Below are 457,242 nucleotides of genomic sequence, written 5' to 3'. Positions count from 1 at the left end.
CGCCACGAATGCCGTCGAGGTCTACATCCACCGCCTGCGCCGCAAGCTCGAGGGTGCGGGCGTGGCCATCCGCACGGTGCGCGGGCTGGGCTATCTGCTGGAGGCCGAGGCCTCGCCCGGCGCCACGGCCTGATGGCCCCGACGGCATGGTCGCCCGTCTCCTGCGCTGGTTCGGCGCTGGCACCTCGCTGCGGCGCCAGCTGCTGCTGTGGCTGCTGCTGCCCCAGCTCGTGCTGTGGCTCGGTGGCGCGCTCTTCACCTTCAAGCTCGCCGAGCGCTATGCCAACCAGGCGGTGGACGCCAGCCTCTCGCAGGCCAGCCGCGCCCTCGCCCGCCAGGTCAAGCCCATGGGCACCGGCCTGCTGATCGACTTCCCGCGCGCCGCGCAGGACGTGCTGGAGGCCGATCCCGCCGACAAGCTGCTCTACACCGTCAGCTCGCCGCCCGGCGAGTTCATCCTCGGCAACCGCCAGCTGCCCCTGCCCGGCGCCGTGCCGGAGCGCCCGCGCCTGGGCGAGCCCTACTACTACGACAGCCAGGTCGCCAACCCGCAGTCCGGCGGCACGGACCGCCTGCGGGTGGCCGCGCTGTACCTCCGCTACGGCGAGGCCGACGGTGACGACGTGGGCCGCACCATGCTCGTGCAGGTGGCCCGCTCCAGCGCGAACCGCGAGGAGCTCGCACGCCGCCTGCTGACGGACATGGTGCTGCCGCTGTCCCTCCTCATGGTGCTGATGACGATGATCGTGGGGGCCGGCATCCGCGCGGGCCTCGCGCCCATCGCCCGCCTGCGAAGCCTGGTGGAAGGCCGCAAGCCGAACGACCTGCGCCCCATCGAGCTGCACGTGGCGCCACAGGAGCTGCGCACCCTGGCGGGCGCCATCAACGAGCTGCTGGAGGCCGTGCAGAGCAATGTGCAGGCCCAGCGCCGCTTCATCAGCGATGCCGCGCACCAGCTGCGCACGCCGCTGGCCGGGCTCAAGAGCCAGACGGAGCTGGCGCTGAAGGAGGCCGCCGAACTGCCGGGCGAGCCGGCGCTGCAAGAGCGCCTGCAGCGAGTGCACGAAAGCGCCAGCCGCAGCGCCCACCTCGTCAACCAGCTGCTCACACTCGCACGCACGGAGCCGGAGTCCCAGGGCGCGCAGTCGCGCGTGAAGCTCGATCTGGCGCGCCTGGCCCGCGAGGTCACGGCCGAGCTCGTGCCGCGGGCGCTGCAGGCAGGCGTGGACCTCGGGTTCGAGGGCGCGGACGACGCCACCCCGCTGTGGGTCCAGGGCGTGCCCCTGCTCCTCAGGGAAGCGCTGGTCAACGTGATCGACAACGCCCTGCGCTATGCCGGGCGGGGCGCCACGGTGACGGTGCAGGTGGGCACGGACGGCGCCCAGGCCGTGCTGAGCATCCGCGACAACGGTCCTGGCGTGGCAGCCGGTACGGAAGGCCGACTCTTCGAGCGCTTCTACCGCGCCACCCTGAGCGGCAATGGCTGCGGCCTGGGCCTGGCCATCGTCAAGGAAATCGTCGAACGCCATGGCGGCCGCGTCAGCGCCGCTCCCGTGCAGCCGCACGGCTTGCAGCTCACGCTGCACCTGCCCCTCACGGCCTGAGCCGCGACCCGCCCGCCCGCTAGGGGGGCGGTCATCGTGCACAGATCCAGCGGCCCCTCACCCCGCCACCCGCCCTCGCGGGCCTCCCACCCGCGCCAGCACGCACCGCGTGGGCCGGTGGGATGCCGCTAGTGGTAATCACCGATAAACGTACATGAACGAAACATTAACATTAATGCCGCATGCACAAAACATAAATGCTTCATGAACGCTGGCGGCCGGACGCTGGCGCGATGAAGCCCCACGACGGAGACAATGCAGATGAAGTTCCCCCCGCAAGCGCTCACGCGCCTGACCCTCGTGCTCACGCTCGGCCTCGGCGCCGCCAGCGCCCAGGCGCTCGACTGGACCGGCTACTTCCGCGCCGGCCCCGGCCTCACCTCCAACAACGCCTCCCGCGCCTGCTACAGCCTCAATGGCGGCTCCAAGGGCATGAAGTACCGCCTGGGCAACGAGTGCGACTTCTACGGCGAGTTCCAGCTCGCCCAGGGCTTCCAGAAGGACGGCGTGGACTACCGCGTCACCCTCATGACCAACCACTGGACCGGCGCCACCGACACCGACGGCAAGGGCCTGGCCATCGAGCAGATGTTCGCCGAGGCCAAGGGCTTCGACATCGCACCCAACGCCACCTTCTGGATCGGCAAGGAACGCGGCCGCCGGGGTGACGTGCACATCGTCGACACCTTCTTCACCGAGATGGCCGGCGTGGGCGCCGGCGTCAAGGGGCTGGACGGCGGTGCCGGCAAGCTGGGCGTGGCCTTCTACAAGACCGAGGCCAGTGCCGCGAAGCCGGGCCACCGGGCCAATGTCGAGTGGCTGGACATCGCCACCAACGACGACGGCAAGCTCAATGTCTTCCTGACCGCCACCAAGGGCAGCTTTGACGGCGGCACCACCGGCGCAGGCGTGGCCCTGCGTCATGACCAGGCCAAGCTGTTCGGGACCGGCCTGTCCAACACCCTGTGGCTGCAGTATGCGCAGGGTTCGGCCGGCCTCAATTCCAACTTCGGCGACCTGAGCGCCGGATCCGGCGCCAAGAGCTACCGCCTCGTCGAGTCCATCGGCTGGCAGGACGGCGTCTTCGGCGGGCAGGCCATGTTCCTGCTGGCCAAGGAGACCGATGCCGCCGGCAAGAGCACCCGGTCGATGTCCATCGGCGGCCGGGCGTCCTACGGCGTGAGCCGCAACTTCAAGTGGGTCAGCGAACTGGGCGTCTCGCAGTACAAGCCTGACGGTGGCGCCACGGCCCGCCTGACCAAGTTCACGATCGCCCCGACGCTGTCGATCGCCAATGACTTCTGGAGCCGCCCCGAGTTCCGCCTGTATCTGACGCACGCCCGCTGGAACAGCGCGGCCGGCAACGTCACGGGCCAGGCCGCCTTCGCGGACAAGACCTCGGGCACGAGCGCCGGCGCGCAGGTCGAGTGGTGGTTCTGAAGGCCGATGAATCCCCGATGAACGTCTGATGAACGCACAATGGCGCCAGCCCCGCTGGCGTCCGTCGAACACAAGAATCTGGAGACACACATGAACAACGCAAGCATCAAGGCCCTGCGCCCCCTGGCGGTCGCGGTGGCCGCCGCTGCCCTCGCCTTCGCGGCGCAGGCCGGCGAGGTCGAGGTCCTGCACTGGTGGACCAGCGGCGGCGAAGCCAAGGCCGCGGTCGCGCTGAAGGGGACGCTGCAGGCCAAGGGCCACAGCTGGAAGGACTTCGCGGTTGCCGGCGGTGGCGGCGACTCCGCCATGACGGTGCTGAAGTCCCGCGTGGTGTCGGGCAATGCCCCGGCCGCCGCGCAGATCAAGGGCCCGTCCCTGCAGGAATGGGCGCAGGAGGGCGTGCTGGCCAATATGGACGAGCTCGCCAAGGCCGAGAAGTGGGACGAGAGCCTGCCCAAGGTCGTCAGCGACATCATGAAGTACCAGGGCCACTACATCGCCGCGCCGGTCAATGTGCACCGCGTGAACTGGCTGTGGGTGAACCCCGAGGCCCTCAAGAAGGCCGGCGCCAAGGCCCCGACCACCTGGGACGAGTTCTTCGTGGCGGCTGATGCGCTCAAGAAGGCCGGCATCGTGCCCCTGGCCCACGGCGGCCAGAACTGGCAGGACTTCACCAGCTTCGAGGCCGTGGCCCTGGGTCTGGGCGGCGTGGACTTCTACCGCAAGGCCCTGGTCCAGCTGGACCCGGCCACGCTCAAGAGCCCGACGATGGAGAAGGTGCTGAGCACGTTCCGCCGTCTGAAGGACTACACCGACCGCAACGCCCCGGGCCGCGACTGGAACCTGGCCACGGCCATGGTCATCAAGGGCGAGGCCGGCATGCAGATCATGGGCGACTGGGCCAAGGGCGAGTTCGTGGCCGCCGGCAAGACCGCGGGCAAGGACTTCCTGTGCCTGCCCGCGCCCGGCACCGCGAAGAGCTTCACCTTCAACATCGATTCCTTCGCCTTCTTCAAGCTCAAGAGCGAACCCAACCAGAAGGCCCAGCGCGACCTGGCCTCGGCCATCATGTCGCCGGACTTCCAGGAGCTGTTCAATCTGAACAAGGGCTCCATTCCCGTCCGCATGGGCATGAAGATGGACAAGTTCGACGACTGCGCGCGCGCCTCGGCCAAGGACTTCGCCGACAGCGCCAAGAGCGCGACCCTGGTGCCGTCCATCGCGCACGGCATGGCCGTGCCCTCGGCCGCCGAGGGCGCGATCAAGGACGTGGTCAGCCAGTTCTGGAACAGCGACAAGATGAGCACGGCCCAGGCCATGGACCGCCTCGTCGCCGCCGCCAAGCAGCGCTGAGCCCGCGGGCAGGCGCGCTCCGCCGGAGCGCCCTGCCCGGCCTCTTCCTCAAGGATCTCTTGTAGCTCGGGTACCCACGCGGACCCTTGCCTGCACGCCTGCGCCCGCCGGCGGGCACCCTCCAACGCCACGAGGCGGACGGGGCGTGCAGGTCTTTTTGAGCTCTGTCCCGACGCCTTCCAAAGGCCTGCCATGAATGCCCCTCCCCGCAGCCCCTGGCTGCCCAAGCTGGTCCTGGCGCCCTCCTTCCTGCTGGCGCTGTTCTTCATCTACGGCCTGATGGCCTGGAACGGAGTGCTCTCGCTCACCGCCTCCCGGCTGCTGCCCAACTACGAGTTCGTGGGCCTCGCCCAGTACACACAGCTCTTCGAGTCCGAGCGCTGGACGCTGGCCCTGCGCAACCTCGCAGTCTTCGGCACGCTCTTCGTGGGCGGCGCCACCGTCATGGGCCTCCTGCTGGCCATTCTGCTGGACCAGCGCATCCGTGCCGAAGGCGTGCTGCGCACGATCTACCTCTATCCCATGGCCCTGTCCTTCATCGTGACGGGCACGGCGTGGAAGTGGATCCTGAACCCCGGCCTCGGCCTCGAACACCTGCTGCGGCAATGGGGTTTCGAGAACGCCCGCTTCGACTGGCTCGTGGACGCCGACATGGCGCTCTACTGCGTCGTCATCGCCGCCATCTGGCAGAGTTCGGGCTTCGTGATGGCGCTGTTCCTAGCGGGCCTGCGCGGCATCGACGACAGCATCATCAAGGCCGCCCAGGTGGACGGCGCCAGCCTGCCGCGCATCTACTGGCGCATCCTCATTCCGAGCCTGCGCCCGGTCTTCTTCTCGACGCTGATGGTGGTGAGCCACCTCGCGATCAAGAGCTTCGACCTGGTCATGGCGCTGACGGCCGGCGGCCCCGGCTACGCGACCGACCTGCCCGCGACGTTCATGTACACGATGGCCTTCAGCCGCGGCCAGATCGGCCTCGGCGCCGCCAGCGCCACCGTGATGCTGGCCACCATCGCGGCCATCGTCGTGCCCTATCTCTACTCCGAACTGCGTCAACGCGGGAGGCACGCATGACCCACGCCACGACGTCCCGTCCCGCCCTGAGCCTCGGCCGCCTGGCCCTCTTCGCGGCGCTCGGCTTGCTCGCGCTGTTCTATCTCACGCCGTTGTACGTGATGGTCAGCACCTCGCTCAAGAGCATGGACGAGCTGCGCCAGGGCAGCCTGCTCTCGATCCCTTCGGCGCCCGAGCTGAACGCCTGGGCCAAGGCCTGGTCCAGCGCCTGCACCGGCACGGACTGCAACGGGCTCAAGCCCTTCTTCCTGAACTCGGTCGCCATGGTGGTGCCGGCGGTGCTCATCTCGACGGCCCTGGGCGCCATCAACGGCTACGTGCTGACGAAGTGGCGCTTCCGCGGCAGCGAGCTGGTGTTCGCGCTGATGCTCTTCGGCGTCTTCATGCCCATGCAGGTGGTGCTGCTGCCGATGAGCCAGGTGCTGGGGCAGCTCGGCCTGGCGAACTCGCTGGCCGGCCTGGTGCTGGTGCATGTGCTGGCGGGCCTGCCCTCGACGACGCTGTTCTTCCGCAACTACTACGCCGGCCTGCCGGACGAGCTGGTGAAGGCCGCGATGCTCGATGGCGCCGGCTTCTGGCAGATCTTCCGGCGCATCGTGCTGCCGCTGTCGGGCCCGATCCTCGTGGTGACGCTGATCTGGCAGTTCACCGCCATCTGGAACGACTTCCTCTACGGCGTGGTGTTCTCGGGTGCCGACGCCAAGCCCATCACCGTGGGGCTGAACAACCTGGCCAACACCTCGAGTTCGGTCAAGGAATACAACGTGGACATGGCCGCGGCGCTCATTGCCGCCGCGCCCACCCTGCTGGTCTATGTGCTGGCGGGCAAGTACTTCGTGCGCGGCCTCACCGCCGGCGCCGTGAAAGGATGACACCATGGGTGCACTGAACCTCAAGCAGATCCGCAAGGGCTACGGCAGCGTCGAGATCCTCAAGGGCATCGACCTGGAGATCGAGGCCGGCGAGTTCCTGATCCTCGTGGGCCCGTCGGGCTGCGGCAAGTCCACGCTGCTGGCCATGATCGCCGGCCTGGAACAGCCCAGCAGCGGCCGCATCCACATCGGCGAGCGGGACGTCACCGACCTGCCCTCCAAGGACCGCGACATCGCGATGGTGTTCCAGAGCTATGCGCTCTACCCGAACATGAACGTGGCCCAGAACATTGCCTTCGCGCTCGAGATGCGGGGCATGAAGCGCAGCGACCGCGAGGCCGCCGTGGCGCGCGTCGCGAAGATGCTGCAGATCGAGCACCTGCTGCAGCGCAAGCCCGGGCAGCTCTCCGGCGGTCAGCGCCAGCGCGTGGCCATGGGGCGGGCGCTGGCGCGCGACCCCAAGCTCTTCCTCTTCGACGAACCGCTCTCCAACCTCGACGCCAAGCTGCGCGTGGAGATGCGCGCCGAGATCAAGCTGCTGCACCAGCGCACCCGCACCACCACGGTCTACGTCACCCATGACCAGGTCGAGGCCATGACGCTGGGCGACCGCATCGCCGTGATGAAGGACGGGCAGGTCCAGCAGTTCGGCACGCCGGAGGACATCTACAGCCGCCCCGCGAACCGTTTCGTGGCCGAGTTCATCGGCTCGCCCACGATGAACTTCGTCAGCGCCCGTTTCGACGGCCTGCAGGCGCAGGCGGCCGGTCAGGCCCTGCCGCTGTCCGAGGCGCAGCGCCTCGTGCTGCAGCCGCTGGGCAGCCCGGCGCTGCTCTACGGCCTGAGGCCGGAGGACGTCCGCCTGGCGGGCGACGGCCTGCCGGGCCGCCTGCACATGATCGAGCCGACCGGTCCGGACACCTACGCGACCGTCGAGACGCCCGCCGGCCGGCTGACCAGCCGCGTGCCGGGCGCGCTGCATGCCCAGGTGGGGGACACGGTCCATCTGCAATGGGCGCCGCAGGCGGTGCACCTGTTCCAGGGCCAGGACGAAAGGCGCATCGCATGACGCAGCAGTCACTGCAGGACCGGCCCCGGCTCGTGGGCGACATCGGGGGCACCAACGCGCGCTTCGCGTGGCAGGCCCATGCGCGGGCGCCGCTGGAGTGTGTGGAGACGCTGCCCTGCCAGGACTACCCGCAGCTCCAGCAGGCCGTGGAGGCTTACCTGGCGCGCATCGCCCGCCCGCATCCCGAGCAGGCGGCGCTGGGGCTGGCCAATCCGGTCACGGGGGACTGGATCCAGATGACGAACAACCACTGGTCCTTCTCCACGGAGCAACTGCGGCAGGCGCTGCACCTGCGCACGCTGGCCATCTACAACGACTTCTCCGCCCTGGCCCTGGCCCTGCCCAGCCTGCGCGCGGACGAGCTGCTGCACCTGGGCGGCGGCCCGGCCCTGCCGGAGGCGGCGCGCGCGCTCATCGGCCCGGGCACCGGCCTGGGGGTGTCGGGCCTGCTGCCGCAGGCGGGCGGCGGCTGGCAGGCGCTGGCGAGCGAAGGCGGCCATGCCACGCTGTGCGCCAGCACGGAGCGCGAATGGCGGGTGCTGGCGCAGCTGCAGCACCGCTTCGGGCATGCCTCGGCCGAGCGGGTCGTGTCCGGCCCCGGGCTGGTGTGGACCTACGAGGCCCTCTGTGCCCTGGACGATGCCCCGGTGCGCTTCACCGAGCCGCCGGCCCTGACCGACGCCGCGCTGCTCGGGCACGATGCCCATGCCAAGGAGGCGCTGGCGCTGTTCTTCGGCTTCCTGGGCGCGATGGCGGGCAATCTGGCCCTGACGCTCGGCGCGCGCGGCGGCGTCTATCTGGGCGGCGGCGTGCTGCCACGCCTGTCGCAGGCACTGCAGCAATCCACCTTCATGGAACGCTTCCTGGCCAAGGGCCGCATGAGGCCTCTGCTGGAGACGATGCCGGTCTACCTGATCACGGCCGAGGAGTCCCCGGCGCTGCGGGGCATGGCGCAGGCGCTGGCCTGAGACGGCCGTCGCGGCCCCCGCTCAGGGCGGCGGGGCGTCGTTGGGCAGCCAGCGCTTGTAGATGGCGCGGAAGCTGCCATCGCGCTTCATCTCGCGCAGCCGGGCGTTCCAGGCGCGTATGACGCTGTCGGGCGTGTCGCGCGAGAAGGCGATGTAGCCTTCGGAGCTGGCGTAGCTGTAGACGATCTCCAGGCTCGCCTCGGGGATGCCGGCCTGCGCCATCGTCTGCGGCATGGAGAGCCGCTCGGTGGCGAAGAGCGTTGCACGCCCGGCCAGCGTCATGCGGATCGCCGTGACCGGGTCCGCCACCGGCACCAGGTTCTTGAAGCCGAGCGTGGCGAGCTGCTCGGCCGTGTACCAGTCCCGCACCACGAGCACCGATTCCGCCCGTTTTGCATCCTCCATGGAATGCAGCCGCAGGCCGCCCCGCGCGGGCGCGTAGATCGAGCTGTAGAAGGTGACGATGGGGCCCACCCACTTGAACTGCTTCTCGCGGGCCGGCGTGCGAGCCATCGCGAACAGCGCGGTCTGGCCGGGGCCCTGCACTTCGCGGAAGGCGCGGGACCAGGGCATGAGGATGATCTCGTCCTGCTGCCCCAGGCGGCGCTGGATCTCCTGCACGACCTCGACGGACAAGCCCTTCACCACCCCGTCCTGCTGGAAATTGACCGGCGGGAAGTCTTCCGTCAGCAGCCTCAGGCCGCCGGACGGCAGTGCGCCGGGCGGCGCATCCGCCCTCACGCCATGCGCGGCACCGAGGCAGCACAGGAGGACGGCGAAGAGGCGGGCGAGCATGGGGCAGCGTGAGAAAGCGTGCAGGAGCCTGTGAGAGCTCGGCGATGAATGACGCCTGCAAACTTCAGGCAGGCGCGCGGCATCATAGGCAGTCTGCCCTGGCTTGCGTGAAACTTACGCAGACGGGCCGGCAAATATCCGCCACGGCCGGCAACACTGCACGGTTGGGCCCTGGAAGGAAAGAAGCCGCGAGCTGGGCCCGCGGCTTCGTCAGGAGGGCCCGCGGATCACGCAGGCCGGTTCACCCGGTGGCGACTCACTTGGCCGGCACCACGCCGGCGTTGCCCGTGAGGATCGTCGGCGCGGGGGCCTCGTGAGGCGTGGCCGGCGTACTGACCCGGGCCTCGCGCTTGCGGTCCCGCACGAGGTAGGAGTACAGCACGGGCACCACGACAAGCGTCAGCAGCGTGGAGGTCAGCACCCCGCCGATGATCGCGCGGCCCATGGGCGCCTGCAGCTCACTGCCCTCGTTCAGCGCCAGGGCCATCGGCAGCATGCCGAAGATCATCGCGGCCGTCGTCATGATGATCGGACGCATGCGGATCAGGCCAGCCTGCAGCAGCGCCTCGCTGACCGTCGCGCCGGCCTTGCGGGCATGGTTGGCGAAGTCCACCAGCAGGATGGCGTTCTTGGTGACCAGGCCCATGAGCATGACCAGGCCGATCATCGAGAAGATGTTCAGCGTGGACCCCCACAGCAGCAGGGCCAGCATCACGCCGATCAGCGCCAGGGGCAGCGAGGCCATGATGGCGATGGGCTGGATGAAGCTGCCGAACTGGCTGGCCAGCACGATGTAGATGAAGATCACGGCGAGGCCCATGGCCGAGAGCAGCCCGCTGAAGGCCTCGGCCTGCTGCTTGCCGGCGCCGTCGACCTTGAAGCTCACGCCGGGCGGCAGCTGCATCGTCTTGATGATCTTCTGCACGTCGGCATTCACCTCGCCCACGCTGCGGTCCTTCACCGAGGCGTACACGGCCTCGCGGCGCTGCAGGGACTCACGGCGGATCACCTCGGGGTTGAACACCGGCTCGATGGTCGCGACCTGGTCCAGGCTGATCGGGCTGCCGTCCTTGGCAAAGGCCACGGGCAGCTTCTGCATCTGGTCCACGCGCTCGCGCTGGCCTTGCGGCAGGCGCAGCAGCACCTCGACCTGGTTGCCGTCCGGCGTGGTCCAGTAGGTCGCGACCTCGCCGTTGACGTAGGCGCGCAGGGACGAGGCCAGCTGCGGCGGGGTCAGGCCCAGCTCGCGCACGGCGGAGTCCTTGATCTTGACCGCGAAGGCCGGCAGGCCGGGCTTGACGGTGGTGTCGACGTCCACGGCGCCGGGCACCTTGCGGATGCGGTCCGCGAGGTCGTTGGCGGCCTTGGTCAGCTGCTCGGCATCGTTGCCCAGCAGCGTGATCCACACCGGGCGGTCGAAGCCCACGGACAGCTCGATGCCGGGGATGCGCGAGAGGTCCTCGCGCAGTGCGTCCTCGATCTGCTTCTGCGTGCGCTTGCGCTCCTTGCGGTCCGTCAGGGCGATGTTGAGCACCGCCTGGTTGCGGCCCGTGGCCATGCCGTCGCCGGCGGCCCCGACCACGGCGGACACCGTCTTGATCTCGGGATAGCCCTTCAGGATGGCCTCGACCTGCGCCACCTTGGCATCGCCGCGCTCGAGGCTCGTCGCCACGGGCATGCGCAGGCTGAGCTGTGTGAAGCTCTGGTCCGTCTGGGGCACGAACTCGCTGCCCACGAAGCCAGCCAGCACCAGGGCCACCACGAAGCTCATGAAGCCGCCCCACATCACGAGACCGCGCGGGGTCAGCGTGGCGAAGCGCAGGCGTCGCGGCAGACTGCGGTCGCGGCGGCCGGCCTCGTCGAAGGGGCGGCCGTAGGCCGGCACGGGCGGCACGAAGACGCGGTAGCGGCGGCCGCTGAAGACCCAGCGGATCACGCGCTCGTAGGCGCCGTGCAGCACGTCCATGACGCGGTCCGTGCCGTTGATCAGGTGGCGCACCACCGGCACCTTGCGCAGCCAGGCGCTGGGCGGGTCCTTCCAGATGCTGGACATCATCGGATCCAGCGTGAAGCTCACGAACAGCGACACCAGCACAGCCACGGCCACGGTGATGCCGAAGGGGTGGAAGAACTTGCCGATGATGCCGCCCATGAAGGCCACGGGCACGAACACGGCGCAGATGGCAAAGGTCGTGGCCATCACGGCCAGGCCGATCTCGTTGGTGCCGTCGAAGGCCGCCTGGTGGTGGTCCTTGCCCATGCCCACGTGGCGGACGATGTTCTCGCGCACCACGATGGCATCGTCGATCAGCAGGCCGATGCACAGCGACAGCGCCATCATCGTCATGAAGTTCAGCGTGAAGCCGAAGGCATGCACCGCCAGGAAGCTCGAGATGACGGCGATGGGCAGCGTCAGGCCGGTGATGATGGTCGAGCGCCAGCTGTGCAGGAACAGGAAGACGATGGCCACGGTCAGCAGCGCGCCCTCGATCAGCGTGTGGCGCAGGCCGTCGAGCGAACCCTTGACCCAGTCGCTGTTGGCGTTGATGAGGCGCAGCTCCACGTCCTTGGGCAGCGTTTTGCGCAGCTCCTCCATGGCCTCCTTGATGGCTTCGCCGGTGGCCACCACATTGGCGTCCTGCTGCTTGAAGACGCTGAAGGTGACGGCGGGCTTGCCGTTGATGCGGGCGATGGTGGAGGCTTCCCGCTCACGCTCGACGAGCGTGCCCAGGTCCCCGAGGGTCAGGACCAGATTGCCGCGGCGGGCCACGACGACCTGCGCGAACTCCTTGGGGTCCTTGACGCGGCCCTCGACGCGCAGGATGGCGTCGCTGAGCTTGTCGGAGAGCAGGCCCACGGGCTGGTCGGCATTGGCCTCGCGCAGCGCCGTGGCGACCTCGGCCGGCGTGACGCCATAGGCCCGCAGGCGCTGCGGGTCCAGGTCCACGCGGACCTCGCGGGAGACCATGCCGCCGATGTCCACCAGCGCGACGCCCTCCACGCGCGTCAGGCGCTTGGAGATGGTCAGCTCGGCCATCATCGAGAGCTCACGCGCCGAGCGGGTCTCGCTCAGCAGCGACATCACGACGACGGGCTGCTGGTTGTCGCCCTGGAAGCGGGTGATCGTGGGCGGCTTGACGTCGCGCGGGAAGCTGGCCTGCACCATGCCCACGCGGTCGCGGATCTCCTGCATGCCGCGGTTCATGTCGGCATTCAGGTTGAACATCACCCAGACCTGGCTGCGGCCCTCGTAGGCGCGGGAGCGGATGGTGTCCACGCCGGCGATGGTGTTCAGGGACTCCTCCAGCGGGCGCAGGATCTCGCGCTCGATGGCCTCGGGCGAGGCGCCGGGGTAGGCCACATCGACCTGTGCCCCGGGGAAGCTGATGTCAGGCATGGGCTCGACGCCCAGCTTGGAATAGGCAAACAGGCCCATCACGCAGAGGGCCACCATCACCATGGTCGCGAAGACCGGGTTCTGGATGGAGACGCGGGTCATCCACATGAGCGCTCTCCTTATTGCACGGCCGGAGCGCTGGCGGCGCTGGCCACGCGCGGCGCCGGCGCGTCCACGACCTTGGCCGCGGCGCCGTCGCGCAGGTTGTCGAAGCGGGCGGCGAGCACGCGGTCCTCGGCCTTGAGGCCTTGCAGGATCTCGATGCGGCCTTCGCGGGCATCACGGCGCCCGGTGGTGACGACGCGGCGCACGAGCGCGCCCTTCTCCAGCACCCAGACATGGTCCTGGCCGGAGGCATTGATCACCGCGGTGGCCGGCAGCGTGAGGCGCTGGGCATCGTCGGGCAGCTCGACCCGGGCGACGCCGTACTGGCCGGCACGGAAGCGCTCGCCGCTGTTGGCGATCTCCAGCGTGACGCCGATGCTGCGCGTGCCGGGCTCGGCCGCCGGGGCGATCCGCGCGATGCGGGCCTCGACGGGCTGGTCATCGCCCTCCACCTTCACTGCCACGGTCATGCCGGGCCTCAGGCGTGCCACCTCATGCGTGCCCACGAGGCCCGCGAGCTCCAGCTTGCCGAGGTCCACGATGCTCAGCACCTGCTGTTCGCTGCTGAGCTTCTCGCCGGGCACGGCGAGGCGCTTGGCGACGACACCGCTGATGGGTGCCACGAGCGAGGCCAGGCGCAGGCTGCTCTGCGCCGTCTCCAGCTGCGCCTTGGCGGCCAGCCACTGGCCGCGGGTGGATTCCATGCTGGCACGGAAGTTGTCGAGCGCCGTGCTGGAGATGAAGGACTTGGCGGCCAGGTCCTCGTTGGCCTTGTAGCTGCGCTCGGCCTGCTGGAACTGCGCCTGCGCGGCCTCCAGGCTGGCCCGGCGCTCGGCCACGCGGAAGCGCAGCTCCTCGAGGTCGAGCTCGCCCAGACTCTGGCCGGCGCGCACGCGGCTGCCCTCGGCGACGTGCAGATTCAGCAGCACACCGCTGGCCTTGCTCCGCACCACGACGGTGTTGGGCGCGACGAGCGGGCCGGAGAACTCGATGGTGCCGGGCATGCGGGCCAGCGCGGGCTGCGTCACCTCGCGGGAGGCGAACTCGAGGGTGGCCTCCTTCTTCTTGTCGCCCTTGCCATCCTTGGCGGCCTGCTTGCTGTCACCGCTCTTGGCGTCGGCCTTGCCGGCATAGACGGCGACGCCCGCCCCCGCCCCCAGGACGACCACGGCCGCCCCTCCCCACATCAGCCAGCGATTGCGCTTGTACTTGTCCATGTGTCTCTCCATTGCTGCAGGGTTACCGCGAGTGTCTAACTGCGGCGCAGTCTAGGAAGAGCGCACGAGGTGTGCAGCGCGCCTGCGACGAAGCGCGCAAAAGAGGGGTCAGGGCGTTGCCCGGCGGGATTTGCTGCAGCAGGTGGGGACGAACTGCAGAAGGACAAGACGGGCCGTCAGCGCGGCCCGGGACTCATCCGTGCGCGGCGCCGCTCAGCTGCGCTGCGCGCCGATGGGCGGCAGGGCATGACGAACGTCACCGCACTGGGCGCGGTGGCGCAGCGCATGGTCCATCAGCACCAGGGCCAGCATGGCTTCGGCGATGGGCGTGGCGCGAATGCCCACGCACGGGTCATGGCGACCATGCGTCACGACCTCCGTGACCTGGCCGGCGCGGTCGATCGAGGCCTTGGGCAGGCGGATCGAGCTCGTCGGCTTGATGGCGATGGACACCCGCAGGTCCTGACCGGTGGAGATGCCGCCGAGCACGCCGCCCGCATGGTTGCTGGCGAAGCCCTCGGGCGTGAGCTCGTCACCGTGCTCGCTGCCGCGCTGGGGCACGACGCCGAAGCCGTCGCCGATCTCCACGCCCTTGACCGCGTTGATGCCCATCATCGCGAAGGCGATGTCGGCGTCGAGCTTGTCGAAGAGCGGCTCGCCCAGGCCCACGGGCACGCCGGTGGCCTGCACCTCGATGCGCGCACCCACGGAGTCACCGGACTTGCGCAGGGCGTCCATATAGGCTTCCAGCGCGGCGATCTGGCTCACGTTGGCGGCGAAGAAGGGGTTGTCCGGCACGTGCTCCCAGCCCTCGAAGGCGATGGGCAGTTCGCCGAGCTGGGTCATGTGGCCGCGGAATTCGGTGCCGTACTGGGCCTTGAGCCACTTGCGGGCCACGGCCCCGGCACCGACCATGGGCGCCGTCATGCGGGCCGAGGAACGGCCGCCGCCGCGCGGGTCGCGCAGGCCGTACTTGCGCCAGTAGGTGTAGTCCGCGTGGCCGGGGCGGAAGGTGTCGAGGATGTTGCCGTAGTCCTTGCTGCGCTGGTCCGTGTTCTGGATCAGCAGGCAGATCGGGGCGCCGGTGGTGAGGCCTTCATAGACGCCGGACAGGATCTGCACGGCATCGGGCTCATTGCGCTGGGTCACATGGCGCGAGGTGCCGGGGCGACGGCGGTCCAGCTCGGGCTGGATGTCGGCCTCGCTGAGCGCAAGCCCCGGCGGGCAGCCGTCGATCACGCAGCCGATGGCCGGGCCGTGGCTCTCGCCGAAGTTGGTGACGCGGAAGAGTTCGCCGAATGTGCTGCCAGCCATGAAAAATCCAGGGTCAGTCCCCGGCAGGAGTGCCCGGGCGTGCCCTGGATTCTATGGTGCGCTCCCCGGCCGCGCGGCCCCGGGGGCTTGGCGATCAACGGCTCAAAGCTTCGGCTCGTGCGAAGTGCCTTCCTCCTCGACCGGCCAGTCGCGGATGTAGGCCTTGAGCATGCGGTTCTCGAAGTCCTGGCTGTCCACCACGGCCTTGGCGACGTCGTAGAAGGAGATCACGCCCATCAGCTGGCGGCCATTGAGCACCGGCATGTAACGGGCATGGCGGCCGAGCATCATGCGGCGGACTTCATCGATCTCCGTCTCGGGGGTGCAGGTCAGCGGGTGGTCGTCCATCACGGAGCGGACGAGGCTGGTGCCCACGGTGCCGCCATTGCGCACCACGGCGGCGATCACCTCGCGGAAGGTCAGCATGCCCACCAGTTCGCCGAACTCCATGACGACCAGCGAACCCATGTCGCGCTCGGCCATCGTGGCAAGGGCCTCTGCCAGGGGTTGGTCCGGCGGCACGGTGAAGAGGGCATTGCCCTTGACGCGCAGGATGTCGGCGACTTTCATGTGTTTTCTCCTCGACAGGCGGGCGAATCTGGGTTGGCGAAATTGCGTCCAACATAGCACACAATGCCGGCATCCTGAAACCACGAAAGGCAGAACCGATGTCTGGCTACGGCGATCCCGGCTTCGACACCCTGGCCCTGCACGCCGGGGCGGCACCCGACCCCAGCACCGGCGCCCGGGCCGTCCCGCTGCACCTCAGCACGTCCTTCGTCTTCGAGAGCGCGGCGCACGCGGCCTCGCTCTTCAACATGGAGCGCGCGGGGCATGTCTACTCGCGCATCTCCAACCCGACCACGGCGGTCTTCGAGGAGCGCATGGCCGCGCTCGAGGGCGGCGCGGGTGCCATCGCCACGGCCAGCGGGCAGGCGGCGCTGTTCCTGGCGATCAGCACCCTTGCGCCGGCGGGCAGCCATGTGGTCGCGTCGAGCGCGCTGTACGGCGGCTCCCACAACCTGCTGCACTACACGCTCCAGCGCTTCGGCATCCGCACCACCTTCGTGCGCCCCGATGACCTCGACGCCTGGCGCGCGGCCATCCGCCCCGACACACGCCTGCTCTTCGGCGAGACGCTCGGCAACCCCGGCATGGACGTGCTGGACATCCCCGGCGTGGCCGCCATCGCCCACGAGGCAGGGCTGCCGCTGCTGGTGGATGCGACGCTGACGCCACCGGCCCTGCTGAGGCCGCTGCAGCACGGCGCGGACCTGGTCTTCCATTCCGCCACCAAGTTCCTGTGCGGGCACGGCACCGTCGTCGGCGGCGTGCTGGTGGACAGTGGCCACTTCGACTGGCAGGCCGCGTACGAGCGCAGCAAGGCCGCGGGCCAGGCCCGCTTCGCCGAGCTGTGCGAACCCTACGATGGCTTCCACGGCATGGTCTTCACCGAGGAGAGCACGACCGGTGCCTTCCTGCTGCGCGCCCGGCGCGAGGGCCTGCGAGACTTCGGCGCCTGCATGAGCCCCCACACCGCCTGGCTGATGCTGCAAGGGCTGGAGACGCTGTCCCTGCGCATGGAACGGCATGTGGCCAATGCGCAGAAGGTCGCCGAGTTCCTCGCGGCGCAGCCGCAGGTGACGCGCGTGGCCTATCCGGGCCTGGCCTCGCATCCGGGCCATGCGCTCGCCCGGCAGCTGATGCCCAAGGGCGCCGGTGCGGTCTTCAGCTTCGACCTCGCGGGCACGCGCGAGCAAGGCCGCCGCTTCATCGAGAGCCTCAAGATCTTCTCCCACCTGGCCAATGTGGGCGACTGCCGCTCGCTGGTGATCCACCCGGCCAGCACCACGCACTTCCGCATGGACGACGCCGCCTTGGCGCAGGCCGGCATCACGCCGGGCACCATCCGCCTGTCCATCGGCCTGGAGGACGCGGACGATCTGATCGCCGACCTCAAGACCGCCCTGAAGATCGCCTCGAAGTGAGCGCCACGCCATGCAACTGAACGTTCAAGGCCGCGAGGCCTATGCCTACACCGGCGGGCGCGCCTTCGACCCCGCCCTGCCCTGCCTCGTCTTCGTCCATGGCGCCCTGCATGACCACAGCGTCTTCACGCTGCTGGCGCGCTGGTTCGCCCATCACGGCTACGGCGTGCTGGCCGTGGACCTGCCCGGGCACGGCCGCAGCGCCGGCCCCGCCCTGCCCAGCGTCGAGGCCGCCGGCGCCTGGCTGCTGGACCTGCTGACCACGGCCGGCGTGACCCAGGCGGCACTGGCCGGCCACAGCATGGGCTCGCTGATCGCGCTGGAGGCCGCCGCGCAGGCGCCCGAGCGCGCCACGCACCTGCTGCTGCTGGGCACGGCCTTCCCGATGAAGGTGTCGGAGGCCCTGCTCACCACGGCCGCCACGGCGCCCGAGAAGGCCATGGCGATGGTCAATGTCTTCTCGCACAGCACCCAGTCCGCCAAGCCCGGCTATCCCGGCCCGGGCAGCTGGCTGCATGGCGGCAATCTCGCGCTGATGCGCCGCATCCAGTCGACGTCGAGCGAGGCCAATCTCTTCCTCCACGACTTCCAGGTCTGCGACCGCTACGCCGGCGGGCTCGAGGCCGCGGCGCGCGTCCGTTGCCCCAGCCATGTGCTCGCCGCGGATCGCGACGTCATGACCTCGCCGAAGCAGGCGCAGGCGCTGGTGCAGGCCCTGAAGGCCACGGTCCACCGCATTCCCGAGGCGGGGCATTCGATGATGGCCGAGGCGCCGGACACCGTGCTGGCAGCGCTGCAAGCCGCATTGCAGCCCGCCCGGCTGGGCTGAGGAGGCGAGCCCGGGGGGGCGTCACCGGCGTGACAGCCCCTCATGGCTGCCCCCGATGGCGCGGCGCCGCCGGCCGGCGTTCAATGGGCCACCCTTTGTGACCGCAGGAGTCGCCATGGCCACCGACGCCCTCGCCTCGATCCGCAGCTTCGCCGAGTTCTATCCCTTCTACCTCGGCGAGCACGCCAACCGGACGTGCCGGCGCCTGCACTTCCTCGGCTCCAGCCTCGCGCTGCTGTGCCTGGGTGCGCTGCTCGTCACCGGGCAATGGGCATGGCTCGTGGCCGGGCTGCTGTGCGGCTACGGCTTCGCCTGGATCGGTCACTTCGTCTTCGAGAAGAACCGCCCCGCGAGCTTCCGCCGCCCCCTGTGGAGCTTCATGGGCGACTGGCGCATGTACTTCGAGATCTGGACGGGCCGCCTTCCCTTCTGAGAGGCCCGCCGGCCCCGGACTCAGTTCCGGTAGGCCAGCCCGATCGAAGCGCTGCGCTGGCGCGTCGTCTCCACGATGGGACTGGCGGCCGCCGCATCCAGCAGCCGTCCTTCGGTCCAGCTGGCCACCAGCACCCAGCGCGGGGTCAGCGCCTGCAGGTAGCTGAGGTTGACGGAGGCGCCGGTCAGCCCCGTACCCGGCTCGTAGGAGCGGCCCAGCCGCTGCGCGGCCTCGCTGCCCTCGGGCACGCCGAAATAGCTCTGCAGATGACGGCGGTCCGAGGCCGAGAGGCCCAGCCCCAGCGTGAGCGAGGCATGGCGGCTGCGGTAGAGGCTGCGCCCGAGGTCCACGCTCAGCTCGGCGCCGCCCCGTCGGTTCAGCAGGTCGGGTGACCAGGCCGCGCTGAGGGTCCACTTCGGGTCGAGCTCGACCTGCAGGTTCACGCGTCCTCGCAGGGTGCGCGGCACATCGGGCAGGCCTTGGGTGATCTCGGACTTGTCGCTGTCGCGGCCGCTGTCGATGCGCAGGCCGACCCCCAGCTTCCAGTGCTCGCCGCGCAGCCAGTCGCGCGAGGCGCCGGGTCCGGGGCTGGCGGCTTCGGAGCCGAAGCCCATCATGGCGCCGGTGCCGGCCGTGGTGAAGCGCCAGCGGCCCCAGTAGAGGGCCCACAAGGGGGTCAGGCCTTGCGCCTGGCGGCGGGCGCCGGGATATTCCGGCCCGCTGGAGATGCGCAGGCCCAGCAGGTAGCGCAGTTCCTCGGGCTTCTCCGGCGGCTTCGTCGCGGGCTCTTCGGCCAGCGCTGGCAGGGCCAGCAGCGCGGCCCACAGCAGGCACGGCACCGTGCCGCGCGAGGCGCGACGGGGCAGTCGATCGTCGGTACCGCAGATCCACAGACGTTGGCCCATGGGGCCAGCTTAGCAGCAGCGCCGCCCCGGCGGCGAGCAGCCCTGCACGCCGCCGGGATCGCCGTGTGCCACGGCGACCGGTTCAGGCCTGCAGCAGCGGCTTCAGGTTGACGAGCATGTCATCGACCATGGCCGAGAGGTCGAACTGCGGCTTCCAGCCCCAGTCGCGGCGGGCCACGCTGTCATCGATGGACTGCGGCCAGCTGGCGGCGATCTGCTGGCGGAAGTCGGGCGCGTAGCTGATCTCGAAGCCGGGAATGCGGCGGCGGATCTCCGCGGCGATCTCGGCCGGGGTGAAGCTGCAGCCGGCCAGGTTGTAGGAACCGCGCTCCGTGATGGCCTCGGCCGGGGCCTCCATCAGCTCGATGGTGGCGCGCAGGGCGTCGGGCATGTACATCATGGGCAAGGCCTGACCCTCCTCCAGGAAGCAGCTGTAGGTGCCGGTCTTGAGCGCGCTGTGGAAGATGTCCACGGCGTAGTCGGTGGTGCCGCCGCCGGGCGGGGTCTTGTAGCTGATCAGGCCCGGGTAGCGCAGGCTTCGCACGTCCACGCCGTGCTTGGCGTGGTACCAGGCACACCAGCGCTCGCCGGCCTGCTTGGAGATGCCGTAGACCGTGGTCGGGTCCATGACCGTGCTCTGCGGCGTCATCACGGCCGGCGTGCTGGGGCCGAAGGCCGCGATGGAGCTCGGCCAGAAGATGCGATCGAGCTTCTGCGTGCGGGCCAGCTCCAGCACATTGAGCAGGCCCTTCATGTTGAGATCCCAGGCCCACATCGGGTGCTTCTCGCCGGTGGCCGAGAGCGCCGCCGCCAGCAGGTAGATCTGCGTGATATCGTGGCGTTTGACCGCCGCGGCGACGGCCGCGCCGTCAGTCGCATCCAGCATCTCGTGCGTCAGCGACTTCACGCGGCCCTCGGGCGCGAGGTCGCTGGTGATGACGTTGGCGTTGCCGTGGCGCAGGGCCAGCTCCTGGGCCAGCTCGGTGCCGATCTGGCCATTGGCGCCGATGATGAGGATCTTGGTTTGGCGGCTCATGGGGCAGCTCTTTCTGTGGGGCGGGAACGGAGATGGGGCGGGCGTCAGGCCGGAATGAGGCCCAGCTCGCGGCCGGCCTGCGTGAACGCGGCAACGGCCTGCTCCAGGTGGTGGCGCTCATGCACGGCCGAGATCTGCACGCGGATGCGCGCCTGGCCCTTGGGCACCACGGGGAAGAAGAAGCCGACGGCGTAGACGCCCAGCTCCAGCAGGCGGGCGCTCAGCTGCTGCGCCTTGACGGCGTCGTAGACCATGATGGGCGTGATGGGGTGCGTGCCCGGCTTGATCTCGAAGCCGGCGGCCTGGATGGCCTCGCGGAAGTAGGCCGTGTTGGCCTCGAGCTTGTCGCGCAGCGCGGTCGAGCCTTCCAGGATGTCCAGCACGGCGATGGAGCCGCCCACGATGCTGGGCGCCACGGTGTTGGAGAACAGGTAGGGGCGCGAGCGCTGGCGCAGCAGCTCGATCACTTCCTTGCGACCGGTGGTGAAGCCGCCCGACGCGCCCCCCAGGGCCTTGCCCAGGGTGCCGGTGATGATGTCGATCTTGCCGAAGACGCCGCGATGCTCGTGCGTGCCGCGGCCGGTCTTGCCCAGGAAGCCGCTGGCATGGCATTCATCGATGCCCAGCAGCGCGCCGTAGCGGTCGCAGAGCTCGCGGATCTTGTCCAGCTGGGCGATGGTGCCGTCCATGGAGAAGACACCGTCGGTGAAGACCAGCTTGAAACGGGCGCCGGCGGCTTCGGCGGCCTGCAGCTGGGCCTCGAGGTCGGCGAGGTCGTTGTGCTTGTAGCGGAAGCGCTTGGCCTTGCACAGGCGGATGCCGTCGATGATGGAGGCGTGGTTGAGCTCGTCGCTGATGATGGCGTCCTGCTCGCCCAGCAGGGGCTCGAAGAGGCCGCCGTTGGCGTCAAAGGCCGCGGCGTAGAGGATGGTGTCCTCGGTGCCCAGGAAGCGCGCGATGCGCTGTTCCAGCGTCTTGTGGATGTCCTGCGTGCCGCAGATGAATCGAACGCTGGAGAGGCCGTAGCCATGGCTGCGCAGCGCTTCGTGGGCCGCCTCGATCACCTGCGGGTGGGAGGACAGGCCCAGGTAGTTGTTGGCGCAGAGGTTGATGACCTCGCGGCCATCGTTCGTCTGCACCACGGCGCCCTGGTGGCTCGTGATGACGCGCTCGCTCTTGAACAGGCCGGCTTCGCGGATGGACTGCAGCTCGTGGCGCAGGTGGGCGTAGAAGTCTTCAGCATTGGCCATGTTCGGTCTCCTGGGGCACAATCCGTTAAATCGAATTCAGTTCACTATATCGAACTTTCGTGCAGTATCTGGGAAATGCATCCCAGGGTCAAGTGAACGAACTCGCACAACCGGCATCTCTGAAGGTCGCTCCATGTCCGTCCCGCATCCTGACAGCCTCGAACCGCCGCGCGTCGGCGCCACCCTGCAGGCGCTGCGCCAGGCCCAGGGCCTGTCGCTGGACGAGCTCTCGCGCCGGGCGGGCGTGAGCAAGAGCATGCTCTCGCAGATCGAGAGAAACCAGGCCAATCCCACCGTCGCGGTGGTCTGGCGTCTGGCGAATGCGCTCCGGGTGGAGCTCTCGGAGCTGCTGGGCGGCGAGAAGCCGGCCGCGCCGGCCATCGAGGTGGTGCCGGCGCATGGCATTCCCGGCATGAGCAGCCCGGACGGCAAGTGCCTGCTGCGCATCCTCGGCCCCATCGACATGGCCGGCCAGTTCGAGTGGTACGAGCTGACCGTGCAGCCCGGCGGCGCGCTGGAATCAGGCGCGCATGAGCCCGGCTCGCGCGAGCACCTGAGCGTGCTGGCGGGTCAGCTGGAGATCTCGGCCGGCAACACCACCCAGAAGCTCAAGACGGGCGAGACGGCGCGCTACGCCGTCGATGGCCCGCACGCCATCCGCAACACGGGCAAGCAGGCCGCGACGGCGCTGCTGGTGGTCATCCACCCCTGACGGACGCCGCCCCAGACCCGCTCAAAGCAGCTCGGACAGGCGCACCCGCGTCCAGTCGCTGCGCGCCCACAGCAGGGCCAGCGACTCGGAGTGCTCGGCCAGCAGCTCCTTGATCAGCGGCCCGGCGGGCGTGTGGGTCGGCTCGCACAACAAGGTCAGGCGCTGGGCGCCCGCTTCCTCCAGGCGGCCGACCAGACTCATGGCGATCAGCGTGTCCACCACGGGTTCGAGCTGCAGGGCGTCCACGCGCAGGGCCGTGGCGAGGCCCAGGCTGCTGGCCCCGCCCTCCCCCGCGTCGCGCGCGCGGCGCAGCTCGCGGATGATTTCCAAGGCCAGCTCGAACGCCAGGCCCGGCGCGTCGTGGCGGCGCAGCATCTTGTGCGTGAGGGCCGGCGCGTTCGCGGCCAGGATCGCGCCCAGCAGCACGATGGCCCAGGCCACGTAGATCCAGATCAGGAAGATGGGCACCGTGGCAAAGGCGCCGTAGAGCGTGGAGAAGGTCGGCACCTGCTTCACATACCAGGCCAGCACGCCCTTGGCCAGCGTGAAGGCGATGGCCACGAAGACGCCGCCGAGGATGGCGTGCCGCCAGCGCACATGCGTGTTCGGCACGTAGTGGAAAAGCGCGGCCATGGCCGCGGCCAGCACCACCACATCCATGCTGTTGAGCACCACGGACAGGCCCTGGGGCAGCTTGTCCACCAGGCCCTGGCCGGACGAGATGGCGTAGCTGGTGAGCGTGAGGCTGCCGCCCAGCAGCAGCGGGCACAGCGTCATGGCCGCCCAGTACACCAGCACCCGCTGGGCGATGGGCCGCGGCTTCTTCACGCGCCAGATGGCATTGAGCGTGCGGTCGATGGTCAGCATCATCGCGCTGGCCGAGAAGCCCAGCGCGATCAGGCCGACTACGCCCAGCTTGTTGGCCTTGGCCGCGAACTGCGTCAGGGAGGCCAGCACCGGCTTGGCGATGTTCGGCGGGATCAGGCTCTTGAGGAAGTACTTCTCCAGTGCCACCTGGAAGGCCGAGAACATCGGGAAGGCGGTGAACAGGGCCAGCATCACCGTCAGCAGCGGCACGAGCGAGATCAGCGTGGTGAAGGTCAGGCTGCCCGCCGTGAGGCCCAGGCGCTCTTCCTTGAAACGCACCTTGAAGGTCTGCAGCGTCTGCATCCAGGGCCAGCTGACGAGCTCGTTGACGAACTCGTGGAACAGGGCGATGGGGTTGTAGCTGCCGCTTCCCTCGGCGCGGCGGTCGTTGTGACGGCTCTCTTCACTCATCTGGCTATGATGCCAGCCATGTCAAGCCATCCCACCGCACCCCTGCCTCCCACCGCGCGCACCGAGCCCAGCCGCGAGGAGGCCCTGTCCCGCAATCTGGCCTTCGGCGCGCTGCTGGCGCTCTTCGTGCTGTGCCTGGCGTGGGAGCTGTGGCTGGCCCCCGTGGGCCGCGGCACGCTGGCCATCAAAGCCCTGCCCTTGCTGGTCCCGCTGGCCGGCTTGTGGCGCTACCGGCTCTACACCTTCCGCTGGCTGAGCCTGCTGGTGTGGCTGTACGTGGCCGAGGGCCTGGTGCGTGCCACCAGTGACCGCGGGCTGTCCGTGGGGCTTGCCGTCCTGGAGGTGCTGCTGGGGGTGCTGATCTTCGTGGCCTGCTCGATGCAGGTGCGCCAGCGGCTGGCGGCGGCACGTCGGGCCAACGCCGCGGAGGCCTGAATGTCCGCCCCGGGCGATGCGGGCTTTCTCGACCGGGCGCGCCAGCTCCTCGGCGCCGATCAGCTGCTGACGGGGGACGGGCTCGAGGCCTACGAGCTGGACTGGCGCAAGCGCTACGCCGGCCGCGCGCTGGCGGTGGCAAGACCTGGCACCCCCGCCGAGGTGGCAGCGCTGGTCCGCCTGTGTGCCGAACACCGCGTGAGCCTGGTGCCCCAGGGCGGCAACACCGGCCTCGTGGGCGGCGGCGTGCCGGACGGCAGCGGCCGGCAGCTGCTGCTGTCCCTGCGCCGGCTGCGGCAGGTCCGCCAGGTCGATCGCGACAACCTCACCCTGTGCGCCGAAGCCGGCTGCCTGCTGGCCGAGGTCCAGGCGGCGGCCGGCGCGGCGGGGCTGCTGTTTCCGCTGAGTCTCGGGGCCGAGGGCAGCTGCACCATCGGCGGCAATCTCGCCACCAATGCCGGCGGCACGCAGGTGCTGCGCTATGGAAATGCCCGCGAGCTGTGCCTCGGCCTGGAGGTGGTCACGCCGCAGGGCGAGGTGTGGCACGGCCTCTGCGGCCTGCGCAAGGACAACACCGGCTACGACCTGCGTGACCTCTTCATCGGCAGCGAAGGCACGCTGGGCGTCATCACGGCGGCCACGCTGAAGCTGTTCCCCGCACCGCGGGCCACGATGACGGCCCTGGCGGCCTGTCCCACGCTCGACGCCGCCCTGGCGCTGCTGGGCCGGGCCCGCGCAGGCGCAGGCGCCACGCTGACGGGCTTTGAGCTGATCAGCCGCGCCTGCCTGCGCCTGGTGCAGCGCCACTTCCCTCAGATTCCCCAGCCGCTGCCCGACGATGCCGGCGCCCCCTGGGCGGTCTTGCTGGAGCTCTCCGATCACGAGGACGAGGCCCATGCCCGGCTGCTGCTGGAGCGCCTGCTCGGCGATGCCCTCGAGGCGGGCGAGGCCGTGGATGCCGCCGTCGCGCAGTCGCTCGCGCAGGCGCAGCAGCTCTGGCACCTGCGCGAGAGCATCCCGCTGGCGCAAAGCGAGGAAGGCCTCAACATCAAGCACGACATCGCGCTGCCCATCTCGGCCATTCCCGCCTTCGTGAAGGACTGCGAGGCCGCCCTGCAGGCGCACTGCCCCGGTGTGCGCCTCGTGTGCTTCGGGCACCTCGGCGACGGCAATCTGCACTTCAACGTGCAGGCGCCCGAGGGCCAGGACCCGGCCGCCTTCCTGCGCGAGCAGGAGCCGGCGATCAATGCGCTCGTCTACGACCGGGTGCTGCAGCGCGGCGGGTCGATCTCCGCCGAGCACGGCATCGGTCAGCTCAAGCGCGAGCAGCTGGCCGACAGCAAGGATCCGGTGGCGCTGCGCCTCATGCAGACCCTCAAGCAGGCGCTGGATCCCCTGGGCCTGATGAACCCGGGCCGGCTGCTCCGTCGCCCATGAAAAAAGCCCGGCACTGCCGGGCTTTCTCGTTCAGGGGCGCTCCCCCCGCGAAGCGGTCAGACGGCGGCCGGCGCGCGGCCGAGGCGCACGCGGTTCACGCCGCGCATCACGAGACGGTAGGCGAAGCGCACCAGCGTCAGGAAGGCCAGCACCTCGCCGCCGTTGAGCAGCACGGCGACCGCGGTGTTCCAGCGGGCCTCGCGCTCACGGAACTTGCGGAAGAAGCTGTCGCGCATGATCTCGATGCTGTCGTAGAAGCTCGGCACCATCAGCAGCGTGAGGAAGGTCGAGGTGATCGTGCCGCCGATGATGGCCACGGCCATCGGACGGTAGAACTCGCCGCCCTCGCCCACGCCGATGGCCACCGGCAGCATGCCGGCGATCAGCGCGAAGGTCGTCATCAGGATGGGGCGGAACCGCTTGCGGCCCGCATGCATCAGGGCCTCCTCGCGCGGCACGCCGGCCGCCTCTTCCTGGCGCGCGGCATCCAGCAGCAGGATGGCGTTCTTCGCCACGAGGCCCGCCAGCATGATGATGCCGATGAAGCTCATCAGGTTCAGCGTGCCCCCGGTCAGCAGCAGCGCCACGACCACGCCGATCAGCGACAGCGGCAGGGACAGCATCACGCCCATCGGCGCGGTGAAGCTGCCGAACTGCATCACGAGGATCAGGTACATCAGGCCGATGCCCGACACCAGGGCGATGCCCATGGCGCTGAACACCTCCTGCTGGTCCTTGGACGCGCCGGCCAGCTCGATGCCGTAGCCGGGCGGGAAGTTGATGGACTGGGCCAGCTTCTTGGCATCGGCCGTCACCTCGCCGGGCGAGCGGCCGTGGGCGTTGGCAGACACCGAGATCATGCGCTTGCCGTCGGCGTGCTGGATCTTGGCGGGGCCCTTGCCCATGGTCACGTCGGCGATCTGCTCCAGCGGCACCATCAGGCCCGTGCCGCTGACGGCGATGGGCAGGCGCTCGATGTTGCTGGCGTCCACGCGGTCCGAGGGCTGCAGCCGGATCGAGACGTCCCGCGTCTCGCCGCTCGGATCCACCCAGTCGCCCACCTCGACGCCGGCGAAGGCCACGCGCAGGGCGGTGGCGGCATCGCCCACGGAGATGCCGAGCGAGTTCGCCAGACCCCGGTTGAGCTCGATCTGCAGCTCGTCCTGCGGGTCCTGCTCGGACAGGCTCACGTCCACGGCGCCCGGCACATTGCGCAGCTTGGCCATGTAGTCCGTCGTGATCTCCATGAGCTTGCGCGAGTCAGCGCCGGAGAAGCGGATCTGCACCGGCTTCTGCGCCCCGTTGTTGAGGTCGTCCAGCACCACGTACTCGGCACCGACGAGACGGGCCACGCGCTCGCGCAGGTCGGCCGCGATGGCAGCGGCGTCACGCTTGCGGGTGCTCTTCTTGCCGATGTCGACGTAGATGCGGCCGCCGCTCGGGTTCACATAGGAGTTGGCGTGCTGGAACTCGGGCAGCTGGGCCGCGGCGGCCGAGCCGGCGGCCATCTTCAGGCGGGCGTACTCCAGGCTCGACGAGGCCGGCGTGCGGACCTCGATGGCGATGGTGCCGTAGTCGGAGGCCGGCAGGAAGCTCGAGCCGCCGAACTTGCTCTGCAGCACGATGGCCACCACGAAGCTGCTGAAGGCGAAGAAGGCCATCCAGCGGCGGTGATGCAGCGCCCAGGCGATCACGCGGCCGTAGCGGTCCGCCTGATGGTCGAACCAGATGTTGAAGCGCTCCAGGACCTTCGAGATCCCGTGCTTGGGCGCCTGGTGGTGGCCCGGAGGGTCGCCCCAGAAGGCCGAGAGCATCGGATCGAGCGTGAAGGAGATGAACAGGCTCACCAGCACCGAGGCCACGACGGTCAGGCCGAAGGGGCGGAACCATTCGCCGGACACGCCGGGCATGAAGGCCACGGGGATGAACACGGCGACGATGGAGAAGGTGGTGGCGGCCACGGCCAGGCCGATCTCCGCCGTGCCGTTGAGCGCCGCGGTGCGGCGGTCGGCGCCGCGTTCCATGTGGCGCACGATGTTCTCGCGCACCACGATGGCGTCGTCGATCAGCACGCCGATGGCCAGCGACAGCCCCAGCAGGCTCATGAAGTTCAGCGTGAAGCCGCACAGCCACACGGCGATGAAGGCCGCGACCACCGAGGTGGGCAGGCTCAGGGCCGTGATGAGCGTCGAGCGCCAGGAGTTCAGGAAGGCATAGACCACGAAGATGGTCAGGCCCGCGCCGAACACCAGCGCGTGGATCACGTTGTTCAGGCTGTCCTGGGCGTCCTTGCCGCCATCCTGCGTGACCTCCAGCTTGCTGCCCTTGGGCAGGGTCTTGTTGATCTCGTCGACCAGCTTGCGCACGGCATTGGCGACGTTGACGGTGGACGCGTCCCGCGTGCGGGTGACCGTGATGCCGACGTTGGGCTTGCCGTCCCGCACGGACAGGCCCGTCTGCTCCGCGAAGCCGTCCTGCACGGTGGCGACCTGGCCGAGGCGCACGAGCTCGCCGCCGCTGCGCTTCACCACGATCTGGTTGAACTCGACCGGCGACTCGATGCGGCCCAGCAGGCGGATGCTCTGGTCCTCCATCTGGCCGCGCACCTTGCCCACGGGGGCGCTGGTGTTCTGCGTGCGCAGCGCGTTGACGACCTCGGTCACCGACACGTTGAACTCACGCAGCTTCTGCGCATTCAGCAGCACCGACAGTTCGCGCTTGAGCGAGCCGTTCACGCCCACCGTGGCCACGCCGGAGATGGCGCGGAAGCGGTCGGCCAGCGTGTCCTCGGCCAGGCGCGAGATCTCCGCATGGCTCTGGCTGCTGGAGGACAGCGCCATCTGCATGATGGGCTGGGCGGAGGGGTCGATGCGCTGGAGCACGGGCTCGCGCATTTCCGTGGGCAGCTTGTGCCGCACCGCCGCGATCGCATTGCGGACCTCGTCGGCCGCCTCGATCATGTTCTTGTTGAAGTTGAAGATCAGCAGCAGCTGGGCGTAGCCCTCGCTTGCCGTGGAGCGCACCTCGGTCACGCCGGAGATGCTCTGCAGCGACTTCTCGATGCGGTTGATGATCTCGCGCTCCGCCGTCTCCGGCGAGGCGCCGGGATAGGAGATGCCCACGACGAGCAGCGGCTGCTCGACGTCCGGGATCTGGTTGACGCGCAGCTTGGACAGGGCCAGCAGGCCCATGGCCATCAAGCCGATGATGATCACGATCATCGCGATCGGCTTCTTGACCGAAAAATTCGACAGCAACATGGCTCAGGTCTCCTGGCGGGGGCCGATCACTGGCCCGAGGCCGCGCTGGCCGGGGCGGAGGCCGTCGGCGCCGGGGCGGCAGCCCGCTTCAGCTCCAGGGCCTGGCCGTCCTGCAGGGCGCTGCCCGGGTGGCGCAGGACCAGGTCGCCTGCCTTCAGGCCGGACTCGACCACGTACTGCCCCAGGCGCTCGTCCCGGGCACCCAGCTTCAGCGCCGTGCGGGCCAGCTTGCTGCCATCGACGCGCCATGCGAAGGCCTTGTCACCCTCGCGCTGCAGGGCGCCGTCGGTGAGCATCAGTGCGCTGGAGGTCTGCGTCTGCACCCGGCCTTCCGCGTACAGCCCGGCCACGCCCGGCTGCTGGGCGCCGGCGAAGTCCACCAGCAGTTCCACCTGGCGGGTGGCGGCATTGGCGGCCGGCGCGATGCGGCGCACCTTGCCCTCGAAGTCGGATTGCGCATAGCCGTTGACGCGGAAGAAGACCTTCTGGCCGAGCTTCAGCTCCGACATGCGGTCCGCCGTCACCAGGCCCTCGAAGCGCAGGCTGCGCGGGTCGATCACCTTGACCAGCTCCTTGCCGATCTGGGCGGTATCCCCGGGAGACACCTTGCGCTCGCTCACGATGCCGTCGAAAGGCGCGCGCACCTCGGTGCGCTGCAGTTGCTGGCGTGCGGTGACGACGCGGGCCCGTGCGGCGACGAGATCGCTCTGGGCGTTGTTGCGGCGGACCTCGGCGTCCTCCAGCCCCTGCATGGAGGTCATGCCCTGGCCCTGCAGCGTCTTCTGGCGCTGCAACTGGCGCTCGGCCTGCTCGAAGCTCTGGGCCGACGCGCGGGCGGCTTCCTCGGCGGAGGCCAGGCTGTCGCGGATGGCCGTGTCGTCCAGGCGCACGATCAGGTCGCCCTTGCGCACGGCCTCGCCGTTCTCCTTCAGCACCTGCAGCACCACGGCCGAGACCTCGGCACGCAGGTCGGCCTTGCGCTCGGGCTGGATGGTGCCGGTGATGACCGGACCGTTCGCGTGCTCGCTCAGGCCCATCTCGAGCACGTCTTCGGAGGCGAGCACCAGGGGCGCGGCGGCGGCCGCCTTGGGGGCGTCGCCCTTGGGACCCTTGCCGCAGGCGGTCAGGGCGGCGGCGGCGAGCACGAGCAGCGCCAGCGGGCGGCTCGTCAGGGGGAAGCGCGTCTTGTTCGAGGTCATGATGGCTTGCGAAAGGTCAATCGGCGGAGCATAGGGCCGCCTGGGGTTACATCCGCTGGTCATGGTGCCTCAGGTGTTCGCCCAGCGTCGCGCCCATGCGACGAATCGACAGACGGCAGGCACGCGTGGTTCGCCGGCGGACCTCAGGCGGTCGCGGCGTGGCGGCTCAGTGCAGGTCGCCGTCGGCGCCTTCCGGCAGGATCAGCGGCAGCAGCGGGATGCCTTCGTCCAGCAGCTCGCGGACTTCCTGCGGCGTGCTCTGCCCCCGGATCGCCCGGTCTTCGGCGTCGCCCTGGTGGATGCGGCGGGCTTCCTCGGCAAAGCGCTCTCCCACATCCTCGGCGGACCGGGCCAGCGCCCGCGCCACCTGGAGGTAGCGGGCCTGCAGCTGCTGCAGGGCGTGCTCGGCAGCGGCCTCGGACGTGACGGCCCCGCTGGGCGGCATGGGGAGGGGCGCCGGCCCCGCCAGATGGGGGGACGGGCCGGCGGACGTGCCCGCGGCCATCGGGCCGGACGGCGCCTCAGGCGGCCGGGACCCCGGTGCCGGCGCAGCGCCCTGCCCGGCCTTCTCCGCGCGCAGATGGGAGACGTTCAGGCGTGGCGCGCTCGGGCGCCGCTCGACCTGCTGACTGCCGCACAGCGGGCAGCTGAGCAGGCCGCGGCGCTGCTGGGACTCGCAGTCGTCGCCCGACGCGAACCAGCCTTCGAAGAGATGACCCGCAGCGCAGGCCAGGTTCAGCACCAGCATGGGAGCTCAGCAGAGGCGTCAGGCCTCGCCGGCCTGCCACGCCAGCGGCCAGGCGCCCTGCTGCCAGCGCTGCAGCCAGAGCAGGCCGATCAGCGTCTTGGCGTCCGTCACACGGCCGTCGCGGCAGGCGGCATCGAGTTCCTCGACGCTCATGGACAGGCACTCGACGAACTCGCCCTCGTCCAGCGCCGCCGGGCCCTCGATGAGGTCCCGGGCGAAGAGGATGTGGATGGCCTCGTCGGAGTAGGCGATGGCGTTGTGGAGCACGCCGGCATAGGCCCACTCGCGGGCACGGTAGCCGGTCTCCTCGCGCAGCTCGCGCCGCCCGCAGGCCAGCGGCGATTCCTGCGGATCGAGCTTGCCCGCCGGGAACTCCAGCATCACCTGCCCCATCGGGTGGCGGTACTGGCGCTCGAGCAGCAGGCGGCCGTCCCGCAGCAGCGGCACGACCATCACGGCGCCGGGGTGGCGGATGAATTCACGGGTGGCCTCGCGGCCACCGGGCAGGCGCACGGTGTCGCACTGCACCTTGAGGAAGCGGCCGTGGAAGACCTCCTCGCCTCGCAGGCGGGTCTCGACCAGGCCCGCGTCGCGGTCGTCGGCCGCGGGCAACCCTGGCGCGGCGCTGTCAGGCTTCATCGCGGTGACGCTTGAGGTAGCGCCAGACGAAGCCTGGGAAGGCCAGGGTCAGGAAGAGGCAGGCCGCCGCCGCGTAGAACTCCCAGCCCTGCGGCTGACGCTGCCCGGCACGGGCCTCGAGGGCGAAGCCCACGGCCAGGGTCAGCAGCGCGGCGAGCAGCAGCTCAAGAAGCCGCCACCAGCCGGACTTGCCGGCATCGCGCCGCCCGACGAGCAGGATGCGCTGGCTCAGGAACGGCGCGTTGGCGGCCAGCACGGCCACCAGCAGCACCAGCCAGGTGGCCGCGGACTGGTTCATCGATCAGGCGCTCAGTTCGCCAGCGTGCGCACGGCGAGGACGCACATCGTCAGCAGGCCGTCCGGCATCAGACCGAACAGGAGCACGGCGATGCCGTTCAGGGACATGACCAGACGGGCGTCGGCCGGGGCGCTCAGGGCGCCGCGCTCGGACGGCTCGTCGAAGAACATGACCTTGATGACGCGCAGGTAGTAGAACGCACCGATCAGCGACAGCAGCACGGCACCGATGGCCAGCTTGATGTACAGCGGATCGTTGGTGGCGACCATGGCCTGCAGCACGGCCAGCTTGGCGTAGAAGCCAGCGGTCGGCGGGATGCCGGCGAGCGAGAACATGAAGATCGTCATCACCAGCGCATACCAGGGGCTGCGCTTGGCCAGGCCGGCGAAGTCGGCAATCTGCTCGGCCTCGTGACCCTGGCGGGCCATCAGCATGATCAGGCCGAAGGTGCCCAGCGTGGTCAGGACATAGGTGATCACGTAGAACAGCGCCGAGCTGTAGGCGTTGGCCGCCGACAGCGTGTTGCCGTTGACCACGCCGGAGGCCAGGCCCAGCAGCATGAAGCCCATCTGCGCGATGGTCGAGTAGGCCAGCATGCGCTTGAGGTTGCTCTGGGCGATGGCGGCGAGGTTGCCGATCACCAGCGAGACCACGGCCAGCACCAGCAGCATCTGCTGCCAGTCCACGGCGCGGTCCAGCAGGCCGTCGACCAGCAGGCGCACGGTGATGCCGAAGGCCGCCAGCTTGGGGGCGCCGCCGATCAGCAGCGTCGCGGCCGTGGGCGCGCCCTGGTAGACGTCAGGCACCCACATGTGGAACGGCGCGGCGCCGAGCTTGAAGGCCAGGCCAGCGACGATGAACACCACGCCGAAGACCAGCACGGAGGGGTTCGGGGCGCCCGCATGGATCACCTGGAACACCGTCGGGATGTGCAGCGAACCGGTGGCCCCGTACATCATGGACATGCCGTACAGCAGGAAACCGCTGGCCAGCGCGCCCAGGACGAAGTACTTCATCGCGGCTTCGGTCGAGATGGCGTGGTCACGGCGCAGGGCCACCAGCGCATACAGCGACAGGCTCATCAGTTCCAGGCCGAGGTAGATGACCAGGAAGTTGTTGGCCGAGACCATGATGCTCACGCCCAGATAGGCCAGCAGGCTCAGCGTGAAGAGCTCGCCCTTGAGCATCTCGCGAGGCTCGGCATAGGGGCGCGCGTAGACCAGCGTGATCATGGTGGCCACGCCGGCAAAGGCCGCCAGCAGGTGGCTCATCGGATCGACCACCACCATGCCCTGCATGGCGTACACCTCGGCGCCGCCGAAGAAGGCGTTGAAGTGCAGCACGGACACCAGCGCCAGGCTGGCCTGCGTCAGCCAGTAGGTCGGGGTGCGACGCTCATCCTTGACGAAGAGGTCCACGAGCGCCACCAGGCAGGACAGGCCCAGCAGCAGGATCTCCGGGGTCACCGCATTCCAGTTCATGTCGTTCATTTTTCAGCGGCCCTCTTATTGCAGCTTGGACACGGCCACGTGCTTCAGCAGCTCGGTGACCGAGACGTGCATCACATCGGTGAAGGGCTTGGGATAGACACCCATCCACAGCACGGCCACGGCCAGCACCGCCAGCATCAGGAACTCGCGGCCGTTGATGTCGGTCAGGCCACGGACGTTGTCATTGGTGACGGCACCGAAGTAGACGCGCTTGTACATCCACAGGGTGTAGGCCGCACCGAACACCAGGGCGGTGGCGGCGATGGCGCCCAGCCAGAAGCTGTACTTCACCGTGCCGAGGATGACCATCCACTCGCCCACGAAGCCGCCGGTGGCCGGCAGGCCGCAGTTGGCCATGGCGAACAGCAGCGCGAAGGCCGCGAACTTGGGCATGGTGTTGACCACGCCGCCATAGGCCGAGATCTCACGCGAATGCACGCGGTCGTACAGCACGCCGATCGACAGGAACATGGCGCCCGACACGAAGCCGTGCGAGATCATCTGCACGAGGGCGCCCGAGACGCCCAGCTCGTTGAAGATGAAGAAGCCCAGGGTCACGAAGCCCATGTGCGCGATGGACGAGTAGGCCACCAGCTTCTTCATGTCCTTCTGGACCAGGGCCACGAGGCCGATGTACACGACGGCGATCAGCGACAGCGCGATGATGAACCAGGCGTACTCACGCGCGGCGTCCGGCGCGATGGGCATGGAGAAGCGCAGGAAGCCGTAGGCCCCCAGCTTCAGCATGATGGCGGCCAGCACCACGGAACCGCCGGTCGGCGCTTCCACGTGGGCGTCCGGCAGCCAGGTGTGCACCGGCCACATCGGCACCTTCACCGAGAAGGCGGCGAAGAAGGCGAAGAACAGCAGGGTCTGCGCATCGATCGGCAGCGGCAGCTTGTGCCAGGTCTGGATGTCGAAGCTGCCGCCGCTCTTCAGGTACAGGTAGATCAGCGCGATCAGCATCAGCAGCGAGCCGGCCAGCGTGTACAGGAAGAACTTGAAGGCCGCATAGACCCGGCGCGGGCCGCCCCAGACGCCGATGATGATGTACATCGGGATCAGGGTCGCCTCGAAGAACACGTAGAACAGCATCCCGTCCAGCGCCGAGAACACGCCGACCATCAGGCCGGACAGCACCAGGAAGGCGCCCATGTACTGGTTGACGCGGTTCTCGATGACCTCCCAGGCCGCCAGCACCACGATGATGGTGATGAAGGCCGTGAGCGGCACGAACCACATGGAGATGCCATCCACGCCGAGGTGGTAGTGGATGTTGAAACGCTCGATCCAGTAGAAGTTCTCCACGAACTGCATGGCAGCCGTGTCGACCTTGAAGCCGGTGATGAGCGGGAGGGTGACGGCAAAGCTCGCGATGGCGGCGACCAGGGCCAGCCAGCGCACCGTCTTGGCCTGGTCGTCGCGGCCCAGGGCCAGCAGGATCAGTCCGCTGACGATGGGCATCCAGATGGAAAGACTCAGCAACATTCTTTTTCTCCGTCTCCGTGCTCAGAGACCGGTCAGGGCCTTGAACTGAGGCGCGATGAACGGCCACAGCTGCCAGGTCATCAGGCCGATGACACCCAGGATCATCACCAGGGCGTACCAGTACAGGTGACCCGTCTGGACGCGGCGGACCAGGCCGGCAATGCCGCCCACGGTCTTGGCCGATCCATTGATGATCACGCCGTCGATCAGACCGGCATCCCCGCCCTTCCACAGGCCCACGCCGATGGCGCGGGCTGCGGCAGCGAGGATGTTCTCGTTGATCCAGTCCATGTAGTACTTGTTCTCGAGCACCTTGATCACCGGGGCCAGCACGCGGGCGATGGTGGCCGGGATCTGCGGAGCGACCATGTAGAACACATAGGCCGTCACCACGCCGCCCAGCGCCAGCCAGAACGGCAGCGTCTTCACGCCGTGCGTGGCCATGGCCACGGCGCCGTGGAACTCTTCCTTCAGCTCGCCCATGGCGTGGTGCACGTCATGGTTGATGAAGATGGCGTCCTTGAAGAAGTCGCCGAAGAGCATGGGCTCGATGGTGTAGAAGCCGATCAGCACCGAGGGGATGGCCAGCAGCACCAGCGGTGCCGTCACCACCCAGGGCGACTCGTGCGGCTCATGATGCGCGCCGTGGTCGTCGTGATGGTCGTGCTCACCCGGGAAGGGCTTGTGGTGGAAGTGCTCCTTGCCGTGGAAGACCAGGAAGTACATCCGGAAGCTGTAGAAGGCCGTCACGAAGACACCGATGATCACCGCGGCGTACGCGAAGTGCGCGGCCGGCAGGTGGCTGGCGTGCACGGCCTCGATGATCGAGTCCTTCGAGTAGAAGCCCGAGAAGAACGGCGTGCCGATCAGCGCCAGCGAACCCAGCAGCGAGGTGATCCACGTGATGGGCATGTACTTGCGCAGGCCGCCCATGTTGCGGATGTCCTGGTCATGGTGCATGCCGATGATCACGGAGCCGGCGCCGAGGAACAGCAGGGCCTTGAAGAAGGCGTGCGTCATCAGGTGGAACACGGCGACCGAGTAGGCGGAGGCGCCCAGGGCGACCGTCATGTAGCCCAGCTGCGACAGCGTCGAGTAGGCCACGACACGCTTGATGTCGTTCTGGATGATGCCCAGGAAGCCCATGAACAGCGCCGTGATGGCACCGATCACCATGATGAAGTTCAGTGCGGTGTCGGAGAGCTCGAACAGCGGGCTCATGCGCGAGACCATGAAGATGCCGGCCGTCACCATGGTGGCGGCGTGGATCAGCGCGGAGATGGGGGTCGGGCCTTCCATCGAGTCCGGCAGCCACACGTGCAGCGGGAACTGCGCCGACTTGCCCATCGCCCCGATGAACAGGCAGATGCAGGCCACGGTCAGCATCATCCAGTCACTGCCCCACAGCGGGGTCGGGAACTTGATCTGCGCGAGCTCGCCCGCCTTGGCGAAGGTCTCGGTGTAGTTCAGCGAGCCGCCATAGGCCACCAGCAGGCCGATGCCCAGGATGAAACCGAAGTCACCGACCCGGTTCACCAGGAAGGCCTTCATGTTGGCGAAGATCGCCGTCGGCTTGGTGTACCAGAAGCCGATCAGCAGGTACGACACCAGGCCCACCGCCTCCCAGCCGAAGAACAGCTGCAGCATGTTGTTGCTCATGACGAGCATCAGCATGGAGAAGGTGAACAGCGAGATGTAGGAGAAGAAGCGCTGGTAGCCGGGGTCCTCCTCCATGTAGCCGATGGTGTAGATGTGCACCATCAGCGACACGAAGGTCACCACGACCATCATCATGGCCGTCAGGCCGTCGACCAGGAAGCCGACTTCCATCTTGAGGCCGCCCAGCACCATCCATTCGTAGATGGTCTGGTTGAAGCGGGCGCCGTCCAGCACGCTGAAGAGCGTCATCACCGAGATCGCCAGGGCGATCGCCACCCCGAGGATGGTGACGGTGTGCGCGCCCTTGCGGCCCACTTGCTTGCCGAACAGGCCGGCCACGATGGCTCCGACCAGGGGGGCCATGGGCACCGCCAGCAGCATGTTCTGAGAGAGTTGTGCAGACATCTTGTTATCCCGTGCCTTGTGTCCGATCAGCCTTGCAGGGCGTCGAGTTCTTCCACATTGATGCTGGCGCGATTGCGGAACAGCACGACGAGGATGGCCAGGCCGATGGCGGACTCGGCGGCCGCCACGGTCAGGATGAAGAACACGAAGACCTGGCCGGCCATGTCACCCAGGTAGTGGGAGAAGGCCACGAAGTTCAGGTTGACCGCCAGCAGCATCAGCTCGATGGCCATCAGCAGCACGATCAGGTTCTTGCGATTCAGGAAGATGCCGATCACCGACAGCGCGAACAGGATCGCGCCAAGCGTCAGGAAATGGCCCAGAGTCAGCGCTGCCATCATGCGGCTCCCTTGTTGTCGGCCGCGGCGGCGGTCGTTGCTGCGGACGGGGCTTCGACCGTGGCCTGCACCTTCACGATGCGCAGACGGTCGGCCTTCTGGACCTTGACCTGCTCGGACGGGTCCTGCGAACGGCTGTCCTTGCGGCGGCGCAGCGTCAGCGCGATGGCGGCGATGATGGCCACCAGCAGCAGCACGGCGGCGATCTGCAGCGGGTACAGGTAGTTCGTGTAGATCTGGATGCCCAGCATCTTGGTGTTGCCCAGCTTCGCCGCCTCGGCGCTCAGCTCAGGCGCGGCCGTCAGGTTGAAGCCCGGCATCAGCACGGCGGCCATTTCCAGGGCGATCAGCGCGCCCACCAGCAGGGCCAGCGGCATGTGCTTCCAGAAGCCCTGGCGAACCTGGTCGGAGTTGATGTCCAGCATCATCACGACGAACAGGAACAGCACCATCACGGCGCCGATGTAGACCAGCACCAGCGTGATCGCCAGGAACTCGGCCTTGAGCAGCATCCAGATGCAGGAGGCGTTGAAGAAGGCCAGGATCAGGAAGAGCGCCGAATGCACGGTGCTCTTGGCCGTGATCACACGGAACGCGGAACCCAGCAGCACGGCTGAGAAGAGGTAGAACAGTGCGGTGGTGATGTCCATGGTGTTCCCACAAATTCGTTGACCCGAGGTATTCGCCTTTTGGCCGCCCGCCGGGCCGCCCCAAGGACGGCCGCGAGGCGGAGGTCGATGGCTGAAGGCCGTCGGCCTTCGGCGTCCCCTCGGGGGACCGATCAGGGCGTACTCGCCCTGATCGAGGGGTCAACGGAACTTGGCGTCGGCCTCCTTGCTGGCTGCGATCTGCTTCTCGTAGCGGTCACCCACGGCCAGCAGCATGTCCTTCGTGAAGTACAGGTCGCCGCGCTTTTCGCCGTGGTATTCGAAGATGTCGGTCTCGACGATCGAGTCCACCGGGCAGCTCTCCTCGCAGAAGCCGCAGAAGATGCACTTGGTCAGGTCGATGTCGTAGCGCGTGGTGCGGCGGCTGCCGTCCTCACGCACATCCGACTCGATGGTGATGGCCATCGCCGGGCACACGGCCTCGCAGAGCTTGCAGGCGATGCAGCGCTCTTCGCCGTTCTCGTAGCGGCGCAGCGCGTGCAGGCCACGGAAGCGGGGCGACAGCGGGGTCTTCTCTTCCGGGAACTGGACGGTGATGTTGCGCGACAGGAAATGACGGCCGGTCAGGGCCATGCCCTTGAACAGCTCGGTGAGCATGAAGCTCTTGATGAAGTGTTTGACCATGGCGGCTTACTTCCAGATGTTCAGCGGCGACTGGATCCACAGGCCGACGACGACCAGCCAGATCAAGGTCACGGGAATGAAGATCTTCCAGCCCAGACGCATGATCTGGTCATAGCGGAAGCGCGGGAAGGTCGCGCGCACCCACAGGAACATCGTGACGACGAAGAAGGTCTTGGCGAACAGCCAGAACCAGTTCCAGAAGGCCATCGTGTTCTGGAAGAACTGCGGCGTGTCCATGTGGAACAGGCTGAAGGAGACCGGCGCGCTCCAGCCACCCAGGAACATGACGACGGCCAGGGCCGACACCAGGATCATGTTGGCGTACTCGGCCAGGAAGAACATGGCGAAGGACATGCCGGAGTACTCGATCATGTGACCGGCCACGATTTCCGACTCGCCCTCGACCACGTCGAAGGGGTGGCGGTTCGTCTCGGCCAGGCCGGAGATGAAGTACACGACGAAGATGGGCAGCAGGGGCAGCCAGTTCCAGGACAGGAAGTTCACGCCCATCGAGGCGAAGGTGCCCTTCTCCTGCGAGGTGACGATGTCCGTCATGTTCATGCTGCCGGTGACCATCAGCACCACCACGAGCGCGAAGCCCATGGCGATTTCGTAGGACACCATCTGGGCCGAGGCGCGCAGCGCGCCCAGGAAGGCGTACTTCGAGTTCGAGGCCCAGCCGGCGATGATCACGCCGTACACCTCGAGCGAGGTGATGGCCATCAGGAACAGCAGGCCGGCGTTGACGTTCGCGACGGCGGCATCCGGGCCGAAGGGTACGACGGCCCACGCGGCCAGGGCCGGCATGATGGTCATGATCGGGCCGAGGAAGAACAGCCCGCGGTTGGCCGCGCTCGGGAGGATGATCTCCTTGAAGATCAGCTTCACGGCATCGGCGATGGGGGTCAGCAGGCCGTAGGGGCCGACGCGGTTCGGACCCGGACGGATCTGGGACCAGCCGATGGCCTTGCGTTCCCACAGGGTCAGGTAGGCCACGCAGAGCATCAGCGGTGCCACGACCGCGATGATCTTGAGCAGGCTCCAGACCACGGGCCAGAGTGCGCCCAGCAGGGAGGCGCCGGATTGGTAGAGGCTTTCGATCATCGCGTCACACCTTGGCAAGGGTCAGGCTGCCGAATGCGGCACCCAGGGCGGCGGTTTCCGGCAGGCCGGCGGGCACGCGCACCACGTTGGCGGGCAGCGTGGCGTCGAGCTTCGCCTTCAGGCGCGCGGAGCCGGCGCCGTCCTGGCTGACCTGCACGTCCGCGCCGTCGGCGAGACCCAGCTGGGCCCACAGGGCCTGGCTCACATGGGCCACGGCGGCGTTCTTCGCGTCGGTCGTCAGCTGCAGCGAGGTCGCGTGGCGGACCAGCGCGTCGGTCGCGTAGATCGGCACATCGGCGAGACGCTCGATGGCGGCAGCGCTGCCAAACTGCACGGCGGTGCCCGAGGCGTTGCTCAGGCGGCTCGACAGGTCGGCGTCCACGCCCAGCGCCTCGTTGCGGACCTGCTCGGAGCTGTCCTGGCCGAAGCCCGACAGGCCCAGCAGGCTGCCCAGCACACGCAGGATCTTCCAGCCCGGACGGGTCTCGCCCAGGGCCTTGGCGACGCCCACGAAGCTTTGCAGGCGGCCTTCCGCGTTGACGAAGGAGCCGGAGGTCTCGGTGAACGGGGCCGTCGGCAGCAGCACGTCGGCGTAGTCCATGCCGGACTTGAAGGGGCTCATCACCACGACCATCTCGGCGGCGTTGACGGCCTTCACCGCGGCGGCGGGGTTGGCGCTGTCCAGGGCCGGGTCGATGTTCAGCAGCAGCAGGGCCTTGGCAGGCTTGCTGGAGAGCAGCTCGCCGGCGTTGGCACCGCCCTGCCCCGGCAGCGCGCGGGCCAGCTGGGCACCCACCGTGTTGGCGGCGGCGCTCAGGTAGCCGACGGTGGCGCCGGTCTCGGTGGCGATCCAGTTCGCGAGGCTCAGCAGGCTGGCGGCCTGCGGATGCTCGGCGGCGGCATTGCCCAGCAGCACGGCCTTGCGCGTGCCGCCCAGCAGGCTGCTGGCGATGGCTTGCGCCTCGGCGGTGGCGCTGCCGGCGGCCGGGGCGCTCACGCCCTTGGCGGCAGCGATGGCGGCGGCGACGTTCGCCAGTTCCTGCACCCAGGCCGACGGTGCGGCGGTGATGCGGTTCGCGACCGGCAGCAGCCAGTCTTCAGCCGTGCCGTGCAGGGCCGACACCTGGGCGCCGTGACGGGCGGCCTGGCGCAGGCGCTGCGCGAACAGCGGGTGGTCCTTGCGCAGGAAGGAGCCGACGACGAAGGCGCGGTCCAGGGTGGACAGCGACGCGATCGACGTGCCCAGCCAGCGGGCGTGGCCCTCGGCGGCGGTGTTGTCGAAGGCGGCATGGCGCACGCGGTGGTCGATGCTCTGGCTGCCCAGGCCGCGGACCAGCTGGCCCAGCAGGAAGAGCTCTTCCACCGTGCTGTGGGCGGAACCCAGGGCGGCGATGCTGCCGGCGCCGTGCTGGTCCTTGATGGACTTCAGGCCGTTGGCGACGTACTCGAGCGCCACGGTCCAGTCGACGGCCTTCCACTGGCCGCCCTGCTTGATCATGGGCTGGGTGAGGCGCTGCTCGCTGTTCAGGGCCTCGTACGAGAAGCGGTCGCGGTCGGCGATCCAGCACTCGTTGACGTCCTCGTTCTCCAGCGGCACGACGCGCATGACCTGGTGGTTCTTGACCTGGACGATCAGGTTGGCGCCCGTGGAGTCATGCGGCGACACGCTCTTGCGGCGCGACAGTTCCCAGGTGCGGGCGCTGTAGCGGAAGGGCTTGCTGGTCAGCGCGCCGACCGGGCAGATGTCGATCATGTTGCCCGACAGCTCGGAGTCGACCGTGCGACCCACAAAGGTCTGGATCTCGCTGTGCTCGCCGCGGTGGGCCATGCCCAGTTCCATCTTGCCGGCGATCTCCTGGCCGAAGCGCACGCAGCGGGTGCAATGGATGCACCGGCTCATCTCTTCCATCGAGACCAGCGGGCCCACGTTCTTGTGGAAGACCACGCGCTTCTCTTCGGTGTAGCGGCTCTTGCTGCCACCGTAGCCGACGGCCAGATCCTGCAGCTGGCACTCACCGCCCTGGTCGCAGATGGGGCAATCCAGCGGGTGGTTGATCAGCAGGAACTCCATCACGCCCTGCTGGGCCTTGATGGCTTTCTCGCTCTTGGTGCGCACGATCATGCCCTGCGTGACCGGGGTCGCGCAGGCGGGCATGGGCTTCGGGGCCTTTTCCACGTCCACGAGGCACATGCGGCAGTTGGCCGCGATGGAGAGCTTCTTGTGGTAGCAGAAATGCGGGATGTAGGTGCCGGCCTTTTCAGCAGCATGCATGACCATGCTGCCTTCCTGGACCTCTACCTTCTTGCCGTCGAGTTCGATTTCAACCATGGTTCGTGTCCTGGCGTTCAGGCGGCTTTGGCGCCGGCCTGTTGTGCCTGTTCGATCTTCTGCACGAACTCGTGCTTGAAGTGCTTGATCATGGCGCGCACCGGCATGGCGGCGGCGTCGCCCAGGGCGCAGATGGTGCGGCCCTGGATGTTGTCGGCGACCGAGTTCAGCAGGTCGATGTCTTCCATGCGGCCCTGGCCGTGGTCGATGCGCTCGATCACACGGTGCATCCAGCCCGTGCCCTCGCGACAGGGCGTGCACTGGCCGCAGGACTCGTGGGCATAGAAGTAGGACAGACGCAGCAGGCTCGTCACCATGTCGCGCGTGTCGTCCATCACGATGACGGCGCCCGAGCCCAGCATGGAGCCGGCCTTGGCGATGGAGTCATAGTCCATCGTGCACTGCATCATCACGTCGGCCGGCAGCACCGGGGAGGACGAGCCGCCCGGGATCACGGCCTTGAGCTTGCGGCCGGTGCGCACGCCACCGGCGAGCTCCAGCAGCTTCTCGAAGGGCGTGCCCAGCGGAATCTCGTAGTTGCCGGGCTTGTTGACGTCCCCCGAGACCGAGAAGATCTTGGTCCCGCCGTTGTTGGGCTTGCCGATCTCGAGGTAGGGCTGGCCACCGTTGCGGATGATCCAGGGCACCGCCGCGAAGGTCTCGGTGTTGTTGATGGTCGTGGGCTTGCCGTACAGGCCGAAGCTCGCCGGGAACGGCGGCTTGAAGCGGGGCTGGCCCTTCTTGCCTTCCAGCGATTCCAGCAGCGCGGTCTCTTCACCGCAGATGTAGGCACCGAAACCGTGGTGGGCGTGCAGCTGGAACGAGAAGCCGGAGCCGAGGATGTTGTCACCCAGCAGGCCGGCCGCGCGGGCCTCTTCCAGGGCCGCCTCGAAGCGCTCGTAGACCTCGAAGATCTCGCCGTGGATGTAGTTGTAGCCGACCTTGATGCCCATGGCATACGCCGCGATCGCCATCCCTTCGATGACGATGTGCGGGTTGTACATGAGGATGTCGCGGTCCTTGCAGGTGCCCGGCTCGCCTTCGTCCGAGTTGCAGACGAGGTACTTCTGGCCCGGGAACTGGCGGGGCATGAAGCTCCACTTCAGGCCGGTCGGGAAGCCAGCGCCGCCGCGGCCGCGCAGGCCGGAGGTCTTGACTTCGGCGATGACCTGGTCGGGGGTCAGGCCTTCACCGCCGTCCTTGCCCAGGATCTTGCGCAGCGCTGCGTAGCCGCCACGGGCCTCGTAGTCCTTGATCGACCAGTTGCTGCCGTTCAGGTCGGCATAGATCTGCGGACCGATGTGGCGGTCATGGAAGCAGGTCTCGACGCCCTTGCTTTGAAACTTGGAGAGATCCAGCATGCTTGCCCTCAGTTCTTGGCGTGGGCCTTCAGCGTGTCGACGAGGTCGTCGAGGCGCTCATGGCTCATGAAGCTGCACATCTGGCGATCGTTCACCAGCATCACCGGCGCGTCGGCGCAGGCGCCCAGGCACTCGCACTTCTGCACGGTGAACAGGCCGTCGGCCGTCGTGCCGCCGTCTTCCACACCCAGCTTGTTCAGCAGATGGTCCAGCGCCTTCTGGCCGTCGCGCAGCTGGCACGGCAGGTTGGTGCAGACGTTCAGCTTGAACTTGCCGACCGGACGCTGGTTGTACATGTTGTAGAAGGTCGTGACCTCGTACACCGCGATGGCGGGCATGCCCAGGTAGGCGGCGATCGCGTCCTCGCTCTCGCGGGACACGTGGCCCTGCTCCTGCTGCACGATGGACAGGCAGGCCATCACGGCGGACTGGCGCTGCTCGGCCGGGTACTTGGCGACCTCGCGGTCAAAGCGAGCGCGGGTGGCGTCGCTGAGCTGGTAGGGAGTGCTGCTCATCGGTCAATCTCACCGAAAACGATGTCCATGGTGCCGATCACGGCGACGGCGTCGGCAATCATGTGGCCGCGGGACATTTCGTCCAGGCCGGCCAGGTGGGCGAAGCCCGGGGCGCGGATCTTCAGGCGATAGGGCTTGTTGGCGCCGTCGCTGACGATGTAGATGCCGAACTCGCCCTTCGGATGCTCGACGGCGGCGTAGGCCTCGCCCTCCGGCACGCGGAAGCCTTCGGTGAAGAGCTTGAAGTGGTGAATCAGCTCTTCCATCGAGGACTTCATGTCCACGCGGGAAGGCGGCGCGACCTTGTGGTTGTCCGTGATGACAGGACCGGGGTTGGCACGCAGCCACTTCACGCACTGCTCGACGATGCGGCAGGACTGGCGCATTTCCTCGACGCGCACGACGTAGCGGTCATAGGTGTCGCCGTTCGTGCCCACCGGGATGTCGAAGTCCATCTTGGCGTAGACGTCGTAGGGCTGGCTCTTGCGCAGGTCCCAGGGGATGCCCGAGCCGCGCAGCATGGCGCCGGTGAAGCCCATGTTCAGGGCGCGTTCGGGCGTCACCACGCCGATGCCCACGGTCCGCTGCTTCCAGATCCGGTTGTCGGTCAGCAGGGTCTCGTAGTCGTCGACGTTCTTGGGGAAGCGCTTGCAGAAGTCCTCGATGAAGTCGAGCAGCGAACCCTGGCGGTTCTTGTTCAGCTCGGCGATCGTCTTGGCGTTCTTGATCTTGGAGACCTTGTACTGCGGCATGGTGTCCGGCAGGTCGCGGTAGACGCCGCCCGGACGGAAGTAGGCCGCGTGCATGCGCGCACCCGACACCGCTTCGTACATGTCGAAGATGTCCTCACGCTCGCGGAAGCAGTAGATGAGGATGTTCATCGCACCGCAGTCCAGGCCGTGGCAGCCCAGCCAGAGCAGGTGGTTCAGGATGCGGGTCAGCTCGGCGAACATCACGCGGATGTACTGCGCGCGCTCCGGCACCTCGATGCCCAGCATCTTCTCGATGGCGAGGCAGTAGGCGTGCTCGTTGGCCATCATCGACACGTAGTCGAGGCGGTCCATGTAGGGCAGCGACTGGATGTAGGTCTTGCTCTCGGCCAGCTTCTCGGTGGCCCGGTGCAGCAGGCCGATGTGCGGATCGGCGCGCTGGATCACTTCACCGTCGAGTTCCAGCACCAGGCGCAGCACACCGTGCGCGGCCGGGTGTTGAGGACCGAAGTTGAGGGTGTAGTTCTTGATGTCGGCCATTTGGATTAGATCCCGCCGTAGTTGTCTTCACGGATCACGCGCGGCGTGATCTCACGCGGCTCGATGGTCACCGGCTGGTAGATGACGCGCTTCTGCTCGGCGTCATAGCGCATCTCGACGTGCCCGGTGGTCGGGAAGTCCTTGCGCATCGGGTGGCCGATGAAGCCGTAGTCGGTCAGGATGCGGCGCAGGTCCTCGTGGCCCTCGAAGATGATCCCGTACATGTCGAAGGCTTCACGCTCGAACCAGTTGGCGGAATTCCAGATCGGGGTCAGCGCGGCGACGCAGGGGAAGTCGTCGTTGGCGGCCAGCACCTTCAGGCGCAGGCGCCAGTTCTTGGCGACGGACAGCAGATGCGACACCACGCCGAAGCGCAGACCGTCGTAGGCGCCTTCGCCGTAGGTGCTGTAGTCCACGCCGCACAGGTCGATCAGCTGCTCGAAGCGCAGCTCGGAGTGATCACGCAGGGTCTTGGCGACGGCCGCGTAGTGCTCGGGCGCCACGCGAATGGTGATTTCACCCAGCTCGCGCTTCAGGTCGAGGATCTGCTCGCCCAGCACCTTCTCGAGGGTGGCCTGCAGGGTGTCGAGTTTCATGGTCATGGAGCCCTGCCCTCTTCAGCGTGCGATGGTGTTTTCGCGGCGGATCTTGGCCTGCAGCTGCAGGATGCCGTACAGCAGCGCCTCGGCGGTGGGCGGACAGCCCGGCACGTAGACGTCGACCGGCACGATGCGGTCGCAGCCGCGCACGACGGAATAGCTGTAGTGGTAGTAGCCGCCGCCATTGGCGCACGAGCCCATCGACAGGACCCAGCGAGGCTCGGCCATCTGGTCGTAGACCTTGCGCAGGGCGGGCGCCATCTTGTTGCACAGCGTGCCGGCCACGATCATCAGATCGGACTGGCGGGGGCTGGGACGGAACAGCATGCCGAAGCGGTCGATGTCGTAGCGCGCCGCGCCGGCGTGCATCATCTCCACCGCACAGCACGCCAGACCGAAGGTCATGGGCCACAGAGAACCGGTCTTGGACCAGTTGATCAGCTTGTCCACCGAGGTGGTGACGAAGCCTTCCTTCAAAACGCCTTCAATACCCATAGCACGCTTCCAATCTGTCTACCCGAACGGGCCGAGCACCGGACCGCCCCAAGCCGGCCCGACTGCCAGCCGGCGGCTGGCGTCCCCACGGGGGACCGTTCAGCGCCGTGCGCTGAACGAGGGGCAAAAGGTCACTCCCAGTCCAGGGCACCCTTTTTCCACTCGTAGGCAAAGCCCACGACGAGGATGCCGAGGAAAACCATCATCGCCCAGAAACCTGTCGCGCCGATTTCACGCAGGGTCACCGCCCACGGGAACAGGAACGCGATTTCCAGGTCGAACAGGATGAAGAGAATGGCGACGAGGTAGTAGCGCACATCGAACTTCATGCGCGCGTCTTCAAAGGCCTCGAAGCCGCATTCGTAAGGGGAGTTCTTGGCCTGATCCGGCCGGTTGGGTCCGAGGAGGTAGCCCAGGATCTGGGGCGCTATACCCACCACTGCGCCGACCAGAATGAAGAGGATGACGGGGAGGTACTGTTCCAGACTCACAGCTTTGCTCTCGGTTGCGCCGATGACCGCAGCCTCCAGGCCGGCAGACCATCGACAGAGTCGACAAAAGCAACGGGCGCGCCGCTGGCGACAAGATGTCGCTCACGGACCGCGCCCGGCTTGTCCCTCAGCAGGATCGGTCTTTCGACTTTGCCTGCTACAGGGCGCTTCAACCAGGATCGCTTGCACATCGCCGGGCTCCGGCCCGAAGGATGTTAACTCACGACCTCGATTGAGGAATTTGGTGCCGACGGCGAGACTCGAACTCGCACAGCTTTCGCCACTACCCCCTCAAGATAGCGTGTCTACCAATTTCACCACGTCGGCGGTTTTTGCTGTCTGGTAGCGTGAGGAATTGCGTTCCAGACAGCCTCGTATTCTATACCGAAAAAAATCGCACTCAGAGAAAACCGAAGGATTTTTACGGTGCAACCGGGTTGATCTGAGACAGTCTTTCCGATTGCGGTTGACAAGGCGGGGGCAGGTCTTGCCTCGCCGCCTGTCAGGAAGGGTCATTCAGCTCAGCGGCTGGCGGCCGATACGGCCGGCTGAGCGGCCACGGGAGCCTCGGGAATGGCGGCGGCGCCCGAGGCGGCCGGTGCCGGCGCGCTGGCCGGAGCGGCACGTTCCAGCAGGCTTTCCTTCGGGGCGCCAGCATCACGGTGGCTGCCGAAATAGGCCAGACCCAGCGTGCAGACAAAGAACAGCGTCGCGCAGACGGCCGTCGTGCGCGACAGGAAGTTGGCACTGCCGGTGGCGCCGAACAGGCTGCCGGAGGCACCGCTGCCGAAGGAGGCGCCCATGTCGGCGCCCTTGCCGTGCTGCACCAGCACCAGGCCGATCATGGCCAGCGCGCTCAGCAGCTGGACCACGAGGATCAGGTTCATCAGGACTTGCATTCCACTCTCCAAATCGAATTCGTGTCAGGTGCCCGCCGTGTCGGGGCCGGCACCGAGGTCTCACATCACAGGAAGCGGCCGCTTCAGGCCGCAGCGCGGCAGATGGCCGAGAAATCCGCCGCCTTCAGGGCGGCGCCGCCGATCAGGCCGCCATCGATGTCAGGCTGCGAGAACAGCAGCGCGGCATTGTCGGGCTTGACGCTGCCGCCGTAGAGGATGCGCATGGCATCCGCCTTCTGCGTGGCCGCCCGCAGCTGCTGACGCAGCACGGCGTGCACGGCCTGTGCCTGCTCGGGCGTGGCCGTCAGGCCGGTACCGATGGCCCACACCGGCTCGTAGGCCAGCACGATCTCGCCGATGCAGTGCGTCAGCGTGTGGATCACGGCCGCGAGCTGGCGCTTCACGACGTGCTCGGTCTGGCCGGCCTCGCGCTCCGCGAGCGTCTCACCGACGCAGACGATGGGCGTGACGCCGTGGGCCAGCGCCGCCTTGGCCTTGTCAGCCACCAGCTGGTCGCTTTCCTGGTGGTAGGCGCGACGCTCCGAGTGACCGACGATGGCGAAGCGGCAACCCAGGTCCGCCAGCATGGCCGACGACACCTCGCCCGTGTAGGCGCCCTGCTCGTGCGCCGAGCAATCCTGCGAACCGTAGGCGATCTGCGTACCCGTCAGGGCCAGCGACGTCTCGGTGATGTAGGGGAACGGCACGCACACAGCCACATCGGCCGTCCAGGGGCCGGCTTCCTTCAGACCGCTCAGCAGCAGGGCATTCGAGGCCCGGTTGCCATGCATCTTCCAGTTTCCGACGACCAGCTTCTTGCGCATGAAAAACCTCGTGAAACTCACCAGACCAGGACGATCTTGCCCACGTGCTCACCCGATTCCATCAGGGCGTGCGCCTGGGCCGCCTGGTCGGCAGGCAGTTGTTGATAAATGACCGGCGCGATCCGGCGCGAGGCCAGCAGCGGCCACACCTTCTCGCGCAGCGCCCGCGCGATGCCGGCCTTGAACTCGAGCGAGCGCGGTCGCAGCGTCGAACCGCTGATGGTCAGCCGCCTACGCAAGACCTGACCCGCATCGAACTCGGCCTTGACCCCGCCCTGCACCGCGATGATGACCATGCGGCCATCGTCGGCCAGGCACTGCACGCCGCGGGCCACGTAGTCGCCCGCCACCATGTCCAGGATGACGTCGACACCGCGGCCCTGCGTGGCCGCCTTCACTTCCGCGACGAAGTCCTGCTCGCGGTAGTTGATGGCGACATCCGCCCCCAGCCGCCGGCAGGCTTCGGCCTTGGCCGCGCTGCCCACCGTCACCAGGACGCGGGCCCCGAAGGCCTTGGCCAGCTGCACGGCCGTGACGCCGATGCCGCTGCTGCCGCCATGGATGAGAATGCTCTCGCCCGACTGCAGTGCAGCACGCTCGAAGACATTGCTCCACACGGTGAAGCAGGTCTCCGGCAGGCTCGCGGCCTCGGCCATGGTCCAGCCTTCCGGCACCGGCAGGCATTGCCCGACCGGCGCGACACAGCGTTCGGCATAGCCACCGCCGGCCACCAGCGCGCAGACGGCATCGCCCACACGCAGGCCCGCAGCGGCCAGAGCTGCTGCGTCGCCGTTGACGATGCGGCCGGCGACCTCGAGGCCCGGCAGCGGGCTCGCGCCCGCAGGCGGCGGATACGCCCCCTTGCGCTGCAGCACGTCAGGGCGGTTGATGCCATAGGCCTCCACCGCAATGACGCACTCCCCTGCCCCGGCCGTGGGCTCGGGCAGGGTCTGCAGCTGGAGGACCTCCGGTCCGCCAGGCTGCGAGATGGCAATGGCGCGCATGCCGCTGTGCTCCGTCAAGGCGTGACGACGTCCGCTGGACGCTTACTCGGCAGCCGGCTCTTCAGCCGGGGCAGCCGGAGCGGCGTCGCGGTCGATCAGGGCCTTCATCGACAGCTTGATGCGGCCCTTCTCGTCGGTCTCCAGCACCTTGACCTTGACCACTTGGCCTTCCTTCAGGAAGTCCGTGACCTTCTCGACGCGCTGGTGAGCGATCTGGCTGATGTGCAGCAGGCCGTCCTTGCCGGGCAGCAGGTTCACGAGGGCGCCGAAGTCCAGGATCTTGGTGATCGGACCTTCGTAGACCTTGCCCACTTCCACTTCGGCGGTGATCTCTTCGATGCGCTTCTTGGCGGCGGCGGCCTTGTCGGCGTCCGTCGAGGCGATCGTGATGGTGCCGTCTTCGCCGATGTCGATCTGGGTGCCGGTCTCTTCGGTCAGCGCACGGATGGTGGCGCCGCCCTTGCCGATCACGTCACGGATCTTCTCGGGGTTGATCTTCATGGTGTAGAGGCGCGGCGCGAACTGCGACACCTCGGTCTTGGCGCCACCGACGGCGTCGACCATGGCACCCAGGATGTGCAGGCGGGCTTCCTTGGCCTGAGCCAGCGCGACCTGCATGATCTCCTTGGTGATGCCCTGGATCTTGATGTCCATCTGCAGGGCGGTGATGCCACCGGTCGTGCCGGCCACCTTGAAGTCCATGTCGCCCAGGTGATCTTCGTCACCCAGGATGTCGGTCAGCACGGCGAAGCGGTTGCCGTCCTTGATCAGACCCATGGCGATGCCGGCCACGTGGGCCTTCAGGGGCACGCCGGCGTCCATGAGCGACAGGCAGCCGCCGCAGACGGAAGCCATCGAGGACGAGCCGTTGGACTCGGTGATCTCGGAGACCACGCGGATGGAGTACGGGAACTCTTCCTTGGTCGGCAGCACGGCCACCAGGGCGCGCTTGGCCAGACGGCCGTGGCCGATCTCGCGACGCTTGGGGCTGCCCACGCGGCCCGTTTCGCCGGTGGCGAACGGGGGCATGTTGTAGTGCAGCATGAAGCGTTCGCTGTACTCGCCAGCCAGGGCGTCGATGGTCTGGGAGTCACGCTCGGTGCCCAGGGTGGCGGCGACCAGGGCCTGCGTCTCGCCACGGGTGAACAGCGAGGAGCCGTGAGCGCGCGGCAGCACGCCGGAACGGATCTCGATGGGGCGCACGGTGCGGGTGTCGCGGCCGTCGATGCGGGGCTCGCCGGCCAGGATCTGGCTGCGCACGATGCGCGCTTCGATCTCGAACAGCAGGCCGTCGACCTCGACGCCGTCGAAAGCCACGCCTTCAGCGGTCAGGGCTTCCTTGACCTTGGCATAGGCCTCGCGGCAGGCCTGGGTGCGGGCCTGCTTGGAGCGGATCTGGTAGGCGGCGCGCAGGGCTTCCTCGGCCAGGCCGGTGACCTTGGCGATGAAAGGCTCGTCCTTGGCGGGAGCGGCCCAGTTCCACACGGGCTTGCCGGCTTCCTTCACCAGCTCGTGGATCGCATTGATGGCGACCTGGCCTTGCTGGTGGCCGTAGACCACGGCGCCCAGCATGATGTCTTCGCTCAGCTGGTCAGCTTCGGACTCGACCATCAGCACGGCAGCTTCGGTGCCGGCCACGACCAGGTCCATCTTGGACTCGGTCAGCTGGGTCTTGCCCGGGTTCAGCACGTACTCGCCATTGATGTAGCCCACGCGGGCGGCACCGATGGGGCCGTTGAAGGGGATGCCGGAGACAGCCAGCGCGGCGCTGGTGGCGATCATGGCGGCGATGTCGGCCTGGACTTCAGGATTCAGCGACACGACGTGCACGACGACCTGGACTTCGTTGAAGAAGCCTTCCGGGAACAGCGGGCGGATCGGGCGGTCGATCAGGCGGCTGGTCAGGGTCTCCAGCTCGCTGGGGCGGCCTTCACGCTTGAAGAAGCTGCCGGGGATCTTGCCGGCGGCGTAGGTCTTCTCGATGTAGTCGACGGTCAGGGGGAAGAAGTCCTGGCCGGGCTTGGGTTCGTTCTTGGCCACGACGGTGGCCAGCACCACGGTGTCCTCGATGTTCACCAGCACGGCGCCGGTGGACTGGCGAGCGATCTCGCCGGTCTCCATCGTGACGGAATGGGGGCCCCACTGGAACGTCTTGGTGACCTTGTTGAACATGCTCATCTGCATCTCCTCGATTGCGAAACAGCGCTTGCGGCGCGCTGGAGAACCGGGAGTGGGGCTGGGTCTGGCGCGATGCCATTCCAGGGCGATTTGCGTCGGGCCTCAAGCCCGCAAACCGCCTTGGAATGACACATCCGCCACGTCAGCTCGACTCCAGTAGCGAACAACAAAAACAAAGAGCCTGTGCTGGCTTGGAAGTCCAGACAGGCTCTTTGGCGTCATGGGCGAATTACTTGCGCAGGCCCAGCTTCTGGATCAGGGCCGTGTAGCGGGCCAGATCCTTGTTCTTCAGGTAGGCCAGCAGGCTCTTGCGCTGGTTGACCATCTTCAGCAGACCGCGGCGGCCGTGATGGTCCTTGGCGTGGGTCTTGAAGTGGGGGGTCAGCTCGTTGATGCGTGCGGTCAGCAGGGCCACTTGGACTTCGGGGGAGCCCGTGTCGTTGGCGCTGCGTGCGTTGGCCTTGACGATATCGGCCTTGTTCAGATCGGCGACTGCCATGATGCGTTCCTTCAATGGGAAGCCGCTGGCAGGTGATTCATGATCCCACGCAGACGGTTTCCGGTTTTCGACTTGCGGACACAGGTGAAACCTACCCGTGCCGTGCTCTGAATCCCGCGCCGCCTGCCTCACTTCCGTAGACGAAAGCAGGACACGAGACGCGAAACCATCGGAGTATAGCGCAGTTCGCCAGGGCACCGAAATCCTCCCCCTGCCGCGCTGGCCGAAGCCAGGCGGAATCCATGCATCTGCTGCCAATTCCGTGCATTTCAAGGGGCTCCACAGGCCTTTGTGCGCCAATGCAGGAAAAGGACCGACGTCATGGTCGGCGGGTCTTGAAAGCCCTGGCGTCGGGCCTAAGTGGGCTGCAAGGGGAAGTCCCCGACCATTGGAATCAGCCACAAGGAGGCCCTATGTTCCTCGTTCCTACCAGCCGCCAAGCCCATGACCTCTCGCGCAGCCTGGAGCGTCTGTTCGACGACAGCTTCGGCAACGCCTTCGGCTCGGACGCCCGCGACGTGGCGCAGGCCCTGCGCAGCCCGGCCCTGGACGTCACCGAGACCGACCACGCCTACACCGTGAAGCTGGACATGCCCGGCGTGCCCAAGGAGGCCGTGAAGATCACCGTGGAGGGACGCCGCATCGGCATCGAGGCCGAACAGGCCCAGACGGAAGAGAAGAAGGACGGGGAGCGCGTGCTGTACCGTGAGCGATCCGTCGCCCGCTTCTCCCGCACCTTCAGTCTGCCGCAGGAGATCAACGAGGCGGAGTCCAGCGCCCGGATGGAGCACGGGGTGCTCATCCTCACGCTCGCCAAGCGCGTGGCCAAGGGCGGCGCGCGCCTGACGGTGAACTGAGCGTCGGCTCAGGCCGCGGACAGGTCCCAGCGAGGCCGGACACCAAAGCCGCCGGCGTGGCTCAGGCGGGCCATGCCGCGCTGCAGCCGCATGGCGGCGGCCATGGCGATCATGGCGCCGTTGTCGGTGCACAGACTCAGCTCGGGGTAATGCACACGCACGCCACGCTTGGCGCAGGCCGCATTCAGCTGGGCTCGCAGCGAGGCATTCGCGCCCACGCCGCCCGCCACAACGAGGCGCTTGAGGCCCGTGTCCTTCAGCGCCATCAGGGACTTCTTGACGAGCACCTCGACAATGGCCGCCTGCGTGCTGGCGGCCAGGTCGGCTCGCTGCGTCTCGGTCGGGGCTTCGCCCAGCTTCTTCAACTGCGTGAGCACGGCCGTCTTGAGGCCGGCAAAGCTGAAGTCCGGCTTGCCGCTGTGCAGCAGCGGACGCGGCAGCTCGAAGGCATCCGCCCTGCCCTGCTCCGCCAGCTTCGAGAGGTGCGGGCCGCCCGGATAAGGCAGGCCCAGCAGCTTGGCGCTCTTGTCGAAGGCCTCGCCGGCCGCGTCATCGATGGTCTCGCCGAGGATCTCGTACTGGCCGACCTCGTCAACCCGCATGAGCTGCGTGTGCCCGCCGGACACCAGCAGCGCCACGAAGGGAAACTCCGGCGGATCGGCAGAGAGGAAGGGCGACAGCAGATGCCCTTCCAGGTGGTGCACGCCCACCGCCGGCTTGCCCAGCGCCGCCGCCAGCGACACCGCCACGCCAGCACCGACCAGCAGCGCCCCGGCAAGACCTGGCCCCTCGGTATAGGCGATGACGTCGATGTCCTGGAGCCCCAACTGCGCCTGCGAGAGCACCTCGCGGCTCAAGGGGAGCACGCGCCGGATATGGTCCCGCGAGGCCAGCTCCGGCACCACGCCGCCATAGGCCTGGTGCATGCTGATCTGGCTGTGCAGGGCCTGCGCCAGCAGGCGCGGCACGCCGGTCTCGCCCGGCGCCGGCAGCTCGACCAAGGCGACGCCGGTCTCGTCACAGGACGATTCGAAGCCCAGGACGCGCATGGTCAGTGCTTTTCCTTGGCGTGGTTGATGGAGTACTTGGGAATCTCCACCAGCACGTCCTTCTGGCCAAGGATGGCCTGACAGGACAGGCGCGAATTCGGCTCCAGACCCCAGGCGCGGTCCAGCATGTCCTCCTCGCCTTCCTCCATCTCGGAGAGCGAGGCGAAGCCTTCACGCACGACCACGTGGCAGGTGGTGCAGGCGCAGACCTGGTCGCAGGCATGCTCGATGGCGATGCCGTTGTCCAGCAGGGCCTCGCAGATGCTGGTGCCGGCGGGAGCCTTCAGTTCCGCCCCGTCGGGGCAGTACTCGGCGTGGGGCAGAATCTTGATGATGGGCATGGCGGGCTTTCGATGTTCGGTTCAGGGGCGAGGGCAGCGGGCAGGCCTCGGGCTCACATCTGGTCGATGTTGCGCCCGGCGAGCACCTGCTGGATGCCGCGGTTCATGCGCGCCGCGGCAAAGGCCTCGGTGCCCTTGGCGAGGCGCTCCACGCCGTCATTGATGGCGGCCGCCTCGTCGCCGGCAGCCAGTGCCTGCAGGGCCGACAGCAGGGCGTCGATCTCCGCGCGCTCATGCGTGCTGAGCAGATCCCCGTCCGCGGCGAGCGCCGAGAGGGTCGCCAGGTGCATGCGCTCGGCTTCCACACGGGCTTCGCGCAGGCTGCGGGCCTGCATGTCAGCCTCCGCGCTGGCAAAGCCGTCCTTGAGCATCTGGGCGATCTGCTCGTCCCCGAGGCCGTAGCTCGGCTTGACCTGCACGGCAGCCTCGACGCCCGAGCCCAGCTCGCGGGCCGAGACGCTCAGCAGGCCGTCGGCATCCACCTGGAAGCTGACGCGGATGCGCGCCGCACCGGCGACCATGGGCGGGATGCCCCTCAGCTCGAAGCGCGCCAGCGAGCGGCATTCGCTCACCAGTTCGCGCTCGCCCTGCAGCACATGGATGGCCATGGCCGTCTGCCCGTCCTTGAAGGTCGTGAAGTCCTGAGCCTTGGCGATGGGAATGGTGGCGTTGCGCTCGATCACGCGCTCCACGAGACCGCCCATGGTCTCCAGACCCAGGGACAGCGGGATCACGTCCAGCAGCAGGATCTCTCCGTCGGACGAGTTGCCGGCCAGCTGGTTGGCCTGAACGGCCGCCCCCAGCGCCACGACCTCGTCGGGATTCAGATTGGTGAGCACCTCGCGCCCGAAGAGCTGGCTCACCGCCGCGCGCACGGCCGGCATGCGGGTGGAGCCGCCGACCATCACGGTGCCCTGGACCTCGTCGGCCTTCACGCGGGCGTCGCGCAGCACGCGGCGGACGGCCGTCAGGGTGCGGTCGACCAGCGGCTTGGTGAGCGCCTGGAACTGCTCGCGGGTCACGGGCACGTCCAGGGCGCCGGCATCCAGGGCCGACTGCAGCCGCACGGTCTCGTGGCTCGACAAGGCCTCCTTGGCGGCACGCGCTGCCACGAGCACGGCCCGCTTGTCATGCGCACTGCTGAGCGTCAGTCCGGCCTGCGCGAGCGCCCAGTCGGCAAGCGCGTGGTCGAAGTCATCGCCCCCCAGCGCCGCGTCGCCGCCCGTGGCGACCACCTCGAACACGCCGCGCGTCAGGCGCAGCAGCGAGATATCGAAGGTGCCGCCGCCCAGGTCATAGACGGCATAGAGCCCCTCGGCGCCATTGTCCAGGCCGTAGGCGATGGCCGCGGCCGTCGGCTCATTGATGAGGCGCAGCACCTTGAGGCCGGCCAGCTGCGCGGCATCCTTGGTCGCCTGGCGCTGGGCGTCGTCGAAATAGGCCGGCACCGTGATCACGGCGCCGAAGAGGTCATCGACAAAGGTGTCTTCCGCACGGAAACGCAACGTGGCGAGGATCTCGGCGGACACCTCGACCGGGGTCTTGAGCCCCTCGCGGGTGACCAGGCTCAGCATGCCCGGCGTGTCCTCGAACTGGTAGGGCAGTTTTTCGCGCCCCTGCACATCCTGGACGCGCCGCCCCATGAAACGCTTGACCGAGACGACGGTGTTGAGCGGATCGTCCGCCTGCGCGGCCAGCGCCTCCGCGCCGATCTGCCGGCGGCCACCTTCCAGATAGCGCACGGCCGAGGGCAGGATCACACGCCCTTCCCCATCCGGCAGGCATTCCGCGACCCCGTGGCGGACGGCCGCCACGAGCGAATGCGTCGTGCCGAGGTCGATGCCCACGGCGATGCGACGCTCGTGCGGATTGGGCGAGGCGCCGGGTTCGGAGATCTGCAGCAGAGCCATGGGTCGTCGGGAAAATCAGGGGTGTTCTTGTTCTTGGACAGCGGCGGATTGTGCGCGCTGAACTCAGTATTGTTCCAGCGCCTCGAGGCGGCGGTCGATGTCGCTGCGAAAACGGGCCACGAACATCAGGGCACGCACGCACTGGGCGGCAGCCTCGGCATCACCGGCCTCATCCAGCAGGCGACCGGCCTCGGACAGCAAGGCCTGCTCGCGGGCGGCCACCTCGTCGTCCAGCGCCTGCACGGCGTCCAGCGTGCCGGCCTCGTCAAGCGCCTCGCGCCAGGCCATCTGCTCGATCAGGAAGGCGGCCGGCATGCGGGTGTTGTCGTGCTCCTGGAGCGGGGCGCCGCGCAGCTCGCAAAGGTAGGCAGCCCGCTTGAGCGGATCCCGCAGACGCTGGTGCGCCTCGTTCACGCGCAAGGCCCATTGCATGGCGCGGCGCTGCGCCGGTGCGCCCTCGCTGGCGAAGCGGTCGGGATGGACCTGCGCCGCCAGCGCCTTCCAGCGGGCCTCGATGTCCTCGCGCGACTGCGCATACCGCGCCGTCAGGCCGAAGAGCGCGAAATCGTCGTCTGCGAGATTCATGCCATCCATCCTTGCATTGGGGTCGTCGGGCTTGCCCGCATCGTGCTGGCGTCGGGCTCAAGAAGTGCAAAAGGCGCGAGACTCCCCGCGCCCTCCTCGCCCGCCGGGACGCTCACACCCGGAACGATTCGCCGCAGCCGCAGCGATCCTTCTCGCGCGGATTGCGGAACCTGAAGCCTTCGTTGAGGCCTTCGCGGACGAAGTCCAGCTCCGTGCCGTCCAGGTAGGGCAGGCTCTTCGGATCCACCAGCACCTTGACGCCGTGGCCTTCGAAGATCACGTCCTCGGGTGCGATCTCGTCGGCGTATTCCAGCTTGTAGGCCAAGCCCGAGCAACCGGTGGTCTTGACGCCCAGGCGCACGCCCACGCCCTTGCCCCGCTTCGAGATGTAGCGGGTCACATGGCGCGCAGCGGCTTCGGTCAGGGTGACTGCCATGGGAATGCGTCCTCGATCAGTTGTCGTGCTTGGCGCGGTAGTCGTCCACGGCGGCCTTGATGGCGTCCTCGGCGAGGATGGAGCAGTGGATCTTCACGGGCGGCAGGGCCAGTTCCTCGGCGATCTGCGTGTTCTTGATCGCCAGGGCCTGATCCAGGCTCTTGCCCTTGACCCACTCGGTCACCAGCGAGCTGGAGGCGATGGCCGAGCCGCAGCCATAGGTCTTGAACTTGGCGTCCTCGATCAGCCCGGTGGCGGGGTTGACCTTGATCTGCAGCTTCATGACGTCGCCGCAGGCCGGAGCGCCGACCATGCCGGTGCCGACGGTGTCATCGCCCTTCTCGAAGGAGCCGACGTTGCGGGGGTTTTCGTAGTGGTCAACGACCTTTTCGCTGTATGCCATGATGAATCTCCAACGATCTGTAATGTCTGGGCTGTGCCTGGGCCGGCCTCAGTGGGCAGCCCACTGGATGGTGCTGAGGTCCACGCCGTCCTGGTACATCTCCCAGAGAGGGGAGAGTTCGCGCAGCTTGGCCACGTTCTGGCGGATCGTGCTGATCGCGAAGTCGATGTCTTCCTCGGTCGTGAAGCGGCCGAAGGTCATGCGCAGGGAGGAATGGGCAAGCTCGTCGCTGCGGCCGAGGGCACGCAGCACGTAGCTCGGCTCAAGGCTGGCCGAAGTGCAGGCCGAGCCCGAGGACACGGCCAGGCCCTTGATGCCCATGATCAGGGACTCACCCTCGACGAAATTGAAGGACATGTTCAGGTTGTGGGGCACGCGGCGCTCGAGGTCGCCGTTCACGAAGACCTGCTCGACGTCCGACAGGCCCTTGAGCAGGCGCTGCTGCAGGCCACGGATGCGCTCCCGCTCGGCGCCCATCTCTTCCTTGGCGATCCGGAAGGCCTCGCCCATGCCGACGATCTGGTGCGTGGGCAGCGTACCCGAGCGCATGCCGCGCTCATGGCCGCCACCGTGCATCTGCGCCTCGATGCGGATGCGGGGCTTGCGGCGCACATACAGCGCGCCAATGCCCTTGGGGCCGTAGGTCTTGTGCGAGGCGAGGCTCATGAGATCGACGGGCAGCGTGGCCAGGTCGATGTCCACCTTGCCGGTGGCCTGGGCGGCATCGACGTGGAAGATGATGCCGCGCTCGCGGCACAGCGCGCCGAGGGCCGGGATGTCCTGGATCACGCCGATCTCGTTGTTCACGAACATGACCGAGGCCAGGATGGTGTCCGGGCGCAGCGCGGCCTTGAAGGCATCGAGGTCCACGAGGCCGTCGGCCTTCACGTCGAGGTAGGTCACCTCGAAGCCCTGGCGTTCGAGCTCGCGGCAGACATCCAGCACAGCCTTGTGCTCGGTCTTCACCGTGACGATGTGCTTGCCACGGGTCTGGTAGAAGTGGGCCGCGCCCTTGATGGCGAGGTTGTTGGACTCCGTCGCGCCGGAGGTCCAGACGATCTCGCGCGGGTCCGCGCCGATCAGCGCCGCCACCTGCTCACGCGCCTTCTCGTTGGCGGCTTCCGCCTCCCAGCCCCAGGCATGGCTGCGCGAAGCGGCATTGCCGAAATGCTCTCGCAGCCAGGGGATCATGGCGTCCACGACGCGAGGGTCGACCGGGGTGGTCGCGCCGTAATCCAGGTAGATGGGGAAATGCGGGGTCATGTCCATGGTGCGGTGCTGGCGACGGGGGCTGGCGAGCTTGTGAATGGTTCTGGGAGGCCGGCGGGCAGACTTCACGTCTGCTTCGTCGTTTACTTGGTCAGGGCGCTGTTGCCGAGGGCGAAGACCGAATTGGGCGCCGTGATGCGGATGGGCTTGACCACCGGGGTCGAGGAGATCGCCCGTTTGATGGGCGCCTCCTCGATGGTGATGCCCTTGGCCAGCTGGTCGTCGACCAGCTTGCGCAGCGACACGGAATCCAGGTACTCGATCATCTTGGCGTTGAGGCTGGTCCAGAGCTCATGCGTGATGCAGCGCCCGGCTTCCTCGCCCATGCAGTTTTCCTTGCCACCGCAACCGGTGGCGTCGATGGGTTCGTCCACGGCGACGATGATGTCCGCCACGGTGATGGCATCCGACTTGCGGCCCAGCGAATAGCCGCCGCCGGGTCCGCGGGTGCTTTCCACGAGCTCATGCCGGCGCAGCTTGCCGAACAGCTGCTCCAGGTAGGACAGGGAAATCTGCTGGCGCTGACTGATCGCCGCCAAGGCGACCGGCCCGCTGTTTTCACGCAGGGCCAAGTCAATCATCGCGGTCACGGCGAAACGACCTTTGGTGGTAAGACGCATGCAACTCTCCTTCGGCCTGACGGCCATGAGCCGGCTCGGAACGCCAGGCAGGACCCGCCGGGAATGGCGGACGGTCCTGGGTTAACCCTGGGCTATGCCCGAGCATTTTACTCAATTATCTAAAGGTCCGCCGGTTCCTCGCTGCAGCGCAGCAGAAAAACCCCGTTGGCGAAAGGCCTTGAGCCGGCCCGGCCTCAGCCCTGGCGCATCTGTGACAGCCGTTCGGCCAGCGTGGCCGCCAGCGGACGGCAGGCCGCCTCGATCAGGTCCAGGACCTCCTCGAAGCCGGCCGCACCGCCGTAGTACGGGTCCGGCACGTCCCGCCCGATGTGCGCTGGCGCGTGGTCCAGCAGCAGCGCGAGCTTGTGGCGTTCCTGTGGCGGACAGCGCTCGCGGAGTGCCGCGAGATGACCGGCATCCATGGCCAAGATGAGGTCGGCCTCGGCAAAGTCAAGGGCCCGCACGGCCCGCGCCTGCTGGTCGGACAGATCGTAGCCCCGCCGTCTGGCGTGGGCCTGACTGCGCGCGTCGGGCGCCTCCCCCGCATGCCAGCCCTGGATGCCCGCCGAATCAACCCGCACATGCTCGGCCAGACCGAGCGCTGCCAGGTGATGGCGCAGGACGCCCTCCGCGGTCGGGGACCGGCAGATATTGCCCGTGCAGACCATCAGCACCCGCAGCTGCGGCCGGCTCACTTGCGGCCCGTGTCGATCGCGATGACGTTGTCGTGCGCCGCGGCCCCGAACACCTGCTCGCGCAGCTGCGCCAGCTGGTCGCGCACCCGGGCCGCCTTCTCGAACTCCAGGTTGCGGGCGTGCTCCAGCATCTGCTTCTCGAGCTGGGTGATGCGCTTGCTGAGGTCCTTCTCGGTCAGCTCCTCCAGCTCGTCCACCACGCCCAGCTTCTGGTCGTCACGGCCACCCTTGTCGGAGTAGACCCCGTCGATGAGGTCACGGATGCGCTTGCGCACGCCGCGCGGCACGATGCCGTGCTCCGTGTTGAAGGCGATCTGCTTGGCACGGCGCCGCTCGGTTTCGTCGATGGCGCGGCGCATGGAATCGGTGATGCGATCGGCGTAGAGGATGGCCTTGCCGTTGAGATTGCGCGCCGCGCGGCCGATGGTCTGGATCAGGCTGCGCTCCGAACGCAGGAAGCCTTCCTTGTCGGCATCCAGAATGGCCACGAGCGAGACCTCCGGAATGTCCAGCCCCTCCCGCAGCAGGTTGATGCCCACCAGCACGTCGAAGGCGCCCAGGCGCAGGTCCCGCAGGATCTCCACCCGCTCGACGGTGTCGACGTCCGAGTGCATGTAGCGCACCTTGACGCCGTTGTCGCTGAGGTAGTCGGTGAGCTGCTCCGCCATGCGCTTGGTCAGCGTCGTGATCAGCACCCGCTCGCCGATGTCGGTGCGGTCGCGGATCTCCTGCAGCACGTCGTCGACCTGGTGCGTGGCTGGCCGCACTTCCACCAGGGGGTCGACCAGGCCCGTCGGGCGCACCACCTGCTCGACCACCTGGCCGGCATGCCGCTTCTCGTAGTCGGCCGGGGTCGCCGACACGAAGACGGCCTGGCGCATCTTGCGCTCGAACTCCTCGAACTTCAGCGGCCGGTTGTCCAGCGCCGAGGGCAGGCGGAAGCCGAACTCGACCAGCGTCGTCTTGCGGGCCCGGTCGCCGTTGTACATGGCGCCGAACTGGCTGATCGTCACATGGCTCTCGTCGATGAACATGAGCGCATCGCTGGGCAGGTAGTCGACCAGCGTGGGCGGCGGATCGCCGGGCTGCGCCCCGGAGAGGTGGCGGGTGTAGTTCTCGATGCCCTTGCAGTGCCCGACCTCGGTGAGCATCTCCAGGTCGAAGCGCGTGCGCTGCTCGATGCGCTGCGCCTCGACGAGCTTGCCGTCCGCCACGAACTGCCCCACCCGCTCGCGCAGCTCCTCCTTGATGGTGTCCACGGCCGCCAGCACCCGCTCGCGCGGCGTCACGTAATGGCTGGAGGGATAGACGGTGAAGCGCGGGATCTTCTGGCGGATCTGCCCGGTGAGCGGATCGAAGAGCTGCAGCGTCTCGACCTCGTCGTCGAAGAGCTCGATGCGCAGCGCCAGCTCCGAGTGCTCCGCCGGGAAGACGTCGATGGTGTCGCCCCGCACGCGGAAGTGCCCGCGCTGGAATTCGGTGTCGTTGCGCTGGTACTGCATGCGGATGAGCTGCGCGATCACGTCCCGCTGGCCCATCGTGTCGCCCACCCGCAGCGTCATGACCATCTGGTGGTAGTCGCTCGGGTTGCCGATGCCGTAGATGGCGGACACGGAGGCCACGATGACCACGTCGCGCCGCTCCAGCAGGCTCTTGGTGCAGGAGAGGCGCAGCTGCTCGATCTGCTCGTTGATCGCGCTGTCCTTCTCGATGAAGAGGTCGCGCTGCGGGACGTAGGCCTCGGGCTGGTAGTAGTCGTAGTAGCTGACGAAGTACTCGACGGCGTTCTTCGGGAAGAACTCCCGCATCTCGCTGTACAGCTGCGCGGCCAGCGTCTTGTTGTGGGCAAACACGATGGCCGGGCGCCCCAGGCGGGCGATCACGTTGGCCATGGTGAAGGTCTTGCCGGACCCTGTCACCCCAAGCAGGGTCTGGTAGCTCAGGCCATCCTCGATGCCCTCCACCAGTTGGGCGATGGCCGTCGGCTGGTCCCCTCCCGGCGGGAAAGGCTGGAAGAGCTGGAACGGAGAGCCTTCGAATGTGACGAACTCACCCTTGGGGGCGTCGTCGTTTTCCTCGGTGGCTTCGGGGGCAATGGCGGTGCTGGACATCGGGGATTCCCTGAGATTGGGCGCCGCAGCCCCCTAGAATTCCAGGGTCTCGCTACGCCTCGAACCCGACAGCGTAGCGCAGACCGCTCTCGCTCGCAGCGAAGCACCCGCGAGCCTCATGCCACCGTCCTGTCAGGAAAGCCCCATGTCCTTGTTCGCCGCCGTCGAAATGGCCCCCCGCGACCCCATCCTGGGTCTGAATGAGCAATTCAATGCCGACACCAACCCGAAGAAGGTGAACCTCGGCGTCGGCGTGTACTACGACGAGAACGGCAAGCTGCCCCTGCTGCGCTGCGTGGCCGAGGCCGAGCGCCAGATGCTCGAGGCGCCCAAGGCGCGCGGCTACCTGCCCATCGACGGCATCGCCGCCTACGATCTCGCCGTGCAAGGCCTGGTCTTCGGTGCGGGTGCCGAGGTCGTGACGGGCAAGCGCGTCGCCACCGTGCAGGCCCTGGGCGGCACCGGCGGCCTGAAGATCGGCGCCGACTTCCTCAAGCGACTGAACCCGAATGCCCGCGTGCTGATCTCCGACCCGAGCTGGGAGAACCACCGCGCGCTGTTCACCAACGCCGGCTTCCAGGTCGGCACCTACAGCTACTACGACGCCGAGCACCGCGGCATCAAGGCCGACGCCATGCTGGCGGACCTGCAGGCCGCCGAGGCCGGCACCGTGGTCGTGCTGCACGCCTGCTGCCACAACCCCACCGGCTACGACCTGACGCCCGAGCAGTGGGCGAAGGTGGTCGAGGTGGTGAAGGCGCGCGGCCTCGTGCCCTTCCTCGACATGGCCTACCAGGGCTTCGGCGAAGGCATCGCCGAGGACGGCGCCGTGATCCAGCAGTTCCTGGCCGCCGGCCTGGACTTCTTCGTCTCCACCAGCTTCTCCAAGAGCTTCTCGCTCTACGGTGAGCGCGTGGGCGCCCTGAGCGTGGTGTGCGCCAGCAGCGAGGAGGCCTCGCGCGTGCTGAGCCAGCTCAAGATCGTCATCCGCACCAACTACAGCAACCCGCCCACGCACGGCGCCCAGGTCGTCGCAACCGTGCTGTCCACCCCCGCCCTGCGCCAGCTGTGGGAGGACGAGCTCACCGGCATGCGCACCCGCATCCGCGCCATGCGCGAGGCCGTGGTGGCCGAGCTGAAGGCTGCCGGCGTCGCGGACGACCTGAGCTTCGTGACCCGCCAGAAGGGCATGTTCAGCTACTCCGGCCTGAACGCGGCCCAGATGCAGCGCCTGCGCGGTGAATTCGGCATCTACGGCGTGGACTCCGGCCGCATCTGCGTGGCCGCCCTGAACCCGGGCAACCTGAAGGCGGTGGCCGCCGCGATGGCCGCGGTCATGCAGGGCTGATACCCGCCCTGCCCCGCGCCCAGGCGCCGTCCGGATCACCGGCGGCGCCTTTTTTGTCGCCTTCGTGACGCCGCGCCCCGCGTGACCTGGGTCAAAGGGCGGGTTTGTGCGGGGTATTTCACCAAGCTGGCTGTCAGCTTGGGATCCCTACAATGCTGCAACGCACAAAACAAGGCAAGATGCTTCACAGGCATCCACGCCTCACGCCGTGCCCACGCATCCCGCGGTGCCGGCCAGCCATGGAAGGGATCCCACATGCTGTATCAGCTTTACGAAACCCAACGCGCCCTGATGAGCCCGTTCTCGGAGTTCGCCAGCGCCGCTGCCAAGCTCTACAGCCACCCGCTGTCGCCCTTCGCGCACTCGCCGATGGCGGCGCGCTTCTCGGCCGGGCTGGACCTGATGCACCGCCTCGCCAAGGACTACGAGAAGCCGGAGTTCGACATCCGCGGCGTGGACGTCGACGGCGTTGAGGTCGCCGTGCAGGAGCTGGTCCCGCTGGAGAAGCCCTTCTGCCGCCTGCTCCGCTTCAAGCGCTACACCGACGACCCGGCCGTGCTGGCCAAGATGAAGGCACAGCCCACCGTGCTGGTGGTCGCGCCGCTGTCCGGCCATCACAGCACCCTGCTGCGGGACACCGTCAAGTCCCTGCTGCGCGACCACAAGGTCTACATCACCGACTGGACGGACGCCCGCATGGTCTCCCTGGAGGAGGGCCCCTTCCATCTCGATGACTACGTCAACTACGTCCAGGAATTCATCCGCCACGTGGGCGCCGACCAGGCGCACGTCATCTCGGTCTGCCAGCCCACCGTGCCCGTGCTGGCCGCGATCTCGCTGATGGCCTCGCGCGGCGAGCCCACGCCCCGCTCGATGACCATGATGGGCGGCCCCATCGACGCCCGCCGCAGCCCCACGGCCGTCAACAACCTGGCCATGAACAAGAGCCACAGCTGGTTCGAGAACAACGTCATCTACCGCGTCCCGCCAAACTTCCCCGGCGCCGGCCGTGCGGTCTATCCCGGCTTCCTGCAGCACACGGGCTTCGTGGCCATGAACCCGGACCGCCACCTGACCTCGCACTACGACTACTTCCTGGATCTCGTGCGCGGTGACGACGACAGCGCCGAGGCCCACCGCAAGTTCTACGACGAGTACAACGCCGTGCTGGACATGCCGGCCGAGTACTACCTCGACACGATCAAGACCGTGTTCCAGGACTTCGCCCTGGTCAACGGCACCTGGCAGGTCGGCGGCGAACTCGTGCGCCCTCAGGACATCCGCGGCACCGCGCTGCTGACCGTGGAGGGCGAGCTGGACGACATCTCCGGCGCCGGCCAGACCCGTGCCGCCCATGAGCTGTGCAGCGGCATTCCCAGCGGCGACCAGTACCACTACGACGCCATCGGCGCCGGCCATTACGGCATCTTCTCGGGCCGCCGCTGGCGCGAGATGGTCTATCCGGAGGTGCGCAGCTTCATTGCGAAGTACGATGCAGCCCCGCTCACGGCCACCGCCGCGACGGGCAGCAAGCGACCCGCCGCCCGTTCGCGCAGCAAGGCCACGACCTGACGCTGCTCTTTCCTCGACCTTGACCGCCGCCCCCGACTCCCTTGCCGACCTGATCGAGCAACTCGATCTCGCCCTGCCGCAGACCCAGTGCACACGCTGCGGCTACCCCGACTGCCGCGCCTATGCCGAGGCCATGGCGCGCGGCGAGGCCGGCATCAACCAGTGCCCGCCGGGCGGCGCCGAGGGCATCGCGCGCCTGGCCCGCATCACGGGCCGGCCGGTCTTGCCCCTGAGCGCTGCGCATGGCGTCGAGGGCCCGCGCACGCTGGCGGTCATCGACGAAGCCTGGTGCATCGGCTGCACGCTGTGCATCAAGGCCTGCCCGGCGGACTGCATCAGCGGTGCGCCCAAGCTCATGCACACCCTCGTGGCGGAGCAATGCACGGGCTGCGAGCTGTGCGTGCCGGCCTGCCCGGTGGACTGCATCTCGCTCGTGGACGCCACGCCCGGGCGCAGCGGCTGGGAGGCATGGAGCGCGGCGCAGGCGTCACAGGCGCGCGAGCGCTACCGGTTCAAGCAGTTCCGGGAGCAGCGGGAGACGCAGGAGAACGCCCGCCGGCTGGCCGAGAAGGCCGAGCACAAGCTCGCCCACCTGGCCGAGCTGACCAAGCCGGCGGACGACGCCGAGCTCCAGCGCAAGCGTTCGGTGATCGAGGCGGCGCTCGCCCGCGCTCGCGCCAAGCGCGAGGGCTGAGCCGTCCCGCCGCCCCAAGTCCGGCATTTCACGGCGCCTCGCCGTCAGTCCGGCCCGGCGACGTCCCAGTCGCGGCAGCGCCCGGGTTCGATGTCCAGTGACTGCAGCAGGCCCAGCGCCTGGCCACCGGCCAGGACGGCATGCTCGTTGACGCGCGCGGCGCGGATGCCGTCGGCCCTCGTTTCGGTCGACCCGGCACGCCCCGGGTGGCACATCATCAGTCCGCCCTCCGGCAAGGAGCGCAGCCACGCCTCGAGCCGCTCCCGGTAGTCGGTGGCGGGCTCGAAGTCGTAGACCCCCGCGAAGTCCCGGTTGACCCGCAAGCCCTCGGCCCGGGCGCCCGCGGCGAGGGCCCGCCCGCCCAGCCGTCCGATGAGGGCCGCCTTCGCCCCGCGCCAGTGACGCGAGCAGGTGATGCGAAGTGCGCAGGCGTGCCCGTAGCGCCGGGTGAGCACCTGCAGCACCGCCTCCCGCACGCCGGGAATCTGGTGCAGGTGCTGGTGGCCATCCACATAGTCGGGCGCCCGCCCGATCCGCCGTTCGAAGGCGTCGAGCTGGGACTCGATCCAGGGGGCGGCCAATGCCTGCGGCACCGCGCCGCGGTAGGCCGCCAGGAGCCAGCCCTTGAGCGAACGGCTGGCATAGTGGGCGAACTCGTTGAGATCCAGGTGCAGGCCCAGGTCGGCCTGCGCACCGCGCTCCTTCAGCGCCGGCGCCCAGTGCGGCCAGGCCGGCGAGAGCACCATGCAGCTGGTCGCGGTGACCACGCCGGCATCGATGCAGTCGAGGATGCCCAGGCTGATGGCGCGGTCGAAGCCGTAGTCATCGGCGCAGAGCTGGATGCGGCGGCGGCTCACGAGGCCCCCTCTCGGCGACGCCGGAACGCCCAGTGCCGGCCCAGCCACCAGGTCATCGCCGCCACGGCCAGCAGCACGACGACCAGCGCCAGGCGGTACTCCACCCCGCAGGCCAGCAGCAGCGCATAGAGCAGCTCGTTGCACGCGAAGCCCAGCAGCGCCACGCCGAAGAAGCGGGGCAAGGCCTGCCGACCATCCGCCTGCTGGGCCGCAAAGGTCAGCCTGTGATGCCCGACGAAGCTCACGCCGAAGGCCAGCAGAAACCCCATCACATTGGCCGCCAGCGCCGGCCATTGCCAGCTGCCCACGAGCAGCCATACCACCGCGAAGTGCACTGCCGCGGCGCTCCCGCCCACGGCCCCGAACCACAGGAGCGACTTCAAGCCCTCACCTCCGGGTCCGAGACGGCCGGCTTGCGAAGCGACGGGGTCAGGTCTTGCGTCACGTACAGCGGCCGCCGCTTGACCTCGTCGAAGACCCGGCCCAGGTACTCGGCGATGATGCCCAGACACAGCAGCTGCACGCCTGCCAGGAAGGTGATGGAGGCGGCCAGCGTCGCGAAGCCGGAGATCTCGTTGCCCAGGAAGACTTTCTCGAAGACGATCCAGAATCCGAACACGACGGACAGCAGCGACACCACGATGCCCAGCGCCGATACCACCCGCAGCGGCACCTTCGAGAAGGCGGTGATGCCCGTCACGGCCAGCTGCAGCAGACCCATGAACTTGAAGCTCGTCTCGCCGTGCGCCCGGGCATCGGGGATGAACTCGATGCCCGTGGCCGGGAAGCCCACCCAGGCGAACAGGCCCTTCATGTAGCGTGCGCGCTCCGGCAGCTGGCGAAGCGCCAGGACCACGGCGCGATCGAGCAGGCGGAAATCGCCCGCATCCGCCGGGAGCTCGAAGCGCGAGCCCTTCTGCATCAGCCAGTAGAAGACCCGGGTGTACAGGCGCCGGGCGAGGGACTGCGACTCCCGGCGGCCCTTCTGCACGCCGTAGACAACGTCGTAGCCCTCGCGCCAGCGCTCGAGCATCTTGATGGCGCAGCTGATGGGATGCTGGCCATCGGAGTCCATACTGATCACCACGTCGCCCTCGACGGCATCCAGCCCCGCCGTGAGCGCGGCCTCCTTGCCGAAATTGCGCGACAGGCGCAGCAGCCGCACGGGCAGGCCCTGGCGGATCAGGCCCCGCACCACCATCACCGTGTCGTCGCGGCTGCCGTCGTCGATGACGAGCAGCTCCAGCGCCTGCGCATGCGGCGAGAGCTCCTCCACCAGCCGTGGCAGCAGCCAGCTGAGGTTGCGGGCCTCGTTGTAGGCGGGCATGACCACCGAGAGCAGCTGCGGCCGCTCGCGGCCTGCCAGGGGTGTGATCGGCTCCGTCGGCTCGGTCGGGGCTGGGAGGGTGCTCGCGGGGGCGTGGTCAGGGAGCGGCATAGAGGCACAGGTGCTTGTTGCAGGCCAGCGCGTCGGCGCGGGCGGTCGGGGTGTCCTTCTCGAGGACCTGGAAGCGCACGGTAGCGCCGGCGGGCGGGCCATAGAGGCGCCCCGCGCTGTAGAAGAAGGCCGAGTAGTCGGGCTTGCCGGCATAGGCCAGGCCGCAGCGGGCGGTCCAGGCGTCCGGACCACAGGCCTGCTCGTAGGCCCGGATGAGCTCACGGTCGGAGGCCCGCAGCGACTCCTTCGGCCCGAGCCAGCCGAAGCCCAGCGCCATCAGCGCCCAGACCAGCACGCCCGTGCCCCAATGGCGCGCCCGGGCCAGGGCCGGCACGTCGAACTGGGCCAGCCAGAGCAGCACCACGCCGGGCAGCGCGGTCACGGCATAGGTGGGGATGATGTTGCGTGCCGCGGTGAACAGCAGCAGCGGCGCGGCGGTGATGCACAGGGCATAGACCCAGAGCTCGTGCCCGAGGCGCTCCGGCGCCGACGCACCGGACGCCGCCGACGCCCCGCGCCCGCGGGCCACCCGCGCGACGACGGCATGCACGATCCACGGCAGCGCCGACACCAGCACGAAGAGCCAGATCATCCCGATGGGCTGGGCGTGGGCGAAGCCGTAGCGATCGCCCTTCCAGCCGGGCTGCAGGAAGCGCATCACGTGCTCACCCAGCAGGAAGTACTGCAGGAAGCCGGGGGTACGCTGCTCTGCCCACACGTACCAGGGCACGGCCAGGCCGATCCAGATCAGCCAGGCAAGCGGGTCCTTGAGGATGGCCGCCACCACGGCGCCATGGCGGCGCCACAGTGCATGCAGCACGGGCGGCAGCAGTGCCAGCACGCCCGCCGCCGGGCCCTTGGTCAGCAGTGCGAGCCCGAGGCCCAGCGCCAGGACACGCCCGGCGCGGCGCCGAGCCGGCGCGTCGGGGGCGGTCACCGCGCGCCACCACGCCGCCTGCACCAGCAGCACGGTGGCCATCAGGGTGGCGTCGGTCATCACGGCCCCAGCACAGATGAAGTACATGGGGCACAGCATCAGGGCGGCCAGCACGGCCGCGCGCTGCAGCGGCGCCAGGCTGGCCCGCAGCATCCAGTCGAGACTCCAGAGCCCGAGCAGTGCCCAGCCCAGGGCCGCGAGGCGCCCGGACCATTCATTGACGCCGAAGACCTCCATCAGCAGCGCCTGGCTCCAGGTGGACAGCGGCGGCTTGGCCCAGAACACCTCGGTGGGCGTCACGTGCGGGCTCACCCAGTCGCCCAGCTGCACCATCAGGCGGGCAATCTCGGCGTAACGGGCCTCGGTGTGGTCCGTCAGCGCCATCAACGGCAGGGTCACCAGACGCAGCAGGATGGCGGCGACCAGGAGGGCCAGCCACGGGCGGGCGGCGGCGCTGCGCCACAGGGGCGCGGCGCTCGAGGACGATGGGGCGGATGTCGGGGCAGAACTCATGCGGGCAGTTGAAGGCGCTCCGGGTGGACGCGTGCCGCATTCTCGCCGAGCCGACCCGGTTCCCGTCCTCAGATGAACCACAATCGCGCCATGAACGACGCCCAAGTCCTGCACTTTTTCCAGACCCTGCGGGCGGCCAACCCGGCGCCGCAGACCGAGCTCGAGTACGCCAGCGTCTTCGAATGTCTGGCCGCCGTGCTGCTGTCCGCACAGGCCACGGACGTCGGCGTCAACAAGGCGACCCGCCGGCTCTTCGCGCAGGCCAACACGCCGGCGAAGATCCTGGCCCTGGGCGAGGCCGGCCTCGCCGACGCGATCAAGACCATCGGCCTGTACCGGACCAAGGCGAAGAACCTGCTCGCGACCTGCCGGATCCTGGTCGAACAGCATGGCGGCGAGGTGCCGCGCAGCCGCGAGGCCCTGGAGGCCCTGCCTGGCGTCGGCCGCAAGACGGCCAATGTGGTGCTGAACGTCGCCTTCGGTGAACCGACCATGGCCGTGGACACCCACATCTTCCGGGTCAGCAACCGCACCGGGCTCGCGCCGGGCAAGACACCGCTGGCGGTCGAGCAAGGCCTGCTGAGGCGGGTCCCGGCGGCCTTTCTGGTGGACGCCCACCACTGGCTCATCCTACACGGACGCTACGTCTGTCAGGCCCGGCGCCCGCTGTGCGCGCAGTGCAGCGTGCGGGTCGATTGCGACGAGGGCCGCGCGCTGGCCTGAGCCGGGGCCACGCCGGCCCCTACAATGGCCCATCACCAGTAGGCGAGATCGTCACAGCCAGCCATGCCAAGCATCACCGACCTTGTTGACCGGGTGGAGAGGCTCCTCCTGCGTCACGACGAGCTGACCCGGACCAATGCCCTGCTCGAGGAGCAGGTCCGTGCCCTGACCCAGGAGCGCGACGGCATGCGCTCCCGCCTCAACGCCGCCCGGGCCCGCATCGACGCCCTGCTGGATCGCCTGCCGCTCGAATCGGAGAAGAACGCGCCATGAAGCAGATGGAAGTGACCATCATGGGCCAGAGCTACCTGCTGGGCTGCCCCGAAGGCGGCGAAGCCGCGCTCGGCAAGGCCGTGGCGCAGGTGGACCGCGAGATGTGCGGCATCCGCGACGCCGGCCGCATCAAGGCCCGCGAGCGCATTGCCGTGCTGGCGGCGCTGAACCTGGCCTACCAGCTGGCCGAGCAGCCCGCCGCCCGTGCCAGTGGCACCGCGGGTGCGCCCGCCGCGTCGCAAGGCGCCCTACCCGATCTGGATGGCCTCATCAAAAGACTCGACGAAGCCCTTGCGCAGGATGGGCAACTGCTCTGAACGCAGCGCCGCTGGGCCTAGAATGGCGGCGTCCGTTGCGTTCGCGTGAGTCTTATATTTCCTTGAACCGATGCTCTCTGAGCATGGGCTTGGAACATCGCCTCGCTGGTGTGATCGTCTCGCGTCAGATGAACCCGAAGCCTGGCTGACCTCGCCCACCTGAATCCCCTGGGTTCAGGAATGCGGCTCACGGCTCGCGGCGGACACCTTCTTCCCCTGGCGCAGCGCCGGCTCCCTGCCGCTCCCGTGCTGCGCCCCCCCGCCGGCCCGCCCTGCTGGACACCAAGTGCCGGCCGGCTGCCGGGCTCGCCGGTCCCTGATGCCCTTGCCGATGGACCTGTCGCCCATGAACACGAGGCCGATGAACTACTGGCTGATGAAATCGGAGCCGGACGAGTGCTCCATTGATGACCTCGCCGCGGCGCCCGCACAGACGGTCCCCTGGATCGGCGTGCGCAACTACCAGGCCCGCAACTTCATGCGTGACGACATGCGCCCGGGCGACGGCGTGCTGTTCTACCACTCGTCCTGCCCGCAGCCCGGCATCGCCGGCGTGGCCGAGGTCTGCAGCGCCGCCTATCCGGACGCCAGCCAGTTCGATGCCGGCAGCCCCTACTTCGACGCCAAGTCCTCGCCTGCAGCGCCTCGCTGGGTGCACGTGGACGTGCGCTTCACCCGCAAGACGCGCCTGCTGAGCCTCGCGGAGATGCGCCAGACGGCCGCGCTCTCGACCCTGCGAGTGCTTCAGCCCGGCAGCCGCCTGTCCATCACGCCCGTCAGCCCGGAGGAATGGGCGGCCGTGCTGCAGGTGCTGGCGCAAGCCCCTCGCTGAGTGCGCGCCGCGGCGGCGACGTGCGGGGAACGGCCGCTGCTGCGGCCGTGATCTGGCGGCATCTGCCAGCATCCACCGGCAAACCCCTTCAACCCAACAAGGGCCCGGAGACCGCGGGCCTCGTTCAGGCCTGACTGCCGAAGGGAATGGGCGCCAGCACGACCTGGTTGCCGCCCCGGCGCTGAGCCTCCTGGATGGCCGACTGCGCCGCCCCCAGCAACTCCTCCTGGCGCGAGGCCGTGTGCGGAAAGCTCGCCACGCCCATGGACAGCGACAGGCTCAGGTCCATGCCCTGCACCACGATGATCTGGCTCACGCACTGGCGGCGCAGCTGCTCCATGCGGGCATGGGCCGTGGCCAGCCCGACGCCCGACAGCAGCACAGCGAACAGCTGCTCGCCGACGCGACAGGCGGCGTCCATTGCACGCGTGTTGGCCCGCAGCATGCGGCCGAGTCCCTCGAGCATGCGCTGCTGGGCTTCGTCCTGCAGATGCCGCGCCTCGGCCGGCAACGGGTCCAGCGAGATCAGCACCAGGGCGAATTCCCTGTGCTCGCGTGTGGAAAGGTCGATCTCGCGCAGCAGCTGGTCGTCGAACTGCGCCCGCAGGTACAGCCCGGACGTGTCATCGCGGCCGCTGCCCTTCTCGGACTCGCGCCGCAGCTGCTCCATGGCCTTTTGCTGCTGCTCGATCTGCTGCAGCGCCCGCTGCAGGTGGGACTCCCGGTGCTTCTCTTCCGTCCGCTCGGACCACATCGACATGATGTGATCCGATCCCAGGGGCACCCGCGTGACCATGAAGTCGCGCCGGCGGCCGCCCAGCTCGAGCCGGTGCTCGCTGACCACCACCGTGCGCTGCGCCATGACGGCCTGCTCGACGCGACGCATGGCCTGCATCTCGTCACCGCGCATGAGGTCGACGTCGCTGCTGCCGACCAGGGAGGATTCGGTGCGCTCGAACAGGCGGTCCAGCCCGGCACTGGCATACACGTAACGGCCGGTGGCCAGGGACTTGACCGCCAGGAAGGCGCCCAGCGGCTCGGCGAGGCTCAGCAGCGCGCCGGCTGCGCCACCATCGGGCAGGCCCTGCACCTGCAGCCAGTCCTGCAGGCTGCCCGGGCGACCTGCCATGCCCTGTGCGTTCGCCGATTGAATGTCCATGCCTTGAAAGCCTTCTCGCCTCTTTGACTGCTCGCCCCTGCCGGCCCGGCCCGCCACTGTACGGGGGTCTGGACGACCGGCCGGCCCCACCCCTTGGGCAGTCAGCGCAACCGGTCAGCGAAAGCTCCGCGCATGGTAGCCAAAACCAGACCGCTTGGCGGCGACGCCTGCCCCCTATTTGGGTCATCCTTCTCGTCAGGGGCGCGAGGAAAGGCGCCGTAAGTCACATCCGGGCCTGCCCGGCGCGTCTCTTCCGTCACGCTTTGCCCCCGTTTCTGGGCCAGGCCGGGCAACCCTGGTGCCACCGTGCAGACGGACTGCCGATCCGCATCGGCGCCGGCGCCCCTTGCCGACGACTGGCCGCCACCCGGCCGACTGCGGCGAGAATCCGGCACTTCCCATCGCGCCCTGCCGCCCCATTCCTGCCTCATGCCTGCTTCTCCTGACGTCGATCTCCTCATCATTGGTGCCGGTGCCGCCGGCCTCTTCTGTGCCGCCCAGGCGGGCCAGCTGGGCCTGCGCGTGCTGCTGATCGACCATGCGCCCCGGCTGGCAGAGAAGATCCGCATTTCCGGCGGCGGGCGATGCAACTTCACCAACCGCGAAGCGGGCCCGGCCAACTATCTGTCGGAGAACCCTCACTTCTGCCGCTCCGCCCTCGCCCGCTACACGCCGCAGGACTTCATCGCCCTGCTGCAGAAGCATGGCATCGGCTTCCACGAGAAGCACCGCGGCCAGCTGTTCTGCGACGACGGCAGCGAGCGCATCATCCAGATGCTCAAGGACGAGTGCGAGGCCGTCGGTGTGCAGCGCTGGCAGCCCTGCACCGTCGCGGCCGTCCATGCCTTGGCAGACGGCTTCGAGCTCGAGACCAGCCAGGGCACGGTCCGGGCGCCCTCCCTGGTGGTGGCCTGCGGCGGCCTCCCCGTGCCCAAGATCGGCGCCAGCGACTTCGGCCTGCGGCTCGCCCAGCAATTCGGCCACGAGGTGGTGACACCGCGCCCGGCCCTGGTCCCGCTGACCTTCTCCGCCGAGAGCTGGGCGCCCTTTGCGGAGCTGTCCGGACTGTCGCTGGAGGTGGTCGTCAGCGCCGGCCAGGGCAAGCAGCGCACCCGCTTCCTGGAAGACCTGCTCTTCACCCACCGCGGGCTCAGCGGCCCCGCCATCCTGCAGATCTCCAGCTTCTGGCAGCCCGGCCAGCCCATCGAGATCGACCTGCTGCCCTCGCTCGACCTCGCCGCCGCGCTGCGCGAGGCCAAGGGCAACAGCCGCAAGCAGCTGGGCAATGTGCTCGGCGAATGGATGCCCGCCCGCCTGTCCCAGACCTGGCTGAAGCAGCAGGGGCTCGACGGCAGTCGTCCGATGGCCGAATGCCGGGACAAGGATCTCGAGACGCTCGCCCGCAGCCTCAAGCAGTGGCAGCTCACGCCAGCGGGCGACGAAGGCTGGAAGAAGGCCGAGGTCATGCGGGGCGGCGTGAGCACGCGGGAGCTGAGCTCCCAGACGCTCGAGAGCCGTCGCCAGCCAGGCCTCTTCTTCATTGGCGAGGTGGTCGACGTGACGGGCTGGCTGGGTGGCTACAACTTCCAGTGGGCCTGGGCCAGCGCCCACGCCTGTGCCCAGGGCGCACTGGCCCGCCAGCAGGCCCTGGCGGCCGCCCAGCGCGTGGGTTGAACAGGAAAATGCAGTACAAAGACTGCAATAGTGGCAGTCAGCAAAATCTGTGGCTATAATCCCGGTCTTTGCTAGCAAACCCGCGCGTCGATTCGGAAGCGGACTCCGGATACTTCCGCTTCAGAGCGCTCACTGGCCAATCCTGGTCAGGGGCAGTTCAGGCGAACACCGAGCGCACCTTGAAGGAACTATTGCTTCATGACCACCATTCGCGTCAAAGAAAACGAGCCGTTCGACGTGGCCCTGCGCCGCTTCAAGCGCACCATCGAAAAGCTGGGCCTGCTCACCGAGCTGCGTGCTCGTGAGTTCTACGAAAAGCCCACTGCCGAGCGCAAGCGCAAGAAGGCTGCCGCCGTCAAGCGTCACTACAAGCGCGTGCGCAGCATGCAGCTGCCCAAGAAGCTGTACTGAGCTTCTCGTTTTCTGGCGCCGTCAGGCGTCCATACGCTGCTGAGGGGGCTTCGGTCCCTTCAACAAAGCCCGCGCAGGACGCTGTCGCGGGCTTTTTCCATTCCGGCACGGCTTTTTGCGGCATCGGCACGATCCTCCCGATCGCCACCCGCCCAGGGCCCGCCCCTTTCCACGAGTCCCCATCATGACCCTCAAAGAACGCATCACCGAAGACATGAAGGCCGCCATGCGCGCCAAGGAAGCCGAGAAGCTCTCGACCATCCGCATGCTGCTGGCCGCCGTCAAGCAGAAGGAAGTGGACGAGCGCGTGGAGGTGGACGACGTGATGCTGGTGGGCATCGTCGACAAGCTCATCAAGCAGCGCAAGGATGCCATCTCGCAATACACGGCCGCCGCGCGCCAGGATCTGGCCGACAAGGAGGCCGCCGAGGTCGTGGTGCTCGAGGCCTATCTGCCGGCGCGCCTGAGCGAAGCCGAGATCCAGACCGCCGTGAACGCCATCGTGGCCGAGCTCGGCGCCAAGGGCCCGGGTGACATGGGCAAGGTGATGGGCGCCGTCAAGACGCAGCTCGCCGGCAAGGCCGACATGGGCCTGGTCTCCGCCGCCGTCAAGAAGGCACTGGCCCCCTGACGCGTCAAGGGCCGCCCGGCGCCATCACGCGATGCGCTCGGCCGGCCCGGCCTCCGTCCCCTCCCACGAAAGCACTGCCATGACCCTGCCGCTCAATCCCCTGACGCCCGACTTCGCCGTTGCCCCTCAGCTGGAACCGACGGCCATGGCCGAAGCCGCCGCTGCGGGCTTTCGCAGCGTGATCAACAACCGTCCTGACGGTGAAGGCGGCCCCGGCCAGCCCAGCAGTACCAGCATGGCCGCCGCCGCGGCAGCGGCCGGCCTGCAGTACGCCCATCTGCCGGTGCAGGGCGGTTATCAGACCCCCGAAGAGATCGCGGCCTTCCGCGAACTGCTCGCGACCCTGCCCGGCCCTGTGCTCGCGTTCTGCCGCTCGGGCGCCCGCTGCACCAAGCTCTTCGTCGCCGCGACCCAGGGCTGATCCTCCCGCCGCAGGAAGACCTCCTCGGGGCTTTCCCTCATCCCTGCCTGAATTCAGGCAGCGTTCAGCGGGCAATCGATACAGTCCGGGCAAGCCGGCAGGGCCCACCGCCCTCGCCCTTTGCCCAGGAACTGCCCATGAACGCCTTGATTGCCTTTGCGGAGGCCATCGACAGACTCAACGACCGCTTCGGCACCCTTGCCGAGTGGGGCGTGCTGCTGTCCTGCCTCATCAGTGCGGCCAACGCCGTCGTCCGCTACGCCTTCGACTACAGCTCGAATGCCTTTCTCGAGATCCAGTGGTACCTGTTTGCCGCCTGCGTGATGCTGGGCGCCGCGCAGGTCCTGCGCATCAACGAGCACGTGCGGGTCGACCTGGTCTACAGCCGCCTGAGCGGCAAGGCCAAGGTGCTGGTCGACCTCTTCGGCCTCACCGTCTTCCTGCTGCCGGTCATCGGCTACATGGCCTGGCTGTCCTGGGGGCTGTTCGTGGGCAAGCTCACGACCGGCATGCGCCCGGAAGACACCCTCTCCGCCCTGGGCTTCATGCCCTACGTCCACAAGCTGCTCGTCAGCGGTGAGGTCTCCAGCAATGCCGGCGGCCTGATCCGCTGGCCCGCCGTGCTGATGCTCCCGCTGGGCTTCGCGCTCGTGTGGCTGCAGGGCGTGGCCGAGATCATCAAGCGCATCGGCTGGCTCAGCCACCGCTACAACATGGACACCCACTACGAGAGGCCCCTGCAATGATCAGCATGGAGCAATTCCCGCCCCTGATGTTCGCGGGGCTGATCGTCATCATGCTGATCGGCTTCCCCGTGGCGTTCTCGCTCGCCGCGCTGGGCCTCGGCTGCGGTCTCTTCGCCATCAGCCAGGGCTGGTTCCCGCCCGAGTTCATGGCGGCCCTGCCGCAGAACGTCTTCGGCATCCTCAGCAACGACCTGCTGCTGGCCATTCCCTTCTTCACGCTGATGGGCGCGCTGCTCGAGAAGTGCGGCCTCGCCGAGGACATGCTCGACTCCATGGGTCAGCTCTTCGGCCCCGTGCGTGGCGGCCTGGGCTACTCGGTGATCATCGTGGGCTTCATCCTCGGCGCCATCACCGGCACCGTGGCCGGCCAGGTCATCGCGATGGCCATGATCTCGCTGCCCGTGATGATGCGCTACGGCTACAACATGCGCTATGCCACCGGGGTACTCGCGGCCTCGGGCACGATCACGCAGCTGGTGCCGCCCTCGCTCGTGCTTGTCGTGCTGGCAGACCAGCTCGGCCGGCCGGTGGGCGACATGTACAAGGGCGCCTGGGGCCCCTCCATCATCCAGGTGCTGATCTTTGCGCTCTACACCTTCGCACTGTCCCGCATCAAGCCGGAGCACGTGCCCGGCGTGCCCAAGGAAGCCCGCACCCTGCAGGGCTGGGCCCTGTGGCGCAAGTGCCTGCGCGGCATCGTCCCCTCGGCCGTGCTGATCTTCGCGGTGCTGGGCTCGATGGGCGGCCTCCCGGGCATCGACACCGCCATCTGCACCCCGACGGAAGCCGGTGCCATGGGCGCGGTGGGCGCCTTCGTGCTGGCCGCCCTGCATGGTCGCCTGAACTGGCCGCTCGTCAAGGGCACCATGATGGGCACGATGCGCATCACCGCCATGGTGGTGTTCATCCTGATCGGCTCGCGCACCTTCTCGCTGGTGTTCCAGGGCGTCGAGGGCGGCCACTGGATCGAGCACATGCTGTCCACCCTTCCCGGCGGCCAGGTCGGCTTCCTGGTGGTGGTCAACATCTTCATCTTCTTCCTGGCCTTCTTCCTCGACTTCTTCGAGATCGCCTTCATCATCCTGCCGCTGCTGGGCCCGGTGGCCGACAAGATGGGCATCGACCTCGTCTGGTTCGGCGTGATGCTCTGCGTGAACATGCAGACCAGCTTCATGCACCCGCCCTTCGGCTTCGCACTCTTCTACCTGCGCGGCATCTCGGACACCCTCTTCAAGCAGGGCTCGCTCCCGAGAAAGGTCGAGTCCAGCGACATCTACATGGGCTCCATCCCCTGGGTGTTCATGCAGCTGATCCTCGTGGCCATCGTGATCTTCTTCCCGGTCACCGTGACCGCCTTCCTGGACAAGGAGAAGCCCGTGGACATGGACCAGGCCACGCAGCTGCTGCAGGGCATGGACACCGGCAAGGACGGCGACAAGGGCAAGGACGGCATGAGCGCCGACGATGCCAGCAAGCTCTTCGCGCCGGAGGCGGCCAGCGCGCCGGCATCGGCAGGCAGCGGCGCTGCCGAAGATCCGAACGATGCGGTGCTGCGGGCGCTGCAGCAGGACACCAAGAAGTAGCCGAAGCGTTCATCCAGACCCTGGGGCCGGCCGGAGCCATCTCCCGCCGGCCTTTTCCATTCAGCCGTCCGGCGCCCCTGGGCCCGTGGGAGGCTGCCGGGGATCATCCGCAGCCCTGAGGACTCAGGGAGAGGTGCGGTCCTTCACAAGACGCGTCCACCCAGGCAATATGCGCCCCCACAAGGGAGAACGTCATGGAAAAGCCGGCATCCAGGTGGAGTCATGAGGTGGTGGTCCTGATGCCGCCCCGGCCGCGATCAGGCCGGAGCCCGGCGGCTGTCGAGGCGATCGGTCCGGCGCTGCAGGCGCTCCTGGACGACGGCCGGGCCGAGCCGGTCTTCCAGGCGAACTTCCAGCCGAACTTCCAGCTGGACCTCCAGCCGGTCCGCAAGTCCGACCGGCAGGCCAAGGCCGTCTCGCTCGTCCTGCCCAAGGTCTATACCGTCAAGACGCTGGGCGAGGCACAGACGCGCGAGGTCCTCGAAACGCTGTCGGACGACATGGGCGCGGCCACCGTCTACGTCGCGCCGCCCCGGGGCGTGCTGGCGCGCTCCCCCGGTGCGGACATGGGAGCCCAGTCGTCGAGCATGTCGCACTGGGGCATGCAGTACGTGGCCGTGGACGCCGATGCGGTGGACGCCTCGGACATCGCCGTCGCCGTCGTCGACACCGGCGTCGATCGCGCGCATCCTGATCTCGTGAACGCGATCGATGCTTACGTCAACTTCTGCCAGGACGAATCCGAGGACGACGTCCAAGGGCATGGCACCCATGTCTGCGGCATCATCGCCGCCACGGGTCAGCCACCTGGCGGCATGAAGGGCGCCTGCAATGCGCGGCTGCACGTGTTCAAGGGCATTGGCGTCAAGTACAGCGCCACGGACTACTACCGCGCACTGGGTGCCGCGCTCGCACGGGCGAAGATCGTCAACCTCAGCCTCGGTGGCCCCGACCACGACCCCGCGGAGGAGCTGATCATCCAGCAGGGGCTCAACAGCGGCGCGCTGGTGATCGCCGCGTCCGGCAATGACGGAGATGACGGCGACTACCCCAACTACCCGGCCAATCTGCCCGGCGTGCTGGCGGTGGGGGCCATTGACGACCAGGGGGCTCGGGCCGACTTCAGCAATGCCGGCCCCCACCTCTCGCTGGTGGCTCCCGGCGTGGACATCTGGTCCACCGCGCCGACGAAAGCCAGTTCGCTCTTCAAGAAGAAGTCGGGATATGCCCCTTGCTCGGGCACGTCGATGGCCACCCCGTTCGTGACCGCCATGGCCGCGCGGGTCGCCGCCGGGCATCCCGGCCCCCCACCCGCTGCCACGATCCGTGACAACATCCCCATCGAGCGATGCCCCGGCCAGACAGGAAAGACCGATGATCTGGGCTACGGCTGCGTGCATTGGAAGGGCCCCTTCGTCCTTTCAAACGCCTAGCAGTACAATCTGTCGATTCCCAGCGCACGGCCTATGCAGCAAGAGACCATCACTGTCAAGGTCCTTGAGAACGGCTCTCCGGTCAAGTCTCAGAGCCTCTGGCATCGCGTCTTCACGAAGTTCTGCGAGGACCTCGTGACGTCCCATCGAGCCCAGCGGGCCCGCGCCAATGTCGTGTTCCCAGGCACGGACAACCCCGCGATGGCCACCATCTACACCATCGAGGTGGAGGCCCCCTTCGGCATCGACGAGCCCCTCCGCCAGCTCCAGGCCATGCCGGGCGTCCAGTTCGCTCATCGAGCCTCCAGCCGAGGCCCCCTGCCGGTCGCGGCTCGCTGACGAGCCCGCCTGTACTCAAGCGGCCTGCGCTCCAGCAGCGTGTACTCAAGCAGCGTGTAGCGGATCTGTCGGCACAACGCCGTGGCAACGGCCGCCCGTCCACCCCTTCCCCCGCCATGACGCCCGCTGCGCGACAGCCACGGCCCGTTGGCGGTGCCAGCGGCGCCGGCGGGTCACGAGACGACGGTCATCACGGCCACCGGGCGGTCGTCCACGGCCCCCCCCGGGACGCCCCCTCAGGCGGGCGTCACAGCCCGCCGATGAAGTAGCGCTTCAGCCCGGCCAGCACCATCTCCACCGCGATCGCCGTCAGCACCAGGCCCATCAGCTTCTCGATGGCCGAGACGACGGAATCGCCCAGCAGCTTGCGGATGCGGTCCGCGAGGATCAGCGTGAGCCCCGAGATCAGCATGGCGGCGGTCAAGGCGCCGATCCACTCCAGGATGCGGTCCGGCTGGCGCGAGGCCAGCAGCAGCACCGTGGCCATGGCGGACGGCCCGGCCAGCAGCGGCACCGCCAGCGGAAAGATCAGCGGCTCGCGCCCAGGCTCCAGGCCATAGGCCGAGTCGCCCGAGCTGCCAAAGATCATCCGCATGGCGATGATGAGCAGGATCACGCCGCCGGCCACTTCCAACGAACGCTCCGACAGGTGCATCACGCGCAGGAAGCCGTCGCCAAGGAACATGAAGGCGATGAGCACGAGGAAGGCGATGCTGACCTCGCGCAGGGCCACCTTGACACGCCGCTCCTTGGGCACGCCGCGCATGATGGGAATGAAGATGGGGAGACTGCCCAGTGGATCCAGCACCAGCAGGAGCAGGATCAGGGCGGAGAGAAAGCTGTGGTCCATGGGGCGCTATTGTCGGCGAGATTCCTCGTCAAACCTCGGGTTAACCACTAGCTCACGTGCCATCCTCACGGGAAGCAGGCTGCGATCATCCGGGCGCACGCTCCACCTCCTCCCGCGCTCCCATGCCCAACACGCCGCTCGACACTCTGGATTGCCGCATCGTGGAGATCCTTCAGCGCGAGGGGCGCATAGCCAATGTGGACCTCGCCGCCCGCGTGCAGCTCTCAGCACCGCAGTGCTTTCGCCGCGTCCGCGCCCTCGAGGAGCGGGGCGTGCTGCGCGGCTACCGGGCCGACGTGGAGCCGCAGTCCCTGGGCCTGGGCGTGACCGCCTTCGTGAGCCTCAACATCGAGGCGCAGGCCTTCGTCCGCGTGCGGGACATCGAGGCGCTGCTCAAGGCCTTCCCGGAGATTCTCGAATGCCACACGGTCTCGGGGGACTGCGACTATCTGCTGAAGGTCGTGGCCGGCGATCTCAAGTCGCTCTCGCAATTCCTCACGGACAAGCTCATGCAGCTGCCCGGCGTGGCCGATGTGCGCTCGATGATCTGCCTGGAGGAGATCAAGCCGCCCTCCCCGCTGCCGGTGCGCTGACCGGCGCGCGGGCCATGGGCAAGACCTGACCCCGGCTCTCCCCGCCTTCAGCCGCGCGGATGGTGCTGCGCGTGCAGCGCCTTGAGACGCTCCCGCGCCACGTGCGTGTAGATCTGCGTGGTCGAGAGGTCCGCATGCCCCAGCAGCAGCTGGACGGCGCGCAGGTCGGCCCCGTGGTTCAGCAGGTGCGTCGCAAAGGCATGGCGCAGGGTGTGCGGCGAGATGCTCTGCCGGATGCCCGCCTGCACGGCGTACTTCTTGACGAGGCGCCAGAACATCTGCCGGCTCAGCGCTTCGCCGTAGCGGTTCAGGAACAGCGCCTCCGGCTGCTGGCCGGCCGCGAGCTGCGGTCGCGCATCCCGCAGATAGCGCACGAGCCAGTCCCGCGCCTCCTCGCCGAAAGGCAGGAGTCGCTCCTTGCTGCCCTTGCCCATGACCCGCATCGCGGTTTCCTTCAGGCCGACGTGCAGCGTCTTGAGCTCGACGAGCTCGCTCACCCGCAGCCCGCTGGCATACATCAGCTCCAGCATGGCGCGGTCCCGCAAACCGAACGTCTCGTCGACGTCTGGCGCCTGCAGCAGGGCCTCGACCTGCGCTTGCGTGAGCGTCTTGATGCTGCGCTGCAGGCGATGCGAGGGCAGCAGCTGCAGGGTCGGGTCTTGCCGCAGCCGCGCCTCGCGCAAGGCCCAGCGGTAGTAGCGCTTGAAGCAGCTCAGGCGCCGGTTGGCGCTGCTGGGCTTGCTGCCCTCGTGACGCGCCGCGATGTAGGCCTGCAGGTCCGCCTGGCTGGCCTCGTCGAGACTGCGCGACAGCTCGGCATCGAGCCAGTCCGCCAGCAGGGCCAGGTCGCGCCCATAAGCCTGGCGCGTGGCGGCGGACAGGCCGTCCTCCAGCCACAGCGTCTCGAGGAAGAGCTCGGCTGCCTGGGCACTGGCCCGGCGCGCCGCACTGTGCGGCACCTCGGCCGCGGCCCCGCGAGAGACGGCCGGCTTGCGCTTGACGGACGGCGGCACGGGCCCGCTCAGTCCAGCTTGAGCTTCTGGGTCTCGACCACCTTCTTGTAGACCTCGTACTCGGCCTTGATCTGGGCGGCGAACTGCTCCGGCGTGTTGGCCACGATGATGGAACCGGTGTCCTCGATGCGCTTGCGCACGTCCGGCAGCTCCAGCGTCTTCTTGACGGCGGTGCTGACCTTGTCGACCACGTCCTTCGGCAGGCCCTTGGGCCCGTAGATGCCGTAGTAGGCCATGCGGTTGACGGGCTCGAGGCCCACCTCCTTGAACGTCGGCACCTGCGGCAGCTGGGCCAGGCGCTGTGGCGCTGCCACGACGATGGGAATGAGGCGGCCGTCCTTGATGAAGGGCAGCGCCGAGGGCAGGTTGTCGAAGATCATCGGCACCTGGCCTGCCACCGTGTCATTCAGGGCCGGGCCGGCGCCACGGTAGGGGATATGGAGCACGAACACGCCTGCCAGCGACTTGTACAGCTCCATCTGCAGATGCCCGATGCCACCGGTGCCCGAGGTCGCGTAGCTGTACTTGCCCGGGTTCTTCTTCAGCTCGGCGAGGAAGCCCTTGTAGTCCCGCGCCGGGAAGCTCGGGTGCACGGCGATGATGTTGGGCGTGGCCGCCACATTGATGATGGGCGTGAAGTCGGTCAGCGGGTTGTAGGGGATCTTGGGATCGATGGCCGGGTTGGCCGCCGTGGTGGAGACCGTCGCCATGCCCAGCGCGTAGCCGTCCGGCGTGGCCTTGGCCGTCTCGTTCGCCCCGACCTTGCCACCGCCACCGGCCTTGTTCTCGACGACCATGGTCTGGCCCAGCGGGCCGTTGATCTTCTCGGCCACCACGCGGGCCACGATGTCCGTCGTGCCGCCTGGTGCGAAAGGCACGACCAGCTTGACCGGCTTCGTGGGATAGCCCTGCGCCAGGGCGACACCCGGCAACGCAAGGGCCGCCAGGGCCAGGGGAATGTGCTTGAGAATCGTGCGACGGCTCATGGAGTTCCTTTCGTTGTCCTGCTGAAGGAATGTCCCAGTCTAAGCGAGGCAGAAGCCCTTGGACTCGAAGGTCTGACCCCGGCGGCCCACGAGCGCACAGCCGTCAGCCGGCAAGCCGCCCGGCCAGCCAGGCACGTGCGGGAAGCTCATCGCGAAAGCAGGCAAATGGAATGCCGGCCGCCTCGAAGCAGCGCGCCATCGGCACGTCCATCAGGCCGACACCTTCCACGTCAGACGCCGTCACATGGGCCACGGCGCGGGGGGCTCGCCCTGCGGCGGCGATGTGCAGCAGCATGTCCGTGAAGGCGGCCAACGCCTCATCGGTGGCCAGCGTGCTGTGCCGGATCACGGCCAGCAGCACCCACGGCCCCTGGGCCTGCATCTCCGGAATGCGCGTGGCCAGCAGGGATCCAAGGGCCAGCACCAGCTCCCGGTTGAAGGGCCCATCCGCAACGTTCAGCAGCAGCGGCCCCTCCGTCTGGACCCACACCCGCCCATGCATCGGGAAGCGGGACTGCGCATATCCATCGGTACTGTCGGAAAAGGGCGGCATGGCAAGCGTCATGGAAAGCAGACGTGCGGAATGATAGGCCGCCGTCACCGTCTTGGGTGCCCGTGGCGCCTGCACTCCCGCACCACGGTGTCAGCGGCGCGACGCCTCTGGCTGGCACACTGCACGCATGCCTGACCTGCTCCTGCTGCTGCCAGACCTCCTGCTCATTGCCGCCGGCTTCGGCCTGTGCCGCTGGACCTCGCTGGACCGCGCGGTGTGGGCCAGCGTGGAGCGGCTCGTGTACTACCTGCTGTTCCCGGTCCTGCTCTTCAACTCGATCTCCCGCAGCCAGCTGCAGCCGGGCGAGACGCTGGCGCTCGCGGGCGCGGGCGTGGCCGTGCTGCTGTCGGGGGTGGCCCTGTCCTACGCGCTGCGCCTGTGGCCCGGCATGCATGCGCAGAACCATGCCTCGGGCGCACAGATCGCCTTCCGTTTCAACTCCTTCGTCGCGCTCGCGCTGGCCGAACGACTGCAGGGCGCACAGGGCGTGGCCTGGATCGCCCTGCTGATCGCGCTGTGCGTGCCCCTGGCCAATGTGGCGGCGGTATGGCCGCTGGCCCGGCACGGCGGGCATGGCTACCTGCGCGAGCTGACCCGCAACCCCCTGATCGTCAGCACGGTGCTGGGGCTCGTGGCGAACCTGAGCGGCCTGCGCCTGCCCGAGCCGGCCGCCGTGAGCCTGCAGAAGATCGGCGTGGCGGCCCTGCCGCTCGGGCTGATGGCCGTCGGGGCGGGTCTTCGCTTCGGGGCGCTGCGCGATGCGCCGGGGCTGGCAGGCGCCCTGCTCTTCATCCGCCATGGCGCCCTGCCGCTCGTCGCGCTCGCGCTGATCCACGCCCTCGCCCTTCCGCAGGCCCAGGCCCTGCTGCTGATGGCCTTCGCGGCCCTGCCGACGGCCTCCAGCAGCTACGTGCTGGCCGTGCGCATGGGCGGCAACGGGCCCTTCGTGGCCGGCCTCATCACCCTGTCCACCCTGCTGGGCATGATCAGCCTGCCCCTGTGGCTGCTGGTGCAGGCGCGGCTGGCGCCATAGCCCAGCGCAGGTGCTCGGCGAGCACCTCATCGCCTCCGGCTGTTGCCACGTCGAGCGCGGCAGCCAGTGCCGACATCAGCGCCTGCCGGTCGCCCGGGGCCAGGTCTTGCCTCAGCGCGTTGCCCATGGCCACCGACAGGTTCCGGCGCCAGCGCCAATGCCCGATCCGGCGGATGGCCGAGCCCTCCGTGCGGCGCAGGAACTCGGCCTCGTCCCAGCCCCACAGCTGCAGCAGGCCCGGCGCCGAGAAGTGCGCACGGGTGTCGAAGTCCGGTACCGGGCTGCGCTGCGCGAACTTGTTCCAGGGGCACACGAGCTGGCAATCGTCGCAGCCGTAGATGCGGTTGCCCAGCAGCGGGCGCAGCTCAGGGGGGATCGCGCCGTCGTGCTCGATGGTGAGGTAGGAGATGCACCGTCGCGCATCCACCCGGTACGGCGCCACGATGGCCTGCGTAGGGCAGACGTCGAGGCAGGCCTGGCACTGCCCGCAGTGGGCGGGCGCGGGCGCGCTCAGGGGCAAGGGCAGGTCGATGTAGATCTCGCCCAGGAAGAACAGCGAGCCGGCATCCCGAGAGAGCGTGAGCGTGTGCTTGCCGCGCCAGCCCAGACCGGAGCGCGCGGCGAGCTCCACCTCCAGCACGGGGGCGGAGTCGGTGAACACGCGATGCCCCAGCGGCCCCACCCGCTTCGCCAGCCGGTCCGCCAGCTGCTGAAGGCGTTGGCGCAGCACCTTGTGGTAGTCGCGGCCCCTGGCGTAGAGCGAGACCTGGGCGCGCATCGGGTCCGAGAGCCCCTGCCATTCCAGACGGCGCCATTCAGGACCCAGGGCGGCGGGCAGGTAGTCCATGCGGGCGGTCAGCACCCGCACGGTGCCGGGCACCAGCTCGGCCGGGCGCGCCCGCTTGAGGCCGTGGCTGGCCATGTAGTGCATGCTGCCGTGGAATCCGGCCTCCAGCCAGGCAAGCAGGCCCGCCTCGGCACTGCTGAGGTCGATGTCGGCCACGCCAATCTGTGAGAATCCCAGCTCATGCGCCCAGGCCTGCAATTCCTGCATGACCGCCTGGGGGTCGAGAGACATCTGGGGAGTTTGCTGCATTTGGCCATTCTAGAAACCCGCGAGCTGCGCTGGCCCGACGAGGCCGCCTGCGAACGCTTTGCGCAAGACCTGGCACGGGCTCCGGAGCTGCTGGACGCCTCCATCGAGCTGCACGGCACCCTGGGCGCCGGCAAGACCACCCTGGTGCGCCACCTGCTGCGCGCCCTGGGCGTGCAGGGCCGGATCAAGAGCCCCAGCTACGCCGTCATGGAAAGCTATGACCTCGCCGAGCACGGCGGCCGGGGCGTGGTGAGCCACTTCGACTTCTACCGCTTCGGCGACCCGCGCGAGTGGGAGGATGCCGGCTTCCGCGAGATCTTCACCAGCCCCGGGCTCAAGCTCTCGGAATGGCCCGAGAAGGCCGCCGGCATGCTGCCCGTGCCCGACCTCGCCCTGCACCTGGACATCGCCGAGGACGACGCCCGCCGGCTGCGCCTGGAGGCATGCACGCCGCGCGGCGTCAGCCTGCTGGCAAGCCTGGGACCGGAGGCGCGCCCATGACGAGGCCGCCCGTGACGAGCTCCCGCCGCAGCACCCTGCGCCGCATGGGCGGCCTCGCGCTCCTGCTGCAGGCGCCAACGCAGCTGCTGGCGGGGCCAGGTCTTGCCACCATCGTCGCCGTGCGCATCTGGCCGGCGCAGGACTACACCCGCATCACCATCGAGTCCGACCGCCCCCTCGTCGCGCGGCACAGCCTCGTCAGCGGACCGGACCGCCTGGTGATCGACGTCGATGACCTCGACCTCAGCCCGGGGCTGCGCGAGCTGCTGGGCAAGGTGCGGGCCGACGACCCCTACATCGAAGGCCTGCGCGTGGGCCAGAACCAGCCCCGCGTGGTGCGCATCGTGCTTGACCTCAAGCAGGCGGTGGCGCCGCAGGTCTTCACGCTGCAGCCCGTGGCGGCGTACAAGCACCGGCTGGTGCTGGACCTCTACCCGCTGCAGGAACGCGACCCGCTGCTGGCGCTGATCCGCGAGAAGGAGGCGGCGGAAAAAGCCGCGGCGCAGTCGGTGCAGGATGCGCTGGGAGAGCTGATCGCCAAGCTCGACAAGCCCGAGTCGACCCGCCCGGCCACCTCCGCCCCGCCGGCGGCCAGTGCGCCCGTGCTCATCGCCCAGAAGCCGCAGACGCAGACGCCGCCACCGGCCAGTGCCGCCTCGGCGCCCCAGGTCGTGCCGCCCCCGCCCCTCACCAAGCAGCAGCTGGACCGCCTCATCGTCATCGCCCTCGACCCGGGTCATGGCGGGGAAGACCCTGGCGCCACGGGCCCGAGCGGGCTCAAGGAGAAGGACGTGGTGCTGGCGATCGGCCTGAAGCTGCGAGACCGCCTGGACAAGCATCCCAACATCCGCGTGATGATGACCCGCGATGCCGACTTCTTCGTGCCGCTGCACGAGCGCGTGCGCAAGGCGCGTCGCGTGCAGGCCGATCTTTTCGTGTCGCTGCACGCCGATGCCTTCTTCACGCCGCAGGCCCGCGGCGCCAGCGTCTTCGCGCTCAGCGACGGCGCCGCCAGCAGCGCAGCGGCCCGCTGGATGGCCGACCGCGAGAACGCCGCCGACCTGATCGGCGGTGTGAACACCAAGGTCAAGGACGCCTCGGTGCTGCGCACGCTGCTGGACCTCAGCACCACGGCGCAGATCAAGGACAGCCTGAAGCTGGGCGGCGAGGTGCTCGGGCAGATCAGCCGCGTGGGCAAGCTGCACAAGCCGCGCGTGGAGCAGGCCGGCTTTGCCGTGCTCAAGGCGCCGGACATCCCCAGCATCCTCGTGGAGACGGCCTTCATCTCCAACCCCGAGGAGGAGGCCAAGCTCAGCAGCGAGGCCTACCAGGCCCAGCTCGTGGAGGCCATCGCCACGGGCATCTCGCGCTACTTCGCCAAGAACCCGCCCCTGGCGCGCAACCGCAGCCTGACCTGACGCCCGTCGGCGAGGTCATGAAAAACGGCGCCCGCGGGCGCCGTTGTCCTGGGTTCTGCAGCCGCCTCAGGGCTTCTGCAGCGGCATGCCCAGCTGGTCCATCAGGAAGCTGAAGCTGTCGGTGCGCTCGGCGATCACCTCGCTGGTCGAGGAGCCCATGCCATGGCCGGCGTTGGCGCTCGTGCGCAGCAGGATGGGCCGATCGGCAAAGGCCGCGCCCTGGGCCGCCTGCAACCGCGCAACCATCTTGCGGGACTGCATCGGGTTGACGCGCCCGTCGTGATCGCCCGTGGTGAAGAGCACGGCCGGGTAGCGGGTGCCGTCCCGGACCTTGTGCAGCGGCGAATAGCCCAGCAGCGCGCGGAACTGCGCCTCGTCCTTCACGGTGCCGAACTCGGTGATGTTGAAGGCCCCGTTGGCGTCGAGCTCCACCCGCAGCATGTCGTAGATCCCGACCGAGGCATGCACGGCACGGAACAGGTCCGGGCGCTGCGTCAGGGCGGCGCCCATCAGCAGGCCGCCGTTGCTGCCGCCCTGGATCGCCAGGCGCTCGGGCTTGGTGTAGCCCCGGGCGATGAGGTGCTCGGCCGCGCCGATGAAGTCATCGAAGACGTTCTGCTTGCGCGTGAGATTGCCCGCCAGGTGCCAGGCCTCGCCGTACTCGCCGCCGCCCCGCAGATTGGCGATCACCAGGACGCCACCGCGCTCCAGCCACACCTTGCGCAGGGCATTGAAGCCCGGCGTCTGGCTGACGCTGTAGCCGCCGTAGCCGTAGAGCAGCACGGGATGGCTGCCGTCGAGCGTCAGGCCCTTGGGACGCAGGATGTTGAGCGGCACGCGCGTGCCGTCCTTGGAGGTGGCGAACTCGCGCAGCACCTCGACGTCGCTGAAGTCCACGTTGGCCTTCTGCGCCAGGGCCGTGGCCTCCAGGTGGCCGTCCGCGTGCACGCGGTACCAGGCCTGTGGCTGGGTGTAGCTCTGCACCGAGGCCAGCAGCTCGCCCTTGGCGCCCTTCACCAGCGCGTCCACGCTGGCGATGGGCGGCAGCGGCATCACGTCGCTCTTGCGGGTCTTGAGGTCGAAGCGGCGCAGCTCCGAGGGCCCCCCCAGCAGGTAGCTGAGGTAGAGGCGCCCGTCCTGCAGCTTGAACTGCGTCAGCGTGCCCTCGGCCTCCGGCACCAGGCGCTCGGCCTTGGCCAGGGGCTGGCCCAGCTTCAGGCGCAAGACCTGACCCTTGGGCGCGCCCTGGGTCGAGAGCAGGTAGAGCCAGCCGTCCGCGCTCGCCTGGACGCCCTTGACGCCGTCCGCGAAGGTCGAGAGCTGCTGCCAGCGCCCGCCCTTCTGCTGCAGCCAGAAGGCTTCCTCGCCGCCGTCGCCGTTGAGCACCTGGGCGATCTGCAGGCCCTTGGGCCCGGCCGCCAGGAAGGTCTCGGCAATGCGGGGCAGGCCCTGGCCCAGCACGCGGCGATCGCGGCTCAGCGGCTCGCCCAGGCGGTGGGTCCAGACCTCCTGGAAGAACATGGCATCAGAGTCCGGGCGCTCGCCCGGCGCCGGATAGCGCGTGTACAGCAGGCCCTTGCCATCGGCATGCCAGCTCACGGAACCGCCACCGGTGGGGAACTGCACGCGCGGGATCACCACGTCGATGGCCTTGCCGCTGGCGACGTCATAGAGGTGCAGGCTGCCGCGCTCGCTGCCCTTCTCGCTGAGGGACACGGCGATGCGCTGGCCGTCCGGCGAGGGCTGGAACCAGTCGATCGCCAGGCTCCCGTCGGCGGCGAGCTCGGTCGGGTCCAGCACGACGCGTTCGGTGCCGGGCTGGTCCGGGCTGTCCATCGTGACGATGCGCGGCTGCTGGCGGCCGGCCTCGAACTTGAGCGCGAACCAGCGCTGGCCATAGAGCCCGAGGCTGCCGTAGCCGGTCGGGCGCGAGCTGACGAGGTCCTTGATGCGCGCGGCCAGGGCCTCGCGGCCGGGAATGGCGTCAAGGCGCGCTCGGGTCAGCGCGTTCTGCGCGGCCACCCATTGCTTCACCTCGGGGCGCTCGAAGTCCTCGAGCCAGCGGTAGTCCTCGCTGACCGCCGTGCCGTGGAAGGTGTCCTGCACGGCCCGCTTCGGCGTGGCCGGGTAGGCCGCATCGGCCGCCGCCGCACCGGCGCCCGCCAGCCCGGCCAGGGCCAGGGTCGACAGCGCCATCCAGCGCACGGCCCGGCGGCGCGAGGCCGGCGGAATCAGGGACGGATGTTTCATGGACGCATCTCCAGTCGATTCGATGGGGGAGCCGCGCTTCACTTGCCCAGCTCCGTGGGCAGCGGCGGCGCCTGCTTGAGGTCGACGGGCTTGTACGTCGCCAGGCGCTTCATCACCTCGGCAATGCCGGCGTCGAGCTGGCTGTCCTGGCCGCGGTTGACGCCGATCGGGTCGAGATCGACGTCCATGTCCGGCACGGTGCCCTCGTTCTCGATCCGCCATTCGCCGTCCGGCGTGAAGAAGCGGAAGAAGGGCACGGTCAGGAAGCCGCCGTCGATCAGGGGCGGATTGGCGGAAATGCCGATCAGGCCACCCCAGGTCCGCGTGCCGATCAGCGGGCCCAGGCCCAGGCGCCGGAAGGCCCAGGGCAGGTAGTCGCCGCCGGAGCCGGCGTCCTGGTCGATCAGCATCACCTTGGGCCCGTAGACCGCGCTACCCGGCGTGTTGAAGACGATGGCGTCGCGGTCCTTCCAGCCGGAGAGGTACGGCCTCTTCAGCACATCGAGGATGTAGTTGGCCGCGTGGCCGCCGCCGTTGCGACGGTCGTCGATGATCAGCGCCTCCTTGTCGGACTGGGCGAAGAACTGGCGGTTGAAGTACTCGAAGCCGTTGCGGCCGGTGTCCGGCAGGTAGATGTAGCCGACCTTGCCGCCGGTCTTCGCCGCCACATGGGCGCGGTTGGACTCGATCCAGTCCCACTGGCGCAGGCCGCCATCCCGCCCGACGGGCTCGACGACGACCTGGCGGCTCTTCTCGCCGCGCGGGTTGTCGGCCACGGTCAGGGTGGTCTGCTTGCCGGCCGTGTTCTCGAAGGCGCGGAAGAAGTTCTGACCCGCCTCCAGCGGCTGGCCGTTGACGGACAGGATGTAGTCCCCGGCCTTCACGTTCAGGCCGGGCATGGCCAGCGGTGCCTTGAGGAAGGGGTTCCAGCGGTCACCCGCGTAGACCTTGCTCAGGCGCCAGCGGCCCTCGTGCGGCTCGACGTCCGCACCGAGCAGGCCCACGCTGACCGGGGCGTCGGACTGCACATCCCCGCCGCCCACGTTGTTGTGTGCGACCTGCAGCTCGCCGATCAGGTCCGAGAGGATCTCGTTCAGGTCCTCGCGGCGCTGCACGTGCGCCAGCAGCGGCTGGTAGCGCTTGTAGACGGCGTCCCAGTCCAGACCATGCAGATTGGGCGCGTAGAAGTACTCCTTCTCCATCCACCAGACCTCGTTGAAGATCTGCTGCCATTCCTCGCGGGGCTGGATGCGCGCGCGCAGGCCGCTCTGGTCCAGGGCCTTGGGATCGGGCTTGTCGCCCGTGTCGGCCACCTCGAGCTTGCCCTTGGGCAGCTCCAGCAGCAGCTTCTTGCCGTCGGCACTGAGGCTCGCGCTGCTCAGGCCCGTCTTGACGGACTTGGCCTTGCGCTCCTCCATGTCGAAGCGGAACAGCTCGGCATGGCCGCTGGTCTCGGCCTCGGGGCCGTCATTGGCGACGCCCTGCTGGCGGCGGTCCAGGTAGTAGAGGCTGCCGTCCGCCGCCACCATCAGGCCGGCGTAGAAGCGCTCGGGCACCGGCAGCGGCACGAAGCGCTGCTGCAGGCCGGCGATGTCGATGCGCGTCGGCTTGGTGCTCGGCTTGGCCTTGTCCTCGGGCTTTGCGTCCGCCTTGGCCTCCTTGGCGTCGGGCTTCGCCTCCGTCTTGCCGTCCTTGCCGTCCGGCTTGGCCTCGGTCTTGGGGCCCTCCTCCTCGGCCGTCTTGGGCCACAGCGGCGAGCGTCCTTCGCTGGACAGCACGGCGGCATACAGCCCCAGGCGCAGCGGCTGGTCCTCGACGGTCATGTCCAGGCCGACCTGGCGCGGACCGGCGTTCACGGAGGCGGCGAAGTACAGCAGGTCGCCCTTGGGCGAGAAGGCGGGCCAGACGGCATGGGCCAGGCCGTCGCTGATCATGTGCTGCTGGCCGGTCTGGAAATCGTGCAGGTGGATCTGGCTGAGCTGGTTGGCGCCGACGATGGTGTAGGCCATCCAGCGGCTGTCTGGCGAGAAGCTCACCACGAACTGGCTGCGGCGCGGCGTCTTGGCCACCGGCTTCAGCGCCTTGGCGTCCGTCTCGTAGACGTAGAGCTGCAGGTGGTTGTCCTGCAGCACGATGCGCTTGCCGTCGGGCGACCAGTCCAGCAGCGTGAAGTAGCCCGCCGGCAGCGCATGCGCCTCGCGCTTGCCGCCCGCCGTCGGCTCGGCGAGCACCAGCTCATGCTTGAAGCCGGCGTCGCGCAGCCAGGCCATCTGCTTGCCGTCCGGGCGCCACAGGGCGTCCTTCTCGCGCACGCCGGACGTGCCGGTGAGGTTCTGCGTCACGCCGTCCTTGACCGGCACGTTGAAGACCTCGCCACGCGCCGTCACCAGCACGCGCTTGCCCGTGGGCGAGAGCTGGGCGCCCTGCAGCTGGCGGCTGGCGTCCTTCCACTGCTCGCGCGTCTGCGCGCCGGCCACCGGCAGCGTGATGCGCAGGGTCAGGTCTTGCCCGGACTTCAGGTCCAGCTGATGCAGGCTGCCGCCCATCTCGTAGACCACGGTGCTGCCGTGCAGGCTGGCACTGCGCACATCCCAGCTCTTGCTGCGGGTGAGCTGGCGCAGTTGCTGGGTCTTGCCGTTCCAGCTGAAGAGATTGGCCGCGCCGTCATGACGGTCGGAGATGAACACCAGCTCGTCGCCGTGCCACATCGGGCTGTGGTCGGTGGCGCGCACGTGCGGCACCTTGTCGAGCTGCTGGGTCTTGAGGTTGATCACCCAGATCGGCGGCGTGGCGCCGCCGCGGCTCTGGCGCCAGCCCGCGGCGGCTTCATGGGCCTTGCGGTTGGGACGGTAGGCCAGGCGCTCGCCATCGGCATGCCACGCGCCCTCGAAGGCGACGGCCTTCATCAGCTTGCGCTCAGGGCCGCCCTCGACGGCCACCTCGAAGAGCTGGTTGCTGCGGCTGTTGGCCACCTCGCGGGCCGAGGAGAAGAGCACGCGCTTGCCGTCCGCGCTCCAGCCGTTGACGACGTCGGCCCCCGGGTGCCAGGTCAGGCGGCGCGGCTCGCCGCCCTCGGCGGGCATCACGTAGACGTCCGGGTTGCCGTCGTAGTTGGCGGTGAAGGCGATCCAGCGGCCGTCCGGCGAGAACTTGGGCGCGTACTCGGCCGCGGCCTGGCTGGTCAGCTGGCGCGGCTCGCTGCCGTCACGACGGGCCACCCAGAGGTCGCCGCCGTAGACGAAGGCCAGGCGGTCGGCCGAGACGCTGGGCTGACGCAGCAGCAGCGTGTCCGCCTGGGCAGCACCCGGCAGCGCCAGGAGCGCAACCGCCGAGGCCAGGGCCCAGTTCAGGGGGTTGAGGGCAAAGGTCTTCATTCTTGTCTCCGTCCTTGCTGTCACGGCCGCCCGGATCGGGCCAGCCACCGTCGCTCAAAGCCGAAACCCGGGGATTGCCCGGGTTTCGCACCATTCAAGAGAACCGCTCAGGCCGCCCGGCGCAGCTTGCTGCGCAGACCGCCGGCGATCACCAGCAGGCCCGGAATGACGATCATCGCCCAGATGATCTTTTCCAGGTTCTGCTTCACCCAGGGTACGTTGCCGAAGAAGTAGCCGACACAAGTCACCCCCACGACCCACAGCAGCGCCCCGCCGACGTCATAGGCGGTGAACTTGCGGCGACTCATCTGCGCCACACCAGCCACGAAGGGCGCGAAGGTGCGCACGAAGGGCATGAAGCGGCCGATCACCAGGGCGACGCCGCCGTGGCGCTCGTAGAACTCGTGCGCCTTGTCGAAGGCGGCGCGGTTGAAGAAGCGCGAGTTCTCCCACTGGAAGACCTTGGGGCCGAAGAAGCGGCCGATCGTGTAGTTGGTCTGGTTGCCCGCCACCGCGGCCAGCACCATCAGGCCGATGCACAGCTTGAGGTCCAGCATGCCGGTGCCGCACATCGCACCGACGATGAAGAGCAGCGAGTCCCCGGGCAGGAAAGGCATGACCACCAGGCCCGTCTCCACGAAGATGATCACGAAGAGCAGCACGTAGATCCAGGTGCCGTAGGCCAGCACGAAGTCGTTCAGGTAGCGGTCGACGTGCAGGATGAAGTCGAGGAGCAGGGCGAGGAATTCCATGGGCGGCGATTATGGCGGTGCGGCGCGGACCGCGCCCCCGGCCGGACACCGCCGGGCTCCGTAGAATCCCCCGCCATGTCCGAGACGTTCGCGATGCCGCCCTCCTCCCCCACCCATCCCACCCTCCCCCGACGCGAGATCCGGGAGCTGCCCGACGAGCTGATCAGCCAGATCGCCGCCGGCGAGGTCGTCGAGCGCCCGGCCTCGGTGGTGCGTGAACTCGTGGACAACGCGCTGGACGCCGGCGCGACGCAGATCAACGTCAAGCTGATGGCCGGCGGCGTGCGCGCCATCGTCGTCGAGGACGACGGCCTGGGCATCCCGCCCGCCGAGCTGCCGCTGGCGCTCAAGCGCCATGCCACGAGCAAGATCCGCTCGCTCGACGAGCTGGAGTCGGTGTCCACGATGGGCTTCCGGGGCGAGGCGCTCGCCGCCATCAGCTCCGTGGCCGAAATGGCCATCGCCACGCGCTGCGAAGGCGCACCGCACGCGCACCGCCTGGAGGCGCGCTCGGGCGAGCTCAAGGTCGCGGCACGCTCGCGCGGCACGAGTGTCGAGGTGCGCGAGCTGTTCTTCAACACGCCCGCCCGCCGCAAGTTCCTCAAGACCGACGCCACCGAGCTGGCGCATTGCCTGGAGTCGGTGCGCCGTCACGCGCTTGCCCGCCCGGACGTGGGCTTTGCCGTGTGGCACGAGGGCAAGCTCGTGGAGCAGTGGCGCGCGGGCCCGGCCGAGCAGCGGCTGCGGGATGTGCTCGGCGAGGACTTCTTCGGCAGCAGCCGCGCTGTCTATGCCGAGGCCGGCCCGCTGCGCATCTACGGCCGCGCCGGCCTGCCCGAGGCGGCGCGCAGCCGCTCGGACATGCAGTACGTCTACGTCAACGGCCGCTATGTGCGCGACAAGCTCATCGCCCACGGCATCCGCTCCGCCTATGAGGACCAGCTCCACGGCAGCCGCCAGCCGAGCTATGTGCTCTTCATCGACATCGCGCCGGACCGCGTGGACGTGAACGTGCACCCGACCAAGATCGAGGTGCGCTTCCGCGACGGCCGCGAGATCCACCAGCAGGTGCGCTACGCCGTGCAGGACGCGCTGGCGCTGTCCCGCGCACAGGCGGGCGAGGCGCCGGCCGACGCCGCCGCGCTGGCCAGCCCCGAGGCCGCGGCGGCCTTCGCCGCCGCCGTGCCGGGCGAGCGCCCCGCGCCCGGCCAGCCGCCGGCCTGGTTCCAGGCGCCCGCGGCCAACACGCGGCCGGACGCCCCGCGGCTGTACAGCGGCACTCCCAGCTGGCGCAGCAATACGCAATCCAGCCTGGGCCTCGGCGAAGTGCAGGCGCTGTACGCCCCGGACCGCCCGATCCCGGCCTTCCCTGGCACCACCGGCGCCTCCGCCTCGCCCTCCCCGTCCGGCACGCCGCTTGCGGCCGCGCCCGCCCAGCCCGCCCCGCTGCCGGCGGGGGACTGGCCCCTGGGCCGGGCCATCGCCCAGATCCAGGGCGTCTATGTGCTCGCCGAGAACGCCCAGGGCCTGGTGATCGTGGACATGCACGCCGCACACGAGCGGGTGGTCTACGAGCGCCTCAAGGCCGCGCTGGGCGAGGCCCGGATCGAGACACAGCCGCTGCTGATCCCTGTGACCTTCGCGGCCACGCCCACCGAGATCGCCACCGCCGAGGCGCAGGCCGAGACGCTCCACCGGCTGGGGCTGGACCTCGCGCCGCTGTCGGCCCAGGTGCTGGCGCTGCGCTCGCGCCCGGCACTGCTGTCGGGCGGCGACGTGGTGGAGCTGGCCCGCGGCGTCCTGGCTGAGCTGGCACAGTACGACGCCAGCCATGCCATCGAGCGGGCCCAGCACGAGATCCTCGCCACCATGGCCTGCCACGGCGCGGTGCGCGCCAACCGCCAGCTCACCCTGGACGAGATGAACGCCCTGCTGCGCGATATGGAGCGCACCGAGCGGGCCGATCAGTGCAACCACGGTCGCCCGACCTGGCGCCAGCTCACCCTGCGCGAGCTGGACGCGCTGTTCCTGCGCGGCCGCTGAGCGGCGGAGCCACCGGGTCCCTGCGCCGCCCGCCGCGGCGCCGGCCCGGCGGATGGGCCGCAAGGGCGCCTGCCCGCCTCTCCCCCGTGTCGTGGCGCCAAACCCGGTCGCACCACACGGCCTGGGCCCGACGGACACCAAGGAAAACCCGGATCCGGGCGCTGTCCATGGTCCAATACGCCCTTGCTAAGAAAGTCTCGTTCATGGCCACCCTGACCCTGAAGAAGAAGCCCGCCGGTGACAGCACCAAGACGGGCAAGTCCGGCGATCGCCGTCAGCCGCTGCGCGGCACCGGCGTGTCCCGCACCCGCCCCACCCTGGCGCAAGCCCAGACCCAGCGCGCCGAGCGCCAGGCTGCCTATGAGGACCGCCGCGGTGGGGAATCGCAAGGCCAGCGTCGTGACGGCCCGCCGGGGCGTCCCGGCAAGCCGGGCGGCTCCTTCGCGGGCAAGCCCTTCCGGGGCGAAGGCCCGGGGGCCGGGCGCGATCGCGGCGATCGCGCTGGCCATGGGGGTCCGCGCGGCGGTGAACGGGGCCATGAGCGTGGCCAGGAGCGTGGCGGTGATCGCGGCTGGCCCCGAGGCGACGATGACCGTCGCTTCGAAGGCCGAGGCGACAGCCGCGGCGGTCATCGTTTCGAAGGACGGGGCGACGACCGGGGCGACCGCCGTGGTGATCCGCGGGGTGACAGCCGCCATGAGGGTCGCGGCGGCTATGGCGGTGGTTATGGCGGTGGTTATGGCGGCGGCCAAGGCGGCGGCTACCGCGGCGACCCGCGCCGTGATCCGCGTGATTCGCGCGAGGCGCGCCCTGCACAGGATTCGCGCGAGGGCCGCGGCGGTTTCCGCCCTGACCAGCGTTTCGACCCCCGCGATCACGGACGGGACCACGGACGGGATAGCGGCCGGGACCGCGGCTGGGATAGCGCCCGAACGGGCGCCCGCAGCGACTTCCGCCCGGGTGATCGCCGCGACGACCGCCGCCAGGACCCGAGGGACGCCCGTCATGAGGGCCGCCACGACGCTCGCCATGAAGGTCGCGCCCCCTTCCATGGCGGCGATCGGGGCCCGCGTCGGGAGGACTTCCGCGACGACCGCCGGCCCTACGGCGCCCGCCCGGAACCGGGCCGTGGCCCGCTGCGCGACCGCGACGACCGCCATCCCGGCCCGGACCGCGGGCGTGACACCGCCTCGCGCCCCGACCAGCGCCGCCAGACCGCCCTGCGTGCTCATCCCGAGCAGGCACCGCGCGTCCCGCAACCCGCGCCCGAGCGGGTCAACGCCACCGAGGGCGAGCGCCTCTCCAAGCGCATGAGCGAGCTGGGCCTGGCCTCGCGCCGGGAGGCCGACGAATGGATCGCCGCCGGCTGGGTGAAGGTCGACGGGCGCCTGGCCAATCTGGGCGAGCGCGTCGGGCCCGAGGCCCGCATCGAGGTCGACCCGGCCGCGCGCGAGCAGCAGGCCCAGCGCGTCACCATCCTCATCCACAAGCCCATCGGCTACGTCTCCGGGCAGGCCGAGGACGGCTATGAGCCCGCCTCCGTGCTGATCAAGAGCGACACGCACTGGAAGGACGACCCCTCGGGCATCAAGTACCACATCGGCCATACGCGCTACCTGGCCCCGGCCGGCCGCCTGGACATCGACTCCACCGGCCTGCTCGTGCTGACGCAGGACGGCCGCGTCGCCAAGCAGCTGATCGGTGACGACTCGACCATCGAGAAGGAATACCTGGTGCGCGTCGAGTACGTCGGCATCAACGGCGTCAAGAACGAGTCCGGCCAGCTCGGCGAGGACGCTCTGGCGCTGCTGAACCACGGCCTGACGCTGGACGATGTCGAGCTCAAGCCGGCCAAGGTCAGCTGGGCCAACGAAGACCAGCTGCGCTTCGTGCTGCGCGAGGGCCGCAAGCGCCAGATCCGCCGCATGTGCGAGCTGGTCGGGCTCAAGGTGACGGCACTGAAGCGCGTGCGCATCGGCCGCATTCCCCTGGGTCACCTGCCCGCGGGTCAGTGGCGCTTCCTGGCGCCCTGGGAAAAGTTCTGACGCAAGCCGCCATGCAGTTCAAGCCCATCTGCCTGGCCGGCCCCACCGGCACCGGCAAGACGGCCTGTGCGCTGAAGGTGGCGGAGTACCTGCCCATCGAGATCATCAGCGTGGACTCCGCGCTGGTGTACCGGGGCATGGACATCGGCACTGCCAAGCCCACGGCGGCCGAGATGGCCGCCGTGCCGCACCACCTGATCGACATCATCGATCCGCTGGACGCCTACTCCGCCGCCGAGTTCGCCCGCAGTGCGCAGCAGCTGGCCGCCGAGATCCTCGCGCGCGGGAAGCTGCCGCTGCTGGTCGGCGGCACGATGCTGTACTTCAAGGCGCTGTTCGACGGCCTCTCGCCGCTGCCCCAGGCCGACGAGGCCGTGCGCCGCGAGATCGACGCCCGAGCCGCCGAGCGGGGCTGGCCCGCGCTGCATGCCGAGCTGGCGCAGGTGGACCCGGTGACCGCCGCGCGCCTGGCGCCGAACGATGCCCAGCGCATCCAGCGCGCGCTGGAGGTCTTCCGCCTGAGCGGTCAGCCGATGTCCGCCCTGCATGCCCTGGAGGCCCGCACGCCGGGCGTGGACTGGCCGCTGATCTCGCTCGAGACCGAGGACCGCGCCTGGCTGCACCGCCGCCTGGAGCAGCGCTTCGCGCAGATGCTCGAGCAGGGGCTGGTGGACGAGGTGCGCGGCCTGCGCGCCCGCGGAGACCTGCACCTGGGACTGCCGTCGATGCGCTGCGTGGGCTACCGCCAGGTTTGGGAGGCGCTGGACACCGACCACTTCGGCGACCTGCAGGCGCGCGGCGCCGCGGCCACGCGCCAGCTCGCCAAGCGCCAGATCACCTGGCTGCGCTCCATGCCGGAGCGCCTCGTGCTGGACTGCCAGTCCCCGCAGGCGCCGCTGCACCTGCTGGCCCTGCTGCAGCGTCTGCTGGGCGCCTGAGCGGGGCTGCCGCCTCGGCGGGCTGCAGCGACGAGGCCCGTCGTCAAAGCGCGTAACTGGAGTGCCCCGGCTGCAGGCCGAGCTTCGCCCGCACGCAGTTGCGACCGGCGGCCTTGGCGCTGTAGAGCGCCTCGTCGGCGTCGTGGATGAGATGGTCGAGCGTCAGGTGCTCGTACTGCAGCGAGGCGACGCCGAGGCTCACGCTCACCGGCACGTCCCGCTCGTCCCAGCTGAACTGCAGCTGCTCCACGCGCTCGCGCATGCGCTCGGCCACGTCCAGCGCGCCGAGCGGGTCGGTATGCGGCAGGAAGACGGCGAACTCCTCGCCCTCGAAACGCGCCAGCACGTCGGCCTGGCGCAGCGTCTCGCCACTCACCCGGGCGATCTCGCGCAGCAGGCGATCGCCGCAGAGGCTGCCGTGGGCATCGTTGACGCGCTTGAAATGGTCCACATCCATCAGCAGCAGCGCGCAGTCCATGTTGTAGCGCTTGGCGCGGGACCACTCGCGGTCCACGGTCTGCATGAAGTGGCGGCGGTTGCAGGTGCCGGTCAACGGGTCCAGCGTGGCGTGGTGATCGACGCGGGCCCGGGCCTGGTCCTGGAACTGCACTAGCCGCAGAAAGAGGTAGCCGAAGACGGCGGTGATGCCCAGCGCACAGGCCGAGGCGCAGATCGCGGCCACCAGGCGGTCCCCCCGCCCGATGAGGCTGATCACCAGCTGCGAGAGCGCCAGGGACAGCACCCACACCACGCCGCACAGCATCGCCAGTCCGGACCCGACGCCGCGGCGGGTGACAAGCTGGCCGAACCACGGCAACCAGGCGGGGGCAACGGGTTCGAGGTCGGGCGGCGGCGTGGACATGAACGGACGGGGTGGTGAAACAGCAAACCAGCGGGAGGCGAATACTGCAGGCGATATTGCAGCACACTCCGCGACCGTCCCGCACGTGCCGTGCCGGCCTGCACCTTGATCGAGGGGCTCTGCATTCCCGGCTTGCGCGGCGGCGCGCCCAGTGCTTGCCTTGCCAATTGTCAAGCTGCCGGTGCGCCGCGCAGGAGACACTGGGACCCGAACCGAGGAGACACCGCATGCTGCCCACGCCCCCTTCGACCGCCACCGCCCACCCGCCGCTGCTGCAGGATCTGGACCAGGCCGTCGACCAGATCCTGGCCCGCGTGCCGGGTGACATCGTCATGGCCATCCCGCTGGGCCTCGGCAAGCCCAATCCGCTCGTCAACGCGCTGTACCGCCGCCTCCGCGCGCTGCCACAGCGGCGCCTGACCATCTTCACGGCCCTCTCGCTCGAGAAGCCCGTCGGCAAGAGCGATCTCGAGCGCCAGTTCCTCGAGCCGCTGGTGGCGCGCGTGTTCGCCGACTACCCCGACCTCGACTACGTCAAGGACCACCGCGCCCAGACGCTGCCCCCGAACATCGCCGTGCACGAGTTCTTCCTGAAGACGGGCGACTACCTCGGCAACCCCGTCGCGCAGCAGGGCTTCGTCTGCACCAACTACAGCTTCGTGGTGCGGGACATGGTGAAGCTCGGCGTGAACCTCATCCTGCAGGCCGTGGCCTGCCGCGACGCCGAGGCGGGCAGCGGCGCGGGCCCGCAGCTGTCCCTGTCCTGCAATCCGGACCTCAGCCTGGACCTCATCGAGCAGCTCGCCGCGCTCGGCCGCCAGCCCTTCACGGTGGCCATGATCAACCGCCAGCTGCCCTTCATGACCGGGCCGGCCCTGGTGCCGCCGGGCTATGTCGACCTCGTCGTGGAGACGCCCGAGACCAGCCACCAGCTCTTCGCCCCCCCCAATGCCGCCATCGGCTGGGCGGACTACGCCATCGGCCTGCATGCCGCCAGCCTCGTGAAGGACGGCGGCACGCTGCAGATCGGCATCGGCTCGCTGGGCGACGCCATCGCGCAGGCGCTGATCGTGCGCCACACGCGGCCGGCGGCCTTCCGCCAGATGCTGGCCGGGCTGGGCAGCCAGGACGTGGCCGCGCGCGAGCTCGCGCCCTTCGAGCAGGGCCTCTACGGCTGCTCGGAGATGTTCGTGAACGGCCTGCTGCAGCTCGTGCGCGCCGGCATCATCAAGCGGCAGGTCTTCCAGGACGAGTCCCTGCAGCGCCTCGCGCTGGCCGGCCGTCTGGGCGGGACCCCCAGCGTGGCCGCGCTGCAGGCGCTGTGCGAGATGGGCGCCGTGCAGCTGCCACTGGGCGCGCGCGCGCTGCAGCACTGGCAGGCGCAGGGCCTGCTGCGGGACACGCTCACGCCGGAGGCCGCCCGCGCCCTGCCCTCGGACCTCGACAGCCCCGCGGCGCTGCAGGCCTGGACCGCCGCGCTCGGCCCGCAGTGGCGCCAGCGCGCCCTGCTGCACGGCGGCTTCTTCCTCGGCCCGCGGGACTTCTACCAGACTCTGCGCGAGCTCGACGAGCCGCTGCGCGCGCAGATCGCCATGACCCGCATCGGCTACATCAACGAGCTCTACGGCGACGGCCTGGGCAGCGAGACGCTCAAGCGACTGCAGCGGCGCGACGCCCGCTTCATGAACACGACGATGAAGATGACGCTGCTCGGCGCCGCCGGCTCCGACGCGCTCGAGTCGGGCCAGGTTGTCTCGGGCGTGGGCGGGCAGTACAACTTCGTCGCCATGGGCCACGCGCTGCCCGACGCCCGCTCGGTGCTCATGCTGCGCGCCACGCACGAGAACCACCACGGGCTCACCAGCTCCATCGTCTGGAACTACGGCAACGTCACCATCCCGCGCCATCTGCGGGACGTGGTGATCACCGAGTACGGCGTCGCGGATCTGCGCGGCCGGTCGGACAGCGAGGTGGTGCAGGCGCTGATCCGCATCGCGGACTCGCGCTTCCAGGAGTCCCTCATGCGCGAGGCCCAGGCGCACGGCAAGCTGGCCGCGGACTGGCAGCTGCCCGAGACCTGGCGCCAGAACCGGCCCGAGGCGCTGCGCGAGCAGCTGCGCCCCTGGCGCAACGAGGGTGTGCTGCCGGACTTCCCTTTCGGCACGGACCTCACGGACGACGAGCTCAAGATCGTCCGCGCACTCAAGAAGCTCAAGCACGCCAGCACGCATCCCGTCGAGCTGGTCGGGCTCATCCTGCGCAGCCTGCAGGGCGTGCCGGAGGTGCCGGAGGCCTACCTCGAGCGTCTGGGCCTCGACCAGGCGAACAGCTTCAAGCAGCTCTTCCTGAAGCGGCTGTTCGCGGCGAATCTGTGAACGCCGGCTGCGCGGCGACCAGTCTCCGAAAAGACTTGCCATGGCGGCAAATATGGAATTAAAGTGATATCACATTAATTCACAGGAGGCCCCATGAGCACGACTCGTCCGACGCCGCAGGAAGTTCGCACGACCGAGCGCCGCGCGCACGCCGCCAACGGCTACTTTGCCCTGATGGGCATGCTCGGTCTGTGGGTGCTGGCCGCCTTCATGGCCGCCGGGGCCCACCACCTGATCGGGGCGGTGCTGAGCGTGGTCCTGTCCCTGCTCGTCGGGGCCGGCCTCTACATGCAGCAGCCCAACGAAGGCCGGGTGATGACGCTGTTCGGCCGCTACATCGGCACGGACCGCGAGCCCGGCCTGCGCTGGGCCAATCCCTTTGCCGGCAAGCAGCGCCTCTCGCTGCGATCGCGCAACCTCACCTCGCCCACACTGAAGGTCAACGACAAGCGCGGCAATCCCATCGAGATCAGCGCGGCCGTCGTCTGGCGGGTGAGCGACACGGCACAGGCGCTATTCGACGTCGACAGCTACGAGACCTATGTGCAGATCCAGGCCGAGGCCGCGCTGCGCCACACGGCCAATCTCTATGCCTATGACGACGGCGAGGACCTCCAGCACGGCGAGACCACGCTGCGCGCCGGCCAGGACGAAGTCGCCGCCGCCATGAAGGCCGAGCTGCAGGAGCGCTTCGCCGCGGCGGGCGTCGAGGTGCTGGACGCCAAGCTCACCCACCTCGCCTACGCCCCCGAGATCGCCCAGGTCATGCTGCGCCGCCAGCAGGCCGAGGCCATCATCAGCGCCCGCCAGCGCATCGTGCACGGGGCGGTGAGCATGGTGGAGTCCGCGCTCAAGGGACTGTCCGAGCGCGAGATCGTCGTGCTGGACGACGAGCGCAAGGCCGCGATGGTCTCCAACCTGCTGGTGGTGCTGTGCTCCGACAAGGACACCCAGCCCATCGTGAATGCGGGCACGCTGTACAACTGAGCGAAGGAGCGGGACGTGACCGAGCTCCTCCGTCGGTGCCTGCGCATCGCGTGGGTGCTGTATCTGCTGAGCCTGGTGGCCAGCTGGCCCTGGCTCCCCGAGCAGGTCGGCGCCCCGGGCAAGGCGATGCCCCGTACAGGCTATGTGCTGCTCATGGTGCTCCTGCTGGGGCCCATGCCCTGGATGATGGGCGGCGGCCTGGTGCGCTGGCTCCAGAAGCGCCCTTCTCTCCTCAGCATTCCGCATCGGTCGTACTGGCTGAACCCTGCGCGTGCCGCGCTGAGCTGGGCTCGCATGGACCGGCAGCTGTTGGTGGTCGGCGCCCTGCTGCTGCTGATGCTGAGCGTCTCGCACTACCAGATCGTGGCCCCGCACCAGGCGGGATGGCCGCGCCTGAGCGCTCAGGAGCATGAGCTCGGCACGCTGGCCGTGCTGATGCTGACGCTGGCCTGCATGGCGGTGGCGCTCCTGCAGTGGCGCGTGCCGCGGGCCGCATTGGCTTCCGATGCGGCACAGGCAAGCGCCTCGCCCGCCGCCGTGTCCCGCGGCAGCCGGCATCCGCGATCCCCCGGAGCACGACGGCATGGCCAGTCCCACTAAAAAGGCCTTTGCGCTGCGGCTCTCCCCCGAGCTGTGGGACGAGATCGAGCGCCTGGCCGCGCGCGAGCTGCGTTCGAGCAATGCCCAGATCGAGTACCTGCTGCGCGAGGCGCTGCAGCGCCGCGGCGTGAAGCTGGACGCCGCGCCGCCGTCGAAGCGGGGCCGGCCGCCCAAGCCGCCAGGCGACAACGCCAGTGCGGACGGCCCCGAAAACACCGAGGGCGAGGACCGCTGAGTCCTCGCCCTCGTTCATCGCGTCAGGTCATCGACCGCGTCAGTGCGCGCCGCCGGCATCCACCGGCGCCGACATCCGCGGCGGCCGACGGGTCAGCCACACCGAGGCGATCAGCACCAGGAAGATGGCGGCGGACGCCAGGAAGATGTCGTCCGCGGCCCGCGTGAAGGCCTGCTGGTCGATCGTGCGGTTCAGCCAGGCCATCGCCTGCGGCAGGCTCATGCCGGTGGACTGCAGCTGGCGCAGCGTCTCGTCCGTCACCGGATCGCCCTGCGCGAGGCGCTCGGCGAGGTGGTGGTGGTGCAGCGTGGCACGGTTCTCCCACAGCGTCGTCGAGATGGAGGTCCCCATCGCGCCCGCCGTGATGCGCACGAAGTTCGACAGGCCCGCCGCCGCCGCGATGCGGTCCGGCGTGATGCCCGAGAGCGTCAGCGTGGTCAGCGGGATGAAGAAGAAGGCCAGCGCCGCGCCCTGCAGGATCGTCGGGATCATGATGGTCGCGAAGTCCGTCTGCGTGGTGAAGTTGGCCCGCATCTTCAGCACGATGGCGAACATCACGAAGGCGAAGCTCGCCATCCAGCGCGGGTCCACGCGGGCGACATTGCGCCCCACCACCGGCGACAGCAGGATCGCCAGCAGGCCCACCGGCGCCAGCGCCATGCCGGCGTCCGTGGCGGTGTAGCCCATCCACTGCTGCAGCCACAGCGGCAGCAGCACGACGTTGCCGAAGAACAGGCCGTAGGCGATGGACAGCGTCGCCGCCCCGAAGAGGAAGTTGCGCCGCGCGAAGAGGCGCAGGTCCACCACGGGATGGTCGTCGGTCAGCTCCCACACGAGGAAGAAGGCGAAGCCGATCAGCGCGGTCAGACCGAGGATGACGATCTCGGGGCTGGAGAACCAATCGAGCTCCTTGCCCTTGTCCAGCATGACCTGCAGCGCCCCGACCCACAGCACCAGCAGCGCCAGGCCCACGCCGTCGATGGGCAGCTTCTTGATCTGCGTCTCGCGCGAGCGATAGATGCTCCAGGTCATGCCGGCGGCCAGCAGGCCGACGGGCACGTTGATGTAGAAGATCCACGGCCAGGAGACGTTGTCGGTGATCCAGCCGCCCAGCAGCGGCCCGACCACTGGCGCGACCAGGGTCGTCACCCCCCATAAGGCCAGCGCCGTGCCCGCCTTGGCCGGCGGGTAGCTCGACAGCAGCAGCGTCTGGGACAGCGGGATCATCGGCCCCGCCACCAGCCCCTGCAGCACACGGCAGGCCACCAGCATCTCCAGCGAATGCGCGAAGCCGCACAGCCAGGACGCGAGCACGAAGAGCAGCACGCTCACGGTGAACAGGCGCACGGCGCCGAAGCGCTGCGTCAGCCAGCCGGTGAGCGGCACGGAGATGGCGTTGGCCACGCCGAAGCTCGTGATCACCCAGGTGCCCTGCACCGGGCTCACGCCCAGGTCACCGGCGATGGCCGGCAGGGACACGTTGGCGATGGACGAGTCCAGCACGTTCATGAAGGTCGCCAGTGACAGGGCAATCGTGCCCACCACCAGGTCGGAGCCCTTGAGCGGTGGCGGTGGCGCCACGGCAGCAGCGGGGGCGCTCATGCTCAGGCCTTTCCGTGGGCGGCGTCAGCGCTCTTGTGGGCCTTGGCGACGGCCTTGGAGGCTGCCGCGACAGGCTTGGCGGCCCGGCCCAGGTTGGACTGGATGATGCGCGCCACCTCGGCGTCCGCGGCGCGGTCCTGGTCCTCGAAGACCTTGGTCGCGGTGGCGCTGGTGGTGGCCACGCCCTGGGACAGCGGCTGCCCGGACTGCTCGCTCACGTCCACGGCCACGTTCATCGACAGGCCCACGCGCAGCGGATGCGCGGCCAGCTCCTTGGCGTCCAGTGCGATGCGCACCGGCACTCGCTGCACCACCTTGATCCAGTTGCCCGTGGCGTTCTGGGCCGGCAGCACGGCGAAGGCCGCGCCGGTGCCGGCCCCCAGGCCGACGACCTTGCCGTGGAACTCGGTCTTGTCGCCGTAGACGTCCGCCACCAGCGTCACCGGCTGGCCGATGCGCAGGCGGGCCAGCTGGCCTTCCTTGAAGTTGGCGTCGACCCAGGCCTGCTGCAGCCCCACGACGCTCATCAGCGGCGCGCCGGCGGCCACGCGCTGGCCCAGCTGCACGCTGCGGCGCGCGATCCAGCCGTCCACCGGCGCCAGCAGCTCGCTGCGCTGCAGGGCGAGGAAGGTTTCGCGCACGCGGGCGGCGGCGCGCTGCACATTGGGGTGCTGCTCGACGCTGGTGCCGTCGGTCAGAGACTGGTTGGACGCGAGCTGCTCGCGGGCCGCTTCGGCGCCCGCCTCGGCGGCGGCCACGGCGGCCTGTGCGGTCTTGAGCTGGGCGCGGGCGTGCTCCAGCTCTTCCTTGCCCACCGCGCCCGTCGCCACCAGCGGCTCGCGGCGGCTGACGTCGTCCTTCAGGCGGGCGACCTCGCTGCGGGCGCGCTGCAGGTCGGCGTCACGGCTGCGAGCCTGGGCCTGCAGCGTGGCGTTGTTGGCGAACAGGGTCCGCACCTCGCGCACCGTCTGGCCGAGCTGGGCCTGGGCCTGCTCCAGCGCCATGCGGGCGTCGACCGGGTCCAGGCTGACCAGCTTCTGGCCGGCCTTGACGGCGTCGGTGTCATCCACGTGGATGGCGCGCACCGTCCCGCCGACCAGCGGCGTGATCTGCACGACATTGGCCTGCACGTAGGCGTTGTCGGTCTTCTCGTAGTGGCGGCCCACCAGCCACTCGTAGGCGCTGTAGGCACCGAAGCCCACCACCAGGGCGAGGGCGACGAGGGTCAGGCCCTTCTTGCGCTGGGGATTGCCGGTCTTGGCGGCGGCGGTGTTGTTGTTGTCTTGGCTCATGATGACGTGTTCTTTCGTTGGGTCCGGGCGCCGGGGCTCGTGAAGCGATCGTGGGAGATCAGGCGCCGTTGCGGTGTTCGTGGGGCAGGTCCGTTCAGGCAGGTCCGTTCAGGCGCGGCTCGCGCTTCGGGGCTTCGCCGCCCAGGGCGCGCATCAGCTGCACGCGGGTGTCGAGCTGCTGGGCGCGCAGCTCCAGCGTCTGGCGCTGTTGCTGCACCAGTGCCTGACGTGCCTGGATCACCGGCAGCCGGTTGCCCAGGCCCGCCGCCTGGCGTTCCTCGGCCAGGCGCAGCTGCTGCTCGTTGCTGCGCAGCAGCGCCTCCTGCGGCAGCTGCTGGGCCTGCAGGGACTGCAGCGCCTCCCATTGCTCGCGGGCATCACGGACGCCCTCCACCACCGCGGCGTTGTAGGCCGCCACGGCGGATTCCTGCTCGGCCACGGCGGCCTTGAAGCCGGCGCGCAGGCGGCCGGTGTCAAAGAGCGGCAGACGCAGCGAGGGTCCGAAACCCAGCTGGTGGCTGCCGCTCTCCAGCAGCTTGTCCAGGCCGATGCTGCTGAAGCCGGCGAAGGCGTTGAGCGTCAGGTCCGGGTAGAAGCGGCCGCGGGCGGCGGTGATCTCGTAGCCGGCGGCCTCGGCCCGGGCCAGTGCGGCACGCACGTCGGGCCGCGAGGCCAGGAGGTCGAGGTTCGGGGCCTGAGCGGTGGCCACGGCAGCGGGCAGCGCGGGGCGCCAGCCGGCCAGCGACTCCAGCGGCTGCACGCTCAGCGCGGCGAGCTGCACGCGATAGGCCTGCGCCAGCTGCTGCTGCACCAGACTCTGGCGCTGCAGGTCCGCCAGCGGGGCCTCGGCGCCACGCAGGTCGATGTCGGTGTCAAGACCGGCCGCGCGGCGCTGCTTCACGAGATCCAGGGCCTGCTGGCGCAGCTCGATCTGCTGCTGCAGCAGCTGCTCCTGGCTCACGCTGCGAGCCAGGCCCAGCCAGGCGCGCAGCACGGCGGTCGCGAGGCTCAGTCGGGCGGCCTCGCTCTCGGCCTGCAAGGCGCGTTGCTGGCCGAGGCTGGCCTGCAGCGCGGCCTGGTGGCGACCGAAGAAGTCCCAGTCGTAGCTGATGCCGGCCTGCAGCGTGGCCGTGTTGTAGACGTTGCCGGCGAGCGGCGGCGGGTACATGCCGTGCTCGCTGAAGCGCTGGCGCTCGACGTCCAGGCCGATGCCGATCACCGGCTTGTCGGCCGCCGCGGCGTTGTCCACGGCGGCGCCGGCCTTGGCGATGCGGGCGCGGGCCAGGGCCAGGCTGGGCGCGTCGCGCAGGGCCTTGTCCATCAGCGCGTCGAGGCGCTCATCGCCCCATGCGCGCCACCAGGCGGTCTCGGCGGCCGGCGTCGCGCCGGGCGTGCCGGCCAGGCCCAGGGCCTCGCCCTGCAGGCGCTCGGGCGCGGCCGGCTGCGTGGGAATGGGCGCGCAGGCCGAAAGAAGGCCCAGCGCCAGCAGCAGCGCCGGGACGGCGGACAGGCGCAGGGCGCCAGGAAGGGGGTGTCGATGCATCGGGGTCATTCCTTGGAGGACTCGCGCAGCGCCTCGCCATTGGCGACGAGGCGTTGCAGCAGTTCGATGAGGGTGCGCCATTCGGCCTCCGTGAAGCCGGCCAGGTGGGCGTTGAACACTTCGGACAGCACGGCGGGCAGCTCGGCCGTCACGCGCTGCCCCTCTTCGCTGAGAGACACCTGCACCACGCGGCGGTCGGTGCTGGAGCGCTCGCGCACCACCAGTCCCTTGGCCTCGAGGCGGTCCAGGAGGCGGCTCAGGGCCCCGGCGTCCACGTCCAGGTCCTTGCTGAGCTGCAGCGTGGAGCTGGGCCCGTGCAGGCGCAGGCGCAACATGGGCGCCCACTGGGCATGCGTCAGGTCGTGCTGGCACAGGCGCTTGTCGGCCAGATGGACGATGGATTGCTTGATGCGGTGCATCAACCAGCCGATGCTGTCCTGGCTGCGGTAGGTGTCGGCGCTGTAGAACGACGCCGGCGGAAGGGGGGAATGGGTTTGCTTCATATCAATTGCCTAGGCAATTATTGCTCAGGCAAATATCCTTGTGCAAACTGCGGGTTTCCTGGATTCGGGCAAAGTGCCGCCACCCGCACCCCCGTTCACCGCCCTCCCCGCGCCGACGCGCCCGGCGCTTGCATTCGCCGGGATCGGCCCCAGATCCGCTCGACACCGCCGCACCGCCCGCGATCCCCAGGATCCGGCCCCAGACCGCCAGCCCCTGAAGCGCCAGCCCCATGACGGACACCGCCCCCACCCTCGCCGCCCCGCCTGCCGACACCCCGGGCGCGGCATCCGCCCCCCGCCCGGCCGGCAAGGCTGAACTGCCCCCGGGGCCGCCCCGGGCCCTCGCGGCCCTGTGGCCCTTCCTGCGGCCCTATCGCCTGCGGGTGGTGCTGGCGGGCGTCTTCCTGCTGCTGGCCGCCTTCAGCACCCTGCTCTTCCCCGTGGCCTTGAAGGAGCTGATCGACCAGGGCCTCGTCTCGAGCGACCCGGCCCAGCGCGTGATGGCGCTGCGCGGCCATTTCGGCGCGCTGTTCGGCGTGGGCATCGCGCTGGCGGTGTTCTCGGCGGCCCGCTTCTACAGCGTCAGCTGGCTCGGCGAACGCGTGACGGCCGACCTGCGCACCGCCGTCTACCGCCACGTGCTGCGCCAGAGCCCCGCCTTCTTCGAGACCACGCAGACCGGCGAGGTGCTGAGCCGCCTCACGACCGACACCACCGTGGTGCAGACGGTCGTGGGCTCCAGCTTCTCCATGGGCCTGCGCAATGTGGTCATGGGCATCGGCGCGCTGCTGATGCTGGTGTGGAGCAATCCGGGCCTGATGCTGCCGGTGCTGGGCCTGCTGGGCCTCGTGGTGCTGCCGGCCGTGCTGCTCGGGCGCCGGGTGCGCAAGCTCAGCCGCGCGAGCCAGGACCGCGTGGCCGACACCAGCGCCATCGCGTCCGAGGTGATCAATGCCGTCACCGTGGTGCAGAGCTACACGCAGGAGGCCCGCGAGGCCACCCGCTTCCAGCAGGCCAGCGAGGCCGCCTTCGACACCGCCCGCAAGCGCATGAAGGTGCGTGCGGGCCTGGTCGCCTTCCTGATCACCGCCACCTTCGCCGCCATGCTCTTCGGCCTGTACCGAGGGACGGAGGCCGTCATCGAGGGGCGCATGAGTGCCGGGCACCTGGGGCAGACGCTGGTGTATGTGACGCTGCTGGTGTCGAGCGTGGCCGTGCTCGCGGAGGTCTGGGGCGATGTACTGCGGGCGGCCGGCGCCATGGAGCGACTGAGCGAGCTGCTGGGCGCCCAGTCGCCCATCCAGGACCCGCCGCAGCCGCGCACCCTGCCGCCAGCGCAGGCCGGCGCCACGCTCACGCTGCAGGACGTGCACTTCCACTACCCCTCGCGTCCCGACAAGCCGGCCTTGCAGGGGCTGAGCCTTCACCTCGCACCGGGAGAGACGGTGGCCCTCGTCGGCGCCAGCGGGGCGGGCAAGAGCACCGTGCTGCAACTGCTGCAGCGCTTCTACGACGCACAGGAAGGCCGCATCGAGCTCGACGGCGTGCCGATCACCCAGCTCCCGCTGCAGGCCCTGCGCGAGCGGGTGGGCCTGGTGCCACAGGACAGCGTGATCTTCTCGACCAATGCCCTCGAGAACATCCGCTACGGCCGCCCCGACGCGACGGACGAGGAGGTCATCGCCGCGGCGCGCGCGGCCTTCGCCCACGACTTCATCAGCGCCCTGCCCCAGGGCTACCAGACCTTCCTCGGCGAGCGCGGCGTGCGGCTCTCCGGCGGCCAGCGCCAGCGCATCAGCATCGCGCGAGCCATCCTCAAGAACCCGCCGCTGCTGCTGCTCGACGAGGCCACGAGCGCGCTTGACGCCGAGAGCGAGCGGGTCGTGCAGGCCGCGCTCGAGGCCGCCATGCGCCAGCGCAGCACGCTGGTCATCGCCCACCGCCTCGCCACGGTGCAGCGGGCCGACCGCATCCTGGTGCTGGACCACGGCCAGATCGCCGAGCAGGGCACGCATGCCGAGCTCGTGGCTCGCGGCGGCCTCTATGCGCGCCTCGCGGCGCTGCAGTTCCAGACGCCCACGTGAAGGCCCCCGAAGTTCCGGCGCCGGGGCGGCGTCGGGTCGGATTCGGGTCGGTTTCGGGCAGGCGGCGAGCAGTTAGAGTGGACCCCGCCCCACCCCGCTCTCGCTCCACGGACTGCCCATGACCTGCGCCGCCTCGCCTTCGACCTGTTCTCCGGCCCGCACCGCTTCCGACCGGCGTGAGGCGACGCCCCTGCGGCACGCGCTCGGCCGCAGGGCGCGGCGGGCGCTCGCCGGGTGGGCGATGCTCCTGGCATTGCCGGGGATCGGTCATGCCCTGCCCGCGGTGCCAGAGCCGGCCGCGTCAGACGCGCTTCCCGCCCTCACGGCGAGCGCGGCGGCCCCTGCCACGCCCGCGGCCTCGGCCCCACGGCTGCGCCTCGCGGGCCGGGACATCCTCGTGATGCAAGCCTCCGCCCTCGGCCTCCAGCCGGCGGACCGCCACCGCCGCGCACAAGCCCAGCTGGCGGCCGTCCTGGAGACGCAGGCAGCGCCGTATGGCGTCGAGCTGCGGCCGGTGCCGGAGGGTCGCACCCTGCTCGTGAACGGGCAGCTGATCGCCACCGTGTTGCCGGCCGACGCGAGCGCCAGTCCCGCCGCGCTGCCCGAGCCGGACCTGGATCGCGTGGCGCTGGACGCGAAGGCACGACTCGAGCTGGCGCTGCAGGAATACGGCGAGGCCCACAGCTGGAAGCAGCTGGGGCTCTCGGTGCTGTGGGTGCTGGGCTCGCTGGTCCTGCTGCTGCCCGTGCTGTGGGCGCTGCGTCGCGCCTCGCGCGTCAGCCTGCGCCTGCTGGCACGCGGGGCGGGCGCCCAGGCGCGCAAGCTGCAGGTGAGCGGCGTCACGCTGCTGAGCCTGGACCGCCTGGGTGATGCCGTGCGACTCATCGTGCGCCTGCTGCACGCCGGGCTGTGGCTGCTGCTGGTGTACGAATGGCTGGGCTGGGCGCTGCGCCAGTTTCCCTACACGCGGGTGTGGGGCGAGCAGCTCCATGCCACGCTGCGCGAGGCCCTCGGCGGCGTGCTCCTGGGGGCCGCCAGTGCCCTGCCCCAGCTGCTGGTGGCCATCCTGATCTTCGTGCTGGCCCACTTCATCAGCACCGCCCTGGACCCCTTCTTCGAACGTGCCGAGTCGGGGGCCGTCGACCTCGGCTGGCTCGATGCCGACACGGCGCGCCCGACCCGCCGGCTCGTCCGCGTGGGCCTGTGGGCCTTTGCCGTCGCCATGGCCTACCCCTACCTGCCCGGAGCGCAGACGGAGGCCTTCAAGGGGCTGTCGGTGCTGATCGGCCTGATGGCTTCGCTGGGCGCATCCAGCGTCGTGGGGCAGGCGGCGGCCGGGTTGATCCTCATGTACACACGCACGCTGCGCATCGGCGAGTACGTGCGCATCGGCGAGCACGAGGGGACGGTCACGGACCTCGGCACCTTCGCCACGCGCATCCGTACCGGCCAGGGGGACGAGCTCACGCTGCCCAATGCGCTGATCGCCGCCAGCGTCACCCGCAACTACTCGCGGACGGGTGGCGGCGCGGGCTTCGCGCTCGACACCTCGGTCACCATTGGCTACGACACCGCCTGGCGGCAGGTCGAGGCCCTGCTCAAGCTCGCGGCGGCGCGCACGCCGGGCATCCTGCAGACACCGGCGCCCCGCGTGTTCCAGACCGCGCTGTCGGACTTCTACGTCGAGTACCGCCTCGTCGTGCAGGCCCAGCCGAGCGAGCCGGGCCCGCGCGCCCAGGTGCTGAGCCTGCTGCACGGGCAGATCCAGGACGTCTTCAACGAGTTCGGCGTGCAGATCATGTCGCCGCACTACCTGGGCGATCCGGACGAGGCCAAGGTGGTGCCGCCCTCGCGCTGGCGGCCCGAGCCTGCCGGCGAGGACGCCGTCCCCCACCCGACGGAGGGCGATGCGCGGCCTGTCTGAATGCCGCAGACGGCTCGCATAAACTACGCAGCCGCCCCAGACACCAACCGCCCAGGCCACCGCCGTGACGACCCGCCCCACCCGCCGCCAGTACGAAGACTTCATGCGCCATGTCCACGACCATGGCGTGACCAAGGCCGACCGCACCGGCACCGGCACACGCTCGGTCTTCGGCCACCAGATGCGCTTCGACCTGAACGAGGGCTTCCCGCTGGTCACCACCAAGAAGGTGCACCTGAAGTCCATCGTCCTTGAGCTGCTCTGGTTCCTGCGGGGGGATTCCAACGTGAAGTGGCTGCAGGAACGCGGCTGCACCATCTGGGACGAATGGGCCCGCGAGGACGGTGACCTCGGGCCGGTGTACGGCGTTCAGTGGCGCTCGTGGCCCACACCGGACGGCGGCCACATCGACCAGATCACCGACGTCCTGCAGCAGCTGCGCAGCAACCCGGATTCGCGCCGGATCATCGTCAGCGCCTGGAACGTGGCCGACCTGTCGAAGATGGCCCTGATGCCCTGCCACGCCTTCTTCCAGTTCTACGTGGCCCCCGCCACCGAACCCGGCGGCCGCGGCCGGCTGTCCTGCCAGCTGTACCAGCGCAGCGCCGACATCTTCCTCGGCGTGCCCTTCAACATCGCCAGCTACGCCCTGCTGACGCACATGGTGGCCCAGCAGTGCGACCTGGACGTCGGCGACTTCATCTGGACGGGCGGTGACTGCCACATCTACAGCAACCACTTCGAGCAGGTGCAGACGCAGCTGTCCCGCGAGCCCTTCCCCTATCCCACGCTGCACATCCGCCGCAAGCCCGACTGCCTCTTCGACTACCAGCTCGAAGACTTCGAGATCCAGGACTATCAGCACCACGCCGCCATCAAGGCGCCCGTGGCGGTCTGAGCGGCCAGGTGGGAGGCGCCATGCAAGACCTGACCCTCATCGCCGGCATCTGCCGGGACCGCGGCATCGGCCGGGGCAACGAGCTGCTCGTGCGCCTGCCGGAGGACATGGCGCACTTCAAGGCGCTCACAATGGGGGCCACCGTGCTGATGGGCCGTAAAACCTGGGACTCGATCCCGGCCAGGTTCCGCCCCCTGCCCGGGCGGCGCAACCTGGTGCTGAGCCGCCAGGCCGGACTGCAGCTGGACGGCGCGGAGGTCTTTCCTGACCTCGGCGCGGCGCTCGCGGCGTGTGGCGCGGGCGAGCGGGTCTTCGTGATGGGTGGCGCCGAGATCTACGCCCTCGCCCTGCCTCTCGCCACGGCCCTGGAACTGACCGAGTTCGACATCCAGCGCCCCGCGGATGCCTTCTTCCCCGCCTGGGACGGCACGGCGTTCCGCGAGGTCCGGCGCGAGCAGCATCAACACCGGGCCGGCGAGCCCGATGGCTTCACCTACCGCTTCGTGCGTCTGGAGCGCCAGCGCTGAGCGGGCGCGGCCGCCTCTCGGCGGCCACGCATCTTCATCATTCAAAGTTCAGGAGGAACGACCCATGTCTGGAGGCGGTTTTCACGTCCACGGCCCGCATGACCACGAGCTGGAGCATGCGGCGCAGCACGAACCCAAGGGCATGGCCGGCCAGCTGGCGGTGATCACCGCCATCCTGGCGACGGTCGGCGCCCTGTTCGCCTACATGGGCGGCGCTACGCAGGCCAATGCCGGCCTGTACAAGAACGACGCGGCGATCAAGAAGACGGAAGCGGCCAACAAGTGGGCCTACTTCCAGTCCAAGAGCAGCAAGCAGAATCTCGCGGAGATCGCCCTGGACCTCGCGCCGAGCGAGGAGCAGAAGGCCAAGTACAAGGCCAAGATCGAGCGCTACGAGACCGAGAAGAACGAGATCAAGAAGGAAGCGGAGGCCTTGGAAAAGGAGTCCGCCGACTTCGACCACAAGAGCGAGGAGCAGCTGCACCAGCACCACCGCTGGGCTCAGGCCACGACGGCGCTGCAGGTCTCCATCGCCGTCGCCGCCATCGCGCTGCTGACCCGCCGGCGCTGGATGGAGTGGGCCACGCTGGTGGTGGGTGGCGTGGGCATCGCGGTGGGCATCGCCGCCTGGCTGCATCTCTGACCCCGAGCCGGCGAGCTGGCTCGCCAAAGCGTCCCCTAGGCACGCGCCTCGGAGGCCGCTGACGCCCTTCTCGCCGCTGCGTCAGCCTGCACGGACGTCGAGCACCCAATTCAAGAAAAGACAAGGAACGGGGCCTTCGCGCGGCACCCGTCATCCAGGGAGGAAATTCATGATCGCAGCAGTCCTGCAAGCGCCTTCGTGCGCCCGAAAACTGACACTGACCCTGACGCTCACAGGCGCACTCCTGACGGCCTGCGGTGGGGGCGGAGGGGGAGGCGGTGGCAATGCCGAGCCCAAGCCGACGCCTGCGCCCGTCGTGAGCGCTCCGTCCATCGACGTGCCGCCTGCCGACGAATTCGTGCGACTGGGGCAGGCGGCGCTGGCATTCGGCGTCGAAGCCTCTGGCAGCGCCCTGAGCTACCAGTGGGAGCTCAGCCGAGATGGCGGCGGCAGCTTCACCCCGCTGGCCGGCGCGACGTCCGGCGTGCTGCATCTGCCCGATGTCAGCGGTACGCAGGCCAACGCCACTCACGTCCGCGTCATCGTGCGCAATGACGCCGGGCAGGCCATCAGCCGGCCCGCGCGAATCACGCGCCTGTCGCAGCCCGTGCCACACCATGGCCTGCCACTGTCGGTGCAGAGCGCCAGCACCCACCTGTGGATCAACGACACCACCCGCGTGGTGATGCATGGTACCGGCGACATCCAGCTGGAAAGCCCGCTGACCGACCACTGGGAAGTCGTTCGCAGCGCAAAGGTCGACACGCCCAATATCGCGGGCGACATGCACCTGACGAAGGGAGGCGGCGCCGTGCTGGGCTTCCTGCGCGGGCATTCCTCGCGCCCGGCGCTGCTGCTGGTGTCGGACGACCTAGGCAAGTCCTGGCGCCAGGTGCGCATGCCCGTGGCGAATCCCCATTCGGTTCAGGTCTTCACCTCGGGCGACGTGCTGCTCGTCAGCGAGGACCGGACGGCGCAGCTGTGGCGCACGCACGTGTCGCGCTTCGTATGGGCGCGACTCCCCGAGCCGGCCGATGGCACGGCGACGGCGCAGCGCTCCGAAGCCGTCACGTGGGCACACGACCCCCAGAGTGATCGCGCCTGGTTGCTGTCCGACGAAACCAGCGCTTCGGGCACCGCGGGCCTGGTGCTGCGCAGCACGGACGACCACGGCGTCAGCTGGGTCCGCCAGTCCCTGCCGGCCCTCCTTGCCACAGCCGCCCGCGCCCCGGGCGAGAGCCACCGGCTGCTATCGACTCCGCGCAGGGAACTGCTGCTGAGCCGGATGGCCTCGTCCCCCACCGAGGTACGCACGAGCTACTGGATCAGCCGCGATCAGGGCAAGAGCTGGGAAGACCGCACCTCGGGCCTGCTGCCGCCTGTGCTGGCCAACGAGGCACTCATTGACCCGGATTTCTGCGGTGACACACTGCTGGCCGATCCCATGCGTCAGGCCCTCTCCACGGACGGGGGGACCCACTGGACCCGCATGGCCGCTGAGCTGAACCTCGTGGGCTGCACGCCCGGCGGGGTGCTGAGCGCCAGCCGGGCCAGCGGAGGCCGCGTCCGGATGCACACGTCTGCGGACGGCGGTCAGTCATGGGCCCCTCTGATTCCGCCGGAGCACCCCTGGTCAAAGGCACCGGTCGTCAATGGGCGCGGTGGCTTCCTGGCCATGGACGTGGACCGCCAACTGTTCCTCGCGGACGGCCAGTCCTTCAAGGTCATCAAGCTCCCCGATCCGGCCAATCCCACACCGCCCCTGAACCTGCCAGACTGGCAGAACCCGACCTTCTTCGCCGGCAACGGCCAGGGCATCATGGCCCTGTACCGGGACAAGCGGTGGTTTGTCAGCCAGTCGGCCGGCGGCACGTGGACGGAACAGGTCGCCAATGTCGATGTGGATTGCCTGCCTCAGACGTTTGCGGTGTTGGAGAACGGTCGCTTCTTCTGCTTCACCACGCCGACTGCGATGGCCTTGAACATGGCCTGGTCGGATGACCTGGGCAAGACCTGGCACCTGGGCAATCAGCTGCAGTCCTTCAGTCCGGCCGCCTTCATCACGCCCGACTTCAGTGACGGCCGCCACGGCACGTCCCTGATCTTCCCGGACCCTCGCTCCGCGCCCCTGCCCCTGTTGACCCGCAATGGAGGTGAGTCCTGGCAGCTCGCCAGTGTGCCGCCGGGCGTCCGGCGCTTCGTGGGCATGGTGTGGAGCAACGCTGAGACCCTTGACGCCGTCGATACCGAGGGTCAGCGGCTGCGCTCCGTCGACGGTGGCCAGAGCTGGACCGTTTTGAACAGCGTTCCCTGCACGACCGGGAAGGCCAGCTTCGCCATGAGCCTGGCTCAACTGAAGCGGCTCAATGACAACGTCCTGCTGATGGCCTGCGGAGCGAGCGGAGAAACCCGCTTCCTGGCCAGCAAGGACGGTGGCGCATGGCAGCAGATCGGCGAGGCGTGGCCCTCGGAAGGCGTCGGGCTGACGGTGCTGAATGGGCAGGCCTGGGCCGTCCAGCCCCAAGGTGACGTGCATCTGCTGCACCTGCCTGTCTTCCCTTGAAGCAAGGGCTCAGCCTCTTGCCCACGGCTCAGCCGGTGACCAGCACCTCTTCGATGCGCGCCATCGGCACCCCGCGGCCCAGGGCCCATTGCGTCATGAGCACCAGCAGCTCCTGGAGCCCCTGGCAGTAGGCACTGGGGTTCGCATGGCCCTGGCCCGGCACGAAGCGGTAGGCGCGCCCACCGAGGACGTCGCCCCCCTCGCAGACATGCCCCCAGCAGCAGCTCTGGCAGACGGGGGAGCGCTCGCCCTGGGACTGCACATACCGCAGCATCTCGGGCGTGTCATAGAAATCATCCAGGCTCGTGTCCGCCCTGGCTTGGACGGCCGCCTGGAAGGCGTAGTCCGCCAGGCGGTCATCGTCCGGTCCGCACAGCTGCCCGTCGCTCTGGATGGTGAACGCGGTGTAGCCGCCGCGCCGCGCCTTGCCCTGGGCCAGCCCTTCCTGCCCGCCCAGCAGGCGGCCCAGCAGCGTCTGGAACAGCCGGATCTCGATGCTCGGATCTTCCCGTTCCGCCCAGGCGGTGAAGAGATCGCAGAGAAAGCGCGTGTAGCCTGCGCCGCCGTCGGGGCCGAAATGGTCCGGGCTGGAACCGGGGACCGGCAGACTGATATGCAGCAGGCGCTGTCCCAGATCGTCCACGAAGTGGCTGAGCACGCGCCGGGCGTCGAAACTGTAGTGAGGCACGCAGATCGTGCCGATGGCATAGATGCGCTTGGCGGCAGCCGCGGCCTGGAGCTTGCGAAGGCCGGCCACCACCTGGGCATGCGTGCCCTTTCCGCCATGGTCGAGCCGGAACAGGTCGTGATACTCCGCCGGACCATCCAGGCTGACGGCCACGGAGATGTCGAATCGCTCGAAGAGGTCGATCCATTCGTCGTCAACCAGCATGGCGTTGGTCTGCAGCGCAATGCGCAGCTGCTCCACGAAGCCCAGCCCCTCGCGCATCGCCCGGCACATCTGCTCGAAGCGATCCTTCTTCATCAGGAGCGGTTCGCCGCCATGGATGTCGATCTGCAGTGCCGAGGCGCCGCTGTCCCGCACCGCCTTCGCCAGAAAGGCCACGACGTCCTGTGCCGTTCCGCCATCCATGTAGACAGGATTGCCGGCGGCGTTGTCGTCCATGTTGAAGAAGTAGCAGTAGGTGCATGCGATGTTGCACCGCTCGGTGATCTTCAGGATGACCTCGAGGGTGTGCCACGGCCGCGGCTGCGTGCGCCGCGGTGCCTCTGGGTGCGGCGACGCCGAGCTCCGGCGCTGGATGTGCGAGGCGGGGATGACAATGGTTTGCATGGCGACGGCATCAGAAGAAGGAAGGCGGCGAGCGGACCTGCGTCCGACTCACCGCCTCGCCAGAGACTCAGGAGACTCAGAAGCGCATGGTCCAGGTGGCCTGCACCCACCACTCACGGCCACCGCTGACGGCGTCCAGCATGTCGTCGTCCAGCAGTTGCAGGTCGGCAGCGTCAGCCTTGGGTGCGGCGTCGGCGCTGACGATGTTGGCCACACGGCTCTTCAGGTCTTCGATCTTCATAGGAGATGCTTTCTTGGCCCTGCGTTTGATGTCGTGCACGCGGGCTGGGGCACAGCGCCGCGGCAGTCGGCCACCCCTTGTGGCCACTTCGGGCCCCAAGCCGCCGTGAAGACCAGGACTGCGACACGTCGCAGGGATTGAAACCAGGGTTTCATCGCTGGATCTCCAGGCCTTTCAGGACCAGAAGCCGGATGCACGTTAACCTCAAAACTGAGGGGCCAGACTCCAGGTAATCCTGATGCGGGACCTGTCAGCTCTTGCAGTTGCCGGGGTCTTTCGCGCACCTTTCGGAGCCACCTCGCGACCTCTGTCGAGCGCGACGGCACGGACATCGCCCCGGCCCACAACCCCAGCCTTGACAAAGTGCCCGCCTCCGCCCCTCACCGATGCCGCCCCACCTCGGCCGGCAGCAGCGCGCCCGGGACGAACGGCGCCCTGCGTGCCGTTCCCCCCGCCGTTCTGGTCGACAATGCCGCCTCTGCTGTCAACTGCTTCTTGGCCATGAAATTTGCCACCTGGAACGTCAACTCGCTGGCGGTGCGTCTGCCCCAGCTCCTGGACTGGCTCGCCGCCCATCCCGTCGATGCCCTGGTCCTGCAGGAGACCAAGCTCACCGATGACAAGTTCCCCACGCTCGAGATCGGCGCCGCCGGTTACCAAGTGCAGTGGTTCGGCCAGAAGACCTACAACGGCGTGGCCCTCCTGAGCCGCACGCCCGCGACGGACGTGGTCAAGAACATCCCCGGCCTGGCGGACGAGCAGGCGCGGGTGATCGCTGGCACGGTGGACGGTGTCCGCGTGATCGGCGCCTACTTCCCGAACGGCCAGGCCCCGGACAGCGAGAAGTTCGTCTACAAGATGGGCTGGCTCGACGCCTTGCGCGAATGGGTGCGGGCCGAACTGCAGACGCACGAGCGTCTCGTGCTGATGGGTGACTTCAACATCGCCCCGGAAGACCGGGACGTCTACGACCCGGTGGCCTGGGCCGGCCAGATTCACTGCACGCCGCAGGAGCGCGCCCATTTCCAGGGGCTGATCGATCTGGGACTGACCGATGCCTTCCGGATGTTCGAGCAGCCCCCCAAGAGCTGGAGCTGGTGGGACTACCGCAACCTGGCCTTCCGCAAGAATCAGGGGCTGCGCATCGACCACATCCTCGTCAGCGCTGCGCTGCGCGCGGGCGTGAGCGCCTGCGAGATTGACAAGCAGCCGCGCCGCAACGAGCGGCCGAGCGACCACGCACCGGTCATCGTCACCGTGGATTGAACCGCCCCCGCCCATCCGCACCAGCCGTCGCCGCACGTTGGCCATCCGAATTTCCTGTGGAGCCCCCATGAGCCGAACCGAGAGCACATCCCACGCCGACGCCCTGCTCCAACGCTGGTGCGATGACGAGGCCCAGGTGCGCGAGCGCATGCAAAGGCAGCCAGGCCTGGCGCGGCTGGATCAGCTCGCCGGCCTGGACGGGCTGGCCCAGATGCAGGCCATGCTGGCGGGCGAGCTGCCGCCACCACCCATCGCGTTGACGCTGGACTTCCTGCTGGTCGAGGTGGCGCGAGGCCAGGCGGTGTTCCAGGGCAAGCCGCAGTTCCGCCACTACAACCCGCTGGGCACCGTGCATGGCGGCTGGTTCGCCACGCTGCTCGATTCAGCACTGGGCTGCGCCGTGCACACCACGCTGGAAGCGGGCAGCGGCTATACGACGCTCGAATTCAAGGTGAACCTCGTGCGTGCGCTGACGGACAAGGTGCCGCTCGTGCGCGCCATCGGCGAAGTGACCCACCGGGGTCGTCAGGTGTCGACGGCCGAGGCGCGACTGGTCGGCCACGACGGGCGGCTCTATGCCCACGCCAGCACGACCTGCCTGATCTTCGAGCAGCGCCAGGGCTGAGCGGCGAGTGTCAACCCAGGGGGGGGCCGGCCGCCCCCATTGGCGCAGCATGTGCCAGCACGCCTCCGTTTGACAGGCCCTTGTTGGCAGACTCATTTGTCGACCTGTTTTCGGGCTTTTCTTTGCCGGCCGGCTCCGTCTGCTCAGTCAGACAACTCGGTCAGCCAACTTGAACGGCTAGCTCGAACGGCTAGCTCAGTCAGCTCAGTCAGCCAGCTCGGTCCGCCTGTTCAGTCAACTCCTACGCCCATCCAGGTGGACCTACTGCGAAGAGCCGGGCATCCCTTGTCGCGCCATTCACGCGCCCCACCCGGTGAGCCAGGAATTGACCGGCAGCAGTGCCAACACCCAGGCCGTTCTCATGCGGCCAACAGGCGTCCGTCCTGCGATCCTCAGGCGCTCATGGGGGGCCGTCTCGCGATCCTCCGGCCGTGTTCAAGCCCTCAGCGTATGGGTGGCTTTTGCCAACTGGGTGATTCGCACCCAATCGCCGGCATCCAGTGCATCCTGTGGCGTCAACCAGGAGCCGCCGCAGACTTTCACATTGGGCAGCGACAGGAATTGGGGCGCCGACTCCGGCGTGATGCCCCCGGTCGGGCAGAAGGCCACATCGGGGAAGGGGCCCGCCAGCGCCTTGAGCAGGTTGACGCCACCGACGGCCGCGGCCGGGAACAGCTTCAGGAAGTGATAGCCCGCCGCATTGGCCTGCATCACCTCGCTCGCGGTGGAGACGCCCGGCAGCAGGGGCAGATCCTGCCCCTGGGCCGCGACGGCGATCTCGGTGCTGAAGCCCGGGCTGACGCCAAAGCGGCAGCCCGCGCTCTTCGCGGCGGCGACGTCGGCGGCGGTGCGCAGCGTGCCGGCGCCGACGATGGCCTCCGGCACCGCGCGTGCCATGGCTTCCATCGCTTGCAGCGCCACCGGGGTGCGTAGCGTCACCTCCAGGACCTTCACCCCACCGGCGACCAACGCCTCCGCCAGAGGCACGGCGTGCTCGAGCTTGTGGATCACGATGACGGGGATGACGGGGCCGTGGCTGGCGAGGCTGAGGGTCTGGTGGCTCATGCGGATTCCAATGGGGAAGAGGCGATCAAAGGAGCGGGGCTGCCTGACGGTGGCGACACGTCAAGGCCGGCCACCGACAGGTCATCGGGCAGATCAGAGCCACGTCACGGCGCCCTCCTCGGCGCTGCGGACGTTTCGGCGGAATCCTCCGAAGAGGTTGCGTCCAAGCCCCGTGGCGTTATCGGCGGCCTGGGCAGGGTCCAGGGTAGCCAGCGCGCGGGCCTCCCAGACGTCGGCGGGCACCTGCGCCGAGAGTTCGCCCGTCACCGCATCCAGCCGCACGACGTCGCCGTCCTGCAGCCGAGCCAGCGGGCCACCCGCCAGGGACTCCGGGCTGACGTGGATGGCGGCCGGCACCTTGCCCGACGCCCCACTCATGCGACCGTCCGTCACGAGGGCCACCTTGAAGCCCTTGCCCTGCAGGACCGCCAAGGGCGGCGTGAGCTTGTGCAGCTCGGGCATGCCATTGGCCTGCGGGCCCTGGAAGCGGACCACCACGACCACGTCGCGGTCCAGCTCGCCGGCCTTGAACGCCGCCTGCATCGAGTCCTGATCATGGAAGATGCGGCACGGCGCCTCGACCACATGGCGGTCCTCGGGCACGGCCGACACCTTGATCACCGCGCGCCCCAGATTGCCCGACAGCAGTTTCAGGCCGCCCGTGGCGCTGAAGGGCTCGGCCGCCGTCCGCACGACGCTGACGTCGCCGGAGCCGGCTGGCAGATCCTGCCAAGCCAGGCCGTCGGCGCTGACATACGGCACGCGCCCATAGGCCTCGAGACCCGGGCCGTGGATGGTGAGCACCTCACCGTGCATCAGGCCCGCCCCCAGCAGCTCACGGATCACGAACCCGGGGCCGCCGGCCGCCTGGAACTGGTTCACGTCGGCACTGCCATTGGGGTAGACGCGTGCCAGCAGCGGCACGACAGCCGACAGCTCGGAGAAGTCCGTCCAGTCAATGTGGATGCCCGCCGCCCGCGCGACGGCCACCCAGTGAATCAGGTGGTTGGTGGAGCCGCCGGTGGCGAGCAGCGCGACCATGGCATTGACGATGCAGCGCTCGTCCACCACACGGCCGATGGGCGTGAAGTCAGCGCCCGGGGCGATGCGGAGAGCCTGGCGGACGGCTTCGCGGCTCAGCTGCTCCCGCAGGTCCTCATGCGGGTGGATGAAGGCGGCGCCCGGCACATGCAGGCCCATGGCCTCCAGCAGCATCTGGTTGCTGTTCGCCGTGCCGTAGAACGTGCAGGTCCCCGCCCCGTGGTAGGCGGCGGACTCGGCCTTGAGCAATTCCTCGCGCCCGACCTTGCCCTGGGCGTACAGCTCGCGGACCTTGGCCTTGTCGCTGTTGGACAGGCCCGACCCCATGGGGCCGGCAGGGACGAACACGCAAGGCAGATGGCCGAAGCTCAGGGCGCCGATGAGCAGCCCCGGCACGATCTTGTCGCAGATGCCCAGCAGCAAGGCGGCATCGAAGATGTCGTGACTCAGCGCCACGGCGGTGCCCATCGCGATGGCATCGCGGCTGAACAGGCTCAGCTCCATGCCCGGCAGGCCTTGCGTCACGCCATCGCACATCGCCGGCACCCCGCCGGCGACCTGGACCGTGGCTCCGTGGCGGCGCGCCTCGTCGCGGATGAGGTCCGGGTAGCGCTCATAGGGCTGGTGGGCGGAGAGCACATCGTTATAGGCCGTCACGACGCCCAGGTGCGTGGGCCGCTCCGCCACGATGCGCAGCTTGTCATTCGGCGGCATGGCGGCGAAGGCATGGGCGACGTTGGCACAGCCCATGCGCTCAGGCCCGCGCTTGCGCTGTGCCAGACGGTCAAGTTCGGCCAGATAGCGTTCACGGTCCGGGGCACTGCGCTCGCGGATGCGGGCGGTCACGGTTTGCAGCGTCTTGTTCATGCGTCTCGTCTACCGGGTGGATGTAACTCAACCCTTGTTAAGTTGGTAACCATATTACAAGAACTGAGCCCCCCGTGGGTTACAAGCCGAGTACAGGCGGGATTCGCTTCACCGGCACCGGACCCCGTGGCACGGAGTCCGGACATGGGGACTGCGGGGTGGCGGGCAAGACAGAATCCCGCTTCCACGCCGGGGCGGACCCGATTCCCGCCTGCGTGCCGCGGGGCGCAGTCCTTGACGTAGGCGACACGCAGAAGGATCAGGATCAGGATCCGGATGAAGATCAGGACCACGACCAGGCCATGAGAACCCCGAAACGACCGCAAGGCCAGGCGCTGCCGCCCCGTTGAGCCCGTATGCTGGGCGAGCGCGTGGGCCGCTACGGTGCCTCCGGGCACGACCACCGGTCCGACGGGTACGGCCCCCAGCGCCACCCTCGGGCACTCCGGCCCCAACAAGTACAGGACGACCACCACATGAACCCGACACGTCTCATCAGCGGGCATGACAAGGACCTCGGCGGCGGCTTCAAGGTGCTGCGACTGCTCCCGGCGCTGGGGCAGCGCAGCGTCGGGCCTTTCATCTTCATGGACCACTTCGGCCCGGCCATCAGCCACGGGGACCCGGCCCATGACGTGCGGCTGCATCCGCACATCGGATTGAGCACGGTGAGCTACCTGTTCGAGGGCGCCCTGCTGCACCACGACAGCACCGGTGCCCGCCAGGAGATCCAGCCGGGAGACATCAACTGGATGACAGCAGGCCGGGGCATCGTGCATAGCGAGCGCGCGCCCGAACATCTCCGGGGCAGCGCCTACACCCTGCACGGCCTCCAACTGTGGTGTGCCCTGCCGCTGCACGAGGAGGACTGCGCCCCCAGCTTCCAGCATGTGGCCGCGAACGAACTGCCGGCGATCGAGCGCGAAGGTGCCTGCGTGCGACTGCTCGTGGGCGCGCTAGACGGCCAGCGCTCGCCCGTCCGGACGGCGACCCGCACCCTGTACCTCCACCTGCGCCTGTCACCCGGCGCCCGCCTGGACCTGGGCCAGTGGGCAGACGAACTGCCCGAGGAGCTGGCGGTCTACGCGCCCGGCCAGGATCTGCTGCTCAATGGCGAACCGCTCCCGGCGCGCCGACTGGCGGTGCTGACGACACGCCACACAGCCACCCCAACTTCTGAGCCGCCGCCCACGACATCCGACCAGACCTTGCCCACCTCAGCCGAGACGATCGCCCGCTCGCCGGATCAGGCCACCGCGGGCAGCCTCGAACTTGCGGCCTCGCCTTTGACCTCTGAACCCACGGACGTCATCGTGCTGGGCGGCGCCCGCCTGGATGCTCCCCGGCACCTGTGGTGGAACTTCGTCTCGAGCCGCCAGGACCGCATCGACGAGGCCGCCCGCGACTGGGCTCAGGGGCGATTTCCCCCGGTGGAGGGCGAAGAGGACTTCATTCCCTTGCCGGCCCGTCGATAGCCCGGGAGCTGCACCTCGCCTCTCGGCCTCACTGCATCAAGGCCGCCCGCTCAGCCCAGCACGCCGAAGGCCAGGCCGAGGACAGTCAAGCCGCCGATCCCGAGGATCCAGGATTCCGGCTCCTGCATGCGCACCCCGACGCTGCCGCCGACCGCTCTGCTGACCTTCATGCCCACTTTCACGCCCATGCGCTTGACCGCTGCCATCTGCTGCTCCCGCTTTCGTGCTTGACCAGGTGGCAGGCGGCGCCGGGTGGCGGGCCTGCCGGAACTTCGTGATGGCGCAAGAATACTGTATACGCATACAGTATTCAAGTACTTTTGCCGCGTTCACCTCGGCGCATCGCCAGGACAGAGGAGGCAAACCCGCCGGTGGGCCCGAAGAGGGCCTGCCCGTCGGCAGATTCGGCCGGCCAGCCGCTAAGATGCGTCCCCCGTGAGCCCTGCCGGACTCGCTCTCCTCCTACCGACTCTTCGACGCCGACATGGCCCAAGCCCCCAGCAGCGCCGCCTACGCAGGTCAGGCCGCCCCAGCAGCCCAGGACTTCTCCGCCCACACGCCCATGATGGCGCAGTACCTGCGCATCAAGGCCGAGTTCCCGGACACCCTGGTCTTCTACCGCATGGGGGATTTCTACGAAGTCTTCTACGACGACGCTCGCAAGGCCAATGCGCTGCTGGACATCACCCTGACGGTGCGCGGCCAGAGTGCCGGCGAGCCGGTGGTGATGGCCGGGGTTCCGGTGAATGCGTTGGAGTCCTACCTGTCCAAGCTGATCAAGCTGGGCGAGGCCGTGGCCATTGCCGAGCAGGTCGGTGAGGTGGGGGCCACGAAGGGGCCGGTCGAGCGCAAGGTCGTGCGTGTGGTCACGCCCGGCACTGTCACCGACACCGAGCTGCTGGCCGACAAGCAGGACAGCATCCTGCTCGCCGTGGCGAGCACCGGCGCCCGCGCCAAGCCCACGCTGGGCCTGGCCTGGCTGTCGCTCACCCAGGGCCAGCTGGGCCTGGCCGAATGCAGTGCCGAGGAGCTGCCGTCCTGGCTCGCTCGTCTGTCCCCCGCCGAGGTGCTGGTGGATCGGGAGCGCCAGCCCGCCGGCGTGCTGGTGGCACGACTGCCCATCACCAACCGCCCCAGCTGGCAGTTCGACACCGCCCTGGGCCTGCGCAAGCTCTGCGAGCAGCTTGGCGTGGCCAGCCTGCAGGGCCTGAATGCACAGGAGCTGGCGGCCGCCCAGGCCGCCGCCGCGGCGCTGCTCAGCTATGCCGAGCACACCCAGGGCCGGGCGCTGGCCCACGTGAAGAGCCTGCAGGTGCAGCGCGCCTCGGAGCTGCTGGACCTCCCGCCCGCCACCCAGCGCAACCTGGAACTGACCCAGACGCTGCGCGGCGAGACCAGCCCCACCCTGCTCTCGCTGCTGGACAGCTGCCGCACCGGCATGGGCAGCCGAGCGCTGCGCCAGTGGCTGCTGCATCCGAAGCGCGAGCGCAGCGAGGCCGTGGCCCGTCACGACGCCATCGCCACCTTCCTCTCCCACGGCTTCGAGGGTCTGCGTGAGGCACTGCGCCAGGTCTCGGACGTCGAGCGCATTGCCGCCCGGGTGGCCCTGCGCCAGGTGCGCCCGCGCGAACTGGCGGGCCTGCGCGCCACGCTGCTGACGCTGCCGGCCCTGCAGTCCCAGGTGCCGCCCTCGGGCAGCGCGCTGCTGCAGTCTCTGGGCGACGGCCTGCTGGCCTCGCCGCATCTGGCCGAGCTGCTGAGCCGCGCCATCGCCGAGGAGCCGGCGGTGCTGGTCCGCGATGGCGGCGTCATCGCGCCCGGCTTCGATGCCGAGCTGGACGAGTTGCGCGGCATCAGCCAGAACTGCGACGCCTACCTGCTGGACCTCGAGGCGCGCGAGCGCGCCCGCACCGGCATCGGCAACCTGCGCGTGCAGTACAACAAGGTGCATGGCTTCTACATCGAGGTCACCACCGGCCAGCTGGACAAGGTCCCCATGGACTTCCAGCGTCGCCAGACCCTCAAGAACGCCGAGCGCTTCATCACGCCGGAACTCAAGAGCTTCGAGGACAAGGCGCTGTCGGCCCAGGAACGTGCGCTGTCCCGGGAGAAGGCGCTGTACGAGCTGGTGATCGACGAGCTGATCAACGAGCTGCCCGCCCTCACACGGCTGGGCCGCGCCCTGGCGAGCCTGGACGCCCTGGCCGCGCTGGCCGAGCGCGCCGCCACGCTGGGCTGGGCACGGCCCGAGTTCGTGCCGCAGCCCTGCATCGACATCCAGGCAGGCCGCCACCCCGTCGTGGAGATGCGCCTGCGCGAGACCGGCGCCGGCGAGTTCATGGCCAACGACTGCCGGCTCGACGCCCGCACCCGCATGCAGGTCATCACCGGGCCGAACATGGGCGGCAAGAGCACCTTCATGCGCCAGGTGGCGCTGATCTGCCTGCTGGCCGCCATGGGCGCCTACGTGCCGGCGCGCAGCTGCCGCCTCGGGCCGATGGATGCGATCCACACCCGCATCGGTGCGGCGGACGACCTCGCCAACGCCCAGTCCACCTTCATGCTGGAGATGACCGAGGCCGCCGCCATCCTGCACGGCGCCACCGAGCAGTCCCTGGTGCTGATGGACGAGATCGGGCGGGGCACCTCCACCTTCGACGGCCTGGCGCTGGCCGGCGCCATCGCCAGCCACCTGCACGACAAGTGCCGCGCATTCACGCTGTTCGCGACCCACTACTTCGAGCTCACCGAATTCCCGGTCCGGCATACGCAGGCCGTGAACATGCACGTCTCGGCAGCGGAAAGCGGGGACGACATCGTCTTCCTGCACGAGATCCAGCCCGGACCCGCGAGCCGCAGCTACGGGGTGCAGGTCGCGCGCCTGGCCGGCATGCCGGGCAGCCTCGTGCGGCAGGCGCGCGCCACGCTGGAGGCTCTGGAAGCCAAGGCCGGCGAGGCCGAGACCCAGATCGACCTCTTCGCCGCGCCACCAGAGCCGCCCGCGGCTGTCACGGAGGCGACCCATCCGCTGCTGGAGGCCCTGCATGATCTGGACCCCGATGCCCTTAGCCCCCGGGAGGCGCTGGAGCAGCTGTACAAGCTCAAGCAGATGGCCCGCGCCTGAGCGGCGCCTCCGCCGGCGCCTGCCCATTTGCCCCCGACCCGAGACCCTGCCCCATGCCCGCCTCCCAGCCCGGCACCACGCCCGCCGAACGCCACCTCGTCTTCTCGCATGCCAACGGCTTCCCGTCGGGCTGCTACCGGGTGCTGTTCGAGACCTGGCAGCGTGCCGGCTGGACCGTGCATGCCATCCCCCGGCTGGGCCACGACCCCGCCTATCCCGTCACCAGCAACTGGCCCCACCTGCGGGACCAGCTGATCCACTTCATCGAGCGTGAGGTGCGACCGCGCATGGCGACGCCCGGGCCGGTCATGATGGCCGGGCATTCCCTGGGCGGCGGCGTGAGCCTGCTGGCGGCGTGCCGGCGCCCGGACCTCGTCCGCGGCCTGCTGATGCTGGACTCCCCCGTGGTGTCCGGCTGGAAGGCGCACAGCATTCATGTGGCCAAGCTCACCGGGCTGATCGAGCGCGTGTCCCCCGGCAAGATCTCCAGCCAGCGCCGCCACCGCTGGCCCACGCGGGAGGCCGTCTTCGAGCATTTCGCCAGCAAGCACAAGTTCGCTCGCTGGGACGAACGGGTGCTGCGCGACTATGTGGCGAGCGGCTTCGACGACGTGACCGGGCCGGATGGCCCCGGGGTCGAGCTGGGCTTTCGCCGCGAGGTCGAGACCCGCATCTACAACACGCTGCCGCACACCTTCGACCGCATCGTGCGGCGCCATCCGCCCCGATGCCCGCTGGCCTTTGTGGCCGGCACGCAGTCGGAAGAGCTGCGGCAGGCCGGAGCCGAAGCCAGCAAGCGCCTGGCCGGCCACAACTTCCACTGGATGGAGGGCGGGCACCTCTATCCCTTCGAGCGCCCCGACGATACAGCCGCCCTCGTCCTGCAGTTGCTGGATCGTCTGGAAGCCGAGGCCGCTGCCCCCGGCGCGACCTCGCTATAATCGCGCTTTACCACCACAGCGTTCTTGCATCGGACGCTGCAAGACATGACCAAGTACGTCTTCGTCACCGGCGGTGTGGTGTCCTCCCTCGGCAAGGGCATCGCATCGGCCTCTCTGGCTGCCATCCTCGAATCGCGCGGCCTCTCCGTCACCCTCATCAAGCTGGATCCCTACATCAATGTGGATCCGGGCACGATGTCCCCCTTCCAGCACGGCGAAGTCTTCGTCACCGATGACGGTGCCGAGACTGACCTGGACCTGGGCCACTACGAGCGCTTCATCACCACGCGGATGAAGAAGGCCAACAACTTCACCACCGGCCAGATCTACATGTCGGTGCTGGAGAAGGAGCGCCGTGGCGACTACCTGGGCAAGACGGTGCAGGTGATCCCGCACATCACCAATGAAATGCAGGAGTTCATCCGCCGCGGCGCCGGTCACGGCACGCCGGATGCCGTGGACGTGGCCATCGTCGAGATCGGCGGCACGGTGGGGGACATCGAGTCCCTGCCCTTCCTGGAAGCCGCGCGCCAGATGAGCCTGAAGATGGGCCCGACGAATGTCGCCTTCGTCCATCTGACCTATGTGCCGTGGATCGCCGCTGCCGGCGAGCTCAAGACCAAGCCCACCCAGCACACGGTGCAGAAGCTGCGCGAAATCGGCATTCAGCCCGATGCCCTGCTGTGCCGCGCCGACCGCCGCATCCCGGATGACGAGCGCGAGAAGATCTCGCTGTTCACCAATGTGCCCGAGTACGGCGTGATCTCCATGTGGGACGTGAACACCATCTACAAGGTGCCGCGCGTGCTGCATGAGCAGGGTCTGGACCAGCTGATCTGTACCAAGCTGCAGCTCAACACCAAGTCGGCCGACCTGAAGCGCTGGGACACCCTGGTGCACGAGGTGGAGAACCCGGCCAAGCAGGTCACCATCGCCATGTGCGGCAAGTACACCGACCTGTCGGACTCGTACAAGTCGCTGAACGAGGCGCTGCGCCACGCCGGCATCCACAACCATGCCGGCGTCAAGATCGAGTATGTCGACTCCGAGCAGCTGACGACGGACAACATCGCTCAGCTGGGCCAGTACGACGCCATCCTGGTGCCGGGCGGCTTCGGCAAGCGCGGTGTCGAGGGCAAGATCCTCGCGGCCCAGTACGCCCGCGAGCACAAGGTGCCCTACCTGGGCATCTGCCTGGGCATGCAGGTTGCCACGATCGAGTACGCCCGCCACATGGCCGGCCTCGAGGGCGCGAACTCCACGGAGTTCGACCCGGACGCTCCGCACAAGGTCATTGCCCTGATCGACGAATGGCAGGACGCCGACGGCACCATCCAGAAGCGCGACGAGAAGAGCGACCTCGGCGGCACCATGCGCCTGGGCGCCCAGAGCTCGGACGTCAAGCCCGGCACGCTGGCCCACGAGATCTACGGCCCGGTCGTGACCGAGCGCCATCGCCACCGCTACGAAGCCAACGAGCACTACCTCGACAAGCTGCAGGCGGCCGGCCTCGTGATCTCGGCCATCACCCAGCGCGAGAAGCTGACCGAGATCGTCGAGCTGCCGCGCGAGGTGCACCCCTGGTTCGTCGGCGTGCAGTTCCACCCCGAGTTCAAGTCCACCCCCTGGGACGGCCATCCGCTGTTCACCGCCTTCATCAAGGCGGCCCTGAACCACAAGAAGGCCTGAAGGAATCCTGCCCATGAAGCTCTGCGGCTTTGATGTCGGTCTCGACAAGCCTTTCTTCCTGATCGCCGGCACCTGCTCGATCGAGAGCCAGGAGCTCTCCATCGAGGTCGCCGGCCAGCTGAAGGAGGCCTGCTCGGCGCTGGGCATCCCCCTGATCTACAAGGGCTCCTTCGACAAGGCCAACCGCTCCTCCGGCACCAGCAAGCGCGGTGTCGGGATGGACGCCGGCCTGAAGATCCTGGACGAAGTGCGTCGCCAGCTGGGCCTGCCCATCCTGACCGATGTGCATGACGAATCCCAGGTCGCCCCCGTGGCCGCCGTGGTGGACGTCCTGCAGACGCCGGCCTTCCTGTGCCGCCAGACGGACTTCATCCGTGCGGTGGCCAAGTCGGGCAAGCCGGTGAACATCAAGAAGGGGCAGTTCCTCGCGCCCTGGGACATGAAGAACGTCATCGACAAGGCGCGCGAGGCCGCTCGCGAGGCCGGCCTCTCGGAAGACCGCTTCCTGGCCTGCGAGCGTGGCGTCAGCTTCGGCTACAACAACCTCGTGGCCGACATGACCAGCCTCGCCGAGATGCGCAACTCCGGCGCGCCGGTGGTGTTCGACGTCACCCACTCGGTGCAGAAGCCCGGCGGCCAGGGCGCCACCAGCGGCGGTGCCCGCGAGATGGTGCCGGTGCTGGCACGGGCCGGCGTCGGTGTGGGCGTGGCGGGCCTCTTCATGGAGACCCATCCGCGCCCGGCCGAGGCCTTCTCCGACGGCCCCAACGCCGTCCCCCTGAATCGCATGCGGGCGCTGCTCGAGCAGCTCGTGGCCCTGGACCGCGTGGTCAAGAGCCAGCCCCTGCTGGAGAACGACTTCTCCGCCTGACCCCACGATCCCGGCGCGTCCTTCACAGGCCGCGCCGCTTTCTTATCAAGGATGCCCATGCCCGTCGCCTTCGTGATTGCCGACGTCACCGTGACCGATGCCGAGCAGATGGCCAAGTACCGGGAATGGAGCACCCGCGCCATGCAGGAGCATGGCGCCGAGGTCCTCGTGCGCGGCGGCGCCATCGAGGTGCTGGAAGGCGACTGGCAGCCCACCCGTCTGGTGCTGCTGAAGTTCGCGGACCACGCCACCGCCCGCGCCTTCTACGATTCCGAGACCTACCGGCATGCCCGGACGCTGCGCGAGAACGCCGGCGTGATGCGCATGCTGATCGTCGACGGGGTGTGAGCACCGCGCCCACCCCGTGCCTCTCGATTGTTCAGCGCGCGTAACCTTTTGCTGGCACCATGCGCGCCGAACGTAACTAAGTTACCAACTTCCTACCGGAGACTTTCTCAATGAGCGCCATTGTTGACATCGTCGGACGCGAGATCCTCGACAGCCGCGGCAACCCCACCGTGGAATGCGACGTGCTACTGGAATCGGGCGTGATGGGCCGTGCGGCTGTGCCGAGCGGTGCCTCCACCGGCTCGCGCGAAGCCATCGAACTGCGTGACGGCGACAAGAGCCGTTACCTGGGCAAGGGCGTGCTGAAGGCCGTCGAGCACATCAACACCGAGATCAGCGAAGCCGTGCTGGGCCTGGACGCCTCCGAGCAGGCCTTCCTGGACAAGACCCTGATCGACCTCGACGGCACCGAGAACAAGAGCCGCCTGGGCGCCAACGCCATGCTGGCCGTCTCGATGGCCGTGGCCCGCGCCGCGGCCGAGGAATCCGGCCTGCCCCTGTACCGCTACTTCGGCGGCATGGGTGGCAACCAGCTGCCTGTCCCGATGATGAACGTCATCAACGGCGGCGCCCACGCGAACAACTCGCTGGACCTGCAAGAGCTGATGATCATCCCCGTGGGCGCCCCGAGCTTCCGCGAAGCCCTGCGCTGGGGCGCCGAGGTGTTCCACGCCCTGAAGAAGATCCTGCACGACAAGGGCATCAGCACCGCCGTGGGCGACGAAGGTGGCTTCGCCCCCAGCGTCGAGAGCCATGAGGCCGCGATCCAGCTGATCCTGGAAGCCATCGACAAGGCCGGCTACACCGCCGGCGAGCAGATCGCCCTGGGCCTGGACTGCGCCGCGAGCGAGTTCTACAAGGACGGCAAGTACGTGCTGGAAGGCGAAGGCGGCATCCAGCTGACGGCCGAGCAGTGGACCGACATGCTGGCCACCTGGGTCGACAAGTACCCCATCATCTCCATCGAGGACGGCATGGCCGAAGGCGACTGGGACGGCTGGAAGCACATCACCGAGCGCCTGGGCGCCAAGGTGCAGCTGGTGGGTGACGATCTCTTCGTGACCAACACCAAGATCCTGAAGGAAGGCATCGACAAGGGCATCGCCAACTCGATCCTCATCAAGATCAACCAGATCGGCACACTGACCGAGACCTTCGCCGCCATCGAGATGGCCAAGCGCGCCGGCTACACCGCCGTGATCTCGCACCGCTCGGGCGAGACGGAAGACTCCACCATCTCCGACATCGCCGTGGGCCTGAACGCCGGCCAGATCAAGACCGGCTCGCTGTCGCGCTCGGACCGCATGGCCAAGTACAACCAGCTGCTGCGCATCGAGGAAGACCTGGGCGACGTCGCCGTCTACCCCGGCCGTTCGGCGTTCTACAACCTGCGCTAAGACCCTGTGGTCCGGACCCCACGGTCCGGCCTCCGAGGCCCTGCCACCCCCGGGTGTCGGGGCCTTTTTCATGGACATCCCGCAAACGAGCCGTCATCGGACTGCCTTAAACTCAGCCCTCGTGAAAATCCTCGCGCTCATCCTTGCCGCCTTCCTCATCGCCATCCAGGGCCAGCTCTGGTTCGGCAAGGGGGGCCTGGCCCGCGGCGTCCAGCTGCGCGCCGAGCTGCGCCAGCAGCAGCAGGCCAATGAGCAGGCCCAGGCGCGCAATGCGCTGATCCAGGCCGAGCTGCGCGACCTGCGTGAAGGCCTGGAAATGGTCGAGGAAAAGGCCCGCTACGAACTGAGCATGGTTCGCCCGGACGAGATCTACGTCCAGGTCCATCGCTGATCTGCCCTTCCCATGGATGTCCTGCTCGCCTGGCTGAGCCCCCTGCTGCTGCCCGCCTTCGAGGCCTTCGGCAGCCCCATCACCTGGCTGGAGCTGGTGGCCTTCGTGCTGGCCGTCTGGATGGTCATCTGCAATATGCGGGTGCAGGTGCTGGGCTGGCCGCTGGCGCTGGTGAGCTCGCTGCTCTATTTCGTGCTGTTCTGGTCTGGCAAGCTGTATGGCGAGGCCTCGCTGCAGCTGGTGTTCGCGGCGCTCGCGCTGTGGGGCTGGCTGCAGTGGCTGCGGGGGCGCACCCGCGAGGGCGAGGCCCTTTACGTGCGCCGCCTGGGGCAGCACCACCTCGCGCTGGCCGTGGGCGTCACCCTCTTGGCCTGGCCGCTGCTGGGGCTCTACCTGGCGCACTACACCGACTCCACCCTGCCTTACTGGGATGCCTTCCCGACGGTGGCGAGCCTGCTCGGCCAGTACCTGCTGGGTCGCAAGTACCAGGAGAACTGGGGCGTGTGGGTGGTGGTCAATGTGGTGTCCGTGGCCCTGTTCGCCATCAAGGGCTACTGGCTGACGGTGCTGCTCTACGCCGGCTTCATCCCGATGTCCGTGGCCGGCTGGCGCGCATGGTCGCGCGAGCTGCGCGCCCAGCCGGCGGTCTGAGCTCGTTCGCACCATGACCGCCCTGAGGATCGCCCTGCTCGGCGCCGAGAGCACCGGCAAGAGCACCCTCGCCCAGGCCCTGCACGAGACGCTGCCCGTGCTCACCGGACTGCGCGTCGCCCGGGTGGACGAGTACCTGCGCGAATGGTGTGATCGCGAGGGCCGCACGCCCCGCGCGGACGAGCAGCGCGCCATCGTCGAGGAGCAGGAGCGTCGGGCGGACGCCCTGGCGGTCGGCCATGACGTGCTGATCGCCGACACCACCGGCCTGATGCCCGCCCTCTACAGCGAATACCTCTTCGCCGACACGAGTCTGGCGGCCCCCGCCCACCATGCCCATCGCCGCTACCACCTGAGCCTGCTGATGGCGACGGACCTGCCCTGGGTGGCCGATGGCATGCGGGACGGTCCGCACGCGCAGGCGCCCGTGGACCGGCTGCTGCGCCGCTGGCTGCGCGAGGGGGGCCACGCCTTCGTCGTCGTCCAGGGGCAAGGTCCGCAGCGGCTGGAACAGGCCTTGAATGCGATCACGCCGCTGCTCAAGGATCGCGCCGCTGCGCTGCCGCCGACATCGCCGTCCACCGTCGGCAAGCCCGCGTCGGGCGGCCTCTTCAGCCGCCTGCTCGACCGGCAGGCCCGACTCCCCGGCAGCACGCGCTGGACCTGCGAGCTCTGCGACGACCCGGCGTGTGAGCATGCGCTGAAGTCAGCCCTGCCGCCGGCAACGCCCCGCGTGCCTTGACGCGCCCGCCCGGCGACTGCACACTGGCCGGCGATCGGGGCAAACGTTTGGCTTTCTCGCCGCAGCGAGGCTGAACGGCCGCCCTCCCTCTTCTGCCTTGAGCGTCCTTGCCGTGTCATGACCGCCACCGTTGCTCCGTCCGCCCTGTTGTCCGCCTTCCCGCACCGCCTCCACGACGTCCTTGGCCGCTGGTGCCGGCCTCTGCCGCTGGCCGCTGCGCTCGGCCTGCTGAGTGCTTGCAGCACCACGCCACCCGCCACGCCACCCGCCACGCCGGCCATGAGCGCGGCCCCCGACCGCACCGTGGCCGTGCGCATCCTGGCCATCAACGACTTCCACGGCAACCTCAAGCCGCCGGTGGGTGGCATCCGCATCCAGCATCCCACGAAACCCGGCGAGCACCTCGATGTGGACGCGGGGGGCGCCGAGTACCTGGCCACGGCCGTCGCGCAGGCGCGCCAGGGGCACGCCAACCACGTCTTCGTGGCCGCAGGCGACCTCGTCGGTGGCACGCCGCTGCTGTCGGCCCTGTTCAATGACGAGCCGGCCATCGAATCGCTGTCGGCCATGGACCTGGCCCTGAGCAGCGTGGGCAACCATGAGTTCGACGCCGGCGTGGACGAGCTGCGCCGCCGTCAGCAGGGTGGCTGCCATCCCGAGAAGGGTTGCCAGGGCCCGGCGCCGTTCAAGGGCGCCAGCTTCCAGTACCTTGCCGCCAGCACTATCGACACGGCCACCGGCCAGCCGCTGTTCCCTGCTTATGCCATCCGCGAGTTCGAGGGCATTCCGGTGGCCTTCATCGGCCTTGCGCTCAAGGGCACGCCGGGCATCGTGGTGCCCAGCAGCGTCAAGGGCCTGCGCTTCGACGACGAGGCCGAGACCATCAACCGCCTGGTGCCACAGCTGAAGGCGCGCGGCGTCGAGGCCATCGTGGTGCTGATCCATGAGGGCGGCTACCCGGTGGGCGACTACAACGAGTGCCCGGGCATCTCCGGCCCCATCGTCAACATCGTCAAGCAGCTGGACCCCGCGGTGGATCTCGTCGTGAGCGGGCATACGCACCGGGCCTACAACTGCCGCATCGACGGCCGCCTCGTCACCAGCGGCGACAAGTACGGCACCATCGTCACCGCCATCGACGTGCAGCTGGACCGCAAGACCCGCGACGTGCGCAGTGCCGTGGCCGAGAACCGGATCGTCCGCCACGACCAGTACACCAAGGATGCCGGCCAGACGGCCCTGATCGCGGCCTACGAAAGCAAGGCCACCGCCATCATTGACCAGCCCGTGGGCCGGATCGGCGCGAGCTTCACCCGCGAAGAGAATGCCGCCGGCGCCACCACCATGGGCCAGCTCGTGGCGGACGCGCACTGGGCGGCCATGCGGGCGCCCGAGGACGGCGGCGCGGAATTCGCCATCACCAACATCGGCGGTGTCCGCTCCAGCCTGCCGTATCTCGGCGATGGCACGGTGAGCTTCGGCCAGGTCTACACGACCCAGCCCTTCAACAACAACCTCGTCGTGACGAGCCTCAGCGGCGCGCAGATCAAGGAAGCGCTGGAACAGCAGTGGATCGGCCAGCCCAAGTTCCGTCCGCTGCAGCTCTCTGAAGCGCTGAGCTATACCTATGACCTCACCCAGCCCATCGGCCAGCGCGTGGTCGCCGGCAGCATGAAGCTGCGGGGTGAGCCGCTGGGCATGGAGACCCGCTACCGCGTCGCAATGAACATGTTCCTGGCCACAGGCGGTGACGGCTTCCCGGCCTTCGCGCAGGGGCAGATCCTGCAACGCGGGCCCGTCGACCATGAGGCCCTGGTGGCCTACCTGAAGGCGCACCCCGGTCTCATGCCGGCGGCGCGGGATCGGGTGAAGGTGTTGGCCCCTCGCCCGGGCTCGCCGCGCTGAACGCGGGCGAACCCCGTCGGTCCCCCGAGGGGACGGCACGGCTGGCGGCATTCAGCCGCCCGCCCCGTCACGGGGGCCGGCTTGGGGCGGCCCGGCGCTCGGCCCTATCCCGCTGACTCGTCGCGCTGAACGCGGGCGAGTCCGGCCGCTTCCTGCGAGGGACGGCTGGGCCGACGGCATTCAGCCGCCCGCCCCGTCACGGGGGCCGGCTTGGGGCGGCCCGGCGCTCGGCCCTATCCCGCTGACTCGCCGCGCTGAACGCGAGAGAGCCCGGCCGCTTCCTGAAGGGGCGGAACGGCCGACGGCGTTCAGCTACGCGCCATGCCACGAGGGCCAGCGTGGCGCGGCCCGGCAATCGGACCCGTCATGTCAGCCGGCCCGCAGGCGCGCGGGGACGATGAACTCCCTGCCCGACGAGGCGCCGGGGCAGCCCCGTCACTGCAGCGTCTGGCTGCCGCCCAGGCTCGACGGTGCGAAGAGTCCGCCGACGTCCACGGCGTCGAAACGGTACTGGGCGCCGCAGAACTCGCAGCCGACCTCCACCTCGCCACGCTCCGCAATCACGCTGTCCACCTCTTCGCGGCCCAGGCCGGTCAGCATCTGGCCCACGCGCTCGCGGGAGCAGGTGCAGGCGAAGCGCGGACGCAGAGGCTCGAAGCGGCGCATGTCCTCCTCCCAGAAGAGGCGGCGCAGGATCGTCTCGGCGTCGAGCGTCAGCAGCTCCTCGCTGGTCAGCGTCGCGGCCAGCATCGCGATGCGGTTGAAGTCCTCATGGTCGCCAATGGCCTCGCCACGGCCCGGATGGCCTTCCAGATTGGCCTCGCCCTCGACCGGCATGCGCTGGATCAGCAGCCCCGCGGCCATCTCGTCATTGGCGGCGAGGATGAGGCGCGTGTCGAGCTGCTCGGACTGCAGCATGTAGTGCTCCAGCGCCTCCGAGATCTTGTGCAGCGGCTCGCGCTGGTCCCCGTGCAGCGGCACCACGCCCTGGTAGGGCTGCATGCCTGGCATCTTGTCCTTCGGGTCCAGCGTGATGGCGCAGCGGCCCTGGCCCAGCACATTGACCATCATCTCCAGCGGCGCGTCGTCGGCGACCTCTCCGATCACCTTGGCGGTGGCTCGGTAGCTCAGGTCCGGCTGGACCTCCACCACCGCCAGCTTCACCGGCCCGTCACCCAGCACCTGCAACACCAGCGCGCCATTGAACTTGATGTTGGACTGCATCAGCACGCCCGCGGCCGACATCTGCCCCAGCAGGCTGCGCACCGCCGGCGGATAGGCCTTGTCGCCGGGGCGGCGGGCCAGCAGCTCCTTCCAGCTGCCGGTCAGGCGCACCAGCATGCCGCGAACGGGCAGGCCCTCGAACAGGAATTTGTGCAGTTCACTCATGGTCTTGGTCCGCTCATGCACGACGCCCCGAAGACGCGTGCCGGCAGACTCCCTTGCAAGAATCAAAAAACAAAAACCCGGCGAAGCCATGCCCGCCGGGAGAATCATCGAGCCCCTACATGGGGCCGATCGCGATCAGCGCAAGCGCGTCAGTTCCTTCGCGTAGCGCTGACCGTTGCCGACGTAATGACGGGCGCTCGCGGCCAGGCCGGCCACCTGCTCGGGACGCAGCGCCTTCACGACCACGGCCGGCCGCCCCATGATGAGGCTGCCATCCGGGAACTCCTTGCCCTCGGTCACCAGCGAACCGGCGCCCACGAGGCAGTTGCTTCCGATGCGGGCACCATTCAACACCACGGCGCCGATGCCGATCAGCGAGTTGTCCCCGACCGTGCAGCCGTGCAGCATGACCTGGTGACCCACGGTGACGTTCTCGCCCAGCACCAGCGGGAAGCCGGTGTCGGCATGCAGCACGGACCCGTCCTGGATGTTGCTGCCGCGGCCGATGGTGAGGGTGTCGCTGTCGCCGCGCAGCACGGCCTGGAACCAGATGCTCACGTCCTCGGCCAGACTCACCCGGCCGATCACCTCGGCGCTGTCGGCCACCCAGGCCGAATCGGCCACCTCGGGCACATGCTCGCCCAGCTGATAGATCGCCATGGAGGCACTCCTTGTCTTGTCAGGCGTCAGGCCGCAGCCGGGCGCCAAAGCGATAATTTTACGGATGGAAACCCGCATGATGGCGCTGGCGGTGCTCAGCGAAGCCGATCCCGCCCGCAAGGCCGCCCAGGCGACGCAGTTGCGCGCCGACTTCCTGGCCGGCGCCCCCCTGGACCCGGAAGCCGCCCTGACGCCCACGCTCCCCCTGCCCGGCCGTCCCGCCCGGCCGGCGCTCAAGGAGGCGCTGCAGGTCCCGAGCCGCTCGCCGTTCACCGTGGAGGGCCGGGCTGCGCTGATCCACGCCATCTGCCACATTGAGTTCAACGCCATCAATCTCGGCCTGGATGCCGTCTGGCGCTTCCCGGGCATGCCCCGCGCCTTCTATGCGGACTGGCTGCAGGTGGCCGCCGAAGAGGCCCTGCACTTCAGCCTGCTGCACGAGCACCTGCAGACGCTGGGCCACCACTACGGCGACTTCGACGCCCATGACGGCCTCTGGACCATGGCCGAGCGCACCAAGGACGATGTGCTCGCCCGCATGGCCCTGGTGCCGCGCACGCTGGAGGCCCGCGGGCTCGACGCCACTCCGCCACTGCAGGCCAAGTTCCGCAAGGCGGGGGATGAGCGCGCCGTGGCCATCCTCGACGTCATCCTGCGGGACGAGATCGGGCATGTGGAGATCGGCAATCGCTGGTATCGGCACCTGTGCCTGGCGCGCGGTCTTGATCCGGTCGGAACATACGCCAGGCTGGTCCAGCAGTACCAGGCCCCACGCCTGCGCGCGCCCTTCAACCTGGAGGCACGGCGGCAAGCCGGGTTCAGCGACGAGGAACTCGCCTATCTCCAGGGCTGAGCGTTCGCCGGGGCCCTCGGGGCTGTCGGACATTTTTACAAATCGTCGCAGACACTTGCCTCTGCCGACGGGAAAACGTCGTTTTGGGCCTTGTCCATTGACATGGCACAGCTCTTGCGTAGCGATGGTGTTCCTACCATCAACATCCTTGGGAGTCTACGCATGCTTCGGAAAATTCTCGGCTCGATGGCCGTCGCTGTGGCCGCTTTCGCCTCTGCGCCCGCACAGGCCGAAGTCGTGACCAACATCCACCTGGACTTCTCGTCCGGTGCGACCTTCAACGGCACTCTGACCTTTTCCGATGGCTACGGACGACTCCTCGACACCGCCGGCACGCTGAGCGGCAGCCTCTACGGCACGCAGGTGTTCTCCTGGACCTGGTGGGAAGGCACCCACCAGCCCAACCCCCGGGACTACGACGGCGTCGCGTCCACGTACGAAGACATCCTGATGAACGGTTCCGAACCGAGCTGGAACAGCTTCATCGGCATTTCCTGGTTCCACGGCGCCGCCGGCGACCTGCCCGTCCTGAATCTCAACCCGGCCAATGCCTACTGGAAGAGCTACAACGGCGGCGGCACCGACGTGATCGTCGACGGCTTCATTGGCGCCCGTGGCGTGCCGGAACCGGGCTCGCTGGCGCTGAGCGCCCTCGGCCTGATGGCTCTGGGCGCCGCCGCCCGCCGCCGCCGCGCCTGATCACGGCTCGCGTCCGCCCCCAAGCCGACCCGCCAGGGTCGGTTTTTTTGTGTCCGTCACGGGCTCGCCTCCTGCGCACCGGCGCTCACGGGTGCCCTCGTCCGGCCGACGCGAAGGCCGGCTGGACCGACGGGAAAGCCGCGCGAGCGCGAGCGCGGCCCGCTCGGCGCCGGGCTCGCTAAGATGCACGGCCTTGCCCCGCCCACCCGAGCCTGCCCCGTGACCCGCATCCAAGCCAATCTGCTGCTGACTGTCATCGCCCTGATCTGGGGCTCCGCCTTCGTCGCGCAGAGCCAGGGCATGGCCCACATCGGCCCGATGATGTTCACCGGCGTGCGCTTCCTGGTCGGCTCGCTCGTGGTGCTGCCGCTGGCCTGGCGCGAGCAAGGACAGCTGGCGGCCCAGGGCGCTGCCTTGCAGCGGCGCGACTGGCACAAGATCGTGGCCCTCGCCTCCTTGCTGCTGCTCGGCGCCGCCATGCAGCAGATCGGCATTGTCAGCACCACGGTCACCAATGCCGGCTTCCTCACCGCGCTCTACGTGCCGCTGGTGCCGGTGCTGGGTTGGTTCCTGCTGCGCCAGGTGCCGCACTGGTCGGTGTGGCCCGGCGGGCTGGCCTGTCTGGTGGGCGCCTTCCTGCTGTCCGGTGCCCATGAGCTGAAGATCGGCCTGGGCGATGCCTGGGTGATTGCCTCCGCCCTCCCCTGGGCCGTGCACGTGCTGATGGTGGGCCGCGTGGCCGACCGCATGAACGCGCCGTTCTCGGTGGCTTGCGGGCAGTTCTTCTTTGTCGGGGTCGCGGCCCTGGCCTACGCCCTCGTCTTCGAACCCTGGACATGGGCAGGCCTGCGCGAGGCCGCGGGCGCCATTCTGTACACCGGCGTCATGTCCGTCGGCGTCGCCTTCACGGCGCAAGTGGTGGCACAGCGCTACTCGCACGCGGCGGACGCCGCCATCATCCTGTCCTCGGAGACCGTCTTTTCCGCCGCCTTCGGCTATGCCCTGATGGGCGACCGCCTCAGCGCTGCGGGCCTCGCCGGCTGCGGGCTGATCCTCATCAGCATGCTCGGGGTGCAGATGCTCCCCCTTCTGGCCACGCTCCGGCGCGAGCGTGCCTGAGCGAGCAAGTTCGAGAATCGGACATTTCTGTTTCAGATAGTCACGCCTCTGACGGCCTGACATCAATCTATGCAGAAAAGTACGGGTTAACCCCGAACATTGTCATAGGGTTTTCACCAATCTCTGCGATACTTCTTCTTGTGGCGCCCTGGAGGGCATCACAAGGCCTAAGGCAGCGGAAGATCCCGCGGCCGAGACGCCAAGCCAGGTGACGCATGTGGACGTGCCCACCTGATTGGTGAGAGTGGCAGCTGTAGGGCCGCTCGAGAGGTCTTCTCACCCACCCGTCCATCCGACATCGATGAGAAGCTCCATGTTTGCACTCAAGAAGTTCATTTCCCCGGTGACCACCTCCTTCGTGGCCGCCAACCCGGCTGCCCTGGACGCCACCGGCAACCTGTCTTTCGAACCCGTCTCGGCCGGCAAGGTCGAGGAAGCGCTGATCGTCGCGATGCTGGCCTTCTTCGGCCTGAGCTCCGTCATCTCGCTGCTGGCTGCCTGATCGCGGCTTCTTTCCCAAGGCGGGCCCTGCTGCCCGCCTGATGGCTCAAGCGGACCCTGGTGGTCCGCTTTGCTTTTTCTGCACGGCCGGGCGGCCACGGGCCGCGGCGTTGCTCACAGGGCGAACGCGGTCGTCTTCTTGATCGTGCGCAGCACCAGCATGCTGTTCGAGCGCGCCACCTCGGGCAGCTGCATCAGCACGTGGGTGTGGAATCGCTCCAGGTCCTCCGCGTCCTGATAGGCAAAGCGGATGACGTAGTCGTTCGTGCCGGCCACGTAGAAGCAGTCGAGGATGTCGGGGCTGTCCTGCACCGCCTGCTCGAAGGCAGCGAGTGCGGCCGTCGTCATCCGCTCCAGATTGATGATGGTGTAGCTCGTGCCCTGCTTGCCCACGGCCTTGGGGTTCACCAGCGCGACGTACTGCGCGATGACGCCGGTCTCCTCCAGGCGCTTCACCCGTCGAAGGCAGGCCGACGGCGACAGGTGCACGCGCTGGGCCAGGTCCTGGTTGGACAGGCGCCCGTCCTTCTGAAGCTCGTTCAGGATGGCGCGGTCTATCGAATCCAATTGCACTTCGGAGCTCATCGTTCGAATCCAATGCGAATTGGAGGCCATCCTACCGCACCCAATTGCGAATCCGAGGGTTTGCCCTGCGCGCATCCGCAAGCCTATTGCGTGACGGAATGCCTAGACTGGCTCTATTGCCCCTGCCGCCCCCAGGCCCATGCCGGTGCGTCAGGGACCGACCTCTGGAGCCCTCGATGACCCTGAACCCCGCCGCGCTCGACGCCTACTGGATGCCTTTCACCGCCAACCGGCAGTTCAAGAAGGCCCCGCGCCTCCTGACGCAAGCCGACGGCATGTATTTCAGCGACGACCGCGGCCGCCAGGTGCTCGATGGCATCGCGGGTCTGTGGTGCGTCAATGCCGGGCACAACCGCCCGCACATCGTCCAGGCCATCCAGGCGCAGGCCGCCGAGCTGGACTTCGCGCCGCCCTTCCAGATGGCCCATCCCAAGGCCTTCGAGCTGGCCGAACAGCTGGTGCAGCTCAGCCCGCCCGGCATGAACAAGGTCTTCTTTACCAACTCGGGCTCCGAGTCCGTGGACACCGCCCTCAAGATGGCCATCGCCTACCACCGCGTGCGCGGCGACGGCGCCCGGACCCGGCTGATCGGCCGCGAGCGCGGCTACCACGGCGTCAACTTCGGCGGCATCTCCGTGGGTGGCATGGTGGCCAACCGCAAGATGTTCGGCACCATGCTGGGCGGCGTCGACCACATCCGCCACACGCATGACCCGGCCCGCAACGCCTACTCGGTGGGCCAGCCCGCCCACGGCGCCGAACTGGCGGACGACCTCGAGCGCCTCGTCGCCCTGCACGACGCCTCGACCATCGCCGCGGTGATCGTCGAGCCCATCGCCGGCTCGACCGGCGTGCTGATTCCGCCGCAAGGCTACCTGCAGCGCCTGCGCGAGATCTGCGACAAGCACGGCATCCTGCTGATCTTCGACGAGGTCATCACCGGCTTCGGCCGCACCGGCAACCCCTTCGGGGCCCAGACCTTCGGCGTGACGCCCGACCTCATGACCGTCGCCAAGGGTCTCACCAACGGCTGCGTACCCATGGGTGCCGTGTTCGCCCAGCAGAAGATCCACGACACCTTCATGACGGGGCCGGAGCACCTGATCGAGTTCTTCCACGGCTACACCTACTCGGCGCACCCGCTGGCCTGTGCCGCAGCGCTGGGCACGCTCAAGACCTATGCGGAGGAAGGCCTGCTGACCCGCGCCAGCCAGCTGCAGGACACCTTCGCGAAGGCCCTGCACTCGCTCAAGGGCGAGCCGCACGTGATCGACATCCGCAACCTGGGCCTCGTGGGCGGCATCGAGCTCGCGCCCCTGCCCGGCGAGCCGGCCAAGCGCGCCTTCAACATCTTCCTCGACTGCTGGGAGCAAGGCGTGCTGATCCGCACGACGGGGGACACGATCGCACTGTCGCCACCGCTCATCATCGAGACGAAGCAGATCGACCGCCTGGTCGAGACCATCCGTACCGCCCTGCGCCGGGTGGCCTGAGGCTGAAGCCTCGCGCGCGATCGCCCTGCATGCGCCTGCTCCGGATCGACCAGGACCTCGCCCGGGATTCCTACTACGCGGCCACCGCGCCGCGCCAGGAGGCCTACGCCCCGCTGCACGGCGACGTGGAGGCGGACGTCGCCATCGTGGGCGGCGGGCTGGCCGGCCTCTCGGCGGCGCTGGAACTGGTGCAGCACGGGCTGGACGTCCGGCTGCTGGAGGCATCACAGGTCGGGGGCGGTGCCTCCGGCCGCAATGGTGGGCAGGCCATTCACGGCCTCGCTTGCGACAACAGCACGGTCGAAGGGCAATTGGGCCTCGCGGACGCGCGCCGGCTCTGGGACATGAGCCTGGAGGCGCTGGACCTGATCCGCCAGCGCTGCGCCGGGCACGGCATCGACGCCGAATGGCAGGACGGCTTCCTCGGGCTGAGCACCAAACCCTCCAAGACACGGGAGCTGCGCGCCTGGGCCGATCGCCTCGAGCGGGACTATCACTACCCGCTCCAGTGGATTGGGCCCGAGCACGTGCAGGACTGGATCGCCAGCCCGCGCTTCCATGCGGGCATCCACGACCCGCGCTCCGGGCACCTGCATCCGCTGAAGTACTGCCTGGGTCTCGCCCGTGCGGCGGCGGCGGCCGGCGCCACGCTGCACGAGGGCAGCGCCGTGCACCAGATGGAGGCGGCAGCGGATGGCACGCAGCGGCTGCGCACATCAACGGGCAGCGTGCGCGCCAGGCAGGTGCTGCTGGCCGGCAATGTTTATCTCCAGGCCCTGGCGCCCGAGCTCGCCCCTGCCCTGGCGGATCGCGTCATGCCCGTCGGCACCTACATCGTCTGCACCGAGCCTCTGGATCCAGAGCGGCTGCGGGCGCTGATCCCGAGCCGCAGCGCGGTCTGCGACACCAATTTCGTGCTGGACTACTTCCGCCCGACAGCCGACCACCGCCTGCTCTATGGCGGCCGGGTGAGCTACAGCATGGTCACGCCGCGCGACCTCATGCAGAGCATGCAAGCCCGTCTGGTGCGCACCTTCCCGCAGCTGGCCGACGTTGGCATGAGCCATGCTTGGGGAGGCTTCGTGGACATCAGCATCAACCGCGCCCCCGACTTCGGCCGCCTGGGCGCGCAACGGAACGTGTATTACCTCCAGGGCTTCTCCGGCCATGGGCTGGCCCTGACCGGCCTGGCCGGCAAGGTCGTGGCCGAGGCCATGCGGGGCGATGCCGCCCGTTTCGACTGCTTCGGAAAGTTGCGCCACCGGCCCTTCCCCGGTGGCACACTGATGCGAACGCCTGCCCTGGTGCTGGGCATGGCGTACTACCGCCTGAGGGACCTGCTGTGATGCACCGCGACGCGCCTTCCTCCTCCGCCGCCAGCAAGCCCATCGTGCTGGTGCCCGCCTGCAATCGCCAGGTGGGAGACCATCCCTTCCACATCGCCGGCAAGAAGTACGTCGACGCGGTCCGGCTCGCCGGCTGCCTGCCGCTCGTCGTGCCCTCGGCCCGCCCCCATGAGATCGACGAGCTCCTGGCCATCGCGCACGGCGTGCTGCTGACGGGCTCGCCCTCGAATGTCCATCCCAGCCACTTCGACGAGGCCGTGCACAACCCGGCGCTCCCACTGGACCCCGATCGCGACGCCTGGACGCTGCCGCTGATTCCCCGGGCGCTGCGGCTGGGCATGCCGCTCTTCGCGATCTGCCGCGGCTTCCAGGAGGCAAATGTCGCGCTGGGCGGCTCGCTTCACCAGGCCGTGCAGGAACAGCAGGGCCTGAATGATCATCGCGCACCGGAGGGCCAGCCGCCCGCGATCGCCTATGCCGAGCAGCATGAGGTGCACGTGATGCCCGGCGGCGTGCTCGAAGGCCTGCTGGGTCATGAGCACTTCCGCGTGAACTCCCTGCATGGCCAGGGCGTGAAGACCCTGGCACCGGGCCTGCGCGTCGAGGCGGTGGCGCCGGACGGTCTGGTCGAGGCCTTCAGCGTCGAGGCCAGCCGGGGCTTCTCGCTGTGCCTGCAATGGCACCCCGAATGGCAGGCCGCCAGCAATCCGGTCTCGATGAAGATGCTCAAGGCCTTCGGCGAAGCCTGTGCGGCCTTCCGCGACTACCGCAACGAGATCCGCCAGCCCCGGCACGATTTCAAGAGCGACCCCGAGACCTAGCGCCGCTGACCCCCGACCGAGTTCTAGCAATCCGAAGCCCCGGTGGGTATGACCCGGGGCCAAGACCAGAAGATGAGGCAACGATGGTGGTCAGAAAAGAAATCACGTTCAGCGAGCTCGAGCAATGGTTCCGTGAGCATCGCGTCACCGAGGTGGAATGCCTCGTGCCCGACCTCACCGGCGTGGCACGCGGCAAGATCCTCCCGCGCGAGAAGTTCACCGAGGACCGCGGCATGCGCCTGCCCGAGGCGGTGGTGGCCATGGGCGTCACCGGCGAGTTTCCTGAAGAGGGGCCCTACTACGACGTCATCAGCCCCAATGACATGGACATGCACCTGCGGGCCGACCCGAGCACGGTTCGCCTGGTGCCCTGGGCGGTGGACCCGACGGCTCAGATCATCCACGACTGCTTCGACCGCGACGGCCGGCTCGTGCCCTTCGCCCCGCGCTCGGTGCTGCGCCGCGTGTGCGATCTCTTCGAGGCCGAGGGCTGGGACCCGGTGGTGGCGCCGGAGCTGGAGTTCTACCTCGTCGCGCGCAACACGGATCCCGACGTGCCCCTCAAGCCGCCGGTGGGCCGCAGTGGCCGTGCGGAAACCTCGCGCCAGGCCTACTCCATCGACGCGGTGAACGAGTTCGATCCGCTCTTCGAGGACGTCTACGACTACTGCGAGAAGATGGAGCTCAACGTGGACACGCTGATCCACGAGATCGGCGCCGGGCAGATGGAGATCAACTTCTTCCACGCCCACCCGCTCGGGCTGGCGGACGAGGTCTTCTTCTTCAAGCGCACGGTGCGCGAGGCCGCGCTGCGCCACGACATGTTCGCCACCTTCATGGCCAAGCCCATCGCCGGCGAGCCCGGCAGCGCGATGCATGTGCACCAGAGCGTGATCAACAAGGCCACCGGCCGCAACCTCTTCAGCAACGAGGATGGCAGCCCCAGCCCCGAGTTCTACTGGTACATCGGCGGCCTGCAGCGCTACATCCCGGCGGCCATGGCGCTGTTCGCTCCTTACGTGAACAGCTACCGCCGCCTGGCCCGCTTCACGGCGGCGCCCATCAACATCCAGTGGGGCATCGACAACCGGACGGTGGGCATCCGCTCGCCGGTGGCGCCTCCCGCCGCGCGGCGCGTCGAGAACCGCGTGATCGGCGCCGATGCCAACCCCTACGTCGCCCTGGCCGCCACGCTGGCCTGCGGCTACCTGGGCATCAAAAACCGCATCGAGCCCACGCCCGAATGCAAGGGCGACGCCTACCTGGGCGACTACCAGCTCCCGCGCAGCCTCGGCGAGGCGCTCGCGCTGCTGCGTGCCGAGACGGATCTCGCCGCGGTGCTGGGCGAGTCCTTCGTGACGGTCTACTCCGAGATCAAGGAGATCGAGTACGCCGAGTTCATGAAGGTCATCTCGCCCTGGGAGCGTGAGCACCTGCTGCTGCACGTCTGAGTCTGTCCCGCCGGGCCCCTGTGGCCGGGCGGGCAAGACCTGACCCCAGCTGCCCCGTACATCGACAGGATTCCAGTGACCCCGTTCCACGCCGCCGCGTGAGGAAGGACACCCCATGAGCACCGTGCACGCCCCCGTCAACGCCGCCGCGCGCAGCACCCGCCAATGGCAGGAGGCCGACAGCGCCCATTTCATGCACCCCTTCACCGATCACGCCGGCCTGGCGCGCAAGGGGGCCCGCATCATCACCCGCGCCGAGAACATCTATCTCTGGGACAGCGAGGGCCACAAGATCCTCGACGCCATGAGCGGCCTGTGGTGCGTCAATGTCGGCTACGGCCAGCAGGCCCTGGTGGACGCCGCCTCGCGGCAGATGAAGGAGCTGCCCTTCTACAACGCCTTCTTCCAGACCTCCACGCCGCCGGCCATCCAGCTGGCCGAGCTGCTGGCCGAAGTCACGCCGCCGCAGTTCAGCAAGGTCTTCTTCACCAGCTCGGGCTCGGAGGGCAATGACACCGTGGTGCGCATGGTGCGTCACTACTGGGCCAGCCTGGGGCAGCCGGAGCGCCAGGTGATCATCGGCCGCAAGAACGGCTACCACGGCTCCACCATGGCCGGCGCCTCGCTGGGCGGCATGAGCGGCATGCATGCGCAGGGCGGCCTGCCCATCCCGGGCATCGTGCACATCGAGCAACCCCACTGGTTCGAGCTGGGCCGGGAGCAGTCCCGCGAGGACTTCGGGCTGACGGCCGCACGCTGGCTGGAGGCCAGGATCCTGGAGATCGGTCCCGAGAAGGTGGCCGCCTTCATCGGCGAGCCGGTGCAGGGCGCGGGCGGCGTCATCGTGCCGCCCAGCACCTACTGGCCCGAGATCCAGCGCATCTGCGACCGCTACGGCATCCTGCTCGTGAGCGACGAGGTCATCTGCGGCTTCGGCCGCACCGGCCAGTGGTTCGGCTGCGAGACCATGGGCACGAAGCCCGACCTGATGACCTTCGCCAAGGGCGTCACCTCGGGCTACATCCCCCTGGGGGGCGTCATGGTCTCGGACAAGGTGGCCCGGGTGCTCATCGAGCAGGGGGGCGAGTTCAACCACGGCTTCACCTACTCCGGCCACCCGACGGCCTGTGCGGTGGCGGTGGCCAACATCCGTCTGATCCAGCAGCTCAACCTGGTGAGCCATGTGCGGCAGAACATCGGCCCCTTGCTCGCCGAGGGCTTTGCGAGCCTCGCGGACCACCCGCTGGTGGGCGAGACCCAGACCTGCGGGATGATGGGCGCGCTCCAGCTGGTCAAGGACAAGGCCGGCGGTCAGGCCTTCGACCCGGCGCTGGAGGTCGGCATGCTGTGCCGCGCCCACTGCTTCGGCAACGGTCTCATCATGCGTGCCGTGGGCGATCGCATGATCGTCGCGCCGCCGCTGGTCATGACACGCGACCAGGTGGACGAGATGCTGGCGCTCATCCGCCGCTGCCTGGACCTCACGCTGGCCGAACTGCAAGCCAAGGGCTGGCTGTGATGCGCACGCCGTCGAAGCCTGTCCCGCTGGATCAGCGCCACAGCACGGGTTTTGGCGAATGTCTCGCCGCCGGCCCGCCGCCTAGACTGGCCCGCGCCCCTCGGTGCCGCAGGGTTCAGACCTGACCCCGCCGCCCGCCGGCTCTCTGCACCTGCCCCGATCTTCCGCAGCTTCCACCGATTCGGTTTGTCTTCCTGGAGGTTTCCCATGTCGAAGTTTCCCCGGCTCCTGACCCGCTCCCTACCCCGCACACTCAAGGCCCTCGCCCTGCCGCTGGCCGCGGCCTGCGCGGCCCTGCTCGCGCCTGCGGTGCAGGCGCAGGAGGAGGAGAAGGTCCTGAACGTCTACAACTGGTCGGACTACATCGCCGAGGACACGCTGAAGCTCTTCGAGAAGGAGACCGGCATCAAGGTCCGCTACGACAACTTCGACAACAACGAGATCGTCCATGCCAAGCTGGTGGCGGGCAAGACGGGCTATGACATCGTCGTGCCCTCGTCCTACTGGGCCAAGCTGCAGGCGGACGGCGGCCTGCTGCGCAAGATCGACAAGAGCCTGATCCCCAACTACAAGTACCTCGATGCCGATGTCCAGGCGCAGCTCGCCAAGCTGGACCCGGGCAACGAGTACATGGTGAACTGGCTGTGGGGCTTCACCACCGTGGGCATCAACGTGGACAAGGTCAAGGCTGCGCTGGGCAGCACGCCCATGCCCGAGAACACCTGGGACCTGATCTTCAAGCCCGAGTACATCTCCAAGCTCAAGAGCTGTGGCGTGAGCGTCCTGGACTCCGCCACCGAGGTCGTGCCCGCCGCCCTGCACTACCTGGGCAAGCCGGCCTACAGCAAGAGCGTGTCCGACTACGCCGGCGTGCCGGCCCTGCTCAAGGCCATCCGCCCCTACGTGACGCTGTTCAGCTCCTCGGGCTACATCAACGACATGGCCAACGGCTCCATCTGCCTGGCACTGGGCTGGTCCGGCGACATCAACATCGCCCGCCAGCGCGCCATCGACGGCAAGACCGGCCAGAAGATCGAGGCCCTGATCCCCAAGACCGGCGGCATCATCTTCATGGACACCATGGTGATCCCCATGGACGCGCCGCACCCGGGCAACGCGCACAAGTTCATCAACTTCATCCTGCGCCCCGAGATCCACGCCGGCCTGACCAACAAGGTCTTCTACGCCAACCCCAACAAGGAGGCGCGCAAGTTCGTGAAGCCGGAGGTGGCCAGCAACCCGACGGTCTTCCTGAGCGAATCCGACATGAAGCGCATGGCCGCGCCCGATGCCATCAACAACGACGTGCGGCGCCAGATGACCCGCATGTACACCTCGTTCAAGACCGGCATCTGATCCCCTTCCGGAGCACGCCCGCATCATGATGAGCCCCAGCGCCGCCACGACGCCCTACCTGCAGATCGACCAGGTGCTCAAGGACTTCGGAGGCGGCGCCATCGCCGTCAACCGCGTGTCCCTGGACATCGCGCAGGGCGAGATCTTCGCCCTGCTCGGCTCCTCCGGCTGCGGCAAGACCACGCTGCTGCGCATGCTCGCGGGCTTCGAGACGCCCACCAGCGGGCGCATCGTGCTCAAGGGCCAGGACCTCGCCGGCCTCGCGCCCTACGAGCGTCCGATCAACATGATGTTCCAAAGCTACGCGCTCTTCCCGCACCTGAGCGTCTGGGACAACATCGCCTTCGGCCTGCGCCGCGACGGCTGCCCGAAGCCGGAGATCGAGGCGCGGGTGGAGGCCATGCTCAAGCTCGTGCAGCTCGGCAAGTACGCGAAGCGCAAGCCACACCAGCTCTCCGGCGGCCAGCAGCAGCGGGTGGCGCTGGCCCGCAGCCTCGCGAAGAAGCCTCAGCTGCTGCTGCTGGACGAGCCGCTCGGCGCGCTCGACAAGAAGCTGCGCGAGGAGACGCAGATCGAGCTGGTCAACATCATCGAGGAGGTCGGCGTGACCTGCGTGATGGTGACGCACGACCAGGAAGAGGCCATGACCATGGCCTCGCGCATCGGCGTGATGAGCGAGGGCCGCATCCTGCAGGTCGGGCCGCCGGGCGAAATCTACGAGACGCCGGCCACGCGCTTCGTGGCGGACTTCATCGGCAATGTGAACCTCATGGACGGCACGCTGGACGTCGACGAGGCGGACCACGTCGAGATCCGCTGCGCCGACTGCCGGCACTACGTCGGTCACGGCATCACCGGCTCCAGGGGCATGGAGGTGGCCGTGGCGCTGCGCCCCGAGAAGATCCAGCTGAGTCGCACGCCGCCCGCCCGCACGGAGGTCAACGCGGTGCGCGGAACCGTGCGCGACAAGGCCTACTTCGGCAGCTACACCGTCTACCGCCTGCAGCTGGCCAGCGGGGCGGTGCTGAAGGTCTCGCAGGCCAACACCGAACGCCACCCCGACGAGGTGCTGACCTGGGGCGACGAGGCTTGGGCGTCCTGGAGCGACAGCGCTCAGGTCGTGCTGACGCAGTGAGGCCGGCATGAGCACCGCCCCGTCCCTCCTCGCCTGGCGCCCACGCTGGTGGCGCGGCCGCTCCGCCGTCATCGCGCTGCCCTACGCCTGGCTGCTGCTGTTCTTCGCGCTGCCCTTCCTCATCGTGCTCAAGATCAGCGTCTCCGAAATGGAGACCGTGCATGTGAAGGACCTGCTGCGCTACGCCGACGGCGTGGCCACGCTGACCGTCAAGCTCAGCAACTACGTCTTCATCACCGAGGACGAGCTCTACTTCAAGGCCTACCTCAACAGCCTCAAGTACGCCGGCATCACCACGGTGGGCTGCCTGCTCATCGGCTATCCCTTCGCCTACTTCATGGCCCGCGCCCGGGCCACGCTGCAGCCGGCGCTGCTGATGCTGGTGATGCTGCCCTTCTGGACGAGCTTCCTGCTGCGGGTCTACGCCTGGAAGGGCCTGCTGGCCGAGAAGGGCTGGGTGGCGCAGGCCATCGAGGCCGTCGGGCTCGACCGGCTCATGGCAGCGGCAGGCTGGATCCCCGCACCGGGCATGCTGCTGAACACGCCCTTCTCGCTGGCGCTGGGCATGATCTACACCTACCTGCCCTTCATGGTGCTGCCGCTCTACGCCAATCTCTCGAAGATGGACCTGCGCCTGCTGGAGGCCGCGGCGGACCTCGGCGCCACGCCCTGGACGGCCTTCTGGAAGGTGACCGTGCCGCTGTCCAAGGCCGGCATCATCGCGGGATCCATGCTGGTCTTCATTCCCTGCGTGGGCGAGTTCGTGATCCCCGAGCTGCTGGGCGGCCCGCAAACGCTCATGATCGGCCGCGTGCTGTGGGACGAGTTCTTCAGCAACAACGACTGGCCCATGGCCTCGTCCGTGGCGGTGGTCGTGATCCTGCTGATCATCGTGCCGCTGGCGCTCTTCAACAAATACCAGGCCGAGAGCCAGGAGGTGAGGCCATGAGCCGCGCCCTCTTCGGCCCGCGCAGCACGCGCGTCGTGGCCCGGACCTGGCTGCTGCTGGGTTTCGGCTTCCTCTACCTGCCGCTCCTGGCGCTGGTCATCTACAGCTTCAATGCCTCGCCCGTGCCCTCGGTGTGGGGCGGCTTCACGCTCGACTGGTACGCCAAGCTGGCCGAGGACGGCGAGCTGCTGGCGGGGCTGTGGCTGTCCCTCAAGATCGCTTTCTTCACCGCCAGCACCTCCGTGCTGCTCGGCTGCTTCGCGGCCTTCGCGCTGGTGAAGTACCGCCGCTTCAAGGGCCGCACGCTCTTCGCCGGCATGGTCAACGCGCCGCTGGTGATGCCGGAGGTGATCGTCGGGCTCTCGCTGCTGCTGATGCTGGTGTCGATGCAGCGGGCGCTGGGCTTCCCCGAGCGCGGCAGCCTCACCATCTGGATGGGCCACCTGCTGCTGGGCCTGGCCTACGCCACCGTGGTGATCCAGGCGCGGCTGCAAGACCTGCCCCCGTCGCTGGAGGAGGCCGCCATGGACCTCGGGGCACGGCCGCTGCAGGTCTTCTTCCTGGTCACGCTGCCGATGATCTCGCAGTCCCTGCTCTCGGCCTGGCTGCTGACCTTCACGCTGTCGCTGGACGACGTCGTGCTGTCGGCCTTCCTGTCCGGGCCGGGCTCGACCACGCTGCCGCTGGTCATCTTCTCGCGCGCGCGGCTCGGCGTCTCGCCCAGCATCAATGCGGTGGCCACGGTGGTCATCCTGGTCGTTTCGCTGGGCGTGATCGCCGCCAGCCTGGCCATCGCACGCCGCGAGCGCCGCCTCGCGCGCGAGCTGGCCGCCGCCCAGCGGGACGGGGGCTGACACCCCTCTGGCCGCCCATTTCGTCTCCCTGCCTTTCCCTGTTTCCCGCACCGACACCTCAACCTCACACCCTTCCTCAGGAGCTCCCCATGAAGCAGCACACCCTGGCCCTCCTCACCGCCGCCCTCGCCCTGGCCTACGGCGCGCCCGCCCGGGCGCAAAGCAACGAGGAGCTGCTCAAGGAGCTGCGCGCGCTGAAGGACCGCGTCAACCAGCTGGAGGAGAAGCTCAAGGCCACCGAGGCCAAGGCCGCCAAGTCCGCCGAGGCCCAGTGGGGCATGACGCCCGAGCAGGTGCGCGAGTTCAACCGCATCGCCGTCAAGACCGAGGCGCTGGAGGACGCGCAGGAGGCGCTGGGCCTCAAGAACCTCAAGATCACGGGCTTCATCGACCCGACCTTCATCGCCAACAAGGCCCAGAACACCGCCGGCTTCCAGCTCCTCAACAAGGACGCCTATGCCTACGACGCCGGCTACTTCGGCATGGCCGTGCTGGACTTCCAGAAGGAGATGGACGGTGGCACCCGCTACAAACTGACCCTGGCGCCGGACCGCGGCACGGGCTCGGTCTTCAACGGCGGCTCGATCATCCACGAGGCCAGCGTCAACATCCCGCTGGGGGACCTGCAGACGCGGCTGTGGCTCGGCCAGATTCCCGACTGGACGGGCTACGAGATGACCGCCCCGCCCCTCAACAAGCTCATCACCCACAACCTGCTCTTCGACTACACCGCGCCCACCGCCTACACCGGCGCCGTGGCCGACATCACCCGCGGCAAGTGGATGATCAAGGCCGGCCTGGCCAACGTGAACAACTCGCGCAAGAGCGCCGGCAACAAGACCCCAGCCCTCATCTACCGCGTCGACTACGCCAAGGGCGAGTTCCAGGGCTTCGGTTTCTCCGGCCTGCACGGCAAGGCCTACAACTACGCCACCGACGCCCTGGATGCCGCCGGCGGGCTGCGCTTCGCGGACCAGGCGGGCAAGGACACGCGCGTCGACATGCTGGAGCTCGACGCCTACTTCATCCGCGGCGACCTCACCTGGCAGGGCCAGCTTTCCTGGGGCCGCCAGCGCCAGGCCGCCATCTTCAACGAGGACGGCCAGCTCCGCGACGCCAGCTGGACGGGCCTGTCCACGCTGCTGGCCTACAAGTTCATCCCGCGCTGGGAGGCCACGGGGCGCCTCGACTACCTGCGCAACCACAAGAACGGCGGCGGCCTCTTCGGCTACAGCTACGACGACAGCCACAACGGCATCGGCCGCGGCAACGGCTTCTTCTGGGATGACGCCAACCCCGACCCCGAGGCCGCCGGCAAGGGCACGAACCGCTATGCCCTCACCTTCGGCCTGAGCTATCTGGTCAACCAGAATGCGATCTGGAAACTCGAGTACCGTTACGACGGCGCGAGCCAGCCGGTGTTCCTGAACACCAAGGATGGCACCTTCACCAAGACGAACCAGCTGCTGGGCACCTCGATGGTGCTGAGCTTCTGACCCGGGCGGGGCCGGACCCCTGACGCCGCCCGGCCCTCCCATCGAACACGGACATTCCCATGAGCACCATCGACTGGCACCAGCGTGCCCAGGACCTGACGATCGACGGCCGCCCCTTCATCAGCGGGCGCCGCGTGGACAGCGTCCGTGGCGAGACCTTCGACTGCATCTCCCCCCTCGACGGGCGCGTGCTCGGCCAGGTCGCCCGCTGCGGCACCGAGGACATCGACGACGCCGTGCTGGCCGCGCGCCGCGCCTTCGAGGACGGCCGCTGGGCCGCCAAGCCGCCTGCAGTGCGCAAGAAGATCCTGCTGAAGTTCGCCGACCGGATCCTCGCTGCCCGCGACGAGCTGGCCCTGCTCGAGACCGTGGACATGGGCAAGCCCATCCAGTACGCACTCGGCGTGGACGTGCCGGCCGCCGCGCGCTGCATCCAGTGGTATGCCGAGGCGGTGGACAAGGTCTACGACGAGATCGCCCCCACGGGCCCGAATGCGCTGGCCCTCATCACCCGCGAGCCCATGGGCGTGATCGGCGCCATCGTGCCGTGGAACTACCCGATGATCATGGCCTCCTGGAAGCTCGGGCCGGCACTGGCGGCAGGCAACTCGGTGGTGCTCAAGCCCAGCGAGAAGAGCCCGCTCACCGCGCTGCGCCTGGCCGAGCTGGCCGTCGAGGCCGGCCTGCCCGAGGGCGTGTTCAACGTCGTCCCCGGCTATGGCCACGAGGCCGGCGAGGCCCTGGCCCTGCACATGGACGTCGACGCCATCGGCTTCACGGGCTCCACGCGTGTGGGCCGCAAGATGCTGGAATACGCGGGCCGCTCCAATCTCAAGCGCGTCTTCAACGAGCTGGGCGGCAAGAGCGCCTTCATCGTCTTCCCCGACTTCAAGGACCTGGCCCGCGCCGCCCGCACCGTGGCCGGCAGCATGTTCTTCAACCAGGGCGAGAGCTGCAATGCCCCCTCCCGCGTGATGGTGCACGCGAGCATCGCCGACGAGTTCGAGGCCCTGCTGGCCCAGCAGGCGCCCCGCTACCAGCCCGGCGACCCGCTGGACCCGGCCACCGTGATGGGCGCGCTCGTCGACGACGGCCAGCTGCGCACGGTGATGGGCTACATCGAGTCCGGCCTGGCCGAGGGCGCCCGCGCGCTGTGCGGCGCCACGCAGGCCCGGGTCGAGAGTGGCGGCTTCTACGTCGCGCCGACCATCTTCAGCGGCGTCGGCAACGGCATGAAGATCGCCCGCGAGGAGATCTTCGGCCCGGTGATGAGCGTGCTGCGCTTCAACGACGAGGCCGAAGCCATCCGCCTGGCCAACGATTCCAGCTACGGCCTGCAGGCCAGCGTCTGGAGCGACGGCCTGGACCGTGCCCACCGCGTGGCCCGCGCCCTGCGCGCCGGCACCGTCCACGTGAACCAGTACGACGAGGACGACATGACCGTGCCCTTCGGCGGCTACAAGCAGTCCGGCAACGGCCGCGACAAGAGCCTGCACGCCTTCGACAAGTACACGGAGCTCAAGACCACCTGGCTGCGGATCAACGGCGCGTGAGCATCCCCTTCGCCGCCTACCTCAGCCTCGCCGCCAGCACCAGCCTCGTCGGCAGCTATGTCGGGCTGTCCAAGCTTCTGCTGCTGAGCTTCCCGGTCTTCCTGCTGGCCTGGCTGCGCTTCGGCATCGCCGGGGTGCTGATGGCCGGCTGGGTGAAAGCGCCGGCCGGTGCGCCGCCGCTCGACGGGGCCACCCGCCGGCTGCTGTTCCTCGAGAGCTTCATCGGCAACTTCCTGTTCTCGATCTGCCTGCTCTTCGGCCTGCGCGAGTGCTCGGCCATGGCGGCGGGGGTCATCATGGCGGGCATCCCGGCGGCGGTCGCGCTGCTGAGCGCCGTGGTGCTCAAGGAGCGACTCGCGCCGCGGGTGCTGGCCGGCATCGTGCTGGGGGTGGCGGGCATCGCGCTCGTGGCGCTGGAACGCCAGGGCGGCGCCGCCCAGTCCACGCCCCTGGGCCTGGCCCTGGTACTGGCGGCGGTCTTCTGCGAGGCGGGCTATGTCGTCATCGGCAAGCGGCTGACGCAAGACCTGACCCCGCGCCGCATCAGTGCGCTGATCAACCTCTGGGGGTTGGCGCTGGTCACCCCGCTGGGCCTGTGGCAGGCGCTGAGCTTCGACTTCGGCGCCGTCCCGCTGCGGCACTGGGGCCTGCTGGGCTTCTACGCGGCCGCGGCCAGCATGATCACCGTGGTGCTCTGGATGCGCGGGCTCCAGGCCGTGCCGGCCTCGCAGGCCGGGGTCTTCATGGTGTTCCTGCCCCTCGCGACGGCGCTGGTGGGCGGGCTCTTCCTGGGCGAGCATCTGGAGCCCCGGCAGGCCCTGGCCTACGGTCTCGCGCTGGCCGGCGTGCTGCTCGCCACCTGGCCCGCGCGTCGCGCCGCGCCCACCCCAGGGGCGGCGTCGATGCAGGGCAATCCCTGAGTTTGCGTCGTTTGCGCCCGTCAACGCTCCATGAGAGGCAGGGGATGCCCTAACATTGGCTGGCCCGCTGCCGCTGTTGTGCCGATGTCCCCTCTCCGCCCCCCTGCCCTCGACGCCGACGATGCCCAAGAAGGCGCCCAGCAGGGCCGCCTGCCCGCCACCGAGGCCGATCGGGCCCGTGAACTGGCCGACTGGCTCGCCTGGGTCGACGACTGGGCGCAGTTGATGCAGCTCCCCCCCTGCGACGAAGCCGCGCCGGCCCGCAAGCGCCGGGGCCACACGCCGCTGGCCCTGATCTTCTCCCCCCATCCGGACGACGAGTGCATCGTCGGCGCCCTGCCGCTGCGGCTGCGGCGCGAGTCCCACTGGCGGGTCTGCAACGTGGCCGTGACGCTCGGCAGCAACCAGGCCCGCCGCCAGCCGCGCTGGCAGGAGCTGCGCCAGGCCTGCGCGCTGCTGGATTTCGAGACGCTGCAGCTCGCCGAGGGCGGGCTGGAGCAGGTCCGCCCCGACACTCCCATCGCCCAGCCGGGCCTGTGGCAGGGCCACGTCGACCAGGCCGCCGCGCTGCTGCGCCGCGAGCAGCCGGCACTCGTCCTGCTGCCCCATGAGGGCGACGGCATCGCCACGCACATGGGCGTGCACCGCCTGGCGCTCGATGCCCTGCAGGCCGCCGGCTACAACGGGCTGGTGGCGCAGACCGAATATTGGGCGCCGCAATCCGGCGCCAACCTGATGGTGGAAAGCTCCAGGCAAGACCTGGCACGCCTGGTGCAGGCCCTGTCGCGCCATGAGGGCGAGGTGGCACGCAACCCCTACCACCTGCGCCTGCCCGCCTGGATGGCCGACAACGTGCGCCGCGGCGGCGAGATGATCGCCGGGGCCGGCACCGCGCCGCCGGCCTTCGGCTTCGCGACGCTCTACCGCCTGACGCGCTGGCTCGCCGGCCGCGAACAGGACGACCTGCCACCGCGCATGGCCGGCGCCGCCGAGCGACTCAGTCTGGCGTGATCGCGGGCATGCCGCTCCCCTCGACTGCCGCCGTGCCGCTCGGTCATCTGCGGCTGCACCAGTACCTGGCCCTGGAGCCCGGCCCGCGCCTGCTGGTGACGGCCGCCGTCCATGGCAACGAGACCTGCGGCACCCGCGCCCTGGCCCGCCTCGTGCAAGCGCTTGATGAGGGCACCCTGCGCCTGCGGCAAGGACAGCTGACGCTGCTGCCGGTGACCAACCCGCTCGCCTATGCCCGCGGCGAACGCCAGGGTGACCGCAACCTGAACCGCCAACTCCAGCCGACGAGCACGCCGCGCCAGTACGAGGACCACGTCGCCAACGTGCTGAGCCCCCTGCTGGCGGCGCATGAGGTGCTGCTGGACCTGCACTCCTTCCGCGCGGAGGGCTCGCCCTTCGTGATGCTGGGCCCGCGTGACAACGACGGCCCGCTGGAGCCCTTTGCGCACGAGGCGGCCGAGACGCGCCTGGCACTGGCGCTGGGCGCCCCCCGGATCGTCGAGGGGTGGCTCGGCACCTACGCCCGCGGCCTGGCCCGCCGCGGAGCGCCGGCCGGCGACATCGTCCAGGCCATCGGCACCACCGAGGCCATGCGCCGCGCCGGCGGCTATGGCGTGACCCTGGAATGCGGGCAGCACGACGACCCGGCCGCCGTCGACGTGGCGGAAGCCGCCGTGCGCCGTGCGCTCGCGCTGCTGGGCATGATCGATCCGGCGCAGGCCCTGCCCGCCCCCGTCGGCCAGCCGGCCTGGCTGCAGATGCAGGACGTTGTCGACCGCCTCCATCCGGACGACCGCTTCGAGCGGCCCTGGCGCCATTTCGACCCCGTCCGGGCCGGCGAACTCATCGGCCGTCGCCACGACGGCACGCCGGTGCTGGCGCCTGGCGACGGCTGTCTCGTGTTCCCCGACCCCTCGGCGGCCGTGGGCACCGACTGGTTCTACTGGGCTCGGCCCAGTGCGCGATCGAACGACGGGCCACCAGCGGCCGTCTGTCCCTGATCCCTGTCATGAAATCGTTTTCAATCTCACCTAGACTGGCCTACGGGTCGACTCCCTGACGACGCATGGACTGGAACCAGCACGGCAACTACCACCTGCACTGGCGCGGCGATGTGCTGGTCGTGCAGTACGAGGGCGTCTGGAACGACGTGGCGGCCCGCGCCCTGCATCGCGACGCGGCCGCCCTCTGGGCGCGGCACCAAGGGCGCTGGGCGATGGCCGGCCTGTTCGATGACTGGGAAGGCGCCACGCCCGAGGCCTATCAGTGCTGGCTGGCCTTTTTCGTCGATGCGACCGCCAACGGCCTGGGCGCCTATGCAGTCATGATGCCCTCCGGCCTGCTCGCTGACGTCGTGGAGCCGCTGAGCCGGGAGACGGCCAGCCGGGTCGATCGCCGGGACTGCCGTGACCTGGCCGACGCCCTCGACTGGCTGGGCGGGCTGGGCTACCGCTCCTGAGTCGGCGGGCCCCGCCCCGCCAAGCCCCCAGGCCAGCACGGATCCGCCCACCCCACTACGATGCCGGCATGCTGAAGATCGATTTCGTCTCCGACGTCTCCTGCCCTTGGTGCGCCATCGGGCTCAAGTCCCTGGAACAGGCCCTTGCCGAGGTGCCGGACGTCCAGGCCACCCTGCACTTCCAGCCCTTCGAGCTGAACCCGCAGATGCCGGCCGAGGGCGAGGAGATCAACGCCCACCTGGCCCGCAAGTACGGCGCCCGCCCGGAACAGCTGGAGCAGACGCGCGAACAGATCCGCCAACGCGGCGAGGCGCTCGGCTTCACCTTCACCAAGGGCGCCCGGGACCGCATCTACAACACCTTCGACGCCCACCGCCTGCTCCACTGGGCCGGCGAGGTCGACCCGGCGCGCCAGAAGGCGCTCAAGCTGGCGCTGTTCACGGCGTACTTCACCGAGGGGCGCAACCCGGGCGACCGCGACGTGCTGCTGGGCGCGGCACAGGAAGCGGGGCTCGACGCCGCCGGCGCGCAGGCCGTCCTGGACAGCGACGCCCACGCCACCGCGGTGCGCGAGCAGGAGGCCTTCTGGCAGGCGCAGGGCATCCACTCCGTCCCCGCCCTGATCATCAACGAGCGCTACCTGCTGCAGGGCGGCCAGCCTCCCGAGGTCTTTGCGCAGGCCCTGCGCCAGATCGCCGCCGAGGAAGCCAAGGCCGGCCGCTGAGCCCCGCCCCCGGGGTGGCGGTCGGGTCTCAATTGCCACGGCTTGTAAAGGGGGGCCTCCCCAGGCGGCAGCCCCGGCGGCCTGAGCGACAATGCCCTTCGGTCGGCCGCGCTGCCGCGGCCCTGGGAACGAATCCATGAACGCCCCGCCGGGGCGTTTTTGCTTGAGTGATTGAGAGAGGTCATCCGTGTTCAAGAATCTCCTGCTGTACCGCATCGCGCCTGAGTGGCAGGCCACGATCGAGGAGATCGAGGAAGCGCTGGAGCCCGAGCGCTTCGTGCCCTGCGGCGCCACGCAGCCGCTGTCCGCGGGCTGGGTGTCGCCGCGCGGCGTGGCGCATGCGCCCCTGATCGAGGACGTCGGCGGCCACTGGCTGCTGAAGCTGCAGGTCGAGCAGCGCGTGCTGCCGGGCTCCGTCGTGCGCCGCCGGGTGGACGAGCTGTGCGAGCGCATCGAGCAGGAAACGGGTCGCAAGCCCGGCAAGAAGGTCAAGAACGAGCTCAAGGAGCAGGTCACGCAGGAACTGCTGCCCCAGGCCTTCACCAAGCAGGGCGCCACGCGCGTGTGGATCGACACGAAGCAGCGCCTGCTGATGGTGGACGCCGGCTCCGTCGGCAAGGCGGACGAGCTCATCACGCTGCTCGTGAAGTGCCTGCCCAACCTCGTGGTGCAGCTGCTGCAGACCGCCGAGACGCCGGCCGCCTGCATGGCCGCCTGGCTGATGGACGGCGTGCCGCCCGCCAACTTCACGGTGGACCGGGAGTGCGAGCTCAAGAGCGAGGACGAGATGAAGTCCGTGGTGCGCTATGCCCGCCACCCGCTGGACATCGAGGAAGTCCGCCAGCACCTGGCCGCCGGCAAGCGGCCGACCAAGCTCGCCCTGACCTGGCGCGACCGCGTGTCCTTCCTGCTGACCGACACGCTCGCGATCAAGAAGATCGCCTTCCTGGACATCGTCTTCGAAGGCCGTGACAAGCCCAGCAAGGACGAGGCCTTCGACGCCGACGCCGCCCTGGCCACGGGCGAGCTCTCGCAGCTGCTGCCGGACCTGATCTACGGCCTCGGCGGCGAGCATGACTTCGCGGCCGCGGCGCTGCAGGGCGTCAGCCTGCAACTGCAGAAGGACCCGGCGGCAGCGCCGACAGCGGCAGCGGCATCGACGGCCGCCACGGCCGATGAACCGGCCCCCTGGGACTGATCAGCCCGCCGGGCCGTGGCGCCGGGGCCGGTGCCAGGCCCACAGCCCCGTCACGCCGAGGGCCAGGCCGGCATGGGCCCAGCCAGCTGTCTCATGCCAGGCCTCGGGTATGAGGTACAGCAGCCCGTAGGCCAGCAGCACCGCAGCGGCCAGCCCCGCACTGAGCCACAGCCCGCTGCGCCGCTGCGCCAGACGCCCTGCCTGGGCGCTCAGGCGCCAGCCGGCCGGCACATGGCTGCCGGCGACCATGCCCAGCCCCATCAGCGCCAGCATGCTGGCCAGGCCATGCACGCGCATCAGCCAGGCCTCGGCGGGCGACGGCAGCGCGTCGGCCTCGCGGCTGTAGTGCAGCAGCAGCCAGACCAAGCCGGTCGTCAGCAGGACGGCGAAGCTGGTGTAGAGCCAGCGCTTGTGCCAGCCGGGCAGTTTGAGCAGGGGTGCGCGCATGCAGGTTCCGGAATCACGGGGAGGCTCACGCCTGCCAGATCCAGACCCTGGCCTTCAGCCGCGTGAGCAGCGCGGATTCTCGCTCAGGCCCGGGCTGCATCAGCGAACCCAGCGCCGCCAGCTTGCACAGGGCATCGGCCCAGAGCGCGGAAGGCGCGGCCACGGCCACCTGCACGGCCTCGTCATCGGGGAGCCCATGCAGCCGGCTGCGGCTGCCCGGGGCATAGTGGCTGCTGGCAAAGGCGCCGTCCGCCAGCTGGCCGAACTCGCGCAGGCCGCCGCGGGACTCGTCTCGCAGCAAGAGCGGCAGGGCCTGCGGACCGAAGACGCGGAGATCTCCGCCGGCATTCACGCTGCCCCAGCGTGCCCCGGCGCGACGCAGCTGCGCGATGAGGCGGTCCACCACGAAGCCCTTGGCGATGCCGCCCAGGTCGAGCTGCACGCCGTCGCGGTGCTTGTGGAGCACCCCGCCCATGAGCTGCCAGTCGAGCGGGCCGCTGCCGAGCGTCGGGTCGAAGCGCCCGCCGCTGCGCTGGCGCAGGCAGCTCGCCGCGGCCAGCACGCGCTGGGTGGCGGGATGGATGCGCAGGGCGCCGCCCGCCGGCAGCTCATTGAAGCGGGCGATGTCACTGCCGGGCCGGAAGCGGCTCAGCTGCGACTCCAGGCGTTCGAGCCGTTCGAAGGCGTCGCGCAGGCAGCGCTCGCCCGCCTCGGGCGAGTCGTGGCGCACGGCCAGCTCCACCAGCGTGCCGAGCGCCGGCCGGGCCCGGCGCTGCAGGCCGGCGTCGCTGCGGTCAGCCGAGCACACCGCTGCGACGCGCCTGTTCAACGACCGCCACGATGCGCTTCACACCCTCGGCCACATGGCTGCAGGAGAGCGTGGCGCCGGAGATGTTGGCGATGTCCTCCCCCACCTTCAGCGGCGCGCCCTGCGCCTTGCCGACGAACTGCTTGCGCCAGGCCGGGGTCCTCACCTCGTGGCCATGGCTCTCGCGGTAGGACAGGATCTCGACGCCCCGCACCTTGCCGTCGGCGCCGATGCCCACGGCATAGCTGATCAGCTCGAACTTGCCGAGGACGTCATCGGCCACGACCACCCCCAGCAGCTCGCGCCCCTTGAAGGCCAGGCGCAGCTTCCACTGCGCGCTGCGCGGCTTCACGCCCAGCGCCGCGATGGCCTGGGCCTGCGCCGCGTCGAGCTGCCAGTCGCGGATCTCGAAGCGGTCGGCCTCCGCGAACAGCAGCTTCGCCGCAGCCTCCGCCGTCAGGTAGTCCACCGCGAAGGCCCCGGCAGGCGCCAGGGCCAGGACGGTGGCGGCTCCGGTGGCGAGGCACAGGCGCATCAGAAGCTCCAGCCCAGACCCAGGTTCAGGCGGTTGAGGTCCTTGTTCTGCTTGAAGCGCTGCACATCCGCCTTCAGCACGACGCCGGGCGCGAACTCGAAGTTGGCGCCGAAGGTATAGACCTGCTCGGCCGCCTGCACCTCGGGGGTCAGGCCCGCACCGAGGTCGGCAAAGGCCGCCGCGGTGTTGTAGCGCTCCCAGCGGGCAAACGGCTTGAGCACATAGCTGCCCTGCTCCCAGAGCTTGTAGGCGGCCTGCACGTAGGCGCCATCGAAGCGCGAGGGGATCAGGCTGTCGCCGCCCACCAGCGGCAGGTTGAGCGCCGCGGTGTTGGAGATGGTGCCGCGCGTGTAGACGGCCGAGAGGTCCCAGGGGCCCGGCGTCCAGCGGGCGTGCAGGTCCCACAGCGTGATGCGGGACTCGTTCGCCTGCTGCATGTGCGTGGCCTGGCCGGTGAAGATCGAGCCGCCCAGCAGCAGGCCGGGAATGCCGCGGTAGTTGGCGGCGCCGAAGACCGCGAGGTCCCGCGAGCGGGCCAGCGCCATTTCCTGGTGGATGGCGCCCAGCGGGGACTCGCGGCCCTCGCTGCTCGTCGCGTCCCACTTGTTCAGGTCGAAGCCGGTGGAGATGCCGCCCTGCAGGGTCCAGCCACTGTCCAGCTGGCCCACGAGCTGGATGCCGCCCTCACGCCAGGTGCTGGGGATGATCGCCGTCTCGACGAAGTTGCGCTCGACGCCGTAGTAGGCGGTGGGCTCGTGGTTCTCGTTGATCAGGCCCATGGGCACGAGGAACAGGCCGCCGCGCACCGCCCAGTTCGGGTGGAACTGGTGCTCGACGTAGGCCTGCTCGATGGCCACCTCGCCGGCGTCGTCGGCCGAGGCCACGGCGTGCTCGACCTCGATCTCCGCGACGACCTTGGTCCGCTCGTCGAAGCGGTGCTGGTAGCCCAGCACGAGGCGGCGCAGGTCGGCCTGGGCGTCCTGGCTCTTCTTCGTGGGGCGGTTGTAGTTCAGCTCGGCATAGCCGCTGAGCACCGTGGCCGGGGCAGCGGACGGGCGTTCCGTCTCGGCCAGCACCGGGGCCGGCGCCGGAGTGGCGGGCGTCGGCTTGGCGGCCTCGGCGGCGCGCTGCTGCTGGACCTGCGCCAGCTCGGCGCGCAGCTTGTTCAGCTCGGCAGCGAGCTGGTCGACGCGGCGCAGCAGGTCCTGCTCGGTCGCGGTCTGGGCATGGGCCGGCGCCAGGGCCAGCATCAGGCTGAGGCTCAGCGTGCTGAGCAGGGGCAGGGTCTTGGTGTTCATGAGGGGAGGTTCGGAAAAGTCGGGAATGAAGGGGCGGGTCAGCGGGCGTAGCCGTCGCTGAGCGTGCGCAGGAAGGCCACCACGTCGTCGATCTCGGCCTCGCTCAGCGCCGGTGCATCGCCGGGCTTGCGGTTGTACGGACCCTCGGTGGTGTTGACGTTGCCGCGCAGGGCCGGCGGCAGGTCATTGAACTTGTCGATGCTGCCGTCGGGCAGACGCGGGTACCACTTCTCGGGGAAGACGTCGCGCTGGACGTAGAAGCTCACCACCTCGCGCAGGCTGGTGAAGCGGCCGTTGTGGAAGAAGGCCTTGCGCTGAGCGACGTTGCGCAGGGACGGCACCTTGAAGGCGCCGCACAGGTCCTGCCGCGCGAGCAGGTCCCCGGCGTCGCGGGCACACAGGCCGAGGTCGAAGTAGGCGGGATCGGCGTTCTGCAGCAGCGCCGCGTTGCGGGGCACGCCCAGGGCGTCGTAGGTGAAGTCGGTGAACAGCGGGAAGCTGCCGTCCGCGCCCTTGGCGGAGGGGTGGCAGGCGGCGCAGTTGCCCTTGTCCTTGGCGTTGAACAGCGCCAGGCCGCGCAGCTCCTGCTCGGTGAGCGGCGTGCGACCGCGCAGGAACTCGTCGTACTTGCTGCTGTAGGGGCGGAAGTCCGGGTCCTCGAGCTGGTAGGCCTGCAGGGCCAGCTGGACGCGCTGCAGCGCTTCGGCGGGCGTCTTGAACACGTCTGCACCGAACTCCTGCTGGAACTCGGCGGCGTAGCTGGTGCGGGCCAGGCGGGCGATCAGGTCCTCGACGCTGGCGTTGGCCATCTCCTTCGGGTTGAAGAAGGGTTTGCCGGCCTGGTCGGCCAGGCTGCTGGCGCGGCCGTCCCAGAAGAAGCCGCCGTTGGGCGTGCCTTCCTTGTCGAAGCCGAAGGACTTGTTCGTGGCCAGGTAGCGCAGCCCGGGTGCCGTGCGGCCGCCCTCCAGCTCGAGCAGCAGGCCACCCGGTTCGGTGGGCTTGCCGTTGAGCGCACCGGCATGGCCCGTCTCCGGCGCATGGCAGCTGATGCAGGCCTGGCGCCCGGAGCCGGAGAGGCTGACGTCCTTGAAGATCTTCTCGCCCAGCTGGGCGCGGCGGCTCATCGCGTTGTCCGGCAGCGGCGCCGGGCCGGCCGCCGACGAGCTGCCGCCTCCGCAGGCGCTCAGCAGCGTGGCCAGCAGCAGGGCCGAAGCCATCGTCAGGAAGGGCTTGCTGGGCGATTGAACGGGGCTGATGGCGTCAGATGACGAAGGCTGACCGGGCCGCGGGAAGGCAAAGGACATGGTGGGCGCTCGAATTAACAAGCGCAATGATAACAATTCGCAATTGCGAAACCTTCATCCAGATCAAGGATGGCCCGCCGGCGATGTGTCCGTACCACGCGTGATGCGCCCTGCCCCGGGCGCCCGCGGCCTGACGGCTCAGAAGTGGTCGAGATCCAGGCTGCTCTGCTGCCCCACCCACTGGCCGGTCGCGCGGGCCTCCAGGGCCAGCAGCCGGGCCTTGGTGACCGCGCCGCCGTGCGCCGAGAAGCCCCCGAGGCCGGCCTTGGAGCCGGCGGCGGGCAGCACGCGGTGGCAGGGCACGATGGGCGCGAAGGGATTGAGCCCCATGGCCTGCCCCACCGCCCGGGCGCCGCCGGGCATCTTCAGCAAGGCCGCGAGGTCCCCGTAGCTGCGCGTCTGGCCCTGCGGGATCTGTCTGGCCCGCGTGAAGAGCGCCCGCTGGAACGGGGTCAGATCGCGCTCGTCCAGCACCACGTGCGCCACCTGGGCTGGCTGCCCGGCGGCCAGGGCGCGCACGCAGGCGATGGCCTCCTCGACGAAGGCCGGCACCGCCTCGCCCTCCCGGGCCTTGACGGCAGCCGGGAAGCGCTGGCGCATGCGGTCGCGCGTCTCGCCACGCGTGGCCTCGGGCAGCTGCGAGCCGACCAGCCCCTGCGAGGACCACGCCAGGCCGCACAGCCCGATGGCCGTGTCAAAGCACAGGTACTGCAGGAGCGGCGGCGGGCCACTGCCCGGCCCGGCCCCCTGCTCGTCGGTCGGCTGCGCCTGCGTCATGCCGCACCCGCCTCAGGCCGCATCCGCCAGGGGGCCGACGCCGGTCGCGGACCGCATCCCCGCCTGCTGCGCGCGCGCCTGTGCGGCCTGCAGGGCGACCTCGCCCGGGCGCAGCGCCTTGAGCTTGTGGTCCGACCAGATCTGCCGCCAGCGCCGCGCACCGCCGAGGCCGTTGTACAGGCCCAGCGCGTGCCGCATGGCCTGCGGCCAGGGCCGGCCGGACTCGACGACGCGCTCCAGGTACTGCACCCAGGCCTGCTCGACCTGCTCGCGGCTCTGCGCGGGGCCGGGCGTGCCGAAGAATCGCTCGTCCCAGCCCGCCATCTGCCAGGGCTCGTGGTAGGCCTGGCGGCCGACCATCACGCCGTCCACATGCTGCAGTTGCTCGGCGATCTCGTCGTCCGTCTTCAGCCCGCCGTTGATGACGATGGTGAGGTGCGGGAACTCGCGCTTGAGCTGGTGGACCAGCGCGTAGCGCAGCGGCGGCACCTCGCGGTTCTCCTTGGGCGAGAGGCCCTTGAGCCACGCGTTGCGGGCGTGGACGATGAAGACCTCGCAGCCGGCGTCGGCGATCCGCCCCACGAAGTCCCGCACGAAGTCGTAGCTCTCGATCTTGTCGATGCCGATCCGGTGCTTGACGGTCACCGGGATGCCCACGGCATCCCGCATGGCCTTGACGCCGTCCGCCACCAGGTCGGGCTCAGCCATCAGGCAGGCCCCGAAGGCGCCACGCTGCACGCGTTCGCTGGGGCAGCCGCAGTTGAGGTTGACCTCGTCGTAGCCCCAGCGCTCGGCCAGCTTCGCGCAGGCCGCGAGATCGGCCGGCTCGCTGCCGCCCAACTGCAGCGCCACCGGGTGCTCCTCCTCGTTGAAGTCCAGGTGACGCGGCTGATCCCCGTGCAGCAGCGCGCCGGTGGTGACCATCTCGGTGTAGAGCAGCGTCTGGCGCGTCAGCAGGCGGTGAAAACGGCGGCAGTGACGGTCGGTCCAGTCGAGCATGGGCGCCACGGACAGGCGCCAGGGCGAGCTCGCCGGCGTCGGCGTTGGTTCTTCTTGGGTCGGCATGGTTCGGGACTCTTCGGACGGCGGCGGATTGCTGGACGGGCGAGCCCGCGGGGCGCGATGCGCTCGCGCCACGGGAGGGCTCCAGGCGCCGCACAGAACCGGGGCCTTCCGCCTCGAGGACGTCTCGCGGGCGGTGAGGGCCGGGTCCGCATCGGGCATGGCGGGGCCCGCATTTTCGCAGAGTCCCAGCGCGGCGGCCCGCGCCGGCGGTGTCGCGACCGGGAAAAGCGCTCGAAAGCCGGCAGCGAACCGGGGAATCGCCGGGCAGCGCTCCCCAGATGCAGCCCCGGGCCGCGCGTCCGAAGGCGGCGGGGCATGGCGATGAAGCGCCCGACCGAACGGGCAGGCACGTCCCGGTCGACAGCGGCGGTGCCGCCGTCGACCGGCCACCGAAGGCCGTCAGGGCGCCGCGGCGCGACGGCGTCTCGTGGACGCCCAGGCCATCACGCCCAGCGCGAGCCAGCTCAGGCCCGCCGGCTCCGGCACCGTCGAGGGCGACGGGGCGTCCAGCACGAAGGCCAGGTTGTCCGCATAGCCGTCGTTGTCCCCGCCGCCCAGCCGCTCCATCGACAGCGAGAACATCAGCCGGCGGGTGCCGACGGGCAGCCAGTCGCTCACCTCGCGGTACAGCAGTCCGGTCACGTTGCCGCGATCCCCCGGTGTCACCGGGCCGAGGGCGGCGTGGCCGATTTCGCCGTCGCCGTCGTCGAGGAAGGACACGTACAGCAGCGCGTTGTCACCCTGCGAGGCCCAGCCGCCGAGCCAGCCGCTGAGCTTGAAGGACAGCGGCTGCGTCAGGGTGCCGGCCAGGTCCAGCAGCTGGTAGCCGGCGGTACGGGCGCCGTCGCCGGCGAACATGCGCTTGCCGCGGTCCGCGGAGCCGGGCTGCGTCGGGAGGACCCAGTTGGGCCCGTAGTCGACCGCCTGCGGGCGGGCATAGCCGTCGAAGGCGGACCAGCTGGCGGCCACGTCGCTCTCGGCATCGCCGTTGACGATCAGGTTGCTGCCGTAGACGACGCCAGCCTGCGCACCTGCGGCGGCCAGGGCCAGCACGGCGGCGCCGAGCCACTGCCGGGTGGAGATCTTGTAATTGCTCATGGAGGTTCCGTTCACGCGGTGGTGGGTTGATCGAGCCGGGCGGCACCCTGCAGCGCCGGGTCGCTGATGGAGGGCTTGCCGTCCTCGAGATGGCCGGCGAAGCGGCGCAGCCAGCCGCCGAGCCCCTTCACGCGCAGGCTGAAGTCGTACCAGTTCTGGCTGGCCGCCAGCGGGATGCGCAGGCTCGTGCGGCTGCGCGCCACGACGGTGATCTCACGCGGCGTGGCGGCCAGGTATTTGTTGGCCTGGAGCACGAACGTGCAGGGCGCCCCGCCCTCGTTGACGAGATCGATCAGCAGCTCGCCGCTGGCGCGCGCACTGCGCAGCACGAGCTCGGGCGCGGCGCTGCCGCCCGGGCGCCGCGCATCGCCGGCGATGTGGCGATGGAAGCCGTTGGGGCCGAGCACCCAGAGGTCATAGGCCCCGGTCGTGGTCCAGCGGCCCTGCAGCTGCTTGCCGGCCTCGACGGTGTAGCGGCGCGGCATCTGGTCCAGCGCGAGCCGGTCATAGACATGGAACACCGCGCCCTGCTCGCCGGCGTTCTCGAAGGTGAGCAAGACCTGACCCCCAGCCGCCGGAACCTGCGCCTGCACCTGCAGCTCGTAGGGCAGCGAGCGTGCCGGGCGCACACCGGCCTGCTGCACCGGCGCGGCGAGCGTGGTGGGCGTGGCGGGCGCCTTGGTGCCCGGCAGCGCCAGCGCGCGCGCGCGGCGCTCGGCCGTGGCGGGCAGCAGCTGCAGGAAGCCCTGGTCGTCGGGATTGGCGAAGTCGAAGCAGGACTGCAGGTCGCCGCAGACGGCGCGCCGCCAGGGGCTGATCAGCGGCTCCTGCACGCCGAAGCGCGCGGCGATGAAGCGCAGCACCGAGCTGTGATCGGCCACCTGCGAGTTGACCCAGCCGCCCTTGGTCCAGGGCGAGACCACGTACATCGGCACGCGCGGGCCCAGGCCATAGGGGCGGTGATGGGTGCGCGCATCGGCGCCGTTGAGCACATGGTGATACTCGCCCGTGGTGTCGACCGTCGACGCGCCGGCCAGCTGCGCCTTGGCGGGATCGGCGTCGTAGCTGAGGAAGGACGGCACGGCCGGCGGCGGCACGTGGTCGAAGAAGCCGTCGTTCTCGTCGAAGTTGATGAACAGGACGGTCTTGCTCCACACCTCCGGATTGGACGTCAGCGCGTCCAGCACGCGCGCCGTGTAGTCGGCGCCCGAAGCGGGGCTCGAGGGCCCCGGGTGCTCCGAGCCCTCGGCGGTGGCGACGATCCAGCTGACTTGCGGAAGGCGGTTGGCCAGCACGTCGGCCTTGAGCAGGTCGAGGTCGCGCGTGCTGATGCCGCGCTCGCGCAGCGCCTGCGAGTAGCCCGCGCGTTCGTACCAGGCGTCGCGGAACGGCCGGAAGCCGGCCAGCGGGTTGTCGGTGAAGTTGTCCGACATGTTCTGGTAGACCTGCCAGGAGATGCCCGCGGCCTGCAGGCGCTCGGGGTAGGTCGTCCAGCGGTAGTCCGTGTTGCGGTCGGTGTTGAACCACTCGCGGCTGTTGTCCGTGCTCGGGCCGCCCGCAACGCCCAGCGGATCGTTGTGGCCGGTCCACAGGAACAGGCGGTTGGTGTTGGTGCCGGTCTGGGTGGCGCAGTGGTAGTGGTCGCACAGCGTGAACGCCCGCGCCAGCGCGAACTGGAACGGCAGGTCGGACTCGCTGAAGTAGCCCAGCGCGTGGTTCTGCTTGGCATTGCACCAGTCGTTCATGCGGCCGTGGTCCCAGGCGAGCTGGGCATCCAGCCAGGCGTGCGGGGTGCCCGCGACGCGCATCAGCGCGAAGTCCTGGGTCGTGTTCAGCGGGAACGGTGCGATCGCCCGGCGCTGGCCCCAGTCCGGCCGCCCCGGCACCGGGTTGCCGCCCTGGGTGGGCTGCACGAACACGCTCTTGCGGGTGAAGAGGCCCGGGCGATCCTTGACGGGGGCCGGGAACGGGTCACCAAAGCCGCGAACGCCGGCCAGCGTCCCGAAGTAATGGTCGAAGCTGCGGTTCTCCTGCGTCAGCACGACGATGTGCTCGACGTCCTGCAGGCTGCGCGTGCGTTGGTTGGCGGGGATGGCCAGGGCTCTGGCAATGGCGGGCGGAAAGCTGGCCAGGACGGCGCTGGCGCGGAGGAAGTCGCGGCGGCTCATCGTGCGGCTCCCCGGCGGTGGCTCAGGCGGCAGCGCGCCTGGGTCGCGAGCAGAGCCGCGACGGGCGTGGATCGGGACATGGAAGTCTCCTCAATGGCAGGGTGAAGTGAGGCTCGGACGTCGTTCGCGGCGCCACTGTAGGCAGCGCTCGTGAAGGCGGGGTGACAGTTCCGCGACCCCTTGCCGGCGCCATGCAGGGACCGCACGCCGGTGACGGACGGCGGGTCCCCGCCCTGCCCTGTTACCGCCCTGCCAGCCCCCTGTCACCACCCTGCCACGGTCCCGGGCCGCAGGGCCCTGCGAGGGCGGCGTCGGCCGTCACGCCGATGTGGCCCGGCGTCAGGCGGACGCGGCCCGGCGCGCCTGGCCAAGGCGCGCGCCGAGGCCGAGGAGACCCAGGCCCGCAACGACGACCTGCAGCAGCTGCGCCGGGGCATCACCTTGAGGGCGCGCACCTGCCCAGATGGCGAAGGCAAGTACGACGTGGTCGCCACCCGGCCGCGCATCAAGCCCGAACAGGTGAGCTGCGTGGACATCCACGACGAGGCGCTGTGCCCCGGCCAGGTGGTCGGCAGCCCGGGCGTGGGCAAGAACTTCATCGGCGTCTCCACCGACTGCTTCATGGGCGACACCTACACCGTCGACCCCAAGCCCGCCTGCCCGGTCAAGGAGGTCCGGGTGGAGCTGCGCGACGTGCGGGCTTGCGAGTGAGCGGCAGGGTGGCGCGCCGGGCCCCGAGGCACTCCTCGCTGATGCGACGGACGTGCGGCACGACGCCGGCCTTGCAGCATTGACGCCCGCTCGCCGCAGCGCCGCGAACGCCGGGGCGGAGTGCCCTCAGCGTGAAGCCGCGGGGGCCGGCAGCGGTGCCGGCAGCTCGCACTTCAGGCCTTGCCCGAGGCCGCGCAGATAGGCGCGACGGGCCAGGCCCGCTGCGATCGCCGAGGTCACCTCGCGGTTGTAGCGCTCGGCGCCGCTCAGCTTGCGGATCCAGCCCCGGAAGGGCAGCAGCCCCTCGGTGGCCCCCCGCAGGCCGCTGACGGCGGCGTCGCCGAAGGCATCACCGGCCTTGCCGAACCAGTCCGGCTCACCGGCGGCGCGGGGGCTGTCCAGGTCCTGACCCAGCACCTCGTTGAGGCCCGCCAGCTGCTGCATCAGCGCCGGGCAGTCCGCCGGGCGCGCATAGGGCGCCTGGCGTGAGGCCAGCAACGCGTCCGGAATCTTGGCGCGGACCAGGTTCAGATCGTTCAGCGGCGAGGTGGCCGCCTCGGCCAGACGGTCGCCCGTGTCGGCCTTCTGGCCCGGGGTGTGGACGGTCTGCACCGCGCAGGCCGACAGGCCGGCCAGCAGCACGAGGGAGGCCAGCCACGGCCGCGAAGTCTTGGGGCTAAGGGGTTGGGTCATGGCCCTACTGTATGACAGCCCAGGCCTCCGCCCAGCGATCGAGGTCCGGCGGGCACTGTTTCTTGTTGCCGAAGACGATGGCCTTGCCGCGGCCGCGTTCCGTCTTCATGCCTTCCGCGCGCGCCGCGGGCATCACGAAGACCATGGGATAGGCCCGCGGCTCCTCGAAGCGCTTGTAGTTCAGCAGCACGTAGAAGCGCTGGTCGAGCTCGCCCTCCGGCTCCTCGTTGACCAGCCAGCGGCCGTTGTCGGGCACGCCCCGCACCACGACCTCCAGCTGCCGTCCGGCGGGCGTCTTGACCAGCAGCTCCACGCCGCCCATGCCACCCAGCGTCGGCACCACCTGGTGGCCCTGACGCATCAGCTGGCTCATCACGAAAAATTCGGCCGCACGGCTCACCGCGCGCTCTTTACTGCTCCGGGACAAACACTCACTCCTGCTCGATGACAACACACCTCCGCCGCGCCGGGCGGCGCGGCGGGGGCGCGATTGTGCAACAAGTTCGCGGGGGTGCGGACGGTCCCCGCGAAAGGGCTCAGGGCGTGTAGCTGAGCTTGATCTGCGCGCCGCTGTAGCTGCGGTAGCCGTAGACCCCGATGTACAGCCAGCCGGAGGGCGGGTTGCTCAGCGTGCAGGTCTCGGCATTCGTCGAGCCCTGCTTGCGGCAGCTGTAGGTGCTGCTCGTGGGCTTGGCGCCGCTGCGCGTGAAGAGGTCCAGGTCGCCGCTGCCGCCGCTGGTCGCCACGGTCAAGGTGGTGGTGCCCGCCGGCACCGCGACCTTCCAGTAGCGCCAGCTGCCGGTGGCGCCGGCCAGCCCGGTCACGACCTGACCCTTGGCCAGCACGGGCACGCCGTCGTCACTGAGCTGCACGAGCTGGCTGGTGCTGGCACTGAGGCCCTCGTTGTCCGTCACGGTCAGTTGCACGGTGTAGCTGCCGGCCGCCGCATAGCTGTGACTGGCGGAAGCCCCGCTGCCGCTGCTGCCGTCGCCGAAGTTCCAGGCGCGCGTGGCGATGCTGCCGTCATCGGTGCTCGCGTCGGTGAACTGCACCGCCAGGCCGTTCACGCTGGTGGTGAACGCGGCCTGCGGCGGCTGCCCTCCCCCGCCACTGCCGATGTCGAGGAAGACGGCACTGAACGCGCCCCAGTTGCCCGCGGCGTCCTTGCCCCGCACGTAGACCAGGTGCCGGCCGGTGGCCAGGCCCGTGGTGTCGAGCGCCCCTCGCACGGCCTCGGCGCTGCTGTTGAAGCCGCCATCGACGGCCGCCAGCGGCACCGCACGCGCGCCGGCCAGCCACGGCGGCACGTCGAGATAGGCCTCCGCCGCCGCGATGGCCTGGGTGGGCTCGGTGCCGTTGCTCTGGTTGTAGCGGGTGTCGTCCACGCGAGCGTCCAGCGTCACGGGCGTGCCGGCCGTGACCCGGCTGGCCGAGAGCGCCAGCTGCGTGACGTCCGGCCCTGCCGGCGTCTGGTAGGGCGTGCGCACCACCTTGGCCGCATAGATCAGCGCCGGCATGTTCCCCGGCAGCAGCGTGTTGTTGTAGTAGCTGCACTGCTCGAAGAAGGCCGTGCCCAGCTCGAACGTGAAGGCCGCCACGCCCAGCTCGCCGTAGCTCGGGTCGTCGCTCGTGCCGTCCGTCTCGTAGAGGTCCAGCGAGCGCTGCGGCGTGTGGCCGTTCCAGTAGGCGAACTTGCGGCCCAGGGTGGCCAGCTGCGTGTCATTGCCCGCCACGGCGCCGTTCGTGCCCCAGGGCCACAGCAGCAGGCGGCCGTGGCTGTGGATGTCGAGGTGGATGCCGCTCGTGTCCAGCGGCGCGGGGTCCGTGCGGTTGGGACCGCGACGGTCCGGCCACAGCGAGCGGATGTAGGCCTCGACGGCACGGGTCTCGGGCTCCGAGGCCGCGCTGGGGCCGCGGTAGGTCTCATCGCAGGCGTTGCCGCTGGAACCGCGGCCGTTGGTGCTGTTCCAGTCGAAGCTGAAGTTGCGGTTCAGGTCCGCGCCGCGGTTGTTGCTGGTGGCGCCGCAGTAGGCCGTGTTCGTGTTCTTGCGCCACAGCAGGCCCGTCTCAGCCTTCTTGCGGCCATCGGGGTTGGTCGCCAGCAGCAGGTGGATCTCGTGGTGATCGAGGATCCAGGTCGCATCCGCGTCAACGCCGTAGCCATTGAGCAGGCGGCGGGCGAACTCCAGCACCAGGGGCGTGGTGGCGTACTCGCGCGCATGGATGCCGGCATTCACGAAGAGCTTGGGCTTGCTGCCGCCGATGGCGCTGTTGGTGAGCTTGAGCACGCGCAGGTCATAGCCGCTGGCGCCGCGGCTCTTCTCCCAGGAGTCGCCGATGTCGATCCAGCTCGCCAGCGTCGGCTTGGAGGCCGCCATGCCCTGCGCCTCGGTGAAGACCTCCTCGACGGTCGGATAGCAGCTGTAGTTCGGGATGCCCGCCAGCAGCTGCCGCTGTCCGGCCGCCAGCGCATGCCGGCGCCGCTCGCCCGATTCCATCAGCGCCTGCTCGCGCTGCTGGGTGAGCCAGTGCGGATCGGCCTCCAGGCGAAAGCCCAGGGCGCGCAGCTCGCGCGCCTCGTCGGCATTCACCTGCACGATCACGTAGCCCAGCTCGTAGGGCGAGGCCAGCGTCTCGAAGCGGCCATGCGCGATGGCGCGGGCCTTGCGGACGTCGTCGAAGTAGGCACGCATGGTCTGGCGCTCGGCCGGCATGCGGCCGGGAACGAAGGTCTGCGTGACGGGATCGGCCACGGCGGCGTCAGCACCGCACAAGGCCAGCGCGGCCAGCGCCGAGGCCAGGGGATGCATCCAAACTGCTTGCTTCATCTCGATCTCCTGCGATGACGCAGGCAGCAAGACAGCAGCGTCCGACGCCACCCGGGACTGCAGCGGTGCCGGCCGCGCGGGACTTGCGGCCTGCCGTTGGACGCCGCCGTCAGGGCGCGCGTCCAGGGTTGATGGAGGCGGCCTGGGTCGTGGTGCGACCCGGACTGCCCTGCAAAAACACCGAGAGATCCCCTGCCCCGGCGGCCTGCGCCGAAGCTCCCTGGCCTGTTGTGGTTGATGCATGCGGCCGCCTCGCGACGAGGTGCGCACGGCGGCGGGCCCTGGCGCCCGAAGCCATGGCTTCGCCGCGCCTGAGGGAGTATCGGCAGGCCCGGGCCGCCGCGGCCCCGTGCCTACCCTTGGCAGTGCACGCCCCGCGGGGCCGGGGTGTCCCGCTTCAGAACAGGCCGTGGATGCGCCCGCCGTCGTCCAGCCCGATGCGTTCGGCCGCCGGCGAGCGCGGCAGGCCGGGCATGGTCATGATGTCCCCGCAGATGGCGGTGACGAACTCCGCCCCGGCATGCAGGCGCAGCTCGCGCACGCGCAGTCGGTGCCCCTCGGGTGCACCCAGACGCTTGGCGTCGCTGCTGAAGGAGTACTGCGTCTTGGCGATGCACACCGGCAGGTGGCCGTAGCCCAGCGCCGTGACCTCCTCGAGCTGCTTCGCCGCCGCGGGCTCGACGTCCACGCCGTCTGCGCCATAGATGCGCGTGGCCACGGCGTTCAGCTTGGCGGCGAGGCTGTCGCTGTCCTCGTACAACAGGCCCAGCGGCGGCGCGCTGCCCTCGCAGGCCTGCACCACGGCGCGGGCCAGGTCCTCGGCACCGGCCCCGCCCTGCGCCCAGTGGCTGGCGAGCACGCAGCGCACGCCGAGGCGCTCGCAGGCGGCCTCCACAAGGGCGATCTCCTCCGGCGTGTCACCGTCGAAGCGGTTGATGGAGACGATGGCCGGCAGGCGGTAGTGCTGCTGCACATTGCGCACGTGGCGTTCCAGGTTCGGCAGCCCCAGGCGAAGCGCTTCGAGCCCGTCGGCGCCCTGCCCGTGGTGCTTGAGCGCCCGGATGGTCGCGACGAGCACCGCGCAGGACGGTTGCAGGCCCGACTTGCGGCACTTGATGTCGATGAACTTCTCCGCGCCCAGGTCCGCGCCGAAGCCGGCCTCGGTGACGACGTAGTCCGCGAGCCGCAGCGCGGTGCGCGTCGCCATCACGGAGTTGCAGCCATGCGCGATGTTGGCGAAGGGCCCGCCGTGCACGAAGGCCGGATGGCCCTCCAGCGTCTGCACGAGGTTGGGCTGGATGGCGTCCTTGAGCAGCGCGGCCATGGCGCCGTCGGCCTGCAGGTCGCGGGCCGTGACGGGCTTCTTGTCCGCGGTGTAGCCCACGATGATCTGCCCCAGCCGCCGCTTGAGGTCGGCCAGGGAATCCGCCAGGCACAGGATGGCCATGACCTCGGACGCCACCACGATGTCGAAACCGTCCTCGCGCGGGTAGCCGTTGCCCGGCCCGCCCAGCGCGGCGGTGATCTGGCGCAGCGCACGGTCGTTCATGTCCACCACGCGGCGCCAGCTGATGCGGCGCACGTCCAGCCCCAGCACGTTGCCGTGGTGGATGTGGTTGTCCAGCATCGCGGCCAGCAGGTTGTTGGCGAGGGCAATGGCGTGGAAGTCGCCCGTGAAGTGGAGGTTGATGTCCTCCATGGGCACGACCTGCGCATGGCCGCCGCCCGCCGCGCCGCCCTTCATGCCGAAGCAGGGGCCGAGCGAGGGCTCGCGCAGGCAGATGATGGTGTTGGCGCCGATGCGGTTGAGCCCGTCGCCCAGGCCCACCGTGGTGGTGGTCTTGCCCTCCCCCGGCGGGGTCGGGGTGATGGCCGTCACGAGCACGAGCTTGCCGCGCACCGGCAGCTTCTCGAGGCGACGCAGCGCCGGCAGGCTCAGCTTGGCCTTGTAGTGGCCGTAGGGCACCAGCTCGTCTTCGTGAAGGCCGAGGCGCTCCTGCGCGAGGGGAAGGATCTTGCGCAGCGTGGCGGCCTGGGCAATCTCGATATCGGTGGGCATGCGGCGCTCCTGGTGGGATCGAAGGGCGCCTCGCAAAAGCGAAGGCGCGTCAGGGCCGGTAGGCCCTGCGCGCCATTGTGGTGCCAGCTCCCGCCGGGGAGCAAGGGTCAGGTCATGCCAGATCGCTCAGGGGATGATCCTGCGCAGACCAGGGACTCTGGAAGAAGGCCGCCACCATCTCGGGCGTCACGTCCTCGATGCGGGACGGATTCCAGCGCGGGGCATGGTCCTTGTCCACGGCCAGGGCACGGATGCCCTCGACGGTCTCGCTGGCGGCACCCGGGCGCAGGTGGAAACAGCGGTGCACGAGGTCCCGCTCCATGCGCAGGTCGTCCGCAAGGCTCAGGGTGCGCGCGCGGCGCACCTGCTCCAGCGTCACGGCCATCATCAGCGGTGAGCGCTTGCGCAGCGTGGCCAGCGCGTGGCGCGCCCATTCACTGTCGTCCGCGGCCAGCGAGGCCATGATCGCCTCCACGCTGGCAGCGCCGAAGTGGCGGTCGATCTGCTGGCGCAGCTCGCGGTGGTCCGGCGTCGGGGCCAGGTCCACGCGTTCCATGACGGTGGCCACGACATGCTCGGCGCTGGTCTGCGGGCCCTGGCGCAGGGCCTGGATCAGCTCGGGCAGCACGCTGCTTTGCACGTACACATCGCCCAGGCCCATTTCGATGGCATCGCCCGCGGCGATCGGATGGCCGGTCAGCGCCAGCCACTCGCCCGTGTGGCCCGGGCACTGGCCCAGGAAGAAGCCGCCGCCGACATCGGGGAAGAGGCCGATGTTGGTCTCGGGCATGGCCAGCTTGGAATGCTCGGTCAGCACCCGCAGGCGGGCGCCCTGGCTGATGCCCATGCCGCCGCCCATCACGACGCCGTCCATCAGGGCGATGTAGGGCTTGGGGAAGCGGTGGATCAGGTGGTTGAGCGCGTACTCCTCGGTGAAGAAGTCCTCGAGTGCCGTGTCCCCGGCCAGCGCGGCCTGGTGGAAGAAGCGGATGTCACCGCCCGCGCAGAATGCCGCCGGCTTGCCCTCGCGGCCCTGGCCCAGGATGGCGACCGCCTGGATGGCGGGCTCGGCGGCCCAGGCCTTCAGCAGCGCGGTCAGGTCGCGGATCATGGCCAGCGAGAGCGCGTTGAGCGCCTGCGGCCGGTTCAACGTGATCAGGCCCAGGCAGCCGTTCACCTCGGCCAGGATCTGGCCTTCGGACTGCAATTGCGGGATCAGGGGGGACGTCATGACTACTCCGTTTTCTTGTTCAGGGCGCGTGTGCGCTCCTCGGCACTCAGCGCGCGCGCCGCCAGCCCAGCCATTCATTGCCGACCAGCGCGGCCAGCACCATAGCACCACCCCAGAGGGCCGAGGAAGACGGGACTTCCCCCGCACCCCACCAGGCCCACAGCACGCCGAAGATCACCTCCAGCAGGCCCAGCAGCGCCACTTCGGGCGCGGGCAGCACGCGGGTGAGGCGCACGACGAGCAGGCAGGGGATGGCCAGCTGCGTGAGGCCCAGGCCGGCCAGCAGGGTCAGGTCATGCGCCGTGGCCGCGAAGGGCCAGGCCATGGGCAGCGTCATCAGCGCGGAGAGCACCGCCCCGATCAGCACCGCCGGCAGCATGTCCGGCTTCTCCAGCGCCGGGTCCGCGTGGGCGATGCGCTGCAGCAGCGTCCAGTTCGTCGCCGCGGCCAGCGGCACGGCCAGCGCCACGCCCATGCCGGCCAGGCTGGCCGCGCTGCCCTGCATCTCGTGCCCGAACATCCAGGCGATGCCCACGCTGCCCAGCACGATGGCCACCCAGGTGCGAAGCGGCAGCCGGTGGTGCAGGAAGAGCCGCGAGAACAGCGCCGTCAGCAGCGGCCCCAGCGCCATCGTCACCAGCACATTGGCCACCGTGGTCATGGTGATGGCCATCATGAAGGCCGTGAACATCACCGACCAGCACAGCCCCGAGATCCACACCGCCCGCGGCGTGCGCGGCAGCTGCCGCCAGAACGCCGCCCCCCGCATCCACGACAGCGCCGCGACCAGCGACAGCGCATTGAACGCGCTGCGCCAGAACGTCACCTCGAAGCCCTTGGCCGCCTCCAGATGCCGCGACACCACCCCCGCCGTGCTCCACAGCAGGGTCACCAGAACCATCAACAGTACCGCTCGACGATGCTTCATGACGACAAAGCGGCCCCACCGGGGCCGCTCTCAACGATCTGGCTAGAACCCTCTCTCGGAGGGGGCTGGGGGAGCCCAATTCCCGCGCAAAGCGCAACGCATGGCGCGGGAAGCCGCAGCCCTCAGGCTGCGGATTCGCGCGACATGCGCTTGCGCTCGTGCTCGACCAGATAGCGCTTGCGCAGACGCACGCTCTTGGGCGTGATCTCGACCAGCTCGTCGTCGTCGATGAAGTCCACGCCGTACTCGAGCGTGAGGTCGATCGGCGGCGTGATCTTGATGGCGTCTTCCTTGCCGCTGACGCGGAAGTTGGTCAGCTGCTTGGTGCGGGTGGCGTTGACGACCAGATCGTTCTCGCGGTTGTGGATGCCGACGATCATGCCTTCGTAGACCGGATCGTTGGCCTTCACGAACATGCGGCCGCGGTCATCGAGCTTGCCCAGGGCGTAGGTGAAGATCTCACCGGCGTCCATCGAGATCAGCACGCCGTTCTTGCGACCGCCGATCTCGCCCTTGTGGGGCTCGTAGCCGTCGAAGATGGAGGAGATCAGGCCCGAGCCGCGCGTCAGGTTCATGAACTCGTTCGAGAAGCCGATCAGGCCGCGAGCCGGGATGCGGTACTCGAGGCGCACGCGGCCGTGGCCGTCCGGCTCCATGTTGACGAGGTCGCCCTTGCGCAGGCCCAGCGCCTGCATGACGCCGCCCTGGTGGATTTCTTCCACGTCGGCCGTCACCAGCTCCATCGGCTCGGACTTCACGCCGTCGATGTCCTTGAACATCACGCGGGGCTTGGACACGGCCAGCTCATAGCCTTCACGGCGCATGTTTTCCAGCAGGATGGTCAGGTGCAGTTCGCCCCGGCCGCAGACCTCGAAGATGCCGTCCTCGTCGGTTTCCTTCACGCGCAGGGCCACGTTGTGCTGCAGTTCCTTCTGCAGGCGGTCCCACAGCTGGCGGCTGGTCACGAACTTGCCTTCACGGCCGGCCAGCGGGCTGGTGTTGACGCAGAAGTTCATCGTGAGGGTCGGCTCGTCGACCTTCAGCATGGGCAGCGGCTGGGGGTTCACCGGGTCGGTGACCGTCACGCCGATGCCCACTTCGTCGATGCCGTTGACCAGCACGATGTTGCCCGGGCCGGCCTCGGTGACCTGCACGCGGTCCAGACCCTGGAAGGTCAGCACCTGGTTGATGCGGCCGGTGATGGTCTTGCCATCCGGGCCTTCCATCACGGCCACGTTCATGCCGGGCTTGATGGTGCCCTGGCTGATGCGGCCCACGCCGATGCGGCCGACGAAGGTCGAGAAGTCCAGCGCCGAGATCTGCAGCTGCAGCGGGGCGTTGGGGTCACCCTTCTGCGCCGGCACGTGCTTCAGGATGGTGTTGAACAGGGCCGACATGTCGGGGCCCCACTGCGCGCCGGGCTCGCCCTCTTCCAGCGAGGTCCAGCCGTTGATGCCCGAGGCGTAGACCACGGGGAAGTCCAGCTGCTCGTCGGTGGCGCCCAGCTTGTCGAACAGGTCGAAGGCGGCGTTGATGACGGCATCCGGCTTGGCACCGGGCTTGTCCACCTTGTTCACGACCACGATGGGGCGCAGGCCGAGGGCCAGGGCCTTCTTGGTCACGAAGCGGGTCTGGGGCATCGGGCCTTCCTGCGCGTCGATCAGCAGCACCACGCCGTCCACCATGGACAGGGCGCGCTCCACTTCGCCGCCGAAGTCCGCGTGGCCCGGGGTGTCCACGATGTTGATGTGCGTGCCTTCCCAGGACACGGCGCAGTTCTTCGCCAGGATGGTGATGCCGCGCTCGCGTTCGATGGCATTGCTGTCCATGACGGTGTCGACGACCTTCTCGTGGTCGGCAAAGGTGCCGCTCTGACGCAGCAGCTGGTCCACCATGGTGGTCTTGCCATGGTCAACGTGGGCAATGATGGCGATGTTGCGGATTTGGGTGCTCATAAATGCTCGCTAGGTAATCGTCTTGCGGCGCGGTACCGAAGTGCCGCCGCGTGGCAGTCGTTGGGCCGGTGTGGCCGGGAGGTCAGCCGGATCAGGCGCCGGGCCCGGCCAGGAGGGACTGCACCTCCTGCGGACTCAGCAGCCGATCGGCGATCAGCTCGCCGGCCTTCACATGTGCGCTGCCCAGGAATGCTTGAGGTTCGGGTCCGTAGACCCTGACCTGCCCGGCATCCGCGGCGGCAACGCGACGCCGCAGCCCGGAGAGGAATCGCCCGGCCTCGCCGGCATCCAGCCGGAGAGCGGGCCAGTCCTGCAGCAGGCTGTCCGGCGGGCGCAGGAGCGCCAGTCGCTCGTCCTCACTCATGGCCGCCAGGGCGTCCAGGGTGATGGCATCCTCGACGCGCAGCGGACCACTGCCGGTGCGCCGCAGCGCGCTCAAGTGCGCGCCACAGCCCAGCCGCTCGCCGATGTCCTCACCCAGGGTCCGGATGTACGTCCCCTTGGTGCAGCGCACGGCAATGCGAAGTTGTTGTGCCTCGCCATCCTGCCAATCCAGGATGTCGATGCGATGAATGGTGACGCGGCGGGCCGGGCGCTCGATGGTGATGCCCTGCCGTGCGTAGTCGTAGAGCGCCTTGCCCTCGTGCTTGAGCGCCGAGTGCATGGGCGGGACCTGGTCGATCTCGCCCGTGAAGGCCGCGCAGGCGGCCTCGATCTGCTCGCGGGTGACCGCCACCGGGCGGCGCTCCAGCACCTCGCCCTCGGCGTCGCCGGTGCTGGTCTTCACGCCCAGCTGCAGCACGGCCTCGTAGGCCTTGTCGGCGTCGAGGCTGACCTGGCTGAACTTGGTGCCCGCACCGAAGCACAGCGGCAGCAGGCCGGTCGCGAGCGGGTCCAGCGTGCCGGTATGGCCCGCCTTCTCGGCACGCAGCAGCCACTTCGCCTTCTGCAATGCATCGTTGCTGGACAGGCCCAGGGGCTTGTCCAGCAGGAGCACGCCGTGCACCGGCCGGCGCTGGATGCGCTGGCGCGGGGCACGGGCCGGCGCTGCGGGCGCCTGCTCGGGGGCGAAGTCGGTGGAACTGCTCAAGAGTCTCTTCTTCGGGATGGCGAGTCGGCGCGCGGCTCAGTCCTCGCGGTCGTCGTCTTCGTCCTTCACGCGGGTGGCATTGGCCTTGGCGATCAGGCTGCTCATCTCGGCCGCGCGCTCGATGCTGCGGTCGTAATGGAAATGCAGGGTCGGGACGGTGTGGATCTGCAGGCGCTTGAACAGGCCGTTGCGCAGGAAGCCGGCAGCCTCGTTCAGGGCCTCCGCCGACGCTTCCGGATCACCGACCAGCACCGAGAAGAAGACCTTGGCGTGGGCGTAGTCCGGCGTCACCTCGACGGCATTGACCGTGGCCATGCCGACGCGGGGATCCTTGAGCTCACGGATGAGCTCGGAGAGATCGCGCTGGATCTGGTCGGCCACCCGGAAGCCGCGGTTGGGAATGGAACGCTTGTGTCGCATGGTGGATTCCTTTCAAGCACAAACCCCGCCGCATTGCTGAGGCGGGGTTTGTCGGCCGAGGCCCGCTTGCCTTGTTACAGCGTACGCGCCACTTCCTTGATTTCAAAGAACTCGAGCTGATCGCCCTCAGCGATGTCGCTGTAGTTCTTGAGCTTGATACCGCACTCGAAGCCTTCCTTGACTTCCTTGACGTCGTCCTTCTCGCGGCGGACGGATTCGACCTCGCCCGTGTAGATGACGATGTTGTCGCGCAGCAGGCGGAACTTGGCGTTGCGGCGCACCAGGCCGGACGTGACCATGGAGCCGGCCACCGTGCCGATCTTGGAGGCCACGAAGACCATGCGGATCTCGGCGGTACCGAGCGCTTCTTCCTTCTGCTCCGGCGCCAGCATGCCGCCCATCGCTGCCTTCACCTCATCCACGGCGTCGTAGATGATGTTGTAGTAGCGCAGGTCGACGCCGTTGTGCTCGGCCAGCTTGCGGGCACCCGCGTCAGCACGGGTGTTGAAGCCGATGATGATGGCCTTGGAGGCGATCGCCAGGTTGACGTCGGACTCGCTGATGCCACCCACGGCGGCGTGCACGATCTGCACCTTGACCTCGTCGGTCGACAGCTTGAGCAGCGAGGCCGCCAGGGCTTCCTGCGAGCCTTGCACGTCGGCCTTGATGATCAGCGGCAGGGTCTGGACATCGCCGGCAGCCATGTCGGAGAACATGTTCTCCAGCTTGGCGGCCTGCTGCTTGGCCAGCTTGACGTCGCGGTACTTGCCTTGGCGGAAGGTGGCCACTTCACGGGCGCGGCGCTCGTCGGCCAGCACCATGAACTCGTCACCGGCCTGCGGCACTTCGGTCAGGCCCTGGATTTCCACGGGGATGGACGGACCGGCTTCCTGGGACGGCTTGCCGTCCTCGTCCAGCATGGCGCGCACACGGCCGTAGGTCGAACCGGCCAGCACCACGTCGCCGCGCTTGAGCGTGCCGCTCTGCACCAGCACCGTGGCCACGGGGCCGCGGCCCTTGTCCAGCTTGGCTTCGATCACGAGACCCTTGGCCATGGAGGCCACGGGCGCCGTCAGCTCCAGCACTTCGGCCTGCAGCAGCACCTGTTCCAGCAGGGCATCGACGCCCTCGCCGGTCTTGGCGGACACGGGCACGAACGGGGAATCGCCGCCGAACTCTTCCGGCACCACTTCCTCGGCCACCAGCTCGCTCTTCACGCGGTCCAGGTTGGCACCGGGCTTGTCGATCTTGTTGATCGCCACGACCAGGGGCACGCCGGCCGCCTTGGCATGGTGGATGGCTTCCTTGGTCTGCGGCATGACGCCGTCATCGGCCGCAACGACCAGGATGACTATGTCGGTCGCCTTGGCACCGCGGGCACGCATGGCCGTGAAGGCCTCGTGACCCGGGGTGTCCAGGAAGCTGATCATGCCGCGCGGCGTGTCGACGTGGTAGGCGCCGATGTGCTGCGTGATGCCGCCGGCTTCGCCCGCGGCCACGCGGGCACGGCGGATGTAGTCCAGCAGCGAGGTCTTGCCGTGGTCGACGTGACCCATGACGGTCACGACCGGCGCGCGCGGCAGCAGCTCGTGTTCCTTGTCGGCGTCGGCGCCCTCTTCTTCCAGGAAGGCATCCGGATCGTCCAGCTTGGCGGCAAACGCCTTGTGGCCCATTTCCTCGACCACGATCATGGCCGTTTCCTGGTCCAGCTGCTGGTTGATGGTGACCATCTGGCCCAGCAGCATCAGCTTCTTGATGACCTCGGAGGCCTTGATGGACATCTTGTGGGCCAGGTCCGCCACCGAGATGGTCTCGGGGATGTGGACCTCTTGCACCACGGGTTCCGACGGCGCCGAGAAGTTGCCATGACCGCCACGGTCGTTGCGGTCGCCACGGCGGCCTGCGCCACCCTTGGGCGCGCGCCAGCCCGGGCTGCGCGAGGCGCCGGCGGGTGCGGTGTCACCGCGGGTCTTGAGGCCGCGCTTCTTGGCGGCGTCATCGGCCCAGCTGGACGACAGCTTCTCGCTCTTGACGGACTTCTTGTCGCCCGGCTTGGCGCCGGCACCGGCGGTGGCACCGGCAGGCGCGGCGCCCGGAGCGCCGACCTTCTTGTGGATGGTGCCCTTGATTTCCTTCGCGGGCTCGACAGGCTTGGGCTCTTCCTTCTTCGCGACCAGCACCTTCTTGGGTGCATTCATCATCGCGCGGATGGCGGCAGCCTCGGCCTCGGCGGCCTTGCGGCGGCGCTCGAGGTCGGCCTGGCGCTGCTTCTCGTCGGCGGCGCTGTCGCCGGCCTTCACGACACGCAGCTGAGGCTTGGGCGGCTCGACGGGCGCGGCAGCCACCGGTGCGGCGGGCGCGGCCACGGGAGCGGGCGCAGGAGCCGGTGCCGGTGCCGGTGCAGCAGCGGCCGGGGCCGGCTTGCCTTCAGCGGCGGCCTTGGCGGCAGCTTCGGCGGCGGCCTTGGCGGCGGCCTCGGCAGCAGCCTTGGCGGCGGCTTCGGCAGCGGCCTTGGCTTGCGCCTCGGCGGCCACGCGGGCCTCTTCGTCGCGGCGGCGCTGCTCTTCGGCTTCGCGGGCGCGGCGCTCGGTCTCCTCACGCTCACGCATGCGGGCCGCCAGCTCCTCTTCCTGCTTGCGCAGGGCGTCGGCCTGGGCGCGGGCTTCTTCCTCGCGGCGCTGCAGCTCGGCTTCCTGCTCGGCCTGCAGATTGGACTCGTCCACGCCGGAGGCGTCGTCACGCTTGACGAACACGCGCTTCTTGCGCACCTCGACCTGGATGGTGCGGGCCTTGCCGCTGGCATCGGCCTGCTTGATCTCGCTGGTGGACTTGCGGGTCAGCGTGATCTTCTTACGTTCGGCGCTGCTGGTGCCGTGCGCGGTGCGCAGGTAGTCCAGCAGCCGCTCCTTGTCGGCTTCGTTGAGCGCATCTTCGGCAGACGCCTTCTTGACGCCGGCAGCTTGAAGCTGCTCAAGCAGCGTGCTGGCAGGCCTGTTCAGCTCTGCAGCAAACTGGGCGACGGTGGTCACGGCCATGTGGGAATCCTTCTGGGTAATCTCTGTGCGAATGGTTGCGTGCCTGCGGATCAGGCGTTGAACCAGTGTTCGCGGGCCTTCATGATCATGGCGCGGGCTTCCGCCTCGCCCATGCCGGCCAGTTCAACGAGTTCATCGACGGCCAGGTCGGCCAGGTCGTCGCGGGTATGGATGTTGCCGTCAGCGAGCTTGGCGATCAGGTCCGGCGTCATGCCTTCCAGATCGCGCAGATCTTGGGACACTTCCTCGACCTTTTCCTCGCGGGCAATTTCCATGGTCAGCAGCGCATCCTTGGCTCGGGTGCGCAACTCGTTGACCGTGTCCTCGTCGAAGGCCTCGATCTCCAGCATTTCCTGCATGGGCACATAGGCCACTTCTTCCAGGCTGGTGAACCCTTCGGCGATCAGGATCTCGGCCACTTCAAGATCCACGTCGAGCTTGTCGACGAAGAGCTTGCGGACCGTTTCCGACTCCTGAGCTTGCTTGGCGGCCGATTCCTCGGCCGTCATGATATTGATGCGCCAGCCCGTCAGCTCGGAAGCCAGGCGCACGTTCTGACCGCCGCGACCGATCGCGATGGCCAGGTTCTCCTCGTCCACGACCACATCCATGGCGTGGCGCTCTTCATCCACCACGATGGACTGAACGTTGGCCGGCGCCAGGGCGCCGATCACGAACTGGGCGGGGTCTTCCGACCACAGCACGATGTCCACGCGCTCGCCGGCGAGCTCGTTGGTCACGCCATTGACGCGCGAGCCACGCACGCCGACGCAGGTGCCGATCGGGTCGACGCGCTTGTCGTGCGACAGCACGGCGATCTTGGCGCGCGAGCCGGCGTCACGGGCGCAGCTCTTGATCTCCAGCAGGCCCTGCTCGATCTCGGGCACTTCCTGGGCGAACAGTTCCTTCATGAACTCGCCGCTCGAGCGCGACAGCATGATCTGCGGGCCACGCTGGGTGGGGTCCACGCCGAGGATCACGGCACGCACGCGGTCGCCGGTGCGCAGGTTTTCCTTGGGGATCATCTCGTTGCGGCGCAGGCGGGCTTCCACACGGCCGGACTCGGCAATGATGTCGCCCTTGTCCAGACGCTTGACGGTGCCGATGAAGATCTTCTCGCCACGCGAGAGGAAGTCGTTCAGCAGCTGCTCGCGCTCAGCGTCGCGGATCTTCTGCAGGATGACCTGCTTGGCGGCCTGCGCGCCGATGCGGCCGATGGGCACGGACTCGACGGGTTCCTCGATGTGGTCATCGATCTCGATGTCGGCGATCTGCTCCTGGGCTTCGAAGAGCAGGATCTCGGCGTCGGCGTTCTGCAGACCGGCCTCGTTGGGCACGACATGCCAGCGGCGGAAGGTCTCGTACTCGCCGGAGTCACGGTCGATGGCCACACGGATGTCGACCTCGCCGCCATACAACTTCTTGGTGGCCGAAGCCAGCGCCGCTTCCACGGCACCAAACACCACATCGCGCTCCACGCTCTTCTCGCGGGAGATGGCGTCCACCAGCATCAACAGTTCGCGGTTCATTGATCGAGACCTCCGTCAACCTTGTCATCCTGATCAGCAGTCTCCACAGACTGCCGGGCCTTGGCGTTGCTCTGCTTTTTCTTCGCAGGTTTCGCGGCCTTGGCCTTCATTGCTGCGGCCTGCCCGGGAGTGGCAGCGCCCTTGGGGGCGGCATTGCGCCCCTTGAATACGATGTCCGGCACCAGCTTGGCACTGCGCACCTCGTCGAGGGCGAAGTCCAGGGCCTGGTCGCCCTTGCCGTCGTTGAAGACCACGCGCCAGCCCTCGCCTTCGGCCGAGAGCTCACCGCGGTACTTCTTGCGACCCTGGAAGGCCTCGCGCAGGGTGATCTCCACCTGCATGCCGGCAAAACGCTGGTAGTCAGCGAGCTTGTTGAGCGGGCGGTCCACCCCCGGCGAGGACACCTCAAGCCGGGCATAGTCCGCCCCTTCCACCTCGAGCACGTACTGCAGCTGGCGCGTCACGCGCTCGCAGTCATCCACCGTGATCACTTCACCGGCCAGCGCCTGCTCAGGCAGCTTGTCGATGTAAACGCGCAGCAGGCCGCCGGCACTGCGCTCGCAGTCCACCAGCTCGTAACCCAGACCGGTCACGGTTTTTTCTACAGCAGCTTGCCAATTCGTCATGCGTTCGTCGTGTGCTCAGGTCTCTCGAGGAGAAAAACAGGGATCAAAAGCGCCTGAAGCTCTGCCGCACGGGCACGCCGACTCGGTTTTCACCAGGCCAGCGCGGGCTTCCCGCACCGCAGAGCACTCAAGCGGTCGCTCGACCAATGGCCCGCCCAAGACACCAGGCTGACCATCAATCAAACAAGAATTCAGAACAGAAGTTCCATCGCCAGATCAAGCAAAAAAAATGGGCTGGAAGAATCCGCCCACACTCAGCGCACTTCACCTTGCCCGCATCAATGACCCCGAAGCAAGCTCGAGCGCCTCTCTGCATAGCAAAAGCCAAATGCTTTCGTACATGCTTCACTTATTCAGCGAAGCCAGGATTGTACTATGCAAGGCCCATGCCCGCAAGAACCCGGCTTGCCCGCAAATCTGGGCGTGCGAGAATCCCGCGCTGATTTGAACATTGATACCAAGGAGCAGACATGGGATTTCTCGCCGGCAAGCGCCTGCTGATCACGGGCGTTCTTTCCAACCGGTCGATTGCCTATGGCATTGCCAAGGCCTGCCATCGCGAAGGCGCCGAGCTCGCCTTCAGCTATGTCGGCGAGCGATTCAAGGACCGCATCACCGAGTTCGCCGCCGAGTTCGACTCCACGCTGATCTTTGAATGTGACGTCTCCAGCGACGAGCAGATCGAGGGCCTCTTCACGCAGCTGGGCGAGGTCTGGCCGGAATTCGACGGCTTCGTGCACTCCATCGGCTTCGCCCCGCGTGAGGCCATTGCCGGCAACTTCCTCGACGGCCTGACCCGCGAGAATTTCCGCATCGCCCATGACATCTCGGCCTACAGCTTCCCGGCCATGGCCAAGGCTGCCGCCCCGCGCCTGCGCTCGGGCGCATCGCTGCTGACGCTGTCTTACCTGGGCGCCGACCGCTACGTGCCGAACTACAACACCATGGGTCTCGCCAAGGCCTCGCTGGAGTCCAGCGTGCGCTACCTGGCCTATGCCCTGGGCGATCGCAACGTGCGCGTCAACGGCATCTCCGCCGGCCCCATCAAGACCCTGGCCGCCTCCGGCATCAAGGACTTCGGCAAGCTCCTGACCCAGTTCGCCGCCACCACCCCGATCCGCCGCAACGTGACGATCGAGGACGTCGGCAACACCGCCGCCTTCCTCTTCTCCGACCTCGCGGCCGGCATCAGCTCGGAAGTGATCTACGTGGACGGCGGCTTTAGCCACGTGGCCCTGTCGGGGGAGTGACCCACCCCCTACGCGCTTCGCGCGCGCCCTCAAGGGGGCAAGCCCGAGGGCCCGGCAGAGCCGGATCCCCGGGCTTCGCTGGGGAAACAAAACGGGACCCGACTTCGGGTCCCGTTTTGTTTTTCAAGGCACGCGCTTCGGGGCCAACCTGACAACTGCATCGAAGTCGATGCCGGGCCATCAACGCATCGAGTTCCACCGCCACAAAACAAAACGGGACCATCAAGTCCCGTTTTGTTTTTCAGGCACGAAGCCCGAGGATTCGGCTTCGCCGAGCCCACGGGCTTGCCCCCTTGAGGGGGCTGAGATCGGACACAAACGCCTTGGCGTTTGTGCCTACCGAAGGGCCAGGCCTCTGGCCTGGCGCGGCCTGCAAGGCCTGCGAAGCGCGTAGGGGGTGGTCAGTTCTTCACGCAGTCGACGTAGTAGTGCGTCTTGCCGTTCTCGTCCTTCTCTGCCACCAGGCCGTGCACGTCGGTCGCGAAACCAGGGAACTTCACGTTGAACTCGCGGGTGAACTTGAGGTAGTCCACGATCTTCTTGTTGAAGCGCTCGCCCGGGATCAGCAGCGGAATGCCCGGCGGGTACGGGGTCAGCAGCGACGTGGTCACGCGCCCCTCGAGATCATCGATCGCCACCCGCTCCGTGCGACGGTGCGCAATGTGCGCGTAGGCGTCGCTCGGCTTCATGGCCGGCTCCAGGTCCGAGAGGTAGACCTCCGTCGTCAGGCGGGCGATGTCCCCGCGGGCATAGGCCTCGTGGATGCTCTGGCAGAGGTCGCGCAGGCCCATGCGCTCGTAGCGCGGATGGGCAGCACAGAACTCCGGCATGATGCGCCACAGCGGCGCATTGCGGTCGTAGTCGTCCTTGAACTGCTGCAGCGCGGTCAGCAGCGTGTTCCAGCGGCCCTTGGTGATGCCGATGGTGAACAGGATGAAGAAGGAGTACAGGCCCGTCTTCTCCACCACCACGCCGTGCTCGGCGAGGAACTTCGTGACGATGCTGGCCGGAATGCCGGTCTTGGCGAACTTGCCGCTCATGTCCAGCCCCGGCGTGATCACCGTGGACTTGATCGGGTCCAGCATGTTGAAGCCGGACGCCAGGTTGCCAAAGCCGTGCCACTTCTGGTTGGCCTTGAGCATCCAGTCCGCGGGCTTGCCGATGCCCTCGTCGACGAGCTTGTCCGGACCCCAGACCTTGAACCACCAGTCGGCGCCGTAGTCGGCCTCGACCTTGCGCATGGCACGGCGGAAGTCCAGCGCCTCGGCGATGCTCTCCTCCACCAGGGCCGGGCCGCCCGGGGCGTCCATCATGGCGGCCGCGACATCGCAGCTGGCAATGATCGAGTACTGCGGGCTCGTCGAGGTGTGCATCAGGTACGCCTCGTTGAACAGGTGCTTGTCCAGCTTGACGTTCTGCGCGTCCTGCACGAGCACCTGGGAGGCCTGGCTGATGCCGGCCAGCAGCTTGTGCGTGGACTGCGTGGCATAGACCATGGCCTCTTTCGGGCGCGCGCGGTTCTTGCCCATGGCGTGGTAGGAGCCATAGAACGTGTGGAAGGCCGCATGGGGCAGCCAGGCCTCGTCGAAATGCAGGGTGTCGATCCAGCCATCCAGCTTGGCCTTGATCGTCTCGGTGTTGTAGAGCACGCCGTCGTAGGTGCTCTGCGTCAGCGTCATGATGCGCGGCTTGACCTTCTTGGCATCCACGCCCTTGAGCAGCGGGTTCTTGGCGATCTTCTTGCGGATGTTCTCCGGCGCGAACTCGCTCTCCGGGATGGGGCCGATGATGCCGTAGTGGTTGCGCGTGGGCGTCATGAAGACGGGCACGGCGCCCGTCATGATGATGCTGTGCAGGATGCTCTTGTGGCAGTTGCGGTCCACGACCACCACATCGCCCGGCGCCACCGTGTGGTGCCAGACCATCTTGTTGGAGGTCGACGTGCCGTTGGTGACGAAGAAGCAGTGGTCCGCATTGAAGATGCGGGCGGCGTTCTTCTCGGACTCCGCCACCGGACCGGTGTGGTCCAGCAGCTGGCCCAGCTCCTCCACGGCATTGCAGACGTCGGCGCGCAGCATGTTCTCGCCGAAGAACTGGTGGAACATCTGGCCGACCGGGCTCTTCAGGAAGGCCACGCCGCCCGAGTGCCCCGGGCAGTGCCAGGAGTAGGAGCCGTCCTGCGCGTAGTCCATCAGCGCCTTGAAGAACGGGGGCGCCAGGCCGTCGAGGTAGCTCTTGGCCTCGCGGATGATGTGGCGGGCCACGAACTCCGGCGTGTCCTCGAACATGTGGATGAAGCCGTGGAGCTCGCGCAGGACATCGTTGGGCAGATGCTGCGAGGTGCGGGTCTCGCCGTAGACGTAGATGGGGATGTCCGCATTCTTGAAGCGGATCTCCTCGATGAACTTGCGCAGGTTCAGCACCGCCGGGTCCAGCTCGGGACCGGGGGTGAACTCCTCGTCGTCGATCGACAGGATGAAGGCGCTGGCCCGGCTCTGCTGCTGGGCGAACTGCGAGAGGTCACCGTAGCTGGTCACGCCCAGCACCTCGAAGCCTTCCTTCTGGATGGCATCAGCCAGGGCGCGGATGCCCAGACCCGAGGTGTTCTCGGAACGGTAGTCCTCGTCGATGATCACAATCGGGAAGCGAAAACGCAGCATGTCAGGGCCCTCCGGGCACACGGGCAAAAAATCAAAGGCGCGAAGTGTAGGGCTAGCAGCAGCCCGTGCAAGGTCCAATTTCGCTTTGTCGCACAAACAGAACGGCAAGCCGGCAAAAGCCGGGCGATACACTCAGTTCACATCATGAAATAAATGGAGGCGAGATGGGATTCCAAGCATCAACGTGGTGGTGGATCGCCACCGGCATCCTGGTGGCCACGGAGCTGTACACCGGCACGTTCTACCTCCTGATGCTGGCAGTCGGCACCGCTTGCGCAGCCCTTTCGGCCCATGCCGGGCTCGGCAGCGTGGGGCAGATGATCACGTCCGCGCTGGTGGGCGGCCTGGCCGTCACGCTGTGGCACCGGCGCCAGCTGGCCCAGCGCAGCCATGAACCCCTGGCGCCCGCCGGCCACAACCCCGACGTGCTGCTGGACATCGGCCAGCAGGTCCAGGTGGACGCCTGGCAGCCCGGCGGACAGGCCACCGTGCGCTACCGCGGCGCCAGCTGGCAGGCCCGCTACGCCGGCAGCGCCACCCCGCAGGCCGGCCCGCACACCATCCGCGGCGTCGAAGGCAGCACCCTGCTGCTCGACGCCTGAGCCCCCTCACCCACACAAGCAGACATTTCCAAGGAGGAGTCATGGAACTCATCGCGCTGGTGATCCTCATTGCCGCAGCCATCTTCGTCATCCAGTCCGTCAAGGTCGTGCCCCAGCAGAACGCCTGGGTGGTCGAGCGCCTGGGCAAGTACCACGCCACCCTCACCCCGGGCCTGAGCTTCCTGGTGCCCTTCGTGGACCGCCTGGCCTACCGCCACTCGCTGAAGGAGATCCCGCTGGACGTGCCCAGCCAGATCTGCATCACCAAGGACAACACCCAGCTCACCGTGGACGGCATCCTGTACTTCCAGGTGACGGATCCCATGCGTGCGAGCTACGGCTCCAGCAACTACATCATCGCCATCACCCAGCTGGCCCAGACCACCCTGCGCTCGGTGATCGGCCGCATGGAGCTGGACAAGACCTTCGAGGAGCGCGAGATCATCAACAGCGCCGTGGTGCAGGCCCTGGACGAGGCCGCGCTGAACTGGGGCGTCAAGGTGCTGCGCTACGAGATCAAGGACCTGACCCCGCCGGCCGAGATCCTGCGCGCCATGCAGGCCCAGATCACCGCCGAGCGTGACAAGCGCGCCCTGATCGCCGCCTCCGAGGGCCGCCGCCAGGAGCAGATCAACATCGCCACCGGCGAGCGCGAGGCCTCCATCGCTCGCTCCGAGGGTGAGAAGCAGGCCGAGATCAACAAGGCCGAGGGCGAGGCCGCCGCGATCCTGGCCGTGGCCGGCGCGAGCGCCGAAGCCATCCGGCAGATCGCCGCCGCCATCCAGTCCCCGGGCGGCGAGCAGGCCGTGCAGCTGAAGGTGGCCGAGAAGGCCGTCGAGGCCTATGCGCAGCTGGCCCAGAAGAACAACACCATGATCGTGCCCAACAACATGGGCGAGGTCTCCGGCCTGATCGGCACCGCGATGGCCCTCATCAAGGGCGGCAAGGCCTGACGCCGGCGCCCTCACCCGGACGCTTCAGATATTTTTCAAAAAAGTGCTGAACTTTCCTGGCACCCCAAAAAACTGCGCTATGATGGCGGGCTTCGGAGAGATGGATGAGTGGTTTAAGTCGCACGCCTGGAAAGCGTGTGTGGGTTAATAGCCCACCGCGGGTTCGAATCCCGCTCTCTCCGCCAAGTTGTACGTAGAAATGGGCCCTCTGGGCCCATTTTTCGTTTCTACCCATCATCCAGCCCAACAAAGGCCAAAGTGCTTGCGGTCGTGGGGCGACAGCCATGCGCCCACTTTGCGCGGTGGGCCTAAAACCGTTGCGGTTACTCTGACGTTTTCTTGCGTTCGCCACCTGCTTGGATGGCGCGCAGGCCCCCCCCTAGGTGTGCCCCGCGCGACCCTCAGCAACATGCACTTTTGGTGCCGCCAACTACGCCCTGTGTGCTATGGCTCTATGGCCCAGTGAGACGCAGCCTGGGCTCCCCAGGCTGCTATCACGCCTTGATGACAGGAAGGCTCGCAGACGCTCGGGCATCGACGATGAACTTGCTGCGCTCGTAAAGCTCGTCGAAGGTCAAGATCTCGATTCCCTCGATGCTGTTTCGATACATCTCGAACGAGCGGAGGCGGTCGGTGTGCACACCATGGTCAGTGACGAACTCGCTCAGCGACCCGGCGACAATGAAGGCTCGCGGCTTGAAGTTGAATACCTCTTCGCCTGTTGGAGCCCCGTCGGCGTCTGTGGGGCGTAGGAGCCCATAAAGGTTTCTCATAGCCTCGGCAACAGTACCCTGGACCTGCGCAACTGCACCGCTCAGTTCCTTAGAGGGCGCCCAGCACCCGGCGCGGTAGGGAGAGCTGTCCAAGAGGCTGGTTGCGTGAGTCTTGATCTCTACAAAGCAGAGCGAGTTGATGATCCCCCGCGACTTCATCAGGCCATCGGCTCTCTTGCCGTGATTGAGCAAATCATGCCCCTGGACAACTTGCTCAAGCTTCTTGTTTTCAAACCCTGTGACAAAGAAGTAGCTGAGGCCATAGCCGAAGATCCACTGGTTCTTCTCGAAGAACAGCTGCCATAGCGCCTCGTCGCCCCGGGCTTGCTTGGTCGCCTTCACCTGGTCGAAGTATTCGCGATCACTTAGGAGCCGTCCGAAGGTCTGGACCTGCTTCTTGCGATACCCCAAGGCCACTACATCTTCCTTGGTCAGGGCGGCCTCAATCGCCTCCGTGAACACCTCTTGGTTGTCATTGACCAAGGCTTCAGCTTGAGCCTTGGATAGCGTTAGCCTGCGGAGTTCAGCGTCCGAGATGTTGACCTTGCCGCTGTCCTTGAATTCGACAGCCGCAATGTCTTCGAAGAACGTCAAGAGTCTAGGAATCTCTGCACCCACAAACGAAAAGTGCGTGTTCTGTGGGCTGCCGGTGGTGCCGTTGAATGCTTGCAAGGTGACCACCGTTAAGCCTCGACTATCCTCCAGGAACTTGGCGATGATCTCCGTGCGGCCGGCTTCTGTGCGTCGCAGCACCACTTCCTTCTTAAGCTTTGCATAGTGGAGTCCCTCAGAATCAACCACCTTGGAAGCGATGCGGAGAGGACCTTGCTCTGTGGTCACGCGAGGGCTGATGTAGGTCTTGCCCGGCAGCTTGTTCTTGTGGATGTCGAAATCGTCCGGCATGTAGGTCCTCCTTGCATGGTGCTGCCCGTCTGCTCCATGCAGCTATAACGGCACAGATGACACAGCCGAGGATAGCGTAGAGGCGATTCTGTTTAGTTGGCAGGTTACTGAGGTGGGCTCTGCGGTGATTGCCATGCTAGGCGTTTTTGGAGAATCACGAGTCTTTTGAAGCATGGAAGGGCATCATTCTGCGGTTCGCCTTATAGCGCTACCTATAAGCTCGGTTTGGGGCACAGCCCAAAAAATTACTAATCAAGGGCTATGCCACTTGAGCGATCCTATAGGGGGTCCAAGGTCGGGTGGAGTCCAAAGATCGCCCAAACACCATAGCCAAATCCAGTTCATAGGGAGGATGAATGAATCAGATGGGCACCCAGCAACAGGCACCACTTTTCAGCCGCCAAGCAGATGAAGTCCCAACCAATCGTTTCCTGGGCGACCTGTTCGAGCGAGAAGCACTTGCCGAGCGCCTTTCCGGGCTGCTTGAGAGCCTCCCGAATGGTGCGGTAATTGCAATAGACGCCCCCTGGGGCGAAGGCAAGTCATGGTTCGCAAGACGCTGGCATGCAGTGCTGGAGGACAAAGGCTTCCGGTCTGTGCTGATCGATTGCTTCCAACAGGACTATGTGGGCGATCCTTTTGCACTTTTTGCCGGCGAGTTCCTGACGCTGGCCAAGAAAGGGAAGCCGGAAGTCAGAACCAAGCTGCTGGAGGCGGGAAAGAAGGTCGGGGCCTCATTGCTGCCTGCGGCGGCGAAGCTGGCGGTCAACACCCTGGGTCATCTGGCGGTCGGCAATTCCGCCCTGGGCGACGACATCGCCCAGGCGATCAAGAAAGCTGATGAAAAGGGAGCCGAGCAACTCGAGAAGCTCGTGGCGAAAGCCCTGGAGGAGCATGAGACGAACAAAAAGAGTGTTCAGGGATTCAGAGCCGCGCTTGCGAACCTCGCAGCAGAGGCGGAGAAGCCCGTTGTTATTTTCGTTGATGAACTTGACCGCTGCCGCCCAGACTTTGCAGTTCATGCCGTCGAGCGGATCAAGCACTTCTTTGACGTGCCCGGGATCATTTTTGTCTTACTCGTGAACCGCAAGCAACTCGCTGCCAGTGTGCGTGGGGTCTACGGCGATGGCGTTGACGCCGAGGCATACCTTGCCAAGTTTGTTCATTTATCCTTGACCCTGCCCAAGCGGCTGTCGTTGGAGCGAGGCAAGCCAAATGACAACACGCGCTTTGTGTCGGCAGAACTGCAGCGGTATGGATTTCAGCGAGACACGACTTCAGAGAACTTCTCCAGCGCATTGGGCCTTTGCGCTTCGTTGCTGAATATGTCTTTGCGAGACCTTGAGCGCGCAATTCCGCTCTTCTCGTTCGCTAGCCCCAAGGGCCAGCATGCGACGTTTGCCGCATGGCCAATTGCGCTCAAGATTGCACGACCAGAGCTGTACGACGGGATACTTGCAAACAAATCGAATGCACATGGCGAGGCGGCGCGCATGTGCGACGAGTTCCGTGCTCACTCGGATTTGGCACGTCATCTCTTCGGGTTCTTCGGGGGACTGCACAAGTGCGCCGCCACAGGATTCAAGACGCCATTAGAGGAGCAAGTCCCTGTGATACTCATGCAGTTGTCGCCAGGGGTTGAGCCCAGCCATTACTGCTTCTCGGTCTTCGATCAAGTCAACTTGACGATAGGGAGATGAGAACTAAGGGGATGCCGTCGGTACGCCGCACGCTCCCCCTTGTTGGTCTCGTTGGCGCAACCCCTTTTCGCCCTGCCCAGTCTCGCTCTGAAGGGATTGCGCGAACCAAGCTGATCTTCGATCAGCAGGCACCCAGCATAGGTCAAGAAGCAGTGAGTCGTTCCTTCCGCAGGATTTCGGCCACGAGAGCGATCTGCTTGGACAGGGCCTGCCGCGTCAGCTCCTCGCCTGACAACAGCGCCCAGAACTCCACCGCTCGGGTTGGACTCCGGCCGGCGAGCACGTAGGTTCTCCAGAGCAAGGCTCTGCGCGAGGCAACCTGGGCAGGGGTGACCCGTCCTGACTTGTCCGGGTGCCTGCGTGAGTGGCATTCCAGGCGCTCCCGAAGGCCCGCAAACTGCCGCGGCTCAAGGGCTCGCCTGCTCGCCCGCATGGCGTTAGTTTCCAGGGTCATCAGGTCTTGCCTTTGCTGGTCCGACAGGTCCAGGCCCGTGGCGCACCAGTGGGACACAGACCGGCGCGCTGCGATGAACAGAAACTGCCGGTGTGCGCAGTGGTGCCAACGAGCGCTTGCGGGTGGCTGGTTCAGCAGGTCGCGCCAGCCCCGGAACCTGGGGCGATGTTCTGGGTTCCGCCGGCAGAACCAGAGCAGGTCGGCCAGCAGCGTGATGAACTCGGCCTGGCGTGTTGCGTCATTCGCCGGCCAGCGGAGGCAGGGTGGCACCTCGCGCTTGTCCAGTTCCAGGTGCAAGGCCCACAGGGTCAGCGCGTCGGCAGTGCTCTCCAGTCTGATGATCAGGTCCCGCGTGGACTGCTCCCGCATGCAGGAGACCGCTTTGCCGAAGTGCTGAAGGTCGCAACTTCCACGTTTGGCAGCGATGAGCGCAGGCACCGAATGCACAACGCCCGGCTCGGCGCCGGGCGTTGTGTGGTCGGCCGCACTACACCGGTCAGCTGCCATCCGCATGGCCGGCGCCCAAGGACTGCCGGGCGTTGTCATGGATTGAGCCGTCCTCCGCATCGAAGCTGGAGCAGGGATAGACAACCGTGGCCCAGTTGTCTCCAGCCGCCGCGTGAACCAGGATGTCCTGGCCGGAGTAGTTCAGGACGTAGGTTGTGATGCGTCCAGGCCCGTTGAGCTGAGCCAGGATTTCCGACTGTTCCAGGGTGTCGGCGAGTTGTGAGAGGTCGATGTGATTCAGCTGCATGCGTAGGTCCTCCGGGCGTCGTTGTGGTTCTGTGCCTCGTCTTTCGGGTGGTCAAAGACCTCTTCCCGTTGGTCGCGAGCGTCTAGGTAGATGGCAGGTTCGGAAACCTCAATCGACTCCCAGAATTGAAGCGTGAGCAGAGCCTGGGCGATGACGGACTCCGGGGCCGCCTCGGGGCAAGCTGCGAGCGCCGCTGCGATTGCCTTGGCCTGCTCGGCGATGGTCTGCGAATGGCCGTGCTTCATTGCTCGACCCTCGGGCGGCTAGCGAGCCATGCGTCTACGTCGGCGGCCAGAAAGCCGATGGCCTGAACGCCAAGGCGGATGGGCGTGATGAATTGACCGGCCGCTCTGAGGCGATCCAGATGAGCCGGGCTGATGCCCAGCCGGTCGCATACATCACGTTTGCGCAGGACCAGCGTCGGGAATGTGGTTGCTTGAGTCTTCATTGAGCGCCTTGCTCCTGGTTGTTGAGAAGGCGCTAGTTTTCCGGCTCAAAATTCCAACGGTCGGCACCTAGTTCATTTGGATTTCTTGGGGCGCCCTGGCCTGCGAGATTCGAGGACCCCCCATTTGGCAAGTACAGCTCGAATCGTCTCCATTCGCTGATGCGCCAGAGTTGGATGCTTTCCTACCCGTGGGACTTCTAGATCAGCGTCGTAGCTCTGGGGCGGCTGGGCGAGCGCCCAGTAGGCGTCATAGGCCCGTCGAATTGCAGCACTCTCGTCGCAGCCATCCCCAACTGCCTCTGCAAAGGTGAGTGCGGCGGCCTCCTCTTTTGCAGGCCGCGTGACGGGGCGGGAAGGCTTTGCCATCCCTAGCACCTTCATCGCGGCTTGATTCTTGCCCACCCTGACCTGTTCAGCGCGCAGATGCTGGGCGATGAGCTTGAGCATGCTGGGCTTCAGGGCGTTGGCCTCGACATGCATCACTAGGGCGTCCAGCAAGGCTCCGGCCTGATCTTCGACAGATGCCCCGCCCTGTAGGTGCGTGGCATCTTCTGGATTGACAGTTGTCCCTTTGGAAAGCAACTCGGCCTGCATTTCGCTGGGCGGCAGCGGAGGAAACAGCACCTTGCCCGCGCGCAGTGCCAACAACTGCCTTTGAAACAGGCTGTCGACTCCGGAGGCTTCTGCGGCATCGAGCAAGTCGGTCGGCCGTCGAACTGTCTTCTGTTTCACCCTTCGCTCCGTAGAGGTTTGCCAGCTTCCAGTGCGGGTGCAGCGATGTAGTCCGCCCAGCTTTCCATCATTTCTCGTCGCCGTTCCAGCATGTCGCTACGCTGATACGCGGCTTCTACGGCACTGGTCAGCACGTGTGCCAATGCCTTCTCCGCCAGATCCCGGGGAAAGTTGGTCTTCTCGGCCGCCCAGTCGCGAAAGGTGCTGCGCAGCCCATGCGGCACGTAGTCCAGGCCCATCCGCCGCATGACGGCGGTCAGGGCCATGTCGGACAACTGGCCGCCTCTTGGGGCCGGAAAAACAAAGTCACTGCCCTCAACACGAGGGAGTGCCTTGAGAAGTGCAAGCGCGCGACCTGCCAGCGGCACCCGATGTTCAATCTTGGCCTTCATGCGCTCTGCAGGGATGACCCAGATCGCCCTTTCGAGGTCAATTTCGGCCCACGTGGCACCCCGGACCTCGCCGGACCGCGCAGCGGTAAGCATGGCGAACTCCAGCGCTCGGGCAGCCAGACCGTCACGTTCTTGCAGCGCCGCGCAGAAAGCCGGTGCATCGTCCACCGGCACCGCTGGGTGGTGCTCCACCTTGGCGACCTTTGTTGGCTTCGCCAGCAACTTGTCGAGGTGGCCACGCCACCGAGCGGGATTTTCGCCCGAGCGGAGGCCACGCGCCTTGGCCCAGTCCAGTACGTTCTCAATACGGCCGCGCAACCGGGAGGCAGTCTCGGTCTTGGTCGTCCAGATCGGCTCAAGCACTTGAAGAATATGAGCCTGCTCCACGTCGGCGACGTGCAACTTGCCCAGGACGGAGAAGGCGTAGGTTTCGAGGGTGGCCTTCCATTGGGCAGCGTGCTTGGTGTTGGTCCACTCCGCGGCTTTTGCGTTGATGAACGAGTGAGCCGCCTCCTCGAATGTGACAGCACTCACCTGGGCTGCCCGAAGCTGGCTCTGGGCCCGCTCGCGCTCCAGGATGGGATCGTGCCCTTGCTCGATCAGTTCCCGCGCCTGCCGGGCCTTGTCGCGAGCCTGCGCCAGAGTCACGCCTGGATAAGCACCAAGCCCCATATCGCGGCGCTTCATCCCCACCTTGACACGGAGTACCCAAGACCTCGAGCCTGAGGGGCTGATTTGGAGGCTGAGGCCGGGAACGCCGCCCACCGATACAAAGCCTGGCGCCTTGAGGCGGCTGACTTCCAGCGCGGAAAGCTCCTTTGCAATCTTCGGCATTTTCTCCTCCTCGCGCCTCTTTCAGCCCAACATTCAACCCAACATCATGGGTGCGCTTGGATGATAGCGGTTGATTGATGCTGAGGCGCCTACTCCGTCGTCCTCATAGGAGAATAATCATCGCAAATCCTTGATTGAGGACATCTGAGTCGTCCTGGAGTTCGACGGAGGCAGACGCTCTCTCCGCCACCCATTCGGTAGAAACGGGCCCCAGACGACAGTCGGGGCCCGTTTTTCTTTGGGGCGCTGCCCGGGCTGCCAAGCCAGCCACCGGGCCACCCGCGATTCGCCGTCAGCCCGCGCTGAACGGCAGCGCAGGGCGCCCGATCGTGCGGGCCCAGACCTCGCCGGCCCGGTTCACACCAGCACCTCCAGACAGCCCGGATGCCCCAGGAAACCCTGCGGGCTCGCGCTGGCCCCATAGGCACCGGACTGGTAGACCACCACCAGATCGCCTTCCTGCGCCGCCGGGAGGCTCATGCGCTCGGCCAGCAGGTCCAGCGGCGTGCACAGCGGGCCCACCACGTGGACGGACTCGGTGGCCGGCTCGTCCATGCGGTTGCCGATGGCCACGGGGTAGTTCTTGCGGATCACCTGCCCGAAGTTGCCGGAGGCGGCCAGGTGGTGGTGCAGCCCGCCGTCCGTCACGAGAAAGACCTGACCCCGCGAGACCTTGCGATCCAGCACCCGCGCCACGTAGAGACCGGCCTCGCCCACGAGATAGCGCCCCAGCTCCAGCACCAGATGCGCCTCGGGCATGTCCCGCCCTGCCCGCTCCTGCAGCTCGGCCAGGTTGGCGGCCACGGGGGCGAGGTCGAGCGGCTGCTCACCCGGGAAATAGGGAATGCCGAAGCCGCCGCCCAGGTTGAGGTGGCGTACCGGCGCGGGTGCATCGGCGGCCAGGCGCAGGGCCAGCTCATAGCTCAGGCGCTGCGCCTCGCCGATCGCCTCGGCGCGCAGGTTCTGCGAGCCGGCAAAGAGGTGGAAGCCCTCGAACTGCAGGCCCAGCCGCCCCATCTCGCCCAGCAGGCGCGGCACCTCCTCGGCATCCACCCCGAACTGCTTGGGGCCACCGCCCATGCGCATGCCGGAGCCCTTGAGCTCGAAGTCCGGATTGACCCGCACCGCCACGCGCGCCGGCCGCCCGAGCGCCTGCGAGGCCTGCGCCAGCAACGGCAGCTCCCGGAAGGACTCCACGTTGACGAGGACGCCCGCCTCGACAGCGGCACGCAGCTCCTCGGCCCGCTTGCCCGGACCGGCAAAGCTCATGTGCTGCGGATCCGCCCCCTGGGCCAGCGCCACACGCATCTCGCCCGCCGAGGCCACGTCGATGCCGTCCACCAGCCCCACCATGCAGGCCACCACGGCCGGCAGCGGGTTCGCCTTCATCGCGTAGTGGACCTGGATGCCCGCCGGCAAGGCCGCGCGCAGGGCCTGGCTGCGCTGCTGGAGCAGCGCGCGGTCGTAGACATAGAACGGCGTCTGCCCCAGCGACGCGGCCAGGGCGCGCAGCGGCTGTCCGGCCACGATCAGGTCCGGCCCCTCCGTGCGGAACTGCAGCATCGGCGCATGCACGGGCAAGGCCCGCGGCGCGGGTGGCGGGGTGACGGTGGTCGAGGCATCCATGGATCGTCGGCAGAACGGGACAGTGGGTCAGGCGGCGGCCGACAGCGCCTGCTGCTGCAGCAGCTTGCGGTCGATCTTGCCATTGGGATTGCGCGGCAGCGGCCCGGGCACGGGGCACAGGCGGGCGGGCACCATGTAGGCGGGCATGTGCCGGCGGCAGAAGGCCAGCAGGCCGGCGTCATCGGCCTCAGCCCCCGCCGGCGGGCTGAACACCACCTCGATGCGCTGCCCCAGCTGTTCGTGGGGCAGCCCGTAGGCGGCGCATTCGCCGACCAGGCCGGAGCGGTAGAGGAGCTCTTCCACCTCGACGGGGCTGACGCGGTAGCCCGAGGTCTTGATCATCTCGTCGCGCCGGCCGATGAAGTAGAGAAAGCCCTCGGCGTCGCGCCGCACGGTGTCGCCCGAGAACACGGCGTACTCGGGCAGCTGCAGGCCGGTCTCGCGGCCGCCCACGCCCGCGGGCAGGGGCTTGTAGCGCTCGGCGGTCTTCTCGGGGTCATTCCAGTAGCCCAGGCCGACCAGCGGCCCGCGGTGCACCAGCTCGCCCGGCTCTTCGGCGTCGCACAGGCTGCCGTCGTCGCGCAGCACCAGGATTTCCGCGTTGGGGATGGCCCGGCCGATGGAGTCCGGCCGGCGATCCACTTCCTGCGGCGGCAGGTAGGTGGACCGAAAGGCCTCGGTGAGCCCGTACATCAGGAAGGGCGCGGCCTGCGGCAGCCGTTCGCGCAGGCGGTCCAGCGTCTCCCGGGGCATGCGGCCGCCCGTGTTGGCGAAGTAGCGCAGGCTGCGGCCGGCGCCCTCGGGCCAGGCGAGCTGCGTGAGCTGGATGTACAGCGGCGGCACCGCCGTCAGCCCGGTGACGCCCTCGCGATCGAGTGCCTTGAGCACGTCGCGCGGCATCAGGTAGTTCAGCAGGACCACCTTCGCCCCGACCAGAAAGGCCGTGGTGAGCTGGCTGAAGCCGGCGTCGAAGGACAGCGGCAGCGCCGCCAGCAGCACGTCGCCCGGATGATTGCCCAGGTACTGCGCCACGCTCTGGGCGCCCAGCACGAGGTTGCGGTGGGACAGCACCACGCCCTTGGGGCGGCCCGTGCTGCCGGAGGTGTAGAGGATGGCCGCCATGTCGATGTCCAGCACCGGGGCGGGGCCGGCCAGCGCGGGCGCGGCCTCGACCTCGGTCCAGGCGTGCAGCGGCAGCGAGGCGGGAAACGCCAGCCCGGCGGGGGCGTCGTCCACGAGCAGCACGCGCCGCAGTGCCGGGCAGTCGGGCAGCACCTCAGCCAGCGACTGCAGCCGGGCGCCGGCCGTGACAAGCACCGCGACGTCGCAGTCCCGCAGGATGTGAGCTACCTGGTCCGCCTTGAGCACCGGGTTCACGGGCACGAAGACCGCCCCGGCGTCGCCGGCGCCGAAGCAGCTGACGACGAACTCCCGACGCTTGTCTAGGTAGACCGCCACACGCTCGCCCCGCGCCACGCCCACGCTTGCCAGCCACCCCGCCATCCGGCGCAGGTCGCCCGACAGCGGGGCATAGGCCACGCTCCCCCCCTCGCCGCCCAGCGCCAGCGCCTGCGGACGCAGACGGGCCTGGCGGTGCACCAGATCGCCCAGCAGGCGCACCGGCGGCAGGGCCGGATCGTCGGGGAATCCCAGGGAGGCGGGGGCAGCGGTCTCTTGCATGGCGGCGATTGTCACTGACTTGCCACCGCCCTGTCCCCGACTCGGGGGGGCCGGGGTCCGGCGCTCGGGCCGGCCGCCGCGCCCCTCCCTCGGGATGAGGGGAGGGATGCGCCGGTTCAACCCCGGGCCCCGGGTAAGATTCGGCCGCTTTCCCATGGCGCCCGACCTCACGCCGGCGCCCTTTTCCTTTTCCTTTTCCGGTCGTCCCATGTCTTCTGCTTCGCAAGTGCTCCGCCTTCTCGACGAAACGCTCGGCCTCCAGGGCCGCGCCGCGCAGTTCGATGCGCAAACGCCGCTGCTGGGCGCACTGGTGGAGCTGGACTCCATGGCTGTCGTGAGCCTGATCACGGCCCTGGAAGAGCAGCTGGGCATCACCATCGGGGACGACGAGATCGACGGCCAGACCTTCTCGACGGTCGGCGCCCTGACCCGCTTCGTCGACGCCAAGCTGGCGGCCTGAAGCCACCCCCCGCACGACCATGGACGCCGCCACAGCCTTCTTCCTGGAAAGCCGTGACGGCAGCCTGCGCTACCTGAACCTCTTCAAGCCCGCGCCCGGCGTGCCCGGCCGCGGGCTGGTGCTGCTCGTGCCGCCCTGGCTGGAGGAGCTCAACCGCAGCCGACGCATGCTGGCGGTCGGGTCCGACGCCCTGCGCCAGGCCGGCTTCACGGTGCTGTGGCCCGATCTCTTCGGCTGCGGCGACAGCGCCGGCGACCATGGCGAAGCCCGCTGGGACACCTGGCTGTCCGACCTGGACCTGGCCCTGGAGCGCCTGCGCCAGGAAGGCGAGCCCGACAGCCCGCTGTGGCTGTGGGGCCTGCGCAGTGGCGCCCTGCTGGCCAGCGATTTCGCCCGCCGCCGCGAGCTCGCCTGCCACTGGCTGCTGTGGCAGCCGCAGGTGAGCGGCGAGCAGGTGCTGCAGCAGTTCCTGCGCCTGCGCCTGGCGGCCGACATGTCGCGCAGCACCCGCTCCTTCACCGACACCGCCGCCATGCGCCGCGCCCTGCAATCGGGCCAGGCCATCCATGCGGCGGGCTACACCGTCCACCCCCAGCTGGCCCTGCCGCTGGCGGCCGCACAGCTCCTGCCGCCTCGCGGCGTGGCCGGCGCCCGCCTCGTCTGGTGCGAGATGGCCAGCGCCGCCACCCAGACCCTCGGCCCGGCGAGCCGCCAGCATCTCGAGACCTGGCGTGCCGCCGGCTGTCAGCTCAGCACCGTCTGCACCCAGGGCCCCCAGTTCTGGGCCAGCCCGGAGGTCACGGTCGGACGCGGCCTCATCGACGGCACCCTGCGCAGCCTGTGCGCCGAGGAGGCCTTCGCATGAGCGCGGGCCTGGACACCCTCGCGAACCGCATCGAAGGCCCCGGTGAGAGGCCTGGCGAGATGCTTGGAGAGACGCCCGGCGAGAGGCCCGGTGGCCCCCGCATGACCGAGCAGATCTGTCCCGTGCCCTGCGCCGGCCTCACGCTGCCGGGCATCCTGAGCCTGCCGCTGGCGGCCACGCCGCGCGTGGGCGTGGTCATCGTGGTGGGCGGACCGCAGTACCGCGTCGGGGCGCACCGCTTCTTCGTGAGCCTGGCCCGCCAGCTGGCCGGACAGGGGGCCGCCGTGCTGCGCTTCGACCACCGCGGCATGGGCGATGCCCCTGGCGAGGGGGCCGGCTTCGAGCACCTCGATCCCGAGCTCGATGCCGCCATCGCCGCGCTTCAGCAGGCCTGCCCCGGCGTCGAGCACGTGCTGTTGTGGGGCCTGTGCGATGGCGCCTCGGCCGCCCTGCTGCATGCCCGGCGCGGCGGCGCGCCCATCGCCGGGCTGCTGCTGGCCAATCCGTGGGTCCGCAGCGCCCAGAGCCTGGCGCAGGCCCGCACCCGGTACTACTACCCGGCCCGGCTGGCGAGTGGCGACTTCTGGCGGCGCCTGTTCAGCGGCCGCGTGCGCTGGAGCAGCCTGCGCTCGGCCCTCGGCGCGGTCAGCCGCAGCCTTGGCAGCGCCGAGCCGGCCGTCGATTTCCGCGCCGGCATGCGCGAAGGGCTCGCCCAGGCCCTCGCCCGCCAGACCCGCGTGAGCTGCCTGCTGTCCGGGGCGGACCTGACCGCCCAGGAGTTCACCGAGACCCTGCGCGAGCCCGCCTGGGCCGCGCTCGCCCAGCGGCCCGGCTTCAGCGTGCAGACGCTGGAGGGCGCCGACCACACGTTTTCCGATCCGGAGCACCGGGCCGCCGCGCTGCGCCTGAGCACCCAGTGGCTGCAGGACTTCCTGGCCCCGGGCGCCCTCGCCGGCACAGCCCCGATCTCCGATCCAGCCAATACCTGAATCCAGAGGGAGTGACACCGCATGTTGAACGCAGCCAAACAGGTTCTTCGCAACTGGCGTGAGCAGGCCAGCCTGCCCGCCGAGGCCAAGGCCGAAGCCGCCAGGGACGCGCGCGGCCTGCCGGCGCAGGACCCGGGCATCGACGCCGCCGTGAAGGCCGCGCTGCAGTGGCTCAAGCGCGCACAGGACCAGTCGGCCTCGAAGGACGGCGGCGTGGCCCGCGACTTCAGCCTCAAGACCGGCTGGGCCGTCTCCTACCCCGAGACCACCGGCTACATCGTCTCCACGATGATCGACTGCGGCCAGCGCTTCCAGGACCCGGACTCCCTGGACCGCGCGCGCCGCATGCTGGACTGGCTCGTGTCCATCCAGTTCCCGGAAGGCGGCTTCATGGGCGGCAAGATCAATGCCACGCCGCGCGTCCCCGTCACCTTCAACACCGGGCAGATCCTGATCGGCCTGGCCTCGGGCGTGGGCGCCTTCGGCGAGCCCTACCTGGCCCCGATGAACCAGGCCGCCGCCTTCCTGCGGGACTCGCTGGATGCCGACGGCTGCTGGCGCAAGCACGCCACGCCCTTCGCCGAGCGCGGTGACAAGACCTACGAGACGCACGTCTCCTGGGGCCTGTTCGAGGCCGCCCGCCATGTGGCCGACCAGGGCTACGCCGAGGCGGCCATGCGCCAGGTCGAATGGGCCTTCACACAGCAGCAGGCCAATGGCTGGCTCGCCAACTGCTGCCTCAACAAGCCGGCCACCCCGCTCACCCACACCCTGGGCTACGCCCTGCGCGGCTTCATGGAAGCCCACCGCTTCACGCAGGACGAGACGGTGCTGCGCCGCGCCATCAAGACGGCCGACGGCCTCATGACGGCCCTGCGCCCGGACGGCTTCATCCCCGGCCGACTCAACCCCGACTGGTCCGCCGCGGTGCAGTGGTCCTGCCTGACCGGTGAGGTCCAGATCGCCCACAGCTGGCTGATGCTCTTCGAGCTGACCGGCGACCGCAAGTACCGCGACGCGGCACGGCTGGCCAACCGCTACGTGCGCCGGGCCATCGCCATCGACGGCCCCGTGGACCAGCGCGGCGGCGTGAAGGGCTCGTTCCCGGTGGACGGCGACTACGGCCAGTGGGAATACCTCAACTGGGCCGCCAAGTTCATGATCGACTCGAACCTCCTGGAGCAGGACATCGATGGCCGCGCCTGACCTCAAGGAACGCCTCAAGGCGCCGCTGCGGCGCCTGGTGAACGCCTGGCGGGCCCGTCGGCGCAGCGCCGAACTCAAGGCCGAGCAGCCCCACACCAGCAAGGCCGAGATCGTCGCCGGCCTGCGCGCCATGGGCATCGTTCCGGGCGACACGGTGATGCTGCATTCCTCGCTCAAGAGCCTGGGCTACGTCGAGGGCGGCCCCACGGCCGTGCTGGAGGCGATCCACGAGGCCATCAGCCCCGGCGGCACGCTGGTCGTGCCGACCTACTACCTGCCGGGCGGCACCATCTACGCCACCTGCCAGATGCAGGGCTATGTGTTCGACCCGCGCGAGCACGGCTCCAATCTGGGCGCCCTGCCCGCCGCCTTCCTCAAGATGCCCGGCATCCGCCGCAGCATCCACCCGACGCACTCGGTCTCGGCCCTGGGCCCGCTGGCGCAGGACATCGTGGGCCAGCACCACCTGGCGCCCTCGGTCTGCGGCCGGCTGTCGCCCTGGGAACGCTGCGTGCACCACAAGGCCAAGATTCTCGGCCTCGGGATCAGCATGGGTCCGGTGACCTTCTATCACCTCATCGAGGACCTCATGGACGAGCGCTTCCCGCTGCCCGTGCGCATGAAGGAGACGTTCCGGATGCCCTGCAAGGACTGGGACGGCCGCGACATCCAGGTGCCCGTGCGCCCGCTGGACCCGGCCTTCCAGGGGCAGCGCATCGACCACAAGTCCCGGGGGGACCTGCGCCAGCACTTCTATGACCGCTACCAGGCCGCCGGCATCCTGCACGCCGGCCAGGTGGGCCCGGCGCGCTCCTGGTGGATCCGCGCCGACGAGTTCCACCGTCACCTGGAGCAGGACGCGATGCACGGTCTCACCATCTACACCACGCCCGAGGAGCTGTCGCGTCTGCGGGCCTGAGGCCCCGCGCGAACCGCATCGATGCAAGTCCGAGACCGATTCCTCCACGGCCTGAAGTGGTCCGCCATCGGCAAGCTGGGCAGCCAGCTGCTGAGCTGGGCGGCGACGGTCGTGGTGATGCGCCTGCTGCAGACCTCCGACTACGGTCTGATGATGATGACGATGGTCGTCATCACGCTGCTGTCCAACCTCAACGAGTTCGGCTTCGGCTCCGCCCTCGTGCGCGGGGAGACGCTCGACCGCCGCGTGTGCGGCGCGGTCTTCGGCGCCATGCTGTGCGTGGCCACCGCCCTGAACCTGCTGCTGTGGCTCGGCGCCGAACCGCTGGCGCGTTTCTTCAATGACCCGCGCCTGGCGGAACTGCTGCGCCCGGCGGGCCTCATCTTCCTGATCTCGGCGCTCAGCACCGTGCCGGAATCCGTGCTGCGGCGGGAGATGGACTTCAAGGCCATCGCCTATGCCGACGTCGCGTCCGTCATCGCCACCAGCGTCACCTCGCTGGGCCTGGCCTATGCCGGCCACGGGGTCTGGGCCCTGCTCCTGGCCAATCTCGTGGGGGCGGCGGTGCGGACCGTGCTGCTGCACCTGCAGTCGCACACGCGGGTCTGGCCCAATGCCGACTTCCGCCAGCTGCGTCCCCTGCTGAGCTATGGCAGCAACCTCACCGCGAGCCGCTTCACCTGGTGGTTCATGGCGCAGGCCGATGCGCTGATCGGCGGCAAGCTGCTGAGCGCCTCGGCGCTGGGCGTCTATTCGGTGGCGCTGACGCTGGCCTCGCTGCCGCTGCAGAAGTCCATGCAGGTGGTCAACCAGGTGGCCTTCAGCGCCATCGCCCGGCTCAAGAACGCCGGTCAGCCGGTGCAGCCGGAACTGCTCCGGGGCCTGCGCAGCCTGAGCCTGATCTCCCTGCCCGCCTGCGCGCTCCTGGCCCTGCTGGCCGAGCCGCTGGTGCTGCTGGTGAGCGGCTCGCAATGGGCGCCGGCCGCGGTGCCGCTGCAGCTGATGGCGCTGGCCGTGCCCCTGCGTCTGTGCAGCGCCATCCTCGCCACCGCCCTCATCGCGACGGGACATGCCGGCGCCGATTTCAAGAACACGCTCAGCGGGGCCGTCGTCATGCCGGCGGCCTTCCTCGCCGGGGCGTGGTTCGGCGGCACCAACGGGCTGGCCGCCGCGTGGACCGTGGGCGTGCCCCTGGTCTTCCTGATCAATTTCCCCCGAAGCGCCCGCTTGCTAGACTTGCCGCTCGGTGGCGTGCTGGGCACGTTCCGTACCGGCCTGGGCGCCTGCGTGCCGCTCGTGGCCGCCGTCATCGGCGCCGCCCGGCTGGTGCCGGCCGAACCGGTCTGGCAGCTGCTGGCCCCGGGCACGGCCGGGGTCCTGTGCTATGTGCTCGCCCTCCTGGCGATCGACCGCTCCTTCCGCCAGTGGGCCCGAACCCGCCTGGCGGCACGTTTGAACAAGGATTCGTAATGGCGATTTTCTTTGCGGCCGTCGGCGGCAGCCAAGAGGACCTGCAGCGGCTCAAGGCCGCGGCCTCCGCTGCCCTGGGCCGTGAACTGGGCGATGTCCCCCTCCAGTCCGCCGAGGCCCCCGGACTCTTCGCCGTGTGGCACGAGCTGGGCATCTGGGCACCGGTGTCCCACCACCGCCTGGCGGACGGCGCCGTCTCCCTCCTCGCCGGCGAGCCCATCCTGCACCTGGACGGCCACCGGATCTCCCAGGTCGACACCCTGGCCCGCTACGCCGACGGGGCGCTGCCGGCGCTGCTCCAGCAGTCCCATGGCACCTTCTGCGGCGTCCGCCTGGACCTGGCGCAGGCGCGCGTCCACGCCTTCACCGACAAGCTGGGCGTGCGCACGCTCTACACCGGCGAGCATCGCGGCATCCACTTCTTCACGAATGCGCGCTGGCTGCTGCAGGGCCTGGGGAACGTGATCCCGCTGGAGCCGGACCCCCAGGGCGTGATGGAGATCGCCTCCATGGCCTTCCCGCTGGCGGAACGGACGCGCTACCGCGGCATCCGTGCCTGCTACGGAGCCGAGCTGGTGGAGGCCAGCGCCGCCGGCATCACGAAGACGACGTACCACGACTGGCAAGACCTGACCCCGCTGGACGCCACCAGGCCTTATGAGGTCGAGCTCTACGAGACCTTCCTCACGGCTGTGCGCGACCGCCAGGGCGGAGCCGAGGAGCAGACGGCCTTCCTGTCCGGGGGCATGGACTCGCGCCTGATCGCCGCCAGCCTGGCCCACAGCGGCATCCGCCTCAACACGCTCAACTTCGCGCCGAGCGACACCCAGGACCTCACCTTCGGCCGCATGGCCGCGCAGGCACTGGGCGCGCGGCACTTCGAGTTCCCGCTCGGTCCGGACAACTTCGACAGCAAGCAGATCCAGACCATCGACGCATGGAAGGCCAAGGACGGCGGCCGCAACTTCGACCGCCGGATCTGGTCGGGCGACGGCGGCAGCGTGGGCCTCGGGCATGTCTACCTGGACGAGCAGATCGTGCGTCTGGCGGCCGAGCGCCGCTACGACGACGCCGCGGCACTGCTGTGCCGCAAGAGCAAGTGGGGCATCCCCTCGCGCGCGCTGCGCCCGCAGTACCGCGAGCTGGCCCGCCGCGTGCAGTCCGAGGTGGCCGCCGAGATGCGCCGCTGGGACCGCGTGCCCGAGAAGGCGGCCTACCTCTTCCTGATGCTCAACGACCAGCGCCGCCATCTCATCGGGCACTTCGAGACGGTGCACAAGAAGGGATTCGACTTCGCGCTGCCCTTCTTCGACGCCCGCGTCATCGCCAAGGTGCTGGCCGGCCCCAACGAGGACCTGCTGAACCACCGCGTCTACAACCGCATCCTGCTTGCGCTGCCCGGGCCCATCGCCCAGGTGCCGTGGCAGGCCTACCCGGGTCATGATCCGTGCCCCGTCCCCGTGCCGTCCGAGCTGAAGCTGCGCTACCAGTGGGAAGCCTGCTACGACGAGGACGACACCCAGATGCTCAAGGACCGGCACACCGCGCACTGCCTGCGTGCGGCCTTGCGTCCGGGCAGCCCGCTGCTGTCGCGGACGAACCTGCTAGCCGCGTGGGTGCTCACCAAGACCGGCCTGCGGGACCAGTCCTTCTACGGACGCTACGCCGACGCCCTGGAGCAGGCGAACCGCTGACGGCCCCGGCGCCGGAAGCACCAGGGCGGCCCGTGGGCCGCCCTGGTGCTTGGCGGGCCCGCGCGGGCCCTGCCGGCGGGTCGCCGGACGATCAGTCGATGAACAGCGTGGCCGGCGCCTCGAGCTGCGCACGGATCGACTGGATGAACTCGGCCGCATCCTGACCGTCCACCACGCGGTGGTCGAAGGACGAGGACAGGTTCATCAGCAGGCGGGCCACCACCTGGCCGCTCCTGAACATCGGCCGCTCGACGATGCGGTTCACGCCCAGGATGCCGACCTCGGGATGGTTGATCACCGGCGTCGTGACGATGCCGCCCAGCGGCCCGAGGCTGGAGATCGTGAACGTCGAGCCGCTCAGCTCGTCCCGCGTGGCCTTGCCCGTGCGCGCCACCTCGGCCAGGCGCCGGATCTCGGCCGCGCAGCTCCAGAGGTCCAGGGCCTCGGCATGGCGAATCACCGGGACCATCAGGCCCGACGGCGTCTGCGCGGCGATGCCCAGGTGCATGGCCTCGTAGCGGTTGACCACGCCGGCCTCGTCGTCGAAGCGCGCGTTGATCTGCGGGAAGTCGCGCAGCGAGCGGCACACGGCACGCACCAGCAGGGGCAGCACGGTCAGCTTGCCGCGGGTCTTGCCGTGCAGCACATTGAGGCGCTCGCGCAGCGCCTCCAGCTCGGTGACATCCACCTCTTCCACATAGCTGAAGTGCGGGATGCGGCGCTTGCTCTCCTGCATCTTCTCGGCGATCTTGCGGCGCAGGCCCGTGACCTTGCTGGCCTCGATGCCGTCGCCGCGAGGCGAAATGAGGTGGCGCTCGCTGGGGCGCACGGGGGCCGCGGCCGCCACAGCGCCCGGCGCGTTCACAAAGGGCGAGCCACTGCCCGGCTGCAGGCCCTGCGGATGGGCGGCGGCAAAGCCCTCCACATCGGCATGCGTGATGCGGCCGGCGGTGCCGGTGGCGCGCACCTGCGCCAGGTCCACGCCCAGTTCCCAGGCACGGCGACGCACCGAGGGCGAGGCGATGGGGCGGGCGCCCGGCGCTGCCTCGGCGGTGGGCGCATGCACGGGCATCGCCACCACGGCGGGCGCCGGGGCCGCGGCCACCGCCGCCACGGGCGCGGCGGCAGCCTGGGCCGGTGCCGCCACGGGCGCCGGCGCGGGCACGGGAGCAGCGACCGGCGCGGGCGCCGGGGCTGCTGTCTCCACGGGCGCCGCCCCCTCGATCGCGATCTCGATCAGCGCCGAGCCCACGCGCATCACGGTGCCGGCTTCGGCCCCGAGGCGCTGCACGACGCCCTTGACCGGCGACGGGATCTCGACGGTCGCCTTGTCCGTCATCACGTCCGCGACGACCTGGTCCTCGCGCACCACATCACCCGGCTTCACATGCCAGGCCACCAGCTCGACTTCGACGATGCCTTCGCCGATGTCGGGCATCTTGATCGTATGAATGCTCATCAAACCTCCTGCCGGACCGCCCCGAGGCGGTCCTGCTGCGCACAGCGGCGCGATTGCTCACGAGCGACGGCACGACGGCCGTGCAGCTCCATTCGGTGCATGCTCAGGACTCCATGACCCGGCGCAGCGCCGCGGCCACGCGGGCGGGGCCCGGGAAGTAGTCCCATTCCTGGGCATGCGGGTACGGCGTGTCCCAGCCGGCAACGCGCTCGATGGGCGCCTCCAGGTGGTAGAAGCAGTGCTCCTGCACCAGGGCCGAGAGCTCGGCGCCGAAGCCGCTGGTGCGCGTCGCCTCATGCACGATCACGCAGCGGCCGGTCTTCTTCACGGAGGCCACGACCGTCGAGATGTCCAGTGGCCACAGGGCGCGCAGGTCGATGATCTCGGCGTCCAGCCCCGCTTCCTTCGCGGCGGCCTCGGCCACGTAGACCATGGTCCCGTAGGCCAGCACCGTGAGCTGCTGCCCGGGGCGGTACACGGTGGCCTTGTCCAGCGGCAGCGTGTAGTAGCCCTCCGGCACCTGGGCCTTGGGATGGCCGGTCCAGGGCGTGGCCGGGCGGTCGTGGTGACCGTCGAAGGGGCCGTTGTAGAGGCGCTTGGGCTCCAGGAAGATCACCGGGTCGTTGCACTCGATGGCCGCGATCAGCAGGCCCTTGGCGTCGTAGGGGTTGGACGGCATCACCGTGCGCAGGCCGCAGACGTGGGTGAACAGCGCCTCGGGGCTCTGGCTGTGCGTCTGGCCACCGTAGATGCCGCCGCCGCAGGGCATGCGGATGGTCAGCGGGGCCGTGAAGTCGCCGGCCGAGCGGTAGCGCAGGCGCGCGGCCTCGGAGACGATCTGGTCGGAGGCCGGATAGAAGTAGTCCGCGAACTGGATCTCGGCCACGGGGCGCAGGCCATAGGCACCCATGCCCACGGCCACGCCGACGATGCCGCCCTCGGAGATCGGCGCATCGAAGACGCGCTGCGAGCCGTACTTGGCCTGCAGACCGTCGGTGCAGCGGAAGACGCCGCCGAAGTAGCCCACGTCCTGGCCGAAGACGACGACGTCCGGATCGCGGGCCAGCATCACGTCCATGGCCGAGCGCAGGGCCTGGATCATGGTCATGTTGACGGGCTTGCCCAGGACGTCCTGCGCGTCCGCCACGGGGAGTTGTTCAGCCTTCATTGGCGGCCTCCAAACGCTTGGGCCTCGGCCATCTGCTCGCGCAGGTGCTGGGGCATGTCTTCGTACACGTCCTCGAACATGGAGGCGATGCTGGGGATGTGGCCGTCAGCCAGGCTGCCGAAGCTCTCGGCGTGCTTCTGGGCGGCGAGCACCTCGGCTTCGAGTTCCTCCTGCAGGGCGGTGTGCTGCGCCTCGGACCACAGGCCGCGGCGGATCAGGTGCTGCTTCAGGCGGGCGATGGGGTCGCCCAGGGGGAAGCGCGTCCAGTCGTCCGCCGGGCGGTACTTGCTCGGGTCGTCCGAGGTGGAATGCGGGCCGGCGCGGTAGGTCACCCACTCGATCAGCGTCGGGCCCAGGTTGCTGCGGGCGCGCTCGGCGGCCCAGCGCGTCACCGCGTAGACGGCGAGGAAGTCATTGCCGTCCACGCGCAGGGAGGCAATACCTGCCCCCACGCCGCGCGCGGCGAAGGTGGTGCCCTCGCCCCCGGCGATGGCCTGGAAGGTGGAGATGGCCCACTGGTTGTTGACCACGTTGAGGATCACCGGCGCGCGGTAAACGTGGGCGAAGACCAGGGCGTTGTGGAAGTCGCTCTCGGCGGTGGCGCCGTCGCCCACCCAGCCGGAGGCGATGCGGGTGTCACCCTTGATGGCGCTGGCCATGCCCCAGCCCACGGCCTGCACGAACTGCGTGGTCAGGTTGCCGGAGATGGAGAAGAAGCCCGCGCGCTTGATGGAGTACATCACCGGGAGCTGGCGACCCTTGAGCGGGTCCTTCTCGTTCGAGAGCAGCTGGCACATCAGCTCGGACAGCGGCACGTCGTCCCGTCCGACCAGCAGGCTCTGCTGGCGGTAGGTGGGGAAGCACATGTCGCCCGTTTCCAGGGCCAGACCATGGGCGCTGCCGATGGCCTCCTCGCCCAGGCTCTGCATGTAGAAGCTCAGCTTCTTCTGGCGCTGGGCGATGAGCATGCGTCCGTCGAAGACGCGTGTCTTCATCATCGTGCGCAGGCCGCGCAGCAGCTGCGCCTCGGTGAGTTCGGGGGCCCAGGGGCCGCGCGCCTCGCCGTCCTGGTCCAGGACGCGGATCAGCTTGTGCGCCATGTCGCCGGTGTCCACCGGGGCCACGTCGACGGGCGGCCGGGGCACCTCGCCCGCCGCGCTGATCTTGAGATAGGAAAAGTCGGTGTGGCAGCCGGGCCGCCCTGTGGGCTCCGGCACGTGCAAGCGCAACGGTGCGCGCACGACACCGGGCTCGTTCTTGTCGCTCATACATCGCTCCCGCATGGTGATGCCATGCAGAAATCCAGGCCGTTGGCGCCTGCCGGGTCAGGCGGCGCCACCCACACCGGCGGCGCTGGGATCGCCAGGCACCGGTGCGCCCGGGCAGGGTACCGCATCCGGCCCGGCAATTCCCATGATCCAGGCCATGAATCAGGGAAAGCCTGACGCGCAGGCCGCTCCCGGACGCCGGCTGCGATACGCTCGCCGGATGCAAGAACGACGACCGATTCCCCGGCTGCACCGCAGCCTCCTCGCACTCGCGGGCCTGGCCCTCGGGACCGCCCTGCAGGCCCAGACGCTGCGCCTGCGGGTGATGGAGACCAGCGACCTGCACATGAATCTCCTGGCCTACGACTACTACCAGGACCAGCCGAGCGACGCCCAGGGCCTCTCCCGCGTGGCGACGCTCATCGCCCAGGCCCGCGCGGAGCAGCCCAATCACCTGCTGATCGACAACGGCGACCTGATCCAGGGCTCGCCGATGGGGGACGTGGCCGCACGGCAGGGTCTCGCGCAGGGGCGCCATCCCGCGCTGCAGGCGCTGCGCCTGCTGGGCTACGACGCCGCCAACATCGGCAACCACGAGTTCAACTTCGGCCTGCCCTTTCTTCGTCAGGCCTACGCCGAGGCCGGCTTCCCGGTGATCAGCAGCAATCTGCGCGAGGCCGGCAGCCGCCGCCCGGTGTTCGCGCCGCATGCCCTGCTGGAGCGCGAGTTCCGGGACGATGCGGGCCGGCCGCAGCGCCTGCGCATCGGCCTCGTGGGTGTGCTGCCGCCGCAGATCCTGCAGTGGGACCGGCAGCATCTGCAGGGCCGGGTGGTCGTCGAGGACATGGTCGCGGCGGCCCGGCGGGAGATCCGCTGGCTGCGGCAGGCCGGGGCCGACGTCGTGATCGCCGTCGCCCACACCGGCTACGACGCCGCCCCGCAGCCCGAGGGCGCCGAGAACCGCGCGGGCGAGCTCGCGCAGCTGCCCGGGCTGGATGCCCTGCTGCTGGGCCACGCGCATGCCGAGTTTCCGGGCCCGGCCTTTGCCCGCCATGGCGGCGCCGACGTCGCCCGGGGCCGCATCCACGGTGTGCCGGCCGTGATGCCCGGCAGCTGGGGCAGCCACCTGGGCGTGATCGACCTGACCCTTGAGCAGCGCCGCGGGCGCTGGCAGGTGGCGGACAGCCGCAGCAGCCTGCGCGCGATCCGCGATGCGCAGAAGCGCCTATCGCTGGCCGCGCCGGACAGCGCGCTGGAGGCCCTGCTGCAGCCCGCGCACCAGGCGACGCTGGACCTCATCCGCCAGACCGTGGCCGAGGCGCCGCGGCCGCTGCACAGCTATTTCGACCTCGTCCAGCCCTCGGCGGCGCTGGCGCTCGTGGCCCGCGCCCAGCGCCAGTACGCCCGCGAGGCCTTGCGCGGCACGCGCTGGCAAGACCTGCCCCTCCTGAGCGCTGCCGCGCCCTTCCGCAGCGGCGGCCGGCAGGGCTGGCGCAGCTATGTGGACATCGCCCCGGGGCCGATGTCGGTCAAGCACGTGAGCGAGCTCTACCCCTACCCCAACACCGTGAAGGTGCTGCAGCTCAGCGGCGCGGAACTGCGGGAATGGCTGGAGCGCTCGGCGGCGCAGTTCCGTCGGATCGAGCCCGGCACGGACGCGCCGCAGGCGCTGATCGACGAGGCCCACCCGACGTTCAACTACGACGTGATCCTGGGCCTCGACTACGAGTTCGATCTCAGCCAGCCGGCACGCTACGGCCCCGATGGGCGGCGCGTGGCGGACGTGAACACGAACCGCGTCACGGCGCTGCGCCACCGCGGCGAGCCGGTGCGGGACGAGCAGCGCTTCCTGCTCGTCACCAACAGCTACCGGGCCAGCGGCGGCGGCAGCTTCCCGGCCGCGGGCCCGGCGCGCGTGGTGCTGGATGCGCCTGACGAGAACCGCGAGGCCCTGCAACGCCTGCTGCAGGCCGGCCGGGGCTTCGACGTCGAGCCGGACGAGGGCCGCTGGGCGCTGCAGGTGCCGCCCGGCAGCCGCGTGCAGTTCCGCAGCAGCCCGGCCGCCCGCCGGCTGCTGACGCAGGACGCCCGCATCCGATGGCTGCGCGACGATCCCGAGGGCTTCGCGCTGTACGAACTTCGCCCCTGAGCCCGCCGGACTGGGGCAGGAACCGAGGGGCAGCCGGCGCGCGGGGCGCTATGCTGCCGCACCGCGTCCGACCGGGGCGCCCGATCTCCAGAAAGCTCATCATGCGCGCTGATTCGCCTGCCCACTTCTCCCTCTCCTGGTCCCGCCTGGGCGCCCGGCTCGGCCTGCAGCTCGGCACGCTGAGCGCGGCACTGGCGCTGGCCTGGGCCCCGCCCGCGCTGGCAGCGGCCCAGTTGCCTGCGCCCGCCCGCCCTGCCCCGGCCGCCACGGCGGCCGCGCCCGCTCAGCAGGCGGCCGACCGCGCCTTCGACCGCCTGGCCCACCAGTTCATCGAAGCCCTGTGGAAGCTGGACCCCGACGCCGCGCTGGCCGCCGGCCGCTATGACGGCGCCGCCCGCCTGCCGGCCCCGACCGCCGCCAGCCGCGACAAGGCGCTGGCCTTCGCGCAGCAGTGGCAGGCGCACTTCGCGACCGTCCAGCCCGAGCGGCTCTCCGACCGCGCCCGCACCGATCTCGTGCTGCTGCAGAACAAGCTGGCCGCCGACGCCTGGTACCTCCAGACGCTGCGCGAGTTCGCCTGGAACCCGTCGAACTACAACGTGGCCGGCGCGATGGACCTGATCCTGAACACCGAGTACGCCCCCCGCGCCCAGCGCCTCAAGGCCCTGCTCGCCCGCCTGAAGGCCGTGCCCGCGTACTACGAGGCGGCCTATGCGAGCCTCGACACGCCCACGCGCGAGCACACGCAGCTCGCCGTGAGCCAGATCGACGGCACGCTGGCCGTGTTCGACGAGATCGAGAAGGCCGCCCAGGCCGAGCGCAAGTTGGCGGCGGCGGATCGCCACGCCTTCGCGCCGGCCCTCGCGGCCGCACGGACGGCGGTCAAGCAGTACCAGCAGCGTCTCAAGGGCCTGGACGAGCAGCTCGCCGCCAGCGGCAAGGCCCGCAGCTTCCGCCTCGGCCGCGAGCTGTACGAGCGCAAGTTCCAGCTGGACATCCAGTCCGCCAGCACCGCCGAGCAGACCTACCAGAAGGCCCTGGCCACGCGCGAGCAGCTGCTCGCGAAGATGGACGAGCTGGCCGACCAGCTCTGGACGCAGACCCAGGGCGACGCCTCGAAGCCGGCCGACCGCCTCGAGAAGATCGACCGCGTCATCAAGACGCTGTCCGTGAAGCACGTGAAGGCCGAGAACTTCCTGGCCGAGATCCGCCAGCAGATTCCCCAGCTCCAGGCCTTCCTGCAGCAGAAGGACCTGCTCACCATCGACCCGAAGAAGCCCCTGCAGGTGCGCGAGACGCCGGTCTACCAGCGCGGCGTGGCCGGCGCCAGCATCGAGGCGCCCGGCCCCTACCGCCCGCAGGACCGCACCTACTACAACGTCACGCCGCTGGATGACCTCAAGCCCGAGCAGGCCGAGAGCACGCTGCGCGAGTACAACCACTGGATCCTGCAGATCCTGAACATCCACGAGGCCATCCCGGGCCACTACACGCAGCTGATCCACGCCAACAAGTCGCCCTCGCTCGTGAAGGCGCTGTTCGGCAACGGCGCGATGATCGAAGGCTGGGCGGTCTACGGCGAGCGCATGATGCTCGAGGCCGGCTACGGCGACCATGCGCCCGAGATGTGGCTCATGTACTGCAAGTGGAACCTGCGCAGCGTCACCAACACCCTCCTCGACTACAGCGTGCACGTGCTGGGCATGACGCAGGACGAGGCCCTGGCACTGCTCACGCACAAGGCCTTCCAGACCGAGCAGGAAGCCCGCGAGAAGTGGCGCCGCGTGCAGCTGACCTCGGTGCAGCTCACCAGCTACTTCAGCGGCTACAGCGAGATCATGGCCCTGCGCGAGGCGCGCCGGAAGCAGCTGGGCGACCGCTTCGAGCTCAAGGCCTTCCACGACCAGTTCCTGAGCTACGGCAGCGCGCCGGTGGCGGTGATCCGCGAGCTCATGCACTGAGCCCGTGGCAGGCTTGATCCGCGAGGCCTCGGCGTCGGACCTCCCGGCGATGGCCGGCCTGCTCGGGCAGCTGGGCTACCCGGTCACGGCCGCCGAGCTGGCGGCCCGCTTCGCGCGGCTGGCGGCGCGCGCGGACCACGTGCTGCTGGTGAGCGAGAGCGATGTCGGTCTGACGGGCCTGTGCCATCTGCAGCAGATCCCGCTGATCGCCAGCGACGGTTATGTGGAGGTGCACGCCTTGGTCGTGGATGCGTCGCACCGTCGACGTGGCTGGGGGCGCCGGCTGCTGCAGGAGGCCGAACGGCGGTCCCGGGCCCTGGGCGCCACGCGCCTGCGCTTGCGTTCCGGTGTGCATCGCGAGGAGGCGCACCGCTTCTACCGTGACCTGGGCGATGCCCAGCGGCGCGCCAGCCTCGCCTTCGAGCGCGACCTGCAGGCCTGAGCCCGGCGTCCACAGCTTCTGTGGACAACTCTGGGGACGGCCCTTGGAGCGCGTGCGACAGCCCCGATGCCTACGGGGCTGCGCCTAGGCTGCTGCAAGATGAGGCACGGCACCGGTCAGTGCCGGCGCCCACGGCCTCAGCCCGCATCAGCCTGCCGACGCCCCACCCAGCGCGCGATACAGCGCCGCCTGGTTCAGCCAGCCCTGCAGCTGCAGTTGCAGCAGCGATTGCTGCGCCTCCAGCAGCGCCACGCGCGCCTGCAGCCAGTCGTTGCGGCCGATGGCGCCCACCTCCAGGCGCAGGGCGGCCAGGCGCTCGTTCTCGCGGGCCTCGGCCACGCGCCGGGCCTGGGCGTCGGTCTGGCGCTGCAGCTTCTCGCGCTGCGTCCACTGGCCCTCGGCATCCACCAGCGCCTTGTGGACGGTGTCGCGCAGGCTGAGCGCGGCCTGCTCCAGCCCCGTGCGGGCGCCCTCGCGCTCGTAGTTCAGCCGCCGCCAGTCGATGAGCGGCACCAGCAGCGACGAGCTCAGGTTCAGCACCGGCTGGCTGAGCCAGTCGCGGACCTGCGAGCCGCCGGTGCCGATCGAGCCGGTGAAGCTCAGGCTCGGGTAGCGGCTGGCCTCCGCCACCGCCAGCCCCGCCAGCGCGGCGTCCACCTGCAGGCGCGCCTTCTGCACATCGGGTCGCGCGCCCAGCACCTGCGCCGGGGAGCCCAGCGCCCAGGCGGGCGGCGCGGCGTCCGGCAGGCGCCCCGGCGGATGCGCGTCGGCAGCCTGCTCCAGCTGGTCCAGCAGCAGGGCCCGCTGCTGCGACTGCAGCTGCGTCTCGGCATCGAGGTCCGCCAGGCGGTGCTGCGCCGACAGGACGGACTGCGCGGCGCGGTCCACCTCCACCGGCAGCAGCTTGCCCTCGCGGACCCGCAGCTTGACGATGCGCAGCAGCTCCTCGGCAGCCTCCAGCTGCGCCTGCGCCAGCGGGCGCAGGCGGGCCTGGGCGCCGAGCGTCCAGTAGATCTCGGCCGCACGGGCCTCGATCACCACGCGGGCGGCGGCGATGTCGGCCTGCACCTGCTCACGCTGCGCCACGAGACCCCGGTCCCGCGCGGCGAGCCGGCCCCAGAGGTCCGGCTCGTAGCTCGCCGAGAGCGAGGCGCTGTAGCTGTGGTTCCAGCCCACGCGCGTTTCCACCGGCACCTGCACGCCCCCCACATTGACCGAGCGGCTCGAACCGCCGGACTCCAGCGGGCGGTTGGCCGAGCTGCTCAGCGAGGCCGACGGCTGCAGGCGCAGGCCCTGCTGCGCGAGCTGGCGCTCGGCGTCCTTGAAGCGCAGCGCCGCCAGGGCGAGGTCGCGGTTGCGAGCCAGGGCTTCGCGCTGGAAGGCCTGCAGCTCGGGGTCGAGCGCGCCGGCCCAGGCCTGCGGCCGCGCCTCCGCCTGGGCGCCGTGCTGCCATTGCTCGGGCAGGCGGGGCTCGGCGGGGCGCTGCAGCTCACCGGTGGCCGCGCAGCCGCCCAGCACAAGCAGGGTCAGCGCGGCCAGGCTCAGCGCGGAGCGCCGCATGCCGTGCGTCGTCATCTTGATCTTCTTCATCTCGGAATCCTCCACTCACTCACGCGCCAGCGCGTCGACCGGGCTCAGCGCCGCCGCGCGGCGGGCCGGCAGTGTGCCGAACAGCAGGCCGATGCCACCCGAGACCGCAAAGGCCAGGGCCACTGCCTTGCCGCTGACGTCCAGCGTCACCTTGTCCTGCACCGCATTCGCGCCCTGGGCCGCGAGCCAGGACAGCGCCAGCCCCGCGAGCCCGCCGAGGCAGCACAGCATCACGGCCTCGATCAGGAACTGCATGCGCACATCGCTCTGCCGCGCCCCGACCGCCATGCGGATGCCGATCTCCCGCGTGCGCTCCGACACCGAGACCAGCATGATGTTCATGACCCCCACGCCCCCCACGAGCAGGGCGATCGCCCCGACGCCCGTGAAGATGGCGGCGATGATGCCCATCACCTGCTGCACCTGGCGGAACATGGCATCGCCGTTCCACAGGCCGAAGTCCTGCTGCCCGTGCAGGGCCTTGAGGCGGTGCCTCACCTGGGCCTCGATGTGCGCCGGGTCATGCCCCTTGGCCACCATCACGCGGAAGCTGCTCACCGACGGGCGCGCATCGATCTTGCTCAGGTAGGTGCTGACCGGCAGGTACAGCGTGGCCGAGCGGCCGTCGTCCCCGTCGCCATCGCGCTTCTCCTTGAGGATGCCGATGACCTGCACCGGCAGCGCCGCGCCGATGGGCACGGCGGCCGCCCCGCCGGGCATGCCGGCCTCGGCGGCGCCGGGGGTCGTGTCGATCAGCATGGTCGAGCCCAGGGCCGAGGCCCGGCCCTTGAACAGGTCCTGCCACAGCCGGTGGCTGAGGACCACGACCTGCGCACGGGCCTGAAGATCCGCGCTGGTGAAATCACGGCCCAGGGCCAGCGTCATCTGGTTGCTCTTGAGCGTGTCCGTCGTGGCGGCGAGGGTCTGGCCGTTGACCTGCTGCGTGCCCTGGCGCAGGCCGCCCATCATGCGGCGCTCGCCCTGCACGTCCTGCACGCCGTCGATGGCGCGGATGGCCTCCAGCTCGTAGGGCCGGAAGTCCCGCGGCAAGGCACCGGGCGGCAGCTTGCTCGCGTCGGACCAGACCCACAGCTTGCTCGCCACCGCGGCCCCGAGGTTGCCCTCGATGCCCTGGCGTGCCGCGTCCCCCAGCGCCGCCGTGCAGACGACGGCCGTGATGCCGATGCAGATGCCCAGCATCGAGAGGCTGGAGCGCAGCCGGTTGGCATAGAGCGCGCCGAGGGCCGAGCCGAGCGCCTCGCGCAGCTGCCCGCGCCAGTGCGCCCAGAAGCTGCCCGGGCCGGACGCCATCGCCAGCGCCGCCTGCGGCACCGCATGGCCGGCGGGCGTGCCGCTGTCGCGCAGCACGTGGCCGTCGGAGAGCTCGATCACGCGTCGGGCGTGCGCCGCCACCTTCGCGTCATGGGTCACGAGGATGATGGTGTGGCCGGCCGCATGCAGGGCATCGAGCTGGCGCAGCATCTCCTGGCCGCTGGCGGAATCCAGCGCGCCGGTGGGCTCGTCGGCCAGGATGATCTGCCCGCCGTTCATCAGCGCCCGCGCGATGCTCACGCGCTGCTGCTGCCCGCCCGAAAGCTCGTTGGGCTTGTGGTGCATGCGCTCGCCGAGGCCCAGCTCCGCCAGCAGCGTCGCGGCACGGCCCATGCGCTGGCCGGTGCTCACGCCGGCATACACCGCGGGCAGCGAGGCGTTGGCCTGCGCATCCATGCCCGGCAGCAGGTGGTAGCGCTGGAAGATGAAGCCGAAGCGCTCGCGGCGCAGGGCCGCCAGCTCGTCCGCATCCAGCTCGCTCGCGTCCTGCCCATCGATCAGGAACAGGCCCTCGCTCGGGTTGTCCAGGCACCCGAGGATGTTCATGAGCGTGCTTTTGCCCGAGCCGGACTGCCCGATGATGGCAACGTACTCACCCGCCTCGATGCGCAGGCTCACGCCCTGCAGCGCGGGCACGATCACGGCGGCGGGGTCGTCCTCGCGGCCCATCACGTAGCGGCGCGCCACGCCGCGCAGCTCGATGAGCGGCGGCCCCTTGCCCGCGTCCCGCCGGACGCCTTGGTGTGCGGTGCTCATGGCGGCCTCAGTCGATGACGACGCCGAAGTCGCTGTCACCGGCCTTCTTGGCCACGGGCGCCAGCAGCAGCTTCTCGCCCGGCTTCACGCCTTCGAGCACCTGCGCCTTGCCACCGTCCTGCAGGCCGATGCGCACCTTGCGGGTCTCGGGCTTGTGCTTGGGATCGTTCTCGCTGCCGGCCTGGTAGAGCTGCACGTCGTAGCGGCCCTGCGCATCGCGCTCGCCCAGCGCGACCATCGGCAGCGTGGGCACCTGCTTGGCGCTGCCCGTCTCGATGTTGACCTGCACGGTCATGTCGGAGAGCAGGCTGCGGTCCTTGTTGTCCACCTCGAAAAGCACGTTGTAGTAGACCGCGTTGCCCATGCGCTCGGGCACCGGCTGGATCACGCGGACCCGGCCCTCGTACTGCCGCCCCTCGCCGGACAGCGTCGAGAACTTCGCCACCTGACCCACCTTCACCGAGGACACATCGGCCTCGGGCACGCGGGCGCGGACGGTGATGGTGTCCAGCTGTGCCAGCGCGACCATCACGGGCGTGATCTGCACGGCGATGACGGTCTGGCCGGCCTGCACGGGGATGTTGACCACGGTGCCGTCCATGGGCGCGGTGATGCGGGTGTAGCCCAGGTTGAGCTGGCGCTTGGCGAGGTCCGCCTGCAGGCGCTGCATGCTGGCCTGCTGGCCGCGGAAGTCCGCCTGGAGCTTGTCCAGCTGCCCCTGCGCGTTCTCGGCCTCCTGGCCCGCGGTGGCGCTGCCGGCGAGCAGGCGCTGCTGGCGCTGCACCTCGCGCTGGGCGAGCTCGATGTCCACCCTCATGCGCTCGAGCTGCGCCTTCTGCTGCGCCACGGCGGCCTCGGCCTGCGCCAGGTCGCTGCGGGCGATCTCGGGATCCAGGCTCACCAGCAGGTCGCCCTTCTTGACGTTCTGGCCGAGCTCCACATGCAGCGTCTGCACCTGCCCGCTGACCTGCGCGCCCACGTCCACCTTGGTACGGGCCTGCAGGATGCCGGAGGCCTGCACGACCTGCGTGATGTCCGCCAGCTTCACCTCACCCACCGGCGGCGTGGCCGGCGGCTTGGGCGGATGCGTCAGGCGCCAGCCGCCCCCGACGAGGACCAGCACCCCGATCACGATCAGCGTCGTGCGCCAGCGGCGCCAGCGCGAGCGGCCGCGCTTGAGCCGGGTGGGTTCGGGGGTGGCTGCCTGCGTGCCCGGCACGCGCTCTTGACTCGATTCGCTCACGATCGCTCCCGTCGTTCTTGTCGGTAGGCTCGTCGGCCCCGACATGGGCCGTCCGATGTGGGCGGGAGTCTAGCGGCGGAACGAAGCGGCACCGGGTGCCGGAAGGCAGGGGCGAGACGAGCGGTCGGAACGGTGGGTCGAGCGGGCCGGCGGATGGGATGAACGGGAAGCAGGCCCGAGGAGGCAAGACCTGGCCCCGCCCCTCACTTCACCCGCTGCTTCTCCAGCTTGCGCGCCAGCGTCCGCCGATGCATGCCCAGGCGGCGGGCGGTCTCGGAGATGTTGAAGCCGGTCTCGGCCAGGGTCTCGTGGATGCGCTCCCACTCCAGGGTCTTGATGGACGTGGTGCGCTCGGTGAGCTCGACCTCGACATCACCTTCGGCCTTGTCGAAGGCGGCCTCGATGTCGTCGGTGTTGGCGGGCTTGGCCAGGTAGTGGCGGGCACCCAGCTTGATGGCCTCGACGGCCGTGGCGATGCTGGCGTAGCCGGTCAGGACCACGATCACCATGGACTCGTCGTGCGCATGCAGGGCCTGCACGCAGGCGAGGCCGGAGTCGCCGCCGGCCAGCTTGAGGTCGACCACCGCGAAGCCCGGGCGGTGCTCGGCGAGGTGCGCCTGGACCTCGGCCAGGTGGGCCGCGCGCAGCACGCGGTAGCCGCGCCGCTCGAAGGAGCGGATCAGGGTGCGGGCGAAGCTGTCGTCGTCCTCGACGATCAGCAGCAGGCGGTCTTCAGCGTCCACGCTTGGACTCCGGATGTCGTTGGGCGGCGCTCGCGCGCCGCACGCTCAGGCTGGACAGGGGCAGGCGCATGGCCACTTCGGCGCCGCCCTCCCAGCGGTTGCGGGCCTCGATCTTGCCACCGAGGCTGCGCGCCACGTTGACCGACAGGAACAGCCCCAGGCCGCCACCGGGCTTGCCCTTGCTGCTCTGGTAGGGCTTGCCGAAGCGCTCCAGCATCTCGGGGGCAAAACCTGGCCCCTCGTCGAGCACGGTGAGGGCCAGGACCTCGCCGTCCTGCTCCAGTGCCGCGCGCAGCGTGATCTCGCCGTCCGGGCGGGCCTCGAGGGCGTTGTCCAGCACGTTGTCGACCATCTGGCGCAGCGCGAAGTCCGAGTACATCGGCACATCCGGCAGGTCCCCGGCCTCGAAATGCAGCGCCCGGGCCGGGCGCGTGCGGCGCCACTGCGTCACGAGCTCTTCCAGGAAGGCATGCAGATGCGTCTGTGCCGGGGCCTCGCCGCGGGCCTCGCCGGCCGACAGCAGGATGCCGCTGACGATGGTCTTGCAGCGCTTGAGCTGCAACTGCATCTCCTCGATCTCCTCGCGCAGCTCGGGGTCGCCCGCGAACGGCGCCATGCGGGCCCAGTCGCCCAAGATCACCGACAGCGTGGCCAGCGGCGTCCCGAGCTCATGTGCGGCGCCCGAGGCCAGCAGGCCCATGCGCACGATGTGCTCCTCTTCCGCCGCGCGCTGGCGCAGCTTGGCCAGGCTTGCGTCCCGCTGGCGCAGGTTGCGCACGATCCGGTGCATGAAGACGACCAGCAGCACCGCGTTGAGCAGGAAGCACAGCAGCAGGCCGCCCACAAAGTGCACCGAGAGCGCCGGCACGTCCACGTCCGGCAGCGCCACGGGGCGGTAGACATGCGTGAGCGTCATGAAGCTCACGCTCGCGATGAAGACCATGGCCCAGATGTAGGCCGGGCGCAGCAGCACCGTGCCCACCGCGATCTGCAGCAGGAAGAGGAAGCAGAAGGGATTGGTGATGCCGCCGCTGTAGTAGAGCTGGCCGCTGAGCACCGCGACGTCGATCAGCACGCCGCCGAACAGCGCGCCGTTGCTCACGTCCCGCCCGCTGCGGCTGTGCAGCCAGCTCGCCAGGTTGAAGAGGGCCAGCGCGCCCAGCAGCGTCAGCATCTCCGCCAGTGGCAGGCGGATGGCGAGCAGGAAGTGGACCGTGAGGATGGTGGCCAGCTGCCCGGCCACGGCCAGCCAGCGCAGCTGGATCAGCTGCAGCAGATTGCGCCGCCCGGCCAGCGCCTCCGAGGCGCGGCCGGCCGCACCGAGGTGCGCGACCTCGGCCTGCTCCTGCGCTTCAAGCGTCTGGTTCAAGGGCTGCCGCTCCGGGGACTTGGCGCCGCTCGTAGCGCCACACAAACACCACCGCCGCCGACACCATGGCCGCCAGGGCCAGCCACGTCAGGGCGTACAGGAGGTGATTGTTGCTGAAAGCCAGGACGGTCAGCCCGGCGCGGGGCCACTGCCCTTCTGCGCCTTCGCTGGCGTCGATGAAGAAGGGCGCGACCTCGCCGGCGAGCCCGCGCGCCGCCGCGATGGCCGGCACGTCCCGCGAGTACCAGCGCCCTGCCCCCGCGTCGTTGTGCTGCCAGAGCCGCCCCTCGGGCTCGCTCAGGCGCAGCAGGCCCTCCAGCGTGAGTTCGCCGGCCACAGGTGCATGCGCTTCCGGCGAGCGGTGCGCGGCGTCCACGAAGCCGCGGTTGACCAGCACCCAGCGGCCGTCCGGCGTCTGCAGCGGCGTGAGGACCCACCAGCCGGTGCCCAGCACGGTGCTGGCCTGCACCAGCGTCTCCCGGGTGGGGTCGAAGCGGCCGCTCACGCGGACACGCTGGTACTCGTGGGTGTCGCGCCGCACCTGCGGCCAGTCCTGCACGGGCGGCAGCGGCTGCGGCGCGCCCGCCTGGCTCGCGGCCACGCGGGCGATGAGCGCCTCCTTCCAGGCCAGACGCTGGCACTGCCAGGTGGCCAGGGCGAGGAAGACGGCGACCAGAACGGCACCGCCCAGCGTCACCGCCAGCAGGCGCCAGGAGGGGCGACGGGAGGCAGCGAGGCGGGGCGGAGGCGTCATGGTGATGCGATCGGCGGCAGGCACCGATCGTCCGTCATCAGGGCAGGTTGCGCATGTCGTGCACGGGCATCATGTTGGTGTTCATGTGGTACATGACCCAGATGGAGCCCGACAGCATGATCAGCACCAGCGCCGCGGTGAAGATCAGCGCCAGCAGGGACCAGCCGCCCTCGACCTTGCTGTTCATGTGCAGGAAATAGATCATGTGCACGACCATCTGAACGGCCGCGAAGGCGAGGATCACCAGCGCGGTGGCGTTCTTGGACGGCAGCACCTGGCCCATCACCAGCCAGAAGGGAATGGCCGTCAGCACGACGGACAGCAGGAAGCCGATCACATAGCCCTTGACCGTGGCGTGGTAGGCCAGGTCATCGTCGTGGTGGCCGTGATCAGCGTGTTGATCGTGATGTTGTTCGCTCATGTGACTTCTCAATCAGTCTTAGCAGTAGGCCTCCCAAGCCCAGCGGCGCTTGCAGATCCGGCTTTGCCGGGCTGCCAAGCGCGCCCCCTCGTGGGGGCGGCCGCAGGCCGTAGGGGGTGGGTCACATCGACCCCATCAGGTAGACGAAGGTGAAGACACCGATCCACACCACGTCCAGGAAGTGCCAGAACATCGACAGGCAGATCAGGCGACGCTTGTTCTCCTTGATGAGGCCATGCTTGCCCACCTGGATCATCAGCGTGACGAGCCAGATGATGCCGAAGGTGACGTGCAGGCCGTGCGTGCCGACCAGCGTGAAGAAGGCCGACAGGAAGGCGCTGCGCTGCGGGCCGGCGCCTTCATGGATCAGGTGGGCGAACTCGTACAGCTCGAGGCCGAGGAAGGCCGCGCCGAACAGACCCGTGACCGCCAGCCAGATCAGCAGATGCTGCTTCTTGCCGTGGTTCATGGCGATCATCGCCAGCCCATAGGTGATGGACGAGAACAGCAGGAAGCCCGTGTTCACCGCCACCAGGGGCAGGTCGAAGAGATCGGCGCCCGAGGGGCCGGCGGCATAGGACTTGCCCAGCACCGCGAACACCGCGAACAGCACCGCGAAGATGAGGCAGTCGCTCATCAGGTAGAGCCAGAAGCCCAGCAGGGTGCCCTGCTGCGGGTGGTGCTCGCCCTTCAGGTCGTAGAAGCGCGGCGCGCCGCCGGCTTCGGTCAGGGAAATGGTGTGACTCATGAATCGGTCCTCCAGGTCAGCAGCGGTTCAGCGGGCGGCCAGCGCCGCCAGGTGGGCGGTGCGGGCGTCCTCGCTGCGCTTCACGGCATCGGCCTGGATGTAGTAGTCGCGCTTGTAGTTGAAGGTGTGGACGAGGACGGCCACGATCGTCACGAGGAAGCTCACGCCGGCCACGAGCCACATGTGCCAGATCATCGCGAAGCCGAACAGGGTCGACAGGCCGGCGATCACCACGCCCGCGGCCGTGTTGGCCGGCATGTGGATGTCCACGAAGCCGCTGGTCGGGCGCTTCACGCCGAGCTTCTTCATGTGGTGCCAGGCGTCCAGCTCATGCACGACGGGCGTGAAGGCGAAGTTGTAGTCCGGCGGCGGCGAGGACGTGGACCACTCCAGCGTGCGGCCGTCCCAGGGGTCACCGGTCTCGTCGCGCAGCTGTTCGCGACGCAGGTAGCTGACCACCAGCTGGATCAGGAAGCTGCCGATGCCCAGGGCGATCAGCACGGCACCCAGGGCCGCGATCTGGAACCAGATCTGCAGCGAGGGGTCCTCGAAGTGGCTCATGCGGCGGGTCACGCCCATCAGGCCCAGGACGTACAGCGGCATGAAGGCCAGGTAGAAGCCCACGAACCAGAACCAGAAGCTGCACTTGCCCCAGAACGGATCGAGCTTGTAGCCGAAGGCCTTGGGGAACCAGAAGGTGATGCCCGCCATCAGGCCGAAGAGCACGCCGCCGATGATGACGTTGTGGAAGTGGGCGATCAGGAACAGGCTGTTGTGCAGCACGAAGTCCGCCGGGGGCACGGCGAGCAGCACGCCGGTCATGCCGCCGATCACGAAGGTGACCATGAAGCCCACCGTCCACAGCATGGGCACATCGAAGTTGATGCGGCCGCGATACATGGTGAAGAGCCAGTTGAAGATCTTCGCCCCGGTCGGGATCGAGATGATCATGGTCGTGATCCCGAAGAACGAGTTCACGCTGGCGCCCGAGCCCATGGTGAAGAAGTGGTGCAGCCACACCAGGTACGACAGGATCGTGATCACGACCGTGGCATAGACCATGGAGGCATAGCCGAACAGCTTCTTGCGGCTGAAGGTGGCCACGACTTCCGAGAAGATGCCGAAGACCGGCAGCACCAGGATGTAGACCTCGGGGTGGCCCCAGATCCAGATCAGGTTCACGTAGACCATGGCGTTGCCGCCCAGGTCCGTCGTGAAGAAGTTGGTGCCGATGTAGCGGTCCAGCGAGAGCAGCACCAGCACGGCGGTCAGCACCGGGAAGGCGGCCACGATCAGCACGTTGGTGCACAGGCTGGTCCAGGTGAAGACGGGCATCTTCATCATCGTCATGCCCGGCGCGCGCATCTTGATGATGGTCGCGATCAGGTTGATGCCGGAGAGCGTGGTGCCCACGCCGGCGATCTGCAGGGACCAGATGTAGTAGTCCACCCCCACGCCCGGGCTCGCCAGGATGCCCGACAGCGGCGGGTAGGCCAGCCAGCCGGTGCGGGCGAACTCGCCCACGAACAGCGACATCATGATCAGGATGGCGCCGCTGGCGGTCATCCAGAAGCTGAAGTTGTTCAGGAAGGGGAAGGCCACGTCACGGGCGCCGATCTGCAGCGGCACCACGTAGTTCATGAAGCCCGTCACCAGGGGCATCGCCACGAAGAAGATCATGATCACGCCGTGGGCGGTGAAGATCTGGTCGTAGTGGTGCGGCGGCAGGAAGCCGACCTGATCCCCGAAGGAGATGGCCTGCTGGGCCCGCATCATCAGGGCGTCCGCGAAGCCGCGCAGCAGCATCACGAGGCCCAGGATGATGTACATGATGCCGATCTTCTTGTGGTCGATGCTGGTGATCCAGTCACGCCACAGCACGCCCCACAGGCGGTACTTGGTCAGCAGGAAGAGCATGGCCAGCCCGCCCAGCACGACGCCGGCGAAGGTGGCGAGCAGGATGGGTTCATGCAGGGGGATCGCGTCCCACGTGAGCCGCCCGAACACGAGGCGGCTGAGGTCTTGAGCGTCAGACATCTTGGAGCTTCAGCGGATCAATCTTGGCGGGCCGCGGCGGGCGCGGGGAGGAACTGGTCGGCGTTGGCCGGGGTGCACTGGGCGGTCACGAACGACTTCTCGCCCTGGCCCCAGGCCTTGCGGGAAACACCGTCCACGCCGCCCTTGCCCTGGCCGCCGGCCGCATCGATGGCCATCATCTGGCCCATGCACATCTTGGCGCTGTCCACGCAGCGGTTGAGGATGGCGTCGTAGAGACCGTCGGCCACGCGGGCGTAGCGGCGCACGGGCTCCTTCTCGCTGGGCTGTTCGAGCTTCAGGTAGTCGGCACGGCTCAGCTCGCTGCCCTCGGCCTTGGCCTTGGCGACCCAGGCGTTGAAGTCGGCCTCCGACAGGCCGTGGAACTTGAAGCGCATGTGCGAGAAGCCGTCACCGCTGAAGTTCGCGGAGAAGCCGTCGAACTGGCCCGGCTGGTTGATGACCGCGTGCAGCTGCGTCTGCATGCCCGGCATGGCGTAGATCTGGCCGGCCAGCGCGGGGATGTAGAAGGCGTTCATCACCGTGGACGCCGTGATCTTGAAGCGGATCGGGCGATCCACCGGGGCGGCGAGCTCGTTGACGGTGGCGATGCCCTGCTCGGGGTAGAGGAACAGCCACTTCCAGTCCAGCGCCACCACCTCCACCTCCAGCGGCTTCACGCCGGTGGGGATCGGGCGGGACTCGTCCAGACGCTCCAGCGGGCGATAGGGGTCCAGCTTGTGGGTGCTGATCCAGGTGATCGCGCCCAGCGCAATGATGATCAGCAGCGGCGCGCCCCAAATGATGAGCTCCAGCTTGGTGCTGTGGTCCCAGTCGGGGGTGTAGGTGGCGGCCTGGTTGGACTGGCGGTAGCGCCAGGCGAACAGCAGCGTCAGCAGGATCACCGGCACGATGATCAGCAGCATCAGCAGCGTCGAGGTGGTGACGAGGTCCGCCTGCTGGCGCGCGATGTCGCCGGAGGGGTTCATCACCACGGTGTTGCAGGCGGCCAGCGGCAGCGCTGCCAGCGCCATCACGGAGCGGCGCAGAGCGGGGGCCACGGAGGCCGGGGACAACAGGGGTTTTCTATACATCGGGATAACCAGCGCCGGGTTAACGAGCTTGCGTTTCGGGCGCGAATGTATCCTGATTGACCCATGTCAACGATTGGACATTTTGTCCCAGGTCCCATGGTTACCAGCAGTGCCCTGCCCCTGAATTCCTTGAGCGCGGTCAGCCCCGGCGGGGCCGATTCGAAGCAGGAGAACGTCGCCCCGGGCGACATCGCCGTGGGGGTCGTGATCGGGCGTGCGTCCGAGTATTTCGACTTCTTCGTCTACGGCATTGCCTCCGTGCTGGTGTTCCCGGCCCTCTTCTTCCCCTTTGCCAGCCCGCTCACGGGCACGCTCTATGCCTTTGCGCTCTTCGCGCTGGCCTTTGTCGTGCGCCCGATCGGATCGCTCCTGAGCATGGCCATCCAGCGCCGCTGGGGCCGCAGCGTCAAGCTCACCGTCGCGCTGTTCCTGCTGGGCGCGTCCACGGCGGGCATGGCCATGCTGCCGGGGTACGCCACCCTCGGCGCCTCGGCCATCTGGCTGCTGGCGCTCTTCCGCGTGGGCCAGGGCCTCGCACTGGGCGGTTCCTGGGACGGCCTGCCCTCGCTGCTGGCCCTCAATGCGCCCGAGCACAGGCGCGGCTGGTACGCCATGCTGGGGCAGCTGGGCGCGCCGCTGGGCTTCTTCGTGGCCAGCGGGCTCTTCGCCTATCTCTGGACGCACCTGAACAGCGCCGACTTCCTCTCCTGGGGTTGGCGCTACCCCTTCTTTGCAGCCTTCTCGATCAACGTCGTGGCGCTGTTCGCCCGCCTGCGCCTGGTCGTCACCCATGAATACGAACGCGAGCTGCAGGCCCATGAGCTGGAGCCCTGCAACGAGGGCGAGCTGATGCGCCAGCAAGGCCACAACGTGCTGATCGGCGCCTTCGCTTCGCTGTCCAGCTACGCCCTCTTCCACATCGTGACGGTCTTCCCGCTGTCCTGGATCCTGCTGTTCGCGAAGCAGGACGTGGGAGATTTCCTTGTGGTGCAGGTGGTCGGTGCCCTGCTCGCCGCGGCGGCCATGCCGCTGTCCGGCCTGCTGGCGGACACCTTCGGCCGTCGCCGCACGCTGGGCGCCGTGGCCATCGCCATCGGGCTCTTCGCGCTGGTGACGCCCCCGCTGCTCAAGGGCGGCGCGCTGGGCCAGGACATGTTCATCCTCGTCGGCTTCATCCTGCTGGGCCTGTCCTATGGCCAGGCCGCGGGCACGGTGACGTCCAACTTCCTGCCGCAGTTCCGCTACACCGGCGCCGCGCTGACGGCCGACCTCGCCTGGCTGCTGGGCGCGGCCTTCGCGCCGCTGGTGGCGCTGGGCCTCTCGGCGGAGTTCGGCCTGATCTCGGTGAGCCTCTACCTGCTCTCGGGCGTGGCGGCCACGCTGCTGGCACTGCGCGTGAACCGCCGGCTGCAGACGATCAAGGACTGACGCCGCCTCCCCGCAACAGACAACGGACGCTGCGGCGTCCGTTTTTCATGGGCGGGCCGGCGCCCTCAGGCGCGCAGGGGCAGCGCCGCCCCCAGGGCCATGAAGACCCCGCCGCAGCCCCGGTTGAAACGCCGCCCCACCCGCTGGAGCCAGGGGCTGATGCGATGCGCGGCACTCGCGAGGCCCCATTCGGTGAGGAATTCCACCACGGCAAAGGTGCCGGCAAGGATGGCGAACTGGACCCACAGGCTGCGGGTGGGATCGATGAACTGGGGCAGGAAGGCCGCGAAGAACAGCAGGCCCTTCGGATTCGTCAGCGCCGACAGCGCCCCCTGCCGGAACATCGACGCGCCGCTGCGCGGGGCCGCCTGGGTGGGCAGGTCCACACCGATTGGCGGCGATCGCCACACCTGCACGCCCAGCCAGAAGAGGTAGGCGCCACCGACCCATTTCAGCACCGTCAGCCACAACAGCGAGCTCTTGAGCAGCGCGGCGATGCCGAACATGGACAGTGCAATCACCCCCACGAAGCCCAGGGCGCCGCCACAGATGGTCCACAAGGCCCGCTGCCGCCCGTGCAGCGCGCCATGCGTCAGCGCGAGCAGGCCGTTGGGGCCGGGGGACAGGGACAGGCCGGTGGCGGCCAGCAGGTAGAGAACCCAGGTATCGAATGCCATGCCGCGACTGTCGAGGCGGCCCGCGGCGGCGTCAAGCCGGCGCGTGACACCCCGCGGCAGCGGGCTCAGGGCTGGCCGTTGGCCCCGTGGCGCCGGAAGGCCGGCCGCTCGCAAAGCCGGGCGTGGTAGGCCTCCAGGGCCGGGAACGAGGGCCGGGCGGCTTGCGGCGTCTGCCGCCACCGCTCGAGCGAGAGCCCCAGCACGACGTCCGCCAGCGTGAAGGCATCGCCCGCGGCATAGGCGCCCGTGGTCTGCAGCTGCGCCTCGAGCACGTCCATCTGGGCGTTCCAGCCCTGCAGACCCTGGGCCAGCAGGACGGCATCCTGGTGCGCCGGGCTCTTGCGGACCAGGCCCATGAAGGCATAGCGCCAGGCGTTGTTCAGCTCCGTGGCCTGCCAGTCCATCCATTGCTCCACCCGCGCCCGCGCCAGTGCCTCGGTCGGCAGCAGATCCTGGCGCCCCGCGCGAGCCGCCACATAGCGGCACAGGGTGTTCGACTCCCGCAGCACCGCGTCCCCGTCGACCAGCACGGGAATCATGCCCAGGGGATTGAGCGCCAGGAATTCCGGGCTCCGAAGGGAGAGCTCGCCCTCGCCCCAGGCTTCGTGCCTGTAGGCGAGGCCGGCTTCGTCCAGGGTCCAGAGCACCTTGCGGACGTTGATCGAGGTGGCGCGCCCCAACAGGCGCAGGGTTTGGTTCATGGTGTGTCCGGGGTGGAACCCGTTGGCGGTGGATGCCCGGAGGCTAGCGCATGCGCGGCGGGCCGGGGCGGTCAATCGCCGAGGTCGATCCGCGACGCGAACAGAGCGGCCTCCAGCCCCGGCGGCGGTGCGTAGTCGGCCATCACCCAGATCTGGCGGCCGGACGTGGCGGCGTCCTCGAGCACCTCGAGCAGGACGCGCCGGGAGCTGCCGTCCAGCGCGGCGAAAGGCAGATCCAGCAGCACCAGGGCCGCCCCACTGGCCGCCGCCGCCAGCAGACCCAGCTTGCGCCGGCTGCCGGCGGACAGCATGTGCAGCTGCTTGTCCAGATGCGGCGCCAGCGCCCAGGCCTGCTCCAGGCGGCTTGCCACCCCGGCGTTCCAGCGGGGGTGCCGCGCCTGCTCGGCCGCCAGCCAAGCCCGCGACAGCTGCCCGTCGAGCGCCTCGGCCAGCGGATCCGGCCAGGCCTGGCTGGCCAGCCGCCGTTCGAGGGCCCCGGACGCCGGCGCCAGCACGCCGCCGAGCAGACCCAGCAGCGCCGTCTTTCCCCGCCCTTCGCCACCCAGGACCAGGTGCAGGCCTGGCCCCATCTCAAGATCCAGCCCGTCCTGCAGTGGATGCGGCCCCGGCCAGGCGCCCTGCGGCGGCTGCCAGCGCAGGCCTTGCGCCCGCAGGCGGGGCCCGGCGTCACGGGAGGAAGGGGCGTTCGGATTCTCGAGCTCTGTCATGGCGACGATGGTAGTGCCGCGCAGTGGATCGCCGAACGACGGCGCGGGTGCGCAGGCGCGAGCACCTGACCGGCTGTCGGGATTTTTGACAAGTCGCCGACACAAAGTTCGCTCCACGACCTTGCCGCGCGCCCAAGTGCTTGAATCTGGCTCGCCATTGATCCTGGGCACGGCTTATGCGTCCCTACGCTCTGACGAGGATGGGTCGGCATGATCCGTCGCGATCGCAGGACGGGTCCGCCAGCCGACCTCCGCCATCGCGGACGCTCATGGACGGGATGACTTCGTGGAGTTGCCATGAGCCGTCGTCTTCGCATCGTTCCCCTGCTGTCTTTCACCGTACTGGCCTGCCTGGGTCTCTGCCAGCAGGCCTTGGCCGGCCCGGCCTTGAACCTGAGCAGTTCGCAGTACGTGCAATACGGGGATGGTCAGTCCTACTCGCTGCCCTTCGCGGTCATCGACCAATGCGGCGGCACCAAGGCCGGATGCCCCTACTACGTGCCCTCCTCGCCCGGGCAGATCGACAACCTCGTCGTTCTCGCCACCGGCACGGAGAGTGGCCCGACGACCACCAACTTCCTCGGCATGGACAACGCCTACCGCACGCCCGACGGCGCGGGCGGTGCCCCCTTCTTCCGGCCTGACGCCAGCAACTCGCGCGGCTCGCAGGGCACCATCAATGGCAATCTGTCCAACACCTGGGACGCCTCGCTGAGCTCGCTCAAGACCTTCCTGGGCTCCGACCAGATGGTCTTCTTCTTCAACAACAACCAGACCAAGAGCGGGGGTACCGCCACGGAAAGCCTGGCGGCCTGGGCCCGCGTGTGGATCACCGACGACACGGGCGCCAACCTCGGCTACTACGACTTCACCAACCGCGGCGGCCGCTATGCGCTGTTCACCGAGGGCGGGGGCGGGACCTTCATGGGCGATGTCGGCACCTACAGCTCGCTTGGCGGCGCACCGCTGGCCGGCGACAACACGGCGACCGACTATGTGCTGTCGGGCGGCGCCATCTGCCGCAACAACTTCGGCATCCCGGTCTCCTGCAGCACCACCAGCAACAAGCCGGTGGACCACAACCTCGGTGCCAACGAGGCCGCCTACGCGATCCTCTTCCCCGAGCTGAATGCGCAGATGAACAGCCTGTTCAGCACGGTGCTCGATGACGCCATCCTGTCCAAGTACACCTTCCACGCCGACATCCGTCTGGGCTGCGACGCCGCGACGGCGCCCGGCCACTGCACGGGCGATCTGCGAGGCGGCATCCCCTTCGGCCGGGACCTCAACAACGGCTACGAGCAGGTCTTCATGGGCCGCGCGGCGCAGCTGGGCTGCAGCGCCAGTGAGCCGGGCTGCTCGCAGGTGCCGGAGCCGGCCTCGCTGGCGCTGGCCCTTGGCGGGCTCGGCGCCCTGGGGCTGCTGACGCCGGTCGCACTGCGCCGCCGTTCGCGCATCCCTGGCGGATCGGCGGCCTGATCCGACGCTGGCGTGCCGCCGGCCGGGCGCCATTCCAGCGTGCCGTCCACCCGCTGTGCCATGGCATCCAGCGCCCGGGCCTCCTCGGCGCGCATCTTGCGTGGCGTGCGGGCCACCCGCCCTGTCGCCGGATCGCGCAGGGTCCATTGCCAGAATTGAACTTGCTCCATGCGGTGCATGTTCGGCGCCGGGTAGCTCATGGCGTGAGCCAGCGTCGGCGTTCGCCCCGCCGCGGGCGATTCCCCATGAACGAGGCGCCTGGCGGCTTGTCCAGCCGATCCAGGCGCCTCCGGGTCCACCCGGCGGCGGCCCGTGTCAGGCCGTTGCCGGGTGATGGCGTGGGGCGGGTGTCAGTGGCCCATGTGCATCGAGAACTCGGCACCGTCCGACAGGCGGCACTGGCCCGTTCCCTGGGTCGGAGAGTTCATCGTGTAGGTGCACGAGAGATAGGCGCCACGGTTGCCGGCGCCATTGGCCAAGCCCGTGCGACGCGAATCCTGGTTGCGCGTGGCTTCGCCCGTGAAGGACTCGCCGTTGATGTTGGTGGTGAAGACGCCCTTGCCGTGCAGGTCATTCGTGACCGCGGCGATGACCACCCCATAGCGGGAGGCCAGCTCATTGGTGGGATAGAGCCGGACCGGGAAGGTCACGGGGGCCGGAGGCGCCACGCTCACCTGGGCAGGCGCTGGCGGCGGATGCCCATGCCGTGCCTCGATCGGCACGACGTAGCAACCAGAGAGGGTTGCCACTGCGGCCGCCAGGGCGACGGCGGCCAGGGTTTGACGGGAAGGAATCGAGTTGGTCGATATACCCATTGGATGGCTTGGTGAGCAGGCACATGCCTGCGTTCGCCAGCGTAGCGGGCACCCGGCGGGCAGGCTTTGGTGAAACTTAAGTGGCCAAGGCCCCTTCCGGCTCGGGCCACCCGCCGCGCCTCCTGACGGATCGTCCGGGCCTGACGTCGGGCACGCAGCGACCGGCCCCGGGGACGGCGGCGTGATCGATGGAGATCAGCAGGGAGGCTCCGCACGTTGGTGAGGATCCGGAACTGGCGGCGCCTTGTCGCCACCAGCTCCTGAGGGTCGTGAGGCACTCAAGGCCTATCGAGCCGATGGGCGCACCCATCTTCCTGCGCGTGAGCTTCCATACGCCAGCACGGTCGTGCCGATCGGGGCCGTCTGGGGCGGCACGGATGCGGACAAAGAAAAAGGCCCAAGTCCTTGGTTGACTTGGGCCTTTTGGGCGTCAGCGGAGGTCGCTGAACGCTGTGTTGGTGGAGCCGGCGGGAATTGAACCCGCGTCCGCAAGCCATCACCGGGCAGTTCTACATGCTTAGCTCTCTGATTTGATTCTCACGGTGCCAACGCGCAGGAGCACGCTTTGGACGCCGCCAGCTGAATAATCTCGTCGCCTGCCGTACAGCCCGGCCGGCGACCAGCCTATGTGAATGACTCCGCAGGTGTTGCCACCCCAGCCCATAGGCCAACTGTTGCGGAGCCTCGTGCTAATTAAGCAGCGAGGGCAAACTTTTCGTCGTTTGCAGGTAGTTTTTTCCAGTGGATTTACGAGCGAACTGGTGCTCGGCATGCCCTACTCCGGATCCGCACCCACGTCGAAACCAGGTCGGCCCCTTTCAGAACTTCATATTATGCCAGTTGCAGGGACTTCAAGAGGGCCTCGGGGGTCTGGACGATGAAATCGGCACCCCAGGCCTCGACAGGCTCGCCCTGCCCCAGGTAACCCCAGGCCGCCGCCACGGTCAGCATGCCGGCCGCACGGCCGGCGACGATGTCACGCTCGTCGTCACCGACATAGGCGCACTGCCCGGGCGCCACGCCCAGGCGGCGGGCCGCTTCGAGCAGGGGCGCGGGATGCGGCTTGGCATGCGGGGTGGTGTCCCCGCCAATGACGGCGCCCGCACGCGCCGCCAATCCCAGGCCGGCGGTCACCGGCAAGGCAAAGCGCTCCGCCTTGTTGGTGACGATGCCCCAGGGCATGGCGGCACGCTCCAGAGCCTCCAGCAAGGGCGGGACGTCCGGGAAGAGGCCCGTCTCCTGCAGCATCCGGGCCTCGTAGCGCGCCAGGAAGTCGACACGCAGTGGCTCGAACTCGGCATGGGCCGGCGTGACCTGCAGGGAGACGGCCAGCATGCCCCGTGCACCCGCCCCCACCATGGGGCGCAGCAGCGCGTAGTCCAGCGGCGGCAGACCGCGGGAGGCACGCAGCTCGTTCGCAGCGCCGGCGAGGTCCGGGGCGCTGTCGATAAGGGTGCCGTCGAGGTCGAACAGCACGGCCCGCAACCCGGCCAGGCGTGCCTGCAGCGCGGCGCCCGCATCCGGGCTCATGCACGCTTCCATGGGACGGCCGCTCACGCCGGACGGCGCAACGCGAACAGGTAGTTCACGTCGGTGTCGCTGCCCAGGCTGTAGCGCTGGGTGAAGGGGTTGTAGCTCAGGCCCTTGCTGCTGTGCAGCTCCAGGCCGGCCTCGCGCGCCATGCGGGCCAGCTCGGCCGGCTTGATGAAGCGGGCGTACTCGTGCGTGCCGGCCGGCAGCATCTTGAGGACGTACTCCGCGCCGACGATGGCCAGCAGGAAGCTCTTGAAATTTCGATTCAGCGTGGACATGAACACCCAGCCGCCCGGCTTCACCAGGGTGTGCAGGGCATTCACCACGGAGGCCGGATCGGGGACGTGCTCCAGCATCTCCATGCAGGTGACCGCGTCGAAGGCGCCCGGGCGCTGCGCAGCCAGCTCCTCGACGGCGATCTCCTGGTAACTCACACGGGGCGTGCCCGCCTCCATGGCATGCAGCTGCGCCACGCGCAGGGCCTTGGTCGCGAGGTCGATCCCCAGGGCCTCGGCGCCCTTGCGCGCCAGGGAATCCGTGAGGATGCCACCGCCGCAGCCCACGTCCAGCACCTTCAGGCCGGCCAGCGGGCACAGGCTGTCGATCCAGGCGAGGCGCAGCGGGTTGATCTGGTGCAGCGGCTTGAACTCGCTCTCGGGGTCCCACCAGCGATGGGCCAGCTCGCCAAACTTGGCCAGCTCTTGGGGGTCGGCATTGATCGTCATGGGGCGCAATGGTAAGTCAAGCGTCCCCGCCCGACCTTGACGAGTCCCTGGGCAACGCAGGGTTGCGCGGCTCAGCCCTCGTCCGATGCCGACGACGGCCCCGGGGCCGGATCATCCCAGCGGCGCCCCGCCCCCAGCCAGATCTCGTTGTGTGCGGCGCCGGCCGGGATCATGGGGAAGCAGTTCTCCTGCGCCGCCACGGCCACGTCGAGGAAATAGGGGCCCGGCGCCGCCAGGCACTCGGCCAGGGCCTCGTCGAGCTCGGCGCGCGCCGTCACCCGGCGCGACTGCCAGCCAAAGGCGCGGGCCAGGGCCACGAAGTCCGGCAGCGCCTCGGTGTAGCTGTGGCTCAGCCGGTTGCCGTGGATGAGCTGCTGCCACTGCCGCACCATGCCCATGTAGCCGTTGTTGCTGAGCACGAGCTTGACGGGCGTGCGGTGCTGCACGGCGGTCGAGAGCTCCTGGATGTTCATGAGCACCGAGGCATCGCCGCTCACGCACACGACCAGCGCCTCGGGATGGGCGATCTGGGCGCCGATGGCAGCCGGCAGGCCGAAGCCCATCGTGCCCGCGCCGCCAGAGCTGAGCCAGCGCCCGGGGGCATCCGGCGCCAGGTACTGTGCCGCCCACATCTGGTGCTGGCCGACGTCCGTGGCGACGATCGGCGCCCTGCCCTGCGCCGCCTGGGCGCGCAGCTGCGACTGGAGCGCACGCATGAGCGCCTGCGGAAGGATGGCATCGGCTTGGTCGGTGAAGTCCAGGCACCGCCGCGCCTGCCACCCCGCGATGCGCGCCCACCACGGCGCCAGATGCGCGCGGCGCGCGGGGGCATCGCCCGGCCGGCGCGCCTGCCAGCCCTCCAGCAGGCGGTGCAGGCTCTCGCCGCAGTCGCCCAGAAGGGCGACGTCGGCCTTCACCACCTTGTGCAGGGAGCGCGGATCGATATCCAGGTGCACGATGCGCGCGCCCGGACAGAACCCCTGCAGACGGCCGGTGACGCGGTCATCGAAACGCGCCCCCACGCACACGACCAGGTCCGCCTCGTGCATGGCGAGATTGGCCTCGAGCGTGCCGTGCATGCCCAGCATGCCCAGGCTCTGCGGGTCTTGCGCCGGGAAGGCCCCCAGGCCCAGCAAGGTCAGCGTGCAGGGCGCAGCAGTGGCCCGCACCAGTGCCGCGAAGCGTGCGCAGGCCGCGGGGCCGGCATTGATGAGGCCCCCGCCGCCATAGAAGACCGGGCGCCGGGCCGCCTCGAGCAGGTCCAGCGCGGCATGGATGTCTGCCGGCTCCAGGGGTGTCTGCTGCCATGGCGTGCGCTGCGCCGGCCGCCAGGGAGAATGCACCGCCGGGCCGCGCCAGTGCGGCAGCGGCGTGAGCTGCACATCCTTGGGCAGGTCCAGCAGCACGGGTCCGGGGCGTCCGCCCAGGGCCACGGCATGGGCCTTGACCACGGCCGCGCTGACGTCGTCCGCCCGGCGGATCTGATGGTTCCACTTGGTCACGGAGCGCGAGATCCCCAGGGCGTCGCACTCCTGGAAGGCGTCCGTGCCGATGGCCGTGGTCGCCACCTGGCCGCTGATGCACAGCACCGGGATGGAGTCGCACAGAGCGTCCAGCAGGCCGGTGGTGGTGTTGCTCATGCCCGGGCCGGAGGTCACGAAGACCACCCCCACCCGGCCCGTCGTGCGCGCATAGCCCTCGGCGGCGTGCACGGCGGCCTGCTCGTGGCGCACGAGGACATGACGCAGGCGCGGCTCGGCATGCAAGGCGTCATAGAGCGGCAGGACGGCGCCCCCCGGATAGCCGAAGACGGTGTCCACGCCCAGGCTCAGCAGCGTCTCGATCAAGGCCGCGGCGCCATTGAAGGCCGGCGCGGGTGCAGGGTCTGCCTGCGGTTGCGAGGGCAAAGCGGCGGGCATCAGGCGGGCGGTGGCGAGCGGAGCGTTCATGCCTGCAGTGTCCCGGAGCCCGCACGGGAATAGTTCCCGAACTTTCGCCGCAAGACGCTATATTCAGCAAACTTTGCCGTGCATATTCACTTTCACAGAATGAAACTGGACAAATTCGACCTCGCCATCCTTGCCGAGCTGCAGAAGGATGCCCGCAAGAGCCTGCAGGAGATCAGCCAGGCCGTAGGCCTGAGCACGTCGCCCTGCTGGACGCGCATCAAGCGCATGGAGGACGCCGGGGTCATCGAGGGCTACGCGGTGCGCGTCAACCCGGCCGCCGTCGGCCTGGGAGATACGGTGATCGTGCACGTCACGCTGGACAGCCACTCCGACGAGGCGCTGTTCGAGTTCGGCCGGGCCCTGGAGCAGATCCCCGAGGTGCTGGAGGCCTTTCTGGTCTCGGGTGACTACGACTACTACGTGCGCATCGCCGTGGCCGATACCCGCGACTACGAACGCCTGCTGCGGGAGCGGCTCTACAAGATTCCCGGGATCCGGCACAGCAAGTCCAGTTTCGTGCTGCGCCAGCTCAAGCAGAGCCAGCTGCCCCTGCAGCGCTGACCCCGCACCAGGCCGGAGGCAGGCATGAAAAAGCCGCCGGGCCCGGGAGGGCTGCGGCGGCTTCAGGCGGGCGCGCGGGGGCCGCGCACGGCCGGGATCAGTGCATGGCCTTGCCGTGCTTGTGGCTGGCCTTCACCTTGGCGCCCGAAGCGGCCTTGTGCGACTTGCCGGTGGCCTTCTTGCCAGCCTTCTTGGTGCTCTTCTTGGCAACGACCGACTTCTTGTGGGCCTTCTTGGCCTTCATCGTCGGCTGCTGAGCCAGGGCCTGCTGCTGCGGCTGGGCCGCCACGGCGGGGGCGATGGCCGGCTGCGGCGTCACCAGGGGAGCCGCGGGCTGGACACTGCCCTGGGCTTGCTGAGCCAGGGCGGGAAGCGCCAGCAGGCTGGCAAGACTGAGGGTCAGGATGCTTTTCATGTACGGATTCCAATCAAGGGGCTGGGCTGCAGTCTACGCCGGGCCCACTACTCGAACAGGCCTTGACGCAGCCATTTTGTTGCGACCCATTTCTCGCCCTCCAGCACCGGCGCGCCGGCGTGCAGGCTGAGGGTCGAGGGATCGGGCTGGCCGTAGCTGAAGAACACGGCATTGCCCTTCACCGGGGCGATCTCCAGGCGGCTGTCGGGGAAGATGGTGCCACCGCCGCGCCGGGGCGTGTTGAGATACATCACGACCGTGCCCACGCGCTGCCCACCCCGCTGCAGGATGGAGGGCGTGCTGGCGTGGTAGGGGTCGAAGTAGTCGTAGTGCGGCAGGTACTCGGCACCCGGCTGGTAGCGCAGGACCTGCAGACCCTCGCCGTTCTCGACGGGCCAGTGCAGCAGCGCCGCGAGGCGGGCCTCGATGCGCGCACACAGCTCGCTCTCGCCGCGCTCGAAGAACATGCCGTCGCTGGTGCGCGCCGTGTTGACCTCGCTGCCGTCCACCTTCACGGCCACGGTCTCGGAGCGGCTCAGGCGGTCGCGGCTCTGGGCGATGAGCGCGTCGCACTCCTCGTGCGACAGCAGATCACCGAAGAGCACGACCCGGGGATGCGCCAGCGTCATCAACACCTTGACGTCGCGGTCCAGCGCACGGATGACGGACGGCTGGCCGGCCAGATCGGGCTCGGGCAGTGAATCCGTGAAGGCCTTGCCGGCGCGGCGCGCCTCGTCCTTCTGGTGCGACTGGAAGATCTGGGCGAAGGCCGTCCGGGCCACCTTCTCGTCCCAGCCGCTCTGCACCATGGCCGCGAGGATCTTGTCACCCGACACGCCGGCGCGGATCTGCTCGATGATCCAGCGGCACAGTTCGGGAGAGGCGGCTTGCCCCATCGTGGTCTCCTTGTGATCTTGATTGCCGTGAGTGGTGAGGGCTCCGGGCGACCGCCCGCTCAGCGCCGGCGCCGGAACACCAGGCGCTCGGGTGTCGAGACCTCGGCGGCGAAGGCGTAGTCGTCCACGGCGAAGTCCTTGAGCCCCTCGGGCCGATCCACGCCCTGCTCGATGCAGTAGCGGGCCATCAAGCCGCGTGCCCGCTTGGCGAAGAAGCTGATGATCTTGTAGCCGCTGCCCTTCCAATCCTCGAACTGACACTCGATCACGCGGGGATGCAGCGCGGGGCGGTCCGCGGCCTTGAAGTACTCCTGGGACGCCAGGTTGACGATCACCGGCACATGCGAGGCCGCGGCGCGGGCATTGAGGTGCTCGGCGATGCGGTCGCCCCAGAAGGCGTAGAGGTTGCGCCCGCGCGCGTTGGCAAGGCTCGTGCCCATTTCCAGGCGGTAGGGCTGCATGCGGTCCAGCGGGCGCAGCACGCCGTAGAGGCCGGAGAGGATCAGCACATGCTCCTGCGCCCAGCGCAGCTGCTTGAGGCTCAGGCTCTTCGCGTCCAGCCCGTCGTAGACATCGCCGTTGAAGGCCAGCACGGCGGGCTTGCTGTTCTCGGCCGTGAAGTGCGGCTCCCAGGCCTGGTAGCGGGCGACGTTCAGCGCCGAGAGTGCGTCAGAGAGGTCCATGAGCCGGGCGATGTCCGCCTGGGACTGCCCGCGCAGCACCTCGATCAGGGCGACGGACTCCGGGATGAACTGCGGCTCGGTGGCCAGGGCCTCGACGGCCGGCGAGACCGGGCTGTCGTAGTCCAGGGATTTCGCGGGCGATAGCAGGAAGAGCATGGGTCAGGATCGGCGATGGGGGTCAGGTGATGCCCCTGCATTGTGGCGCAGCGCCAATGACAAGGCCCGCTGCAGGGCAGCGGGCCTGAAGGCGCACGCGGCGCGAGAGGGCCTTACTTGGCCAGCAGCGCGTTGACGCCGGCGAGGTCCTCGGGGCGCAGCTGGCCGGAGGCCTGGCGCAGCTTGAGGCTGTTCAGCACCACGTCGTAGCGGGCCTTGGCGAGGTCACGCTGGGTCGAGAAGAGCTGGGTCTGGGCATTCAGCACGTCCAGGTTGACGCGCACGCCGAGCTTGTAGCCCAGCTGCGTGGCTTCCAGGGCCAGCTTGGTGGACGCCTCGGCGGCCTCGTAGGCCTTGACCTGGGCCCGCAGCGACTGCACGCCGAAGAAGGCGCGCTTGGTGGCTTCGGAGATGCTGCGGCGCGCGTAGTCGAGGTCGTTGCGGGACTTCTCCTCCAGCTTCAGCGTTTCCTTGATGCGGTTGTCGTTGTAGCCGCCGGTGTACAGCGGGATGTTCAGCTCGATGCCGACCTGCGCCTGACGCGTCGTGCCGGGGATCTGCACGTCACCGCGGTTGTTGACCACACCGAACGTGCCGTTGGCATCGACGGTCGGGCCGTTGGCGGCCTTGGCCTTCTCCGTCTCGAGGTGCGCCACCTCGAGACCCAGCTGGGCCTTGCGGATCAGGGGGTGCTGCTCGGACTGGCTGACCCAGGTCTCGACCTGGTCGGACGCCAGGGCCGGCAGGGCCACGGGCTGGGCCAGCGGCTTGGGGTCCACGCCCACGCGGCCGACGATCTGGTCCAGCGTGACCTGCTTGACGCGCAGGTCGTTGTCGGCGGCCAGTTCCTGGGCCGTCGCCAGGTCATAGCGGGCCTGGGCTTCGCGGGTGTCGGTGATGGTGGCGGTGCCGACCTCGAAATTGCGCTTGGCCGAGGCCAGCTGCTCCGCCACGGCCTTCTTGTTGCCCTGGGCGGTGGCCAGGGTGTCGCGGGCATTGAGCACGTCGAAGTAGGCCTGGGCCACGCGGACGATCAGGTCCTGCTCGGCCGATTCCAGGTCTGCACGGGCCACGCCGAGACCACGCTGGGCCTGCTCCATCGTGACGCTGTTGCCGCGGTTGTAGACCGCGTACTTGCCGCTCAGGCCGACCTTCGCGGCGGTGGAGCTCAGCGTGGCGGCCGGCACCTGGGCCGGGCCGGCCGCCGTCAGGGCGCCGTAGCTGGGCGTGTGCGTCTGGGTCTTGTACACGCTGGTGCCAAGGCCCAGCGTGGGGCGGCCGAGCGCCTCGGACTGCGCGGCCTTGAACTCGGCCGAGTCGGCCTGCGCACGCGCTGCCAGGTAGGTGGCGTCGTAGGCGCGGGCAGCGTCATAGAGTTCCTGCAGGCTCTGGGCCTGCGCCATCGACACCCCACCGAACAACAGGCCCAGGGTGGCGGCCAGGACGCGGGTCCGCGGACGCGAAGGGGAATAGAGTCGATGATCAGCAGCCATGAAGCTTCCTTGCAGCAATGGTTTTGATGGTTGTTCGGTAGGAATTCAGTATCGAGGCAACGAGGGATCCACCTGCACGGACCAGGCATCGATGCCGCCGGCGAGGTTATAGACGGAATCGAAGCCGCGGGCCGAAAGAAATGCGACGACCTGCAGACTTCGCACCCCGTGATGGCAATAACAGACGATGGCCCGCTGCGGGTCCAGCTCCTCCAGCCGGGCAGGGACTTCGTTCATCGGGATGTGCAGCCAGTCCACCTCCGCCGGCTGCAGCGCGACGCGCTCCACCTCCCAGCCCTCCCGGATGTCCAGCAGCATGGGGCGCCCCTGGGGCGCCACCTCGGCCAGCCAGGCCGGGAATTCGGTCGGGGGAAGCTGCCAGGCCATGCCGGTCAGAACGCGAAGGCCGGGCGCGACTCGAAGCCGGCCAGGCGCTGGACCACGGTATCGAACAGTTCCGTGGTCTGGAACTCCTTCTCGCCCACGCGGCGGACCAGCACGGCACGCATCACGGGCTCGTCACCCACGATGCCCAGCAGGCGGCCGCCGACCTTGAGCTGGTCCAGCAGCACCTGCGGCACCTCGGCCACCGAACCGGCCAGCACGATGGCGTCGAACGGGGCCTCGCCGGGCGCGCCCTGGCGGCCATCCGCCTCGCGCACCTGCACATTGGACAGGCCGGCGCGGCGCAGCTTCTCGGCGGCGGCACGGGCCAGGCCGGCGTCGGCCTCCAGGCTCACCACGGACTGGGCCTTGTGCCCCAGCAGCGCCGTCAGGTAACCGATGCCGGTGCCGATCTCCAGGACCTTGTCGGTGCGCTGCAGCTGCAGCTCCTGGGCGATGCGGGCCTCCACGCGGGGGGCCAGCGCCCGGCGCCCGCCGCCCAGGGGCAGCTCGGTGTCGGTGAAGGCCAGGGTGCGCAGCTCGGCGGGCACGAAATCCTCGCGCCTGACGCTGCTCAGCAGGGCCAGGACGCTCAGATCCAGCACATCCCAGGGGCGGATCTGCTGTTCGATCATGTTGAAGCGGGCTTGTTCGAAATTCATGGCAGTGCTCAGCGTTACATCAGGAAGGAGCGCCAGGGCTTCCGGCGCAATCCGGGCATTCTATTTCCCGGACGACGGGGTGGCCTCCGGGCCTGAGGCGGGCGAGCCACGCCAGCGGCGGCGCGCCCATTGCGCCAGGTCATCCAGCAGGCAGTAGACCACCGGCACCACGACCAGCGTCAGCAGCGAGGACGTGATCACGCCGCCGATCACCGCCTGCCCCATCGGCGCGCGCTGCTCCGAGCCCTCGGACATGGCGAAGGCCAGCGGCACCATGCCGAAGACCATGGCCAGCGTCGTCATCAGGATCGGCCGCAGCCGCACCCGGGCGGCATGCAGCAGCGCCTGCTCGCGGCTCATGGGCTCGGCGTCCACGCCGTGGGCATGCACGCCCTCGCGCGAGCGGATGGCGAAGTCAATCAGCAGGATGGCGTTCTTGGTCACCAGGCCCATCAGCATCACGATGCCGATCACCGAGAACATGTTCAGCGTGGAATTGAAGCTGATCAGCGCCACGGCCACGCCGATGAGCGTGAGCGGCAGCGAGGTCATCAGCGCCATGGGCTGCAGGAAGCTCTTGAACTGGCTGGCCAGGATCATGTAGATGAACACGATGGCCAGGGCCAGTGCGCCGACGGCGTACTGGAAGGACTCGGTCATGTTCTTCGTGGAGCCGCCGAAGCTGTAGCGGTAGCCCGGCGGCATGGGCGTCGCCTGCAGGATCTTCTGGATGTCGGCCGAGATCTCGCCGGCGCTGCGGCCCAGGGCGTTGGCGTCGATGTTGATCTCGCGGTTCATGTCGCGGCGGTTGATCTGGTTGGCGCCGACGGACTCGCTCAAGGAGGCCACCTGCCCCAGGCGCACGACGCGGCTGCCGCCGTCGGCCGCCGGCGCGATGTTCAGCGGCAGGCCGGCGAGCTGGGTCATGTTGTCACGCAGGTTCAGCGGGAGACGCACGACGACGTCGTAGTTCTCGCCGTCCGGCGCCCGCCAGTTGCCCACGGTCGTGCCGGCCAGCAGCGTGCGAAGGCTCGTGGCCACGGCGTTGACGTTCAGGCCGGCGTCCGCCAGGGCCTCGCGCTTGAGTTCCACCGAGGCCGTCGGCTTGTTGGCCTTGAGGGTGCTGTCCAGGTCCACGAGCCCGGGAATCCGGCGCATCTGGGCCATCACGCCGTTGGCGATGCGCTCCAGCTCCTTCAGGTCCGGTCCCTGCAGCGAGAACTGCAGGCTCTTGCTGCCGCCGAGGTCCGTCTGGCCGATGTTGGTGACGGTGATGCCGGGGATCTGCTCGAGCTTCATTCGCAGCGGCGTGGCCATGTCCACCACGCTGCGCTGACGGTCCTTGCGGTCCACCAGGCGCACATAGACCGCGCCATAGCTCTTGCCGGCCGCGAAGCCGCTGTTGATGGTGGTGACGGTGTAGCGCACCTCGGGCAGGCTGCGCAGGGCCTCGTCCACCTGGCGGGCGCGGGCCTCGGTCAGCTCCAGCGAGGAGCCCACCGGCGTGTAGAAGTTGACCTGCGTCTCGGAGAGATCGGCCTTGGGCACGAACTCCTTGCCCATCACGCCGAAGAGCATGACGCCGCCGACGAAGCTGGCCATGGCCAGCGCCACCGTCTTCCACTTGTGCTGCAGCGCCCAGGCGAGGATGGTCTGGTAGCCGTCCGACAGCCATTCGGTCAGGCGGTCGAAGGCGCCGGTGACGCGGCCGAGGGTCTTGTCGTAGAGCGTCCTGGGCCCGCCCTGCCCTGCCCCGTGGCCATGGATGGCCGGGTCGTGCCAGATGCTCGAGAGCATGGGATCGAGCGTGAAGCTCACGAACATGGAGATCAGCACCGCCGCGACGATGGTGATGCCGAACTCGTGGAAGAACTTGCCCACGATGCCGCCCATGAAGCCGATGGGCAGGAAGACCGCGACGATGGAGAAGGTGGTGGCCAGCACGGCGAGGCCGATCTCGGCGGTGCCGTCCAGGGCGGCCTGGCGGGGGCTCACGCCCATGGCGACGTGACGCACGATGTTCTCGCGCACCACGATGGCGTCGTCGATCAGCAGGCCCACGCACAGGCTCAGCGCCATCATCGTGATGGTGTTGATCGTGAAGCCGAAGGCATACATGAACAGGAAGGTGCCGATCAGCGCGATGGGCAGCGTGAGGCCGGTGATGACGGTCGAGCGCCAGGAGTTCAGGAACAGGAAGACGATGAGCACCGTGAGGGCCGCGCCCTCGATCAGCGTGCGCTTGACGTTGGCCACCGAAACGCGGATGCCGCGGGAGTTGTCGCGGTTGACCTCCAGCCGCACGCCGGGCGGCGTGAGCTTGCGCGCCTCCTTGAGCGCGTCCATCAGGCCGTCCACCACGGCGATGGTGTTCTCGCCCTGGCTCTTCTGCACCGAGAGCAGCACCGTGCGCTGACCGTTGTAGAGCGCGAGGCTGTCCAGCTCCTGCGGGCCGTCGACGACGCGGGCCACCTGCGCCAGCTTCACGGGCGTCGTGCCCTTGCGCGCCACGACGATGGCCTCGAAGTCCTCCGGCCGCTTCATGCGGGCGTTGACCTGCACGACACGCTCCTGCTCCGCCGAGCGCAGCGCGCCCATGGGCAGCTCCTGGTTCTCGCTCTTCACCGCGGCGAGGACCTGGTCCACCCCCACCCCCAGGGCCTCCATGGCCGCCGGCTGCAGTTCCACGCGGATCTGCCGCTGCAGGCCGCCGACCACCGCCACCGAGCCCACGCCGCGCACGTTCTCCAGCTTCTTCTGCAGCACCTGCGTGGCCCAGGTCGTGAGCGCCTGCGTGCTCTGCGCGCCGTCATCCGACAGCAGCGCCACATTGAAGATGGGCACGGACTGCGGGTCGAAGCGCGAGATGCGCGGCTCCTTGACCTCGTCACGCAGGCTGGGGCGGATCAGCGCGACCTTCTCGCGCACGTCCTCCGCCGCCTTGCGGCCGTCGACGTCGAGGTTGAACTCCACGATCACGACCGAGGTGCCCTCGTAGGAGCGCGAGTACAGCGAGTTGATGCCCGCCACCGTGTTGACGGCCTCCTCCACCTTCTTCGTGACCTCGGCCTCGACGATCTCGGGCGAGGCGCCCGGATAGTCCATGCTGATGACCACGGTGGGGAAGTCGATGTTGGGGAACTGGTCGACGGAGAGGCGCTGGTAGCTGAACAGGCCCAGCACGACGAAGGCCAGCATGACCATGGTGGCCATGACCGGGTTCTGGATGGAGACGCGGGTGAACCACATGGGGGGCTCCCGTGCTCAGCGAGAGGCCGGGGAAGCGGGCGAGGCGGCCGCAGCGGCGGCCGGCAGCACCAGGCGCGTGCCCGCGGCCACCGTGCCGGCGGTGCCGGACAGCAGGCGATCCCCGGCCTGCAGGCCGGACTTGATCTCCACGACCGGCTGCAGGCGGCCGTCCCGCAAGACCTGACCCTGGACGCCCGTCACGACGGTCTGCCACTGGGCCTCCGGGCCCTCCTTGCCGGCGATGATCCGGATCACATACGGCTCGCTGCGATCCACCCGGACCGCGCTGAGCGGCACGCTGAGTGCCTCGCGCGTGTCCATCAGCACGCTGCCCCGCGCAAACAGGCCGGCACGCAGGCCCGGCTGCGAGGCCGGCAGGCGCAGGTAGGCCAGCACGGCGCGCGAGCCGCTCTGCGCCGCCGGATTGATGCGCTGGACCTGGGCGGTCACCGGCCTGTCGATCCCGTCGACGCTGAGCTGCGCCGTCTGACCGACGGCGAGACCGGCGGCCTTCTCCGACGGCACCGCGGCTTCGAGCTCCAGCTGCCGCAGATCGACGATCTCCACGATGCGCCCATCCAGCGCCACACGCTCGCCCGGCTGGGCGAGGCGCTGAGAGACCTGCCCGCTGAGCGGCGCGACGAGGCGCGTGTCGGCCAGGGCCTTGCGGGCCAGATCGACGGCGGCCGTCGCGGCCTGCCAGTTGGCGGCGGCCGAGGCCTCCGTCGAGACGGCGCTCTCGAGGGCCGTCGACGACACGAAGCCCTGGCTCACGAGGCCACGGCTGTTCTCGAGCTGGCGGCGGGCGATGTCGAGCTGCGCCTTGGCGGCCGCGGCGGTCTGCTCCGCCTGGCGCAGGCGCATCTCGAATTCGGCGGGGTCCAGCTGGCCCACGAGCTGGCCGGCCTTGACGGCGTCGCCCTCGCGCACCGCCAGCGACTTGAGCTCCGCGGCCACCTTGGCCTTCACGACGGCGGAGTCCACGGCGCGCAGGCCGCCGGACACCTCGACCGAGCGCGCCAGCGCCCCCCCCTGCACCGCCAGCACGTCCGCGGGCGCGAGGCGCAGCTGCGGCACGCTGTTCGTCGCGACCGGCACCGCGGCCTGGCGGGCGGCGCGCGCCCGGTAGACGCCGGCCGCAATCAACACCGCCAGCAGCACCAGCAGCCAGACGGACCAGTGAACGCGCCCCTGTTGGCGACGGTGCGGGCAGGAGCGGCTCAGTCGGGACGGCGTCATGGCGTGGGCGGTGGCTGGGGTGGTGGGGTCAGATCGGGGGCGGCCAGGCGATGAGGCTCGGCTCAGCCGCCGGGCGGCGTGCGCGGGCACAGGCCGTGCAGGAGCAGGTCCAGCTCCAGCGCCAGCACATCGGCGGGGTTTTCGCAGGGCAGGTGCAGGGCGCAGGCGCCGAAGGAATGCTGGAACAGGACCATGTGCAGCATCGGCCCGATCAGCACCTGGACCGTCATCGCGGGGTGTACCGGCCGGAACTCGCCACGGTCGACGCCGCGCTGGATCACCTGGGCCAGGAGGGCCTGGGTGGGCGCGATCACCTCCTCGTGGAAGAAGCTGGCCAGCTCCGGGAAGTTGCGCGCCTCGGCCATCATGATCTTGGTGATGCCGCCGGCCGGGCTCATGCCGACCTCGGTCCACCACAGGTGCATCACGCGGTGCAGCAGCTCGGGGGTCGGGCCCTCGAACTGGGCGATCAGCACGCCGGCCTCGGCGATGCGCGAGGACAGGCTCTCGCGCACCATGGCCTTGAACAATTCTTCCTTGGACGGGTAGTACAGGTACAGCGTGCCCTTCGAGACTCCGGCGCGCTGGGCGACCTCCTCGGAACGGGCCGCCGCGAAGCCCTTCTCGACGAAGAGCTCGAGCGCCGCAGCCAGCAGCTCCTGCGGACGCGCCTCCTTGCGGCGCTGCCGCGGCGCCGGCAGGCGGGCGGGCTTGGGGGGGGCCGACGACGCGGCGGACGCGGCCGATGCCTTCGCCCCGGCCGCCGGGGCAGGCGATGCCGGGCCGTGGCTCGAGCCGGGCAAGGCGGGGCGGGTGGAGGGCTGGCGGGTGCTCATGGTGTACTGACTGACCGGTCAGTACTGTATGCACACCCCTGTCGGGGGTCAAGGCGGCGCCAGGGGGGCTTTACCTGACATTTACGTGAGCTGCGCAGGGCGCCGGACCCTGCTAGGGCGCCCGGCTCACAGGTCCGCTTATCATCCGCCGCTTCTTCTGCTGCTCGAACCGACGGAGCCCGTCTTGGATCTACTGTTGCTCATCAAGGCCGCGATCATGGGGATCGTGGAAGGCCTGACTGAATTCCTGCCCATCTCCTCCACGGGCCATCTGATCCTCACCGGCTCGCTGCTGGGCATGACGGACGACAAGAGCAAGGTCTTCGACGTGGCCATCCAGACCGGCGCCATCTTTGCCGTGATCCTCGTCTACTGGCAGCGCCTGCGCACCACCGCCGCCGGGCTGGGCAGCGACGCGCGCGCGCGCCGCTTCGTGCTGAACGTGGGCATCGCCTTCGTGCCGGCCGTGGTGCTGGGCCTGCTGTTCGGCAAGGCGATCAAGGCGCATCTGTTCACGCCGGTGATCGTGGCATCGAGCTTCATCGTCGGCGGCCTCATCATCCTGTGGGCCGAACGCCGCCCGGCCAGCGCCGTGCGGGTACAGGACGTGGACGCCATGAGCCCGCTCGATGCGCTGAAGGTCGGCCTGGTGCAGTGCCTGGCCATGATTCCGGGCACGAGCCGCTCCGGCGCCACCATCATCGGCGGGATGCTGCTGGGCCTGTCGCGCCAGACGGCCACCGACTTCAGCTTCTTCCTGGCCATCCCGACGCTCATCGGCGCCGGCGCCTATGCGCTGTGGAAGGAACGCGCCCTGCTGTCCCTGGCCGACCTGCCCCTGTTCGGCGTCGGGCTCGTGTTCTCCTTCCTGTCGGCCTGGGTCTGCGTGCGCTGGCTGCTGCGCTACATCGCCAGCCACAGCTTCGTGCCCTTCGCCTGGTACCGCATTGCCTTCGGCATCGTCGTGCTGCTCACGGCCTGGACCGGCGTGGTGACCTGGGCGGACTGAGCCCCGCCAGGCCTTCGGCCCCGCGCCCTGCAGGGCCGGGGCGTCTCGGCCATAATTTCGCCCCATGACGATCACCCTCAAGAGCGCGGCCGACATCGCCGCCATGCGCATCGCCGGACGCCTGGCTTCCGAGGTGCTGGACTACCTGACGCCCCACGTGAAGCCCGGGGTCAGCACCGAGCAGCTGGACCAGCTGGCGCATGACTACATCGTCAACGTTCAGCAGGCCATCCCCGCGCCGCTGAACTACTGCCCGCCGGGCTACACGCCCTACCCCAAGTCCATCTGCACCTCGATCAACCACCAGGTCTGCCATGGCATCCCGAACGAGCGCCCGCTGAAGAACGGCGACATCGTCAACATCGACGTCACCGTCATCAAGGACGGCTGGCACGGGGACACGAGCCGCATGTTCGTCGTCGGCGAGGGCTCCATCGCCGCCAAGCGCCTGTGCGCCTTCACCTACGAGGCCATGTGGAAGGGCATTGCCAAGGTCCGGCCCGGCGCGCGTCTCGGCGACATCGCCCATGCCATCCAGACCTTCGCCGAGAACGCCGGCTTCTCCATCGTGCGCGAGTTCTGCGGCCACGGCATCGGCCAGAAGTTCCACGAGGAGCCGCAGGTGCTGCACTACGGCCGCCCCGGCACGCTGGAGGAGCTGGTGCCCGGCATGGTCTTCACCATCGAGCCCATGATCAACGCCGGCAAGCGCGAGATCAAGGAAATGGGCGACGGCTGGACGATCGTCACCAAGGACCGCTCGCTGTCCGCACAGTGGGAACATACGATCGCCGTGACCGACACCGGCTACGAAGTCCTGACGGTCTCGGCCGGCAGCCCGCCGCCGCCGGCCTTCGTCGGCGCCTGAGTCCCCCGGGGCTCGCGCCCTGCCCCTTCCCACGATCCATGCGCCCGGAGTCTCACGCATGAGCGATCTGCCCGTCCTGGGCGTGGCTGAGCTGCGCCAGCACTTCAAGTCCGGCAAGGCCAGCCTGCTGGACGCCTTCCGCGCTGCGGCGCCGACCGTTGCCGCCGCGAGCCGGCTCATGCGGCAGCTGGCCGGGCACGTGGACCGGACGCTGGCGATGCTGTGGTCGCAGGCCGGGCTGCCGCCGGGCGCCGCGCTGCTGGCGGTGGGCGGCTACGGTCGGGGCGAGCTCTTCCCCTACTCCGACATCGACGTCCTGCTGCTCCTGCCCGAGGGGCTGGACGCCTACCAGCCCGGGCCGCTCAAGAGCGCCATCGAGGGTTTCATCACCGCCTGCTGGGACGTCGGCCTGGAGATCGGCTCCTCGGTGCGGACGCTGGAGGAATGCGTCAGCGAAGCCGCCGGCGACATCACCATCCAGACCTCGTTGCTGGAGGCCCGCTGCCTGGCCGGCGAGCGCGCGCTGTTCAAGCGCTTCGAGCAGCACATCCTGCAGGCGCTCGATCCGCGCGCCTTCCTGCGCGCCAAGCAGCTGGAGGCCCGCCAGCGTCACATCAAGTACGACGACACGCCCTACGCGCTGGAGCCCAACTGCAAGGAAAGCCCGGGCGGCCTGCGGGACCTGCAGGTGCTGATCTGGGTGGCCCGCGCCGCCGGCCTGGGCAAGACCTGGCCCCAGCTGGCCGCCAAGGGGCTGATCACGTCCTTCGAGAGCCGCCAGCTGCAGCGCAACGAGGGCGTGCTGAAACTGATCCGCGCCCGGCTGCACGTGGTGGCCGGACGGCGCGAGGACCGCCTCGTCTTCGACCTGCAGACCGCCGTGGCCCAGAGCTTCGGCTACGAGGGCAGCAAGGGCCAGCGGGCGTCCGAGGTGCTGATGCGCCGCTACTACTGGGCGGCCAAGGCGGTGACGCAGCTGCACCAGATCCTGATGCTGAATCTGGAGGAGCGCATCAACGGCTCGCAGGACGCCGCGATGCACCCCATCAACGAGCGCTTCCTGGACCGCGGCGGCATGCTCGAGGTGGCCAGCGACGACCTCTACCAGCGCGACCCGCACGCCATCCTCGAGACCTTCCTCGTCTACCAGCAGGCCACGGGCATCAAGGGCCTGTCGGCCCGCACGCTGCGCGCCCTCTACAACGCCCGCGGGCTGATGGATGCCCGCTTCCGCAGCGACCCGGTCAACCGCCAGACCTTCCTGCGCATCGTGCAGGAGGGCAAGGGCCAGACGCATGCATTCCGGCTGATGAACCAGACCTCGGTGCTGGGGCGCTACCTCTGGGTCTTCCGGGCCATCGTCGGCCAGATGCAGCACGACCTGTTCCACGTCTACACGGTGGACCAGCACATCCTCATGGTGCTGCGCAACGTGCGCCGCTTCTTCATTCCCGAGCACGCCCACGAGTACCCCTTCTGCTCGCAGCTGGCCGCGCAGTTCGAGCGGCCCTATGTGCTCTACATCGCCGCCCTCTTCCACGACGTGGCCAAGGGCCGCGGCGGGGACCACAGCGAGCTCGGCGGCGAGGAAGTCCGCCGCTTCTGCCGCGCCCACAAGCTGCCCAAGGCGGACGCCGCGCTGGTGGAGTTCCTCGTCAAGCACCACCTGACCCTCTCCCGCGTGGCGCAGAAGGAGGACCTCTCCGATCCCGAGGTCGTCGAGTCCTTCGCGAAGCTCGTCGGCAACGAGCGCACGCTCACCGCCCTGTACCTGCTCACCGTGGCCGACATCCGGGGCACCAGCCCCAAGGTCTGGAACGCCTGGAAGGGCAAGCTGCTGGAGGACTGCTACCGCCTCACGCTGCGGCGCCTGGGCGGCGCGCAGATCAACCGCGAGGCCGAGATCGAGGCCCGCAAGCAGGAGGCCAGGCAAGACCTGGCCCTGCATTCCCAGCTGCCGGGCACCGAGGAGCCCTTGTGGAAGACGCTGGACGTCAGCTACTTCGCGCGACAGGAGGCCGGCGAGCTCGCCTGGCACGCCCGCGCGCTCTGGCGATTCGTGCAGACGGACGTGCCCGTGGTCCGCGCCCGCCCCTCGCCCGTGGGCGAAGGCCTGCAGGTGCTGGTCTACTCCCCGGACCGCGCCGACCTCTTCGCCCGCATCTGCGGCTATTTCGACGGCGCCGGCTTCAACATCCTCGACGCCAAGGTCCACACCACGCGCAGCGGCTATGCGCTGGACACCTTCCAGGTCATCGCGCCCGATCTGGACATGCACCACCGCGACCTCGTCTCGCTCGTCGAGACGCGCCTGCTGGCCGCGCTGATGGCGGAGGGCCCGCTGCCCGAGCCGCGCCGCGGCCGCCTCTCCCGGCGCGTCAAGAGCTTCCCCTACACGCCGCGCATCTCGCTGCGCCCTGACGAGCGCGCCCAGCGCTGGCTGCTGTCCATCAGCACGAGCGACCGCGCCGGCCTGCTCTACGCCATCGCCCGCGTGCTGGCGCGCCACCACATCAACCTGCAGCTGGCCAAGATCTCGACCCTGGGCGAGCGCGTGGAAGACACCTTCCTCATCGACGGCCCGGCGCTGCAGCAGAACAAGCTGCAGCTGCAGATCGAGGGCGAGCTGCTGGACGCGATCTCCCTGGCGGCCTGAGGCGCCGTCTCGGGGCTCGCCTGCTCGCCTGGTCGCGTATGCTCGCCCCATGCAGCCCGACACCGCCCCCGCCCAGATCCATCCGCTGTCCGACGTGCAGAGCCCGCATATCGGCCCCGGCACGCGCATCTGGCAGTTCTGCGTGATCCTCCCCGGCGCGCGCATCGGCGCGGACTGCAACATCAACGCCCAGGTGCTGATCGAGAACGACGTCGTCCTCGGCGACCGGGTGACGGTCAAGAGCGGCGTGCAGCTCTGGGACGGCCTGCGCATCGCCGACGACGTGTTCATCGGCCCCAACGCCACCTTCACCAACGACCGCGCGCCGCGCTCCAAGCAGTACCCGGCGGCCTTCCAGACGACGCGCATCGAGCGCGGCGCCTCCATCGGGGCCAACGCCACGATCCTCGGCGGCGTGACCATCGGCGAAGGCGCGCTGATCGGCGCGGGCAGCGTGGTGACGCGCGACGTGCCGGCGGGCGAGCTGTGGGTCGGCAATCCGGCCCGCTCCCGCGGACCGGCGCCCGGGCGCTGAGCCGCTCAGGCGCAGCGGCGCACGGCCTGGATCAGCTGGTCGATCTGCGACTCGCTCATGCCCGGCCACAGCGGCAGGCTCAGCACCTGCTTGTGCATGGCCTCGGCCACGGGGAAGTCGCCCGCGCGGTAACCGAGCTCGGCATAGGCCGGCTGCAGGTGCGGCGGCACGGGGTAGTGGATCAGCGTGCCGATGCCATGTTCGGCCAGCCCGGCCTGCAGACGGTCCCGCGCCTCGTGCCGGACGACGAACAGGTGCCAGGCCGACTCCAGCCCTTCCGGCACGACCGGCAGCTGCAGCGGCACGCCCGCGAGACCTTCCAGCAGGCAGCGCGCGAGCCGCCGGCGCTCGCGCGTCGAGGCCTCCAGCTGCGGCAGCTTGGCGGCCAGCACTGCGGCCTGGATCTCGTCGAGACGCGAGTTCACGCCCTTGCACTCGTTGTGGTACTTGCGGCGCGAGCCGTAGTTGCGCAGCACGCGCACCTGCTCGTCCAGCGTGGTCAGGTCGGTGGTGACGCCGCCGCCATCGCCCATGGCGCCGAGGTTCTTGCCCGGGTAGAAGCTCCAGGCCGATACATCCGCCAGGCTGCCCACCGGCCGCCCGTGGTAGCGCGCGGCGTGGGCCTGCGCGCAGTCGTCCAGCACCTTGAGCCCGTTGCGCCGGGCGATGTCCATGATCGGGTCCATGTCCGCCGGCAGGCCGTAGAGGTGCACCGGCAGGATCACCCGGGTGCGAGCCGTGATGGCGGCCTCGATGCGCGCCGGGTCGAGGTTGAAGGTGAGCGGGTCCGGCTCCACGGGCACGGGCGTCGCGCCGCACTGGCTCACCGCCAGCCAGGTGGCGATGTAGGTGTTGGAGGGCACGATGACCTCGTCGCCCTCCTCCACGCCCAGTGCCCGCAGCGCGAGCGTCAGCGCATCGAGCCCGTTGGCCACGCCCGCGCAATGCGCGGCGCCGACAGACTGGGCGTACGCCTCCTCGAAGGCGACCAGCTCCTGCCCGAGCAGGAACCAGCCGCTGCGGGCCACGCGCAGCAGGGCGGCGTCGATGGCCGCCTGGCTGGCCGCATAGGCCGGCTGCAGGTTGAGAAAGGGCAGGCTGGATTCAGCCATCTCGCGTACTCCTTGCCGTGTCGGCCGTCGTGCCGGCAGTTCAGCGCCCGGGCAGGCCCCGGGCGGCGAGGAAGTCCTCGTACTTGCGAATGTAGTCATCCGCGGCATAGGTGTCCGACGCCAGCACCAGCAAAACGGCGTCCGGCGAGAACTGGTACTGGATTCCCCAGACCATGGGCGGGATGTGCAGGCCCATGCGGGCGCTGTCCAGCGTCACTTCGTCGCGGGCACGGCCGTCGTCCAGCACCACGCTGACACTGCCCTTCACGCAGACGAGGAACTGGTGGCAGGCCTTGTGCGCATGCTCGCCCCGCACTTCCTTGCTCGGCACGTCGTAGACCATGAAGAAGCGCTGCGGCGTGAAGGGCAGATGGGTGCCGATCTCGCCGAAGCTCAGGGCGCCGCGCAGGTCCACGATCTTGGGCAGGGCGACGAGCCGCGCCGTCGCCACGTTGAGCACGGGCGGCGCCGCCAGCTGGCTGGCCGCCCGCGGCGCGACCGGGAGGTCCAGATGCGGGGTGTCCGCATAGCCGACGATGTGGGCCGGATTGCCGCTCACGATGGCATGCGGCGGGACGTCCCGCGTGACGACGGCGCCGTCCTGCACCTGCGCCCGCGGGCCGATGCTGAGGCCGAAGCGCAGGGTGGCATTGGCCCCGATGACGGCGCCGGCGCCCACCTTGCTGCAGCCGGCCGCGCCGGGGCCCGCAGGCCCGCTGAACACGGTGTTGGGCCCGATGCGGACGTCGTCCTCCACCACCAGCGGCGCCCAGAGCTGCGCCCCGGGGCGCACCTGCACGCGCTGGCCGATCTGGACCTGGCCATCGACCAGGGCGTGGTCGCCGATGTCGACGTCCTGGCCGATGCGGGCGCCCGGCAGCACGTGGGCGAAGGCGCCGATGCGGCTGCCCGCGCCAATGAACGGGCTCTCCACCAGGGCGTGGCTGTGGATGAAGACATCCGGCAAGTCGATGGGGCTCAAGGTCCGGCTTCCTGGGCTCATGATCCGCCGATGCTAAGCCGGAAATGCCTCGGCCGAGCGCTCGAACTGCGCCGTCGCGGGCGTCCTGTTCAGCCGAGGAAGTCCCGCAGCGGGCGCGCCTCGGCCTGGAGCTGCAGGTAGGCGGCGTGCTGCTGGCGGCGGAATCGCCACAGGGCACTGGGGTCCTGTTGCCACTGCTGCAGCTGGGCGAGGGTCTCGTCCAGCATGCGCAGCGGCACGATCCGCCCGTTCAGCAGCGAGAGCTCCTCGGGCAGCAGCGGCCGCAGCTGGGCGTGCACCATGGGCGTGCCCTGGCGCAGGAGCTCGATCGCACCGCTGGTGGGCACGTCGTAGCCCAGGCAGAGGTCGCAGGCGGCGCCGAAGTCCGCCAGGCTGCCGTCGAACTGGCGCAGGATCTCCTGCACGCCGATCCCGAGGTGCTCGGCAATCTGGCTCGCGAAGCCGTCGGTCGGCTTGCAGCGCAGGCGGCAGTCGATGCCCTGCGCCGCGCACCAGTCGTGCAGGCGCCGCAGGCCATCGAGGTAGGCGTCCATGTCCGCCGCGCACATGCTGTTGTACGAGACGCCCGCCAGCAGCACGCCCAGCGTGCGCAGGGGCTGGGGGAGCGTCTCGGGCAGGCTCAGGCGCTCCGGGAAGGCCAGCGTGGCCGAGGCCACCGGCCGGCCGCTCAGGCCCGCCACCGCCGTGCCCTGCAAGGCATGGCTGAGGCACAAGGCATTGGGCAGCTCGGGCGCCGGCGCGTTGAAGAACTTGGCGTGCGGCACCAGCAGCACCTTCATGCGATGGCGCTGCGCATGGCTCAGCAGCGGCCCGTGCAGGCCGGCATCGTGGTTGGAGATCAGCAGCTGATGGCCCGGCCGGCCGGCGAAGGCCTGCTCCAGCGACTCGAAGAACATCAGCTGCCGCCGATAGGCCTCGAGCAGCGCCTGCAGCTGCAGCGACAGCAGCGCCGGGCTCGGCATCAAGGGCGCCAGGGCTTCCTGGAGGATCTGCCGCAGCGAGGCCAGCACGCCGTCGATGCGGTCCAGCTGCGCCGCGGGGATGCGCTGCCCCAGCGCCAGCAGCGGCTCCAAGGGCAGGCCGGGGATCGCCGGCAGCTTCACGTCGTAGAACGGCGACGGCAGGTTCAGCGCCCGTTGCCCGGACGCCAGGACCTCGCCCTCGAAGTAGGCCTGGTCGTAGAAGCAGGTCGGCAGGTGCACCAGCAGCTCGGGATGGGCGTCGGCCGCGGTGCGCAGGTCGGGCACCTGCTCCTCGGGCGGGGCCGGCAGGTCATAGGAATAGAACTGCCCCGGCAGCCCGGCGCGGCCGAAGGCCTGCATCAGGGCGAGGGCCGGCGCGAAGGAGTGCTGGCCGTAGCGGAAGGCCTGCTGCGGCGCGATCACGTGCAGGCGGGACGGGGGCCGCTGCGCGGCGAGCTGCTCGCCGATGGCCGCATAGCCCCGCAGCGTGAACAGCAGGTAGAAGAGCCCGTAGTGGTGCCACTGGCAGCCGGGGGCCTCGGGCACCCACGTCGCCAGCACGGTGTCGAGGCGCGCCTGCAGCGCGGCGGCCTCCTCCCGCACGCCGCGGTAGACGCGCCAGTTCAGGTCGTTGCCCGGCCAGCGCTGCAACCGCGCGTGGGGCAGGCCCAGGTTGCGGGCATGCTCCAGCAGCTGCGGGTCGAAGAGCAGCACCTCGGCCTCGGGCAGCTGGCTCAGCAGCTGCTGGGCCAGCATGAAGTCGGTGCGGTGGTTGACGAGAACGCTGTGCTGCATGCGGGGACGAGGCGTGGAGGTGCCGGGCGGACGGGCCGGAAACAGTGGATCGGAACGGCGGATCGGAACGGCGGGCGGGATCAGTGCGGCGTGGAGAAGAGCCGCACGATGCGGCTCTCGGCCACGCCGCGCTGGCGCAGCGCCGCGTGGATGGCGTCCTGGCTGGACCAGGAGCCGATGATCACGGCCTCCGCGCCCGCCAGCAAGGCCTGACCCTGCGCGGAGTCGGGTTGCCACACGGGCATGCTCTGCATCTGCAGGCCGTGCTTCTTGGGATCGACGTCGAGGATGCCCAGCAGCTGCTCTCGGTAGTGCCCGAGCGCCGACTTGGCCAGCAGCTGCGCCGTCAGCGTGCCGCCGCCCCAGATGGCCACGCGGCGGCCCGCGTCCATCAGCTGGCGGATCAGGGCGTCGGTCTGCTCGGTGTGGCGCGCCACGAGCTGCAGGTAGCGGCGCAGCACGGCCCGGTCATGGCGAGCCCGGTTCACCCGGGGCAGCGCGGCGGCGTCGTCCGCCACCTCCCAGAGGCTGGCCAGCGTCGGGTAGTGCGGCGAGGTGCCGTCGTCGTTCTCGAAGACCTGGTGCTCCACCTCGCGGAAGCCGCAGCGGTGCATGAGGTTGCTCAGCGAGCCATGGGAGAAGTAGTTGACGTGCTCGAAGGAGAGCTGGAACAGGTCGCGCTCGTCGAAGAGCTCGATCACCGGAATCTCGATGAACAGCCGGCCGCCCGGCCCGAGGCTCGCGCGGATGGCCGCCAGCATCGGGGCCGGCGCCATGAGGTGCTCCAGCACATGGGACAGCATGACGAGGTCCTGCCCGGGCGGCAGCTGGTCCGCACGCTCGACGAAGCAGGTGTCCACCCGCAGGCCGTAGCGCTCACGGGCCATCTGGCTCAGCACGGATGAGGGCTCGATGCCGTGCGCCTGATGGCCGTCTTCGGCGAACAGCGAGAGCGTGTAGCCGGTCGAGCAGCCGACGTCGAGCACCCGGGCCCCCGCCTTCAGGTAGGGCCGCAAAAAGGCGTGCTGCTGCTGCGAACGCTGGGCCTCCTCGCGGGGCAGGGCCTGCTCGCTGACCAGGTACTCGTAGCTCGACGAGTGCGCGTAGTAGCGGGCCAGCGCCGCGGGCGACAGGTACTCGCCGACGTAATGCGTGCCGCAGTCCTCGCAGCTCAGCAGCGACTGCTCGAAGCCGTCGAGGTCCACGCCCGCCAGCGCGCTGAAGCGGTGGCGGTGGACCTCCACGGCGGCGCCCGCGCCGCAGACCGGGCAGGCTCGTTGGACCAGATCACTCATCGCATTCCTCGCTCGTGATGGGGCCGGGCCTCCGGGCGCCCGGTCCAGGCTCTCAGTGCGGCACGCCATGCGTGACCGAGCTGCCCCAGGCCACCGGCAGGCCCAGCACGCGCAGCTGGCGCAGGACCGTCTCCAGGAAGAAGACCGTGCCCACGAGGTCGCTCTGCGGCAGGCCCGCCGTGACCTCGTGCCGATTATGGTTGGTGATGCTGCCCTGGGATTCGAAGGAAAAGGCCCCGTCTTCCCGGTGCAGATGGCGCAGCTGCTGCAGCCGGCGCTCGCAGGCGGCGCGGATGTCGGCCTCGCGGTAGCCGTTGGTGAAGCGCAGCATGCGTTCGAGCACCACGAAATGGTCCATGTCGTGGCAGGCCTCGCCCTGCCCGTCCTGGAACACGCTGCACTCCGCCAGGCTGGCCAGCGTGGTGTCGGTGATGCGCTCGCACCAGGCGGGCGGCGCGTCGTCGTGGAAGTGCAGGCCGCGCATCAGGTGGTAGCCGGCCTGCACCAGGCCGTTCTTGCCCTGCGGCGCCTCGTCGCCCCACAGGCCGGTGGCCGGATCCTGGGCGGCGTCCAGCCAGCCCCTCATGCGCAGAAGCATCTCGTGCCAGGACGGATCGAAGAAGCGGGCATTCGCGCGCATCATCGTCGCGCCGTGGTCGCACATATTGCCGGCGCCCATGGGCGCGCGCTGCCAGGGCATGTTCTCGCGCAGGTAGCGCTCGAGGGCGCCGGCCGGCCGCAGCGGCTCGTAGAACGCGAAGGGATGACGCGGCGCTCGGTCCAGCGCCAGCAGCACCGCCCCCACCTGGTAGCCGAAGTAGGTGCCGGACATCTCGTGGATGCGCGGCACGCCGGCGTCCAGCTCGTCGCGGTGCGGCTCGTGATAGAAGCCCGTGGCCGGGTCCTGGCAAGCATCGAAGAAGTCCAGCGCGCCGGCCGGATCCCCCGGCAAGCCCAGCATCTGGCGCAGGTCCAGCGCCAGCGAGGTGGCGTCGATCGAGCGCGGATGCAGGGCCACCCGTGCCAGGCGGTAGCAGCCCGGATGCCCCGGCGCCTCCACGCTCGGCAGCCAGGCCGCGACGCGCGTCTGCAGCCCCTCCCACCAGCCCGGCATCAGCCGCGCACCTTGGCCGGATAGGGCCCGTGGTTCGGGCGCGCGAACAGCAGCTTGACCAGCTCCGGCAGCATCGTGAAGAAGCGGATCCAGCCGTACATGGCGTAGAAGGGCCAGTACTTCCAGTCGCCCCGCGCGATGGCCTTGCCGCCGCGCACGAAGGGATAGCGGATGGCCAGGTGGTAGATCAGGTTCTTGGCCTTGAACGGGTACTTGTAGACGATGCGCGCATCCCCGCGGCCGTACTTGACGAACTTCTTGACGATGCCGCCGAAGCTGGGCGTCTGCTGGCGATGCGTGAGGCCGGTGCCGATGCCCTGGCGGAAGCCGGCGATCTCCATGCGGATCGAGAGGTCGGTGTCCTCGTCGCCCACGCCATTGAAGAAGCTGTCGAAGCCGCAGTGCTTGATGGCCTCGGCGCGGTACAGCGAGGGGCGCCCCACCATGTTCGTGTCCACCGGCTTCTCGGTGAAGGTGATGCCGTAGTTCGTGCTGCCCATGGCCTTCTCCCAGTAGGTCTTGGGCTCATAGGCCACCTCGCGGCCCAGCAGCGCGTCGTAGCCGTAGTCCTGCATCTCCTTCAGCAGCGTGGAGAGGAAGTCGGGCTCGACGTGGTCATCGCCGTCGATGATGGCCACGAAGGGCTGGGTGGCGGCGTCGATGCCGGCCTGGCGCTGCGAGGACAGCCCCTTCACGCCCGGCTGGATCACCCGTGCGCCTGCGGCGGTGGCGATCTCCACGGTGCGGTCCGTCGAGCCGCCGTCCACGACGATGACCTCGGCCGGATGGTTGGCGAAGACTTTGCGCAGGCAGTCGCCGATGTCCTGCTCTTCGTTGTAGGTGCAGATGGTGACGGAGATGGGCAGCTTGTCCATGGTCGTGAGGCTCCGGGAATGCAGGGAATCGGGTCGGGCCGGCCGTCGTCAGGCCGGCAGGGTCAGGTCATGCCTGACCCGGGAAGACAGGTGCTCCGCCAGCGTGCGGACCACGTCCTGGAAGTAGGCGGGGGTGGCGTGCTCGTCCACCCAGAGGTTCAGGATCTCCTGGCCCAGCCGCTCGGCGACGGGGTGGGCCGCCTCCGCGCCCGGGCCGGGCAGGAAGGCGCTGGCGCGCGGATGCCAGCTGCTGGCGTGCAGGCCCTGTGCATGCAGCGCCTGCAGGGCCTCGTGGCGATGGGGCATGAGGACGTTGAGGCGCCAGGGCACGGCGCCCGGCGTGAGCGGCAGCACCTGCAGGGCCTCGCCCTCCAGGGGCCGCAGCAGCTGGCGCAGGCGCTCGAACTGTTCCCGGCGCTGCTGCACCAGCGCAGGCAGGCGCGGCAGCAGGGCCTGCAGCGGCGCCTCGCGGCGGGGGTCGAAGCGGTGCAGGAAGGCGTCCCCGGAGGCGAGCAGCTCGGCGGCGTAGGCGGGCGCCTCGCTGGCGATCTCGTCCGGCCAGCAGCGGTTGTAGAGGCGGGTGTGGGCCGAGCCCAGGGCATCGATCCGCGCCTGGGCCGCCTCGCGGAAGGCCGGCAAGGCGGCGTCCAGCGCCCGCAGCTCGGCCGCCAGCGCGGCATCGTCGGTCAGCACCGCGCCGCCATGGTCCAGGCTCAGGGGCTTGCCGGCGCCGAAGCTGATCACCGAGGCGAGCCCGAAGCTGCCGACCGGCCGGCCGTGGTGCGTGCCGCCCATGGCCAGGCAGGCATCCTCGAGGAGAGGCAGGCCCTGCCGGTGCGCAGCGGCGATCAGCGGGTCCATGTCGCTCACCTGGCCGTAGCCATGCACGGCCAGGAGGGCGCCCCGGGCGGGATCTGGCACGGCCAGGGCGGCGACGGCCAGGCCGAGATCGCTCCACTGGTTGTCCAGGTACTCGGGCACCGCGCCGCCCAGGCGCAGCCCCAGCGGCACGTTGAGGCAGACGCTGTCCGGCACGGCCACCTGGCGATCCTGCAGACCCAGCGCCCGCATGAGCAGGGCCAGGCCCGTCGTGCCGTTGCCCAGCAGCACCGCATGCTCGCGCAGGTGCAGCTCCGCCAGTTGATGTTCGAGCCTGTGGCGGCTGGTGTCGCTCATGCTTGCTCTCCCCTGCGAATGCAGGCGTAGGACACGAGGTCCCCGCCGAAGCCCAGCTTGAACCAGCCGCGCTGCGGGCTGTTCACGCCTTCGAGATCCACTTCGCTGAGCCCATGCTCCTGGGCCAGGTACTGGAACGCCACCCAGTGCGCCAGCGTGCCCTGCCAGGGCGCGCTGCGGTCCGGGCTGCCGGCGCCGTAGAGATAGTAGGCACGGCGCTCGTCCCAGCCATAGCCCACGGCATAGAGCAGCTGCCCTTCGGCGTCCAGCACATGAAAGATGGCGCCCCGCCCGCGGGAGATCAAGCCCTGCATCACGCCGGCCATGGCCTGCAGACGGTGCTCCTCGGGCGGCTGGCCCTGGGCGCTCATGAGGGCGCGGTAGAAGTCGATCAGCGGCGCGCTGTCATGCACGATCTCGACGCGGCCGCCCTTCTTCCAGCCCTCCCGCACGCTGTAACGGCGCACGGTCTCCATCTCGGCGAACAGCGTGCTGGCCTGCGCGGCACTCTCGCTGCCGCCCACGCCCTGCAGGCTGCTGATGTCCAGGACGGTGGTGTAGCGCAGGTCGAGCTGGAAACGTCCGCCGGCGGGCCCGTGATAGTCATGCCACAGCCAGGGGCGCAGGTCCTCGATCTGAGGCGCCAGCTGCAGCTCGACGCGCTCGAATCGCGTGGCCAGCTCGGCGGCCACGAACTCCGCGATCTGGAACTCGTCATGCCGGCGCTTGACGCGCTGGCGGCCGGCGTCCAGGTCATAGAGCAGGCCGGCATAGATGGTGAGGTCGGGGGCGATCACGCCTCGCCCGTCGGCGGCCAGCGGGAGGCACAGCCCGGCCTTGAGCGTGCCCTTCTGCATCACCGCGAAGCGCTGCACCGGCTCGCGGGCGGCCTCGGCGAACCAGCTCTCGCAGAACAGGCTGCCCTGCGGCGAGCGCTGCACCAGGGCGTCCCAGGCGGCGAGGTCCTCGAAAGGCTGGAGGTCGAGCTTAGACATGGGCCAGCACGCCCTTCTGGCTCAGCCGCTGAGCCAGCTCGCGCAGGCGTGCCAGCGGCACGTCCAGCGCCACGGCGATGTCCTGCAGGCTGGTGTGACCGTCGCAATGCCACAGCAGCCACAGGATGAGGTCCAGCTCGCTGCGCCCGCCCAGCTCCGGCCGCTGCGCGCCGCCGCTCTTGGGGTAGAGATCGTGCCGGGACAGCATGACCTCGCCCGCGCCGACGGTGTTGCGATAGAGCTCGCGCGATTCCAGCGTGCCGATCAGACGCACGTAGGCATCGAGGCTCTCGGCCATCTGCGCCCCGTTGACCAGGCGCAGGTCGTCGAGCGAGCTGTGGTACTGGGCGTACTCGTAGTAGCGGTCCTTGCAGATCGTGGCGGTGGGGATCCGCAGGCCCGGCGAGGACCACTGGCGCTCGTCGCTGCCGTGGATGTCAAAGGGGTAGGTCTTGAAATCGTCGCCCCGCTCGCGGAGCACGGACTCGATCATCGCGTTCAGCGGATGGCGGTCGTCAAAGGTCCGCTTGTAGCCCAGTGGGCCGGGACCGCCGACGGTCGTCACGACGAGACCCATCTCGACCCGGCGCATGGCCTCGGCATGCGTGGCGGCATAGGCCACGGCGCCGACGGTCTCGGGCACCCACACGAGGCGGTAGCTGTACTGGCGGTCCGGCAGCGAGGCCAGGTGGCGGCCGATGAAGGCCAGCAGCACGGCGCCGCTGAGGCTGTCATTGGCCATGGACGGATGGCAGATGTAGGCCGACAGCAGGATCTCCTGCGCCCGGCGCCCCGGCAGCAGCAGCTCGCCGACGCTCATCGCACCGGGCGTCAGCGCGCTGTCGATCCGCACCTGCAGCGGGCCCGGCGCGGCGGCCAGCGCCTGGGCCTGCGCCTGCGTGACGCAGAAGCCCCAGCTGCGCTGGTAGTAGCTGGTGCGGTAGGGAATGGCCTCCGGCAGTTCCGGGTGGGTGTGCACGTGCGGCTGCAGCGCCGGCCAGTCCATGTAGGCATCGACGGGGCAGCTGTGGCTCACCAGATGCAGGTTGTGGTCGGCGAAGTCCACGAGGCGGCGGCCGCGGGCGTCGGCAATCCAGGCCTCCTGCACCGACCATTCGGGCGGCACGGTCCAGTCGTGGACCGCGGTGCCGCTCGGAATCTCCTGGATCGAGAGGGGCGCGATGGCCTGCAGGCCGCGCAGCGTGGCGCGGTTGGCCTCGCCGGCCAGGCAGCGCGGCAGGGGGAAGAGGCGCTCCAGGCAGGCCTGCATCTCGGCGGCGACGCGTCGCTCGCCGGTGTCGGTGATGGTCTTGCTGCTCATGGCCTGAATCTGCACAGCCGCCCTGCCCTTGTCCAGTGGTGCGTGACCCCGTTGCACTGTGCCACGGGATCCATGGGATGAGATGCCACTGTAGGCAGCTCACGCCCCTTCTTTAGGGCAAAAAGCAGGGGAAAAGCCGCCCTTTGAGCGGCTCTGGGGGAACGGGCGGCGCACTCAGGCGGCCACGGCGCCCTTCCGTCGCGCGGCGACCACCTCGGCGGCGGTGCTGTGCAGGCCCAGGCCATGGCGCAGCGCCAGCGCCTCCAGGGCCGCGAGGTGGCCGGGTTCATCCACATCGAAACGCATGGCGGGCTGGGCCAGCGCGGGCGGCGCGGGCGGTGCGGCCTTGCGCCACGGGGCGCCCTCGTCCCACACGGCGATCGTGACGTGCTCGCGATGGCGGGGCTCGGTGCAGCGGGCGTCCAGCCGGTGCAGCAGCGCCGCCGAGAGGATCTCGGCGCCGAAGCCGTCCGCATAGCCGCTGCCCAGGCGGTCGAGGTGGTTGCAGGCGTAGTCGCAGTCGCTGGCGGCGAAGAACTCCACCAGCTCGTCCACGACGGCGCCGTCGATGAAGGGGTTGTCGGCGCAGACCCGCACGACGGTGTCGGCCTCGAACTGCCGGGCCGCCTGGCTGAACCGTCCCAGCACGTCGGACTCGCTGCCGGTGAAGGTCGCCACACCCAGGGATTGCGCGAGCGCCACCAACGCGGCGTCACGCGGCAGGTCCGTGGTGGCCAGCACCAGCGCGTCCAGGCGATGCGCCCGCTTCAGCCGCTCCAGCACCCAGGCCAGCAGCGGCCGCCCGGCCAGCGGCGCGAGCATCTTGCCGGGAAAGCGGCTCGAGCCCATGCGCGCCTGCACCAGCGCGACCACGCGTCCGGGCCGGGGCTCGCCCATCGTCTCAGCCGCCCTGCCCCAGGTCCGCCCACTGCAGGACGTGGTCGGACTCCAGCGCCCGCAGCGCGGGCCGGCCGAGCACGTCGTCCCAATGCAGCGGGCTGATGCCGGTGCCAGGGCGCTTGTAGGTGAGATGGGCCTCGGTGAGCCGTTCGCCCGCAGCCACGTCGCGCGTGAGCACGATGGAGCGGCGGGCATTCGCGCGGGCCGGTCCTTCGGTGGGCGTGGGCTGCTTGTGATCGCTCTCGCCCAGCAGGTCATGCACCGTGTCCAGGGCCGTCATGAAGCGGCGCAGATCATGCACGTCCATGGCGTGGTAGTGGTCGTTGCCGGGCAGGGTCTTGTCGTGCGTGAAGTGCTTCTCCAGCACGACGGCGCCCAGCAGGTGCGCGCTCATCAGCGGGTACATGGCCTCGTCCGGCAGCGTGTGGTCGGAGTAGCCGATCAGCAGCTCCGGATAGGCGCGCTGCAGGCCCTTGATCATCCGCAGATGCGCCTGGGCATTGGGCGTGGGGTAGTTCAGCACGCAGTGCAGCAGCACCAGCTCGCGGCAGCCGGCGGCACGCAGGGTCTGCACGGCCATGTCGATCTCGCCCAGCGTCGACGCGCCGGTGGACAGCACCACGGGCTTGCCCTTGGCGGCGATCTTGCGCAGGAAGGGGACGTTGGTGAGGTCGGCGGAGGCGATCTTGTGGAAGGGCATCAGGTCATCGAGGAACTCCACCGCGGCATCGTCGAAGGCCGTGGAGAGGAAGTCGATGCCCACCTGCTCGCAGTGCCGCGCCAGCGCGCGGTACTCGTCCGGACCGAAGCGGTCGTACTTCTTGAAGAGCTCGAACTGGCTGCGCGTCGGCTCCTTGCTGATGTCCCAGTAGAACGGCGAGTGCTTCGAGGCGAGAGTCTCGGCCTTGTAGCTCTGGAACTTGGCGGCGTCCGCGCCGCCCTCCTTCGCCAGCTCGATCAGGCGCTTGGCCTGGTCCAGGGAGCCTTCATGGTTGACGCCGATCTCGGCGATCACATAGGGGCGGCTGTCGGGGGTGAGGCGGCGCTTGCCGAGGGTCACCGAGGCGGTCATTGCATGCTCCTGCGGGCGGCCGAGCTGGCCGTGGAACCGTCGACGCCGTGCTTGCTGATCAGGCGCTGGCGGTGCAGCTCCATGGCGTCGAGGTCGTTGGTGATGTTGTGGTCGTGGCGGCGGTAGCGGTACAGCGGCAGCTCCAGCCGGGCGATGTGGTGCTTCTGCTCGAAGCGGATGCGCAGCTCGCGCTCCTCGTGGCGGTGGAAGCTCTCGTCGTAGAGGCCCGTCTCCATCAGGTGGGCCTTGCGGAACATGATGCCGCAGGCGATGGGCTCGTCCATGCAGTTCACGCGCTCCAGCACCTGCTCGTGGTCGTCCACCAGCAGGTAGTCGCAGGCCACGGCGTCGTGCCGCGGGTTCTGGTCGAGGAAGAAGTGCAGGATGTTCAGGAAGTTGGCGTTGACGTAGTCGTCGGAGTCCACCCGCACGATGAAGTCGCCGCGGGCGGCGCGGATGCCGCGGTTCAGCGAGGCCGGCAGCCCCTGGTTGCGCTCGTTGCGCAGCGGCACGATGGCGTCGTGGAAGAGCTCCAGCGCATAGGGCGTGCGGTCGGTGCTGCCGTCGTCGATGACGATGATCTCGTACTGCTCGCTGTGCAGGGTCTGGTTCAGCAGCGAGCGCAGGCAGCGGCCGATGTAGCGTTCCTGATTGAAGACCGGCACGATGACCGAGACCAGCGGCTTCACGTTCATGCGTTCACCTCCTGCGGCTGCAGCGCCTCGAGGAGCGCCTGGCGGGCCAGGGCCGGGGCGTCCTCACGCAGCTTCACGCCCACCGGGAGCGACACCGCGCGCGACAGCAGCGCGGCCGACTGCGGGAAGGCCTGCGAGAGGTCGCCGCCGTGGGCACCGGCCAGCTCGGGCATGTGCGTCCAGGTGCCGGCGAAGTGCCAGGTGAAGGCCTCCGGCAGGATCTTGGTGGCCAGGCCGCGGGCCAGCAGGGCTTCGCGGCAGCGGCGCGCGGCGGCGTTGTCCGGCACGAAGAAGACGAGCGCATCGGCCGTCTCGTAGCTGCCCGCGGGCACCTCGCGCGGCGTGATGCCGGGCAGGTCGCGGATGGCGTTCCAGAGCTGGTCGCGGTTGCGGCGCTGGGCGGTGACGATGTCCGGCAGCTTGCGCAGCTGCGCGAGGCCCACGGCGCCCTGCAGCTCCATCATGCGGAAGTTGAAGCCGCTGCTGGCGCGGGTGTCCTCCCAGCGCGGCACGGCGGGGTTGTTCTCGTGGCCATGGTCGTGCCAGGCGGCGCCGCGGGCCCAGTCGGCCTGCTCCTGGAAGAGCACGAGGCCGCCCTCGCCCGTCGTCATGGTCTTGGCGAAGTCGAAGCTGAAGGTGCCCAGGCGCCCCCAGCTGCCCAGGGCCCGGCCGTTCAGCGAGCCGCCGCAGCCCCAGGCCGCGTCCTCGATGAGCGCGATGCCGTGCGCGTCGCAGATCGCCTTGATCTCCGGCAGGCGCGAGGGCGTGCCGAGCATGTGGACCACGATGACGGCCTTGGTGCGCGGCGTGATGCGGCGCTTCAGGTCCTCGGGATCCATGTTGAGCGTGGTGTCGATCTCGGCGCAGACCGGCGTCGCTCGCGACTCGATGATGGCCTCGACGGTGGCCACGAAGGTGAAGCTCTGGGTGATGACCTCGTCGCCGGCGCCGATGCCCAGCGCCGCCAGCCCGACGCGCAGCGCCGCGGTGCCGGAGGACACGGCCAGCGCATGCGGCGAGCCCATCGTCCTGGCGAAGGCCTGCTCGAACTCGCGGACCTTGTAGCAGTCCCCGCGCAGGGCATCGAAACCGTGGCGGAACAGGATGGCGCCGCGGGCGAAGATGTCCTGGATCTCGGCCAGCTCCTCTGGGCCCATCACTTCATAGCCTGGCATGGTGTCTCCGTGGTCTTGCGCAGATGGCGTCGATCGCTGTTTACATCAGGCGGAAGAGATCCGCCACCTTTTCGGGCGTCAGGCGTGCCTTGAAGTCCTCGCCCAGCGCGTTCGTGAGCGGCTTGGCATGCACGATGGAGGCCTTGTAGAGGGCCTCGAAACCGGCCGCGTCCAGGCCCGCGCAGACACCCTTCGGAATCTCCACGCCCTGCGCATCCACCATGCCCCAGAACTCGTCGTAGGCCTGCGGATAGAAGTCGCCCATGGCGCGCATCACGATGCAGTTGGCCACGCAATGGTGCAGGCCGAGCACGACGGACAGCCCGGCGGACAGCGGGTGCACGAGGCCCACGTAGCTCGTCGCGATGGCACAGCCGCCGAGGTAGGAGGCCACCATCAGGCGCTCGCGGTTCTCGGGGGCCATCATGTCGCCCTGGCCGAAGACCTGGCGGCAGAGGTTGATGGTCTCGCGGGAGTAGGCGTCGCCGATGGCGTTGCGGTAGCTGCCGGCCAGGGACTCGATGCAATGGATGTAGGCATCCATGCCCGTGTAGAAGTACTGGTTGCGCGGCACGGTGGCCGTCAGCTGCGGGTCCATGATCACGTGGTCGAAGACCGTGTAGTCGCTGTTCATGCCCAGCTTCAGGCCGGTGGCCTCGTTGGTCATGACGCAGGTGCGGGTGGCCTCGGCGCCGGTGCCGGAGACGGTCGGGATGCCGACCTTGAAGACGCCGGGGTGCTTGAGCAGGTCCCAGCCCTGGTAGTCGGCCGCCTGGCCGCCGTTGCCCAGCAGGTTGGACACCGCCTTGGCCGTGTCCATGGTGATGCCGCCGCCCATGCCCACCACGGCGGCGGGCTGGCTCAGGCCGCGATCCAGCAGGCTCGCGACCAGGGCGTCGATGCCCTCGGTCTTGGGCTCATGCGCGGTGTGCACGAACTGCAGCACGTCGTCGTCCGTCACGCCCAGGCGGGCAGCGACATCACGCTGGCGGGCGAAGAACTCGTCCACCAGGAACACCACCGCCCCGCCCTGCCCCTGGGCCTTCGCCAGCGCCCGGCGGCCGTCCAGCAGGCCGCGCAGCTCGGCCAGCGAGCCGGCGCCGATGTTGTAGCGACCGACGTTCTTCACGAGCTTGACGCCGGTATCGAGGATGTTTGCCATGGTGTGTCTCTGAACCTGGATGCGGTAGAAGGCGGGAACTCAGCGCAGCGGCGCCATCACGCCGCGCCCCATCGACCACAGCATGGCCACGGCCTGCTGCCCGTCGAAGATGGCGTTCACGTGCGCGATGCGCAGCGAGTAGTAGTCTGACTCCGATCCCATCACATCGAACAGGGAACGGCGGCCCAGTTGCTGCCACTGTTGCAGCGTGGCGGTGCGCAGCTGTGAACTGTTGCGCAGAATCTCGGTGATCCGGCGGGCGCGGTCGAAGGCGGAGGTCGCCGATTCATGCACGTCGACGACGCGGTAGCGGCGCGTCTCCAGGGCGTCCTCGCGCTGGAGACGGGCCGCCTCGGCGCGCTTGGTGGCGGCATTCACGGAGGCGTCCTGCCCCGGCTGCATCAGCGGCACATTGACGCTGAAGCCCACCGCCCAGTCGCGCACGCGGGTCACGCCCGCGCTGGCGCTGGTGCTGGCGATGGCATTGACCTGCGGCTTGGCATTGGCACGCACGCTCTCGACGTAGCTGCCCTGGGCGCGGGCCTGGGCCTCGAGCTGGATGACGTCCGGTGCGCTCATCGCGTCCTTCTGCATGTCCTCCAGCTCCGGCACGCGCGTGAGCAGGTTGGAGAAGCTGGCGCTGGGCGGCAGCTCGTCCCCCACGAAGCGCTTGAGGCGCGTCTCGGTCTGGCGCAGGGCGGACATCGTGGCCTCCACCGCCAGGTCCGCCTGCAGCAGGTTCTTCTGGGCCTGCACCAGCTCGCTGGCGCGGCCCTTGTCGGCCTTGACGATGGTCTCCAGCGAGTCCACCAGGCAGGCCATGCGGCGCACGTACTGGGCGTACACCTGGGCCTGCAGCAGGTAGCGGCCACGGTCCAGCGCCAGGGACACCGTCTGCAGCGCGAGCTGCTGCTCGGCATTGAAGTAGCCCTGACGCGCCGCCTCGGCCAGCTGCGAACGCCAGCCGGCCAGCTGCCGGTTGCGACCGAAGTCGAACAGCGTGGTGCTCACGCTCAGGCCGACGCGGCCCTGCAGGCCGCTGCCACCGCTCACGCCGTCCGTCGAGGAGCCGATCTGGTTGGTCTGCATGTCGAGGCTGGCGCGCGGCTTGTTGGCCTGGCTCACCTCTTCCCAGTCGTCGCGGGCGGCCTGCGCGAGCAGCTTGACCATGCCCACGGACTGGCTGCGGGCCAGGGCCCGGTCCACGAGGATCTGGATCTGCGAACGCGGGTCGGCATCGCTGATCACGATCTGGCTTGCCGCCTTCTGCGCGGCCGGGGTGTTGGTGTCGTCCTCGTTGCAGCGGCCCTGGGCGCGGGCGAACGTGACGCTGCCCAGCAGCAGACCCAGGACGAGGATGCGCAGCATTGCCATGGCCTCAGGCTCCCCAGCAGTTCAGACAGGTCTTGCTCATGCCTGTACTGGACCACAGGGCGGCCGGGAACTTGAGCGGGAAAAGCCGCCGCCAAACCCCGCTTCTCGAGGGCTTGCCGGCCGGTGGACGACCCCGTGCCGGGGCTCAGCGCTCCCGCAGGGCCTCGCGCGAACGCATCATCGGGCGCATGAGGAAGCTCAGCACCGAGCGCTCGCCGGTCTTGATCTCCACCGCCGCGGTCATGCCGGGGATGATGGCCAGGGTCTCGCCCTTGTAGCGGATGTTGTTCTGCTCGGCGCGGATCAGGGTGCGGTAGTAGCGCCCGTCGCCGCCCAGCGGATTGGCCTCGCCGATGGCGTCCGGGCTGATCTGCTCGACCTTGCCCTCGAGCCCGCCCAGCGCGTTGAAGTCGATGCCCGAGAGCTTGATCACCGCATGCTGGCCCACCTGGATGAAGCCGATGTCCGCCGGGCTCACGCGCGCCTCGACGAGCATGCGGCTGCCGATGGGCACGATCTCCATGATGGGGGAGCTCATGGGCACCACGCCGCCGATGGTGTTGATGCGGATGTTCTTCACGAAGCCGCGCACGGGCGAGCGCAGCACCGTGCGGTCCAGCGCGTCCTTGCGGACCACCTGCTGCTGCTTCATCATCGCCAGCTCGTTCTGCAGCTTGACCAGCTCGCTCGTGGCCTCCTGGCGGAAGCGGCCGAGGCGCTCGGACCGGGACTGCCGCATCTCGTTCACCTGGCGCGTGAGCCGCATGACTTCCACGTCGGACATCAGCCCCTTGGCCGACATGTCCTGCGCCACCTTCAGCTCCTTGCCCACCAGGGCCGCGCTGCGCTCGATGCCCGCGAGGGACTCCTCCAGCAGCCGCTGGCGCGCCTGGAAGGCCTGGGTCTCGGCCGCCGTCAGTGCGGGCACGGCCTTGAGCTCGTCCGGGAACTTCAGCGGCGTGCCGTTGGCCTCCGCCTGCAGCCGGGCCGCCTGCGCCATCATGGCGAGCTCGCGCAGCTCGCCCTCGTTCTGCTGGGCCTCCACACGGGTCGGGTCGAGCCGCACGAGAGGCTGGCCGGCCTCGACCTGCTGCCCCTCCTTGACCAGCAGCTCGCGCAGCAGGCCGGAGTCGAGGCTGGCGATGATCTGCTCCTTGCCATCGGGCACCACGCGGCCCTCGCTGCGGCTGACCATATCCACCTGCGCCAGGGACGCCCAGATGATCGCGGCCACGACGGCGGCCAGCATCAGGTAGACGGCCCACATCACGCGCGGCAGCGGTTCGTCCACCTGGGCGGCGGCCAGGCTGCTCAGGAACAGACCTTCGTCACGGGAGGAAGAAGCCACTCAGCGCCCTCTTTCGATCATCAGACGGACGGGGAGCGCTGCACCGGCTGCGCAGCCGGGTGCATGTGCAGGTTCGAGGCCGCGGTGGCCGCCGCCGGGTCCGGGGCCGCCGGACGCACGCCGGACAGCGCCGCCAGGACCTGGTCGCGCGGACCATCCATCACCAGGCGGCCGCTGTCCATCACGACGATGCGCTGCACCAGCTCCAGCACGGCCGGGCGGTGCGTCACGACCAGCAGCGTGCAATGCTGGGCGGCATCGCGCAGCTGGCGCAGGAAGAGGATCTCGGACTGGGCGTCCATGGAGCTCGTGGGCTCGTCCATCAGCAGCAGCTTGGGCCGGTTCACCAGCGCGCGGGCCAGGGCCACCATCTGGCGCTGGCCGCCGGAGAGCAGGCCGCCCATCTCGCCCACGGGCAGATCCCAGCCCAGCGGATGGCCGGACACGACCCGGTCCAGGCCCGTCAGCTTGGCCACCTCCACCAGGCGGGCGGCGTCCACGTCCGGGCGGCCCATGGCGACGTTGTCCCGCAGCGTGCCGTGGAAGAGTTTGGGCTCCTGGGACACAAAGCCCACATGGGCACGGAATTCGGCAGGGTCGATCTGGCGCAGGTCGATGCCCTCGATCTCCACCATGCCCTCGGTCGGCTGGTAGAGGCCCGCCAGCAGGCGCAGGACGGTGGACTTGCCGCTGCCGATGCGGCCCAGCACGGCGATGCGCTCGCCGGGTTCGACGCGCAGGCTCACGCCCTTGAGCACCTTGGGGGCCGGATGCTCCCCGGTCATCGGATAGGAGAAGCCCACCTCGCGCAGGCCGATGCGGCCGCTGAACTGGCTCATCGGCACGTAGCTGCGGTCCGAGGCGCGCTCGACGGGCTTCTTCATGACCTCGTCCAGCGACTGCATGGCGGCGCGGGCGCTCTGGTAGCGCGCCGTGAGGCTCACCACGCTGCCCAGCGGGGCGATGGCGCGGGTGGCGAACATCACCGCGCCGATCAGGCCGCCGGCCGAGATGACGCGGTCCTGGATCAGGTAGACGCCCCACACCAGCATCACCAGGGTCACGGCCTGCTGCATGGTCATGGTGAGGTTGTTCGTGAAGGCGTGCATGGCCCGCATGCGCAGGCCGGACTCCGCCGCCACGGCATTGCTGATCTCGTAGCGGTGCAGGAAGCGCCCCTCCGCGCCGGCCGTCTTGAGGTCTTCCAGCCCTTCCACCACCTCCACCAGCGAGCCCTGCAGCTCGGCCTGCTCGGCCATGTTGGCCCGCACGACGTTGCGCAGGTACTTCTGCAGGAAGAAGGTCAGCAGCACGAGGCCGGGCACCGCGAAGGCCACCACCCAGCCCAGCGGCCCGCCGATCAGGAAGGTCATGGCCACGAAGAGCACGATGAAGGGCAGGTCCGACACCACGGACATGCTGGCCGAGGTGAAGAACTCGCGCACGGTCTCGACCTGCCCCAGGTAGTGGGCGTAGGAGCCGGCCGAGGCGGGCTTGTGTTCCATGCGCACCAGCAGGGTCTGCTTGAAGAGCATGGAGCCGATGATCAGGTCCGCCTTGCGGCCGGCCAGGTCGATCAGGTGCGCGCGCAGCTGGCGGGCGAAGAGGTCGAAGATCAGCGCCAGGGCCGAGCCGATGGCCAGCGTCCACAGCGTGGCCATGGCGTCGTGGTGGGGGATGACCTTGTCGTAGATGACGCTCGTGACGAGGCCCGTCACCATCATCAGCAGATTGCTCAGCAGCGCCGCCGTCATCGCGCCGCGGTAGTAGGGGATGAAGCGCTTGAGCGTGCCCCACAGCCAGTGGCTGCCCTGCCCCGTCAGCAGCGTGTGGTGGCGGGGGTCCGCCTGCGAGACCTCCTTGGGCGTGGCGACCAGCGCAAAGCCGCTGTACTCACCCTCCAGCTCGGCCTGCGCGACCATGCAGGCCTTGGCCTCCGGGCCCGGGAACACGACCTCGTAGGCCTGCTGGCCCTCGACCTCCCGCCGGGACACCAGCACGCAGGCGTCGCCGCCCTGCAGCAGCAGCACGGCGGGCAGCACCAGCGGGTTGATCTCGGCCAGGCCCTTAGAGAGCATGCCGGCCTCGTAGCCCGCCTCGCGCATCATGCGGATGGCCTGGTTCGGCGCCAGCGGCCCTTCCGAGGGGGCGCAGGCGCGCAGCGAGGCGGGCGAGCGGGCCTTGCCGTGGTGCTGGGTCAGCCAGACCAGGGCCTGCAGCAGCGGATCTCCGGCGTCCCCTTCCGGCACGGCGTGCTCGCGCCCGGCCTGCGGCTCGGGGGCCGCGGCCAGGTGCAGCGCCGCCCCGCGGGAGGGCTGGCCGCCGTCGAAGAAGGAATCGTGTCGCTGACTCACTGAGGCTTCCTAGCAGGCGTCAGGGGCTTCAGCCCCCCGTGGCCTTGCGCCGGTGCTCGAGCACCAGACGCTCGAATTCGCGCTCAAGATCGCGCACCATCGCCGGAATGTCAAACAGGGGCGTCTGCCGGCCCTGCTCGCGCAGATAGCGCTTGTAGGATGCCGCACGCAGGGGCTGGCGCCCGATCTGCACCGCCCGCTCGATGTACTCCGGCAGGGAATAGGTCACGAGATCGGGCAGTCCGACGGCCGTGAGCAGGCTGCCGGCCATCCGGGAGATGTAACAACGGCCCGAGCGCGTCAGGATGGGCGTGCCCATCCAGAGGCAGTCGCTGGCGGTCGTGCCGGCGTTGTAGGGGAAGGTGTCCAGCACCAGATCGGCCAGCTGGAAGCGGGCCAGGTACTCCGGCGGCGCCACGCGGGGCGCGAAGTGCAGGCGCTCCGGCGCCACGCCCTGCGCCTGCGCCGCTGCCTTCATGTTGGACTCGGCCCAGCTGTTGTCCGCCAGCAGCCACAGCAGGCTGCCCGGTACCCGCTGCAGGATCTGCATCCAGGCCGAGAACATCTCCTCGGTGTACTTGTGGTTGTTGTTGAAGCTGCAGAAGACGAAGGCGTCCTCGGGCAGGCCGTAGCGGGCGCGGTCCGGCGTCGGTGCCACCTCGCGCTGGCGGTCGCTGACCTGGTAGCAGTGCGGCAGGTAGATGGGCTTCTCGGTGCACAGCGGCAGGTACTCCGGTGGCATCGTGAAGCGGTCCGCGATGATGTAGTCCTCCCCCGGCAGCGCCGAGGTGGCCGGGAGTCCGAGGTAGCCCACCTGCACCGGCGCCGGGCGGTAGGCCAGGATGTTGGGACGGGCGCCGCTGGTGAGACCCTGGAGATCCACCAGCACGTCGATGCCGGCCTCGGCGATCTGCCGCGCGGCCTGCGGGTCCTCGACGCCGGCCAGCGGCATCACGCGGTCCATGGCCTTGAGGATGCGGGCGCGCTGGGCGGTGCCGTCCTCCTTGCTCCAGCACAGGGCGTGGACCTCGAAGCGGCTGCGGTCATGCAGCTCGAAGAGCTCGGGCGTCAGCAGACCCACGGCGTGCATGCGCAGGTCGCCGGAGAGATAGCCCACACGGATCTTCTCGCCCGCCGGCCGGGCATGCAGCTGGTGGAAGGGCTTGCCCTTGTACTTGACCACGCGCTCGTTGACGAAGCGCTGCGCCACCATCAGCTGGATCGCCGGGTCGTCCGTCGCGCTCAGGGTGGCCAGCAGCGAGGTGTTGACCAGCAGCTGGTTGTGCGTCACGTCCCCGATCGGCTGGTAGATGGGCCACTCGCACTGCTTCTGGCGGATGTGCACGTAATGCTGCTGGACGTCCCCCTGCTCGGGCTTGAGCAGCAGGCTTCGCTTCATCAGCGCCTCGGACTCGTCCAGGCGCCGTTCAGACTCCAGCAACCGGGCGGCATTGTTCAGGGCGTGCAGGCGCAGGTCGACCGGCTCGGCGCCAATGGCCATCAGCTCGCCGGCGTCATAGACCGCCTGCCACTGCGCGAGGGCCTCCGCGGTCTTGCCCTGGTGCTCCAGCTGGTGGCCGAGGTTGAGCTTGGCCTGCGCAAAGTCCGGATTCAGCGCCAGCGCGCGCTGGTACACGGCCTCGGCCTCGGCATGGCGGCGCATCTCGCCCAGCACCGTGCCCCAGTTGAACAGGGCGAGGAGCCGCTGGGGGCTCTGGTTGCTCTCGACCCAGGCCTCATAGAGCGCCAGGCACTCGTTCAGCCGGCCTCCCGTTTGCCACTGCTGCGCCACGCTCATCAGCTCCTGCAGCGGCATGCCGCCGGCGCGGGCGCGCGCGATCACGTTGTCAGGCAGCGAGGCCTGGTCCAGAAGGGCGGCAGCAGGTTGTGACATGTCCATGGCGAGGCGCCTGCTTCCGCGAGGGCAGGCAAACAGTTGCGCTTGCCAGCCATCTTAGGGAGCGCCCTCGGAATCGATCCCGCCAAATGAGCGGTATTCACCCGCCATCACGCCGTGAACCCGGACGGATGTCACGACGCGTGACGAGCAGCCAAAAATCTAATGAATTGCTCGCAGTCTCATGCCCAATGCCTTGATTTAGAAGGCACAATGCCACGAGCATGCCATGAATATCATCATTCTCGACGACTACCAGGATGCGGTCCGCAAGCTCCACTGCGCGAGCAAGCTGGACCCGCTGAACGCCAAGGTCTTCACCAACACGGTGAAGGGAATCGGGCAATTGTCCGTGCGCCTGCGGGACGCCGAGGTGCTGGTGCTGATCCGCGAGCGGACGCACTTCCCTCGCCAGCTGCTGGAGAAGCTGCCCAAGCTCAAGCTGATCGCCCAGACCGGGCGCGTCGGCCCCCACATCGACGTCGAGGCCTGCACCCGGCTCGGCATTGCCGTCGCGGAAGGCGTGGGCTCGCCCATCGCCCCCGCGGAGCTGACCTGGGCGCTGATCATGGCCTCCATGCGCCGGCTGCCGCAGTACATCGGCAACCTCAAGCACGGCGCCTGGCAGCAATCGGGGCTGAAGGCGGCCTCCATGCCGCCCAATTTCGGCATCGGCATGCTGCTGAGAGGCAAGACGCTGGGCATCTGGGGCTACGGCCGGATCGGCCAGCTGGTGGCGGGCTACGGCCGGGCCTTCGGCATGCAGGTGCAGATCTGGGGCAGCGAGCAAAGCCGCGCCCGCGCCGTGGCGGACGGCCACACGGCCGCGGAGAGCCGCGAGGCCTTCTTCGCCCAATGCGACGTCCTGAGCCTGCACCTGCGCCTGTGCGAGACCACGCGCGCCATGGTCACGCTGGACGACCTGAACCGCATGAAGCCGACGGCCCTCTTCGTGAACACCTCGCGCGCCGAGCTGCTGAGCGAGGGCGCGCTCGTGTCCGCGCTGAACCGCGGCCGGCCGGGCATGGCCGCGATCGACGTCTTCGAGAGCGAACCCATCCTGCAGGGCCATCCGCTGCTGCGCCTGGAGAACGCCGTGTGCACGCCGCACATCGGCTATGTGGAGCAGGACAGCTACGAGCTCTACTTCGACGCGGCCTTCGACAACGTCCTGAACTTCGTCCGGGGCGAGCCGAGCAACATCGTCAACCCCGACGCCCTGAAGGCGCTGCGCTGATGACGGCGCCCGGCGAGGCCCTGCATCCCGCGCCGGCCGGCCCCTGGGATCTCTTTCTCGCCTTCAACCGCCTCGCCCTGCAGGGCTTCGGCGGCGTGCTGGCCGTGGCGCAACGGGAGCTCGTGGAGCGCCTGGGCTGGCTCAGCAAGCAGGACTTCATCGAGATGCTGGCCGTCGCCCAGGTGATGCCAGGGCCCAACATCGTCAACATCTCCCTGATGATCGGCGACCGCTTCTTCGGTCTGCGGGGCGCCTTTGCGGCCCTCGCCGGCATGTTCGTCGTGCCCTGCCTGATCGTGCTGGGCCTCACGGCGCTGGCCGGCCAATGGCTGCACACGCCCTGGGTCCAGGGTGCGCTGCGCGGCATGGGTGCCGTCTCGGCCGGGCTGATCCTCGCGACCGGCGTGAAGCTGCTGGGCACACTGAAGAAGCACCCGCTTGGCCGCCCCGCGGCCCTCGCCTTCGCTGCCCTCGCCTTCGGGGCCATCGCGCTGCTACGCTGGCCGCTCGTGTGGATCGTGCTGGGACTGGGCGGTCTGGGCATGGCGCTGGTCTACCGTCGGCTCGACCGGACGGAACACTGACATGCTGCTGGATCTCTTCCTGCACTTCCTGGCGCTGTCGCTCCTCGCCATCGGCGGCGCCATCACCACTGCGCCGGAGATGCACCGCTACCTGGTGGGCGACCGCGGCTGGCTGAGCGACGAGACCTTCACCCAGTCCATCGCCCTGGCCCAGGCCGCGCCGGGACCCAACATCCTCTTCGTGGCGGTGCTGGGCTACCAGGTCGCGGGCCTGGCCGGGGCGCTGGCGGCCATGGGCGGCATCATGCTGCCCTCGACCACGCTGGTGCTCGTGGCGACCCGCTGGGCCCGCGCCCACCAGGAGGACCGCGGGGTGCGCTCCTTCACGCTGGGCCTGCAACCGCTCACGCTGGGCCTGATCATCGCCACGGGCTGGCTGCTGGCAGCGCCCTATGTGCAGCAGCCCGAGCGCCGGCTCCCGGCCATCGCTCTCGTGGCGGTCACCCTGCTGCTGAGCCTGCGGACGCGGCTGTCGGTGGTCTGGATGGTGTTGCTCGGCGGCGTCGTTGGTGCCGCCTGCATGACCTGACCCCCCTTCAACAAGGGATGGCGCCCCTGGGAGCGCTGGCGATACTGCGGCGTCATTTCACCAACATCCATCCGACCATGAAAAAACTGGCTCTCGCCCTGGCCCTCGCGGCCGCAGGCGCCGCACAGGCGGCTCCGGTCTACAACAGCGCCAACGGCCACTACTACGAGTACTTCGCTGACGCCGTGACCGCCGAGCAGGCCTTCACCCTGGCCGCCTCGAAGACGTATCTGGGCATGACCGGCTACCTGACCACCATCACCAGCCGCGCCGAGAACACCTTCGTCGCCAGCACCGCCAACGGCCAGCTGGCCTGGATCGGTGGCTCGGACCACGGCGCCGCCGTGAACAACTGGACCTGGCGCGTCGGCCCCGAAGCCGGCCAGGCCTTCACCTTCACCAGCTGGGCACCCGGCGAGCCCAACAACTGCTGCGGCGGTGAAGACTACGTGCACATCAACTGGGCCGGTTTCGGCCTGTGGAACGACCACGGCGGCCCGGCCAACGCCGGCCAGCGCAACGGCTATGTGGTCGAGTACAGCGGCAGCACCGTGCCGGAACCCGCCTCCCTGGCCCTGATCGGCCTGGGCCTGGGTCTGGCCGGCGTCGTGCGCCGCAAGAAGGCCTGAGACTGAACTGCAGACGGGGCTGCGCGCCCCGCCATGCCAAAGGCGCCTCCGGGCGCCTTTTTTCATGCCGGTGACGGCCGGAAGTGGCGAACCCGCCAGCGTCATCCGGGGCGTGATACCGGGCTGCTACTCGCAAACGTTAGGACGCCCCGGACCCCTTCACCACGGGTGATCGGAAACCGCCAGCGCCTGACGATACTGGCCGCTCGTCAACTACCACGCTTTGGAAACACCATGAAAAAGCTTGCAATGGCCCTGGCCCTCGCGGCCGCCGGATCCGCCCACGCGGCTCCCGTCTTCAACGCCGCCAACGGCCACTACTACGAGTACTTCACAGACGCCGTGACCGCCCAGACCGCGTTCAGCCAGGCCGCCTCCAAGTCCTACCAGGGCATGACCGGCTACCTGGTCACCATCACCTCGGCCGCCGAGAACACCTTTGTCGCCAACACGGCCAAGGGTGCGCTCGCCTGGATCGGTGGTTCGGACGCCGGCAATGCGGTGAATGCCTGGACCTGGCGCTCGGGCCCCGAGGCCGGCCTGGCCTTCACCTACACCAACTGGGGGCCCGGCGAGCCCAACAACTGCTGCGGCGGCGAGAACTTCGTGCACATCAACTGGGCCGGCTTCGGCCTGTGGAACGACCATGGCGGCCCAGGCTCCAATGCCGGCCAGCGCAATGGCTATGTGGTCGAGTACAGCGGCAGCACCGTGCCGGAACCCGCCTCCCTGGCCCTGATCGGCCTGGGCCTGGGTCTGGCCGGCGTCGTGCGCCGCAAGAAGGCCTGACACCCGGCCGGTGACGGACCTGAGGGGGACCGCCCCCTCGCCCCCGTCCAAAAAAAAAGGCGCCCTCGGGCGCCTTTTCTCTTGGGGATTTCTTTGGGGAGAGGCCGCTTCGCGCGCGCCCCGGAGGCTCAGCCTTCCTTGGTGCCGAAGATCTTGTCACCCGCGTCGCCGAGGCCCGGGATGATGTAGCCGTTCTCGTTGAGATGGCTGTCGATGGCGGCGGTCCAGCAGCGCACGTCCGGGTGGGCCTGGGTCAGCGCCGCGACGCCCTCCGGTGCGGCCACCAGCACGAGCGCGCGGATGTCCTTGCAGCCGCGACGCTTGAGCAGGTCGATGGTGGCGATCATGGAACCGGCGGTGGCCAGCATGGGATCGACGACCAGGGCCGTGCGCTCCTCCAGGTGACCCACGAACTTCTCGAAGTAGTGCACCGGCTGCAGGGTCTCGTGGTCACGGGCCAGGCCGACGACGCTGATCTTGGCATTGGGGATCATGTCCAGCACCCCGTCCAGCATGCCCAGGCCGGCACGCAGGATGGGCACCACGGTGACCTTCTTGCCGGCGATCTGCTCGACCTCGGTCGGGCCGCTCCAGCAGTTCAGGGTGGTCGTCTCCAGCGGGAAGTCGGCCGTGGCCTCGTAGGCCAGCAGGCGGGCGACCTCCCCCGTCAGCTCGCGGAACTTCTTGGTGGAGATGTCGGCCTCGCGCATCAGGCCGATCTTGTGCTGGACCAGGGGATGGCGAACTTCGATGACAGTCATGGGGCTTCGACTCGTTTGATTCATGAATGAGCGCGATTATCGCGAGCCCGCCTGGCGCTGGCGCAGCGCTTCGTAGAGGCACACCCCTGCCGCCACCGAGACATTCAGGCTCTCGACCGCGCCCTGCATCGGGATGCGGACCAGCTCGTCGCAGGTCTTGGCCGTCAGCTGGCGCATGCCCTCGCCTTCCGCGCCCAGCACCAGGGCGATGGGGCCCTTCAGGTCCAGGTCGTAGATGGACTTCTCGGCCTGGTCGGAGGTACCGACGACCCAGATGTTGCGTTCCTTCAGCTCATTGAGCGTCCGGGCGAGGTTGGTGACCATCAGGTAGGGCACCGTCTCGGCGGCGCCGCTGGCCACCTTGGCCACCGTGGCGTTGAGGCCCACGGCGTGGTCCTTGGGTGCCACGACGGCGTGCGCCCCGGCGCCGTCGGCCACACGCAGACAGGCGCCCAGGTTGTGGGGGTCGGTGACGCCATCCAGCACCAGCACCAGCGGCGCGCCGTCCACGCCGTCCAGCACGTCGTCCAGCGAGTGCTGCTGAGCCACGGCCGAGCAGCGCGCCACCACGCCCTGGTGGCGGCTGTTGCCCGCCAGCGCGGCGAGGCGGTCGCCGTCGCTCTCCACCAGCTTGGCACCGGCCTCGCGGGCGCGCTCGAGGAACTGGCGCATGCGCTGGTCGCGGCGGGAGCCCTCGAAATGGATCTCGGTGATGGACTGGGGGGCGGTCTTCAGCCGCACGGTGACGGCATGGAAGCCGAAGAGGATGTGTTTGGCGCTCATATCCCCCCATTGTCGCCTGCCCGCGACTCAGGCCGGCATCCGCGCGCCGGGCGGGCCCGAGCCCGCTAGCGCATCTGCCACAGCATCAGGGCACCGATCAGCACCGGCTGATGGACCATGTAGTAGCTCAGGCTCCAGCGGCCCAGCAGGGCCAGGCCACCGCGCAGACGCCCGGACGGGCGCGGCGGGCCCAGCCGCGGGGCCACCCAGCGCGCCAGCGCCGCCCCAAGCAGCATCACGCCCAGCCAGGGCAGCACCGGCACGTAGTCCTCGGTGACGGGCTTGTGGGTCACGAGGCCCACCCAGTTCGTCCAACGGGTATCGAAGACGGGATGACGGGCCCACACCGGCACCAGCAGGCAGGCCAGGGCCAGCGCCAGCAGGGCGCCCTGCCCCAGGCGCGGCAGCAGGAGGCGCAGCACGATCAGCATCACGGCCATGCCATGCAGCACCCCGAAGCTGATGTAGGACCGCGGAAACATGAACCAGGATCCCGCGCTCACCAGCAGCGCGCACCCGGCGATCTGCGCCCAGCGGCGCCAGAAGCGCGGCCAGCCCTGCCCCTGCGACACCGCGACCGCCTGCCCCACGCCCGCGCACAGCAGGAACAGGCTCACGATGCAGGTGCGCTGCAGCGTCCAGAAGGGGTCCTCATAGAAGTTGGCCTTGAAGAAGCCCTGGTGCTGGAGGTCGAAGCTGAAATGGAAGACGGTCATCCAGACCATGGCGACACCGCGCAGGGCGTCCAGGCGGTCATCGCGGGCGTCGGTCGGCAGAGGCAGGTTCATGCGGCAATGAGTGACAGGGGTCGGAGCGCGGAGCGCAGTCTAAGTCTTGAATAATCCGGACCTGTTCCCATTCTCGGACCTGACGCCATTCCCTCCTTCCGCATGCCCGCCCTGACCTTCCCACGCCTGCGAAGCCTTCCCGCGGCCGCCCTGCTCGCCGTCTGCATCCTGTGGAGCGGCGGCGTGCCGGCCCAGCCGCGTCCCGTCACGCCGCGCGGGCCGCTGGATGCCGTCGAGCAGAACAACATCAGCGTCTTTCGCCGGGTCTCGCCCTCGGTCGTGCACATCACGACACTGGATACGCAGCGGGACTTCTTCTCGCTCAACGTCGAGCAGGTGCCCCGCGGCACGGGCACGGGCTTCATCTGGGACGACGCCGGCCACATCGTCACCAACTTCCACGTGATCCAGGGCGGGGACGCCGCCCGCGTCACCCTGGCGGACCAGAGCAGCTATGGCGCGCGCCTCGTGGGCGCCTTCCCCGACCGTGACCTTGCCGTGCTGCGCATCGAGGCCCCGCGGGAGAAGCTGCTGCCCATCCCCATCGGCACCAGCCGCGACCTGCTCGTGGGCCAGGGCGTGTATGCCATCGGCAATCCCTTCGGCCTGGACCAGACCCTCACCCGCGGCATCGTCTCGGCGCTCAATCGCGAGATCGAGTCCGTGAACCGCCGCGCCATCCGCGGCGTGATCCAGACCGACGCCGCCATCAACCCGGGCAATTCAGGCGGCCCGCTGCTGGACTCCGCCGGCCGGCTCATCGGCGTCAACACCCAGATCTACAGCCCCAGCGGCGCCAGCGCCGGCATCGGCTTCGCCATCCCGGTGGACGAGGTGAACCGCGTGGTGCCGCGCCTGATCAAGGACGGGCGCTTCATCCGCCCGGCCATCGGCGTGACCGCGGGCTCCGCACAGCTGCACCAGGCCCTGAAGCTGCCCAAGGGCGTGGCCATCGTCGGCGTCGGCCCGCGATCGCCGGCCGCCGACGCCGGCCTGCAGGCCTTCACCCGCGGGCGGGACGGCCGCATCGTCCAGGGCGACGTCATCACGGCCCTCAACGACGAGCCGCTCGGCGACCTCGACGACATGCTGACGCTGCTCGAGAAGCGCCAGGTGGGCGAGCGCGTGAGCCTCACGCTCTGGAACAAGGGCAAGACCCGACGGCAGGTGGTGGTGCTAGGGGCGTCGAGCGATTGAGGCGCCGCGCGGGTCACTGCCCCCCGCACGGACAAGAAGCCCCCGCGGGCCGCGGCTGTGATACCGTGGAACGCATCAGGGCTTCGCTGCAGTACGGCATGCCGGCATCCGCTTTCCCTCGTTCGCGCTCCCGGGCCCCCCGCCATGGCTGAGGTCCCGCCACGCCACCCCCTGCGAGGCTGGATCGCCCTGGGCACCGGCTACTGGCCGGTCCTGCTGAGCCTGCTGCTGAGTCTTCTCGTCTGCACCACGCTGGCCCGCCTCGATGCCCGGCAGCAGGCCGAGGTGGAGCGCCAGCGGGTTTCGGAGCAGCTCGAACTCCTGCGCGGGCGCCTGGAGCTGGCGGCGCGCAACACCTTCGCCCACACGCTGTCCCTGGAATCGGTGATCCAGCTGGATGGCGGCATCACGGAGGCCCGCTTCGCCCTGCTGGCCGACAAGGCGATCCGGCTCAGCCCGCAGGTGCGCAGCCTCACCGCGGCGCCGGACGACGTCGCGCGCATGGTCTATCCCCGGGCCGGCAACGAGCGGGTGATCGGCCTCGACTACCGCAGCCTCCCGGGCCAGTGGCGGCAGGTGCAGCAGGCCCGGGAGAGCCGCAGCCCCGTCCTCGCCGGGCCGGTGCAGCTGGTGCAGGGCGGCCAGGGCCTCGTGATGCGCACACCCGTGTTCCTGAACTCGCCCGAAGGCGCCGAGCCGCGCTACTGGGGGACGGTCTCCGTCGTGGCGGACCTGGACCGCTTCATGGCGGATGCCGGGATGGCCGGTCATCCGGAGCTGAGCCTCGCGCTCACCGAGGCCCAGAGCAACAAGGAGCCGGGGCGGCTGATCTGGGGCCAGGCGGCCCTGCTGCGGGAGGCACAGCGGGCACAGCAGCTCGTGCTGGTGCCAGGCGCGCGCTGGCTGCTGGTGGGCCAACCCGTCGATGGATGGACCAGCGAGCCCTTCCGCTGGCAATCGCCCGAGGTGCTCTCGGCGGCGGGTGCGGGGACGGTGCTGAGCCTGCTGCTGGCGCTGCTGGTGTGGCAGAGCCGCGTCCTGCAGCAGCGCAACGAGGCCCTGGCCCGCGAGATCGCCGACGGCCACCAGGCCCGGCAGGCGCTGGAGGAATCCCAGGCCCGCTTCCGCAGCATGGCCGCGCTCGCCAGCGACTGGGTCTGGGAACAGGACGAGCACCTGTGCTTCACCTATGTCTCCCGCATTGCCGAGGAAGCGACGGAAGTGCAGACCAGCCAGGTGCTGGGCCACCGCCGCTGGGACTCCCCCGCCCTGCTGCCCGGCATCGACTGGGAGGAGCACAAGGCCCTGCTGGCGCGTCATGAGCCCTTCCGCGACTTCGAATATGCCCAGCGCACGCCGGACGGCCAGATCCGCCACGTGAGCATCTCCGGTGTGCCCTTCTTCGACGCGCAGGGCGTCTTCCGGGGCTATCGCGGCACGGGTCGGAACATCACCGCCGCCAAGGAGGCCGAGGCCGCGCTGCGCGGCTCCCAGCAGGCGCTGGCGGCGGCCCGCGACCGCCTGCAGGCCGTGCTCGACGCGGCGGTGGAGGTGGCCATCATCGCCACCGACATGGACGGGCGCATCGTGCTCTTCAACCGCGGCGCCGAGCGCATGCTGGGCTATGCCGAGGCCGAGCTGCTCGGGCGCACGCCGGCGATGCTGCATGAGGCGGAGGAAGTGCGGCAGCGCGCGGCGGAACTCTCCCGGCTGCGCGGCACGGCCGTCGAGGGCTTCGACACCTTCGTGCTCCTGGCCCGCGAGCTGGGCAGCGAGACGCGGGAATGGACGTATGTGCGCAAGGACGGCCGGGCGCTGTGGGTCTCGCTGAGCGTCAGCCATGTGCGCGGCCGCGACGGGCAGGCCATCGGCTATCTCGGCGTGGCCCGGGACATCAGTGCGCAGCGCGCCGCCGAGAACCAGCTGCGGCAGCTCAATGCCGAGCTCGAGTCGCGGGTGCAGCAGCGCACGCTGGAACTGCGTGAGGCGCTGCAGGACCTGAAGGACGCGCAGGATGGCCTGCTGCGCTCGGAGAAGCTGGCCGGCCTCGGCGCCATGGTGGCGGGCGTCGCGCACGAGCTGAACACACCGCTGGGCAACTGCCTGACCACGGCCTCGACGCTGCAGGAACGCACGCAGGAGGTCCGCACCGAGTTCGGCAGCGGGCAGATGCGCCGCTCCTCGCTCGAGGCCTATCTGCAGGAGGCGGGCACGGCCTGCGACATCCTCCTGCGCGGCCTGGGCACCGCCGGCGAGCTCGTCAGCCACTTCAAGCAGCTCTCCGTCGACCAGACCAGCATGCAGCGGCGCCCCTACCAGCTGGAGGCCGTCGTGGCGGACGTGATGAGCCTGCTGCGCGCCCGCTGGAAGACCACGCCCTACGCGCTGGAGTCACAACTCGCGCTGGACGAGCCGCTGGAGGGCTACCCGGGCCCGCTGGGCCAGGTGTTGGGCAATCTGCTGCTCAATGCGCTGGTCCATGCCTTCGAGGGGCGCGTCGAGGGACGGGTGCGAGTCAGTGCCCGCAGCCTGTCGGCGCAGGAGTACCTGCTGGTCGTGGAGGACGACGGCATCGGCATGAGCGAGGACGTCCGGCGGCGCGCGTTCGACCCCTTCTTCACCACCAAGATGGGTCGCGGTGGCACGGGCCTCGGCCTGAACATCGTCTACAACCTGGTGAGCACGGTGCTGGGCGGCCACATCAGCCTGCACAGCGAGCCCGGCCGGGGCAGCCGTTTCGAGATCCGCCTGCCCAAGGTCGGACCGGTGCTGCCCGGCGCCTGACGCCAACGAAAGAACGGGGCCCCGCAGCGCCTGCCGCGGGGCCCGCCCCGGAAGGCTCAGCCTTCGCTGCCCTTCCCTCACCCGCACCCGGTGGATGCCTTGGTCACATCCGCCGGGCCGCCCCCGAAAGCCGGGAAGCGGCGGGCCCCCTCTCTCCTCAGGTACGACTGCCGTCGCGCCGCGATTGCAGCGCGACCGCCCGCCCTGCACAAGCAAGATGTGCCGCGCGGCATCTCGCTCATGCCCGGGCGGCATGTGCGCTTGCGGCATCCACGACGGCGGCGTGCGGGCCGGCGCAGCGCGGCGGTGGGGAGGGGGGCGTGGGATCCAGGGGCTGGGCGAAATGCGTCGCCACGAGGCTGCGCAGCCAGCTCACCGCCGGGTCCTGCGTCTGGTGGCTGTGCCAGTACTGATGGACGACGATGGGCGGCAGCGGCAAGGGGCACGGCAGCAGGCGCAGGCCCGGCAGCTGCGCCATCTGCCGGGCGATCTGCTCGGTGGCCGTGAAGAGGTGGTCCGACTGCGCCACGATGAAGGGCGCCGTCAGCAGGGAATGCACCCGCAGGCCGATGGCGCCCTCGCCCGCCGCCTGCACGATGGCCTGCTCGACACGCCGGTAGGCATGCTGAACGTCGCTGACGGCCGCCACGACGTGCTTCTCGGCGCAGAAGCGCTCCAGGGAGAGCTCGTGCCGGATGCGGGGATGCCCCTCACGCACCAGGCAGCGGTGGCCCACGCGGTACAGCGCCTGCGAGCACAGGCCCGGCTGCATCTCGAGGAAGGCCGCCAGCGCGAGGTCGATCTCGCCGGACGCCAGCAGGCTGCCCAGCGCCTCGCCGGCCAGCGGCACCACCTCCCAGCGCACGCCAGGGGCGCTGTCGCGCACCGCGGCCAGCAGGCGCGGCAGGAAGTGGATGGCCCCGACCTCCGTGCAGCTGATGCGGAAGGTGCGGGACGAGTGCGCGGGATCGAAGGGCGCGCGGGCCCGCAGCCGGTGTTCGACGAGACCCACGAGCTGATGGACGTCCGCCTGCAGCCGGCGGGCCAGCGGCGTGGGGCGCATGCCCTGCTTGCTGCGCAGGAAGAGCTCGTCGCCGTAGTAGCGCCGCAGCAGGCCCAGCGCCTTGGACAGCGCCGGCTGCGTCAGCCCCAGCTCCTGGGCCGCCTGCGTGAGGCTGCCCAGGCGGGCGATGGCCTCGAAGGCCCGGAAATGCTGGAGTTCCGGCGCACGGCCGCCGCCCTCCTCCGGCGAAGGCGGCAGCACGCGGCTCATCCGGTTCAGCCCAGCCAGCGGCGGGCGTTGCGGAACATGCGGGTCCAGGGGCTGAGCTCGCCGAGCTCGCCGGAGGTCCAGCTCATCTGCGCATTGCGGAAGACGCGCTCCGGGTGCGGCATCATGACCGTGAAGCGGCCGTCCGCGGTGGTCACGGACGTCAGGCCGTCGGGGCTGCCGTTCGGATTGAACGGATAGGCCTCGGTCGGCTGGCCGAAGTTGTCCACGAAGCGGGCGGCGCGCACCACCTGGGCGGCGTTGCCGCGCTGGGCGAAGTTGGCGAAGCCCTCGCCGTGGGCCACGGCCACCGGCAGGCGGCTGCCGGCCATGCCCTGGAAGAAGATGCTGGGCGATTCCAGCAGCTCGACCATGGCCAGGCGGGCCTCGTACTGCTCGCTCTGGTTGCGGGTGAACTTCGGCCAGGCCTCGGCGCCCGGGATCATCGGGGCCAGGGCGGCCATCATCTGGCAGCCATTGCACACGCCCAGCGCGAAGCTGTCGGAGCGGGCGAAGAAGGCCTGGAACTGCTCGGCCAGCACCGGGTTGAACATCACCGAGCGGGCCCAGCCCTCGCCGGCGCCCAGGGTGTCGCCATACGAGAAGCCACCGCAGGCGATGAAGCCCTTGAACGCGGCCAGGCTGACCTTGCCGGTCTGCAGGTCGCTCATGTGGACGTCGAAGGTGTCGAAGCCGGCCAGCGCGTTGACGTAGGCCATCTCGACGTGCGAGTTGACGCCCTGCTCGCGCAGCACGGCCAGCTTGGGACGGACGCCCGTGGCGATGAAGGGCGCGGCCACGTCCTCCTTCGGGTCGAAGCTCAGGTGCACATGGCGGCCCGGGTCCTCGGCGCGGCCCACCGCCTCGTGCTCGGCATCGGCGCAGGCGGGGTTGTCGCGCAGGCGGGCGATCTGCCAGGACACGCCATCCCATTCCTTGTGCAGCATCTCCAGCGGGGCGTCGAAGACCTTCTTGGCATCGCGCCACACCTCGACCACGCCGCGGTCATTGGGCTTGCCGATGACGTGCGAGTGCTTGGACAGACCATGCTGGCGCAGCACCTGCAGGACGGCGTCGCGGTCCTCGGTCCTGACCTGCAGGACCACGCCCAGCTCCTCGTTGAACAGCGCCTTGAGCGCCAGTTCCTCGCGGCGGGCGCTGACCTGGCTGGCCCAGTTCTTGGAATCGCCGACATCGGCACGGCTGTCGGAGACGCCGTCGCCCTCGGTGATCAGCAGGTCGATGTTGAGGCTCAGGCCCAGGTGGCCGGCGAAGGCCATCTCGCAGGCAGCCGCCCACAGGCCGCCGTCGGAGCGGTCGTGGTAGGCCAGCAGGCAGCCCTGGCCGCGCAGCTCGTTGACGGCCTCGACCAACGCCTTGAGCTGGGCCGCGTCGTCCACGTCGGGCACGGCGCCGCCGAACTGCTGCAGCGTCTGCGCCAGGATGGAGCCGCCCATGCGGTGCTGGCCCTGGCCCAGGTCCACGAGGATCAGGCTGGTGTCGCCGGCCTGCAGCTGCGGCGTCAGGGTGCCGCGCACGTCGCTGAGCGTGGCGAAGGCCGAGACGATCAGCGAGACCGGGGCGGTCACCTGGCGGGTCTCGCCGCCGTCGCTCCAATTGGTGCGCATGGACAGCGAATCCTTGCCCACCGGGATGGACACGCCCAGGGCCGGGCACAGCTCCATGCCCACGGCCTTGACGGTGTCGTACAGCGCGGCGTCCTCACCGGCTTCGCCGCAGGCGGCCATCCAGTTGGCGGACAGCTTCACGCGCGAGAGCTCGATGGGCGCGGCCAGCAGATTGGTGATGGCCTCGGCCACGGCCATGCGGCCGGAGGCGGGCGCATCGACGGCGGCCAGCGGCGTGCGCTCGCCCATGCTCATGGCCTCACCGCGCAGGCCCTTGAAGTCGGCCAGCGTGACGGCGCAATCGGCCACCGGCACCTGCCAGGGGCCGACCATCTGGTCCCGGTGGTTCAGGCCGCCCACGGTGCGGTCGCCGATGGTGATCAGGAAGCGCTTGGACGCCACGGTCGGGTGGCGCAGCACCTCGACGGCGGCCTGCTGCAGCGTGGCCTGCGAGAGGTCCAGCGCGGCGGTGCTGCGCGGGACGCGGCTCACCACGCGGTGCATCTTGGGCGGCTTGCCCAGCAGCGTGTCCATGGGCATGTCGATGGCGCGCTCGCCACCGGGGCCGTCTTCCAGGATCAGCTCACGGGCCTCGGTCACCACGCCGACGACGCCGAAGGGGCAGCGCTCGCGCTCGCACATGGCCGTGAACATCTCGAGGCTCTCGGGCGCGATCGCCATGACGTAGCGTTCCTGGCTCTCGTTGCACCAGATCTCCTTGGGCGCGAGGCCGGACTCCTCCAGCGGGACCTTGCGCAGGTCGAAGATGGCACCGCGGCCGGCGTCATTGACCAGCTCGGGGAAAGCGTTGGAGATGCCGCCCGCGCCGACGTCGTGGATGGCGAGGATGGGGTTCTTGTCGGCCAGGCCCCAGCAGTGGTTGATGACTTCCTGGGCACGGCGCTCGATCTCGGGGTTGCCACGCTGGACGGAGTCGAAATCGAGGTCGGCCGTGTTGGTGCCCGCAGCCATGGAGCTGGCGGCGCCGCCGCCCATGCCGATGCGCATGCCGGGCCCGCCCAGCTGCACCAGCAGCGTGCCGGCGGGGAACTCGATCTTCTTCGTCAGGTCCGAGCGGATGGCGCCGATGCCGCCGGCGATCATGATGGGCTTGTGATAGCCGCGCACCACGCCGTCGACTTCCTGCTCATAGACGCGGAAGTAGCCGCCGAGGTTGGGGCGGCCGAACTCGTTGTTGAAGGCGGCGCCGCCGATGGGGCCGTCGATCATGATCTGCAGCGGGCTGGCGATGTGCTCGGGCTTGCCGACGCCGCCCTGCTCCCAGCGCTCGGGCAGGCCCGGCAGATGCAGGTTGGACACCGAGAAGCCGGCCAGGCCGGCCTTGGGCTTGGCGCCGCGGCCGGTGGCGCCTTCATCGCGGATCTCGCCACCCGCGCCCGTGGAGGCGCCGGGGAACGGCGAGATGGCCGTCGGGTGGTTGTGCGTCTCGACCTTCATCAGCACATGCGCGGTCTCGGCACGGGCGTGGTACCTGGGCGCGGCGTCGTAGCCCTCGGGGATCCAGCGCTCGATGTCATGGCCTTCCATGACGGCGGCGTTGTCCGAGTAGGCGATCACCGTGTGCTGGGGCGAGTGCTTCTCGGTGTTGCGGATCATGCCGAAGAGGCTCAGGTCCTGCTCCACACCGTCGATGGTGAACTTCGCGTTGAAGATCTTGTGGCGGCAGTGCTCGGAGTTGGCCTGCGCGAACATCATCAGCTCGACGTCGCTCGGGTTGCGCTTCGCGGCGGTGAAGGCGTTGACGAGGTACTCGATCTCGTCGTCCGACAGCGCCAGGCCGAAGCGGCTGTTGGCATCGTCCAGGGCGCCGCGACCGCGGCCCAGCACGTCCACGTGCTCCAGGGCCTCGGCCGTCTTCTCGTCGAACAGGTGCACGCAGTCCTCGCGGCGGAACAGCACGCTCTCGGTCATGCGGTCGTGCAGCAGCGCGGCGCAGGCGCGCAGCTCGGTCTCGCTCAGCGTCTTGGTGCCGCCCAGCAGGCCCGACTTGAGCGTGATGCGGAACTCGGTGACGCGCTCCACGCGGTGGATGTCCAGGCCGCAGTTGTGGGCGATGTCGGTGGCCTTCGAGGCCCAGGGGCTGACCGTGCCCAGGCGCGGGGCCACGACGACGAGCTGCCCGTCAGCGCCGCCGGCATAGGCTTCACCGTAGCTCAGCAGCGCGGCCAGCTTGTCCTGCACGCCGGCCTCCAGCGCGGCATCCGTCCAGACCCAGTGCACGTGGCGGGCCACCAGGCCCGTGATGCGCTCGTTGATGGCCTGCAGCTGCGGCAGCAGGGCCTGGGCGCGGAAGGCGGAAAGAGCGTTGCCGCCCTCGAAGTGGGTCAGGTGCTTGGAGGAGGATGCCATGGATGCTGGACGTGCGCGCGGGATCGCGTGGGGTTGGGGCGCACCCGCCGCACCGAAACGGCGGCGGCATGACGGGTGGCTCGAAGCGCGGGATTTTACCGAGGCTTGACCCCGATTCCTGCCCCGCCCCGGCTCAAATCGACGCGCAAACGTTAGCGTCCACACCGGACCGTCGAGGAATCGGCGGGCCGGCATTCGGGAGCGGCCCGCCGGCGGCCAGGCCGCGAGCGGCCGGCACCTGCGAGCGTCGCCTTGCCGCACACGCGCCCCCGCCCGACAACTGTCAGAGCTGACACGGTGCGTCGCAGGAGTCCGGGATAGGCTGCGCGACGAGGCTCTTTCAATAATGGTGCCGGACACTGATTTGCGGCGTTATCCAACTGTCACAGACTCGGCATCCCGCTCCTCCTCCGGCGCCCTGGAGGCCTGAAAGATCCCCTCATGCAGACTCAAACCTCCCTGTCCCGCACGGGCCGTGCCGGCCAGCTCCGCTCATGCGCTGCCGCGGCCGCGCTCCTGATGGGCTCCGTGGCCGCGCTCGCGGCGCAGCGCGTCGACGTCAGCCTGCTGCCCGCCCCGGCCGCCACGCTCGGCGCCGCCGTCGACCTGCCCGCGCACCTCGGGCTGGCCGCCCAGGACCTGCAGGCCCAGCGCAGCAAGACCTACGCCAGCGGTCGCACCGTCACGCGCTACCAGCAACTGCACCAGGGCATTCCGGTGTGGGGCGAGGCCATCGTCGCGCAGCAGGATGCCGGCGCCGCCGCCCCCGCGCTGCAGGGCCAGCTCGTCCGCCAGATCGGCCAGGATCTGCCGAGCGTGCGCCCCACCCTCAGCCAGCAGGCCGCACTCGCCTTGGCCCGGGGACGCGCCGCGGCCGCGCAGCAGGCCTCGCAGGAGGAAGCGCAGCTGTGGATCAAGCTGGACGGCCAGGGCCGCGCGCGGCTGGTCTGGGCGCTGTCCTTCATGGTGCACGGCAAGCAGCCCGCGCGGCCGCACTTCCTGATCGACGCCCACAGCGGCGAGGTGCTCGAGCAGTGGGAAGGCCTCACCACCAACAACGCCACCGGCCCCGGCGGCAATGCCAAGACCGGGCAGTACGAGTACGGCGTCAACTACGGCTACCTGGACGTGACGGCCAGCTGCCAGATGGACAACGCCAACGTGACGACCATCAACCTCAACGGCGGCACGAGCGGCACCACGCCCTTCCAGTTCACCTGCCCGCGCAACACGGTCAAGACCATCAACGGCGCCTACTCGCCGCTGAATGACGCCCACTACTTCGGCGGGGTCGTCTTCAACATGTATCAGAACTGGCTCGGCCAGCGCCCGCTCACGCAGAAGCTGCAGATGAAGGTGCACTACGGCAGCAGCTACGAGAACGCGTTCTGGGACGGCCAGGCCATGTACTTCGGCGATGGCGCGAGCACCTTCTATCCGCTGGTGTCGCTGGATGTGACCTCGCACGAGGTGAGCCACGGCTACACGCAGCAGAACTCCAACCTGCAGTACAGCGGGCAGTCCGGCGGCATCAACGAGGCCTTCTCCGACATGGCCGGCGAGGCCGCGAAGTACTACATGCGCGGCAGCAACGACTTCAAGGTCGGCTACGACATCATGAAGAGCAGCGGCGCCCTGCGCTACATGTACAACCCGCCGCTGGACGGCCGCTCCATCGACCACACCAGCCAGTACTACAACGGCCTGGACGTCCACTACTCCAGCGGCGTCTACAACAAGGCCTTCTACCTGCTGGCCACCACGGCGGGCTGGACCACGCGCAAGGCCTTCGAGGTCTTCGCGGATGCCAACCATCTCTACTGGACCTCGACGACGGACTTCCAGGGCGGCGTCTGCGGCGTCGAGCGCTCGGCCTCCAACCGGGGCTACAACGTCACCGACGTCACCCGCGCCTTCAACACCGTCGGCGCCGCCTGCCTGCCGTCGCAACCGTCGGACTCCAGCAAGTGCGCCGACGAGAACGGCACCTGCACCTTCACCGGCGTGCGGGCGGTGAGCTACGGGAGCCCCTCGACCTACTTCCGCAAGTTCGCCAACGGCAGCCAGGCCTGCAACAACGCCAGCTTCGGTGACCCGACGCCGGGCAAGGTGAAGAGCTGCTACGTCACGGGCACGGCCTACACGGCCTGCGCTTCCGAGAACGGCACCTGCAGCTTCACCGGCCGCCGCCTGGTGGTCTACGGCGCGGGCAGCAGCTTCACCTCGCGCGTGACGACCGGCCCCGTGGCCTGCAACAACGCGACGTTCGGCGACCCGGTCCCGGGCACGGTCAAGGCCTGCTACGTCAGCCCGGAGACCTACACGACCTGCGCGAGCGAAGGCGGCACCTGCAGCGTGAGCGGCGCCCACCTGGTGATCTACGGCGCCAACCGCGGCTACTCGGTGAAGGATGCCAACCTGTCCCTGCCCTGCAACAACGCGACCTTCGGCGACCCGCAAGGTGGCGTGGCCAAGGCCTGCCATGTCAAGGACTGACCCCCGGCCGCTCGGGCGCCTGATCGGCCCCTGACCCGCGTCTGAACGGCACAAGGCCCCGGCCGCTCCATGACGGAGCCGCCGGGGCCTTGGCCGTTCTGCGCGTCAGGCGACGCCGAGGAGGAACCGCCTCAGCGGCCGGCCTTCATCTGAGCGACGATGCCTTCGGTGCGGTCCAGCAGCGCCGGCACGTCGATGGTCGTCAGCTGGCGCTGCTGCAGCACGCGGCGGCCGTTGACCCACACGTCGGACACGTGCTCGCGGCCGGCCACATAGACCAGCTGCGCATCGGCGTGGTAGACCGGGCGGCACTCGAGCGCGTCCAGCGACACGGCCACGACATCGGCCAGCTTGCCCACTTCCAGCGAGCCCAGGTCGGCCTCGCGGCCCATGGCCTTGGCGGCGCGGATCGTGGCCATCTCCAGTGCGGTGCGGGCCGAGACGGTCAGCGGATCGCCGGTGATGCCCTTGGCCAGCAGCGCGGCGGCACGGATCTCGGTGAACATGTCCTGGCGGTTGTTGGACGCGGCACCGTCCGTGCCCAGCACGGTGTTGACGCCCGCGGCCTCCAGCGCCTTCACGGGCGCCACGCCCGAGGCCAGCTTCAGGTTGGAGCTGGGGTTGTGGACCAGATGCGTGCCTTGCTTCGCGATCAGCTCGATCTCGGCCTCGTTCAGGTGGACCATGTGCACGGCGATCATGCGCTCGTTCAGCAGGCCCAGCTGGTGCAGGCGCTCCAGGGGGCGCACGCCGAACTGCTTCAGGCTGCCGTCGATCTCGTCCTGCGTCTCGTGGATGTGGCAGTGCATCTGCATGCCGTGCTGCTCGGAGAGCTGGCGCAGCTTGACGAAAGTCTCGTCGGACACCGTGTAGGGCGCATGCGGCGCGCTGGTCCAGTCCAGCAGCTGCTCGCCCTTGAACTGCTCATAGGCCTCCAGGCCCTTGGCGATGTAGTCGTCCGGCCCGGACGCATAGCCGGTGGGGAAGTCGATGACGTTGATCGACACGCCCGCGCGGATGCCCGCGTCCACGGCGGCGCGCGCCATGGCCTTCGGGAAGAAGTACATGTCGTTCAGGTAGGTCACGCCGCCGCGCAGGGCCTCGGCGGCCGACAGCAGCGAGCCCTGGTAGACCCAGTCGTCGCTGACCCACTGCTTCTCCAGCGGCCAGATGTGGTTCTGCAGCCAGTCCATCAGCGCGCGGTCATCGGCCACGCCGCGCAGCAGGGACATGGCGCTGTGCGTGTGGGCGTTGATCAGGCCGGGGATCAGCACATGCTGGCCCAGGTCCACCAGCTCGGCATCGGGGTAGGCCGTCGTGGCCTCGGCCTGCGGCAGCACCGCGGCGATGCGCTCGCCCTGGATGACGAGGGCGTGCTGCTCCAGCACCTGGCTGCCCGGCGTCATGGGCAGGATCCAGCGGGCCTTGAGAACGGTGGTGTGGCTCATGGGATGTCTCCGGAAGTGCCGGGCTTGTGGCCGGCGGTCAGATGGGGAAAGGTCAGGAAGTCGAGGCCTGCCCGGCGGGCGGGAACAGGCGGGTGAACTCGTCCCGCACGCGCTGTGCGTCCACGCCGACGCAGACCTGCTGCGCCGGGCAGCCGCGCCAGGGCGATTCGGGGCTTTCGTCGAAGAGGCCGAGGTGGTCCTGGATGGTCTGCCCGCGCGCGATGCCATCCAGCGCCACGCGGACCGGGCCGCTGCGCCGCTCGAAGGCCTCGGGTGCCACGCAGTACACCACGGCGCTCGCATCGTGGGCATAGAGCCCGCCGATGGCGTCGCGGCCGTCGTAGTAGCGCTGGTAGTGGCGGGTGATCTCCCAGAAGAAGTCGCCCACGGCGCCCGCACGGCCGCTCAGCGACTGCAGCAGCGATTCAGGCATCACCACCTGCTGGGTGACGTCGAGCCCGACGGCCACCACCGGCCAGGGTGCGGTGAAGACGAGGTCCGCCGCCTCGGGGTCGTTGATGATGTTGGCCTCGGCCACCGGGGTCACATTGCCGCCATGGCCATACAGGCCGAAGGCACCGCCCATGAGCACGACCTCGCGCACCTTGGCGGCGATGCCCGGATCGTGGCGCAGCGCCAGCGCCAGATTGGTCAGCGGAGCGACCGCCACGAGCGTGATCTCGCCCGGGGCGGCGTTGATCTCGTCGCAGATCAGCTGCCAGGCCGGTCGCGGGTCGGGCCGGCGGCTGGTCGGCGGCAGCAGCGGCGCCCCGCCCCCGAGCCCGTCCTCGTGGTGGACCTGGGTCGGGAAGAAGCGCTGCAGGCGCGGCAGGAGGGCATCGTCGGCCCCCATCGCCACGGGGACGTCGAGACCGAAGAAGTCGACCAGCGCCAGCGCATTGCGCGTCGTGGTGGCCACGGGTGCATTGCCGTGGACGGTCGTGATGGCGCGCAGGTCCAGGGCCGGGTGACGGGCCAGCATCCACAGGGCCATGGCATCGTCGATGCCCGGGTCCGTATCGAAGATCACGGTCCGGGGCTGGAAGGAAGTGCTCATGCGGACCTCAGGACTGCCGTGCGGCGAATTCTGCACCCAGTTCGTCGCGCCGGGGCATGGCGCTCTGGACACCGACGCGGCTGACCGCGATCGCCGCGGCGGCCTGGCCCAGCCGGACGGCCTCGTCCAGCGTGCGGCCCTCCGCCAGGGCGGTGGCGACGCCACCGACGAAGGTGTCGCCGGCACCGACGGTGTCGACGGCCTGCACCCGCGGCGCCGGCACGAGGCGAAGGCCCGAGGCATCGGCGATCAGCACCCCCTGCGCGCCCAGCGTGACCAGCACGCAGGGCAGGCCGCGGGCACGCAGCACCTCGGCCGCCGTGCGGGCGGTGGCCTCCGGCGACGCAATGGCATCGGCGAGGCCGGCGAGCTGGGCCGCCTCGGTCTCATTGACCACGAGGCTGTCCGTCAGCGCCAGCAGCGCGGGATCGACGGTCAGGGCCGGTGCGGCGTTCAGCAGCGTCCACACGCCATGCTCACGGGCGATGCGGAACGCCTCCAGCACCGCCGCCTGCGGCACCTCCAGCTGACCGACCACGACCTGCGCCTGCTGCAGCGCCGTGCGGGCCTGCTGGATGTCGGCCGGGGCGAGCGCGGCGTTGCTGCCCGGGATGTAGACGATGCTGTTCTCGCCACCCTCGCGGCCGACCATGATGACGGCGATGCCCGGCAGCGCCGCATCGTCCTCGATCACCTGCGCGGCCTCCACGCCCTCGGCACGCAGCGCCGCGATCAGCGCCCGGCCGTGCACGCGCGTGCCCACGCGCGAGACGAAGCTGACGGCCGCGCCGAGGCGCGCCGCCGCCACCGCCTGGTTGGCGCCCTTGCCGCCCGGGGCCATCTCGAAATCCTCACCGGGCAGGGTCTCCCCCGGCAGTGGCAGGCGCCGCGCATGGGCAATCATGTCCATGTTGATGCTGCCGACCACCACGATGCGTGCCTGCTTCATGCGCCCTTCCCTGCCTTGGCCGCCTTCGCCGCTTTCGCCGGAGGGACGGCAGCCCCGCCCGCCAGCGGCGCCGTGCTCTCGCGGCGCACCAGCTGGGGCTTGATCAGGACCTCGCGCAGCGTCGCCTGCGGCTGCTCGATGCGGGCCAGCAGCGCTCGCCCGGCCTCCCGGCCCAGCTCCTTGATGGAGCAGCCGACGGTGGTCAGCGAGGGGTAGGCATAGGCGGACAGCTCGATGTCATCGAAGCCGACGACCGACAGGCTGGCCGGCACGGGCCGCGCGGCCTCGGCGGCGGCACGCATCAGGCCGAGGGCCATGAGGTCGTTGCTCGCGAAGACGGCGCTGAGCTCAGGCGCGGCGCCGAGCAGGCGCTTGCCAGCCTCGTAGCCGCCATGGGAGCTGAAGTCGCTGTGGATCAGCCAGTGAGCCTGCGGCTCGATGCCGGCGGCCTGCAGGGTCTCGCGCCAGCCGGCGATCCGCTCCTGCGCGACCTCGAATTCCACCGGCCCGCTGATGCAGCCGACGGCGCGATGGCCCAGCTCCAGCAGGTGGCGCACGGCGGCGGCGGCGCCTTCGCGGTTGTTCACGCTCACGCGGTCCGCACGGGCGCCAGGCACCAGGCGGTCCACGGTCACGGACGGCACGCGGGCCATCTGGAAGATCTGGGCCAGGGCCTCGTCATCGCCCGCGGACGACAGCAGCAGCCCGTCGATGCGCTTCTCCAGCAGCGTGCGCATGTACTGCTGCTGGCGCTTGGGGTCGTTGTCGGAATTGCACAGGAAGACCGAATAGCCGGCCAGGCGGCAGGTCTCCTCAACACCGCACACCAGCTCGGCGAAGAAGGGGTTCTGCACATTGGGCACGAGCACGCCGATGATGCGGGTCTCGCTCTTGCGCAGGGACCGCGCCACCGCGCTGGGCAGATAGCCGATCTCCTCGACCGCCGCCAGCACGCGCCGGCGCGCCTCGGCGCTGACCGGGCGCGTCTCGTTCAGGACATGGGAGACGGTGGTGAAGGACACCCCCGCGAGGGCGGCAACGTCTTTGATCGTGCTCACGGTGTGGCAGGTCTCAACTGGAAGGAAGGCGGCAGGCAGCCGGGAGGCGCGGAACGCTCGCGAAACTGCACTGGGGCAAACGTTTGCCGCAGCATAACCGAAATGACGCCCGATCAGGCGTCCGGTGTCGGGCGCGACGTCGCCAAGGGGAGTGACGGACTTCGCGGGACGCGAATCATGAGCGCGAGAGCGCCGGGCCTTCGCCGGGCGATCACCGCGGGGGGCAAGGCCCGGCTGCAGGCATGAAAAAAGCCGCCGGGGCCTTGCGACCCGGGCGGCTCTCGCGGGTCGATCCGAAGATCAGCCCACGACCGGCCATCAGGCCAGCTTTTCCTTGATTCGAGCGGACTTGCCCGAACGCTGACGCAGGTAGTACAGCTTGGCACGGCGCACATCGCCGCGACGCTTGACTTCGATGGACGAAATCAGCGGGCTGTACAGCTGGAAGGTACGTTCCACGCCTTCGCCGCTCGAAATCTTGCGGACGATGAAGCTGGAGTTCAGGCCGCGGTTGCGCTTGGCAATCACGACGCCTTCGTAGGCCTGCACACGCTTGCGCGTGCCTTCAACGACGTTGACGCTGACGATCACCGTGTCGCCGGGGGCGAAAGCGGGGATGGTCTTGTTCAGGCGAGCAATTTCTTCTTGCTCAAGGGTCTGGATCAGATTCACATCGATCTCCTGGTGATCATGCCGGCGCACCCGAAATTGACTGGAACCGGCCCGAACTGGCCTGCATTCCTGGAAGAGGCTGACTCAGCACATCAAGGTCTGGGTCCGCACGTCAGCGCTGGCTCTCGCCTGCTTGACCTCACTTCCGCCCGGTAGAGGATCGCGAAAAGCCCATGATTGTAGCCGAAAAGCTCATTCAATCAAGGACTTGAGGAAGGCCTCGTCCTTTTTGCTGAGTTGGCCGGCCGCCCGCGCTGCTTCGATCAGCTCCGGACGACGGCGCCAGGTGAGCTCCAGCGAGCGCTCGCGACGCCAGCGGGCGATCTGGGCATGGTGCCCCGAGAGCAGCACCGGTGGCACCGGCAGCGGCTCGGTCTGGCCCGGCAGGCCTTGCAGGACCTCGGGGCGGCTGTAGTGCGGGCAGTCCAGCAGGCCGTCGGAGAAGCTGTCCTGCTCATGGGAGGCAGCGTCGTTGAGCACGCCCGGCTGCAGTCGCGCCACGGCGTCCAGCAGGGCCAGGGCGGGCAACTCGCCGCCGCTCAGGACGAAGTCCCCGAGACTCACCTCCAGCGTGACGTGGCGGTCCAGGAAGCGCTGGTCCATGCCCTCGTAGCGACCGCACAGGAGCACGGCGCCCGGCCCCTGGGCCAGCTCGCGCACCAGGGCCTGGTCCATCGTGCGGCCCGTGGGGCTGAAGTGGATGATCTGCGGCGGCGCGCCGCCGTCCACCCCGCTCGCCTCGCGGGCCACCCGCACGGCGGCCAGCGCACGCTCCAGCGGCTCCACGAGCATGACCATGCCCGGGCCGCCGCCATAGGGGCGGTCGTCGACGCGACGGTAGTTGTCCTCGGCGTAGTCGCGCAGCGGCCAGAACTGGACGTCGACCTGGCGGCTCTCGAAGGCACGCCGCGTCACGCCCACCGACAGATGCGGGGCGAACAGCTCAGGAAACAGGGTGATGAGGTCGAAGCGCATGCGAGGAGCGCAACGGGACGCGCAGAAGGCCGTGGGCGGCGCGACTCAGAAGTCCAGACCCCAGTCCACCGTGATGCGGCGCTCGGCGAGGCTCACGTCATCGACGAAGGCGGACACGAAGGGGACCAGGCGCTCCTGCTCGGGCTTGACGGGTGCCGTCAGGCCGGGGGGCTGGATGCGCAGCACGGCATGCGGGCCGGTGTCGAGCAGGCCGATCACGTCGCCGAGGGTCTCGCCCTGGCGGTTCACGACGCTCAGGCCCACGAGGTCCACCCAGTAGAACTCGTCCGGGTCGGCCTTGGGGAAGTGCGTGCGGGAGACAAACACGCGAGCACCGCGCAGGGCTTCGGCCGCATTGCGGTCGGAGACGCCTTCGGCGCTGGCCACGAGGCCATCACCGTGCTCGCGCAGGGAGAGAATCTTGAGCAGGCCGGGCACGCCCTTGCCTGCGATCGCGGTCTCGGGTGGTTTCAGGAACCAGCGCCGGGTCGCGAAGATCGCCTGGGGATCCGTGGAATGGGCATGGACTTTGAACCAGCCCTTGATACCCCAGGCGTCGGCGATGCGCGCGACCTCGATGGCGTCGTCCGGCCAGGCCGCATCAGCAGCAGGGACGGCGGAGGAAGCGTCGGATGTGGTCACGCGCAAGGTCCGTTGTCAGTCAGACAGCAGCCGCTCAGGCGGCCTTCTTGGCCTGGTCGACCAGACGGGTCACGGTGGGCGACAGCTGGGCGCCCACGCCGACCCAGTAGGCCACGCGGTCTTGCGCCACGCGCAGGCTTTCGGCAGCGCCGGAAGCCACGGGGTTGTAGAAGCCCACGCGCTCGATGAAGCGGCCGTCACGGCGCTCTTGGCTGTTGGCGACGACGATGTTGTAGAAGGGGCGCTTCTTAGAGCCGCCGCGAGCCAGTCGAATCACGACCATGATGAATCCTTTGAGTTGAAGCGTTCTACCGCACCAGGAGACACTCAGGGCGAGCAGACCATTTGCGCACCCCTTCCGCTCAAGAAGGCTTCCGGGATGCTCCGATTGTTGGTACCGTAGATACGCCGCGAGTCTCCCGCGACCAGCACCAAAACCCGGCATTATAAACTCGTATTTCTCTCCTTGGCAGTAATATGCTGCAGAGAATCTTGCGCCGCGAGTTTCCCGCCCCTGCCAAGGCCTGCCGACGTCGGTGCCACCGCGCCGGCAGCCGCCTCCCCTCCCCGTCACCGCCCGGCTTTCGCCGGGCTTCGCCATGTCCCACACTGCCCCGCTGCTGATCCGCCCGAGCCTGGAGTCCGACCTTCCGGCGATCCAGGCCATCTACGCCCACGCCGTGCTGCACGGCACCGGCACCTTCGAGACCGACGTCCCGGACGTCGCCGAGATGACCCGCCGCCGTGCCGAGGTGCTGTCGCGGAACCTGCCCTACCTGGTGGCCGTGCGCGGCGACGAGGTGCTGGGCTATGCCTACGCCAACTACTTCCGCCCCCGCCTCGCCTACCGCTTCTGCGTCGAAGACTCGATCTACCTCGCGCCGGCGGCCCAGGGTCAGGGCGTCGGCCGCCTGCTGCTGGCCGAGCTCATCGCCCAGTGCGAACGCGCGGGGGCGCGCCAGATGCTGGCCGTGATCGGCGACTCCCAGAACCATGGCTCCGTGGGCGTGCACCGGGCACTCGGCTTCGAGCCGACGGGCCTGCTGAAGTCCTCCGGCTGGAAGTTCGGTCGATGGCTCGACGTGGTGCTGATGCAGCGCCCGCTGGGCCAGGGTGACAGCACCCCGGCGGAGCAGGCATGAGCACGGCGCAAGACCGCGTCCCCTACCGCTCCAAGACGGTCGCGACCTGGCTCGCGCTCGGCCTGGGCGCCTTCGGGGTGCATCGCCTCTACGTCCACGGCCTCAAGGACAAGCTGGCCTGGCTTCACCCCTGGCCCAGCCTCATCGGGCTGTACGGCATCCACCGCATGGACACCCTCGGGCAGGACGACCGCCTGGCCTGGGTGCTGATGCCCTGGCTCGGGCTGATGCTGTCCATCGCCATGCTGCAGGGCATCGTCTGGGGCCTCACGCCGGACGAGCGCTGGGACCAGCTCCGAAACGGGGGGCGGAGCGGCCGCGCGAGCGGCTGGGGCGCCGTCATCGGCGTCGTGGCCTGCCTGATGGTCGGGGGCGCCTGCCTGATGACCACCATCGCCTTCTCGGCCCAGCGCTATTTCGAGAGCCAGGCCGAGGCGGCCAAAGCGTTGAGCCAGTAGCCCCCACCCCGGCCGGCCCGGCATCCCCGGCGTCCTGACACGCCGCCTGAATGACAAAGGCCCCGCTGCCATGGCAACGGGGCCTTTTTCTGCTGGATGCCCGCGAGGGGCGATCGATCAGAACAGCTTGAAGCTGATCCAGTAGCACAGCCCGGCCACGAAGGCCGACGCCGGGATGGTGAAGATCCAGGCCCAGACGATGTTGCCCGCCACGCCCCAGCGCACGGCCGAGGCCCGCTGGGTGGAGCCCACGCCGACGATGGCACCGGTGATGGTGTGCGTGGTCGAGACCGGCACGCCCAGCGCCGTCGCCAGGAACAGCGTCAGCGCGCCGCCGGTTTCGGCACAGAAGCCGCCGACGGGCTTGAGCTTGGTGATCTTCTGGCCCATGGTCTGCACGATGCGCCAGCCGCCGAACATGGTGCCGGCACCGATGGCCAGGTAGCAGACCCAGATGACCCACGTCGGGGGCATCTTGGCTCCCATCTCGGCATAGCCTGCCGCCATCAGCAGCATCCAGATGATGCCGATGGTCTTCTGCGCGTCATTGCCGCCGTGACCCAGGCTGTAGAGACCGGCCGACACCAGCTGCAGGCGACGGAACCAGTTGTCCACGCGCAGCGGCGAGGAGCGACGGAACAGCCAGGCCACGGCCACCATGAGCAGCGAGCCGAGCACGAAGCCCAGCACCGGCGACACGAAGATGAACAGCACCGTGATGCCGATCTTCTTCGCCACCAGGCCCTGCACGCCGACCTTGGCGATCACGGCGCCCACGATGCCGCCGATCAGTGCATGCGAGGAACTCGACGGAATGCCGTAGTACCAGGTGATCAGGTTCCAGGTGATGGCCCCGATCAGCGCCCCGAAGACGATGTGGTGGTCCACGATCCCCGGCTCGACGATGCCCTTGCCGATGGTGGCGGCCACGTTGAGCTGGAAGAAGGCAATGGCGATGACGTTGAAGAAGGCGGCGAACAGCACCGCCTGCTGCGGCTTCAGCACCCCGGTGGAGACCACCGTGGCGATGGAGTTCGCGGCGTCATGAAAACCGTTCATGAAGTCGAACAGCACGGCCAGCACGACCAGCAGCACGACGACCCAGAACGCGACGTTGATGGCTTCCATGAATCGAGGCGCGTCAGGAGTTCTCGAGGACGATGCCCTCGATCAGGTTGGCGACGTCCTCGCAGCGGTCGGAGATGGACTCGAGCTGCTCGTAGATGGCCTTGAGCTTGATCAGCTCGCGCACGTCCTCCTGCTCGCGGAACAGGCGGGACATGGCGGAGCGCATCACGCGGTCGGCGTCGGACTCGAGCTTGTCGATCTCTTCGCAGGTCTTGATGGCGGCCTCGGCCGTCTGCGGCTGGCTCAGCTTGGGCAGCAGCGTGACGGCATGCTGCACGCGCTCGCAGCACTTGGCCGAGAGTTCGGCCAGGCGCAGGACGTCCTCGGGGATCGAGCGCACGTCATAGAGCTGCATCGTCTCGCTGGAGTCCTGGAGCAGGTCCAGGATGTCGTCCATGGCATTGATCAGGCTGTGGATCTGCTCGCGGTCGATCGGCGTGATGAAGGTGCGATGCAGCAGGCGATTGACCTCGGCCGTCACGCGGTCCGCGTGATGCTCGTGGGCGTCCACCTCGGCCGCGAACTTCTCGCGCAGCGTGATGTCGCTGTAGTTCTCGCACATGGCCATGAAGGCGCGGGCACCTTCGACGATCTGGGTACCGTGATCGTTGAACAGCTCAAAAAAATTGCCCTCTTTGGGCAGCAGCTTGCCGAACAGCATGGGTTCTCCTGGCAGAAAAGGCCGGCCGGTGAGCCAACCTCCGTCCACAGTGAGTCAATCGGGGTGAGATTTAAAGAAATGGTCATTGCCGTGTCACGAAAACGCGGCAAAGGCGGAAGTGTAATGGCGAGTAGCGCACGAACTGTGACAGTTCCATGACGCTTGATGACGGTCAGGTCCGCACCACAGCCCTTCCCCGCCGGCGCGTCAGGCGCTGCGGAAGATGAAGTAGACCGCTCCGAGCAGGCACAGCCCCGCCCAGAGGTAGTCGGTCTTGAAGGGCTGCCCCATGAAAAACATCGAAAACGGCACGAAGACCGCCAGGGTCAGCACCTCCTGCGTGATCTTCAGCTGCGCCAGGCTGATGCCGCCGGCGTAGCCGATGCGGTTGGCCGGCACCTGCAGCAGGTACTCGAACAGCGCGATGCACCAGCTCACCAGGGCGGCGATCCACCACGGGCGCGCGGCCAGGTCCTTCAGGTGCCCGTACCAGGCGAAGGTCATGAAGACGTTGGAGAGCAGCAGCAGGCCGATGGTCTGCCAGTAGACGAGCGAGGCGCCGGAGGTCAGGGCCGACCAGCTGAAGACGGGCATGGGAGAACTCCTGGAGTCACCCGGGGCGGGAGGCGCTTCCGGGCTGGGGCCACAGTGCCCCGTCGTGGTGCAGTCGCTGATCCGCCACGGCGGCCAGGTGCGTCTGAAGCCGGCCGAGGCCAGGCAGCGCCAGCTCCGGCGCCAGCTCCAGCAGGGGGCACAGCACGAAGGCGCGCTCGTGCAGGCGGGGATGGGGCAGTTGCAGGCGCTCGTCGGACCAGGCCTGGCCCTCGATCAGCAGGAGGTCGAGATCCAGCGTCCGCGGGGCATTGCGGTAGGGACGCTCACGGCCGTGGGCCTGCTCGATGGCCTGCAGGGCATCCAGCAGCGCCAGCGGCGCCAGCGCGGTGTCGAGGCAGGCCACGGCGTTGAGAAAGTCCGGCCCGCCCGCATCCACCGGCGCGCTTCGCCACCCGGAGGACACGGCCAGCAGCCGGCTGTCGGGCAGCTCGGACAGCGCCTCGAGGGCCGCCCGCAGCGTGGCGGACAGATCCCCCAGGTTGGCGCCGAGGCCGATGTAGGCCTTCATCGTGACGACATGGGCCCTGTCGCCGGGCGATCAGCCGGCGTCCGAGGGGGCGGGCGCCCCGCCACCACCACCACTGCGCGGCTTGCGACGACGGCGGCGCTTGCGGGCAGGCGCGGCCTCGCGCTCGGCGGCACCGTCCTCGGCATCGTCCCCGTCGTGGCGGTCGTCCGCGTCGGCGTCATCCGAGGCCTCGTCGGCCGCGGCGGCGCTGCGGGACTCGCCTCGCGGCTCCCCGCTGATCGAACCCTTGGCCACCTGGCGCACGCGGCTCGCGCCGCCCTTGCGCTGGTGGCGTTCGCTCTCGCGCACCTGCTCCACCAGGGCGCGGCGCTCTTCGTCGCTGCCCAGGGCGAAGTCTTCCCACCAGTCGACGAGGGCCATGTCCAGATCGCCCACTTCCGCGCGCAGCAGCAGGAAGTCGAAGCCGGCGCGGTAGCGGGGCTGCTCGACGAGGCTGTAGGGGCCGTTGCCGGTGCGGCGCTCGAAGCGCGGCTGCATCATCCAGATCTCGCGCATGTCCGCGGCCAGCTTGCCGCGGCCGGAGATGTCGCCGATGCGGGCATCGAAGACCAGATCGATGGCCTGCTGCAGCGCGGGCACGGCGGGTTCACCGGCCTCGCGCAGGCGCTGCCAGCGGCCCTGCACCTCGTGCCACAGCATGCAGGCCAGCATGAAGCTCGGCGCCACGCTGCGGCCTTCGGCCACGCGCAGGTCGGTGTCTTCCAGGGCGCGGCGCACGAAGTGGCCACGGGCCTCGTCGGGCAGCGCGCCCTGCTCGTCCAGCACGGCATCCAGGATGGAGAACACGCCGCGGCCCAGGCCCTGCTTGCGCAGCTCGTCCAGGCTGGCGAGCGAGTGGCCCGTCTGCAGCAGCTTGATCATCTCGTCGAACATGCGCGAAATGGGCACGTTCTGCAGCAGCGGGATCGTCGCCTTCAGGGGCGCACGGGTCTTGGGCTCGAGCTCGAAGCCGAGCTTGGCCGCGAAGCGCACGCCGCGCAGGATGCGCACCGGGTCCTCGCGGTAGCGGGTCTCCGGGTCGCCGATCATGCGCAGCACGCGCTTCTTCACATCGGCAAAGCCGCCGTGGTAGTCGACCACCAGCTCGCGCTGCGGGTCGTAGTACATGGCGTTGATCGTGAAGTCGCGGCGCGCCGCATCCTCGATCTGCGGGCCCCAGACGTTGTCCCGCAGCACGCGGCCGCTGGCGTCCACCACATGGCTCTTGCCGGCGAGTTCGTCCTTGGAGGTCTTCTCGTTGCCGCTGACCTGCTCGGCCGCCTCGTTGGCCAGCAGCGCGCGGAAGGTCGAGACCTCGATCACCTCGTGCTCGCGCCCGCGGCCGTACACCACGTGCACGATGCGGAAGCGGCGGCCGATGATGAAGGCGCGGCGGAACAGGGCCTTGACCTGCTCCGGCGTGGCGTTCGTCGCGACGTCGAAGTCCTTGGGGCGGCGGCCCAGCAGCAGGTCCCGCACGGCGCCGCCGACGATGTAGGCCTCGAAGCCGGCCTCGCTCAGCGTGCGCACCACCTTGACGGCGCGGTCGTCCAGCAGCTCCGGGTCGATGCCGTGCTCGGCCGCGCCGATCTCGACGCGCTTGCCCAGGGCATGGGCCCCGGACTTGGCGCCGCCGTCCGGCTTGGCCTTGGCACTCGCCTTGGCACCAGGTTTGCCGGGCTTGCCCAGCAGCTTGTCAATCAGGTTCTTGATCATGCAAACAGATTCAGGATGGGCCAGCCCCGGGCCTTGGCGATCTGCGCCAGGGCCTCCGAGGGGTTGGTCGCGACCGGGTGGCTGACACGCTCCATCAGGGGCAGGTCGTTCACCGAGTCGCTGTAGAAATGCACGTGCTCGAAGTCCTTCAGCGCCCGCCCCTGCCCGGCCAGCCACTGCTCGACGCGCACGATCTTGCCGGCCTGGAAGGACGGCACGCCGCGGATGGCCCCGTTGTAGCGGCCGGCAGCATCACGCTCCAGCTGCACCGCGATCAGATCAGGCACGCCAAAGGCCTCGGCAATGGGCGTGGTCACGAACTCGTTGGTGGCAGTCACGATGGCCACCAAATCACCGCGCTCCTGGTGCTCGCGCACCAGAGCTCGCGCATTGTCGCGCATCAAGGGGGCCATCACCTCGGCCATGAAGCGCTCGCGCGCCGCCAGAGCCTCCTCCAGGGGACGCGAACGCCACACCGAGGTCGCGAAGGCGATGTAGTCGTCGAGATTGAGGCTGCCGGCCTGGTACTGGGCAAAGAACTCGTCGTTGCGCTGCGCCCAGGCCTCGCCGCCCGCCCAGCCGATCGCCACCATGAACTGCCCGAAGGCGTGGTCGGAATCCCCGGGAATCAGGGTGCCGTCGAGGTCGAACAGGGCGAGATTCATGGCTCAGCTTCCTTGGTCCAGCAGCATCTGGCGCAGCAGCGGCACCGTCACGGCGCGCTTGTTGGCCAGTGCGAATTCATCCAGCTGGTCCAGCAGGCCCATCAGATGCTTCAGATCGCGGGCGAAACGGGTCAGCAGGTAGTCCATCACCTCGTCGGCCAGGACGATGCCGCGGCGGTCGGCTTCGCGGCGCAGCGCGGCGCGCATCTCGCTTTCCGGCAGCGGCTGCAGGGCATACGTCGGCCCCCAGCCCAGGCGGGTGCGCAGGTCCTCGCGCAGGTCGAGGTCGATGGGCGGCGCCACGCCGGTGCTGACCACGGCCAGGCCCTGCGTCGCCGCCTCGACGAACAGCGTGAAGGCCGCGTGCTGCTGGCCAGGGTCGAAGCGGTCGCAGTCATCCAGCAGCAGCAGGCTCGGATGGGCGGGCAGCTCCCACGGCAGCGGGGTCTCGGCGTCATACCAGCCGACCTGGGCGCCCGCGGCCTGCCAGGACTGCGCCAGGGCGCGCAGCACGTGCGTCTTGCCGCAGCCGGCCTGCCCCCACAGAAAGACCGGCGGCTCGCCCGGCCGCAGCGACTGCAGATGGGCCAGGGCCGCTTCGTTCGCGCCGGGCAGGAGGTTGTCGAAGGAATAGTGCGGCTCGGGACCGAGCGCCAGCGGAATCTGCTTCAAGACCGGGGACTCTGATACAAGGCGCTGGACAGGTAGGCCTCGCGCAGACGGCGCGCGGCAACCACCCCCAGGGCGGACACGGGCAAGGCGATCAGCACGCCGACAAAGCCGAAGAGATGGCCGAACGCCAGCAGGGCGAAGATCACCATCAGCGGGGACAGGCCGATGCGCTCGCCCACCAGACGGGGCGTCAGCACGAAGCTCTCCAGCAACTGACCCAGGCTGAACACCACCGCCACGGCCAGCAGGCCGTAGAGACTGGCGAACTGCAGCAGCGCCGCCATGAGCGCCAGCAGCAGGCCGAGGCCGAAACCGAGGTAGGGAATGAACACGGCCAGGCCGGTGAAGATGCCCACGGGCAGCGCCAGGTCGAAGCCGGCGATGAACAGGGCGACGCTGTAGTAGGCCGCCAGCAGCAGCATCACGAGCAGCTGGCCGCGCAGGTACTGGCCCAGCATGGCGTCGCACTCCGTCAGGAAGTGCCCCACGGGCGGCCGCAGGCGCGGCGGCACCAGGGCCCAGGCGCGGGCCAGCAGGCTGTGCCAGTCATGCAGCAGGTAGAAGAGGACCACCGGCAGCAGCACGGCATTGCCCACGATGGCCAGCACGAAGCTGCCGCCGATGCGGGCCGAGCTCAGGGCCGTGGCGAGCCAGTCTTCAAGGTTCGCATCCAGGTACTTGAGCACGAAGGCCTTGATGCTGGCGGTGTCGAGGGCCACGTGCACGCCATGCTGGGCCAGCCAGGGGGACACATGCTTGTTGAGCGCATTGGCCAGCACCGGGATCTGCTCGCGCAGCTGCGGCAGCTCGCGGCTGAGGATGGGCAGCAGCAGCAGGAAGAGCGACAGCAGCGCCACGCCCGCCGCCAGCTCCACGAGGACGACCGCAAGCAGGCGCGGCACGCGCCGACGGGTCAGCGCGTCGACCGCGGGACTCAGGACGTAGGCCAGGATCCCCGCCGTCAGGAAGGGCGCGAGCACGGGCGACAGCATCCAGACCAGGCCCAGGCACAGCAGGGCCAGGGCCGTCCAGGCCAGCGCGTAGCGTTGGGTCTTGCTCAGGGTCATGCGGTGGTGCGGTGGGCGACGGCCGGGGGCCGACGAGGGGGCGGGTGCCCATGGGCCACGAAGGCCGGCGGGACAGGCCCGGATTCTAGGGGCTGTTCAGAGCGGCCCGGGCCGGGTCTCAATGCAGCAGGCGGCCATCCGGCGACTGCCGCAGCCGCGCCAGCCGCTCCTCGGCCTGCTGGGCCATCTCGGCGGACGGCCCCAGGCGCAGCACCTGCTCGTAGTCCGCCACGGCCTCGGGCCACTGCATCAGCCGCTCCAGGGTGTGGGCGCGGTCCAGCAGCTCCTCCGCATCCCCGGGCAGGAGGATCAGGAGGCGGTGCTGCACCTGCAGCAGGCGCATCCAGTCTCCGCAGCGGCGATGGATCTCCTTCAGGTTGCGCAGCATGCGCGCCAGCCACTGTCGCGGGCTGCAGGGCTGCAGGAAGAGCTCCAGCGGCAGGTCCGCCGGATCACTGACCCCCGCACGCTCCCGCAGCGGGTGCAGCAGCTCCTCCAGGGCATCGCGGGACAGCGAACGGCCGTGGAAGACATCCATCACCACCTCGCCCGCCGGCAGCTGCAGGCAGACGAGGAAATGCCCCGGGAAGGAGATGCCGCGCGCCCTCAGCCCCAGCTGCAGCGCCAGCTCCGTGTAGAGCAGGCTCAGGCTGATGGGAATCCCGCGGCGGGACTGCAGCACCGCGTGCAGGTAGGAATTGGCGGCGGCGTAGTAGTCGTTGACATTGCCGGCGAAGCCCTGCTCCTGGAAGAAGAAGTGGTTCAGGAGGCGCAGGCGCTGGCTGGCCGCCGCATCGGCGGGCAGGCGCTGGCGGAGCTTCAGCGCCAGGGCATCGACGTCCGCCAGCAGCTGCTGCACGTCGAGCCGCGGGTCGTCGTCCTGGGCGATCGCGGCGGCGGCCTCCAGCAGGGGCAGGCTCTCGTCCTCGGCCACCAGGCGGGCGAAATAGTCCAGCGGGTCGACCTCGGCCAGGTCCAGAAAGGCAGTCATGGGCGCATCTTCCTCCGCCTCAGTGGCGACGTGCAAATTCCCGCAGCTTGAGGCCGGAGGCCGCCAGCACGGCGAAGTACACGACGGCCGAGCCGGCCAGGCTCAGGGCCATCCAGGCGGCCCGCTGCCCCTCGTGGCGGCCGAGCTCGACCCAGTCCAGCGCCCTCCCCAGCCACGCTTGCAGCAAGCCCATGGCGGCGCAGGCCAGCAGCACGCGCCCCGTGAACACCCACCAGCCCGGGGCCGGGGTGTAGGCCCCGCGCCGGCGCAGGCCACGCAGCAGCACCGCCGCATTGACCAGCGCCCCGAGGCCGATGGACAGCGCCAGCCCCGCCACACCGATGGTCGGCACGAGCACCAGATTGAAGACCTGCGTCAGGACCAGCACCCCGATGGCGATGCGGGCCGGCGTGGCGCTGTCCTGGCGCGCATAGAAGCCCGGGGCCAGTACCTTGATCGCCACCAGCCCCAGCAGACCCACGCCCCAGCCCATCACGGCCTGCGCCGTGCGGGCCACGTCGTCCGCATGGAAGGCGCCCCGGTGGTAGAGCACGGCCACCAGCGGCTCCGCGAACGCCAGCAGCGCCACGGCGCAGGGCAGCGCCAGCAGCATCACCATGCGCAACCCCCAGTCCAGCAGCGCCGAGTAGCGCTCGCCCTCCTCGCTCGCCTGCGCCGCCGCCAGCTGCGGCGTCAGCACCGCGCTCAGCGCCACGCCGAGCAGGCCGATGGGGAACTCCATCAGGCGGTCCGCGTAGTTAAGCCACGAGGTCGCCCCCTCGGCGATGTGGCTGGAGATCTGCGTGTTGATCAGCAGCGAGACCTGGGAGACGCCCACGCCCAGCAGCGCCGGTCCCATCTGCTTGAGGATCTGGAGCACGCCGCCGTGGTGGCGAGCCCGCTGCAGCGCCGCCCAGCTGAGGCCGATGCGGGGCAGCATGCCGATCCGGCGCAGCGCAGGCACCTGCACCGCCAGCTGCAGCACGCCGCCGAGCATCACGCCGATGGCCATGGCATAGATGCCCGGGTAGCCCCAGGCCGGCAGCTGGCGCGCCAGGAGGTAGCCCACGACGATGCAGCTGAGGTTCAGCAGCACCGGCGTCACGGCGGGCACCATGAAGCGGCGCCAGGTGTTCAGCACGCCGGCCGACAGCGCCACGAGGGACATGCAGCCGATGTAGGGAAAGGTCCAGCGCGTCATGACGACGGCGGCGTCGTGGCCCTGCGGCGGCATGCCCGACCCGAGCGCCCACACGAGCAGCGGCGCCGCCAGCACGCCCAGGGCGCAGGTGGCCACGAGGGCCCAGGCCAGGACGGTGGCCACGGCGTCGACCAGGTCCTTCGTGGCCTCGTCGCCATGCTTGGCCCGGGTGGCGGCCAGCGCCGGCACGAAGGCCTGGGAGAAAGCCCCTTCCGCGAAGAGGCGCCGCAGCAGGTTCGGGATCCGGAAGGACACCAGGAAGGCGTCCGTCATCGCATTGGCGCCGAACAGGCCTGCCACCATCTGCTCTCTCACCAGACCCGTGATGCGGGAAGCCAGGGTCAGCACGGAAATCAGGGATGCGGAACGCAGCAGGCTCATCAGGAATACCGTCTCTTTCGGATCCCCCGGCCACTGGAGGGCCGGGATCGGCCGCGCCCTGGCCGCCAGGGCGCCTCACCAGTGCAGGCGGGACGGGCGGCGATTATGAGCGAAGGCGGCGCGGCGCTGCGGGGGCTCGCCTTGGTCTAGAATGCACCCCTTCCTTCGCGAGATGGCCGATTTTGTAGGTCGGGCCTATGAAACTGCATTTGCAAGTGCTATACTCGCGGTCTTTGCACCAACTGGATTAACAAAGAACATGGCAAGCTCTTCCAAAGCCAAGAAGAAAACCGTCCGTTTGGCATCGGGCCGCAAGCGCGCTCGCCAGGACGTCAAGCTGAACGCCGCCAACACGGCTCTGCGCTCCAAATTCCGCACCGTCATCAAGAACGTGCAAAAGGCCGTGGTCGCTGGCGACAAGACCAAGGCTGCTGAACTGTTCAAGACTGCCCAGGCCGTGATCGACTCGGTCGCCGACAAGGGCATCTTCCACAAGAACAAGGCTGCTCGTCATAAGAGCCGCCTGTCCGCCAAGATCAAGGCACTGGCTGCCTGAACCACCAGTCCTGGTGCAAAGAAATGAAAGGCCCGCCTCTGGCGGGCCTTTTCCATTGGTCCGCCGGCGTGACACCCGTCGCCTGACGCCCGGCCTGCCTTCGCACCCCCCGCTCCGTTGCCTCGCCCCCAGGGGCCGATCGGCGTCTTGCGGACCGGCCTGAGCGAGCCTCCCGACCGCGGATCAGGACATCGGCATGGGCATCGGCACGGTCTCCAGCTCCATCGGCTGCGTGGCGCCGCCATTCATGAACTCACGCTTGTCGAGCCAGTCGCGCACCGCCCGCAACACCCAGTCGGGGTCATCCAGCGGGATGTCGTGCCCGGCCCGGGTGTGCATGCGCAGCGGCAGCCCCCAGCCGCGGCTGACCGCCTGCGAGCAGCGCCAGTCCACAAGCATGTCCCCCTGCCCGCACAGCAGCAGCATGGGGACGCGCGGCCGCGCGCGGCTCGCCCGGTAGCGCATCGCCGCCCAGAGCTGGCGCAGCACATTGGCGCCGCTCACCGGGTGCTCGCGATGCAGCCGCACCCACGCGTCGAGCACCTCGTCCGAGGTGTTCATCAGCTGGGACGTGAGCTGCAGGACGTGGCGCTCGCGCCAGCGCGCCGCAAAGCGCAGCAGGCTCATCGAGACCAGTCTCAGGTAGTTGGTCGGCCGCAGGCGCCGGAAGAAGGGGCTGAACGGCTTCATGCTGGTGCTCACCAGCACCGCGCACGCCAGCTCGCCCGGATAGCGCTGCGCCCACTCCGCCGCCACCATGCCGCCCAGACTCAGGGCCAGCACGTGGACCGGCCCCACGACACCGGCCTCGCGCACCTGGCGCCGCAGGTCCTCGACCATGTCGGCGATGTCCGTCGGGCTTCTCTCCCGGTGACGAACGCCGTTGCCCGGAAGGTCTGGCGTCAGCACACGCACCGCCCCCTGGGAAGCCTCGAGCACCTGCGCCATCTGCCGCGGGAATGGCCCCCAATGGCCGGCCTCGCGGGTGAGCCCGCGCAGCAGGACCCAGGTCGCGCCCGGCACGCCGGCGGGGGTGCCGCCGCTCATGCACGCGCTCCGCGGTACCAGCGGTCGAGGGCGCGCTCGCGCACGGCCTCCCGCCCGTCGGCCGACGGCAGCCAGCGCGGCATGCTGAACGCGGCCCGCGCGCAGAAGTCGAGCCACACCAGATGCCGGCGCAGCACGCGCTGCTGACGGTGGCTGACCTTGGGGTTGAAGATGCCGTCCCGGGAAAAGAGCTGGCGGGGATTCTTCTTGACCCAGACCCAGGAACCCATCTCCAGCGTCAGGGGAAGAAACACACGTTCGGGCATTTGGCAGGATTCCAGATACAGGTAATCCCACAAATCCCCATGCGTCAGGTATTGCCGGCTCTGCGGCTCAAACACGTAACGGTGCTGGGCGTGGGTCTGGTCCAGCAGTTCGCTCAGGGCCAGCATTTCCGGCAAGTGCGTGATCGGCCTTGTGCTGCATGCGAACGGGAACCAGATTCTGTCATCGAGGCCGAAGCCGGAATGGCAGTCAATGGACAGCGCGGCGCGGTGGCGCAACAGTTCGTCACACACCACCTGACAAAGGGCTTGCGCTTCCGGCTGCATCTTGGCACCCGCTTCCCCGCGGTACCAGGGCAGGGACGGGCTGAGGCGCTGCCCGCCCACCAGAACGGGCACCGGGCGCTCAGCTTCCACCGGCGAATTGCGCATGAGATCGACGCCCGCCGGGTTGGCCCGCGTCCCCAGCAGCAGGCCCCCCGGGTTCACGAGGGGCATGAAGACCATGCGCAGGCCGCGCAGCTGCTCGTGCAGCAGGTCGTCCCACCGCAGTCGCGAGACGAGGCTGGCCAGGAACGACAGCACCACCTGGCTGCCGATGCGCTCGAGGCCATGCACCCCGCCGAAGTAGCCGATGGCAGGGACATCCGGCGAGGCATTGCCCAGACTCAGCACGGGCACGGGCAGTTCGCGCCCGGCGGCGACCACGACGGCGACGTCACGCCGCTCCAGCAGCCCCAGCGACTGCGATTGCAGGCGGTCAAGCAGGTGCAGGGATTCCAGCAAGGTGGGCGACGCAGGGGCAGGAGAAGCGGCACGGGTGGCGGGAACGCCGCCCGCGAGGGGCAGCGCGCAGCATAGCCAGCCCCGCCCTCGCCCACCATGCGCCGAACAGCCCAGGGCGATGCCACGGCGGCGTCATGCGGCGCCGATAGCCTTGCCTGAGTCTCGCCACCGATCGCACCGGCCGGCCCTCATGGAAGACTCTTCGACGATTCATCGACGACGCCACGGCGACACCATGCAAACCACTCCGCCTCACCCGCCCCTGCGCTGGCGCCACCGCCTGCGGGTCGCCACCGGCCTGCTGCTCTGGGGCGGTGCCGAATGCCTCGCCCTGTGGCGCAGCCGGCGCACGCGTCAGCGCGACGCCTGAGGACGACACAGAGAAGCCATGGACAGGAGCCGCCGAGGCGGCATCGCGCGGGTCAGGACAGGGACTGACGGCGGGCGGAGCTCAGCGCTCGCCGCGCTCGGGCAGCAGGCAGGCCTCGGCGACCTGCAGGTGGTTGTCCCGGGCGAAGTTCATGACGAAGTCCCAGGCCATGGGCTCGAGGTTCTTCAGTTCCTCATTGACGATCACGCACTTGATGCCATTGATGACCCGCGGCACGCAGTAGGGCGAGTAGCCGATGTGGGCCCCGATGCCGGCCTTCGCGCCACCGGGGCGGAAGCAGGACATCGCCCCCGCCAGACGCTCCGCCCAGTCGCTGGGACGGAACGTGCGCCCTTCCAGGGTCACGCCTTGGATGAACACTTCGCGGGGCTTGGGGACTTGGGTCATGGATGGAAACGGCGGCCGCCCGGACATCAGGGTGAACGGCAAACCGCTATTGTGCCTTGGATGTGTTGCGCCGCAGCACGGCGCGGTGACGAAGGGCCAACTTTTGCCTGGCACTTCTTCGCGAAAACCCGCAGCCACCCAGGGGCAACCTTAGAATCATCGGCTCCCGGCCTGACGCTGGATTGACGCTCCGGCGCCGGTCTCCTGAAGACCCGCCGCGACCGTCGGCCGCGCCACGATCGCCGTCCCGGGGCCGGGCCCGCTTTTTCCGCACCATCCGACCTGGAGAGTTGATGAACGCCGCTGCGCCCGCCGCCCCGTCCGAACCGCATGTGATGCAAACCTATGGCCGCCTGCCGATCGCGCTGTCGCACGGCCAGGGTGTCTGGGTCTGGGACGTGAACGGCCGACGATACCTGGATGCGCTGGGCGGCATCGCGGTGAACACGCTGGGCCATGCCCATCCGAAGCTGGTGCCGGCGCTGCAGGAGCAGATCGGCAAGATGATCCACTGCAGCAACTACTACCACGTGCCGCTGCAGGAGGCGCTCGCCGCCAAGCTGGTCGAGCTGTCCGGCCTCAGCAATGCCTTCTTCTGCAACTCGGGCCTCGAGGCCAATGAGGCCGCGATCAAGATCGCCCGCAAGTTCGGCACCGACCGCGGCAACGAGACCCCCGAGATCCTGGTCTTCGAGGGCGCCTTCCACGGCCGCTCGCTGGCCACGCTGTCGGCCACGGCCAATCCCAAGATCCATGCCGGCTTCGGCCCGCTGGTGCCCGGCTTCGTCCGTGTGCCGCTGAATGACATCGCCGCCGTCGAGCAGGCCCTGGACGCCCACCCGAACATCACGGCCATCTTCCTGGAGACCATCCAGGGCGAAGGCGGCGTGAAGCCGGCCCGCATCGACTTCCTGCAGCAGCTGCGGGCCGTGTGCGACCGCCGCGACCTGCTGCTGATGCTGGACGAGGTGCAGTGCGGCATCGGCCGCACGGGCCAGTGGTTCGCCCATCAGTGGGCCGGCATCCTGCCCGACGTCATGCCCCTGGCCAAGGGCCTCGGCTCCGGCGTGCCCGTGGGTGCGGTCGTCTGCGGCCCGCGTGCGGCCAAGGTCATGCAGCCGGGCAACCACGGCACCACGTTCGGTGGCAATCCGCTGGCGATGCGTGCCGGCGTGGAGACCCTGCGCCTGATGGAAGAGGAAGGCCTGCTGGCCAATGCCGCCCGGGTCGGTGCCGAGCTCAAGGCCGGCCTGGAGCGCGAGCTCGCCGGCGTGGCGGGCGTGCGCGAGGTGCGTGGCCAGGGCCTGATGCTGGGCATCGAGCTGGACCGCCCCGCAGGTGCGCTGCTGGGCCGCTGCGCCGACGCCGGGCTGATGGTCAGCGTCACGGCCGACCGCGTGGTGCGCCTCGTGCCGGCCCTCATCCTGTCGAGTGAAGAAGCCGCGCAGGTCGTGAGCCTGCTCGTGCCCGTGATCAAGCAATTCCTCTCGGAGACCCAGGCATGAAGCCCGGGGACAGCCTCATGCGTCACTACCTGCAGTTCAAGGATTTCCGCGCCGAAGAGTACGCCCACCTGTTCGAGCGCGCCTCCATCATCAAGCGTCGCTTCAAGAACTACGAGAAGTACCAGCCGCTGCAGGATCGCACGCTGGCCATGATCTTCGAGAAGGCCAGCACCCGCACGCGCGTGAGCTTCGAGGCCGGCATGTACCAGATGGGCGGCTCGGTCGTGCATCTCACCACCGGCGACAGCCAGCTGGGCCGTGCCGAGCCGGTGGAGGACAGCGCCCGCGTCATCAGCCGCATGGTGGACCTGGTGATGATCCGCACCTTCGAGCAAAGCAAGATCGAGCGCTTCGCGGCGCACTCGCGCGTGCCGGTCATCAATGGCCTGACCAACGAGTTCCACCCCTGCCAGATCGTCGCAGACCTGTTCACCTTCCTCGAGGCGCGGGGCATGGACCGCCGCGGCGGCATCGACATGGACTGCCTCAAGGGCCGCGTCGTGGCCTGGGTGGGCGATGGCAACAACATGGCCAACACGTGGCTGCAGGCCGCCGAGATCCTCGGCTTCACGGTGCACGTGAGCACGCCCAGCGGCTATGGCGTCGATCCCAAGGTCGCCGGCATCAGCAATCCCGACTGCTACAAGGTCTTCGCCGACCCCATGGAAGCCTGCCGCGGCGCCGACCTCGTCACCACCGACGTCTGGACCAGCATGGGCTACGAGGCGGAGAACGAAGCCCGCCGCACCGCCTTTGCCGACTGGTGCGTCGATGCCGAGATGATGGCCGTGGCCAAGCCCGACGCGCTCTTCATGCACTGCCTGCCGGCGCATCGCGGCGAGGAGGTGGCGGCCGACGTCATCGACGGTCCGCAGTCCGTCGTCTGGGACGAGGCGGAGAATCGCATGCACGTGCAGAAGGCGCTCATGGAGTACCTGCTGCTCGGCAGGATTGGCTGAAGCTCAGGGCAGTCCCTCCCCCGCCGGGAGCGGATCCCCGGCGGTACTCCCGCGCCATAACAGGCATTCAGGGAGCACGCATGCGATCCATCCCCTCCTTCCTCGCCCTGGCGATGGCCGCGCTGGCGTTCGTCGGCGCGGCGCAGGCCCAGACCCGGCTCAAGGACAGCGCCGCCAATCGTGAGCTGAGCGATCGCGTCATGGCGCTGATCGCGAAAGGCGACATGGAGGCCGGCCTCCGGCTGGCGAAGCCCTACCTCGCCACGCCGGAGCCGGAAGTCGAGGCCATGATCGTGCAGGCCAGGCTCCAGACCCCGATGCTGGAGATGCGCTACGGCAAGCCGGTCGGCGCCGAGTTCATCCGTGAGGACCATGCGGGCGAGCACGTCATGCGGATCGTGCAGATCTGCCGGCACGAGAAGCACCTGATGCGCTGGAATTTCTACTTCTACCAGACTCCGACGGGCTGGGTGCTGAACACCCTCAACTTCGACGACAAGATCCAGGCCCTATTCTGACGGCGTGGCCCGGGCCGGCCCTCAGTACCTCGGTCTCAGTACCTCGGTCTCAGTACCGCGGCCTCAGGCTGCCGTCCATCGCCCCTGCCGGGTAGAACTGCCGGAACAGCTTCCAGACCAGGCCGCTGCGGGCGGCCTTGTCCAGGGAGTCCTGCAGGTGCCGCCGGTCGCCCTCGTTCAGGGCCGCGCGGGAGAGGTAGATCCCACTGTCGTTCCATCCCAGCTCGTCCACGGCGCCCAGCCGCAGGCGGCCGAGCAGATGGCTCACACGCTCGTCGGCGTGCAGGGCACTGACCAGGATCGACGGCGCCATCACGGTGACGTCCGCGCCGCCGCCATCCAGCACCCGCGCCACCGACACCGTGTCGGCCTCCAGGCGCAGCCGCCCCTGGCGCGTGAGCTCCTTCACAGCGGCCTGGTAGGCATCCCCGAAGTCGAAACCGCGCACCAGGACCACCCGCAGCTCCGTCGCCTGCACGAGCGCCTTGAGCGTCGTGGGCAGCGGCCGCTCGGCGTTCAGAGTGATGACCATGGCCCGTGACTGGATCAGGGGGACGAACTCGCCGAACTCGTCGCGCCGCGGCGTGCGGCTCGCCGGCACGAGCAGGTCCGCCTGGCCTCGCTCGAACATCAGCTCCTGACGCGCACGGGGCACGGTGCTCATGGTGAAGACGCAGCCCTCGGACTCCCCCACCTGCCGCAGCAGCTCCGGGTAGACGCCCGTGGGCTGCCCCTGGGGCGGCAGCAGCACGCTCAGCCCGACCGGGGCGAGCGGCACCTGCATCGGGCGGCTGCAGGCCGCGTGGGCCTCGGCCGCCAGTACCGCACCCAGCATGTGTGATCCCAGAACCACGACCCAGGGTCGCATCCAACTGCCAACGACCATCCGTGAAACTCCCAGCAACGTCCCGCTAGCATGCCATGAAAGCATCAGCATGACGTCAGAGTCCAGGGAGACACTCGATCCATGAAACTAGCCTTGATCTCGGACCTGCATGCCAACCGCGAGGCGTTCAGCGCCGTGCTGGAGCATGCGCGGGCCCACGGCGCGGGCCGGTTCGCGCTGCTGGGGGACCTCGTCGGCTACGGCGGCGATCCGGCCTGGGTGGTCGACCAGGTGCGCGAGCTCGTGCAGCAGGGGGCCATCGCGGTCATGGGCAATCACGACAGCGCCATCGTCACCGGACCCTTGCCCACCATGCGCGAGGACGCCCGCGACGCCATCCTCTGGACCCGCTCGCAGCTGGATGCCGCGCAGCTGGCGTTCCTGGCCGCCCTGCCCATGCACCGCGAGGCCGACGACTGCCTCTTCGTGCACGCCAACGCCTTCGATCCCCAGGGCTTCGAGTACATCCAGGGGCGCCTGGAGGCGATGCGCAGCCTGCACGCCACGCAGTGCCGCTACACCTTCTGCGGGCACATGCACGAGCCCAAGCTCTACCACCTCTCCGGCACCGGCAAGGCCGGCGAGTTCGTGCCGTCCCCCGGCGTGGAGATCCCCCTGCTGCCCAACCGGCAGTGGCTGGTGATCCCCGGTTCCTGCGGCCAGCCGCGCGACGGCAACCCGGCCGCCTGCTACGCGCTCTTTGACATGACCACGGGTCTACTGAGCTACCAGCGCGTACCCTACGACGTGGATGCCGCCGCCGCGCGGGTCCGCCACTGCGGCCTGAACGAGACCGTCGCCGAGCGCCTGGCTCAACGTCTGCTGCAGGGAGAATGAGCATCGCCACCAGCCCGGGGACCCCAGCATGCGCGTGACCGCCGCCCGTCAAGACCGCAAGACCGCCCATCCTGACGCCGCCCTGCCCTCGCCGACGGCCGGCCCGCTGGAGCCCGGCATGGTGCTCGACGCCTTCCGGCTCGAGGAGCGCCTGCACCAGGGCGGCATGGCCAATCTCTGGCGCGTGACCCGGCTGGAGCCGATCCCGGGCGAGGACTTTCCCCTGCTGATGAAGGTGCCCCGCATCAAGGGCGGCGAGGACCCGGCGACCATCGTGGGCTTCGAGGTCGAGCAGATGCTGATGCCGGCGCTCAAGGGCCCTCACGTGCCGCGTTACGTGGCGCGGGGTGACTGGACGCGCCAGGCCTACATCGTGATGGAGCACATCCAGGGTCAGTCCTTGCGCCCGCGGCTCGACGAGGCGCCGCTGTCGCTCGACGAGGTGGTGGAGATCGGCTGCCGCGTGGCCACCGCACTGCAGGACCTGCACCGCCAGCACGTGGTCCACCTGGACATCAAGCCCAGCAACATCATGTTCCGGCCGGACGGCAGCGCCGTGCTGATCGACTTCGGCCTCTCCCGCCACGACCACCTGCCCGACCTGCTCGAGGAGGAGTTCAGCCTGCCGATGGGCACCGGGCCGTACATGTCCCCCGAGCAGGTGCAGTTCGTGCGCAACGACCCGCGCAGCGACCTCTTCGCCCTGGGCGTGATGCTCTACCACCTGGCCACGGGCGAACGCCCCTTCGGCCAGCCCTCCTCGGTGCGCGGGCTGCGGCGGCGGCTGTATGTGGAGCCCGTGCCGCCGCGCGCGATCAACCCGGACATCCCGCCCTGGATGCAGGAGGTGATCCTGCACTGCCTGGAGGTCAAGGCCGAGCGTCGCTACCAGAGCGCCGCGCAGCTGGCCCTGGACCTGCAGCGCCCCGAGGGCATCACGCTCACGCGCCGGGCCGAGCGCATGAGCAAGAGCGGCGCCATCAAGGAGCTCAAGCGCTGGTTCTTCGCGCTGGGCTCCGAGCCCGCGCTGCAGCCGAGCGTGGGCGAACAGGTGGCGCGCAGCCCCATCATCATGGCCGCCGTGGACATCGAGAACGCCACCCCCGGGCTGCTGGAGCAGCTGCGCGAGACCGTGCGCCGCATCGTGCAGACCGAACCCGGCGCGCGTCTCGCCTGTGTGAGCGTGATGCGCACGGCGCGCATCGGCATGGACGTGCTGACCGACAAGGACGGCAAGAGCGTCCACGTGAAGCAGCTCGTCGCGCTGAAGCACTGGGCGCGTCCCATCAGCCGCTCGCTGAACCTGGAGGACGGGCGCCTGACCTTCCACGTGCTGGAGGCCCCGGACCCGGCCTCGGCCATCATCGACTTCGCGGCCCGCAATGGCGCGGACCACATCGTGATGGGCGCGCGCGGCAACTCTGCCCTGCGTCGCTATCTCGGCAGCGTGTCGGCCCAGGTGGTGGCGGAATCGGACTGCAGCGTCACCGTGGTGCGCGAAGCGGCCGGCGGCAAGCCGGCCGATGCGCCCGGGGATGCGGTCCCGGCGGCACGGGATACCGCCGCCGCGCCGCCGGCCTGAGCCGCATCGGCCACCGACCCGCGGCGCCTACACTCGCCCGCATGAGCACCGACAACCCCTGCCTGCGCTGTGGCGCCTGCTGCGCCAGCTTCCGTGTGGACTTTGCCCGCGAGGAGCTCCAGAGCGAAGGGGGGCATGTCCCCGACGGCCTCTGCGTGGACGTCACCGCGAGCCTGTGCCGGCTGCGGGGCACGGACCATGCCCAGCCGCGCTGCGCGGCACTCACGGGGCAGGTCGGCGTCAACGCGAGCTGCGGCATCTACGAATGGCGCCCCTCGCCCTGCCGGGAATTCGGCCTGCGGGCGCCGCTGGGCCTGGGGGACGATGCCTGCACCCTCGCGCGGGCCCGCCACGGCCTCCCGCCGCTCTGACAGGCGCGCGGCGTCAGTTCGTCAGCTGCTTCGTGGCCATCAGCTTGTTGAGCTTGGCCTCGTAGAGCCGCTGCTGGCCCGGCGTCGGACTCGTCTCCGCGGCGAGCGACAGGTGGCGCGCCGCACGCTCCTGCTGGCCGATGCCCAGCTTCGCCAGCGCGGCCCAGAAGTGCAGCTCGTGGTTGTTGGCGGAGCGCGCCAGCTCCTTGGCGAACAGGGCGTCCGCCGTGCGGAAGTCCGCCCGCTTCATGGCCTCGACGCCTTCGTCGAAGAACTGGAACGGCGGCACCGGCTGCAGCGAGGCCAGCCGGGCCTCGTAGCGGGCCTGATCCTGATGGCGGCCGGCCTCACGCGCCACCACCACCATATTGGCCAGGGCGACCTCGTTGTCGGGCTCCAGGGCCAGCACCTGCGTCAGCACCTGATCCGCGAGGTCGAGCCGGCCCATGCGGCGGTAGAGCACCGAGAGCGTGTTGAAGCCGCCGCTGAAGCGGCTGTCCGCCAGCACGGCCGCCCGCGCCCACCAGTAGGCACCGCGCACGTCGCCGTCGTAGAGGCGCTCGGCGGCGCGGTTGTTGTAGAACATGGCCACGATGGTGGACTCGCTGACTTCCATCGCCCGGTCCGCCCGGCGCTGCTCCTCGGGCAGGAAGTCCACGATCATCGGACTGTCCATGGTCGAGGACGTGCCGCGCTCCTGGAGCCGCGTGCCCAGCCCCAGGTTCACGTGGCCGGCCCGGAACATGAGGTCGGAGCCGCGCGTCCATTGCGGGTCCACCATCACCGAGCGGAAGTAGATGGGCACGTGCAGCTCGCGCGCGAAAGCGGCGGTCATCAGGACCAGCGAGAGGCAGTTGCCCCGACCCTCGGCGAAGGTCTCGGCGGCCGTGCGCGTCTTCTCGCCGTCGTACTGGATCTGCAGCTTGCCGTCCTGGTAGAGCGCCCGGATGAGGCCCTCCTTGCTGCCATAGGTGCGGGCCCGGGGCTCGACCGTCTTGTGCAGGAACTCCGCCATCTCGGGCGTCAGCGCCATCAGGGCCTCGCGGCCGGGCAGCGCGGGAGCCGGCCCGAAGGCCTCGTCGATCAGGGGCGGGGGCGGCAGGCTCTGCTGCGGGGCCGTGGCACAGGCCTGCAGCAGGCCCAGGACGAGCACGGCGGCGCCCCAGCGGGCGAACGAGGACGGACGGAAGGACGGGAGACGGCGCTTGGACATGATCGATGACTCGCAGCTCGGGGATCTGCCTGGATCATGAGCGCGTCCCGGGGTCGTGACAAGGCGTGTCATCTCTCACCCCGGGACGATGCGGATGGCGCGCCGCCTGCTCAACGCACAAACACCGCCGCGGACCACGCCGGCACGTGCACCCGGCGCTGTCGGCGGTCGACGCGCGCCGCCTGCCGCAGGGTGTCATCGGCGGCCCCGCGGCGCGCCAGCACCGGATGCAGACGCCAGGGCAGCCGTGCGTCGTCCCAGGCAAAGGCCTGGGGCTCGCGGCTGGCGTTGAAGACCAGCAGCACCTCCCGGAAGCCCGCCCCCGGCAGGCCCTGACCGTCCAGACGCGCCAGCAGCAGGGCTGGCGAGGCCGGCGCGGCCAGCCGCGGGAAGCTCAGGCGCCGCTGCACCTCGGCCGCCGTGCGCAGGTGGAAGAGCCGCGAACTGGCCCGCACGCGCAGCTGGTCGAGGAAGCGGTCCCGGGCCTGGCGCAGGTCCTGCGGGCGCGGCTTGATCGCCGGGTCGGCCAGCAGCGCACGGTACAGCGGCCAGGCCGGGGCGTTGTCGGCGGCGGGCGGCAGGCCCGCGCCGAAGCCGTTGTCCTGGAGCCGCCAGTCGAGCCCGTTGAACCAGTCGCCGGAGTCGTAGCTGTTCCGGTCCAGGGACTTGGAGCGCAGGATCTCCATGCCGGCGTGGAAGTAGGCCACACCCTGGCTGTAGGCCGTCACCGCCGTCGCCAGCAGCTGCGAGCGCACGCGCTCCTCGTGCGTGGCGTCGCGCGGGAGGCGCAGCACCTGGTTGTCGAAGAGCGTGTGGTTGTCGTGGTTCTCCGCGTAGTTGACGACCTCGGCCGGCTCGGCGGCATAGCCCGCCGGCTGGTCACCGTAGGCGATCTCGTCCAGGCGCCGGGTCACGCCCTGTGCATTCTGCAGCCGGACAGAGCGCAGGCTGCCCGCGAGGCCGACGCGGACGAGGTCCGCGGCCTGCTCGAGCGCCTCGACACCCACGGCCGCCGCCGGCCCGTTCGGCGCCGTGTACAGGCCGTTGCTCCAGCCTTGGCGCACGAGCCCGGCCGGCGAGCCGTCGCCCGGGGACCCACCCCGCAGCGCGTCGCGGGCGCGGTCGCTGAAGGTGCCGATGCCGCTGCCGTTGAGCGAGCGCTGGCTCGCCTGCACGAAGCGCGCGCCGTCGGCGACCTCGCCGAAGTTCCAGCCTTCGCCGATCAGCGGGATGAAGCGCCCCGTCTGCTGCCGCAATCGCACGGCGATGGCCTCCATCACCGCGCGCGGCTGGTGTCCCATGAGGTCAAAACGGAAGGAGTCGATGCCGTGCCGGCGGGCCCACAGCAGGACCGAGTCGCTCATCAGATGAGCCATCATGCGGTGCTCGGTGGCCGTGTTGTCGCAGCAGGTGGAGCGCTCGACGCGGCCCTGGGCGTCGAGGCGCTGGTAGTAGCCCGGCACGATGCGGTCCAGCACCGAATGAGGATGCTGCCCCGAGGCCGGCGTGTGGTTGTAGACCACGTCCATGCCCACGCGCAGCCCCAGGCCGTGCAGGGCCATCACCATCTGACGGAACTCCAGCAGACGCCGGCCGCCGTCGTTGGCGTCGCTGCTGTAGCTGCCCTCGGGCGCGCTGTAGTGCAGCGGGTCGTAGCCCCAGTTGTAGCAATCCAGGCCGGCGACGGCGCCCACCGCGGCCTGCTGGGCCTCGCTGTCGGGCGCCGCATCGGGCACGGCGGGCTGGCGGCAGCCCCGCTCGGGAATGCTGGCAATGTCGAAGACCGGCAGCAGGTGCAGATCCGTCATCCCGGCCCGGGCCAGGCGGCGCAGGTGCTGCACGCCCAGTGCCCCGGCCTGCGAGAAGGCGCCGAACCGTCCGCGCTGCGCAGGCGGCTGGCTGGGGTCGCGCCAGGAGAAGTCGCGGACATGCAGCTCATAGACGCTCATGTCCGTGGACGAGGCCGGCGGCGCCGGGCGGCGGTGGGCCTGCCAGCCGGGCGGCATCCAGGCCGGGTCCTCCAGGTCGGCCAGGAAGCTGCGCCGCGAATCGGCGTTCAGGCTCACGGCGGCGGGATCGGTCACGCGCTGGCGCAGAAGGCCCTCGCCCGGCACCAGCACGTCCACGAGGAAGCGGTAGTAGGCGTTGCGCGTGCCCGGCGTCGGCGGCAGCGACCAGCTGCCACTCGCGGGCTCCCAGCGCAGGGGCTGCACCCGGGTGGCGGGCGACTCGGCGTCGGGATAGAGGCAGACCTGCACCCGGTGCGCCGTCGGCGCCCACAGGCGCAGGCCGGCGTCCGCGCGTCCCGGCGTGAACAGCGGCCCGTAGGCCAGCGCCTCGGCGGCATCCGCGAAGCGGGCGTCGAGTGCGCCGGCCGCCTGCACGCGGCTGGCGTCCTGCACATGGCCCTGCGCGTCCTCCCGCACCAGCAGCAGCTCGGCGCGCAGCCAGCGCTCGTCGAGCGATTGCCCCTCGGGCAGGCGCAGCACACCGCCGTCGCGCAGGTGCGGGAAGCGCTGCGCCAGCGCCGGCGGGAGCGCGCCGTCGCGCTGCAGGGGCAGGCGGGCGTCCGCGCCCGTCAGCGCCTGGCCGACGCGCGCCACCAGCCCACCCCGCCAGGCCGCGACCAGGTGGAGCGAGCCGGCCTCGCCGACACCGGGCCACTGCAGATGCCGCAGGTCCAGGGCATGCGCCCGGGCCGGCCAGAGCGGCGCGCCGTCCGGCGCCGGGTGGAGCACGGAAGCCAGCCCGGGCGCGTCGCAGTCGGCGAGCGCCGATGCACGTTCGTCGGCCATCGCCGGCCCGAGCCCACCCAGTGCGAGCGCCAGCCCCAGGGACAGGCCCCGGACGCCCCCCCTCCGCCGGCGAGTGAGGTCAGACAGCGGCAGGTTCGCGGGAAGTCGGCTCATGGGGACGATCGGCGCTCGTGAAGACAAGAAATAGTAGCAAAACTACATCCGCAAAATACCTGGGTTTTCAGCAGGCGCATTTCCAACTATCCTCATCCCGCACAGGACATCTCCAGCCTCTGAGCGGCGGGCGATCATGTATTTGAACTACAGAATCATTTTCTCAATCTTGATCAGCAGCCTGGCGTGGGGCGCCTCGGCGGCGCCCGCCAGCGCGCCCGCCTCCACCCCCCCGGCCGGCTGGTCACAGGGCGTGTTCATGGAGGTCTTCGTCCGGGCCTACCAGGACAGCGACGGCGACGGCATCGGCGACCTGCGGGGCCTCACCCGCCGGCTGGACTATCTGCAGCAGCTGGGCGTGACGGGCCTGTGGCTCATGCCCATCACCCGTAGCGCCGACCACGACCACGGCTACGCCATCACCGACTTCCGCGCGATCGAGCCGGACTACGGCAGCCTGGCCGATTTCGACGCCTTCGTGCGCGAGGCCCACCGGCGCGGCATCGGCGTGGTGATGGACTACATCCTCAACCACAGCGCCAGCCAGCATCCATGGTTCCAGGACAGCCTCGCGAATCCGCAGTCGCCCTGGCGCGACTGGTACGTCTGGCGGGACCCCGCCCCCGCCGACCTCAAGGACTGGGACATCTGGGGCCACACCCCCTGGTACGCCCTCCCCGGGCAGGCCAGCGACAGCGCCCGCTTCTTCGCGACCTTCGGCGCGCACATGCCGGACTTCAACCTGCGCAATCCCGCCGTCGTGGACTACCACCGCGAGAGCCTGCGCTTCTGGCTGGACCGCGGCCTGGACGGCTTCCGGCTGGACGCCGTGCCGCACCTCGTCGAGAACAGCGCCCGGGACTGGAACGACCAGCCCGAGAGCCGCGCGCTGACGGCCGACTTCGCGCGGCTGATCCGCAGCCGCCCCGGCCGCTTCAGCGTCTGCGAGGCCACGGCCAGCCCCACCGCCTATGCAAGCCCCGACGTGTGCGGCAGCGCCTTCGACTTCGGCCTGGAGCGCCTGATCATCCAGGCGGCCCGGGGCGAGGCGGCCGCGCTGCAGCCCCTCGTGACGCATTTCGAGCACACGCCGCTGAACATGGCCACCATGCTGGCCAACCACGACATCTTTGCCGGCGCGCGCGTCTGGGACCAGCTGGCGGGCGACGAGGCCCGGTACCGGCTCGCCGCCGCCACCTACCTGCTGATGCCCGGCATTCCCTTCCTCTACTACGGTGAAGAGATCGGCATGGCCGGCGTGGCCGGCCCGGGCGACGTGCCGCTGCGCGCGCCCATGAGCTGGACGTCACAGGGCGGTTTCACGAGCGGCCAGCCCTTCCGCGCCGTGGCCCCGAATGCCGGCACGCACAACGCGGCGGCCCAGGCGCGCGACCCCGGCTCGCTGCTGAACCACTACAAGACCCTGATCGCCCTGCGCAAGGCCCAGCCTGCCCTGCGCGCCGGGGACTACACCCAGGCCTTCCAGTCCGGCCACGTGATCGGCTTCCAGCGCCGCTGGGGCAGCGACGGCAGCGACGGCCGGGGTCAGGTCTTGCTGGTGCTCATCAACTACGGCAGCGAGCCCTGGCAGGGACGCCCGGCCGGCCTCGCGCCGTCCCAGCGCCTGCAGCCCCTGCTGCGCAGTGCCGCCCAGGGCCGGCTGGACCGCAGGCAGCCCCGCGGCTCCCTGCGCGCCGACGCCCTGCAACTGCCGCCGCAGTCCTTCGCGGTCTACCGCCTGCGCTGATCCCGGCGGCCCGGCCCGCCTGTCCGAGAATGGTGACTCCATGCCCCTGTGCGCCTCCCTGCCCCATGTCCTGCGCCGCGGCCTCCTCGCGCTCGGCCTGGCCTTCCTCAGCTGCACCCACGCCATGACACTGGACCACATCGAACCCCGCTCCTGGTGGGTGGGCATGACACAGCCGGGCCTGCAGCTGATGCTGCACGGCGAAGGCATCGGCCGGCTGCAGGCTCGCGTGTCGCACCCGGGCGTGACGCTGCGGGGCCAGCAGCGACTGGAGAGCCCGAACTACCTGGTGCTGGATCTCGAGATCGCGCCCGACGCCCGTCCCGGGGACGTCCCCCTCGAGCTGATGGATGGCACACGGCGGGTGCTGCTGCATCCCTATCCGCTGCAGGCCCGCGCGCCCGGCTCGGCGCAGCGCCAGGGCTTCGGCCCGCAGGACGCGATCTACCTGATCGTGCCGGACCGCTTCGCCCAGGGCCGGCCGGCCCCGGCGCCCGCGGGCATGAAGGAAGGCGAGCGCCGCCACCTGCCGGGCGGCCGCCACGGCGGCAACCTCGCCGGCATGCGCCAGCACCTGGACTACATCGCCGGCATGGGCTTCACCCAGATCTGGCCCACGCCGCTCACCGAGAACGACAGCCCGGAGTACAGCTACCACGGCTACGCCAGCACCGACCTCTACCGGATCGACCCCCGCTTCGGGAGCAACGAGGACTTCCGCGCCTTCGTCGGCGAGGCCCGTGCCAAGGGCCTGGGCGTGATCCAGGACATCGTGCTCAACCACATCGGTGCCGGGCACTGGTGGATGCGTGACCTCCCGACGCGCGACTGGCTCAACCAGTGGCCCACCTACACGGAGACCAGCCACGCCCGCCTGTCCGTGCAGGACCCCTATGCCGCGGACAGCGACCGCCGCGCCTTCACGGACGGCTGGTTCACGCCCAACATGCCGGATCTCAACCAGCGCCAGCCGGTGCTCGCGACCTATCTCATCCAGAACAGCCTCTGGTGGATCGAGTACGCCGGCCTCAGCGGCATCCGCACGGACACCTACTCCTACTCCGACAAGGCCTTCCTGGCCCGCTGGAGCGCACGCCTGCTCGAGGAGTACCCGCGGCTGACCATGGTCGGCGAGGAGTGGAGCCCACACCCGGCCGTCGTCGCCTACTGGCAGCGCGGCAAGCGCAATCACGACGGCTACGTCTCCCACATGCCCAGCATGATGGACTTCCCGCTGCACGAGGCCCTGCTGGCGGCCCTGACCGAGGCCGACGGCCACGCCACGGGCTTCACGCGGCTCTACGAGGCGCTGGCCCATGACTTCGTCTACCCCGACCCGGCACGGCTCGTCGTCTTCGAGGGCAACCACGACACGCCGCGCGTCATCGCCGCCCTGCATGAGGACCTCGCCCTCTACCAGATGGCCACGGCCTATCTGGCCATGACGCGGCGGATCCCGCAGTTCTTCTATGGCTCCGAGGTCCTGCTCAGCAGCCCGCGCGAACGGGACGACGGCGCGGTGCGCGGCGACTTCCCCGGCGGTTGGGCGGGAGACCCGGTCAACGCCTTCACCGGCGAGGGGCTGTCCCCCCGCCAGCGGGCGGCACAGGACTGGCTGCGCCGCCTGCTGAACTGGCGCCGGCATCAGGCCGCGATCCACGAGGGCCGGCTGGTCCACTACAGCCCGAAGGACGGCGCCTACGTGCTGTTCCGCCAGCTGGGGGCCCAGACACTGATGCTGGTCCTGCACAAGGGCGAGCGGGCGGGCCGCCTGGCCATCGACCGCTACCCGGAGATGCTGCGCGCGGGTCAGCGCTGGCACGAGGTGATGAGCGGCCGCCGCGGCACGCTCGGGCAACACCTGGACCTGCCGGCGCGCTCCGCCCAGATCTTCGAGCTCGAGGACTGAGTCCCCGGCGCCCCGGCCGCGTCACCACTGTCAGGCTCTACGGTGGACGTGACGCGCGGACGCCCGCATACTGCGCGGCACCGGGGCAGGACGCCCAGTCGCGGGTCCACGCGGCAAGACCTGCCCCCGCCCGCAGGGAGTCAGCGCCGTCGTGTCCAAGCCACCGAGTCCGCATGAGCAGGAATCCGCCAGGCGTCTGCACCTGGCGGTCCTCTTCAGTGACCTCAGCGAGTCCAGCCAGCTCGCCGCCCGGCTCGAGGCCGAGGACTACCTCGAGCTGCTGGCCCGCGTCCGCGACATCTGCCGCCAGGCCGTCACGAAGCACCAGGGCCTGATCGTGCGCCTGCAGGGCGACGGCATGCTGGCCGTGTTCGGCTACCCCCAGGGCGGCGAGGACATCGCCCGCCGCGCCACCGAGGCCGCGCTGGACCTGCACGAGGGTGTGGCGCGCCTGCGCACCGCCGCCGACCCCGCACGCCCGCCCCTGCAGATGCACAGCGGCCTGCATGCCGGCTTGACGCTCGTGGTCGAGGGGGACTTCGAACGCGGTCGCCTGGACCTGCTCGGCGAGCCGCCCAATGTCGCGGCGCGCCTGTGTGAACACGCCGGCCCGGGCGAGGTCTGGGTCAGCCAGGCCGCGCTCGGCCCGGAGCTGCACCAGTTCGAGCACCGACCCGTCCAGCCGCTGCACCTGCGCGGCCTGGCGGAGCCGCTGACGGCCGTCTGCATCACCCGGCGCGGCCAGATCCTCACCCGGCTGGAGGCCCGCGTCCGCCAGGGTGCCCTGCCCTTCACGGGGCGTGAGCCCGAGCTGCAGTCGCTGCGCGAGCAACTGCGCCTGGCGGCCGAGAGCGGGCCCCGCGCCGCCCTCGTGCACGGATCCCCGGGCCTGGGCAAGACGCGGCTGTGCGAGGCGCTGATCGCCCAGGCTCATCGCGAGGGCTGGCGCATCCACCGCGGCTACTGCGACAGCCACCTGCACGGCGAGCTCATGCAGCCCTGGATGCAGCTGCTGCGGGCCTGCTTCGGCCAGCCGGGCCTGAGCCCCCAGGACCAGCTGCCCACGGCCCCGGACCTCGCGGCCCTGCTGCAGGCGCTGCCGCAGGAGCTGCAGGGCGACGCCGCCGCCTGGCTCGAGGCCCTGCGCCCGCATGAGCATCCCCGCGGCCTGGCGCAGTCCTGGCGGGACTGGCTGCCGCGCGTGCCGGCGCTCCTGCGGGCCCTGGGCCGCCAGCAGCCACAGCTCGTCTTCCTCGACGACTGGCAGTGGGCGGACCAGGCCAGCCAGCAGATCCTGGAGCAGCTGCTGCGCCAGACCCAGCTGCCGCTGCTCGTGCTGCTGACGAGCCGCCAGGCGGAGCTGGGCCCGCTGCAGGCGCGGCGGGACTTCCACGCCCTGCCCCTCGGCCCGCTGTCGCTGGAGGACTGCCGCCCGGCCGTGAACCAGCTGCTGCCCGGCCTGCACCCCTTTCTTGTCGAGCGCATCCACGCCCAGGGCGGCGGCAACCCGCTGTACATCGAGGAACTCTGCCACTGCGCCGCCCAGCTGCCCCCCGGTCAGCTGGCCCAGCGCCTGGAGGAGCCCCGACCCACCCGCGGCGCCTGGGCCGGGCTCGAGCTGCCGTGGCTGCGCAGCCTGGTGGAGGCGCGGCTGGAGCGCCTGCCGGCGAACGAGCTCCAGCTGCTGAAGACGGCGGCCGTGATCGGCACGCACCTGCCGATGTGGCTGCTGCAGCGCCTGTGCGGCGAGGACTGCCTCGACGCCCTGACGCGGCTCGACCAGCAGGACCTGCTCTTCCCTGCCCAGGCTCCGGGGCAGCTGCGCTTCAAGCATGGCATCACGCGGGAGGTGGTGTACCAGCTCGTCGGGGCACCGCAGCGGCGCGAGCTGCACGGGCGCATCGCCGGCATCCTCCTGGAGACCCGGCCTCAGGACGCCGAGGGCGTGACGAGCGACTGGGCCGGCTGGCAGGCCGCCCTGGCCTACCACCACGCGCAGGCCGGCCACTGGCGGCAGGCCGCCCAGCACGCCGAGCAGGCTGGCGCCCAGGCCGAACAGGGCGCCGCGCCGGACCGCGCCCAGCACTTCTACCGCACGGCCCTGGACGCCCTCGCCCGCTGTGCCGACGCGCCGGACCGCTACGCCAGCCAGGTGCGCATCCTGCAGCGGCTGGGCTTCACCTGTGTCTTCGATCCGTCCCCGGAGGACCTGAGCTACTTCGACCAGGGCTGGGAGCAGGCCCGCCGCCGCGAGGACCACGCCACGCAGGCGCTGACCGTCTTCTGGCGTGGCTACGTGGCCTATGCCCTGGGCATGACCCAGCCCGCCGTGGCGGATCTGCGCGAGGCGCTGCGCGGGCTGGAGCGGCTGTGCGCCGAGGCGGGCGCCGACCCGCGCGCGAGCCCCTGGCCGGCCATGCTCGTGCAGGCGCAGGCCACGCTGGGCCAGGCCCTGGCGGCGGCCTGCCAATACGAGGCCGCCGTCGATCTGCTCGACGCGGCCATCGCCGTCAAGCGCCAGCACCGCAGCGGCAGCCGCCCCGCCGTGGGCTCGGCCTATGCCCTCGCCTGCAAGGCGGCGGTGCTGGGCGACTGGGGCACCTTCGCCGAGGCCGACGAGTGCTTTGCCGAAGCGCGCCAGGCCATTCTCGGCGCGGGTCACGAGGTCGAGGGCTCGGTGCTGTGCCTGCATGCCCTCGTCCAGCTGTGGCAGGGGCAATGGCAGGCGGCGCAGCAGTCCGCGAGCCAGGCGGTGCAGATCGCCCAGCGGGCGCGCAACCTCTATGTGTTCGGCATGAGCCGCGCCCTGCTGAGCCGCGCGCAGTGGCGCCAGAGCCCGCCGGGGAGCGATGCCCAGTTGCGCGCGCTGCAGGCGCTCGAGGAGGCCACGCAGTGGCTGCAGGCGCGGCACAAGCGCCTCTTCGGCTCGCTGCTGCATGGCTGGCTGGCCGAGGGCCACGCCGCGCTGGGCCGCTACGGGCCCATGCGCCGCCAGGCCGCCCTCGCCCTGCGCCGCTCGCGCGAGGGGGACCTCCTGGGCGCTCCCACCGCCCTGCGCGCGCTGGCCGTGGCATCCGCCCGCGGCTATGGCACCCGGCCGCCCTCGCACTACCTCGCGATGGCCCAGGCGCTCGCGAAGCGCCGCGGCTCCCTGCACGAGACCGCCCTCAACCGCCTGTGCGAGGCCGACGTGCGGCTGCTGCAGGGTGACACGACCGGCGCGCTCCAGCAGCTGGAGGCGGCCGAGCCGCCATTGCGCCGGCTGGGCATGGACTGGCATCTGGCGCTGCTGGAGGCGCGCCGCGCCACGCTGTCCGTGCCCTGATCCGGCAAGGCGGCAGAGCGATCAGGCCGGTGGCGGCGCCATCATCCACATCAGCTGCGCCTGCGACCCCGGCTGCAGCTCGGCCTGCAGCAGCCCCGCGCTCATGCCCAGCAGCAGGCCCATGGCAGCCTCGTAGCCCGGGCAGGCATGGAGCGGATGCGGCGCGCCGGCAGCGCGCTGTCCGCCGAACACGAGGCTCAGGTCGGCCGGCTGCGCCTGCGCCGCCTCGCCGCCGGCCTCGCGGGCCTGCCACTGGACCTGCGTGCCGCTCATGAGCCCCAGGACCACGCGGCGCCCGGCCTCGACCTGGACGCCTGCGCCGCCCAGCCCGTGCGCCGTGCGCGCCGTCCGCCAGATCATGTCCGGCACCGGATGGCGCAGCAGCGCCTGGTCGAGCCAGGGCCGCAGCGCCTGTTCGGCCTGCCCGAGATCCGGGGTGCCGGCCTGCGCCAGCAGCCGGGCGCGCGCAAGCCACAGCCGCTGATCGCCCCGGCTGTCCATCAGCGCGCGGCGCCAGCAGCCGTCCACCGTGGGCAGGAAGCCCATCAGCACGCCGATGCAGGTGCTCGCGAGCTCGGCATCCGTCAGCCCCGGCAGCGCCGCGAACAGGGCCGGCGTGAGCGTGCCCGCCGGTGCGGCGTCGCCCGCCCGCGTCTGCGCCACCCATGCCGTCACCGCCGCCAGCAGCTGGCGACCGTGGCGCTGGCCCTGCTCCTCGGCCGCCGTGCCTTCGGGCATCGGCTGGAAGAAGTAGCGCGAGGGCGTGTCGAAATGCCCCGGGCAGCGCGGCGGCGACTGGACGTCCGCCTGCCAGTGCCAGTCCCGCGCCGCGGCCTGGACGCAGCGCCCGTCGGGCAGGCCGAACCAGTGCCGGGACAGCCGCGCCAGCACCTCGTCACTGAGGCGCTTGAGGTCCAGCGGCACGCGTTGTGACGGACCGCTCAGGGCCGACGCGGTGCCCTCGGTCCACCACTGACGCAGCACATCGGCCATCGCCGCGCGGCTGAGCCGGTAGGCCTCGTCCCGGCCCAGCGTGCCGATGATCGCGTTGACAGGATCGGCCAGGCGCGCATAGGCGGCACCGGCGTCCATGCCCAGGAAGATGGGGCCGATGGAGTTCTGCATGCGCGCCTGGTAGCCACACACCGAGTAATGCCCCTGCGGGTCCTGCAGGATCTCCTGCAGCAGCGCCGGGTCGCCGACGAGCACGCCGTAGTCGGTGCCGGTGTCCAGCACGCCGCCATGCAGCTCGCGCACGGCAGCCCAGAGCTTGTCGGGCACGCCCTGCTTGCGGGCGACCATGTCCTCCAGGCACTGCTTCCACGCCGCCGCCCCGACCCCCTTGAGCGGCCCCTGCAGCTGCTCGATGAGCGCCTGCCCTTCGCGGGCCGGTTCGGACGCGGGGGCCGGTGCGGCGGCGGCAGGGGCCTGCGCCAGCCACGCCAGCGCCCGGAGGCTGGGCACAAAGGCATAGAGCCCCCAGGCGAGCTGGACGAAGGGCTGCGGCGGCGCCGGCGCGCGGCGCGGGTCCGGCTCCTCGTCGAGGAAGACCCGGACCACCTGCTGCTGCCCCTTCGCGTCCTCGCGCAGGAAGCGCAGGGTGCGGCGCTCGCCGAGGACCGGCACGCCCAGGAGCGGGTCCCCCTGGGCCGAGCCCACGCCCGTGGCATTGCCGCCGGCCAGCCAGCGCTGCACCACCTCGAACTGCTCGGCGATGCTGGCATTGCAGGCCATGAAGAAGAGCCCCCGCTCGCGCGCGGGCGTGCGCCCCGCCAGCTCGTCGGGCGTGACGTCCGGGCCGTAGGACATGCCGCGGCGCAGCAGGCGCGGCACGGGCTCCCGCCCGCCCGGGCCGTGGCCGTTGGGCTGCCCTTCGCGCGGGTTGGCCCGCCGTGCATGGGCCTGGAAGGGGCACTGCAGCCCCTGGGGATCGCCGCGGTAGTCGAAGTCGTTCGGGCCCGGGCCGTCCGGCGCCACCAGGGGACGGCCGTCCGGCATGCGCCCCATCAGCGCACCCTTCAGCTCATCGACGCTGATGCGAAGCCCCTCCCGGCCCAGTCGCGCCGCCTCCGCCGCCAGGCGCTGCTGGAGCCGCTCCGGGAACTGCCGCAGCTTGCGGATCACGAGGAAGCTGCCGTCGGCGAGCAGCGGGTCCTCCGCCAGCGCCGGATCGGCGTCCCCGCGCTCGTTCGGATGCCCGAGCAGCAACTCGCCGAGCGGCAGCTCATCGCGGGAGCGCCGGGGCGCGCCAGGCGCCTCGCCGGCCGCATCGACCGCCGTCCCGACGAAGCGGGGCTGGCTGATGCCGTCCACAAAGCCGAAATGCTCCACCACCGGCGCGCCACCGGGGCCGGTGCCCGCGCGGGGTCGGCCGACCGTCTGCCGCCGCAGCGGCTCCACCGCCAGCACGCTCAGCCCGGGCTCCGACGCCAGCGCCTCGAAGGCCGCGAAGAGCGGGTGCTGCGGACCGAGTTCGTCGTCCTGCGCGGCCGCGGGCGCGAGCACCCGCCACTGCAGCACGAGGTCCACCTCCGCCAGGTCGATGCGGCTGCCCGGCCCCGCCGACGCGGCCTCCTGCGCCGAGAGGCCATGGCGACGCGGCCGCTGCCAGTGGACGGGATGGTTGCCCCGCAGGTCCCCCAGCAGGTCGGCGCGGGCCTCCATGCCCTCGACAAACTCGCGGGGCAGGCGGCCCAGCGTCTCGGCAGGCACCCCGAGGCGGCGCAGGCCCCGGGGGGTGAAGGCCAGGTTCAGCAGGGGTTGGCGGCGAGCCTCCTCCCGAGGGGCCAGGGCTGGCAGCTGCCCCGCCAGCCACTGCCGGAAGGCCGTGCGACTGCGGACCTGCAGCAGGACGAGCAGGCCATGGCTGGTGTCCGGATCCGCGCGCAGCAGCCCCGCCTGCAGGGCCTGCGGCGTGGGCACGGGCGGCGGCGGGCGGCGTGGCCGGCGGGACGGGGGCGGCGCCTGGAAGAACCAGGCCAGCTCGGTCCGGAACTGCGCCTGCAGGCCGGGCTCCAGGGCCAGCTGCCGCCGCAGCAGGGGCTCCCGCAGCTCCACCAGCAGGTCCTGCGCGGCGCGCAGCAGCACGGCGGCGTCGCGCGCGTCCGGGTCCGGCGTCTCGGCGAAGAAGTCGGTCAGCGCATAGAGCCCCGCCAGCGCCTCCAGGCCGCGGGCCAGCACGAGCGACGGCGCGGACCGGGCCTGCTGCAGCGCCGTCTCGGACGGGTGCGGGATCCGCAGCCGGGCGATGGCCTGCTCCGACACCAGGTGGGCGGGGCAGCCCGTGCCGCCGGCATCGCCGTCCCGCTGCAGCCGTTCCACATCCGCCAGGTAGCGCAGGTCCCCCACGCTCAGACCCGAGGCGATGTAGAAGAAGCCGGCCTGCACCTGCTGGCGGCGGATCCAGTCGACATAGGTCTCGAAGGCGCTGTCGGCGGCCAGCGGGTAGCCCTCGCAGTGGCAGAAGATCACGTCCAGCAGCGGGCCCAGGTCGCGCCAGACCTTGCGGATGTAGGGCTCCCATCCGCTGTCGAACGTGACGGCCAGGAGCAGCTGGTTCGTGGGTTCGAGAATGGCCAGGCGGAAGCTGTGAATCGTCTGGACCCGCGCGACGACGTCGGAGAACGCCGAGCACTGCTCCTGCTCGCGGGCCTTCGAGCGCGCGGCCATGAGCGTGGCGAAGAGCAGGCGCAGGCGGGAGACAAAGGTGCAGGCATCGCCGCTGGGCACCAAGCCGCGCTTGAGCGGTGCCAGCAGCGTCAGCTCCGTCATGCCCTGCAGATGCAGGCTGGTGGCGGGGGATGCAGTCATGTCGGGCTCCCTGGGCGATGGGTCACATGGGCGGTCCGCGAGGCGATCGAGGCGCGGTGCTCAGGACCATAGCAGCCCAAGCACGCGGCCGGGGTCCTCGTTCGTGGGGCGGAAATACCCGAGCAGCCGCAGCGCGGGGTCGAGGCAGATCCCGCCGCCGCCCATGCCCTGCGGGCTGGCATCGTGGCGCCACCACGGGCCGTCCTGCCGTAGCAGCGCCAGGCACAGCTGCGGCGGCTGGCCGGGGTCCGCCCCCAGGAGCAGCACGGCCCCGGCGCGCGGCGCGGCGCACTGCGGCCGCTGCAGGGTCGCCGACGGCGGGCGGGCGCTCGCCAGCCCCGGCACCGTCGCCCCGCCCTCCCCGCCCTCCCCGCCCTCCCCGACCTCCCCGGGCGCGGACCAGACGGGCCATCGCGCCGGCAGGTCCAGCGCATGGCGCGGCAAGGCACTGATCGCCCAGCCCTGGGCCTGCACCAGGCCGCCCGATGTGGCGGACAAGGGCAGCATCCGATGCGCGCCGAGGTCGAGGGCCAGCGCGGCCGCACGCTGAGGCACGGCGCCGCGGGGCCCGGGCGTGAGCGTCACCCGCGGCCCCGGCCACAGGCACAGCAGGCGTCGCGACCAGGCCTCGAGCAGGGCCGTGCGAGACGGCGGCGCGGCGGCGTCCGCCCGGCGCCCCGGTGAGAGGTCTCGCAGGCCCTGCACCGGCGAGACCTGACCGGCCCAGTGCCGCCACCCCGGGCTGGCCTGCAGGCGCTCCGGGCTGTCGACACACAGGCCCAGGTCCAGGGCGAGCACGAGCAGCGGGGGATCCTCGGGCAGGAGGGCCAGCTGGCGCAGCAGCCAGGGCACGACCTGACCCCGCGATTCGGCCGCCTCGATCCAGGCGTCCGGGCGGAGGTCCCGCTCGGCGAGGCCTGCCGACGCCGCCGGCGGGCCGGCCTCCCGGCTCGGGCCATGATCGGGGCCCTCGGGCCGCCAGTCGGCCAGGGCGTCAGGCAGGCTGGAGCGCAGCAAACCCTGCGCATCCAGGCGCTGGATCACCTGACTCCACAGGTGGCGCTGCCGCCCGGTGAGGTCAACGGGTGGCATGCGGGGCGCCATCCATCGGGATGTCCTGCCGGCCGTCGTGCTCGCCGCCTGGTTCGCCGCCGGGCTCACCGCTGGACACGTCGTCCCGTCCGACGAGCGGCCGGCATCTGTGCCCCACGCGGGCCGATGCGCCGGGCGGTCCCCACCGGCACACCATGGGCCGACGGCCCCCGCCTTGCGCACCCAGTGCCTGCCTCCGGCGCCCGCCCGCTCTTTTCACCGCGCATTCCTCCTGGCCGCGACCGTCCTGTCGACGGCCTGCGGCGGGATTCTAGGAACGCAAGTGAGGGGCCTGCGCCCACAGCATCCATTGAATTGAGGATGCGCTTGGCCGGCAACCGATGCCGCCCAGGGGGCGCGCTTGGTGGTAGAACGTCAGCCAGCACCCGACCATCCCCAGGAGCCGTCCGTGAGCCCATCCCAGCCCGTCCCCGCCACCCGCAAGATCCTCGTCGCCCAGGGCGGCGGCCCCACTGCCGTGATCAACCAGTCGCTCGTCGGCGTGGTGCTGGAGGCCCGACGGCACCGGGGCATCGACCTGGTCTACGGCGCCCGGCACGGCGTGCGGGGCATCCTCAACGAGGACTTCGTCGATCTGACGCAGGAGACCAGCCACAACCTGGAGCTCGTCGCCGGCACGCCCGCGTCGGCCCTCGGCTCCACGCGGGACAAGCCCGACCTCGCCTACTGCCAGCAGATCTTCGAAGTGCTGCGCGCCCACGAGATCGGCTACTTCTTCTACATCGGCGGCAATGACAGCTCCGACACGGTGCGCATCGTGGCCGAGGAGGCGCGCAAGGCCGGCTACCCGCTGCGCAGCATCCACATCCCCAAGACCATCGACAACGACCTTGTCGGCAACGACCACACGCCCGGCTTCCCGTCCGCGGCGCGCTTCGTGGCGCAGGCCTTCGCCGGGGCCAACCTGGACAATGCCGCCCTGCCCGGCGTCTACGTGGGCGTGGTGATGGGCCGCCATGCCGGCTTCCTGACGGCCGCCTCGGCGCTGGGCAAGAAGTTCGACGACGACGGCCCCCACCTCATCTACCTCCCCGAGCGCGTCTTCGAGATCGAGCGCTTTCTGGCGGACGTGAAGGCGGTGTACGAGCGCCATGGCCGCTGCGTGATCGCGGTGAGCGAGGGCATCCACGACGCCAGCGGCCAGCCCATCGCCGCCCAGCTCGCCAAGGACCTGGAGCACGATGCCCACGGCAATGTGCAGCTGTCGGGCACCGGCGCGCTGGCCGACCTGCTGTGCGAGGAGATCAAGACCCGGCTGAAGATCAAGCGCGTGCGGGGCGACACCTTTGGCTACCTGCAGCGCAGCTTCGTGGGCTGCGTGTCCGACGTGGACCAGCGCGAGGCGCGCGAGGTCGGCGAGAAGGCGGTGCAGTACGCCATCTGGGGCGATCGCGATGGCTCCGTGGCCATCAAGCGCAACGGCTACTACTCGGTCGACTACGAGCTCCTGCCCCTGGAGGCCGTGGCCGGCAAGACCCGCGTGATGGAGGACCACTTCATCAGCGAATGCGGCACCGACATCACCGATGCCTTCCGCCTCTACCTGCGCCCGCTGCTGGGCTCGGGCATGCCGGACGCCTTCCGTCTGCGACCCAATCCGGTGGCGAAGGTGCTGAAGCCGTGAGTCCATCGGCGGGCTGTGCGCCCGCCGTCCCGGCCTGAGGCGTCAGCCGGGGCTCACCGCCTCAGGTCCGGTGGACACCCGCTCGACGGCGTATTCACCGCGCTCGACCTCATCCGTCGGCTCCCACAGGTCGCTCGCCAGCTCAAAGATCTCGGGCGGCACGACCATCGAGAACGTCGGTCCCTGCTGCTCGTTGCGCTGCTGCACGCGGGCACGGCGCAGCTCGCGAGGCGCCTCCAGCTCATGCATCACCAGCTCGAAGCCCTGGGCCTGCACCGCGCGGCAGAAGTCCATGCGCGGCTGGCGCTGGATGAGGCCCAGCTCCAGGATGACCTCCACCCCCGTCGCCAGGACCGCCTGGCTGTGGGTCCAGATGAGCGCCAGCACGCGCTCCTTGCGCGCGACGTACCAGGGCAGGACGTCGGCCGCCGGGCGGTCGGGGCTGAACAGGGTGGCGAACCAGGCGTCGAGGGCGATGTGAACGCCGCCCGAGCGCGCCGCGAGCGCCCGGGCGTACGTCGACTTCCCCGCACCCACCGGGCCTTCGATCAAGTGGACGATGGGCATGTGTCGGATTCCCCGCCTGTGCTAGTGCCGATGATGAGCGTCCGTATTCTGGCATACCCGCCGCCATCGCCACTGCCATCGCCACCGCCACCGCTTCGCCGGACGGCGGGCCGGCATGACGCGAGCCCGCCGTGACCCGGCCGGGCCGGGGTCGCGATCACGACATCAGGCGCGCCGCACGCTCCAGCTCTCGTGCCATGAGGCTGGCCGCCGTGCCGTCGTTGACCAGCCGCACGACGTGCTGGTCGAAATGGGCCAGGAACTCGGCGGCGCCCGGCGCCGTCTGCAGGACCGCGAGGTGGATGGGCGTGGCCGCCACCGACTGCTCGCCTTCGATGACGGGGCTGTCCCCGGTGCTCACGCGCTGCAGGTGCAGGCGGCCGCCGAGTTCCGTCGCCACGACGTAGTCCAGCCGCTGGCGCACGAGCTTCTCGAAATTGAGCGCGTCGGACGCGACGTCCTCGCAGATGAAGTCGCCCCGGGCGCGGGGCTGGTCGAAGCCGGCACCGTAGGACCAGCCGCGGATGACGCCGACACGGCGACCGTTCAGATCGGGCAGGCGTCGGAAGGGAGGCACCCGCCCCCGCAGCGAGAACACCGACAGCCGCTCGATGAAGTAGGGCTGGCTGAACAGGCAGCGCTGCTCCCGCTCCGGCGTGCGGATCACCGCGCCCGCCACGGCCGTGCCGGCCATCAGCTCCGCGAGCACGCGCTTGAAGGGCTGGGCCCGCAGGCGCGCTGGCGGGCTCATGCCCGCGAGCGCCGCCCCGACGAGCGCCGGGTAAAGGCCGAGGGCACCCGTGCCCTGCCCGTCCCGGTACATGGTCGGCACCGAGCCATCGTCGAACACCACGTCCAGCGTCGACTGGCCCGGCAGGGACCAGGCGCCGGATCTCCACGGCCAGGCCAGGGCCCCGGCCATGAGCGCGCGTCTGTGCATGACATCTCTCCCTGGGCAGCCGGTGCATGCCGCCGCCCGTGTGTGGGAGCGACGATAGCCCGGGCCCGCAGCCAGGGTCAAGCGGGGACGCCCCTGGGCTGTGGCGCCCCCGTTCAGGGCAGGCGCAGACGGGTATCGGCCGAGCACCCGCCCGGGATCAGCGACTGGGCGTCACAGCAGCCGCGCGACGAGCCCGCCCTCGGCCGGCAGCCCCAGCGGCACCCAGACGCGCACCGGGTCGCCCGGCGCCACCTGCACGGGCTCGCCGTCGAGGTTCTGCATCTGCGTCAGCTCGACGATGCGGTTGCCGCTGGGGTGCAGCAGCTCCACGCGGTCGCCCACGGCGAAGCGGTTCTTGGCCTGGACCTGCACCCAGCCGTCCTCGCGCACGGCCGTCACCTCGCCCACGAAATGGCTGCGGTGCAGCTCACTGTGGCCGCTGATGTAGTTCTGGTAGTCCTGGGCCGGGCGGCGCTCCAGCAGGCCGCCCGTGTAGCCGCGGTTGGCCAGGCCTTCGAGCTCCAGCAGCAGCGCGGGGTCGAAGGGGCGGCCGGCGACGGCGTCGTCGATGGCGCGACGGTAGACCTGCGCCGTGCGGGCCACGTAGTACAGGCTCTTGGTGCGGCCCTCGATCTTGAGCGAGTCCACGCCGATGCGCGCCAGGCGCTCGACGTGCTCGACGGCGCGCAGGTCCTTGCTGTTCAGGATGTAGGTGCCGTGCTCGTCTTCCATGATGGGCATGAGCTCGCCGGGGCGGCCCTTCTCCTCGAGGAAGTAGACCTTGTCCGCCGCGGGATGGCGCTGGCCGCCGCCGCAGGTCGAGAAGCTGCTCTCGGCCTCGGCCTGCGCCTCGGCGAAGTTGAAGTCGGCGTCGAGCTTGCCCACCGGCACGGCCTCGCCGGAGAGGGAGTCTTCGCTCGCGGGCTGGGCGCCGTATTCCCAGCGGCAGGCATTGGTGCAGGTGCCCTGGTTCGGATCACGTCGGTTGAAGTAGCCCGACAGCAGGCAGCGGCCGGAGTAGGCGATGCACAGCGCGCCGTGCACGAAGACCTCGATCTCCATGTCCGGGCATTCGTTGCGGATGGCCTCGACCTCGTCCAGGCTCAGCTCGCGCGAGAGGATGATGCGCTCCACCCCCGCCTTCTGCCAGAACTTCACCGCGGCCCAGTTGGTGGTGTTGGCCTGCACGGAGAGGTGGATGGGCACCTTCGGGAAGAGGCCCCGCTCCATCTGGTCCAGCACCTGCATGATCAGGCCGGCATCGGCCATGATCAGCGCATCGGGCTTGAGCTCGACCACCGGCTGGATGTCCCGCAGATAGGTGCGGACCTTGTCGTTGTGGGCGATCAGGTTGCTGGTGACGAAGAACTTCTTGCCGCGCTGGTGGGCCTCGTCGATGCCCTGGGCGATCTGCTCCAGGCGGAATTCGTTGTTGCGCGCGCGCAGGGAATAGCGCGGCTGGCCGGCATAGACGGCGTCGGCGCCGAAGTCATAGGCGGCGCGCATCTTGGCCAGGGACCCGGCCGGGAGAAGGAGTTCAGGGGCTTTGAGCGACATGGGCGTATTGTCGCCGCATGACGCCGCATCCTGCGCCCTTCCCCCGCGGACGGGGCGCCCTTGCCGGCGCCCCGGGGCATCACCGCGCTCAGAGGGCGCGACGCAGCAGGTTGGTGTAGCGGTCCATCGCGCCCAGGGTGGTCACGCCATCGCCAGCCGGATTCTTCACGGGCGTGGGCACGCGAAGGTCGCTGGTGAGAGCCGGGCCCTGGCCCTGGGTGCCGGAGAAGCCGTCGCCCCAGGTCAGGAGCGTGCCGTCCTTGCGCAGCGCCAGCGAATGCGAGTAGCCGGCCGCCAGCGTCGCGGTGTTGTCCAGCTGCAGCAGGCCGCTCTCGGCCACGACGGGTGCGGCATAGGCCGTGCCGTCGCCGCGAGGACGGTTGACGCCGTCGCCCAGCTGGCCGTCGGTGCCCCGGCCCCAGCTCCAGACCCGGCCCGCGGCGTCCAGGCTCATCGCATGGTTGCCACCGGCCACCACCATGGTCTGCCCCGTCAGCAGGGCGCCCGCCGCGCCGGTCTGGACGCGCACGGCCCCGGCCACCGCCGTCCGCGTGCCCTGGCCAAGCTGGCCGTTGTCGTTGTCGCCGAAGGCCCAGACCTCGCCGGTGGCGGTCAGCGCCAGGCCGAGGCCGTAGCCGGCGCTGAGGGCCGTCATGCCCGTGAGCGCCTCGCCGCTGCCGGACACGGCGACGTGGGCCGGCATGACCTCGTTGTTGGACACCGGCAGCTGCAGCATGCGGGTCACCATGCCCGGGAAGCCCCAGACCGCCACGCGGCCGTCCGCGCGCAGGGCGCTGCCCCAGTTCCAGCCGGCGGCGATGGCGCGCACGTCCGTCAGCACGCCGCCTTCCGGTGCCTTCACGTAGCCGGGGTAGCGCTTGACGCCCCCGCCCTCCTGGCCGCTGTAGTAGCCCCAGGAGTAGACGTGACCGTCATCCGCCAGGGCCATGGCATTGCTCTCGCCGGCGCTGATGGCCACGATGCCGCTCAGCCGCGCCTTGGCGGTGGCATCGGCCACGTAGTCCGGCAGCTTCCAGGTGCCCGTGGGCTGCAGGCGGGCCAGCTGCGAGCTGCTCGAGTCGTTGAGACCCCAGGACAGCACCTGACCGTCCTCGGTGAGGGCCAGGCCGAAGAGCTCGCCACCGGCGACCGCCACGATGCCCGACAGCGGCTTGTCACCGCTGGGCGCGAGCACCTTGAGCGGCAGCGCACTCAGGCCCAGCTCGCTGCCGGCCTTGTTCTGGCCCAGCTGGCCCTGCGAGTTGTAGCCCCAGGCCAGCACCTCGCCGGCACTGGTCACGGCCAGCGAGAAATGCCGGGTGGCCCCGGCCACGCCGAGCGGCTGGGCCTGCGGGATCACCTTCACGCTGACCTTGGCACTCAGGCCGCCGCCCGTCACCGTGACGGACTGCGCCCCCAGGCGCAGGCCCGTGATGCTGCTGCAGTCCGCCGCCACCGTCAGCTTGACCGGGTCGTCGCTGCTGCAGCTGAGCGGTCCGGCGACGGCCGCGCCGCTGCCGTCCTTCAGCGTGACGCTGGCCGCACTGGCCACGCGCCAGGCCGTCTTGCCCGTCGCGGGGGTCACCAGGGTGGCGACCGGGGTGGGGGTGGGCGTGGGCGTCGGGGTGGGCGTGGGTGCGGGAGTCGGGGTGGGTGTCGGTGCAGGGGTCGGTGCCGGGGTCGGGCTTGGCGACGAACCGCCGCCGCCACAGGCAGCCAGCAGGGCCGTGCTCAGCAGGACGGCACCGACGGGCTTCAGGCCCGCAGCAAGGGAATTTCGCATGAAAGGATGTCCTCGGGATGGGAGCGCTCGTGACGGGCGCCTGATCGTTTCCCAACGATGGCCGCGGGCGTCTTCTGTCGGACATCTCGACACGGCGGGGCGGAATGTAGCCGGGCCCTGCCGAAGGGCGGTTTGCAAGTCCGTGTCAAGTCGTGAGCAAACGTGACTTCAGCATCGGCATGCCCCATTAATTTCAGTCTTGACAGAAATTGCAGACGATCTAGACTGCCACGCATGGAACTCAGCCACAGCGCCCGGCGCTTCATCGTTCACTGGGGAGAGATGGGCACCGCCTGGGGCGTCAACCGCACGGTCGCCCAGATCCACGCCCTGCTCTTCTTCCACGGCCGGCCGCTGAACGCCGAGGACATCGCGGACACCCTGAACGTGGCCCGCTCCAATGTCAGCACCAGCCTCAAGGAACTGCAGAACTGGCAGCTGATCCGCGTGGTGCACCAGCTCGGTGACCGGCGGGACTACTTCGAGACGTCCGTCGATGTCTGGGAGCTGTTCCGGACCATCGTTCGCGAGCGCAAGGAGCGCGAGTTCGACCCGACCGTGCGGGTGCTGGGCGAGATCGTGGCAGACCCGTCCTTCGCCAGCGAGACGCCCGACGCCCAGGACCGCGTGCGCGAGGCCCTGCGCTTCATGGACACGCTGGGATCCTGGTCCGAGGAGATGCTGCGGCTCTCCCCCAGCACGCTGGAGAAGGTGCTCAAGATGGGCGCCAGCGTGCAGAAGTTCGTGCGCGGCGACGGCAAGTCCGGCAGCGCCTCCTAGGGCCGAAGCAGCCCTTTTTTTGCCCACAAATTTCTGTCAATACTGAAACATCAGACCAAAAGAGAGGAACCCCATGGAATCCAGCCTCTACCCGCTGACGATCTACTTCGACGGCAGCTGCCAGCTCTGCAGCGCCGAGATCGAGAACCTCCGGTTGCGGGACACGCAGGGCCGCCTGCGATTCGTGGACTGCAGCCCGGCCGACTTCGTCTCGCCCGTGCCCGGCGCGGACCGCACGGCGCTGATGAACGTCATCCATGGCGTCGGGGCGCAGGGTCAGGTCTTGCGCGCCGTCGATCTCTTCGAGGCGGCCTACCGTGCCGTCGGACTGCCCTGGGTGAGCCGGCTGATGACGCATCCGCTGGTCCGCCCGCTCGCGGACCGCGCCTATCCCTGGATCGTGCGCAACCGCTACCGGTTGCCCCGCTCGCTGATCCGGGGGCTGTTCGAGCGTGCGGCCCGGCAGGCGGCCGAACGCGCCGCCTCGCAGCCCCGATGCCGCGACGGTGCCTGCGAGCGCTCGACGGAGCCCCGCTCATGAGCGGCCCCGCACGTCGCGTCCTGGTGTGCGGCGCCCAGGGCTTCATCGGCCGGCACATCGTCCAGGCACTGCAGGCGGCCGGCTTCACCGTGCGCGCCGGTGTCCGCGAGCGGTCCCAGGCCACTTTGCCCGACGGCACCGAGCCCTGCCTCATGGACTTCAGCCGCGACACCCGTCCGGAGCCCTGGCATGCCCGGGTGGCCGACTGCGAGGCCGTGATCAATGCCGTGGGCGTGCTGCGCGAGGGCGGCGGGCAGGCGATGGACGCCATCCACCACACCGTGCCGGCCGCCCTGTTCAGCGCCTGCGCCAACACGGGGGTGCGCCGCGTGCTGCAGGTCTCGGCCCTGATGCCGCCGGACAGCCGCACGCGCTACGCCCAGAGCAAGCGCCAGGCCGAGGCCTCGCTGCTGAGCCTGCGCGCCGAAGGCCGGCTCGAGGCCTGCGTGCTGCGCCCGAGCGTGGTCTTCGGCGAAGGGGGCGCGAGCACCGCGCTGTTCCGGCGTCTGGCGCGCCTGCCGCTGCTGCCCTGGCCCGCCCAGGCCGTGTCGCCGCAGATCCAGCCTGTGTGTGTGGAGGACCTCGCGGCGGCCTGCGTGCGCCTGCTGCAGGCCACGGAGCGCCCGCCGGCCACGCTCGACGCGGTCGGCCCCGAGCGCTTCACGCTGCCGGACTTCATCGCCCGTCTGCGCCGCGCCGCGGGCCTGCCGCCCGCCCGGCTGCTCGTGCTGCCGTCGGCCCTGGGGACGGCCTCCGCTCGCCTGGGCGACCTCTGCCCGCGCCAGCCCTGGGGCAGCGAGACCCTGGCCCTGCTCGGCGCCGACAACATCGCGGACGTCGCGCCGCTGCAGGCCGTGCTGGGGCGCCCGCCACGGTCCGTCTTCGACGGCCCGGACTCCGGAGCGCCCGCATGAGCCCGCGTCATCGCCGCCTCGCCCGCGCCAGCCTGGTCGCCCTGTGGCTCGGCACGGCCGCCGTGAGCCTGATCGGCTGGCACGGCGTCTCCCGCGACCTCCTGACCGGCACCCTGCTGCCGCCCGCCTGGCACGACGCCGCCATCGCGGCCGGCAGCGCGGCGGACCTGGCACTCGGCCTGGCGGTGTGGCGCTGGGACCGGCCGGCGGTCTACCGCGCCTGCCTCGCCCTGGTCGGCGTGATGACCGTTGTGGCCACCGTGCTGCAGCCCGCGCTGTGGCTCCACCCGCTGGGCCCCTTGAGCAAGAACCTGCCCATTGCCGCCCTGCTCCTGGTCCTGCAAGACCTGACCCCCGACCGTCACGCCCCTCATGAATGAATACCTGATCCTCAAGACCCTGCACGTGATCTCCAGCGTGCTGCTGGCCGGCACGGGCTTCGGCTCGGCCTTCTACCTCTTCTTCGCCAACCGGACGGGCTCGCTGGAGACGCAGGCCGCCGTGTGCCGCATGGTCGTCGTCGCCGACACCTGGTTCACCACGCCGGCGGTCATCGTGCAGCCCCTCACGGGCGTGTGGATGGCGCATCTCGCGGGCTGGCCGCTGAGCACGCCCTGGCTCGCCACCGCCATCGGGCTCTACCTGCTGGCCGGCGGCTGCTGGCTGCCGGTCGTCTGGCTGCAGCTGCGCATGCGCGACATGGCTGAAACCGCCCTGGCCCGCGGCGAGCCGCTGCCCGCGCGGTACTGGCGCTTCGCCCGCTGGTGGGAGGCGCTCGGCTACCCGGCCTTCGCCGCCATGCCGGTGATCTTCTGGCTCATGGTGGCCAAGCCGCAGTGGAGCCTCTGAGCCCTCGCCGCAAGCGCAGGCCGTCGACGGAGCTGCGCGGCAAATCCGCCACTCTTCGTCTTGTCCACGCCCTGCAGTGGGGCTATGGTGCAGCCATGGTGCATGCCGCACGCTGACAAGAAGATCACCTCATGAGCCTGCTGGACCTGGACCATCTGCTGCGCTACTGGACGGCCGAGCAGTGGCAAGCCAATGTCCTGATGCTGCTGCACCTCATGGGCGCCATGCTGCTGGGCTTGATCCTAGGCTACGAACGGGCCTTCCACGGCCGGGCCGCGGGCATGCGCACCTACGCGCTGGTCTGCATGGCCTCGACCGGCGTGGTGATCCTGCTGGCCTACCCGCAGCAGTGGTTCGGCGGGCATGTGGCGGGCGGCGCGGCGCCGCTCATCGCGGACCCCACGCGCGTGATCCAGGGCGTGGTCACCGGCATCGGCTTCCTCTGCGCGGGCGTCATCATGCGCGAGGGCATGAACATCTCCGGCCTCACCACCGCCGCCTCGCTGTGGGCCGCCTCGGCCATCGGCATTCTGCTGGGCATGGGCTTCTACTTCGCCGCCATCTCGCTCACGCTGCTGTGCGCGAGCCTGATGATGTGGGGCGCCAAGCTGGAGGCCGCCCTGCCATCGCACCCGGCCATCTCCGTGACCGTGCGCGGCGTGGACGGACGCCGCTTCAACCAGGCCGAGCTGTCCGCCTTCACCGAGCAGCTGGGCTACCGCTTCGCGCCGGGCTCGCTGAGCATCGAGCGCATCGGCATGCACGAGGAATGGCGCTTCGTCTGCACGGCCAAGCGGAACTACCGGGGCGAGACGCTCACCCGGTTCTCGAGCCGCCTCGGCGAGCTCGACGGCGTCGCCGACTACCGCGTGACGCACGCCCGCAACTGAGCGGCCACGCCCTGCCGGGCAGCGAGCGGGGCGCCGTGGCGCCCCTTCCTCATGCTCAGTCGTAGACCGACTTCTCCGGCCGCCGCGCCAGCACCGCGATGGGCGGCGCCCAGCGCTCGCCGCGCGGCTTCTTGCTGGTCACCAGCGTGATCTCCGAGGGCTCGAAGACCTCCACGTTGTGCGTGATCGGCGTGGTCAGCAGGTACTGCGCGCGCGTCGAGCGCAGGAAGTGGCCGACGAGCTGGATGTTGCGAACGTCCAGGTGGGCGAAGGGCTCGTCGATGAAGACGAAGCCCCCCGGGCTGTCGTCGTCCTTCATCAGCCCCACCAGCAGGATCAGGCTCTTGAGCACCTGCTGGCCGCCCGAGGCCTCGCCGTCGTTCAGGCCGACCTCACCCTTGCCGTCGAAGTTGAAGCGCACATGCAGGCCGGCCTGGGCCAGCACGAGGTCGTCGTTGTCCAGGTGCGGCAGCTCCGCCTGGGCGATGACGCCGGCCAGCTCGCCCAGCTCCTGCACGTTCTTCTTGTAGCGGCGCACGGTGGCGCGCAGCACGTCGATGTAGCGCTCGCGGGCATTGAAGGCGGCGATGCGGGCCATCTCGTTGCTGGCGCGGCGGTCGTCCAGCTGCGTGGTCTGCTCCAGCACGGAGAGGTGCATGCGGGTGTGACGGTCCGCCACGGCCGGGTCGGTCTCCCAGGTACCGGCGTTGAGGCCCGTGTCGAGTTCCTGCTGCACATGGCGCATGGCGATCTCGGCCTGCTTGGCGTTCTCGAACTCGTCGCGCAGCGCGGCCACGCGGGCCGGCTGCGTCCAGCTCGAGGGGAACTTGGCACGAGCCTCGCGCGAGGCCTGGGCCGCCGCCTTCAGGTCGCGCAGGCGGCCTTCCTGGTCGCGCTGCACGCGCAGCACGTTCTCCTCGCTGGCCTTGAGCGAGCCCTGGGCCGACTCGTAGTCCCGCTCGCTGCGCGTGACCTGGGCCAGGGCACGGTCGTGCGCCTGGTCCAGCTGTGCCATGCGCGTGGCGGCCTCGACGCGGGCCTGGCGCAGGGCCGGCATGCGGGCGCGGCACTCGGCGAATTCGTCGGAACGCTCGGACAGCTCCAGCGCCGCCTTGTGGCCCTGGGCCGCGCGCTGCGCGTCCTTCAGCTGGCGCTCGACCTCGGCCTGCTCCTTGGCGATGCGGGTCAGCTCGCCGTCGTAACGGGCCAGCTCGCGCTCCAGGGACTGGCGACGCGAATCCAGTGCGGACACGCCGAACTGGTACTCGCGCGGCTCCACCCACAGGCTGCGGCCGCCGCGGCCGTCGCGGTAGTAGGCGTCGGGGGTGATCCACTCGCCGCCGGCGTCACGGCCGGCCTCCGTGTCCTTGACGCAGCGGATGCCGCCCAGCTGGCGGATCAGCCAGCCCGGCAGCTTGGCGCTGACCTTCAGCGTGGACAGCAGGCTGTCCTTCGGGACCACCGAGGGCACCGACTCGCTGTCCCCCACCACGTAATGGCGGTAGCGCTCCTTCGCGGCCAGGGCGAAGGCGCGGGACTCGTCACCGGCACGTTCGAGCACGACGACCCAGCGCGAGGGGCGCAGGAAGCCCTCGGCCGCGGCGCGCCAGGCCTCGTCGGCGATGTCGATGCAGTCGGCCAGCACGTGATGGCCGATGCCGGCCTCATCGAGCGCCTTGCGGAATCGCGTGACCTCGGGCGGCGGCGGCGGCAGGCGCTGGCCTTGCAGCGCGTCCATGGCCGCCTGGGCCTTGCGGGACTGGTCGTTGGTGCGGGTGTAGCTCTCACGCAGCGCGTGCTGGCGGTTGCCCAGCTCCTCCAGGCGCGCCGTCAGCTCCTTGGCATCGGCCTCGACGGCCGACAGCGCCTTGAGCTCCTCCTCGCGCTTGGCCAGCAGCTCGGCGGGGCGCTCGGCCTCGCGGGCGGCGTCGAAGGCCGCACGGGCCTCCTTGCGCTGGCGCTCCAGATCCAGCAGGTCCTGCTTGGCGGCCTCGTGCTTCTCGAACAGGGCGTGCAGCTCGGCGCGCTTGGCGGCCATGTTGCGCTGGTCCCCCGAGGCGAAGAGCCGCTGGCGATGCAGCTCGCGCAGGGCCTGGGCCGTGCGCAGACGGCCTTCGGACCACTGCAGCACCGGCACGACCTCGGTGGCCAGGCGCTCGCGCTCCTTCAGCCGCAGCTGGTACTGCTGATAGCTGTTGACGCGGTTGGCCAGGTCCGAGAGCTGCGCCTGGGTGTGCGACAGCTCGTGCGCCGCCAGCTCCACTTCCTTGCTCAGCTGCTGCTGATGGCTGCGGGCCTGGTCGTAGCGGTCCAGCACCTCCTGGTCGCCGAAGACCTCGAAGACGAGGCGCAGCAGCTCCTTGGGGCTCAGCTCGCACAGGCGGTCGGTCTGGCCCTGCTCCAGGGCCAGCACGCGGCCGATCGCGCGGGTCAGGCCGGCGGCCTCCAGGCGCTTCTTCCAGGCCTCGATGCCCAGCCAGTCCTTCTCGGCGCGTTCGGCCAGGGCCTCGATCTCATGGACGCCGTCCACGAGCAGGTAGCGGCGCTGCCAGTCCCCGCCATGGCGCTCGATGCGGCAGGCCAGGGTCACCTGGTCCGCGTAGAGCAGCGAGCTGGCGAAGGGCCGGCTGCTGTTCTGGCGGCCGCGCGGGCGGTTGTCCACGAGGGCGCGCAACCAGGCCGTCTCGGCATTGGCATGGCGGGCGTAGGTCTTGTAGGTGCGGCCGCCCGAGCACTCCAGGCCCAGCAGCGTGCGCATCGCATCCAGCAGCGTGGTCTTGCCCGAGCCGTTGGGGCCGGCGATGGTGATGATGTTGCCGTCCAGCGGCATGGAGACACGGCGGCAGTAGTCCCAATGCAGCAGTTCGAGCGATTGCAGATGAAACATCAGTGCGTCTCCGGCGCGTCGCCCGCGGGTGCTGCGGCGTCGTCGTTCAATTCTTCTTCGGGCACCGGCTCAGGTTCCGGCTCGGGCTCGTTGCGCTTGGCGATGATGGCGTTGATCGCCGGGCCGGCCAGCGGGTCGGTGGCGCGCGCCAGCACGTCGGCCAGCGAGCCGTCCAGCACGCGCGGCGCGAGCACGTCGTAGTCCAGAAGCAGGTCCAGCAGCGGGCCCTCGGCGATGTCCTCGGCGCGGCGGGTGATGAAGCCGTTGCGCTCCAGCAGCTTGAGATTGGCATCCAGGCGCATCTTCTTCCCGAGCTGGTTGCCGAAGTCGGCCAGCAGGCTGCGGTAGGACAGCGTGGGCGAGACGCTGGAGGCCAGCGGCAGCGGCTTGTCGGTGGCGAACATCTCGCCCTGCCCTTCGGCCTCGGCCTCGGTGCGGGCGATCTGGCGCTGGCGCTTGGGCAGGATGATCAGCGACCACAGCACCACCAGCAGGGCCACGCCGTCGCGCGGGAGGTCCAGGTTGTTGTTGGCCGCGAGCCCCGTCTCGCCGAACACCGCCACCTCGGCCGGGCGCAGCATGGCCACGGTGATGTGGTCGGCGTAGAGGTTCTCGACCAGCTTCAGACCGACGGCGGACAGCCGGTTGTTCAGCGCGGTCCACAGCTCGGTGTCGATCAGGGCGCGGCGCACCAGCGGGTGGCTGCGGGGCAGCCAGCGGCGGGCGATCAGTTGCGCGGCCAGGTGGGCCGCGTCGTCCAGGGTGTTGCTCATGATTCGGAGGCGGGGCTGGGGGCGGCGTGAGGGGCGGTGGCGGCAGCAGTGGCGGCGGCAGTGGCGCCGGGTGTGGCGCCGGATGTGGCAGCGGCATTGGCACCGGACTTGGCACCGGACTTGGCACCGGCATCGGCGCCGGCATGGGCATCCGCACTGGCGTCGGGCATGTCCTTGGATTCGGGCTCGGACTGCAGCTCGGGAGGCAGGATCACCCGGCCCTCCTCGTCCACCGGCAGCAGATGGCCACGGCTCATCCACTTGACGAATTCATCCTCGACCTCGCCCTGCTCGGCGGACCAGCGCACGCGCCAGGGCTGGCGGGCCATGTCGCCCGTCGCGCCCTGCAGATGCTGAGCCTGCGGGTCCCCCAGGAGCGGCAGCAGCTGGGCACGGTAGGCGGCGCGGGCGTAGCTGTCGCCCAGCACGGCGGGGGTCAGGTCTTGCGCCCCGCGGCCCTCGGTCTTCCACAGGCCCAGCAGGGTCTGCATGCCGGCGAGGTCCTCGGGCAGGCTCATCACGGCGAGCTGGCCTTCCGGCGCCACGAGGCCCGCCGGCAGCGGCTCAGGCACGGGCGGCTTGGGGCGGTCGCGCTCGAACTCGGCCTCGCAGGTGTCCAGCAGCTCGTGCTGCGCCACCATCACCGGCAGCACCGGCCGCGAGAGCGCGCCGAGGCTAAGGTTCTCGAGGAAGGGCACGTTCTGCAGCCAGCGCCGCACATCCGTCGTGGTGATGCCGGTGGAGCCCAGCGTCACGCGCTGGCGGTCCACCTGCTGCAGGGCGCGGTTGAACTGGCTCGCCATGGCCAGCAGCCGCGCCTGCGCCAGGCCCAGCTCGCGGGCGAGGCGCTCCAGGCGCGCGTTGCCGTCGGCCTGGGCCTGCTCGATGATGGCCGAGAGCGCCTCGCTGGCACGCTCCACCAGCCCGAGCGCACGCTCGAAACGCTGGCGCGCGCGGCGCAGGTGGAACTCCGAGCCGCTGGCGATGGCATCGGCGAACTCGTCATACAAGCGGGCCAGCTGCGCCTGCAGGTGATGCAGCTGCGCGGGGTCCAGCGTGCCGAGCTGATGGGCCCCCGCCACATTGGCCAGCAGTGCGGCGAGGTCGGCGTCCTGCTCGCCCGCCACGGTCAGGGGCGAGAGCAGGCCCACGAGCTGCTGGGCCAGCGGGGTGATGCCGTACTGCTGGTTCGAGGCGTCCCAGGCCAGCAGCTGGGCCTCGCGCAGGCGCTTGAGCACCAGCTCCAGGGCCTCGTCGCGCAGGGCGTGGAAGTGGCGGTTGAGGGTGTCGCGCGGCAGGCGGGACTCCGGCAGCGCCATCAACTCCATGAAGACCCACAGGCGCAGGCGCACCAGCGCCGCAGGCCCGTGGAACAGGGCCCGCATCGCCTGGATCAGGGGTTCATTGCGCTCGAGCTGCCACCACAGCAGGGCCTCGCCGGGGACGGCGCCTTCGCGGAAGTAGTCCTCGAAGCGCGCGCCCTCGCTGCCGTCGGCGTCGTCAAAGCGCTCGGCCGCGGCGCCCTGCTCGGGCAGGACCGCGGCGCGGATCTGGGAATCGGTCATCGGGCGGATTATCCCTGTGCCATCCGGGGTCTCGCCGGGCTCAGCCCGCCAGCACCCGCGCGACCTTCTGCAGGCCCTCGACCGGCTTGCCCTTGCGGGCGCGCTTGCCGGCATAGCCTGCGAGACCGGCGCCCTTGAGCAGCTCCTCCTTGGGCTTGCCGCCGCGGCCGGAGCCCAGCACCTGCAGACTCTGGGTGAAGGCGGCCACGCTCAGCAGCAGGTCCTTGCCCTCCAGCTCCATGAGCGTCAGCCCGCGGCCGCCCTTGGGCTGGTGCTTGAGCTCGTCCAGCGAGTAGGTCAGCAGGCGGCCATTGAGCGAGAGGCAGGCCACCTGCACCCCCAGCACCTCGCCGCCCGGCACGGGGCTTGGCGGCAGGGGCATCTCCTCGCCTTCGAGGCTCAGGAAGGTCTTGCCGGCCTTCTGACGGCTGATGAGGTCGCCCACCTGCGCGATGAGGCCGTAGCCGCCCGTGTTGGCCAGCACCAGGCGCTGCGCGCTTGCCGCAGCCCAGTAGTGGACGATCTGCGTGCCGCTTTCCAGCTCGATCAGCGTGGTGATGGGCTGGCCGTCGCCCCGCCCGCCCGGCAGCGCCGAGACGGGCACCGAGTACACGCGCCCGTTGCTGCCGAACACGATCAGCGGGTCCACGCTGCGGCAGGGGAAGGTGCCGTAGAGCTGATCGCCCGACTTGAAGGACAGCCCGGCCGCATCGACCTCGTGGCCCTTGAGCGCTCGCACCCAGCCCTTCATCGAGACGACCACCGTGACGGGCTCGTCCACCACCTTGATCTCGGCGACGGCCTTCTTCTCTTCCTGGATCAGCGTGCGGCGGTCGTCGCCGAAGGTCTTGGCGTCGCCCTCGATCTCCTTGACCACCGTGCGCTTGAGCACGCTCGGGTTGTCGAGGATGTCCTGCAGCTTGCTCTGCTCCTCGCGCAGGCTCTTCAACTCCTGCTCGATCTTGATGGCCTCCAGGCGGGCCAGCTGGCGCAGCCGGATCTCGAGGATGTCCTCGGCCTGGCGGTCGGAGAGCTTGAAGCGCTCGATCAGCGCGGCCTTGGGCTCGTCGCTGTTGCGGATGATGCGGATCACCTCGTCGATGTTCAGCAGCACCAGCTGGCGGCCTTCCAGCACGTGGATGCGGTCCAGGACCTTGTCCAGGCGGTGCTGGGTGCGGCGCTGGACCGTGGCCATGCGGTAGCCCAGCCACTCGGTCAGGATCTGGCGCAGGCTCTTCTGCGTGGGCCGGCCATCGGCGCCGATCATCGTCATGTTGATCGAGGCGCTGGTCTCCAGGCTGGTGTGCGCCAGCAGCTGGGTGATGAGCTCCTGCTGCTCGACGGTGCGGCTCTTGGGCTCGAAGACGAGGCGCACCGGCGCGTCCTTGCTGGACTCGTCGCGCACGCCGTCCAGCACCGCCAGGATGGAGGCCTTGAGCTGCTGCTGGTCGGCCGTCAGGGCCTTCTTGCCGGCCTTGATCTTGGGGTTGGTCAGCTCCTCGATCTCCTCCAGCACCTTCTGCGAGGAGGTGCCGTGCGGCAGCTCGGTGACCACCAGCTGCCACTGGCCGCGGGCCAGGTCCTCGATCTTCCAGCGGGCGCGCAGCTTCAGCGAGCCGCGGCCCGAGCGGTAGGCGGCCTGGATGTCGTCCGGCGAGGAGATCAGCTGGCCGCCGCCCGGGTAGTCGGGCCCGGGCAAGTGGCTGAACAGCTCCTCGTCGCTGAGCTTCTCGTTCTTCAGCAGGGCGACCGCCGCTGCGGCCACCTCGCGCAGGTTGTGGCTCGGCACTTCGGTGGCCAGGCCCACGGCGATGCCGGAGGCGCCGTTGAGCAGCACGAAGGGCAGGCGCGCGGGCAGCTGGCGGGGCTCCTGCGTCGAGCCGTCGTAGTTGGGCACGAAGTCCACCGTGCCCTCGTCGATCTCGTCGAGCAGCAGGCGCGTGATGGGGGCCAGTCGCGCTTCCGTGTACCGCATCGCGGCGGCGCCGTCGCCGTCGCGGCTGCCGAAGTTGCCCTGGCCGTCGATCAGCGGGTAGCGCTGGCTGAAGTCCTGCGCCATGCGCACGAGGGCGTCGTAGGCGGCCTGGTCACCGTGCGGGTGGAAGCGGCCGAGAACGTCGCCGACGACGCGGGCGCTCTTCACCGCCTTGGGGCCGCTGGCCGTCGTGAACGACAGGCCCATGCGCTCCATCGAGTACAGGATGCGGCGCTGCACCGGCTTCTGGCCGTCGCACACGTCCGGCAGCGCACGCCCCTTGACCACGGAGAGCGCGTACTCGAGGTAGGCGCGCTCGGCGTAGTGGGCCAGCGTCAGGCTGCTGCCGTCGTCGCTGCCGCCCCCCGCCGGGGCGGGCTGGGGAGCCGATTGCGGATCGTCGAAATCGAAGGAGTTCTGGTTCATCGTCATGGGAATGGGCGCCTTGCCTGCTGGCCTGGTGCGGGCCTACTGCTGGGAGACCGGCGCGCTGTGGAATTGCATGCCCTGCAGCTGCTGGCTCTGGCTGCGCTGCAGCAGCGCCCAGTAGAGCTCCAGCACCATCTGCACATGGGCCTGGGTTTCGTCGATGGGAGGCATGCGCCCCCCGGCCTTGCGGACCGCCGTCTCACCGGCGTTCCAGGCTGCCAGGGCCGCGTCGATGCGGCCGTAGCGCTTGATGAGGTCGGCCAGCATACGCGCGCCCAGCAGCACATTGCTGCGAGGCGTGCGCAGGCGCTGCTCGACGGGCTGCCGCGCCTCGGCGGGCGTGGCGTACTGCTCGGCCGCGATGGCGGTGATCTGCATGAGGCCGGTGGCGCCACGCGGGGAGACCACATCGGCCTTGAAGCCGCTCTCGACGGCGATCATGGCCTTGAGGAGCTCCAGGTCCACGCCGGTCTGCTGCGAGGCCTCGCGCAGATAGGGCAGCACGGCCTTGACCTCGGGGGCGAACTCCAGCCAGGTCAGCAGCGAGCGGCCGTGGTCGGTCTTGCCCGGCACGCGCTGCGGGCGGGCGCCGACGCTCATCACGGGCTGGTAGCGGTCGTCGAGGCGCTGCGCCGCGAAGTGCGCCACGCCGGCGTTGTCCACATAGGCCCACAGCTCCGCCTGCGCGGCCGGGGCCACCAGGGCGAGGGCGAGGGCGAGCGCAAGGCTCAGCACCGGCAGCCGCCTCATGCCGTTTCCTCGTCCATGGCGCGGCGGGCCTGGTACTCGCGGTCGAGCATGGACATCACGATGAGGCTGTCATAGCCATCGGCGCCCTCGAAGCTCACACGCACGCTCTCGCGCAGCCGGCCTTCCTCGACGAAGCCTTCGCTGAGGTAGAGCTGCTGCGCGCGGACGTTCAGGCCCTTCACGTCCAGCCAGAATCGGTGCGCATGCAGCTGCTGGAAGGCCAGCTGCTTGAGGAGCCGCAGGCAGGTGCGGCCGACGCCCTGCCCCTTGGGCTGGAGCACCAGGCGCTTGAGCTCGACCGAGCGATTCGGGTTGCGGCAGCCCTGCAGGATCACATAGCCGGCACGCTGCGCCTGGTGCTGCAGGTCCTCGCCCCATTCCACGATGAAGTGGCGGGAGTCCGGGAAGCGGATCGCCCCCTCGTGCTGCGTGCGCTCCCAGGGCGTGATGAAGGGCAGGTTGGCCGCGTCCTGCTCGACCGAGACGACGAAGTCCAGGTCCGAGAGCATGGTGGGGCGCAGATGCACGCGCGGCCGTCCGGTCATGGCGTTCAGACTCCTGCCCGGCCCGGCGGCACGGACTCGAAGCCCGCCAGCACGGCATGCACGTTGCGGCCGATCGCGGCCGTGGCGTAGCCGCCCTCCTGCAGGAAGAGCGTGGGGCGCTGCAGCGCGGCCAGGCGCTCGCCCATGCGACGGAACTCGGGCTCGTCGAGCTTGAAATGCGAGATGGGATCGCCGCCGTAGGTGTCCACGCCCAGCGAGACGATCAGCAGCTCCGGCGCATAGGCCTCCAGCCGCACGAGCGCCTGCTCGAAGGCGTCGAACCACTGCTCGTTGCTGGCGCCGGCGGGCAGCGGGAAGTTGGCATTGAAGCCCTCGCCCGCCCCCGCCCCGCGCTCGTCCGCGTGGCCGAGGAAGAAGGGGTACTCGGTCTGCGGATCGCCATGGACGCTCAGGAAGAGGACGTCCGGGCGCTCGTAGAAGATCGCCTGCGTGCCGTTGCCATGGTGGTAGTCGACGTCGAGGATGGCCACGCGCTGGCGGCCGGCCTCGCGTGCGGCCTGCGCGGCCACGGCGGCGTTGTTGATGAAGCAGTAGCCGCCGAAGAAGTCGGCGCCGGCATGGTGGCCGGGCGGGCGCGTGAGGCAGTAGGCCGAGCGCTCGCCGGCCAGCACGAGGTCCAGCGCGGTCAGGCTGGCCTGGGCGCCCCAGTAGGCCGCGGCCCAGGTGCCGGCGGTCAGCGGCGAGCCGCTGTCCATCGAATAGAGGCCCATGCGGGCGGCGAAGCTCTTCGGTTCGACGTCACTGCGCAGGCTGCGGATGGGCCACACGGCCGGGAAGGCCTCGCCCTGCCCGCCCAGCGCCTGCCACTCGGCATAGGCGCCCTCGACGAAGCGCAGATAGGCCGGCGCATGCACGCGCTCCAGCGGCGCGCGGCCGTGGTCGAGCACGGGCACGAACGGCCCGAGATCGCTGGCCTGCAGGGCCTGCAGCACGTAGTCGGCGCGGGCCGGGATCTCGAAGGCGTCGACCAGCTGCCCGCGGAAGAATTCCTTCTGCGCGGCGTGCTCGGCGTGACGCTCGTTGTAGACGATCTTCATGCAACGCTCCCGGCCGGCGGCCGATCAGATGTCGACCTCGACGGAATCGCCGTGCAGTTCCATCAGCTCGCGGCGCGAGGCCGCCTCGCCCTTGCCCATGAGCTTGTTGATGGCGCCCTCGGTGGCGGCGAAGTCGAACATGCCGTAGGCCACCTGCATGAGGCGGCGGGTCTCGGGATTCAGCGTGGTGTCCCAGAGCTGCTCGGCGCTCATCTCGCCCAGGCCCTTGAAGCGGCTGATAGTCCAGCTGTTCTCGCGGGCGCCTTCCTTGCGCAGCTTGTCGAGCGTGGCGGCCATCTCGCCTTCGTCCAGGGCATAGATCTTGGCCGCGGGCTTCTTGCCGCGGGCCGGCGCATCGACGCGGAACAGCGGCGGGCGGGCGACGTAGATGTGCCCGGTCTCCACCAGCTTCGGGAAGTGGCGGAAGAACAGCGTCAGCAGCAGCACCTGGATGTGGGAGCCGTCGACGTCAGCGTCCGAGAGGATGCAGATCTTGCCGTAGCGCAGATTGCTGAGGTCCGGCGCATCATTCGGGCCATGCGGATCCACGCCGATGGCGACGGAGATGTCGTGGATCTCGTTGTTCTTGAAGAGCAGGTCGCGCTCGACCTCCCAGGCATTGAGCACCTTGCCGCGCAGGGGCAGGATGGCCTGCGTCTCCTTGTTGCGGCCCATCTTGGCCGAGCCGCCGGCGGAGTCGCCCTCGACGAGGAAGAGCTCGTTGTGCAGCAGGTCGCGGCTTTCGCAGTCGGTGAGCTTGCCCGGCAGCACGGCCACGCCGGAGCCCTTGCGCTTCTCGACCTTCTGGCTGGCGCGCTGGCGCGTCTGGGCCTGCTTGATGACGAGCTCGGCCAGCTTCTTGCCGTGCTCCACGTGCTGGTTGAGCCACAGCTCCAGCTGCGGCTTGACGAAGGCGGACACGAGGCGCAGGGCGTCCCGCGAGTTCAGGCGCTCCTTGGTCTGGCCCTGGAACTGCGGGTCGAGCACCTTGGCCGAGAGCACGAAGCTGGCGCGCGAGAAGACGTCATCCGGCATCAGCTTCACGCCCTTGGGCAGCAGGCTGTGCATCTCGATGAAGCTCTTGATGGCGCCGAAGAGGCCGTCCTTCAGGCCGGACTCGTGCGTGCCGCCGGCCACGGTCGGGATGAGGTTGACGTAGCTCTCCCGCATCGGGGCGCCTTCCTCGGTGAAGGCCACGCACCACGCCGCGCCCTCGCCCTCGGCGAAGTTCTCGGTCTCGGCCTTGGTGGCGTACTGCTCGCCCTCGAACAGCGGGATCAGCGGATCGCTGTTGAGCGTCTGCATGAGGTAGTCGCGCAGGCCGCCCTTGTAGGCCCAGGTCTGGACCTCGCCGCTCTTCTCCTGCTTGAGCGTGACCGTCACGCCGGGCATCAGCACGGCCTTGGAGCGCAGCAGGTGCACCAGCTCGCCCTTGGGCAGGTCGGGGCTCTCGAAATACTTGGCATCGGGCCAGACACGCACCGTCGTGCCCTGCTTGCGATCGCCGCTGGCCGCGGGGCGCACGGTCACGGGCTCGACCACATCACCGGCCTCGAAGGCCAGGCGCGCGACCTGCTTCTCGCGCCAGACCGTCACCTCCAGTCGCTTGGCCAGGGCGTTGGTCACGCTCACGCCCACGCCGTGCAGGCCGCCGGAGAAGCTGTAGGCACCGCCCGAGCCCTTGTCGAACTTGCCCCCCGCATGCAGACGGGTGAAGACAATCTCCACGACCGGCACGCCTTCCTCGGGGTGCAGGCCGAAGGGAATGCCACGGCCGTCGTCCTCGATGGTGATGGAGCCGTCGGTGTGCTGGGTGAGGTCGATGCGGCGGCCGAAGCCGGCCAGGGCCTCGTCGGCGGCGTTGTCGATCACCTCCTGGATGATGTGCAGGGGGTTGTCCGTCCGGGTGTACATGCCCGGGCGCTGCTTGACGGGCTCCAGGCCCTTGAGAACGCGGATCGAGGCCTCGCCGTAGCCCGAGGGCGCGGCGGAGGCGGGGGTGACTGCTTTGCTTGCCATGGCGGCGATTGTAGGGAGGCGCCGGCCCCCCTCCCGCGACGGCGGCCGGGGAATCCCCAAGAGTGACTTGAGCCGGACGGCCTGTTTCCGTCGTAGCATCCGCCACTTTGCTGAAGCCCTGGGGGTCGCCCGTCTTGCCGTACGCCTTGCGAATTTCCGTCCTGCTGGCCGCCCTGACCCTGGGCGGCGTGACCTGGGCCCAATCGCCCTCGGCCCCTCCCGCGGCCCCGGCGCCCGGCAAGCCCCAGCCCTTCAAGGCCAGCGCACCGCTGGCCATGGAGCTGCACAACGCCCGCTGGTTCGACGGCCAGGGCTTCCAGAAGGGCACGCTGTACGTCGTCGACGGCAAGTTCACCAAGGCGCGCCCCAAGCGCATCCACCGCCGCCTGGAGCTGCGGGACCAGTACCTCATCCCGCCCCTGGCCGAGGCCAACAACCACAACCTCCAGAGCGCCTGGGGCGTGCAGAACTTCGGCCAGCGCTATCTGCAGGACGGCGTCTTCTATGCCGCCATGCAGTGCGGCGACCCGGACAGCATCGCCAGCGCCCGCCCCCTGCTGAACCAGCCGGACAGCGTGGACGTGAGCTTCACCACCGCCTGCGTCACCAGCTCCGACGGCCACCCGCTGGCGCCCCTGCTGGCCCAGCCGGTAGGCGACGGTCAGCCGCCGCGCCAGGTCAGCGACTTCGCGGACCGCCAGCTGCTGCTGGTCGACAGCCCGGAGCAGGCCCAGCAGAAGTGGCCGCTCGTCGGGCCGCGCAAGACCGACTGGCTCAAGATCATCCTGGCCTACAGCGACCGCCCCGAGCTGCGCGGCACGCCCGAGGCGATGGGCCGCCTGGGCCTCAGCCCCGAGACGGCTGCGGCACTTGTGCGATTGGCGCACAAGGACAGGCTGCCGGTCAGCGCCCATGTCGAGACGGCCGCGGACTTCAAGGCGGCCCTGGACGCCGGTGCCGACCAGATCGGCCATGTACCCGGCTACTTCGCCGGTTTTGGCGACGCGCCTGGACGCTTCCGACTGGACGAGGCCACCGCACGCCAGGCCGCTGCCCAGAAGACCCAGGTGCTGACGGCGACCGTCGCCAACACCCTCTTCCCCATGAGCGAGGAGCAGCGCCAGGCGCAGCGCCAGGTGCTGGCGGAGAACCTGCGTCAGCTCAAGGCGGCCGGGGCCATGCTGCTGCTGGGCTCGGACAACTTCCCGGGCACCTCGCTGGCCGAGGTGCACCACCTGGCGGGGCTCGAGGTCTTCACGCCGGCCGAGCTGCTCAAGCTGGCCAGCATCACCACGCCACGCGCGCTCTTCCCCAAGCGGCGCCTGGCCTGCTTCGACGACGGCTGCGAGGCGAGCTTCCTCGTGCTGGTCGCCAATCCGCTGGATGACCTGCATGTGCTGGACAAGCCGCTCATGCGCATCAAGGAAGGGCGCCTGCTCACCCTGCTGGACAGCGTCGCCGAGGCCAGCGACGCCAGCACCGAGGCCACGGCGGCCGCCGCCGCGGCCAAGCCCTCCAAGGGCAAGAAGACCGCCGCCGCCAAGCCGGGCAGCAAGGGCAGCACCAAGGGCGCCACGCGCAGCAGCGCGAAGCCCGCCAGCAAGGCAGGCGCCGCCACCGCCCGCAGGACCAGCGCCGCCCCGTCCAAATCCCTGCGCGCCAGTGCGGCAGTCCAGCAGGGGACAGCCAAGCGGCGCTGAAGCCCTTACATTGCGGCGATGCAGTCCCCCGCCGTGCCCACCCGCTCCCCCTCCGTCCAGCAGGTCCTGCTGTGCGGAGCCCTCATCGTGACGCTCTCCATGGGCATTCGCCACGGCTTCGGCCTGTGGCTGCAGCCCATCACGGTGGAGCGCGGCTGGCCCCGTGAGACCTTCGCCTTCGCCCTGGCCATCCAGAACCTCGCCTGGGGTGCCGCCGGCCCGATCGCCGGCCTCCTGGCGGACCGCTTCGGCGCCTGGAAGGCCCTGGTCGCCGGCGCCCTGCTCTATGCGCTGGGCCTGCTGCTGATGTCGGTCTCGCAATCGGGGCTGGCCTTCACCGGCAGCGCCGGCCTGCTGATCGGCCTGGCCCAGTCCGCCACCACCTATGCGGTGATCTACGGCGTGCTGGGGCGCGCCGTGAGCCCGGAGAAGCGCTCCTGGGCCTTTGGCGTCGCCGCCGCGGCGGGCTCCTTCGGGCAGTTCTGCATGATCCCTATCGAGAGCCGCCTGATCGCCGGCATCGGCTGGCAACAGGCGCTGTGGGTGCTGGCGGGCGCGGCGCTGCTGATCATTCCCCTGGCCCTGGGCCTGCGTGAAAAGGGCCCGGCCGCGGCCCACACCGGCCACCAGCAGAGCATTCTGCAAGCCCTGCGGGAGGCCTTCGGCTACCGCAGCTTCCAGCTGCTGATGCTGGGCTATTTCGTCTGCGGTTTCCAGGTCGTGTTCATCGCGGTCCACATGCCCAGCTACCTCAAGGACCACGGCCTGGACCCCGGCCTCGCGACCACGTCGCTGGCGCTGATCGGCCTCTTCAACATCTTCGGCACCTACACCGCCGGCCTGCTGGGCCAGCGCTATCCCAAGCGCTACCTGCTGTCGGCCATCTACGGTCTGCGGGCCATCACCATCACCCTCTTCCTGCTGGCGCCGCTGAGTGCGCCGAGCGTCTGGGTGTTCTCGGCCGTGATCGGCTTCCTGTGGCTCTCCACCGTGCCGCCGACCAACGCCGTGGTGCTGCAGATCTTCGGGCCGCAGCACATGTCCATGCTGGGCGGCTTCGTGTTCTTCAGTCACCAGATCGGCAGCTTCCTGGGCGTGTGGCTCGGGGGCAAGCTCTATGACGCCACGGGCAGCTACGACGTCGTCTGGCTGCTGGCCATCGCCCTGGGGGTGATGGCGGCACTCGTCAACCTGCCGGTGCGCGAGCAGGCCATCGCGCGCCAGCCCCTGCCCGCCTGAGGCGCCGCGCGAGGGCACATGGGCAACGCTGCGTCGCGCACGCCCGGCTGGCGCACCTGGCTCTGGCGAGGCATCATCGCGCTCGCGCTGGTCCTGGCCTTCGTGGCCTACCAGGACCCGCACCTGATGCTGCAGCTGGGCAACCAGCTGCTCAGCTGCTTCTGAGCCGCGCGGGCCCGCCTCCGGCGCCCCGCGGGCCCCATCCATCTGCAGGACCCCACATGATCGTCATCATCACCGGCGCCTCCGACGGCATCGGCGCCGAGCTGGCCCGCCAGTGGGCCACATGCCACGGTGCCGGACTGCGTCTGGTGCTCAGCGGGCGACAGCTGCCCAAGCTCCAGGCCGTGTCGGCCCACTGCGAAGCGCTGGGCGCCACGGTGCTGGTGCATGCGGCCGATCTCTCCACGCAGGCGGCCTGCCAGGGCCTCATCCGCGCCGCCACCGAGGCCTTCGGCGGCATCGACGTGCTCGTCAACAACGCCGGCATGTCGGCCCATGCGCTGCTGGAAGACGTGCAGGATCTCGCCTGGTACGAGGCGCTCATGCGCACCAATCACTGGAGCGCCGTGTGGTGCAGCCATGCCGCACTGCCCTGGCTCAAGGCCAGCCAGGGTCGCCTGGTGGCGGTGTCCAGCCTGGCCGGGCTCGTCGGCGTGCCGGGGCGCACGGCCTACAGCGCGACGAAGTTCGCCATGACCGGCTTCTTCGAGGCGCTGCGCGTGGAGCTGCAGCCGGTCGGCGTGTCCGTCACCATCGCCTACCCGGGCGTGGTGGCCACGGAGATCCGCTACCGCGGCTATGGCGCCGACGGCCAGCCGGCCGGCCGCAGCGGCCTGGACGAGCGCGGCGCCATGAGCGTCCAGACCTGCGCGCGCCTCATCTTGGACGGCGCCCTGCAGCGCGAGCGCGACATCGTCATGAGCGCGAAGGGCAAGCTGGGCCGCTGGCTGAAGCTCATCGCGCCGCGGCTCGTGGACCGGCTGGCCCTCAAGGCGCTGAACCAGTCCCATTGACCCCACCGCCCGCCTGACATGCAAGACCTGACCCCGCCCCCGGCCGCGCTCGCACCGCCCTCCCCCTGGCTGCTGCGCTGGCAGCGCCACTTCGCACCGGGCCAGACGGCCCTGGACCTCGCCTGTGGCAGCGGCCGGCACGTGCGCTGGCTGCGGGCGCAGGGCCTGCAGGTCTGTGCCGTGGACCGCGACGCCCTGGCGCTCGAGGGCCTGCGGGACTGCGGCGCCGAGCGGATCGAGGCGGACCTCGAGGGCGCGCCCTGGCCCCTCGGCGACCGCCACTTCGACCTCGTGCTGGTCACGAACTACCTCTGGCGCCCGCTGCTGCCGCGCATCGTCGAGGCCGTGGCGCCCGGCGGCTGGCTGATCTACGAGACCTTTGCGGAGGGCCACCAGCGGATCGGCCGCCCGTCCCGCCCGGACTTTCTGCTGCGCCCCGGCGAGCTGCTGGCCGCCGCGGCGGGGCTGCGCATCGTGGCCTACGAAGACGGCTTCGTCGATGGCGATGGCGCAGCCGTCAACCCCCGGCAGATCCAGCGCGTTGCCGCCGTTCGCGAGCGAACGCCGGGCGACCTGCAGGCGCGCTATCACCTCACTTGAAGACCTGAGCGGCCACTTCGGCAAGACCCGTCCGCCGCTTCAGTAGAATCAGCTGATTACGAGGAACCCTCATGAAACCGATTCTTGGCAGCATCGTGGCCCTGGTGACCCCGATGCAGGAAGACGGCAGCGTCGACTATGACGCCCTGCGCCGCCTGATCGACTGGCACATCGCCGAAGGCACCGACTGCATCGGCGTGGTCGGCACCACGGGCGAGTCCCCCACCGTCACGGTCGACGAACACTGCGAGATCATCCGCGTGGCCGTCGAGCACGCCGCCAAGCGCGTGCCCATCATGGCGGGCACCGGGGCCAACAGCACCGCCGAGGCCATCAACCTCAGCCGCTTCGCCAAGTCGGTCGGTGCCGACTGCACGCTGTCGGTCGTGCCCTACTACAACAAGCCCTCGCAGGAAGGCATCTACCAGCACTACAAGGCGATCGCCGAGGCCGTGGACATCCCCATGATGCTCTACAACGTGCCAGGCCGCACCGTGGCGGACATGAGCCCGGACACCGCCCTGCGCTGCGCCAGCCTGCCCGGCGTGTTCGGCGTCAAGGAAGCCACCGGCAACATCGAGCGCGCGGCCTATCTGGTCAAGCATGCCCCGAAGGGCTTCCACATCTACTCGGGTGACGACGGCACCGCGATCGCCCTCATGCTGCTGGGCGGCCACGGCAACGTCAGCGTGACCGCCAACGTGGCCCCGCGCGCCATGCACGCGCTGTGCAAGGCGGCGCTGGCCGGCGACGTCAAGGAAGCCACCCGCATCCACTTCCAGCTGCTCAACCTGCACAAGCAGCTGTTCTGCGAACCCAGTCCGGCCCCCACCAAGTGGGCGCTGGAGCGCCTGGGCCGCTGCAAGGCCGCCCTGCGCCTGCCCATCACGCCGCTCACCGCGGCGGGTCAGGCCAGCGTCGAGCAGGCCCTGCGCGAAGGCGGCCTGCTGTGATTTGAGGTGTGCGCCGCGGATTTGGCTCAAATCTGCGGTACAACACCGCCCGTGTTCTCTTGGAGATGTCTAGCGTGACTCGTTCTCTTTCTGCCCCGACCAAGGGCCTCGCCTGCGGTCTTGTCCTGGTTTCGCTGACGGCCTGCAGCTCCATCGAAGGCGTGATCGGCTCCGACAAGGTCGACTACCGCAGCGGCGCCAAGCAGACGAGTGGCCTGGACGTGCCGCCGGATCTGACCCAGCTGAACCAGGAGCGCCGCAACAACGGCGGCGTGGTCACCGCGTCCGAGCTGGCCTCCCAGAAGACGGCGCCCCGCAGCGCCGCGGCCACGGCTGCAGCCGGCAATGTCGCCCTCAATGCCGTGGGTGACATCAAGCTGGAGCGCGTCAATGGCCAGCGCGTGCTGCGCAGCAGCCTGACGCCCGAGCAGCTGTGGCCCCAGATCCATGCCTTCTGGACCGGCCTCGGCTTCGAGATCGCCTCCGAGCAGGCGGAAGTCGGCGTGATGGAAACCAGCTGGGCCGAGAACCGCGCCAAGCTGCCGCTGGACTTCATCCGTCGCACCATTGGCCAGGCCCTGGACAACCTCTACTCCACCGGCGAGCGCGACAAGTACCGCACGCGCATCGAGCGCGTCAATGGCGGTACCGAGATCGCGATCTACCACCGCGGCATGCAAGAGGTCTACACCAGCCAGCAACGCGACCAGACCGTGTGGCAGCCCCGCGCGGCCGATCCCTCGCTGGAAGGCGAGATGCTGTCGCGCCTGATGCTCAAGCTGGGCGGCCGTGAAGAGGCGGCCAAGGAAGCCCTGCAGGCCAACACGGGCGCTGCGGCGGCCACCACCAAGCTGACGGCCGAGCCCGCTGCGCGCAACCTGGCCGACGTGCCGAGCAGCCTGACGGTCAACGAGGACTTCGATCGCGCCTGGCGCCGTGTCGGCCAGTCCCTGGATCGCCACGGCTTCACCGTGGAAGACCGCGACCGCAAGCTGGGCCTGTTCTTCCTGCGCTACGCCGATCCCAACATGGTCGGCAAGGAAGAGCCCAACTTCTTCTCCAAGCTCTTCGGCTTCGGCAAGACGGTCACGGCCAACCGCTATCGCGTGCTCGTCAAGTCGGACGGCGCCAAGACGGTCGTGAGCATCACCGACCCGCAAGGCGTCCAGCAGACGGACGACAACGCCAAGCGCATCCTGTCGCTGCTGCAAGAAGACCTGCGATAACAGGAGCGGGGCGAGTCCCCGCGCCGGCTCTGCAGAGGAAAGCCCCTGAGCGCTACGGTGTCAGGGGCTTTTTTTCGTCGCAGGGACGCGGGGGTGGGAGCGCAGGTGCGGGTGCGGATGCAAGGCCAAGGCCAACGACCAAGGATCGAGGACTGAGGACTGAGGGTCTGGTGACTGGGGACGTGGCCTCACCGCCGTAGCGAGGCAGCGATCCTCCCAGGCACCGCCATCCCCTGCCCCAACCGAGCGCACGCCAAATGGCAGGCAGGCGCGTTGGCTCCGTGCCCCCCCGCCGTCGCCTGCCGGCGCCGGCTCCTCCTTTGACCTCCGCCAACACGCCCACCTGCCATTCGGCTGATCCGCCGGGGGTTGCCGCTGCCGCTGCAGATGCAGGGTGCTGGTCCGGGTGACGGGGGCTGGCAGTGAGGCCAGCGCCGGGGCGGTCGTCCGTCACGCGGGCGCAGGGTGTCGGGGGCTCATGCCCCAGGGAGTGCCTGTGCCGGCTTTGGCGCGGGATCGGAGCCGGCGGCGTGGAGGAGGAAAAGGTTCAGGCAAAGAAAAAACCGCCGGCCTTGCGGCACGGCGGTTTTTCCTGAATCGGGGATCCGATTACTTGCTGGCAGCAGCCGAAGCAGCGTCAGCAGCGGCGGGAGCCGAAGCGTCAGCGGCCGGAGCCGAAGCGGCTTCCGAAGCGGCGGGAGCCGGAGCAGCGGCGGGAGCCGGAGCAGCAGCAGGAGCTTCTTCAGCCTTCTTGCCGCAAGCGGTCAGGGCAGCAGCAGCCAGCAGGGAAGCCAACAGGATCGACTTATTCATACTTGTCCTCAAGATCTATTAGACGAAGATTCAATTACCGGTAATTCTTCGAGAGGACTGCGTCCGCATCGCCAAAACGATTGCGTCCCCAGCCACCCCAACAGAACAAGACGTGGAAACCTCGAGCGCTTCCCTCGCCTAGCCCGAAATTATAGCGTCAGCTTTTCGCGCTAGTCAGAGTCCCAAAGTGCTGGAAGCGAAGGATTCTTCGGAACGTTGCGAGACCGCATCAAACCACTCGAGTGCTGCGCCCTGCGCACCCGCATCGCTCTCCACGACGGCCCGCCCCTGCCGCGCATCCAGCAGGCGCCACAGCCGGGGCGGCTCGCCCAGCAGCAGCCCGGCCGGGCGGCGGTGATCCACCGGGCCTTCGTCGCTCAGCTGGCGTGCCTCCACGGCGTGCCCGTACAGCTGGCGCCACTGCACGAAACGGGGATGGCGGCGGGCGAGCGCCTCGTAGTCATGGGCCAGCAGCCGCAGGCGACGCTGGGGAGCGACCCACTGCCGCAAGGCCTCCAGCACGGCCGGGTTGGACAGGGGCCACCGCTGGAAGTCCGTGTCGAAGCAGCAGATCTGCAGCGCCCCGCCGCGGCAGGCGCGCAGCAGCTCGTCCAGCAGAGCCTGCTCGACGGCGACCTGGCCCTGCACCAGCAGGCGCTCGGTCTGCGCCGCTGAGTCGTTCGTCGAATCGTCCATGAAGCCACCTCCTGGCAAGCCGCAAGCCGGGCCGGATCAGCCGATCTGCACGACGTCGGCCTGCACCCAGCCGTCCTCCGCCCACTGGTCCAGCAGATCGCGGGCACCCTCGGACAGCTGGGCCACCTCCTTGGCCGTCAATGCGCGCTGATCGGCCAGACGGCGCATCAGCCGGGCGTCCCGGCCACCGGCGCGGTAGGACTCGCCGTTGATGAAGACATGGGCCGTGTCATACATCATGCGGCTTCGCCGGTCCAGCACGGCACCGGCGCCGTCCGGCAGGGCCTCGCCCATCTCGAAGAACACCTTGGGCTTGGGCTCCGTGAGCGCCTCGCCCAGCGCTCGCTCCAGGGCCAGCGGCTCGCGCAGGGCGCGCTCGCAGGCATCGCGGGAGAAGTCCAGCAGCTGCTGCGGGATGGCACCGGGCGTCTCGGTGGCCGGCTGCTTCGGGTCGGCGTACATCTTGTTGGCATAGGCCTGGGACTCGTCGTCCATCAGCCGCTGCAGCAGCTCGCGGGCCAGTTCGGCGCGCCAGGGCGTGCGGAAGCCCACCGAGCAGGTCATGCATTCGCCGAGGGCAATGCCGTCGTGCGCCCAGCCCGGCGGCAGGTAGAGCATGTCGCCCGGCTCCAGGGTGAATTCCTGCTCGGGCTCGAAGTCCGCCAGCAGCTTGACCGGCACATCCGGCCGCAGGGCGCCCGTCGTGGCATGCCCCTGGCGGCCGATGCGCCAATGACGCTTGCCATGGACCTGGATCAGGAAGACGTCATAGGAGTCGAAGTGCGGACCGACGCCGCCGCCGTCGGTGGCGTAGGAGATCATCAGGTCGTCCAGCCGCGCCTCGGGCACGAAGCGGAACTTCGCCAGCAGCGCCTGAGCCGCCTGCACATGCAGGTCCAGCCCCTGCACGAGCACCGTCCAGCCCGGCTTGCTCCAGGGCGGCAGCTTGTTCACGGGGCCGTGCTTCAGTGCCCACTTGCCGTCGAACTGCGAAACCAGGCGGGACTCCACGTCCTCGCTGGCGGCCAGGGCGGCGAGCTCGCTGCGGCTGGCGGGGGGCTGGATGCCGGGCAGCGCCTGGCGCACCAGCAGCGGCTTGCGCTGCCAGTACTGGCGCATGAATTGCTCAGGGCTGAGGCCGCCCAGCAGCGGGGTCGAGGTTTGGATGTTCATGCCGCGATTGTGCGCGAGCCGACGTCCCGGATTCGAGATGCGCGACCGCCACGGCGTCCCGATCTTGGGATAGCGCAAGGTCCGGTGTCGCCCCCGGCCGCCCGCTGCGCCCGGGCCCGAGGGGCTTCGGGCGCCTGGCACGAGTCCTGCAATCAGCCCGGGTGTCGGCCCTGCCCGCCGGCATCCAAGCCCCTTCCCTGGCACCCCTTCTCCCGACGCTCCCGAGCCCATGGACATCACACGCCCCGCCCGCCGCTGGCCTCTGCTGGCCCGCCACCGCCGCCTGCTGTGGCCAGGCCTGGCGCTCTTCGCCGTGCTGCTGAGCGCTGGCATCAGCACGCTGTCGGGCCAGCGGGTGGAACGTCGCGTCCGGGCGGCCCATGTGCAGCTCGGCACGGTCAGCGTGGGGTCGCTGCGAGAGGAGTTGCGCGCCCCCGGCACCCTGCAGTTGCGCGACCCGCAATGGCTGACGGCGCCGATGGAGGGGCGCGTCGAACGGCTGTCGGTGCAGGCGGGCCAGGCGGTCAAGGCGGGCGACAGCCTGCTGAAGCTCTCCAATCCGGCCCAGGAGCAGCGCGTGCTGGACGCACGCTGGCAGCACGAGCAGGCCGAGGCCGAATGCCGCGCCCTGCAGGCCACGCTGGACAGCCAGATCACCCAGCAGCGCAGCGCGGTGGACCGCGCGGCCTACGCCGAGCGCAGCGCCCTGCTCCAGTGGAATGCCGATGAGGAACTGCTGCGCGAGGGCCTCGTCACCAAGATCGCCCACCAGCGCAGCCAGTTCAACCTCGAGCAGGCCCGCCACCTGCTGCTGCTGGAGCGCACGGTGCTGGCCCAGCAGCAGGACAGCGTCCGTGCGCAGATCAAGGCCAGACAGGCGGCGCTGGAGCGCCTGCGCCAGGCCCTGGCTGCCGAAAGTGCCCGGCAGGACAGCCTCTGGATTCGTGCCCCCATGGACGCCGTGGTGCAGGAGCTCGGCCTGCAGATCGGCCAGTCCGTCGCCGCCGGCGCCAGCCTGGCGCGCCTGGGCAAGCCGGAGGCGCTGATGGCCGAGCTCCAGGTGCCGGAGTCGCAGGCCCGCGAGCTCGCACCGGGCCAGCGGGTCGAGCTGGATCTGCGCAACAGCACGAGCGAGTCCCGGGTCCGCGGCCATGTCGAGCGCATCGCACCCAAGGTGCAGCAGGGCGTGGTGAAGGTCCACGTGGCCCTGGACCAGGCCCTGCCCGCGGGCGCACGCCCGGACCTGAGCATCGATGGCACGGTGCTGCTTCGCGAGCTGCCGCAGACGGTGCAGGTGCCGCGGCCGCTGTTCAGCCAGCCCCACGCCCTGGGGCACGTCTATCGCCTCGATGCGCAGGGCCTGGCCTGGCGCGTCCCGGTGCGATTCGGCGCCGCCGCCGTGGGGCGCATAGCCATCGAGGCCGGGTTGCGGCCCGGCGAGCGCATCGTCACGTCAGATACCAGCGACTGGCCGGTGAATACCCCCGTCCGTCTCGAATGAGCCCCGTCCTTCCCCTACATTCCCACTCCCAGGAGACGACATGAGCCCCACGCCCGAACGCCCCGCCCCGCTGGTGCACCTGCATCAGCTGAGCAAGGCCTACCTCACCGATGACATGGAAACCCATGCCCTGGACGGCCTGGACCTGGAGATCCAGAGCGGCGAGTTCCTGTCCATCACCGGCCCCTCGGGCTGCGGCAAGTCCACGCTGCTGTCCGTTCTGGGACTGCTCGACACGGCCACCCAGGGCCGCCACGAGATGTCCGGCGTCGAGGTCGGCAGCCTGAACGCGCGCCAGCGTGCCGCCTTGCGCAACCGCGAGATCGGCTTTGTCTTCCAGGCCTTCAACCTCGTCGGCGAGCTGAGCGTGGAGGACAACGTCGCGCTGCCGCTGCTCTACCGGTCCGATCTCTCCCGGGCCGAGCGACGGGAGCGCGTGGCCGCCGCACTTGCGCAAGTGGACATGGCGCATCGGGCGCGGCATCTGCCGGCCCAGCTCTCGGGGGGACAGCAGCAGCGGGTTGCCATCGCCCGGGCCCTGGTGGGCCAGCCCCGCCTCATCCTGGCTGACGAGCCCACCGGCAACCTCGACTCCCGCAATGCCGAGCGCGTGATGGAGCTGCTGTGCGCCGCCCATGCCGCCGGCGCCACGCTCTGCATGGTGACCCATGACGCCCGCCAGGCCGCCCTGGCCGCGCGCACGGTGCACATGTTCGACGGCCGCATCGTGCGCGATGGCGCCCTGCCCACCGCATCCGCCGCCCCCACCGCCCCTGCCGGGACGGCCCTGAGCGCCACGCGCCCCGCGGCGCAGGGAGTCCTTCATGCGTGAGGACCTCCGGCTGGCCCTGCTGAGCCTGGCCCGTGCGCCCTGGCAATCCCTCCTGACCCTGCTGACCCTGGCCTGCGGCCTGGGCTTCGCGGTGTACTGCTACTGCATGTACCTGGGCTTCATCGAAGGCAGCCTGCCCTTCCAGGCGCCGGACCGCATCGTGGGCATCGAGGCCACACGCGACGGTGATCGCATGCAGGCCCGCAGCGTGCTCTACGCCGACCTGCTGGAGCTCCGCGACAGCCTGCCGAGCGTCGAGGACCTGGCGCCGCTCACCACGCTGCCCGCCACCGTCGGCAGCCCGCGGCGTACGCCGGTGGTGGTGTCCGCCGCGCAGATCGCCGCCCCCTTCTGGCGCTGGGCTGCGGTCCGCCCCCTGCAGGGTCGTCTGCTGCAGGCCGCTGACGAGGGGCCGGACGCGCCGCCCGTGGTCCTCATCGGCGAACGCCTCTGGCGCGAGCAGCTGATGGGCTCGACGCAGGTCCTGGGCCAGGTGCTGCGCGTCAACGGGGTGGAGCGGACGGTCGTCGGCGTCCTGCCCGATGCCGTGCGCCTGCCGCTGAACCAGCAGCTCTGGCTGCCCTTCCAGGCCCCCCGGGCCGAGCAGATGCAGCGCCAGGAGCGCATGAGCATCGGCACCCCGGGGCACGTGATGCTGCTGGCGCGACTGAAGCCGCAGGCCGGCCTAGCGTCGCTCCAGGCGGAGCTGGACCTCGCCGGGCAGCAGCTGGCCCAGCGCTACCCGCGCAGCCACGCCCAGCTGGGTCTCGTGGCGGTCGGCTACACGAACTGGGGCATGAGCGATGCCGGCACCATCACACTGACCCTTGCCGTGGCCGCCGCCCTGCTGCTGTGCCTGGTGAGTCTCAATGCGGGCAACCTGCTGCTGGGTCGCGCCAACGAGCGCCGCCAGGACATCGCCCTGCGCCTGGCCCTCGGGGCGCCGCGCGCCCGCCTGGTGATGCAGAGCCTGATGGAATCCCTGGTGCTGAGCCTGCTGGGCACGGGCGTCGGCGCCTTCTTCGCCGCCTGGGCCCTGACCCTCACGCAGCAGGCGGCCGAGGCCAGCTCGGATGGCCGCATGCCCTTCTGGATCCATTTCGAGCTGCGGCCGAAGGCGCTCCTTTTCGCGCTGCTGCTGGCCCTGCTCACCGCCTTGCTGACCGGCGGCCTGCCCGCCTGGCGCGGCAGTGACGTCGACACCGCCGATGTGCTGAAGGACGGCCAGCGCGGCAGTCCCGGTGTCCGTGCCGGCCGCTTCAGCCGTCTGCTGGTCGTGGTGCAGATGAGCCTCGCGGCGCTGCTGCTGTGGGTGTCGGGCACGCAGCTCTACGCGGCCCAGCAGCGCCTGGGCCAGGGCACCGGCGCGCGCATGGACGACGTGCTGACGGCCCGGGTGCATTGGCAGGCCCCCACGCCGGCCCCGGCCCCGGCGAGCGCCGCCAGCGCCGCCAGCCCGGCCGACGACATCGCCACACGTCGCTCGCAGGACACGCGGGCGCTGTGGGCCCGACTTGAGGCGCAGCTCGACAGCCACGCCCGGACCGCCGGCATCCACGGCGCCGCGCTGGCCACCTTCCTGCCCGGCGGTTCGGCCAGCGCGGTGGAACTGCTCGCCATCGAGGGGCAGCCGGCCGCGCCCGAGCGCGCGCCGGTCAGCCACAGCTACGGCGTCAGCACCGGCTTCTTCCAGACCCTGGACATCCGTCTGCTGGAAGGACGCGGCTTCGGCAGCCAGGACCGCGAAGGCGGGCGGCTGGTGGCGGTGGTCAACAAGACCTTCGCGCAGCAGCACTGGCCCGGGGAGTCCGCACTGGGTCACCGTTTCGGCTGGCTGGACCCGGACCGCCCGCAGGCGCTGCAATGGATCACCGTCGTGGGCGTGTGCGAGCCCGTGGCGCACGGCCTGGTCCGCCTGGCCAGCCAGCGCCAGCCCGTCGCCTACCAGCCGCTGGCCCAGCTGGCCGCCCTGCCCCAGCAGATGGAGCTGGCCTGGGTGGGCGGCCGCGACACGGCCTCCCAGCGTGAATGGATGGGCCGTGCCGTCAGCGAAGCCGACCCCGACCTGGCGCTGCAGGGCGTCCGAAGCGCCTGGGAACGGCAGCAGATGGCCCTGGCCGGCGCCGACGTCATGGCCGGCGTCTGCACGGCCCTGGGTCTGATGAGCCTGCTGCTGGCGGTCAGCGGCATCTATGGCGTCACTCACCGCGCGGTCGCCCTGCGGCGGCACGAGCTGGCCGTGAGGGCGGCCGTCGGCGCGCCCCCGGCGGCCCTGCTGACCCTGCTGATGAGGCGCAGCCTCTGGCAGCTGGCCCTGGCCCTGCTGCTGGGCCTGCCGGCCGGCTGGGTGGCCCTGGGCGCCATGGACCTCCAGAGCGTCGACTTCCTGTGGGGGGCGGCCGCCTCCGCCCTGCTGATCGCGGGCGTGGCCCTGCTGGCGACCTGGCTGCCGGCGCGCCAGGCGCTGCGCCAGCCCCCGTCCCGCCTGCTGCAGGCGCTGTGAGTCCGGCCGCCCCCCGCGCTTGGAGGCCGGGACCGGCGCATCCCAGGAGTGACAATCGGCGGCCCTGGCCGCCCGCCCCCCGCCATGACTGATCTGGACCCGCCCCCGCCCCTGCTCATCGTGGACGACGATGCCGCCATCCGCATTGCCCTGCGCCAGCTGCTGGCCGCGGCGGGCCTGCCCTGCGTGCTCGCCGCGTCGCCGGGCGAAGCCCTGGCGGCCCTGCAGGCCCGCGAGCACGGCCTGCTGCTGGCGGACTTGAACTTCCGTGACGACACCACCTCCGGGCAGGAGGGCCTGGCCCTCATCCGCGAGGCCCGGGCCCTGGACCCCGATCTGCCCATCGTGGCCCTGACCGCCTGGGGAAGCGTGCCGCTGGCGGTTCAGGCCTTGCAGCAGGGTGCCTCGGACTTTCTGGAGAAGCCCTGGGACAACACCCGCCTGCTCACCACGCTGCAGACCCAGCTGCAGCTGCGCCAGGCGCGCCTGGCCACACGGCGCCTCGCCGGCGAGAACCAGTGCCTGCGCGCGGACGGCTCGCAGGCCGGCCGCTGGGTGGCCGACTCCCCCGTCATGCAGGCCCTCATGAACCAGGTGCAGGCGGTGGCGCCCAGCCAGGTCAGCCTGCTGATCAGCGGCGAGAACGGCACGGGCAAGACGCAGCTGGCGGAGGCCATCCATCGGCAGTCCGCGCGTGCCGACAAGCCCTTCATCGCCGTCAACATGGGCGCCATCCCGGAGACCCTGTTCGAGAGCGAGATGTTCGGCCATGAGCGCGGTGCCTTCACCGACGCGCGCCAGACCCGCATCGGACGCTTCGAGCTCGCGGACGGGGGCACGCTGTTCCTGGACGAGATCGGCAATCTGCCCCTGGCCCAGCAGGCCAAGCTCCTGCAGGCGCTGGAGAGCGGGCATTTCGAGCGGCTGGGCTCCGGCCGGCAGCGCCGCGCCGACGTACGCCTGATCGCGGCGACGAACGAGGACCTGCGGGCCCGGGTGGAGGCCGGCAGCTTCCGCCGCGATCTCTACTACCGCCTCAATACCGTGTGCCTGCACATGCCGGCCCTGCGTCAGCGCGGCGAGGACGTCGTCGCGCTGGCCCGCCTGCTGCTGGCGGCACATGCCGAGCGCGAGCAGCGTCCGGTGCCGCTGCTGAGCCCGGATGCGCTGGAGGCCCTGCGCCGCCATCCCTGGCCGGGCAATGTGCGTGAGCTCTCGCACTGCATGGCCCGAGCCTGTCTGCTGGCGACCGGCCCGCTCATCCACGGCGCCGACCTGGCGCTGCAGGGACCGGCCGGCGCCGAGCCGCCAGCGGAGCCGCACGGCCGCGCCTGGAATCTGGAAGAGGCCGAGCGGGCCTGGATCGAGGCGGCGCTGCGTCACTGCGACGGCCATGCCAATGAGGCGGCCCGCCTGCTCGGGCTCAGCCGCTCGGCCCTCTACCGCCGGCTGGGCAAGCACGGCCTATGACACCCAGGACCTCGGGCAAGACCTGGCCCCTGCCGTGCGAGGCCTGGCTGGGCGGCTGGGCCGCCGGGCTGCCCGCCTTGCTCGCCCTGGCCCTGTGCCTGTGGCAGCTGCCCTGGCTCATCTATCCCAAGATCCTGCTGATGACGCTGGCCCTGCTGGCCTGGGCCTGGGGAGGCTGGTCCTGGCAGCGGCGCTGGCAGGACCGCCTGCGCCAGGCGGCCAACGTCCTGGAGGGCCTGGCCCAGGGCGACCCCACGCTGCGCCTGCATGCGGGTCCCGGGCTGGCGGAGCTGGCCACGCCCATCGCCGCCCTGGGCCGGCAGCTGCGCCAGGTCCAGGACCAGGCGCGTGCCGAGCAGGACCTCACGCGCACCGTGCTGCAGGCGTTGGACCTGGCCGTGCTGGCCTTCGACGAAGCCGGGCGGCTGTGCCTGATCAATCCCAGCGCGGAGCTGCTGCTGAAGGCGCCCGGTGCCGCGCTGCTGGGCCGCACGGCCGAGTCGCTGGGCCTGTCCGGCTGGATGGAAGGCGCGCAGGAGGTGGTCTGCGAGCACGCCTTCCCGGGCGCCAGCGGCACCTGGCGCATCCGGCGTCATCGCCAGGCCCTCGCGGCGCCCGGCCACACCCTGCTGTGCATCAGCGACCTGCGCCAGGCCCTGCGCGAGCAGGAACTCAAGGCCTGGCACCATCTGCTGCGGGTGCTCAGCCATGAGGTCCAGAATGCGCTGGCCCCCATCATCAGCCTCAGCGGCAGCCTGCAGCCGGGCGCGGCCGCGGCCGCCCGGGCTGAGGCGCCTCCCAGCCCGACCTGGTCGGAAGACCTGCGGGAGGCCCTGCCGCTGATCGAGTCCCGCGCGCGCCAGCTCAGCGAGTTCGTGCGGCGCTACGCCCGCTGGTCCCGCCTGCCCGAGCCCCAGTGGCAGCTCTTCGACCTGCTGCCCCTGCTGCAGCGCCTGGCTGCCCTGTCCGGCGGCGTGAGGCTGGCCTGGGTGGACGCCGCAGGCGAGCCCTGCGAAGCCCCGGCCAGCCTGCCCTTCCATGGCGACGCCGGCCAGATCGAGCAGCTCCTGGGCAACCTGCTGAAGAACGCCCACGAGGCGGAGCAGGCCGCCGGCATCGCGGCGCCCGAGGTGGAGCTGGTCTGTGCCTGCCCGCCCGAGCGGCTGTGGCTGCGCGATCGCGGCGTGGGCCTTGCGAACCCGGCCAATCTCTTCGTGCCCTTCTACACGACCAAGCCGGGTGGCAGCGGCATCGGCCTGGTGCTGTCCCGCCAGATTGCCGAAGGGCATGGCGGCAGCCTGTGGCTGAGTGCCCGACAGGATGGCCCCGGCGCCGAGGCCCGCCTCCACTTCCCGGGGATGGCCAGAGCGGCTGTGAAACAATAGCGCGATGCAAATCACCGCCCCCTGTGTGGTCTCCCTCAGCTGGAGACTGGAAGATGCCCAAGGCCAGTTGATCGACGAACTGGCCGAGCCGCTGGAGTTCTTCTTCGGCGGCGACGACCTGTTCGCCAAGGTCGAGGAAGCCATCACCGGCCAGGAAGCCGGCTTCGAGGCCAGCGTGGCCCTGGACCCGGAGCACGCCTTCGGTGACTACGACGCCAACCTCGTGTGCTTCGAGGCCCGCAGCCTGATGCCCGAGAACGTGGACGTCGGCATGCAGTTCGAGGGCCTGCCCGAAGGCGCCGCCACGGAAGGCATGCCCCAGGACCTGATCTACACCGTCACCGAGGTCTACCCAGAGCACGTGGTGCTGGACGGCAATCACCCGCTGGCCGGCGTGGGCTTGCGCATGCATCTGCGTGTGCGCGACGTGCGCGAAGCCACCGAGGAAGAGATCGAGGCCGGCTCGATCGGCGAGGCCGTCTTCAGCCTCGTCAACGGCACTCCCCCGGGCGAATCGCTGCACTGACGCCTCCGGGGCGCTCCGCGCGCCCTGGCGAGCCGCCGGCGCTGTGCCGCCGCGGCCGCCCTGAACATCCCTAACTTCGACCCTGCCAGTTCTGACAGTAGGGGGCTGCGCACCTGGGCAGTTGTGCCAAGATCGCCAGCCCAGCGGTTCTCACGAGCGTCCGCTCCCGGGCGACGCCACCGAGTCATATGGATGTTCAGCTTCGCCTGGAACTGTTCGGCGCGTACAGCGTCAGTCTCCAGGCCGGCGCGTGGCCTGCGCAGCGCAGCCTCGTCCTCAACGGGCGGCTGGGCGGGCTGCTGGCCTTGCTTGCCCTCGGCCGCGGCCAGACGCTCAACCGCGGCGAGCTGTGCCGCGAGCTCTGGGGCGCCGGGCCGGAGTCGGCCAGCGCCGCCTGCTTCAACACCCTGCTGTGGCGTCTGCGCCGGGCCCTCGAGCTCCCGCCCGACACCGCCGCCATCATCGAGACCGACCGCCAGGGCGGCGTGCGCATCGCCCGGCATGTGCAGGTGCAGTCCGACCTGGAGCGCTACCTGGCGCTGGTCGAGAAGCCGCTCGCCAAGCCGGTGGAGCAGCTGACGCCGCCCGACGTGCAGGCCCTGCGCGAGGCCGTGCTGCTCTACCGCGGTGACGTGCTGGCCGGCTACCAGGACGACTGGGCGCTGCGGCTGCGCGAACGCCACCGGCGCACGCAGCTCGGCGCCCTGGCGCGCCTCATGCATCTCAGCAGCCTCCAGGGCCATTGGCCGGAGGCGATCCAGCACGGCGAGGCCATGCTGGACATGGACGCCCTGCGCGAGGACGTCCACCGCGAGCTCATGCGCTGCCACCTCGCCGCCGGCCAGCGCGCGCTCGCGCTGACGCAGTTCGAGCGCTGCCGCTCCGCCCTCAAGCGCGAGCTGGCCATCGCCCCCATGGCCGAGACCCTGGCGCTCTACCAGGAGATCGCCCGCGAGGCCACGCAGCCGGCCACCGCCCCGGTGCCGCTCGCGCCGCCCCGCCGCGGCCTGTTCGAGCCCCACGCCCTCCCCTGCCTGGCGGCCACGCCCGCCCAGGTGCTGCTGCCCTGGAGCGAGGCGCTGATGCAGGCCCGCTGGCACCTCGCCCAGGCGGACGCCCAGCTGCAGACGCAGCTCGACTTCGGGCACTGAGCCCCCTCGCTACCCCCTCGCCGCCGCCTCGCCGCTGGCCTCGCCGGCTGCCCTCGGCCGGCCGTCGGCGTGCTCCGCGCCTTCATCGCCTCCCCCCGTCGCTTCCCACCCGTCGCCCCGTCCCGTCGCCCACCGACGGGCGACGCGCCCTCGCGCGCCGGGCGCCGGGCGCGCACCGACATCACATCCCCCTCACGCCTGACGCCCCGACGTGATGGGCGTGTGATGCCGGCGTGATGCGGCGGTGATGAGGGCCGTCGCAAGATCACCTGGCCGTCATTCCGGCCCCACCAGCGCCCTTCTGCCATGGCCTTGATCAACGACCGCAGCGCCGCCTTCATCGTGAGGGTCTGGTGCGAGCACGGCGATCAACCGTCACGCGGGGTGCGCGACTGGAGAGGCTCGATCGAGCATGTCGAGAGTGGCGAACGGGTCTTCTTCCGGGAACTCAACGCGGTGCCGAGCTTCATGGACCGCCATCTGCGAGATCTCGGGATCGAGGCCCCCAACCGATTCTGGGAGCAAGTCTTCGACGACGAGCCCCCCGAGCAGCGAACCAAGGAGTGAGCGATGCCACGCATTCAGGCCAATCGAGACCAGGTGGATGACCGCTTCAGCGTGCTGGGCTTCACCATCCGCACGGAGAGTCCCTTGTTCGAAGTGGCCGTGGCCACGGACCCGGCGCTGTTCCGGGCCGATGCCCGCGGGCGACGTGGGCGGCGCAACTTCTACTCCAGCCGCGCCCAGGGCGTGCTGCGCGCGCGTCGCGGCGAGGCCGTCTACCTGCTGCCACAGGACGTGCTCGCCAACTTCGTGGGCCAGCCCAAGCTCTACTTCGGCCTGGCGACCTACCGCGACGGCACGCCGCAGCAGCCCGACTTCGTGCAGCTGCCGCAGAGCGGGAACATGTATGTGTCCCTCAGCGGGCTGAGCGAGCGGGGCCTGCGCCGCGCCGTGGGCGCGTTCAATGGCAGCTCCTACGGCCAGGCAGGCGCGGGACGCGACCCGAGCCTGGAATGGGGCGGCGACAGCGCCGCCGCGCGGCCCGCCACCGCCCCGGGCGCCTCACCCGCCCCCGCGGCCGGCGCACCGGTCAATCCGCCCCCCGCCGGCCCGGTCGCCGCCGGCCTGGACTACGACGATGGCTTCGGCCCCTTCCCGCCCCCGCAGTCCTCGGCGCAGGGGGATGAGGGCGTGCAGGCCTATCGCAATGGCAATGGCAATGGCAACGAGCCCTGCAACGGCTGCGGCGACGCCGGCGCCCAGGCCCTGGACGTCCCGCTGGACCCCGGCGCCGGCGGCCGCTCCATCAGCGTGGAGGCCATGGAGGCAGGCGACATCATCGTCAGCACCACCCGCGCCTGGGTCTCGCGTGCCATCCGGCTGGGCACGCTCTCGCCCGTCAGCCATGTGATGCTGTACCTGGGCGGCGGTCGCGTGATCGAGGCCGTGGGCTCGGGCGTGCGCGAGGTCAGTGTGGAGGCCGCGCTGCACGACGCGATCCTCGCCGTGGCCTACCGGGTGAAGAACCTGACTGCCGCGCAGCGCGACCGTGCGCTGAGCGAAGCCCGCAAGTTCAAGGACCAGCCCTACAACTACCCCGGCATCGTGCAGCGTGGCGTCGCCATCGTGGCGCCGGTGACCGGGGCCGTGGTGGACGCCATCAGCCGTGTGCTGAGTGTGCCGCCCCAGCAGGCGCATGCCGTCTATTGCTCGCAGCTCGTGCTGGAGGCCTACCGCCTCGCCGGCATCACGCTGCTGGACGCGCCGCCTTCGCAGAGCACGCCCGACGCCGTGGCGCGCCTCGCCCAGACCCGCCTGCGCTACGTCGGCCATCTCAAGGCCGAGGACGTGCCCTACGGCATCCAGTTCGCCGTGGACGAGGACGGCCCCGACACCGCGCCGCCCGCGCAGGCCCAGAGCTGGGTCGAGCCGCAGGAGGTGCTGCTGCGCGCCTACAACGGGACGCTGGGCGACCAGATCCGCCTCTTCGCCGACACCGTCAAGTGGGTGGCCGGCGTCGACGACACGCACGCGCTGCCGCACAGCGCCATCGGGCAGGTGCTCTGCTACAACGGCGATCGCATGATCGGCAAGGCCACGGCCTTCTTCATCGCGCCGCGCCTGCTGCTGACCAATGCGCACGTGGTGAGCGGCTGCACCAAGCTCGTCATCATCCCCGGCAAGACGGGCGACGGCGCCGGCAGCGAGCCCTTCGGCCGCTTCGAGACCACGACCTGGCGCGCCCACCCGAGCTACCGCCCCGGCCGTCGCGACTTCGACTTCGCGGTGGTGCTCGCCCCGCGCAATGCGCCCGGCGGCCATCTCTCGCCCGTCGAGGAACTCACGCAGAGCCGGCCCGAGGGCGTGGCCGTCTGCGGCTACTCGGCCCGCTCGCGCCGCGACGACCCGGTCGGCACCATCGTCAACGCCGTGCTCAACCCCGACAAGCAGCACGTCCACCGCGGCTATGTGCGCGAGATCAGCGACGAGGTCATGCACTACGACGTGCAGGAGCTCGCGGGCTCCAGCGGCTCGCCCGTCTACTGGATCGAGGGTGGCGCCACGCCGCGCGTGCATGTGGTGGGCGTCAACGCCGGCCCGCGCGACAGCCTCACCAACTCCGGCGTGCGCCTGACCCGCGCCAAGGTGCAGTGGATCCGCGAACGTGCGGCGGAGCTGGGGCAATCCGTGTCCTTCGCGGCCGAGGGCGGCGAGGAGGAGTATGCCGGCGAGCAGGCCCTGTCCGCGGATGACGACGCCCGCGGCATCGAGGGCGCCCAGCCCGAGGGCCACGCCAACGCCGGCGCGCAGGCGCTGTGGGCCGAGCCCATGGGCACGACCGCGCCGCAGTACCCGCTCGCCCGCCGCTTCGTGCAGGCGGCGACAGGCAACTTCCGCCCGGCCAACCGCGGCCGAGCCGACATCCAGCGCATCGTCATCCACATCACCGACGGCTGCACCACCGGCCACTGCCGCACCGATGCCGAGCGGGCCCGCGCCATCAACGGCACCATCAGCTGGTTCCAGGACCCGGCCGCCCGCGTGAGCGCCCATTACATCGTCGGTCAGGACGGCGAGGTCGTGCAGATGGTGCGCCACGAGGATGTGGCCTACCACGCGCACACGGCCAACAGCAACAGCATCGGCATCGAGCACGTCGCCGATGCCGGCCACCGCGGCCATGTGCGCACCGCACCGTCGCGGCTGCAACTCGAGGCCTCGGCCGCGCTGGTGACCTGGCTGTGCGACCGCTTCGGCATCACGCCCGATCGCGCGCACATCCTCGGCCACAGCGAGGTCGATTCGGGCACCACCCATGCCGACTGCCCCAACGCCGTGTGGGACTGGGACACCTACATGCGGCTCGTGACCTCCCGGCAGTGCCTGGCACAGGGCCTGGCCGAGCAGGGGATGGCCGACGGCGGGGCGCACGGCCTGAGCCAGGATGCCGGCGGCCCGGTGCTCGTGCCGGCCCCCGCCCCCGTCATGCAGCAGCCGCTGGCCTTGCAGATGGACGCGGCATCGCCCGCCGCGGCGCCCGCCGGACCACAGCGCATCGCCAGCTCCGTCAGCGGCGCGCAGATGTGGCGGGTCCGCGCCCAGCAGGGCGCCAGCGAATGCGAGCTGGACCAGCTGCGCGGCTACAAGCACCCGGGCGACACCGCGCCCGCCGCGCCGGCCGCCTTCCAGGACGCGCCCACGCTTTCGCTCACCGACTGGCCCCGCCTCGAAGGCGCGCGGGGCGACGTGGCCTGCCTGGGCCTCGAGGTGCGCTGGCAGCACAACGGCCGCTCGCTGGGCCAGGTCCGCATCAGCCCGCTGGGCGGCAGTGACGCCGCCGGCTGGCGCCTGCACGTGAAGGCGCGCATCTTCGACGACGCCCATGTCTATGCCCGCGAAGAGCCGCACTTCGCCGCGCTGCGGGTGCGCCTGGAGTACTGTTTCACGCCGGACAGCGGCGCCGTGGTGCATGCCTTCCGCGAGCTGCACCTCTTCGGCAACGGGCGCTACAACATCGGCGGGGACTGGGCGCAGTACCGCGCGCTGCCGCTGGAGCATGACGGCGGCGTCGCCGAGCCCGACGAGCGCCTCAATCAGACGGCGCCGGGCACCAGCGTCGCCGAGTCCCTCGAGGTGGCCGCCCGCACCGTGGCCCCGACGGCGCCCTCGCGCTTCCTGCAGGCGGCGCTGTCAGGCACGACCGGCGTGCGCCATGCCGTGCTCGCCGCCGCCGCCCGCGAGCTGGGCGTGCGCGAGGTCGTGAACAGCAACCGCGCCGCCGGTGGGGACGCCACCCTCAATGACGACCCGGAAGGCCGCATCGTGGCCTATCTGCGCGAATGCGGCCTCAGTGCCACGCCGGGCCGCCACAACTCGGCCTACTGCGCTGCCTTCACGACCTTCGCGCTGCGCAGCGGCGGCTACACCGGCGTGCGCGGCAGCGCCGGCGCGGGCGGCCTGCGCGCGCAGTTCGAGCAGGCCGGGCGCTACCACGCCGTCGAGCAGTCCCGCCCCTACGACCCGGCGCAGGACTTCCGGCCGCGGCCGGGCGATGTGTTCTTCACCGGCTCACCCGGGCGTGAGAGCCATGCCGGGCTGGTGGTCTCGGTGGATGACAACGGCACGCTGCACACGCTGGAAGGCAACACCTGGTCCCCCAACGAGACCACGGCCGGCGTCATGGAGCGCAACCACGCGGCCGCCAACAAGGGCCGCCGCTATGCCCTCGTCGGCTTCGGCTCGCTGCTGGACGATGCCGCACCGGCCCAGGCCCATGGCCTGGAGGCCGACGAGAGCGAGGCGATGCAGGTACAGACGCCCCGCGACCCGGCCAGCCTGTCCTGGGAAAGCGCCCGCTACCCGGACCGCGCCGCCTGGTCACGCGAGCTGCTGCAGTGCATCCGTGCGCACAAGGCCGAACTGGATCAGGGCAATCCGGAGAGCTATCTCGCGGGCTACAACCAGCTCGATGCCGCGCACCAGCTGAAGTTCTGGGGCGAGCTGATGGTGGCGATGGCGCAGTTCGAATCGAGCTGGAACCCGCACTCGCGCTACCGCGAGGCCAACGGCCAGTACTCGGTCGGCCTGTTCCAGCTGAGCTACGCCAATGCCCGCGACTACGCCTGGGAGCCCGTCAGCGAGGAGCGCGCGAGCCTCGAGGACCCGCTGGTCAACATCCGCTGCGCCGTCATCGTGCTCGCGCACCTCGTGGCCCAGAACCGCGTGGTGGCGTCGAGCGAAGGCGGCCGGCATCAGGGCGGCGCGCGCTACTGGTCCGTCCTGCGGGCCGGCGCGCGGCACAAGTTCAACGAGATCCGCGAGTACGTCCGCACCCACGTGCCGATGCCCTGAGCCCGAGCGCCTCCCCCCCAGCGACGCCCCCCGCCATGGCCGCCTCACCGACCTTGCCGCAAGCCCCCGCCCCCATGGTGGGCTACAGCGATGCGCCCCTGCCGCAGGCCATGGCCCTGCCCGGCATGCCCCTGCCCGGGCAGTCGCGCGGGATGGTGGCGCAGCCCGCGCCTGCCGGTCCCGCCAGCCCCGCGCCCCAGGCCGCCACGGCCAAGCCGCCCGCCACCGAGACCCTGGCCCAGCGCACCGGCAACCTGATCAACGAGGTGGACTTCCCGGGCTTCGTGGCCCAGCTCGTCAACGGCACCTTCGACGCCATCGTCGATGCCTCCATCCGCCAGATGGAGAGCTATGCCGAGCTGGTCGCCGCGGTGGCCAAGACCACGGAGCAGTTCACCGAGGAGAACGTCAGCGCCAACCAGGCCCGGGACTGGGTGGCCCAGCAGTACGGTGCCGACGTGACGGTGCTGCTGCCCCGCGGCAGCGACGACGCGCTGCGCCAGCCGCTGCTCGTGCCGCGCGGCGAGGGGCGCAGCCCGGCCTGGCTCGCCACCTACGGCGTGGGGGACCAGGAGCTCAGCAGCGAGCTGCTGGAGAGCGTGGTGCTGCCGCAGGCGCGCGCCCAGCTCGGCCGCGAGCGCCAGCAGCTGCTGGCCACGCTCGTGATGATGGGCCTGAACCGCGTGGCGGTGAAGGACGGCTCCATCAGCGCCAAGGTGATGTTCCGCGCCGTGGCCAACGACAAGGCCACGGTGCAGTACGCGCAAGGCCAGGATCCGGGGGCGGCCTCCGGCGGCAGCTGGGGCAGCCGCGGCTCGCTGGCCGCCTCCTCCGGCGTGTCGACCATGGTCAGCACGCTCAACCTCAATGCGCAGAGCGACACGAGCCTGAGCGCGACGATGTTCGGCGAGGTGAAGCTGAACTTCGTCTCCGAGACGGTGCCGCTGGACAAGATGGCAGATGCGATGAAGCTGGCCATGGTCCAGCGCCACGCGGCCCTGGGCCCGCGCGCGGCCGCGCCGCTGCCTGCCGCGACGCCGGTCGCGCCCGCCGTACCCGGGGTGGCGCCTGAAACCGGGAGGTCCTGATGCTGCGCGCGCTCGCCACCGTCATCGACGAGCTGCAGGACGCCATGGCGCCGCTGCTGCACGAGGCCCTGTCGCCCGCCGGCAGCGCCCGCATCCGCCTGGCCGAGGCCCAGTTCGACCTGCCGCTGGACCTGGCCCTGGACTTCGCCGACGGCGGCCCGCGCCTGCTCGCCGAACTGCCGCGCTCCAGCAGCGACGGCCACTGGCATCTGGACCGCTCACGGCTGCGCTTCGTGCTGCGCGCCGAGCTGGAGGAGGCATCGTCATGAGCAGCCCGCACAACGCCCAGCACAGCGCCCAGCACAACGCGCCGCAGGTCAGCCAGCTCTCCGGCGTGGGCGACCTCGGCGTGCCCTTCGACATCTTCATCCAGGCGCTGACCCTGCAGCTCGACAAGGCCCAGGCCGCCATGGCGCTCAAGGCCCGCGTGGGCAAGCTGCCGCTGACCTTTGCCGTCAAGGACGTGCAGCTGGACCTGCGCGCCTTCGTGCGCATGGTCGAGGACGACGTCTGGGTGCGCCCCGCCGGCCCGGGTGACGCCGAGGCCAGCAGCATCAAGCTCGCGCTGACCACGGTCACCAAGCCCATGATCGACGAGAACGCCGTGAGCTACGAGGCCTACGACGCCAGGCTGGACCTCAAGGAGGCGCTGGGCGAGCGCATCAGCACCGAGGAGCAGCGCCAGCTGGAGCGCATCGGCGTGCACACCATCCAGCAGCTGCAGGAGCTGAAGAAGTCCGCCGGGGCCGATGTCGTCGCCCGCCTCGCCCGCATGCCGGTGAACCGCCTGCAGCAGGCCATGATGGCCGCGACGGCCCCGCGCGTGCAGCGCGTGGACAGCGCACCGGCAGCCGGCAGCGGCGATGGCAGCGGCCCGGCACGCCCGCGCATCACCCTCAGCGCCCCCTCGATGAAGGCCGGGCGCCTGCCGCTGGTGCGCGTCAACGGCCAGACGCTGCCCGTGCGCCAGGCCGAGGCGATGGCGCTGGAACTGAGCGTGGACCCCGAGCACCTGGACCAGGAGGCCGAGATCGACTTCGGCGACGGCGAGACGGCCCGCCTGCGCCTGAGCAGCGGCGCGCTCGGCCACTGGACGGCCTCGGCGGGCGGGGCGCCGGCCGCCGCCCCGGAGCCCCAGCCATGAGCGCCCTGCCGGTGGCCTGGCCGACCCACCTGCCGCGACGCCTGCTGGTGACGCTGCGCCTGGGCGAGATGCCGGAGCATGTGCCGTCCTGGCGCGCCTGCCAGCGCCATGGCGTGCCCTTCGGCGAGCACCTGGACGGTGGCCCGATCGACCGGCTGCTGGCGCATTTCGGGGGCGGCATGCGGCTGGCCCGCGTACACAGCGCCCGCACGCCCCAGCGCGAGGCGCCCGCTCGTGTCGGCGCCCGCCGCTTCGACGAGATCGAGCAGCTCAGCGGCGTGGCCCGCGTGCTGCGCATCGAGCTGCAGCAGGGCGATCGCCTGCCGGAGCTGATGCAGGCGCTGGCCCAGCTGCCCACCGTCGAACATGCCCGGCCCGAGCGCCTGGTGGACATGACTCTCGACGGCAGCGCCACGCACCCGGCGCCCCTGCCCGCGGCCCTGCCCCAGGCCGCCACGGTGGACATGCAGGAGGCCTGGGCGGCGCGCGACCTCATCCGACTGCCCGAGGCGCTGGCCTACGCGCCGGGCGACCCGACCGTGATCATGGGCCTGGCCGACACCGGCGTGGTGATGGACCACCCCGCCCTGCACCGCGCCCTGCGTCCCGGCTTCGACACCGTGGACCTGCAGGCCAGCACCGGCGGACCGGAGCTCGTGGGTGACGATCGCGGCGCGGACGCCGACCCGCAGGACGAGGTCGGCCACGGCACCGGCTGCGCGGGCATCGTCTGCGCCGACAGCCCGGACCTGCCGCCCGGCGCGGCCGGCCGGTGCCAGGTCTTGCCCGCCCGCGTGCTGGGCGCCGCGCTCAAGGGGCAGCGTCGCGTGGGCATCGGCTCCGTGGCCAACATCGACGCCGGCATGAAGCGCCTGATCGACCTCGGCGTGAAGGTCATCAACATGAGCTTCGGCACGGCCTCCTCGCAGCTGAGCCCGGACGAACCGCCGCCGCACAGCGAAGTCGTGCGCTATGCCCTGGCCCGCGGCGTGATCCTCGTGGCCGCCAGCGGCAACTCCGGACTCACCGAGCCCTTCTACCCGGCCGCCCTGCCCGGCGTGATCGCCGTGGGCGCCGTGGACCTGCAGGGGCGGCCCGCGCGCTTCTCGACCCGCGGCGAGCACGTGGCGCTGAGCGCACCCGGCCAGGGCATCTGGACCTGCGGCCTGAACGGCTGGCAGCGCGCCAACGGCACCAGCTTCGCCGCGCCCTTCGTGTCCGCCGTGGCCTCGCTGATGGTGGCCCGGGCCGAGGCCCGCGCCTGCCCCATCGATCCCGAGATGACCCGCCGCCTGCTCGTCGAGAGCAGCCGGCCCCACGCCCAGGCCGGCGAATCCGGCATGGGTCGCGGCGTGCTTGACGCCCTGGCCGCCCTGCGCGCCCTGGACGACTGGCTGGACCGCCATGACGGCCTGCAGGCCGACGACTGAGCAGTGACCGAGTGACAAGGAGCCCCCACATGGCCAGCGAAAAGCCCAAGAAGACAGCGCAGCGCAAGGCGGCGGCCCCACCGGTCGCGGCCACCAAGCGCCCCTCCCGCGCCCCGCGCAAGAAGCCGGCCGCCGCCGCGGCCGCACCGCCGCCCCGACCCCGCCCGGCCCGCGTCAAGACGCAGGCCGATCCCTCCCGTGCGGGCCTCGCCGCACCTGAAGCCAAGGCCCAAGCTGCGGCAGCCACCCCCCAAACAGGAGCCACCCTCATGAACCGCATCCTCTTCATCGATCTCGCCGAACGCGACCGCAACCGCCGGGCCGAGATCCGCGTCCGCATCGCCAACCTCGAGCGCATCGAGAACACCAAGGCCCGCTCTGGCGGCCTCGGTCCGGACCTGAAGAAGGAGCTGGACGACCTGCGCCTCGAGCTCGCCGACCGCGACACCACCGACGACCTCTACCGCGGCGTGGCCGAGCAGGTCTCGGGCAAGTCCTGGGACGTGCTCGCGCAAAGCGGCAAGACCGACTACGTGATGCGCTACGGCTTCATGGGCAGCCAGTACGGCGTGCAGCCCAATGAGCTGGGCGTCGAGGAGAAGGAGATCCTCGCCGTCTGCGGCCTGCTGCTGCTGGACGGCCTGCAGGGTCCGGGCAACCTGAACTTCATCTCGAAGGTGACCATCGCCCGGGGCGAGTTCGAGCAGAACCGCGCCCTGTTCATGGCGGCCTTCAACCGCTTCACCACCCGCCACGCGGTCACCCTGAAGTCGCAGATCGACAAGGGCTACGTCGACCCCGAGGCGCCCGGCTTCATCAGCGGCAGCGCCAGCACCAGCGGCGCGAAGGGCATGAAGGGCCAGGTGCCGGATGCCGACGACCTGGTCTACGCCGTGTCGGCCAACAGCCTCGCGGCCATCGTGCGCCGCATCCGCGACGAGGGCATCTCGCCCAACGACCCCTGGCTCGTGAGCCGCATGGACAACGCCTTCAACCTGCTGACCGGCATGGTGGAAGGCGCCCCGCCCTCGGCCCTGGAGATCATGCTGCCCGACCTGGAAGAGGCGGTGGACGTCGAGATCCAGAAGGAGAACCTGCAGGCCTCGCAGGCCATCTACTTCGCCTACCAGCTGGAGGAGATGCGCATGTTCCAGGTCGTGGACAAGATCGTCGACCTCTTCCGCGGCGGCCTGCTGCCGCTGGGCAAGGGCACGGTGGGCGACAAGCTGTTCAAGTACTTCAAGACCAGCACGGAGCGCATCACCGAGGCCGAGCGCCGCGAGCTGTACTACCGCATGTTCGGCGCGCCGGGCGGCAATCCCAGTGCCGGCGACCCCAACCGCGACTTCAACGAGCTGTGGCTGCGCTTCGTCTCGGCCGTGTCCAGCTTCGCCCGCCAGATCTCGGTGGAGCGCCTGCTGCGCAACAACGTGCCGATGTCGGTCAGCCAGGAGCAGGTGCGCAAGGCCGCGCGGGACCTCGGCGCCAACCTCTCGCGCAACGGCTACGGCATCGCCTACTTCGCCGCGACCGAGCTGCAGAACACCATCATCAACTTCCGCGACATCCTCCAGGATCCCGACCTGCGCTCGGCCTTCGGCGCCCGCGACATGTGGCAGGTGATCGACATGGTCAACGTCAACTACCTGGGCGGCGCCAAGAACACGCACCGCTTCCGCACGCAGTCGCGCGCCGGGGCCATCATCATTCGCTGGATCTCCGAGAACATCCAGCGCCTGGCCAACATCTCCGGCCCGGTGCTGTCGATCGACGAGATCTCCAATCCGCAGATGCGCATCTCCAGCGGTGCCAATCCCACGCTCAAGCCCACGGACTGGGACCTGGTCAACGCCTGCGAGCAGTGGCTGGCCGTGATGGGCGTGCAGGAGCAGAGCGTCGAGCACTACTCCCAGTCCATCGAAGCGCCGGCCATGACCAGCCGCCCCATCGACATGCCCCAGGCCGCGCGCGACGTGCTGGCTTCGGTCGGCGTGAACCTGCCGGTCTGAGCCCAGGAGGCCCGCCATGACGCAACCGATGTTCAAGCACGTGGCGCAGTCGCTGGCGGTGGCCTCGCGCCGCCTCGGCGTCAGCGACCCCATGGACTACGTGGGGCCCATGCTGCAGCGCAGCTTCGCCCGGCCCGAGAACGACCTGGCCTACGCGAACAACGCGCTGACGCCCGGCGCGGTGCCCTACGAGCCCTCCTTCTCGGAGAGCGAGCCGCGCATGCTGCGCTTCACCATCTCGCCGCTGGAGCCCGAGGCCAGCCCGATGGCCCGGCGCGACGAGGCCACGCGCGAGCTGCGCCGGCTCATCCACCCCATCTTCGGACGCGACGCGCTGCGCTGGTTCGACGAGCGCAGCGAGGCCTGGCGCGGCATGTCCGGGCTCTCCTGGATGAACTTCGGTGCCTGGTTCGGCAGCGCCTTCGACGAGGACGGCCTCTACGCCGCCAAGATCTACTACGAGCTCAACCCGCAGCAGATCGAGGCGCTCTCGCCGGGCCTCTCGCGGCTCACCCGGCGCGTGATGATGCTGTACCCGCGGCTCATGCCCATCTTCACGAGCATCGGCTGCAAGCGCGATACCGGCTCGCAGCGCGTGACCTTCATGCACCGCGGCCCGCTGGTGCTCTCCGAGCTGGGCTCGCTGATGACCGAGCTGGGGCTGGCGCAGCGCCTGCCCTCCCTGATGCGCGCCGTGGGCGTGGCGCTGGGCGGCCGCTTCGAGCTGCCGCACGGCTCGGCCCTGCTGGGCCTGCGCGAGACCAGCGAGGGCGCGGAGCTGAAGCTGGAGATCCTGCTCTCGGCCCTGCCCGATCTGCCCACCGGCTTCGTGGACCTCGTGCGCCTGGGCCTCGCCGAGCGCCCGCGCCAGCTGATGGCCCTGGAGCGCTGGCTGCAGGCCTTCGGCGTGGACGATGCGCGCGAGCAGGGGCATTTCTCGGTGCTGTCCGTCCGCGTGACGCCGCGCAGCGACGCCCGCATCAGCCTCTACGTGCGCCCCATCGAGTTCGAGCTGCGCGACCAGCTCAGCGAACGCAACGTGGCCAGCCCGGCCCTGATCCCCGAGGTGTGAGATGAGTGCCCTGCCCGCCCCCGCTCCCGCAGCCCCGCCCGTCAGCGGCGAGACGCTCCAGGCCACCCGCAACTCCGTGCGCGCCCTGCTCGCGCAGAGCCCGGCCTACGCCAACCTCTCGCCCCAGACACAGCGCCAGCTGGCGCATGACCTCGTGCAGGTCGGCGCCTTCCTGGCCGAGCCCGGCATGAAGGTCGATCCGGAGCGGGCGGCGCCCGAGGTGCAGTCCCTGGCCGCGGGCGGCCTGCTGGGCTTCGGCGCGCTGGGCGGACAGGCCAATGCGCGCGGCAGCACGAGCAATGTCAAGGATGTCGAGGCCGATGACGCGCCGGCCTTCGGCGCCGCCGTGCGCACCGGCGTCGAGCAGGCCGTGGCGATGATCAAGGGGGTGAACTTCCCCGGCTTCGTCAGCGGCCTGATCAACGGCGTCTTCCACAGCATCGTCACCAGCTCCATCGAGCAGATGGAGGCCTACGCCAAGCTGGTGGCCGACGTCTCCAAGAGCCTCAACCAGTTCCGCGACGAGAACACCACGGCCAACCAGGGCCGGGACAACCTCATCGAGCGCTTCCCCGACCTCTTCCAGCTGCAAGAGCCCGGCCAGGGCGACTTCAGCTTCGGTGACGCCCCCGCCACCGGGCCGCGCGTGACGCTGCGCGAGGACGTCGATGAGAAGGCGGCGCTCGCCCGCATCAACGGCAGCGGCCTGCCCCTGGCCCAGCCGCTGCAGCGCCTGGACGACAACCTCATCGAGGCCCTGCTCGTGCCCGCCGCGCGCACCACCATCGCCACCGGCCGCCAGCAGCTGCTCGCCACCATGGTGATGATGGGCATGCAGCGCATCGTGGTGACGGACGGCAAGATCTCCGCCAAGGTGCTGTTCGACTTCCAGGCGCGCGACAACCGCCGCTTCCAGAAGAGTGCCGTCAAGTACGACTACGCGACGGACATGTACGGCAACGTGCAGAAGACCCACAGCGGCGAGGGCCAGTGGGACCGCAAACGCGAGGGCGGCAGCGAGACGCGCAACGACTCCGGCGTGCTGACCGGCAAGACCGACGCCAGCAGCTACTCGACCGGCTCCTACAAGTACGACGAGGCGCCCGTGGTCACGCTGATGAGCACGAGCCAGCTGCGCGACGACTCCTCGCTGCAGACCAAGGCCAGCCTCGCCGGCCATGTGGAGGTGAACTTCAAGAGCGACTACCTGCCGCTGGAGAAGATGGCCGACCCGGCCGCCATCGCCGCCATCCAGATGAACTCGCAGCCGGGCATGGTCAAGACGATGGCGGCGCGGCCGGTCGTGAGCACGCCGGGCGCCGCGGCACCGGCCGGCGCACCGGCCCCGGCCGGCGCCCCCGCCGCCACCCCGGCTCCCGCCCCCGCTGCCTGAGGACGCCACCATGCCAAGCACCGCGCCCCCGCCCCCGGCCTCGCAGGACTGGCTCGACGACGCCACGCTGGCCACCGTCCGCCCGCAGGTGCGGGCGCTGCTGGCCCAGAGCGAGGGCTTCCGCGCGCTGCCGGCCGAGCAGCAGCGCGAGATCGCCCAGACCATGGTGCGCGTGGCCTCCTTCATGGCCAATCCGCAGGGCCTGGCCCGGGAGGAGTTCGAGAACCCCGTGGTCCGCAAGGACGGTGGCTCAGTCGAAGAGCCAGCGCGACGGCCCCGCAGTGAGGCGGCCTCGGCCGAGGCGCTGGCCGGCGGCGTCGATGCGGCGAAGAACAAGGCCTCCGACAAGGTGGGCACCTTCGCCGGCGCCGACTTCAAGGCCGGCGCCCTCCAGCAGGGCACCGAGCAGTTCAAGAACCTGGTCAATTCGGTGGACTTCCCGGCCTTCGTGGGCGGCCTGATCCAGAACGTGTTCCAGGCCATCGTCAACGCCAGCATCCAGCAGATGCAGGCCTATGGCGAGCTGCTGAAGTCCGTCGCCCAGACCGTGGACCAGTTCGCCCAGGACAACATCAGCCTGGACCAGGCGCGCGGCTGGCTCAGCGACAAGTTCCCCGACGCGCTGCGCATGGGTCGCGGCGAGCAGGAGGACGGCGGCACCGGCCAGCGCCTGCAGCTGCGCAACGAGGACAACGAGGGCGCGCTGGCCCGCATCAACCAGGAACTGCAGCTGCTCAAGCCCGTCACCGACCTCTCGGACGAGGAACAGGAGGCCCGCCTCGTGGCCGCCGCCCGCGTGCAGATGGCGCGCTCGCGCCAGCAGCTGCTGGCCTCCATGACCCTGCTGGGCATCAACCGCATCGTCATCACCGACGGCGCCATCAATGCCAAGGTGGTGTTCGACTTCCGCGCCAGCGACCAGGCCCTGCGCAAGGCCAAGGCCGGGCTCTCGGACCGCGAGCACATGCACAACACCAACATCTCCGGCGCGGCGGGCGGCTTCTTCGGTTGGGGCGCGGCCACCATGAACCGCAACGACTACGACCACATGACGACGGTGCAGTCGTCCGTGGACGAGAGCAGCGAGTCCAAGGCCTCGCTCAAGGCCAAGCTCACGGGCGAGGTGCGGGTGAACTTCAAGAGCGACTACTTCCCCATGGAGAAGCTGGCCACGCCGGGCATGCTGGCGTCGATCCAGGGCAATGCCACGCCCTTCGATCCGAACCCGCCACGACCGGCGGCACCGGGCGCCCCGGCCCCCGGCGCACCGGCCGGCAATGCCGCCGCCCCCGCGGGCCAGGCGCCCGCGCGCGCCGCGGCCTGAGCCCGCCGACCGGAGGCCCGCCGTGGACCAGGAGCTCGCCGCGCCCGACGACCGTGCCGCGCCCGAGGCGGCGGTGCTGGCCCTCTCGGCGCTGATCGACGCGGCCGAGGCGCTGCAGGCCGCGCACCTGCCGGGGCTGCGCCTGCTCGCCCAGGGGCTGGACCTCGGCGCCATCGACCTGCCCGAGCCCGCCCGCCCCACGCGCGCGCCGGCGCAGCTGGGCGTGCTGGCCAGCCTCTACCTCGTGCAGGAGCTGGAGCCCCTGGTCCGCGCCAGCGAGCGCATCGCCGCGCTGTGGAGCAGCGGCGCGGTGAGCGTCGCGCTGCCCAAGCTCGAGCCCTTGCTCAAGAAGCTGTGGAAGGAGCGCCGCCAGCGCCTCTCGGGCGACGAGCGCCGCGCGCTGCTGGCCCAGGCCTTCGACCCGCAGGACTTCGAGCCCGCGCTCGCCCGCCTGTGCGACGCCCTCGTCGTGCTGGCGGACAACGCCGGCCAGCACGATGTGCGCGAGGAGGTCGGCCTGCAGCATGCGGCCCAGGGCCTGCTGGAGATCGCGGCGAGCCGGCTCGAGGGCATGCTGCTGCAGGCGGCCGACGAGCTGCTGGGCCAGCTGCGCAGCGCCCTGCAGCTGCTGGGGGACCGCACCCTGCAGACGGCCTTCGGCGTGCGGGACCTGCATGGCCTCGTCCGCGCCGCGCTCGTGCATGAGCGCGAGGTGCTGGGCGACCTGCGCCAGCGCTTCGACCGCGCCCGCGCCGGCAGCCAGGTGCTGATGTGGCTGGCGCAGGCGGCGCAGCACGGCTTTGCCATCGCGCCGGCGGACCCGGCCCTGCAGACGCTGATCGCGGCGGCCGAACGCTGGCGCCTGTCGGCCCAGGGCGCGCGCCCGGCGGTGATGAACCTGGCCGTGCTGGAGGCCGCGTGAGCACGGCGACCCTGGCGCGCCCTCCATCCCGGCCGGCGGTGCCGGCCCTGGGCGTGGCGCCGGACACGCCGCCGTCCTGGCTGCGCGCGGCCGTGCGCCAGCAGCTGGCCCAGACGCAGGCCTACGCGGCCCTGCCCCCCGAGCAGCGGCGCGACCTGGCCCAGGCCATGGTGAAGGTCTCCCATCTCGTGGCCCTGAGCCTGCAGGAGGAGCAGGAGGCCGAGCAGGCGATCCGGCAGCGGCAGGCGCCTGCGCAGCGCGCGGCGGTGCAGAGCCTCGACGCCCAGCCCGATTTCGGCACGGCCACGCGCCAGATCGGCCAGACCACGCGCGACACGCTCAATGCCATCAGCTTCCCGCGATTCGTCACCGACCTGCTCAACGGCGTCTTCCGCGCCATGAACGACTCCAACCAGACCCAGCTGCAGCAGTACCTGCAGCTGCTCAATGCCGTGTCCGGTTCGGCCCAGGGCTTCGAGCAGCTCGCCACGCACGAGACGCAGGCGCGCCAGTGGCTCGTCGACCATTTCCCGGACCAGCTGGAGATGGACGCGCCCGAGGCGCCCGACCCCGAGGACCGCCCCGCCCCCGGCGAGACGCCCGACCCCGACGACGCCCCCGAGGTGCCGCGCCTGCGCCTGCGCCCCAACGCGCACATGCCCGAGGCCGACACCTTGCGCGCCGCCTTCGGCCTCGGCCCCAACGAGCCCGTGGAGGCGGCGAACCCGGAGGCTCTCGTGCCCTTCGCCCGGCGCCAGCTCGCCCGCCAGCGCCAGCAGATGCTCGCGACCATGGTGATGATGGGCATGAACCGCATCGTCATCGACGCCGGCAAGATCAGCGCCGCCATGCGCTTCCACATCGACACCCGCAGCGCCGCCTCCCAGGACCGCGGCAGCCAGTTCGGCATGCAGAACCGCGTGAAGGCCGGCGGCAGCTTCGGCATCGGCGCCTGGGGCGCGAGCGCCGAGGTGGAGAACACCATCTCCTACGTCAACACCGAGCGCAACCAGCGCACCGAGGAGATCAACACCGAGGCCGAACTCAACTCCTCCGTCGAGCTGCACTTCCACACCGATGCCGTCCCGCTGAACCGCCTCGCCGCGCAGGCGCAGGCCGACCGCATTCGGAATGCCAGCATCAACCCCAGCGCCGAGCTGGAGACGGCTCATCTCAATGCCCGCCAGCAGCGCCGCGAGGGTCAGCGCACGGGCGACGAGGCCCGCCGCACGAGCATGAACAGCGGCGTGGGCGGCGTGAGCCAGCCCAGCATGCGGGATGCGCCGCTGCCGGTGCCGGCGCCGGGCAGCACGGGGGGCAGCGGCGGGACGGGTGGTGCCAGCGGAGGGGGTGGGGAGAGTGGCGGGACGGGAGGTGGGTCGGGGGCTTCCGGCGCATCCGGCGCGTCGGGAGCCTCGGGTGCCGCCACGCCGCCCTGACATCGCTGAGGGGCGTTGGGCAGGCTCGCACGTGCGGGCATTCCGTGGTCGCGGGCAGGTCGATCAGGCCAATTGGGCCCGCCGAAGGCAGCCGCTCGATGGAGCGCTTCGCCCGGCTGGTGATCGTGCCGGTGGTGCAGGCGCAGTTCCGGGTGGTGGATGAGTTCGGCGCGAGTGATCGCGGCGAGGAGGGGTGCAGGGTCACAAGGGGTGCAGGGGAGGGGTGCAGGGTCAGGCCTTAAACATGAAGGGCTTAAGGTTTAAGGCCTGACCCTACCGCTCTACCGCGTCGAAGGCGCGGCCACTTGAAACTCCCAGAAAGTGGATCTTCTCCAGCGCGGCACGATTCGCCCCGAACCTGAGCAGCGCGATGAGCTTGCGCATTTCGCCTTCCTGCATTTCCCTAAAGCCCGCGTCCTTCTCCCGAATGTCCATGTCAGCGGCGAAATGCTGCAAGCCATGAAAGCACCCGGCCAGCGCACCCTCGAAGTTCTCGTCTCTCTCAAGAACAGCGTCGATTGGAGCTTCGCCGTCCAGCACTTGCTGAAGCAGTTCTGCAAGGGAAGTAGCAGTGACGTGCATAAGCCCTCTAACTACTAGTTTAGCCAGCAGGTAGTGCCGGATAACGCCGGCGAATGCTGTTTAACCAAGCAAATAGGGATCACGATAAGTCCTTGTGCGCCAAAGAAAAGTCGGCCGAAATGCAGGAACTCACGGCCATTAAATTGATGCGGAAAGCGGCATCCATCGCCACAACTCTGCCGGCCGCTCAAGCCCTGCGCAACGGTGGAAATGCCCCGCCTTCGGCCCGACAGCCGAGCCCCTGACAAGCGACTACGCTGTTTGCCGCGTAGCTGCCGTTCACGGATGACGGCTCTTACCACCGTAGGCAGTCGCAAGCGGGGATCACTGAGCATGACCGCACCCCGGCGCCATCGGCCAAAGGTCAGCCCACCCCCTCAGTGCTTCCCCGTCGACCCAAACCCACCCTCGCCGCGATCACTCGCTCCAAATTCGTCCACCACGCGGAACTGCGCCTGCACCACCGGCACGATCACCAGCTGGGCGATGCGCTCCATCGGCTGGATCACGAAGGCGGTCTGGCTGCGATTCCACACGCTCACCATGAGCTGGCCCTGGTAGTCAGAGTCGATCAGGCCCACGAGATTGCCCAGCACGACGCCGTGCTTGTGGCCCAGGCCCGAACGCGGCAGGATCACGGCCGCCAGGCCGGGGTCGGCGATGTGGATGGCCAGGCCGGTGGGCACCAGCACGGTCTGGCCGGGCTCCAGGGTCACGGCGGCGTCCAGGCAGGCGCGCAGGTCCAGGCCGGCCGAGCCGGGGGTGGCGTAGGCGGGCAGCTGCTCGGCCATGCGGGCGTCGAGGACTTTGAGATCGATGGTGCTCATGGGAATCGATAGAGAGGTTCAGACGGGGTCAGGTCTTGCCACCTGACCCGCAGGGGGCGGAATCAGCCGAGGCGGCGGGCGATTTCGGCCACCAGCTGGCGGGCGAGCGTGAGCTTGCCGGCGCGCGGGAGCTCGGTCTCGCGATCGGCCTCGACCAGCACGAGGCTGTTGTCGTCCTTGCCGAAGGTGGCCGGGCCGAGATTGCCCACGACGAGCGGCAGCTTCTTGCGCAGCAGCTTCTCGCGGGCGTGCTTGACGAGATCCTGGCTCTCGGCGGCGAAGCCCACGCAGTACGGCGCATCGGGCAAGGCGGCCACGGTGGCGAGGATGTCGGCGTTCTCGGTCAGCTCGAAGGTGGGCGCGCTCTTCTTGCCGTCCTTCTTGATCTTGTGCTCGTTGAGCTGCGCGGGACGCCAGTCGGCCACGGCGGCCGTGGCCACGAAGACTTCATGCTGCGGCGCGCGCGGCAGCACGGCCTCCAGCATCTGCTGGGCGCTGGTGACGTCGATGCGGCGCACGCCCACCGGCGTGGGCAGGTGCACGGGGCCGGCGATCAGCGTGACCTCGGCGCCCGCTTCGGCCGCCGCGCGGGCGATGGCAAAGCCCATCTTGCCGCTCGAGAGGTTCGTGATGCCGCGCACCGGGTCGATGGCCTCAAAGGTCGGGCCGGCGGTGATCAAGAGGCGGCGGCCCTGCAGCAGCTTGGGCTGGAAGTGCGCGATGACGGCGTCCAGCAGCTGCTGGGGCTCGAGCATGCGGCCGTCCCCCACCTCGCCACAGGCCTGGTCGCCGTGGCCGGGGCCCAGCACCTGGGCGCCGTCAGCCTGCAGCAGCGCGATGTTGCGCTGCGTGGCGGGGTGGGTCCACATCTCGCGGTTCATGGCGGGCGCGACCAGCAGGCCGCAGCGCTCGCGCGGGCGGGCCAGCGCGGTGAGCGAGACCAGCTCGTCCGCGCGGCCCTGCACCAGGCGGGCGATCATGTCGGCGCTGGCGGGCGCGAGCAGCATCACGTCGGCCTCGCGGCTGAGGTTGATGTGCGCCATGTTGTTGGGCTCGCGGGCGTCCCACTGGCTGGTGTAGACCGGCCGGTTCGAGAGCGCCTGCATCGTGACGGGCGTGATGAAGGCCTCGGCGGCCTCGCTCATCATCACCTGCACGGTGGCGCCGGCCTTCACGAGCAGGCGGGTGAGCTCGGCGACCTTGTAGCAGGCCACGCCACCGGAGAGCGCCAGCAGCACGTGCTTGCCGGCAAGTTGGAGTGCGTCAGACATGAGCGGGGACTCTACCAGCCGGGGCGCCGCGGCGCCTCAGCGCTTCTTGAAGACCAGGTCCCAGACGCCATGGCCCAGCTTCAGGCCCCGGTTCTCGAACTTGGTGAGGGGGCGGTAGGCCGGCTTCTCGGCATAGCCCTCGGCCGTGTTCTGCAGCAGCGGCTCGGCGCTGAGCACCTCCAGCATCTGCTCGGCATAGGGCTGCCAGTCGGTCGCGCAGTGCAGGTAGCCGCCCGGCGCCAGGTGCTCGATCAGCTTGGCCACGAAGGGCGTCTGGATCAGGCGGCGCTTGTTGTGGCGCTTCTTGTGCCAGGGGTCGGGGAAGAAGATGTGGATGCCGGCCAGGCTGGCCTTGGGAATCATCTGCTCCAGCACCTCGACGGCGTCGTGCTGGAAGATGCGGATGTTGGGGATGCCCTCTTCGCCGATCAGCTTGAGCAGCGCCCCCACGCCGGGCTCGTGCACCTCGCAGCCGATGAAGTCGTGGTCGGCCAGGGTCTTTGCGATCTGGGCGGTGGCGCCGCCCATGCCGAAGCCGATCTCCAGCACCACGGGCGCCCGGCGGCCGAAGACGGCCTCGTAGTTCAGGGGCGTGGCCGGCTGGTAGGGCAGCACGTAGCGCGGGCCCAGCTCGGCCAGGGCCTTGATCTGGCCCGTGCCCATGCGGCCGGCGCGCACGACGAAGCTCTTGATGGCGCGGCGCGGGGCCTCGCCGTCGGCGGCGGTGGCGTCTGGGGAATCGGGGGGCGTGAGGTCAGGCGGCGTGGTCATGGGAATTTCCGGGCGAAGGGCCGGGATTTTACCGGCGCCCTGCCCGTTCGCCCTGCTTCGATCCGCCGATGCTGTCAGCCGATCACCTCCATCACGATGGGTGCCGGCGTCACGGCGGTGCCCGGCTCGGCCAGGGTGACGGCCGCCTGGTAGGCCGCGATCACGCGCTCGGCCTGGGCCTCGTCGGCCGCATGCACCAGGGCCAGCGGCTCGCCCGCGGCGAGCGACGCGCCCACATGGCGGACGCCGGAGAGGCCCACGCGGAAGTCGATGGCATCGCTGGCCACGCGGCGGCCGCCGCCCATCTCGACGATCAGCAGGCCGATGTCGCGGGTCTTCATGGTCGACAGCACGCCGGCGCGCGGCGCGGGGATGGCGCGGATCACGGGCGCGGCCGGCAGGTAGGCCTGCGGGCGCTCCATCAGGTCGGCCGGGCCACCCAGGGCCACGACCATCTGCGCGAACTTCTCGGCGGCGGCGCCGCTGTCCAGGGCCTGCTGCAGACGGGCACGGGCGGCGGCGGTGTCGGCCGCCAGGCCGCCGATCACCAGCATCTCGGCCGCCAGCGCGAGCGTCACCTCATGCAGACGCGGCTCCTGGCGCTCGCCCTTCAGGTAGGCGATGGTCTCGGCGATCTCGAGCGCATTGCCCACCTCGTCGCCCAGCACCTCGTTCATGTCGGTGATGAGCGCCCGGGTCTTGAGGCCGGCGCCGCCGGCCACGGCCACGATGCTCTCGGCCAGCTCCCGCGCAAAGGCGGGCGTGCTGGCGAAGGCGCCGTTGCCGCACTTGATGTCCATGGACAGGCCCTGCAGGCCCGCCGCGAGCTTCTTGGACAGGATCGAGGCGGTGATCAGCGGCACGCTCTCGACCGTGGCCGTGACGTCACGCGTGGCGTAGAAGCGCTTGTCGGCCGGGGCGAGGTCGCCGGTCTGGCCGATGATGGCGCAGCCCAGCTCCCGCACGATGCGGTCGAAGCGGGCCGGGTCGGGCGTGGTCGTGTAGCCGGGGATGGCTTCGAGCTTGTCCACCGTGCCGCCCGTGTGGCCGAGGCCGCGCCCGGCGATCATCGGCACATAGCCGCCGCAGGCCGCGACCATGGGCGCCAGCATCAGGCTGACCTTGTCGCCCACGCCGCCGCTGGAGTGCTTGTCCAGCACCGGACCCGGCATGTCGTGCCACTGCATCACGCGGCCCGAGTGCATCATGGCGCGGGTCAGGTGCACGGCCTCCTCGCGGCCCATGCCGCGCAGGAACACGGCCATGCCCAGCGCGGCCACCTGGCCCTCGCTCCAGCTGCCGTCGGTGAGGCCCTTCACGAAGGACTGGATCTGGGCCTCGTCAAGGGCGTGGCCGTCGCGCTTGGCGCGGATGATTTCTTGGGCGAGCATGGTCGGGATTCAGTAGACGGAGGTGACGGCCTGCGAGGCCTGGCCGGACAGCACGGCCTCGATGTCCTTGAGCAGGCCGCTGGCGCCGAAGCGGAAGCGGCGCGGCTGCAGGGCGTCGGCGCCGAGGACATCGGCCGCCTGCTGCAGATAGGCCTGCGCGTCGGCCACGGAGCGGATGCCGCCCGAGGCCTTGAAGCCGGCCGCGGCCATGCCCGATGCCGCGATCTCGCGCAGCATCACGCGGGCGGCCTCGGGCGTGGCGGAGACGGGCGTCTTGCCCGTGCTGGTCTTGACGAAGTCGGCCCCCGCAGCCAGGGACAGGCGCGTCGCCTCGGCGATCAGCTCGGGGTCGGCCAGCTCGCCGGACTCGATGATGACCTTGAGCGTCAGCGGGCGGCTGGCGTGGCGCACCTCGGCGAGGAACTCCTCCACCTCACTGCGCTGTCCGGCCTGCAGGGCGCGCCAGGGCAGCACCACGTCGACCTCGTCGCCACCGGCTTGCGCAATGGTCTCGATGTCGGCGATGGCGCGGGCGAGGTCGAGCGCACCGTCCGGGAAATCGGCCACGGCGGCGACCTTGATCTCGGGCGGCAGCATCGAGCGCGCCTGCGCCACGAAGCGCGGCCACACGCACACGGCGGCCACGGGGCCGAAGGCGGTCTGGGCGCGCTCGCACAGCGCCGTCACGTCGGCGGCGGTGTCTGCGTCGTTGAGGCTGGTCAGGTCCAGGCACTGCAGGGCCAGGCGCGCGGCCAGCTGCAGGTCCAGACGGTCGGTTGTCGTTGTCATGCGGTTCTCCCTGGGCGACCCCAGGCCGCCCTCTGTGTGGCTCAGGCCTTGAGCGAGTCGAGCTCGGCCATGCCGGCGATCACCTGGGCCAGGTAGGCCGCGGCGCGGGCGCCGGACGCCTGGGCCTGCTGCAGCGTCAGCGCGTGCGTCAGGGCCTCGTCGGACAGGCCGGCGGCCATATTGGTCATCAGGGCCAGGCCCATGACGCGCAGGCCGGCGTGGCGGGCGAGGATGGTCTCGGGCACGGTGCTCATGCCCACGGCGTCGGCGCCCCAGGCGGCGAACATGCGGATCTCGGCCGGCGTCTCGAACTGCGGGCCCAGGGCCCAGCAGTACACGCCCTCGCCCACGATCAGGTTCTCGGCCTTGGCCACGGCCTTGGCGTGCTGGCGCAGCTCGGCGTCATAGGCGGCGCTCATGTCCACGAAGCGCTCGCTGCCGGGCTCGCCGACGATGGGCGAACGCTGCGGGGCGTTGATGTGGTCCGAGATCAGCATCAGGCTGCCCGGCGGCATGTGCGGGCGCAGCGAGCCGGAGGCGTTGGTCTGCACCAGCACCTTCACGCCCCAGGCCTTGAGGCTGCGCAGTGCGCCGGCCATGCCGGTGCAGTCGCCGCTTTCGTAGGTGTGGGCGCGGCCGCGCAGCATGATGACGCGCTGCGCGCCCATGGTGCCGACGACGACCTCGTTCACATGCCCCTCGACCTTGGGCTGCGGGAAGGCCGGCAGCTCGGCATAGGACAGGTGCTGGGCGCCCTGCACCTGGTCCACGGCACCGGCCCAGCCGGAGCCCAGCACCACGGCCACTTCGGGCGCGGCGCCGAAGCGGGCCTGCAGCGTGGCGACGCTGGCGTCGATCTTGGGATTGAGGGTATTGCGGTCGATCATGGTTCTTCTCCGTGTGTCGTGTGCTCTGGCGCGACGGGCGCTCAGAACTTCAGATGGGCGGGGCCGAAGCTGGCAGGCAGCAGCTGCTCCAGCGTCCAGTGGGCCTTGATGCCCGTCGGGTCCGCGGCGATCACGATCAGATCGCCGTCATTGAATTCGCGCAGCTTCTGGCGGCAGCCGCCGCAGGGCGTGATGATCTCGGGGCCGGGGCCCATCACCAGCGCCGCCCGGGCCTGGCGGCCGCCGGCCATGACCATGGCGCCGAGCGCCGTGGTCTCGGCACACCAGCTTTGCGGGTAGGCGGCGTTCTCGATGTTGCAGCCCGCGTGCACACGACCGTGCTCATCGAGCACCGCGGCGCCGACGGCGTACTTCGAGTACGGCGCATGCGAGTGGGTCCGGGCGCCGGCGGCGGCAGACAGCAGTTGCTGCAGCAGCGCGTCGTTCAGGGGCAGCATGGACTTTCCTTCCAGTGCAGGGACGGGGCATGGCGCCCCGCCCTCAGCGTTCTTTGACGTAGGGACGGCCCAGCGCCTTGGGCGCCAGGGCCTGGCCGATGAAGCCGGCCAGCAGGATCACGGTCAGCAGGTAGGGCAAGGCCTGGATGGCCTGCACCGGCACCTCGCCGATGCCCGGCAGCTTCACGCCCTGCAGGCGGATGGCCACAGCATCGAGGAATCCGAACAGCAGACAAGCTGCCGCGGTAGGCAGCGGCTTCCACTTGCCGAAGATCATCGCGGCCAGGGCGATGTAGCCGCGGCCGGCGGTCATGTTGGGCGCGAAGGAGGCGTTCTGGGCCAGCGTCAGGTAGCAGCCGGCCAGGCCGCACAGCAGGCCGTTGAGCACCAGCGCGCCGTAGCGCAGGCCCTTCACCGACACGCCCGCGGCCTCCACCATCGCGGGGTTCTCGCCCACGGCGCGCAGGCGCAGACCCGGCCGGGTGCGCTCAAGGAAATACCAGACGGCGAACACCAGGGCGAAGGCCGCGTACACGAGCCCGTTGTGGCTGAGCAGACCGTGTCCAAGGACGGACGCGAACCACTGCCCTTCGGCCGGCTCGGCAAAGCCGGGCACCAGGCCGTGCAGGCGGACCTCGGGCGACACCGGCGGCGTCTGCCCGCCCTGCGCGAACCAGGCGATGCCCAGCACCACGGTCAGGCCGGCGGACACCATGTTGATGGCCACGCCCGAGACGACCTGGTCACCGCGGTGGCTGACGCAGGCGAAGCCATGCACCAGGGACCACGCGCAGGCCACCAGCAGCGCGGCGCCCACGGCCAGCAGCGTGGAGCCGGTCATGGCCCCCACGGCTGCCGCGGCGAAGGCGGCGGACAGCATCTTGCCCTCGAGGCCGAGGTCGACCACGCCCGATCGCTCGGACAGCAGGCCGGCCAGCGCGGCCAGCAGCAGCGGCGTCGTGACGCGCAGCGTCGAGGCGATCACCGAACCGATCAGCACTTCATCCATGTTGGGCCTCCTTGCGCTTGAAGGCGGCGTAGATCCGCGCAAACAGGGGCGCCGACACCATGGCCATCGCGCCGGCGAACAGCACGATCAGGCCCTGCACCGTCACGACCATCTCGCGGGAGAAGCCGGGCACCTCGAAGGACACCTCGACCCCCCCCTGGTAGAGCACGCCGAAGAGCAGCGAGGCCATCACGATGCCGACGGGGTGGTTGCGCCCCATCAGCGACACGGCGATGCCGGTGAAGCCGGCGCCGGCCACGAAGTCGAGCGTGAGCTTGCCCTGCACGCCGGAGATCTCGTTGATGGCCATCAGGCCGGCCAGCGCGCCGGAGACGCCCATGGCCACGAGCACCTGCAGGCGCGGCCGGATGCCGGCGTAGTGCGCGGCCTCGGGCGCGGACCCCACCGCGCGCAGGCGGTAGCCGGCGCGACTCTTCCACAGGAACCACCACACGAAGACGCAGGCCAGCAGCGAGAGCACGAGGCTCAGGTTCACGGGCGACGACGGCCACTCAAGGCCGACCTTCGCGGCCAGCGCGTGCAGCGCGGGCATGCGGGCGCTGTCGGCGAACTCCAGGCTCTCGGGCGACATCGAACCCGCGGGGCGCAGCCAGTTGACCAGCAGGTACACGTTCAAGCTCGTGGCCAGGAAGTTGAACATGATGGTCGTGATCACGATGTGGCTGCCGCGCCAGGCCTGCAGATAGGCCGGCACCGCCGCCCAGGCCGCGCCGAACAGCGCGGCGCCGAGCACCAGCAGCGGCAGCATCACGGCGGCGGGCAGCGTGGGCGAGAGCCACAGCGCCAGCAGCGCGACGCCCAGGCCGCCGAAGGTCGCCTGCCCTTCCCCGCCGATGTTGAAGAGCCCGCCATGGAAGGCGACGGCCACGGCCAGGCCGGTGAAGATGAAGGTCGTCGTGTAGTACAGCGTGTAGCCAAGGCCCCGTCCGCTGCCCAGGGCGCCCTCGACCAGCACCGAGAAGGTCTGCGCGGGGCTCTGGTGGATGGCCAGCACGACGAGCGCGGCCACGCCCAGCGCGACCACGAGATTCCACAGGGGCAGCAGCACCAGGTCCATCCAGCGCGGCAGGGTCAACGATTGCGCGCTCATGCCTGCGCCTCCTCGGGCTGGGCCGTCATCAGCAGGCCCAGGGTCTTTTCATTGCAGTCGGCGATGGCCAGCTCGCCGGTCACGCGGCCGGCGTTCATCACCACCACGCGGTCGGCCAGGGCCAGGATCTCGTCCAGCTCGCTGGAGACCAGCAGCACGGCGCAGCCCTCGTCGCGCAGGCGGCGCAGCTGGCCATGGATGAACTCGATGGCGCCGATGTCCACGCCGCGCGTGGGCTGGCCCACCAGCAGCACGGCCGGCTTCTGCGCGATCTCGCGGGCGAGGATCAGCTTCTGCTGGTTGCCGCCGGAGAACTTGCTGGAGCCCAGCATCGGGTCGCGCGGTCGGACGTCGAATCGTTCCATGAACGCGCCGGTCTGGGCCTTCATGTGCGACTGGTTCATGGCCAGGCCCAGCGGGCCGGCGCGGTACTGGGCCTGCTCGTGGTAGCCCAGCGCCGCCGTCTCCCAGGCGGGGAAGCTCATCACCATGCCGCACAGGTGGCGGTCCTCGGGCACGTGCGCGGTCTGCAGCGCGCGGGCCTGCGAGGGCGTCATCCAGGCGCCGGGCTCGAAGGACTGCCCCGCCACGGTCAGCAGGCCCTCGTCGGGCGCCTGCATGCCGGACAGCAGCGCGAGCAGCTCGCTCTGGCCATTGCCCGACACCCCGGCCACGCCGACGATCTCGCCCGCCCGCAGCTGCAGGTCCACGCCCTTGAGCGTGAGCACGCCCTGCTCGTTGCGCACCTTCAGGCCGCGCGCCTGCAGGCGGACGTCACCGGCCTTCGCCACCTCGGCCTCCCCGCGCCCCAGCGTGACCTTGCGGCCCACCATGGATTCGGCGAGGTCCTCGGGGCTCGTGTCCCCGATGGCGACGGTCTTCACCACCTGGCCGGCGCGCATCACCGTGACGGCGTCGCACAGCGCCATCACTTCCTTGAGCTTGTGCGTGATCAGCAGGATCGTGGTGCCCATGGCGCGCAGCTGGCGCAGGGTCACGAAGAGCTGCTCGGTCTCCTGGGGCGTCAGCACCGCAGTGGGCTCGTCCAGGATCAGGATGCGGGCGCCGCGGTACAGGGCCTTGAGGATCTCCAGGCGCTGCAGCTCGCCCACCGGGAGGTCACCCACCAGCGCATCCAGGCGCACCTGCAGGCCGGTCTCGCGCATCAGCGACTCCAGCTTCGCGCGGGCCGCCTTCTTGGCGCCGCCGAGGAAGAAGCCGCCCTCGGCGCCCAGCATGACGTTGTCCAGGCAGGAGAGCGTCTCGACCAGCATGAAGTGCTGGTGGACCATGCCGATGCCCTGGGCGATCGCGACCTGTGAGTCCGGGATCTGCACGCGCTGGCCGTTGATCTCGATGTGCCCCTCGTCGGCCTGGTAGTAGCCGTAGAGGATGGCCATCAGCGTGGACTTGCCGGCGCCGTTCTCGCCGACGATGCCGTGGACGCTGCCTGCCGCGATGCTGAAGCTGACGCCGCGGTTGGCCTGCACGGCCCCGAAGCGCTTGGAGATCTCGCAGAGGCGGACCGCCGGCTGGGCGGTGCTCATGGGAGCTGTCATGGGTGGAAGGGGAATGTGGCGCTGGGCGGGCGCCACACCGGACGCCCCGCGATTTCCAGGCGGCAGACCCGACCGGGGTCAGGTCTTGCCGCGGGGGCTCATCAGTACTTGCAGGCGTTGTCCGCCATGTAGTCGGCGACCTTGATCTTGCCGGCGATGATGTCCGCCTTGTAGGCCTCGACCTTGGCCTTGATGGCCGGGCTGATCAGCTTGGTGTTGTGCTGGTCGACGGCGTACTCGACGCCGTTCTCGGCCAGGCCCAGGATCTGGATGCCGGGCTTCCATTCCTTCAGCACGTTGTAGACGGCGACGTCCACGCGCTTGACCATGGAGCTCAGCATGGTGCCGGGCTGCAGGTGGTTCTGGTTGCTGTCCACGCCGATGGCGAACTTGCCGGCGTCCTTGGCCGCCTGATAGACGCCCACGCCGGTGCCGCCGGCCGCGGCGAAGACCACGTCCACGCCCTTGGCGAACTGGGCCTTGGCCAGCTCACCGCCGCGGGTCGGGTCGTTCCAGGCGGTGGCCGTGGTGCCGGTCATGTTGGCCTGGATGTCGACCTTGGGATTCGCCGCCTTGGCGCCCTGCTCGTAGCCGCACTGGAACTTGCGGATCAGCGGGATGTCCATGCCGCCGACGAAACCGACCTTGCCGGACTTGCTGGTCAGCGCGGCCAGCGCGCCGATCAGGAAGCTGCCTTCGTGCTCCTTGAAGACGACGGCCTGCACATTGGGCAGGTTGACCTTCTCGTCGATGATGACGAACTTGGTCTTCGGGAAGTCCTTGGCCACCTGCTGCAGGGCCGAGGCCTGAGCGAAGCCCACGGAGATGATGGGGCTGGCGCCCCGCTCGGCCATGCGTCGGATGGCCTGGGCGCGCTGGGTGTCGTTGCTGATCTCGAACTCGAGGTAGGGCTTGCCCGTCTCGGCCTTCCAGCGCTCGATGCCGCGGTAGGCGGCCTCGTTGAAGCTCTTGTCGAACTTGCCGCCCATGTCGAAGATGACGGCCGGCTGCTGGGCCTGCGCGGTGGTGGCGGCCAGGGTCAGCGCGGCAAGGGCCGTCGCGGCGAAAGCGTGCATGGTCTTCATGGTGGGCAATTCCATCTCGACAGAACAGACAACAGACAAAGGGAGAACGGCGGGCCGGCGGGTTCAGCCGCGGCTGCAGCCCGGCGACCTGCCCGGCGCTGCCAGCACGGCAACGCCAGCGCATTCTAGAAAGCGGGAGTGTATCGGCGAATGAGGAAAACGCTAAACGTTTGCGCGCCCGCATTTTCCAGCAGATGCCGGCGGCCGGACGAGCATGCCGGCGCGCCGCCGAACCCACCTCCCGGCCCCTGCCCTCCCGCCGCCTCGCCGCGGTGACAGGCCCGCTCCCACGGGCTCCGAGGCGGGCGCGGGCCTCTGCCCGCCCGAGGGCGTCCGCACGAGCGCCCCACCGGCCGGGCCGCCCTCGTCGCCCCGCCCGGCATCGCCTGGAGTGGCGCCCCTACAAAAATTCACGCGCCGAATTTGAGATGGCTCAAGACACATGCACTAAATGCGATTCTTTCTCATTTAGAATGGGCCATCCTCTTGCAGAGCCCAGCTCGCGTCAGACACCATGATTGCAGCCCCGTCCTTCACGCTGGCCCAGGCCGGCATCGGCCAGGCCCACCGGGTCAAGTCCCTGCACGCGCCGGCCCACGCGCCGGAGTGGCCGCAATGGTTGGAGGAGATCGGCTTCGTCAGCGGCGAGCACGTCTCGGTGCTGGCCAAGGGCCTGCCGGGTGCGGATCCGCTGGTGGTGCGCATCGGACAGTCCACCTTCGCCCTGCGTCGCGCCGAGGCCGACTGCATCGAGCTCGCCCTTCCCCATGAAGCGCCCGAACTGACGAGCACGCCTGCCCTGGGCCAGCAAGCCCTGGCATGAGCGATTTCCCACTGCCCGCCGGGGCGTCCTCCCGCCTGCCGGGACCGCTGGCCTCGCTGAAGGTGTCCTGATGAGCGAAGCCGTCATCCACGTCCATCCGGCCGGGCCTCTGCTGGCCCTCGTCGGCAATCCGAACTGCGGCAAGACCGCCCTCTTCAACCGCCTCACCGGCAGCCGCCAGAAGGTGGCGAACTACGCCGGCGTGACCGTCGAGCGCAAGGAAGGCCGCGTGCAGACGCCGCAGGGCAAGACCCTGCGCCTGCTCGACCTGCCCGGCACCTACAGCCTCTACCCGCGCTCGCCGGATGAGCGCGTGACCTGCGACGTGCTCGCGGGCCGTGCCGTCGGCGAGAAGCGGCCGGACCTCGTCGTGTGCGTGCTCGACGCCACCAACCTGCGCCGCAACCTGCGCCTGGTGCTCGCCGTGCAGCGCCTGGGACTGCCCTGTGTCGTGGCCCTCAACATGGCCGACCTCGCCGCGAAGCGCGGCCTGCACATCGACACCGACAAGCTCTCGCGGGCGCTCGGCGTGCCCGTGCTGCGCACCGTCGCCACGAAGGGCGAAGGGCTGGACGACCTGCGCACGCTGCTGGGCCAGCGGGACCACTGGCCCGAGGTGCCGCCCCAGGGCGACCCGAGCACCGACCCGCAGGACCAGGCCCGCGTCAATGCGCTGCTACATGAGCTGGGCCTCGACCAGCAGACGCCCGAGCTGCCCAGCGACCAGCTGGACCGCGTCGTGCTGCACCCCGTTGCCGGCCCGCTGCTGCTGGCCGTGCTGCTGTTCTTCCTCTTCCAGGCCGTGTTCAGCTGGGCCGAGCCGCCCAAGGACTTGATCGAGTCGTCCATCGCCTGGCTGGGCGCCGAGGTGGGCGGCATGATGCCGGAGAGCTGGGTGCGCAGCCTGATCGTCGACGGCCTCATCGCCGGCGTCGGCGGGGTGCTGGTCTTCCTGCCCCAGATCCTGATCCTGTTCTTCTTCATCCTCGTGCTGGAGGAGTCCGGCTACCTGCCGCGGGCCGCCTTCCTGCTGGACCGCCTGATGGGCAGCGTGGGTCTCTCCGGTCGCAGCTTCATCCCGCTGCTGTCGAGCTTCGCCTGCGCCATCCCGGGCATCATGGCCACCCGCTCGATCGCCAGTCCGCGCGACCGCCTCGTGACCATCCTGATTGCGCCGATGATGACGTGCTCGGCGCGCTTGCCGGTGTACGCCCTGCTGATCGGCGCCTTCATCCCGCAGCGCACGCTGTGGGGCGGCATCCAGATGCAGGGGCTGGTGCTCTTCGTGCTGTACCTGGCCGGCATCCTCGGCGCGATGGCCGTGGCCTGGGTGCTCAAGCGCTTCACCAGCGGCCAGCAGACGCGCCCGCTGATGATGGAGCTGCCCAGCTACCACTGGCCGCACCCGCGCAACATCGCCATCGGGCTGTGGCAGCGCGCGGTGATCTTCCTGCGCCGGGTGGGCGGCATCATCCTCGTGCTGACGATGCTGCTGTGGCTGCTGGCCAGCTTCCCCGGGCCGCCGGAAGGCGCCACGGGCCCGGCCATCCAGTACAGCTTCGCCGGCATGCTGGGCCGCGGCCTCGCCGTGATCTTCGAGCCCATCGGCTTCAACTGGCAGATCAGCCTGGCGCTGGTCCCCGGCCTCGCGGCGCGCGAGATTGCCGTCAGCGCCCTGGGCACGGTCTACGCCCTGGCCGCCACGGGCGAGGACACTGCACAGGCGCTGGCCCCGCTCATCGCCGAGAGCTGGTCCCTGCCCACCGCCTTCTCGCTGCTGGCCTGGTTCGTCTTCGCGCCCCAATGTGTGGCCACGCTCGCCGCCGTCCGCCGCGAGACCGGTGGCATGAAGATCCCGCTGATCATGGTGACCTACCTGTTCGGCCTGGCCTACCTGGCCTCCTACATCACCTACCACGTCGCCAAGCTCTGGTGGTAGCCCTGAACGGGCGCCGCCTGGGCCGGGCGCCTGCCTCGCCTGCGTCGTCCGGACGCTGCCGGACCGTGCGCGCCTTCCGTCACCCGTGCGCCGAACACGGCCGTCCAAAGTTCAAGGCTGCGGCCTTCATCGTTCGTGCGGCCGGCCCCCATTCAGGCATCAGCCCGATGACACGCGCCCGATCCCCGCGGGCCTCAAGACCGGGATGACCACACGCCGCCATCTGCTGACGTACGACGGCAAGGCCTGTTGCTGAGAGCCGCCGGCCTCACCCGCCGCCCCGCCACGGCATGCCGCTCATCCGCTGACGCTCATCTGTTGACGCTGGACTCGCCGCGTCCGGCTGCGCTGAGGCAAGCGCCCGCAAGCCAGCCGCGCGACGACAAATGCCGCCCCCCCCGGCCGTGACCGGCGGAGCGAACCCGCTGGCCGATCAAGGACGTCTTCGCCGCGACGCCGGACAGCGCCAGCACGCGGCGGCGTCATGTCGGGACCGGCCCCGCACTCCCCATGAAAAAAGCCCCGGGGCCGTGGCGGCCCAGGGGCTTTTCATCACTCGGCGGGCCTGGCGCGGCGGCGCCGCGCCGCTCAGCGGTTCGCCTCGGCCAGCAGCTTCTCGACCTCGCCTTGCTGGGCGAAGCCCTTGCCGAGCTTGGTGAGCTGCTGCAGCTCCTGGCGAGCCGCCGCCTTGTCGCCTGCGGTGAGCAGGAAGCGGGCCAGGGCCAGGCGGTAGGCCGGCACGTCCGGGGCCATCTGGACGACCTTGCGCTGGACCTCCAGCGCCTTGGCCGGCTGGCCTTCGGCCGCCAGGGCCCCGGCGTAGGTGTCCATCACGGCGGGCTGCTCGGGCGCCAGGGCCAGCGCCTTCTGCGCCAGCTCCACGGCGCCCGGCTTCTTCTGCGTCGTCAGCAGCCACGACAGGTTGTTCAGCGCCCCGACCAGGTCCTGGCGCTTGGCCAGCAGGCCGCGGTAGAGCTTCTCGGCCGACGGGAGGTCATTGGTGGCCAGCGCCAGATCCGCCAGGTAGAGGCCGAAGGTGATGTCGTCGGGATGGCTCTTGAGCCAGCTGTCGGCGAAGGCATCGGCCTCGGCGGTGCGACGGACCTTGCGCAGCAGGGCATGCAGGCGCAGGGGGGACTCGCCGGGGTTCTCGAGGGTCAGGGCCTTGCGCATGGACGCCAGGGCCGGGTCGGTCTCGCCCAGCTCCTGCTGCACGATGCCCTCGGCCAGATAGCCCGCCGCGGCCTTGGGATGGCGGGACTGCAGGTCCTTGGCCAACGCCAGCGCCTCCTTCGGGCGCTTGAGCTGCAGCTCCACCTGGATGGCCATGGCGCGCGCCTGGAGGTCATCCGGGCGAACGTCCAGCACCTTCTTCAGCTCACGCTGGGCGGCCGTGAAGTCCTTGTTGAGGATCTGCACGCCGGCCGTGCCCAGCTGGCCCACGCCGGATTCCGGCGCCAGCGAGGTGATCTTGCCGAAGGTGCTCAGCGCCTGCCCGTTCTCGCCGGCCAGCATCTGGGCCCGCGCCAGGCGTTCCATGAGCTCGATGTTGTTGGGAATGGCCGCGACGGCCGCCTGCGCCGTGCTGAGCGTCAGCTTGACGTCGCGCCCGGCCAGCAGCACGTCCAGCTGCATCTGGCGCGCCAGGGCGTCGTTGGGGTCGACGCGCACGGCTTCGTTGAGCGACTTCAGCACCTGCTCGTGAGGCTTGCCCAGCTGGGCGTCCAGCTCGGCCAGGGCCCGCAGGGCCTGGGAGTTCTTGGGGTTGTCCTTGATGTAGGCCTCCAGGCGCGCGCGCCCCTGGTCCGGCTTCTTCTCGTTGACGTCGATGGTCACCAGGCCGCCCAGGGCCAGCAGCAGCTTGGGGTCCTTCTTGAGCACGGCCTCGAAGGACTTGCGGGCCTCAACCAGATTGCCCTGGACCAGCTGCACGCGCCCGCGCAGCAGCGGCACGTCGATCGAGTCGGGCTGCTTGCGCTCGAGGCTGTCGATGGCCTTGAGCGCCGCGGCATAGTCCCGGCGGCCGGCCAGCGCGCTGATCAGCGCGAGGTCCACGCCCGTGCCCTTGTCCTTGGCGGCGATGGTGTTCAGCTCGGCCACGGCCGCATCGGACCCGCCGCTGCTCAGCTGGCCGATGGCCAGGGCCGCGCGGTAGCGCTGGTCGTCCGGACGGAGGCTGGCCGCACGCTTGAAGTACTCCTCGGCCTGCTTCTGCTCGCCCTGGAGCATGGCCGCCTGGCCGGCCAGCGCCAGCGCCTCGCTGTCCTTGCTGCCACTCTCCAGCAGCGGCTTGAGCGCCGCCAGCGCCTTGGCCGGCTGGCGCAGCTTGATCAGGGCCTGGGCATGCTGGTAGCGCAGCTGGGCCGACTGGGGCGCCAGCTGGACCGCCTTGGCGGCCAGGGCCTCGGCCTCGCTGTAGTTGCCCAGCCGGGCCTCGGCCATGGCGGCCAGGCTCAGCAGGCCCAGGTGCTCGGGCGCGGCGCGGCGCAGGGCCTGCACCAGCTCCTTGGCCCGGCTGTAGTTGCCGGCGGCCATCTCGACCTTGGCCTCCAGCAGCGCCGTGCGGCCGCCCGGGACGCCGGCCTTCTTCATGGCCGCCAGCTGCTGGCGGGCGGCGTCGATGTCATTGCGCGCGAGCGCCTGGCCCAGCAGCGCGTCGTGGGCGTCGAACTGGTCCGGCTTGACGGCCAGCAGCTGCTTGAACGTGGTGATGGCGGCGTCCGGCTCGTTCAGGGCGCGCAGCTGCAGCTGCGCCTTGAAGAGCAGTGCGCTCGCGGATTTGGGGTGCGTCTTGAGGAGCTCGTCCAGGCGCTGGACGGCCTCGGTGAAGGACTGCTGGCTCGAGAGGATCCGCGCCTGGGCCAGGACCGCCTGCTCGGAGCCCGGGTCGCCGGCCACGGCGGCCTCGGCCAGCTGGCGCGCACGGTCGCGGTCGCCGGTGCCGAGAGCGGCGGCGCTCAGCTGGGCATCGAGCGAGGCCTGCGCCGCCTTGTCGGCCAGTTTCGTGCTGCCGTAGTCGCCCAGGGCCTTCTTCAGCTGCCCCTGGCTCAGCATCACCTGCACCAGCAGCGGCACGACCTGCTCCTGCGGGTACTTGTACTCGAGCGCGCGGCGCAGCTCGATCTCGGCGTTCACCACCTCACCGCTGTCCAGCAGCGCCTTGCCCAGGAGGAAGCGGCCCTCCGGGTTGGCCGGGTTCTTCTGGAGGAGGTTCTTCAGCTCGATGGTGGCCGTCTTGGCGTCCTGCTGCTGCAGGGCCGTCTTGGCGGAGGCCATCATCTCTTCTTCGCTCTTGCCCCCGCAGGCAGCCAGGAGGCTGACGCTCAGGACCAGGGGAAGGCTCAGTCGACGGGCACGCAGTTTCAAGTCAAAGTCTCCGGTGGTGTGGGGCGGGATGATGCCCCCAAGCGTGAGCAAATGCAGCAGGGACACCCCCACGTTTCCAGGGGCCTCCCCAATCAGGCAGGGGGCGGGCTGCGGCCATTTTCGCGACGATGCCCCGACTTTGCCCCGCCGGACCGTGAGCGGACCGTGAGCCGACGGCCGGTAGGCCGGGGCGGGACGCCAGCGGCGCACGGATGCCCCCCCCTGGACGTTCAGGCGGCCCCTCGGCGCTCACAGCGGCGGCGCGATGGACTCGGCGTAGTCGTAGAGCGCACCGAGGATCTCCTGGCTGCGCTCGTCCTCGACCTGCTCGGCCGCCTCGCCCAGGGCGTCGATGCGCTCGAAGAACTGCGGCAGGCTCAGCGCCCCGCCCTCACCCTCGTGCAGGCGCGCGGCGCAATGCTGCAGCCAGCGGGCCTGCTCGGCCTCGCTCAGCGAGCCGGGGAAGTTGCGGGCGCGGTAGCGGAACAGCAGCTCCTCGAGCCGCCCGTCCTCGAAGGCGATGCGCCCGGCGCCCACGCGCTCGGCCAGCGCCGGGCCGTCCAGCGTGCGCAGACGCTGGAGCTGGCGGCGGTCCTCGGCGCCGACGAAGCCGCCGTAGAGGTCCTCGTCGACGTCCTGCGGCGGCAAAGGCTCCCGCTGGTAGACGCGCGCCCACAGGCCGGCCAGCGCCGCGGCCTTCTCGGCCAGCTGCGTGGCGTGCGCCAGGCACTGCGCCTTGTCCAGGCCCCAGCGCTGGGCCTGGGCGTCGTTCACCGTGGCCAGATTGCCGATCACCACGGGGGACTTGTTGACATGGATCGTCTTGACCGGCAGGCGCGTCTGGCCTTCCGGCAGGTCCGCCTGGCGGGTGAACAGCCGGGCGCGGACGGCCTCGGCATCGAGGCTGAAGAGCTCGGACGGGTCATGGGCCAGGTCCCAGACGATGAGCTCGTTCTTGTTGGTCGGGTGGGCCGCCAGCGGCCACACGAGCGCGAGGCAGCCGCGTTCCACGCCGTACATGCCGGAGATGTGCCAGAACGGCCGCTGCACGCCGATCTCGGCCCACACCGCGTCCTTGCGGCGCAGCTTGAGGCAGAAGTCGAACAGACGGGGCTGCCGCTCGCGCACGAGGCGTGCCAGGGCGATCGTGGCGCGGACGTCCGAGACGGCGTCGTGCGCCTGCTCGTGCGCGAGGCCGTTGGCGCGGCTGAGGTCCTCCAGCTTGAAGGAGACGCGGCCGTCCTCGTGGCGCGGCCATTCGATGCCGTCGGGGCGCAGGGCGTAGGTGCAGCGCAGGACATCGAGCAGGTCCCAGCGGCCGCAGTCGTTCTGCCATTCGCGGGCGTAGGGGTCGATGAGGTTGCGCCAGAAGAGGAAGCGGGTCACCTCGTCATCGAAACGCAGGGTGTTGTAGCCCACGCCCACCGTGCCGGGCTGGGCGAGCGCCGCCTCGATGCGGGCGGCGAACTCGCGCTCGGGCACCCCCTCGGCCTGGCATTGCTGCGGCAGGATGCCGGTCAGCAGGCAGGCATCGGGGTCCGGCAGATAGTCCGGTGCGGGCTGGCAGTAGAGGGCCAGGGGCTCGCCGATCTCGTTCAGCTCGGCGTCCGTGCGGATGCCGGCAAACTGGGCGGGGCGATCATGGCGGGGTACGCGACCGAAGGTCTCGTAGTCGTGCCAGAAGAAGGTCATCGATTGCATGGCCGCCACGATACCTGAAGCCCGGACATCGCCGGGCGCCTGGCATCAGGAAGACGAGGGAAGGTACTGCGCGAGGAAGCGGTCCAGCTCGTCGAAGACCTGCCGCCGCTGCGCCGGATTCAGGATGCTGTGCCCGCCCTGCTCCAGCGTGACCATCTTCACCGGCTTCCCGCCGGCCTGCAGGGCCGCGAGCATCCATTTCGAGTGGTCGTAGGGCACGACGAGGTCGGCCGTGCCATGGACCAGCACGACCGGCACCGTGATGCGCGCGGCCTGGTTCACGGGCGAGGTCGCGGCCAGGCGTTCGCGGTCCGTGACGGCGTCGCCCACCTGCAGCTTGACGGTTTCCCGACCCCAGCGCCCGTCGTCCGAGGCCATGCGCACGAGATCGGTGACCGGCGCCATGGCGAAGGCGGCGCGGTACAGCGAGGGCGTCTTCGCGACGCCCATCAGCGCCGCGTAGCCGCCATAGCTGGCACCGACGATCACCACGCGGGCCGGGTCCACCCACTGCTGGCGGACCAGCTCGCGCACGCCGTCCTCGAGATCGTCCTGCATCTCGAGCCCCCAGCGTCGCAGACCCGCCTCCAGGTGCTTCTGGCCGTAGCCGGTGGAGCCCCGGTAGTTGAGCTGCAGGACAAGGCAGCCGCGGTCGGCCATGAAGGCCGCCCAGACGTCCATCAGGATCGAGTCCCGCGCCTGCGGGCCGCCGTGCGGGAAGACCACCAGCGGCAGCTGCTTCGCGCCGCGCCGGCCCGGCGGCCAGGTCAGGAAGGCCTCCATCGACAGACCGTCCCGCGCCGTGAAGCTGTGGGCGGAACGCTCGCCGAGGGGGACGTCCTCCAGGTCCGGATACAGGGGCGCCAGGAGCGCCATGGTCGGCTGCTCCCCCAGCTGGGCGGTGTAGACGGCGCCCGGCGCGTCGGCCGCGAGGGAGCTCACGACGAAGGTCCGGCCGTCCTTGCTCGCGTCGTAGATCGAGTTGGCGCGTCCCGGCAGCGCCTCGTCCAGGTCCCGCTGCCAGGCGATGTAGCGCGGGTCCCAGTAGCTGCGGCTGGAGTCGCCCAGCATCACCGAGGACACGCCCACGGCTTCGCCCCGGGCGTCCCGCACGAGGTAGCCGTTGAGGTCGCGGTCCGCCAGGGCCAGCTTGAGCTTCAGCTGGGGCTGCGGCTCGCGCAGGTCCATCGTGAAGATGGCGCGCAGGCCCTCGTGGTTCTTCGCGACGTACAGCACGTTCGGGTCCAGGCCGAAGCCCAGCGGCTGGAGATTGGCGGCATCGAAGGGCCGGTTGCGGTGGAGGGTGCGCCAGCCGGAGGACTCGACGTCGCTCACCAGGATGTCCACGGCCTCGTCGTCCTCCCAGCGGAAGGCCACGCGCGGGCGCATCTGGCGGTCCACGAGCCAGCCCCGCACGCCCGTCTTGGACGGTGCGTGGAAGCTGCGCTGGCCGGTGTAGGCATCCACCTTGTACAGGGCCTTGTCGGCACTTTGCTCCGAGGAGTTCAGGGCCACCAGCAGGTGCCGCCCGTCGTCCATGAAGGCGATGACGCGGTCCTGGGCGGTGTTGTACTTCAGGATGCCGGCGACGCCGCCGCGGTCCTTCAGCAGGTTCACGAGCTTGCCGCCGTCCGGGTCGACGCCCACCAGGCGGCGTTCGTCGACGTCGATGTTGCCCCAGCCCTCGTAGTAGCGCTTGAAGGGGAAGCTCAGGCTGAGGACCAGCCGGTCATTGGAGATCCACTCGATCCAGTTGATCTGGAACTCGAGGTTGTCGGTGGACAGCGCCACCTTCATCTCGCCCCCCGTCAGTGCGCGGGTGACCAGCAGCGTGCGGTTCTCGTTGTGCAGCAGCGTGGCGATGCGCTGGCCGTCCGGCGACAGCGCCATGCCCGTCATGAGCGGGCGGCGGGCGAAGGCGCTCGCCGGCGTGCGCGGCTTCCCGGCCGGCGGTGTTGCCGCCAGCACGGCGCCCCACGGGCTTCCCATCAGCGTGCCGCCCATGCCGGCCGCGAACATCCAGTCTCGACGCCTCATCGCCATCCTCCCTGTCCGGTCACTTGTGACTGGCATGTCTGGCCGGCTTGTGCCGCCGGTCCTCGGTCCCGTGGTGACCGCAGACATCCCTCCTGGCGGCGCAGCATAATCGAAGCCCCTTGCCGCCCGAGTCGGCATTCGCCCTGATGCCCCGCATGCCCAACGACAGCCCCGTCCCGCCCTCCGCCCCCCGCCCTGCCCCCCGCTGGCGCCGGCTGCTTCTGTGGGCGCTGGCCGGCCTCCTGGCGCTCCTGCTGCTGCTGGGCGTGGCGGCCGCCTTCATCTACCCTTCGCTGCCCTCGCTGGACAAGCTCACCGACTACCAGCCCAAGCAGCCGCTGCGCATCTACACCTCGGACGGGGTGCTGATCGGTGAGTTCGGCGCCGAGCGGCGCACCTACCTGCCGCTGAAGGACATCCCCAAGCGCATGCAGGATGCGCTGCTGGCCGTCGAGGATTCGGCCTTCTACGAGCATGGCGGCATCAGCTACACGGGCATCGTGCGCGCCGTGGCGAGCAACGCCGTCAGCAGCCGCAAGCAGGGGGCCTCGACCATCACCCAGCAGCTCGCGCGCGACCTCTACCTCACCAAGCGCCAGCTCTACAGCCGCAAGTTCATCGAGATGCTGCTGGCACTGAAGATCGAGAGCCAGCTGACCAAGGAGAAGATCCTCGAGGTCTACATGAACCAGATCTACCTGGGGCAGAAGGCCTATGGTTTCGAGGCCGCCGCGCAGACCTACTTCGGCAAGTCCCTCAAGGACCTCGACGTGGCCGAGACCGCCATGCTGGCCGGCCTGCCGCAGAACCCGGCCTACGCCAACCCGGTGGCCAACTTCCAGCGCGCCAAGCGTCGCCAGCTGCTCGTGCTGGAGCGGCTCAAGGACACCGGCGTCATCACGCCCGAGGAGTGTGATCGCGCCCGGGACGAGAAGCTGCACATCCGCAGCAGCCAGGACGAGCGCCTGCATGGCGAGTACGTCGCCGAGCTGGTCCGCCAGCAGCTCTTCGCGCAGTACGGCGAGGACGCCTACACGCTCGGCCTGAAGGTCTACACGACGCTGGTGGCCGACCAGCAGCAGGCGGCCTACCGCGGCCTGCGCAAGACGCTGCTGGAGTACGAGCGCCGCCGCCCCTGGCGCGGCCCGGAAGGCTTCGTGGAGCTGCCGGACGACGCGGCCGAGGAAGACGCCGCCATCGCCCAGGCCCTGGCGGAGCACCCGGACAACGACGAGCTGCGCGCCGCCGTGGTGACCAAGGTGGCGGGCGGCAAGCTCGTCGCGGCGCTGCAGAGCGGGGACGAGGTCGTGATCAGCGGCGACGGCCTGCGGGCGCTGGGCAATGCGCTGTCCGACAAGGCCCGCCATGAGCTGCAGGTGAGGCGCGGCTCGATCCTGCGGGTGCTGCGCGGCGCGCCCACCAAGGAAGCGCCGCAGGGCGCCTGGGCCGTGACGCAGTCCCCCGAGGCCGAGGGCGCGCTCGTGGCCGTGGCGCCGGACAGCGGCGAGGTGCGCGCGCTCGTGGGCGGCTTCGACTTCAACCGCAACAAGTTCAACCACGCCACGCAGGCCTTCCGCCAGCCGGGGTCGAGCTTCAAGCCCCTCGTCTACTCCGCCGCGCTGGAGCTGGGCATGACGCCCAACACGCTGATCAATGACGCCCCGCTCGTCTACGACCACTGGGAGCCGCACAACTACGACGGCAGCTACGACGGCCCGATGCCCATGCGCACGGCGCTCGCCAAGTCCAAGAACATGGTGACGATCCGCCTGCTGGAGCAGGTCAGCCCGGCGCGCGCGCGCCAGTGGGCGGGCCGCTTCGGCCTCGACGTGGAACGCCAGCCCGACAACCTCACGCTGGCCCTGGGCTCCGGCGCCGTGACGCCCATGCAGATGGCGGGCGCCTACAGCGTGTTCGCCAATGGCGGGCAGCTGCGCAAGCCCGTGATCGTCCAGCGCGTGCTCGACGCCAAGGGCCAGGTCCTGTTTCAGGCCGCCACCGTGGAGGACGGCGAGCCCGCGATCTCCGCCCGCAACGCCTTCGTGGTCAGCAGCCTGCTGCAGGAGGTCACGACGCGCGGCACCGCGGCCCGCGCCGCCGCACAGCTGCGCCGCACCGATCTCTACGGCAAGACCGGCACCACCAACGATTCCGTGGACGCCTGGTTCGCCGGCTTCCATCCCAAGGTCGCGGCCGTGGTGTGGATCGGCTATGACAACCCGCGCAGCCTGGGCGACCGCGAAAGCGGGGGCGGCCTCGCCCTGCCCGCCTGGATCAGCTTCATGGAAGTCGCGCTGCGCGGCGTGCCGCCCTCGGACCTGCAGCCGCCCAGCGAGGGGCTGGTCCGCGAGGGCTCGGAGTGGGTGTTCGAGGAGTTCGCGGGCCCGGCCGGCATCCAGCAGGTGGGCCTGAGCGCCGAGGCCCTGGCGTCGGCGGCCTCCGCGCCGGCCTCCGCACCGGCCAGTTCGCCTCCCTGAGGTCGGCGCGGGGCGGTGGAGGCAAGACCTGGCCCCTGCCGGTCACCGCGGGGCGCGGGACGGCGTCCGGGTCAGGTCAGGTTCAGGGGCGGTTCGAGGCGCCAGGCGCCGCGCGCTGGAGCGACCCGCCTTCCAGCCAGCGCTGCACGGCCTGAACCTCCGCCGCGGCATCGCCTGCCGAATGAAGCTCCGGCAGCAGGATGTCGGGCAGCACGCCAAGCGTGTCCACCGGCAGCTGCGGCAGGCGCAGGCTGCGCGAGGTGGCGTACCAGAGGTCGCGGCGGCCGGACGGCAGCGTGTAGGGGCGCATGTTGCTGTAGTCCAGCGCGCCGAAGCTGGGGCGCCCCAGCAGCTTCACGCCGAAGCCCTGGCGCGCCGTCAACAGGAACTGCTCGCAGGAGCTGCCGCAGTCCTTGTCCATGAGCACCGCCACCTTCTGTGGCCGGCGCTTCTCCGCGGACGGGCCGCGCTCGAAGATGAAGCGGTCCGCCTGCACCCTTGCCCAGCTGCCCGCTGGCACCGCTCGCAGCGCCGCCAGCACCGACTGCGCGAACTGCGCGCAGGCCGCGTCGCCCGGGGCATAGCGGGCGCAGATCTGCTCGTGCGCCCGCTGATTGGCGGGCGTGGCCAGCCATTCCACGCCCACGTTGACCGGCTGCTCGGCACCCAGCCAGGGCAGCAGCGGCGCGTAGCTGCTGTCGGCACCGCCGTCGTTGTCCCGCACGTCGATGATCCAGTTCGGGCGGCTCAGCAGCGCGGCCCGCTGCTTGCGCAGCAGGGCTTCCAGGGCCGCACGATGGGGCGGCGAGAAGCTGGGCAGGTGGATCAGCAGCGTCCGCGCGGACAGCACGCGCAGCGTGGGCTGGCGTGCCGCGCCGGAGACGTCGGGCGGCGTCGACGTGCCCGCCGGGGCGCCGCTCGGCGGCGCAGCGGCCAGTGCCTCGGCGGCGGGGCTGGCGCTGATCCACAGGTGGCCCTTGCGCCACAGCTTCACATAGGTGTTGAGCAGGGCCAGGCAGGCCTTGTCGTCGGCGATCTGCGCGGCATCGGCGCGCGCGCGCAGCAGGGCGGCCGCCAGAGCCGGCTCGCCGCGCTGCGTCAGCAGGTCACGGGCGCCGGCGTCGTTCTCCATGAGAAAGCCGGGCACCGCCTCCAGGTCCTTGGTGCAGGCATCACCGGCCGACAAGGCGGCGGCCGTGGGGCTCGAGACGGCAGTGCCCGTCGGCGCCTGGGCGGGCTGGGCCCGGGCCGGCACCGCCCCACCGCTGCCCGCGGCGAGGGCCAGCCACAGGGCCGCGGCCGAGCCGCTGCGCGCCGGGCACCATCCGGACCTTGCCTTCGTCACCTGCCTCATGCTCCCTCCTCCCCGCGCCGGCCGGAGCGGCCATGCACGGCCTGTCATGGTAGTTCGCCGCTGCGCCGTCCATCGGCGGCGGCACCGTCATCCCCTCAGGTCCAGGCGGCCCCGTTCGTCGCGGAGCTTTCTCGCCGGTGCCGCCCTCAGCGCTTGCGAACCACCAGGCTGCCCACCGAGTAGCCGGCCCCGAAGGAGCAGATCACGCCGGCATCGCCACTCGCGAGATCGCCACGGTGGCGGTGGAAGGCGATGATGGAGCCGGCCGACGCCGTGTTGGCGAACTCGTCCAGGATCAGCGGGGCCACGTCGGAACCCGCCTCGCCGCCCACGAGCTTCTTGACGATCAGCTGGTTCATGCCGAGGTTGGCCTGGTGCAGCCAGTAGCGGCGCACTGCCGTCGTCTCGAGCCCGAGCTCGCCCAGGTGGGCCTCGATGTGCGCCGCGGCCACGGGCACGACCTCCTTGAACACCTTGCGACCCTCCTGGCGGAAGGTCTTGTCGCGGGCCAGCGGGTCGCTGTCCTCGCTGCGGTTCATGAAGCCGAAGTTGTTGCGGATGTTGTTGGAGAACTGGGTGGCCAGCTTGCTGCCCAGCACTTCCCACTGGTCGGGAGACACGGCATCCTCGGCGCGCTCGACCACGAGCGCGGTGCAGACATCGCCGAAGATGAAGTGGCAGTCCCGGTCCTTCCATTCGAGGTGGGCCGAGGTGATCTCCGGATTCACGACCAGCACGCAGCGCGAGGCGCCGCTGCGCACGGCGTTCCAGGCCTGCTCCAGCGCGAAGGTGGCCGAAGAGCAGGCGACGTTCATGTCGAAGCCGTAGCCGCCGGCGCCCAGGGCCTGCTGGATCTCGACGGCCATGGCCGGGTAGGCGCGCTGCATATTGGCCGCGGCGCAGATGACCATGTCCACGTCCTTGCCCTCACGGCCGGCCGCGGCCAGGGCCTGGCGGGCGGCGTCGACGGCAATCTCGGCCATCAGCGAGAGCTCATCGTCCGCGCGCTCGGCGAAGCGCGGGTACATGCGCGCGGGGTCCAGCACACCATCCTTCTCCAGCACATAGCGCTGCTTGATCCCGGACGCCTTCTCGATGAACTCCACGCTGGAATGGCACAGCGGCTGCACGGTGCCGGCCGCAATGGCCTCGGCCTGCTCGGCGTTGTGGCGGTCCACGTAGGCGTTGAAGGCCTCGACCAGTTCGGCGTTGGTGATGGTGTGCGGCGGCTGGTAAAGGCCGGTGCCGCTGATGACTACTGCATGCATGGACAAATCCTGTGGGCGGCGCCTCGTGGCGCCTGCTGAAGCGGGCAAGTGTAGCGAGCGGGCCCGCCCCCTCCATTGGCGGCTTCCCCCAGATCCACTTGCACCGGGCGGCGGCATTCCGCGTAGAATCAATCACCGGGCCCAAATTTTGGCGCCCGGTTTTTTGTGCCCGCACCTTGCCCTGCCGCAAGGCCTCGCGGGACCACAAAGTCTGACCGGGACTCCAAGTCAAGCGCTCGCAGCCGAGGCCGTGCACTGCACCAACGCACGCCGCAATGCGAAACCCTTGAACCATGGAAATCTTCGACTACGACAACATCCTTCTCCTGCCGCGCAAGTGCCGCGTGGAGAGCCGCGCCGAATGCGACACCTCGATCGAGTTCGGCCCCCGACGCTTCAAGCTGCCGGTGGTGCCGGCCAACATGAAGACGGTGGTGGATGAGCGCATCACCGAGTGGCTGGCCGCCAACGGCTACTTCTATGTGATGCACCGCTTCGACCTCGATGCGGTCGCCTACGCCCGCACGATGCGCGACAAGGGCCTCTTCGTCTCGATCAGCTCGGGCGTCAAGGACGCGGACTACGCGCTGATCGACCGGCTGGCCGCGGAGGGCCTGGGCGCCGACTACATCACCATCGACATCGCCCACGGCCATGCCGACAGCGTCCAGCGCATGATCGCCCACATCAAGCAACAGCTGCCGGACACCTTCGTGATCGCCGGCAACGTGGGCACGCCCGAGGGCGTGATCGACCTGGAGAACTGGGGCGCGGACGCCACCAAGGTCGGCATCGGCCCGGGCAAGGTCTGCATCACCCGGCTCAAGACCGGCTTCGGCACGGGCGGCTGGCAGCTCTCGGCGCTCAAGTGGTGCGCCCGCGTGGCGACCAAGCCCATCATTGCCGACGGCGGCATCCGCCACCACGGGGACATCGCCAAGAGCGTGCGCTTCGGCGCCTCGATGGTGATGGTCGGCTCGCTCTTCGCGGGCCACGAGGAGTCCCCCGGCAACACGGTGGAGGTCGACGGCAAGCTCTACAAGGAGTACTACGGCTCGGCCTCGGACTTCAACAAGGGCGAATACAAGCACGTCGAGGGCAAGCGCATCCTCGAGCCGGTGAAGGGCCGCTTTGCCGACACCGTCCGCGAGATGCAGGAAGACCTGCAGAGCTCCATCTCCTATGCCGGCGGCCGCCAGCTGGGGGACCTGCGCAAGGTGAACTACGTGATCCTCGGCGGCGAGAACGCGGGCGAGCACCTCTTCATGTGAGGCGACGGCGGGGCCGCCCGGCCCCCTCATTGGGGTGGCGCCCGGGCGCCGCACGGCGGCCCCGGCGCCCTGACAATCGCGGCTCCCCGCCGAGCCTCCCTCCGAGCCTCCGCCGAGCTCCCGAAAGACGCCCGTTCATGACGCCAGCCCAGCCCAGCCCCCAGCCAGCGGTCCACATCGACTACCTGGACGGCTGGCGCGGTCTGGCCATCCTGCTGGTCCTGCAGTCCCATTTCCTGCCCGTGAAGGCCTGGGACTCCGGCGCCCTGGGGGTGGACCTGTTCTTCGTGCTGTCCGGCTGGCTGATGGCCGGCATGCTCTTCATCAAGCGCCAGCCGCTGCCGACCTTCTTCAAGCGCCGGATCAGCCGCATCGTGCCGGGCTTCTTCACCTTCGTGCTGCTCGCCTATGCGATGACGGCCTGGTGCGGCACCTGGCCGGGCATCCAGGACCTGCTGGCCTCGCTCCTCTTCCTGCGCACCTACCTGCCCGCCGACGCCCACATCTGGGGCAGCGCCGTGCCGATCGGGCACCTGTGGTCGCTCAATGCGGAGGAACACAGCTACCTCTACATGGCGCTGCTCGTGCTCCTGCCCCTGGCGCGCCGCCGCGAGCACTGGGTCCTGCTGCTCACCGGCGTCGCCTGCCTGGGGGTGGCCTACCTCTACGCGCGCGCCGGCCGCCAGGCGCCGGCCTGGGGGCGCCTCGGGACCGAGGTCGCCGCGGCCCCGCTGATGCTGAGCGCCGGCTACCGGCTGCTGCGGGAGCGCCACCCGGGTGGATCGGCCGGCTGGATCACCCCCGTGGCCGCCCTTCTCGCGGCGCTGTGCTATGTGAAGGGGGCGCACTGGTCGACCCGGACCTTCGCGGCCCCCGTGCTCCTGGCCGTCGCCATGAACCACCTGGCCCAGGCCGGCCCCTGGCTGCAGCAAGCCCTGTCGGCCCCCTGGCTGCGGCAGTGCGGGCTCTATTCCTTCTCGCTCTACCTCTGGCAGCAGGTCTTCTATGTGAGCCGGGGCGCCATGCCCTTCGGCCCGCTCGGCGCGCTTGCCTTCGTCGCCCTGGCCGGCTGGTGCAGCTACCGGCTGGTCGAGCTGCCGGCCCGGCGCTTCCTGAACGAGCGCTGGTAGGCCCGGGTCGCCACCCGAACATACGTGACGGGATGAAAAAGCTGTGGCGCCAGGGGCAGTGACTGCATCAGACGGTGAGCAACGTCCCCCTTCTTCACGGGGGGCATCCGTGGACAGACCTGCGCCGATCACCACAATGCGCGCTTCCACTTTCGGGGCCCGGACGCCGGGCCCGTGACATGAGCACGTCTTCCACACGCCCGGACTTTCGTCGAGACATCAACGGCCTGCGCGCCTGGGCCGTGATGTCCGTCGTGCTGTACCACCTCGGCACCCCGGGTCTTCAGGGCGGCTTCGTGGGCGTGGATGCCTTCTTCGTCATCTCCGGCTTCCTGATGACCGGCCTGCTGCTCAAGGGGCTCGATGCCGGCCAGGTGCGGATCGGCGCCTTCCTGCTGGCCCGCGCCCGGCGCATCCTGCCTGCCCTGCTCCTGCTGTGCCTGACGCTGCTGGTGCTGGGGGCCGGCGTGCTGCTGCCGCTGGACTACAAGCAGCTGGCCTCGCACAGCCTGGCCACCTTGGCGTTCCTGTCCAACCACAAGTACTGGGGCGAGGCGGGCTACTTCGACGCGAGCTCGCACGAGAAGTGGCTGCTGCACAGCTGGTCGCTGTCCGTCGAGTGGCAGTTCTACCTGCTGCTGCCCTGCCTGTTCTGGGCGGCCTGGAAGCTGGGGCTGGGGCGCCGGGCCCTGTGGCGCGGGCTGGGCGGGCTGCTGGCCGCCAGCCTGGCGCTCTCGGTCTGGCTGAGCCATCGGGATCCCACGGCGGCCTACTACGGACTGCACAGCCGGGCCTGGGAGCTGCTGCTGGGCGGACTGCTGCACGCGCTGCCCGCCGCCACCGCCCTGACTCCGCGCCTGCGCCGGCTGCTGGAGAGGGCGGGCTTCGGTCTGCTGATCGGCAGCATGCTGCTGATCGACGGCCGGCTGCCCTGGCCGGGGCTGACGGCCCTGCTGCCCACCCTCGGCACCGCCGCCGTGCTGCTGGCTGGCCGGCAGGACTCCTGGCTGACGGCGCCGGGCCTCCTGCAGTACCTCGGCAGCCGCTCCTACTCGATCTATCTCTGGCACTGGCCGGCCTGCGTGCTCCTGAACTACCTGGGGCTCAGCGGCCAGCCCGGCCCGCAACTCGCCGCCTTCGCCGGCATGCTGCTGCTGAGCGAGCTGTCCTGGCGCTTCGCCGAGCAGTCGACGGGCCGCTGGCTGAGCGCCCTGGCGCCCCGACCTGCCTGGCGCCGCCTCGCCCTGGGCACGGCGGCACCCGTCGCGCTCGCGGCCGGGCTGTGGCTGGCCCAGGGCTGGCCGGGCCGCTTTGAGGCCGAGGCCGAGGCGATCGCCGCCACCGATGCCCTGCCGCCGCCCGCCGTTCGGGCCTGTCATGTGCACGAGGGGCCGCGCTCGCCCCTGTGCCGGCATGGCGACGGGCCGCCGGCCGTGGTGCTGGTGGGGGACAGCCACGCCTCGGCGCTGGTGCCGGCCGTGCAGGCCGCGCTGCCCCCCGGCCGCTCGGTGATGCAGATGAGCTACTCCGCCTGCCCCTATGTGCAGGACGCGCGGTTCCGGACGCCCCGGACGTCCGCGGCCTACGACTGCGCCGGCTACAATCGCTGGGTGCGCGAGACGCTGCGCGCCCTGCCGCCCGACGTCGGCGTGATCCTGGTGTCACGCTATGCCCTGCGGGCCTTCGGTGCCAACGAGTACGCGCAGGAGGAGCAGGTGCCCGGCATCGATCTCCCCGCCCTCGGCCCCGCGGATCCCGACCGGCTGGGCCATTTCGCCGCCCAGATCGTCAAGGACAGCTGCGAGCTGGCCGCCGAACGGCCCGTCTGGATGGTCCGCCCGATCCCCGAGATCGGCCAGCACGTGCCCCGGCTGATGTCCCGGCGCATGGCCCTGGGCCAGGAGGCGGAGCTCGGGCTGCCCTGGTCACGCTACCTGGCGCGCAACGGCTGGGTGTGGCGCGCCCAGGACGAGGCCCGGCAGCGCTGCGGGGTCCGGCTGATCGACCCCACCGCGCTGCTATGCGACGGCCAGCGCTGCATCACCAGCGCCCAGGGCCGGCCGCTCTACGCGGACGACAACCACCTGAGCGAAGGCGGCATCGCCCGCCTCGTGCCGATGTTCACGGCCGCGCTCCAGGACCCGCCGACCGCCGCGGGCCGGCCCACGACCGCCGGGAACGCCAGCACAACGCGCTGAGGCTGTCGCCTGTCAATCTTTGCAAAAACGCCGGATTGCGTCAGCTTGATGCAGTCCGGCGTCGTCTTTTTGCAGCTTCTGCTGGGATTTCACCGCTAGCCACCCGCGCCACGCACTCCAACAATAAAACGAACGGTCGTGCTATTTCCAAGCCAAGGCCGTGTCAACAAGACTGGAGACAAGCATGCGGAGTTGGAGACTCTCGGGGGCCCCTGCGCCCACTTCCGGGGCGGGTTCGCGCCCCTTCGTCCGGCGGCGGATCGGACAGGCGCTCGGCCAGGCGCGCGCGCTCGGGCTGGCACTGGGGCTGGGCCTGGCCAGCCTCGGCGCCCAGGCCCTCGGCTGCCGGACCGCGACGCCCGCCGAGGCGGCCGTCTACACCCTGCCCCAGCTGATGCCGGGCGTCACGTCCCCGCGGGACGGCACCTGCTTCATCGGCGGGTTGAAGGTCCCGGGGAGCGACGGCACGCTGCTCAGCGCCAACGTGTTCCTGCCGCGCCAGGACCCGAACGGCGCCAGGGCCCCGGGCGTGATGTTCATCAGCAGCTGGGCCGCGGCGGACTTCTTCGAGTACGTCGGCCAGCAGCAGCGCCTGGCCCAGCAGGGCTATGTCGCCTTCGCCTACACGGCGCGCGGCTTCTGGGGCTCCGAGGGCACCGTCGGCGTGGCCGGCCCCGCCGACGTGGCCGACGCCTCCGCCATGCTGGACTGGATCAGCGCCAACACCCCGGCCGACCCGCAGCGCCTGGCGTCCGCGGGCATCTCCTATGGCGCCGGCCTCTCGCTGCTGGCCGCCGCGAAGGACGGCCGCATCAAGGCCGTGGTGGCGATGTCCGGCTGGGCGGCGCTCATCGAGCAGATGTACCGCAACGAGGTGCCCAACCCGATCTGGCTGGACATCCTGCAGCTGTCCGGGCAGCTGACGGGCCGCCTGGATCCGCTGGTCGCGAACTACAACAGCCTGCTGCAGAACCCCGACACGCCGGCCGCCAGGATCAGCGAGATCGCCACCTGGGCCTGGGCCCGTTCGCCCAGCAGCGGGCTGCCGCAGCTCAACGCCCGACAGGTGCCCGTCATGCTGGTGAAGAACTGGCAGGACGACATGTTCTCGCCCAACTCCAGCATGGCCCTCTTCGCCCAGCTCACCGGGCCGAAGAAGCTGCTGCTGCAAAGCGGCATCCATGCCTCGGCCGAGCTGCCGGGCGCGGTGCTGGGCGTCGACCAGCACATTTGGACGCAGGCCCAGCGCTGGCTGGCCCGCTGGCTGAAGAACGAGGCCAACGGCATCGACACGGAGCCCAAGGTCGATCTCCAGCCCAAGTTCGCCGGCTACCGCGAGCAGCTGTCCAACTGGCCGGCCCCTGAGCTCAAGACCCAGGCGCTGTACCTGCAGCCGCGCGGCGCGGTGCGCTGGGACTGGCGCTGCGTCTGCACCCGGGGCTGGACCGGCGGCCTGGGCAGCGCCCCGAGCGGCGACACGGTGAGCGACCGCATCGGCAATGCCCTGGACACCACGGCCAGCAGCGGCCCCCTGCCCGTGCTCTCGCCGCTGATGGAGAGCGTGGGCCTGCCGGTCATCAACCACCAGGCGACCATCCTGTGGGGCAACGGCATCCGCTATGAGGGCGACTGGCTCAGGAGCCCGCTCAAGCTGCGCGGCATCCCGAGCCTGCAGCTGCGCGTCAAGCCCTCGCAGGCGCGCGGGATGGCCGTGGCCTACCTCTACGACGTGGACGCCGCCGGCTTTGGCACGCTCATCACCCACGGTGCCCGCGCCTGGCACCAGGCGCAGCCCGGGCAGGTCATGACGCTGAACCTGGACCTCGTGGCCACGGCGTATGACGCGCCCGCCGGCCACTACCTGGCCCTGGTGCTGGACACCCGCGATCCGCTGTACGGCCCTCCGGTGCGGGCCGGCGAGTCCTTCGAGTACAGCCTGGAGTTCGCCCCGGGGCAGACGCAACGCCTGACCCTGCAGTCGCGCTGAAGGGGCCGCAGCCCCGGGAGCGCCATGGAGCACCGCCCCCAGGATTCAGCGCCTGGGGGCGCCAAGGTGGCCCCTACAATCGGGCAACCCCTGATTCCTGCCGACGGGGCGCCTCCGCAAGGAGACGCCCCGCGGCCATTTCAAGCAGCAAAGCGCGTCATGACCGAACTTGCCAAGTCCTTCGAGCCCGCCGCCCTGGAAGCCCATTGGGGCCCTCTGTGGGAGTCCCAAGGCCTCTATCGTCCCACGCTGGACAAGAGCCGCGACTCCTTCTGCATCCAGCTGCCGCCGCCGAACGTGACCGGCACGCTGCACATGGGTCACGCCTTCAACCAGACCATCATGGACTCGTTGACGCGCTACCACCGCATGCGCGGCCACAACACGCTGTGGGTGCCCGGCACCGACCACGCCGGCATCGCCACGCAGATCGTGGTGGAGCGCCAGCTCCAGGAAAAGGGCCAGAGCCGCCACGACCTCGGCCGCAAGAACTTCGTCGCCCAGGTCTGGGAGTGGAAGGAGCAGTCCGGCAGCACCATCACCCGCCAGATGCGCCGCATGGGCGACTCGGTGAGCTGGGAGCACGAGTACTTCACCATGGACGACAAGCTCTCCAAGGTGGTCACCGACACCTTCGTGCGCCTCTTCGAGGAAGGTCTGATCTACCGCGGCAAGCGCCTGGTGTCCTGGGACCCCATCCTGAAGTCCGCCGTCTCCGACCTGGAGGTGGAGAGCGAGGAGGAAGACGGCTCGCTGTGGCACATCCGCTATCCGATGGCCGAGGGCAGCGAGTCGCTGGTCGTCGCCACCACGCGCCCGGAAACCATGCTGGGCGACACCGCCGTGATGGTCCACCCCGAGGACGAGCGCTACCAGCATCTGATCGGCCAGCAGGTGAAGCTGCCCATCACCGGCCGCCTGGTCCCGGTGATCGCCGACGACTACGTGGACAAGGACTTCGGCACCGGCGTGGTCAAGGTCACCCCGGCGCATGACACCAACGACTACCAGGTGGGCCTGCGCCACAAGCTGCCCATGCTGACCATCTTCGATCTCGAGGCCAAGGTCAGCGCCCATGAGGCCACCGAGATCCCGGCCGAGTACATCGGCCTGGACCGCTTCGTCGCCCGCAAGAAGATCGTGGCCGAGCTGGAGGCGCAAGGCGCGCTCGTCGAGGTCAAGAAGCACAAGCTGATGGTGCCGCGCTGCGCCCGCACGGGCCAGGTCATCGAGCCCATGCTGACGGACCAGTGGTTCGTGGCCATGAGCAAGGCCGGCGCGAACGGCAAGTCCATCGCCGAGGAGGCCATCGAGGCCGTCAGCTCCGGCGACGTCAAGTTCGTGCCCGAGAACTGGGTCAACACCTACAACCAGTGGATGAAGAACATCCAGGACTGGTGCATCTCCCGCCAGCTGTGGTGGGGCCACCAGATCCCGGCCTGGTATGACGAGGACGGCACTGTCTACGTCGCCCGCAGCGAGGCCGAGGCGCAGGCCAAGGCACCCGGCAAGACGCTCCGCCGCGACGAGGACGTGCTCGACACCTGGTACTCCTCCGCCCTGGTGCCCTTCTCCACCCTCGGCTGGCCCGAGGCCACGCTGGAGCAGGACCTCTTCCTGCCTTCCTCCGTGCTGGTCACCGGCTACGACATCATCTTCTTCTGGGTCGCCCGGATGATCATGATGACCAAGCACTTCACCGGCAACGTGCCCTTCAAGCACGTGTACATCCACGGCCTGGTGCTGGATGCGCAGGGCAAGAAGATGTCCAAGTCCGAAGGCAATGTGCTGGACCCGGTGGACCTGATCGACGGCATCGAGCTCGCGCCCCTGCTGGACAAGCGGACGCAGGGCCTGCGCAAGCCCGAGACCGCGCCCAAGGTCCGCAAGGCCACGGAGAAGGAATTCCCCGAGGGCATCCCCGGCTACGGCGCCGACGCCCTGCGCTTCACCTTCGCGGCCATGGCCACGCTGGGCCGCTCGGTCAACTTCGACTCCAAGCGCTGCGAGGGCTACCGCAACTTCTGCAACAAGCTCTGGAACGCCACGCGCTTCGTGCTGATGAACACCGAAGGCCAGGACTGCGGCCTGAAGGAGCACACCGCGGCGGACTGCGAGGGCGGCTACCTGAGCTTCAGCCCCTCGGACCGCTGGATCACCAGCGAGCTGCAGAAGGTCGAGCAGGCCGTGGCCCAGGGCTTCGCGGACTACCGCCTGGACAACGTCGCCAACGCCATCTACGACTTCGTCTGGAACGAATACTGCGACTGGTACCTGGAGATCGCCAAGGTGCAGATCCAGGTCGGCAACGAGGCTGAAGCGCGCGCCACGCGCCGCACGCTGATCCGCGTGCTGGAGACCACGCTGCGCCTGCTGCACCCGGTGGCCCCCTTCATCACCGAGGCCCTGTGGCAGACGGTCGCCCCGGTGGCCGGCCGCAAGAGCACCGAGTACATCGTCAACGCCGCCTACCCCGTGGCCCAGCCCGAGAAGATCGACCCGGCGGCCATCGCCTGGGTGGACCAGCTCAAGGCCGTGGTGGGCACCTGCCGCAGCCTGCGCAGCGAGATGGGCCTGTCGCCTGCCGAGCGCGTGCCCCTGCTGGTGGCGGGCGGCCAGGGCTTCATCGCCGAGGCCGCGCCGCTGATCCGCACGCTGGCCAAGCTGGCCGAGGTGCAGCTGGTGGACGACGCCAGCTTCGAGCAGGCCGCCGCCGCGTTGCCCGTGCTGGTGCACGGCGAGGCCCGCCTGGCGCTGAAGGTGGAGATCGATGTCGAGGCCGAGCGCGCCCGCCTGGGCAAGGAGATCGCCCGCCTCGAGGGCGAGATCACCAAGGCGACGGCCAAGCTGTCCAACGAGAGCTTTGTGGCCCGCGCGCCCGAGGCCGTCGTGGCCCAGGAACGCCAGCGCGTGGCCGACTTCGGCGTCACGGTGGAGCGCCTGAAGGCCCAGGCCGCACGGCTGGGCTGAGGTTCGTCGGCGGGCCCGGGGCCCGCGCCGTGACACTCGACGGGGCCGGCAGCGGCCCCGTGGTCATGGGGCGCCCCGGAGGCCGCTCAGGCGCCGCTGCGCTCCGCCGCGGCGACGGCCGGTGCCTCGGCCTTGGTCAGCAGCTCGTCCATGCGCCGGGCCACGGCCCAGGCTGCGCGCACGCGCGACTCCCGGGTGGTGCTGGCCACGCGGGGGGTGATCTGCAGATTGGGCATGCCGTGCAGAGGCCGGTCGGGCTCCAGCCAGCCGGGCTCGACGCTGTCCATCCAGGCCGCCAGGATGCGGCCGCTGCGCATGGCGCCGGCCAGGGCCACGTCGTCGAACATGGCGCAGTGGGTCAGCGCGACCACCACCTGATTGGCTTTCGCATGGCCCAGCACCCGGTGCCCGAGCAGGCCCTTGTAGCGCGGGTAGTAGGGCAGCTGCACGCAGAGCACGTCGCTCTGCTCCATCAGCGAGCGCAGCGGCACCGGCGGGATGTTCCATTGCTGCCACAGGTCCTCGCTCTCGTGCAGCGAGGGGTCGTAGCCGACGACCTTGGCGCCGAAGGCCGGCAGGATCTGCGCCAGCACCTTCGAGGCGGGCGTCAGGCCCAGCAGGCCGACGGTGCTCTGCCCCAGCTCGCGGCCCACCAGCAGGCCGTCCGCGCCATAGACCGGCACCCGGCGCAGCATGTTCAGCGCGCCGCCCAGCATGTACTCGGCCTCGGCCTGCGCCGTGGCAGTGCCCGAGCGCACCAGCTCGACCTCGTGCATGCGGCAGGCCTCGATGTCCACCGTCTCGATGCCGGCGCTCACGCGGCCGATCACCCGCAGGCGCGGCGCGGCCTTGAGCAGGGAGTGGTCCACGGCCACGGTGGGCGGCAGGATGAGACCGTGCATCTGCGGCAGGCTCTCGCGCAGGGCGGCCGGATCACGGGCGAGCTCGGGCGCGACGCGCACGGCATGCCGCCTGCCCAGCCATTCAATCACCTCTGAATCCAGAGGTTCCAGCACCAGCAAATTCATCTTTTCATGTTCCCAACGGCCTTGCATGGCGGCCAGACACCGCGTGCCACAATGCAAGCCATCCGCCCCAGGCAGCCTGCCAGATGCATATCAACAAAGCCATTTTCCCTGTTGCGGGCCTCGGCACGCGTTTTCTACCGGCAACAAAAGCCCAACCCAAGGAAATGCTGCCGGTCGTGGACAAGCCGTTGATCCAGTATGCGGTCGAGGAGGCCTATGCCGCCGGTATCCGCGAGATGATCTTTGTGACCGGCCGTCACAAGCGCCCCATCGAGGACCACTTCGACATGAGCTTCGAGCTCGAGGTCGGCCTGGAGCAGGCGGGCAAGCGCGAGCTGCTGGAGGTGGTGCGCAGCGTCAAGCCGGATGACATGGAGTGCATCTACGTCCGCCAGGCGCAGGCGCTGGGCCTGGGCCACGCGGTGCTGTGCGCGCAGCGCCTCGTCGGCAACGAGCCCTTCGCCGTGCTCCTGGCCGACGACCTCATGGTGGGCCCCGCGGACGGCCAGCCGGTGCTCAAGCAGATGGTCGAGCAGTTCGAGGAATGGCGCGCCTCCATCCTGGCCGTCCAGGAAGTGCCCGCCGAGCACACCCGCCGCTACGGCATCGTGGCCGGCACGGCGGTGAGCGAGCAGCTCGTGGATGTGCAGCGCATCGTCGAGAAGCCGGCCCCCGAGGTCGCCCCGTCCCGCCTGGGCGTGGCGGGCCGCTACATCCTGACCCCGGGCGTCTTCCATGAGATCGCCAGCCAGCCGCGCGGCGTGGGCGGCGAGATCCAGCTGACCGACGGCATCGCGGGGCTGCTGCGCCGCGAGAAGGTCTTTGCCTACCGCTACCAGGGCAAGCGCTACGACTGCGGCTCCAAGGAAGGCTTCCTGCAGGCCAATGTGGAGCTGGCCCTGGCGCATCCGGAGCTCGGCAGCGTCTTCCGGGACTACCTCCAGACGCTGTCCGTCTGAGCGCCCGGCCCCGGCCGGAAACGACAAGGCCTGCGGACTCGTCACCGAGTCGGCAGGCCTTCGTGCGGGGGCGCCGCGGCGTCAGCGGCGCTTCAGGACATGGACGAATTCCTCGCCCGCCTGGCTCTGGGCCACCAGCTCGTTGCCCGTCTGGCGGGCAAAGGCCTGGAAGTCCCGCGTCGAGCCCGGGTCCGTGGCGACCACCTTCAGCAGTTGCCCGCTCTGCATGTCCGCCAGGGCCTTCTTGGCCTTGAGGATGGGCAGCGGGCAGTGCAGGCCGCGGGTGTCGAGTTCCTTGTGGATGTCCATGTGCATTGCCTTCCTGGCGGCGATTCTAGGCAGGGAACACACCCGTGGACAGGTAGCGATCACCCCGATCGCAGACCACGAAGACCAGCGTGGCGTTGCTGAGGGTGCGGGCCAGCTGCAGGGCGACCCAGCAGGCGCCGGCGGCCGAGATGCCGGCGAACAGGCCTTCCTCGCGGGCGAGGCGGCGGGCCATGTCCTCGGCATCGCTCTGGCTGACCTGCACCAGCTCGTCGACCTGCTCGGGGCGGTAGATCTTGGGCAGATAGGCCTCGGGCCACTTGCGGATGCCGGGAATGCGGGAGCCCTCCGCGGGCTGCGCGCCCACGATCCGCACGGCCGGGTTCATCTCCTTCAGGTAGCGCGAGGTGCCGGTGATGGTGCCCGTCGTGCCCATGGCGCTGATGAAATGCGTGACCTCGCCGCCCGTATCACGCCAGATCTCGGGGCCCGTCGTCTCGTAGTGGATGCGGGCGTTGTCCTCGTTGGCGAACTGGTCCAGCACGCGACCGCGGCCGTCGCGCTGCATCTGCTCCGCGAGGTCGCGGGCGTATTCCATGCCACCCGAGCGCGGAGTCAGGATCAGCTCGGCGCCGAAGGCCTTCATGGTCTGGGCGCGCTCGATGGAGAGGTCCTCCGGCATGATCAGCACCATGCGGTAGCCGCGCATGGCGGCGGCCATGGCCAGCGCGATGCCGGTGTTGCCCGAGGTGGCCTCGATGAGGGTATCGCCCGGCTTGATCTCGCCGCGCTCCTCGGCCCGGCGGATCATGCTGATGGCGGGGCGGTCCTTGACCGAACCCGCGGGGTTGTTGCCCTCCAGCTTGCCCAGCAGCACGTTGCCGCGGGCCGCCAGCTCCGGCCCCAGGATGCGTTGCAGACGCACCAGCGGCGTATTGCCGATCACGTCCTCCAGACTCGGGTACTGTTTTGTGCTCATGGCGGCGATTGTCCCTCAGCGGGGTGCCCTGCGCGGGCCGAAGGGCTTGGCACCGATGGCGCGGGGCCTGCCGCGCGTGTCGGGCCACCGGCCCGGAGCCGCCGGGGAAGGCATGGCATAATCCGCCGCTTGCGTAAGGCACCCTTCGGCCCGGATGGCGAAATCGGTAGACGCAGGGGACTCAAAATCCCCCGCCGCAAGGCGTGTCGGTTCGAGTCCGACTCCGGGCACCACAGCCAGGGCGCTGCACGCAGAGAAAAACCACCGCGAGGTGGTTTTTTCGTTTCCGGCGCCGCCCGCGGGGCGCCCCCTGCGCCGGTCGGTGGCTGTACAGACGCATACACTCCGAGCGTTCCGGGGCCCCCGCCCCGCTTGCGCAAGACCTGACACCATGCCCCAACTGCCGCCCGTCACCAAAGCCTTCATGCTGGCCTGCGTGGGCTTCTTCTGCCTGTTCATCCTGGTGCCCGAGTGGAAGCCCTGGCTGGCCCTGTGGCCGATCAGCAGCGGCTACTTCATGCCCTGGCAGATGGTGAGCTACGCCTTCCTGCACGGCGACGCGATGCATCTGTTCTTCAACATGCTCGGCCTGTGGATGTTCGGCTCCGAGCTGGAGATGGTGTTCGGGCAGAAGCGCTACCTGCAGCTGCTCGTGGCCTCGACGCTGAGTGCGGCGGCGATGCAGCTGCTCTTCACCGCGGTGATCGGCTCGATGGCACCGACCGTCGGCGCCTCCGGCGCCCTCTTCGGCCTGCTGCTCGGCTTCGGCATGCTGTTCCCGGACCGCATCATCATGCCGCTGTTCCCGCCCATCCCGATGAAGGCCAAGGTCTTCGTGGCGATCTTCGGCGCCCTGGAGCTGCTGATGGGCCTGAGCGGTGCCAGCGGCGTCGCGCACTTTGCCCACCTGGGCGGCATGATCGGCGCGTGGCTGCTGCTGAACCATTGGCGCGGCGGCCGTCGCCGCTGAACCGCGGGACGGCTAAGCCGCTCAGCCGGGACGCCCCGCCAGGAGGCCGTCCCTCACATCGGCGTACTGCAGGCGCAGGCGCAGCTCGCGGTACAGGCGCTCGTTGCGCAGCCGGCGGGACTCCGCCATGAAGCTCAGCTGCATCGGTGACATCTGCGCCCTCGCCTCCTCGCGGCTGATGCGCGGCGGGCGCGGCAGGCCGCAGAGGTCCGCCGCCAGATCGAAGTAGTCGCCCATGCGCAGCTGGGTGTCGTCGCAGACGTTGAACACCCGCCCCGCCGGCGCCCGCAGCAGCGTGCGCAGGCAGGCCCGGGCAAGGTCGTCCGCATGGATGTGGTTGGTGTAGACGTCGTCCGCCGCCGCCAGCACCGGCGTGCCCCGCGCCAGGCGCTCGCGCGGGTGGCCGCCCTCGCGGTCCCAAGCGTAGATGCCCGGCACGCGCAGCACGCCCACGTGCGCGCCCGTGGCCTGGCCGAAGGCCCGCAGCGCGCGCTCGGCGTCCACCCGGCGGTGCGCGCGGTCCGAGCGCGGCCGCAGCGCGGAGGTCTCGTCCAGCCACGCGCCTCCCGCGTCGCCGTAGACGCCCGTCGTGCTGGCATACACGAGCACCCCGGGGGCCGGTCCGCGGCGCAGCGCGTGGAGCAGATGGCGCGTGCGTTCGTCGCGGGCCCCGCTCGCCTGCGGCGGCGCCAGATGCAGCACATGCGTGGCCAGGCCGGCCAGCCGCCGCAGGCTGCGGGGATCGTCGAGATTGCCCAGCAGCGGGATCGCACCGGCCGCCCGCAGCACTTCGCGGCGGGCGGGCGAGGACGTCAGCGCGAAGACCTCCCAGCCCGGCGGCACCCGGCGCAGCACACGCATCCCGACATCGCCGCAGCCGACGATCAGCAGGCGGGGTGCGACCGCGCCCGCCGGGGTGGTCGAGGTCGTCGAGGGGCGAGCGGGATGAGAACGGGGCATGGGCGAAGCGTGGGGCGGTCAATGCCGAAAGGCCCGGCGCTCCCGGGGCGGGGCTGCTCAGGCAGAATGTCGGGCCAGTGTACGGCCCGCCCGCCGCTGCCTCCCTGGCACGGCGGTGCACGGGCCGGTTTCTTGTCCGGACCCCTTCACCATGAACTTCCAGATCACCGTCCAGCCCAGCGGCCGCGAGTTTGCCGTCGAACGCGATGAAACCCTGCTCGGCGCCGCCATCCGCCAGGGCATCGGCCTGCCCTACGGCTGCAAGGACGGCGCCTGCGGCTCTTGCAAGAGCAAGCTGCTGGAAGGCCGCGTGATCCATGGTGCCCACCAGGCCAAGGCGCTGAGCGCCGAGGAAGAGGCCCAGGGTCTCGTCCTGACCTGCTGTGCCACGCCCCAGACCGACTGCGTGCTGGAAGCCCGCACCGTGCCGGGCGCCGGCGAGTTTCCGGTGCTGAAGCTGCCCAGCCGCGTCATCAGCATCGAGAAGCCCGCCCCGGATGTCGCGGTGATCCGCATGCAGCTGGCCGCCAATCAGAACTTCCAGTTCCATGCCGGCCAGTACGTCGAGTTCATCCTGCGCGACGGCGCCCGCCGCAGCTACTCGATGGCCAATGCGCCCCACAACCTGGGCACGCCGGCCGCCATCGAGCTGCACATCCGCCACATGCCCGGCGGCAAGTTCACCGACCACGTCTTCGGTGCGCTCAAGGAGAAGGACATCCTGCGCATGGAAGGCCCCTTCGGCAGCTTCTTCCTGCGCGAGGACAGCGACAAGCCCATCGTGCTGCTCGCCAGCGGCACCGGCTTCGCGCCCATCAAGGCCATCCTCGAGCGCATCCAGCACCTGGGCCTGACCCGTCCGGTGCACCTGTACTGGGGCTGCCGCAGCCAGTCGGACCTGTACCTGCACGACTGGGCCGCGCAGACCGCCGCCGCGATGCCCACGCTGCGCTACGTGCCCGTGCTGTCCGAACCCAAGGCCGAGGACGCCTGGACCGGCCGCACCGGCTTCGTGCACCAGGCCGTGCTGGCCGACCTGCCGGACCTCGCTGGCTTCCAGGTCTATGCCTGTGGCGCGCCCATCATGGTGGAGAGCGCCAAGAGGGACTTCAGCGCGCAGGGCGGCCTGCCCGCCGACGAGTTCTACGCCGACGCCTTCACCTCCGAAGCCGACAAGCACGGCGCCTGAGCGCCGCGCACGCCTGGCGCCCGCGCCTCTTCGGGCGGGCCCTCGCGGGCCGCATGACAGCCTCATACTTGCCCTCATGAAGCACTTCCCGCCGCCCTACGCCAGCGCCAGCCAGTTCGAGGATCGCCTGCGCGAGCTGGGCGCGGCCGTCATCGCCCCGGAGGGCCTCTGCCACTGGGCGGAGATCCCGGCCGAGGACCTGCAGGCGCTCGCGCCCTTCTGGGACGACCTGCCGCCGGACACCCATCTGCGTGACGGCGGCCGCTACCGATTCCGGCGCCACGGCAGCTTCGTCGTCGCGGACGGCGAGCTTCGCCAGCAGGGCCACCGCGCCCACTGGCAGCCGCTGGACTACAACGCCCTGCACGGCGGCCTCGAGCGCTGGTTCGAGCCCGTCCAGCCGGCCCTGGCCGCCCTGCCCGCCTGGCAGACGCTGCTGCTGCGCCTGGCGCGTGCCGCCGATGCGCTCAAGGGACCGCAGCCCTGGTTCATCGAGACGCACCAGTTCCGCATCGACACCACGGACGGCATCGGCCGACCGACGCCCGAAGGTGCGCACCGCGATGGCGTGGACCTGGTGGCCGTCTTCCTGGTGAGCCGTGTCGGCATCAAGGGCGGCGAGTCGCGCGTCTTCGAGGCCGACGGCCCGCGCGGCGAGCGCTTCACGCTGCAGGAGCCCTGGACCCTGCTGCTGCTGGACGACGAGCGCGTCATCCACGAGACCACGCCCATCCAGCCCGCGGCCGAGCACGGCCACCGGGACACCCTCGTCGTGACCCTGCGCCGCGGCAGCTTCCAGGACCCGGTCTGACCCCCGCCGCCGCGCACGGCGCCGGCCCGCGGGGATGCGTGGCATGCATCACGGCATGCCGAATGCTTGCGCTTTGACGAAAGCGCGAGGCCCCCGTCCCCCCTACACTTCGGGCCCAGCGCGGCCACAAGCCGTGCTGATCCGCCGCCACGTGGCCTGGGCCGGGCTTGACCGGACAGGTGTGGCGCCATCCCTCTCTCGCATCACAAGTGCAAGCACGCCATGTCTGACCTCGTCCGCGCCCTGAGCGAATCGCCGGCTTCCATCCCCTCCTCCCTGTTCGGCCTGCCTGAGCAACCCGCCCATGAGCGCGTGCTCTTCGCCACCGACGAGCAGACCGGTCTGAAGACCATCCTGGCCGTGCACAGCACCGCCCGCGGCCCTGCCTTCGGTGGCTGCCGCTTCTGGACCTACGACAACGAGCTGGCCGCGCTGAACGATGCGCTGCGCCTGTCGCAGGGCATGAGCCTCAAGAACGCCCTGGCCAACCTGCCCTTCGGCGGCGGCAAGGCCGTGATCATCAAGCCGGCCGGCGACTTCGACCGCCCCGCCCTGTTCGCCGCCTTCGGCCGCGCCGTGGCTTCGCTCAACGGCGCCTACATCACCGCGGAAGACGTGGGCACCACCACCGCCGACATGCGCGTGGTGCAGCAGCACACCCAGTTCGTGAGCGGCATCCCGCGTGAAGGCGCCTTCGGTGGCGACCCCAGCCCCAAGACCGCCTGGGGCGTGTTCGTCTCCATCGACGAAGGCGTGAAGCGCGTGCTGGGCCGCAGCTCGCTGGACGGCGTGACCGTCGCACTGCAGGGCCTCGGCGCCGTGGGCTGGCACCTGGCCGAGTTCCTGCACAAGGCCGGCGCGAAGCTGGTCGTGGCGGACGTCAACGCGGACAAGGTCGCCCGTGCGCAGGCCGAGCTGGGCGCCCGCGCCGTGAGCGTCGGCGAGATCCTGTCGGTCCAGGCCGACGTGCTGGCGCCCTGCGCGCTGGGCGCCGTGCTCAACACCCAGAGCATCCCCGCCATCCAGGCCAAGCTGATCGCCGGTGCGGCCAACAACCAGCTGGCCACCGTGGCCGACGGTGACGCCCTGCAGGCCCGCGGCATCACCTACCTGCCGGACTACCTGGTCAATGCCGGCGGCATCGTCAGCGTGGCCCGCGAGTTCCGCAACGAAGGCGAAGAATCCAAGGTGATGGCCGAGGTCGGCGAGATCCGCGGCCGCGTGGCCGAGCTGCTGGAGCGCATCCAGGTCTCGGGCAACACGCCGGGCCGTGAAGCCGACGCCTGGGCCCGCTCGAAGCTCGTGAAGCCGGCCTGAGCCTTCGCCCCTGAATGAAAAACGCCCCGGAGGACTCCGGGGCGTTTTTGTTTGCATGGTGCAGTGCTGAGGTGGGTCTGGGTCAGTAGTCCACCCCCAGTCGGATGCCCACCGTTCTCGGATCGTTCCAGGTGCCGCGGACAAAGCCGCCGCCATCCCTGGCCGAGTTCCGGGTCATCTGGTTCGTCGCATTCAGCACATAGAGCTCCGCGTGCCAGTACTTCGGCGCGTTGATGCGCACGCTGGCATCGACCTTGGCGAAGGCCTTCTGCGCATCGGAGATGTGCGGGTTGTCGAGGTTGCGCAGCGTGAAGTACATCTTGTCCTGCCACTTCACGTTCACCCACGGCGTGATCTCATAGCCGCCCACCTCGAAGGTCTGCGCGAAGTTGATCCCGAAGGTGTACTTGGGCGACAGCGGCAGGTGGTTGCCCGTGATGTCGTAGATCTGGCGGCCGCGCAGCTCCGCCTCGCTGCCGTCGTAGGCCGCCGGGCAGGCCGGCGCGCCCATCTCCTCGCGCACGCCGCAGTTCCAGCCGTCGTTGAAGGTGCGGTAGTTGCGCATCTTGCTGTTGATGTACGAGAAGAAGCCGCCCAGGCGCGCGCCCGCCCAGGGCTTGTAGTCCAGCTCGACCTCGAGGCCCGGGATGTCGACCACGCCGACGTTCACCGTCTGCCACTTCACCACGATGTCGCAGGTGGGCTTGTCCGCGGGGCACGGCTCGTTGCGCTTGATCCGGCTCGCGAAGAAGTCGCCCGTGACCTGCATGTCCCGGTACTGGCTGAAGAAGGCGGTCACGGCCAGGCTCAGGCGCCGGTTGAGCATGAGGCCCTTGTAGCCCAGCTCGAAGTTGGTGACGGTCTCGGGCTTGTAGGGGAAGAAGCTGTACTGCGGGCCGGCCGGTCCGTCCACGCACTCCTTGTCGCCGCAGCGATCGTCCTTGTCCCCGAAGCCCCCGGCCTTGTAGCCCGTGGCCAGCGAGGTGTAGGCCATGTCGTTGGGGGTGATCTGGTGGCTCAGGCCGAGGCGGTAGGTGAACTTGCGCCAGCTCTCGGAATGGTCGTTGCCGGCCGGCTCGCCCCACAGGGCGTAGGCACCGACACCGGCGAGCGGCCCCATGGCCTCGGTCAGCTGGTGTCCGTTGTGCGCCTGGAAGCCCGGCGTACCGGGCGTGCCCGGGTTGAAGAGGCCGTTGTAGTAGGCCGGGGTCTTGCCGTCCCAGCCGCCGTAGACCTGGCCGCCCTGGTCGGTCTTGCTGTCGTGGCTGAAGCGGCCGCCGAGGGTGGCGGTCCAGCCGGGCCGGAAGGTCCAGTCGGCCTGCGCGAAGACGGCCTTGGCGTCGACCTGGCGGTTGGGCTGGTGATAGAACTGGCTGGTGGGGAAGCCGTAGGGCACGGTCACCAGCTGCTCCTGCGCGTAGTCGATGGCGTTCTTCTCGTGCATCCAGAAGACGCCGGTGACCAGCTGCAGATCGTCGCTCTGGCGCTTGTACTGCAGCTCGTGCACGGTGGAGAGGTACTTGGAGCCCAGCGTGAAGGACGTCTCGTCCCGCACCGGCCACACGCCCTCATCGCCAGCCGGCCCGACGGGACGGCTCACCGTGACCTCGCTGGCCAGCGGGTGGTAGCCGGCATCGTCATCGCTCTGCTGGCTGCGCCGCTGGTTGGCCCGCGCGAAGCCGTACTCGATCGTGCTGCCCGGCGCGGGCGTCCAGACCAGGCGCGAGCGCAGCGTGTCCATGCTCATGTCGGTCTTGCCCGGCACATTGACCTTCACCTCCCACGGGCCGCCTGTGCAGGCGAAGCGCGTGCCGGCCGCCTGCTCGCAGTCCTTCATCTCGATGTCGCCGGCGGCATTGTTCTGGAAGCGCTCGTAGCTGACGAGCCAGTCCAGCTCCGGCCGGGGCTTGAGCCGCGCGGACAGCCGGGCCGCCCACTCGTCGCGGTTGTAGTAGTAGCCGCTGCGCTTCACGGGCGTGTTGCGGCGCTGGTCGACATCAGGGATGCCGTCCGCCGCCCAGCCGAGCGCGGGGATGTCGACGTCGGTGAAGTCCTGCTGCTGCTGGATCCAGCCGTCGCGCTTGACCTTGCTGAACGTCGCGCGCAGGGCCAGCTCCTTGCTGACGCCGAAGTTCTGCACGAGGTTGAGCTGGCGCTTGCGGTAGCTGCCCAGGTCGAGCTCGGCGCTGCCGTAGGTGCTGCCGAACTCGGGCTTGGCGGGAATGATGTTGACGCTGCCGCCCGTGGAGTTGCGTCCGAAGAGCGTGCCCTGCGGCCCGCGCAGAACCTCCACCTGCTCGAGGTCGAACATCAGCGCCAGCGCCCCCTGGGGTCGGGGCGAGTACAGGCCGTCGACGTGCAGGCCCACGGCGGGATCGCCGATCTCGGTGAAGTTGGTGGAGCCGACGCCGCGGATGTTGATCTGCACACCCGAATCCGCGCCCGAGGATATCTGCAGGTTGGGCACCGAGGCGGAGAGGCCGCGCACATCGGTGATGCCGCTGCGGGTGAGCGACTCCTGCGTGATGGCGGTGACCGCCACCGGCGTCTGCATCAACCCCGAGGACACACGGGTGGCGTTCACCGTGATCGTCGGCAGCTCGTTCTTGTCAGGCTTGGCGGCGGCATCGGCAGCGGGAGCCTGTCCCTGCGCCGCCGCCCAGGGGGCCAGACAGCTCAGGGTCGCAACGGCGACGGCATTGAGCGGAAAACGGGAACGTCCAAGGGTCCTCATACGATGCTCCTGATCGTGTTGTTTGCCAAAGCGGGAATCGGTAGGGCGGCAGCGCTCGGGGCCGCCGCCTTCAGGAGGCCGGGCGGCCTCCGAGCCGGCGCAGCTGCGCCAGCAGATCGGACAGGGACTGAGTCTGGTTGAGCACCAGCGGCCGGGCCCACACGCTGATGCCGAGAATGAAGCCCAGCGTGAGCAGCACGAGCGTCATGGCCGCACGCAGGCCGATCACGTCGCCCAGCGCCCCGACCAGCAGAGGCAGGATGGCACCGCCCAGGATGCCGGTACACAGGATGCCGGAGAAGGCGCCGTGATGCAGGGGCACGGAGTTGAGGCCCAGCGAGAACACCACGGAGAACATGACGGACAGGAAGAAGCCTGACGCCGGAAATGCGCGCATCGCCACCTCCGCCGGCCCCCACAGGCCCAGCGCCACGCAGGCCATGGCCGCCACGGCAAACGCAGCCAGCACCCGCCGCGCATCGAACAGGCGCAGCAGGACCAGCCCCGCCAGACAGCCCAGGGACATCAGCCCCCAGAACTGGCCGACGGCGTCCGCCGCGCCCCCGGTGGCCGACAGGCCGTGGTAGGTAGCGAGGAACTGCGACATCCAGTCCGCCAGGGTCTGCTCGGTGCCCACATAGGCCACGATACCCACGAAGTAGAGCCGCACATCGCGCCGCGCCAGCAGCTCGCGGTAGGCCGAGAGCGCACCGGCCCGTTCGTCCTCGCGCAGCGCCACGGCCGGCAGCGGCAGCCGGTGGTTCAGGAGAAGCAGCCCCGCGAAGGCCAGCGCAAAGGCACCGTAGAGGCTGACCCAGGGCAGCGCCTGCTGGGCCGCCTGCGGCCGCTCCATCAGCCACTTGAACACCTCGGGGCTGATGAAGGATGCCAGGCCGAAGACCAGCTGCCCCATGACCGAGAAGAACGCGAAGTGGGCCTCGCCGCCCACCGTGCGCATCAGCGGGTTGATCACCACCTGCAGCAGCGCCATGCCCAGACCGATCACGAACAGGCCGCCGATGACCACCCCATACGCCGGGGCCAGCGCGATGGCCAGCGCACCGGCCAGGTTGAGCGCGAAGGCGCAGGCCATGGTGCGGCGCGCACCGCGCCGCTCGACGAGCACGCCGCCCGGAATCGACACCAGCCCGTAGGCCAGGAAGAAGGAGAAGGGCAGGAAGCCGGCCAGGGACAGGCTGAGCTGGTAGTCGTGGATCAGGACGGGCATCAGCGGCCCGATGATGTTGGTCACGAAGGAGATGGCGAACCACACCAGCAGGAGGTAGGCGAGGATCAGGCGGCGGTGCTTCATGGCGGGTCCTCAGGCCGGCTCGGGAGCCAGGCAGTTCGACAGGGCCTCGGCAGGCAGGCTGCTGCGCGGGAAGTGGGTGAGCACGGTGCGCGCGACGCGGCAGCCCGCCGCGAGTGACGCCTCGAGGCTCGCCCCGGTCAGGCGCGCGCCGAGGTAGCCGGCATTGAAGGCGTCGCCGGCGCCGATGGTGTCGAACACCTCGGCCGGCACCACGGCATGCGCCGCCCATTCGCCGGCCTGCCACGCCCGCGCGCCGCGCGGCCCGACCTTCGCCACCAGCGTAGCGCCGGGCTTGAGCCGCGGCAGCAGCCGCTGCATGGCCTGGTCCAGGTCCTGTGTGCCGGCCATGCTGCAGATCTCGAGCTCGTTGAGCAGCAGGTGGTCGCACAGCGGGAGCCAGGTGTCGACGTCACGCCGCACGGCGTCCGTCCAGCCTTCGGCCGGCCAGCCGGTGTCCAGGGCCACGGCATAGCCCTGCGAGGCGGCCGCGGACAGCAGGCCGGCGTAGTCCGGCATCAGGCCGGGCAGTAGGAACGGCGCGCAGAACAGCGCCACGCTGCCCGCCGGCACCGCCCCGCCCTGGCGCAGCTGCTCGTGCACATGAGCGGCGCTGAGCCGGGCCAGATGCCCTTCGGTGGTGAAGAAATTGCGCTCGCTGCACGCGTGCATCAGGCCGACGGAGAGCGTCGTGGCGCCCGGGCAGACCTGGAGGCTGAGCTCCAGCCCGGTGAACTGCTGCGCCAGCCAGGGGCCCAGCTCATCACTGCCCACCGCCGAGATCAGGCGGGTCGGCTGCGGCAGCTGGCGCATCAGGCGCGCCGTGTTGCCGGCGGAGCCGCCGGCGCGAAGCTCGCTGCGCGGCAGGATCAGCTCGGTGCCGATCTGCGGCCATTCGGTGAGCGACCCCATGACGAGGTCCACGCCGATGTCTCCAACGATACAGAAATGAGGGCGGTGAGAGTCCATGGCGGCCGACTATAGGCCGCACGTTCCGCATCGTCAATACTTAAATCCAGTGGATGTAAATATTAAATGCCACCCCAGCGACTGGGCGGCCGGTGCCCCAGCAACTCCGCCACGTCGGCATCGGCGCGGCGCTCCTGCTGGAGCACTTCCAGGCGCGGCGAGAGCATTTCGTAGAGTGGCAGCACGGCGGCCCCGAGGATGGAGCTGTCGTCCTCGCGCTCGGACAGCACGATGCGCAGCCCCTCCCCGGCCACGCCCCCCCGCACGGAACGCCGCAGCGGCTGGGCCTGGTCCAGCAGCCGCTGCACCAGCGCCTTGGGAGCCGATCCCCCGATGACGATGGCCTGCGGGTCCAGCATGTTCTCCACCATGCAGATGGCGTCGCGCAGCCGCTCGGCGGCCTCGGCGCACCAGGCCTGCAGCTTCAGATCCGAGGGATCGGCCAGACGCTCGTGCAGCGCCGCAGCATGCACCTCCCGATCCGGCAGGCCCAGGGCCTCGGCCAGCGCATGCAGGGAGAGATAGCGCTCCAGGCAGCCCGCATTGCCGCAGTAGCAGGGGCGGCCGCCCGGCACCACGGGCACGTGCCCGATCTCGGTCGCGTTCCCGCTGGCGCCGCGGTAGGCCGCCCGGTTGACGACCAGCGCCCCACCCAGCCCGAGACCCAGGTGCAGATAGAAGAAGTTGTCCAGGGACTTGGCCACCCCGAACAGGGTTTCGCCCAGCGCCCCGGCCACGCTGTCCACGCTGTAGAAGAGCGGCAGGCGCGTCGCCTCCCGCAGTTCGTCCAGCACCGAGAGGTCCGCCCAGCCCTCCATGGCGGTGGGGCCGACGAAGCTGATGTCCGTCACCCCCAGCGGGCCGGGCAAGGCCACGCCGATGCCCCAGATGCGGTCCTTCGAGCCCTTGCGCAGCTGCATCACCAGCTCCAGCATGGCGGCCCTGAGCGCCTGCCGGTTGCTGGTGTCCACCTCGACCGCACAGCGCCGGTGCACATCGCCGATGAGGTTGACCAGGGCCGCCGAGGCCCTTCCCGGCTCGAGGCTGATGCCGATGGCATAGCCGGCGTCCGGGTTGAGCTCGAAGGCGATGGGCGGCTGCCCACGCGATTTGTCGACCTTCTGCCGCCGGGAGACGATCAGGCCGATGGCCTCCAGGTCATTGGTGATGTTGGCCACCGTCTGCGGGCTGAGCGACACCATCTCGGCGATGTCCTTGCGGGAGGCCGCGCCCTGCTGCCGGATGAAGTCCAGGACGACGCGGCGGTTGTAGGGGGCGCTGGACTGCTGGGTGGCGCCCCGGCCGACCGTCCTCGTGGGTCCGTTGTGCTGTTGCATGGCCGAAATCATACTGGAGCCCACCGCCCGGCAGGGTCGCCTGGGTCTCCATTCGTTTTTTACTTCTATTGGTTGTACTTATTGACCAGGCCGCCAGGACTGGCTAAGGTGGGCCACCTTTCCTTTGCCGGATCGCTCATGCCCGCCCTGCCTCCAGCCCACGTCCGTGTGGACCCTGTCCGTCCGCTGCGCCAGCGCCTGGCTCCCCTGCGTCGAACCCTGCTGTGGGCCCTCGTGGGCACCGGCCTGGCCCATGCCGGTCCGTCGTCCACCGTGCAACTGCCCACGGCCCCGCTCCTGGTCCAGATGAACCAGCTGGCGCTGGAGCGCCTGGGACCCAAGAAGGCCATCGTGGAGTCGCGAGGACTCGACGAGCAGGGCCGCTACCGCCTCCGGCGCGATGGACGCATCGTGGCCGAGGGCGCACTGACCGCCCTGCCCGCCTTCGAGGCCTGGACGCCCGGCAAACGACATTTCGAGGTCGACTTCACGGCGCAGACCCAAGCGGGGCGCTACGAGCTTGAGGTCCAGGTCGGCACCGCACGGGCCCGCTCCCTGCCAGTCGTGGTGCGCGATCAGGCGCTGTTCGGCCGCGCAGCCGGCGCTCTGCTCAGCTACTTCCGCCAATCGCGGCATACCGATCCCGGCGACCATCGCCGCCGCATCTTCGACACCCAGCGCCACGTCGATGTCTGGGGAGGCTGGCGCGATGCGGGTGGCGATACCGGCAAGTACCTCTCGCACCTGGGCTATGCCAACCATTTCAACCCGCAACAGGCGCCCATGGCCGCCTGGGTGCTGGCCTACACCGCCCATCAGGCCCCGGGGCTCTACCGCCAGGCCGGGCTGCTGCGGCAGGTCCGGGATGAGGCGTTCTGGGGGGCGGACTATCTCCATCGCGTGCTGGATCCGGAGGGCTACTTCTACACCACCGTCTTCGACCAGTGGGGCAAGCCCGGCGCCGAACGCATGGTCGTGGGCTACGAGGGCGAGGAGGGGACCTACACGCGCGGCTACCGTTCCGCCTTCCGGGCTGGCGGCGGTCTGGCCATCGCGGCGCTGGCCCGCGCCGCCCAGCTTTCACACAGCGCCGGTCAGCGGGGCCAGTTCCCTGGCGCCACCTATCTGGCCGATGCCGAGCGTGCGTTCGCGCATCTGCAGGCCCACAACCTCGCCTACTGCGCGGACGGGCACGAGAACGTGATCGACGACTACACCGCCTTGCTGGCCGCAGTGGAGTTGCACCGCGCCACGGCCCGGGCGACCTATCTGGAGGCGGCCCGTCAGCGCGCGCGGCAGCTCCTCGCCCGCCAGGACGAGCGCGGGCAGTTCTACAGCGATCAGCCCGGGCAGCGGCCCTACTACCACGCGGTCGAGGCGGGCCTGCCGCTGATCAGCCTCGTCCACTACCTTTCGATCGAGCAGGATCCCGCCCGGGCCGCGCCCGTGCGCGAAGCCCTGAGCCGCGCGCTGGCCCATCAGCTGGCCCTGGACACCGAGGTTGCCAACCCCTACGCCTACGCCCGCCAGCGCTTCAAGCTGTTCCAGGACGGTGCGATCCAGGAGCCAGAGCGCACCGGCTTCTTCATTCCTCACCGCAACGAGACCGGCTACTGGTGGCAGGGCGAGAGCGCCCGGCTCGCGTCGCTGGCCACGGCGGCCGTGCTGGCCGGGCGCGAGGTGGATCCGGCGCCGCAGGAGGCCTACGGCATCCAGCCGCCGCTCGCGCGCTTCGCCCAGGCGCAGATCGACTGGACGCTGGGGCGCAATCCCTACGGCCTCTCGATGTTCTATGGCCTGGGCCAGCGCAATCCGCCCACGGCGCTGGACAGCGCCGGCGTGATGCTCAGGGGCGGCATTTCCAACGGGATCACGGGTGCCGACGGCCGTGACACCGGCGAGGGCATCGCCTTTGCTCCGGGCCCGGAGGACCATCAGTGGCGCTGGATCGAGCAGTGGCTCCCCCACAGCGCCTGGATGCTGCTCGCCGCCGTGGAGATGGCGGGGAGGTAGGCCCCCCCTTCGCGCTGCGCGTGCCCCCTCCAGGGGACTGAGCCCGGACTGTCGAGGTTCAGTGAACCTCCACACCCTGGCGAAGAGTCGGGTCGCGAGACCCGACGGGGCCTGCAAGGCATCCCGCCGGCCCGGCAGAGCCGGATCCTCGGGAGGGATGCCCTCCCCCTACCCGCTTCGCGGGCCCCTCCAGGGGCAAGCCCGCCAGCCCTGCAAAGCCGGATCCTCGGGAGGGATGCCCCCCCTACCCGCTTCGCGGGCCCCTCCAGGGGCAAGCCCGCCGGCCCGGCAACGCCGGATCCTCGGGCTTCGCGCGAAGGGGCCGAGTGGCTGCGCCACCGGCCATTCCTGCACGGAGAGTGGTGTGTTGGCTTATTCGCCGAGGTAGGCGGCGCGCACCTTCGGGTCGTTGAGCAGATCCTTGCCCGCGCCCGTCATGGTGATCACGCCGCTTTCCATCACGTAGCCGCGGTTGGCCGCGGCCAGGGCGCGGCTGGCGTTCTGCTCCACCAGCAGGATCGTCACGCCCTGGCCATGGATGTCGTTCACCACCTCGAAGATCTTGTCCACCATGATGGGCGACAGGCCCATGCTCGGCTCGTCCAGCAGCAGCACCTTGGGCTGCGTCATCAGTGCCCGGCCCATCGCCAGCATCTGCTGCTCGCCGCCGGACATGGTGCCGGCCAGCTGCGTCGCACGCTCCTTCAGCCGCGGGAAGATCCCGAAGATCCGCTCGATGTCGGCCTCGATCTGCGCCTTGTCGTTGCGGATGTAGGCGCCCATCTGCAGGTTCTCCACGATGGTCATGCGCGTGAAGGTCCCGCGCCCTTCCGGCACCATCACCAGGCCCTGCTTCACCAGGTCCCATGCGCCCTGGCCCTTGATGGACCGGCCCATGTACTGGATGTCGCCATCGGCCACCGGCTGCAGGCCCGTCACGGCCTTGAGCGTCGTGGTCTTGCCCGCGCCGTTGGCCCCGATCAGGCTCACCAGCTCGCCGCGGCGCACCTCGAAGTCCGCACCCTTCACCGCCTGGATCCCGCCGTAGGCCACCTTCAGCCCGCTGACCTTCAACAGCACTTCATTCGTCATCTTCGACTCCAATTCATTGCATCACTGCTTCGCGACGCGGTCTTCCCGCGTGGAGCCCCAGGGTCCGGCTCTGCCGGCCCTCGAGGCTCGCCCCCTCGAGGGGGCTGGCGCAGCCAGTAGGGGGTGGGTCAATGGCCACCGGTGCCGAGGTAGGCTTCGATCACCTTCTCGTTCTTCTGCACGTCGGCCGGCGTGCCCTCGGCGATCTGCTTGCCGTAGTCCAGCACCGTCACGCGGTCGCACAGGCCCATCACCAGCTTCACGTCGTGCTCGATCAAGAGGATCGTGCGCCCGTCCTTGCGGATGCGGTCGATCAGCTCGCGCAGCACCACCTTCTCGGTGGCGTTCATGCCCGCGGCCGGCTCGTCCAGCGCGATCAGCTTGGGGTCCGTCGCCAGCGCCCGGGCGATCTCCAGGCGCCGCTGGTCCCCGTAGGACAGCGTGCGTGCCTTGAACTCGGCGTACTTGCCGATGCCCACGTAGTCCAGCAGCTCCTGCGCCCGCTTCGCGATCGCGGCCTCCTCGGCCTTGAACGCCGGCGTGCGGAACACCGCCCCGATCAGCCCCGAGTGCGTGCGCACATGCCGCCCCACCATCACGTTCTCCAGCGCCGTCATCTCGGCGAACAGCCGGATGTTCTGGAACGTGCGGGCGATCCCCGTCTTGGCCACCAGGTGCACGGCCGTGGGCTGGTAGGGCGCGCCCCCCAGCTCGAAGGTCCCCGCATCCGGCGTGTACAAGCCCGTGATCACG

Annotated in this window: 389 protein-coding genes, 3 tRNA genes, 2 other RNA genes and 1 pseudogene (1 of these 395 only partly in view); 174 read left to right on the top strand and 221 right to left on the bottom strand. The window is 69.7% G+C overall.

Annotation, left to right across the window (positions count from 1 at the left end):
* From QRD43_RS16430 to glk, 8 genes are all read left to right on the top strand, one after another.
* Positions 1–133: the end of a response regulator transcription factor gene (locus QRD43_RS16430; protein ID WP_285983574.1), read on the top strand. The gene continues 575 nt to the left of window position 1, outside the view; 133 of the gene's 708 nt are visible here — the last part of the coding sequence; the start codon falls outside the window, past its left edge; its stop codon occupies positions 131–133.
* 13 nt (positions 134–146) lie between these two features.
* Complete coding sequence (locus tag QRD43_RS16425) at positions 147–1,604, top strand: sensor histidine kinase (RefSeq protein ID WP_285983573.1); 1,458 nt, start codon at positions 147–149, stop codon at positions 1,602–1,604.
* A 261-nt stretch (positions 1,605–1,865) separates the two neighbouring features.
* Positions 1,866–3,044 carry a maltoporin gene (locus tag QRD43_RS16420; RefSeq protein WP_285983572.1) on the top strand — a complete coding sequence of 393 codons (1,179 nt, stop codon included), beginning with the start codon at positions 1,866–1,868 and terminating at the stop codon, positions 3,042–3,044.
* Between the two features lie 90 nt (positions 3,045–3,134).
* The gene (locus tag QRD43_RS16415; RefSeq protein ID WP_285983571.1) at positions 3,135–4,397 is read left to right on the top strand and encodes an ABC transporter substrate-binding protein; all 1,263 of its coding nucleotides are present in this window, start codon (positions 3,135–3,137) and stop codon (positions 4,395–4,397) included.
* A gap of 192 nt (positions 4,398–4,589) precedes the next feature.
* Positions 4,590–5,471, top strand: a complete 882-nt coding sequence (locus QRD43_RS16410; RefSeq protein WP_285983570.1) for a carbohydrate ABC transporter permease — start codon at positions 4,590–4,592, stop codon at positions 5,469–5,471.
* Entirely contained in the window at positions 5,468–6,343 is an 876-nt protein-coding gene (locus QRD43_RS16405) for a carbohydrate ABC transporter permease (protein ID WP_285983569.1), read from the top strand. Before QRD43_RS16410 ends, QRD43_RS16405 begins: the two co-directional genes overlap by 4 nt.
* 4 nt (positions 6,344–6,347) lie before the next feature.
* Positions 6,348–7,412, top strand: coding sequence for an ABC transporter ATP-binding protein (locus QRD43_RS16400; protein ID WP_285983568.1), 1,065 nt, complete (start codon positions 6,348–6,350; stop codon positions 7,410–7,412).
* Entirely contained in the window at positions 7,409–8,380 is a 972-nt protein-coding gene (gene glk, locus QRD43_RS16395; protein WP_285983567.1) for a glucokinase, read from the top strand. The genes QRD43_RS16400 and glk overlap by 4 nt, the downstream gene beginning before the upstream one ends.
* A gap of 21 nt (positions 8,381–8,401) precedes the next feature.
* On the opposite strand, the gene QRD43_RS16390 is transcribed toward glk, so the two are convergent.
* The 5 genes from QRD43_RS16390 to QRD43_RS16370 all read right to left on the bottom strand — a co-directional run bounded on the left by QRD43_RS16390 (position 8,402) and on the right by QRD43_RS16370 (position 15,778).
* A complete protein-coding gene (locus tag QRD43_RS16390; protein WP_285983566.1) occupies positions 8,402–9,175 on the bottom strand; it encodes a substrate-binding periplasmic protein in 774 nt (257 codons plus the stop codon).
* Between the two features lie 256 nt (positions 9,176–9,431).
* Entirely contained in the window at positions 9,432–12,680 is a 3,249-nt protein-coding gene (locus QRD43_RS16385; protein WP_285983565.1) for an efflux RND transporter permease subunit, read from the bottom strand.
* An 11-nt stretch (positions 12,681–12,691) separates the two neighbouring features.
* Complete coding sequence (locus QRD43_RS16380; protein WP_285983564.1) at positions 12,692–13,894, bottom strand: efflux RND transporter periplasmic adaptor subunit; 1,203 nt, start codon at positions 13,892–13,894, stop codon at positions 12,692–12,694.
* 213 nt (positions 13,895–14,107) lie between these two features.
* Positions 14,108–15,208: a chorismate synthase gene (aroC, locus tag QRD43_RS16375; RefSeq protein WP_285983563.1), complete on the bottom strand. Its 1,101-nt coding sequence runs from the start codon at positions 15,206–15,208 to the stop codon at positions 14,108–14,110.
* Positions 15,209–15,310: 102 nt separating this feature from the next.
* Positions 15,311–15,778, bottom strand: a complete 468-nt coding sequence (locus QRD43_RS16370; RefSeq protein ID WP_285983562.1) for a CBS domain-containing protein — start codon at positions 15,776–15,778, stop codon at positions 15,311–15,313.
* 98 nt (positions 15,779–15,876) lie between these two features.
* Between QRD43_RS16370 and QRD43_RS16365 the strand changes: the two genes are divergently transcribed.
* The 3 genes from QRD43_RS16365 (at position 15,877) to QRD43_RS16355 (ending at position 18,458) form a co-directional block, all read left to right on the top strand.
* Positions 15,877–17,196, top strand: a complete 1,320-nt coding sequence (locus QRD43_RS16365) for an O-acetylhomoserine aminocarboxypropyltransferase (RefSeq protein WP_285983561.1) — start codon at positions 15,877–15,879, stop codon at positions 17,194–17,196.
* A 10-nt stretch (positions 17,197–17,206) separates the two neighbouring features.
* Positions 17,207–18,025 carry an alpha/beta fold hydrolase gene (locus QRD43_RS16360; protein WP_285983560.1) on the top strand — a complete coding sequence of 273 codons (819 nt, stop codon included), beginning with the start codon at positions 17,207–17,209 and terminating at the stop codon, positions 18,023–18,025.
* 115 nt (positions 18,026–18,140) lie between these two features.
* The gene (locus QRD43_RS16355) at positions 18,141–18,458 is read left to right on the top strand and encodes an Mpo1-like protein (protein ID WP_285983559.1); all 318 of its coding nucleotides are present in this window, start codon (positions 18,141–18,143) and stop codon (positions 18,456–18,458) included.
* A gap of 20 nt (positions 18,459–18,478) precedes the next feature.
* Here QRD43_RS16355 and QRD43_RS16350 read toward each other — a convergent pair whose 3' ends face one another.
* The 3 genes from QRD43_RS16350 to kbl all read right to left on the bottom strand — a co-directional run bounded on the left by QRD43_RS16350 (position 18,479) and on the right by kbl (position 21,649).
* A complete protein-coding gene (locus tag QRD43_RS16350; protein ID WP_285983558.1) occupies positions 18,479–19,363 on the bottom strand; it encodes a MipA/OmpV family protein in 885 nt (294 codons plus the stop codon).
* A gap of 82 nt (positions 19,364–19,445) precedes the next feature.
* Positions 19,446–20,399 carry an NAD-dependent epimerase/dehydratase family protein gene (locus QRD43_RS16345; protein WP_285983557.1) on the bottom strand — a complete coding sequence of 318 codons (954 nt, stop codon included), beginning with the start codon at positions 20,397–20,399 and terminating at the stop codon, positions 19,446–19,448.
* A 44-nt stretch (positions 20,400–20,443) separates the two neighbouring features.
* Positions 20,444–21,649: a glycine C-acetyltransferase gene (kbl, locus tag QRD43_RS16340; protein WP_285983556.1), complete on the bottom strand. Its 1,206-nt coding sequence runs from the start codon at positions 21,647–21,649 to the stop codon at positions 20,444–20,446.
* A gap of 133 nt (positions 21,650–21,782) precedes the next feature.
* On the opposite strand from kbl, the gene QRD43_RS16335 reads away from it, so the two are divergent.
* Positions 21,783–22,361, top strand: coding sequence for a helix-turn-helix domain-containing protein (locus tag QRD43_RS16335; protein WP_285983555.1), 579 nt, complete (start codon positions 21,783–21,785; stop codon positions 22,359–22,361).
* Positions 22,362–22,382: 21 nt separating this feature from the next.
* On the opposite strand, the gene QRD43_RS16330 is transcribed toward QRD43_RS16335, so the two are convergent.
* Positions 22,383–23,639, bottom strand: coding sequence for a YihY family inner membrane protein (locus tag QRD43_RS16330; protein WP_285983554.1), 1,257 nt, complete (start codon positions 23,637–23,639; stop codon positions 22,383–22,385).
* Between the two features lie 9 nt (positions 23,640–23,648).
* Here QRD43_RS16330 and QRD43_RS16325 point away from each other — a divergent pair, with 9 nt between their 5' ends.
* On the top strand, positions 23,649–24,074 hold the full coding sequence (locus QRD43_RS16325; protein ID WP_434063897.1) for a DUF2069 domain-containing protein: 426 nt from the start codon (positions 23,649–23,651) through the stop codon (positions 24,072–24,074).
* Entirely contained in the window at positions 24,075–25,511 is a 1,437-nt protein-coding gene (locus QRD43_RS16320; RefSeq protein WP_285983552.1) for an FAD-binding oxidoreductase, read from the top strand. It begins immediately after the preceding gene.
* Between the two features lie 56 nt (positions 25,512–25,567).
* On the opposite strand, the gene QRD43_RS16315 is transcribed toward QRD43_RS16320, so the two are convergent.
* The 25 genes from QRD43_RS16315 to rpsO all read right to left on the bottom strand — a co-directional run bounded on the left by QRD43_RS16315 (position 25,568) and on the right by rpsO (position 51,875).
* Positions 25,568–28,771 carry an efflux RND transporter permease subunit gene (locus QRD43_RS16315; protein ID WP_285983551.1) on the bottom strand — a complete coding sequence of 1,068 codons (3,204 nt, stop codon included), beginning with the start codon at positions 28,769–28,771 and terminating at the stop codon, positions 25,568–25,570.
* A 26-nt stretch (positions 28,772–28,797) separates the two neighbouring features.
* Positions 28,798–29,970 (bottom strand): efflux RND transporter periplasmic adaptor subunit, encoded by a 1,173-nt coding sequence (locus tag QRD43_RS16310; RefSeq protein WP_285983550.1) that lies wholly within the window; start codon positions 29,968–29,970, stop codon positions 28,798–28,800.
* Between the two features lie 166 nt (positions 29,971–30,136).
* A complete protein-coding gene (locus tag QRD43_RS16305) occupies positions 30,137–30,718 on the bottom strand; it encodes a DUF1178 family protein (protein ID WP_285983549.1) in 582 nt (193 codons plus the stop codon).
* Between the two features lie 18 nt (positions 30,719–30,736).
* The gene (locus tag QRD43_RS16300; RefSeq protein WP_285983548.1) at positions 30,737–31,357 is read right to left on the bottom strand and encodes an NUDIX domain-containing protein; all 621 of its coding nucleotides are present in this window, start codon (positions 31,355–31,357) and stop codon (positions 30,737–30,739) included.
* Positions 31,347–31,655 (bottom strand): DUF2818 family protein, encoded by a 309-nt coding sequence (locus QRD43_RS16295; protein WP_285983547.1) that lies wholly within the window; start codon positions 31,653–31,655, stop codon positions 31,347–31,349. Before QRD43_RS16295 ends, QRD43_RS16300 begins: the two co-directional genes overlap by 11 nt.
* A gap of 11 nt (positions 31,656–31,666) precedes the next feature.
* Positions 31,667–33,145 carry an NADH-quinone oxidoreductase subunit NuoN gene (nuoN, locus tag QRD43_RS16290; RefSeq protein ID WP_285983546.1) on the bottom strand — a complete coding sequence of 493 codons (1,479 nt, stop codon included), beginning with the start codon at positions 33,143–33,145 and terminating at the stop codon, positions 31,667–31,669.
* A 15-nt stretch (positions 33,146–33,160) separates the two neighbouring features.
* Positions 33,161–34,633 carry an NADH-quinone oxidoreductase subunit M gene (locus tag QRD43_RS16285; protein WP_285983545.1) on the bottom strand — a complete coding sequence of 491 codons (1,473 nt, stop codon included), beginning with the start codon at positions 34,631–34,633 and terminating at the stop codon, positions 33,161–33,163.
* Between the two features lie 21 nt (positions 34,634–34,654).
* A complete protein-coding gene (nuoL, locus tag QRD43_RS16280) occupies positions 34,655–36,697 on the bottom strand; it encodes an NADH-quinone oxidoreductase subunit L (protein WP_285983544.1) in 2,043 nt (680 codons plus the stop codon).
* 26 nt (positions 36,698–36,723) lie between these two features.
* A complete protein-coding gene (nuoK, locus tag QRD43_RS16275) occupies positions 36,724–37,035 on the bottom strand; it encodes an NADH-quinone oxidoreductase subunit NuoK (RefSeq protein ID WP_183104610.1) in 312 nt (103 codons plus the stop codon).
* On the bottom strand, positions 37,035–37,685 hold the full coding sequence (locus QRD43_RS16270; RefSeq protein WP_285983543.1) for an NADH-quinone oxidoreductase subunit J: 651 nt from the start codon (positions 37,683–37,685) through the stop codon (positions 37,035–37,037). Before QRD43_RS16270 ends, nuoK begins: the two co-directional genes overlap by 1 nt.
* 159 nt (positions 37,686–37,844) lie before the next feature.
* The gene (gene nuoI, locus QRD43_RS16265; protein WP_285983542.1) at positions 37,845–38,327 is read right to left on the bottom strand and encodes an NADH-quinone oxidoreductase subunit NuoI; all 483 of its coding nucleotides are present in this window, start codon (positions 38,325–38,327) and stop codon (positions 37,845–37,847) included.
* 6 nt (positions 38,328–38,333) lie between these two features.
* Complete coding sequence (gene nuoH, locus QRD43_RS16260; protein ID WP_285983541.1) at positions 38,334–39,431, bottom strand: NADH-quinone oxidoreductase subunit NuoH; 1,098 nt, start codon at positions 39,429–39,431, stop codon at positions 38,334–38,336.
* A gap of 4 nt (positions 39,432–39,435) precedes the next feature.
* Entirely contained in the window at positions 39,436–41,760 is a 2,325-nt protein-coding gene (gene nuoG / locus QRD43_RS16255; protein WP_285983540.1) for an NADH-quinone oxidoreductase subunit NuoG, read from the bottom strand.
* A 17-nt stretch (positions 41,761–41,777) separates the two neighbouring features.
* Positions 41,778–43,121 (bottom strand): NADH-quinone oxidoreductase subunit NuoF, encoded by a 1,344-nt coding sequence (gene nuoF / locus QRD43_RS16250; protein WP_285983539.1) that lies wholly within the window; start codon positions 43,119–43,121, stop codon positions 41,778–41,780.
* Between the two features lie 8 nt (positions 43,122–43,129).
* Positions 43,130–43,636 (bottom strand): NADH-quinone oxidoreductase subunit NuoE, encoded by a 507-nt coding sequence (gene nuoE / locus QRD43_RS16245; RefSeq protein ID WP_285983538.1) that lies wholly within the window; start codon positions 43,634–43,636, stop codon positions 43,130–43,132.
* On the bottom strand, positions 43,633–44,886 hold the full coding sequence (locus QRD43_RS16240) for an NADH-quinone oxidoreductase subunit D (protein WP_285983537.1): 1,254 nt from the start codon (positions 44,884–44,886) through the stop codon (positions 43,633–43,635). The genes nuoE and QRD43_RS16240 overlap by 4 nt, the downstream gene beginning before the upstream one ends.
* A 5-nt stretch (positions 44,887–44,891) precedes the next feature.
* Positions 44,892–45,488 carry an NADH-quinone oxidoreductase subunit C gene (locus QRD43_RS16235; RefSeq protein ID WP_285983536.1) on the bottom strand — a complete coding sequence of 199 codons (597 nt, stop codon included), beginning with the start codon at positions 45,486–45,488 and terminating at the stop codon, positions 44,892–44,894.
* Between the two features lie 15 nt (positions 45,489–45,503).
* Positions 45,504–45,980, bottom strand: a complete 477-nt coding sequence (locus QRD43_RS16230; RefSeq protein WP_046113908.1) for a NuoB/complex I 20 kDa subunit family protein — start codon at positions 45,978–45,980, stop codon at positions 45,504–45,506.
* 131 nt (positions 45,981–46,111) lie between these two features.
* The gene (locus tag QRD43_RS16225) at positions 46,112–46,471 is read right to left on the bottom strand and encodes an NADH-quinone oxidoreductase subunit A (protein WP_183104601.1); all 360 of its coding nucleotides are present in this window, start codon (positions 46,469–46,471) and stop codon (positions 46,112–46,114) included.
* 242 nt (positions 46,472–46,713) lie between these two features.
* A tRNA-Leu gene (locus QRD43_RS16220) sits at positions 46,714–46,798 on the bottom strand.
* Positions 46,799–46,992: 194 nt separating this feature from the next.
* The gene (gene secG / locus QRD43_RS16215; protein WP_285983535.1) at positions 46,993–47,370 is read right to left on the bottom strand and encodes a preprotein translocase subunit SecG; all 378 of its coding nucleotides are present in this window, start codon (positions 47,368–47,370) and stop codon (positions 46,993–46,995) included.
* Positions 47,371–47,453: 83 nt separating this feature from the next.
* Positions 47,454–48,194 (bottom strand): triose-phosphate isomerase, encoded by a 741-nt coding sequence (tpiA, locus tag QRD43_RS16210; RefSeq protein ID WP_285983534.1) that lies wholly within the window; start codon positions 48,192–48,194, stop codon positions 47,454–47,456.
* A gap of 17 nt (positions 48,195–48,211) precedes the next feature.
* Entirely contained in the window at positions 48,212–49,198 is a 987-nt protein-coding gene (locus QRD43_RS16205; protein ID WP_285983533.1) for an NAD(P)H-quinone oxidoreductase, read from the bottom strand.
* A 42-nt stretch (positions 49,199–49,240) separates the two neighbouring features.
* Complete coding sequence (gene pnp, locus QRD43_RS16200) at positions 49,241–51,376, bottom strand: polyribonucleotide nucleotidyltransferase (protein WP_285983532.1); 2,136 nt, start codon at positions 51,374–51,376, stop codon at positions 49,241–49,243.
* 229 nt (positions 51,377–51,605) lie between these two features.
* Positions 51,606–51,875 carry a 30S ribosomal protein S15 gene (gene rpsO, locus QRD43_RS16195; protein WP_285983531.1) on the bottom strand — a complete coding sequence of 90 codons (270 nt, stop codon included), beginning with the start codon at positions 51,873–51,875 and terminating at the stop codon, positions 51,606–51,608.
* 413 nt (positions 51,876–52,288) lie between these two features.
* Here rpsO and QRD43_RS16190 point away from each other — a divergent pair, with 413 nt between their 5' ends.
* Positions 52,289–52,732, top strand: coding sequence for an Hsp20/alpha crystallin family protein (locus QRD43_RS16190; protein ID WP_285983530.1), 444 nt, complete (start codon positions 52,289–52,291; stop codon positions 52,730–52,732).
* A gap of 8 nt (positions 52,733–52,740) precedes the next feature.
* On the opposite strand, the gene tsaD is transcribed toward QRD43_RS16190, so the two are convergent.
* From tsaD to uvrB, 10 genes are all read right to left on the bottom strand, one after another.
* Positions 52,741–53,781, bottom strand: a complete 1,041-nt coding sequence (gene tsaD, locus QRD43_RS16185) for a tRNA (adenosine(37)-N6)-threonylcarbamoyltransferase complex transferase subunit TsaD (RefSeq protein ID WP_285983529.1) — start codon at positions 53,779–53,781, stop codon at positions 52,741–52,743.
* A 2-nt stretch (positions 53,782–53,783) separates the two neighbouring features.
* Positions 53,784–54,122, bottom strand: a complete 339-nt coding sequence (gene fdx / locus QRD43_RS16180) for an ISC system 2Fe-2S type ferredoxin (RefSeq protein WP_285983528.1) — start codon at positions 54,120–54,122, stop codon at positions 53,784–53,786.
* A gap of 53 nt (positions 54,123–54,175) precedes the next feature.
* Complete coding sequence (hscA, locus tag QRD43_RS16175) at positions 54,176–56,032, bottom strand: Fe-S protein assembly chaperone HscA (RefSeq protein ID WP_285983527.1); 1,857 nt, start codon at positions 56,030–56,032, stop codon at positions 54,176–54,178.
* Positions 56,033–56,095: 63 nt separating this feature from the next.
* Positions 56,096–56,617: a Fe-S protein assembly co-chaperone HscB gene (gene hscB, locus QRD43_RS16170; RefSeq protein ID WP_285983526.1), complete on the bottom strand. Its 522-nt coding sequence runs from the start codon at positions 56,615–56,617 to the stop codon at positions 56,096–56,098.
* Between the two features lie 112 nt (positions 56,618–56,729).
* On the bottom strand, positions 56,730–57,053 hold the full coding sequence (iscA, locus tag QRD43_RS16165; protein ID WP_285983525.1) for an iron-sulfur cluster assembly protein IscA: 324 nt from the start codon (positions 57,051–57,053) through the stop codon (positions 56,730–56,732).
* Between the two features lie 16 nt (positions 57,054–57,069).
* A complete protein-coding gene (iscU, locus tag QRD43_RS16160; protein WP_285983524.1) occupies positions 57,070–57,456 on the bottom strand; it encodes a Fe-S cluster assembly scaffold IscU in 387 nt (128 codons plus the stop codon).
* Positions 57,457–57,504: 48 nt separating this feature from the next.
* Positions 57,505–58,725, bottom strand: coding sequence for an IscS subfamily cysteine desulfurase (locus tag QRD43_RS16155; protein ID WP_285983523.1), 1,221 nt, complete (start codon positions 58,723–58,725; stop codon positions 57,505–57,507).
* 83 nt (positions 58,726–58,808) lie between these two features.
* On the bottom strand, positions 58,809–59,345 hold the full coding sequence (locus QRD43_RS16150; protein WP_285983522.1) for a Fe-S cluster assembly transcription factor: 537 nt from the start codon (positions 59,343–59,345) through the stop codon (positions 58,809–58,811).
* Positions 59,346–59,539: 194 nt separating this feature from the next.
* Positions 59,540–60,013 carry a low molecular weight protein-tyrosine-phosphatase gene (locus QRD43_RS16145; protein ID WP_285983645.1) on the bottom strand — a complete coding sequence of 158 codons (474 nt, stop codon included), beginning with the start codon at positions 60,011–60,013 and terminating at the stop codon, positions 59,540–59,542.
* Positions 60,014–60,036: 23 nt separating this feature from the next.
* Positions 60,037–62,151 (bottom strand): excinuclease ABC subunit UvrB, encoded by a 2,115-nt coding sequence (uvrB, locus tag QRD43_RS16140; RefSeq protein ID WP_285983521.1) that lies wholly within the window; start codon positions 62,149–62,151, stop codon positions 60,037–60,039.
* Positions 62,152–62,296: 145 nt separating this feature from the next.
* On the opposite strand from uvrB, the gene QRD43_RS16135 reads away from it, so the two are divergent.
* From QRD43_RS16135 to rsxB, 3 genes are all read left to right on the top strand, one after another.
* Complete coding sequence (locus tag QRD43_RS16135; protein ID WP_285983520.1) at positions 62,297–63,499, top strand: amino acid aminotransferase; 1,203 nt, start codon at positions 62,297–62,299, stop codon at positions 63,497–63,499.
* A 255-nt stretch (positions 63,500–63,754) separates the two neighbouring features.
* The gene (locus QRD43_RS16130; RefSeq protein ID WP_285983519.1) at positions 63,755–65,071 is read left to right on the top strand and encodes a polyhydroxyalkanoate depolymerase; all 1,317 of its coding nucleotides are present in this window, start codon (positions 63,755–63,757) and stop codon (positions 65,069–65,071) included.
* Between the two features lie 19 nt (positions 65,072–65,090).
* Complete coding sequence (gene rsxB, locus QRD43_RS16125) at positions 65,091–65,765, top strand: electron transport complex subunit RsxB (RefSeq protein ID WP_285983518.1); 675 nt, start codon at positions 65,091–65,093, stop codon at positions 65,763–65,765.
* 44 nt (positions 65,766–65,809) lie between these two features.
* On the opposite strand, the gene QRD43_RS16120 is transcribed toward rsxB, so the two are convergent.
* Genes QRD43_RS16120 through QRD43_RS16105 form a run of 4 tightly spaced genes read right to left on the bottom strand, consistent with a single transcriptional unit; the run spans position 65,810 to position 69,510 of the window.
* Positions 65,810–66,622, bottom strand: coding sequence for a ChbG/HpnK family deacetylase (locus QRD43_RS16120; protein WP_285983517.1), 813 nt, complete (start codon positions 66,620–66,622; stop codon positions 65,810–65,812).
* Entirely contained in the window at positions 66,619–67,005 is a 387-nt protein-coding gene (locus QRD43_RS16115; protein ID WP_285983516.1) for a GtrA family protein, read from the bottom strand. The genes QRD43_RS16120 and QRD43_RS16115 overlap by 4 nt, the downstream gene beginning before the upstream one ends.
* Positions 67,002–68,060 carry a glycosyltransferase family 2 protein gene (locus tag QRD43_RS16110; protein ID WP_285983515.1) on the bottom strand — a complete coding sequence of 353 codons (1,059 nt, stop codon included), beginning with the start codon at positions 68,058–68,060 and terminating at the stop codon, positions 67,002–67,004. The genes QRD43_RS16115 and QRD43_RS16110 overlap by 4 nt, the downstream gene beginning before the upstream one ends.
* Positions 68,047–69,510: an ArnT family glycosyltransferase gene (locus tag QRD43_RS16105; protein ID WP_285983514.1), complete on the bottom strand. Its 1,464-nt coding sequence runs from the start codon at positions 69,508–69,510 to the stop codon at positions 68,047–68,049. The genes QRD43_RS16110 and QRD43_RS16105 overlap by 14 nt, the downstream gene beginning before the upstream one ends.
* Positions 69,511–69,600: 90 nt before the next feature.
* Here QRD43_RS16105 and nth point away from each other — a divergent pair, with 90 nt between their 5' ends.
* From nth to QRD43_RS16080, 5 genes are all read left to right on the top strand, one after another.
* Entirely contained in the window at positions 69,601–70,233 is a 633-nt protein-coding gene (nth, locus tag QRD43_RS16100) for an endonuclease III (protein WP_285983513.1), read from the top strand.
* Positions 70,234–70,296: 63 nt separating this feature from the next.
* The gene (zapB, locus tag QRD43_RS16095) at positions 70,297–70,506 is read left to right on the top strand and encodes a cell division protein ZapB (protein WP_183104576.1); all 210 of its coding nucleotides are present in this window, start codon (positions 70,297–70,299) and stop codon (positions 70,504–70,506) included.
* Positions 70,503–70,823, top strand: a complete 321-nt coding sequence (locus QRD43_RS16090) for a cell division protein ZapA (RefSeq protein WP_285983512.1) — start codon at positions 70,503–70,505, stop codon at positions 70,821–70,823. The genes zapB and QRD43_RS16090 overlap by 4 nt, the downstream gene beginning before the upstream one ends.
* 26 nt (positions 70,824–70,849) lie before the next feature.
* Positions 70,850–71,033, top strand: a non-coding RNA gene (gene ssrS / locus QRD43_RS16085) — 6S RNA.
* 136 nt (positions 71,034–71,169) lie between these two features.
* Positions 71,170–71,655: an EVE domain-containing protein gene (locus tag QRD43_RS16080; protein WP_285983511.1), complete on the top strand. Its 486-nt coding sequence runs from the start codon at positions 71,170–71,172 to the stop codon at positions 71,653–71,655.
* Positions 71,656–71,779: 124 nt separating this feature from the next.
* Here the strand turns inward: QRD43_RS16080 and QRD43_RS16075 are convergent, their stop codons facing one another.
* Positions 71,780–72,814: a GGDEF domain-containing protein gene (locus tag QRD43_RS16075; protein WP_285983510.1), complete on the bottom strand. Its 1,035-nt coding sequence runs from the start codon at positions 72,812–72,814 to the stop codon at positions 71,780–71,782.
* 429 nt (positions 72,815–73,243) lie between these two features.
* On the opposite strand from QRD43_RS16075, the gene QRD43_RS16070 reads away from it, so the two are divergent.
* The 8 genes from QRD43_RS16070 (at position 73,244) to QRD43_RS16035 (ending at position 80,052) form a co-directional block, all read left to right on the top strand.
* Positions 73,244–74,488 carry a BaiN/RdsA family NAD(P)/FAD-dependent oxidoreductase gene (locus QRD43_RS16070; RefSeq protein WP_285983509.1) on the top strand — a complete coding sequence of 415 codons (1,245 nt, stop codon included), beginning with the start codon at positions 73,244–73,246 and terminating at the stop codon, positions 74,486–74,488.
* Positions 74,489–74,686: 198 nt separating this feature from the next.
* Positions 74,687–74,899, top strand: coding sequence for a 30S ribosomal protein S21 (gene rpsU / locus QRD43_RS16065; protein ID WP_012346814.1), 213 nt, complete (start codon positions 74,687–74,689; stop codon positions 74,897–74,899).
* A gap of 184 nt (positions 74,900–75,083) precedes the next feature.
* On the top strand, positions 75,084–75,530 hold the full coding sequence (locus QRD43_RS16060; protein WP_285983508.1) for a GatB/YqeY domain-containing protein: 447 nt from the start codon (positions 75,084–75,086) through the stop codon (positions 75,528–75,530).
* A gap of 79 nt (positions 75,531–75,609) precedes the next feature.
* Entirely contained in the window at positions 75,610–75,951 is a 342-nt protein-coding gene (locus tag QRD43_RS16055; RefSeq protein WP_285983507.1) for a protein tyrosine phosphatase family protein, read from the top strand.
* Positions 75,952–76,088: 137 nt separating this feature from the next.
* Entirely contained in the window at positions 76,089–76,697 is a 609-nt protein-coding gene (locus QRD43_RS16050) for a TRAP transporter small permease subunit (protein ID WP_285983506.1), read from the top strand.
* Positions 76,697–78,280: a TRAP transporter large permease gene (locus QRD43_RS16045; protein WP_285983644.1), complete on the top strand. Its 1,584-nt coding sequence runs from the start codon at positions 76,697–76,699 to the stop codon at positions 78,278–78,280. The genes QRD43_RS16050 and QRD43_RS16045 overlap by 1 nt, the downstream gene beginning before the upstream one ends.
* Positions 78,281–78,474: 194 nt before the next feature.
* Positions 78,475–79,713: a S8 family serine peptidase gene (locus QRD43_RS16040; protein ID WP_285983505.1), complete on the top strand. Its 1,239-nt coding sequence runs from the start codon at positions 78,475–78,477 to the stop codon at positions 79,711–79,713.
* A gap of 33 nt (positions 79,714–79,746) precedes the next feature.
* Positions 79,747–80,052, top strand: coding sequence for a hypothetical protein (locus QRD43_RS16035; protein ID WP_285983504.1), 306 nt, complete (start codon positions 79,747–79,749; stop codon positions 80,050–80,052).
* A 247-nt stretch (positions 80,053–80,299) separates the two neighbouring features.
* On the opposite strand, the gene QRD43_RS16030 is transcribed toward QRD43_RS16035, so the two are convergent.
* Positions 80,300–80,902: a MarC family protein gene (locus QRD43_RS16030; protein WP_285983503.1), complete on the bottom strand. Its 603-nt coding sequence runs from the start codon at positions 80,900–80,902 to the stop codon at positions 80,300–80,302.
* Positions 80,903–81,024: 122 nt separating this feature from the next.
* Between QRD43_RS16030 and QRD43_RS16025 the strand changes: the two genes are divergently transcribed.
* Positions 81,025–81,495 (top strand): Lrp/AsnC family transcriptional regulator, encoded by a 471-nt coding sequence (locus tag QRD43_RS16025; RefSeq protein WP_285983502.1) that lies wholly within the window; start codon positions 81,025–81,027, stop codon positions 81,493–81,495.
* A 47-nt stretch (positions 81,496–81,542) separates the two neighbouring features.
* On the opposite strand, the gene xerD is transcribed toward QRD43_RS16025, so the two are convergent.
* From xerD to QRD43_RS16010, 3 genes are all read right to left on the bottom strand, one after another.
* On the bottom strand, positions 81,543–82,508 hold the full coding sequence (gene xerD / locus QRD43_RS16020) for a site-specific tyrosine recombinase XerD (protein ID WP_434063896.1): 966 nt from the start codon (positions 82,506–82,508) through the stop codon (positions 81,543–81,545).
* An 8-nt stretch (positions 82,509–82,516) separates the two neighbouring features.
* Positions 82,517–83,494 carry a tripartite tricarboxylate transporter substrate binding protein BugE gene (locus tag QRD43_RS16015; RefSeq protein WP_285983501.1) on the bottom strand — a complete coding sequence of 326 codons (978 nt, stop codon included), beginning with the start codon at positions 83,492–83,494 and terminating at the stop codon, positions 82,517–82,519.
* A gap of 103 nt (positions 83,495–83,597) precedes the next feature.
* Positions 83,598–84,047, bottom strand: coding sequence for a hypothetical protein (locus tag QRD43_RS16010; protein ID WP_285983500.1), 450 nt, complete (start codon positions 84,045–84,047; stop codon positions 83,598–83,600).
* A gap of 127 nt (positions 84,048–84,174) precedes the next feature.
* On the opposite strand from QRD43_RS16010, the gene QRD43_RS16005 reads away from it, so the two are divergent.
* Positions 84,175–85,080 (top strand): AEC family transporter, encoded by a 906-nt coding sequence (locus QRD43_RS16005; RefSeq protein ID WP_285983499.1) that lies wholly within the window; start codon positions 84,175–84,177, stop codon positions 85,078–85,080.
* On the opposite strand, the gene queG is transcribed toward QRD43_RS16005, so the two are convergent.
* Positions 85,034–86,176 carry a tRNA epoxyqueuosine(34) reductase QueG gene (gene queG, locus QRD43_RS16000; RefSeq protein WP_434063895.1) on the bottom strand — a complete coding sequence of 381 codons (1,143 nt, stop codon included), beginning with the start codon at positions 86,174–86,176 and terminating at the stop codon, positions 85,034–85,036. The genes QRD43_RS16005 and queG overlap by 47 nt on opposite strands.
* On the opposite strand from queG, the gene tsaE reads away from it, so the two are divergent.
* Both tsaE and QRD43_RS15990 read left to right on the top strand, forming a co-directional pair.
* On the top strand, positions 86,171–86,677 hold the full coding sequence (tsaE, locus tag QRD43_RS15995; protein WP_285983641.1) for a tRNA (adenosine(37)-N6)-threonylcarbamoyltransferase complex ATPase subunit type 1 TsaE: 507 nt from the start codon (positions 86,171–86,173) through the stop codon (positions 86,675–86,677). The two genes, queG and tsaE, sit on opposite strands and share 6 nt — an antisense overlap.
* The gene (locus QRD43_RS15990; protein WP_285983498.1) at positions 86,674–88,095 is read left to right on the top strand and encodes an N-acetylmuramoyl-L-alanine amidase; all 1,422 of its coding nucleotides are present in this window, start codon (positions 86,674–86,676) and stop codon (positions 88,093–88,095) included. The genes tsaE and QRD43_RS15990 overlap by 4 nt, the downstream gene beginning before the upstream one ends.
* Before the next feature lie 66 nt (positions 88,096–88,161).
* On the opposite strand, the gene QRD43_RS15985 is transcribed toward QRD43_RS15990, so the two are convergent.
* The 3 genes from QRD43_RS15985 to QRD43_RS15975 all read right to left on the bottom strand — a co-directional run bounded on the left by QRD43_RS15985 (position 88,162) and on the right by QRD43_RS15975 (position 94,471).
* Positions 88,162–90,345 (bottom strand): prolyl oligopeptidase family serine peptidase, encoded by a 2,184-nt coding sequence (locus tag QRD43_RS15985; RefSeq protein WP_285983497.1) that lies wholly within the window; start codon positions 90,343–90,345, stop codon positions 88,162–88,164.
* A gap of 38 nt (positions 90,346–90,383) precedes the next feature.
* On the bottom strand, positions 90,384–93,719 hold the full coding sequence (locus tag QRD43_RS15980) for a S41 family peptidase (protein WP_285983496.1): 3,336 nt from the start codon (positions 93,717–93,719) through the stop codon (positions 90,384–90,386).
* Between the two features lie 107 nt (positions 93,720–93,826).
* On the bottom strand, positions 93,827–94,471 hold the full coding sequence (locus tag QRD43_RS15975; protein WP_285983495.1) for a DedA family protein: 645 nt from the start codon (positions 94,469–94,471) through the stop codon (positions 93,827–93,829).
* A gap of 75 nt (positions 94,472–94,546) precedes the next feature.
* On the opposite strand from QRD43_RS15975, the gene mutL reads away from it, so the two are divergent.
* The 3 genes from mutL (at position 94,547) to miaA (ending at position 99,497) form a co-directional block, all read left to right on the top strand.
* Positions 94,547–96,514 carry a DNA mismatch repair endonuclease MutL gene (gene mutL / locus QRD43_RS15970; protein ID WP_285983494.1) on the top strand — a complete coding sequence of 656 codons (1,968 nt, stop codon included), beginning with the start codon at positions 94,547–94,549 and terminating at the stop codon, positions 96,512–96,514.
* 203 nt (positions 96,515–96,717) lie between these two features.
* Positions 96,718–98,559 (top strand): pseudouridine synthase, encoded by a 1,842-nt coding sequence (locus QRD43_RS15965; RefSeq protein ID WP_285983493.1) that lies wholly within the window; start codon positions 96,718–96,720, stop codon positions 98,557–98,559.
* A gap of 11 nt (positions 98,560–98,570) precedes the next feature.
* Positions 98,571–99,497, top strand: coding sequence for a tRNA (adenosine(37)-N6)-dimethylallyltransferase MiaA (gene miaA, locus QRD43_RS15960; RefSeq protein WP_285983492.1), 927 nt, complete (start codon positions 98,571–98,573; stop codon positions 99,495–99,497).
* Between the two features lie 43 nt (positions 99,498–99,540).
* Here the strand turns inward: miaA and QRD43_RS15955 are convergent, their stop codons facing one another.
* Complete coding sequence (locus tag QRD43_RS15955; RefSeq protein WP_285983491.1) at positions 99,541–100,359, bottom strand: GGDEF domain-containing protein; 819 nt, start codon at positions 100,357–100,359, stop codon at positions 99,541–99,543.
* A gap of 227 nt (positions 100,360–100,586) precedes the next feature.
* Here QRD43_RS15955 and QRD43_RS15950 point away from each other — a divergent pair, with 227 nt between their 5' ends.
* From QRD43_RS15950 to QRD43_RS15935, 4 genes are all read left to right on the top strand, one after another.
* Entirely contained in the window at positions 100,587–102,734 is a 2,148-nt protein-coding gene (locus QRD43_RS15950) for an acetyl-CoA hydrolase/transferase C-terminal domain-containing protein (protein WP_285983490.1), read from the top strand.
* A 93-nt stretch (positions 102,735–102,827) separates the two neighbouring features.
* The gene (locus tag QRD43_RS15945) at positions 102,828–103,721 is read left to right on the top strand and encodes an SPFH domain-containing protein (RefSeq protein WP_285983489.1); all 894 of its coding nucleotides are present in this window, start codon (positions 102,828–102,830) and stop codon (positions 103,719–103,721) included.
* Between the two features lie 15 nt (positions 103,722–103,736).
* Entirely contained in the window at positions 103,737–104,321 is a 585-nt protein-coding gene (locus tag QRD43_RS15940) for a hypothetical protein (protein ID WP_285983488.1), read from the top strand.
* Positions 104,305–104,556 carry a type II toxin-antitoxin system antitoxin gene (locus QRD43_RS15935; RefSeq protein WP_285983487.1) on the top strand — a complete coding sequence of 84 codons (252 nt, stop codon included), beginning with the start codon at positions 104,305–104,307 and terminating at the stop codon, positions 104,554–104,556. The genes QRD43_RS15940 and QRD43_RS15935 overlap by 17 nt, the downstream gene beginning before the upstream one ends.
* A 39-nt stretch (positions 104,557–104,595) precedes the next feature.
* Here the strand turns inward: QRD43_RS15935 and QRD43_RS15930 are convergent, their stop codons facing one another.
* From QRD43_RS15930 to QRD43_RS15915, 4 genes are all read right to left on the bottom strand, one after another.
* Positions 104,596–106,158 (bottom strand): DHA2 family efflux MFS transporter permease subunit, encoded by a 1,563-nt coding sequence (locus tag QRD43_RS15930; RefSeq protein ID WP_285983486.1) that lies wholly within the window; start codon positions 106,156–106,158, stop codon positions 104,596–104,598.
* A gap of 2 nt (positions 106,159–106,160) precedes the next feature.
* Positions 106,161–107,450, bottom strand: coding sequence for an HlyD family secretion protein (locus QRD43_RS15925; protein ID WP_285983485.1), 1,290 nt, complete (start codon positions 107,448–107,450; stop codon positions 106,161–106,163).
* A gap of 94 nt (positions 107,451–107,544) precedes the next feature.
* Positions 107,545–108,993 carry an efflux transporter outer membrane subunit gene (locus tag QRD43_RS15920; protein WP_285983484.1) on the bottom strand — a complete coding sequence of 483 codons (1,449 nt, stop codon included), beginning with the start codon at positions 108,991–108,993 and terminating at the stop codon, positions 107,545–107,547.
* A 5-nt stretch (positions 108,994–108,998) separates the two neighbouring features.
* Positions 108,999–109,496, bottom strand: a complete 498-nt coding sequence (locus tag QRD43_RS15915) for a MarR family winged helix-turn-helix transcriptional regulator (RefSeq protein WP_285983483.1) — start codon at positions 109,494–109,496, stop codon at positions 108,999–109,001.
* 230 nt (positions 109,497–109,726) lie between these two features.
* Between QRD43_RS15915 and QRD43_RS15910 the strand changes: the two genes are divergently transcribed.
* The 6 genes from QRD43_RS15910 (at position 109,727) to QRD43_RS15885 (ending at position 118,135) form a co-directional block, all read left to right on the top strand.
* Positions 109,727–111,580 (top strand): ABC transporter transmembrane domain-containing protein, encoded by a 1,854-nt coding sequence (locus tag QRD43_RS15910; protein ID WP_285983482.1) that lies wholly within the window; start codon positions 109,727–109,729, stop codon positions 111,578–111,580.
* Between the two features lie 400 nt (positions 111,581–111,980).
* Positions 111,981–113,504, top strand: coding sequence for a mechanosensitive ion channel family protein (locus QRD43_RS15905; protein WP_285983481.1), 1,524 nt, complete (start codon positions 111,981–111,983; stop codon positions 113,502–113,504).
* A gap of 64 nt (positions 113,505–113,568) precedes the next feature.
* Positions 113,569–114,402: a thymidylate synthase gene (locus QRD43_RS15900; protein WP_285983480.1), complete on the top strand. Its 834-nt coding sequence runs from the start codon at positions 113,569–113,571 to the stop codon at positions 114,400–114,402.
* Positions 114,403–114,422: 20 nt separating this feature from the next.
* Positions 114,423–114,929: a dihydrofolate reductase gene (locus tag QRD43_RS15895; protein WP_285983479.1), complete on the top strand. Its 507-nt coding sequence runs from the start codon at positions 114,423–114,425 to the stop codon at positions 114,927–114,929.
* Between the two features lie 64 nt (positions 114,930–114,993).
* Positions 114,994–115,572, top strand: coding sequence for a DUF4337 domain-containing protein (locus QRD43_RS15890; RefSeq protein ID WP_285983478.1), 579 nt, complete (start codon positions 114,994–114,996; stop codon positions 115,570–115,572).
* Positions 115,573–115,888: 316 nt separating this feature from the next.
* Positions 115,889–118,135 (top strand): sialidase/neuraminidase family protein, encoded by a 2,247-nt coding sequence (locus QRD43_RS15885; RefSeq protein ID WP_285983477.1) that lies wholly within the window; start codon positions 115,889–115,891, stop codon positions 118,133–118,135.
* Positions 118,136–118,163: 28 nt separating this feature from the next.
* Here QRD43_RS15885 and QRD43_RS15880 read toward each other — a convergent pair whose 3' ends face one another.
* Complete coding sequence (locus QRD43_RS15880) at positions 118,164–119,429, bottom strand: radical SAM protein (protein WP_285983476.1); 1,266 nt, start codon at positions 119,427–119,429, stop codon at positions 118,164–118,166.
* 76 nt (positions 119,430–119,505) lie between these two features.
* Positions 119,506–119,670, bottom strand: coding sequence for a hypothetical protein (locus QRD43_RS15875; RefSeq protein WP_285983475.1), 165 nt, complete (start codon positions 119,668–119,670; stop codon positions 119,506–119,508).
* A 501-nt stretch (positions 119,671–120,171) separates the two neighbouring features.
* Here QRD43_RS15875 and xth point away from each other — a divergent pair.
* Together xth and QRD43_RS15865 are read left to right on the top strand one after the other, a co-directional pair.
* Positions 120,172–120,936, top strand: a complete 765-nt coding sequence (gene xth, locus QRD43_RS15870; protein WP_285983474.1) for an exodeoxyribonuclease III — start codon at positions 120,172–120,174, stop codon at positions 120,934–120,936.
* A 67-nt stretch (positions 120,937–121,003) separates the two neighbouring features.
* Complete coding sequence (locus tag QRD43_RS15865) at positions 121,004–121,561, top strand: PaaI family thioesterase (RefSeq protein ID WP_434063894.1); 558 nt, start codon at positions 121,004–121,006, stop codon at positions 121,559–121,561.
* A 435-nt stretch (positions 121,562–121,996) separates the two neighbouring features.
* On the opposite strand, the gene eda is transcribed toward QRD43_RS15865, so the two are convergent.
* Together eda and edd are read right to left on the bottom strand one after the other, a co-directional pair.
* Positions 121,997–122,626: a bifunctional 4-hydroxy-2-oxoglutarate aldolase/2-dehydro-3-deoxy-phosphogluconate aldolase gene (eda, locus tag QRD43_RS15860; RefSeq protein ID WP_285983473.1), complete on the bottom strand. Its 630-nt coding sequence runs from the start codon at positions 122,624–122,626 to the stop codon at positions 121,997–121,999.
* A gap of 93 nt (positions 122,627–122,719) precedes the next feature.
* Complete coding sequence (edd, locus tag QRD43_RS15855) at positions 122,720–124,534, bottom strand: phosphogluconate dehydratase (protein WP_285983472.1); 1,815 nt, start codon at positions 124,532–124,534, stop codon at positions 122,720–122,722.
* 476 nt (positions 124,535–125,010) lie between these two features.
* Between edd and QRD43_RS15850 the strand changes: the two genes are divergently transcribed.
* Positions 125,011–126,009 carry a pirin family protein gene (locus tag QRD43_RS15850; protein ID WP_285983471.1) on the top strand — a complete coding sequence of 333 codons (999 nt, stop codon included), beginning with the start codon at positions 125,011–125,013 and terminating at the stop codon, positions 126,007–126,009.
* A 50-nt stretch (positions 126,010–126,059) separates the two neighbouring features.
* On the opposite strand, the gene QRD43_RS15845 is transcribed toward QRD43_RS15850, so the two are convergent.
* Complete coding sequence (locus tag QRD43_RS15845) at positions 126,060–126,215, bottom strand: hypothetical protein (protein WP_285983470.1); 156 nt, start codon at positions 126,213–126,215, stop codon at positions 126,060–126,062.
* Positions 126,216–126,493: 278 nt separating this feature from the next.
* Between QRD43_RS15845 and mutS the strand changes: the two genes are divergently transcribed.
* The 10 genes from mutS to QRD43_RS15795 all read left to right on the top strand — a co-directional run bounded on the left by mutS (position 126,494) and on the right by QRD43_RS15795 (position 138,068).
* A complete protein-coding gene (gene mutS / locus QRD43_RS15840; protein ID WP_434063893.1) occupies positions 126,494–129,133 on the top strand; it encodes a DNA mismatch repair protein MutS in 2,640 nt (879 codons plus the stop codon).
* A gap of 53 nt (positions 129,134–129,186) precedes the next feature.
* Complete coding sequence (locus tag QRD43_RS15835) at positions 129,187–130,074, top strand: alpha/beta fold hydrolase (protein ID WP_285983469.1); 888 nt, start codon at positions 129,187–129,189, stop codon at positions 130,072–130,074.
* A gap of 45 nt (positions 130,075–130,119) precedes the next feature.
* Positions 130,120–131,763 (top strand): CTP synthase, encoded by a 1,644-nt coding sequence (gene pyrG, locus QRD43_RS15830; protein WP_285983468.1) that lies wholly within the window; start codon positions 130,120–130,122, stop codon positions 131,761–131,763.
* Between the two features lie 13 nt (positions 131,764–131,776).
* Positions 131,777–132,634, top strand: a complete 858-nt coding sequence (kdsA, locus tag QRD43_RS15825; RefSeq protein WP_285983467.1) for a 3-deoxy-8-phosphooctulonate synthase — start codon at positions 131,777–131,779, stop codon at positions 132,632–132,634.
* A gap of 57 nt (positions 132,635–132,691) precedes the next feature.
* Complete coding sequence (locus tag QRD43_RS15820) at positions 132,692–132,982, top strand: DUF1330 domain-containing protein (protein ID WP_285983466.1); 291 nt, start codon at positions 132,692–132,694, stop codon at positions 132,980–132,982.
* 110 nt (positions 132,983–133,092) lie between these two features.
* On the top strand, positions 133,093–134,379 hold the full coding sequence (gene eno / locus QRD43_RS15815) for a phosphopyruvate hydratase (RefSeq protein ID WP_285983465.1): 1,287 nt from the start codon (positions 133,093–133,095) through the stop codon (positions 134,377–134,379).
* Between the two features lie 121 nt (positions 134,380–134,500).
* Positions 134,501–134,770 carry a septum formation initiator family protein gene (locus tag QRD43_RS15810; RefSeq protein WP_285983464.1) on the top strand — a complete coding sequence of 90 codons (270 nt, stop codon included), beginning with the start codon at positions 134,501–134,503 and terminating at the stop codon, positions 134,768–134,770.
* Between the two features lie 12 nt (positions 134,771–134,782).
* Entirely contained in the window at positions 134,783–135,421 is a 639-nt protein-coding gene (gene pnuC, locus QRD43_RS15805; protein WP_285983463.1) for a nicotinamide riboside transporter PnuC, read from the top strand.
* Positions 135,422–135,434: 13 nt separating this feature from the next.
* On the top strand, positions 135,435–136,163 hold the full coding sequence (locus QRD43_RS15800; protein ID WP_285983462.1) for an ATP-binding protein: 729 nt from the start codon (positions 135,435–135,437) through the stop codon (positions 136,161–136,163).
* 117 nt (positions 136,164–136,280) lie between these two features.
* On the top strand, positions 136,281–138,068 hold the full coding sequence (locus QRD43_RS15795) for a bifunctional metallophosphatase/5'-nucleotidase (RefSeq protein ID WP_285983461.1): 1,788 nt from the start codon (positions 136,281–136,283) through the stop codon (positions 138,066–138,068).
* Between the two features lie 435 nt (positions 138,069–138,503).
* Here QRD43_RS15795 and hslO read toward each other — a convergent pair whose 3' ends face one another.
* Both hslO and QRD43_RS15785 read right to left on the bottom strand, forming a co-directional pair.
* Positions 138,504–139,457 (bottom strand): Hsp33 family molecular chaperone HslO, encoded by a 954-nt coding sequence (gene hslO / locus QRD43_RS15790; protein WP_285983460.1) that lies wholly within the window; start codon positions 139,455–139,457, stop codon positions 138,504–138,506.
* Positions 139,458–139,592: 135 nt separating this feature from the next.
* Entirely contained in the window at positions 139,593–140,117 is a 525-nt protein-coding gene (locus tag QRD43_RS15785; RefSeq protein WP_285983459.1) for a gamma carbonic anhydrase family protein, read from the bottom strand.
* Between the two features lie 64 nt (positions 140,118–140,181).
* Here QRD43_RS15785 and QRD43_RS15780 point away from each other — a divergent pair, with 64 nt between their 5' ends.
* The 4 genes from QRD43_RS15780 (at position 140,182) to QRD43_RS15765 (ending at position 143,290) form a co-directional block, all read left to right on the top strand.
* On the top strand, positions 140,182–140,970 hold the full coding sequence (locus tag QRD43_RS15780) for a ferritin-like domain-containing protein (RefSeq protein ID WP_285983458.1): 789 nt from the start codon (positions 140,182–140,184) through the stop codon (positions 140,968–140,970).
* Between the two features lie 162 nt (positions 140,971–141,132).
* Positions 141,133–141,669: a PEP-CTERM sorting domain-containing protein gene (locus QRD43_RS15775; protein WP_285983457.1), complete on the top strand. Its 537-nt coding sequence runs from the start codon at positions 141,133–141,135 to the stop codon at positions 141,667–141,669.
* Positions 141,670–141,888: 219 nt separating this feature from the next.
* Entirely contained in the window at positions 141,889–142,788 is a 900-nt protein-coding gene (locus tag QRD43_RS15770; RefSeq protein ID WP_285983456.1) for a DMT family transporter, read from the top strand.
* A 313-nt stretch (positions 142,789–143,101) separates the two neighbouring features.
* The gene (locus tag QRD43_RS15765; RefSeq protein WP_285983455.1) at positions 143,102–143,290 is read left to right on the top strand and encodes a hypothetical protein; all 189 of its coding nucleotides are present in this window, start codon (positions 143,102–143,104) and stop codon (positions 143,288–143,290) included.
* Between the two features lie 113 nt (positions 143,291–143,403).
* On the opposite strand, the gene QRD43_RS15760 is transcribed toward QRD43_RS15765, so the two are convergent.
* Positions 143,404–143,874: an Lrp/AsnC family transcriptional regulator gene (locus tag QRD43_RS15760; protein ID WP_285983454.1), complete on the bottom strand. Its 471-nt coding sequence runs from the start codon at positions 143,872–143,874 to the stop codon at positions 143,404–143,406.
* A 176-nt stretch (positions 143,875–144,050) separates the two neighbouring features.
* On the opposite strand from QRD43_RS15760, the gene aptA reads away from it, so the two are divergent.
* The 17 genes from aptA (at position 144,051) to QRD43_RS15675 (ending at position 163,160) form a co-directional block, all read left to right on the top strand.
* Positions 144,051–145,367 carry an omega-aminotransferase AptA gene (gene aptA, locus QRD43_RS15755; RefSeq protein ID WP_285983453.1) on the top strand — a complete coding sequence of 439 codons (1,317 nt, stop codon included), beginning with the start codon at positions 144,051–144,053 and terminating at the stop codon, positions 145,365–145,367.
* Between the two features lie 29 nt (positions 145,368–145,396).
* Complete coding sequence (locus QRD43_RS15750; protein WP_285983452.1) at positions 145,397–146,713, top strand: NAD(P)/FAD-dependent oxidoreductase; 1,317 nt, start codon at positions 145,397–145,399, stop codon at positions 146,711–146,713.
* Positions 146,713–147,534 carry a gamma-glutamyl-gamma-aminobutyrate hydrolase family protein gene (locus QRD43_RS15745; protein WP_285983451.1) on the top strand — a complete coding sequence of 274 codons (822 nt, stop codon included), beginning with the start codon at positions 146,713–146,715 and terminating at the stop codon, positions 147,532–147,534. Before QRD43_RS15750 ends, QRD43_RS15745 begins: the two co-directional genes overlap by 1 nt.
* An 83-nt stretch (positions 147,535–147,617) precedes the next feature.
* The gene (locus tag QRD43_RS15740; RefSeq protein WP_285983450.1) at positions 147,618–148,985 is read left to right on the top strand and encodes a glutamine synthetase family protein; all 1,368 of its coding nucleotides are present in this window, start codon (positions 147,618–147,620) and stop codon (positions 148,983–148,985) included.
* 115 nt (positions 148,986–149,100) lie between these two features.
* On the top strand, positions 149,101–150,504 hold the full coding sequence (locus QRD43_RS15735) for an aspartate aminotransferase family protein (protein WP_285983449.1): 1,404 nt from the start codon (positions 149,101–149,103) through the stop codon (positions 150,502–150,504).
* Between the two features lie 207 nt (positions 150,505–150,711).
* On the top strand, positions 150,712–151,860 hold the full coding sequence (locus QRD43_RS15730) for a polyamine ABC transporter substrate-binding protein (RefSeq protein WP_285983448.1): 1,149 nt from the start codon (positions 150,712–150,714) through the stop codon (positions 151,858–151,860).
* Positions 151,861–151,885: 25 nt separating this feature from the next.
* Positions 151,886–152,995 (top strand): ABC transporter ATP-binding protein, encoded by a 1,110-nt coding sequence (locus QRD43_RS15725; protein ID WP_434063892.1) that lies wholly within the window; start codon positions 151,886–151,888, stop codon positions 152,993–152,995.
* A gap of 7 nt (positions 152,996–153,002) precedes the next feature.
* Complete coding sequence (locus QRD43_RS15720) at positions 153,003–153,944, top strand: ABC transporter permease subunit (protein WP_285983447.1); 942 nt, start codon at positions 153,003–153,005, stop codon at positions 153,942–153,944.
* On the top strand, positions 153,941–154,798 hold the full coding sequence (locus tag QRD43_RS15715) for an ABC transporter permease (RefSeq protein ID WP_285983446.1): 858 nt from the start codon (positions 153,941–153,943) through the stop codon (positions 154,796–154,798). The genes QRD43_RS15720 and QRD43_RS15715 overlap by 4 nt, the downstream gene beginning before the upstream one ends.
* An 89-nt stretch (positions 154,799–154,887) precedes the next feature.
* Entirely contained in the window at positions 154,888–156,294 is a 1,407-nt protein-coding gene (locus QRD43_RS15710; protein ID WP_285983445.1) for a DUF3138 family protein, read from the top strand.
* Between the two features lie 59 nt (positions 156,295–156,353).
* Positions 156,354–157,847: an aldehyde dehydrogenase gene (locus tag QRD43_RS15705; RefSeq protein WP_285983444.1), complete on the top strand. Its 1,494-nt coding sequence runs from the start codon at positions 156,354–156,356 to the stop codon at positions 157,845–157,847.
* Positions 157,844–158,767, top strand: a complete 924-nt coding sequence (locus QRD43_RS15700; protein ID WP_285983443.1) for a DMT family transporter — start codon at positions 157,844–157,846, stop codon at positions 158,765–158,767. Before QRD43_RS15705 ends, QRD43_RS15700 begins: the two co-directional genes overlap by 4 nt.
* 84 nt (positions 158,768–158,851) lie before the next feature.
* Complete coding sequence (locus tag QRD43_RS15695; RefSeq protein WP_285983442.1) at positions 158,852–159,778, top strand: PIG-L deacetylase family protein; 927 nt, start codon at positions 158,852–158,854, stop codon at positions 159,776–159,778.
* An 8-nt stretch (positions 159,779–159,786) separates the two neighbouring features.
* On the top strand, positions 159,787–160,779 hold the full coding sequence (locus QRD43_RS15690; protein WP_285983441.1) for a succinylglutamate desuccinylase/aspartoacylase family protein: 993 nt from the start codon (positions 159,787–159,789) through the stop codon (positions 160,777–160,779).
* Between the two features lie 65 nt (positions 160,780–160,844).
* Positions 160,845–161,237 carry a hypothetical protein gene (locus tag QRD43_RS15685; RefSeq protein ID WP_285983440.1) on the top strand — a complete coding sequence of 131 codons (393 nt, stop codon included), beginning with the start codon at positions 160,845–160,847 and terminating at the stop codon, positions 161,235–161,237.
* Between the two features lie 68 nt (positions 161,238–161,305).
* Entirely contained in the window at positions 161,306–161,962 is a 657-nt protein-coding gene (locus QRD43_RS15680; RefSeq protein WP_285983439.1) for a DsbA family oxidoreductase, read from the top strand.
* 187 nt (positions 161,963–162,149) lie between these two features.
* A complete protein-coding gene (locus QRD43_RS15675; RefSeq protein ID WP_285983438.1) occupies positions 162,150–163,160 on the top strand; it encodes a recombination-associated protein RdgC in 1,011 nt (336 codons plus the stop codon).
* Here QRD43_RS15675 and QRD43_RS15670 read toward each other — a convergent pair whose 3' ends face one another.
* The 9 genes from QRD43_RS15670 to QRD43_RS15630 all read right to left on the bottom strand — a co-directional run bounded on the left by QRD43_RS15670 (position 163,161) and on the right by QRD43_RS15630 (position 172,660).
* A complete protein-coding gene (locus QRD43_RS15670) occupies positions 163,161–163,607 on the bottom strand; it encodes a hypothetical protein (protein ID WP_285983437.1) in 447 nt (148 codons plus the stop codon).
* Positions 163,608–163,632: 25 nt separating this feature from the next.
* Positions 163,633–164,415 carry an FAD:protein FMN transferase gene (locus QRD43_RS15665; RefSeq protein ID WP_285983436.1) on the bottom strand — a complete coding sequence of 261 codons (783 nt, stop codon included), beginning with the start codon at positions 164,413–164,415 and terminating at the stop codon, positions 163,633–163,635.
* Positions 164,402–164,950, bottom strand: a complete 549-nt coding sequence (locus QRD43_RS15660) for an FMN-binding protein (RefSeq protein WP_285983435.1) — start codon at positions 164,948–164,950, stop codon at positions 164,402–164,404. Before QRD43_RS15660 ends, QRD43_RS15665 begins: the two co-directional genes overlap by 14 nt.
* Positions 164,950–166,248 carry a porin gene (locus QRD43_RS15655; RefSeq protein ID WP_285983434.1) on the bottom strand — a complete coding sequence of 433 codons (1,299 nt, stop codon included), beginning with the start codon at positions 166,246–166,248 and terminating at the stop codon, positions 164,950–164,952. Before QRD43_RS15655 ends, QRD43_RS15660 begins: the two co-directional genes overlap by 1 nt.
* Positions 166,249–166,286: 38 nt before the next feature.
* On the bottom strand, positions 166,287–167,552 hold the full coding sequence (locus QRD43_RS15650) for a cytochrome-c peroxidase (protein WP_285983433.1): 1,266 nt from the start codon (positions 167,550–167,552) through the stop codon (positions 166,287–166,289).
* 138 nt (positions 167,553–167,690) lie between these two features.
* Positions 167,691–168,329 carry a methylated-DNA--[protein]-cysteine S-methyltransferase gene (locus tag QRD43_RS15645; protein WP_285983432.1) on the bottom strand — a complete coding sequence of 213 codons (639 nt, stop codon included), beginning with the start codon at positions 168,327–168,329 and terminating at the stop codon, positions 167,691–167,693.
* Positions 168,330–168,341: 12 nt separating this feature from the next.
* On the bottom strand, positions 168,342–169,394 hold the full coding sequence (gene dusA, locus QRD43_RS15640; protein ID WP_285983431.1) for a tRNA dihydrouridine(20/20a) synthase DusA: 1,053 nt from the start codon (positions 169,392–169,394) through the stop codon (positions 168,342–168,344).
* A gap of 399 nt (positions 169,395–169,793) precedes the next feature.
* Positions 169,794–170,492 (bottom strand): hypothetical protein, encoded by a 699-nt coding sequence (locus tag QRD43_RS15635; protein ID WP_285983430.1) that lies wholly within the window; start codon positions 170,490–170,492, stop codon positions 169,794–169,796.
* Between the two features lie 11 nt (positions 170,493–170,503).
* Complete coding sequence (locus tag QRD43_RS15630) at positions 170,504–172,660, bottom strand: phosphocholine-specific phospholipase C (protein WP_285983429.1); 2,157 nt, start codon at positions 172,658–172,660, stop codon at positions 170,504–170,506.
* Positions 172,661–173,101: 441 nt separating this feature from the next.
* On the opposite strand from QRD43_RS15630, the gene QRD43_RS15625 reads away from it, so the two are divergent.
* Positions 173,102–173,371, top strand: a complete 270-nt coding sequence (locus QRD43_RS15625; protein WP_285983428.1) for a hypothetical protein — start codon at positions 173,102–173,104, stop codon at positions 173,369–173,371.
* Between the two features lie 126 nt (positions 173,372–173,497).
* Here QRD43_RS15625 and QRD43_RS15620 read toward each other — a convergent pair whose 3' ends face one another.
* The 12 genes and pseudogenes from QRD43_RS15620 to rimP all read right to left on the bottom strand — a co-directional run.
* Positions 173,498–174,064 (bottom strand): hypothetical protein, encoded by a 567-nt coding sequence (locus QRD43_RS15620; RefSeq protein WP_285983427.1) that lies wholly within the window; start codon positions 174,062–174,064, stop codon positions 173,498–173,500.
* A gap of 4 nt (positions 174,065–174,068) precedes the next feature.
* Positions 174,069–174,437 carry a hypothetical protein gene (locus tag QRD43_RS15615; RefSeq protein WP_285983426.1) on the bottom strand — a complete coding sequence of 123 codons (369 nt, stop codon included), beginning with the start codon at positions 174,435–174,437 and terminating at the stop codon, positions 174,069–174,071.
* 163 nt (positions 174,438–174,600) lie between these two features.
* Positions 174,601–176,892: a M14 family zinc carboxypeptidase gene (locus tag QRD43_RS15610; RefSeq protein WP_285983425.1), complete on the bottom strand. Its 2,292-nt coding sequence runs from the start codon at positions 176,890–176,892 to the stop codon at positions 174,601–174,603.
* A 397-nt stretch (positions 176,893–177,289) separates the two neighbouring features.
* A complete protein-coding gene (locus QRD43_RS15605; protein ID WP_285983424.1) occupies positions 177,290–178,951 on the bottom strand; it encodes a formate--tetrahydrofolate ligase in 1,662 nt (553 codons plus the stop codon).
* A 112-nt stretch (positions 178,952–179,063) separates the two neighbouring features.
* Positions 179,064–180,182, bottom strand: a complete 1,119-nt coding sequence (locus QRD43_RS15600; protein ID WP_285983423.1) for an enoyl-CoA hydratase/isomerase family protein — start codon at positions 180,180–180,182, stop codon at positions 179,064–179,066.
* 46 nt (positions 180,183–180,228) lie between these two features.
* On the bottom strand, positions 180,229–181,110 hold the full coding sequence (locus QRD43_RS15595) for a DMT family transporter (RefSeq protein WP_285983422.1): 882 nt from the start codon (positions 181,108–181,110) through the stop codon (positions 180,229–180,231).
* A 122-nt stretch (positions 181,111–181,232) separates the two neighbouring features.
* Positions 181,233–183,065 (bottom strand): translational GTPase TypA, encoded by a 1,833-nt coding sequence (gene typA / locus QRD43_RS15590; protein WP_285983421.1) that lies wholly within the window; start codon positions 183,063–183,065, stop codon positions 181,233–181,235.
* A 91-nt stretch (positions 183,066–183,156) separates the two neighbouring features.
* Positions 183,157–184,155, bottom strand: coding sequence for a tRNA pseudouridine(55) synthase TruB (gene truB / locus QRD43_RS15585; RefSeq protein WP_285983420.1), 999 nt, complete (start codon positions 184,153–184,155; stop codon positions 183,157–183,159).
* A gap of 36 nt (positions 184,156–184,191) precedes the next feature.
* Positions 184,192–184,575, bottom strand: coding sequence for a 30S ribosome-binding factor RbfA (rbfA, locus tag QRD43_RS15580; RefSeq protein WP_285983419.1), 384 nt, complete (start codon positions 184,573–184,575; stop codon positions 184,192–184,194).
* Positions 184,576–184,649: 74 nt separating this feature from the next.
* Positions 184,650–187,610 (bottom strand): translation initiation factor IF-2, encoded by a 2,961-nt coding sequence (gene infB / locus QRD43_RS15575; RefSeq protein ID WP_285983418.1) that lies wholly within the window; start codon positions 187,608–187,610, stop codon positions 184,650–184,652.
* A 50-nt stretch (positions 187,611–187,660) separates the two neighbouring features.
* Entirely contained in the window at positions 187,661–189,139 is a 1,479-nt protein-coding gene (gene nusA, locus QRD43_RS15570) for a transcription termination factor NusA (protein ID WP_285983417.1), read from the bottom strand.
* A 143-nt stretch (positions 189,140–189,282) separates the two neighbouring features.
* Positions 189,283–189,765 (bottom strand): annotated as a pseudogene (gene rimP, locus QRD43_RS15565) (ribosome maturation factor RimP); the annotation flags it as partial.
* 470 nt (positions 189,766–190,235) lie between these two features.
* Between rimP and fabI the strand changes: the two are divergent.
* On the top strand, positions 190,236–191,015 hold the full coding sequence (gene fabI / locus QRD43_RS15560) for an enoyl-ACP reductase FabI (protein WP_285983416.1): 780 nt from the start codon (positions 190,236–190,238) through the stop codon (positions 191,013–191,015).
* A gap of 401 nt (positions 191,016–191,416) precedes the next feature.
* Here fabI and QRD43_RS15555 read toward each other — a convergent pair whose 3' ends face one another.
* Positions 191,417–193,675, bottom strand: a complete 2,259-nt coding sequence (locus QRD43_RS15555; RefSeq protein WP_285983415.1) for an arginine/lysine/ornithine decarboxylase — start codon at positions 193,673–193,675, stop codon at positions 191,417–191,419.
* 164 nt (positions 193,676–193,839) lie between these two features.
* Between QRD43_RS15555 and QRD43_RS15550 the strand changes: the two genes are divergently transcribed.
* The 3 genes from QRD43_RS15550 (at position 193,840) to QRD43_RS15540 (ending at position 195,415) form a co-directional block, all read left to right on the top strand.
* The gene (locus QRD43_RS15550; RefSeq protein ID WP_285983414.1) at positions 193,840–194,277 is read left to right on the top strand and encodes an NfeD family protein; all 438 of its coding nucleotides are present in this window, start codon (positions 193,840–193,842) and stop codon (positions 194,275–194,277) included.
* Between the two features lie 41 nt (positions 194,278–194,318).
* Complete coding sequence (locus tag QRD43_RS15545) at positions 194,319–195,230, top strand: SPFH domain-containing protein (protein ID WP_285983413.1); 912 nt, start codon at positions 194,319–194,321, stop codon at positions 195,228–195,230.
* A 94-nt stretch (positions 195,231–195,324) separates the two neighbouring features.
* Positions 195,325–195,415: transfer RNA gene (locus tag QRD43_RS15540), tRNA-Ser, on the top strand.
* A 309-nt stretch (positions 195,416–195,724) separates the two neighbouring features.
* Here the strand turns inward: QRD43_RS15540 and QRD43_RS15535 are convergent.
* A complete protein-coding gene (locus tag QRD43_RS15535) occupies positions 195,725–196,906 on the bottom strand; it encodes a Shedu immune nuclease family protein (RefSeq protein WP_285983412.1) in 1,182 nt (393 codons plus the stop codon).
* A gap of 356 nt (positions 196,907–197,262) precedes the next feature.
* On the opposite strand from QRD43_RS15535, the gene QRD43_RS15530 reads away from it, so the two are divergent.
* On the top strand, positions 197,263–198,606 hold the full coding sequence (locus tag QRD43_RS15530) for a KAP family P-loop NTPase fold protein (protein ID WP_285983411.1): 1,344 nt from the start codon (positions 197,263–197,265) through the stop codon (positions 198,604–198,606).
* A 142-nt stretch (positions 198,607–198,748) separates the two neighbouring features.
* Here QRD43_RS15530 and QRD43_RS15525 read toward each other — a convergent pair whose 3' ends face one another.
* The 8 genes from QRD43_RS15525 to QRD43_RS15490 all read right to left on the bottom strand — a co-directional run bounded on the left by QRD43_RS15525 (position 198,749) and on the right by QRD43_RS15490 (position 205,526).
* Entirely contained in the window at positions 198,749–199,573 is an 825-nt protein-coding gene (locus QRD43_RS15525) for a hypothetical protein (RefSeq protein WP_285983410.1), read from the bottom strand.
* Positions 199,557–199,814 (bottom strand): hypothetical protein, encoded by a 258-nt coding sequence (locus QRD43_RS15520; RefSeq protein ID WP_285983409.1) that lies wholly within the window; start codon positions 199,812–199,814, stop codon positions 199,557–199,559. Before QRD43_RS15520 ends, QRD43_RS15525 begins: the two co-directional genes overlap by 17 nt.
* On the bottom strand, positions 199,805–200,059 hold the full coding sequence (locus QRD43_RS15515; protein WP_285983408.1) for a hypothetical protein: 255 nt from the start codon (positions 200,057–200,059) through the stop codon (positions 199,805–199,807). Before QRD43_RS15515 ends, QRD43_RS15520 begins: the two co-directional genes overlap by 10 nt.
* Positions 200,056–200,262 carry a helix-turn-helix transcriptional regulator gene (locus QRD43_RS15510; protein WP_285983407.1) on the bottom strand — a complete coding sequence of 69 codons (207 nt, stop codon included), beginning with the start codon at positions 200,260–200,262 and terminating at the stop codon, positions 200,056–200,058. The genes QRD43_RS15515 and QRD43_RS15510 overlap by 4 nt, the downstream gene beginning before the upstream one ends.
* A 72-nt stretch (positions 200,263–200,334) precedes the next feature.
* Positions 200,335–200,994, bottom strand: a complete 660-nt coding sequence (locus tag QRD43_RS15505) for a hypothetical protein (protein WP_285983406.1) — start codon at positions 200,992–200,994, stop codon at positions 200,335–200,337.
* Positions 200,991–202,220 (bottom strand): tyrosine-type recombinase/integrase, encoded by a 1,230-nt coding sequence (locus QRD43_RS15500; protein ID WP_285983405.1) that lies wholly within the window; start codon positions 202,218–202,220, stop codon positions 200,991–200,993. Before QRD43_RS15500 ends, QRD43_RS15505 begins: the two co-directional genes overlap by 4 nt.
* A 357-nt stretch (positions 202,221–202,577) precedes the next feature.
* The gene (locus QRD43_RS15495) at positions 202,578–203,846 is read right to left on the bottom strand and encodes a pyridoxal-dependent decarboxylase, exosortase A system-associated (protein ID WP_434063891.1); all 1,269 of its coding nucleotides are present in this window, start codon (positions 203,844–203,846) and stop codon (positions 202,578–202,580) included.
* Positions 203,847–203,873: 27 nt separating this feature from the next.
* Positions 203,874–205,526, bottom strand: a complete 1,653-nt coding sequence (locus tag QRD43_RS15490) for an acyl-CoA ligase (AMP-forming), exosortase A system-associated (protein WP_285983404.1) — start codon at positions 205,524–205,526, stop codon at positions 203,874–203,876.
* Between the two features lie 226 nt (positions 205,527–205,752).
* On the opposite strand from QRD43_RS15490, the gene QRD43_RS15485 reads away from it, so the two are divergent.
* The 7 genes from QRD43_RS15485 to QRD43_RS15455 are packed head-to-tail and all read left to right on the top strand — an operon-like array spanning position 205,753 to position 213,129.
* The gene (locus QRD43_RS15485) at positions 205,753–205,986 is read left to right on the top strand and encodes an acyl carrier protein (RefSeq protein ID WP_434063890.1); all 234 of its coding nucleotides are present in this window, start codon (positions 205,753–205,755) and stop codon (positions 205,984–205,986) included.
* A gap of 19 nt (positions 205,987–206,005) precedes the next feature.
* Positions 206,006–206,851, top strand: a complete 846-nt coding sequence (locus QRD43_RS15480; RefSeq protein ID WP_285983402.1) for a hydrolase 2, exosortase A system-associated — start codon at positions 206,006–206,008, stop codon at positions 206,849–206,851.
* A complete protein-coding gene (locus QRD43_RS15475; RefSeq protein WP_285983401.1) occupies positions 206,848–207,840 on the top strand; it encodes a hydrolase 1, exosortase A system-associated in 993 nt (330 codons plus the stop codon). Before QRD43_RS15480 ends, QRD43_RS15475 begins: the two co-directional genes overlap by 4 nt.
* Positions 207,841–207,861: 21 nt before the next feature.
* On the top strand, positions 207,862–209,046 hold the full coding sequence (locus QRD43_RS15470; RefSeq protein ID WP_285983400.1) for a hypothetical protein: 1,185 nt from the start codon (positions 207,862–207,864) through the stop codon (positions 209,044–209,046).
* Complete coding sequence (locus QRD43_RS15465; protein WP_285983399.1) at positions 209,033–209,965, top strand: AAC(3) family N-acetyltransferase; 933 nt, start codon at positions 209,033–209,035, stop codon at positions 209,963–209,965. The genes QRD43_RS15470 and QRD43_RS15465 overlap by 14 nt, the downstream gene beginning before the upstream one ends.
* 21 nt (positions 209,966–209,986) lie before the next feature.
* Positions 209,987–211,435, top strand: coding sequence for a lipopolysaccharide biosynthesis protein (locus QRD43_RS15460; protein WP_285983398.1), 1,449 nt, complete (start codon positions 209,987–209,989; stop codon positions 211,433–211,435).
* Positions 211,435–213,129 (top strand): asparagine synthase-related protein, encoded by a 1,695-nt coding sequence (locus tag QRD43_RS15455; RefSeq protein ID WP_285983397.1) that lies wholly within the window; start codon positions 211,435–211,437, stop codon positions 213,127–213,129. The genes QRD43_RS15460 and QRD43_RS15455 overlap by 1 nt, the downstream gene beginning before the upstream one ends.
* A gap of 91 nt (positions 213,130–213,220) precedes the next feature.
* Here QRD43_RS15455 and QRD43_RS15450 read toward each other — a convergent pair whose 3' ends face one another.
* The 3 genes from QRD43_RS15450 to QRD43_RS15440 all read right to left on the bottom strand — a co-directional run bounded on the left by QRD43_RS15450 (position 213,221) and on the right by QRD43_RS15440 (position 217,024).
* Entirely contained in the window at positions 213,221–214,588 is a 1,368-nt protein-coding gene (locus QRD43_RS15450; protein WP_285983396.1) for a dihydrolipoamide acetyltransferase family protein, read from the bottom strand.
* A gap of 103 nt (positions 214,589–214,691) precedes the next feature.
* Entirely contained in the window at positions 214,692–215,696 is a 1,005-nt protein-coding gene (locus tag QRD43_RS15445; RefSeq protein ID WP_285983636.1) for an alpha-ketoacid dehydrogenase subunit beta, read from the bottom strand.
* Positions 215,697–215,752: 56 nt separating this feature from the next.
* Complete coding sequence (locus QRD43_RS15440; RefSeq protein ID WP_285983395.1) at positions 215,753–217,024, bottom strand: 3-methyl-2-oxobutanoate dehydrogenase (2-methylpropanoyl-transferring) subunit alpha; 1,272 nt, start codon at positions 217,022–217,024, stop codon at positions 215,753–215,755.
* 220 nt (positions 217,025–217,244) lie between these two features.
* On the opposite strand from QRD43_RS15440, the gene QRD43_RS15435 reads away from it, so the two are divergent.
* From QRD43_RS15435 to QRD43_RS15425, 3 genes are all read left to right on the top strand, one after another.
* On the top strand, positions 217,245–219,173 hold the full coding sequence (locus QRD43_RS15435; RefSeq protein WP_285983394.1) for a bifunctional 2',3'-cyclic-nucleotide 2'-phosphodiesterase/3'-nucleotidase: 1,929 nt from the start codon (positions 217,245–217,247) through the stop codon (positions 219,171–219,173).
* 101 nt (positions 219,174–219,274) lie between these two features.
* On the top strand, positions 219,275–221,134 hold the full coding sequence (locus QRD43_RS15430) for a DUF885 domain-containing protein (RefSeq protein WP_285983393.1): 1,860 nt from the start codon (positions 219,275–219,277) through the stop codon (positions 221,132–221,134).
* A gap of 4 nt (positions 221,135–221,138) precedes the next feature.
* The gene (locus tag QRD43_RS15425; RefSeq protein WP_285983392.1) at positions 221,139–221,576 is read left to right on the top strand and encodes a GNAT family N-acetyltransferase; all 438 of its coding nucleotides are present in this window, start codon (positions 221,139–221,141) and stop codon (positions 221,574–221,576) included.
* A gap of 147 nt (positions 221,577–221,723) precedes the next feature.
* Here the strand turns inward: QRD43_RS15425 and QRD43_RS15420 are convergent, their stop codons facing one another.
* From QRD43_RS15420 to cyoA, 10 genes are all read right to left on the bottom strand, one after another.
* The gene (locus tag QRD43_RS15420) at positions 221,724–223,166 is read right to left on the bottom strand and encodes a TolC family protein (protein ID WP_285983391.1); all 1,443 of its coding nucleotides are present in this window, start codon (positions 223,164–223,166) and stop codon (positions 221,724–221,726) included.
* Positions 223,167–223,181: 15 nt separating this feature from the next.
* Positions 223,182–225,254 carry an ATP-binding cassette domain-containing protein gene (locus tag QRD43_RS15415; RefSeq protein WP_285983390.1) on the bottom strand — a complete coding sequence of 691 codons (2,073 nt, stop codon included), beginning with the start codon at positions 225,252–225,254 and terminating at the stop codon, positions 223,182–223,184.
* 7 nt (positions 225,255–225,261) lie between these two features.
* On the bottom strand, positions 225,262–226,497 hold the full coding sequence (locus QRD43_RS15410) for an efflux RND transporter periplasmic adaptor subunit (protein WP_285983389.1): 1,236 nt from the start codon (positions 226,495–226,497) through the stop codon (positions 225,262–225,264).
* Between the two features lie 203 nt (positions 226,498–226,700).
* Complete coding sequence (locus tag QRD43_RS15405; RefSeq protein WP_285983388.1) at positions 226,701–227,240, bottom strand: response regulator transcription factor; 540 nt, start codon at positions 227,238–227,240, stop codon at positions 226,701–226,703.
* Positions 227,230–228,609, bottom strand: coding sequence for an ATP-binding protein (locus tag QRD43_RS15400; RefSeq protein ID WP_285983387.1), 1,380 nt, complete (start codon positions 228,607–228,609; stop codon positions 227,230–227,232). Before QRD43_RS15400 ends, QRD43_RS15405 begins: the two co-directional genes overlap by 11 nt.
* On the bottom strand, positions 228,593–229,363 hold the full coding sequence (locus QRD43_RS15395; protein ID WP_285983386.1) for an SURF1 family protein: 771 nt from the start codon (positions 229,361–229,363) through the stop codon (positions 228,593–228,595). The genes QRD43_RS15400 and QRD43_RS15395 overlap by 17 nt, the downstream gene beginning before the upstream one ends.
* Before the next feature lie 37 nt (positions 229,364–229,400).
* Positions 229,401–229,784 (bottom strand): cytochrome o ubiquinol oxidase subunit IV, encoded by a 384-nt coding sequence (gene cyoD, locus QRD43_RS15390; protein ID WP_285983385.1) that lies wholly within the window; start codon positions 229,782–229,784, stop codon positions 229,401–229,403.
* A 121-nt stretch (positions 229,785–229,905) separates the two neighbouring features.
* Positions 229,906–230,532: a cytochrome o ubiquinol oxidase subunit III gene (gene cyoC / locus QRD43_RS15385; protein ID WP_285983384.1), complete on the bottom strand. Its 627-nt coding sequence runs from the start codon at positions 230,530–230,532 to the stop codon at positions 229,906–229,908.
* A 27-nt stretch (positions 230,533–230,559) separates the two neighbouring features.
* Positions 230,560–232,569, bottom strand: a complete 2,010-nt coding sequence (gene cyoB, locus QRD43_RS15380; RefSeq protein ID WP_285983383.1) for a cytochrome o ubiquinol oxidase subunit I — start codon at positions 232,567–232,569, stop codon at positions 230,560–230,562.
* A 17-nt stretch (positions 232,570–232,586) separates the two neighbouring features.
* Positions 232,587–233,600, bottom strand: coding sequence for a ubiquinol oxidase subunit II (gene cyoA / locus QRD43_RS15375; RefSeq protein ID WP_285983635.1), 1,014 nt, complete (start codon positions 233,598–233,600; stop codon positions 232,587–232,589).
* A gap of 156 nt (positions 233,601–233,756) precedes the next feature.
* On the opposite strand from cyoA, the gene QRD43_RS15370 reads away from it, so the two are divergent.
* Positions 233,757–235,088 (top strand): MFS transporter, encoded by a 1,332-nt coding sequence (locus QRD43_RS15370; protein WP_285983382.1) that lies wholly within the window; start codon positions 233,757–233,759, stop codon positions 235,086–235,088.
* Between the two features lie 65 nt (positions 235,089–235,153).
* Here the strand turns inward: QRD43_RS15370 and QRD43_RS15365 are convergent, their stop codons facing one another.
* From QRD43_RS15365 to QRD43_RS15355, 3 genes are all read right to left on the bottom strand, one after another.
* Complete coding sequence (locus QRD43_RS15365; protein WP_285983381.1) at positions 235,154–235,765, bottom strand: LysE family translocator; 612 nt, start codon at positions 235,763–235,765, stop codon at positions 235,154–235,156.
* Between the two features lie 65 nt (positions 235,766–235,830).
* Positions 235,831–236,466: a glutathione S-transferase family protein gene (locus QRD43_RS15360; protein WP_285983380.1), complete on the bottom strand. Its 636-nt coding sequence runs from the start codon at positions 236,464–236,466 to the stop codon at positions 235,831–235,833.
* A 71-nt stretch (positions 236,467–236,537) separates the two neighbouring features.
* Complete coding sequence (locus QRD43_RS15355) at positions 236,538–237,194, bottom strand: ATP-binding cassette domain-containing protein (RefSeq protein WP_285983379.1); 657 nt, start codon at positions 237,192–237,194, stop codon at positions 236,538–236,540.
* A gap of 297 nt (positions 237,195–237,491) precedes the next feature.
* Between QRD43_RS15355 and QRD43_RS15350 the strand changes: the two genes are divergently transcribed.
* Positions 237,492–238,673: a PEP-CTERM sorting domain-containing protein gene (locus tag QRD43_RS15350; protein ID WP_285983378.1), complete on the top strand. Its 1,182-nt coding sequence runs from the start codon at positions 237,492–237,494 to the stop codon at positions 238,671–238,673.
* Positions 238,674–239,023: 350 nt separating this feature from the next.
* On the opposite strand, the gene QRD43_RS15345 is transcribed toward QRD43_RS15350, so the two are convergent.
* The 5 genes from QRD43_RS15345 to ilvB form a co-directional block, all read right to left on the bottom strand.
* On the bottom strand, positions 239,024–239,422 hold the full coding sequence (locus QRD43_RS15345) for a hypothetical protein (RefSeq protein WP_285983377.1): 399 nt from the start codon (positions 239,420–239,422) through the stop codon (positions 239,024–239,026).
* Positions 239,423–239,944: 522 nt separating this feature from the next.
* Positions 239,945–240,304: a transfer-messenger RNA gene (gene ssrA, locus QRD43_RS15340) on the bottom strand.
* Positions 240,305–240,319: 15 nt separating this feature from the next.
* Entirely contained in the window at positions 240,320–241,018 is a 699-nt protein-coding gene (gph, locus tag QRD43_RS15335) for a phosphoglycolate phosphatase (RefSeq protein WP_285983376.1), read from the bottom strand.
* Between the two features lie 23 nt (positions 241,019–241,041).
* Entirely contained in the window at positions 241,042–241,746 is a 705-nt protein-coding gene (gene ubiG / locus QRD43_RS15330) for a bifunctional 2-polyprenyl-6-hydroxyphenol methylase/3-demethylubiquinol 3-O-methyltransferase UbiG (protein ID WP_285983375.1), read from the bottom strand.
* Between the two features lie 71 nt (positions 241,747–241,817).
* Positions 241,818–243,665, bottom strand: coding sequence for a biosynthetic-type acetolactate synthase large subunit (gene ilvB, locus QRD43_RS15325; RefSeq protein ID WP_285983634.1), 1,848 nt, complete (start codon positions 243,663–243,665; stop codon positions 241,818–241,820).
* 129 nt (positions 243,666–243,794) lie between these two features.
* Here ilvB and QRD43_RS15320 point away from each other — a divergent pair, with 129 nt between their 5' ends.
* Positions 243,795–244,256: an Lrp/AsnC family transcriptional regulator gene (locus tag QRD43_RS15320; protein WP_285983374.1), complete on the top strand. Its 462-nt coding sequence runs from the start codon at positions 243,795–243,797 to the stop codon at positions 244,254–244,256.
* A gap of 97 nt (positions 244,257–244,353) precedes the next feature.
* Here QRD43_RS15320 and QRD43_RS15315 read toward each other — a convergent pair whose 3' ends face one another.
* The 9 genes from QRD43_RS15315 to QRD43_RS15275 all read right to left on the bottom strand — a co-directional run bounded on the left by QRD43_RS15315 (position 244,354) and on the right by QRD43_RS15275 (position 254,269).
* Positions 244,354–244,671, bottom strand: coding sequence for a hypothetical protein (locus QRD43_RS15315; RefSeq protein ID WP_285983373.1), 318 nt, complete (start codon positions 244,669–244,671; stop codon positions 244,354–244,356).
* A 47-nt stretch (positions 244,672–244,718) separates the two neighbouring features.
* On the bottom strand, positions 244,719–245,567 hold the full coding sequence (locus QRD43_RS15310) for a 2OG-Fe(II) oxygenase (RefSeq protein WP_285983372.1): 849 nt from the start codon (positions 245,565–245,567) through the stop codon (positions 244,719–244,721).
* A gap of 59 nt (positions 245,568–245,626) precedes the next feature.
* On the bottom strand, positions 245,627–246,406 hold the full coding sequence (gene yaaA / locus QRD43_RS15305) for a peroxide stress protein YaaA (RefSeq protein ID WP_285983371.1): 780 nt from the start codon (positions 246,404–246,406) through the stop codon (positions 245,627–245,629).
* A gap of 113 nt (positions 246,407–246,519) precedes the next feature.
* Positions 246,520–247,899, bottom strand: a complete 1,380-nt coding sequence (locus tag QRD43_RS15300) for a TolC family outer membrane protein (protein WP_285983370.1) — start codon at positions 247,897–247,899, stop codon at positions 246,520–246,522.
* Between the two features lie 45 nt (positions 247,900–247,944).
* Positions 247,945–248,286 carry a rhodanese-like domain-containing protein gene (locus QRD43_RS15295; protein WP_285983369.1) on the bottom strand — a complete coding sequence of 114 codons (342 nt, stop codon included), beginning with the start codon at positions 248,284–248,286 and terminating at the stop codon, positions 247,945–247,947.
* 5 nt (positions 248,287–248,291) lie between these two features.
* Complete coding sequence (locus QRD43_RS15290; RefSeq protein ID WP_285983368.1) at positions 248,292–248,945, bottom strand: protein-L-isoaspartate O-methyltransferase family protein; 654 nt, start codon at positions 248,943–248,945, stop codon at positions 248,292–248,294.
* A gap of 60 nt (positions 248,946–249,005) precedes the next feature.
* Positions 249,006–252,194 (bottom strand): efflux RND transporter permease subunit, encoded by a 3,189-nt coding sequence (locus QRD43_RS15285; RefSeq protein WP_285983367.1) that lies wholly within the window; start codon positions 252,192–252,194, stop codon positions 249,006–249,008.
* A 15-nt stretch (positions 252,195–252,209) separates the two neighbouring features.
* Complete coding sequence (locus QRD43_RS15280) at positions 252,210–253,433, bottom strand: efflux RND transporter periplasmic adaptor subunit (RefSeq protein WP_285983366.1); 1,224 nt, start codon at positions 253,431–253,433, stop codon at positions 252,210–252,212.
* Positions 253,434–253,495: 62 nt separating this feature from the next.
* Positions 253,496–254,269 carry a TetR/AcrR family transcriptional regulator gene (locus QRD43_RS15275; protein WP_285983365.1) on the bottom strand — a complete coding sequence of 258 codons (774 nt, stop codon included), beginning with the start codon at positions 254,267–254,269 and terminating at the stop codon, positions 253,496–253,498.
* A 184-nt stretch (positions 254,270–254,453) separates the two neighbouring features.
* On the opposite strand from QRD43_RS15275, the gene QRD43_RS15270 reads away from it, so the two are divergent.
* The 4 genes from QRD43_RS15270 to QRD43_RS15255 all read left to right on the top strand — a co-directional run bounded on the left by QRD43_RS15270 (position 254,454) and on the right by QRD43_RS15255 (position 259,337).
* The gene (locus QRD43_RS15270) at positions 254,454–255,278 is read left to right on the top strand and encodes an undecaprenyl-diphosphate phosphatase (protein ID WP_285983364.1); all 825 of its coding nucleotides are present in this window, start codon (positions 254,454–254,456) and stop codon (positions 255,276–255,278) included.
* Between the two features lie 64 nt (positions 255,279–255,342).
* On the top strand, positions 255,343–256,146 hold the full coding sequence (gene map, locus QRD43_RS15265; protein WP_285983363.1) for a type I methionyl aminopeptidase: 804 nt from the start codon (positions 255,343–255,345) through the stop codon (positions 256,144–256,146).
* A 58-nt stretch (positions 256,147–256,204) separates the two neighbouring features.
* Positions 256,205–258,802, top strand: a complete 2,598-nt coding sequence (locus tag QRD43_RS15260) for a [protein-PII] uridylyltransferase (protein ID WP_285983362.1) — start codon at positions 256,205–256,207, stop codon at positions 258,800–258,802.
* A gap of 49 nt (positions 258,803–258,851) precedes the next feature.
* On the top strand, positions 258,852–259,337 hold the full coding sequence (locus tag QRD43_RS15255) for an acyltransferase (protein WP_285983361.1): 486 nt from the start codon (positions 258,852–258,854) through the stop codon (positions 259,335–259,337).
* A 5-nt stretch (positions 259,338–259,342) separates the two neighbouring features.
* Here the strand turns inward: QRD43_RS15255 and QRD43_RS15250 are convergent, their stop codons facing one another.
* The 18 genes from QRD43_RS15250 to QRD43_RS15165 form a co-directional block, all read right to left on the bottom strand.
* Positions 259,343–260,449 (bottom strand): DegT/DnrJ/EryC1/StrS family aminotransferase, encoded by a 1,107-nt coding sequence (locus tag QRD43_RS15250; RefSeq protein WP_285983360.1) that lies wholly within the window; start codon positions 260,447–260,449, stop codon positions 259,343–259,345.
* A gap of 40 nt (positions 260,450–260,489) precedes the next feature.
* A complete protein-coding gene (locus QRD43_RS15245) occupies positions 260,490–261,431 on the bottom strand; it encodes a WxcM-like domain-containing protein (RefSeq protein ID WP_285983359.1) in 942 nt (313 codons plus the stop codon).
* 89 nt (positions 261,432–261,520) lie between these two features.
* A complete protein-coding gene (locus tag QRD43_RS15240; protein WP_285983358.1) occupies positions 261,521–263,209 on the bottom strand; it encodes a hypothetical protein in 1,689 nt (562 codons plus the stop codon).
* A gap of 80 nt (positions 263,210–263,289) precedes the next feature.
* Positions 263,290–264,504: a class I SAM-dependent methyltransferase gene (locus QRD43_RS15235; protein ID WP_285983357.1), complete on the bottom strand. Its 1,215-nt coding sequence runs from the start codon at positions 264,502–264,504 to the stop codon at positions 263,290–263,292.
* 52 nt (positions 264,505–264,556) lie between these two features.
* On the bottom strand, positions 264,557–265,618 hold the full coding sequence (locus QRD43_RS15230) for a hypothetical protein (protein ID WP_285983356.1): 1,062 nt from the start codon (positions 265,616–265,618) through the stop codon (positions 264,557–264,559).
* Complete coding sequence (locus QRD43_RS15225) at positions 265,618–266,493, bottom strand: glycosyltransferase family 2 protein (RefSeq protein ID WP_285983355.1); 876 nt, start codon at positions 266,491–266,493, stop codon at positions 265,618–265,620. The genes QRD43_RS15230 and QRD43_RS15225 overlap by 1 nt, the downstream gene beginning before the upstream one ends.
* Positions 266,494–266,541: 48 nt before the next feature.
* Positions 266,542–267,669, bottom strand: coding sequence for a DegT/DnrJ/EryC1/StrS family aminotransferase (locus QRD43_RS15220; protein ID WP_285983354.1), 1,128 nt, complete (start codon positions 267,667–267,669; stop codon positions 266,542–266,544).
* Positions 267,666–268,664 carry a GNAT family N-acetyltransferase gene (locus tag QRD43_RS15215; protein WP_285983353.1) on the bottom strand — a complete coding sequence of 333 codons (999 nt, stop codon included), beginning with the start codon at positions 268,662–268,664 and terminating at the stop codon, positions 267,666–267,668. The genes QRD43_RS15220 and QRD43_RS15215 overlap by 4 nt, the downstream gene beginning before the upstream one ends.
* Complete coding sequence (locus QRD43_RS15210; protein WP_285983352.1) at positions 268,657–269,985, bottom strand: DUF4910 domain-containing protein; 1,329 nt, start codon at positions 269,983–269,985, stop codon at positions 268,657–268,659. The genes QRD43_RS15215 and QRD43_RS15210 overlap by 8 nt, the downstream gene beginning before the upstream one ends.
* A 174-nt stretch (positions 269,986–270,159) precedes the next feature.
* Positions 270,160–270,882, bottom strand: a complete 723-nt coding sequence (locus tag QRD43_RS15205; protein WP_285983351.1) for a cytidylyltransferase domain-containing protein — start codon at positions 270,880–270,882, stop codon at positions 270,160–270,162.
* Positions 270,883–270,886: 4 nt separating this feature from the next.
* Positions 270,887–271,957 (bottom strand): N-acetylneuraminate synthase family protein, encoded by a 1,071-nt coding sequence (locus QRD43_RS15200; RefSeq protein WP_285983350.1) that lies wholly within the window; start codon positions 271,955–271,957, stop codon positions 270,887–270,889.
* Entirely contained in the window at positions 271,954–272,652 is a 699-nt protein-coding gene (locus QRD43_RS15195; RefSeq protein ID WP_285983349.1) for a glycosyltransferase family A protein, read from the bottom strand. The genes QRD43_RS15200 and QRD43_RS15195 overlap by 4 nt, the downstream gene beginning before the upstream one ends.
* A complete protein-coding gene (locus QRD43_RS15190) occupies positions 272,649–273,827 on the bottom strand; it encodes a DegT/DnrJ/EryC1/StrS family aminotransferase (protein WP_285983348.1) in 1,179 nt (392 codons plus the stop codon). Before QRD43_RS15190 ends, QRD43_RS15195 begins: the two co-directional genes overlap by 4 nt.
* Positions 273,828–273,867: 40 nt before the next feature.
* The gene (locus QRD43_RS15185) at positions 273,868–274,989 is read right to left on the bottom strand and encodes an iron-containing alcohol dehydrogenase family protein (protein ID WP_285983347.1); all 1,122 of its coding nucleotides are present in this window, start codon (positions 274,987–274,989) and stop codon (positions 273,868–273,870) included.
* A 39-nt stretch (positions 274,990–275,028) separates the two neighbouring features.
* The gene (locus QRD43_RS15180; RefSeq protein ID WP_285983346.1) at positions 275,029–276,363 is read right to left on the bottom strand and encodes a TolC family protein; all 1,335 of its coding nucleotides are present in this window, start codon (positions 276,361–276,363) and stop codon (positions 275,029–275,031) included.
* A 145-nt stretch (positions 276,364–276,508) separates the two neighbouring features.
* The gene (locus QRD43_RS15175; protein ID WP_285983345.1) at positions 276,509–277,711 is read right to left on the bottom strand and encodes a beta-barrel domain-containing protein; all 1,203 of its coding nucleotides are present in this window, start codon (positions 277,709–277,711) and stop codon (positions 276,509–276,511) included.
* A gap of 20 nt (positions 277,712–277,731) precedes the next feature.
* Positions 277,732–280,065 (bottom strand): type I secretion system permease/ATPase, encoded by a 2,334-nt coding sequence (locus tag QRD43_RS15170; protein ID WP_285983344.1) that lies wholly within the window; start codon positions 280,063–280,065, stop codon positions 277,732–277,734.
* A gap of 28 nt (positions 280,066–280,093) precedes the next feature.
* On the bottom strand, positions 280,094–281,965 hold the full coding sequence (locus tag QRD43_RS15165) for an O-linked N-acetylglucosamine transferase, SPINDLY family protein (protein WP_285983343.1): 1,872 nt from the start codon (positions 281,963–281,965) through the stop codon (positions 280,094–280,096).
* 226 nt (positions 281,966–282,191) lie between these two features.
* Between QRD43_RS15165 and QRD43_RS15160 the strand changes: the two genes are divergently transcribed.
* From QRD43_RS15160 to QRD43_RS15140, 5 genes are all read left to right on the top strand, one after another.
* Positions 282,192–283,199 (top strand): D-2-hydroxyacid dehydrogenase family protein, encoded by a 1,008-nt coding sequence (locus QRD43_RS15160; protein WP_285983342.1) that lies wholly within the window; start codon positions 282,192–282,194, stop codon positions 283,197–283,199.
* Positions 283,199–283,783 carry a chromate transporter gene (locus QRD43_RS15155; protein ID WP_285983341.1) on the top strand — a complete coding sequence of 195 codons (585 nt, stop codon included), beginning with the start codon at positions 283,199–283,201 and terminating at the stop codon, positions 283,781–283,783. Before QRD43_RS15160 ends, QRD43_RS15155 begins: the two co-directional genes overlap by 1 nt.
* A 1-nt stretch (position 283,784) precedes the next feature.
* On the top strand, positions 283,785–284,312 hold the full coding sequence (locus QRD43_RS15150; RefSeq protein ID WP_285983340.1) for a chromate transporter: 528 nt from the start codon (positions 283,785–283,787) through the stop codon (positions 284,310–284,312).
* Positions 284,313–284,389: 77 nt separating this feature from the next.
* A complete protein-coding gene (locus QRD43_RS15145; protein WP_285983339.1) occupies positions 284,390–284,941 on the top strand; it encodes a PEP-CTERM sorting domain-containing protein in 552 nt (183 codons plus the stop codon).
* 234 nt (positions 284,942–285,175) lie between these two features.
* Positions 285,176–285,730, top strand: a complete 555-nt coding sequence (locus tag QRD43_RS15140; protein WP_285983338.1) for a PEP-CTERM sorting domain-containing protein — start codon at positions 285,176–285,178, stop codon at positions 285,728–285,730.
* Positions 285,731–285,858: 128 nt separating this feature from the next.
* On the opposite strand, the gene upp is transcribed toward QRD43_RS15140, so the two are convergent.
* The 3 genes from upp to QRD43_RS15125 form a co-directional block, all read right to left on the bottom strand.
* Entirely contained in the window at positions 285,859–286,491 is a 633-nt protein-coding gene (gene upp / locus QRD43_RS15135) for a uracil phosphoribosyltransferase (RefSeq protein WP_285983337.1), read from the bottom strand.
* 36 nt (positions 286,492–286,527) lie between these two features.
* Positions 286,528–287,274: a 23S rRNA (guanosine(2251)-2'-O)-methyltransferase RlmB gene (rlmB, locus tag QRD43_RS15130; protein WP_285983336.1), complete on the bottom strand. Its 747-nt coding sequence runs from the start codon at positions 287,272–287,274 to the stop codon at positions 286,528–286,530.
* 65 nt (positions 287,275–287,339) lie between these two features.
* Positions 287,340–288,062: an acetyltransferase domain-containing protein gene (locus tag QRD43_RS15125; protein WP_285983335.1), complete on the bottom strand. Its 723-nt coding sequence runs from the start codon at positions 288,060–288,062 to the stop codon at positions 287,340–287,342.
* Between the two features lie 102 nt (positions 288,063–288,164).
* Here QRD43_RS15125 and QRD43_RS15120 point away from each other — a divergent pair, with 102 nt between their 5' ends.
* Together QRD43_RS15120 and QRD43_RS15115 are read left to right on the top strand one after the other, a co-directional pair.
* Positions 288,165–289,259 carry a S1C family serine protease gene (locus tag QRD43_RS15120; protein WP_285983334.1) on the top strand — a complete coding sequence of 365 codons (1,095 nt, stop codon included), beginning with the start codon at positions 288,165–288,167 and terminating at the stop codon, positions 289,257–289,259.
* A 144-nt stretch (positions 289,260–289,403) separates the two neighbouring features.
* Entirely contained in the window at positions 289,404–292,043 is a 2,640-nt protein-coding gene (locus tag QRD43_RS15115; RefSeq protein ID WP_285983333.1) for a PAS domain S-box protein, read from the top strand.
* 238 nt (positions 292,044–292,281) lie between these two features.
* Here QRD43_RS15115 and QRD43_RS15110 read toward each other — a convergent pair whose 3' ends face one another.
* Together QRD43_RS15110 and purL are read right to left on the bottom strand one after the other, a co-directional pair.
* Complete coding sequence (locus QRD43_RS15110; protein ID WP_285983332.1) at positions 292,282–293,307, bottom strand: LysR family transcriptional regulator; 1,026 nt, start codon at positions 293,305–293,307, stop codon at positions 292,282–292,284.
* A 14-nt stretch (positions 293,308–293,321) separates the two neighbouring features.
* Positions 293,322–297,311 (bottom strand): phosphoribosylformylglycinamidine synthase, encoded by a 3,990-nt coding sequence (gene purL, locus QRD43_RS15105; protein WP_285983331.1) that lies wholly within the window; start codon positions 297,309–297,311, stop codon positions 293,322–293,324.
* Between the two features lie 441 nt (positions 297,312–297,752).
* Between purL and QRD43_RS15100 the strand changes: the two genes are divergently transcribed.
* Complete coding sequence (locus QRD43_RS15100; protein ID WP_285983330.1) at positions 297,753–299,807, top strand: M4 family metallopeptidase; 2,055 nt, start codon at positions 297,753–297,755, stop codon at positions 299,805–299,807.
* A gap of 131 nt (positions 299,808–299,938) precedes the next feature.
* Here QRD43_RS15100 and QRD43_RS15095 read toward each other — a convergent pair whose 3' ends face one another.
* The 8 genes from QRD43_RS15095 to rpsP all read right to left on the bottom strand — a co-directional run bounded on the left by QRD43_RS15095 (position 299,939) and on the right by rpsP (position 306,891).
* Positions 299,939–301,255, bottom strand: coding sequence for a TRZ/ATZ family hydrolase (locus QRD43_RS15095; RefSeq protein ID WP_285983329.1), 1,317 nt, complete (start codon positions 301,253–301,255; stop codon positions 299,939–299,941).
* Positions 301,256–301,307: 52 nt separating this feature from the next.
* Complete coding sequence (locus QRD43_RS15090) at positions 301,308–302,312, bottom strand: nucleoside hydrolase (protein ID WP_285983328.1); 1,005 nt, start codon at positions 302,310–302,312, stop codon at positions 301,308–301,310.
* A 7-nt stretch (positions 302,313–302,319) separates the two neighbouring features.
* On the bottom strand, positions 302,320–303,261 hold the full coding sequence (rbsK, locus tag QRD43_RS15085; protein ID WP_285983327.1) for a ribokinase: 942 nt from the start codon (positions 303,259–303,261) through the stop codon (positions 302,320–302,322).
* Positions 303,258–304,319, bottom strand: a complete 1,062-nt coding sequence (locus QRD43_RS15080) for a LacI family DNA-binding transcriptional regulator (RefSeq protein WP_285983326.1) — start codon at positions 304,317–304,319, stop codon at positions 303,258–303,260. Before QRD43_RS15080 ends, rbsK begins: the two co-directional genes overlap by 4 nt.
* 318 nt (positions 304,320–304,637) lie before the next feature.
* The gene (gene rplS, locus QRD43_RS15075; protein WP_183104516.1) at positions 304,638–304,991 is read right to left on the bottom strand and encodes a 50S ribosomal protein L19; all 354 of its coding nucleotides are present in this window, start codon (positions 304,989–304,991) and stop codon (positions 304,638–304,640) included.
* Positions 304,992–305,183: 192 nt separating this feature from the next.
* Positions 305,184–305,966, bottom strand: coding sequence for a tRNA (guanosine(37)-N1)-methyltransferase TrmD (gene trmD / locus QRD43_RS15070; protein WP_285983325.1), 783 nt, complete (start codon positions 305,964–305,966; stop codon positions 305,184–305,186).
* A gap of 45 nt (positions 305,967–306,011) precedes the next feature.
* Positions 306,012–306,608 (bottom strand): ribosome maturation factor RimM, encoded by a 597-nt coding sequence (gene rimM / locus QRD43_RS15065; RefSeq protein WP_285983324.1) that lies wholly within the window; start codon positions 306,606–306,608, stop codon positions 306,012–306,014.
* 34 nt (positions 306,609–306,642) lie between these two features.
* Positions 306,643–306,891 carry a 30S ribosomal protein S16 gene (gene rpsP, locus QRD43_RS15060; RefSeq protein ID WP_285983323.1) on the bottom strand — a complete coding sequence of 83 codons (249 nt, stop codon included), beginning with the start codon at positions 306,889–306,891 and terminating at the stop codon, positions 306,643–306,645.
* A gap of 316 nt (positions 306,892–307,207) precedes the next feature.
* Between rpsP and QRD43_RS15055 the strand changes: the two genes are divergently transcribed.
* The gene (locus QRD43_RS15055; RefSeq protein WP_285983322.1) at positions 307,208–307,750 is read left to right on the top strand and encodes a GNAT family N-acetyltransferase; all 543 of its coding nucleotides are present in this window, start codon (positions 307,208–307,210) and stop codon (positions 307,748–307,750) included.
* On the top strand, positions 307,747–308,208 hold the full coding sequence (locus QRD43_RS15050; protein WP_285983321.1) for a hypothetical protein: 462 nt from the start codon (positions 307,747–307,749) through the stop codon (positions 308,206–308,208). The genes QRD43_RS15055 and QRD43_RS15050 overlap by 4 nt, the downstream gene beginning before the upstream one ends.
* Positions 308,209–308,325: 117 nt before the next feature.
* On the opposite strand, the gene QRD43_RS15045 is transcribed toward QRD43_RS15050, so the two are convergent.
* The 10 genes from QRD43_RS15045 to murJ form a co-directional block, all read right to left on the bottom strand.
* A complete protein-coding gene (locus tag QRD43_RS15045; RefSeq protein ID WP_285983320.1) occupies positions 308,326–309,336 on the bottom strand; it encodes an inorganic phosphate transporter in 1,011 nt (336 codons plus the stop codon).
* Between the two features lie 13 nt (positions 309,337–309,349).
* Positions 309,350–309,997, bottom strand: coding sequence for a DUF47 domain-containing protein (locus QRD43_RS15040; protein WP_285983319.1), 648 nt, complete (start codon positions 309,995–309,997; stop codon positions 309,350–309,352).
* Between the two features lie 207 nt (positions 309,998–310,204).
* Positions 310,205–310,591: a DMT family protein gene (locus QRD43_RS15035; protein WP_285983318.1), complete on the bottom strand. Its 387-nt coding sequence runs from the start codon at positions 310,589–310,591 to the stop codon at positions 310,205–310,207.
* A gap of 16 nt (positions 310,592–310,607) precedes the next feature.
* Positions 310,608–311,120 carry a 2-amino-4-hydroxy-6-hydroxymethyldihydropteridine diphosphokinase gene (gene folK, locus QRD43_RS15030; protein WP_285983317.1) on the bottom strand — a complete coding sequence of 171 codons (513 nt, stop codon included), beginning with the start codon at positions 311,118–311,120 and terminating at the stop codon, positions 310,608–310,610.
* 30 nt (positions 311,121–311,150) lie between these two features.
* Positions 311,151–312,836 (bottom strand): polynucleotide adenylyltransferase PcnB, encoded by a 1,686-nt coding sequence (pcnB, locus tag QRD43_RS15025; protein WP_285983316.1) that lies wholly within the window; start codon positions 312,834–312,836, stop codon positions 311,151–311,153.
* Entirely contained in the window at positions 312,833–313,501 is a 669-nt protein-coding gene (locus QRD43_RS15020; RefSeq protein WP_285983315.1) for a histidinol-phosphatase, read from the bottom strand. Before QRD43_RS15020 ends, pcnB begins: the two co-directional genes overlap by 4 nt.
* 3 nt (positions 313,502–313,504) lie before the next feature.
* Positions 313,505–314,173, bottom strand: coding sequence for a DnaA regulatory inactivator Hda (hda, locus tag QRD43_RS15015; protein WP_285983314.1), 669 nt, complete (start codon positions 314,171–314,173; stop codon positions 313,505–313,507).
* Positions 314,170–315,240 carry an AI-2E family transporter gene (locus tag QRD43_RS15010; RefSeq protein WP_285983313.1) on the bottom strand — a complete coding sequence of 357 codons (1,071 nt, stop codon included), beginning with the start codon at positions 315,238–315,240 and terminating at the stop codon, positions 314,170–314,172. The genes hda and QRD43_RS15010 overlap by 4 nt, the downstream gene beginning before the upstream one ends.
* A 118-nt stretch (positions 315,241–315,358) precedes the next feature.
* The gene (locus QRD43_RS15005) at positions 315,359–316,231 is read right to left on the bottom strand and encodes a SirB1 family protein (protein ID WP_285983312.1); all 873 of its coding nucleotides are present in this window, start codon (positions 316,229–316,231) and stop codon (positions 315,359–315,361) included.
* A gap of 19 nt (positions 316,232–316,250) precedes the next feature.
* Positions 316,251–317,813 carry a murein biosynthesis integral membrane protein MurJ gene (gene murJ / locus QRD43_RS15000; RefSeq protein WP_285983311.1) on the bottom strand — a complete coding sequence of 521 codons (1,563 nt, stop codon included), beginning with the start codon at positions 317,811–317,813 and terminating at the stop codon, positions 316,251–316,253.
* Between the two features lie 259 nt (positions 317,814–318,072).
* Between murJ and rpsT the strand changes: the two genes are divergently transcribed.
* Entirely contained in the window at positions 318,073–318,369 is a 297-nt protein-coding gene (rpsT, locus tag QRD43_RS14995) for a 30S ribosomal protein S20 (RefSeq protein ID WP_133604851.1), read from the top strand.
* A 183-nt stretch (positions 318,370–318,552) separates the two neighbouring features.
* On the opposite strand, the gene QRD43_RS14990 is transcribed toward rpsT, so the two are convergent.
* Positions 318,553–319,416 carry an alpha/beta fold hydrolase gene (locus tag QRD43_RS14990; RefSeq protein WP_285983310.1) on the bottom strand — a complete coding sequence of 288 codons (864 nt, stop codon included), beginning with the start codon at positions 319,414–319,416 and terminating at the stop codon, positions 318,553–318,555.
* Positions 319,413–320,426, bottom strand: a complete 1,014-nt coding sequence (locus tag QRD43_RS14985) for a M14 family zinc carboxypeptidase (protein ID WP_434063886.1) — start codon at positions 320,424–320,426, stop codon at positions 319,413–319,415. The genes QRD43_RS14990 and QRD43_RS14985 overlap by 4 nt, the downstream gene beginning before the upstream one ends.
* Positions 320,427–320,661: 235 nt before the next feature.
* On the opposite strand from QRD43_RS14985, the gene QRD43_RS14980 reads away from it, so the two are divergent.
* Positions 320,662–320,796 (top strand): hypothetical protein, encoded by a 135-nt coding sequence (locus QRD43_RS14980; RefSeq protein ID WP_285983309.1) that lies wholly within the window; start codon positions 320,662–320,664, stop codon positions 320,794–320,796.
* Positions 320,797–320,877: 81 nt separating this feature from the next.
* Here QRD43_RS14980 and QRD43_RS14975 read toward each other — a convergent pair whose 3' ends face one another.
* Positions 320,878–321,204, bottom strand: coding sequence for a DUF3579 domain-containing protein (locus tag QRD43_RS14975; protein ID WP_285983308.1), 327 nt, complete (start codon positions 321,202–321,204; stop codon positions 320,878–320,880).
* Between the two features lie 293 nt (positions 321,205–321,497).
* On the opposite strand from QRD43_RS14975, the gene QRD43_RS14970 reads away from it, so the two are divergent.
* The 3 genes from QRD43_RS14970 to QRD43_RS14960 all read left to right on the top strand — a co-directional run bounded on the left by QRD43_RS14970 (position 321,498) and on the right by QRD43_RS14960 (position 324,186).
* Positions 321,498–322,709, top strand: a complete 1,212-nt coding sequence (locus tag QRD43_RS14970; protein WP_285983307.1) for an aspartate aminotransferase family protein — start codon at positions 321,498–321,500, stop codon at positions 322,707–322,709.
* Positions 322,706–323,668: an ornithine carbamoyltransferase gene (gene argF / locus QRD43_RS14965; protein WP_285983306.1), complete on the top strand. Its 963-nt coding sequence runs from the start codon at positions 322,706–322,708 to the stop codon at positions 323,666–323,668. Before QRD43_RS14970 ends, argF begins: the two co-directional genes overlap by 4 nt.
* 80 nt (positions 323,669–323,748) lie before the next feature.
* On the top strand, positions 323,749–324,186 hold the full coding sequence (locus QRD43_RS14960) for a hypothetical protein (protein ID WP_285983305.1): 438 nt from the start codon (positions 323,749–323,751) through the stop codon (positions 324,184–324,186).
* A 49-nt stretch (positions 324,187–324,235) separates the two neighbouring features.
* Here QRD43_RS14960 and QRD43_RS14955 read toward each other — a convergent pair whose 3' ends face one another.
* A complete protein-coding gene (locus QRD43_RS14955) occupies positions 324,236–325,021 on the bottom strand; it encodes a substrate-binding periplasmic protein (RefSeq protein WP_285983304.1) in 786 nt (261 codons plus the stop codon).
* Between the two features lie 132 nt (positions 325,022–325,153).
* Between QRD43_RS14955 and QRD43_RS14950 the strand changes: the two genes are divergently transcribed.
* Genes QRD43_RS14950 through QRD43_RS14940 form a run of 3 tightly spaced genes read left to right on the top strand, consistent with a single transcriptional unit; the run spans position 325,154 to position 327,862 of the window.
* On the top strand, positions 325,154–325,909 hold the full coding sequence (locus QRD43_RS14950; protein WP_285983303.1) for a metallophosphoesterase family protein: 756 nt from the start codon (positions 325,154–325,156) through the stop codon (positions 325,907–325,909).
* Positions 325,910–325,937: 28 nt separating this feature from the next.
* The gene (locus QRD43_RS14945) at positions 325,938–327,491 is read left to right on the top strand and encodes a serine/threonine protein kinase (protein ID WP_342399044.1); all 1,554 of its coding nucleotides are present in this window, start codon (positions 325,938–325,940) and stop codon (positions 327,489–327,491) included.
* Positions 327,492–327,532: 41 nt separating this feature from the next.
* The gene (locus tag QRD43_RS14940; RefSeq protein ID WP_285983302.1) at positions 327,533–327,862 is read left to right on the top strand and encodes a YkgJ family cysteine cluster protein; all 330 of its coding nucleotides are present in this window, start codon (positions 327,533–327,535) and stop codon (positions 327,860–327,862) included.
* Between the two features lie 13 nt (positions 327,863–327,875).
* Here the strand turns inward: QRD43_RS14940 and QRD43_RS14935 are convergent, their stop codons facing one another.
* Positions 327,876–329,075 carry a tetratricopeptide repeat protein gene (locus QRD43_RS14935; protein ID WP_285983301.1) on the bottom strand — a complete coding sequence of 400 codons (1,200 nt, stop codon included), beginning with the start codon at positions 329,073–329,075 and terminating at the stop codon, positions 327,876–327,878.
* A gap of 110 nt (positions 329,076–329,185) precedes the next feature.
* On the bottom strand, positions 329,186–331,984 hold the full coding sequence (locus QRD43_RS14930; RefSeq protein WP_285983300.1) for an alpha-1,6-glucosidase domain-containing protein: 2,799 nt from the start codon (positions 331,982–331,984) through the stop codon (positions 329,186–329,188).
* Between the two features lie 169 nt (positions 331,985–332,153).
* Here QRD43_RS14930 and QRD43_RS14925 point away from each other — a divergent pair, with 169 nt between their 5' ends.
* The 3 genes from QRD43_RS14925 to QRD43_RS14915 all read left to right on the top strand — a co-directional run bounded on the left by QRD43_RS14925 (position 332,154) and on the right by QRD43_RS14915 (position 338,965).
* Complete coding sequence (locus QRD43_RS14925) at positions 332,154–333,731, top strand: alpha-amylase family glycosyl hydrolase (RefSeq protein WP_285983299.1); 1,578 nt, start codon at positions 332,154–332,156, stop codon at positions 333,729–333,731.
* 40 nt (positions 333,732–333,771) lie between these two features.
* On the top strand, positions 333,772–335,640 hold the full coding sequence (locus QRD43_RS14920) for a glycoside hydrolase family 13 protein (protein ID WP_285983298.1): 1,869 nt from the start codon (positions 333,772–333,774) through the stop codon (positions 335,638–335,640).
* Between the two features lie 151 nt (positions 335,641–335,791).
* Positions 335,792–338,965 (top strand): ATP-binding protein, encoded by a 3,174-nt coding sequence (locus QRD43_RS14915; protein ID WP_285983297.1) that lies wholly within the window; start codon positions 335,792–335,794, stop codon positions 338,963–338,965.
* A 21-nt stretch (positions 338,966–338,986) separates the two neighbouring features.
* Here the strand turns inward: QRD43_RS14915 and QRD43_RS14910 are convergent, their stop codons facing one another.
* Complete coding sequence (locus QRD43_RS14910; protein WP_285983296.1) at positions 338,987–342,775, bottom strand: Dyp-type peroxidase; 3,789 nt, start codon at positions 342,773–342,775, stop codon at positions 338,987–338,989.
* Between the two features lie 60 nt (positions 342,776–342,835).
* Positions 342,836–343,867, bottom strand: coding sequence for a hypothetical protein (locus QRD43_RS14905; protein ID WP_285983295.1), 1,032 nt, complete (start codon positions 343,865–343,867; stop codon positions 342,836–342,838).
* Between the two features lie 409 nt (positions 343,868–344,276).
* Here QRD43_RS14905 and QRD43_RS14900 point away from each other — a divergent pair, with 409 nt between their 5' ends.
* Positions 344,277–345,512, top strand: coding sequence for a 6-phosphofructokinase (locus QRD43_RS14900; RefSeq protein ID WP_285983294.1), 1,236 nt, complete (start codon positions 344,277–344,279; stop codon positions 345,510–345,512).
* 42 nt (positions 345,513–345,554) lie between these two features.
* On the opposite strand, the gene QRD43_RS14895 is transcribed toward QRD43_RS14900, so the two are convergent.
* From QRD43_RS14895 to QRD43_RS14880, 4 genes are all read right to left on the bottom strand, one after another.
* The gene (locus QRD43_RS14895) at positions 345,555–346,079 is read right to left on the bottom strand and encodes a P-loop nucleotide/nucleoside kinase family protein (RefSeq protein ID WP_285983293.1); all 525 of its coding nucleotides are present in this window, start codon (positions 346,077–346,079) and stop codon (positions 345,555–345,557) included.
* 157 nt (positions 346,080–346,236) lie between these two features.
* Complete coding sequence (locus QRD43_RS14890) at positions 346,237–347,019, bottom strand: substrate-binding periplasmic protein (protein ID WP_285983292.1); 783 nt, start codon at positions 347,017–347,019, stop codon at positions 346,237–346,239.
* Positions 347,020–347,190: 171 nt separating this feature from the next.
* Positions 347,191–348,576: a prephenate-dependent tRNA uridine(34) hydroxylase TrhP gene (gene trhP / locus QRD43_RS14885; protein ID WP_285983291.1), complete on the bottom strand. Its 1,386-nt coding sequence runs from the start codon at positions 348,574–348,576 to the stop codon at positions 347,191–347,193.
* Between the two features lie 88 nt (positions 348,577–348,664).
* Positions 348,665–350,359 carry an RCC1 domain-containing protein gene (locus QRD43_RS14880; RefSeq protein WP_285983290.1) on the bottom strand — a complete coding sequence of 565 codons (1,695 nt, stop codon included), beginning with the start codon at positions 350,357–350,359 and terminating at the stop codon, positions 348,665–348,667.
* 234 nt (positions 350,360–350,593) lie between these two features.
* On the opposite strand from QRD43_RS14880, the gene QRD43_RS14875 reads away from it, so the two are divergent.
* From QRD43_RS14875 to QRD43_RS14850, 6 genes are all read left to right on the top strand, one after another.
* A complete protein-coding gene (locus QRD43_RS14875) occupies positions 350,594–351,139 on the top strand; it encodes a GbsR/MarR family transcriptional regulator (protein WP_285983289.1) in 546 nt (181 codons plus the stop codon).
* A 73-nt stretch (positions 351,140–351,212) separates the two neighbouring features.
* Positions 351,213–351,680 carry a thiol-disulfide oxidoreductase DCC family protein gene (locus tag QRD43_RS14870; RefSeq protein ID WP_285983288.1) on the top strand — a complete coding sequence of 156 codons (468 nt, stop codon included), beginning with the start codon at positions 351,213–351,215 and terminating at the stop codon, positions 351,678–351,680.
* Complete coding sequence (locus tag QRD43_RS14865; protein WP_285983287.1) at positions 351,677–352,594, top strand: NAD-dependent epimerase/dehydratase family protein; 918 nt, start codon at positions 351,677–351,679, stop codon at positions 352,592–352,594. The genes QRD43_RS14870 and QRD43_RS14865 overlap by 4 nt, the downstream gene beginning before the upstream one ends.
* A complete protein-coding gene (locus QRD43_RS14860; protein ID WP_285983286.1) occupies positions 352,591–352,974 on the top strand; it encodes a DoxX-like family protein in 384 nt (127 codons plus the stop codon). Before QRD43_RS14865 ends, QRD43_RS14860 begins: the two co-directional genes overlap by 4 nt.
* Positions 352,967–353,443, top strand: coding sequence for a DUF2269 family protein (locus QRD43_RS14855; RefSeq protein ID WP_285983285.1), 477 nt, complete (start codon positions 352,967–352,969; stop codon positions 353,441–353,443). The genes QRD43_RS14860 and QRD43_RS14855 overlap by 8 nt, the downstream gene beginning before the upstream one ends.
* 131 nt (positions 353,444–353,574) lie before the next feature.
* The gene (locus QRD43_RS14850; RefSeq protein WP_285983284.1) at positions 353,575–354,333 is read left to right on the top strand and encodes an MgtC/SapB family protein; all 759 of its coding nucleotides are present in this window, start codon (positions 353,575–353,577) and stop codon (positions 354,331–354,333) included.
* Positions 354,334–354,388: 55 nt separating this feature from the next.
* On the opposite strand, the gene QRD43_RS14845 is transcribed toward QRD43_RS14850, so the two are convergent.
* Genes QRD43_RS14845 through QRD43_RS14810 form a run of 8 tightly spaced genes read right to left on the bottom strand, consistent with a single transcriptional unit; the run spans position 354,389 to position 366,334 of the window.
* Complete coding sequence (locus QRD43_RS14845) at positions 354,389–357,220, bottom strand: ATP-binding protein (RefSeq protein ID WP_285983283.1); 2,832 nt, start codon at positions 357,218–357,220, stop codon at positions 354,389–354,391.
* The gene (locus QRD43_RS14840; protein WP_285983282.1) at positions 357,220–357,993 is read right to left on the bottom strand and encodes a hypothetical protein; all 774 of its coding nucleotides are present in this window, start codon (positions 357,991–357,993) and stop codon (positions 357,220–357,222) included. Before QRD43_RS14840 ends, QRD43_RS14845 begins: the two co-directional genes overlap by 1 nt.
* A complete protein-coding gene (locus QRD43_RS14835) occupies positions 357,990–359,558 on the bottom strand; it encodes a hypothetical protein (RefSeq protein ID WP_285983281.1) in 1,569 nt (522 codons plus the stop codon). The genes QRD43_RS14840 and QRD43_RS14835 overlap by 4 nt, the downstream gene beginning before the upstream one ends.
* 40 nt (positions 359,559–359,598) lie before the next feature.
* On the bottom strand, positions 359,599–361,959 hold the full coding sequence (gene parC / locus QRD43_RS14830; RefSeq protein ID WP_434063900.1) for a DNA topoisomerase IV subunit A: 2,361 nt from the start codon (positions 361,957–361,959) through the stop codon (positions 359,599–359,601).
* A 42-nt stretch (positions 361,960–362,001) separates the two neighbouring features.
* Positions 362,002–362,712, bottom strand: coding sequence for a lytic transglycosylase domain-containing protein (locus tag QRD43_RS14825; protein WP_285983279.1), 711 nt, complete (start codon positions 362,710–362,712; stop codon positions 362,002–362,004).
* The gene (locus QRD43_RS14820; RefSeq protein WP_285983278.1) at positions 362,709–363,257 is read right to left on the bottom strand and encodes a GNAT family N-acetyltransferase; all 549 of its coding nucleotides are present in this window, start codon (positions 363,255–363,257) and stop codon (positions 362,709–362,711) included. Before QRD43_RS14820 ends, QRD43_RS14825 begins: the two co-directional genes overlap by 4 nt.
* A gap of 5 nt (positions 363,258–363,262) precedes the next feature.
* The gene (locus tag QRD43_RS14815; protein ID WP_285983277.1) at positions 363,263–364,315 is read right to left on the bottom strand and encodes a histone deacetylase family protein; all 1,053 of its coding nucleotides are present in this window, start codon (positions 364,313–364,315) and stop codon (positions 363,263–363,265) included.
* A gap of 24 nt (positions 364,316–364,339) precedes the next feature.
* Positions 364,340–366,334: a DNA topoisomerase IV subunit B gene (locus QRD43_RS14810; protein WP_285983276.1), complete on the bottom strand. Its 1,995-nt coding sequence runs from the start codon at positions 366,332–366,334 to the stop codon at positions 364,340–364,342.
* Positions 366,335–366,480: 146 nt separating this feature from the next.
* Here QRD43_RS14810 and QRD43_RS14805 point away from each other — a divergent pair, with 146 nt between their 5' ends.
* From QRD43_RS14805 to bamC, 7 genes are all read left to right on the top strand, one after another.
* Positions 366,481–368,034, top strand: a complete 1,554-nt coding sequence (locus QRD43_RS14805) for an amidohydrolase family protein (protein ID WP_285983275.1) — start codon at positions 366,481–366,483, stop codon at positions 368,032–368,034.
* Between the two features lie 18 nt (positions 368,035–368,052).
* Positions 368,053–369,273, top strand: a complete 1,221-nt coding sequence (locus tag QRD43_RS14800; RefSeq protein ID WP_285983274.1) for an MFS transporter — start codon at positions 368,053–368,055, stop codon at positions 369,271–369,273.
* An 18-nt stretch (positions 369,274–369,291) separates the two neighbouring features.
* Positions 369,292–369,438, top strand: a complete 147-nt coding sequence (locus QRD43_RS14795; RefSeq protein ID WP_285983273.1) for a hypothetical protein — start codon at positions 369,292–369,294, stop codon at positions 369,436–369,438.
* A gap of 56 nt (positions 369,439–369,494) precedes the next feature.
* Positions 369,495–370,289 (top strand): SDR family oxidoreductase, encoded by a 795-nt coding sequence (locus tag QRD43_RS14790; RefSeq protein ID WP_285983272.1) that lies wholly within the window; start codon positions 369,495–369,497, stop codon positions 370,287–370,289.
* 18 nt (positions 370,290–370,307) lie between these two features.
* Positions 370,308–370,889 carry a class I SAM-dependent methyltransferase gene (locus QRD43_RS14785; RefSeq protein ID WP_285983271.1) on the top strand — a complete coding sequence of 194 codons (582 nt, stop codon included), beginning with the start codon at positions 370,308–370,310 and terminating at the stop codon, positions 370,887–370,889.
* Positions 370,890–370,960: 71 nt separating this feature from the next.
* A complete protein-coding gene (gene dapA, locus QRD43_RS14780) occupies positions 370,961–371,842 on the top strand; it encodes a 4-hydroxy-tetrahydrodipicolinate synthase (protein WP_285983270.1) in 882 nt (293 codons plus the stop codon).
* A 74-nt stretch (positions 371,843–371,916) separates the two neighbouring features.
* On the top strand, positions 371,917–373,068 hold the full coding sequence (gene bamC / locus QRD43_RS14775) for an NlpB/DapX family lipoprotein (RefSeq protein WP_285983269.1): 1,152 nt from the start codon (positions 371,917–371,919) through the stop codon (positions 373,066–373,068).
* A 987-nt stretch (positions 373,069–374,055) separates the two neighbouring features.
* On the opposite strand, the gene QRD43_RS14770 is transcribed toward bamC, so the two are convergent.
* A complete protein-coding gene (locus QRD43_RS14770; protein WP_285983268.1) occupies positions 374,056–374,577 on the bottom strand; it encodes a hypothetical protein in 522 nt (173 codons plus the stop codon).
* 36 nt (positions 374,578–374,613) lie between these two features.
* Positions 374,614–375,750, bottom strand: a complete 1,137-nt coding sequence (locus QRD43_RS14765) for a cupin domain-containing protein (protein ID WP_285983267.1) — start codon at positions 375,748–375,750, stop codon at positions 374,614–374,616.
* Positions 375,751–375,979: 229 nt separating this feature from the next.
* On the opposite strand from QRD43_RS14765, the gene QRD43_RS14760 reads away from it, so the two are divergent.
* The 19 genes from QRD43_RS14760 to QRD43_RS14670 all read left to right on the top strand — a co-directional run bounded on the left by QRD43_RS14760 (position 375,980) and on the right by QRD43_RS14670 (position 402,294).
* On the top strand, positions 375,980–377,251 hold the full coding sequence (locus tag QRD43_RS14760) for an efflux RND transporter periplasmic adaptor subunit (protein WP_285983266.1): 1,272 nt from the start codon (positions 375,980–375,982) through the stop codon (positions 377,249–377,251).
* Between the two features lie 40 nt (positions 377,252–377,291).
* Entirely contained in the window at positions 377,292–378,083 is a 792-nt protein-coding gene (locus QRD43_RS14755) for an ABC transporter ATP-binding protein (RefSeq protein ID WP_285983265.1), read from the top strand.
* Complete coding sequence (locus QRD43_RS14750) at positions 378,076–380,586, top strand: ABC transporter permease (RefSeq protein ID WP_285983264.1); 2,511 nt, start codon at positions 378,076–378,078, stop codon at positions 380,584–380,586. Before QRD43_RS14755 ends, QRD43_RS14750 begins: the two co-directional genes overlap by 8 nt.
* 84 nt (positions 380,587–380,670) lie before the next feature.
* Entirely contained in the window at positions 380,671–382,056 is a 1,386-nt protein-coding gene (locus tag QRD43_RS14745; RefSeq protein ID WP_285983263.1) for a sigma-54-dependent transcriptional regulator, read from the top strand.
* Positions 382,053–383,441: a sensor histidine kinase gene (locus QRD43_RS14740; RefSeq protein ID WP_285983262.1), complete on the top strand. Its 1,389-nt coding sequence runs from the start codon at positions 382,053–382,055 to the stop codon at positions 383,439–383,441. The genes QRD43_RS14745 and QRD43_RS14740 overlap by 4 nt, the downstream gene beginning before the upstream one ends.
* 4 nt (positions 383,442–383,445) lie before the next feature.
* A complete protein-coding gene (locus tag QRD43_RS14735; protein ID WP_285983261.1) occupies positions 383,446–383,967 on the top strand; it encodes an FKBP-type peptidyl-prolyl cis-trans isomerase in 522 nt (173 codons plus the stop codon).
* 188 nt (positions 383,968–384,155) lie between these two features.
* Positions 384,156–385,118: an AfsR/SARP family transcriptional regulator gene (locus QRD43_RS14730; protein WP_285983260.1), complete on the top strand. Its 963-nt coding sequence runs from the start codon at positions 384,156–384,158 to the stop codon at positions 385,116–385,118.
* Positions 385,119–385,424: 306 nt separating this feature from the next.
* Complete coding sequence (locus QRD43_RS14725; protein ID WP_285983259.1) at positions 385,425–385,685, top strand: hypothetical protein; 261 nt, start codon at positions 385,425–385,427, stop codon at positions 385,683–385,685.
* A gap of 3 nt (positions 385,686–385,688) precedes the next feature.
* Entirely contained in the window at positions 385,689–390,473 is a 4,785-nt protein-coding gene (locus QRD43_RS14720) for an N-acetylmuramoyl-L-alanine amidase (protein ID WP_285983258.1), read from the top strand.
* 35 nt (positions 390,474–390,508) lie between these two features.
* Entirely contained in the window at positions 390,509–391,561 is a 1,053-nt protein-coding gene (locus tag QRD43_RS14715) for a hypothetical protein (protein WP_285983257.1), read from the top strand.
* A complete protein-coding gene (locus tag QRD43_RS14710) occupies positions 391,561–391,830 on the top strand; it encodes a hypothetical protein (protein ID WP_285983256.1) in 270 nt (89 codons plus the stop codon). The genes QRD43_RS14715 and QRD43_RS14710 overlap by 1 nt, the downstream gene beginning before the upstream one ends.
* Positions 391,827–392,705 (top strand): hypothetical protein, encoded by an 879-nt coding sequence (locus QRD43_RS14705; RefSeq protein ID WP_285983255.1) that lies wholly within the window; start codon positions 391,827–391,829, stop codon positions 392,703–392,705. The genes QRD43_RS14710 and QRD43_RS14705 overlap by 4 nt, the downstream gene beginning before the upstream one ends.
* Positions 392,702–394,135: a S8 family peptidase gene (locus QRD43_RS14700; RefSeq protein ID WP_285983254.1), complete on the top strand. Its 1,434-nt coding sequence runs from the start codon at positions 392,702–392,704 to the stop codon at positions 394,133–394,135. The genes QRD43_RS14705 and QRD43_RS14700 overlap by 4 nt, the downstream gene beginning before the upstream one ends.
* Positions 394,136–394,164: 29 nt before the next feature.
* Positions 394,165–396,144 carry a hypothetical protein gene (locus tag QRD43_RS14695; protein WP_285983253.1) on the top strand — a complete coding sequence of 660 codons (1,980 nt, stop codon included), beginning with the start codon at positions 394,165–394,167 and terminating at the stop codon, positions 396,142–396,144.
* Between the two features lie 16 nt (positions 396,145–396,160).
* Positions 396,161–397,216, top strand: coding sequence for a hypothetical protein (locus QRD43_RS14690; protein WP_285983252.1), 1,056 nt, complete (start codon positions 396,161–396,163; stop codon positions 397,214–397,216).
* 1 nt (position 397,217) lies between these two features.
* On the top strand, positions 397,218–398,609 hold the full coding sequence (locus QRD43_RS14685; RefSeq protein ID WP_285983251.1) for a hypothetical protein: 1,392 nt from the start codon (positions 397,218–397,220) through the stop codon (positions 398,607–398,609).
* A 10-nt stretch (positions 398,610–398,619) separates the two neighbouring features.
* On the top strand, positions 398,620–399,933 hold the full coding sequence (locus QRD43_RS14680) for a hypothetical protein (RefSeq protein ID WP_285983250.1): 1,314 nt from the start codon (positions 398,620–398,622) through the stop codon (positions 399,931–399,933).
* A 22-nt stretch (positions 399,934–399,955) separates the two neighbouring features.
* Complete coding sequence (locus QRD43_RS14675; RefSeq protein ID WP_285983249.1) at positions 399,956–400,855, top strand: hypothetical protein; 900 nt, start codon at positions 399,956–399,958, stop codon at positions 400,853–400,855.
* Positions 400,852–402,294: a hypothetical protein gene (locus tag QRD43_RS14670; protein WP_285983248.1), complete on the top strand. Its 1,443-nt coding sequence runs from the start codon at positions 400,852–400,854 to the stop codon at positions 402,292–402,294. Before QRD43_RS14675 ends, QRD43_RS14670 begins: the two co-directional genes overlap by 4 nt.
* 273 nt (positions 402,295–402,567) lie before the next feature.
* On the opposite strand, the gene QRD43_RS14665 is transcribed toward QRD43_RS14670, so the two are convergent.
* The 12 genes from QRD43_RS14665 to QRD43_RS14610 form a co-directional block, all read right to left on the bottom strand.
* Complete coding sequence (locus QRD43_RS14665; RefSeq protein WP_285983247.1) at positions 402,568–402,876, bottom strand: hypothetical protein; 309 nt, start codon at positions 402,874–402,876, stop codon at positions 402,568–402,570.
* A gap of 377 nt (positions 402,877–403,253) precedes the next feature.
* On the bottom strand, positions 403,254–403,703 hold the full coding sequence (gene dut / locus QRD43_RS14660; RefSeq protein ID WP_285983246.1) for a dUTP diphosphatase: 450 nt from the start codon (positions 403,701–403,703) through the stop codon (positions 403,254–403,256).
* Between the two features lie 62 nt (positions 403,704–403,765).
* Positions 403,766–404,974, bottom strand: coding sequence for a bifunctional phosphopantothenoylcysteine decarboxylase/phosphopantothenate--cysteine ligase CoaBC (coaBC, locus tag QRD43_RS14655; protein ID WP_285983245.1), 1,209 nt, complete (start codon positions 404,972–404,974; stop codon positions 403,766–403,768).
* Positions 404,975–405,010: 36 nt separating this feature from the next.
* The gene (trmB, locus tag QRD43_RS14650) at positions 405,011–405,745 is read right to left on the bottom strand and encodes a tRNA (guanosine(46)-N7)-methyltransferase TrmB (protein ID WP_285983244.1); all 735 of its coding nucleotides are present in this window, start codon (positions 405,743–405,745) and stop codon (positions 405,011–405,013) included.
* Positions 405,746–405,819: 74 nt separating this feature from the next.
* The gene (gene deoA / locus QRD43_RS14645) at positions 405,820–407,136 is read right to left on the bottom strand and encodes a thymidine phosphorylase (RefSeq protein WP_285983243.1); all 1,317 of its coding nucleotides are present in this window, start codon (positions 407,134–407,136) and stop codon (positions 405,820–405,822) included.
* 9 nt (positions 407,137–407,145) lie between these two features.
* Positions 407,146–407,925 (bottom strand): deoxyribose-phosphate aldolase, encoded by a 780-nt coding sequence (deoC, locus tag QRD43_RS14640; protein ID WP_285983242.1) that lies wholly within the window; start codon positions 407,923–407,925, stop codon positions 407,146–407,148.
* Between the two features lie 41 nt (positions 407,926–407,966).
* Positions 407,967–408,812, bottom strand: coding sequence for a purine-nucleoside phosphorylase (locus QRD43_RS14635; RefSeq protein ID WP_285983241.1), 846 nt, complete (start codon positions 408,810–408,812; stop codon positions 407,967–407,969).
* Between the two features lie 41 nt (positions 408,813–408,853).
* Positions 408,854–409,270, bottom strand: coding sequence for a cytidine deaminase (locus QRD43_RS14630; protein ID WP_285983240.1), 417 nt, complete (start codon positions 409,268–409,270; stop codon positions 408,854–408,856).
* A gap of 43 nt (positions 409,271–409,313) precedes the next feature.
* The gene (locus QRD43_RS14625; RefSeq protein WP_285983239.1) at positions 409,314–410,279 is read right to left on the bottom strand and encodes an ABC transporter permease; all 966 of its coding nucleotides are present in this window, start codon (positions 410,277–410,279) and stop codon (positions 409,314–409,316) included.
* On the bottom strand, positions 410,272–411,390 hold the full coding sequence (locus QRD43_RS14620; RefSeq protein WP_285983238.1) for an ABC transporter permease: 1,119 nt from the start codon (positions 411,388–411,390) through the stop codon (positions 410,272–410,274). Before QRD43_RS14620 ends, QRD43_RS14625 begins: the two co-directional genes overlap by 8 nt.
* Positions 411,387–412,937, bottom strand: a complete 1,551-nt coding sequence (locus tag QRD43_RS14615; protein WP_285983237.1) for an ABC transporter ATP-binding protein — start codon at positions 412,935–412,937, stop codon at positions 411,387–411,389. The genes QRD43_RS14620 and QRD43_RS14615 overlap by 4 nt, the downstream gene beginning before the upstream one ends.
* Before the next feature lie 113 nt (positions 412,938–413,050).
* Complete coding sequence (locus QRD43_RS14610) at positions 413,051–414,034, bottom strand: BMP family lipoprotein (protein WP_285983236.1); 984 nt, start codon at positions 414,032–414,034, stop codon at positions 413,051–413,053.
* 514 nt (positions 414,035–414,548) lie between these two features.
* Here QRD43_RS14610 and QRD43_RS14605 point away from each other — a divergent pair.
* Positions 414,549–414,857, top strand: coding sequence for a FeoA family protein (locus QRD43_RS14605; protein WP_285983235.1), 309 nt, complete (start codon positions 414,549–414,551; stop codon positions 414,855–414,857).
* Between the two features lie 70 nt (positions 414,858–414,927).
* Positions 414,928–416,796, top strand: a complete 1,869-nt coding sequence (feoB, locus tag QRD43_RS14600) for a ferrous iron transporter B (protein ID WP_285983234.1) — start codon at positions 414,928–414,930, stop codon at positions 416,794–416,796.
* Between the two features lie 588 nt (positions 416,797–417,384).
* Here feoB and prsT read toward each other — a convergent pair.
* The 3 genes from prsT to QRD43_RS14585 form a co-directional block, all read right to left on the bottom strand.
* Entirely contained in the window at positions 417,385–420,162 is a 2,778-nt protein-coding gene (prsT, locus tag QRD43_RS14595) for an XrtA/PEP-CTERM system TPR-repeat protein PrsT (RefSeq protein WP_285983233.1), read from the bottom strand.
* A 249-nt stretch (positions 420,163–420,411) separates the two neighbouring features.
* Entirely contained in the window at positions 420,412–421,863 is a 1,452-nt protein-coding gene (gene sbcB, locus QRD43_RS14590; protein ID WP_285983232.1) for an exodeoxyribonuclease I, read from the bottom strand.
* A 45-nt stretch (positions 421,864–421,908) separates the two neighbouring features.
* Positions 421,909–423,900, bottom strand: coding sequence for an alpha/beta hydrolase family protein (locus QRD43_RS14585; RefSeq protein ID WP_285983231.1), 1,992 nt, complete (start codon positions 423,898–423,900; stop codon positions 421,909–421,911).
* Between the two features lie 155 nt (positions 423,901–424,055).
* Here QRD43_RS14585 and QRD43_RS14580 point away from each other — a divergent pair, with 155 nt between their 5' ends.
* A complete protein-coding gene (locus QRD43_RS14580) occupies positions 424,056–426,377 on the top strand; it encodes a penicillin-binding protein 1A (RefSeq protein WP_285983230.1) in 2,322 nt (773 codons plus the stop codon).
* An 82-nt stretch (positions 426,378–426,459) separates the two neighbouring features.
* Here the strand turns inward: QRD43_RS14580 and QRD43_RS14575 are convergent, their stop codons facing one another.
* A complete protein-coding gene (locus QRD43_RS14575) occupies positions 426,460–427,731 on the bottom strand; it encodes a S41 family peptidase (RefSeq protein WP_285983229.1) in 1,272 nt (423 codons plus the stop codon).
* Positions 427,732–427,877: 146 nt separating this feature from the next.
* Positions 427,878–428,999: a beta-ketoacyl-ACP synthase III gene (locus QRD43_RS14570; protein ID WP_285983228.1), complete on the bottom strand. Its 1,122-nt coding sequence runs from the start codon at positions 428,997–428,999 to the stop codon at positions 427,878–427,880.
* Positions 429,000–429,292: 293 nt separating this feature from the next.
* On the opposite strand from QRD43_RS14570, the gene QRD43_RS14565 reads away from it, so the two are divergent.
* The 5 genes from QRD43_RS14565 to QRD43_RS14545 all read left to right on the top strand — a co-directional run bounded on the left by QRD43_RS14565 (position 429,293) and on the right by QRD43_RS14545 (position 438,555).
* Positions 429,293–430,270: a GMP reductase gene (locus QRD43_RS14565; protein ID WP_285983227.1), complete on the top strand. Its 978-nt coding sequence runs from the start codon at positions 429,293–429,295 to the stop codon at positions 430,268–430,270.
* A gap of 137 nt (positions 430,271–430,407) precedes the next feature.
* Positions 430,408–431,400: an acyltransferase family protein gene (locus tag QRD43_RS14560; protein WP_285983226.1), complete on the top strand. Its 993-nt coding sequence runs from the start codon at positions 430,408–430,410 to the stop codon at positions 431,398–431,400.
* 179 nt (positions 431,401–431,579) lie between these two features.
* A complete protein-coding gene (locus QRD43_RS14555; protein WP_285983225.1) occupies positions 431,580–433,598 on the top strand; it encodes an acyltransferase family protein in 2,019 nt (672 codons plus the stop codon).
* A gap of 184 nt (positions 433,599–433,782) precedes the next feature.
* The gene (locus tag QRD43_RS14550; protein ID WP_285983224.1) at positions 433,783–435,585 is read left to right on the top strand and encodes a CocE/NonD family hydrolase; all 1,803 of its coding nucleotides are present in this window, start codon (positions 433,783–433,785) and stop codon (positions 435,583–435,585) included.
* A 159-nt stretch (positions 435,586–435,744) separates the two neighbouring features.
* Positions 435,745–438,555: a valine--tRNA ligase gene (locus QRD43_RS14545; protein ID WP_285983223.1), complete on the top strand. Its 2,811-nt coding sequence runs from the start codon at positions 435,745–435,747 to the stop codon at positions 438,553–438,555.
* Between the two features lie 86 nt (positions 438,556–438,641).
* On the opposite strand, the gene QRD43_RS14540 is transcribed toward QRD43_RS14545, so the two are convergent.
* Positions 438,642–439,583 (bottom strand): NAD(P)-dependent oxidoreductase, encoded by a 942-nt coding sequence (locus QRD43_RS14540; RefSeq protein ID WP_285983222.1) that lies wholly within the window; start codon positions 439,581–439,583, stop codon positions 438,642–438,644.
* A gap of 83 nt (positions 439,584–439,666) precedes the next feature.
* Between QRD43_RS14540 and galU the strand changes: the two genes are divergently transcribed.
* Positions 439,667–440,542 carry a UTP--glucose-1-phosphate uridylyltransferase GalU gene (gene galU, locus QRD43_RS14535; protein ID WP_285983221.1) on the top strand — a complete coding sequence of 292 codons (876 nt, stop codon included), beginning with the start codon at positions 439,667–439,669 and terminating at the stop codon, positions 440,540–440,542.
* Positions 440,543–440,623: 81 nt separating this feature from the next.
* Here the strand turns inward: galU and QRD43_RS14530 are convergent, their stop codons facing one another.
* Together QRD43_RS14530 and cysM are read right to left on the bottom strand one after the other, a co-directional pair.
* Entirely contained in the window at positions 440,624–440,851 is a 228-nt protein-coding gene (locus QRD43_RS14530; RefSeq protein WP_285983220.1) for a sulfurtransferase TusA family protein, read from the bottom strand.
* Positions 440,852–440,876: 25 nt separating this feature from the next.
* Entirely contained in the window at positions 440,877–441,788 is a 912-nt protein-coding gene (gene cysM, locus QRD43_RS14525) for a cysteine synthase CysM (RefSeq protein WP_285983219.1), read from the bottom strand.
* A gap of 148 nt (positions 441,789–441,936) precedes the next feature.
* Between cysM and QRD43_RS14520 the strand changes: the two genes are divergently transcribed.
* Positions 441,937–442,021: transfer RNA gene (locus tag QRD43_RS14520), tRNA-Leu, on the top strand.
* 158 nt (positions 442,022–442,179) lie between these two features.
* Positions 442,180–442,758, top strand: a complete 579-nt coding sequence (locus tag QRD43_RS14515; protein ID WP_285983218.1) for a rhomboid family intramembrane serine protease — start codon at positions 442,180–442,182, stop codon at positions 442,756–442,758.
* Positions 442,759–442,779: 21 nt separating this feature from the next.
* On the opposite strand, the gene QRD43_RS14510 is transcribed toward QRD43_RS14515, so the two are convergent.
* Entirely contained in the window at positions 442,780–443,718 is a 939-nt protein-coding gene (locus QRD43_RS14510) for an SDR family oxidoreductase (RefSeq protein ID WP_285983217.1), read from the bottom strand.
* 151 nt (positions 443,719–443,869) lie between these two features.
* Between QRD43_RS14510 and QRD43_RS14505 the strand changes: the two genes are divergently transcribed.
* The 3 genes from QRD43_RS14505 to QRD43_RS14495 all read left to right on the top strand — a co-directional run bounded on the left by QRD43_RS14505 (position 443,870) and on the right by QRD43_RS14495 (position 447,035).
* Complete coding sequence (locus tag QRD43_RS14505; RefSeq protein ID WP_285983216.1) at positions 443,870–444,907, top strand: CDP-6-deoxy-delta-3,4-glucoseen reductase; 1,038 nt, start codon at positions 443,870–443,872, stop codon at positions 444,905–444,907.
* A gap of 76 nt (positions 444,908–444,983) precedes the next feature.
* Positions 444,984–445,718, top strand: a complete 735-nt coding sequence (locus QRD43_RS14500; protein ID WP_285983215.1) for a 2OG-Fe dioxygenase family protein — start codon at positions 444,984–444,986, stop codon at positions 445,716–445,718.
* A 222-nt stretch (positions 445,719–445,940) separates the two neighbouring features.
* Complete coding sequence (locus tag QRD43_RS14495; protein WP_285983214.1) at positions 445,941–447,035, top strand: Leu/Phe/Val dehydrogenase; 1,095 nt, start codon at positions 445,941–445,943, stop codon at positions 447,033–447,035.
* An 82-nt stretch (positions 447,036–447,117) separates the two neighbouring features.
* Here the strand turns inward: QRD43_RS14495 and QRD43_RS14490 are convergent, their stop codons facing one another.
* From QRD43_RS14490 to QRD43_RS14475, 4 genes are all read right to left on the bottom strand, one after another.
* Positions 447,118–449,769 (bottom strand): TonB-dependent receptor, encoded by a 2,652-nt coding sequence (locus tag QRD43_RS14490; protein ID WP_285983213.1) that lies wholly within the window; start codon positions 449,767–449,769, stop codon positions 447,118–447,120.
* 70 nt (positions 449,770–449,839) lie between these two features.
* Entirely contained in the window at positions 449,840–451,081 is a 1,242-nt protein-coding gene (locus tag QRD43_RS14485) for an MFS transporter (protein WP_285983212.1), read from the bottom strand.
* A 9-nt stretch (positions 451,082–451,090) separates the two neighbouring features.
* A complete protein-coding gene (locus tag QRD43_RS14480) occupies positions 451,091–452,002 on the bottom strand; it encodes a carbohydrate kinase family protein (RefSeq protein WP_285983211.1) in 912 nt (303 codons plus the stop codon).
* 107 nt (positions 452,003–452,109) lie between these two features.
* Complete coding sequence (locus QRD43_RS14475) at positions 452,110–453,384, bottom strand: ROK family transcriptional regulator (RefSeq protein ID WP_285983210.1); 1,275 nt, start codon at positions 453,382–453,384, stop codon at positions 452,110–452,112.
* A 138-nt stretch (positions 453,385–453,522) separates the two neighbouring features.
* On the opposite strand from QRD43_RS14475, the gene QRD43_RS14470 reads away from it, so the two are divergent.
* The gene (locus QRD43_RS14470; RefSeq protein ID WP_285983209.1) at positions 453,523–455,397 is read left to right on the top strand and encodes a glycoside hydrolase family 9 protein; all 1,875 of its coding nucleotides are present in this window, start codon (positions 453,523–453,525) and stop codon (positions 455,395–455,397) included.
* 372 nt (positions 455,398–455,769) lie between these two features.
* Here the strand turns inward: QRD43_RS14470 and QRD43_RS14465 are convergent, their stop codons facing one another.
* Together QRD43_RS14465 and QRD43_RS14460 are read right to left on the bottom strand one after the other, a co-directional pair.
* Positions 455,770–456,489, bottom strand: a complete 720-nt coding sequence (locus QRD43_RS14465) for an ABC transporter ATP-binding protein (RefSeq protein ID WP_285983208.1) — start codon at positions 456,487–456,489, stop codon at positions 455,770–455,772.
* A gap of 128 nt (positions 456,490–456,617) precedes the next feature.
* A partial coding sequence (locus tag QRD43_RS14460; protein WP_285983207.1) for an ABC transporter ATP-binding protein occupies positions 456,618–457,242 on the bottom strand: 625 nt, incomplete at its 5' end.

It is taken from the genome of Roseateles subflavus, assembly GCF_030285365.1.
Classification (GTDB): Bacteria; Pseudomonadota; Gammaproteobacteria; order Burkholderiales; family Burkholderiaceae_C; genus Roseateles_B; species Roseateles_B subflavus.
The sequence above is the reverse complement of the archived record's forward strand: the minus strand, read 5'-3'. Positions and strand labels throughout refer to the sequence as shown.

Bases quoted from the DNA above. Each gene is read 5' to 3' on its own strand.
- QRD43_RS16425 (WP_285983573.1), top strand. From the start codon at position 147: ATGGTCGCCCGTCTCCTGCGCTGGTTCGGCGCTGGCACCTCGCTGCGG.
- QRD43_RS16420 (WP_285983572.1), top strand. From the start codon at position 1,866: ATGAAGTTCCCCCCGCAAGCGCTCACGCGCCTGACCCTCGTGCTCACG.
- QRD43_RS16415 (WP_285983571.1), top strand. From the start codon at position 3,135: ATGAACAACGCAAGCATCAAGGCCCTGCGCCCCCTGGCGGTCGCGGTG.
- QRD43_RS16410 (WP_285983570.1), top strand. From the start codon at position 4,590: ATGAATGCCCCTCCCCGCAGCCCCTGGCTGCCCAAGCTGGTCCTGGCG.
- QRD43_RS16405 (WP_285983569.1), top strand. From the start codon at position 5,468: ATGACCCACGCCACGACGTCCCGTCCCGCCCTGAGCCTCGGCCGCCTG.
- QRD43_RS16400 (WP_285983568.1), top strand. From the start codon at position 6,348: ATGGGTGCACTGAACCTCAAGCAGATCCGCAAGGGCTACGGCAGCGTC.
- glk (WP_285983567.1), top strand. From the start codon at position 7,409: ATGACGCAGCAGTCACTGCAGGACCGGCCCCGGCTCGTGGGCGACATC.
- QRD43_RS16390 (WP_285983566.1), bottom strand. From the start codon at position 9,175: ATGCTCGCCCGCCTCTTCGCCGTCCTCCTGTGCTGCCTCGGTGCCGCG.
- QRD43_RS16385 (WP_285983565.1), bottom strand. From the start codon at position 12,680: ATGTGGATGACCCGCGTCTCCATCCAGAACCCGGTCTTCGCGACCATG.
- QRD43_RS16380 (WP_285983564.1), bottom strand. From the start codon at position 13,894: ATGGACAAGTACAAGCGCAATCGCTGGCTGATGTGGGGAGGGGCGGCC.
- aroC (WP_285983563.1), bottom strand. From the start codon at position 15,208: ATGGCTGGCAGCACATTCGGCGAACTCTTCCGCGTCACCAACTTCGGC.
- QRD43_RS16370 (WP_285983562.1), bottom strand. From the start codon at position 15,778: ATGAAAGTCGCCGACATCCTGCGCGTCAAGGGCAATGCCCTCTTCACC.
- QRD43_RS16365 (WP_285983561.1), top strand. From the start codon at position 15,877: ATGTCTGGCTACGGCGATCCCGGCTTCGACACCCTGGCCCTGCACGCC.
- QRD43_RS16360 (WP_285983560.1), top strand. From the start codon at position 17,207: ATGCAACTGAACGTTCAAGGCCGCGAGGCCTATGCCTACACCGGCGGG.
- QRD43_RS16355 (WP_285983559.1), top strand. From the start codon at position 18,141: ATGGCCACCGACGCCCTCGCCTCGATCCGCAGCTTCGCCGAGTTCTAT.
- QRD43_RS16350 (WP_285983558.1), bottom strand. From the start codon at position 19,363: ATGGGCCAACGTCTGTGGATCTGCGGTACCGACGATCGACTGCCCCGT.
- QRD43_RS16345 (WP_285983557.1), bottom strand. From the start codon at position 20,399: ATGAGCCGCCAAACCAAGATCCTCATCATCGGCGCCAATGGCCAGATC.
- kbl (WP_285983556.1), bottom strand. From the start codon at position 21,649: ATGGCCAATGCTGAAGACTTCTACGCCCACCTGCGCCACGAGCTGCAG.
- QRD43_RS16335 (WP_285983555.1), top strand. From the start codon at position 21,783: ATGTCCGTCCCGCATCCTGACAGCCTCGAACCGCCGCGCGTCGGCGCC.
- QRD43_RS16330 (WP_285983554.1), bottom strand. From the start codon at position 23,639: ATGAGTGAAGAGAGCCGTCACAACGACCGCCGCGCCGAGGGAAGCGGC.
- QRD43_RS16325 (WP_434063897.1), top strand. From the start codon at position 23,649: ATGCCAGCCATGTCAAGCCATCCCACCGCACCCCTGCCTCCCACCGCG.
- QRD43_RS16320 (WP_285983552.1), top strand. From the start codon at position 24,075: ATGTCCGCCCCGGGCGATGCGGGCTTTCTCGACCGGGCGCGCCAGCTC.
- QRD43_RS16315 (WP_285983551.1), bottom strand. From the start codon at position 28,771: ATGTTGCTGTCGAATTTTTCGGTCAAGAAGCCGATCGCGATGATCGTG.
- QRD43_RS16310 (WP_285983550.1), bottom strand. From the start codon at position 29,970: ATGACCTCGAACAAGACGCGCTTCCCCCTGACGAGCCGCCCGCTGGCG.
- QRD43_RS16305 (WP_285983549.1), bottom strand. From the start codon at position 30,718: ATGCTGGTGCTGAACCTGGCCTGCGCTGCGGGTCATCTCTTCGAAGGC.
- QRD43_RS16300 (WP_285983548.1), bottom strand. From the start codon at position 31,357: ATGAAGCCTGACAGCGCCGCGCCAGGGTTGCCCGCGGCCGACGACCGC.
- QRD43_RS16295 (WP_285983547.1), bottom strand. From the start codon at position 31,655: ATGAACCAGTCCGCGGCCACCTGGCTGGTGCTGCTGGTGGCCGTGCTG.
- nuoN (WP_285983546.1), bottom strand. From the start codon at position 33,145: ATGAACGACATGAACTGGAATGCGGTGACCCCGGAGATCCTGCTGCTG.
- QRD43_RS16285 (WP_285983545.1), bottom strand. From the start codon at position 34,633: ATGTTGCTGAGTCTTTCCATCTGGATGCCCATCGTCAGCGGACTGATC.
- nuoL (WP_285983544.1), bottom strand. From the start codon at position 36,697: ATGTCTGCACAACTCTCTCAGAACATGCTGCTGGCGGTGCCCATGGCC.
- nuoK (WP_183104610.1), bottom strand. From the start codon at position 37,035: ATGGCAGCGCTGACTCTGGGCCATTTCCTGACGCTTGGCGCGATCCTG.
- QRD43_RS16270 (WP_285983543.1), bottom strand. From the start codon at position 37,685: ATGGACATCACCACCGCACTGTTCTACCTCTTCTCAGCCGTGCTGCTG.
- nuoI (WP_285983542.1), bottom strand. From the start codon at position 38,327: ATGGTCAAACACTTCATCAAGAGCTTCATGCTCACCGAGCTGTTCAAG.
- nuoH (WP_285983541.1), bottom strand. From the start codon at position 39,431: ATGATCGAAAGCCTCTACCAATCCGGCGCCTCCCTGCTGGGCGCACTC.
- nuoG (WP_285983540.1), bottom strand. From the start codon at position 41,760: ATGGTTGAAATCGAACTCGACGGCAAGAAGGTAGAGGTCCAGGAAGGC.
- nuoF (WP_285983539.1), bottom strand. From the start codon at position 43,121: ATGCTGGATCTCTCCAAGTTTCAAAGCAAGGGCGTCGAGACCTGCTTC.
- nuoE (WP_285983538.1), bottom strand. From the start codon at position 43,636: ATGAGCAGCACTCCCTACCAGCTCAGCGACGCCACCCGCGCTCGCTTT.
- QRD43_RS16240 (WP_285983537.1), bottom strand. From the start codon at position 44,886: ATGGCCGACATCAAGAACTACACCCTCAACTTCGGTCCTCAACACCCG.
- QRD43_RS16235 (WP_285983536.1), bottom strand. From the start codon at position 45,488: ATGACCATGAAACTCGACACCCTGCAGGCCACCCTCGAGAAGGTGCTG.
- QRD43_RS16230 (WP_046113908.1), bottom strand. From the start codon at position 45,980: ATGGGTATTGAAGGCGTTTTGAAGGAAGGCTTCGTCACCACCTCGGTG.
- secG (WP_285983535.1), bottom strand. From the start codon at position 47,370: ATGCAAGTCCTGATGAACCTGATCCTCGTGGTCCAGCTGCTGAGCGCG.
- tpiA (WP_285983534.1), bottom strand. From the start codon at position 48,194: ATGCGCAAGAAGCTGGTCGTCGGAAACTGGAAGATGCATGGCAACCGG.
- QRD43_RS16205 (WP_285983533.1), bottom strand. From the start codon at position 49,198: ATGCGCGCCATTGCCATCTCGCAGCCTGGCGGACCGGAGGTCCTCCAG.
- pnp (WP_285983532.1), bottom strand. From the start codon at position 51,376: ATGAGCATGTTCAACAAGGTCACCAAGACGTTCCAGTGGGGCCCCCAT.
- rpsO (WP_285983531.1), bottom strand. From the start codon at position 51,875: ATGGCAGTCGCCGATCTGAACAAGGCCGATATCGTCAAGGCCAACGCA.
- QRD43_RS16190 (WP_285983530.1), top strand. From the start codon at position 52,289: ATGTTCCTCGTTCCTACCAGCCGCCAAGCCCATGACCTCTCGCGCAGC.
- tsaD (WP_285983529.1), bottom strand. From the start codon at position 53,781: ATGCGCGTCCTGGGCTTCGAATCGTCCTGTGACGAGACCGGCGTCGCC.
- fdx (WP_285983528.1), bottom strand. From the start codon at position 54,122: ATGCCCATCATCAAGATTCTGCCCCACGCCGAGTACTGCCCCGACGGG.
- hscA (WP_285983527.1), bottom strand. From the start codon at position 56,032: ATGGCTCTGCTGCAGATCTCCGAACCCGGCGCCTCGCCCAATCCGCAC.
- hscB (WP_285983526.1), bottom strand. From the start codon at position 56,617: ATGAATCTCGCAGACGACGATTTCGCGCTCTTCGGCCTGACGGCGCGG.
- iscA (WP_285983525.1), bottom strand. From the start codon at position 57,053: ATGGCAGTCACCCTGACCGAAGCCGCTGCGCGCCATGTGACCCGCTAC.
- iscU (WP_285983524.1), bottom strand. From the start codon at position 57,456: ATGGCATACAGCGAAAAGGTCGTTGACCACTACGAAAACCCCCGCAAC.
- QRD43_RS16155 (WP_285983523.1), bottom strand. From the start codon at position 58,725: ATGGACATGACCCCGCATTTCCCCATCTACCTGGATTACGGCGCGACC.
- QRD43_RS16150 (WP_285983522.1), bottom strand. From the start codon at position 59,345: ATGCGTCTTACCACCAAAGGTCGTTTCGCCGTGACCGCGATGATTGAC.
- QRD43_RS16145 (WP_285983645.1), bottom strand. From the start codon at position 60,013: ATGGTCTGCACGGGCAATATCTGCCGGTCCCCGACCGCGGAGGGCGTC.
- uvrB (WP_285983521.1), bottom strand. From the start codon at position 62,151: ATGTCCAGCACCGCCATTGCCCCCGAAGCCACCGAGGAAAACGACGAC.
- QRD43_RS16135 (WP_285983520.1), top strand. From the start codon at position 62,297: ATGTCCTTGTTCGCCGCCGTCGAAATGGCCCCCCGCGACCCCATCCTG.
- QRD43_RS16130 (WP_285983519.1), top strand. From the start codon at position 63,755: ATGCTGTATCAGCTTTACGAAACCCAACGCGCCCTGATGAGCCCGTTC.
- QRD43_RS16110 (WP_285983515.1), bottom strand. From the start codon at position 68,060: ATGCCGCTCCCTGACCACGCCCCCGCGAGCACCCTCCCAGCCCCGACC.
- QRD43_RS16105 (WP_285983514.1), bottom strand. From the start codon at position 69,510: ATGAGTTCTGCCCCGACATCCGCCCCATCGTCCTCGAGCGCCGCGCCC.
- nth (WP_285983513.1), top strand. From the start codon at position 69,601: ATGAACGACGCCCAAGTCCTGCACTTTTTCCAGACCCTGCGGGCGGCC.
- zapB (WP_183104576.1), top strand. From the start codon at position 70,297: ATGCCAAGCATCACCGACCTTGTTGACCGGGTGGAGAGGCTCCTCCTG.
- QRD43_RS16090 (WP_285983512.1), top strand. From the start codon at position 70,503: ATGAAGCAGATGGAAGTGACCATCATGGGCCAGAGCTACCTGCTGGGC.
- QRD43_RS16080 (WP_285983511.1), top strand. From the start codon at position 71,170: ATGAACACGAGGCCGATGAACTACTGGCTGATGAAATCGGAGCCGGAC.
- QRD43_RS16075 (WP_285983510.1), bottom strand. From the start codon at position 72,814: ATGGACATTCAATCGGCGAACGCACAGGGCATGGCAGGTCGCCCGGGC.
- QRD43_RS16070 (WP_285983509.1), top strand. From the start codon at position 73,244: ATGCCTGCTTCTCCTGACGTCGATCTCCTCATCATTGGTGCCGGTGCC.
- rpsU (WP_012346814.1), top strand. From the start codon at position 74,687: ATGACCACCATTCGCGTCAAAGAAAACGAGCCGTTCGACGTGGCCCTG.
- QRD43_RS16060 (WP_285983508.1), top strand. From the start codon at position 75,084: ATGACCCTCAAAGAACGCATCACCGAAGACATGAAGGCCGCCATGCGC.
- QRD43_RS16055 (WP_285983507.1), top strand. From the start codon at position 75,610: ATGACCCTGCCGCTCAATCCCCTGACGCCCGACTTCGCCGTTGCCCCT.
- QRD43_RS16050 (WP_285983506.1), top strand. From the start codon at position 76,089: ATGAACGCCTTGATTGCCTTTGCGGAGGCCATCGACAGACTCAACGAC.
- QRD43_RS16040 (WP_285983505.1), top strand. From the start codon at position 78,475: ATGGAAAAGCCGGCATCCAGGTGGAGTCATGAGGTGGTGGTCCTGATG.
- QRD43_RS16035 (WP_285983504.1), top strand. From the start codon at position 79,747: ATGCAGCAAGAGACCATCACTGTCAAGGTCCTTGAGAACGGCTCTCCG.
- QRD43_RS16030 (WP_285983503.1), bottom strand. From the start codon at position 80,902: ATGGACCACAGCTTTCTCTCCGCCCTGATCCTGCTCCTGCTGGTGCTG.
- QRD43_RS16025 (WP_285983502.1), top strand. From the start codon at position 81,025: ATGCCCAACACGCCGCTCGACACTCTGGATTGCCGCATCGTGGAGATC.
- QRD43_RS16015 (WP_285983501.1), bottom strand. From the start codon at position 83,494: ATGAGCCGTCGCACGATTCTCAAGCACATTCCCCTGGCCCTGGCGGCC.
- QRD43_RS16010 (WP_285983500.1), bottom strand. From the start codon at position 84,047: ATGCCGCCCTTTTCCGACAGTACCGATGGATATGCGCAGTCCCGCTTC.
- QRD43_RS16005 (WP_285983499.1), top strand. From the start codon at position 84,175: ATGCCTGACCTGCTCCTGCTGCTGCCAGACCTCCTGCTCATTGCCGCC.
- queG (WP_434063895.1), bottom strand. From the start codon at position 86,176: ATGCAGCAAACTCCCCAGATGTCTCTCGACCCCCAGGCGGTCATGCAG.
- QRD43_RS15990 (WP_285983498.1), top strand. From the start codon at position 86,674: ATGACGAGGCCGCCCGTGACGAGCTCCCGCCGCAGCACCCTGCGCCGC.
- QRD43_RS15985 (WP_285983497.1), bottom strand. From the start codon at position 90,345: ATGAAACATCCGTCCCTGATTCCGCCGGCCTCGCGCCGCCGGGCCGTG.
- QRD43_RS15980 (WP_285983496.1), bottom strand. From the start codon at position 93,719: ATGAAGACCTTTGCCCTCAACCCCCTGAACTGGGCCCTGGCCTCGGCG.
- QRD43_RS15975 (WP_285983495.1), bottom strand. From the start codon at position 94,471: ATGGAATTCCTCGCCCTGCTCCTCGACTTCATCCTGCACGTCGACCGC.
- mutL (WP_285983494.1), top strand. From the start codon at position 94,547: ATGTCCGAGACGTTCGCGATGCCGCCCTCCTCCCCCACCCATCCCACC.
- QRD43_RS15965 (WP_285983493.1), top strand. From the start codon at position 96,718: ATGGCCACCCTGACCCTGAAGAAGAAGCCCGCCGGTGACAGCACCAAG.
- miaA (WP_285983492.1), top strand. From the start codon at position 98,571: ATGCAGTTCAAGCCCATCTGCCTGGCCGGCCCCACCGGCACCGGCAAG.
- QRD43_RS15955 (WP_285983491.1), bottom strand. From the start codon at position 100,359: ATGTCCACGCCGCCGCCCGACCTCGAACCCGTTGCCCCCGCCTGGTTG.
- QRD43_RS15950 (WP_285983490.1), top strand. From the start codon at position 100,587: ATGCTGCCCACGCCCCCTTCGACCGCCACCGCCCACCCGCCGCTGCTG.
- QRD43_RS15945 (WP_285983489.1), top strand. From the start codon at position 102,828: ATGAGCACGACTCGTCCGACGCCGCAGGAAGTTCGCACGACCGAGCGC.
- QRD43_RS15935 (WP_285983487.1), top strand. From the start codon at position 104,305: ATGGCCAGTCCCACTAAAAAGGCCTTTGCGCTGCGGCTCTCCCCCGAG.
- QRD43_RS15930 (WP_285983486.1), bottom strand. From the start codon at position 106,158: ATGAGCGCCCCCGCTGCTGCCGTGGCGCCACCGCCACCGCTCAAGGGC.
- QRD43_RS15925 (WP_285983485.1), bottom strand. From the start codon at position 107,450: ATGAGCCAAGACAACAACAACACCGCCGCCGCCAAGACCGGCAATCCC.
- QRD43_RS15920 (WP_285983484.1), bottom strand. From the start codon at position 108,993: ATGCATCGACACCCCCTTCCTGGCGCCCTGCGCCTGTCCGCCGTCCCG.
- QRD43_RS15915 (WP_285983483.1), bottom strand. From the start codon at position 109,496: ATGAAGCAAACCCATTCCCCCCTTCCGCCGGCGTCGTTCTACAGCGCC.
- QRD43_RS15910 (WP_285983482.1), top strand. From the start codon at position 109,727: ATGACGGACACCGCCCCCACCCTCGCCGCCCCGCCTGCCGACACCCCG.
- QRD43_RS15905 (WP_285983481.1), top strand. From the start codon at position 111,981: ATGCAAGCCTCCGCCCTCGGCCTCCAGCCGGCGGACCGCCACCGCCGC.
- QRD43_RS15895 (WP_285983479.1), top strand. From the start codon at position 114,423: ATGCAAGACCTGACCCTCATCGCCGGCATCTGCCGGGACCGCGGCATC.
- QRD43_RS15890 (WP_285983478.1), top strand. From the start codon at position 114,994: ATGTCTGGAGGCGGTTTTCACGTCCACGGCCCGCATGACCACGAGCTG.
- QRD43_RS15880 (WP_285983476.1), bottom strand. From the start codon at position 119,429: ATGCAAACCATTGTCATCCCCGCCTCGCACATCCAGCGCCGGAGCTCG.
- QRD43_RS15875 (WP_285983475.1), bottom strand. From the start codon at position 119,670: ATGAAGATCGAAGACCTGAAGAGCCGTGTGGCCAACATCGTCAGCGCC.
- xth (WP_285983474.1), top strand. From the start codon at position 120,172: ATGAAATTTGCCACCTGGAACGTCAACTCGCTGGCGGTGCGTCTGCCC.
- QRD43_RS15865 (WP_434063894.1), top strand. From the start codon at position 121,004: ATGAGCCGAACCGAGAGCACATCCCACGCCGACGCCCTGCTCCAACGC.
- eda (WP_285983473.1), bottom strand. From the start codon at position 122,626: ATGAGCCACCAGACCCTCAGCCTCGCCAGCCACGGCCCCGTCATCCCC.
- edd (WP_285983472.1), bottom strand. From the start codon at position 124,534: ATGAACAAGACGCTGCAAACCGTGACCGCCCGCATCCGCGAGCGCAGT.
- QRD43_RS15850 (WP_285983471.1), top strand. From the start codon at position 125,011: ATGAACCCGACACGTCTCATCAGCGGGCATGACAAGGACCTCGGCGGC.
- QRD43_RS15845 (WP_285983470.1), bottom strand. From the start codon at position 126,215: ATGGCAGCGGTCAAGCGCATGGGCGTGAAAGTGGGCATGAAGGTCAGC.
- mutS (WP_434063893.1), top strand. From the start codon at position 126,494: ATGGCCCAAGCCCCCAGCAGCGCCGCCTACGCAGGTCAGGCCGCCCCA.
- QRD43_RS15835 (WP_285983469.1), top strand. From the start codon at position 129,187: ATGCCCGCCTCCCAGCCCGGCACCACGCCCGCCGAACGCCACCTCGTC.
- pyrG (WP_285983468.1), top strand. From the start codon at position 130,120: ATGACCAAGTACGTCTTCGTCACCGGCGGTGTGGTGTCCTCCCTCGGC.
- kdsA (WP_285983467.1), top strand. From the start codon at position 131,777: ATGAAGCTCTGCGGCTTTGATGTCGGTCTCGACAAGCCTTTCTTCCTG.
- QRD43_RS15820 (WP_285983466.1), top strand. From the start codon at position 132,692: ATGCCCGTCGCCTTCGTGATTGCCGACGTCACCGTGACCGATGCCGAG.
- eno (WP_285983465.1), top strand. From the start codon at position 133,093: ATGAGCGCCATTGTTGACATCGTCGGACGCGAGATCCTCGACAGCCGC.
- pnuC (WP_285983463.1), top strand. From the start codon at position 134,783: ATGGATGTCCTGCTCGCCTGGCTGAGCCCCCTGCTGCTGCCCGCCTTC.
- QRD43_RS15800 (WP_285983462.1), top strand. From the start codon at position 135,435: ATGACCGCCCTGAGGATCGCCCTGCTCGGCGCCGAGAGCACCGGCAAG.
- QRD43_RS15795 (WP_285983461.1), top strand. From the start codon at position 136,281: ATGACCGCCACCGTTGCTCCGTCCGCCCTGTTGTCCGCCTTCCCGCAC.
- hslO (WP_285983460.1), bottom strand. From the start codon at position 139,457: ATGAGTGAACTGCACAAATTCCTGTTCGAGGGCCTGCCCGTTCGCGGC.
- QRD43_RS15785 (WP_285983459.1), bottom strand. From the start codon at position 140,117: ATGGCGATCTATCAGCTGGGCGAGCATGTGCCCGAGGTGGCCGATTCG.
- QRD43_RS15780 (WP_285983458.1), top strand. From the start codon at position 140,182: ATGGAAACCCGCATGATGGCGCTGGCGGTGCTCAGCGAAGCCGATCCC.
- QRD43_RS15775 (WP_285983457.1), top strand. From the start codon at position 141,133: ATGCTTCGGAAAATTCTCGGCTCGATGGCCGTCGCTGTGGCCGCTTTC.
- QRD43_RS15765 (WP_285983455.1), top strand. From the start codon at position 143,102: ATGTTTGCACTCAAGAAGTTCATTTCCCCGGTGACCACCTCCTTCGTG.
- QRD43_RS15760 (WP_285983454.1), bottom strand. From the start codon at position 143,874: ATGAGCTCCGAAGTGCAATTGGATTCGATAGACCGCGCCATCCTGAAC.
- aptA (WP_285983453.1), top strand. From the start codon at position 144,051: ATGACCCTGAACCCCGCCGCGCTCGACGCCTACTGGATGCCTTTCACC.
- QRD43_RS15750 (WP_285983452.1), top strand. From the start codon at position 145,397: ATGCGCCTGCTCCGGATCGACCAGGACCTCGCCCGGGATTCCTACTAC.
- QRD43_RS15745 (WP_285983451.1), top strand. From the start codon at position 146,713: ATGCACCGCGACGCGCCTTCCTCCTCCGCCGCCAGCAAGCCCATCGTG.
- QRD43_RS15740 (WP_285983450.1), top strand. From the start codon at position 147,618: ATGGTGGTCAGAAAAGAAATCACGTTCAGCGAGCTCGAGCAATGGTTC.
- QRD43_RS15735 (WP_285983449.1), top strand. From the start codon at position 149,101: ATGAGCACCGTGCACGCCCCCGTCAACGCCGCCGCGCGCAGCACCCGC.
- QRD43_RS15730 (WP_285983448.1), top strand. From the start codon at position 150,712: ATGTCGAAGTTTCCCCGGCTCCTGACCCGCTCCCTACCCCGCACACTC.
- QRD43_RS15725 (WP_434063892.1), top strand. From the start codon at position 151,886: ATGATGAGCCCCAGCGCCGCCACGACGCCCTACCTGCAGATCGACCAG.
- QRD43_RS15720 (WP_285983447.1), top strand. From the start codon at position 153,003: ATGAGCACCGCCCCGTCCCTCCTCGCCTGGCGCCCACGCTGGTGGCGC.
- QRD43_RS15715 (WP_285983446.1), top strand. From the start codon at position 153,941: ATGAGCCGCGCCCTCTTCGGCCCGCGCAGCACGCGCGTCGTGGCCCGG.
- QRD43_RS15710 (WP_285983445.1), top strand. From the start codon at position 154,888: ATGAAGCAGCACACCCTGGCCCTCCTCACCGCCGCCCTCGCCCTGGCC.
- QRD43_RS15705 (WP_285983444.1), top strand. From the start codon at position 156,354: ATGAGCACCATCGACTGGCACCAGCGTGCCCAGGACCTGACGATCGAC.
- QRD43_RS15695 (WP_285983442.1), top strand. From the start codon at position 158,852: ATGTCCCCTCTCCGCCCCCCTGCCCTCGACGCCGACGATGCCCAAGAA.
- QRD43_RS15690 (WP_285983441.1), top strand. From the start codon at position 159,787: ATGCCGCTCCCCTCGACTGCCGCCGTGCCGCTCGGTCATCTGCGGCTG.
- QRD43_RS15685 (WP_285983440.1), top strand. From the start codon at position 160,845: ATGGACTGGAACCAGCACGGCAACTACCACCTGCACTGGCGCGGCGAT.
- QRD43_RS15680 (WP_285983439.1), top strand. From the start codon at position 161,306: ATGCTGAAGATCGATTTCGTCTCCGACGTCTCCTGCCCTTGGTGCGCC.
- QRD43_RS15670 (WP_285983437.1), bottom strand. From the start codon at position 163,607: ATGCGCGCACCCCTGCTCAAACTGCCCGGCTGGCACAAGCGCTGGCTC.
- QRD43_RS15660 (WP_285983435.1), bottom strand. From the start codon at position 164,950: ATGCGCCTGTGCCTCGCCACCGGAGCCGCCACCGTCCTGGCCCTGGCG.
- QRD43_RS15655 (WP_285983434.1), bottom strand. From the start codon at position 166,248: ATGAACACCAAGACCCTGCCCCTGCTCAGCACGCTGAGCCTCAGCCTG.
- QRD43_RS15650 (WP_285983433.1), bottom strand. From the start codon at position 167,552: ATGTCCTTTGCCTTCCCGCGGCCCGGTCAGCCTTCGTCATCTGACGCC.
- QRD43_RS15645 (WP_285983432.1), bottom strand. From the start codon at position 168,329: ATGACGCAGGCGCAGCCGACCGACGAGCAGGGGGCCGGGCCGGGCAGT.
- dusA (WP_285983431.1), bottom strand. From the start codon at position 169,394: ATGCCGACCCAAGAAGAACCAACGCCGACGCCGGCGAGCTCGCCCTGG.
- QRD43_RS15635 (WP_285983430.1), bottom strand. From the start codon at position 170,492: ATGAGCAATTACAAGATCTCCACCCGGCAGTGGCTCGGCGCCGCCGTG.
- QRD43_RS15630 (WP_285983429.1), bottom strand. From the start codon at position 172,660: ATGAGCCGCCGCGACTTCCTCCGCGCCAGCGCCGTCCTGGCCAGCTTT.
- QRD43_RS15620 (WP_285983427.1), bottom strand. From the start codon at position 174,064: ATGACCCAACCCCTTAGCCCCAAGACTTCGCGGCCGTGGCTGGCCTCC.
- QRD43_RS15615 (WP_285983426.1), bottom strand. From the start codon at position 174,437: ATGAGCCAGCTGATGCGTCAGGGCCACCAGGTGGTGCCGACGCTGGGT.
- QRD43_RS15610 (WP_285983425.1), bottom strand. From the start codon at position 176,892: ATGAAGCAAGCAGTTTGGATGCATCCCCTGGCCTCGGCGCTGGCCGCG.
- QRD43_RS15605 (WP_285983424.1), bottom strand. From the start codon at position 178,951: ATGCCCACCGATATCGAGATTGCCCAGGCCGCCACGCTGCGCAAGATC.
- QRD43_RS15600 (WP_285983423.1), bottom strand. From the start codon at position 180,182: ATGACGTCCCCCCTGATCCCGCAATTGCAGTCCGAAGGCCAGATCCTG.
- QRD43_RS15595 (WP_285983422.1), bottom strand. From the start codon at position 181,110: ATGAAGCATCGTCGAGCGGTACTGTTGATGGTTCTGGTGACCCTGCTG.
- typA (WP_285983421.1), bottom strand. From the start codon at position 183,065: ATGAGCACCCAAATCCGCAACATCGCCATCATTGCCCACGTTGACCAT.
- rbfA (WP_285983419.1), bottom strand. From the start codon at position 184,575: ATGCGACACAAGCGTTCCATTCCCAACCGCGGCTTCCGGGTGGCCGAC.
- infB (WP_285983418.1), bottom strand. From the start codon at position 187,610: ATGGCCGTGACCACCGTCGCCCAGTTTGCTGCAGAGCTGAACAGGCCT.
- nusA (WP_285983417.1), bottom strand. From the start codon at position 189,139: ATGAACCGCGAACTGTTGATGCTGGTGGACGCCATCTCCCGCGAGAAG.
- fabI (WP_285983416.1), top strand. From the start codon at position 190,236: ATGGGATTTCTCGCCGGCAAGCGCCTGCTGATCACGGGCGTTCTTTCC.
- QRD43_RS15555 (WP_285983415.1), bottom strand. From the start codon at position 193,675: ATGCTGCGTTTTCGCTTCCCGATTGTGATCATCGACGAGGACTACCGT.
- QRD43_RS15550 (WP_285983414.1), top strand. From the start codon at position 193,840: ATGGGATTCCAAGCATCAACGTGGTGGTGGATCGCCACCGGCATCCTG.
- QRD43_RS15545 (WP_285983413.1), top strand. From the start codon at position 194,319: ATGGAACTCATCGCGCTGGTGATCCTCATTGCCGCAGCCATCTTCGTC.
- QRD43_RS15535 (WP_285983412.1), bottom strand. From the start codon at position 196,906: ATGCCGGACGATTTCGACATCCACAAGAACAAGCTGCCGGGCAAGACC.
- QRD43_RS15530 (WP_285983411.1), top strand. From the start codon at position 197,263: ATGAATCAGATGGGCACCCAGCAACAGGCACCACTTTTCAGCCGCCAA.
- QRD43_RS15525 (WP_285983410.1), bottom strand. From the start codon at position 199,573: ATGCGGATGGCAGCTGACCGGTGTAGTGCGGCCGACCACACAACGCCC.
- QRD43_RS15520 (WP_285983409.1), bottom strand. From the start codon at position 199,814: ATGCAGCTGAATCACATCGACCTCTCACAACTCGCCGACACCCTGGAA.
- QRD43_RS15515 (WP_285983408.1), bottom strand. From the start codon at position 200,059: ATGAAGCACGGCCATTCGCAGACCATCGCCGAGCAGGCCAAGGCAATC.
- QRD43_RS15510 (WP_285983407.1), bottom strand. From the start codon at position 200,262: ATGAAGACTCAAGCAACCACATTCCCGACGCTGGTCCTGCGCAAACGT.
- QRD43_RS15500 (WP_285983405.1), bottom strand. From the start codon at position 202,220: ATGCCGAAGATTGCAAAGGAGCTTTCCGCGCTGGAAGTCAGCCGCCTC.
- QRD43_RS15495 (WP_434063891.1), bottom strand. From the start codon at position 203,846: ATGGATGCCTCGACCACCGTCACCCCGCCACCCGCGCCGCGGGCCTTG.
- QRD43_RS15490 (WP_285983404.1), bottom strand. From the start codon at position 205,526: ATGCAAGAGACCGCTGCCCCCGCCTCCCTGGGATTCCCCGACGATCCG.
- QRD43_RS15480 (WP_285983402.1), top strand. From the start codon at position 206,006: ATGGACGCCGCCACAGCCTTCTTCCTGGAAAGCCGTGACGGCAGCCTG.
- QRD43_RS15475 (WP_285983401.1), top strand. From the start codon at position 206,848: ATGAGCGCGGGCCTGGACACCCTCGCGAACCGCATCGAAGGCCCCGGT.
- QRD43_RS15470 (WP_285983400.1), top strand. From the start codon at position 207,862: ATGTTGAACGCAGCCAAACAGGTTCTTCGCAACTGGCGTGAGCAGGCC.
- QRD43_RS15465 (WP_285983399.1), top strand. From the start codon at position 209,033: ATGGCCGCGCCTGACCTCAAGGAACGCCTCAAGGCGCCGCTGCGGCGC.
- QRD43_RS15460 (WP_285983398.1), top strand. From the start codon at position 209,987: ATGCAAGTCCGAGACCGATTCCTCCACGGCCTGAAGTGGTCCGCCATC.
- QRD43_RS15455 (WP_285983397.1), top strand. From the start codon at position 211,435: ATGGCGATTTTCTTTGCGGCCGTCGGCGGCAGCCAAGAGGACCTGCAG.
- QRD43_RS15450 (WP_285983396.1), bottom strand. From the start codon at position 214,588: ATGAGCATTCATACGATCAAGATGCCCGACATCGGCGAAGGCATCGTC.
- QRD43_RS15445 (WP_285983636.1), bottom strand. From the start codon at position 215,696: ATGACCATGATCCAGGCCCTGCGCTCGGCCATGGACGTGATGCTGGCC.
- QRD43_RS15440 (WP_285983395.1), bottom strand. From the start codon at position 217,024: ATGAGCGACAAGAACGAGCCCGGTGTCGTGCGCGCACCGTTGCGCTTG.
- QRD43_RS15435 (WP_285983394.1), top strand. From the start codon at position 217,245: ATGCAAGAACGACGACCGATTCCCCGGCTGCACCGCAGCCTCCTCGCA.
- QRD43_RS15430 (WP_285983393.1), top strand. From the start codon at position 219,275: ATGCGCGCTGATTCGCCTGCCCACTTCTCCCTCTCCTGGTCCCGCCTG.
- QRD43_RS15420 (WP_285983391.1), bottom strand. From the start codon at position 223,166: ATGAAGAAGATCAAGATGACGACGCACGGCATGCGGCGCTCCGCGCTG.
- QRD43_RS15415 (WP_285983390.1), bottom strand. From the start codon at position 225,254: ATGAGCACCGCACACCAAGGCGTCCGGCGGGACGCGGGCAAGGGGCCG.
- QRD43_RS15395 (WP_285983386.1), bottom strand. From the start codon at position 229,363: ATGACGCCTCCGCCCCGCCTCGCTGCCTCCCGTCGCCCCTCCTGGCGC.
- cyoD (WP_285983385.1), bottom strand. From the start codon at position 229,784: ATGAGCGAACAACATCACGATCAACACGCTGATCACGGCCACCACGAC.
- cyoC (WP_285983384.1), bottom strand. From the start codon at position 230,532: ATGAGTCACACCATTTCCCTGACCGAAGCCGGCGGCGCGCCGCGCTTC.
- cyoB (WP_285983383.1), bottom strand. From the start codon at position 232,569: ATGTCTGACGCTCAAGACCTCAGCCGCCTCGTGTTCGGGCGGCTCACG.
- cyoA (WP_285983635.1), bottom strand. From the start codon at position 233,600: ATGGCGCTGGCAGCGCTGCCGCTGGCCGCCTGCAACACCGTGGTGATG.
- QRD43_RS15370 (WP_285983382.1), top strand. From the start codon at position 233,757: ATGGTTACCAGCAGTGCCCTGCCCCTGAATTCCTTGAGCGCGGTCAGC.
- QRD43_RS15365 (WP_285983381.1), bottom strand. From the start codon at position 235,765: ATGGCATTCGATACCTGGGTTCTCTACCTGCTGGCCGCCACCGGCCTG.
- QRD43_RS15360 (WP_285983380.1), bottom strand. From the start codon at position 236,466: ATGAACCAAACCCTGCGCCTGTTGGGGCGCGCCACCTCGATCAACGTC.
- QRD43_RS15355 (WP_285983379.1), bottom strand. From the start codon at position 237,194: ATGACAGAGCTCGAGAATCCGAACGCCCCTTCCTCCCGTGACGCCGGG.
- QRD43_RS15350 (WP_285983378.1), top strand. From the start codon at position 237,492: ATGAGCCGTCGTCTTCGCATCGTTCCCCTGCTGTCTTTCACCGTACTG.
- gph (WP_285983376.1), bottom strand. From the start codon at position 241,018: ATGAGCCCGGATGCGGGCGCCGCGCTGCAGGCACGCCTGGCCGGGTTG.
- ubiG (WP_285983375.1), bottom strand. From the start codon at position 241,746: ATGACGATCAATGCCGACCCCCAAGAGCTGGCCAAGTTTGGCGAGCTG.
- ilvB (WP_285983634.1), bottom strand. From the start codon at position 243,665: ATGCCCGCCGCTTTGCCCTCGCAACCGCAGGCAGACCCTGCACCCGCG.
- QRD43_RS15320 (WP_285983374.1), top strand. From the start codon at position 243,795: ATGAAACTGGACAAATTCGACCTCGCCATCCTTGCCGAGCTGCAGAAG.
- QRD43_RS15315 (WP_285983373.1), bottom strand. From the start codon at position 244,671: ATGAAAAGCATCCTGACCCTCAGTCTTGCCAGCCTGCTGGCGCTTCCC.
- QRD43_RS15310 (WP_285983372.1), bottom strand. From the start codon at position 245,567: ATGGGGCAAGCCGCCTCTCCCGAACTGTGCCGCTGGATCATCGAGCAG.
- yaaA (WP_285983371.1), bottom strand. From the start codon at position 246,406: ATGCTCTTCCTGCTATCGCCCGCGAAATCCCTGGACTACGACAGCCCG.
- QRD43_RS15300 (WP_285983370.1), bottom strand. From the start codon at position 247,899: ATGGCTGCTGATCATCGACTCTATTCCCCTTCGCGTCCGCGGACCCGC.
- QRD43_RS15295 (WP_285983369.1), bottom strand. From the start codon at position 248,286: ATGGCCTGGCAGCTTCCCCCGACCGAATTCCCGGCCTGGCTGGCCGAG.
- QRD43_RS15290 (WP_285983368.1), bottom strand. From the start codon at position 248,945: ATGAATTTCGAACAAGCCCGCTTCAACATGATCGAACAGCAGATCCGC.
- QRD43_RS15285 (WP_285983367.1), bottom strand. From the start codon at position 252,194: ATGTGGTTCACCCGCGTCTCCATCCAGAACCCGGTCATGGCCACCATG.
- QRD43_RS15280 (WP_285983366.1), bottom strand. From the start codon at position 253,433: ATGACGCCGTCCCGACTGAGCCGCTCCTGCCCGCACCGTCGCCAACAG.
- QRD43_RS15275 (WP_285983365.1), bottom strand. From the start codon at position 254,269: ATGAGCACCCGCCAGCCCTCCACCCGCCCCGCCTTGCCCGGCTCGAGC.
- map (WP_285983363.1), top strand. From the start codon at position 255,343: ATGACGATCACCCTCAAGAGCGCGGCCGACATCGCCGCCATGCGCATC.
- QRD43_RS15260 (WP_285983362.1), top strand. From the start codon at position 256,205: ATGAGCGATCTGCCCGTCCTGGGCGTGGCTGAGCTGCGCCAGCACTTC.
- QRD43_RS15255 (WP_285983361.1), top strand. From the start codon at position 258,852: ATGCAGCCCGACACCGCCCCCGCCCAGATCCATCCGCTGTCCGACGTG.
- QRD43_RS15250 (WP_285983360.1), bottom strand. From the start codon at position 260,449: ATGGCTGAATCCAGCCTGCCCTTTCTCAACCTGCAGCCGGCCTATGCG.
- QRD43_RS15240 (WP_285983358.1), bottom strand. From the start codon at position 263,209: ATGCAGCACAGCGTTCTCGTCAACCACCGCACCGACTTCATGCTGGCC.
- QRD43_RS15235 (WP_285983357.1), bottom strand. From the start codon at position 264,504: ATGAGTGATCTGGTCCAACGAGCCTGCCCGGTCTGCGGCGCGGGCGCC.
- QRD43_RS15230 (WP_285983356.1), bottom strand. From the start codon at position 265,618: ATGCCGGGCTGGTGGGAGGGGCTGCAGACGCGCGTCGCGGCCTGGCTG.
- QRD43_RS15225 (WP_285983355.1), bottom strand. From the start codon at position 266,493: ATGGACAAGCTGCCCATCTCCGTCACCATCTGCACCTACAACGAAGAG.
- QRD43_RS15220 (WP_285983354.1), bottom strand. From the start codon at position 267,669: ATGAGCGACACCAGCCGCCACAGGCTCGAACATCAACTGGCGGAGCTG.
- QRD43_RS15215 (WP_285983353.1), bottom strand. From the start codon at position 268,664: ATGTCTAAGCTCGACCTCCAGCCTTTCGAGGACCTCGCCGCCTGGGAC.
- QRD43_RS15210 (WP_285983352.1), bottom strand. From the start codon at position 269,985: ATGAGCAGCAAGACCATCACCGACACCGGCGAGCGACGCGTCGCCGCC.
- QRD43_RS15205 (WP_285983351.1), bottom strand. From the start codon at position 270,882: ATGGGCGAGCCCCGGCCCGGACGCGTGGTCGCGCTGGTGCAGGCGCGC.
- QRD43_RS15200 (WP_285983350.1), bottom strand. From the start codon at position 271,957: ATGACCGCCTCGGTGACCCTCGGCAAGCGCCGCCTCACCCCCGACAGC.
- QRD43_RS15195 (WP_285983349.1), bottom strand. From the start codon at position 272,652: ATGAACGTGAAGCCGCTGGTCTCGGTCATCGTGCCGGTCTTCAATCAG.
- QRD43_RS15190 (WP_285983348.1), bottom strand. From the start codon at position 273,827: ATGCCAGGCTATGAAGTGATGGGCCCAGAGGAGCTGGCCGAGATCCAG.
- QRD43_RS15185 (WP_285983347.1), bottom strand. From the start codon at position 274,989: ATGGCAAACATCCTCGATACCGGCGTCAAGCTCGTGAAGAACGTCGGT.
- QRD43_RS15180 (WP_285983346.1), bottom strand. From the start codon at position 276,363: ATGGCAATGCTGCGCATCCTCGTCCTGGGTCTGCTGCTGGGCAGCGTC.
- QRD43_RS15165 (WP_285983343.1), bottom strand. From the start codon at position 281,965: ATGGACATGTCACAACCTGCTGCCGCCCTTCTGGACCAGGCCTCGCTG.
- QRD43_RS15160 (WP_285983342.1), top strand. From the start codon at position 282,192: ATGAATATCATCATTCTCGACGACTACCAGGATGCGGTCCGCAAGCTC.
- QRD43_RS15155 (WP_285983341.1), top strand. From the start codon at position 283,199: ATGACGGCGCCCGGCGAGGCCCTGCATCCCGCGCCGGCCGGCCCCTGG.
- QRD43_RS15150 (WP_285983340.1), top strand. From the start codon at position 283,785: ATGCTGCTGGATCTCTTCCTGCACTTCCTGGCGCTGTCGCTCCTCGCC.
- QRD43_RS15145 (WP_285983339.1), top strand. From the start codon at position 284,390: ATGAAAAAACTGGCTCTCGCCCTGGCCCTCGCGGCCGCAGGCGCCGCA.
- QRD43_RS15140 (WP_285983338.1), top strand. From the start codon at position 285,176: ATGAAAAAGCTTGCAATGGCCCTGGCCCTCGCGGCCGCCGGATCCGCC.
- upp (WP_285983337.1), bottom strand. From the start codon at position 286,491: ATGACTGTCATCGAAGTTCGCCATCCCCTGGTCCAGCACAAGATCGGC.
- rlmB (WP_285983336.1), bottom strand. From the start codon at position 287,274: ATGAGCGCCAAACACATCCTCTTCGGCTTCCATGCCGTCACCGTGCGG.
- QRD43_RS15125 (WP_285983335.1), bottom strand. From the start codon at position 288,062: ATGAACCTGCCTCTGCCGACCGACGCCCGCGATGACCGCCTGGACGCC.
- QRD43_RS15120 (WP_285983334.1), top strand. From the start codon at position 288,165: ATGCCCGCCCTGACCTTCCCACGCCTGCGAAGCCTTCCCGCGGCCGCC.
- QRD43_RS15115 (WP_285983333.1), top strand. From the start codon at position 289,404: ATGGCTGAGGTCCCGCCACGCCACCCCCTGCGAGGCTGGATCGCCCTG.
- purL (WP_285983331.1), bottom strand. From the start codon at position 297,311: ATGGCATCCTCCTCCAAGCACCTGACCCACTTCGAGGGCGGCAACGCT.
- QRD43_RS15100 (WP_285983330.1), top strand. From the start codon at position 297,753: ATGCAGACTCAAACCTCCCTGTCCCGCACGGGCCGTGCCGGCCAGCTC.
- QRD43_RS15095 (WP_285983329.1), bottom strand. From the start codon at position 301,255: ATGAGCCACACCACCGTTCTCAAGGCCCGCTGGATCCTGCCCATGACG.
- QRD43_RS15090 (WP_285983328.1), bottom strand. From the start codon at position 302,312: ATGAGCACTTCCTTCCAGCCCCGGACCGTGATCTTCGATACGGACCCG.
- rbsK (WP_285983327.1), bottom strand. From the start codon at position 303,261: ATGAAGCAGGCACGCATCGTGGTGGTCGGCAGCATCAACATGGACATG.
- trmD (WP_285983325.1), bottom strand. From the start codon at position 305,966: ATGCGCTTCGACCTCATCACCCTGTTTCCTGAGCTGTTCGCCCCGCAT.
- rpsP (WP_285983323.1), bottom strand. From the start codon at position 306,891: ATGGTCGTGATTCGACTGGCTCGCGGCGGCTCTAAGAAGCGCCCCTTC.
- QRD43_RS15055 (WP_285983322.1), top strand. From the start codon at position 307,208: ATGTCCCACACTGCCCCGCTGCTGATCCGCCCGAGCCTGGAGTCCGAC.
- QRD43_RS15050 (WP_285983321.1), top strand. From the start codon at position 307,747: ATGAGCACGGCGCAAGACCGCGTCCCCTACCGCTCCAAGACGGTCGCG.
- QRD43_RS15045 (WP_285983320.1), bottom strand. From the start codon at position 309,336: ATGGAAGCCATCAACGTCGCGTTCTGGGTCGTCGTGCTGCTGGTCGTG.
- QRD43_RS15040 (WP_285983319.1), bottom strand. From the start codon at position 309,997: ATGCTGTTCGGCAAGCTGCTGCCCAAAGAGGGCAATTTTTTTGAGCTG.
- QRD43_RS15035 (WP_285983318.1), bottom strand. From the start codon at position 310,591: ATGCCCGTCTTCAGCTGGTCGGCCCTGACCTCCGGCGCCTCGCTCGTC.
- folK (WP_285983317.1), bottom strand. From the start codon at position 311,120: ATGAAGGCCTACATCGGCCTCGGCGCCAACCTGGGGGATCTGTCCGCC.
- pcnB (WP_285983316.1), bottom strand. From the start codon at position 312,836: ATGATCAAGAACCTGATTGACAAGCTGCTGGGCAAGCCCGGCAAACCT.
- QRD43_RS15020 (WP_285983315.1), bottom strand. From the start codon at position 313,501: ATGAATCTCGCCCTGTTCGACCTCGACGGCACCCTGATTCCCGGGGAT.
- QRD43_RS15010 (WP_285983313.1), bottom strand. From the start codon at position 315,240: ATGACCCTGAGCAAGACCCAACGCTACGCGCTGGCCTGGACGGCCCTG.
- QRD43_RS15005 (WP_285983312.1), bottom strand. From the start codon at position 316,231: ATGACTGCCTTTCTGGACCTGGCCGAGGTCGACCCGCTGGACTATTTC.
- murJ (WP_285983311.1), bottom strand. From the start codon at position 317,813: ATGAGCCTGCTGCGTTCCGCATCCCTGATTTCCGTGCTGACCCTGGCT.
- rpsT (WP_133604851.1), top strand. From the start codon at position 318,073: ATGGCAAGCTCTTCCAAAGCCAAGAAGAAAACCGTCCGTTTGGCATCG.
- QRD43_RS14990 (WP_285983310.1), bottom strand. From the start codon at position 319,416: ATGAGCGGCGGCACCCCCGCCGGCGTGCCGGGCGCGACCTGGGTCCTG.
- QRD43_RS14980 (WP_285983309.1), top strand. From the start codon at position 320,662: ATGCAAACCACTCCGCCTCACCCGCCCCTGCGCTGGCGCCACCGCCTG.
- QRD43_RS14975 (WP_285983308.1), bottom strand. From the start codon at position 321,204: ATGACCCAAGTCCCCAAGCCCCGCGAAGTGTTCATCCAAGGCGTGACC.
- QRD43_RS14970 (WP_285983307.1), top strand. From the start codon at position 321,498: ATGAACGCCGCTGCGCCCGCCGCCCCGTCCGAACCGCATGTGATGCAA.
- argF (WP_285983306.1), top strand. From the start codon at position 322,706: ATGAAGCCCGGGGACAGCCTCATGCGTCACTACCTGCAGTTCAAGGAT.
- QRD43_RS14960 (WP_285983305.1), top strand. From the start codon at position 323,749: ATGCGATCCATCCCCTCCTTCCTCGCCCTGGCGATGGCCGCGCTGGCG.
- QRD43_RS14955 (WP_285983304.1), bottom strand. From the start codon at position 325,021: ATGCTGGGTGCGGTACTGGCGGCCGAGGCCCACGCGGCCTGCAGCCGC.
- QRD43_RS14950 (WP_285983303.1), top strand. From the start codon at position 325,154: ATGAAACTAGCCTTGATCTCGGACCTGCATGCCAACCGCGAGGCGTTC.
- QRD43_RS14945 (WP_342399044.1), top strand. From the start codon at position 325,938: ATGCGCGTGACCGCCGCCCGTCAAGACCGCAAGACCGCCCATCCTGAC.
- QRD43_RS14940 (WP_285983302.1), top strand. From the start codon at position 327,533: ATGAGCACCGACAACCCCTGCCTGCGCTGTGGCGCCTGCTGCGCCAGC.
- QRD43_RS14935 (WP_285983301.1), bottom strand. From the start codon at position 329,075: ATGTCCAAGCGCCGTCTCCCGTCCTTCCGTCCGTCCTCGTTCGCCCGC.
- QRD43_RS14930 (WP_285983300.1), bottom strand. From the start codon at position 331,984: ATGAGCCGACTTCCCGCGAACCTGCCGCTGTCTGACCTCACTCGCCGG.
- QRD43_RS14920 (WP_285983298.1), top strand. From the start codon at position 333,772: ATGCCCCTGTGCGCCTCCCTGCCCCATGTCCTGCGCCGCGGCCTCCTC.
- QRD43_RS14910 (WP_285983296.1), bottom strand. From the start codon at position 342,775: ATGACTGCATCCCCCGCCACCAGCCTGCATCTGCAGGGCATGACGGAG.
- QRD43_RS14905 (WP_285983295.1), bottom strand. From the start codon at position 343,867: ATGCCACCCGTTGACCTCACCGGGCGGCAGCGCCACCTGTGGAGTCAG.
- QRD43_RS14895 (WP_285983293.1), bottom strand. From the start codon at position 346,079: ATGCCCATCGTCCACTTGATCGAAGGCCCGGTGGGTGCGGGGAAGTCG.
- QRD43_RS14890 (WP_285983292.1), bottom strand. From the start codon at position 347,019: ATGCACAGACGCGCGCTCATGGCCGGGGCCCTGGCCTGGCCGTGGAGA.
- trhP (WP_285983291.1), bottom strand. From the start codon at position 348,576: ATGTCGCTCAAAGCCCCTGAACTCCTTCTCCCGGCCGGGTCCCTGGCC.
- QRD43_RS14880 (WP_285983290.1), bottom strand. From the start codon at position 350,359: ATGCGAAATTCCCTTGCTGCGGGCCTGAAGCCCGTCGGTGCCGTCCTG.
- QRD43_RS14875 (WP_285983289.1), top strand. From the start codon at position 350,594: ATGGAACTCAGCCACAGCGCCCGGCGCTTCATCGTTCACTGGGGAGAG.
- QRD43_RS14870 (WP_285983288.1), top strand. From the start codon at position 351,213: ATGGAATCCAGCCTCTACCCGCTGACGATCTACTTCGACGGCAGCTGC.
- QRD43_RS14865 (WP_285983287.1), top strand. From the start codon at position 351,677: ATGAGCGGCCCCGCACGTCGCGTCCTGGTGTGCGGCGCCCAGGGCTTC.
- QRD43_RS14860 (WP_285983286.1), top strand. From the start codon at position 352,591: ATGAGCCCGCGTCATCGCCGCCTCGCCCGCGCCAGCCTGGTCGCCCTG.
- QRD43_RS14855 (WP_285983285.1), top strand. From the start codon at position 352,967: ATGAATGAATACCTGATCCTCAAGACCCTGCACGTGATCTCCAGCGTG.
- QRD43_RS14850 (WP_285983284.1), top strand. From the start codon at position 353,575: ATGAGCCTGCTGGACCTGGACCATCTGCTGCGCTACTGGACGGCCGAG.
- QRD43_RS14845 (WP_285983283.1), bottom strand. From the start codon at position 357,220: ATGTTTCATCTGCAATCGCTCGAACTGCTGCATTGGGACTACTGCCGC.
- QRD43_RS14840 (WP_285983282.1), bottom strand. From the start codon at position 357,993: ATGAGCAACACCCTGGACGACGCGGCCCACCTGGCCGCGCAACTGATC.
- QRD43_RS14835 (WP_285983281.1), bottom strand. From the start codon at position 359,558: ATGACCGATTCCCAGATCCGCGCCGCGGTCCTGCCCGAGCAGGGCGCC.
- parC (WP_434063900.1), bottom strand. From the start codon at position 361,959: ATGAACCAGAACTCCTTCGATTTCGACGATCCGCAATCGGCTCCCCAG.
- QRD43_RS14825 (WP_285983279.1), bottom strand. From the start codon at position 362,712: ATGAGGCGGCTGCCGGTGCTGAGCCTTGCGCTCGCCCTCGCCCTCGCC.
- QRD43_RS14820 (WP_285983278.1), bottom strand. From the start codon at position 363,257: ATGACCGGACGGCCGCGCGTGCATCTGCGCCCCACCATGCTCTCGGAC.
- QRD43_RS14815 (WP_285983277.1), bottom strand. From the start codon at position 364,315: ATGAAGATCGTCTACAACGAGCGTCACGCCGAGCACGCCGCGCAGAAG.
- QRD43_RS14810 (WP_285983276.1), bottom strand. From the start codon at position 366,334: ATGGCAAGCAAAGCAGTCACCCCCGCCTCCGCCGCGCCCTCGGGCTAC.
- QRD43_RS14800 (WP_285983274.1), top strand. From the start codon at position 368,053: ATGCAGTCCCCCGCCGTGCCCACCCGCTCCCCCTCCGTCCAGCAGGTC.
- QRD43_RS14795 (WP_285983273.1), top strand. From the start codon at position 369,292: ATGGGCAACGCTGCGTCGCGCACGCCCGGCTGGCGCACCTGGCTCTGG.
- QRD43_RS14790 (WP_285983272.1), top strand. From the start codon at position 369,495: ATGATCGTCATCATCACCGGCGCCTCCGACGGCATCGGCGCCGAGCTG.
- QRD43_RS14785 (WP_285983271.1), top strand. From the start codon at position 370,308: ATGCAAGACCTGACCCCGCCCCCGGCCGCGCTCGCACCGCCCTCCCCC.
- dapA (WP_285983270.1), top strand. From the start codon at position 370,961: ATGAAACCGATTCTTGGCAGCATCGTGGCCCTGGTGACCCCGATGCAG.
- QRD43_RS14770 (WP_285983268.1), bottom strand. From the start codon at position 374,577: ATGGACGATTCGACGAACGACTCAGCGGCGCAGACCGAGCGCCTGCTG.
- QRD43_RS14765 (WP_285983267.1), bottom strand. From the start codon at position 375,750: ATGAACATCCAAACCTCGACCCCGCTGCTGGGCGGCCTCAGCCCTGAG.
- QRD43_RS14760 (WP_285983266.1), top strand. From the start codon at position 375,980: ATGGACATCACACGCCCCGCCCGCCGCTGGCCTCTGCTGGCCCGCCAC.
- QRD43_RS14755 (WP_285983265.1), top strand. From the start codon at position 377,292: ATGAGCCCCACGCCCGAACGCCCCGCCCCGCTGGTGCACCTGCATCAG.
- QRD43_RS14750 (WP_285983264.1), top strand. From the start codon at position 378,076: ATGCGTGAGGACCTCCGGCTGGCCCTGCTGAGCCTGGCCCGTGCGCCC.
- QRD43_RS14745 (WP_285983263.1), top strand. From the start codon at position 380,671: ATGACTGATCTGGACCCGCCCCCGCCCCTGCTCATCGTGGACGACGAT.
- QRD43_RS14740 (WP_285983262.1), top strand. From the start codon at position 382,053: ATGACACCCAGGACCTCGGGCAAGACCTGGCCCCTGCCGTGCGAGGCC.
- QRD43_RS14735 (WP_285983261.1), top strand. From the start codon at position 383,446: ATGCAAATCACCGCCCCCTGTGTGGTCTCCCTCAGCTGGAGACTGGAA.
- QRD43_RS14730 (WP_285983260.1), top strand. From the start codon at position 384,156: ATGGATGTTCAGCTTCGCCTGGAACTGTTCGGCGCGTACAGCGTCAGT.
- QRD43_RS14725 (WP_285983259.1), top strand. From the start codon at position 385,425: ATGGCCTTGATCAACGACCGCAGCGCCGCCTTCATCGTGAGGGTCTGG.
- QRD43_RS14720 (WP_285983258.1), top strand. From the start codon at position 385,689: ATGCCACGCATTCAGGCCAATCGAGACCAGGTGGATGACCGCTTCAGC.
- QRD43_RS14715 (WP_285983257.1), top strand. From the start codon at position 390,509: ATGGCCGCCTCACCGACCTTGCCGCAAGCCCCCGCCCCCATGGTGGGC.
- QRD43_RS14710 (WP_285983256.1), top strand. From the start codon at position 391,561: ATGCTGCGCGCGCTCGCCACCGTCATCGACGAGCTGCAGGACGCCATG.
- QRD43_RS14705 (WP_285983255.1), top strand. From the start codon at position 391,827: ATGAGCAGCCCGCACAACGCCCAGCACAGCGCCCAGCACAACGCGCCG.
- QRD43_RS14700 (WP_285983254.1), top strand. From the start codon at position 392,702: ATGAGCGCCCTGCCGGTGGCCTGGCCGACCCACCTGCCGCGACGCCTG.
- QRD43_RS14695 (WP_285983253.1), top strand. From the start codon at position 394,165: ATGGCCAGCGAAAAGCCCAAGAAGACAGCGCAGCGCAAGGCGGCGGCC.
- QRD43_RS14690 (WP_285983252.1), top strand. From the start codon at position 396,161: ATGACGCAACCGATGTTCAAGCACGTGGCGCAGTCGCTGGCGGTGGCC.
- QRD43_RS14685 (WP_285983251.1), top strand. From the start codon at position 397,218: ATGAGTGCCCTGCCCGCCCCCGCTCCCGCAGCCCCGCCCGTCAGCGGC.
- QRD43_RS14680 (WP_285983250.1), top strand. From the start codon at position 398,620: ATGCCAAGCACCGCGCCCCCGCCCCCGGCCTCGCAGGACTGGCTCGAC.
- QRD43_RS14665 (WP_285983247.1), bottom strand. From the start codon at position 402,876: ATGCACGTCACTGCTACTTCCCTTGCAGAACTGCTTCAGCAAGTGCTG.
- dut (WP_285983246.1), bottom strand. From the start codon at position 403,703: ATGAGCACCATCGATCTCAAAGTCCTCGACGCCCGCATGGCCGAGCAG.
- coaBC (WP_285983245.1), bottom strand. From the start codon at position 404,974: ATGTCTGACGCACTCCAACTTGCCGGCAAGCACGTGCTGCTGGCGCTC.
- trmB (WP_285983244.1), bottom strand. From the start codon at position 405,745: ATGACCACGCCGCCTGACCTCACGCCCCCCGATTCCCCAGACGCCACC.
- deoA (WP_285983243.1), bottom strand. From the start codon at position 407,136: ATGCTCGCCCAAGAAATCATCCGCGCCAAGCGCGACGGCCACGCCCTT.
- deoC (WP_285983242.1), bottom strand. From the start codon at position 407,925: ATGACAACGACAACCGACCGTCTGGACCTGCAGCTGGCCGCGCGCCTG.
- QRD43_RS14635 (WP_285983241.1), bottom strand. From the start codon at position 408,812: ATGATCGACCGCAATACCCTCAATCCCAAGATCGACGCCAGCGTCGCC.
- QRD43_RS14630 (WP_285983240.1), bottom strand. From the start codon at position 409,270: ATGCTGCCCCTGAACGACGCGCTGCTGCAGCAACTGCTGTCTGCCGCC.
- QRD43_RS14625 (WP_285983239.1), bottom strand. From the start codon at position 410,279: ATGGATGAAGTGCTGATCGGTTCGGTGATCGCCTCGACGCTGCGCGTC.
- QRD43_RS14620 (WP_285983238.1), bottom strand. From the start codon at position 411,390: ATGAGCGCGCAATCGTTGACCCTGCCGCGCTGGATGGACCTGGTGCTG.
- QRD43_RS14615 (WP_285983237.1), bottom strand. From the start codon at position 412,937: ATGAGCACCGCCCAGCCGGCGGTCCGCCTCTGCGAGATCTCCAAGCGC.
- QRD43_RS14610 (WP_285983236.1), bottom strand. From the start codon at position 414,034: ATGAAGACCATGCACGCTTTCGCCGCGACGGCCCTTGCCGCGCTGACC.
- QRD43_RS14605 (WP_285983235.1), top strand. From the start codon at position 414,549: ATGATTGCAGCCCCGTCCTTCACGCTGGCCCAGGCCGGCATCGGCCAG.
- feoB (WP_285983234.1), top strand. From the start codon at position 414,928: ATGAGCGAAGCCGTCATCCACGTCCATCCGGCCGGGCCTCTGCTGGCC.
- sbcB (WP_285983232.1), bottom strand. From the start codon at position 421,863: ATGCAATCGATGACCTTCTTCTGGCACGACTACGAGACCTTCGGTCGC.
- QRD43_RS14585 (WP_285983231.1), bottom strand. From the start codon at position 423,900: ATGAGGCGTCGAGACTGGATGTTCGCGGCCGGCATGGGCGGCACGCTG.
- QRD43_RS14580 (WP_285983230.1), top strand. From the start codon at position 424,056: ATGCCCAACGACAGCCCCGTCCCGCCCTCCGCCCCCCGCCCTGCCCCC.
- QRD43_RS14575 (WP_285983229.1), bottom strand. From the start codon at position 427,731: ATGAGGCAGGTGACGAAGGCAAGGTCCGGATGGTGCCCGGCGCGCAGC.
- QRD43_RS14570 (WP_285983228.1), bottom strand. From the start codon at position 428,999: ATGCATGCAGTAGTCATCAGCGGCACCGGCCTTTACCAGCCGCCGCAC.
- QRD43_RS14565 (WP_285983227.1), top strand. From the start codon at position 429,293: ATGGAAATCTTCGACTACGACAACATCCTTCTCCTGCCGCGCAAGTGC.
- QRD43_RS14560 (WP_285983226.1), top strand. From the start codon at position 430,408: ATGACGCCAGCCCAGCCCAGCCCCCAGCCAGCGGTCCACATCGACTAC.
- QRD43_RS14555 (WP_285983225.1), top strand. From the start codon at position 431,580: ATGAGCACGTCTTCCACACGCCCGGACTTTCGTCGAGACATCAACGGC.
- QRD43_RS14550 (WP_285983224.1), top strand. From the start codon at position 433,783: ATGCGGAGTTGGAGACTCTCGGGGGCCCCTGCGCCCACTTCCGGGGCG.
- QRD43_RS14545 (WP_285983223.1), top strand. From the start codon at position 435,745: ATGACCGAACTTGCCAAGTCCTTCGAGCCCGCCGCCCTGGAAGCCCAT.
- QRD43_RS14540 (WP_285983222.1), bottom strand. From the start codon at position 439,583: ATGAATTTGCTGGTGCTGGAACCTCTGGATTCAGAGGTGATTGAATGG.
- galU (WP_285983221.1), top strand. From the start codon at position 439,667: ATGCATATCAACAAAGCCATTTTCCCTGTTGCGGGCCTCGGCACGCGT.
- QRD43_RS14530 (WP_285983220.1), bottom strand. From the start codon at position 440,851: ATGGACATCCACAAGGAACTCGACACCCGCGGCCTGCACTGCCCGCTG.
- cysM (WP_285983219.1), bottom strand. From the start codon at position 441,788: ATGAGCACAAAACAGTACCCGAGTCTGGAGGACGTGATCGGCAATACG.
- QRD43_RS14515 (WP_285983218.1), top strand. From the start codon at position 442,180: ATGCCCCAACTGCCGCCCGTCACCAAAGCCTTCATGCTGGCCTGCGTG.
- QRD43_RS14510 (WP_285983217.1), bottom strand. From the start codon at position 443,718: ATGCCCCGTTCTCATCCCGCTCGCCCCTCGACGACCTCGACCACCCCG.
- QRD43_RS14505 (WP_285983216.1), top strand. From the start codon at position 443,870: ATGAACTTCCAGATCACCGTCCAGCCCAGCGGCCGCGAGTTTGCCGTC.
- QRD43_RS14500 (WP_285983215.1), top strand. From the start codon at position 444,984: ATGAAGCACTTCCCGCCGCCCTACGCCAGCGCCAGCCAGTTCGAGGAT.
- QRD43_RS14495 (WP_285983214.1), top strand. From the start codon at position 445,941: ATGTCTGACCTCGTCCGCGCCCTGAGCGAATCGCCGGCTTCCATCCCC.
- QRD43_RS14490 (WP_285983213.1), bottom strand. From the start codon at position 449,769: ATGAGGACCCTTGGACGTTCCCGTTTTCCGCTCAATGCCGTCGCCGTT.
- QRD43_RS14485 (WP_285983212.1), bottom strand. From the start codon at position 451,081: ATGAAGCACCGCCGCCTGATCCTCGCCTACCTCCTGCTGGTGTGGTTC.
- QRD43_RS14475 (WP_285983210.1), bottom strand. From the start codon at position 453,384: ATGCAACAGCACAACGGACCCACGAGGACGGTCGGCCGGGGCGCCACC.
- QRD43_RS14470 (WP_285983209.1), top strand. From the start codon at position 453,523: ATGCCCGCCCTGCCTCCAGCCCACGTCCGTGTGGACCCTGTCCGTCCG.
- QRD43_RS14465 (WP_285983208.1), bottom strand. From the start codon at position 456,489: ATGACGAATGAAGTGCTGTTGAAGGTCAGCGGGCTGAAGGTGGCCTAC.